This is a genomic window from Weizmannia sp. FSL K6-3076, from assembly GCF_038007245.1.
Lineage (GTDB): Bacteria > Bacillota > Bacilli > Bacillales > Bacillaceae_C > Weizmannia > Weizmannia faecalis.
Genome location: NZ_JBBOWU010000001.1, coordinates 2,587,852 through 3,049,224 on the forward strand (window position 1 = coordinate 2,587,852; position 461,373 = coordinate 3,049,224).

Here is a 461,373-nt window from a genome sequence, read left to right on the forward strand (position 1 = left end):
CCAAGAACTTGTCAGCATTGAAGGTGTTGATGCTGATGAAGATATGCGTGAACTTTATCATATGATCCAGAAACATTATCAATACACCGGCAGCCCTGTTGCCAAACGGATTTTGAAAAATTGGGAGCTGTCCCTGCATCAGTTTGTCAAGATCGTTCCACGCGAATATAAAGCGATGATGGAACTCATCCAGTACTTCCTGGATCAGCAAATGCCGCTTGATGAAGCCAGGCTTGCCGCTTTTGAATATAAAAAATCCGGAAAGCACCTGCCGGAAATTGAAAAAGAAAAAGCTTTTCCGACAGAAGTAAAGTAGACGGGTAAATCCATCCGGGCGCTTCCGGATGGATTTACAGGATTGTATGTGGGATAGATTAAAACACTGTTTCGTAAAGAAAACGGAGACCTATCATACTTCCGGCAGCAGCCGGATAAGAAGCACAAAGATGGCTGTTTTTTTTAAGAAAAAAAAGGCATCCCACGCAAGACGGAAATTTTTCCGGAAACAAACCGGAATGTACTCCGTGGGCCATTATTGTTTATCCAAAACAGAAACCTGAAATCGTACGACATCTATATCCCTCCGGCAGCGGCCGGGTGATTTGTGAGGAGTGTGAGACATGCGCGGAACGACAGATTTTATTGAACAGAAACGCGAAAAACCGAAAGAACTGGATGCCGCAAAGCGGGTGGCTACTTGGAAAGAATACGTGCAGCCTTTCCCGGAAGCAAAATTGAGGACACAGGCATCCCGCTGCATGGAGTGCGGCACCCCCTTCTGCCAGATGGGAGAACTGATCGGCAGGCAAACGAGCGGCTGCCCTTTATATAATTTAATTCCGGAATGGAACACCCTTGCCGCCCAGGGAAAATGGGAAGAAGCCTACCAGCGTCTCCTTTTAACCAATAATTTCCCTGAATTTACATCCCGCGCCTGCCCGGCACCATGTGAAGGCTCGTGCACAGCCGGGCTGGTCAGTGAACCTGTCACCATTAAAAGCATTGAAAGAGCCATCATTGACCGTGCCTGGGAAGAAGGCTGGATCAAACCGAGAATACCGCTGAAACGAAACGGCTTAAAAGCAGCCGTTGTCGGAAGCGGACCCGCCGGATTGACGGCAGCTGACGATTTAAACCAGGCGGGATACGATGTGACCGTCTTTGAGAAAGAAGACCGTTTTGGCGGGCTGCTCATGTACGGCATTCCGAATATGAAAATTGAAAAACAGTATGTAGAGCGCAGAGTAGACCTGTTGCAGGCAGAAGGGATCACGTTCAAAGCCAATACCGAAATTGGTAAAGACATCACGCTTGATGAACTCGAGTCTGCGTTTGACGCCGTCCTGCTTTGCATCGGTGCAGAAAAACAACGTGACATGGACATCCCGGGGCGCGATTTAAAAGGCATCTACCCGGCGATGGAATATTTGAAAGCCAATACGAAACACCTGCTTGACCATGGGGAAAACGGCGAACCGCAAATTTCAGCAAAAGGAAAAAAAGTGATTGTCATTGGCGGCGGCGATACCGGCGCGGACTGTGTGGCAACCGCGATCCGGCAAGGGTGCAAGAGCGTCGTACAGTTCGGAAAACACGGAGAACTGCCGAAAGAACGCCCGGAACACGAACCATGGCCTGTGAACCCTTCCCTGTTTACGTTAGATTATGCATATGAAGAATCATTTAAGGTGTTCGGGGAAGATCCGCGGCAATACTATATTCAAACCACCGCATTTCACGGCAATGAGAACGGCGAAGTAACAGGCCTCGTCACCGTGCCGTTTTCGGATCATCTGGGAGCGGAACAGCAAGTATGGGAAGCGGATCTTGTGCTCATCGCCATCGGATTCCAAGGTGTCGATGATTCCAAATCAGCCGGCATCGAACTTCAAAACGGGCTGATTCAAACCTTACCTGGAAGTTTCCGGACAAACCGGGAAGGCATTTTTGCCGCCGGCGATGCGAAACGCGGCGCAAGCCTGATTGTCTGGGCCATGCAGGAAGGCAAAAAAGCAGCAAAAGAAATAGACCTGTATCTCTCTCAAAAAGACAAAGCGGCCGGCCAGCCGTCTGCATAAAAAACGGCCCAAAGCTTTTTGAAAAAGCTTTGGGCTTTTTTTTGCGTTGCACGATGCCTTTATGGCTTGCGGTTCGTCCTTTTTTATCATGGTGAAGGTGGCACTTCATAAATCCGGTTTAATATGAACACTCATTGGGAGTAGCTGTGGCGCTTGGGCAACATTCTAATAAGACCATCTATGATTAAAATAGCCCCCCATATAACAAATATTAAGTTAAATTGCGGACTTTTATAAATTTGAAGCCAGTCATAAATCGGGCTTATTGCGGATACAGACCATTTTCCATAATCATTCAAGTTGAAAATATTTTTTGACGCGGAAACATTGTCAAAGATAAAGAAAACAAGCTGTGCAACGACAAATATCAAAAGATGAATATACCAACCGTACCGTTTTTTGGCTGCTTTCGCATGCCCATTTTTAACTGCTTTCGCCATTCTGCTTTCCCCTCCTTCTTTCCCCTTTAAACTATCAAAATTCTTTTTTTCGGTAGATGATCACCGAGGTAGCGTATGAGAGAATGAATAAAAAAATGGATACCAATAAGAAACTTAAAGAAAAAATCTCCTCAGCTCCCTTCATTTCCCCTATAAACACTTTCATCAAAAAGGATATGAAAAAGAACATTACAAAGGCGAAACCTATACTCCCCATTGTAATCATATCTGATTTTTCTATTCCAAATATATATGTCAGTGGATATACTAAAGAGGCAGCACAAAACATCATTCCCATACCCCGTAATCCAATGTTAAAAAAATCATCCATAACGGTTGGTGAGATAAAAATACTTGCACAATAAAACAAAGCGAAAGTTAATAACAAACTCGTGAACACTAAAAGCAAGAATGTGATAAACTTACTTTGAATAATTTTGCTTTTTTTCAACGGAAGCGTGATTTCAAATTTATTCCAACCCGACATACTATCCTGTTTTAATACTTCAAATGCATTCATGGGTATAATTAAAAATGGTAATAATACAGCGATCTTCAACGCCGTGGGATTTCCACTTATAATAAGCGGAATGATAGCTGCTGTAGATATAAGCAATGAAAATTTAACACTTTTATCTATAGAATATAAATTATTTAAAATGAGTCCTTTCATAATTTTCTCCTTTCATTAATAATAAGGTAATATCATCAATGGAAAAATTCTTTTTATGAAATTTTGCAGGCAGCTCATTTTTATTTGAAACAAGCACATCCACATAATCTGTTTGGTTTTTATATGCAATAATGCCATTTAAACGCAAGTCATTTAACTCATGCTCTTTACATTGTATGATCGCATAGTTATTTAAAAGGTCATTCTTACTTGTTTTTAACACAATTTCACCTTTTTTTATGAAAACCAGGGTATCCGCAACCTTTTCAATATCACTGGTGATATGGGATGATAACAAAATAGCACCTTTCTGATCTCTTACAAATTTTAGCAGTGCTTCTAATACGTCTTCCCTTCCCACAGGATCTAGCCCTGATGTCGCTTCGTCTAATATTAACAATCTCGCACCATGTGAAAGAGCAACAGCGATCGAGAGCTTCATGGCCATTCCCCGAGAAAAACTATTTATTTTTTGCTTTTTAGGCAGCGAAAAAAGTTCAATATAATTAAAATATTCTTGGTTATCCCAATTATGATAAAGATAGCGAAATACTTTCGATAACTTTATCACATCCAAATTACCGGAAAAATTCATGGCATCATACACTACGCCAATGTGATTGTTGATTTCTTTTTTGGCTTCAGCTATTCTCTCTCCAAAAATTTTTATGCTTCCGCTATCGATATGTAACGTTTGCAGGATTGCCCCCATTGTGGATGTTTTCCCCGCGCCATTTTCACCAATAAATCCTGTAATGGATCCATAGGGTACGGAGAAAGATATGTTCTTTAAAGCGAAGCGGGACTTGGAGAATGACTTGCACAACCCTTCAATTTCTAAAGCATATTCCAAAGTTACCCCTCCTCCAATCACAAAAAACGCGCTATTTTTTCCAATAATCATTATAGCAACAATTCTTCATATTTTCCAGCAAGCTTTCCATCATTATTTATTGATAATGCAAAAATTGAGATTATTGTGATGATCATCTATGTTGTAGCATACAGCGGAGGTAAAATGATGATGACCGCCTGTAACCGGCCAAAAAAATGAATAAATTTTCTTCCTCTGAGAGAACGATCTCTATTCGTACCATTACCTGCCTTGCTCTTAAAAGAAACCATTTTTATTCCTGCCGATGAAAATATAAGAGCTGCCGGTGTAATCCAGCAGCCCTTTCTGTTATGACTCGCCGCGGCGGCCGGATGCGTGCATGCGTTCTTGCGGGTGCGTGTTGGTTGTGCCGTCCGCGCGTTTCGAAGCATATTCAGCTTTTGCCCGCGGTTTGCCTTCATATACATTGTCATGATGGTACGGGAAACCTTTTTCTTTATTCCGCATGTTAACGCCCTCCTTAACAAAATAACCGGTGGGGAATGGCCCCCGCACCGGTTATTTTGCGCGTTTTCAGATGTAAAATCCGATCCTTATCTTGGTACAACATCAAGTTTTTTCTTTAGCTTTTTCTTATTAAAAATCCATCCGGTGTAAGAACCGGTTATTTCCAGATCTTCATTCAATTTCACAACAGCAACAAACGGATAATGCCCGTTTTTCCGGTAGCGGAGGTCGGTAAAACGGACCTCCCAGCCGTTATCAAGTTCTTTGACCTGCCAGTTATAGACAGGGGAAAAACTTAAGAAAGCTGACAAATTTTTATCCTGCTTTGCCGCTTCAATAATTTCATTTTCCGGTACCGGAAGCCGTTTGAATTTGTCCAGAATGGTGACCGCCGACTTAAATGCGGATGCAACATAGTAGGCATCTTTCGTTCTTACGGCAATCTTCCATTGGTGAAAACGGACAGTCGGGGAAATAATGATATTTTCCGCATCCGGAATCCTGGCCAGGACGGCTTTTTTTACATCGTGACGTGCCGCGAATCTGGCGATATAATATAAAAATATGAAGATGTACATGGCCAGGAAAGTTGGCCCCGGTTGTGCCCCGAACAGCCAGGCGGCAATGCCGATCACATGGATGGTGAAAATGAACGGGTCAAATGTATTGATCACGCCGAGCGCGACCCATTTATATGAGAACGGCCGCAATGCCTGTGTCCCGTACGCATTAAAGATATCGACGAACACATGCAAAAAAACAGCCAAAAAAGACCAAAGCCATAAATGAAGCGCATCCGTTCCAGGGAAAAAGATGCTGAGCACAGCTGTAATGGCAAGCGGCCACAGCAAGACGGCGGGAACAGAATGTGTAATGCCGCGGTGGTTGCGAATATAAACCGCATTATTTTTAAATTTAAGCAAAGTATCGATGTCTGGTGCCTGTGAACCTAAAACCGTGGCAATGAGAACGCTGTGAAAATGAACCGCATCTTGTGCGACCACAGGGTCCAACGTTGCCAAACCTCCAAGTGCAAATCCCATAACAACATGGGTTCCTGTATCCAATCTTATTCCTCCTAAAAATGGTTCTGGCTCCTTATTAAAGCGCTTATTTCTTTCATATGCCTTCATCATATGGTAAATTAAAAAGAATTGCAATAGACAGAAGCGGTCAATTCAGGATTTCCTGATTGTATTTTTCCCGTTTATAAAATGTATAGCAATCATTTGGGGGAGTTAAACATTGAAAAATTTGCCAATCGACGACTTTGATATAAAATCTTTTCAAGATGATCTGATTTCCTGGTTTGAAAGGGAACAGCGGAAACTTCCGTGGCGGGAGGACCGTGACCCGTATAAAATTTGGGTATCGGAAATCATGCTGCAACAGACAAGGGTGGACACCGTCATCCCCTATTTCCGGCGTTTTATGGAAAAATTCCCGACAATTGAAGCGCTGGCGGATGCCAGTGAAGATGAAGTGCTAAAAGCGTGGGAAGGACTCGGCTACTATTCGCGCGTCCGGAATTTGCACGCTGCTGTAAAAGAAGTGGAGGAACATTACGGCGGCACGGTTCCGGACACGCCGGAGGAGGTATCGAAGCTAAAAGGCGTAGGGCCATATACGGCCGGTGCGATTTTAAGCATTGCATACGGCCTGCCGGAACCGGCTGTGGACGGCAATGTGATGCGGGTGCTGGCAAGAATTTTATCCATATGGGAAGACATTGCAAAGCCTTCTGCAAGAAAGGTTTTTGAAGAAGTCGTCCGCAAGCTGATTTCCCGGGAGAATCCGTCTTTTTTTAATCAGGCTTTAATGGAACTCGGGGCGCTCGTTTGCACACCAAAATCGCCGTCATGCCTGCTTTGCCCGGTCCGGGAGCATTGCCGGGCGTTTAGAGAGGGAACCATTGATGAGCTGCCTGTGAAATCAAAAGGGAAAAAGCAGAAACAGATCCGGCTTCAGGCAGCCGTTTTGGAAGATGAAGACGGGCGCATTTTGATCCATAAGCGTCCGGATAAAGGGCTGCTTGCAAATATGTGGGAATTTGTACAAGTGGAAGAAAGCACCGTTTTGCCGGCAAGACAGGTGCTGAAGGACTATCTTGGAGATGTTTTTAAAATTGAAGCAGCGCTTGAAACCGAACATTTTACGGAAATACGCCATGTTTTCACCCATTTAATTTGGGATATCCGGGTATACCACGGGAAAATTTTAAATCAGGTACAGGAAACGAATGAATTAAAATGCGTGCCTCCTAGGGAGATTGAAACGTTTGCATTTCCTGTGCCCCATCAAAAAATTTGGAAAGCCTTCCGGGAACAGGTGAAAAGCGAAAAGGTGAAGGACATCAAAGGATAGGCTTCGTTTCAAAATGTCTTTCATCACCAGGATGAAAGACAAAAAGGGGCGGACCGCGGGATGAAATGTCTTTCATAACTAGGATGAAGAACAAAAGGGAACGCACCCCAAGCTGAAATGTCTTTCATAAACAGGATGAAGGACAAAAGGAGACGCACCCCAAGCTGAAATGTCCTTCATAAACGGGATGAAAGACAAAAGGGAACGAACCGCGGGATGAAATGTCCTTCATAAACGGGATGAAGGACAAAAAGGGGCGAACTGCAAGCTGAAATGTCCTTCATAAACGGGATGAAAGACAAAAGGAGGCGATCCGCGGGATGAAATGTCCTTCATAACTGGGATGAAGGACAAAAGGGAACGAACCGCGGGATGAAATGTCCTTCATAAACGGGATGAAGGACAAAAAGGGGCGAACTGCAAGCTGAAATGTCCTTCATAAACAGGATGAAGGACAAAAGGGGACGATCCGCGGGATGAAATGTCTTTCATAACAGGGATGAAGGACAAAAGGAGACGCACCCCAAGCTGAAATGTCCTTCATAAACACGATGAAGGACAAAAGGGGACGATCCGCGGGATGAAATGTCTTTCATAACAGGGATGAAGGACAAAAGGAGACGCACCCCAAGCTGAAATGTCCTTCATAAACACGATGAAGGACAAATGGAGACGATCCGCGGAATGAAATGTCTTTCATAAACAGGATGAAAGACAAAAGGAGGCGAATCCATTGTCTTTTTGAACCTCAGTAAAAGACATTTCAACATGGGACGGGCATGCTTTTGTCTTTTTGCGCCTTTGTAAAAGACATTTCAACCAGCATCGTGCACCCTTTTGTCCTTTTAAACCTCTATAAAAGACATTTCAACCGGCCACGTGCACCCTTTTGTCCTTTTGAACCTCTGTAAAAGACATTTCAACCGGCCACATGCACCCTTTTGTCCTTTTGAACCTCTGTAAAAGACATTTCAACCGGCCACATGCACCCTTTTGTCCTTTTAAACCTCTATAAAAGACATTTCGACCGGCATCGTGCACCCTTTTGTCCTTTTGTGCCCCTATAAAAAAGACATTTCGACCGGCATCGTGCACCCTTTTGTCCTTTTGAACCCTTGTAAAAGACATTTCAACCGGCAACGTGTCCCCTTTTGTCCTTTTGCGCCATTGTAAAAGACATTTCGACCGGCCACGTGTCCCCTTTTGTCCTTTTGCGCCCCTCTAAAAGACATTTCAACCAGCTTCGTGCACCCTTTTGTCCTTTTGAACCTCTGTAAAAGACATTTCAACCGGCCACATGCACCCTTTTGTCCTTTTGTGCCCCTATAAAAAAGACATTTCGACCGGCATCGTGCACCCTTTTGTCCTTTTGAACCTCTGTAAAAGACATTTCGACCGGCCACGTGTCCCCTTTTGTCCTTTTGCGCCCCTCTAAAAGACATTTCAACCAGCTTCGTGCACCCTTTTGTCCTTTTGAGCCTCTATAAAAGACATTTCAACCAGCTTCGTGCACCCTTTTGTCCTTTTGAGCCTCTATAAAAGACATTTCAACCGGCCACGTGTCCCCTTTTGTCCTTTTGAGCCTCTATAAAAGACATTTCAACCGGCCACATGCCCCCTTTTGTCCTTTTGAACCCTTGTAAAAGACATTTCAACCGGCAACGTGTCCCCTTTTGTCCTTTTGCACCTTTGTAAAAGACATTTCAACCAGCATCGTGCACCACTTTTGTCCTTTTGAGCCCTATAAAAGACATTCCGACTGGCAACGTGCACCCCTTTTGAACCCCTATAAAAAACATGTCAACCCGCGACAAATCCGTCCTAACTTTCATTCAATCCACCTGTTTTAGCATCGAAATCGGGAGGGCTTCGATCGGTTTGCCCCCGCTAACCCGGTAACCCCAGGCAAAGACGCCGTCAATATAATCAATTTTAAAATAGACGCCGGGGTCTCCTTCAATTTCATAAATTTCCCCTTTTTGAAAAGAAGCCGGGTCCAGCAAATACGACTTTGCCATCGCAATTTTCCGCTCAAGCACGGCAAACTCATTCACAATACCAAGTTGTTCGGCCTTGCGCGCTTTTTCCGTCAATTGTGCAATTTCCTGCTTTAACTCATACTCGCTCATTTCACTGTATCTTTTTTCCATCTCCATCCTCCTCTTCTCGCAAGTAGCGGTCTATTAAATCAACCGGGAACCCTTTCCGGTATAAAAACTGCTTCATTTTTTGCCTGTATGCATATCCCGAAAGTCTACCGTATTTGCGCTTTGCTTTTTCAGCGTGCTGAAGAAGGGCTTCCCACTCCGCTTCTTCATCCTTTTCAATATGAAGCGCCGCCATCGCAGCGGAAATCACTTCAGGTGGATAACCTTTTACGACAAGCCCCTGCTCCACTTTTTGCTTTAAAAGCTTCTCTGACAACCGGGCATGCTGCCTGGACAGTTTTTCCGCAAGGGCAAGGGCGTGTTCCACTTGCTGATCCGCATCAAAAATTTCAAGCGCCTTTTTCACAAGCTCTGGTGCAATGCCTTTTTGCTGGAGTTCCCTTCTAATGACAACAGGCCCTTTATGTGTTGTATTCATTTGTGTTCGTACAAAACTTGCGGCAAATTCCGCATCATCCAAATACTGCAATTCATAAAGCTTTGATATGACACTCCGGATGACTTCCGGCGCAAATTCCTTTTTTATCAAATCATCACGTACTTCTTTTTCCGACCGCATCCGGTAGGAAAGAAAATGGATAGCGGTGTTGACGCCTTTCCGGATATCATCTTCGGCAAGGATCGCTTCAATATCAAGCTCATCCAATTCCTTCCCTTTTAAAAGCTGGTACCGTGCCAGCACTTCTTCATCAACACTGAACCGGTACTGTCCATCAAGAAAAATATTGTAACGTTCTTTATTGTTTTTTTGAACTGAGATTTTTGTAATGACCGGCACATGCATACCTCCCTTGTCTATTTTACCATTGAAAGTGTAGAAAGCGATATGACCGGGAACAATAATCCAAAAAGGAGGTTTTACGAATGCCGAAAGATAAAAAAGTTCAGACGAAAAGCACATTAAGAAGCATGCAGGAAGTGACTTACCAGCGTGAATTTAAAAAAGCCGACCGGGCCGGAGGATACACGGACAGCGGACGCAAATAATTACCTGTTTAAGAAGAACTTACGCTAGTGGGAATGGCAATATCTGCATACTTTTGGCACAAATAATTACCTGTTTAAGAAAAACCTTTTACGCAAAAAGTAGTTTTGCGGGGGCAACCGCAAACTGCTTGAAAGGGGTTTTTTAAATGGGCCGCGGACATCAGCATAAAACACGCGATAAAAATAAAGCAACATTGCCGCAAGTACCGAAGAACATGAAAATAGACGGGAAAGACATTGAATATTCGAGGGAACTCGCAGATGGGGAAGATTTGGAAGCACAAGCCCGTTCCGACGCTGCGGCAAAAAGAGCGAAAAACAGTCGGTAAAATAAAACGGGAGGCCTTTCCATGAGGCTCCCGTTTTTTGTGGATGATGTGCATAAACCTTTCAATACCTTTATTCCCAATATGATTTGATGTGCATAAATTTGTGCACATTTTTTGTGTATAAAATGTGGATATTGTGGATAACCAGAAAAATCCCTTTTCTTTACCAGTTCAAGATGTGTATAACCCTGTGGAAACTCAACTGGAGCACGGACGACCGTGTGCGTAAACCGTTTCGGCGCGTGCGTACAGGCATTTTTACAGCTGGTTTGGTGCTGCTTGTTGCTTTGCGCTTTCCACAAGCGCGCGGATTTTTTCCGTTTCCCCGTGCTGGAAGAGCTCGATGATTTTGCTCCCGGCCACCACGCCGCTGCAGTAACGGGTTAAACGGCGGACCTGCTCCGGGCTGGAAACGCCAAAGCCGGCAAGAACAGGCACCCGGCTGATGCTTGATAAGAAATCCAGGTAATCCTCGATATTGTCGTGAAAATTTGTACGGGTGCCGGTTGTACCGGTGACCGTGACAGCATACAGAAACCCATCTGAACGGGAGGCGATTTCCTCAAGCCGGTCTTTCGGGCTTGTAATGGCAGCCAGCCGGATGAGCGCCAGGCCGCATTTTGCCAGTTCTCCGGCAATTTCCTCTTCTTCCTCGATGGGCAAATCTGGAATAATCAGTCCGTCAACACCGGCATTCGCGCAGTCTGCTGCAAATTTTTCCAGCCCGTAGGCAAAAACCGGGTTGAAATACGTCATGAGAATAATCGGAACTTGCCTTGGATGGGCTTTTAAATGGTCCAGCACTTTTTTCATTGTCGTACCTGCCTTAAAAGCGCGGAGTCCTGCCGCCTGGATGACCGGGCCGTCTGCGACCGGGTCGGAAAACGGAATGCCAAGTTCAATTGCCGTTGCCCCGCAAGCTTCTAAAAACGCAAGCCTTTTCTCCGTCTCTTCCATTCCGCCGTCCCCTGCCATAATATAAGGGACAAACGCTTGATCACCGCGTGCAAGAACCGTTTCAAACTGTCCTTCCAATTTTTGTTTACCCATTGTTTTCCCCTCCAAACAAGCGGCTGACCGCTCCTTCATCTTTGTCCCTGCGCTCCAAGAGGCTAGCAGCAATCGTTTTTGCCGATTGCAGCGCAAAACTGCTACCATGTGTGCTTTCCAGGGCCGGAATTTCACCTATTCCAAACAAGCGGCTGACCGCTCCTCCATCTTTGTCCCCGTGCCCCAAGAGGCTAGCAGCAATCGTTTTTGCCGATTGCAGCGCAAAACTGTTGCCATGTGTACTTTCCAGTGCCGAAATTTCACCCATTGTTTTCCCCTCCAAGCAAGTGGCTGACTGCTTCTACATCTTTGTCTCCACGTCCTGACAGGCAAACGGCGATCGTTTCGTCTTTTCCCATTGTTTTTGCCAGTTTCAGCGCAAAACTGATGGCATGTGCGCTTTCCAGTGCCGGGATAATGCCTTCTGTCCTCGAAAGCAGCCGGAATGCATCCAACGCTTCTTCATCGTTCACGGACGTATACGTAACCCGGCCCGTTTCTTTTAAATAGCTGTGTTCCGGCCCGACTCCTGGATAATCAAGCCCGGCCGATACCGAATAAGCTTCCTGGATTTGCCCGTCGTCATTTTGCAGCAGATATGTTTTCATGCCGTGAAGCACGCCGAGTTTGCCGTCGCTTAAAGACGCCGCGTGCTTTCCTGTTCCAAGGCCGGCGCCGCCCGCTTCCACGCCGAACAATTTTACGGACTTATCTTCCACAAACGGATAAAACATGCCGATCGAATTGCTGCCGCCGCCGACACAGGCGACAACTGCATCGGGAAGTTTGCCTGTCTGTTCTACAATCTGTTTTTTCGTTTCTTTCCCAATCACACTTTGGAAATCGCGGACAATTTGCGGAAACGGATGCGGGCCGACTGCTGAACCCATAATATAGTGCGTGTCTTCCACATGGGCAACCCAGTAGCGGAGTGCCTCATTGACCGCATCCTTCAATGTGCCGCTGCCCTGCGCCACACTTTTGACCTTTGCGCCGAGCAATTCCATTCTGAATACATTGAGCTTTTGCCGGCGGATATCTTCTTCCCCCATAAAAATCATGCATTCAAGGCCGAGCAGCGCGCACACAGTTGCAGTTGCCACCCCGTGCTGGCCGGCGCCCGTTTCGGCAACGACTTTCTTTTTTCCCATTCTAAGCGTAAGCAGCGCCTGGCCGACTGTGTTGTTGATTTTATGTGCCCCCGTATGATTCAAATCTTCGCGTTTCAGGAAAATTTTCGGGCCGCCGCCAAGCTTTGTTAAGTTTTCTGCAAAATAAAGCGGGGTTTCACGACCGACATATTGCTTCAGCAGTTTCTCCAATTCCGCATGAAAAGCCGGATCGTTCATGGCTTCATGATAAGCTTGCTCGAGTTCTTTAACAGCTGGCATCAAGGTTTCCGGGACGAATCTCCCCCCGAAAGTCCCGAAACGGCCGTTTGTATCAGGCAGTTTGTATGTTTGCATTATCGTCACGCTCCTCTAATTTTTGAAATGCTTTTCTTGCTGCTTGCACAAAGGTTTTGATTTTATCCGGGTCTTTTTCCCCGTTTGTCTCCACCCCGCTTGAAACGTCGACGATATGCGGCCGGGCGGAAAGAATCGCGGCTTCGACATTTTCCGGTGTGAGCCCGCCGGCAAGCACCACCGCCCGCTCATCCGATAGCGCCTTTGCCAATTCCCAGTCAAACGCCTTTCCGTTACCGCCGCGATATTTTCCGCCGGCGCTGTCCAAAAGCACCAGATCGCACCGGTAATCGTGTATCGCTTCGAGATCAGCATCTGTCCTTACCGGGAAAGCCTTGATTACCGGATAAGGGATTTGCGCGACGTCTTCTGCTGTTTCATCACCGTGCAGCTGCAGGTAATCGAGCCCGGCCCGCTCTGCAATTTCCGCCATTTTTTCAGGCGATTCATTGACGAATACGCCCACTTTTTCGATAGAATCCGGCAACGCTTCTGCAATCTGTGCTGCTTTTTCCGGTGTAATCTTCCGTTTGCTTTCGGCAAATACAAAGCCGATCATGTCCGCCCCTGCAGAGACAGCCGCTCGGGCCGCTTCAAGCGTGCGAATGCCGCAAACCTTGACTTTCCGTTTCTCCGGGAGACCGGTCAGTCTTTTTATTGCCGTTTCCGGGTCGTTTGCACGCATCAGCGTTTCCCCGACTAAAATCCCTTTTGCCCCGGCATGTTCAGCGCGAACGACATCTTTCCGGGTGCGGATGCCGCTTTCACTAATCACAAGCACATCCGGATTTGAGATTTTTGGCGCGAGCTTTTTGGCAACGCCGAGATCAACGTCAAACGTCTTTAAATTGCGGTTGTTGATGCCGATAATCCGGGCCCCTGTTTCCACAGCGGTTTCCAGTTCCGCTTCATTGTGCACTTCAAGCAGCACTTCAAGGCCGGCGCCCCGGGCATAATCGTACAGCTGACGGAGCCTTTCGGGGGAAAGAGCCGCTGCGATCAGGAGAATTACGCTTGCACCATATGCTTTTGCCCGGTCGATCTGAATTTCGTCGATGATAAAATCTTTGCAGAGAACCGGAAGCCGGACTGCATCGCTTACGGCTTTCAAATCTTCCACCGATCCTTTAAAAAAGATTTCATCCGTTAAAACGGAAATGGCGCCGGCGCCTGCTTTTTCGTAGGCAAGCGCCTGCCGGATGGGATCCACGCCCGTTCGGATATCCCCTTTTGATGGGGAGGCCCGTTTGATTTCAGCAATGATGCTTGTTTTTTCGGCCTGCATAAATGTTTCATAAAGAGAAGGGGCTTTGCGCGCGTTTGGGGCAAAAGCCTTTCCTGCAGCTTTGATACGGGCCACTTCTTTTTCTTTTTCGGCTAAAATCTTTTCTAAAAATGCCATTTAAATCGCCTCCTGCGTGAGTTTCCGGCTCGCTTCAATGAGCGCGTGCAGTTTTTCAAGTGCCGCGCCCGATTCGATTGCCTGCTCCGCAATCCGGATCCCTTCTTTTACCGTCTCTGCCCGCCCTGCAGCAAAGAGCGCAAGCCCGGCATTGAAGAGCACCGTATCACGATAAGCACCTTTTTCTCCCTTCAATACTGACAGCAAAATATCGCTGTTTTTTTGTGCATCGCCGCCGCGGATCGCTTCAAGCGGGTAATACGGCAAACCGACTTCTTCCGGCGTCAGCGTAAACGTGGTAATTTTCCCGCCGTCGAGCAGCGCAAAATGGTTTTCCCCCGATAAAGATGCTTCATCAAGATAGCCGGCGCCATTGACAACGAGCGCGCGTTTTCTGCCAAGGCGGCCGAGTACTTCTGCCATCGTCCTGAGCATATCGCGCCGGTAAAGCCCAAGCAGTTGTGTTTCCAGGTTCATCGGGTTTGTGAGCGGGCCGATCAGGTTAAAAATCGTCGGGATCCGCAAATCTTTCCGGATTTTCATCATTTTTCCGAGGGCCGGATGGACATTCGGGGCAAACAGGAAGACGATGCCGATTTCTCTCAGCAAGCCTTCAATTTCTTCCGCCGGGAAAGACAAGGAAATCCCGAGTTTTTCAAGGACATCGGCGCTTCCGGTCTGGCTTGAGACGCTGCGGTTGCCATGTTTGGCGACCTTCACGCCGCTTGCCGCCAGCACAAACGCGGAGGTCGAGCTAATATTAAAACTGTGGCTGCCGTCCCCGCCCGTCCCGCAGTTGTCCATCAGTCCGGGAACGCTGCACGGAACCGGCACGGCTTTTTCACGGATCACTTCGACCAGCCCGGCAATTTCTTCCGCCGTTTCGCCTTTGCATTTCAAGACGGCCAAAAATGCGCCCATCTCCCCTTCTGTCACTTCATCTGAAAACAGTGCGCGGGATGCTTCCCGCATTTCTTCAAACGTCAGCCCTTCTTGTGCCAAAATTTTTTCAAGATACGGTTTCAACTTTCTCATCCTTTCTGATTTCGCGTAAAAAATTTTCAAGCATCTGTTTGCCGGTTTCCGTCCCGATCGACTCGGGATGAAACTGGACGCCGAAGCATGGGGCGGATTGATGTTGAATGGCCATGATTTCGCCGTCATCAAGAGATTCGGCAACCACTTCCAGGACTTCCGGGATCTTTGTCCGGTCCATGACAAGCGAGTGGTAGCGCATCACTTCGACCGGATCCGGCAGGCCGCTGAAAATTCCTTTCCCCTCATGGCGCACAAGCGAAGTTTTGCCATGCTTGATTTCTTTTGCTTTTGTGATCCCTCCCCCGAATGCCGCGGCGATTGCCTGATGGCCGAGGCAGACGCCGAGCAGCGGGATTTGCCGGTAAAATGTTTTAACGACTTCAATGGAAATGCCGGCATTTTCCGGCACCCCGGGCCCCGGCGAGAGGACAATCGCTTCCGGCTTGAGCCTTCTGATTTCATCCACGGTGATCCGGTCATTGCGGAACACCTTTACTTCCTCCCCAAGTTCGCATAAATACTGATACAAGTTGTAAGTAAAAGAGTCATAGTTATCGAGCAATAAAATCATGTGTCTGTACCTCCAGAATCGATCTCGCCTTGTTGAGCGTTTCTTCATATTCTTTTTCCGGATCGGAATCGTAGACAATGCCTGCGCCCGACTGCAAATAAGCGGTGTTGTCTTTAATCAGGAGCGAGCGGATGGCGAGCGCAAAGTCAATGTCGCCGTTCAGGTTGATATAGCCGACCGCTCCCGCGTACATGCCGCGCTTCAAGCTTTCCAGACTGTTGATGATTTGCATCGCGCGGATTTTCGGCGCACCTGATACCGTGCCGGCCGGGAGACAGGAGATGAGCGCGTCAATTCCGCTAAAACCGTCCCGCAATTTTCCTCGTACTTCCGAAACGATGTGCATCACATGCTGGAACCGCTCGACTTCCATATATTTTTGCACCCGGATGCTTCCGGGCTCGCACACCCGGCCGAGGTCGTTCCGGCTCAAATCAACGAGCATTTTATGTTCGGCAAGTTCTTTTTCATCGTGTAAAAGCTCGTTTTCAAGGCGCTCATCTTCTTCTAAGGCATTGGCGCGCGGGCGCGTTCCCGCAATCGGGTTCGTATATACCACACGCCCCTTCGTTTTGATCAGGCTTTCCGGCGATGCCCCGAGGACGACATAGCCGCCGAAGTCGAGATAAAACATATACGGGGACGGGTTCGCTTTCCTTAACTTCCGGTAAAAATAGAACGGGTCGTGTGAGAGCGTCCCTTTCATGCGCTGTGAGAGGACAACCTGGAAAATGTCCCCGTTTTCGATATGCTGTTTTGCGGTTTCGACCATCTTCATAAATGCCTGCTTTTGAATGGCCGGGGCAAAATCAACCGGGCCATAGTCGACAAATGGTTCTGCGCTCGTCTGCTGGCGAATCGCTTTTTCCATTGCCGCAAGATTTTTTTCTATTGCTTCTCCGTCTTCCCCGGTTGAAACAAGGTAGACGGTCTGGCTTTTATGGTCGTAAACAGCTATGTTTTGGTACAGCATCAAATGCAGATCCGGAATTCCTGTTTCATCTTCCGGCACATGGCCGATCTCTTCATACTGGCGGATGGCGTCATAGCCGATATAGCCGACCGCCCCGCCGTAAAACGGAAAAGGAAGCTGAATGCCAAGGCGCGGCAACAGATCTTTGACAAGATCGAGCGGCTTTCCTTTTTTTATTTCGCGCCTCCCCGTCACCCGGTCAATCACTTCCAGCTCATCATCCCGCCCGATGAACGCTTTTACCGGATCAGCCCCGATAAAAGAAAACCGGCCGTTGCTGTCATTTGGCAGCGAACTTTCGAACAAAAACTTGCATTTTCCTCTCAGCCTCGTAAAAATCATGACCGGCGTTAACACATCGCCGTTTAGCTTAACCATTTTGTATTGCATCCGTCCGCTCTCCTTTTTTATTGAAATGGCCACAAGCAAGTGGTTTTTCGCGCTCCGGCTGTATATCCTTCGCTTAACAGGCGGGTTCCGATTACAGATCCCGGTTCCCGGCTAAATAAAAAACGTCCTCTGCCCGCAGCTGTATGCTGCAGGACAGAGGACGTTTTCCAACGCGGTGCCACCTCTCTTGAAAGGATTTAAAACCTTTCCACTCATTCAGGTACGGAGCAAACCACTCTTTATACCCTATCCCTGTAACGGGGGAAGCCGTGTTTCCCTACTCACCGTTCAGGAAACCTCTCGTAAGCCCATTCTGCAAAGGCGGATCGTGCCGGACTCCCACCCGCGCCGGCTCTCTGGAACGCTTGCCATTTGCATACTCTTCTTACTCAGCGATTTTCTTTTATGGAATTTTTTAACGGAACGCAAAAAGGGTTCCCAATCCATGTAAAGGACGGGGAACCCGCGGTGCCACCTTTATTGGCTTGATCAGCCCGGCTTTGACGGTATCAGGGAAAAACCGTAATACCTGCCTTTTGTAACGATAAGGCATTCGCCAAAGTCTACTCCGGAATCGTTTCGGTTTGGAAGCTCGGAAGCCCATTCGCCTGCACGTCATCACCGGTTCGCACCACCCACCGGCTCTCTTCGGAATCCACACAGGTTACTCTTCTTCTTCATCGCCTGAAAAATGTTTCATTGATTGATTATTATCTTAATGCTGAAAATAAGAATTGTCAACCTTCATTTCAAAAATTTTTTTATTTTTTTCAGCCCATTTTTCCAAGTAACATTTGGCGGACAAACCTTGTCTTCCTTGTGAAAAAGTGACTTGGCCTACCCGGGAAAAAATACGCGAAAGGGCACGCATGGCCACTTCGTTCGAAGAAGGGGTCCGGTTAGGACATTTTACTTTGCACATTCATCATTGTTTAGACCACTGTATTCTTCCAATCAACATCCTAACGCAAAATATCGATCAAGTTCTTATTGGCTGCATTTTTAGCCGGCAATATGCCAAATAGAATGCCGACAAAGGTAGAGACGCAAAAAGCGAGTAAAAAGCTTCCTACACCGATCACGGCACGGAAAGGTAAGAAGAGCGAAATGAGCCACGCGAGTCCACCACCTATCCCAAAACCAATCAAGCCGCCTATTCCCGTCAACAACACCGCTTCCAAAAGGAACTGGAATAGGATATTCTTTGGGGTTGCGCCGATAGCGAGACGAATGCCAATTTCCCGGGTACGTTCAGAGACAGAAATATACATCATGTTCATTACCCCAATCCCAGCAATAAACAGCGAAATCCCGGCAATTGCGCTAATGAAGTAGGTTAAACTGTTAATGACTGATCCAATGCCTTTCAAGATTTGCCCCATTTCTATATGCTCATAGCTCCCCTGCAAATGATGGCTGCCCTGCTTGTTGAGCAGGCTGACGATTTTTTTTGTTTGTTTACTGACGTTTTCCCCGCGATTGAAGACCAGTTTTAATTTATTTCCCACGTTGCTGATATTACTTTTCTTATAAACCTTTTTGGGAATCATTATATCATGAAAATCATCGGCATTTTCAAAGACTCCGATAACATGGTAGCTAATCCCATTCACGATGACAGCCGTATCTAAGGCACGATTGGGTTGAATATAAATAGAAGCCGCCAATTTTTTTGAAATTAAAGCAACAGGATCAGCGAATGTGATATTATTTTGAGAGATATTATGGCCAGCAGAAATCTCTTGTTCCGAAGAAGAACGTTTAAGAAGCTTTACTGTTACGTTTTGTTCGCTACCATTTAGCGAAGCCTGGACATCGACTGTCCCATTGTCATCGTTAATAATATGAGCCTCTGCCAGTCCGAAGCTTGCCCCGGCGGAATTTAATAACGATAGATCCGACTCATTAAAACCAGATTCGGCCGCGTTCAAATCGTCAGCATAATATTCCACGACAGTTGACTGCTTGCCCGAATTGGACGCCTGTAAATTTTTAAGAGTTGCTTTCTCAACGCCTTTACCTAAGGAAATAATCGTAATCACCGAGGCAATGCCGATAACGATGCCCAACATTGTTAAAATACTTCGCCTTCGATTCGCCAAAAGCGAACGTATTGCAGTAAAAAACAGTTCGGCTGCCCTCATTTGCTGACGCTCCTATCGCTTTCAATCCGGCCATCCATAATTTGAATCATACGTTGGCTCTGGCTGGCAACTTGGTAATCGTGCGTAACCATAATAATGGTGGATCGTAATTTTTGATTTAAGTCAAGGAACAGTTTTAAAATCTCTTGCGAAGTATGCCTGTCAAGTGCGCCTGTGGGCTCATCGGCCAGTAAGAAACTTGGCTTGGATATAAGGGCGCGGGCAATGGCAACACGCTGTTGCTGGCCGCCCGACAGCTGGGACGGCAACTTTTTAGCAATTCCTTTTAAATGCACACTTTGCAATACATTATTCACTCGTTCGCCGATGTCCTTTCGGCGGTATCCGGCATAAAGCAACGGTAAACCAACATTCTCAGCAACCGTTAAATTCGCAATCAGTTTAAAATTTTGGAAAACGAAGCCCACGTTTTGATTTCGCAACTTTGCATAGTCTTTTGATGACTTGCCAATTACCGAATTCCTCTTAAACAAGTATTCACCCTCAAATTGATTATCAAGAAAGCCAATGATATTAATGAGCGTTGATTTGCCCGAACCCGACGGCCCCATAATTGCCACGAACTCTCCTTGATTAATTTCCAAAGAAATATCCTTCAGCACATGAATTTTTTCATCTCCTTGTTGATAATACTTGTTGAGCCGTTCTAATCGAATCAATCAGTTCACCTTCGCTCCATCTTTTAGTCGTTTGTCCGGATCAGCCACAATACGATCGCCGGGGTGCAATCCGCTTTTGAGGGTGTAGAAACCGTTCTGTTTCTCTACTGCCACAGTGCGAAAACGTGCTTTTCCATTTACGACTAAATAAACGGCCGTTTGACCATTCTTTTTTATAATGGCTTTGCTCGGAAGCTTTATTTGCTTTTGTGGTATTGTGATTTGCACGCTTTGGCCTGCCATAAAGCGGCGATCCACATCGACCGTGAAGTCATACATTGAAAAGCCTTTCTTAGTAGCGGTTTTTGAGGGTATTTTGGAAATAAACTGAATGGTTGTGGTCTGCCTCTTCCCGTTTGCCAAGGCCTTAATAACCACTTTACTCCCTACACGCAACTTGTCATAGTCATATTCGGAAACACTCGACTGGACCTCTAAAGCATCCGAGCTGATGCTGTATTGCGATTGGCCGCTATTATTAGTGGACATACTCATCACACCATCAAACGGTGCTTTTAATCTGCCCTCCACTCTATTCTCCAGCTGATTTAATTGATCCTGTTGATTTTGCAAACCAGCTTCTGTATCTCGATAGGTATTCTGATCTCTTGCAATTTCAAGATTTAGCTCCTCTTTATTCTCTTCTTGGTGTACTGCTGATAATTTCTTTTTAAGATAAGCAATGTTTTGTTTTTGAACCGCTAAGTCGCGCTGCATTTTTAAAATACTCTGTTTCACCTCAGTAATCTTCTCTATGATTTCGATATTATGGGTTGTTAAGAGAACATCCCCTTTTTTCACTTCATCACCGTTCCGTACATTTACTTTTTGTACTGTACCATCCGGTATTTGCAAATTTTGTGTCTGCTTTGCTGAAACCTTCCCTGTTTCAACTAACGCCGGAGTATATTTGACCACATATTGCTCGTAATGGGGTTCGCTTTTTAAACTTGCATTCGTCCTTAAAACAATTACCAAGCACAGCACTCCAAAAAGGGCGGCAATAATAATCAAAGCAATAATGAGATTTTTCTTCCCGTTAGCTGTCTCTTCATTCATAATAAAACCTCGTTCATAAATATGTTTTTATTTCTTGTTAATAAATGTGGCTTAAAACGCAACTATGGAAATCTACTTTTTAAAATCGATAACGGCAATGACGGCTGTTATTAACGATATGCAAAGTGCGAGGAAACCAAAAATAACTGCCACCATATTTAGGGCTTGCTGAACGAATCAAATTTGGTCAGATACAAGCCAAATTCCGATTATCAAAATATAAAATAGTGTTGTGTAAAAATTTCAAAAAAAGAACCCTGAGCTTGCGCTCCAGATTCAGTATGAGGAATTGAAGGGCTACTACTGTTTCGCTGGTCTCCTGAAGGCGTGCTCGAATAAGGCCCAGCCCATACTTGCGCTTGCCTTCGCCAAATTTGCCTTCAACGGCATTACGTTCAGAGGCATCCTGCCTTGCGACGCGTTCCAAGGTTTTGTCTTCCGTTCTGGATGGGCGTCCTAACCTTGGCCCACTCAGACGAATGCCAAGAGATTTGCAGTATGCCAGATTATTACGGTTTCGGTAAATTTTATCTGCCAAGATCGCTTCCGGATAAAATCCGAACCGGTTGTAGTAGTTTTCAACAGATTCCTTGAGAGTGGTCCCTTCATTGTAATTTTCCCAGTCGAGGTGCTCAATCAAGGCATAACCATCTACGACACTGATGGCGACTTTTGAACCGAACTCCACGTTCGCTTTTGCCTTGCCGCGCACAATTGGACGGACATGTGGCTGGGAAATGCTTACAATCCGGTGGTCAACCCGGTGTGTTTTCTTTTTGTACATTTCTGCCTGTTGGCGGTAAAGTTCATGAATCACGAGAAGTTGCCTGTATTCATCTTTGCTTAAAAGAGACAGAGAGCTTTGGGAAACAAGATTTTTAATGATCTCCAGATCTCGTTTCACATATCCGAGCTGTTTGCCTACAGCTTTCCGGATTTTCCGGGCGCCAGCTTTACGTTGCTTAGCGACAGAAAGATAGTCCTTGCGGGCTCTTTTTCTGTAGGTCCGTGGCTTACGTAATTTCCCTTTGTGTGGTTCATGCAGGACATCAATGATATGTTCCAATTTCTCACGGGCTTCGTTCAACAACCCGAGGTCTGTAGGGTAAGCAATATCAGCCGGTGCACAGGTTGCGTCCAAAATGAGCTTTCCTCTGTTCTTCGTTTTGGGAGAAGCCGATTCAGTTGAATGCTTTTCTGAATCGGAACCGGAAGGCTGAAGATCGCCACGATCATGATCATGATCATTACGATCTTCATCATCATGATCGTCATCGTCGTGATCCTGATCATCATTGTTGTCGTTTTCCTTAGATGCTTCTTCCAATTGGCGTTTTTGTTCTTCCAGAACGATCCATTCATTCAGTTCGTTGATGATATTTGCGCCCAAACGTTTTCTAAAACGAGTCATCAGAGAATGGTCGAATGGGGCTTTTTCCTGGAATTCAGGCAAGCCGATAAAATACTGAAGATACGGGTTTTCTGTGATCTGTTCGACTGTTTCCCGGTCAGACAGCCCAAGCCGTTCTTTGATATAAAGAGCCCCAAGAGCGATTCTGACAGAATAAGCCTTTTCGCCTTTGAATTTCTTCTTGAAGGACTTGGCATACTTTTCTTCGGCCATCCACCAAGGAATCATTTCAGCAAGACGGACCCAGCGATTTTCTTTATTTAATTTCCCACCGAATGGTAGAAAAAAATCATCTACAAAAGTTAATTGATGTTCGGTCTTTTTGTACATCGTAACAGCCTCCAAGTGCAAGGTTTTTTACGTGTTTCCTTTGAAATCCTTACACTTTATATTCGACAAAAGTAGCCAAAATCCTTGTCAAATCTGGAATTTTTGCTTATTCAGCAAGCCCTAAATTACTATTTTACTTTCGTAATCTGGGATAATTATAATCCTTGAAGTTGAGAAACAGCTACTCCTGCAATTTTTAATAAATAGAAACACACACAATATACAATTAATACTCGTTGAGACAGTTGTGTATATTGTTTCAGTAGCTTGTATAGCACATATATGGATATATATATTAATGGATTTAAAAATAAATACAAAGGGTTATTTAAAAGTATTATTTTAGTGGGATTATTATTTAAAAAATTAAAAATAGATAACGGTATATTAATTAAATAAATGATTATATTAGCTGCACTTAAAATATAAATAAACGTTTTTTTTGTAGCATTAGCATCGAAAATTATACCGAAAAAGTACGCTATTAAGCTAGAAATAAGAATACTTATGGTAATTGCTAGAAGGTTTAGTAATAATACTATTATTAATATTGTTAAAACAGGTAGCCCTGATAAATTTTCACTTGAGGAAGTCAACAAGTTATTTAAGTATTTAAAGATACTTATCTGAAAAAGAGAGACTAAGGATAAAATAATTAAAAAATTGAACAAGATTGTCTTTGTTTTAATGGAATTGTTTTTCATTATTGTAACACCCTCTTATAGATTTTTAATATATATATCCTTAATATATAAATGCAATAACTGTAATTATTAATATTACAGGTATCAAATAGGCGAAAATTTTTAATGCTTTATTGCTAAGTGAGTCAGCTAATTGAATACACGTTATACCTATAGAGATTGTTATTAGTATTAGTCCTATAGAAGAGAAACCTGTAAAAAAAACAAGGATTAAACCTAATAAAAATAAAATTGTTTCTGTGAAACTCAAAATTTTCTTATTCATTATGAACCTCCTGTAATATGTTAAGGTGTGATATAGATTTCTATAATAGAAGAGGTTATTGTTAGAAAGATGACTACTATTAGTAAAACAAAAATGTCTTTTACCATAGTTACAAATTCTTCACTGAATTTCTTTTCTGAAAATAATATCCTGATAAGAAGTTGCATACTCTTTAATCCAATAACTCCACTCGCTATTATAGCTGGTATCTCAAATATTCCATGTGGAAGAATCTTGATTATAATTTCCAATATACTCGTACCACTAGAAAGTTTCTCACTGACTGTAAGTCCTATAAATACACCATTTGATATTAATAAGATTATGGAAATGATACCGAAAGAAAAAAAACCTATAGCTATGTTACCCATAGCAGATATATTATTAGTAAATAATTTTATTGCGCTATCAGGTATATAGACTTCTTGAGTAGTTATGTCAGATTGTTTAAGATTAAATAAGAACCCTAAAATTAAACCTAAAATTAAGCATAAAAGAGAAATTAGAAAGAGAAACGAATCCTTTTGAGAACTAGTAATTAATTTCTTTATTAACCTCATTTATATAAATATCCTTTATTTTGATTTCTAATTCTTTGATACTAAAATCTTTAACATTAAATTCTGTAACCAATATGCCCTCATGCAATATACCTATTTTATGACAAATATTGTGTGCTAGCTCTAACATATGTGTAGTAAGAATTACTGTTTTTCCCTCGGAACAAAGATTTTTCAAATGGTCTTTAATAATATTAGAACTTATCATATCGACACCAGTAAGTGGCTCATCTAATAAAAGAATGTCTGGATGGGAGATAAGAGCAGCAGCTATTGATATTTTTTGTTTCATTCCATTAGAGTAGTTAGATATCAATTGATCTTTTGAGTGAAATAAATTAAAGTCATGAAGTAATTTGCTTATCATAGTAGTACTTTGTTCTTTCGATAATCCTAAGATGCTTGCTGCAAAATAAAGATATTCTTCCCCTGTTAGATAGTTATATAACGCCGTGGTATCTGGAACGAATCCAATCTTAGAATTCCCCGAAGAGGATTCATTATTATTACTAATCTTTATATATCCTTCTGATGGCTTTGTCATCCCTGAAATAATCTTTAACAATGTCGTTTTTCCTACTCCATTAGTTCCAACAATCCCATATATAGTACCGTTATTTATTCTAAAAGAGATATTTTGCAGTACTTTCTTTTTCCCAAAGTTTTTTTTAATATTTATAGCTTCAATCATTGTTAAAAACAATCTCCTTTAAATCAAATTTCAACAAGTATAATTTGGTGATTTTATACACTAAGAATGTAATGAAAATTAAAATTATTGTTATAGATATAGCCATTGGTTCAAATGATGTTTTAAAATGCTCTTCCGTAAAATAGATGCTTATAGGAATAAAGGAATATACAATTATAAGAATTGTGTTAAGTGTATCATTATAAAAAGCTGCTTTCTTAGAATCACCTATCTCATAAAAATGCTCCCAATTTTTCTTAGGAAACAAAGCTGTAGTAGCAATTTGAACTATACCGCACAGTATTCCAAACGTATAGGAAATGCATATAATTAATAGTATGCGATAGGGATTAACATCTATTAAAAATATGGATAAGATGATCATTAATAAGGTAACAGTAAGAACAAATATATGGTATATTTTTAATTTTTCACTCACTATTTCCCACAGTGTAACTTTACGATTAATGAATAGTTGCATATTTTTAGTCTCATGATCTACAGCAAGTAAAATCCTGAGGGAATCCCCGACTATTTGATATATATATATAGAAAATAAAATAGTAATTGAAACGAAATATAAAGCTGATGAAGACGACAAAAATATTTTAATAAGAGGAATAGATATTCCAGAGATTAATGCTAAAACAGCAAATGTCCTCCCTAGATGTTCACACCACCATTCATTAAGCCTTGTAAGATAGATATAATCTTTCACAAAGAAAGGGTATCTGTTTTTAACAAATGGACTTCTTTTATAATTAGGTTTGAAACTAGCTTTATTGTTCATGTAAGGCAGTAAATCTATTTTGTGTAGAGTGTAGTACCATACGGTTAACATTAATAAGTTTGATATTAATCCTAATATTAAGATTGATATTAAAGGTAATATAAAATTTTCATTTATTTTTAAATGGTGGTTTAAATTATATGTGTGGAAAAAAGATCCCTCAACGATAACTTGGAATTTAACTAGTGATTCTTCTTGCTTTAATATTTTACTTAATAAAGTAAATGGTAATAGAAAAAGAAAAATACATGAGAAGATATACAATACAAAATTTAGTATATTGCTTACGATTAAAGATTGAAACAATTTCGAAAATAGAAAAATAAAAAAGCTAAATAAAAAATTTATAAATAGACTAATTAAGAAGTATATAAAAGTGGCTATAACTAATGCAAATATCCCAGCAGGTTCATAGCTTTTTAAAATACCTAAATAAAACGGGAAAAATAATAAAATCCAATAGAATAGGGTACTCTTAACGCTTGTTTCTAAAAATCTTGATAGCAACCTTAATATTCTAAATTCCTTGCTCTGAAAAAGCGTTTTGTTTGTATCTAATAAAAAATAAACTTTATTATTATTGTAAAAGGACAAGGCTTGGAACATTATATTTGCAATTAATAATAATAAAGAAAACGAGAACACATTGGTTTTATTAAAGTTGTCTTTGAAGTAGAAAGACAATATAAAAATTAAAGAAAATAGTATGACAGCCAACATTATAAACCAAAATTTTAATCGTTTTAACGAAACACTTAGTCCCCAATCATCGAATAATTTTCTTATATTTGATTTTCTTTCGTAAAAATAGATACTATAAATTTTTTTCCAGTTATTAAGTTTTAAAATAAACATAGTTTCAACTCACTTTATTTTTTATTACAGTAAATCTATCTAGATTTTATTTAAGTTATTTAATTAATGTAAAACCATACTTTTAAGTGCGAGAAAATTACAATAGCTCATAATTAGCTTCAGTATTTGTAGTGTTGTACTACAAATACTGAAACTGGGCTTAAGGGATCATGTGTTTAATTTGTAATTAATCTTACCAGTTAGGGGGGTAAATAAGATTAGATTACCAAGCTTTAGCTACATCTTTACCTTTTTTCTTAATCATTGCTTTAGCTGCAAAAAGCGCTGCTGAAACGCCTACTCCTGCTCCTGATGCACCAAAGATAATTCCTATAACTGCCCAAACTGTAGAACCACCTGACAACAGGTCAATAGCTAAGCCAGCAGTAGATAATTTAATACCTAATTTAGCTGCAAGATGAGCCCCAACATTTGAAATTTCAACTGAGCTTACACCAAGCTGAGTTGAAGTTACTACTAAAGATAATAAAAACATACTTACTAAACTTGCTACTACAACATTTTTAACATTAAGCTTAACTAATGTATTTTCCATATTCAACACTCTCCTTAGCTATTTATTTCCCCTCCCCTAGAAGCAGTCTACCATTTTCCAAAAAAAATGTAAAGGCTTTTTTTAGAAAAATTTGGGCTTGCTGAATAAACAAAAATTCCAGATGATTCGAAAGCAGACAGATCTTTTAGAACCTTGTTCAGCTGCTCGTTGTATTCGGATAAAAACGACTGCAGGTACAAGAGATACGGCTGGTGAAAATCCCGGAAATAGCCATGCATGGTATTGCCAGCCTTGTCTTTAAACGCACCCTCCATGTTCACAAACGAATCAATTGCCTGCTGGGGGTCCGTAATCTGTTCGGATTTTTCCTTTAAAGCACTTTGCGTATCCGTGACAACTTGTTCAAACAATTTTACATCAAGAATTTTCATTGTGTCACCGGCTCATCGCCTGGCCTTCAAAACCATCCTGATTCCATGAAAGCTGCAGATTCATAAGCGGAATGGCACTCATGTTTACACCCCAATTTTCGTAAAATCTATATAGTTTTATTATCCAGTACAGTGGGAATATTGTCAATTTAGCGAATGTAAGCAAATAGGTAAATAGAAGCAGAAGATGAGAGAACATTGCAGAAGTGTTTGTTTATTCATGGGATAATTTGAATCTTTTTAAGCGAAGAACGGGAAGGGAAGAAAGTCTACCTTGAATTGATCCCTACAACAATTGAAGTGAATAGGAAGAAACGAAGCATGAGAAAAGTTTTCAAAGTGATTGAAAGAGCCATTAGCAGAAACGGTCAAATTTTTTTAATGCCGGAATATGAATTTGAAACGTACTGACCTTGCTTGAAGTACCGATCCATGTGATCATCCCACTCTATCGTAACCATGGCACATGCGAACAGTATCACAGTGAAATCAAGTCAGAGTTGGATCTGGAGCGTCTGCCCTCCGGGAATATGGAACCAAGGGGCTTGTTCACGGATTCAGATATATGAATTATAGTTAGGGCTTGCTGAACGAATCAAATTTGGTCAGATACAAGCCAAATTCCGATTATCAAAATATAAAATAGTGTTGTGTAAAAATTTCAAAAAAAGAACCCTGAGCTTGCGCTCCAGATTCAGTATGAAGAATTGAAGGGCTACTACTGTTTCGCTGGTCTCCTGAAGGCGTGCTCGAATAAGGCCCAGCCCATACTTGCGCTTGCCTTCGCCAAATTTGCCTTCAACGGCATTACGTTCAGAGGCATCCTGCCTTGCGACGCGTTCCAAGGTTTTGTCTTCCGTTCTGGATGGGCGTCCTAACCTTGGCCCACTCAGACGAATGCCAAGAGATTTGCAGTATGCCAGATTATTACGGTTTCGGTAAATTTTATCTGCCAAGATCGCTTCCGGATAAAATCCGAACCGGTTGTAGTAGTTTTCAACAGATTCCTTGAGAGTGGTCCCTTCATTGTAATTTTCCCAGTCGAGGTGCTCAATCAAGGCATAACCATCTACGACACTGATGGCGACTTTTGAACCGAACTCCACGTTCGCTTTTGCCTTGCCGCGCACAATTGGACGGACATGTGGCTGGGAAATGCTTACAATCCGGTGGTCAACCCGGTGTGTTTTCTTTTTGTACATTTCTGCCTGTTGGCGGTAAAGTTCATGAATCACGAGAAGTTGCCTGTATTCATCTTTGCTTAAAAGAGACAGAGAGCTTTGGGAAACAAGATTTTTAATGATCTCCAGATCTCGTTTCACATATCCGAGCTGTTTGCCTACAGCTTTCCGGATTTTCCGGGCGCCAGCTTTACGTTGCTTAGCGACAGAAAGATAGTCCTTGCGGGCTCTTTTTCTGTAGGTCCGTGGCTTACGTAATTTCCCTTTGTGTGGTTCATGCAGGACATCAATGATATGTTCCAATTTCTCACGGGCTTCGTTCAACAACCCAAGGTCTGTAGGGTAAGCAATATCAGCCGGTGCACAGGTTGCGTCCAAAATGAGCTTTCCTCTGTTCTTCGTTTTGGGAGAAGCCGATTCAGTTGAATGCTTTTCTGAATCGGAACCGGAAGGCTGAAGATCGCCACGATCATGATAATGATCATTACGATCTTCATCATCATGATCGTCATCGTCGTGATCCTGATCATCATTGTTGTCGTTTTCCTTAGATGCTTCTTCCAATTGGCGTTTTTGTTCTTCCAGAACGATCCATTCATTCAGTTCGTTGATGATATTTGCGCCCAAACGTTTTCTAAAACGAGTCATCAGAGAATGGTCGAATGGGGCTTTTTCCTGGAATTCAGGCAAGCCGATAAAATACTGAAGATACGGGTTTTCTGTGATCTGTTCGACTGTTTCCCGGTCAGACAGCCCAAGCCGTTCTTTGATATAAAGAGCCCCAAGAGCGATTCTGACAGAATAAGCCTTTTCGCCTTTGAATTTCTTCTTGAAGGACTTGGCATACTTTTCTTCGGCCATCCACCAAGGAATCATTTCAGCAAGACGGACCCAGCGATTTTCTTTATTTAATTTCCCACCGAATGGTAGAAAAAAATCATCTACAAAAGTTAATTGATGTTCGGTCTTTTTGTACATCGTAACAGCCTCCAAGTGCAAGGTTTTTTACGTGTTTCCTTTGAAATCCTTACACTTTATATTCGACAAAAGTAGCCAAAATCCTTGTCAAATCTGGAACTTTTGCTTATTCAGCAAGCCCTAACTAACGGAATGTTTATTTTTGGAAATTAAAAAATATACCAAATGGAAAATAAGAGTATCCGTTTAACTGAAATATTAACTCATACACCACGTTACTTGACATGGAGCCTCTGCGGTTATGATTCTACGCAAAGGGGCAAGTTGCATGGTTCGGAAAAAGATCCTATCATGACCGCCACTCCATATCAAGTTATAATTATGCAGAAATAGATGCATACACTTAGTTGCCAAACTGTACATTTTCTGATTGCCACTAACAGGAATGTTAGCAGCTATTATAGCAATAACTATCACTACTTTTTGTAAATTAAAATTTAACATAATGGGTTATCTAACAATACCTTGTGATATTTTATACAAAGGAAATTTCCCTACTGGTGTAAATCCTAGTTTTGTAAATAATAGTTCACCTGAATCCGTAGCAGTTGCGACCGCAAATCGGTTACCGTCGGATCGAAACTGATTTAAGATGCTATTGATCATCGAAGAGGCGAGTCTCTTTCTTCTCATATCTGGTATAGTAGCTAAGTCGTAAATTCCAACATTTCCGTTCTTTGCAAAAGTCGAACAGCAAACACTAGGCTTATTTTTGTAGATTCCTAAATACATATGAAATAGTTGATTTTCTTCATTTATTAACTCCGTATATATATAACGCAATGTTTTTATTCTCTCTGAGTGTTTTGCAGTGATACCGAATCCCTGTATAAATATGTCAAACCAATCGTCAATATCGTCATTGACACATACCTTTTTCACTTGAAAATCAGTTGCAGAATCAGTACCTAAGTTATTGAGGTCTAAGTACATTCCTGTCAACTCAGCTTGTTTTTTAAAATGGTTCTGTTCTAAAATCTGGCACAAATTATAAGGCTTAGATGTAGGTCCTACAATCCAACTCCATAACTTGTTGCTCATTCGTAATTGGTTTATGAGGTCTACTATGTCATTTTCATTAGAAAAGTTAGTTTGTACAATACGATGGTAGTCTCGAATAGAAATATATTTTAAATTTTTTGAATAATAATATCCTTTATCGCCGTTGTAATGCCGAAAATGCATGACAAAATCAATATTGTTATAATCAATAGCTCTTAACATATCCTCATTAGTTACAGAAAGTGTCAAAACTAACATCTCCTTTTTATGGTGTAGCCGTCAAGTAAAATTGAACACTTTTTGCTAATTAATTTTGAACACTTTTTTTCATAAAAATGGATGATCGATGTTTCATGCGATAGCTGTCATCGTTCCTAAAATGGATGACTTCTGCTCGGTGTAATAATCTGTCCAAAATAGCTGTCGTAATACCTGGATCCCCCAATAGTTCACCCCATTCATTTGGGCCCTTATTAGAAGTTAGAATGACAGAAGCATTGTCATACAAGTCGTTAATTAAATGGAAAAACAAATTTGCCTCCCGTGAATCCATGGCCATGAACATCAAGTCATCAATGATGACCAGGTTTGAATCCCGGATGCGCTTCATTCTTGTTTGTGATTTTCGGGTAACATCTTCCGTCTTCAATGTTTGGATAAGCTGCCCCATGGAGATAAAAGAAACTTTGTAGCCCTGATGAATTGCCTCTATCCCTAATCCCGTTGCCAAATGTGTTTTTCCTACTCCAGGCGGTCCCAGAATAATTAAATTAAAAAGCTGATCAAGCCATGTGAATTCTTTTAACTGATTGATCTGTCTCCTACTTAGCGATTGTTGCTCGTCTACTTGGAATGCATCTATTGTCTTGTAAAACGGAAACGTTGCCCATTTTAATCGTTTTTCAATCAATTTCTCATCACGGCGTTCCAACTCATAGCTAGTCAGATGTTCCAGAAAAGTGCGGTATGTCCAATCTTGTGATTCAGCTTCTTGAATCAGAGATGGCAAATGATTTGCCGTCTCTGATAATCGCAATGTTCGAAGCTGCTGCTGAAGTTGTTCAAGTGACTGTGTCATACTTTGTTGCTCCTTTCAACACATCCAAATATTGTGCTAATTCCCGGTTCTCCGGCTGTGTATCCAGAAGTGAAGGTTCTATGCCATGCAATGCCTTAATCTCCTCTTCTGCCCGTTTAAATTCCTCTTTTTGTTGCTGCTGTCGCTGAATGAATGCCAGTACGTCACTATATTCACTCGCACTGTATATCCCACGTTTGATGCATTCGCACAATGCTTCATCCCTAGTTCTTTGATCAGAAGCTTTAGACATCTTTAAAACGATTCCCAGCTGATCCCGAACATAACGTGGATATCTGTGATGAATTTCTTCCAGAAAAGCTTTAGCCCTTTCTTCATCTGTAAAATACGAAGATACAGTGGAAATATACGCAGCTATCCCTTTAGTACGATCTCGTGTGTGCTGCCTATCTTGTATAAGTTTTCCTCTCTCGAATAAAATGATATGGTTGGCAATAACTGGCCCATCTGTTTGTTCACGTATTACCAGACGATTCTCAGCTGTTATTTCAATATAGACATCTTTATCTTTTTGATAGGTTCCGAGAGGAACCGAATAGCGATTGGATTGATAGACGATCGTATTGTCCTTACGCACTGTTCTTGTTATACTAGAATTAATACTTGTAGTAGTAATTTCTTTGATAACCGGTTTGAGGTGTTGCTTTTCCAATGTAAACACTTCAACTGGCCTTTTTTTTGTTGTATTATGCACTTTTCGGTTCCCAGTCCTCTCCAGCCAGGATATGCAGCTTTCATTCCATTGATCAATATTTTGAAAGATGCGGTGTTTGGCGAAATTGCCCTTCACATAACCAACGACATTCTCAATTCGCCCTTTGCTTTCCGGGTCAGCTTTTCTGCAGAAATAGACCTTCAATTTTCTCGCTTCCCGATAAGACTGAAATTCCTTTGTCAGAATTAAATCTCCCGCATTCTCGTTTACCATGAGCAGGGCATCCTGATCATATACCAGTTCATCGGTCATCCCTCCAAAGTATTGGAAAGCGTGCTCATGCATGCGAATCATATCTTTTGTCGTAAAAGGCCTGTCCAGCCATTCAACATACTTATATCTAGAATGCGATAACACAAAGCTTATAAAATACAATTTTACACATTTACCTTGAGGCGTTTTCTGATTGGTTTTCCCGAAGTCTACCTGAGCTTGTTGCCCCATTGGCGGGTCAGGTATCGCTTGATAAACCCGTTGATGTGTTTCTTTTGGTATGGCATATTTTTCACGAAGTTCTTTGACATAACTACGTACCGTACTTTCCCCAACAATTAGTTTAGGGTAGTGCTCCATCAACCAATCATGGATCTGTGCCGAAGACACATCTGGGTTTTCACTCAGCCAAGTATGAATAATCATTTCATAAGCATCGAGCTTCTTAGTTCGAGTCTTTGTTGAGGCCTCCCACAAAGCCATTTCTTCCGGAGACTTTTCCAGATATTTATATACTGTGGTTCTTGATATACCAAGCTTTCTGGCTATTCTTCTTATCTTAAATCCTTGTTCTTTTAATTGCTTGATCTTCATGTACATTTCCCATTTGTCCACCTTTACTTCCTCCATAACAATATAAATCAAACTATATTATTATATCGTATCGAGGGAATTATTATCAGGGGAATAGCGTCGATGTATTTGATAGGTGTTGCCCCTCCCCGGGGCAACACCTATCAAATGCAAAATACCTGTCCCCATATCTCAGTAAAAGTGTTCATTTTTATCTAGCAGGAATGGTCTACTTTAGTTTAGCATTCACATCAATACACAAATGGCAATCAAAAATAACATGAAATTCTTTTTTATAGTATAAGAAAGTATAAAAATACAGGTAAATAACTCGGGATCAGTTTTATTGTCTAGCTCCGAGCGCCAGCGACTGAGAAACTAACTCCCCTTTAATGTGCTCCTGCGCCATAGCCTATTCGAGGAAGCGGATGTTCAGCTCGTCGCAAAGCTTCATGAAGTATATCAAGGAAGATTACTCATGAAGTTCACTCTAGGAGTAGCTTCACTACGATAAGTCAACATCGGCTCGTCCCTCGCCGTGTTTCCTTTTCCTTAGAAAAAGCTACTCGCTTTTTCTTCGTGCGATGCTTATTCAAGGAAGATTATTCAGAGTCCTCGAAAATGCATTCGCTTTTTCTTCGTTCAATGTCTATTCGAGGAAGCAAATCTGTTCTCATTGCGGGGAGGTCGGGCCACAGGACGTGGTCAGACATGCGTTGCAACAGGACGTTGCCGCTTTTAGCCGGCCAGTTTGTACGTCGCTAAGCGGGCGCTCTGCGCTTTTCTTATCATAATTACCCTCAAAAAACTCTTTATTTAATATACGATTCACTGCTTGATAGGGTTTCATCTTTTTTAGCAATCTCCCTTGTTACTCATGTGGATCGAATGGAAAGCTACTCTTAACCCTGCTCTTGTCCGGTAAGTAATTTCTTACATTTTTTCCAATGCACCCCAACTGTCCCTCAGTCCCTTTTCTCTCCATTAGTATTTAGTCTTCAACAAGTTATACAGTTCCTCTCTCTATTAGTTTGACGATGATTTCCTTACTGGATATTTCTTCATCTATTGCTTGGAGAAAGAGGTTTTTCCCCATTTCCATTAACGGAATTTCAATGGTGGTTATGTTCATCATTTCGGCAATCGGTTCATTATTAAAGCCGATAATTGCTAAATCATCCGGGATCGATATTTTCCTTTTTTGACAACTGATGACAATTCCCGCAGCAACCTGATCGCTGGTTACCAACAATGCTGTCGGAGGATCCATCATCGTGGTTAATTTTTCAATAACTTTTTCTCCATCCCCAAAATATATACACTGATCAATGATATATTCCGGGCGATATGGCAAATGATATTTTTCATGAAACTCTCGATAGGCAAGTTCTCTCATATGACTATTTGTCCCTGATGTTCGACCGATGCAATAACCAATTTTTCGATGACCTTTTTCGTACAAAAATGCTAATGCTTTATGAAAAACGGTATAATGATTGACAAAGGTTGTTGAAAATTTCCTGCTTTTTATATCCTCACATAAAACAATTGGACCAAATTGTAGATGATCTTCAATGATTGACAAATCGGTTGCTCTGGAACAAATAATTAGCGCATCAATCTGTTTTTGCTTTAACATTTGCAGGGCTTCTATTTCCCTTTCCTCCCGATAGTCCGTTTGAAATAAGACGATCTTATAATTTTTTTTGATTGCCTGATTTGTTATTCCTTTTAGCACTAAAGAGAAATAAGGATGTTCAAAATATGGGAGAACAACACCAATTAAGTTTGTTTTCCCTTTAATCAAATGAACGGCATTTATATTTTTTTGATAATTTGTCATTCGAATCGCATGGATTACAGCTTTTCTTTTTGCTTCACTAACATAAGGATGATTATTTAACACCCGGGATACAGTTGTAACTGACACCCCAGCCATTTTTGCCACATCTTTAATATTTGTCATTTCACCATTCACCTTATAAAAATTTTTCAATAAAGAAAAAGATTATTATTAGTCTCATTTTAATTTATGAAATGGGTTTCATGTCAATTTTTGCCTGATTTGATTTTCTTTGATTATTTTTTCTTGCTCTGAAATGGATTTCATAAAATAAACTATTGTCAAAGGGGAATCTAACCTCTTACGACAAAAGTTGAGCTATCGGCGTAACGGTTCGTCCGGCGTAACGATAAATTCAACTTTTGTCTCCAAGTAATATTAACATAATGATGTATAATGTTTTGTGCTATGATAAAATATCGTTAAGGAAAAGTTGAAAGGGATGATTGTATGGCCATTCCGAGCGAAAAAAAGAAATATTCATATGCCGATTATTTAACGTGGAATGAAGGTGAACGGATTGAATTAATTGATGGGGAAATTTTCAATATGTCTCCTGCTCCTTCACGCAGGCATCAACAGGTACTCAGAGAGTTAGCTACAGCTTTTTCAGTTTTCCTGAGAGGAAAGGAATGTGAAGTATTTTTCGCTCCTTTCGACGTCCGACTTTTGGCGGATAACAAACGAGACGATGAGATCAATAATGTTGTTCAACCCGATTTATCCATTGTTTGCAATAAGGAAAAACTGGATGACAAGGGGTGTAAAGGTGCTCCGGATATGATAATCGAAATCCTCTCACCTTCATCTGTTAAGTTAGACCGTTGGAAGAAATATCAACTTTACGAAAAAGCAGGTGTAAACGAATACTGGCTTGTTGACCCGGTTAACAATTCTGTAGAAGTATATCTTTTAATTGATAACCAATACAAATTTCAGGGAGTCTATACAAAAGAAGATACCGTTTCTGTTCATCTTTTTCCCGATTTTAAATTAGACCTAAATCAAGTGTTTGAATAGATAAGTTCAATATTACGATATTAATATTTGCGAGCCTCTCATTATGGAGAAGCTCCCTTATGTGATTGGGCCGATGAATCTGAACCTTCACCTTTACCCAAACGAAATGAAGGTAGGAAAGTGATTATATGTTCTTTTTAGCTCTCGAAAGGTCATGACTTTGTTTCCTACAATTATTTCTGTATCAAGCGGGCAATAATCAAGTTCGAGCGGTGCTTTTCGAAATGTTCTTTTAAATAAATTGATTGCATCTTGCTCATTTGCCGCAAAAATATAAACAACGCCACCACCATCCACCTTCAGTTCAAAGACGTAAATTTTTCGGAAACCGAGCGGGTTTTTTCGAATCAATTCCGCCACTTTATCTTGGTCTGCCTGATTGAAATCGAGCTTTGAAACATCGTCTTCCAGTGAAATTTTATTTTCCGAGAGTAGGTGCTGAATGTAGTAGACGAGAATATGTTCTTCATAATAAAGACAATCCATATAAAATTCTTTCAGTGTCATTCATTATCACCTCATCACTTTTATTCGTTGGATTAAGTTCTGCCCGCTGTTGGTCCGAGGGTGGGGCGAGGGGGAGATTGGTCATGTCCCCGAAGAATGGGCTCAGGTTAGTCGAGGATTCGCCCCCATGACCGAACTGGGCTGTGGGACCTTGTCACCTTGACCTTGTCCGGCCTCACTATAAGACGAGAAAACCGTCCCCTAGCCTCACCTTGACTCGATTTTGCCGGTGTGTTCGTTGTATTTTACGATTACGGTTCCGACCGGGCCGTTGCGGTTTTTGGCAATGATAAGTTCGAGCGAGTTATCGGTAATCTCTCTGTCATAATACTTCTCCCTGTACAGGAAAATGATTACATCAGCATCCTGTTCAATGCTTCCTGACTCCCTGATATCAGACATAAGCGGTCGTTTATTGCTTCTCGTTTCCACGCTCCTGTTCAGTCGGGCTAAACAAATGACCGGTATATGAAAATCCTTTGCCATTTTCTTTAAACCTTGTGAGATTTCTGATACTTGCTGATGCGTATTGCCAAAGTACGGGTTAATCGGCCGAATCAATGTTAAATAGTCGATAAAGACAACCGGTTTCCGATCCGGATATTCATACATCAATTTTCTGATTTGTGCCCTCATTTCAGGAATCGTTTGTCCAGATTCATCAAATATAATCATGTTCGTTTCATCAAGATTTGCGATAATGGTCGTCCATTTTTCTTTTTGCTTCGGTTTTAAAAACTTATAAGGATTCCGCATTTTAACTCGATTAATATTTCCGGTAGAGGCTACCAATCTGGAAATAATCAGTTTTTCAGGCATCTCCAATGAAAAAAGAATCGGTAAATACCCGGCCCAACCTGTTTCTTTTGCAAAATGAAGCATCACGTCGGTTTTCCCCATGGAAGGTCGGGCAGCTAGAATCGTGACTTCTCCTTCTTGAAAACCCCCTGTTATGTCATCCAATGCTTGTATACCGGTCGTTATTCCTGTCGTATCTTCTTTTTCCTCCCAAGGTGCTTCGTAAATCGCTGCTAATCCTTCAGAGATGGTCGTGCCATTTTTCAGTTTTAGGTTTTCGATTTTTTCCAACTCGTCTATAACTCTGGCACTCTCCCATTTTTCAAAGGTTGCCTTGGTCAAAATCATTTGCGTTTGCTGTTCCTTCCATGCGTCCAAAATTAATTCTTCTACCTCATCAAATTTTTCAAGATCACAAAAGGCATTGAGCTCGTTTAAGTAACTGATACCGCCATAGATTTCTAAGTCCGGAAGCATGGATAAGGCGATTAAGTTAAAATACTTGCCAGCGGAATGAAGCTCCACCATTTTTGAATACAATTGTTTGTGACGTAAATCTTGAAGATGATCTGGCCGAATAACCGTGTCATTAATTAAAGGATTTTCCTGCATCAAACAACCTAGAAACACTTTCTCATGCATCATAATCCACTCACCTCCAAAGGGGCAGGTTGTTACTGACGACCCAAAACGGCAGGAAATTGACGGTGTTATTTGTCCAAAAATTGACGGAATTGTTGTCAATTAAGGGGGGAAGCCAGTTTGCGCTTTATTGTAGCTTCCCCTATGAGTTTAATACTTAAATTTAAATCATTGTCATTTCACGAAAGTTCCCCTTCAATCACACGTTTTACCATATGATCGTCAATGATTCGATGCCTGTTTTGTGCTCCGTAAAGTAGACAGTGGGTACAAATCTTGTTGATGATCCTTGCGGCTCCCCCGGAAAAACGATGGATTTCATCTAAAGCTACATCTGTGAAGATTTGCTCATTTACTCCCGAATATTGTAAATGCATGGCAATATATTCTGCAGATTGAGCTCTGTCGTAATGCCCCAGTTTGAATTGAATATCAATCCTTTGGCGGATTGCTGTGAAGGATTGGAGGCGCAGGCGGTCCCATAATTCACTTTGTCCGACAAGAATCAGGCTCATAGGGCTTTGGGCATCCATTTTGAAGTTCAGCAGGAATCTGACTTCCTCCAACATTTCCCGATCAAGAAGATGGGCCTCGTCCACGACCACTACCGGCTGAACACCATGAATTCCTCTCATAAGCTCAATTTCCCGATGAAGCTGCCGTTTTGCATCGCCTCTATAAAATTTAGACTCGCACCCGAGTTGTTCCAACAACCCTTTGTAAAAATGTCGAGGCGTTAATTTGGAATCAGACAAGTACAGTACTTTATATTATCCATCATCAAGCCGGTCAACAAATTTACGGATAGTCGTCGTTTTCCCAGTCCCACAATCGCCTGTTAAAACCGCGAATAACTGCCTTTCAGCCGTATATTTTAACCGCCCCAGTATTTCCTGCATCATAGGAGAATCATAAAGCTTTTCAGTCGGAATATCCCGTGAAAAAGGCGTATGAGTCATACCGTAGAAGACTTCAAACATTCTCACCGTCCTCCTTCCATACAGCCCGGAAGGAGACGGCTGGTGTTTGTTCCATCTGTCGTTCCTGATACTTTTGTTCCGCAGCTTTTAATAATCTTGATGAATCGGCTTTCTGTGGCTGAAGATGATCAGGAAGGGGTGGCCTTTTCCCTGATCTTTCACCAATTTCAAGTTTATGAGCTTTCCATGGCGAATAGCCTTCAAACTCAATGGTGAGTTCCTCCAGATCCGCAGGATCATAGATAACTTCGACTTTCTGCCCAATAAATGCCAGGCCTACTTCGTATTTTTGATCCATGAAACTGATACAGCCGGATTTATCTACCTTGCGTGTTTCGCAATGCAGGAATGCATCCGCCAATGTATCTGGCTCAATGAAACGAAGTGCTTTTCTGTCACTTCTAAATGCCGATCTTGGGCTTATTTTTTCCCCAAGCGCAGAATGCGGCTTCTCCTGATAACACTCTGTCAGCCAGACTTGAAACAGTTCATTTAACCGTTCTAATGTCTTCGGCTTTTCTAGTGAGACTTCCCCCAGAAAAGAATCAATGAGCCGGTTGAATTTTTCAACCTTGCCTTTGCTTTCTGGCGAAAATGGCTTCGCGTAAACCAGCCGGGTTCCAAGTTTTGAACAGGTTCTCCCCATCCATTTCGTCCTGTATTGTTTGCCATTATCAAAGTAAACGGCTTCGGGAGCACCATATTTTTGCACTGCTTGTCGAAAAGCATCCTCCACAATCCGGGAATCAAGTGTCGGATAAAATTCACCGTGTAAAACATACCTCGTCGCATCATCAATAATGGCGACCAAGTATACCTGCTTCTTGGCACCATTTGGGCCAATCGGTAAATACGGGCCATATTTGATATCAGACTGCCAAAGCTGATTCCGATGTCTTTTTTGAAACCTTCTGGCTGCCACTCCTGATTGCGAATAAAGCCTCATCTGCCTGGAACTGTATCCTCTCTCTGATAGCTTTTCCTGAAGGGTTGAACGTTTGATTTGCCCGGGTTCTGCAAGACCTTCCCATTCAAGTATCTGTATGATTTGTGAAACACTTCGGCTGGGGGCCTCTCTTCTAAGCAGAATGGCCTGTTCTATGATATGTGGCGGGACTGCCTCAGGCTTGGTTTGGGACTGCTTTCCTTTGGGCTTCAATCCTGAAAATCCTTCTTTTCGAAACTGCGTTAAATAACGCCTGATAGTCCTTTCAGAAAGGCCGGAGGCCTTACAAATTTGTTCCTTTAATTCCTTCGCTTTTCCGGCATCCAATCCATCCGCCAATAATGGAGAAATGAGTTGAAACCTTTGGGCTGCCATTTCATCTGCTTTCTTGTGATCCATTCATGATAGACTCCTTTCCTATTTATCTACCATGAGTGTAAATCAACCCCCGCCGGACAAGAATGCAGAACGGGTATGTACCCATAAATAAAAATTTACAACGGGTCGGACAACACGCGCCAGCCATCCGGAGGCATTGCCCACCAATCGCCCTAATCTTTGGAGTGCGGTCCCCGAAGTTTCGGGCAAAACTTTCAGGTCGTCCCCATCTTGTTTGGTCTGATGTTTAATGGAAACAAGGCAATGGATCCAGTATTCTACATAAAAATAAAACCAGTCTTTCCAACGATAAAGTGTTGATTCATCTGCCGGAATATCATGATTGGAACGATTAGTCAAAACCGTTTCAATACATTCCGATTTATATCTTTTATAAGGCACCAGAAATTCTGGAAGTTCGTGATGAATCTTTCCGCATTGTTCACATTGTAAACGTCTGATATTATAAATATGCTTCTTTCCAGATCTATCAATGGCTTTTCGATCTCTTGTCCCAATAACCTTCATATGTTTACCACAACAAGGGGAAGGTACTTTTTCCGCACCCCTAACCAAAAACACCAAGTTGAGTATTTTCAATTAGCTTATAATCTGATACAATAACCATAATCGTTATTTTTGGTGGGACATTCCCCGTATAGCTGATGGTACAGTTATACATCATGGGGGATGTCCTTTTCCTTTCTCAAGAATAAATACGAGGACATTATACTCGTCAAATTCCGGACAGGCAATACCGTCAACTTTCGGTTATTTTTGGATGTCACAAACAGCAGGTCCCTTGTCCCATTTTTAGTCAATGTTGTTAAGGTAGGCTGCGGGACCTGTCTATCTATTCGTCTTCTCCGGCATCCATGTCGAGAATAAAGTTTCTTGGAATATCCCGTTCCATTCGGGGTTTTTGTTTTGCGCTCTTGTCCAGTCGTTCCCGATATTTCTTTTGTGCGGCACGAACCTCATTGATGGTTTGATAGCCTTTATCCACCCACCGGCGAAGAATTCCTTCCACGTAACTCCAATTTTTATTCCCGCTTTCGACAGCTATTTTCATCGCTTCTAAAACAAGTTCTTGGGACAAATCCTCACACCACGCTTGTATTTTTTCAAAAAGATACCCACTGATGGTTCCAAACCCGTTTTGTTCGAAAAATGTAAATGGGTTTTGTTCTTCTGCGCGCGCGTGCGTAACTATTACTACGCTTTTTTCTCTGGGGTAGTCTCTGAAGTAGTCTCTGGTATTGCTTTGGTTATGTTTGTTCGTGCTAGTGCCAAGCTTGCACCCAGGTACTGACCGGCTTGCTCACCCGATGTGGTCAAGTTGGAATTATTTTGGTCGTTGTGTTTAGTCAATTTGGTCACCGTTTGGTCAGTGTGATTGGTTAAATTGGTGCCAGTTTGATTTGTCGGATTGCCGAAGTTAGCACCATTTTGGTTCGTGGGCTTGCTTAAGTTGGTATCTGATTGGTTTGTCCGTTTGCTTAAGTTGATATCCGATTGGTTCGTCGATTTGCTTACATTTGCATTCGTTTGTTCATCCTTGCCTATATTAGGTTTGTTTTGGTCAGTCAGATTGGTCTGTGTTTGGCGGTGTGATTCCTTGCTTAAATTGGTTGCATTTTGACTGTACGACGCATCCATGTGCTTTCCGTTGTTTCGCTGCGTTTGGTCGCTTGTATCAGTCCGCTTGTTACAGAGGTTGGAAAGTTGCGCATCCTCATCCATCAGCGACTCCAAGTACTCGTAATTAATTCGATACCATTTGGTTTTGTCCATCTTAAAACGATTGTAATTTCCGGAAATGATTAAGCCTTCCCTTTCAAGCTTCCCAATAATTCTCCGGATTGTACTCGTTGACCAAAAAGGAAACTGCCTGTGCCAATCCTCGTATGTGTTATACACCCATTGATATCCATCATACGTATGCTTGCTATCTGCTGGCCAGTAGTGAAGTTGTTGGATAAACAGCGCCTGATTCAGTCCAATCTTTTTCGCTAATGTCGGTAGAACTAAAATTGGACTTTCATTGATTAATAGCTTGCTCATTTTCGACTCCCCCTTGTAATTATCCTTTTATTAGTGTTATAGATTCCTTTTTGCAAAATGAACATAAGATTGTCAAAAATTTTTTGATAGGGAGGGAACAGCTCCATTGACTCATTTTAGAATATCCCGAGAAAAGTAAAACGGCACCTCCCCTTAGCACATTAAGTATTAGCGTGTAAAAGGACAGTGCAAAAATAAAAGGGAGCTCATGAAAAACAAGCTCCCACAAAAAATCTTAATCAGCAAATACTAGACATTTTTGACCTTTCATTAGAGGCCACTGAAAAACTGTATGTGTAAAATTTTACTCGAAGGGCAAGATGAGTGGAAAAAAATGGGAAGACGCTCTATCATTTAAATGTACGCTAGTAGGCGAATACATTTAGAAAGAGGTCTTCCTATGGATATTATATCAATAATTGCTAGATTGTTAAAGGATACAAAAAGGTCTTAAATGCGCTCGCTAAAGCAGCTGAATACACGCTAAATCGAGCGAATGGACTAAAAGCATTCTTGGATGATGGACGAATAGAAATTGATAACAATCCCGCTGAGAATGCCATCCGTCCGAATGTAATTGGTCGAAAAAATTGGTTATTTTCCGTAAGTGAAGCTGGTGCGAAAGCAAACGCAATCTGTCTAAGTATCGCAGAAACAGCTAAAGCGAATGGAGTAGATTTCTACCAGTATCTAGTGAAGTTACTGAGAGACCTACCAAATTTATTCATAGAAACCCAGAAATTATAAACAACTATTTGCCTTGGTCAAAAACGATCCAAGCAGAATGTGTAAAATAACCGTAAATCTGATTAAAAAATCATGGTTTTACGGTTATTTGTAGTACGTACCGTGAAGGTACGTTTATTTTTTTATTTCGGGCTTACCTTAATTACAACGTTCATAATGAGAAATTTCGTTTCGTTGAAATTGAAGAATTTTAAATCATCGTTTGCATTAATATCCAGAAAAAATCTGCACATAGAGCAGATATGTAAGAGTTTATTCATCCTGCCTTTGTTGTGGTGAAGGCTCCCTGTGTAAATATTTCCTTTCGGCATCTCTAATTTCTCATTTTTACTAAAAATAGTTCAATATTTCACGCGACGCAAAGTTTTCTATTTTCTGCAACTCTTCCTTGCTCCACCACTTTAACTCTATAAATGTATCTTTCTCATTTTTAGTCATATTTTCGATAGACAATATTGTGTCAGATTGAATAGCAATTTTATAATAAATCTCACGACTTATAAAAGGACCCTTTTTCCCTTCAATTAATACATCCATTTCAAATATTGGTTTGTCATGAATATCAACAACAATGCCAAGTTCTTCGTTTAATTCTCTTTTTAATGCTTCTACTGGAGTTTCATTCTCCTTAACACCACCGCCCGGAGTTACCCATAACACTTTGTTTCCTACAACATCTTTAAATTCAAACTTTTGAAGAAGAATTTTATTAAATTCATTCACTATCACCGCTCTAGAACATTTGCGTATTCTCATTGAATTTCTCCTCTGGCTTTAAATTTTCCCTTGATCTTCTTAATCCAATTGTGCAAACCGGTTCAACATCGCTGTCACTAACAATGAATCCCCTAAAAAATTCTCCCATTCCCCAAAGCTTTTGTTGAAAGTAAGGGATGTAAATTTATGTTAGCGAATTTACTCATCTACATTAAAATAGTTAATGTTATGTTTAAAAATATTTTATACATTTTTCCATTGCATCAAGCGTCCACTCTAAATACCATTTTAATTGATCATGACCAGATACATAAAACTTCTCAATTGTATCTTCTTTTGGCACAAAGGTGATGAATACCATATTTCTTAGATTATTAACCTCTTCATTCAATAAATTTTCTTCTTTCAAATACTTCTTTAATTTTACTGGATTAATAATAAAATCCCCGCGTTTATCTCTACATAAGTAACAGGCAGAAGATACTATATCAAATAAATGTGGTCTAACTGAAAGTGAATCCCAATCAATTAAATTGATTCGATCTTTGATAAATAAGATGTTTGTATTCTGGTACTCTCCATGTGATACTGACTTCCTCATTATGTCATAGTCATTTTTATTAAAATCTAAAGAATCATAAATATCCATAATTCTTTTCTTGTATTGAGCATCAACTTCCCCGAAATAATGATTAATGAGGTTAAATGTTTTTTTAATCATATCATCCGGATTTTGATACCATTTACGAACGCTGAAATTATCATGAAATTCAATTTCGCCCACTTCCGGTGTTATTTCAAGGAAAGTCTCGAGATAACTTCTCGCCAACATTAAATGCGAAAGGTTTGAATGTTGAAATTCTTCACCTTCCCTGTAAGTTGTCATTAACCAAAAACAACTGTCATAATACGTGAAAATTCTGTCATATTTATTCAATACAATATGATTTATCCATCCTTTTTTAATAAGACTACTAAATAATACTTCATTAATTACAATTTCACTAGGTACTCTTTTTAAAATATATTTTTCATTAATTAAGAGAACTGGATAGGTAATATTACTATTTAATACACGATATTTTTGTAGTTTTATTTGATATAAATCCATTACAGGTAATAATTTCATCATAGAAAGCCGTCCCCCTATATTCTTTTTCGGATGGTGTTGCAAATTTTCTATTGTTTGTTCAATTAATTATTAAACTTCTAAGTAATATAAATTTCTTAAACTATATTTCAATTCTTCAAGTGATTTTTGATCTGATTCATTTAAAACAAATCCACTAAACCTGTTATAAATTCCAATCATTAAGAAGTTCTTTTTATTATCATTTCTCGATTTATTGACCGAAATCCTGTAACCATTCTTTTCTGGTTTTAAATCTGGTAGTTGGAATGAATAGTCTATGTTTTGATTTTCTATAAGAATTGGGGCCTTAATAAACTCAGAACTATTAGTCTCCTTAATGTTGATATTCTGTTTAATTCAGTGTTTAAAATTATAGATGCATCCGTTTTAAGTTTATGGTTTACTTTCGAACTAGGAAGTATTGCTTCTAACTCTTTTAAAGAAAGTATTTCTTTATCTGATACTGGAAAACGTTTTAACTCTAAAGAATTTTTTATAGAATCATCAAAAGGTCGCACCTTTTGATCCACGTATTCTTCAAATGCAAAGTAATATAATCCTTTATTTTTTTCTTTTATTAACCCCTCACTATTTAAATACTCATTCTTAAAATGGTGTACTACTTTCAAATCAAAAATTCCTTCGTAAGCATTAGCTTTTTTTCAAAAAAATTATTATCTAAATATTTAACTATTTTATCGAGGAAGACTAGCTCACTATACACTTTTCATCACTTCTTTCCTTATACTTTATTTTAATAATAAAACAAAGTGATAATGTAATTAATTGAATAAATAGTGTAGATATTATTAAACCTAATTTCAAAACAACCCAACCGTATACCAAAGCAATTATAGGAGGAGGAATCCTTAGAGCCATTGATCTAAAGCTACTTATTTTTCCTATAAATTTTATATCAGTATCTCTTTGCATTATTGTATTGACAAAAATTAATGTCAAACTAGAAAAGACTCCCGAGAGAAAAAAGAATAAAGACCCTAAGAACAGGTTTTTGAAGCAAGTGGCCAAAAAAACAAATGTGCAATAAAAAGTGATGTAATAAAATATTATAGATGAATCTTTGGATTTTTTTTTCAACTTAGGAGCAAAAAAAGCACCCAAAATTGAACCGATCGCAAGAGCTGTATTAAATACTCCTAAACCAAGAGAATCATACTCAGTTTTATCAGCAAGTATCGTCATTATTATACTTAATGGCGCCACTGAAAAATTAATAATAATAATATACCAAAGCGATTGTTTTAGGGTATTCGGAGCAGTTTTTAAATATTTCAAAGAATCTATAAAATGGTGAGAAATTTTTTTTGAAACAAGAGCTTGTTTTTCGTATGGAATTTCCGAAAGAAATAGTAATATTGCAGATATTAAAAAAGACAAGGCGTTAATTATAAATGAATTTACTATACCTAAGGTTTCTACCAAGATTCCACCCAACATTAGTCCAAATAATCTTGAGAAATTTCTAGAAAATTGAAACCAACTATTTGCATTGATAAGATCTTCCTTCCTAACAATTTGTTTGATAGTCGTTTGAAAACTTGGATCAAAAAAAGAAGAGAAAACAGATAAAAAAAACACAGTTATGTAAAGTAAAATTAGCTTACTATTGAACCCGAAAGACCAAAAAATAATCAAAAATAGTAATAATAAAAATCGTGCTATATCAGAGTATATCATTATTTTTTTTGTACTATATGTATCTGCTAAGACTCCCGAATAAAACGAAAAGATTATGATTGGTAAAAGTTGTGCCAAGGTTACTATTCCTAGTGCAATCGGTGACTGGGTAAACGAATAAACTCCCCATAGTACAGCTATAGACATAATTGAGTCTCCTATCCCTGATAATAAGGAAGCTGACCATATAAAAGCAAAATTTCGATTAAAAATAATTTGTTGTTTCATAAATGTACACCTCTATAATAGAGTGAGAGTGTTTGCCAGCATGAAAAAAACATAAAATATGGTTTTAACTGTTTTTAAAGATCAATTGTTTTTAAATGTAAGATTAGAGAAGCAACAGTGGCAACCACTATTGCTTCTCTTTAAACTATTATGCTAATATTTTTAATGGAGTTAGTGAGATTGTTACTGAACCTTTTTGACCAATAACATCACTGTATGGATAAGGATCATCACTTGAAACAATCCCCCGAACTTGAACAGAAATTTCTTTATCTAATATTTCTCGAGTAGCTTCTGCTCTCCATTTAAGTTCGATCGTTTCGCCTGGTGCAAGGATATTTTTTATCAGTTATTAAGGACATTAAGAACTTTAGAAAGATACACTAATCAATGTATCTTTGGCTTTATCAGCCCGGCTTTGACGGTATCAGGGAAAAACCGTAATACCTGCCTTTTGTAACGATAAGGCATTCGCCAAAGCCTACTCCGGAATCGTTTCGGTTTGGAAGCTCGGAAGCCCATTCGCCTGCACGTCATCACCGGTTCACACCACCCACCGGCTCTCTTTGGAATCCACACAGGTTACTCTTCTTCTTCATCGCCTGAAAAATGTTTCATTGATTGATTATTATCTTAATGCTGAAAATAAAAATTGTCAACCTTCATTTCAAAAATTTTTTTATTTTTTTCAGCCCATTTTTCCAAGTAACATTTGGCGGACAAACCTTGTCTTTCTTGTGAAAAAGTGGCTTAGCCTGCCCGGGAAAAAATACGCGAAAGGGCACGCATGGCCACTTCGTTCGAAGAAGGGGTCCGGTTAGGACATTTTACTTTGCACATTCATCATTGTTTAGACCACTGTATTCTTCCAATCAACATCCTAACGCAAAATATCGATCAAGTTCTTATTGGCTGCATTTTTAGCCGGCAATATGCCAAATAGAATGCCGACAAAGGTAGAGACGCAAAAAGCGAGTAAAAAGCTTCCTACACCGATCACGGCACGGAAAGGTAAGAAGAGCGAAATAAGCCACGCGAGTCCACCACCTATCCCAAAACCAATCAAGCCGCCTATTCCCGTCAACAACACCGCTTCCAAAAGGAACTGGAATAAGATATTCTTTGGGGTTGCGCCGATAGCGAGACGAATGCCAATTTCCCGGGTACGCTCAGAGACAGAAATATACATCATGTTCATTACACCAATCCCAGCAATAAACAGCGAAATCCCGGCAATTGCGCTAATGAAGTAGGTTAAACTGTTAATGACTGATCCAATGCCTTTCAAGATTGACCCCATTTCTATATGCTCATAGCTTCCCTGCAAATGATGGCTGCCCTGCTTGTTGAGCAGGCTGACGATTTTTTTTGTTTGTTTACTGACGTTCTCCCCGCGATTGAAGACCAGTTTTAATTTATTTCCTACGTTGCTGATATTACTTTTCTCATAAACGTTTTTGGGAATCATTATATCATGAAAATCATCGGCATTTTCAAAGACTCCGATAACATGGTAGCTAATCCCATTCACGATGACAGCCGTATCTAAAGCACGATTGGGTTGAATGTAAATAGAAGCCGCCAGTTTTTTTGAAATTAAAGCAACAGGATCAGCGAATGTGATATTATTTTGAGAGATATTATGGCCAGCAGAAATCTCTTGTTCCGAAGAAGAACGTTTAAGAAGCTTTACTGTTACGTTTTGTTCGCTACCATTTAGCGAAGCCTGGACATCGACTGTCCCATTGTCATCGTTAATAATATGAGCCTCTGCCAGTCCGAAGCTTGCCCCGGCGGAATTTAATAACGATAGATCCGACTCATTAAAACCAGATTCGGCCGCGTTCAAATCGTCAGCATGATATTCCACGACAGTTGACTGCTTGCCCGAATTGGACGCCTGTAAATTTTTAAGAGTTGCTTTCTCAACGCCTTTACCTAAGGAAATAATCGTAATCACCGAGGCAATGCCGATAACGATGCCCAACATTGTTAAAATACTTCGCCTTCGATTCGCCAAAAGCGAACGTATTGCAGTAAAAAACAGTTCGGCTGCCCTCATTTGCTGACGCTCCTATCGCTTTCAATCCGGCCATCCATAATTTGAATCATACGCTGGCTCTGGCTGGCAACTTGGTAATCGTGCGTAACCATAATAATGGTGGATCGTAATTTTTGATTTAAGTCAAGGAACAGTTTTAAAATCTCTTGCGAAGTATGCCTGTCAAGTGCGCCTGTGGGCTCATCGGCCAGTAAGAAACTTGGCTTGGATATAAGGGCGCGGGCAATGGCAACACGCTGTTGCTGGCCGCCCGACAGCTGGGACGGCAACTTTTTAGCAATTCCTTTTAAATGCACACTTTGCAATACATTATTCACTCGTTCGCCGATGTCCTTTCGGCGGTATCCGGCATAAAGCAACGGTAAACCAACATTCTCAGCAACCGTTAAATTCGCAATCAGTTTAAAATTTTGGAAAACGAAGCCCACGTTTTGATTTCGCAACTTTGCATAGTCTTTTGATGACTTGCCAATTACCGAATTCCTCTTAAACAAGTATTCACCCTCAAATTGATTATCAAGAAAGCCAATGATATTAATGAGCGTTGATTTGCCCGAACCCGACGGCCCCATAATTGCCACGAACTCTCCTTGATTAATTTCCAAAGAAATATCCTTCAGCACATGAATTTTTTCATCTCCTTGTTGATAATACTTGTTGAGCCGTTCTAATCGAATCAATCAGTTCACCTTCGCTCCATCTTTTAGTCGTTTGTCCGGATCAGCCACAATACGATCGCCGGGGTGCAATCCGCTTTTGAGGGTGTAGAAACCGTTCTGTTTCTCTACCGCCACAGTGCGAAAACGTGCTTTTCCATTTACGACTAAATAAACGGCCGTTTGACCATTCTTTTTGATAATGGCTTTGCTCGGAAGCTTTATTTGCTTTTGTGGTATTGTGATTTGCACGCTTTGGCCTGCCATAAAGCGGCGATCCACATCGACCGTGAAGTCATACATTGAAAAGCCTTTCTTAGTAGCGGTTTTTGAGGGTATTTTGGAAATAAACTGAATGGTTGTGGTCTGCCTCTTCCCGTTTGCCAAGGCCTTAATAACCACTTTACTCCCTACACGCAACTTGTCATAGTCATATTCGGAAACACTCGACTGGACCTCTAAAGCATCCGAGCTGATGCTGTATTGCGATTGGCCGCTATTATTAGTGGAAATACTCACCACACCATCAAACGGTGCTTTTAACCTGCCCTCCACTCTATTCTCCAGCTGATTTAATTGATCCTGTTGATTTTGCAAACCAGCTTCTGTATCTCGATAGGTATTCTGATCTCTTGCAATTTCAAGATTCAGCTCCTCTTTATTCTCTTCTTGGTGTACTGCTGATAATTTCTTTTTAAGATAAGCAATGTTTTGTTTTTGAACCGCTAAGTCGCGCTGCATTTTTAAAATACTCTGTTTCACGTCAGTAATCTTCTCTATGATTTCGTTATTATGGGTTGTTAAGAGAACATCCCCTTTTTTCACTTCATCACCGTTCCGTACATTTACTTTTTGTACTGTACCATCCGGTATTTGCAAATTCTGTGTCTGCTTTGCTGAAACCTTCCCTGTTTCAACTAACGCCGGAGTATATTTGACCACATATTGCTGGTAATGGGGTTCGCTTTTTAAACTTGCATGCGTCCTTAAAACAATTACCAAGCACAGCACTCCAAAAAGGGCGGCAATAATAATCAAAGCAATAATGAGATTTTTCTTCCCGTTAGCTGTCTCTTCATTCATGATAAAACCTCGTTCATAAATATGTTTTTATTTCTTGTTAATAAATGTGGCTTAAAACGCAACTATGGAAATCTACTTTTTAAAATCGATAACGGCAATGACGGCTGTTATTAACGATATGCAAAGTGCGAGGAGGCCAAAAATAACTGCCACCATATTTAATGTTCTATCCGGAAGATTCCAACCTATAAGTTCAAAAACCGGCTTGACTGTAACTGCTAGAATAAAAAATATAAGTGCAACTATAAAAATTGCATACTTGTTAACCAACTATCCCATCTCCTTTCAGGCAAAATATAAAAGAACACTGCCGATTAAGTTTACAATAAATACTGTGATAAATAGTATTCGTGCAAAAATCTTTTTAAATGGGCTAAACAAAAACATATATAAACCAAATAACCCGAAAGTACTTACTGGCAATAAAAATGGATAATAATGGGATATAATCAATCCGAAAGCTAAAACAAGCGGAATTCCAATCAAATATAAGATTTCACCTATTTTTTTCATTTTCCTATCCTTTCTATTTGAATAATGGTGTCAAATAGGTTTCTATTAAACCGCTGATCATAACAAATAGCATTACCACAATTAGTAATAGCAGTATATTTGTAAAATAATCTTTGATAAAGTTGCTGATATTTTTCTTGTGGAACAATTGAGGAATTAGAGCAATACCTTTAAAACCAATTACTCCACTTACAATTAAAGCAGGAATTTCGAATATTCCATGTGGTAAAATCAATAAAACAATTTTTAATACACCAAAGTCCAGATTATTCATAATGGATTCGCCAAGGATTAATCCATTTGTAAATAAATATAAAATTGTAGTTAAACCAAACGTAAAAAAACCGGAAATGATCAGACCGCACGCTAATAAATTATTGTAAATTAGATGTATCAGACTGGATGTTGTATTTAAACTTCCGCTTTTATTAACTGGATCAGCGGATGTGATACCGTATACAAAACCCGAAACATAGATTGCTGTTGTAATCGTCAACAAAATCCAATTGTTTCTTAGAATAGAGGGAACTTTATACATATATGTTTTCTACTTCCTCCTCTAATTTATCCAAGCTATAATCTTGCACGGTTATTTTTCTGGCAAGTTTGCCTTCATGGATGATTGCTATTTGGTTGCAAACAGAATGAGCTAATTCTAATAAGTGAGTTGTTATGAGCACTGTTTTTCCTTTATCCGTGTAATCTTTTAGAAATTTCCTTATAACCTTACTTGATTTTAAATCTATTCCCGTAAGCGGTTCATCTAATATTAAAATTTGAGGCTCATGTATTAGAGCAGCCGCTATCGAAATCTTTTGCTTCATTCCATGAGAATACGTTTTTATTAATTGATCTTTCTCATTATACAATTCAAAATCATTAAGGATATTCGCGGCAAATTCGACAATTTTCTTTTTTGGCACATTAAACATTCCGCCAACAAAATACAGATACTCTTCTCCCGTAAGATATTCGTATAAAATAGCGTGATCCGGTACAAATCCTATAAGATTTTGCAATGCATAATTTTTAATGTCTTGTTTTTCTCCATTTATGGTGACTTCCCCACTATCAGGAACCATCATCCCTGCAATAATTTTTAACAAAGTTGTTTTCCCTACACCGTTTGTCCCTAATATTCCAAAAAAATCGCCGTCTTTAATTTCCAGAGAAAGCCCCCTCAGAACAATTTTTTTATCGAATCGTTTTTTAATATTTTTAATCTCTATCATTCAAAATGTACCTCTCATTCATGTTAATCTTTTTTAGATATAACATAGAGAATAAATAATTAAGTAAAGTAAAAACAATCATAACTGTCCCAAGGCTTAAAAGTATAATTGAAGAAAAAGTACTGAATTTCATTAACAGGAAACTGACGAGACTTATCATTTGTAATATAATGACAAAGATACATCCTTCGTAGATATGTTGAAATGTTTTTGCTTTACTTGATTCCCCGATTTCATAGAAATGCTCCCAATTCTTTTTGGGATACAGTAAAACACTACTTGTTTGAATAAGGCTATATAAATAACCGTTACACAAAAATATAATAAAAAATACAAAATGAATCAGAATGAAATAAGGTTGCCAGAAAAAAGAAATAAAAGTTAGAAAAATCGTTAGAAACCAAACAATAAGATTATAATTTCTTAATTTTGGTTTTGCTAATTCCCATAAATTAAATACATTAGAATAAAAAATATGGTAATTTTTTAAATCTAATTCAACGGAAAGAATCATTTTTATTGCATCTCCAACAAGCTGATAGAACAATGAAGAAATTAAAAAAGCGGAAATAATCGATGCTTGAACAGGATAGCCACTAAAGTATCTTAAGATAAAAGGGAAACCAAATCCAAGAAAAAACATAACCAAAAATAGCATGTTGCCAAGATTTCTAAAAAAGAAACCATCGATTCTTAATAGAAAAGCTCTATCTTTATGTAAGATACAATAAAATATTTTCTTTTTATTTGCTAGCGGTATTGTGTTTGAGTAAACTCGATTATTTAATTTCGTGTACTCTATTAAGTCGAATCTCTCTAAAGTTTTGCTCCATATTATATATACAAGCACACATGAAACCGCCAAAATTGAAACAATGATTAAGTCGGTGGAAATGTTATTTTTACAAATTACTTGATAAGGGTTTGCCACTTTAAAATAATAAAATATTTTAGTATGGGATAATTCATACAGGGACTGTACAATATTAAATTTATTCAGCAAATAAAATCCGAAGAAGCCAATAATCACAGGTACCAATAGGTTGATAATTAATGCAATTATTTTTATAATGGATGATTTTAATGCTCTTGACCATAAAATTGATAAAATATATGGAATGTAAGAGAATAACAACGACAAGAAAAAGTTAACAAAGAAATACATAAGTACTATGAGAAGCAAATCAAATATACCGATAATTGAGTTTTGGGTTAGGTTTAAAGCTAATAAAACGGGTATTAATATTAAAATACTTGTTAGCATTGCTTTTTCAATAGTTTTATATACTAAAACAGATTTCAACTGAACAATCCTAATCCTTCTATTTTGATGGATTAACTTTCTTTCATCTTTTAAAAAATAGTCTCTATTGTTTTTGAAAAAACTTAGGGACGAAGCGATTTGTTCAATGAAAATGAATACCAACAGTAACTGTAAATATGTATTTGGGAGCATGTATTTCTTACTAATATAAAACGACAAAATAAACACTAGTAATGAAGTGAGAAAGATAAAGGATAATAAAGCATAAAAGGCCTTTTTAACCCCAATATGATTCAGATTCCAATCGTCTAATTTTTTTCTTGTCTTTGAGAGTATATTAAATTTCACAATATAATACAGTATACTATAATTATTATTTTTCATAAACTCGTCAACTCTTTCTTCAAACTAAAAAAGGGGGGCAGGTAATGCTAATTACCAAGCAGCCGCGTACTTTTTACCGTATTTTTTGATCATCGCTTTAGCAGTAGCGACAACAGCGTAAGAGATAGCTCCAGCGCCTGTTACAACACCAATTAAAGAAATAATTGATGCAATCGTTGAAGCAGTATCGATAATATCGATAGCCTTCTTTGCTGCGGCGGTGGAAATGCCAAGGGTGCTTGCTAAGTAAGCATTGCCAGGCAAAACTGCAGTTTGATGAATAGTGATTTGTAGTGTGCTGATATACGCAACCGATGACAGAGTGGCGAGTACCAGCCCAATTACCACAAACAGAAATACCCTTTTTTTGTTAGTTAAGCTATTTACCATACATTTCACTCCAATCTTAATTTTTATATATATAGTTTAATAGCCCCCCCCATTATTAAACTATATAGGGCTTGCTGAACGAATCAAATTTGGTCAGATACAAGCCAAATTCCGATTATCAAAATATAAAATAGTGTTGTGTAAAAATTTCAAAAAAAGAACCCTGAGCTTGCGCTCCAGATTCAGTATGAGGAATTGAAGGGCTACTACTGTTTCGCTGGTCTCCTGAAGGCGTGCTCGAATAAGGCCCAGCCCATACTTGCGCTTGCCTTCGCCAAATTTGCCTTCAACGGCATTACGTTCAGAGGCATCCTGCCTTGCGACGCGTTCCAAGGTTTTGTCTTCCGTTCTGGATGGGCGTCCTAACCTTGGCCCACTCAGACGAATGCCAAGAGATTTGCAGTATGCCAGATTATTACGGTTTCGGTAAATTTTATCTGCCAAGATCGCTTCCGGATAAAATCCGAACCGGTTGTAGTAGTTTTCAACAGATTCCTTGAGAGTGGTCCCTTCATTGTAATTTTCCCAGTCGAGGTGCTCAATCAAGGCATAACCATCTACGACACTGATGGCGACTTTTGAACCGAACTCCACGTTCGCTTTTGCCTTGCCGCGCACAATTGGACGGACATGTGGCTGGGAAATGCTTACAATCCGGTGGTCAACCCGGTGTGTTTTCTTTTTGTACATTTCTGCCTGTTGGCGGTAAAGTTCATGAATCACGAGAAGTTGCCTGTATTCATCTTTGCTTAAAAGAGACAGAGAGCTTTGGGAAACAAGATTTTTAATGATCTCCAGATCTCGTTTCACATATCCGAGCTGTTTGCCTACAGCTTTCCGGATTTTCCGGGCGCCAGCTTTACGTTGCTTAGCGACAGAAAGATAGTCCTTGCGGGCTCTTTTTCTGTAGGTCCGTGGCTTACGTAATTTCCCTTTGTGTGGTTCATGCAGGACATCAATGATATGTTCCAATTTCTCACGGGCTTCGTTCAACAACCCGAGGTCTGTAGGGTAAGCAATATCAGCCGGTGCACAGGTTGCGTCCAAAATGAGCTTTCCTCTGTTCTTCGTTTTGGGAGAAGCCGATTCAGTTGAATGCTTTTCTGAATCGGAACCGGAAGGCTGAAGATCGCCACGATCATGATCATGATCATTACGATCTTCATCATCATGATCGTCATCGTCGTGATCCTGATCATCATTGTTGTCGTTTTCCTTAGATGCTTCTTCCAATTGGCGTTTTTGTTCTTCCAGAACGATCCATTCATTCAGTTCGTTGATGATATTTGCGCCCAAACGTTTTCTAAAACGAGTCATCAGAGAATGGTCGAATGGGGCTTTTTCCTGGAATTCAGGCAAGCCGATAAAATACTGAAGATACGGGTTTTCTGTGATCTGTTCGACTGTTTCCCGGTCAGACAGCCCAAGCCGTTCTTTGATATAAAGAGCCCCAAGAGCGATTCTGACAGAATAAGCCTTTTCGCCTTTGAATTTCTTCTTGAAGGACTTGGCATACTTTTCTTCGGCCATCCACCAAGGAATCATTTCAGCAAGACGGACCCAGCGATTTTCTTTATTTAATTTCCCACCGAATGGTAGAAAAAAATCATCTACAAAAGTTAATTGATGTTCGGTCTTTTTGTACATCGTAACAGCCTCCAAGTGCAAGGTTTTTTACGTGTTTCCTTTGAAATCCTTACACTTTATATTCGACAAATACAGCCAAAATCCTTGTCAAATCTGGAATTTTTGCTTATTCAGCAAGCCCTATATAATTTAAAAAATAAGAGAGACCGATATTCACAAATTTAATCAGCAAATAAATGAGTGTTAAATAAAATACTTTTTTTCTGTTGCTTGATAAAATATTAACTCCTAAAAGGAAAAATAAAACAGTACTTAACCATAAAAAAGGATCCGCTATTTGTGAAAGAAAACTCTGCTTTCCAACAATATAGATTTTGCTTGTATTTGCATGAAACAGATTTACTATGCCTGCTATGACAAGTTTAAATGAAAGAAATAATGAAGTTAGGGAATAAACTAATAAATAATCTTTTTTCTTTTTTTTAATTCCAAACAGGAATCCAAAAAAAGCAACCACTAAAGCTCCTATTAATATGCCAACTATTGACGTAAGCACCGTAAAACTTTGAACAGCATAAAATATTACATTAATTGAAGAGCCAAGATGATTTTCTTTATCAACCTGAGACCAAAACAAATTTAGCGCTTTTTGATGAATACAGTATTGAAAAAAAGCATTAAATATTACTATAAAAAATAAAGAAATAAAAATCCAATAAGTATTTGATGATGTTATTTCTTTTTTCATTTGTTTATCTCTCCATTAATTGTTTAATATTGTTAATAGTTGAATTCTTCAATCCTTTTTCCTCAACCCATAAGAAAATCAAGGATATTTTTTATCAGTTATTAAGGACATTAAAAACTTTAGAAAGATACACTAATCAATGTATCTGATACTCATATTTTAATAGGCCCTAGAGCCATTGTCACCGAAATCTTTGTGTGGTATTACCGAAAAATTTGTGTGGTATCACCGAAAAAAAGTGGACAGATGCTACCCAAACATTGATGGCTAATACAAAAAAGCGGAATTCTGTGCGAATCCGCTCTATCCATGGATTTTTATATGAATCAGCGAAATAATCCTCATTTTTTTACTCTATCTGCTGGCCTCAGGCATGTACCTTATTTTTGTTTTAATTTCAAATGTCTTTTATTATTCCTTATGTTCTACAATGGTTATTACCCTAGAAACAATAGTAGTAAAAAGAATAATCCAGCGATTTCCCTAAAAAGAAAGAAGTCCCACAAAAATCTCAATCCAAAAAATATTTCATAGAATGAAAAGTTGGAAACCAACTTCGTTTATATAACAGAAAACAGTTCAGATTGCACATTAAATAAAATGACCATTTAAACATTTTTCATATAAAATTGTCTGAGACTGCCATCAAATTCGACGTCTGATAACACCATTGAAACAATAGCGCGTAGCAAAAAGATGACTTAACGGTACGACAAGCAATCCATATACTGCTATCACAAGTACGGCTTCCATCGCATCTGGCCTTTGTAGCATGACAACAATGCCCGCAAGGCCGGTACCAATTAGCAATTCCTTGACCACACGATTCCATAAAATCCGTGCCCAAGATTGACCCGCCAACCGAAGCGGGAAGTCATGTTTCGCCCGTAATATCGCGGTAATCAACGCACTGATCACTGTTGCGACAGTGAAAGCAACCACCAAGGCAATCAGCGCAAAGCTCTGCAACCTTACAACATTCGCTGCAAACTGCGCTTGAAGAATCCCATCTTCAGCAATGTAAGCAATATGAAGTTCACCATGAATGCCGTGTTCGCGTAACGCGCGCACATCAAGGCCGTGATTTTTTAACAATTGCTGTGTAGCAGCCACACCGGTAAACACAATGTTACTAGTTGAAGCCATGGAGGTTAGTGTAGAATCGTTAAATGCATCATAAATCGATGGCACAACAACGACCAGGACATCGTCAGCAAAGTGAAGACTTTGGCCCCCACCTCCTTGGGCCACTGGTAACTGAAACCCTTTTACTGGTTGCATAAACTGAAGCTGTCCGAATGATTCCCTAGAAAAACCATGCCTTGATAGAAGTTTAGTCTCTTCACGAACCATTTGAATGAGTCCCTTTGGAATACTACGATAAGGTACCGGTTTAACAGCTGACTGTGGTGCACCCTTAGTCACTAGGTCGAGCCAACGCTGGTTCACGAATGAGACTGCTGAATACTTTCCAGAATCAGCCGGTAACCCCATTTCTTTGGTAAAAGTATAAGATAGAGCAACCTTATCACGCGATTCAGCTTCTTTTACTAATTTGCCAATTTGGGGTTCCAAGCTGTCCATTTCATCAACATCTGTTGCAAATACAATGGCGACTTGGTCTGCCAATTGCTTCCACTGTGCCATTTCAGCTGCCATAGCTGAAGAGTGTTTGTATGTAGACCATGCGGGTCCGGCCGCAGCAACCACCAGTAGAAAAGTTAATACTTGAATCACAATTGCCGCTACACGCAGGCTCTTTACTGCTGGTTGTCTGGTGGCAAGCATGGTGGCGCTCGGCCAGGCAGAAGCCGACATAACAAACGCTACGAATAGGGATACACCGATGATTGCAACTTGTAGACTTACTAAAGCTTTGAGAAAGGCACCTACGTACATCCAGCCATGAAATATACCTACATAGCCTGCTGAAACCACCACCACGACTAACGCCGCAAGCAGTAGTGCACCACCGAACCCTGATAGATCCTGCATTTGGATTTGTACGGTTGGACATCCACCTAAAACACGGAGCGCTCGCCCGCGTGCTCTCAACGACAACCAAAACAACGCCAGTGCGGCGATTAGCGCAAAAGCTGCAACAACAGCAGCAGCAAATCCCCTTTCCCGCACCACAAATTCTAGACTGCGAAAAATTGACGCATCCGTACGACTCACCTTAACACCTGATTGCTTTAACGAGTTCACCAACTCATTCAAGTGGGTTTCCTTTCCGGTCACTAAATATAAACCATCAGGGTAAGAAGTGGCAAGTCTCTCCTTCCCAACGATCTTACCTGTACCTTCGCCGCCAAACCAAGTAAATTCCTTGGGGTAGCCCTCATTGTTAAGTGCCACGAAAATCTGAGCATCGCCATCCCCCTCAAGATCCGGTGCAACCTTGACTAGTCCCAGACCCCAGCGTGGATCTAATTTCTCCAACGTGTCAAATGCCTTAGTAATGGAAATATTTGATTCGCTAAAGTCTAGGCTAATCCTACTCCCAGTATGAATGGCTTGTGGAAAGTCTCGATCATATAGGCCTGTGATAATTGCAGCGAGCAACGCAAGTAGTGCAAACAAGGCACTCGCAACCACCACGATAATACGCTTATACACAGATAAACCCTCCATGAACGTCAGAAACTCGACTCACCGTTTCCCAATGTTTTTTATTATTATTGTTGAGCCTCTGTGTAATAGCGAGGATTAGCAGATCATGTTTTTTCATTTATTCCTTTCCTTCCTTCACACTGTTATTCGGCCAACATATTTAAAAAAACAAATGAATTATTGCCATGCTGTTTCCTAATGTAAAAAGTCATCCTACGGTGGAAATAGGCATTAGTTCTTCACCAGATATACCGGGACCCCGAACCCGTTTCGACGGCTGAGAAGATCATCAATCGCTTTACGCTCAGTTTTTGTACCATATTTCACCATGACCAGTCCCCGGTTCTGGTCTTTGGAGCAAGGCCTCCCCACTTCAACTGTAATGTCATCCCCTATTGATTTTATCTCCTTAGTAAGTTTTTGATGGCTAGCAATCGCCTCATCTACCTTCGACACAGTCGGCAGCTGATTGCACGGCGGATGCGTGTCCTCTGAGCCTGAGAACCAGCCGTTCAGTAACGCAAGCGCTCCCACTATTAGCAACAAACCGACAACCACACCAATAATTTTCTTATGAACCGGCTTCATAAGGTTTCTCCCATATTACCAGTTAAATCAGTAGAAGACGGATTATGTAATGAACTGTTAGAACCGACTTCATATTTGGCACCACATGCGTTAATCATCTCGGAATCGTGCGTTGACACAATCACTGTACGACCACTCAGAGCAAATTTTACCAACAAATGGAAGACTTTTTTCCGATTGACTGCGTCAAGAGAAGCAGTAGGCTCATCAACAAATAGAAGCTCCGCATCCTTGTAAACAGCACGCGCTAAAGCTAATCGCTGTTTTTCTCCTCCGCTTAGGTGACCGGCCAGCTCCTTTTCCCGGCCCTGTAAACCTGTTTGCTCAAGTACCTTCGCCAAGCGTTCGCGATTTCCCCTGAAACGCCGACCAAACATACTTGCATGCATGGTTACATTGAAAGCAATCGACTCCTCATCCATGATTCCGTAATCTTGAAGTATGAAGGCTGCGTGATCACACCAAAATTTGCGTCGTGCCGATGAATTGTACTTTGTAACATCTTTTCCATTAAATAAAATCTGGCCTTGATCCACCGGGAGCAACAACCCAAGGCAGTGCAGAAGTGTGGTTTTCCCACACCCACTGGGACCAACGAGAGCTGTCATGGTTCCGGAATTGCAACGTACTGACTCAGCATGCAGCACGGGTACTCCTCCAATTGAAACGGAGATGTCCTTGGCTTCGATCAACTTTTCATCCTCCAATCAAATTTGATATAAAAAAAGACATCACCAACACACAGTACAAATGACCTAATTTACTTTGCACTGAGGGGATCCTTAATTGTCAAAAAAGTGCCTAAAAAATGACACGTTTATTTTAATTGACAAAAGAGCCATTGTCACCGAAATTTTTGTGTGGCATGACCGAAATCTTTGCGGGGTATCACCGAAATTTTTGTGTGGTAACACCGAAAAAAAGTGGACAGCTGCTGCCCAAACATTGGTGGCTAATACCAAAAAAGCGGAATTCTTTGCAAATCCGCTCTATCCATGAATTTTATATGAATCAGGCGAAATAATCCTCATTTCTTTTACTCTATCCGCCACTTGTTCTCTGGAATGAATGCCCAATTTTTTATAAATGGAGCGCAGCTGATACTCTACAGAACGTTGAGTGATGTAAAGTTTAGCAGCAATTTCCTTGTTCGTATCACCGTCAATTAAACACTCAATAATTTCTATTTCTCTTTCACTAAACAGATTTTCAGTTTCCTTTTTCAACCGGAGGGTGTAAACAGACTCTTTCACAAGGGTATTTGGAAAAATGCTATATCCACTGATAACGGCATGGACAGCGTTAATTAATGTATTCACTGAGGCCGTTTTACTGATAATCCCGGAAATGCCTTCTTCAATTAATTGATCCAACACAATAGCAAGTTCTGAATCAAAACCCGTATAAATAATAATTTTAGCTTGCGGCTGTAATTTGATTATTTTTTTTGATATTTCCAGACCGTTCACTTCAGGAAAACTCCAGTCAATAAGAAAAACATCATAATTCGCACTCTCTATCTTTTCTTTTAAATAATCAGCAGAAAAAATGGCTTCCGCTTCAAATCCTGCGTTTTGCAGCAAACTCTTCGTACCGCTTGCCACTAAACGATGATCATCAATGACAAGTATGGACGCCATCATTATACTCCTCCTTGTAAAACTGGCTATTTATAAACCTCGGCTGATTGGCCAGACAATTTCTAAATGTAGCCCTTTCCTTTCGTTTCCTGTTTTAAGTGAGTCCATGTTTAATTGCCCGCCGGTAATGGCTACACGCCCGTTTAAACCTGGCCATCCCATCGTGCTGAAATGAGGCTGGTGTTTGAGTATATCTTTGTCTATCCCAATCCCATCATCATCGTAAATCAGAACATACTTCGTGCTTTCTTCAGCCAAAATTAAGCTTACATGCTCCGCTTGGGAATGCTTGATCGCGTTGTTTAACAGTTCTTGGACAATACGGTACATGTTGATTTCAAGTTCACGATCAAAAATTGTAAAATACTGATCGATATGCATATGTAAAGCAAATGATGATTGTTTTTGCACTTGAATGCATAATTGATTCAGAGCAAGAGGCAAGCCCATTTTGTGAATAAATTCGGGATGTAAATCATGAATGATTTCCCGCAATGTTTTAATGTTATTTAAAATGCCCACACGAATTTCGGACAGCATGTCAATCACAAATGGGTCAGCACAACCAGCACTTTTTATATCAACATCCCTCGCCAGTGCCAGCATCTCTTGTATGATCGTATCGTGCAGATCCCTTGACAATTGCCTGCGTTCGCGCTCTGAAATATTGAAAATTGCTTTTTTTACTGTATGCGGCAGCAAATACCGGCCTTTTTCCAAGCTTAATAATCCGATAAGATCTTCAGCCTTGTTCTGATTCTCAATCACAACCTGTGCATAGTTCAAAAGCGTCTCGAGCCAAATTTTTTCATCGGGATTGAGCTTTCTTCGCATTTTCCAACGTCCGTATAAAAAAATCGTGCCGCTTTTGTCATGATACAAGTTCATTTTAAACCCGTGCGCATCCGCCTGAAGACGTTCCGTGCTCTCATTCGCCAGCCAGTGATAACGTGCCACACTCACTTTGCGATTGTCGAGTAAAGAAATAGCTTCCCCTTTCTGATCGACCTTTACTAAAGTCACTTCCTTAGCTGGCAGACAGTTTTCAATTTCCCGTTTCAAAATAAAAGCTAAATTATCCAGCTTATGCTCCGACTTCATCCATTGCAAAAAACGATTCAAGCTCATTTGAAAATCCTGCCGTTTTGGAAACATAATTTTTCTAAACCGGTATTCGACATAATCTTTTATATATAAAAACAACAGTATAACAGTAAAAACGAACAGAGCCAGGCGTGTAATCCTAAATATATTGCCCGACAGTTTACCCGGATCAAAAGCGAGCGTTCCCGTTAAAATAACGGACATTATCATTAGGCTCATCAAGCAATAATAGTGCAGCCGGTTGATAATAAAGGACAAATCAATCATTTTATAAGTCAGCACCAAATAGCCCGTTGTAATTGGTAAAAAAACAAGAAAAGGTGTTGTCCACTCCCATGGCATGATTGAATCCTTGAAAATGACGATTGGAAGTGCGTAAAGTGTGACAAATGGCATAAGGGCAAGGAAGATACCCGTAAAAAGCACCTGTAATGATTTTTTCACCTCACTGTTTTTCGTTTGATAATATAATCGAAAAACAGAGATCATAAGAATGATAAAGACAACGGGCACAAAAAACAGTTCAAGCGGATAATCGGCGGCGATTACCCGGTTTATCAAAACAAGTCCGGCGCCTAAATATAGAAAAGAAAGCACATGGTTTGAAACCAGTCGTGATGAGGAATGATAATAATTTCGCAAAAAATGTAGCAGCAATACCAGACTGATACACATAAATATCCCCACTGTATACCTGCTCCAATTGTAGATTCGGGAATTGGCACTAATATTTAGTAATACGGGGGCGATTACTGCTAAAAAAAGGATCAGGACTGGAATTGACTTGTTTTTATCCAGAAATTTAAATAAAAAACATCCTAAAGAAAAACAAACCAAAAAGAAAACCGATGGAACAAGAAAATAATAAATCATTCCAGTAACAGGCTGATGATTATCTATTTTATATTGTACATCCTGGTTCCCGCGTTCTATCGTTATTTTCTTAGCGTCACTAATAATCTCCTTATGTTGGACGGATGGCTTTTTTGTTGGAGAACGTCCGTCAATAAGCCGGATAACATCCCCCCTGTAAATGGACTGTTCAGAAGCCCACCCGTACGGATCTACACTGTCCACCACGATTTGATGATCCGCCTTTTTGACAATAATGCCTATGTATGGATACTTAAAAATAACAAACACAAAATACGTAGCAAGTATAAACGACAAAAATAAACCAGTTAGCAAAAGAAAGCGCATTCTAATCATTTTATATCAGGCCCATAAACGATAATCTTGACTGTTCTCCCCTTTGATAGCATTCAATACGGCACATTTATCTTCTTCAGTAAAAGATTCCGGGTAATCAAAAGTCCCCGCTTTAATTTCTTCAATCAGATGTGGTTGCTTCATCAACTGGTAAATAAACGTTTCCATCTTATCATCTCCCATATTATTCATCTATCATCCATATAATACCATTTATATATTTTAAAATGATGTTTCCAACTAAAGATTAAGGAAAAAACTAAGATTTACAATCTTAAGTTTCTCCTGGGATATCCGCCTTGAAATGAATTCCATCAACAAAGCTCTTGATTTGTCGTTTAATGGTTTCGTCAACGGACAATTTATCAATAATGTTTTTTGCTTTTATTTTTTCAGCTTCTATTAAAACTCTTGTATAGAGAATAACACCTGATGATTGAATCCATGCCTCCAATGATTGAATGGCTAGTAATCGATCTAAAGACAGCCGATTTTCAAAATAAGATGCCACTGCCTTTCCGATTCGGCTTGGGTGATGGGCGAGATACATGGTAGCCAGTGTCCATTTTTTGTGAATTAGATCATTTTTTTCACCCAAATGGAGAACATCATCAAGATCGTTCTCGAGCTGGGCACAAATACCTATTCCAGTTGCATACTCACCTATTAAATGAAGATCAGTAGTATTACCAGCTAGCATAGCTCCGCACAAGCAAGCGAGCGCACAAAGTGCTCCTGATTTTTGCTTAATTACTGCAATATATTCTTCTTCTTTCAATGGTGCATTTCGAATATCAGCAAATTGACCATGAACGGAACGATTTATTCGGTCAACGATTAGTTGAAAAGCCAAATTATTTTTTTGACTGCCTAAAAATCCATTCAATTTTGACATAGCCAACAACAAAAAGGCCGTTTCCACCGTCAATGATTGGCCTGCATGATCTTGCATCCATGGCGAGCGATGATGATCCTGATCTTGCCAGTCATCTAAAATATTAAAGGCAAGTATAATCAGTTCTACACATGCTGCCACATGAAAAACAGAAGCGCTTTTTCCGCCCAGCAAATGGTGGTGGTTTACACACAACATTCCAAAAGGAAGATTTGTTTTCTCATGCTCACTCGCATATTTGTGAGCCATATCTTTCATTTCTCCATAAAAAAAACCTTCAATTAATTCATGAAGCGCGTATTTTATATCAGTTAAAGTGCCTCTGATTCAGTTGCATCATAATCCCTCTCCCATTTTTTAAAAAAATATAAAGAGGACCCCAATCCACGTAAAGGACGGGGAACCCGCGGTGCCACCTTTATTGGCTTAATCAGCCCGGCTTTGACGGTATCAGGGAAAAACCGTAATACCTGCCTTTTGTAACGATAAGGCATTCGCCAAAGTCTACTCCGGAATCGTTTCGGTTTGGAAGCTCGGAAGCCCATTCGCCTGCACGTCATCACCGGTTCGCACCACCCACCGGCTCTCTTCGGAATCCACAAAGGTTACGCTTCTTCATTGCCATTGATTGATTATTATCTTAATGCTGAAAATAAAAAATGTCAATCTTCATTTTAAAAATCTTTTTATTTTTGTCAACCCATTTTTCATATTTGGATAACGGAACGGGATGTCGAAGACGGTTGTTTGTCGTAACACACTTTTCCGGTGGGAGAAGGCATTAAAGCTTTCCTTTCCGTGGTAAGCGCCCATCCCGCTTGCCCCGACGCCGCCGAACGGCTCAAATGGCAGTTCAAGAAGCGCCTGGCTCGTTTCTACCCCGCCTTCGATCACGGCGATAAAATCTTCCGGGAATATTTCTTCCACCAGTTTTTTCAAAGCTTTTGAAGTATGCGGCGTGTATTCCGACGGCTTGATCACTGCACAGTTTCCGGCGGCCACTGCGCCAACAAGTGGTACAAGCGCGAGCTGCAGCGGAAAGTTCCATGGCGAAATAATGAGCGCCGTGCCGTACGGTTCCAGTATAATCATGCTTTTTGAACCGGCATGGGTGAGCGGCGTTTTTGCCCGCTCCGGTTTCATCCATCTTTTCAAATGTTTCAATGTAAATGAAAGCTCGCTCAGAAGAATGCCGATTTCTGTTGCATACGCATCAAACGCCGACTTGTTCAAGTCTTTCCGGAGCGCACCCGACAGTGCCCTTTCATGCCGGATAACAGCTTTTTTCAGCGCCTCAAGCGCCCTAATGCGGAATGCATACGGCTTTGTTTTCTCCGAATAAAAGAAAGCTTGCTGTTTTGCCAGAATCGACTCTGCATTCATACGGAATCCTCTCTTTAAACAATCTTCAGCTGCTTATCGCGGTCATCTTTGTGCGCCTCATAAAAACGGACCATTGCCGGCAATGTCTCTTTGAAATCCGGGCAGGAAATCCCGGACCCCTCCAAATCTTTTTGGGCCGTGCTACAGTCATATTCTGCCTTGCATGTAAAATATTCAAGGGCTTCCCGCTCCGCATTCAGCCATTTCCGGAAAGCCTTAATAGAAAACAGCCATTCCATTACCGATAGCGGGATGGTCCCGTGCGGTTTTCTTCCGAGATACGCTTCCATGACCATTTTGTACAATTCGCGCATGCGGTACGAATGCGGGTCGGTAAGGTGATACGTTTTTCCCGTCTCGGCATGTGCATGGGCAAGATAAAGGGTGGCATCAAAAATGTAATCGACCGGGACAAAATTTCCTTCCGCCGTGCCCTCGCCGAAATACGGAATCACGGGAAAAATTTTAAATTTTGTAAGCGTATTCAAAAGAAAATAAATGCCGTCAAATTTAATGGTTTCACCAGTCTTTGAATGCCCTTTTACAATCCCAGGGCGGATCACCGTAACCGGCACCTCCCCCATGATGTCGCGAACGCGCTTTTCCGCTTCAAATTTTGACTCCTCATAATGGTTTTTAAACGTCTGCCCCATGTCGAGTTCATGTTCGTAAATGCGCCCCTCCCTTTTCCCCGACACGTAGGCGGTGCTGAAATACACATACCGTTTTAAGGCTTTAAGCGTTTTTACCCACTGGTTTACGTTCTCTGTTCCCGTTACATTCACCCGCCAGGCGATGTCCCGTTTCACCGCAAGATCGTAAATGGCGGCAAGGTGGAACACATGGGTTACTTCTTCTGCCAGCTTGAAGCGCATCCCTTCCTCAATCGAGAGCCCTTCTTTTGTAATATCCCCTTCAATGACGGTGAACTGTTCCTTCGAAATATTTTCCGCTTTCTTGCAAATTCCCCCGATCTCCGCTTCTGCTTTTTGACGCATCGCCGGAAGCACAAGCAAATAAATGTGCCCGGCCGGATAATCCAATTGTGCCATCCGCCTGATCAGCGACGAAGCGATAAAACCAGGAAAACCGGTAAAAAAATAAATGTTTTTCACGCGTCTCCCCCTCCTGCCGGAAATCTATTGAATGATATTCGCCAAGCCAGCATATTTCCCTGCAAAAAAAGCAAAGATTCAGACGAAATTTCACCCCCTTTTTTCTCCCGTTCGGAAAACGGCTTATGCTGCTGAATGCCCGGTTCCCCCATAAGTGAGCAGCCAGGTCCTTGCCGGCCGCTTTTAGCGGGGGAATTCCGGACAATATACAGCAAGCCGTCTTTTTCTATTCGCCAAGCGGCTACGCTTCACCGGGCTGAGCCCGCGTACCTTACAGCGATGGGAGACAGTCCACTAAAAAAGTCTTGTTTTGCTATTTACGTTCCAAATTTCAGCTGCATACCTGAGCACGGTATAATCCGATGAAAATACACCGGCATTGGCGATATTGATCAATGCCATCTCCTGCCATTTGAGCGGATCGCGGTACAGCATGTCCACTTTTTTCTGCGCCAGCGCGTAATCCTCGAAATCTCTTAAAACAAAAAACTCATCACCATATTTAATGAGGGAATCAAAGATGTCCCGCCCTTCCGCCTGCACACCGGGAATCGAGCCGTCAATCAGCGCATCGAGTACACGGTGCAGCACCGGATTGTTCTTATAATAATCATAAGAATGATAAGACCGGTCATGGTAATATTGGAAAACTTCCTGATCGGTCAGCCCGAAGAGAATAATATTGTCTTCCCCCACGAGGTCGCGGATTTCCACATTTGCACCGTCCAGCGTGGCCAATGTAACCGCGCCATTGAGCATAAACTTCATATTGCTCGTCCCGGACGCTTCCTTGGATGCGAGTGAAATCTGTTCGCTCACGTCAGCCGCCGGGATGATCCGCTCGGCCAGCGACACACCGTAATTTTCGATAAAAACGATCTTCAGCATATCCCTGACTGCCGGGTCATGGTTAATGAGATCCGCTGCGGCGTTTATCAACTTAATGATTTCCTTGGCGTAAGTGTAGCTCGGTGCCGCTTTGCCGCCAAAGATGAAAACGCGCGGGTAAATATCTGCTCCCGGATCATCCTTCAATTTAAAATACAAGCTTAAAATATGCAAAAGATTCAAAAGCTGCCTTTTATAAGCATGGAAACGTTTGACCTGCACATCAAAAATGGCATCTGTCCAGACGGCGAGCCCTGTCCTTTTCCTAATATAGTCTGCCAGCCGTTGCTTATTGATTTGTTTGATTTCCGCAAGTTGCCGCAGGACGTTTTCATCCCGGCGAAAAGGCTCCAGCATTTTCAGGTCTGTCGGCTTTGTCGCCCACTCCTTGCCGATTTTGCTGTCAATAAAACTGCGCAGCGGTTCGTTGGAAAGCAGCAGCCAGCGCCGGTGAGTAATGCCGTTTGTTTTATTGTTAAATCTGGACGGGAAAATGCAGTAGAAGTCACGAAGCACTTTTTCTTTCAAAATATTCGTATGGAGCTTTGCCACCCCGTTGATGCTGTGGCTCCCGATGATCGCAAGGTGTGCCATCTTCACGCTTCCGTCCGAAATCACCCTTGTCCGCTCAATCTTATCCCGGTCATACAAACGGGCCATATCCTCTATATAGCGGCGGTCAATTTCGCAAATGATTTGATAAATGCGCGGCAAAAGCTGTGCCATCATATCTGTCGGCCAGCTTTCCAGCGCTTCGGACATAATGGTATGGTTGGTATAGCTGAGCACTTTTACCGTCACATCCCATGCCGGTTCCCAGCCCATCCCTTCCTCATCCAGTAAAATGCGCATCAGTTCGGGGACACATAATGCCGGGTGTGTATCATTGATGTGGATGGCGACTTTTTCGGCGAGATTGGACATCGGCAGGCCGCGTTTTTTATAGGTGCGGATAATGCTTTGAATGCCTGCTGAGACGAAAAAATATTCCTGTTTCAAACGTAACAGACGCCCTTCATAATTGGAATCGTCAGGATACAGCACTTCCGAAATGCTTTCGATCCGGCTTTGCTGCTGAATAAAAGCATGGTACTCCGTGTTCGCATCCTCAAGCGGCATTTCCGCCGACCATAATCTTAAAGTGTTGACCGTATTGTCCCCGTAACCGATTACCGGGGTATCATACGGCACGGCAAGTACAATTTCCTCATTTTCATAATGGGGAACAAAATGCCCCGATGCATCTTTCTCAAGCCGGACGTTGCCGTAAAACCGCACATTTACCGCCTTGTTCAGCCGGCGTGTCTCCCACACATTGCCGTTTCGCAGCCAGTTTTCAGGCAGTTCAACCTGGTAGCCGTTGACAAATTTTTGCCTGAAAAGCCCGTACTTAAAACGGATACCGTTTCCGTGCCCGGGGATCGCATGTGTCGCCATTGAATCGATGAAACAAGCTGCCAGCCGGCCAAGGCCGCCGTTTCCCAGCCCGGCATCCAGTTCCACCTGTTCCAATGCCTCGAGTTCCATCCCCATTTCTTGAAGCCCCGCCCGGACTGTATCGAGAATGCCAAGGTTGAACAAATTGCTTTTCAACATCCTGCCGAGCAAAAATTCCATTGAAAAATAGTAAACTTGTTTCTCCCCTTTTTCCAAGTAACGCTGATTCGTGTTCCGCCATTCTTTCGCTGCATATGAACCGATCAATTTTCCGAGTGTAACATACTGTTCTGTCAAATCAGATTTTTCCACATCCATTGTGAAGCAGTCCGACAGCATCCTTTCGAAATCGGCCTTAAATTGTTCCTTTGTGAGTTCCATCCCATTTCCTCCCGTTTTTGCCCGTCCTGCAGCCCTTTCTCCGGAGAGGCCCAGAGCCGTTCCTGCACTATTTTTTCAAATGCTGATTCTTCATTTTCCTGATTTTCAAGATTTTATAAATCGCAAATCCGGCGGCACAGAGAAAAATAAGCCAGCCCAACTGAAAAACCACATCAGGCCAATTGACATATTGATGCATGCTTTTCTCTCCCCCCATATAAGGTCATTTCCTTTTTCAAAAAATTTGTTCATCCGATTCATAGTTTTATTTTAAAGGACGCCGGAGCCATTGTCACCGAAAATATTTTGCCGGCGCTCCGAAGCCCTTTTGTGGCCGCTGCTCCATCGTTTTCTCGCGTGGCAACTGCCACGGCCGTTGTGCGGCGGGCAAAATTCATCCCCCAAAATTCCCGCACTTGCATTGCCTTTTGCTTTGCCCGGGCGGAACCCGTTTTCAGTTGAATCCATGCGCCAAAAAAAGCGCCCAAAGCCTAGATTCCTGCTTTGGGCGCTTCTTCTTTAAAACTTGTATTTCTTCACCATTTCCTGCAAGTACTCCGCCAGATAGGACAACGCTCTGGCCGAATCGCTGATGTCATCCATCGATTTCAGGTGGCTTTCAATGGAAGCGGCCATTTCTTCGGTTGCCGCCGCATTTTCTTCAGCAATTTGGGCAAGTTCGTTCGCAGTCGAAGTCACTTCCTGGACGGAGGCGGAAATTTCTTCCGAGATCGCCGCCATTTCTTCTACTTGCGGTGTGATTTCTTTCATCCCGTTCATGATCGTGTCAAATTTTCCGATCGAATCTTTGGAACGTGACACGCCGGCTTCCACATCTTTGGACACTTGTTCCATTTCGCGGACGGAATCTTCCGTATCATGCTGGATTTGCGTAATCAGCTTTTCAATTTCTTTGGTCGAGTTTTGCGACTGGTCGGCCAATTTCCGGATTTCGTCTGCCACGACCGCAAACCCTTTTCCGTGCTCGCCCGCCCTTGCCGCTTCAATCGCTGCATTTAAAGCAAGCAAATTCGTCTGGGCCGCAATTCCTTTTATCACTTCTGTAATTTGGCTGATTTGCTTCGAATTTTCAAAGAGTGCCTGGATTTTTGCGTTAGATTGCGCGACAGAACCGGCAATGGACTTCATTTGTGCAACCGTCTCACGGACAGCCTCGCCGCCTTGTTTCGCATGTTCAAGCGTGGCATTGGACAGGCTGGAAATCGCCATCGTGCTGTCGGTTACTTTTTCCATTGCTTTTGCGATTTCGCTCATCGCCTGGGCGCTGTTTTCCGTGCCGTTCGTCTGTGTTTCCGCACCGCTTGCAATCTGGGCAGCAGCGGAGTTGATTTCATGGCTTGCCTGCGTTGTATTTTCCGCATTTGCCTTCAGCTCTTCGGAAGAGGAAACGACCATCTCCGCGCTTTTATCGACCTGGTCGAGAAGGTCGCGCAGGCGGTCCTGCATTTTTTTAAAACTTACAGCCAGTTCACCGACTTCATCTTTTTTCCGGATATCAATTTCCTCTGTTAAGTCCCCTGAGGAAATTTTTAATGCTGCTTCTTTCAGGCGGTTAATCGGCCGTGTCACAGACCGGATGACAAAATAGGCTAATACCGTACCGAGAACGAGAAAAATGACGATGACAAGAATCATCCGGTCAATGATCGGCTGTACAGCTTTGCCGACCTCATCGGCATACACTGTGCCCGCGATTTTCCAACCCGTCAGGCTGTCGGTTGTATAAATCATCATTTTTTCCTTCCCCTGATACGTATAGGAAGTATGTCCAGAAACATGGTTAAATACGGTATCATACACTTTTTCTTTTGCATACGCCCCCGGTTTTCTTCCCGGCATCACGACGATGCGGCGGGCCGGGTCTACAAGCACCGCATACCCGTTTTTCCCGATTTTGATTTCTTTTGCCATTTTTTGGATCGCACTTATTTTCAGGGCAACTGCGACAACCCCGGAGTTGTCTTGCGTCGTTTTGGCAATGGTGACAATCGTTTCCCCCGTGGTCGCGTCCTGGTACGGGGCTGTCACAATCGCTTTTCCGGGCTGTTCCATCGCTTCCTTATACCACGGCCTTTGCCTTGGATCATAACCTGCAGGCACGTTTCTATCAGGTTGGATCATCATTTTTCCGGATGATGTCCCAACAAAAACATTCAGGACATTGTTATGCAGGTCTGCGTACTGGCTGAACATCGACTTGATTTCGGACGGTTTTTTTTCCGTTTGGGCCGAAATTCTTTTAGAAAAATAATCCACATCGTCCATGCGCGGCTGGATCGCATCATGGATGATATTCTGCAACAGATTGACATTTTCCGTAGCGGCATTCAGCATTTGCGATTGGACTTCACTTCCTGCTGATTTTATTGAAAAATATCCGATCAGTACAGATGGAACGAGCAGGATCGCGAGGATAGAAACAATCAATTTCGCTTTCATATTCCATCGTACATGTTTTTCTACCATCTTTCGCATAACAGGGCAACTCCTTTAATCATTTTCATAGCGGATATCACTAATTCTTTTATCGTACCTTTTAGTCACTTTTTCATAGGGCTTTATACCTGGAAACATGCGTGCAAATAATTGATAAGGCTTACAGGCTGAAGGGATGGCGGTTTTTGCAAATGTGAAAAGTTTATGGCAGGAATTACCAGAAAAAGCAGGAAATTTTTACGGTATATCGAATATATGATTTAATGGAATAAAGGAGGGAGTTTGATGGCGGAAAGAACCATGATTATTGCAGAAAATCTTGCCCCCGGCCTGCTTGATGAAATCAGGAAATTGGTTCCGGAATGGCGCATACTGGCCGGAAAAGATCCGGCGCATTGGCAGAGTGAAGTGAAGAAAGCTGAAGTGATTGCGAGCTTTCGAAAAAAAATGGAAAAAGATGCATTATCGGAAGATTCCGCTCTCCGCTGGGTTCAAAGCTGGAGTGCGGGGGTGAACAGTTTCCCGCTCGAACAATTTGAGAAAAAGGGGCTCTTTCTGACTTCCGCAAGCGGCATCCACGCCTATCCGATTTCTGAAACCATTTTTGCAATGATGCTGGCATTGACAAGGAAAATCCATACATATGTCAGATATCAAACGAAAAAGAAATGGGACCATGCCGGGTTAAAACTGGAAATGCACGAAAAGGTGATCGGCATTATCGGTGTCGGGGAAATCGGGCTTGAAACGGCAAAAATTGCCAAAGCCTTCGGGATGAAAGTGCTGGGCGTGCGGCGTTCCGGTGCGCCTGCCGGGTTTGTAGACGAAATGTATACCAACGGGCAGCTCCATGATATGCTTCCGCTTTGTGATTATGTCGCCGTCTGCCTGCCGCTTACGAAAGAAACGTACCATTTATTCGGGAAAGAAGCATTTGCCCGCATGAAGCCGTCTGCATTTTTTATCAATATCGGCAGAGGGGAAATCGCAAATGAAAAAGAACTGGCCGATGCCCTTGCCTCCGGCGAAATTGCCGGCGCCGGGCTGGATGTGTTTGAAAAGGAACCGCTCCCTGAAGACAGTCCGCTTTGGGAGCTGGAAAATGTGATCATCACCCCGCACACCGCCGGCTCAACCGAACATTACGACGAACGGGTTGTCCGGGATATCTTCATCCCGAATTTAAAACGGTACCTCGCTGGCGGCAAGCCGGACATTCATCTTGTCGACTACAAAAAAGGTTATTAACCTTTTTGCGCGAATCAAAAAATACGATGATTTTTAAATTATTTCATTTTTCCCTTTACAGAACTAAAACCAGCTGTTAGAATATTTAGCACAGAGCAAAATGATATTCGAAAAGTAATGATGAAGAAGGCGTATTTGCAAAAAGCCGCAGAGAGTCGGTGGTTGCTGCGAACCGATGCTTTTGCTGATACAATGCCCAGCGCTTCTGAACTGGCCGGCCGAAAGTGATGTAGGCCGCACCCGGCATATGCCGTTATTTTCCCAGAGGCTGCCGTACGCAGCAAAAGAGGGTGGCACCACGGTACATGACGTCCCTCCTCCACAAGGATTTCTTTGTGGCGGAGGGACGTTTTATTTTAATTTTATATTGGAGGATTGACGTACTCATGCTTTTTTGTAAGGAATCGCTATTCACACCAGGTCCAACACCCGTACCGGACCGTGTAAAACAGGCCATGAACCAGCCTATGGTCGCCCACCGCAGTGAAGTCTTTTCAAATAGCCTGAAGCAAGTGGCGACAAAACTGATGCCGGTCTTTGGCACAAAAGAACCGGTGGTTGTCATTGCCGGCAGCGGGACATCCGCACTGGAAAGCGCCGTCTGCAACGTTGTCCATGAAGGCGACCATGTCGTTGTCGTTGTCACCGGCGTGTTCGGGGAGCGTTTTGCATCCATTTGCGAATCATACGGCGCCCATGTCCACCGCCTCAATATAGAATGGGGAACCGCCTGCCGCCCGGAACAGCTGGAAACGTTCCTTAAGGGGCTAAAAGATCCGGTCAAAGCGGTTTTTGCCACCTATTGCGAAACATCCACCTCGGTGTTGAACCCGGTGAAAGACCTTGGCGCCGTTGTAAAACGGCTGACCGATGCCTTGTATATCGTTGACGGCGTCAGCTGCATTGGCGGCGTGCCCGCGGATATGGAAGATTACCAGATTGATATCCTTGTTTCCGGTTCGCAAAAAGCGCTCATGCTGCCGCCGGGCCTTGCCTTTGTCGCCGTCAATAAACGGGCCAAAGAGGCAATCAAGAACGGACCGGAAAAACGGTTTTATCTCGACTTGAACCGGTATATCGATTCATATGATGAAGCCGTGACAACACCGTTCACCCCGCCCGTTTCCCTCGTGTTTGGCGCGGAAGAAGTGTGCCGGATGATTGAGGAAGAAGGCTGGGGCAATGTCATCAAGCGCCATGAAATTTTGCGCGATATGACCCGCGCCGGCGTGAAAGCTTTGGGCCTTCCGCTCCTTGTCGAAAACGACGCGGATGCTTCGCCGACCGTCACAGCGTTGAAACCGGATGGCGAACAGGCCGGGGCAATCAAAAAATATTTGCAGGATCATTTTTCAATGGTTGTCGCAAGCGGGCAAAAGCAGTTGAAGGGAAAAATTTTCCGGATTGGCCATATGGGGTACAGCACCCCTTTTGACGTGATCAACGTTTTAACCGCGCTGGAAATGGCGGTACACGAACTGAACGGAAAGGATACATTCGGCATTGCAGTGAAAAAAGCGGAGGAGGCATGGAAAGCGCATGTTTAAAATTTTAGTAACGGATAAAGTAAGCGAAGAAGGCTTGAAAAAACTGTATGCGCACAAAGATTTTTTAGTTGAGCACCAGCCGGGCATTGCGCCGGAAGATTTAAAAGCCAGGATCGGCCAGTATGACGGGCTGATTGTGCGGAACCAAACAAAAGTGACAAAAGACATCATTGAGGCATCCGGCAATTTGCGCGTCATTGCAAGGGCCGGGGTCGGCGTTGACAATATTGATGTCGATGCTGCGACGAGAAAAGGGATTATTGTCGTCAATTCGCCGGGAGGAAACACGATTTCCGCAACGGAGCATACACTCGCCATGATGCTTTCCCTTTCCCGCAATATCCCGCAGGCACACAAGTCCGCATCCGCGGGAAAATGGGAGCGCGAAAAGTTCAAAGGCGTCGAGCTTTTCAAGAAAACGCTCGGCGTAATCGGAACGGGCAAAATCGGGACAGAAGTGGCGAAACGGGCAAAAGCATTCGGAATGGCCGTGCTCGGGTACGACCCGTATTTAACCGAAGAACGCGCGGCCAAGCTTGGCATCAAAAAAGCAACGCTTGGCGAAATTGCCGCCCGGGCTGATTTCATCACGCTCCATACGCCGCTAATGAAAGAAACGAAGCATTTGATCAATGAAGCATTTTTGGCAAAAACGAAAAAAGGTGTCCGCATCATCAATTGCGCACGCGGCGGGCTCGTTGACGAACAGGCGCTGCTTCAGGCGCTTCAGGAAGGCCGCGTTGCAGGGGCCGCCTTGGACGTTTTTGAAAACGAGCCGGACATCACACCAGGGCTTTTGGAACTGCCGAATGTTATTGTAACCCCGCATCTCGGCGCGTCGACCCGCGAAGCACAGGTCCGGGTGGCGGCGGATGTCAGCGACGAAATCATCCATATCTTTGAATCTGAGGAAATCCGCAATGCCATCAATATGCCGCAAACTTCCGGGGAAAACCGCGAACGGATGGAACCGTTCCTCCTTCTTGGCGAACAGGTGGCACAGCTCGGCATCCAGCTTTTGGATGAAGCGCCGGAAAAAATTGAAATTACGTACGCCGGCGAGCTTTTGGATGAAGATACAAAACTGCTGACAAGAACGATCATCAAAGGGATCCTGGCGCGCCACCTCGGCAGCACCGTCAATCTTGTCAATGCCCTTCATCTCTTAAAGGAACAGGGCTTGACATACAATCTGCAGCGCAATGCGTCGCTTAAGGGCTTTTCCAATTATCTGGAACTGGCGCTGTATAAAAAAGGCAAACAAGTGAATATCGGCGCTTCGATCATTAACGGGTTCGGCGGCCGCATCGTGAAGCTGAACGATTACCGCGTCGATCTCCGCCCGGAACAGCACCTTCTTTATATCCGGCATCTGGACATCCCGGGCATGATCGGCCGGGTCGGTTCGATTCTCGGCAGCAACGACACGAATATCGGCACGATGCAGGTGGGCCGGAAAGAAATCGGTGGGGAAGCGATCATGGTGCTCACGCTCGATAAAACCGCAAGCCGGCAAGTGCTGGACCAATTAAAAGAGATCATCGGCATTAAAGCCGTCCAGACTTTGGAACTCGCAACCGGCTATACCTTTCAGGAAGAACCTTTTGTAGAAGTATAAATAAAAGCATTCACGGCAAAACGCTGTGAATGCTTTTTTTTTCGGATACAGGCAAAAACCGGGCTTGTACGGCCCGGCTTTACTTTCCGGTATTATTGGACTTCCATTCTGAGGTCGCCGGCTTTTGCCCAGCCGAACAATTTAAGGAAATGATAGATGCCGAGCGTCGTAAAAATGGGTAAAATCACACCTGCCGCAACATAAGCAAGTAGCGGGCCGGTTCCCTGGTTGGCGAGAATATTAAGCGGCGCAATTAATGAATTCAGGCCGAGCCCGCCGAGTTCATACGGCACTTTCAAGTGAAACATCATCGTTGCAACCGGCGCGCAAATGAGCGACGAAACAAACGGCGGAATGACAAGGCGCGGATTTTTCACCAAATTCGGGAACTGGACTTTTGGCGTAATCAAGGACTGTGCAATATTGCCGCCCCAGTCATTTTGTTTCAGCGACATTGCCGTAAAACCGACAAACTGGACCGTACAGCCGATTAGTGCAGCCGCGCTGGATACCGGATCAAGCTGCAACGCAATGGCAAGCGCGGCCGAAGAAGCAGGTGACATGAGCAGGATGCTCCAGACGAGCGATACAACCATTGAACCGAAAAGCGGCGAACCTTGTACAGAGGCCGTAATTTCACCGCTCAGCCATTGCAAAAACGGCGTGGTGACAGCAGCAAGGCCAACGCCGGCAACACCGCCGGCAAGAATGGCGGCAAACGGAATTGCCATCATATCGAGCTTCGTTTTGCCGGACACGCGCTTCCCGACCCACGTTGCAACAACTGCAGCCAACACAGCACTTACAGGCTGTCCGGTGACAATCGTAATCAAGCCGTCCTGGGTGGTGCCGATCGCATTTCCGCCGACCGCCGCACAAGCCATCGAACTGAAAATGACCAATGTATTGCCGCCAAGCTGATATGCAATCCCTGCGCCGATGGCCGGCGCCAACAGCGATTTCGTCGCCGCCCCGATGGCCAAAAAGCCGTCCCAGCCGAGGAATTTCCCGAACGTTTCAAACAAAAGGCCCAGCCCCAAAGTCACGAGCACAGCGTTTGCTACCCCGGCCGATGCTTTATATGCCCTGTCAATTACATAATCTTTAGTTTCTTGTTTCATCTTTCCCACTCCTTGAAATATTCCGAATTAAAAGATCACCGTTTCTGTTTTATTTTCAGGACTTCAACGATTTCCGCAAAATGAAGGTTCTTACGGGTTTCCACCTTGATTTCTGCTTCTTTTTTTGTGATGTTCAAATATTACATTAATTTTAAAATAAAGTCAACATTTAATTTTATTTAAAAATATTTTTTTCAAACTTTTCATCCCGTTTTTATAGAGGAACTGGAAAAATTACACTATATTAATAAAGTGATCATGTAAGGTTTCCCTGCAAAAAATTTTTTCGGAAATTGCCGTTTTTTACGGCGCGGAATATCCTGCGAAAAAGAGGCATGCCTCAGCATACCCCAGCAGTCTACAAAAATATGTTTTTGAGGCCTACTACATTCTCAAAAATATAATCTGCCCCGTGTTCTTCAAATTCGGCTTTTGCTTCTTTTCCGGACAAGCCGGTTAAGATGCCGGCAAATTGGGCACCTATTTTTTTTGCAGCAAGCAGGTCCGCGAGCGAGTCCCCGACAATCAGGATTTCCTGCCCGTTTTCAAGCGGGAGGCTGCATTCCGCACAGTCGCGGGTGGGCGTGTTTTTCCCTTTTAAAGCAAGCAGGTAGGTAAAAGGATTCGGCTTTGCAAGCGGCGTATGGCCTCCAAGCTCCTCTTCCGCCTTTAAAACGTCGTCCGCCGTCACGATATGCGCCTCATGAAACAGCGGCAGCCAGCCAAGCGCCCGGAACGGCCCGTACGTTTCAAGCTGCGGCCTCCCCGTGCCGACGCCGAGTTTCAGCCCTTTCCCCGCCAAAAAGGAAAACAAGGCACCGATTTTTTCCGGTTCGGCAAGCGGAATCTCTTCATCGAGAAAGCCTTTTTTCCCCGTTTGCACGCTCGGCTTCCCGGTAGAGGCCTTAATATTTTGGTCGCCGACATACCATTCCTGGGAAATCTGCTCGCACACCGACCAGAGCGCGCCTTTTTTGCCAAGCTGCGTATCTGTAAGCCCGAAGATTTCATAAGCAAGCTGGTCCAGCACTTTCAACAAATCCTGTTTTGTTTCGGGCCTCTTTGCAAACCAGTTTAAAAATATGCCGTAGTCGGTTTCAACCGGATAGTGTGCAAGCACCCCGCGGATTTCATGAAGCGTTTCATAATCGATTTCACGCGCCAGCCAGCCGCGGATCCGGCCTGCTTCCTTTTCCTTTATTTGCGAAAGCAAATGTAACAGCTGGCAGGTGAACGTCAAATAAATCATATCCCAGTTGGCGTTCATGCCGCGCGATTTTAAAAACCGCAACACTTCATCATGCTGAAAAACATCAGCCCGGATGCGCCTGATTTCCTCATCTGTTAAGGCTGTTTTAAATTGTTCCGGTGCGAGCCCTAAATAATGGCCGCTATGTATCAATTCCCAGACGGTCAAGCCGGATGCGTCAAAATAACGTTCCTCGCTCAGCAATACCCCGTCCACATCAAATAATACCGTTTGAATCATCTCTTCACCTCTTTCCTACATCAGTGTAACAAAGGATGCTGTTTTTTTGTATCGTTTTTTCACTTTTCGGCCTGCATTAAAGAAAAGGCGCCCCGGGGCAAGCCTGGTGAACACGCCTGGCATGCCCCGGCCTGCTGGTGCCCGGTTCTAAAGCGAAACAACCTTATGTTTTTTTTTGCCGGCCGCAGCCAGCCGTTTGAAGTGGGAGATTTTATCCAGATCAGCATTTCCGCCGCTTACAACAATGCCAATATGCTTTCCCGAAACGCCAACTTTGCCGCTTAATACAGCCGCGAAAGCCGCCGCTCCTGCCCCTTCGACAAACATTTTTTCACGTTCGAGCATATAAATGATGGCAATGGCAATGTCTTCATCGCTCACCGTCACGACATCATCCACATACTTGCTGATTAACGGAAAAGTCAGCTGGCCGGTCTCTTTTACAAGAATGCCGTCCGCGATGCCCGAAACATGTTCGAGCCGACTGTTTCCCATCCCTTTAAAGCGGTTATAAACAGCAGGCGCCCCCTCGGACTGCACGCCGATGACGCGGATTTTCGGATCATAATTTTTCAGGAGGCAGGCCATGCCAGCAATTAAACCGCCGCCCCCGACCGGAATCACAACCGTATCAAGATCCGCGCATTGCTGGATCATTTCGAGGGCAATCGTGCCCTGGCCGGCCATCACTTCATAATCGTCAAACGGGTGAATAAACGTTGCGCCTGTGATTTGCTGGTCCAACACAGCTGCTTCATACGCTTCCTGAAAGGATTCGCCGGTCAGCACGACTTCCGCGCCATACGCCTTTGTTGCCAACACTTTGGCAAGCGGCGTTTTTTCCGGCATATATATTTTTGCCTTCAACCCCTGTTTCGTTGCCGAAAAAGCGACACCCTGCGCATGGTTGCCCGCCGATGCCGCAATCACGCCGTTTTTTCTCGCATCCCCTGCCAGGTTCGTAATTTTATTCAGTGCGCCCCTGATTTTAAAAGACCCGGTGCGCTGCAGGTTCTCCATTTTAAAGTAAAGCCTTGTTCCTGCCATTTCATTGAATGTCGCCGATTCGTTCAACGGCGTCCGGTGCACGACCGGCAATAAGTTTTCAAATGCTGCTACAATGTCTTTCGTTTGTAAGAAATCCCCATTGTTCTCGTCACACTCCTGCGTTTTCAGACGCTTCAAATTTTGAAATTTCATCTTCAAGCAATAATGTCAGCCCGATTTCATCCAGTCCCTTTAACAGCATATTCTTCGGATACGGATCAATGTCAAAGTGGACGGTCTTTTCTCCCGTTAATACCACTTGTTTTTCAAGATCAACCGTTAAAACGAGCCGTTCTCTCTGTGCCTTGTCAATCAAATCGTGCACTTCTTCTTCCGGCAGCTCTACGGTTAAAATCCCGTTTTTCAGACAGTTATTATGGAAAATATCAGCAAAACTTGGTGCGATAACCACTTTAAAGCCGTAATCCTGCAATGCCCAAGGCGCGTGCTCCCGTGAAGAGCCGCATCCGAAGTTGTCGCCTGCCACTAAAATCTGTGCTCCCTCGTATTTCGGATCATTTAAAGGAAAATCTCCCCTTTTATTTCCGTTTTCATCGAAGCGCCAGTTGTAAAACAGGCATTCCCCAAATCCCTTGCGCTCAATCCGTTTCAAAAACTGTTTTGGAATGATCTGGTCGGTATCGACATTTTTTCGGTCCAATGGGAATACGAGCCCTGAAAAAGTTTGAAATGGCTCCATTAGCTTTTGCCCCCTCTCTCCGTATAGATGAATGAATTTTCTTCTGCTGCCTGCTGCAAAAGAAGCAGCGCGCATGCCGCCATTTAGCGGGCCGGCACAGTCTGGCCGAGCTTCCGGACATCGACAAATTTGCCGTAAATGGCGGCGGCTGCGGCCATCTCCGGGCTGACAAGATGCGTTCTGGCGCCAGTCCCCTGCCGGCCTTCGAAATTGCGGTTCGATGTTGAAGCGCATCGTTCTCCGGCCGGGACAATATCATCATTCATCGCAAGGCACATGCTGCAGCCCGACTCGCGCCATTCAAACCCGGCTTCCGTAAAAATTTTGTCAAGTCCTTCTTCTTCCGCCTGTGCTTTCACGCTTTGCGACCCTGGAACAATGAGGGCCCGGACTCCTTCTCTTACATGCCGTCCCTTTACAATTTCCGCTGCAGCCCGCAAATCGGCAAGCCGCGAGTTCGTGCATGAACCGATAAATACATGCTGGACAGGGATGTCTGTAATCTTCATCCCCGGCTCAAGGCCCATGTATTGCAACGCTTTTTCAACCGCCTGCCGTTCGCCGGGATCGTTGATTTCAGCCGGATCAGGCAGTTTTTCACTGACCGGGAGGCACATGGAAGGGTTCGTGCCCCAAGTGACCTGCGGCTCAATTTCTGCTGCATCCATTTCAAGCGTTTTGTCATAGACGGCGCCTTCATCTGATGCCAGCGAGAGCCAGTATGCCGCTTTTTCTTCAAAATCTTCCTTCGGCGCATATTTCCTTCCGCGCAAAAAGGAAATGGTCGTTTCATCCGGGCTGATCAACCCTGCCCTGGCCCCTGCTTCAATCGACATATTGCAGACGGTCATCCGCTCTTCCATTGACAAATTGCGGATCGCTTCGCCGGTGTATTCGACAATATGGCCGGTGCCGACGCCAATCCCGAATTTGGCAATGATGGCAAGGATTAAATCTTTAGCCGTCACGCCCGGCCCGAGTTTGCCGTTGATTTTGATCTGCATCGTTTTCGGGCGCTTTTGCCATAATGTCTGGGTCGCCAACACGTGTTCCACTTCACTCGTGCCGATTCCGAAAGCAATGGCGCCAAATGCACCGTGCGTGGACGTGTGGGAATCGCCGCATACAATCGTTTTCCCGGGCTGGGTGAGCCCCAGTTCCGGCCCGATGACGTGGACGATCCCCTGGTCCGGATGGTTGATGCCGGCAAGCGGGATGCCGAATTCCCCACAGTTTTTTTCCAAAGTGGACATTTGTTTTTTCGAGACCGGGTCTTTTGAAATCCGGCCCCTTGTTGTCGCAACATTATGATCAACGGTGGCAAAGGTTAAATCCGGCCTCCGCACTTTGCGGCCGTTTATCCGCAACCCCTCAAACGCCTGCGGGGACGTGACCTCATGGACAAGGTGCAAATCAATATAGAGCAGGTCCGGCTTCCCTTCTTCGCGGTGGACCAAATGGTTTTCCCATATTTTATCGATAATCGTTTTCGGTGCCATCGTATCACTCCCATCTGCCGCTTTTCGTTTTTTGGAGATCAATCTCCGTTTTGCCAATTCCTTTTTTCATGATTAAAAATCCGTGCTGTTTTTCCATCCAGAAAACGTGCACCGCTGTAAACTGCCACTTGCCAAATCCTTTTTTATTGAAAGATACGCCCTCTTATTGAAAAATGCGCGGACGGGCTGCGCTGTTATTTAATTTTTCGATCAGCCGGTCTGTGAGCTCAATTGTACTGACCACTTTTCCGTTTGCCACCTGCAAATCGCCTGTACAATAGCCGTCTTGAAGCACATCATCCACTGCTTTTTCAATGGCCGCCGCTTCTTTCTCAAGCCCGAACGAATAACGGAGCATCAAAGCCGCTGACAGCACTGTCCCGAGCGGGTTGGCTTTTCCCTGCCCGGCAATATCCGGCGCGGAGCCGTGGACCGGTTCATACATGCCGAACCGGTCGGAACGGAGGCTTGCGGATGGCAACATGCCGAGGCTGCCGGTAATCACGGACGCTTCATCGCTTAAAATATCGCCGAACATATTCTCTGTTACAATGACATCAAATTGGCCCGGATTTGCAATCAGCTGCATCGAAGTTGAGTCGACAAGCATATGGCTCAATTCCACGTCCGGATACTTTTTCGCGGTTTCTTCCGCAATTTCGCGCCACATTCTGCTTGATTCCAGCACATTCGCCTTATCGACGGATGCCAGTTTTTTTCTTCTGATTTGGGCAAGCTGGAATGCTTTCTCAATAATTCTTTCAATCTCTTCCCTTGTATAAGCAAGCGTGTCTACCACTTCATTCTCGCCCGGCCCGCGCCTTTCACTCGGGCGCCCAAAATAGAGGCCGCCCGTCAGTTCGCGGACAATAACAAGATCGACGTTTTCCACACGTTCCCGTTTTAAAGGCGATGCGTTTAAAAGTGTGGCATATGCTTTAACCGGGCGCAGGTTTGCAAACAGCCCCATTTCTTTCCGGAGCCCGAGCAGGCCTTTTTCCGGGCGGAGGGAAGCCGGGTTATGATCCCATTTCGGCCCCCCTACCGCGCCGAGCAAAATGGCATCGCTCCTGCGGCAAATGTCAAGCGTTTCTTCCGGTAGGGGCGTCCCCGCTTCATCAATGGCGGCGCCCCCAATCAGCGCATTTTCAAAAACGGCTTCATGCCCGTCATTGTCCAACACTGTTTTTAAAACGCGGATCGCTGCATCCATCACTTCCGGCCCGATCCCATCGCCGGGCAGTACGGCCAGTTTCATTTTCATTGTCGTTCCTCCCCGAAAATCACACCTGTACTTGTTTTCTCGATTGCTGTTCCATTGCGTGCGCCCTGTTGATTGCATTTAAAAATGATTTTGCGGAAGCTTCCAGTACGTCTTGGGCAGACCCGCGCCCGCCGCATTCAAACTCCCCGCATTTCACTTTGACAAAAGCATCCGCAAGCGCATCCTGCCCGGAACCGACTGACTGCAGTTTATAATCTTTCAGCTCAATCGGGCCGTCAAACATCTTGGTGATCGTATGGTAAATCGCCTCAACACTCCCCGATCCGGTGCCGGCTTCTTCAACAAGCGTTCCTTCCGGTGTTTTGATTCTTACTGTGGCGGTCGGAATATTCAATGTGCCATACTGCACCTGCACACTTTCCAGTTCATAATGCGCAGCATCTGCCGCATCGGTTTGCTTTTCGGCTAAAATGGCGAACAAATCGTCATCGGTCACTTCTTTTTTCTTATCCGTCAATGCTTTGAAAGCTTTAAACGCTTCGTTCAGTTTTTCCTGGCCAAGATCAAAGCCGAGCGCTGCCGCCCGTTCTTTAAAAGCGTGGCGGCCGGAATGTTTTCCGAGCACAAGCCGGTTGCTTGAGAATCCAACCAGTTCCGGAGTGATGATTTCATATGTCGAAGCCTCTTTTAACACGCCGTCCTGGTGGATGCCGGCTTCGTGGGCAAAAGCATTCGCGCCGACAACCGCTTTATTGCCTGGTACAACCATCCCGGTCAGTTTGCTGACCAATTGGCTTGTGCGTTTGATTTCATCCAATTTCAAGCGGGTTTTCTTGTTGTAATAATCCTGCCTGATGTGAAGGGCGACCGCCACTTCTTCGAGGGCAACATTGCCGGCCCGTTCGCCGATACCGTTGATCGTCCCTTCCACTTGGAGGACACCGTGTTCAATGGCTGAAAGCGTATTGGCCGTCGCCATCCCGAGATCGTCATGGCAGTGGGCGGATAAAATGACTTTATCAATGTTCGGAACGTGCTCCCGGATATAGTCATACAGTGCACCGTATTCTTTCGGCGTCGTATAGCCGACGGTGTCCGGCAGGTTGATGACATTTGCGCCGGCATTGATCACTTCTGTAATGATTCGGACGAGAAAGTCTTTATCCGATCTCGTCGCATCTTCTGCCGACCATTGCACCAGTGGGAATTTTTGCTTCGCGTATTTCACGGCCTCAACAGCGATGGCTGCCACTTCGTCCGGCGTTTTTCGCAGTTTGTATTGCATATGGATCGGCGATGTGGCCAGAAAAATGTGGATCCTTGGCTCGGCGGAATGCTTCAGTGCATCCCAGGCCGCATCAATGTCCTGCTTGTATGCCCTCGCCAGGCCGGTAACCGAACTGTTCCGGATTGTTTTTGCGATTTTCTCAACCGCTTCAAAGTCCCCTTTTGAAGAGGCAGGAAACCCCGCCTCCATGATATCTACGCCAAATTTTTCCAGCTGTTTGGCAATTTCGACTTTTTCCACGGTGTTGAGGTTGACGCCTGCCGATTGTTCCCCGTCCCTTAACGTCGTGTCAAAAACATTAACCTTTTGCATTCACAGCCACTTCCTTTTGTTTAATCGGATTTTTGACAAAAGGCATTAGATCGCGCAGTTCTTCGCCGACTTTTTCGAGCGGATGATTTTGCTCGCGTGTGTTGATGGCATTGAACATCGGGCGGTTTGTCTGGTTTTCAAGCAGCCATCCTTTGGCAAATGTGCCGTTTTGGATATCTTTTAAAACCTCTTTCATGCGCTTTTTCGTATCTTCATTCACAACGCGCGGGCCGGAAACGAAATCGCCCCATTGCGCCGTATCAGAGATGGAATAGCGCATATTTTTCAGGCCTCCTTCATAGATCAAATCGACGATCAGCTTCATCTCATGACACACTTCAAAGTAAGCGAGTTCCGGCTGGTACCCTGCTTCCGTTAACGTTTCAAAACCGGCTTTGATTAAGGAGGTCAACCCGCCGCACAGGACAGCCTGCTCACCGAACAAATCCGTTTCGGTTTCTTCCTTAAAGGTTGTTTCCAAAACGCCGGCCCGGGCAGCCCCGATTCCTTTTGCATAAGCAAACGCCAGGTCTTTTGCTTCCCCCGTCACATCCTGGTGGACGGCAACAAGCGCAGGCACCCCGGCCCCTTCTTCAAATGTCCTTCTGACGAGATGCCCCGGGCCTTTTGGCGCAACCATAAAGACGTCAACATTTTCCGGCGGGACAATCTGGGTAAAATGGATGTTGAATCCGTGGGCAAATGCGATTGCATTGCCGGGTTCGAGCCCTGCTTCCACTTCTTCTTTGTATACTTTTGTTTGCTGCTCATCCGGCAGAAGCATCATGATGACATCCGCTTCTTTTGCGGCTTCCTTCACAGGCTTAACGGAAAATCCGTCCTGTTCCGCGCGGTTAAACGACCGGCCCGGCCTGACGCCGACAACTACGTCAAAACCGTTATCACGAAGGTTTTGTGCATGGGCATGGCCCTGGGAGCCATAGCCGACAACGGCGATTTTTTTCCCTCTCAATGCTTCTTCTTTGATGTCTTTTTCAAGATAAACTTTTGCCATTTTTCATTCTCTCCTTAAGTTCAAGATTTTTATTTTAATAGGGAATACGAGCTTAAATCGGTTACTTGTTTTTGCGAGCCGCGCAGAAATGCGGTCATCCCGGTACGGACCATTTCTTTAATGCCGTACGGTTTAAGCAGGTCAACGAGCGCCTCCACCTTGTCGCTGTCGCCGGTTACCTGGATGGTGACAGATTCCCTGCTGACATCTATGATGGAGGCACGGAACGGTTCGACAAGCCCGCCGATTTCGCTTCTCGTCTGCGGTGTGCTCAATACTTTAATCAAAGCAAGTTCCCGTGAGACGATGGCCTGGCCTGTGATGTCCTGGACTTTGATCACATCGATCAGCTTGTTCAGCTGTTTTGTCAGCTGCTCCGCCTGCCTGTCGTCTTCGACATTGACGACAATGGTCATGCGCGAGATGCCCTCCGTTTCGGTGCGGCCGACCGTAATGCTGTCAATATTGAACTGCCGCTTTGCGAGGACGCCGGTAATTTTGTTCAGCACCCCGCTCTGGTTTAAAACAGTGGCTACAACAATCCGCTTCATGGCTTCACCCCCATCATTTCATGCAAGCCTGCACCCGGCGCGACCATCGGGAACACCGCTTCAAGCCTTTTCACGCGGCAGTCGACAACGGCAGGCCCTCCATCCTCGAAAACAGATTTCAGCACCTGTTCGAGTTCTTCGTTGTTCGTCGCGCGGCAGCCTCTGATGCCGTAGCTTTCCGCAAGTTTGACAAAATCGGGCTGGACCGGGATCGTCGAATAGGAATAGCGCTCTTCGTAGAAAGATTCCTGCCACTGCCGTACCATGCCGAGATACTGGTTATTCACAATGAATATCTTGAGCGGCAAATTTAATTCTTTTACAACGGCAAGTTCCTGTAATGTCATCTGGAAGCCGCCGTCGCCGCTGATCGAAACCACCAGTTGGTCCGGACATGCGATTTGCGCGCCGATTGCGGCCGGAAATCCGAATCCCATCGTGCCGAGCCCGCCGGATGTAATCCACTTGTGCGGCTTTTCAAACCCGTAATACTGTGCCGCCCACATCTGGTGCTGGCCGACATCCGTCGAAATGATCGCATCCCCGTTTGTGTAATGATGGATTCTTTGAATGACATGCTGCGGGGACAATTCTTCACCGTCATCTTCGTACCAAAGTGGAAATTTTTCGGCGTATTCTTTTAAATGGCGGACCCATTCTTCCGTGCCGGCATTTTGCAAATCTTCCGAACAAATCTTCTGCAAGGCTTCCTTTGCATCTGCCACGATCGGGATATCGGTTTCGACATTTTTGCCGATTTCAGCCGGGTCGATATCAATATGGACAACCATTGCATTCGGGGCAAAGTGGGCTAAGTTGCCTGTCAGACGGTCATCAAACCGGGCCCCGATATTAATGAGCAGATCGCATTCGCAAATGGCCATATTTGCCGCATACGTTCCATGCATACCGCCCATGCCGAGAAAAAGCGGGTGACGGAACGGAAAACTGCCAAGGCCGAGCAACGTGTTTACGACCGGTATCTGGCACTTTTCCGCAAACTTGAGCAAAAGATCAGACGCCTTCGCATGGAGGATTCCGGCTCCTGCCAATATGACCGGTTTTTCGGAATAAGAGACAGCTTCCACAAGCTTTTTAATCTGGAGCGGATTCGGGCTTGTATTCGGCTGGTAACCGGGCAGATATACTTCCCGGCTTTCTCCCATTTCCACCGTGCCCTGCTGGATATCTTTCGGGATATCGACCACCACCGGTCCGGGCCGGCCGGATTTTGCAATATGAAAAGCTTCTTTGACGACCCGCGGCAAATCCCGCAAATCCCTTACCTGGTAATTGTGCTTGGTAATCGGGGCCGTCATGCCGATGACATCAGCTTCCTGGAACGCGTCCGAGCCGATGACGGAAGTACCGACCTGGCCGGTAAAGACGACGAGCGGGAGCGAATCCATCATCGCATCGGCAATCCCGGTGATCAGGTTGGTTGCCCCGGGGCCCGAAGTCGCAATGACGACACCCGGTTTTCCGCTAACGCGCGCATAACCTTCTGCCGCGTGAATGGCCCCCTGCTCATGCCGGGCCAGGATATGCCTGACCGGCTGGTTATAGAGGGCATCGTAAATCGGTAAAACCGCACCCCCCGGATAGCCGAACATGACGTCGACCCCTTCCCGCACCAATAACTGGACAAGCGCCTCAGCACCCGTACATTCTGCTGTTTTCACATTGCCATCCATTCTTGCTTTCGCACACACGATTTAACCTCCTATTCTGATTTGCGCAGGCTCCTTGATTTATCCCAATAAAAAACGCCCTTCTCCTTGATTTATCCCAATAAAAAACGCCTTTCTCTCCTTGAAAACGGCAAAAGGAACAATCGTTTTTGCCGGTTTTGCAGGGATGAAAAGGCATCTTTTCATGGTACCACCCAACTTCACGGCGTTCTCACAAACGCCGCCTCATGCAGCATTGTTTAAAAAATGCTGCTTTTGGTAACGGGTCCTCCGCTTCATGCGGCCGACCCGGCAAGTCCTAGTAGGCAGAACCGTTCAGACTTGCACTCAGAGGCGATGTCGTGACCGGGGTATTTACCGGGCTCCCAGCATCCCCGGCTCTCTGAAAAATACCTGATCCGATCACTTTGTCCCCGTCAACGTTTTTTGCGGTAATCCGATTTTTAAAACCCCGCCTGTATTCGCGGAAGTCACGAGTGCGGAATATCTTGCCAGGTAGCCGCTTGTGATTTTCGGCTCCGGCTGCACCCAATTTTGTTTTCTTCTTTGCAATTCCTCATCCGGAACATGGAGCTCAATCCTTCTGTTGATTAAATCAATTGTAATGCGGTCGCCGTTTTCAACAAGTGCAATCGGCCCGCCTTCCGCCGCTTCCGGTGAAATATGGCCAACACAAATGCCGCGGGTTGCGCCGGAAAATCTGCCGTCCGTAATCAAAGCGACGGTTTTGCCAAGCCCCCGGCCCATAATGGAGGATGTTGGCGCGAGCATTTCCGGCATGCCCGGCCCGCCTTTTGGCCCTTCATAACGGATCACAACGACATGCCCTTCACGGACAAGGCCGCTGTCAATCCCTTTTTGAGCTTCTTCCTGGGACTCAAATACAATCGCCTCCCCGGTAAAGGTGTGAATATCCGGATCGACCGCTCCCACTTTGATCACGGCGCCGTCCGGGGCAATGTTGCCATACAGGATGGACAAACCGCCGACCGGGCTGTAAGGATTTTCTTTCGGCCTGATCACTTCAGGATTGCGGATTTCCGCATCTTTCACATTTTCATAGAGGCTTTTGCCGGTGATCGTCAGCCGGCCGGGGTGAATCGCCCCATCAATCTTGCAAAGTTCATGGACAATTGCGCTGATCCCGCCTGCAAGGTGGACGTCATGCATCGAGTAATCCGACGCCGGCATAATTTTTGCCAGATACGGGACTCTTTCCGCCACCTTGTTAATCCGTTCCAAATCGTAGTCAATTCCCGCTTCCCGGGCAATTGCCAGCGTATGCAGCACGGTATTGGTTGAACCGCCCATCGCCATATCAAGCGCGAAAGCATCATCAATCGCTTCTTCTGTGACAATATCGCGCGGCCGGATATCATTTTTGATACAGTTCATTAAATGACCGACGGCTTCCCGGATAATGCGGTGCCGTTCCTCCGACGTGGCAACGATGGTGGCGTTGCCGGGCGGCGTCAGGCCAAGCATTTCCATTAATGAATTCATCGAGTTTGCCGTAAACATGCCTGAACACGATCCGCATGTCGGGCAAGCGCTCGTTTCCAGCATTTTCAGCTCTTCATAACTGATTTTTCCGGATTTATGGGCACCGACGCCTTCAAATACCGATGTAAGGGACAACTGTTTTCCATCCGGCGCCATACCGGCTTCCATCGGCCCCCCGGAAACAAAGACCGCCGGCACATTTGTCCTCACGGCTGCCATCAGCATGCCAGGGGTGATCTTGTCACAGTTTGGAATGTAAAAGACCCCGTCAAACCAGTGGGCGTTGATGACCGTTTCGGCACTGTCGGCAATCAATTCGCGGCTCGGAAGCGAATACCGCATGCCGATATGCCCCATCGCAATGCCGTCATCCACCCCGATCGTATTAAATTCAAACGGGACACCGCCCGCTTCCCTGATGGCTTCTTTTACCACTTCCGCAAACTTATTGAGGTGTTTGTGCCCCGGGATAATATCAATATAGGAATTGCACACCCCGATGAAAGGCTTATCGAAATCTTCCGTTTTCAGCCCTGCTGCATATAAAAGGCTTCGGTGCGGGGCACGGTCGATCCCTTTTTTGATCACGTCACTTCGCATTCCATCACTCCCATTCTATTGCCTGCGGGGTTTTTCTTGTGCCCGGTGAAAATCCGGATTTTTAAATATCCGCCCGAGAGAATTTTTTATATTCTTTAATTGTTGTCAATCATACGACTTTTGGCCGCCGAGGTCAACCCTTTTCTGTCAACTTTTTTGACAATTTTGATTTGAGAATCTATTTGGAAACGCTTTCATTATTGATTTCATCGACTTTTTCCTTTTTCATTTTTTGAATTGCCCGGGGTTGGCCCCTGACTTCTTTCGTTTCATCTGCTTGCCGCTTTTTCAGATAGCTCTTGTATTGGGCCGGCTTTTGGCTTCTGTTCTTTCTTATCCCATTTTAGCAATTGATTTTTGCGGCTTCTGTCCTTTTTGATGGCAGGGACGGGGCTAAAAAATTTTCTGGGAGAGATGTTGACAGATGAAATGTTCAGTGATAATCTTATTTTCAAATAATATAAAAAACAAAAGTCGAGGACGGGAAGAGTAAGTTTGGATCTTGTTCCCCAGAGAGTTGGCATATTGCTGAAAGCCAATGTTCAAGGCCATTCCGAAGATCATCCCCGAGATGCAAAGCTGAAGTTTACAGTAGGCTTTGACGGCGATTCCCCCGTTAAGAAAGGAACACGTATGTTGGTACGTTGTATGAGGTGCCGCACGCTTTTGTGCGGAATAAGGGTGGTAACGCGAGCAAACTCGTCCCTGTTTCAGGGGCGGGTTTTTTGTTTTTCTCTATATTGCATCGAAAGGAAGCGGACATAGTTATGAAAAGAAACGAAGTATTGTTTATCGGCTTTATGTTGTTTTCCATGTTCTTCGGAGCCGGAAATTTAATTTTCCCTCCTTTTCTCGGCATCCAGTCGGGATCGTCTTACTGGCCGGCAATGGCAGGCTTTATCGTAACGGGGGTCGGGCTGCCGGTTCTCGTTATCGCGGCAGTCTCTTTTGTAGATGGCGGCATCCAGGCGATCGGAAACCGAGTCCATCCGGTTTTCAGTACAGTATTTACCGTGATTGTCTATTTATGTATCGGGCCGTTTTTGGCGATCCCAAGAAATGCAAACGTCGCTTATGAAATGGGGGTTAAACCGTTTCTTTCCGGGTCCGCCCACAGTTCGCCAGTCTCTTTGCTGTTGTTCAGCGCCGTCTTTTTCCTGCTCGTCTATTTGACCAGCCTGAATCCTGACAAAATGTCAAATACGCTCGGGCGCTGGATTACACCGGTATTATTGCTGGCAATGGCTGTCCTTTGCACAGCCGGCTTCTTTAAACTTTCTGGCCGCCCGTTTACGGCACCGGCAGCCGGATACCAGACCGGTTCTTTCTATAAAGGCTTTATTGACGGATACTCCACGATGGATGCGCTCGCTTCCCTGGCGTTTGGCATCGTCATTTTAACAGCGGTCAAACACCGCGGCGTCGCAAACCGGAAACAAATGACGGCCTATACATTAAAAGCCGGGTTGATTGCCGGCGCGATTTTGGCGCTCGTCTATGTCGCACTCGGGTTGATCGGCGCAAAAATGGCTACAAGCGGCACGTTCCAAAACGGCACCGATGTCCTGACGGCAATGTCTTCCCTGCTATTCGGGCAGGCCGGAAAAATGCTGCTCGGTTTTATTTTTATGCTGGCCTGCTTTACAACCGTCGCCGGTTTAACAACAGCGTGCGGGCAATATTTTTCCAATCTGGTGCCGAAATTCAGCTACCATGGCGTTATCATTGCCGTTGCCCTTACCGGCTTTACGCTCTCCAATCTCGGGCTTAATACCATTTTAAAATTTTCCGTCCCGTTTTTGGAAATGGCTTATCCGGTTACGATCGTGCTCGTTGTCCTGACATTTTTCCACGCGGCATTCCGCGGTTCGAAAAAAGTATACGGCTTTGCATTGTTGTTTACGGGCGTGTTTGCTTTAATCGAAGGGCTGAAAGGGTTCGGCGTCCCGCTTGGCTTTATCGGGGCATTCGCCCAAAAACTGCCGCTTGCCGCCGCCGGCCTTGAATGGGTAATGCCGGCTCTTTGCGGAACGGCCATCGGGCTTTTATTCAGCCGGCTGGAACACCGCACAAAAGAAACACGTGCCGTCCAGGCAAGGGAACAAAGTTTGTAGCGGCCCGGAAAAGCTTCGAGGCGGCCAGCCTGGTCTCGCTTTTCCCGCGGATCGGACCGCAATTCCCCCGGGAGGAACGTATGGGGAATTGCGGGCAAATTTTTCGCCCGGCGCAAAGCCTGTAATCGAATCATAAACGCTTTACGTTTTCAGCCGCAAAAAAAGGCCCCGCCTCCTGGAAAAGTGCGGGGCCTTTTTTATGATTTCTATAATATAACCGTTAATACAGCGTAATTTCCTTGTTTAAATCATCATATTGAATATATTTTTTCAATGCCTGCTGTAATGTCCCTTTTGTTTCTGCTTTATTTTCAAAGGAAAGGCCCCTTGTGACCATCTGCCTTACAATTTCCGGGCGCAGGCCGGTGATGACCACTTTGCATCCCATCATCGAAGTGCCGTCAATCATCTTAAAAATATGGTCGACTACCTCCATCTCTACTTCTGCAATGCCGGAGAAATCCATTATCAACGTTTGGACATGCAGCCGCCCTACCTCAAGCAAAACTTTTTCTTCCAAAATATTGGTGCGGAACATATCAATAGAGCCGATTAACGGCAAAATACAGACGCTCGATGTAATCGGAATGATCGGGACGGACAGGTTTTCCACCAATCTTTTTTGCTGGTCGATCAGTTCATCTTTATAGGTAGAATACCGGATAAAAAAGTGATTTAAAAATTGGTCAATACGGTCATTGATTTTTTTCTCCATGTTAAAAAAGTAGTCCTGGTCCACTTCAATCCCTTTTTCTTCCCCGTACTTTCTCAGAAATACCCATAATGTCCGGCGGATCGCCTGCACCCACTCCAGTTTCAGTCCGAGCGTCAAAGAATGCGTTGCCCAGGCAATCCCTTCCTGGCGGGCAAAAGTGACCAATTCCTCATCCTGCTGTTCGACGACATACGTCACAATTTTAAAGGCATTATTCAACAAATCAATGTTCCCTATTCTTAAAATTTCATCAATTTTATCTTTTACATTTACGGCCTCATTTAATAACTTCTGTTCGAAGCTGTTTCTATTTTTCTTAAGGTATGTGATAATTTCTTCTTGCTCATTTACAATCGATCTCATTTTTCCACACCTCATCTATTATGATAAAAGGATGGCTGTTGAAGCGGCGGCCGCCCGCGTTTTTGCGGCCTGTCCGAAGATCAGCCAGGACAGGGAAAGATGGCCCCGCCTCTAAAAGAATACCATTCTTATACCCCATACACCAAATAAATAAACATGATGCTATATAAATGAACTTAAATTCCTCCCCAGGACCAGGCGCCAATTTGCATGAGGATGACTTTTTGCAGCAGGCAACAGAGCGGCAATATCATGCATAAGGGGCCATTATTTTCACCCGGGTCTCCGGCCGTGCAAAAAGCAGCCGTGGACAATTTGCACCAGCGTTGCGGGATGGGCGGCTATGCGCGAAAGGGGTCTCCCCTATGGCTTTCCCCATCCGGCCAGGTTTTTCCTTTCCAACCGGCAAAAAGCCGCTCCATCCAAAGCGGCTTAAATGGCTGTTTCCCTTTTTTCTCTTGAAACCAATTGCGCGGTCATTTTCCTCCAGGCTGCTTTTGTATCCTGAAAATCTCGGTAATGCTGTCTGACGTTGCGGTGGTACTGCTCGAATTCCTCCAGTACATTCATAAAGTCATCCCGTCCGAAGTAGCGGCAAACTTTCGGAAGCGTCTCTTTCAGCCGGGCACGCACTTCCGCCATTTTTTCTTCATAGTTTTCCCTGTCGGTGATATACACATAAAGCGGCTTGTACCGGATCCAGCCGACACATGCTTTGTAAAAACGCTCCACGACCTGTTTCGTATCCGCTTTAATATAGCTTAAATTGGTCGGCAGCACCCCGAGCAGCAAATGCTGGTAAGCGCCGAATCCGTCATGGAAAGTATAGGCCGGAACGCGCAGCACAGTCCGGTCTGCCAGGCATGTGCCTAAGAAAGTATCCTCGCCCCGTGCATTCGGCGGATTGTAAAACGGCAGCACACGGTCCGGATCTGTTAAATTCAGCGTCAAATTCGATCCTGAAATAAATTTTGCACGGTTGATCTCCGGCACTTCTTCCGCTTCATCCTTTACAAGCACACCTGTATCGGCATATGTCACCCCGCCGTTTTTCATCACGGTTTTGATCGTATCCCAATTGACAATATCGTTGCTCAAGGCCTCAATGAGCGTGCGGAAATCTTTTTCTTGCAGGACGTCATTGAAAGAAATGAACGGAATCGGGGAAATGTAGCCGCAATGGTATCCGTTCGTAATATCGGCATTCCGGATATGTTCCAAATGCTTCCGGAGCACTTGCTGGCCCCCCCAGACAGCCGTTTGCCTGCTTTTTGTCACGGCAACCGGATACTCGTCATCATCAAGAAAAATGAGATAATCGATGCCTCTTTTCAACGCCTTATAAACGATGATATTGCGTTTGGACGCGTATCCTTCGCCGAACAAAAGGACTGCTTCTTTTCTGCTCATGCCCATTTGGGATACGAGTTCTTCGGTTGCTTTACGCGTCTCCTTCTCCCCGATGAAATAAGCCCGGTCAATATCTTCCATGCATTCCGTTTCAATATGTACAAAGTCTTCAGGCTCTGCATTTTCGTAGTGCAAATCATAGGCAACAAACAAATGCAGCTTGATCCTGTCGCTCTCCGTCAGTTCGGATTCCTTCAAGTTATACATATACGTTTTTAAAACATTTTTAAAACTTTTTCTTCCTGTTGCAAATCCGATGCCCACATTGATTTCCTTTGCCATTTTCTTCCCTCTCCTTTTGTATTTCTATTTCCTTATACCCTGTTTGGATGTGAACCGAAACATGGCATAATTTCGCCGGCTTGCGGGTAAACTTCGATTATGTTGCGTGCAATGTTTGAATGAAGATGAAAAAGTGTAAGAAGATAAAAAAAGGATGTGCCCTGTTTTTTCCGGAAGCAGCCGGGGAAAACGGGCACATGAAAAAAGGAGCAGAGCAATGGCTGGGCAAATTCCTAATGAAAAAACGATTGATGATACCATTGATTTGATGAAAGAAGGGTATCTCTACAGTGAACTACCCACCACTTATCAACCTTACGGTTTGATTGAAGTGGGGGCTTCTCGACTTATCGTTGCTTTTACTAGCCAACGAAAACTGACCGAGCTAACCCTCTTGTTCCAAGAGTTTTGTTACTTATGATAACGCTAATAAGCGTAATCCCTCATTTTTGATATTGATTGCTGAATTGTGATCGCGATCTAATACAAAGCCGCAAGAACATTTATATACACGTTCAGATAATGGCATTTCTTTTTCCTTGCCGCAACATGAACACTTCTTAGTGGAGGGAAACCACTTATCAATTTTCACAAGTTGTTTCCCCTGTTCTTTTAGCTTATACGCTAAGAAAGTAGTGAACATACCCCAGCCGTTATCATGAACGCTTTTCCCAAAGTGAAGGGCTTGAGACATCCCTTTCATGTTCAAGTCCTCAATCACGACAGCATCAAAGTTAGAAGCTAATTCTTTTGACTTATGATGAAGAAAATTCATGCGTTGGTTCGCCACTTTCTCATGTAATTTAGCCACTACTAGTCGTTGCTTGTTCCAACGTGCAGAACCTTTCTTTCTTCGAGAAAGAATTCGTTGTGCTTTTGCTAATTTATCTAAGGCTTGCCGATAGTAACGTGGGTAATTGGCTTTCTTACCCTGTTCACTCTCGACATATAGACCATCCATAGCAAAATCCAAACCAACAACTTTTTGTATTTTAATATCAATTCACCTCACTTTGTGCGGAAAAATTTCGTATATATTGATTATATCGTAAAAAAATCCGTACAATCAATATGAGGTGATAATCATGAGAGAAGAGAAAGAACGTGTAGAAATTCGTATGCCTAAGACGATATTAGAAAAATTGAAGCAATATCAAAAAGAAAATGGGATTCCAACTAGAACAGCCGCAATCTTAGAATTGTTGAGAAAAGGATTGGAAAAATAACTTTGGCTAAAGCCAACCGAAATTCATCTCCCACCTACTCATTGGTGCGATTCGCACCTTTACATTCCTTGAGGATGGGAGACTTCTTTCGGAAAGCCGTTAAAAACCGGACGGACGATTATCATGCAATTTTGTTCGAAACCCGTCTGCTCGGGCAAAAAGCGGTGTGCATCAGTGGCGAGGAAGCAGTCAAAATGTTTTATGACCCGGAAAAATTCAAACGAAACGGGGCTGTGCCGAAACGTATTCAAAAAACGTTGTTTGGCGAAAATGCGATCCAGACGCTCGATGGAAAAGAGCATCTCCACCGGAAAGCGCTGTTTTTATCGCTGATGGGGCCGGATGCGCAGCAGCATTTGGCACAAATGGTCCGGGCAGCATGGGAAGCGCGCATCCCCGAATGGGAGCAAAAAGACCGTATTGTTTTGTTTGACATCCAACATGTGAAAAAGAAAACGCCTGCCGGTTAATGGCGGGCGTTTTCTTTTTCTCAATCGTCGCTTCCCAAAATGCCGAGAATTTGCAAAATGTAAATAAACAGGTTGATAAAATCAAGGTACAGGCTTAAAGCCAAAAGCGGGACCATTTCCTCGGAAATGCCATGGTGCTTCATTTGGTTAAAGTCAAAAACAACATACAGGGAAAAAACAATCGCGCCAATGAAGGAGTACGCGAGCATCCCGGTTGAGGTTAACGGGCTGAAAATGCTGAATATTCCGATGAAGATCAGCGCCAACAATGCGACAAGCAATGCGGTGCTTAAAAAGCCAAGATCCCTCTTGGTAACGGCCCCAATAACGCCCATCACGGCAAAAATGCCGAACGTGGAACCAAAAGCGAGCAGGACGACCTCAGCACCGGCCTGGGATGCATAATAAGCTACAATCGGATATGTCGTAATACCGGAAATAAAGGTGAAAGCATAAACGAACAAATACCCGACGCTCTTTTTCCTTCTTAACCAGAAAGCGGCGATGACCATTGCAATTTCTGCAACCATCAGCGGCATCATAAGCGCAGGCGGAATGAATCTCCCCGTATATAAACCCGCCGTTGCAAACAGCAGTGAAACGGCAAAGACGCCAAGCACTTTCTGGAATACAGGCCTTGATTGTATGGCCTCCATAAAATCCCTCCTCGTATAATAAGTTTAAATCCAAAGTGGATGTCAATTTCCAGTTCATTCTGCTGCTCATTGACAAGTGAATATAAGATTTTGTATTCCGGGCTCGCCCGGAATACAAGTTCGGACTTGGACGCTTCGCGATGTTCCCGGATAATGGTCTTAGGATCGTTTGGGTCAATGCTTCCCCTCCTTGTAGCCTGACTACTCGAAAAGTCTGCATCCCCAGGTTCTTGCTTGAACGTCTAACCCGTAGGCCGTTCCTCCGGATCTCCGTGCTGGAAATGAGCAGTTCCAGGCAGCCCACGGCCCGGATGAGTTCTCATACGCGAGGCTGACAGATCGGCAAGCCATCTGGGGATATCCCGAAGCGTCCGATTCCATCGATCCCAATACAGAGAGGAGGAAATCATATGCCCTTATTTGTCGGTATTGACGTGAGCTCCAAAAACCTCGATGCCTGCCTGATGGATGGAATGGGGGAAACGTTGGCCACCCAAACGGTGACAAACAATCTTCCCGGTGCCTCTGAGTTAAGAGACGCCATCCTCCAACATGCGGAGGCGGATGACACCATCCAGATCGCCATGGAGGCCACATCTGTGTATAGTTGGCACCCGGCAATGTTTTTCCATGAAGATCCCGAGCTGAAACAGCGTCGTACAAAGGTGTTTACCCTGAATCCGAAGCTGGTGAGAAATTTCAAAAAGGCTTATGCCGAGATGGACAAGACCGATCCCAAAGATGCCTGGGTAATTGCGGACCGCTTGCGTTTCGGGAGATTGCCGAAATCCGTGATTCAGTCAGAACAATACCTTGCCCTTCAACGGTTAACACGGATGCGCTATCACCTGATTCAAAGTTTAACCCGGGAACAACAGGTATTTTTGAATCATCTGTTTTTCAAATTCAGTGCCTTTAACCTTGAAGTGGATACACCGGTCTTCGGCCATGCCATAACGGAATTTTTGCTTGAGGCCTATAGCCTCGATGAAATTGCCCAAATGCCTCTGGAGGACTTAGCGATGTATCTCCAGACCAAAGGCCATGGCCGCTTTAGCGATCCCGAGGATTTGGCCGCATCCATCCAAAAAGCTGCCCGGTCCTCTTACCGGCTTTCTAAATGTGTGGAGGATTCGATTGACTTGGTCCTGGGCAGTTCTATTGAGATCATCCGGCATCTTAAACGCCAAATCAAGGATTTGGATAAGGCGATTGCCCGCGTTCTTGATGGAATCCCGAATACCCTCCAGACCATTCCGGGAATAGGCCCGGTGAGCTGTGCTGGGATTCTCGCTGAAATCGGCGACATTGAGCGCTTTGACGACCAAGCCGCGATCGCAAAATTTGCTGGATTGTTCTGGCCCCGCCACCAATCGGGTGATTTTGAGGCTGATGACAAAATGCTTGCGCGTACAGGCAATCGTTATCTCCGGTATTACCTGGTTGAGGCTGCCAATCTGGTCCGGCGACACGAACCTGAGTACCGCGCCTTTTACCAAAAGAAATATCGTGAGGTGCATAAGCACTCACACAAACGCGCCCTCGTCTTAACGGCAAGAAAACTGGTGCGCCTGATCGATGCGCTGCTCCGCAACGATCAAATTTATGCGCCGAAAAAGAAGGTGACGCGATGAGGTAACCAGGTAACCATCATCGATAGCCTGAACTTGAAAACTTCCAGATTATTCCAATTATCTGGAGGCTTAGTTCAGTATTGCCATTTTTACGACATAGAGCCAACAAAATTTCCAATTCACTTGTTTTTAACCCTTGACATCACACCGTAGGACTTTGTTTTTCTTATTACTATTATATTTTCACATCGCCCCTGATTTCAATCTTTCCGTCCCATTTTAAAAAATTTTGCGAATGCCCTTGACAAAAATGGGTGGAACATTTAAAGTGTATTTAAACTAAATAATATTTAAAATTCTTATCCAGAGAGGTGGAGGGACTGGCCCTTTGAAGCCTCGGCAGCGGTCTTTTTTAAAGAACTGTGCCAATTCCAGAAAGCAATTGCTTGAAGATAAGAAGAGCGGACGGTTCTGTTTTGCAATCCATACCTCTTCTTATTGCAGAAGAGGTTTTTTAATGGGCCCATGCAGCTAAAAGCAATTTTTTCTGCGCACAGCAGCTGCTTTAAAAAATATCCAGAAAGAGGGAATCATGATGACGAAAACATTAACAAAAGCGCCGTACAGGGCAGACATTGTCGGAAGCTTTTTGCGCCCGGCCCGGTTGCGCGAAGCGCGGGAAAAATTTGCAGCGGGAACCATCCCGGCCGAAGACTTGCGTGCAATTGAAAATGAAGAAATCCGCCGCCTGGTCAGCAAACAAATTGAAGTCGGCCTCGAAGCGGTAACGGACGGAGAATTCCGGCGGAGATTCTGGCATACGGATTTCATGGAACATTTAAACGGGGTAAAAGGGTATGTGCCGAACCATGGATACCGGTTTGTCGGCATCGAAACGGAAGCTTATGACGTCCGGGTAACCGGAAAAGTCTCCTTTAACCCGGACCATCCGCACATAAAAGATTTTATTGCGCTGAAAGAAATCGCCGGGGACAGGGCGGTTGCGAAAATGACTATTCCAAGCCCGAATCAGTTTTTCAATGCCGGAATCCGCAATGAAGACATTTACCCGGATCTTGAAGAATACGCAAATGATATTATCCAAACTTACCGGGATGCGATCAAAGCTTTTTATGATGCCGGCTGCCGCTACTTGCAGCTGGATGATGTTTATCTTGCCGGCCTGTGTGCACCGAAACTGCCGTTTGCAGACAGTGAGCTCGAAAGGGAAAGATTGATTGATCTCGCTTTACATGTAGCAAACAGCGTACTGGAAGGCAAGCCGGATGATCTGACCATCACAACCCATCTGTGCCGCGGCAACTACCAGTCGAAATGGGCTTTTGAAGGTCCGTATGATAAAATTGCCCCGAAAATCTTTGCAAATGAAAAAGTAGACGGGTTTTTCCTTGAATACGACGATGAGCGTTCCGGCGGGTTTGAACCGTTGAAATACATTCCGGAAGGCGGGCCGAAAGTCGTGCTTGGCATTTTCACATCGAAAAAGGGAGAGCTTGAAGATAAAGTGCTGATCAAAAACCGGATTCGGGAAGCATCCAGGCATGTACCGCTCGAACAGCTTTGCATCAGCACCCAGTGCGGCTTCTCCTCCACCCACCACGGCAATCTTTTAACAGAAGAGCAGCAGTGGGACAAAGTAAAATATATTGTGGATACCGCAAAGGAAATTTGGGGATAAACCGGGAAAACCCGCTGGGGCAGCCAGCGGGTTTTTTATCATGATGCAGGCACGAATCCCTTTCCTGTCTGCTTGTTCATGATCGAAGCACACATCCCTTGCTTTAATGCGAATGCTGGGCACGGCCGACATTCCCCCGAACCCCGTGTGCGTGGGCTGCTTCTTCAGCCGGCGATTTAATGAAAAGCGTAATCGCAAAAGAGACCAGGCAGAGAATCGTGATCGCATGGAATGTCGGCATAAAGCCCCCGAGAAGGGAAGCGATGACCGATCCGGATAATGCGCCGATGCCGAAGCCTTGGTAAATCACTGAATAATTGGCGCTTTGATTTTTCAGGCCGAAGAAGTCTGAAATAATAGCCGGAAATACGGTGACATTTCCGCCGAAACCGAAAGCAATCGCAGCAACACAGATAAAGAACAGGGCGAAATTTAAGTGGGCATAGCTCAAAATGGAAACCGCAACGGCCGTCGCGAGCAGCGTCCCTGATACCACTTTCATTCTTCCCACATGGTCTGATAAACCGCCGAGAACGAGCCGCCCGATGGTGTTAAAGACGGCAATCAGCGCCACTGCATTGCTGGCCGTCGCAACATCCAGCCCGACAAGCCCCGTGCCGATGTCTTTAACAAGGCCGATCAGATATAAACCGCTCATACACGCCGTGAAGAACACGATGAATAAGAGGTAAGCTTGTTTCGTTTTGAGCATTTCTTTGATGGTAAAATCTTTTCCGGCCGGCTGTTTGGACACAGTACCGGATGTGGTTGTATTTTCTGCTTCTTTCAAGAGGAAAGATCCGCCGGTGATCATGGCAATTGCAATCACTCCCCAGCAAAGAAAAGCCTGTGTGACACCAAACGAACTGAGGACGGCACCGTTTATAAACTTAAATACCAGGCTGCCGGTCCCGTATGCCCCGACGGAGATGCCTGAAACGAGGCCTTTTTTATCCGGAAACCATTTCATTAAATTGGATAAAGTCGTGATATAAGCTGTCCCGTCTGCATAACCGACAATAAGGCCTGCCAACAGATAGAGCATCCAAAGTGAAGGTGCAAATGAACTCAAGATTAATCCTGCGCCAAGCAAAATGCCGGAAAAAGCAACCAGGCGGCGCAGCCCCCATTTTGCCTGCAATTTTGTCGCAAACAATGTCGATACTGCAAGTGCCAGGCTTAAAATGGAAAATGTCGTCGATACTGCACTCAATTGCCACCCGAATTTATCAACAAGCGGCTGGTTAAATAAACTCCATGTATAAACAGTCCCAAGCCCCATTTGTACAATCATCGTCCCTAATACAATCAGGCTGCGGTTTGCTTTTCGTTCTAACATGTCCGGTTCCTCCCGTTTCTTCTGTCCTTTTCTACAGTTCAAATTATAGTACGAAAATAAGGAGGGAACGCATTTTCGGAACGAGAATGCTTTAAAAAGGAATAAACGGTATACAGAAAGGAATGGATGGCACAGGAACAAACCGCTTCTTGAAACTTTCCCGCGCAATGTCCATAAAAGATGGCATATGGATAAAATCAGGTATTCCAATTTATGCACAATCTTCCTGAAAAACGGTATTGCCGGAAGCAGGCCATGCCCGCTTTTTCGGCGCAACACCTTGGAGGATGGCAAATTGGAAAGCAGGCAACTTTTCACACGCGAACGGCCGCAGTGCGCAAAGCAGGCCATGCTATTTTTCACGCCCGCCCCGGCAAAAAAGGAAAAAGCCGGCATACACTTTTCGTGTTCATGCCAGCCGCTTTTCCTGCATGGCTGGGCGCTTTAAATTAAAAATGCATCAGCGCTTTAAACTGTTTCACATTTCTTCTGCTTACCGGTATTTCCGCGTCCATCCCGTTTAAACGGAGCAAATACGTTTGATTGAACCACGGCACAATTTCCCGGATCTTCGTTAAATTTACAAGATAAGACCGGTGGCAGCGAAAGAAAAGATCCTCAGGCAAAAGGGACTGGAACTCGGATATCGCCATGGGCATTTCAAACGTTTCCTGTTGTGTATAAACAAGCGTGATTTTTTCCTGAGCGGCGCAGTAAAAAATATCGTTTGCATCCGCCACAATAATTTTCTCGCCCTTGCGCAAATTCACCCGCTCTTTCCGGTGAAGCCCGCCATTTCGCGGCACAGCCCCTTCTTCTCCCGGCAATGGATGCTCTCTTTTATACGCAGCCTCAAGCCTTTTCAACATGGCGGCAATTCTTTTTTCTTCATATGGTTTTAAAATATAATCAAATGCTTCCAGTTCAAAAGCCTGTACGGCGTGTTCCTTATAAGCCGTTGTAAAAATAATATACGGTTTATGCGCAAATTTGCTGATGCTTCCTGCCAGCAGCATGCCGTCCAGGGAAGGAATATTAATATCAAGAAAAATCGCATCTGTTTCATGTTCCTGTAAAAATTTCAGCACATCCAGCCCGTCTTCAAAACAATCGGTAATCTCAATCCCGCTGTACGTTTCAATCAAATACGCCAGTTCTTCACGTGCCGGTATTTCGTCTTCCACTATAATGGCTTTCATATTCTCCCACCTTCGGAACCTCAAAATAAACTTCTGTTCCGGGATTCAGCCTTCTGATGGCCAGGCCGTTTCCGTAAATCAGTTTGACACGGCGATGGACATTATAAAGGCCAATCTGTGTGACCGGCATATTATCCTGGTAAACATGCTCAATCACTTCTTCCGGAATGCCTGCCCCTGTATCCGCCACACTGATGCGGACTTTATTTCCCGCCTCCTTGACGGAGATTTTTACGATCCCCGGCCCTTTTACTTTTAAAATCCCATGGTTGATTGCATTTTCCACAAGCGGCTGGATAATCAGGCTCGGGATCAGCACGGATACGGCGTCAATCTCATATTCAACCTGCAGGCGGCTGCCGAATCTCGCTTTTTCAATCTCAATATAGTCGCGCACCTGCTGCAGTTCTTTATTGATATCAATAAAATCATCAGCCAATTCAAGATTATAGCGCATAAAACCGGATAAGTTCATGATTAATTTTCTTGCTTTATCGGGATTTCTGCGGGTCGTGGAGGCAATCGCATTTAACGCGTTAAACAAAAAATGCGGGTTGATTTTTGTCTGGAGCGCCTTCCACTCCGCTTTATTGGCTTCTTCTTTGATTTCTTCGATGCGCGAAATTTCCATGAGCGTCGAAATCATCTGGGCAAGGCCGATTGCCATTGTCTGCAGGGAGTAGGTGATTTTGTTCGCTTTTTTATAATAAATTTTCAATGTGCCGGTGACTTCATCCCGCTCCTTTAACGGAATAATCAGCAGGCACTGGATCTGCGGGGTCTGCTGGTCCTGGATATGGTTGCGGATCGTAATTTCCCCGCTTTTGATCGCAGTTTTTGTCAGATCACTAATAATTTCATGGCCGATCTGGTACCTTTCCTGTCCGAAGCCGACATAAGCCAGGATTTTTTTCTTATCGGTGATGGCAACTGCATCGGCGCGGATCTCATTTTTAATGATGGCGCAGATTTTTTCCAACGATTCTGCATTGATGGCGCGGAAATACGGCATGGTTTTATTGGCAATATCAAGCGCCAGTTTTGCCTGTTTTGCCGCCACAAATTCCTTCTCGCCCTCCACGCTCTTAATCAGCAGGACAATCAATCCAATATTGACGTCGCCCGCGATCATCGGGAAGGCAATTTTGGACACAATATCCACCCCGGTGCTGAACGGGTGGGCAAAAACAAGAATCAAAAGCATCGTTAATATTTCACAAAACATCCCGGCTGCGATCCCGACGAACCAGCGCCAGGAATTTTTCACTTTCCTGCTGATCAGGCCGGAAATGACGCCGGCTGTAATACTCGTAATCAAGCACGGCACGGAGGTAACCCCGCCAATATCTATTAAATAACGGTGCAACCCGGAGACGATGCCTGTGATAATGCCAACCCACGGGCCGAACAGGATGCCGCCGGATACGATGGCAATAATCCGCACATTGACAAGGGACCCGTCCACCTTAATGCCCGAGTAAGTCGCAAAGATTGCAAAACTGCAAAAGACTGCAGTGATAAAACTCAATTCAAAAACAGACGGCTGCTCCTGTTGAAAGATTTCTTTAAAACGCGGAATTCTCGTGATAAAAAATAAGCAGGTTAATAAAAGGGCAGCCCTCTCAAATATTTCCAGCAGCATTTCAAATGACGTTTCCACCGTGCTACCTCCCTCGCGAATGCCGGAAACCGCCCCTTTAAGGCCGGGCCTGGCGCCTGTTTTTTCATGTTTCCTAACTCCAGTTTACTCGATTCCCCGCGCAGTTGGTATGAAATTTAATGGAATTTATGGCGGCGGTTTTTTGTAAACGCAGAAACCCCGTTCTATATAGAAGACACCGGCTGAAAATATGCCGGAAAAACGCTGCAAACGCGGGCTGTGCAGCAGGATGCTCAAACGCATCGAACGGCAAAAAAAAATTGCAGGCATCCCCTCCCGCAATCTTTCAGCCGTTTTCCGGCGCGCTTTACCCCCAATCCTGTGACAAATCATAAGCAAGCGGCGTTTCAATGATCTTTTTCACTTCAGCGGGATCATCCGTTTTGCCCAGCGCCCACATTAGTTTCGGCACGATCGCTTCCGTATTCATATCCCCGGAAACAATCACCGGATATTGCGCGACTTTTCTTCCGACTTCATACAAATACAAATCATGCCCTTCTTCCAAGCATTGCGTCGAAATCATAACAACAATCCCGGCATCGGTCAATTCCTTGATTTTCGGCAGCAAATTGCGCCCTTCAAACGGCACCCCGCCGTTCCCGAAACTTTCAATGATCACCCCGCGGTAATGTTCCTTTAAAAAATCAAAGATCTCCGGCTTTGTGCCCGGGTGCAATTTTAAAAGAAAGACATCCGGTGACAGGATTGTCTCAATATGAAACGGCTGCTCCGGCGGTTGTGGCCTCCAATGATAGTGCACCTCGTCCCCTGCTACATAAGCCACATACGGATGATTGATGCTTTCAAACGCATCGTAGCTTTTCGTCCGCATTTTCACCGCCCTTGTGCCCATGATCACGCGCCCGTCAAACACGACAAAAACGCCGCCAATCTCCTCGCAGGCAAAGCGGAGGGCGTTGAAAAGATTTTTCTTGGCATCGGTCTTTTTAAAACTGATCGGCACCTGCGAACCCGTCAGCACAACCGGCTTATTCAGGCCCTGCAGCATATACGACAAGGCTGCCGACGTATATCCCAATGTATCCGTTCCGTGTGTAATCAAAAAACCGTCATACTGTTCATAATGTTCCGCAACTGCTTTAGCCATCTGCACCCAATGTTCCGGCTGCATGTTTGTGCTGTCGCGGTTCATTAATATCTTTGCGGTGACATCGGCAGACAAAGCAGCATGCTGAAAATATTTCAGCAAGTCTTCTCCCGAAAGCCCGGGTTTCAGCCCTTCGTCCCCCTCGACGGAAGCAATGGTCCCGCCTGTTGCCAAGAGCAAAATTTTTTTCATTTGTGTCACCTTCATTTCTAACTGTCTCGGAAACCAATATAGCTTATTATATGATTTTTGCGGTTCCCGTTCAATTTTTTGTCTCGCCTCTAAAAGCTTTTTCAAACATGCCTATGTTTTTGATACGGGCGGGCCAAAAACGTTATCTCTGCCTCCAGTACCATTCGCCCTTTCCAAAAGCCTTGATGGTTCATATTCTGTTAGAAATGTACGGCATCAATTGATGAGGGAGTGGGGAGTTTGAGCCCGAATTTAGAAAAGTTTGTTGACCGCCTGCCGCTCGCGGAAAAAATCCGGCCAGTGCGGGAAGAGGGCGGGATCGCATATTATGAAGTCACAATGGAAGAATTTTGGCAAAAGCTGCACCGGGATTTAAGGCCGACAAGGTTATGGGGGTACAACCGCCGCTTTCCCGGGCCGCTTTTTGACGTGCCGCACGGGAAAAAGATACGGGTGAAATGGACGAATCATTTGCCGCAAAGACATTTTCTCCCGATTGACCCCACCATCTTAGACGGGATGGGAACGGACTTTCCGGAAGTGCGGACCGTCGTGCATCTCCATGGCGGGGAAACCAAACCGGACAGCGACGGCTATCCGGAAGCCTGGTTTACGCGCGATTTTAACGAAACCGGGCCGGCATTCAAAAATGAAGTTTATGAGTATTCAAACAAACAGCGCCCCGCCACTTTGTGGTACCATGACCATGCGATCGGCATTACGCGCCTCAATGTGTATGCAGGCCTGGCCGGCATGTATATCATTCGCGATCAAAAAGAAAAGGCTTTCCATCTGCCATCCGGCAAATACGAAATTCCGCTGCTTCTCACGGACCGGACTTTTAACAATGACGGTTCCCTTTTTTATCCGCGCCAGCCGCAAAATCCGGGGCCCGGAACACCGGATCCATCCGTCGTGCCGTTTTTCCTCGGCGATACGATTCTTGTAAATGGAAAGGTATGGCCCTATTTGGAAGTGGAGCCGCGAAAATACCGGTTCCGGATTGTCAATGCGTCCAACACGCGGGCCTATCAGTTGTACCTTGATTCCGGCCAGGCTTTTTACCAGATCGGCACGGACGGCGGGCTGCTAAGGCGGCCGGTGCAAGTCGGAAATCTGGCACTGGAACCGGCAGAACGGGCGGATTTGATCCTTGATTTTTCCGAATATGCCGGGCAGACGATTTTACTAAAAAATGACCTCGGGCCTAATGCCGATCCGGCCGACCAAACCGGCGATGTCATGCAGTTTCGGGTCGTGCTGCCGGTTTCCGGAGAAGACACAAGCCGCATTCCGCCGTCCTTGTCTTCCATCCCGGTTCCTTCCAGCCAAAACGTGAGCGCCATCCGCCATTTAAAACTGACCGGTGCAACCGATTCATACGGGCGCCCGCTATTGCTTCTGGACAAAAAAAGATGGATGGATCCGGTGACGGAAATGCCAAGGCTCGGCACAACTGAAATCTGGTCGCTTGCCAATACAACGGCTTTTACCCATCCGATCCATATCCATCTTGTCCAGTTTCAAATTTTGGACCGCCGCCCATTTGACTTGGACTTGTATAACGAAACGGGCCAAATTGTATATACCGGCCCTGCGACCCCGCCGGAACCGAATGAACGCGGCTTTAAAGATACCGTTGCCGCACCGGGCGGGCAAATCACCCGCGTCATGATGCGGTTTTCCCCGTATGCCGGCGACTACGTATGGCACTGCCATATTCTCGAACACGAAGACTACGATATGATGCGCCCGTTCCAAGTCATCGATCCGGATCTCCCAGAGTCAGACAGCCCCCTTTCGGATTAAAGGCTGCTAACAAACGAATGAAGCCCAACCGGTTTGCAAGGCCTTGAACGGACGGGGATTTACGAATCGCTTTTTGAATAAATCAAGCCCGAAACCCCGGTTTCCCGGATAAATCGTAATAGAATGCCATTTATCCGGGAGCCAAAAAACCGGAAAAACCGGAAATTAAAAAAAATGTCACATGCAATTTTGGCCATCGTCTGTTATACTAAAAATGGAAAGCGGATTCATTCCGTTATTTTTTTGCTGTATATATACTACTTGACCAAATCATTCATTTGGTCAAAAAAGGGAGGGGGTTGCAATGGCAGACAGGAAAAAGCTGATTGTGGAAGCAGCTGCGAAATCTTTTTCTGAATTCGGCTACAAAGCGACTACAATGGACCATGTAGCAAGAAGTGCAGGCGTCGGCAAAGGTACAATTTATACTTTTTTTAAAAACAAAGAAGAACTGCTTCAATATATTATGGAAAGCCTGATTGCCGAAATGAAGCATTCAGCCGAAGAAGCGATCGATGAGCGTTATTCTTTTCCCGAAAACGTCCATCATGTGCTGTACCAGTTGCTGGAGTTCCGGTTTAAACATCAGCTCGCCATCAAATTGTACGAGGAAGTCAATCTTGGCACACCCGAAGTAGTGGATGCCCTTCATCATGTGGAAGAATCCATTCTGAACTATATCAGCCAGTACATCGGGGAGGCGGTGCAAAAGCGGGACATTTATCCATGCGATCCGAAACTAACTGCATTTATTATGTTTAAAATGTATATTGCCCTGATTTTTGACTGGGAGAAAAATCATCCTCCCCTGTCCAAAGAAGAGATTTCTAAACTGTTTGAACTTTATTTTTTTAAAGGTTTATCGGCAGGCAGCCATGTGTGCTCATGATTGTAAATGGCATCATCAACACGCCAAAACGTTTCTCAATGCTTGCTCCTGGCTTTTTTCGGCTGCGTTCGAAAGATGGGGACAAGCGTTAGCATGTTTCTTAAAGTTACTCTTGATTTTTTTACCCAAAAATGACTCGATGACCAATTTAGTCATCTGTTTACGGAGGCATTCAAAATGAATGGCTATACTTTATTTGGAAAAGAACTGAAACAAATCATTCGCCAACCGAAAATCCTGATTCCGCTCATTGCCGTCATTTTGGCGCCGGTCCTGTATGCCGGCATGTTTCTCTGGGCGTTTAAAGATCCGTATGCCAAAATGGACCAGCTGCCGGTTGCGGTCGTCAACCAGGACCAAGGCGCAAAAATGGATGGACAGCAGCTTACACTCGGAAAAGATCTGGTCTCAAACTTAAAGAAAAGCGACGCCTTTGATTTTCATTTTGTATCGGAACAGCATGCAATGGACGGGCTTCGTAACCGCCAATACTATATGGTGATCAAAATTCCGGAAAGTTTCTCAAATAACGCCACCACTTTATTGGACAAAAATCCGGAAAAACTCCAGCTTCAGTACATGCCAAATGACAGCTACAACTTCCTGTCCAGCCAGATTGGCGAAACGGCTATGCGGAAAGTAAAAGAAAAAATGGCGGACGAAATTTCAAAAACGTATGCGGAATCGGTTTTTCAAACGGTCGAAAAAATGGCGGGCGGTTTTAAAACCGCAAGTACCGGAGCCGCCAAACTCAACGAGGGCGCCGGCAAACTTGATAACGGCGTCACGGTGTTAAAACAAGGGTCGGGGCGGTTGCTTTTTGGGGCTGCTTCATTGCAAAATGGCAGCACAAAAGTACACAACGGGGCGCTGGCAGTAAACTCTGGCGCAGCCGCTTTAAACAAAGGAATGCCCGTTCTCCAGGCAGGCATTGTAAAAACCGGGGACGGCGCGCAAAAATTGAATGTTGGGGCAGGACGGCTTTATGCCGGCGCAGTTTCGTTAAACAACGGAACGGCACAAGCCAATACCGGCGCAAAAACTTTGAAAGCAAATCTTGAAAAGCTGACATCCGGTTCCATTACTTTTACAAAAGGCCTTTCCGACGCAGCTTCAGGCGCTGAAAAACTGGCATCCGGCACATCCGATTTGAGTACCGGCCTGAACCAGCTTTCGACAACAGGCAGCCATTCTTTATTGGCGGGCGCTCTAAAACTGCAAAAAGGCGCGGGCGATCTTGAATCCGGAAGCAGCCTGTTAACATCCAAGCTGAAAGAAGCGGAAACAGCCATACCGGCAAAGCTCAATGCAGGCATTACGCAAATGAAAACAGAATTGCCGGGCAAAGTCGCAGAAGACGTTTCCGCCGAACTCAATAAGAGCGTCGGGCAAATCGGGAGCGGGCTGACAGCCGCGCAATCCCAAATCAGCAGTACAATGGCCGCACAAATTGCCGATTCGGTGACGGAAGAACAAATCAAACAAACAGACGAACTTGTGGAAACGATGGGAAAACAGGCAAACCTGCCCGATGCGCAAATCGCGCAAATGAAGAAGGAAGCTGAAAATCGTATCCAAATCGGGAAACAAGACGTGCAGGACAACTTGCAGAAACAAATCAACGCCGGGTTAAGCGATCCATTTAACCGGATCAAACAAAAAGCCCAAGCTGCGGTTCCTTCTGAAGATGCGATTGCGGCAAGCATTTCAAGCCAAACGGATCCGGCTTTTGACCAGCTTTCAGCGGGCATTTCAGAGCCGAACGCCAATATTGAAAATGACAAAGATCCTCACACGGTCAAAAGCAGCTTGCACCAACTTTACGCAGGCGCCGCGAAGTTAAATAACGGGATTGCGGATTTAAATGCCGGTGAACAGACCTATATTACCGGTTTGCAGAACCAGTTCATCCCGAATTTGCAAAAAGCAAATGACGGGGCAGCCGGCCTCCAAACAGGCGCGGAAAAACTGGCAAACGGCCTGAAACAGATCAACAGTGGGGCAGGAACCCTTGCCGCAGGGGCAGGAAAGCTGGCAGACGGTTCAGCAGCGCTCGCAGAAGGCACAAACAAGCTGCAATCCGGCTCTTCACAGCTTGTAAACGGCTCTTTTGCTTTGAAAAACGGGACCGGTTCTCTTGTTTCCGGCACAAACAAGCTGCAGTCCGGTTCAGCGCGGCTCACAGCAGGCGCAGAAAAACTTGCAAACGGCACCGGCCAGCTCGCATCGGGAACCGGGCAGCTTGCATCCGGATCCGGACAGCTCGCATCCGGCATAAAAGAGCTGAACGGCGGTTCCGGGCGTTTGTCTGACGGGACAAAACAATTAAAGAACGGGACGGCGGAACTGAAAAACAAACTGGGCGATGCCGCCAAAACGGCAAGCAAGATCCAGGCAAATAACAAAACGTACAACATGATGGCCGATCCGGTCAGCCTTCATACCACCCATTACGACAGGGTGCCCAATTACGGTACCGGCTTTACGCCGTACTTCTTATCCCTTGGGCTCTTTATCGGGGCACTGATTTTGACAATCGTCTACCCGCTCGTTGAATCAGCAGGCATCCCGAAAAACGGCATCAGCTGGTTTTTCAGCAAATTGGGCGTACTCCTGATTGTCAGCATCCTGCAATCGGTCATTGCAGATGTGATCATCCTTTCGGGTGTCGGCATTCATGTAAAAAATGTGCCATTGTTTCTATTGTTCTCGGTATTAACAAGCTTTACCTTTATGGCGCTGATTCAATTTTTGGTGACGTTTTTGCAAAATCCTGGTAGATTCCTTGCCATTGTTATTTTAATCCTGCAGCTGACGAGCAGCGCCGGGACTTTTCCATTGGAAGTCATTCCGAAATTCATCCAATGGTTTAACCCGCTGTTACCGATGACCTACAGCGTGCGCGGATTTAAAGCGGTTGTTTCCAGCGGAGAGATGGGTGTGATGTGGCAAAACGCCGGCATCCTGCTGATTTATATCGCAGCTGCCGAAATCCTCACCCTGCTGTACTTTGTCATCCGTTACCGCCGCCAGTACGGGCCGCTGCACGAACATGCAGTAGCAAAAGAAGTTTAAAAAGATGCCGGGCGCGGGGATTCCTCCGGCCGGCTCATAACAGATTTAACAGGCTGCCCGGTGAAATGGCCGGGCAGCCTTTTTTCCAGCCCGCTCCGATTCCGGAAGCAATCTGTTGATTCTTTTAGATACCGCTGGTTTTCGGGGCGTGCTGCCAATTTTTTGGATAAGCTTGCTGTTTTTCAGTATTCCTTCACGTAGAACGCTCGATGTGAAGAAAGGCTGGGGCTTTTGCCGGGTTTATTCACGTATGGACTCTCTGCGTGAAGGAATCAATGCCTTTTTTCCCGGATATTTTAACACAGGGGCGTTCTATGCGAAGCATCCGAATTTCCGGCCCATGTCATATCTCTTTTCCGCCCGCCCATCTTTTTTTCAAATCTTCTACAAGCAAATCGGCAAGGCCTTCCTGGTACCCCGCTTTTTTCTTCAACCGCATTTCATTTGCCACTAAAAGCAGCTCAGGGGATTGAACCGCATCCAGCTTGGAAAGCCGGGCGGATATATCCTCTTCCGACAGAACCCGCAAGTATGCATCCGGGTCCATCCGCCAAAATACCGTTTGCCCGGGAAAACGGTTGCTGAGGCGCTCCGCCATGGCAACGCCTTCCGGATCGAGATCGCTCGAATAATAAAAAGTACACCCGTTTTCCGCAAGACGCTGCAGCATGATCCAGGCAGCAGTGCGGAACTGGCCGTGCGTGCAAATCACAGGCGCATCGGGCACTTCATCAAGCACGGCCGAAGCCACGCCGGAATTCTCAATGATCCAGACTTTTTTTCCCACCCGCGGCCAAATGTTCGTTAGCTGCAATAATTCTTTCACCGGGACATTCATGACCGTCCCTAGAGCAGCTGCTTCTCGCCAGACCGGGTGCAGGCCGTTTTCCGTTTCCGCCAAAAATGCGCGGCACGTCACAAAACTCCATAAGTCATCCCGCATCAGCCCGGCATTTGCGTACAGTTCGTTCAATTCTTCCGTCGTTTTCGGCATCTCTTCGATCAGCCCTTTCAACAATTGGCTGGTGAACAAACAATGGACAAAGAGCCTGCCTTCGAAACGGTTCTGGTCAAAAAAATGCGGGTTCCCTGTCACACGCTGGGAAAAAAACGGAATTCGTTCATATTTCCCTTCTTCCGGCAGCATTGTGGAAGCTTTCAAAACGGTTGTGAGCTGTGCGGACAACGTATCCGGATCCTGCTTGTACGCATGCCAGATAAAACGCGTGTCAGCCGTTTTACCGGCAATCCGGCACCACCACCAGTTTCCGCCCGGCATCGTCTCCGCCAGCCGCGCTAAAAACTGTTCCTCTTTCTTTTTCTCTATTTCCTCCTCTTCCGCTTTGGAAAGAATTTTTTCCTTTAAAACCGCTTCAAGCAGCTCAACCAGGGTGTACTTGCCGAAAACAGTCGGCGCCAGCGCCTTTTCAAATGCCCGCAGCGAAATTTTGTTTTTCTCTCTGAGCAAATCAGGGGACGTGCCGGCAAGACCTGCAATCGCCTCCAGTTCAGTGCGCGTAAAACCGGCAATACTGACGGTTCCCCCGATATGGCCAAGCGAACGGTATTTTTCTTTAAAAAGGCGGAACAGTTTCATCATCCCCGGTTCCTTCCTTAACAGATCGATCGCATCATTCATCCTTCCCAACTCCTTTTCACAAGCTCTCTCCCGACATCTTGTTTCCCGATTCCGGAACCTCTTTTACACCGGTCAAAAGAAGCCGGAATGGTTTTCCATCCCGGCCGCACACTGACAAGTCTATGCTTTTCAAAGCCGGTCCGGAGCTCCCGCCAATGCTTCTTCCGGTTTTTCCACTATCGACCGTTTATGCCCGTCCCACCGGTAACGGATCACGGTGACAAAATTGGCGTTTTTCGGGCGGACAAGCTCGCAAATGGCAAGGCTGGAAATGGTGTCATAGTCGCCCCAGAGCGCCTGCGAATTCATGATATAATTGAACCCGAGCTGCTCGACGACTTCGAACATGTCGCGGATATTGTTTTCATCCACCCCGGCAAACGCTTCGTCCAGCGAAATGATATACGGCGCCATACTTCCTGCCTCCAAATAGCGCGAATATGCTGCGGTAAAAAGCGGAATATACATGGCCATCGCTTTTTCCCCGCCGCTGAATTTGAAAAATGCAGTATTGCTCAGCTCGCGTTTCGGCTCGCCGGCACGTTTGTATGACAGCACGAATTGGAACCATTTCCGGTAATCGAGCACTTCTTTTAAAACTTGATGGAGCGTCGACCCTTCATTGCGGATTTCAATCAGTTCTTTGGCAGCCGCAATCCGTGAGCGGAAGTGTTTTGTAATCCGGTTTAAATCGTCCTCGTTTAAAAACTTGCTGTTGCGCTGCAGCAACGCGACAAGATCTTTCGTATCGAGCTCGTCTTCGGACTCCGCCGTCTTTTCCTTCCAGGCAATCGAAAAAGTAAGCCCGGACGAATTATCCCGGTTTCTCATAATTGCGTCCATTTCTTTCACCCACTTGGCTGCCCGCTGGATCCGGTTCCGCAGGATGACGCCGACCGTATTGACGATAATATCCTCATACAGCCTTCTGTCCTGCTCATCCAAATAACTTTGCAAGTTTAAAAGTTCTTTTTCAAGAGACTCAAGTACCGTATACGGGCTCACCCTGCGGCCGCGGTATTCCATCTGGATGAGGCGGCGGCCCCGCAAACCTTCCCATTCCTTTTTGAACGTTTCGTAATAGTCATCGAGTTTTTCAGCGAACCATTCTGGCGGATCCGCTTCTTTTGTAAACTCGGACATGCGGTACTCTGTTAAATTCGACTGTTCGTTGAAAAAAATTTTTGTCAGGTTTTCATTTAATTTTGCGCGGTCATATTTTTCCAGCACGCCGGAAAACGCCGCCAAAATGCTTTCCGGTTCCGTATCTCCGCTTTCCACGAAGCCGAGTGAAAGCTCTTCTTTTACGAGTTTCTCCCATTCCGCGGCCATATTTGCCCAAAATGTGGCGCGCGTTTTCGCAAGAGACAAATCGGCTATGCACTTTTCAAGTTCTGCTTCTTTTTTCGGCTTCGTTTCGTAAATATCCCTGATTTTTTCGTCCGTACTTGCATATTCATGCTGGACTGCCTGAATCCGGGCGCGGACCTCATCAATGCCTTGCAATTTCAGCTGCTGCTCAATCGCTTCGATATCTGCCGCTGTTTTCTCCCATTCTGACCGGCGGACGTTCTCTTCACCGCGAATTTCATCAAGTTCCTGCTCTTTCTCAAGGATGTCCGCAGCAAGGCGCGCGAGCATTTTGCGCCTGGAAAACAACCGTTGAAAAGTGAGCTCCAGGCTGTGAAGATGTTCTTCATAACTTTTCGCAGCAGCCAGCGCTTCATCGAGCGGGCCGCTTTGAAGTGCAAGATTCAGGCCGGCCCCTTGCTCATGCAATTGCAGCCGGATGTTTTGCAAATCCTGGTATACTTGTTTCCATTCGCGGTCGATGTCGCTCAGAAATTCCTGTTCCTGCTTCAGGCTACGCGCCGTTTTTTCCATCTGTTCTTCAATGTCACGCAAATCTTTGTCATCCGGAATGCCTGCTTTCCACGCTTCTGCTTCCTGTACTTTGCCGGCCCAGTCTGAAAGGCGGCTTTCCATTTGCAAAAGGGCGAGGCGGATTTCAGCAATCTTTTGCTCTGTTTCTTTGATTTTTTCCTGCTGGTACCGTTTCCGGGACGTTCTGCCGATAAATTTGGAAGGCCCTTCATCCGGGGCATGCCCAACGAGGCAGCCGATTGAAAAAGAGCCATCCGCGTCAATGTGAAAACCGCTGTCCGACGGTTCAAGCGGAATGCTGCGCAGCACTTCGTCAATGCGCGCGGCTGATACCGGGCTATCGTCACCCGGATCCGGCTTTAAGTAATCGGCAAGCGTGTACCCTAAAATGTGCGGGTTCGGTCGGATGACCCGGTCGTGGACAGGCGTAACCGGCTCTTCCGTAATCAGGCTGTCCAAAATCCCCGTCTGCCGGAGTGCCGCTTCAATTCTGGCTTTTTGGGCATCGGTCACATGATCGCGGAATTCCACCGCGGCATAAAAGGGGAGATAGCGTTTCCCTGATTCATGGAGACGCGCACGGAAAGCCTCCGTATCTGCGGGGCGTTCCGGGTTGGCAAGTTTCAAGTTTTGCCAATACACAAGCGTTTCTTCGGCTTCGGCCAATTCCTGTTCTTTCGCCTTTTGTTCCTGCTCCGCGCGTGAAATTTCTGTCCGCACTTGCAAAATATAATCATTTGCCGCGTCCACAATTTCTTCCCTGACCGCTTCATAACGGTTTTCTTCGTACAGCCCGTCCAGCGCGCCGGCAATACGCCGGAGCCGCTCGTCTGTAAAAGAGAGGGCCGGATGCTGTTCAATCCACAAAAACACGGCATCTTCCAGCTCCTGCTTTTGTTCGGTAAACCAGTTTTCCAAATGGTCGAGTTGTTTGCGGAGTTCGTCAATTTCCTGCTTTTTGGCAGATGACTGGCGCTGCAGTTTCAGATGCGCTTCGTGAAGCCGCTCCGCTTCTCCGGCCAGTTGCCGCAGCTTTTGCAAAAGTCCGCTGTGCTGTTTAGTTTCCCGCTTCCAAACCGAAAAATCAAAAGCTTCCCCCTCATGCCGCGAAAAATCCCCGGCGTTTATCCCGTGCCCGGTAAAAGCTGCATCCCCGGCATCCAGTGCCAGTTCATCCAGTGTCTCCTGCATACTGGATTCATCCTTGCTGTTTTCTGTTTCCAACCGGTCCTGCTCCAGGCGGATGTCCAAAAGCTGGCTTTTCTTTGCTTCCCACTTTTTCTCCAGATCCGCTACTTCACTTTTTAACTTTTCAGCCCTGGCCTGTTTCTCCCCTTTTTCTTTCTCAAGGCGCCAAACTTCATGGTGCTGCAGCCGTTCCTGTTCTGCTTTTAAAACGTCGCGTTTTTGTTCGTAATGCTTTTTCTCTTCTTCCAGGTTTTCAATCACGCCGCGCAGTGATTCAGAGCGGGTTTCTAACGTGCTGGCGTCCTGCTTGGCGTCCTGCAGCCTGCTTTCGGCCTCCCGCCATTTTTGGGCGCGTTCCGCTAAAATATATTGATTGTAAAGATCGTATTGGCGCACCAGTTTCTTTGCCGATTCGTGCTCCCGTTCAAGCTGCTCAAGCTGCTGCTCCGTTTCGTCCATGCTTTCAATCGTGTCAGACAAATGACGGAGCTCGTCATCCGTCAAAGGCGGCAGCGCGGACTCGAGGATTTCATAAATGACCGTCGGCTTGAAATCTTTTGACAGTTTCGGGCTTCTCAGCTGAATCAAAAGCTTGATTAAATCTTCAAAGGCTTCCATCGACTGAAAACCGAAAATATATTTGTTCACCAGTTCCATATATTCTTTCTGCGAGTGGACGAGATACCCCCCGGACCCGATCCGGTTTTCAAGCTCTTTTGCAGACAACGGGATCCGCTCTGACTGGCGGGTGTGCGCCAGTTCAAAATCGTAGCCGATCCTGCGGTTGTCGGTCAGGACGAAATACCATGATTTTAACGTTTTATGCCGCTTTGCCTGCATGCCGATGCCCGTTGTGATATACTGTTTTGTCCCCTGCTTTTGGTATTCCAGAAACAAGTAGCCGGTCCGCTCGTCATGGCCGGACACTTCCTTTTCCCCAAGCAGGTAATCTTCCATCTTCCTTGCTTTTGACCCGAACGGATCAAGCCGGTCAGGCGTCTTTTTTCCGTCCAGCAAAACCGGCAAAATGCTTTGCATCGTCACCGATTTCCCCGAACCGTTTGTGCCGCGCAACAACAGCTTTCCGTCCGCAAATTCAAAAATTTCATCGTCATAATACCAAAAATTTAACAGGCCGGCGCGGTTCATCACCCATTTTCCTTCTGTCACGGTTGCTCAACCCCTTTCTCAAAATCAGCTGGATACTCGCCTGCAAGCACGCCCAACAGCGGTTTTATCCGGATCAGCCCCGCCGCTTCATCCGTTTCCGCCATCATCCATTCTTTCATCGTTTCGACCAATTCCGCACATACCGCCTTTGTGCCGGCGTCCCGGAAACGTTTCGGCCATCCGCGTTCGAGGCGGGAGCGCATCTCGTCAATGACCGCTTCAAATTCGCCTTCCGTAAGCAAAATTTCCCCCGCTTCATTCGGAACGTATTTTTCCGGGTGGTCATGCAGCGTCTTTGACAACTGCAGCATCAGATCCGTAGAACCTTTTGCATTCGGGTAAACATGGTGGTAACTCCGCGGTTCTGCGGCAGATAAAAAGGCTGTGTTTTTAAAAACATGGAGCTTATAACGGCTGTGTTCTTCAATGTCCTCAAAAAGCCGGTTGCGGAAATTGCGGATATAAAGAAAATCGGGGTCCTGCGTATCTTTCCGGTGCAGGCCGGGGGAGAAAAACAATTTCCGGTACACCCGCTTGCGCCGTTCATCTTCCTGATTCTGTTTCCAGTCTTCTTCAAGGAGCCCGGTCCAGTCCGCATAACTTGTAAAATCATCCGGAAAGCTTCTTAGAAAATAGCGGCTGTAAACGGTCGCTTCATATAGGACTTCCTGGTCTTCGTAAGTGTCAAACCTGGAAATATCGCCGTCTATTGTCCGGATCAGATGGAATTCCATCAGTGCCTGGACCGCCCGGATGAGCGACTTCCGGTGAAGATAAAGCGTCCAGTCCAGCTCATCTTCCACAGGATAATCGTTTTGGATCTCCTGGCACATCTCCGACAAGAGGAACTGTTCATCCACCGCTTTTCCTTCCAGAAAAGAAAGCGCGCAGCAAAAAATCGCATAATCCATCGGCTCCTGAAAATGCGGGATGCCCATCCAGCTTTCCGGTTCCACCGGGATTTTTTCAAGCTTGATAAAATGCTGGTGGATGATCAGCCTGAGCCCGAATTTCTCGCTGATGTAACGGCGCAGCACTTTTTCGCGCTCGCGGATGAGCTGGTACCAGTCCGGGTGCTCAGACCGCAAAATCCAGTAATGATGGAATAACAGGTCCATCCCCTGCACCGCTTTTTCATCAAAAACTTGTAACGGATCCATCAGCGTTCTCCTCCTGACAGTTCAAATATGGCATCCGGTGCCATCCCCGTGCCCATCAGTTCGCCGCGGATAAACCGGGCTATCCCCTGTACTCCTTTTTCAGCCAAAATATGTACCGGGTTCATCAGCGCTCTCCTCCCGATAATTCAAATACGGCATCCGGCATGATCAGTTTCCCGTCTTCTGCATCCAGTGTGATGATCCGATCCGGGTCAATCGCAACTTTTACGGACATCCCGTAATCCGTTTTTACTTCATGGTTTTTCGCTGCCATCGATTTTCCGATCCAGACGAGCAGCACTTTCCGGACAAACGGCTCCACTTTCCCGATTTCAGCAAGGCGAATCTCCCCGTTTTTCATATATTTTTCAATCAGCTGCTTTTCCTGTTCGCGCTCTTTTAAATAGGCGAGCCGCTGCTTTTCTTTCTGCTCATGGTTAGAACGGAAAGCGCCCGGCTTTGTTTTCTCGCGGTACCGGTTCGTTCGCGGCTTGATTTCCCGCATCTCCGGCTGTTCTTCCCATGTCTCGGCATGAAGATTGTCCGTTGTCGCCTCCTCCAGGTGCAAATGCCGTACCGTCATCGTCCCGAACACGACGGATGACAATTGATGGGCCTCTTCCAAACTATGGCACCCGGCAAACCATTTGGAAAGGTGCAAATAATCTTTTTTCCGGCTCCGGAAATGTTGCTGGCGTTCACTGATCCGCTGAACATAACGGGCCATCCTCCGGATCATTTCATTTGTCTGCATCTGCAGCATTTCCAGTTCACTTTGGGAGGAGCTGGCCCCAAGAAACCACCGCCGCAAAGACTCCCAGTATTCCCGGAATTCTTCCAGCCATTCTTGTCCGGAAGCAGCCGTATCTTCCAAGCGGGGAATTTGGCGCCTGTGTTCCACGAGTTTTTCAAAAAGCGGCGCCAATATATGCGTATCCAGTTCCCGCAACCTTTCCCGGATTTGCAGCGATGTTTTTTGCAACGAGACGATAAAATCACGCAAATAAGCCGTGAATTGGTTTTTATATACGAGAAAGGCTTCCGTCTGCATCCGTTGTGATGTCTTTTCGCTATTGATATAGGCTATGTAATCCGCTGTATTTGTCCGGATGGTCCCGAAAAAGTGAAAAATGTCATCCCAAATGTGCATGTAGTGGGCTGCAGGTTTGTCCAACGGCTGTTTCAGTTCTTCTTCCAGTTTTGCCAAAGAGGCGAGCAGACGGTCAAATTGCGAACGTTCGAGCGATCCCTGGAACTGGTCCCCCAGTTTTTCAAGCTGGATCAGCATCCGCTCGATTTCCACTGTGTAAGGCGTACACTGGTAGCGGAATCTTTTTTTCTTATATTCTTCGATGGTTTTGGCATTTGTCATATCCTGGCGGGCAACCAGGTTATTCCATTTTACCAGCTGGGCCAACTGCTGGTGCAGCTGTTCTTCTTCATAATCGTGAAAAGCCGGGAGCGAGCGCAAATATTCGAGCACTTCCTCCGGCGAAATAAAGTCGCGCATCCTTTCATGCTGCCTGTAAAAGAAGCGCAAAATCACGCGGTACTGGGCAGCAGAATCCGCCGTCAGATAACTCGCTTCGACAACTTTCTTCATGATCTGGTCCATTCGTTTCACCACGTTTTGGTCGTATTACTTCTATTGTATAAGATTTGCAGGAATTTTGACATGGAAAATATGTTTTTGCAAGTTTGGAGCGGGCTGAGCCTTTCGTGCACATGTACTTTTTATGCGGGAACAGCAAAGGCTGCCGGTAAAATTTCGGCAGCCTTTTAGGTTACAGACACCTTTCCCCTGTTGATTTTCCTCACCACCGCAATGATGAGCCTGCAAATGAAAAATTTGCCCATCATACTGAAAAAAGAATGATACCATGTCCACCCTTTCTTCTGGATTTTATGGCTGGTGAACTACCCACCACTTATCAACCTTACGGTTTGATTGAAGTGGGGGCTTCTCGACTTATCGTTGCTTTTACTAGCCAACGAAAACTGACCGAGCTAACCCTCTTGTTCCAAGAGTTTTGTTACTTATGATAACGCTAATAAGCGTAATCCCTCATTTTTGATATTGATTGCTGAATTGTGATCGCGATCTAATACAAAGCCGCAAGAACATTTATATACACGTTCAGATAATGGCATTTCTTTTTCCTTGCCGCAACATGAACACTTCTTAGTGGAGGGAAACCACTTATCAATTTTCACAAGTTGTTTCCCCTGTTCTTTTAGCTTATACGCTAAGAAAGTAGTGAACATACCCCAGCCGTTATCATGAACGCTTTTCCCAAAGTGAAGGGCTTGAGACATCCCTTTCATGTTCAAGTCCTCAATCACGACAGCATCAAAGTTAGAAGCTAATTCTTTTGACTTATGATGAAGAAAATTCATGCGTTGGTTCGCCACTTTCTCATGTAATTTAGCCACTACTAGTCGTTGCTTGTTCCAACGTGCAGAACCTTTCTTTCTTCGAGAAAGAATTCGTTGTGCTTTTGCTAATTTATCTAAGGCTTGCCGATAGTAACGTGGGTAATTGGCTTTCTTACCCTGTTCACTCTCGACATATAGACCATCCATAGCAAAATCCAAACCAACAACTTTCTGTATTTTAACTGGACGAATATCTTTCTCATATTCTGTCAAAATTGAAATGTAGTATTTGCCTGTCTTTGTTTTAGAAATAGTGCAAGATTTGATTTTATAATCAGCAGGTATCTCTCTATGCTGTTTCATTTTTATTGGCTTTTTGATTTTTGGCAGTTTGATATGACCATTTTCTAGCTTAATATTTCCGTTGACCATATTAGTTGTATAGGATTGTTTTGCTTTACGATTTTTGAACTTTGGAAAATCCGCGTTTCCTTCAAAGAAATTCTTATAAGCAGTCTGTAAGTTCATTTGTGCATTTGCCAAAGCTAAAGAATCCACTTCTTTTAGGAATGGAAATTCACTTTTATATTTTGCAGGAGTCGGAAACTTTTGCTTTTTAAGCAATTCTTTATCATCCTTGAACTTTTCATACGTTTCTTTGCGTTCAGCTAACATCTTATTGTAGACAAAGCGAACACAACCAAATGTCTTAGCTAATAATGCGGATTGTTCTTTGTTTGGTAACAAACGAAACTTGAAAGCTTTGTTTTGCTTGGCCATATCAATTCACCTCACTTTGTGCGGAAAAATTTCGTATATATTGATTATATCGTAAAAAATCCGTACAATCAATATGAGGTGATAATCATGAGAGAAGAGAAAGAACGTGTAGAAATTCGTATGCCTAAGACGATATTAGAAAAATTGAAGCAATATCAAAAAGAAAATGGGATTCCAACTAGAACAGCCGCAATCTTAGAATTGTTGAGAAAAGGATTGGAAAAATAACTTTGGCTAAAGCCAACCGAAATTCATCTCCCACCTACTCATTGGTGCTATTCGCACCTTCACATTCCTTGAGGATGGGAGACTTCTTTCGGAAAGCCGTTAAAATTTTTATAAATAACCATGAAACAGGTTTATCATCTCGAGTTTAGGGAAAAAGAATAAAATTCACATGTTTATACATAATTCTTTCCACAGCTCTCTTTTCTGCCTTTATTTTACTTTCTATATTTATATCGGCAGAAGCGATGGTTTTTAAAGATGGATGGAAACCACAAATTTAACAATTTTGGTAAAGGCTAAAAGATGTCATGCTTGCATTTGTATGTTTAAAGCACAGCCGGCAATCCAGGAAAAAACGTCCCTGAAATCCGTTTAGAGGCACTTTGAAAATGGAATGAAGATTTTTTCATCAATTTTCTCAACCATCCCCCGCCTTTTTCCCGCCCGGCATATTTCCTTTTACCTGCTTCAATACCGCCACGATCAAAAAGCTGACAATCACAAGCAAGAGCCAGGAGCTTACTTTGCCGAAATGGACAGGGCTCCAGGTGCCGGCCTGATCCGGATATTGCCAAGCGCCAAAAAACGTTGCGATATTTTCAGCGATCCAAATGAAAAATCCGATCAGTACAAACGAGAGGGCAACCGGCATGCTGTAGCGGGTGCCGTTTACCATGTATGTAACCCGGGATTTCCAAAAAACAACGAGAACAAGCGCGGAAAGCCACCAGCGAATGTCGATCCAAAAATGGTGGGTAAAGAAATTCAAGTAAATAGCGGCAGCAAGCGGAAAAACAGCAAGAAACGGCGGCCATTTCACGAGCCCAACTTCAAGCCTCCGCCACGCCTGGCAAATGTAACTTGCGACGCTCGCATACATGAAGCCGCTGTACAATGGCACACCCAAAATTTTCACATACCCTTTTTCCGGATAAGACCAGGAACCCATATGAATTTTAAAAATTTCCAGTGCAAGCCCAATCAGGTGGAACAATGTAATAACCCTTAATTCGTCCACTGTTTCAAGCCGGGAATGCACCATCCACCATTGCATGAAAAGGCAAATGATGAGCAGCCAGTCATACCGTGGCAAAAATGGGAGCGGCACGATTTTTGTCAGCGCCAAAGACGCAAAAATCACAACAGGAAACAGGCAGGACAGGGCCTGCTCCCGGGCAAATGAGAGGAGTTGGATGAGCACCCGCTTCATTCGCAGCCTTGCCGTTTTTTTCTGAATATGCTTTTGAACGGTTGCCTCCATGGTCACTCCTCCTCTGTTCCCCGGTATTCCAAAATATCGCCGGGCTGGCATTCCAACGCCTTGCATATCGCGTCCAAAGTGGATAATCGGATCGCCTTTGCTTTCCCGTTTTTCAATATCGACAGATTGGCCATGGTAATGCCGACCCGCTCCGAAAGTTCCGTCACACTCATTTTCCTTTTTGCCAGCATGACATCAATATTGATGATGATCGCCATATTTTCCACCTCAGACCGTTAAATCATTTTCATTTTTCATTTCAATCGCTTCCTGCAAAAGCCTCTCAAGCACAGCGGCAAAGACGGTGATGACCGCTGATGCAAAAATAATGAAAAAACAAATGGCGAGAATCCCCGGGGCATCATCTCTATCCGCCATGAGATAAAAAAGCGGGCTGCCTGCCACGTACAACAGGCCGATCGCTGCGGCACAGGATTTAATTTTTTTCAGAGCTGTTACGGAATTTGCCGAAAAAGCAGTGTTTTTGTCTATCAAACCCAAGAGTATGAAAGCCTGGTACAATGCAAAGTAAAAAGGGAGTGCCGCCCCGTACATCACAAGCAGCACGAGAAATTCCATAAAAGCAAAATCCGGAACCAGGCGGGCTGCCAGTTTTCCGATTTCCGGTACCACAAAAATGCACAAAGCAAGTATCGGGATGCCAATCAAAATGACCGCCAGCCTTAAAAAGAGGGTTGATCCCCGTTTCATAAAAAAACACCTCACTGATGAATTGTCGTTTTGATTTTAGCACATGATTTATCGTTTTACAATAAATTGTTATTATATTTCAATGTATTTTTATCCTAATTCAATGTCTCATCCCTTTACCGGTATTCCCGCAGTACCCCCGGTAAACGGCCCGCCGCTTCATCGTGTTTGAAAAAAAGAAAGCCGGAAACCATTGGATCCGGCTTAAAAGTTCCCGGTTTTAACCGGGGCGTTTCTTTTCATTACTCGTCACAATGATCGCATTCATCCGGAATACCCGGATCTACTGTCATGTTCTGTTCATATCTTTGGTAAACATGGCGCGGAACGTTTACAACATGTTTCCTGTTTACCTGGATGATGGGGTGCACATAAGTGACGTTTCTTTCAACATAAGTGTCCTTATAAACATACCGCGGTTCGCAAAATACCGTGTTGCTGGTACAATTGGATTGATTGCCTGTGTTGCTTACATTGCCGGTATGATCGTAACGGTCTTCAGGCTGTACAGCGCTGTTTCCTGCATTGGTATTGTCCGCTCTCCCATCGTCATGATGATCGTGCATCCAAGGGACGACTGGTGTCCTTTTCCGCCGTTTTTCCAAACTCTTCACCTCCCATTCTTTTTTCAATATATTAAATGAAAGAAAAGAACAGATTGAAACGGACAAGTAACCAATGGTGCATAAAATTCCGCCGCCAAAAATCTCACTTGACATATCGGAATAAGATGATTAAGATGAAAAATGTTAACAAAAGGAGGGGAAAAGTTGGACATTTTATACATTATCATCAATCTGGCCGTCTTCATGATCCTTTTGGCCGGTTTGTATGCCATGCAAAGAAAACATGTTTCGTTTTCAAAACGCGTTTTCTCGGCATTGGGCATTGGCATCGTTTTCGGCATTATCCTGCATTTCTTGTACGGCACGGCGTCGTATGTGACCAACCATACGATCGACTGGCTTAATATTGTCGGCAGCGGTTATGTTTCGCTGTTGCAGATGGTCGTCATGCCGCTTGTCTCCATTTCCATTTTAGCGGCGTTTACGAGGCTGAAATTAACCAAAAACATAGGAAAAATCAGCTTTCTTGTACTCGCGTTTTTACTTGGCACGACTGCGATTGCCGCTGCGCTCGGAATCGGATCCGCGCTTCTTTACGGGCTGGATGGCATCCACTTAACGCAGGGTGCCGCTGAAGCCGCACGGAATGCGGAACTGAAAACAAGCGTCGCCAGCGTAAAAGACATGACCATTCCGCAACAAATCGTTTCCTTTCTGCCGAATAACCCGTTTGCAGATTTAACCGGCGCACGCCCGACTTCCACAATCGCGGTGGTGATTTTCTCCGCCATATTGGGGATGGCCTATCTCGGGGTAAAACGCAAACAACCTGAGCAGGCGGAACATTTTGCAAAAATTATTGATACTTTGTATACGATCGTGATGAGGGTGGTTACCCTTATTTTAAGATTAACGCCATATGGAGTGCTCGCATTGATCACCAAGGTCACAGCCTCAAGCGACTATGGCGCGATTGTAAAACTGGCAAAGTTTGTGCTGGCTTCTTATACAGCGATTATCGTCATGTTCCTGGTTCATTTGCTGCTTATCAGCCTGGCAAAATTGAGCCCGGTACGATATGTGCAAAAGGCGCTGCCGGCACTCACCTTTGCCTTTACTTCCCGTTCCAGTGCTGGCACGCTGCCGCTCAACATTGAAACACAAACAAAACGTTTCGGCATTTCAGAAGGGATCGCCAATTTTTCGGCTTCCTTTGGCCTGTCCATCGGGCAAAACGGTTGCGCCGGCATTTATCCGGCAATGCTGACCATTATGGTTGCCCCTTCTGCCGGCATCAACCCGGCAAGCCCGTCTTTCATTATTACGCTGATCCTTGTTGTAGTTGTCAGCTCATTCGGCGTTGCGGGTGTCGGCGGGGGCGCCACTTTCGCATCCCTGATTGTCTTGTCAGTGCTCAACCTGCCGATTGCGATTGTCGGCCTTCTGATCTCTGTTGAACCGCTGATTGACATGGGCCGGACGGCATTAAATGTCAGCGGCGCCATGACTTCCGGTATTTTAACCGGCAAAATCACCGGAGAAATGGACAAAAAAATATATCAACAGGAAGATGCCGATCTTCTTGAAGCATAATAGAAAAAAGCCCTGTGTTAACGGGGCTTTTTTCTATTATGCAACCGGCTGCCGTAAAAGAAACCGAAAATCCGTTAAAAAGAAACGGCTAAACCAAACCAAACGATCATGACGATCTGTATGAATGCTTTGGCGATACTGCTGTTAAGAAACCCAATGATCGTGGCAACGCCCACTTTTACAGCCTGGACGGGATTTTTCGTCATCAGGATCTCCGTTATACATACACAAACAAACGGAACAAGGATAATTCCAAAAGGCGGAATGACAAAAGAGCCAACAATCGTTGCAACCGCAGCAACCCTTTCAGATATTTTGGACCCGCCGTATTTTTTTACAAAATATCCGTTTGCAATGATATCCGCCGCAATAAGGACAATGCTTAAGATGACCATGCTGATCCAAAACCAGACAGACAATGCATGCGGATTAATGAAAAACTGATAGACTGCAAATCCGGCCCACAGCATCACAATAGATGGAATGACAGGATAGATGATGCCTGCAAAACTTAAGATGAATAAAATCACAATGGCCGTCCAAAGGATAAACGTCAATCAGATCCCTCCTCTGCTCCCGGCATGTGCCGGGACTGCATGAAAACCGTGATCATATGAAGGCCAAAACAGTCATTCCACTTTAACTTCCTTTCCCCGCCCCATATACCATTTGTAAAACATCCAGGCAAATTCGGTGGGGACATCCTTTACCCCGTTAAATTGAATCGGTTTTGCACGATTAATCGTTTCAATGGAGGCAAGGCCCAGCCATTTTTGAAAAAAGTTCCGGGAAACGCGCACTTCAATCACTTTTTCCCGCTTGGAAAGGAACAAAGAAGTCGTAAAAATGCCCGATTGTAACTGAATAAAACGGTCATTCAATACATATTTCGTATGTAAATAACCGATCCATCTTGCGACCAGTATCGATACGAACAGAAAAGCGGACAAAAGCCACCACGGAACACGCAAGCCGAAAATTTCTGGCTTCCAAAAATATAACACGACTGTGGCGATGATCCAAATCCAGCTCGGGGCAAGCAGCCGGACCCATAAAGATTTCTTGGGAAGCTGCCTCATCTCCTGTGCCACTTCATAGTCCGGCAATATCTCGTTTATGATTTCGTACGCCCTTTTAACCGGCAAAAAAGGATACAGCGAGTTTAATTCAAGTTTCTCCCCTTCAAAGTCAAGCCTTCCTGCACTCGTCAGCTTTACTTCCGCCAGCCCGAGCAGCCGTTTCAACAAAGACTGTTCCACTTCAACAGCCTGCACTTTATGCTTTTCGATAAAAAAAGACGTTTCTTCAATTACCCCTTTGGTAATATAAATCCGCTCATCATCAGAGGAGATTTCATATTTCCCATACTTCAAAAAGGTCCGTGCCATGCCGAAAATCACCGCAATAAGGGCCACAAAAAGAACAATACCCGATACAATCCACCAGGAACTGATTATATAAGAGAGCATCCCTCTCGCCTTTTTATCAATATCAACAATATCGTCCACATTCGAATAAAAAGAAAAAAATATAGGAATGACGGCAAGCGGGCTTAAAGATGTAAAACTTGCTTTTAACGTATCTTTTCTCGTCGGTTTAAAATGGACCACCCGTTCCTTTTCCTTTTCTTCCGCATCCGGTTCAAACGTTTTACGCTTATCATTCTGTACGATGTCAATGATTCTTTCCGCTTCTTTCCGGGTAATCACTTCAAATAACACGGCCGCTTCATCCCCGGAGATACCGGTTTCAAAGCTGACAGAGGTGACATGAAAAATCCGGTGAAAAAAGGATGTATGGCGGTTAATGTTTTGGATTTTCGAAAAAGGAATCGTTCGTTCTGTTTTGTTGAATATGCCTCTATACAGATGAAAGGCGCTTTCATCCAGTGCATATTTATGTGTGTACCATTTCAAAAAATGATATACCATCACGATTGCAAAAAAGAGCAAAAACAAATATCTGCCATATGTAAGCATGGGAGAACGGGAACCGGCATTTACGATAAATAAGATAATGAAAAGGATGAAATAGCTTTTTACAAAATCACCGATACGAAACAAGATCAAAAGGGGATGGTACCGTTTTTTCTTCACGACTCCACCTCCCTGATTTTTGCATAACGCGCAATTCGGTTTCTTAACGCAATGGCCTCCTCTTTAGGCAGAGCCGGAATGGTATGGGACGTCCCCATGGTGTCCACAGTCACGGAACAGAGCCTGTATTTCTTTAAAATGGGGCCTTGTTCGGTTGCAACCGATTGGATTTTGGTCATCGGAACCAAAGAATGTTTCTCGTTCAGCACACCCAATTTCATTTGTAAAAATTCTTCGTTCACATCGTAACGCCAATTTTTATAGCGAAAATACGAACTTATCCATGACCAGATCATACTGCCTATATCCAACACGAGTAAACCGTATAATATCCAGCCGATCCATGCCGGCCAGGCAAAGCGATGGTCGAGATAAAGCAACACGGCGAGAACCACAACCCCTGCTCCGGCCTCCAGCGTCTCACGTATGATCCAAACCTTTATTGCATCTTTGGATAATGTTTGTCGAGGTTCATTTATATCTGAATACATTCCATCACCTTTAAACACGTTTTCTTCATTTCAATTCCTGGCAAGAGATATGGCTTTTCGCTTTTCCCATGCAGCATATTCCGATATACAAAATTAAAGATCAATTTCCAGTTGATCCGCCATCAGTTTTATGATTTCATCCTGTGACATTTCATTTGTTAACATGGTTTCCCCTTTCACCCCGAGTTCGTCTCTCGGATTCCACCAGGCGCGCAAAGCTTCTTCTCCAAATTCCGTTTTTTTCAAACGCATATTATGGCGTCTGACTGTTTCCCAAAACGTTAAGCGAAAATAATAAATATACGCCTTTGGATGGTAGAATTTCATTAAACGGGACAACATTTCCCCGTAACGGTTTTTGTTTAAAATGCCTTCGACAATCACAAATCTGCATTTTCCTTTTCCATATTCCGCAATTTGGCGAATGAGCTCAACGGAGAGGTTCCCATCTTTGTCCGGCACCTTTAACATTTCACGCCGGACAGTATCTTGTGAGACAAGAAGCGTTCCCGGCCCCAAATGGCTTTGAAGCCTTTTGGCGATCGTTGTTTTTCCGCTCCCGGAGTTTCCCCGTATGATAATCAGCTTTGTTTCCAATTATAAGCACCTCCCCGGATTTAGCCCCCGAAGAATAAGTCCAGAATATTAGAGGCGGTGGAAGTTTGTTTATGATAGAACTCCGAATAACCGCAGTTTTTGCAATACACGACAATGAACGTGTTGTTCTGGACATCAAATAATTTTGACAGACCTGTTCCCGTCATTGCCACTTCTTTTTTCCCCGCATGCTTAGACCCGCACTTCACGCACCCTTTTTCAGACATGGCACTTTCCCCTCCTCATCATTGTTACTTTTTTATACGGGCGGCAGCAGAAAAAGTTTCAGGCATTTCAACTGCATAAGGGGCAGCAGGGATTTCTGATCCCCCTTTAAATCACAGGAAAATTGGAAAATATGTTATAATAAAATTAAAAAAATATTTGGCTTTATCATGGACGGGGGTCCGTTGTAAGGAGGGGCTGGCATAGTACTTACAATCATCGTTTCTGTATTGTTTTTTGCAACCGCCGTGTTTGGAATCGTCAAAATCACTCAGCTGCTTAGCAGTAAAAAATTTTTAACTTGATTGACAAATTAAGGATCCCGTATGATGGGAATCCTTTTTATTTGCCATTGGTAAAAGTCGCATTTTTCAAATTCAACGCCTGGTGGAAGCCGCTAAGTAACCACGTGCGGCTAACTCCCATCCGCCCTATTTTTTTCAATGCTGAAATCATGGTGCTGTGAACTCTTCTGTCTTTACATGATGCAAGATGAGTAATCATAAACTTCACACTGGCCATTTAGAACGCTTGTTTCTGTTATTTTACCGCACGAAAATGGGTTTGTCTACCTCTTATTTTCCGTTTTCCCAAAGGTAAAAATGCTCAGATAATTTTTAACGGAAAAAGGGAATGCACCCACATGCAAGCAGATGCGGGTGCATGAACCAAGACGCGGCATTTTACGGCCAGAAACAACTTAAAAGAGGAGGCAAGCCGGTTCCGTGGTACGGGCAGCCAAAAACGGCCTTATGGACATGCTTAATTTTCATTTTCCAAATCAGCCGCTTTTTCCTCCATGTTTGTTTTTTCCTCTTTCCACCATAATGCCTCATGCGGGTCTTCCAAAATTTCTGCAATTTCATGTTTTTCTTCTACTGCCGGCGCCGATCCCCGCAGCGCTTTCCCGGTCGTATCTTTTACGAAAAACATCGTCAAGACGCCAATAAGACAGGCTGCCATAATATAATAAGCGGGAATCATCTGGTTATTCGTTGTTTTGATGAGCCACGCCATTACCAACGGCGTTGTTCCCCCAAATAAAGAAACCGAAATAGTGAACTACCCACCACTTATCAACCTTACGGTTTGATTGAAGTGGGGGCTTCTCGACTTATCGTTGCTTTTACTAGCCAACGAAAACTGACCGAGCTAACCCTCTTGTTCCAAGAGTTTTGTTACTTATGATAACGCTAATAAGCGTAATCCCTCATTTTTGATATTGATTGCTGAATTGTGATCGCGATCTAATACAAAGCCGCAAGAACATTTATATACACGTTCAGATAATGGCATTTCTTTTTCCTTGCCGCAACATGAACACTTCTTAGTGGAGGGAAACCACTTATCAATTTTCACAAGTTGTTTCCCCTGTTCTTTTAGCTTATACGCTAAGAAAGTAGTGAACATACCCCAGCCGTTATCATGAACGCTTTTCCCAAAGTGAAGGGCTTGAGACATCCCTTTCATGTTCAAGTCCTCAATCACGACAGCATCAAAGTTAGAAGCTAATTCTTTTGACTTATGATGAAGAAAATTCATGCGTTGGTTCGCCACTTTCTCATGTAATTTAGCCACTACTAGTCGTTGCTTGTTCCAACGTGCAGAACCTTTCTTTCTTCGAGAAAGAATTCGTTGTGCTTTTGCTAATTTATCTAAGGCTTGCCGATAGTAACGTGGGTAATTGGCTTTCTTACCCTGTTCACTCTCGACATATAGACCATCCATAGCAAAATCCAAACCAACAACTTTCTGTATTTTAACTGGACGAATATCTTTCTCATATTCTGTCAAAATTGAAATGTAGTATTTGCCTGTCTTTGTTTTAGAAATAGTGCAAGATTTGATTTTATAATCAGCAGGTATCTCTCTATGCTGTTTCATTTTTATTGGCTTTTTGATTTTTGGCAGTTTGATATGACCATTTTCTAGCTTAATATTTCCGTTGACCATATTAGTTGTATAGGATTGTTTTGCTTTACGATTTTTGAACTTTGGAAAATCCGCGTTTCCTTCAAAGAAATTCTTATAAGCAGTCTGTAAGTTCATTTGTGCATTTGCCAAAGCTAAAGAATCCACTTCTTTTAGGAATGGAAATTCACTTTTATATTTTGCAGGAGTCGGAAACTTTTGCTTTTTAAGCAATTCTTTATCATCCTTGAACTTTTCATACGTTTCTTTGCGTTCAGCTAACATCTTATTGTAGACAAAGCGAACACAACCAAATGTCTTAGCTAATAATGCGGATTGTTCTTTGTTTGGTAACAAACGAAACTTGAAAGCTTTGTTTTGCTTGGCCATATCAATTCACCTCACTTTGTGCGGAAAAATTTCGTATATATTGATTATATCGTAAAAAATCCGTACAATCAATATGAGGTGATAATCATGAGAGAAGAGAAAGAACGTGTAGAAATTCGTATGCCTAAGACGATATTAGAAAAATTGAAGCAATATCAAAAAGAAAATGGGATTCCAACTAGAACAGCCGCAATCTTAGAATTGTTGAGAAAAGGATTGGAAAAATAACTTTGGCTAAAGCCAACCGAAATTCATCTCCCACCTACTCATTGGTGCTATTCGCACCTTCACATTCCTTGAGGATGGGAGACTTCTTTCGGAAAGCCGTTAAAAAATAAAACGAGAACGATCCCTTTTAGCAACTGCGGCCAATGGAAAAGGAAAACTTTCCTGAACAACCCTTTCTCATTTTCTTTGTGTTTCCCTTCCTTCATCGCTTCAAAAACCGGCGTCTCCTCCAAATGATTCCTCAAGTAAAGGCCAATCAAGCCTATTGGAGCAGCAATAAAGAAAGGAAGGCGCCATCCCCAGTCCAGCATTTTATCTTCGCCGAGCCAAAAACTGAGAATCGTGACAACGCCGGATCCCAAAATATATCCGGACAATGTGCCCACTTCCAGCCCGCTCGATAAAAAGCCTCTTTTTTTATCCGGGGAAGATTCCGCGATGTACGTCATAGCGCCTGAATATTCACCGCCTGTGGAAAAGCCCTGGACCAGCCTGGCGACAAGCAGCAGAAACGGGGCCAGATTTCCAATCTTTGCATAACCCGGGATCAAACCCATGCTTAAAGTCGCCAGTTACATTAACACTAAAGTAATGGCCAATATCCGTTTCCGCCCGAACTTATCGCCCAGCATGCCAAAAAACATCCCGCCAATCGGACGGACGAGAAACGCTACAGCAAAAGTAGCAAACGAATAGACCAGTTGCAATGAGCCGGTTACCCCCGAGAAAAATACCTTTCCGATGATGACGGCCAAATAGGAATATATCCCGAAATCAAACCACTCCATCGCATTTCCGAGGGCCGTTGCGACCACTGCTTTTTTTGTCAAATCTGTATCCACAATGGTAATATCATCTTTTCTCAATCTTCTCACGGGTCTCTTTCTGGATCCATACCATTTTTTTGTGTTTTCTGCCAAGCTCTTCACCTGAATTCTTTTTTAAAAATCAGTTCTTACGGTTATTTTAAGCCGGCCTCTCTATTGCTATTCAAAATACCTGCACGCCTCCTTAATATGGCAAAGCCAGGCATTATGACCGCAAAAACAGCGGAGAATGGGGGTACCTTACTGCTTGCGCCCCATACTTGAAAATGCCGATTTCCCCTGCCGTAAAAAGCCGGGCGGATTGGACGGAATTTTTACTGCAAAACCTGGAACTTTCACGGGATTTTCGGGTCTGTGCGCCGCCAAAACGGCTGAAAACCCGGAACGATGGGTTTCTTTTCTGCGGGAGCCGTTTCAACGGCTGAATCATATGCCGGTGCGGGTGCCGCGGCAGATGGAAAGAGCCGGGTGTATTGGCCTCCGGGGCTTTCCTGCCGTTTGGCACAGCCGCGCATCTATTGCGATGAAAAGGATATAAAAACCGGGCTGTTTTTGTATCGGGGGTATTCAGGGGGAATGCTATACCGTTTCCCCCTCCATCTGTTTTGTTTCAAAGTGATCAAGCAAGGTGCGCACTTCATCTGTTGAATCTGTGCTCATTAGTTGGTTTCGCAACTCGCTCGCTCCCCGGAAGCCTTTGACATAGATCTTAAAAAAGCGGCGAAGCGGTGGAAACGGGCGCGGCTCCAGTTCTGTTGAATATTTGTCAAAGAGATCCAGATGCAGTCTTAAAAGATCAAGCAATTCCTTGCTGTTGTGCTCTTTCGGCTCTTTTTCAAAGGCAAACGGATTTTTAAAAATGCCGCGCCCGATCATAATCCCATCGACACCGTACTGGCGGGCTAATCTAAGGCCGGTTTGACGGTCAGGGATATCCCCATTAATGGTCAAAAGGGTATCCGGTGCCACCTCATCACGCAGTTTTTTGATCTCCGGAATGAGTTCCCAATGGGCGTCCACTTTGCTCATTTCCTTTCTTGTACGCAAATGGATGGAAAGGTTCACGATGTCCTGTTTCAATATGTGCGTAAGCCAGTCCAGCCATTCATCCACATACGTGTAACCAAGCCTCGTCTTTACACTCACAGGCAGTCCGCCTGCTTTTGCGGCTTGTATGAGTTCAGCAGCAACATCCGGACGGCGGATCAGGCCGCTTCCCTTCCCCTTTGTTGCTACATTCGGCACAGGGCAGCCCATATTGATATCCACACCGCTGAACCCGAGTTTTTCCATGCCCATGCTCATTTGCCGGAAATATTCGGGCTTGTCCCCCCATATATGGGCCACAATCGGCTGCTCATCCGCCGTAAACGCCAAGCGGCCGCGCACACTTTGGTTCCCCTCGGGATGGCAATAACTTTCCGTGTTCGTAAACTCTGTAAAAAACACATCCGGCCTGCCCGCTTTACTTACAACATGGCGAAAAACAACGTCCGTCACATCTTCCATGGGTGCCAGTATAAAAAATGGCCGTGGTAAATCGCGCCAAAAATTTTCTTTCATAATAAAAATCATAACCTCCCCTGTCTGGTACCGGGCCAAACGTCCAACACAAAAAAATTTTAACCTCTTTTACACTTATAACATGGTTCGGTCCTTTTTATCAAACGGGATATTATTTTTGAATGTTGTCAAATCAAAGCGGGCGATCGTGAAAGCCACACCTGGGGATGGAAAAAACCATGCCGTTTTACAGCAACGCCGCCTTAAACCAATGATTGAACAATATAAACCGCCATCCCCCACATGATGACTGCAGAAACTTTGTTTATGAAGCGTAAAAATCTCCCTGACTGGCCTAATCTCCCAATCCCTCTTCCCGCAATCGCCAATCCTGTGAACCAGATCCACGAAACAAGCATACAGGCAATGGAGAAAGCCGCTTTTTCCACCCCTACATAGTTTAAAGAACTTGTTCCAATTACCCCGATGGTATCCAATATCGCATGAGGATTCAATAAGGAAACCGATGCGGCAAAAAGGATTTGTTTTTTCGCATTGAATAAGCCGTCTCCATTTTGAACTGCCGGTTTGCTCCTCCATGTCGCAATGCCCATATAAACTAGAAAGCAAATCCCCGCGGACATAAATACTGCTTTTAGCCAAACAAATTCCAATACAACAACAGAAACACCAAAAACAGCCAAAGCAAGTGAACTACCCTCCACTTATCAACCTTACGGTTTGATTGAAGTGGGGGCTTCTCGACTTATCGTTGCTTTTACTAGCCAACGAAAACTGACCGAGCTAACCCTCTTGTTCCAAGAGTTTTGTTACTTATGATAACGCTAATAAGCGTAATCCCTCATTTTTGATATTGATTGCTGAATTGTGATCGCGATCTAATACAAAGCCGCAAGAACATTTATATACACGTTCAGATAATGGCATTTCTTTTTCCTTGCCGCAACATGAACACTTCTTAGTGGAGGGAAACCACTTATCAATTTTCACAAGTTGTTTCCCCTGTTCTTTTAGCTTATACGCTAAGAAAGTAGTGAACATCCCCCAGCCGTTATCATGAACGCTTTTCCCAAAGTGAAGGGCTTGAGACATCCCTTTCATGTTCAAGTCCTCAATCACGACAGCATCAAAGTTAGAAGCTAATTCTTTTGACTTATGATGAAGAAAATTCATGCGTTGGTTCGCCACTTTCTCATGTAATTTAGCCACTACTAGTCGTTGCTTGTTCCAACGTGCAGAACCTTTCTTTCTTCGAGAAAGAATTCGTTGTGCTTTTGCTAATTTATCTAAGGCTTGCCGATAGTAACGTGGGTAATTGGCTTTCTTACCCTGTTCACTCTCGACATATAGACCATCCATAGCAAAATCCAAACCAACAACTTTTTGTATTTTAACTGGACGAATATCTTTCTCATATTCTGTCAAAATTGAAATGTAGTATTTGCCTGTCTTTGTTTTAGAAATAGTGCAAGATTTGATTTTATAATCAGCAGGTATCTCTCTATGCTGTTTCATTTTTATTGGCTTTTTGATTTTTGGCAGTTTGATATGACCATTTTCTAGCTTAATATTTCCGTTGACCATATTAGTTGTATAGGATTGTTTTGCTTTACGATTTTTGAACTTTGGAAAATCCGCGTTTCCTTCAAAGAAATTCTTATAAGCAGTCTGTAAGTTCATTTGTGCATTTGCCAAAGCTAAAGAATCCACTTCTTTTAGGAATGGAAATTCACTTTTATATTTTGCAGGGGTCGGAAACTTTTGCTTTTTAAGCAATTCTTTATCATCCTTGAACTTTTCATACGTTTCTTTGCGTTCAGCTAACATCTTATTGTAGACAAAGCGAACACAACCAAATGTCTTAGCTAATAATGCGGATTGTTCTTTGTTTGGTAACAAACGAAACTTGAAAGCTTTGTTTTGCTTGGCCATATCAATTCACCTCACTTTGTGCGGAAAAATTTCGTATATATTGATTATATCGTAAAAAATCCGTACAATCAATATGAGGTGATAATCATGAGAGAAGAGAAAGAACGTGTAGAAATTCGTATGCCTAAGACGATATTAGAAAAATTGGAGCAATATCAAAAAGAAAATGGGATTCCAACTAGAACAGGCGCAATCTTAGAATTGTTGAGAAAAGGATTGGAAAAATAACTTTGGCTAAAGCCAACCGAAATTCATCTCCCACCTACTCATTGGTGCGATTCGCACCTTCACATTCCTTGAGGATGGGAGACTTCTTTCGGAAAGCCGTTAAAACCATATCGCAAACAGAGGCGGTAATAATGGCAGGCAATGCTTTCAAAAAGGAAGGCTGGACGGCCCCTTGGTTAAAGACAAATACATTTTGCCCTCCGAGCGGCAAGATAAGCCCCAAAGCTAAAATAAACCCGTGAACAAACGCTGCTGACACGATGATCTCTCCCTGTTTTTTCTTATTATCTTACCGGGAAGAAGCCATTTGGTCTCCATCCAATTGGTTGGAAAATGAGCCAACCAAATAGTATGATAAGAAAAAGGAGCACGATAACATGGCGGACAATTGGACATTGAATAAGCATTCCGATATCCCCTTGTACCAGCAAATATACGAGTATATCAAAGCAAAAATTTTAAACGGAGAATGGCCAGTAGGAACAAGGCTGCCGACACAACGTGAGCTGGCAAGGAAATTTGAAGTTAACCGGAGCACGGTTGTCTATGCGCTCGGGGAATTAGCTGCTGAAGGGCTGATTGAATCAAAAGTTGGCAAAGGGACTGCCGTTGCCAACAATACCTGGAGTTTACTGGCTTCTGCCCAGCCTCCTGACTGGCACCATTACGTTAAAGCAGGGACATATGAACCGAATAAACCTTTTATACAGGAAATCAATAAGGCAGAAGCCAATCCGCAAATGATACGGCTTGGAACGGGAGAACTGTCCCCTGAATTATTGCCTGCCGAACATATTTGAAATATCTTTCAGAACTGCCACCGGAAAATTACACTCGGATATCCGGAACCAAAAGGCAGCTTTGATCTCAGAGAAATGATCAGCATTTATTTAAAGGCGAAAGGCATTATCGCCTCTCCCTCTTCCATTATGGTTGTCTCCGGCGGAATCCAGGCATTGCAGTTCATTTCTTTGGGCCTGTTGCAACGGGGTTCGGCGATTTTTCATGAGATTCCTTCATATCTTCAATCGCTGCATGTTTTTCAGTCTGCCGGCATGAATCTATTTGGCATCCGGATGGACCATGACGGGATTGTAACAGAAGGCATTGGGAAACTAAAACGGCAACATAACGGGGCACTGCTTTATACAATTCCGAATTTCCATAACCCAACTGGCATTTTAATGAAAGAAACAAGGCGGAAAGCATTGCTTGCAGCATGTATAAATGAAAGGCTGCCTGTCATTGAAGATGATGTGTACGGTGATTTGTGGTTTGATGAAAAGCCGCCTGCACCCTTAAAAGCAAAAGATGACCAGGGATTGGTCCTATATATCGGAAGCATGTCCAAAACATTGGGCCCCGGGCTTCGGATTGGCTGGATTGCCGGGCCTGAACCTGTCATCAACCGGCTGGCAGATATTAAAATGCAAACCGATTACGGGTCCAGTGCCTTATCGCAGTATGCCGCCGCAGAATGTTTGTCCAGCGGTTTTTACAGCCAATACATTGAAGACATCAGGACAGCCTTAAAAAACCGCCGGGATTTTACAATCGGGCTCTTAAACCGATATTTTAAAGGCATTGCAACCTGGGATACACCTGCAGGCGGTTTTTATATCTGGCTCAAACTTAAAAAAACATTATCCATGCAAAAATTATTTAAACTCGCCCTTCGTGAAAAAATCTTATTGAACCCCGGAAACATATATGACAGGAATGGCCATTCCCATCTTCGCCTGTCTTATTCCTATGCTTCCTTTCCCCAATTGGAAAAAGGCTTGGCAAGACTGGCAGATATCATACAATGCATGGATTGAAGAAATGAAAACAATATGGCTTTGGCAACTGAAGCAAAGGTGCCATTAAGGCACAGCAATTTATACACGACGTACCGGAGGATTGTGAAACAAAACCAGATTTTAAAAGGCCTGTGAAGGAGCCATTTATCATAGTATTGATTTCAAAATCCTTTTTTGTTAAAATAAATGTCAACATTTTAAATAAGCAAACAGTCATGAAAGGATTCAGTAGTTTGTTATCTCCCTGTGCCAGAGAGCCGGCGGTTGGTGCAAGCCGGTACAAAGATAAGAACGAAATACATCCTGGAACTTTCTTTGTGAAATCAGATTAGCAAAGAACGGTTTAACCGTTATGTAAACGAAGCGGAAGATTCATTCTTCAATAAGGGTGGTACCACGTGATCCACGTCCCTTTTTTCAGGGGGGCGTGGATTTTTTTGTATAGACGGAGAATAAAAATCAGCAGACGCAATTTTTCAGGACAGAAGGAGGAGAAGAAATTGGATCATTTTATAGAGCAGCTGACAGACGCACAGCGGGCAGAGATGGAAAGGCAGTTTGCCATCTTTCAGAATGGCACAAATGAAATCATACCTGAAGACGAATTCAAGAATAAAATTGCCAAATCCATTACGAATAACATTCCTATGAAAATCAAGCTCGGGTTGGACCCGTCCGCGCCTGATATCCATTTGGGCCACACAGTGGTATTGAATAAACTTAAACAGTTTCAGGAAAACGGGCATGTAATTCAGCTTATTATCGGGGATTACACCGGAAAAATTGGAGATCCAACCGGCAAATCGGCAGCCAGAAAACAGTTGACGGATGAAGAAGTGAAACGGAACGCGAAAACATACTTTGAGCAGTTCAGCAAAGTGCTGGATATGGACAAAGTTGAGCTGCATTATAACTCGGAATGGCTGGCCCGGCTAGACTTTGCCGGCGTCATTCAAATGGCAGCAAAAACAACTGTCGCGCGGCTTCTCGAAAGGAACGACTTTGCAGAAAGATATGCAACAAACAAACCGATCTCTCTGCATGAATTTTTCTATCCGTTAATGCAGGGTTATGATTCCGTTGCATTGGAATGCGATGTAGAACTTGGCGGGAATGACCAGCACTTCAACCTGCTGATGGGCAGGCATCTTCAGGAGCAATACGGTAAAGAAAAGCAGGTTGTCCTGACCGTTCCGCTTATTGAAGGCCTGGACGGCGTGGAAAAAATGTCAAAATCGAAAAACAACTATATTGGAATTGATGAAGATCCAAATCAAATGTACGGAAAAGCGATGTCGATTCCCGATCATTTGATGACCAAGTATTTTCACCTTGTCACAGATTTAGCACTGGAAGAAAAAATGAAAATTGCACACGACGTTGAAGCGGGGCTGCTGCATCCCCGCGATGCCAAAATGCTGCTGGCCAGGACGATTGTCCGCATGTACCATGGAGAAGCTGCGGCAGTCCAGGCAGAAGAAAACTTCAAAAATGTTTTTCAAAAAGGAGCATTGCCTGCCCATATCCCGGCTATGCGGTGGGACGGAGATAAAACAATCAACATCATTGATTTACTCGTGCAATTGAAGCTGCAGCCATCAAAAAGTGAGGCCAGAAAAATGATTCAAAACGGCGGCATCCGGATAAATGGAGAAAAAGTCAACGATATCCACGATGCTGTTCATGTCACAGACGGCCTCATCATACAGGTAGGAAAGCGAAAATTTGTAAAATTGCAGGCCGGGGAAGTCTGACAGGCAGCCGGGAAAATGCAGTGCCGGCAGGGGCAATACGTTTTCAATACTGGCAATACGGACAAAAATAGGTCTTATGTGAAGAAATTTCTTTTTTCCTAATAGGGGTGCTGCATCGCGGGCATGGTTCATCTTCCCTGCCGTGAACGTACATTTGATAGCATCCCGTTTTGCCATCTCCCTTATGCAGCGGATGTTCCATATAACCTCCCTGCTCAATCCCTTTTTGAAGAATAAACCGGATCGACTCATACAGACGGGCAAATTGCTGATTGTCAAGATGGCCCGTTTTTTGATCCGGCCGCAACTGCGCATGCCATAATATTTCATCGGAATACCGGTTTCCAATCCCGGCCAGCACTTCTTGATTGGTTAGTACCGTTTTAAGAATGCCCCTTCTTTGTTGCATCCGTTGTTGAAAAACAGCTAATGTAAAATGGGGATCAAGCGGTTCGGGGCCGATTTTTTCCAATTCCGCCCGAACCGCTTCCGGTGTTAATAGATGCAGGTATCCTAAGCGCAACCCAATAAAAAACAAGCGCCGGTCTCCAAAAGAAAGTTGGACTTGTATTGTCCGGTCCGGTTTGTCTTCCTCTTTGCCAAAAAACATCCATCCGCCCAGCATCAGATGCAGAAGCAGGCACGAACCATTTTCGAGCTGGAAAATTAAATACTTTGCGCGTCTTGAAATCGATTTGACCTTCTGATTGGCAACGGCCTTCGTAAACTTGCCGGCAGGTATATTGATCGATTTTTCCCGCTGAATCATGGCATTTGTAATGGCCCAGCCGCCAATCAATGACGCCAGCCCTTTTTTATAGGTCTCCATTTCCGGCAATTCAGGCATTACGTTTCCTCCCCATTCATGCGAACTGTATGAAACAGTTTTCCCCGAATGGCGGGGATTCATGAATCATGCCTGGCTGTCCTGCCGTTGGCAATGTGCGGTGATTCAGAAAGTACAATTTGCAGGATTATAAAAATAGGGCGGTGTTGAATGATAAACAGCATGGGGACAAACCGGCATTTTCTTGCTTATCCCCGTGCTGCAGCATAGCTTCTATCATAAGCTGAACTTGCTATTTATAAACTGAATTTCTGGAGAGACTCATTTATTTTATGGGCCAATTGGTGCTGGTGGTCTACCATTTCTGCCGTTTCTTTCATTGCCAGTGATACTTCGGAAATATTAAATGACATTTCCTCTGTACCCGCAGCAGATTGCTGGCTTGTGGAAGATACATGCTGTATCGCCTTGTTGACTTCCTCAATTGCATTTGCCATGTCATTCGAAGCCTGGGCGATTTCAAGCGACATACGGTCTAAAAATTCCGCATCGCGTTCGTACTGTTCCCCTATACGGACCATCTTTTCATAGTCGGGATTCACTTTTGTGTCCACATAGTCCAGAATTTCTTTTGAATGATGAATAAGGTTTGAAAAGGCTTGCTGGACCTGGCTGGTGACCACCCGGATATTTTCAACCGATTGGGTGGATTGTTCAGCCAGCTTTCTGATTTCTTGAGCGACTACTGAAAAACCCTTTCCTGCTTCCCCTGCCCTTGCCGCTTCGATCGATGCATTTAAGGCAAGGAGATTGGTCTGATTCGCAATGTTTCCAATCGTATCCGCCAACATTTTGATTTCCTCTACAATTTTCGCTTGTTGAATGGATTTCAAAATATTTTCCGCTTTTTCCGTATAGATTTGATTGGAAGAGCCTGCAGATGACGTTGCTTCCTCTCTTACTTTTGTCCCCCGTTTCTTAATTTCCTGCGCGATGTTTTTTCCTTCATTTGCCTTTTTCGCTAATTTCTTCGTTGAACTTTCAATTTGTTCAGCAGAGGCGCCAATTTGCTGCGTACTGGCACTTAATTCCATTGCGCCATGTTCCATCTCATTTATGGTTTCCTTCACATCTTCCATGACATAAAACAGTTCCGTCATGGTTGCTGATAATTCATCTGAATTGGCATCTACACGGTCTATTCCTTTTTTTAAATCTCCAACCAGATTTCGCATATTGCCAGTTGCATTATTCAAGAAATTAGAGATCGTGCTAAATTCATCTGCGCCTAAAATCTCCAGCGATTCAGCCAGGTTACCCGACTCCAGGCTGGAAGCGTATTGCTTCATTTTCAATAACTTCCCGGTTAACCGGAAGGATGACCATAAACCTACACCAAGATAAAGGATTGCGGCAACAGACACAAACCAAATGGTTAAATGTTGCGGGATGATGAACATGCTGCCAACCAATAAAATGCCAATGAGGATATAAGGCAGGATAACGGTTTTGATTTGGCCCATTGTAATGGCTTTGGACAATTTTTTTATTCCCATGGTGCAACTCCCTTCTTTATGAAACAGACTAAATGCATTTAATGTTTATACAACATGGCACAAGCAGATGTTCCAGCGCCAACCGACCAAAATATGGCATAGCTGCCCCTCGTTATCCGGCCGGTGCTTAAAGCACGTTCAAAAGCCATAAACGGGCTGGCGGCTCCTGTGTAACCATATTCCGTGCCCACAATCGGGAACTTGCTTATGTCTTCTTTGAAAATTTCCCGGATTTTGTATATATTTTTCCGTGACAATTGGGAAAAACAAAAAGCCTGGATATCCCTCGTGGTTAAGTGGTTCCGGCTGAGCAATTTTTCAACAAGCGCGGCAGTGGACAGGAAAGCATTGTCATTGTTTACATTCTCCCATTTTATTTTCCCGTTCTTTTGTTCGGCTTTTCCTTCAACCAGTTGGGATACACCGCAAGCCGGAAAAGTAATTTTATCAATTGATTCTGTGTTCACTTGATAGGCTGAGTCGATAAACCCTGTTTTAACATGATGGCTTTTTTCCAGCAATACAGCAGCGGCCCCGTCTCCGAAGCTGGCATATGTAACCGCATCCTCCTCTTTTGCAAAACGGTGCATTTGCTCAGAGCCCACGACAAGTGCACGCTTGATATGCGGATTTGCAAGCATATTGCGGCTTACTTGATCCACAGCCACCACCATTCCGACACATGCCGCATTCATATCATAAACAACAGCTTCTTCTTTTCCGCCCAAAGCTTGATGGATGGCAACCGCATTCGGCGGCCAAAAATATTCAGGTGTCCCTGATACAAATACAATCATATCGAGATCACGGCCGGCCAGCCCGCTTTTTTCCAGCACTTTCTTTGATGCTTTCATTGCCATCGTTAAAGTGGTTTCGGTTTTATAATCTGCTATGTATCTGTTTTCTCTGCCAAGCGCTTGCAAAAGTCCTGTAATATCTTTTCCTTGCTGGCGAAAATGGGCCACGTAATAATCGTTATGGCGCACCTTTTCAGGATGATAGACAGAGACTTCTCTTATTGTCACACTCGAATCCATTTTTACTTAACTCCTTCAAGCTGTTTTTAACGTGAAAGTTCCAATCCCGCTTGTAAACTATTGATAAATTCACCCGTAAAATTCACTTTTTTCGCGATTCTCTTCAGCTGTAAACGCGGCGTCACCCTTTTCGGTGTAACCATTAGAATTTTTTTAAATCCTAAACTCATATACAACGCATAGCTCTTTTCAAGCACCGGCAAAATTTCGGGCTTAAATGTCCTTAAATCGGATGAATCCACAATTAACGAATAATTTTTCACATCTATTTTTGAAACTTCTTTTTTTAAATCGTCTACAAACGTAGATGCCTGTTCTGTTGCGGCAAATCCGCCTAATGTAATGATAAAAGCTTTATGACTGTTATCTGTTTGAAACTGTGCCATCCTTTTGCTTCCTCCTGCCCTTATTAAATGAAGTTCTTCACATTTGATATCAGCACAACGAAAAAAAGACTAATCCCCTACCGATTAGCCCTTTTGATGTAAAATCGGTAACTGGCTGACATGGTCATCTGACTTTAGTCCCTTTAGCTTTGCGTCTTCAACTTTCGATGAATTTGCCTTTTTCAATTTTTATTGGAATTTTGCCGAAAAACATGGAAACCTTACCAAGTATTCCCACAGCCTTTATCATTATATAAATATATTATAATATATGTCAATAGGATCATTTTCCGGCCTGCTTTAAGCATAATTGACGTAGTTTTTTGAAAAGCGCACGAACTGATTTCCTTATTTTAAAATTGCGGATAACTTCAAAAAATCTTAATAAAACCAACATAGATTAATAATAAGAGAAAGAATAAAGTTTGAATTATTTTTGTTATAAGATGTATTTCAGAATTGAAATTCAAATCAAAAAGGATACTGGCAATAACATATAGTCCTGTTATGATTATCAATATTTTTAAAAACGGCTTCATCAAATACCCACTCCTTATCTTATTCTCTCAAAGCGGGGATTTTCCTCCCTCAGCCTTAAACAAAGAGGGGGCTTCCCTTCAAACACAAAAAGAGGACGGAACATTTTTCTCCCCGGCTTCCGCTCTTTCTGATCCCCATAGACGGTTTCCCCAATTGAATCAAAATCCGTTTTTATCCTTTCCCAAAACTGCAGAATCAGGAGCAGCCCGCTAAAATTCGTATGCTTCTTTAAATGAAACGCATATTTGATTTTCGGGTCAGAGGTGATATAATTCACCTTAAAGGTGCCCTCCTTTCTGGTTTGGTAGTTCTGTTCAAGCCCAATTATACCAGAGGTTTAGGGCACCTTTTCATTTTAAGCTTCTGTTTTCCTGTCGCAATTCAGGTCTATAACCATGATGGAACGGTATCGCTTTTTCTCATTTGGGAATATAATCAGCCTAAACTATACCAAGCAAGGAATTGATCAGAACAGGGTTAACCAAATTCGTTTAGATGGCTGGAAATTGAACAAAGAACAAATAGATAAATTTGCAAATCAGAGTTATTCTAGGATAACCATTGAGTTAAATATTTTGGTTGGGATTTATAAGCGGACGAAAAGAAGCGTAATGGGGAATTTTTTTACAACGGAGGGAGTAACCTTGCGGCAAACTTCTTTATTTGAAAATGACAATGACCAAAGCCGTCCCTTGGCGAGCAGAGTGCGTCCCAAAAGTTTAGACGAATTTGTCGGGCAAAAGCACCTGATAGGTAAAGGAAAATTTCTTAGAGAAATGATTGAACATGACCGTGTTTCTTCCATGATCTTCTGGGGACCTCCCGGCGTAGGGAAGACAACGTTGGCGAAAATGATTGCAAATCAAACACAATCGGTATTTATAGATTTTAGTGCTGTTACCAGTGGGATTAAAGATATTCGAAACGTGATGAAAGAAGCTGAAGAACGCCGGCAATTAGGCGAAAAGACAATTTTGTTTATCGATGAAATCCACCGATTCAATAAAGCACAGCAAGATGCCTTTTTACCGTATGTGGAGAATGGCAGCATTATCCTTATTGGCGCAACCACTGAGAATCCGTCATTTGAAGTCAATTCGGCCTTGTTATCGAGGACTAAAGTGTTTGCCCTGCATAAATTAACAAGCAGTGAAATCGTGGAATTAGTGAACTACCCACCACTTATTGACCTTGCGGTCTAATTGAAGTGGGGGCTTCTCGACTTATCGTTGCTTTTACTAGCCAACGAAAACTGACCGAGCTAACCCTCTTGTTCCAAGAGTTTTGTTACTTATGATAACGCTAATAAGCGTATACCTTCATTTTTGATATTGATTGCTGAATTATAGTCGCGATCTGCCACATAACCGCACGAACAACGGTAGGTGCGTTCAGATAGTTTCACAGGTTTTTCTGCACCACAACAAGAACACTTCTTAGTGGAGGGAAACCACTTATCAATTTTCACAAGTTGTTTCCCTTGTTCTTTTAGCTTATACGCTAAGAAAGTAGTGAACATCCCCCAACCGTTGTCGTGAACGCTTTTCCCAAAGTGAAGGGCTTGAGACATCCCTTTCATGTTCAAGTCCTCAATCACGACAGCATCAAAGTTAGAAGCTAATTCTTTTGACTTATGATGAAGAAAATTCATGCGTTGGTTCGCCACTTTCTCATGTAACTTAGCCACTACTAGTCGTTGCTTGTTCCAACGTGCAGAACCTTTCTTGCGTTTGGACAGAATGTGCCCGGCTTTTGCTAATTTTTCTGACATCACACGATAATAACGAGGATAATTGGCTTTCTCATTCTCGCTACTCACGTATAATTCAGCCATAGCAAAATCTAGCCCAATGACATTTTCTATTGTTTTAGGCTGTATATCTTTTTCGTATTCTGTTAGTACGGAAACATAGTATTTTCCTGACTTTGTTCTGGAAATGGTACAGGATTTCAATTTATAATCAGCAGGAATTTCTCTATGCTGTTTGATTTTTACAAGCTTGAGTTTAGGCAACTTGATATGACCATCTTTCAATTCGATGTTTCCATTGACTAAGTTAGTTGTATAGGATTGTTTTGCTTTACGATTTTTGAACTTTGGAAAATCCGCATTTCCTTCAAAGAAATTCTTATAAGCAGTCTGTAAGTTCATTTGTGCATTTGCCAGAGCTAAAGAATCCACTTCTTTTAGGAATGGAAATTCACTTTTATATTTTGCAGGAGTCGGAAACTTTTGCTTTTTAAGCGATTCTTTATCATTCTTGAACTTTTCATACATTTCTTTGCGTTCAGCTAACATCTTATTGTAGACAAAGCGAACACAACCAAATGTCTTAGCTAATAATGCGGATTGTTCTTTGTTTGGTAGTTGACAGGCCCCGCACTCAAAAAATAGCATTGACACACTTCTCCACTACCTTTGAACACCGCATTTCCCCAAATGCATCCTTTTCCAAAGTATGGTGTCCATTCCTTTACATAGCCGGTGTGTCTACCTTAAATTGTTCAGCCACGTATTTTGCATACGTTTCATGCGTACGTACCAATTCATCATGTGTACCTGATCCTGTGACCCGGCCTTTTTCGATAAAGTAAATCTTGTCGCTGTCCACAATGGTTGCCAGGCGGTGGGCGATGACTAAAGTCGTGCGGCCTTTCATCAAGTTGGTTAAGGCTTCCTGGACTTTCATCTCTGACTCACTATCAAGACTCGCAGTTGCTTCATCCAACATTAAAATCTTGGGATTGCGCAAAAAGGCCCGGGCAATGGCAATACGCTGGCGCTGGCCGCCGGAGATTTTCACCCCGCGTTCCCCTACCTCTGTGTTAAGTTTGTCAGGCATTTCTTCGACAAATTTGCGTGCAAAGGCTAAATCTAAAACGTTCCAAAGTTGTTCATCCGTATATGTACCGTCTAATCCATACGTCAAATTGTCGCGGATTGTCCCGGCCATAATTGCAGAATCTTGTGAAACGTATCCGATTTGGCTGCGGTAATTTGTTAAATTGATCTCTTCAATATCCGTATCCCCAAATTTGATTGATCCGCTTGTTGGTGCATAGAAACGTTCAAGCAAACTAAAGATCGTCGATTTGCCGCCGCCGGAAGGGCCTGCAAAAGCAATGATTTCATTTGGTTTTGCCGTAAATGATACATCTTTCAGGATGGGTTCATCCGGCGCATCTTCGTAGGCAAAGTCCACATGTTCCACTGATAAAGTTTTGCCAGCCAAATCCAATTCAATGCCCTTCGTAAAATCTTCTGGCTTTTCAGCAAGCAATTCTTGTACACGGCGCGTTGAACCCGCAGCCTTTGCCATTTCTGAAAATAAGGTTGCAATGACCGGCACGGCCCCAATCAAGTTAAACAAATACATCAGAAAGCTCATTAAAATCCCGATTTGCATTTCACCAATTGCAATACGGTGCATCCCATAAGCAAGAAGCCCAAAGACCATACTCATAAATACCATCATCATGATGGGTTGCATTGTTGCATCAAAGACAGCTTCTTTTTTTCCAACTTTAAACAGTTTGTTTATTTCATTATTGGCACGAACTTGCGCTTGTTTTTCTGCGTTCGAAGTTTTTACCAACCGGATTTCACTTAATGTTTCACTTGAAATCCCGTTAAATTGGGCCATCGCCTCTTGGCGGATATGCCCGATTTTTGTACCAAAGGCCATGATCGGCATCATCAAGATGACGACGATTGGAACAGCTACAACCATAGCGGCCGTCATGTGCCAATCCATCTTGAACATCATATATACTGTCCCGATGACAGTAATGATGCTCGCGAGTGTCTGCGGGAAAGTCACAGCCAGCAACTGTTTGACTTGTGCAGTATCGTTTACCAGACGGCTTGAAATTTCACCAGCTTTAACAGTATCGAAGTAGCTCACTTTCAAGGTGGTTAACTTCTGCCACAAGCTTTTCCGTAAGTTTTGGATTACATTTTCTCCAAAAATCCCCAGAACCGTTCCGCCAATTGCAGAAACAATGGCTGAGATGACAAATAGTGCGACGACTTTCCCTAACAACCCATAGTCAATGCCTTTTGAAAAATGATTGACAAGGGATGATGCTAATTTCGGCACATAAATTTGTACACCGGATGAAACAACCAGCAGTAAGACACCCATCGCCAGCAAAAGATATTTCGGTTGCGTCGTTTTGATGAGTTTCATAAATTGTCCAATTGAAAATTTGGTTTGATCTTTACGGACTGAACCATTGAATCCACTTTCCATTATCTTTTACGTCCTTTCTTCCAGCCATCGAATCCGCCGCCCATGAATCCGCGGCCGCCGAAGCCGCCAAACCCGCTGCGCTCTAGCATTTGTTCCCGTGCACGGCCGAAACGGGCACTCATTTTCCCAAAAAGTTCCCAGCGTTTATCATTGCTGAAGACTTCGTGGAGCTTATCATGAAATGCTTCGCTTGAAATATTGGAAACCATGCGTTCAAGATATTGATCCAACATTTCAAGCTCATCCTCTGCAAACCCCTGGAAGAGGACATCTTTTAGTGTAGTTGAAATTGAACTGCGCTCTTTTAAGCTTTCACGGCCTTTATCCGTGATTTTTACAATCGTTACACGGGAATCTTGTTCGGATTTTTCACGCCGGGCAGTGCCGGCTTCTTCAAGTTTCTTGATAATTTGCGTTACACTTGACGGCTTAATATCAAGCACTTCAGAAATGCGGCCCGCTGTCACATTTTCTTCCGCTGCCAACAGCTTCAGCGTTTCAAAAGCATTATCTGTTTTTTCTTCTACTGCATTTACAAAGATGAGAAATGGCTGGTGCGTAATTTCCAATAATTTATCCAGAATTTCATCTTTTTTCATTTTAAAACCTCCAAAATTATTTGTTTAGTTTTTATTTCCTTTGACAAACTAAATGATATACCGGATTATTTTGTTTGTCAAGATAAAAACTAAGTAAAAAATAGGAGGGGGAACGGAGGGGGAACGGAGAAAAAACCATCGAGATAATGCAGGAATGATAGCGGCTGGACAGAAAAAAGCCCTGAACTCGGGAATCTTAGTGATCCCGAAAACAGGGCCTGTTGGCTAAAAGTTTATGATGTGTCGTAAATGTTTAATTGGCGGTCACAATTTCAGCTCCAGATTCGCCACACACTCCACATGGCTTGAGTTGATAGAATTGATGTCTGTTGGCCATTATAGAAACCATCTGTACGTGGAAACATGTCAATGGGTTTTTCGGCCATTTTTGAAAAACCGTCGTACGAGGAAACATGTCAATTAACAATAACGCCAACCACTGAATGTGCAATTGGCATTAATTAATTTTATGTCAGTTTCTTCTTCAATTCAATTATTCGGGCTTCAATTATTGAAATAACTTTTTTAAATTCCTCATCACTCTTACCCGTAGGATCATCCAGTCCCCAATCCTCTCTATGCTTGCAGGGAAGGTAAGGGCATTCCACATTGCATCCCATTGTAATAACAATATCTACCTGCGGGATATCATCAAGTAACTTTGGATATTGGGTTTTCTCCATATCTATACCATAAAGCTCTTTCATTAGACGCACAGCATCCTGATTAATTTGGGGTTTTGTTTCTGTGCCAGCAGAATAGCTTTCAAATACATCTCCTGCTAAATGTTTGCCCAATGCCTCAGCTATTTGGCTTCGACATGAATTATGAACACAAATAAATGCAACCTTTATCATTTACTCTCCTCCTTACAGCGCCAATAAGCGTTCACCCTTGATATCTTCAGGACTCCATGAAATCAGTGCGAACTTTCCATTTGCATGTTCATTGATGCGGTTGAGCCATTCTATTTCGCCAGTTGCCTTAGCCATCAGTATGGGATTTGTCGTATCCGTGCCGTAAAGTGACTGATTGACCACCCACCACTTAGCGGCGATACCCGCGCGCTTTAAATCATCTTCAAGACGGAGAGCCTCATAAACGGGAGTCGCTTCCGGTAGGGTTACAATAATGACCTCGGTTTCGTCTGATTTCAACCGCGGCAACAATCGCGCCACCGATTCGGGTATCTCGCCCTTAGTACGTTCTATTTCGTGATTATAACTCTTTGTGGACTCCAACAGGAGCAGGGTATGACCTGTGGGAGCAGTATCAACAACTACAACCTGATCGTCTGCCATGTCAACTAATTCCGCAAATGCACGGAAAACAGCTATCTCCTGTGTACAGGGTGAGCGAAGATCTTCTTCGATATAGGCAATATCCTCGTCGCTCATACCAGAAGCGCGTGCCTTGGAGAGCACCTCTTGCTGATACTTTTTAAGCTCCTTAGCTTCATCAATATGGCTCATAGATATACCACTTGTTTCGTCTATCACAAATTTAAAATGCGCAGCCGGGTCAGTAGTGGTAAGGTTGACTTTCTTTCCTCGATTTGCAAGTCCTAACGCAACAGCAGCCGCAACGGTGGTCTTGCCTACACCGCCCTTACCCATCGTAAATATGACGCGCTTGCCTTCTGCTGCTAATTCATCTATCACATCGCTGAGCGAAGGAATATGGTCAGTATTCAATTTTCGTGGCTCAGTAGGGACATAGTCGGTAGTAAGTAAAGCACGCACATTTTCCAAACCAGTGACATTATACGAGCGTAAAGGTACTATATAGATTGGAAACGCCTTTAAGGCTTTCGGCATATTAGATATAGCTGCCTGCTGTTTTTCGTAAAGGCTGTTTGATAGAGCGTCTGTATGCTCCATCAATAATCCATTGATAACCAGCATCTGATTGTTAACACCTAACGCAAACAATTCATTGGAAGCACGTTCAGCTTCTTTAAATGGTGCAGTTTCCGGTCTGGTAACAAGTATTAATGTAGTCTGACTGCCATCCGACAATGTTTCCACAGCTTGCTGATAAATCGATTTTTTGCTCTCTAAACCTGATAGTTGACCGAGGCAGGATGCGCCATGCGTGCTTTCACTTATGAACCTGCTCCAAGCAGAAGGAAGCTGAAGCATTCGTAGGGTATGGCCAGTAGGAGCAGTATCAAAAATAATATGATCGTACTCCTTCTGAACCTTTTCGTCTGTTATGAAATTAGAGAACTCGTTGAATGCTGCTATTTCTATGGTGCATGAGCCAGAAAGCTGTTCCTCTATATTTGCGATAACAGAAGCTGGCAACTTACCCCGATAAGGCGCGATTACGCTTTCCCGATACTCAGCTGCGGCCTGTATAGGGTCGAGGTTAGCCACATATAGATTAGGCACACCGGGGATAGGCGTACCTTTGTTGCTCAATTCAATCGAGAACACGTCTTGGAGGTTGGAAGCCGGGTCGGTACTGATGAGCAGCACACGTTTGCCTTTGTCTGCGAGAGAAACGGCGGTGGCACAGGCGACGCTGGTTTTACCAACGCCACCCTTGCCGGTATAGAAAAGATATTTCGTTAAATGGATGTTTTGCGGATCGAATTTATTCACTTAACAGCAACCTCCCTTACAATTACATCCCCCAGAATTTTTCTTAGAAACCTTCACCTTGACGGACGTGCTCTTCACTCCCAACACATCTCCGGGAAGATCAAGCAGCTTGGTGAACTCTTCATTGGTAGGGTAGCGGCCAGTAATAACAATCTCATCATCAACCATAACTACCGGTAATCCCTCTGTTCCTTTTTCATTGATATAGGCATTGATGGTCTTATTTTTGATAAATTCAGCAGGTGCACTGTTAAGGTTGAAGCGATCAACAATTACACCATGTTTTTTTAACGTATCAAGCACTGTAGAGATACGCAAAAGTTCAGGGTCTACTCCCACGCCACAGAGTCCGGTTGGGCAGCACATCGCAGGTTCAAATATTTTCATTTTTTTCATGAAGAACAACTCCTTTTATATAGATGATTTTTCAGCTGAAGCAATAAAGATGTTAATTGCGGCACTACTGCAGGATTCACAGGAATCGCAGCAGCATTGTTCATTTAAGTCTTCAATTTTTATATTGGACAAGTTCGCTTCGGTAAACCATTTTCTGATATCCGAGCGTTCAAAGCCAAGCCAGACATCAAACTGTTCTTTGCGTAAAAACTCATAATCATGCCGGTCCAGATCAGCAATCACTAATTTACCACCGGGCTTCAGTATGCGTGTCATCTCTGAAATCGCCTGACCCGGATTTTCAACATGATGCAAGAACATATTTGCCATCACATAATCGACGCTGTCACTTTCCAGAGGAAGCGAATATGCATCCGCCTGTAAGCAGACGATCTCACCGACAGAACTGTATTTCTGCTTTAATACATCAAGCATTTCCTGCGACTGGTCGATTGCTACTACGCGAAGCTTTCTGTTAAGCAGTTCCTGCGTTACAAAGCCGGTACCTGCGCCGACATCAACAGCAGTCAAACCTTCTTTTGCCTGTGCAGCCTCGCACATTTTCTCCCGGATACTGTCGGAGAAAAAAGATTGTCTTATTTCATCCCACTCGTTTGATATTCGGTCAAAATATTCTTTACTCTTCATATTAAACACTCCTTTCCGCAGGGAACCAGTGCCTTGTATTATTCGCTATCTTCACTAATATCAACATAACAGGTACTTCCGTCAGAACCCCTACAATGGTGGCAAGTGCAGCCGGACTTTGTGTTCCAAATAATGAAATCGCGACGGCAACTGCCAGTTCAAAAAAGTTTGAGGCACCAATCATACCGGCAGGCGCTGCTATCTCATGGGGCAGTTTTATAGCCTTGCTTGCCAGGTATGCAATGAAAAAGACTAGGAAAGTCTGAAGAATCAACGGTATGGCAATCAAAACAATATGCAGTGGATTATTCAGAATTACATCGCCCTGGAATGAAAAGATTATTATTAATGTCAGCAATAGACCTATGGTCGTGATATTTCCTAACTTCGGTATGAAACTCTTTTCAAAATACTCGGGACCACGCTTTTTTGTGATGGTATTACGGGTGATTATTCCGCCAGCCAGCGGGATAACAACAAACAATACTACGGACAAAATAAGAGTGTCCCAAGGTATGGTGACACCGCCAACACCCAGAAGAAACGCAACTATGGGTGTGAAAGCGAAGAGGATGATAATATCATTTGTTGCCACCTGCACAACGGTATAAGCCGCGTTGCCACGGGTCAAATAACTCCATACAAATACCATTGCTGTACACGGTGCCGCTCCGAGAAGTATTGCGCCCGCAAGATAGTCTTTCGCAAGGTCTGAGGGGATAAAGGCCTTGAAAATGACGAAGAAAAACAGCCACGCGATGCCGAACATGGTAAAAGGCTTTATCAGCCAGTTGGTTATCCATGTAACAAAAAGCCCCTTAGGATTTTTCCCAACATTTTTAATGCTTTGAAAATCCACCTTCAGCATCATCGGATATATCATAAGCCAGATTAGAATCGCCATAGGTATTGATACGTTCGCGTATTCAAAACGTCCCAAAAATGCCGGGATTCCGGGCAAAAACTTTCCGATCAGGACACCTACCGCCATGCAAAGAAGGACCCAAACCGTTAAGTATTTTTCGAAGAAACCGATTCCTTGTGTTTTCTCTTTGCTCATAGCGTATTACCGCCTTTTTTTGAAGTTCAGCTTCATCCTTGTGCGCCTTGGCTTTAAAATATGTGTCAAGATTCTCAGGAAGCTGATAGACTTCGTTCTTTGACTCACGTTTCTCAGTGTTGTATACCTCGCGCAGGATGGCATCTACAATCAATTCTTTTGGAGGTGAAGTATACTCGACACCGTTATATACCCACACACGGCAGTCAACATTATCTCCGCAAAGGGTTCCACAATCCTCACAAAGTGATTCTCTAAGTTCTACTGCGATGTCATTTCCATTCACGCGGATAGTCGGCGAACTGATAAACTGATACTTTATCGCCAACTCCTTCGTTGCAATATTTACTTTATTTACCTTAACTTCATATCCCGCCGCATTAAGCACCACGGCCACGCTGGAAACTGCTTCATCCAGTGCTTTTTCTGTGTCCTGGCATCTACCGCAAACGGTCGTATCCAGATACAGAAAATCTATGTTGATCGGTTTTTTCGGCTGCGGCTGGCAACAGTTATCGGAAGAACAACAACATTTACTCATTTTCATTACACTCCTTACAATAGTTTGAGTTATCTCTGCAAATACAGTTTTCCTTGTTGGAAGTGATAGCACAGAAAAACTGTTTTGTTTTACTGATGGTTTCATCATCCAGCGAATAGTACGTCCATTTACCTTCTTCTCGCGCTTTTACAATCCCACATTCACACAGGATTTTCATGTGATGAGAAAGTGTGGATTGGGACATTTCAAATTTCTCCAGAATATTGCAGGCACAAAGTTCCCCGCAGGAAAGCATATCTACAATCATTGCTCTTTTGGGTTCTCCCAACGCTTTAAACACTTTCGTGTTCTCCAAGTAGTAGTCCATAACATCACCCCAAATCTAAAAACTTCGATATGATATATTATATGTGTCAAATCGAAAAACGTCAATTTGATATATGAATTTAAAATACATATTATCAAAACTATAGAGGACGATCCGCTTTTCGATAAAAAACGTGCGCAAAGCCGCCTTAAGTATTTCGTTGAAACGAATGAATATGCTATCCAAGAAAAGGCAAATATCATGGTGGAACATTTCCACACGGATGTACAAATGAAAATCGGCGGGCAAGCCAGAGCTATGGTTGTCACCAGTGAAATTAAACGAGCTATCGAATACTACCACGCAATAAACCGTTCTTTAAAAGAGCGCAAAAGTCAATACAAGGCTATAGTCGCATTTTCTGGAGATGTCGTTTGGGAAGGTCAAACGGTAAACGAAGCAACACTCAATGGTTTTCCGAGTGCAAAAATAGAAAAAACATTCAAAAAAGATCCTTATCGCTTTTTGATTGTTGCTGATAAATTCCAGACAGGTTATGATGAACCACTGTTACATACCATGTATGTAGACAAAAAACTTGCCGATATCAAAGCTGTACAGACACTGTCTAGGCTTAATCGTTGCTATAACGGTAAGAACGATACATTTATTTTAGACTTTGCGAATAATCCAGAAGACATTAAAAAGGCATTTGAAAGGTATTATAAGACTACTATTCTTTCTGGTGAAACAGACGCAAACAAATTAAATGATTTGATCGATGAAATGGAGCCTTTACAAGTTTATACGAAACAGCAAGTCGATACCTTTGTAGAATTATATTTAAATAACGCTGAGAGAGAAAAACTCGACCCAATTCTTGATACTTGTGTAGAAAATTATAAAGACCTAGAAATGGAGGAGCAGATCTTATTCAAAAGCAGTGCTAAGACCTTTGTCTGCACTTATAACTTCCTATCCGCTATATTGCCATACGGCTCTGTGGATTGGGAGAAGTTATCCATATTTTTAAATCTTCTTGTAAATAAACTACCGAGACCAAACAATGGAGACGACTTAGCAGAGGGCATTTTGGAAAGTGTCGATCTAGAAAGCTACCGCGTAGTTGCACAGGAAACTATGTCGATTTCTCTTGCGGACGAAAATGCAGAAATTGACCCAATACCAGTAAGCACAGATGTGGGTATCCCCGTACCGGAACTGGATACATTAACGCATATACTTGAAACTTTCCATGATATATGGGGTGACTGTGATTGGACAGATGAAGATAGAATCAGACGTCAAGTTGCAGATTTGCCAGATATCGTTAGCCGGGACGAAGCATATCAAAACGCTATGAAGTACTCCGATGCTCAAAATGCACGTGACGAAAGTGATCGTGCTACGATAGAGGCTATTATGAACACAATCTCAACAGGCATGGAGCTATATGAAGCTTTTGAAAGCGACAAACGAAACAAAAATAATCAGTCTTTCAAAAAGTGGTTGTTAGATATGGTCTTTAATGCAACATACAAACCAGGCACTCATAAAGATCAGCCGAGGGTGGATGGATAAGGGAAGGAACTTCAAGAAGATAACCAAACATAAATTATACATCAATCCTGTCAACTCAACCCCTATAAAAACAGTTCTGAAGAGTAAATTCATCAATTTTTAGATGTTTTATGATAAAATGACTTATCCACATTTAGAAAATTTTTCCATCTATTTTTTCTGCTTTCAAAGTCAAAAAGAGCCGAATTTGCAAATTTCTTTTTTAAAATTGTGGATAACTTCAAAAAAACCTTTTTTTACATCACATCCTTTGCTATAATATAACCATTAAGTAAACCTTACTTGTATTGGCTTACTTAAATGGGTGAAATCCTCGTCTGTTAAAATGCGTGTCCGAAACGATTCCAACAGATTTGAGGATTTTTCTTTTGCCGTTTTTTTGAGTGCTTTTAAGATTGACGAACCTTTTTCAAACAGCTGTCTAATAATATCTGTTATTTGAACTAATAAATAATGATTTTTCATGGCTGTGTAGTTTTGGCTATTGGCATGTTCTATATTGTAACGATTATTTTTTTGTTCGTTAAATCCTTGATTTTCAATCTTCCAGCGGCTTCTTCCTGCAGCGATGAGTCGTTCCACGTTCTTTTTCGTGATTTTAATATCCGTTATAAATACATACTCTTTCGATTTCCCATCCTCTGTTTTCATTGTGGCCTCCATCAGATTGACCGTTCTGTCTTTGTAGGCAATATCATTCACCCAAACTAATGAATTCTGATCCTTACTTTGTTCCAGCTCTTTTATTGCCTTAAACTCCGTCGAGATACTTTTAATTCTCCCTTCCTTAAATCTGCATATATATTTCCATTTGTGCGCCCTGCACAGATTAAATACCGTTTCACATGCATAGAGACTATCTCCCAAGATACAAATCGGTAGTCTTTTAAATATTTTTTTTATTTTCTTTGCCAGCCTGTCGAAGGCTTTTAATTCACAATCTTGCTTAGAAACATTTTCTGATTCATTTTCGATAAATTCGGAGGCAATACTGAAGACCATATCCCCCACGACAAGCTTGGCTTCAAGTACATGGTGCATATAAAGTACGTTCGTTTCTCCTGTTTCTTTATTTGTATATGCCCGTCTCAGGCAGTGTTTACAATGTTTCTCATGAAAGGTGTGTAATCCAGTTCCATCAATGATGACACCCCAGTACTTTCCTTCAATTCGATAAGACTCGAGAGACCTTTTTTTCAATAATTCTTTAATCATATACGTTCTAATTTTTTCTAATTCATTTACATCTAAGCCAGATAAAAAGTCGTTAATTGTATCATAATGTGGAAGTTCTTCAAGAGAATCTAAGCCTAACACCTTCCCTACATTTTTAATACATTCTTCTTTATTAAAACGCTCACTCATGTTTCTCATGGATTTTAGGCCGGTCATATTTTTCAACATCATCGTAAATAAAAGGACCTCTGGACCATAAGTGATATAGCTTTGATGTCGGTGGTCTGCTACCTTTTTTAGGTTATTCATCAGGTCTTTGAAAAAATGCTTCTGAATTTTAAGGAACTCGAAAAAATAATTTGCTTCTTTTTCACGATTTCTTTTTTCTTTTCTAGTAACCAAAATAAAAACCCCCTCAAAACAGCCAAGTTTAATTAGGGCTTGCTGAACGAATCAAATTTTAGCTTGTATTCGACTTGTCACTAAGCCATGCCAAAATATTCGTCCAGCAAGCTCTAATTATTTAAATTATTACATATTTAGCCGCATTTTTGGGGGGGGATAGTTAAATTATCACGAAAAATTTTTACTCCTCAGAGCTGCTATAAAAATAGACGTTATCTAATCTGTCAACTCAACCCTATCACCTTTAGGGCAGTTGATATGTTACCGCGAACAACAAAAATAAGGGTTTCCCGACATGAGCACCTCTGGCAATGCAGCCGAGAGAATAACTCAATGTCTGGAAACCCTTTGTTTATAAGCATTTTCAGTTCTTCTATTTATCCACTCTTGACATCAATACTACGCACTCCACATGGCTCGAGAGGACAGAATTGATGTCATTTGAGTATGTCCGTTCTCGGAAACATATCCACTGCGTTTTTGGCACTATCGGTAGGCGGGAACATATCGACTTTTATTCAAAACCCCAGCCTTCAATAATTTTTGCACCTTCTTTGATTAACTCTGAATTTGATTCGACCGCCAACATTTCTTCATGTAGTTTACTAGATAATTCATCATTAATGTTAATTGTATCACTTGCAAATTTCCGCTTAAGAACCCTATATAAATCATGCATACTTTTTATTTGTCCATTTGACTGCCCAATTATAAAAAGCATATAAAACATAAAAATAGATTTTTTATTTGTTCCTTTGGGATTCAACCTGATTCCTTCTTCAAAATGTTTCTGATGTTCTTTTACAAACCGTTTTAATCCTCTTATTGTAATAGCAGATTCTTGTAGTAACTTTTGAATGTTGTTGAGTATTAAAGTTATTACTTCTTGCGTTGGCTCCGCAATAAGATTTAGTTTTTCAAGAAATAATTTATAATTTGTGACATATAGCAGTTTATACTGAAGTGTATTGTCTGTCATGTCTTTGGGTATCATTGCTGTTAAACCAAGACCTATATTTTTCTGCTCAAAACTGTTGATAAAATGTTCCTGGAAGCTTTCAATATCAGTATCTTCAAAACTGATATGTTTTGCATCAAGAGACAATTCTTGGAATATCACATTATTTTTACAATCATCTAATGGTAAGTCACAAACTCGTACATTATAAATAGCAATACCAAATAAATCTATAATTACATTTATCGAGTTATCGTGTGCCACATATGATAATAGGGCATGACTTCCAAATTTCACTGTATTATTGAACAATGCATATATTTCAGGATTGCTAACAATCGATACAATTCTTTCTCCCTTGTTGCTTGTTATAAAATCGATAATTGTTGCGAATTCATCTTTTTTTAAATTGACTTTGTTCTTTGCACAGTACCATTCAAATGCAATTTTTGCTACCATTCTAAACATAGCCTTACTAAAAAATACTGACAAATCTAGCGATACCCTTTTTTCAATTTCTATCTGATTGACATCAATTTCACTGACGTTTGTATCATCTGCAGCCTTAATTTTCTTTATTTCATCAATCGGACCCAATAAAGACTTTCCATCAACACTACGCATCTTCTTGTTTCCACCAAACAATTCAGTTTCAGAGGACATTTTTGTATTATAATCAGTATCACCAACAGTAATTATTGCTTCATAAGATGCATATCTTTTTCCTTTACTTGATTTAATATCAAGTTCATTGGTTATCAATGCCAGTTTTTTGATAACCTCATCCTCGAACATATCACTAAATTTATTATTATGCTCAATCCTACATACATTCGGATTTATTATCTTGGCATTAGTAAGGGCATCTGGAATTATATCAGACTTTGATAAATCCTCAGTAATACCACAATATATACATCCATTTTCCATTAGATCACCCCATATCAATCAATATTCACATTTCTTTATGAATATCAGCAATCAAGGCTCTACATTCAGATTGAGCTGCTTCAAGCAACTTATAATTTTCTGATTTTCCAATACGTAACTTTCTTATTTCAGAAATCTGATTGTCAATTTCAGAAATACGCAAATGATAGTTATTTGCTAAGTATTCACTTATTGCTTTATTAAAATGCTTTACTAGTTCGTTTGCTGCATCATTAAAGCCTGCACGAAGTTTTTCTCTATTGCTCCTCATTTCTTGTTGACGCTTATCTGCATCAACATCTTCTTTAGCTTGCATGCCAAGAGAAAAAACAACTCCGAAAACCCCAAGTACTTTACCAGCAACATTTATTCCTTTCACCCACTTGACAGCTTCCCATGGTTTAAAACTATGCCCAAAAAAGTGACCTATATCTAATACCATTTGATGGATATTACTACCTGAAAATGCTCTCAAACCATTGGCGGTCGCATTTGTTCCGATAGTATTTGAAATAATCTTATTGCTACCTTGTGCCAAAACATCAGAATTAAAAATACGATTTACTAGTGGGTTTCCTTTTTTATATTTCTCACTAAGCCGAAACTGTAGATTTTTAGAAAAATCAGTCTTATAGAATTCATCTAATTCAGATTTACAATCAGATGATAGTTTTTCCAGCTCCGAAATAACATTGTCCAAACAGGTTGACGATATTTTTTCAACTTCATGATAAGCAGTTTCAATTGCATTATTTGCATCATTTTCATTTGAATAATCATAGATTGAATTGGCAATGTTGCGTCCTTTATCCCTAATGCTAGTTGCTGCTTCTTCATATATTATTTTCACTTGTTGTTCAATTCTCCACTGAGTAGAAAACAATATTCTTCTTTCTTGAAGTAAATGTTCCTCAAGAGCATCAACATCATCATCTCCAGATGAAGGTTCAAATTGAGTAATAGCTTTTTGTAAAACATCATATATCTTGTACAATGCAGTTGTTAATCTCGATGAAATGGATCTTTCTTTAACAAAATCATTTATAGTACTTACAAGCCCTTCATAATTGCTACGAATGCGTAATTCATCCGCTATTTCCGCATCCTCTTCCGTTAAACTATCCAAATAAGATTCCACATCAACAAAACATGTTCTTAATTGCTCTGGAGTGTAAGGATCAGTAACTATTTTTAGATTTTCTAGTTTGATAAGCTGATTTTCTATTGTATTTCCAACATCAGCCATTTTATTTACAATCAAAATCATCTCACCAGCTTTATCCTTATCCAATAATAATTTTCTAAAGTTTTGTCCTATGTATGAATCAAACAACTCGTGTGTTATAACATAGACAAGCATATCTGCATTTGAAATAGCACGATAGGAAATATCATCGTGGTCTGGGCGTAATGTAGTATGAATGCCAGGTGTGTCAATAACGTTTATACCATTCCACTCATACACCTGTGGTTCTTGTGTAGTAATTTTTTCTCCTGTTGCAATGCTACTTATACCTGTAAGCGCTTTAAGAATAGTAGATTTACCAGCACTATATTGGCCAGCAAAGACAAGACTTATAGGTTTATCACTTTCATAAACGTTTTTTGGCAAATGGCTTTTTTCAATTCCAATTTTATCTAGTACGTTAATGACTTTATCAAGTAACTCCTTGCTTTTAGCTGTCCATATAGCTAAAGAAATAGTATTTTGATTATTCACTGTAACTCCTCCTTTTTTATTTCATAATTAGTAATTCTGTCAATTGTTGTGCTAATCGAACACGATTTACTGTAATCCCATCTAAATCATCTATATTAGGAATATGTGCAATCCTAGGCTCATCATTTATGTATTGAATCCTAATTGAATTTTTGTCGCATCCCTTGCCAATCGCCTGTGTTAGTATAGATTTTAGGTTGTTGGTGTTAAAAACAAACCATACTTTCTCTTTTAATATATAAGATAAAGCTTTCCTTGCATCATTTGGAAATCTCTTACCATCTTCAAGCACTATCATCATCGCGTTGCCAGGAATCCTTACAACATTCGTAATATGCCATTCAAGACCAGAAAAACCTGTATAATCTAATGCCTCAGTAATTAATACACTGTTCATTTCATTGAGTTTTGCATTTAAGGCCTTAGCAAAATCCTGCTGTGTTTTTGATAGCATAAAAACCGAGTTGATTGTTTCATCAATTGCGTTTAAAGTTGGATATAATTGTTTTTTCAATAAATCTCTATATAACACGTCAAGCATTTTCTTCTTTAAATCATTAATCATTTTATCGAGATTTGTAATTAATTTTTTCTCCAGCCTCTTACGTGCATCAAGAACTTTCTTTTCACGATCGCTAAATAGAAATGAACCAAGCCAACCAACTAATCCGACAGCAAGCCCCGCCCAACCAATGGGTCCTGAAACAAACAAACCAGCTATCATTAGCCCCCCACTTACCAGTGTAGTAGCCCAATTCCATATACGCTTCCCATCAATTAGAAAAGGCATATTGATTGATTTATCAGAAAAAACCGCGTGTGAAAATTTGAGCTCCGAATTTATTTCTCTGCAAATTTCTTGAAGTTCTTCTTCACATTCCATTCCAAGTTGTTTTAATAGACTTGCAGCACGTGACTCTATGTTATGATTTTGTAGTATGCTCTTCCATGTATGTTCAGCACTAGTGTTATCATAATTATCTTCAGCAAAAGAAGCTACTTCTTTTAGCAGTTCACCAGAAATAGTTGATAATAATGATTCTATTCTCTTTTTTGCATCAGATTCAAAATCAATAGTCCACTTTTTTAATTTCCGTTTTTTACTTATTAAAATAGAGCCCTGCTCACTATTTTGTGCACTTTGCCGAAACAAAGTCTCAAATGCATCAACAACCGGAACAACAACAATATCGGAAAATGATTTCAATTTATAAAACTTCCCATTTTTTATAACTTCGTTGATGACTAATTTTTCAAGATAACCAAAACGACTTAGTTTATATAAGTCATTACCATTAACCTCCGATTCAGTCTGTTGTGAGAGATAGGCAGATTTTAAATGAACATAGGCAAAGCGAAGGTAATCCCAATTTTGTCCATACTGAGTACCAAATTCAAGAAATTGACTTCTTATTGAATCTAATCTAGTCATATCCATTTTTTTCTGAATGTCACGTGCAAACATTTTTGGATTTGTTCCTAAATCAATATTTGCTTTAACATTAATAATACAAATCACTGGTTTTCCTAATCTCAAAATCTTATCTAAACACTCTGCTTCGCTGGCTTGTGGGGCATCATCTGTAATTAAGAATAAAATCAAATCGCATTTTTTTGCAGCTTCAAAAGCGATATCTTCATCTTCTTGCCCTTCGAATGCAGCAATCCCTGGAACATCTGTAATCATCATACCGTTGTATGAATAAGTTCTAACATCTCTAGTTGTCCTTTGGGCACCTTTTCCAATAGACGTACCGTTGCCGTGAGTAAGTATTTCCATCAAAGTCGATTTACCTGCCATCGTGCGCCCAAAAAGTGTTATTGAAAACGAGCTTTTGGAAATTGCCTCTAAATCTATATTTAGTTGATATGGCATTTCTTCAAAATTTTGCTTAATTGACGCTAATTGTACTGAAAGACTCTTTGTGATATTCCGCTCATTGATATTGCTCTTTTCCAAAGTGTTAATATTCTCTTGTAGTCTCATTGAAACTGAATCAACTGTACGTTTCAACAAAGAAACTGCATCATCAGCAAGTTTATAACCACGTTTAGCATACTCCTTAGATTCTGATAATGCAGCAGCCAAATCTATTATATTTTCTGATTGCTTGTACTTATCCACTAAGTTGCTCATCCTCGCACCTCTCAATCACAAAAACTTGATTTGTATTTCATCAGTGTATCTTCTACCTCGCGCCAGATTGTTACCGTTTCACCGTCATCCTCAAATACTTTACCGTGGCTCTTAGGTCCATCCAACTTCATCTGTGAGTAATTAGGGCTTGCTGAACGAATCAAATTTGGTCAGATACAAGCCAAATTCCGATTATCAAAATATAAAATAGTGTTGTGTAAAAATTTCAAAAAAAGAACCCTGAGCTTGCGCTCCAGATTCAGTATGAAGAATTGAAGGGCTACTACTGTTTCGCTGGTCTCCTGAAGGCGTGCTCGAATAAGGCCCAGCCCATACTTGCGCTTGCCTTCGCCAAATTTGCCTTCAACGGCATTACGTTCAGAGGCATCCTGCCTTGCGACGCGTTCCAAGGTTTTGTCTTCCGTTCTGGATGGGCGTCCTAACCTTGGCCCACTCAGACGAATGCCAAGAGATTTGCAGTATGCCAGATTATTACGGTTTCGGTAAATTTTATCTGCCAAGATCGCTTCCGGATAAAATCCGAACCGGTTGTAGTAGTTTTCAACAGATTCCTTGAGAGTGGTCCCTTCATTGTAATTTTCCCAGTCGAGGTGCTCAATCAAGGCATAACCATCTACGACACTGATGGCGACTTTTGAACCGAACTCCACGTTCGCTTTTGCCTTGCCGCGCACAATTGGACGGACATGTGGCTGGGAAATGCTTACAATCCGGTGGTCAACCCGGTGTGTTTTCTTTTTGTACATTTCTGCCTGTTGGCGGTAAAGTTCATGAATCACGAGAAGTTGCCTGTATTCATCTTTGCTTAAAAGAGACAGAGAGCTTTGGGAAACAAGATTTTTAATGATCTCCAGATCTCGTTTCACATATCCGAGCTGTTTGCCTACAGCTTTCCGGATTTTCCGGGCGCCAGCTTTACGTTGCTTAGCGACAGAAAGATAGTCCTTGCGGGCTCTTTTTCTGTAGGTCCGTGGCTTACGTAATTTCCCTTTGTGTGGTTCATGCAGGACATCAATGATATGTTCCAATTTCTCACGGGCTTCGTTCAACAACCCAAGGTCTGTAGGGTAAGCAATATCAGCCGGTGCACAGGTTGCGTCCAAAATGAGCTTTCCTCTGTTCTTCGTTTTGGGAGAAGCCGATTCAGTTGAATGCTTTTCTGAATCGGAACCGGAAGGCTGAAGATCGCCACGATCATGATAATGATCATTACGATCTTCATCATCATGATCGTCATCGTCGTGATCCTGATCATCATTGTTGTCGTTTTCCTTAGATGCTTCTTCCAATTGGCGTTTTTGTTCTTCCAGAACGATCCATTCATTCAGTTCGTTGATGATATTTGCGCCCAAACGTTTTCTAAAACGAGTCATCAGAGAATGGTCGAATGGGGCTTTTTCCTGGAATTCAGGCAAGCCGATAAAATACTGAAGATACGGGTTTTCTGTGATCTGTTCGACTGTTTCCCGGTCAGACAGCCCAAGCCGTTCTTTGATATAAAGAGCCCCAAGAGCGATTCTGACAGAATAAGCCTTTTCGCCTTTGAATTTCTTCTTGAAGGACTTGGCATACTTTTCTTCGGCCATCCACCAAGGAATCATTTCAGCAAGACGGACCCAGCGATTTTCTTTATTTAATTTCCCACCGAATGGTAGAAAAAAATCATCTACAAAAGTTAATTGATGTTCGGTCTTTTTGTACATCGTAACAGCCTCCAAGTGCAAGGTTTTTTACGTGTTTCCTTTGAAATCCTTACACTTTATATTCGACAAAAGTAGCCAAAATCCTTGTCAAATCTGGAATTTTTGCTTATTCAGCAAGCCCTACTTATATCTTAACAAAGGAGTGGCTTTCATGGCTCTTTTTTTTTCAAAAAAAATCATCCTTTTCCGTTTTACAATATTTACCACAGGAATGAGTAGCTTAATCTATTGAAACCCGCCCAAAACCGACCAAAGCGGAAAAATTTAGACACTTATAATAAATAAATTTACCCCATTAAAATCAAAAAACTCACAATTTCTTTTTACATTTGTCATAATGTTCCTACAAACGTCTTCTTTCTTTAGTGGAATAAATCAACGACCTTTAATTGTCTGACTGCTTACAGTTTCAGGGGATATAGCATTTTGGCAAGGGCTCTTAATATGTCCTTTTGACACGCTGTAAAAACAATTTAGCTTCTTTTCTACCATGAATTGTCCTTAAGGCTGCCTCTTATAGCCATCTCGGCCGGGAACTGTCTTTTAAATCTATAAAAATTGAAATTTTACCTAAAATTCCCTTTCCCGTCGTTTAACAAACGCTGCCCTAACCACTTTGGGGCTGCCCTTTATTAATGCAAAACAGCTTCACGCCCGTGGAGTGCCAAAAATTGGACGGCTTCCTGCGGGGCGATTTCATTCATCATGTCAACAAGACGCTCATGGTGCGTAAAGAAAATGATTTGCGTATGGGCAGAGAGCTCGAGTAAAACTTTCAGTGTTTCTTTTGAACGCTCGTCGTCGAAATGGACGAGAATGTCATCAACAATAAACGGCAGCGGTTCATTTTCGGCAGCGAATTTTTCAATACTGGCCAAGCGGAGCGAGAGATAAAGCTGATCCGTCGTCCCGTCGCTCATCCCGGAAACCGGCACTTTTTCGCCGTTTTCGCGGACGCCCATCAATACCGGTTCGTCCTGCTCATTATAATCGACCGTCAAGCCAGCAAAAGAACGCAGCGTTAATTGCGCAAAAATTTCACTCGCACGCCTTAAAACCGGATTTTGGTTTTGGCTCCGGTAAAATTCAATTCCCTTTTGCAACAGGGCGGAAGCAAGTTTCACCTGGATATACTGTTCTGTTAAGCTTGCAATTTTCGCATGTATGCTTTCCTTTTCCTGCTCGGCTTCGACTGTTGCAAGATTTGCCCCCTGGATTTTTTTTTCATATTCCTTTTTCACCGCGCCATATTCCTGCTCGACTTGGGAACGGACAAGCTCAAGCTGTTCGAGTTCGCGTTCCGTTTCATCCAGATCTGCGTCAATACGGTCTGTGTCAATCCGGGCTGCTTCATCTACCAATTCCTGCAGCGATCTCCCTCCGCCGGCATCCAATATTTCCGCTTCAATTTGCTGAATGCCTGTTTCATATTCTTTTTTCTTCAGGAATGTTTTTTCGATCTGCTTCAATTCTTCAATCGAACCGCATCCGGCCTGATGGAAAAGACCTTTCAAAACAGCGGCAGCTTCTTCCATCGCGTCTGCTTCTTCTTTTTTCTGCCGAAGCAAATTGTCCAGTTGGCGCTTGCAGTTTTTCAACTCCACTTCGTCCTGCTGTGCTTTTTGTAAAATCCTATACATTTCGGCCACAGCCATCCCGGCGTTTTCACCGTTAAAACCCAGATTCGCATCTTGCAACATATGCTGCACTTTTTCTTCAAAAAGCTCCATCTGTTTACTGATCGATAACTGTTCTTTTTCGGCCTGCTTGAACGCGTCATAAATCCGCGCACATGTTTCATACTGGCCGAGCAAGGTTTCGGCGACAGTCGGGGGTGCATCTTTGGCAATGGCTGTTCCTTCGACGGCACGCACCCATTGCCCGAACCATTCAGCGCGTTTTTTCTCTACATCCGTTTTCTCAGCCGCATTCTCTTCCACTTTTACTTTTAAGCCTTGGATAGCAGCCTCCAGGCTATCTTTTTTCGAGGCGTGTCCGCGGATTTGTTTCAACTGTTTTTCAGCGAGGCTGACCAATTCCACAAGCGGCTGCGACTCTGAAACTTCGGTAAATGCCTTTAAAACCGCGGAAAGCGCATTACGGCTGCGGTTGCGGCTATTTTCCAGTTCGCGGATCTTTCCGAGCGTTTTTTCATATTCCTGTACAAGACCTTTAATTTGCGCATGTTTTTGCAGCCATTCCCGCATTTCTGCGGGTGACAGCGGCGTGATCTGCGCCGGCGCCCAAAGCTTGTGCCATTCCGCTTTCCATGCTTGCAGTGATTCCTCAAGCCGGCTTTTTTCAGCTTTTAAAGCGTCTATTTTCTCCCGGCATTTTTCAATATCGGCTAAAAGTTTGTTCTTTTCCCCGACTTTTTCCGCTTCCATCCTCAACGTGTCGGCAATCCGGTCGGCATCGCGGACATGGGTTTCGTAAAGCGATTCAATCGGCTTCCCCTTTGTATACTCTTCCAGCCTTTCATTCCATTTCCCGGTCTCCAGTTTCGCGCGGATCAGCCGCCAGCCCGTATCCCGTACTGCCCGGGCCGCCAGTAATTTCTCCTCTGAAGGGATCTCAGCAAGCGAATCCAACTTACGGATCCTTTCTTCAGATGCTTCAATTTCCTCTTCCAGCTGCCTGATTTTACTTTGCACCAATTCAAGCTCCCGGCGCAATCCGTCCTCTTCTTTTTCAAATCTCTTGACCGTTTCGGCTAGAACAGGGACCGGCAGTTTGACAAGTTCTTCCGCCCCGCCGTCCCACAGCGGCAACAGCCGGATTTCTTCTTCAATTTGCTGTTCTTTTTGCCTGCAATCGGCGTATAGTTCCTTGAGCGCATCTTCCAGGTTGCCTGCACGATTGACTTGGTTCAGCAAGGCTTCCAATTCACCGGCACCCGGCAAATCCGGCATGGCAGCCAATTCCTCCAGTTTTTGCGCCAATTCTTTTTCCGATTTTTCACTCTCGCGTTGTAATGTTTCATATTTCTGGTCCAGCAAAGGCTTTTCCTTGCAGAGCCCGCGGATCATTTCTTTTTTGACGGACGTTAGGCGGTAATCATCAATATTTTCCAGTGCCGCACGGGCCGGGTCAATCTCCTTCATGGCGGAAATCAACTGGGCTTCCAACTGCTGCTTTTTTCCCTCCAGTTCCGGCAAAGCTTTTTCATGATTTTGATATGCCTGCACTTCGCGGTACAACGCATGAATCGTTTCGGCCTGTTCCAAAATCTTCTCGGGGATGGAAATTTGCTTGATTTCCGCCTCGATTTCAGCCAGCTGCTGCTCAATTTTTTCCTTGCTTGCCTTCGCCGCATTCCATTTATTTTCAGCAGCCATCCGGACATCGGAAATGTCTTCCGGCAAATCCGGAACCGTGCCGAGCGCTGCCAGTTTTTGCTTCAGATCCTCACGCTTCGCAATTTTCGGCAGGATCCATTTGACCCGCTGCAATTGTTCTTTTTTGCTGCGCAAAGTTTTCATCCGTTCAATGGTCGTGTTGATTTCTTTTTCCGCTTCCCGATAGCGCTCTTCAAAATCATTCCAGGACCGCACTTTCAGCTGTTGTTCGTTGATTTTTTTCGTGAGTTCCTTTTCCCGCTTCAGCAGCTTATTGAGTTCAGGGACGGAACCCGTTTTCTTATAAAGTGCGCCGGCCTGTTTTTCAAAATTTTCAAGAATGCTGCGCAACACATTGATGCCGGATGCGGCCGAGAAAAAACTTTCCCCGGCGCTGCCGCCGCTTTGCAAAAGGCTTTCCCCGCCTTCGCGGAGCCGGACATGGTCAAGGGCGAACATATTTAAAAACTGGGATTCGGGTATATCATGCAAAAAGGCGGCTACTGTTTTTTCAGGAATCGGATTGCCGTCCAAATCAAGGACCGTATCTTTTCTCCCTTTCCTGCGGATAAACTGGACGGCTTCCCCTTTTGAGTTGCGCAGCTGCCCTTCAATCCTTAATTTGGAATTGCCGTGGAGAAAAGCATCATTCGTTTTTTGCGGAAATCCGTATAAAAAATGCGTGATCGAGCGGAGTGTTGTGCTTTTGCCCGCTTCATTCGGGCCGTAGAGAATATGGAAATTTTTCGACGGATCAAATAAAAGCTCGTAATCAGTAAAATGACCGAACGCACGCAAATTCAGGTAATCAAATCTCATTATGCTCCCACCCCCGTTTCCATTAAGGAATAGAGAATAAAATCTTCCACATCTTTCAACCGCTTTTTAATCAAACCCGGATCGGAAAAGTCAAATCCGTCTTCCCCTTCTTTCAGTTCATGCGGGATCGCCTGCCGGATATCCCGGAACTCATCGAGTAGTGACTGCAACATTTCTTCATCTTCTGCCGCCTCACGCATAAACTTCAGAATCATTCCGACCGGCGACTGTTCGGAAATGAAGGCCCCGCTATCGTTCAGCCCGGCCGTTTCGATTTTTACCTTTTCGACCCAAATCTCTCCGAATCCGGCCTCAAGCGAAACCGACCGCAATTGATTCAAAACCAGGTCTTTTTTCGCAATCAGTTCCCTATGTATTTTCGTTGCGCCCAAAAATTTAAACCGTACCGCCAAATAGCGGCCGTCCGCTTCCTCGTATTTTCTTTCAAGCGCTTCGCGGGCCGCATCCAACAACTCGTCCACCGTCTCCATCCCGCCTGCATCAATCGCGCATAATTCCCATCTCAGCACATCAAGCGGGATTTGCTCCATCTTTTCAATCGCGCCGTCTTTCACTTCCACATACGTGCAGCCTTTTTCCCCCGTCTCCCGGATATGCCGGCCCTGGATATTTCCCGGGAATAAAATGACCGGATCATACGGATGAAGCAGTTCACGCAAATGGATATGGCCGAGCGCCCAATAATCATACTGCTTCTCTTTCATATCCTCAATCGTGCATGGCGCATAATTTTCATGGCCTTCACGACCTGTTGCACTCGTATGTAAAATGCCGATGTTAAAATACCCTTCCTTTTTAGGCGGATAAAGTTTAACGAGATTCTCTCCCACCGCTCGGGAGGCAAAACCCTGCCCGTGAATCGCAACGCCAAGCTCGTCAAGGGTAACTGTACCAGGCGCTTTTATCGGGAACTCATAAACATTATCCGGCAGTTTCAGCACTTTTGTCATGATATTGGCCGCATCATGGTTGCCACGGATCAGGAATACCCGGATCCCTTCTTTTTGCAGGCGGACCATCTGGCTTGTAAAAAACAAACCGGTATTGTAATCTTTCCAGTCGCCGTCATACAAATCCCCGGCAATGACAATAAAATCGACATGCCTTTTGATCGCCGTATCGACTAAATTTTTAAACGCTTCCCGCGTCGCACCTCGTATTTTTTCAACCGGCGCCCCCTCGTACTGTTCCAGGCCGACCAATGGGCTGTCCAAATGAATATCAGCCGTATGGATAAATGAAAAAGACAAGCTCGTCCCCTCCCAATCCGTACCGTTTCTAGTTATCTACTATTTTACCTTTCCTGTTCGGGGAGAATCAAGAAAACCCGGATGGCAGATGCAGGCAAAAAAACAGCGGAGCCCGTTCTCCGCTTAAAATCCGTACGCCGCTTCTTTCGCCTCGCGGATTTTTGCATACGTTTCCGTCAGCATCACGGTATCTTCCACAAGGCGGTTGATGCGGAACAGGATATCATCGTTGACAATTTCTTTCCGGTAAAAATCCTTTTCTTCAATGAAAACATAGCTCTGGACAATCTGCGCTTTCATATAGGACAAAATCGGCTTAATCTGCTGTTCGGCAATCAAGTAATGTTTTGGCGAGCCGGCTGTTACGATGATGCTTGCAACTTTATCGCGGAGCGCTTTTTCCGGCAGCAAATCAAAAACATTTTTCAGCGTCGCCGGGATCGAAGCCTGGAAAATCGGTGTGCCGATGATGACGGCATCCGCTCCCATGACCGTCTGTGCGACATATTTCGTATCCCCTTCATATTCCATATAGTTGCGCCCGTCGCTGAACTGGACGTCGTATTCGGCCAAGTCAAGCAGTGTGGCTTCAGCTTCCGGATATTTTTCATGGATCACTTTTACAGCATAGTTCATCGCCGTCCTTGTTTTCGAGCCGACTCTTGACCCCGAAAGTACAACAATTTTCATGTATGTTTCCCCCCTATTTCTTTGCTGTGTATTTTCTCACCGCAGGCAAAATTTCCGTCGCAATGATTTCAATGTTTTTCCTGATTTTATCAAACGGCACCCCGCCGAAATCCATTTGTGCAATATAACGCTGGTGCCCAAACAATTCATACTGGTAAAGAATTTTTTCGATAATTTGCTGCGGGCTACCGACATTCATCACATCGCGCGTATCCGCCCCTTGTGCAAACAGCTGTTTTGGAAAACCGCGGCCGTTCGTCAGCTTCATGCCTTCATGAATATGCGGGTAATACTCTTTCAGTGCCTGCTGGGTCGTTTCTGCGGCATAAAAGAATCCGGCCGTCGCAACCGGCAACGTTGCGGGGTCAAATCCTCTTTCCCTTGCAGCTTCGCGGTACGCATCAATCGACCTTTTAAAACTGGATGCCGGTCCGCCGAGCATTGCAATGAACATCGGAACGCCTGCAAATCCCGCTTTAATGGCGCTCGCAGGAGACCCGCCAACTGCACGCCATATTGGGAGCCAGCCATGATACGGGCGCGGCAGCACTTTTGCATTTTTCAACGGCGCACGGTACTGCCCGCTCCAATTGACGATTTCTTCTTCGTTGATCTTCAGCAACAGTTCAAACTTTTCTTCAAATAATTCTTCATAATCGCGGATGTCATAGCCGAGCAGTTCAAACACGCCGACCCTTGACGCCCGTCCGGCCACAATCTCGGTGCGCCCTTTTGAAATGAGGTCGATCGTCGCAAAATCTTCGTATACGCGCACCGGGTCCAGTGTGCTGATAATCGTTGAGGCACTGCCAATTTTAATTTTTTTCGTCGCCTGCGCAATCGCCGCCAAGACAACGGTGTGTGCCTGCGTCGTAAAATATTCCTGATGGCTTTCGCCGACGCTGAAAAAATCAACCCCGGCCTCTTCGGCAAGTTTTGCAAACTCAATGATTTCATCAATCCGCTGCACGGCCGGAATGCGCTCGCCTGTATGGGGATTGGTAAGATGATCCCCGAGCGTGTAAACGCCAAATTCCAATCCTTTATTCGGATCAAGACGGTATTTATCCATTGATCATTCCTTCTTTCTATCCAGTTTAATCGCAAATGAAAATGTTTCTTATTTAGATTATAATACGAAGTTAGATCATACGCACTTTATAGGTATTGTTGTATGTGTCAAGTTTTTCTCGATAAGGTTTAAATATCGGGATTCCAAGACACTCTTTTTGTACACTTTCGTATAGATTGATAACGGGGGTGTTGATGCGCGCGAAATTCACTCGCTTTCCGCGGGCGGCCGACGAGCCTCCTCGCTCGTACCTCGCTGCGGGGTCTCTCCTGGCCCGCTTTTCCCGCAGGAGTCTCGTAAATTTCGCGCGCATCAACGATCAGTCCCCCACATACCAGGCTTAAAACGAAAGCTCTAATATTTTGCTTAAATGCCCCATTGCCGATGAACGGCTTGAATGCAGGGAAACTGATCCGTGCTTTACGCCGATTGACGGGCGTACAGGCTGCTTGAATAGTTGAGACATCCTGATGGATTGTTGCAAGCTCCGTTGCTTTCTCGCGCTTCTTGAACGGTGTTTCAGATAGGTTTCCTGCAATGTCCCGTTAAGCATGCCCTGTTTCACCTTTACCATGGCTTCGGCGCCAGCTTTACTCCAATGCATCCCCCTTTTCTTCATTCTGAATGAGATATGCCTTTGATTTGATTCCATTGCCCCCAGGCCTCTCGCACCTTCCGGCACGTTCTCTACCTTGTCCCTCCAGTCAAAAATACGGTCCCAGTTTTTTAGGATGTACGAACGAAACTCCTTGACTTTCTTAAGGCTCTTTTCATCCGTCAATGTGCTTTCATGCGTATCCAAATACAATGTGAATTGGTCTAGGTCATGCGTTCTAATCGCTTTTCTAATTTGCTCTTTGATCTCGCTCTTTCCGCCCCCGAATGTCCTTACGATGGCTTGTGCAACATGGTAGGTATCCAGCTGGTTGAGCACCGGAAATTCCGACTGTGAGAATGCTGTTTGAAACCGTTCAGCTGTATACCCTGCACCTCCATCGCTGTTTGTAATGACATGCGCTTTTTCAAGAGAGTAGGTGTTGGCAGCTTTGGCTTGCACTTCATCCCAAAATGTCTGGATTGCTTCCGTCGTCATGATAACTGTTGGCTGACGCAGGGAGACCCTTTTGCCATTGGCTTCCCATCCCTCATAGAGAATGGCGTGGTGGACTTCCATACTCTGTTTCTTTTTCAGTCCCCGGACAAATACACCATCTGCCTCGGAAAACAGATAGTCTACCTTCTTCCCACCAGGCAGTGAGGCAGCTACTTCCAGCTCTTCTACAAGTGCCCTGTCAGCTTCCGCCTGTGTTTTTCCTACGCGTTTCACCATTTTCCCTACAGTTGTGTGACTAAGGCTCACTGCTGTCCATTCTTTTAAAACATCAGCTACCTTCCGATAGGTGTTCTCGCTTGCCAGCTCTGCCACCTTCAATTCCACTAACGGGCTGTATCTCTGATGTGGTACCAGCCCCAAGCATTCATCCAGAGGGTAATGCGAACCCCCTCTCTTGTCATGCATGAATGAGCGTTTAAAATTCACACTTCCAAATAGAAACTGAACGCTCCTGTAATCACTCCGGCAGTACTGCCAGCCTTCCGCCTGTTTCTTCAGTCTAATCGTTTGATCTAACTTCTCAAATACGTCCCCAACCCATTGTGTAAAAACTTTTTGCATCAGAATTTTAACCTGTTCTTCAAATTCAATAAGACTCTTTGTATCCTTTAATAATCCAGCAATTATTGATATAATATCCATGGGAAGACCTCTCTCTAGATGTTCATTTCATGGTGTACATTTAGATGATAGAGTGTCTTCCTATTTTTTCCACTCATCTGCCCCTGCGAGTAAAATTTTACACATACAAAATTAATTCTAATTGATGTTTAATATTTATAGCTTCCAATATTAATATCTATCCTATCTCCACAACCCTACAAATTCATCTAATCTGTCAACTCAACCCTAAGCACTTTTTTAATGTCGACTTGTTTCCTCAATAAAAAAAATTAAGGATTTCCAAGGTTCAAAGGTACTGCCAGAAATCAGACAGAAAACCCTCCAACCTTGGAAATCCTTTATTTATAAGTACTTTGAATAGACCTTATTTCTCCACCCTTGACATCAAGACAACACACTCAACGTGCGCCGTTTGCGGGAACATATCCACAGGCTGCATGTACGCTACGTCATAAGCCTTGCTCAATATGTGCAAGTCCTTCGCCAAAGTGGAAGGGTTGCACGACACGTAGACAAATTTTTTCGGCTTTACCTTCAAAATTGTCCGTAAGAGGGCTTCGTCACAGCCCGAACGCGGCGGGTCGACGATGACAACGTCCGGGCGCCAGCCTTGGTCCAGCCATTTCGGCAGGAGGGTTTCTGCTTTGCCGGCAAAGTAATGGGCGTTCGGGATGTTGTGGGCGGCGGCGTTTTTTCTGGCATCTTCAATCGCTTCCGGAATCACATCCATGCCACGGATTTCAGATGCGCCGTCCGCGAGCCACAAGCCAATGGTGCCGACACCGCAGTAAGCATCCGCAATTTTCTCCTTGCCGGTCAACGCAGCGGCGTTTTTCACTTCATTGTAAAGCTTCACCGTCTGGATCGGGTTCAGCTGGAAAAAGGCGCGGGCGGAGAGTTCGTATGTGAATTCTTCGAGCCGTTCTTCAATGATTTCTTTTCCGGATAAATGAATCGTTTCGTCGCCGAAAATAACCGACGTTTTTTTGGCGTTCACATTTTGCGCAACCGATACGACTTCCGGCAGGCGCTTTTTGATCTCAGAAAGGATGACATCTTTGCGCGGCAGCTCCCGCCTGGCCGTAATCAGCACAACCTGGGCTTGGCCGGTCTGGGTGCCTACCCTTGTGACAATTGTCCGCACGATGCCTTTCCCGGTTTTTTCATTATACACCGGGACATGAAAATCATTTAAAATTTGTGTCACCACTTGTGTCACTTTGTTTGTCAGCGGATGCTGGACAATGCATTCCGGCACGTTGATCAGCCGGTGGGAATCGAGGCTGTAGAGGCCGGAAATAATTTTCCCATGGTCTTCGCCGAGCTGGAACTGGCTTTTGTTCCGGTAAATCCACGGGTTATCCATGCCAATCGTCGGGCGGATATCGAGTTCGTCTACTTTTAACTTTGTATGGCGTTCAAGCGCCTGGATGACAATGTCGCGTTTTTCGATAAGCTGCTGCTTGTACGCAAGGTGCTGGAGCTGGCAGCCGCCGCACTGCTCGTAAACCGGGCACGGGGGTTTTACCCGGTGGGGCGAGCGTTTTCGCACCTTTTTGGCAATGCCCTCCACGTATTTCGGGTGTATCCGTTTTGCTTCAACGACCACCTCTTCGCCCGGCAGTGCACCTGGCACGAAAACGACCGTCCGCTTAAAATAGCCGACCCCTTCCCCGTTGATGCCGAGCCGTTTGATCGTCAAGGGAAATTGCTGTTTTGGTTTAATGATGGCTTCTTTTTGCATAAAATCCGTCCTTCTATTCGATGCTGCGCCATAAGTACAAGGAGGCATAACTCAAATAAGGCTCCCAGTCTTTTGCGTAAGCGTCCATTTCTTCATAAGTAGGTTTTTTCTCAAGCTGGAAAAGTTTTTTCAATGCCTTCTGTATGCCGATGTCAGCTTTTGGAAAATGATTCAGGCGGCCGAGCCCGAACATGAGAAAATTTTGCACGGTCCACGGGCCGATGCCGCGGATTTTCACGAGCGTTTTTAAAATTTCCTCATCCGGTTCCTTCTCAAGTGCCGCCAGATCCAGTTCGCCTGATGCCACCAATTTGGAAAGCCCGATTACATACTCTGCTTTCCGCTCGCTAAACTGCAGGGCGCGTAAATCTGCGACTTGCAATGCAGCCGTTTTTTCAGGAAACGGATAAAACCAGACACCGTCTTTTTGAAAACCAAAATGGTACACGAAACGCTCTGTCAGCGTATGGGCAAATTTCATATTGAGCTGCTGGTGGATGATGCATTTGACCAGGCAGGCATATGGCGAAAAGTCGAGCACAAACGGTGTACCGCGGTGTTCTTTAAAAAGCGGTTCAAGGGCGGTGCCGGTAAAATGGTTTGTGATGCCTGCGAGGTCTTTCTCCCACTGAAAAAGGTGAAAAATCCGCTTCTCAACGATTTCAGCGGTATCCGGATTTTCGCCTTTGATGAGAAATGCAGGTGCCTCCGTCGTGCCGGTTGCAGTGATAGCCGCTGTTTCCGGATGTTTGCCGTATATCGGGATTTTCACTGTCCGTCTAAGCGGATCCACCGCATGCAACGGGTCGAGGCTTAATCTTTCGAGCGCACGGTCAAAATTGTACGGGCCATTGATTTTAACGATTTTCTCCCACATGGCGTCCTCTCAATTCGTTTTTAAGTATTATAGCACAAGCGCTCGCCCTTTTCATTGCCGATTCAACGCGCACGAAAAACAACGCAAGATAAAGAGACCAGGCCTGTTACTTGTCTAATCAGAATTTTTATTTGGACAAACGCAGGTGAGCTGCACGGCTATTTGTCTAATTAGCCTTTTTAATTAGACAAAAGCGGAAGGGCTGCTCGAGCACTTGTCCAGTTAGAGCTCTGCCAATTAGACAATTGCAGGAGGGTTGCGTGCTCATTTGTTTAATTAGCGTTTCCAATTGGACAAATGCAGGTGATCCGCCCGGCTATTTGTCTAATAAAGCTGCCGGGACCACTGAAAAAGTAAATCTGAAAATTCAAAATAATTATATGTACAATAAATTGAAAAAAAATACCCCCAGTATTTGGTATAATAAAGTTATACTACAAACCAAAACCAAACTGGGGGTATCTATCATGCTTAAAGAAAAAGATAATCAATTAAGCATCTATTCCATATTATACGATAAAATTCCTGAAAATCATACACTTAAATTATTAAGGTATGTGTCAAGTTTTTCTCGACAAGGTTTAAATATCGGGTATTCCAAGACACTCTTTTTGTACACTTTCGGCTACCGTGCTTTACTTGCTCGGTGTAATTTTCGGAAAAGATGTAATATTTCCGTATAAAGATGGATAACGGGGATGTTGAGGCGCGCGAAATTCACTCGCTTTCCGCGGGCGGCCGGCGAGCCTCCTCGCTCGTACCTCGCTGCGGGGTCTCTCCTGGCTCGCTTTTCCCGCAGGAGTCTCGTAAATTTCGCGCGCCTCAACGATCAGTCCCCACTGAGCCAGGCTTAAAACGAAAGCTCTAATATTTTGCTTAAATGTCCCATTGCCGATGAACTGCTTGAATGCAGGGCAACTGATCCGTGCTTTACGCCCACTGACGGGCGTACAGGCTGCTTGAGTAGTTGAGACATCCTGATGGATTGTTTCAAGTTCCGTTGCTTTCTCTCGCTTCTTGAACGGTGTTTCAGATAGGCTTCTCTCAATGTCCCATTGAGTATGCCTTGTTTGATTTTCACCATGGCTTCTGCGCCAAGTTCACTCCAATGCATGCCCCTTTTTTTCATCCTGAAGGAGATATGCCTTTGATTCGATTCCATCGCTCCTAGGCCTCTCGCACCTTCCGGCACGTTTTTCACCCTGTCCCTCCAGTCAAAAATGCGGTCCCAGTTTTTCAAGATATACGAACGGAATTCCTTGATTTTCTTGAGAGCCTTTTTATCCGTCAAGGTGCTTTCGTGCGTATCCAAATATAACGTGAATTGGTCCAGGTCATGCGTTCTAATCGCTTTTCTAATTTGCTCCTTGATCTCGCTCTTTCCGCCCCCAAATGTCCTTATGATGGCTTGTGCAACGTGGTAGGTATCCAGCTGGTTGAGCACCGGAAATTCCGACTGTGAGAATGCTGTTTGAAACCGTTCAGCTGTGTACCCAGCACCTCCATCACTGTTTGTAATGACTTGCGCTTTTTCGAGGGAATAGGTGTTGGCAGCTGTGGCTTGGACTTCATCCCAAAATGTCTGAATGTCTTCCGTCGTCATGATGACTGTGGGCTGACGCAGGGAGACCCTTTTTCCATTGGTTTCCCAACCTTCATAGAGAATGGCATGGCGGACTTCCATACCCTGTTTCTTTTCCAGTCCCCGGATGAATACGCCATCTGCTTCGGAAAACAGGTAGTCTACCTTCTTCCCATCAGGCAGTGAAGCAGCTATTTCCATCTCTTCTACAAGGGCCTTGTCGGCTTCCACCTGCGTTTTTCCTACGCGTTTCACCATTTCCCCTACAGTTGTATGACTAAGACTCACGGCTGTCCATTCTTTTAAAATATTCGCCACCTCCCGATAGGTGTTCTCACTTGCCAACTCTGCCACCTTTAATTCCACTAACGGGCTATATCTCCGGTGGGGTACCAGCCCCAAGCATTCATCCAAGGGATAATGTGAGTTCCCTCTCTTATCACGCATTAATGAACGTTTAAAAGTCACACTTCCAAATAGAAACTGAACGCTTCTGTTATCACTACGGCAGTACTCCCAGCCTTCCTCCAACTTCTTTTGTTTAATTGTTTTATCTAACTCCTCAAATACATCCCCAACCCATTGTGTAAAAGCCTTCTGCATCAGAAGTTTAAGCTGTTCTTCAAATTCGATAAGACTCTTTGTATCCTTTAATAATCCAGCAATTATTGATATAATATCCATGGGAAGACCTCTCTCTCTAGATGTTCATCTTGAAGTGTACAATTAGATGATAGAGCGTCTTCCCATTTTTTTCCACTCATTTGCCCCTTCGAGTAAAATTTTACACATACATTATTAAGAGATGAAGTGGATTTTAGTTTTATCAATAAAATGCTTGAAAAAACTTACTGTAAAGAATATGGAAGGCCAGCAAAAGAGCCCGAACTTATGGTTAAAATCTTGGTGTTACAAAAACTCTATGACTTATCTGATGAGAAAGTTATAGAAAATTGCTCATTAAACCTTGCATATATGTATTTTTTAGGAATCAATCCGGAAGACGACCTCCCTCACCCAAGTCTTTTGGCAAAATTTCGTAAAAGTAGATTAGAAGGCAATCTCACTATAGATGAAATTATTATTGAAATCATAAACCAATGCATTGAAAAAGGAATTTTACAAAAGGTTTCTGGTATAACGATTGATTCCACTCATACAGAAGCCAACACCAAAAAATATAGACCGGAACGAGTCATGAAACAATTAGCGAAAAAAATCTTTAAAACCGTTAAAGAAGAAAACGGAGAAATACCAAGTGAAATCAACCAAGAAATCCCTGATTATAAAGAAATAGAAAACCATGATGAAGCTAGAAAAACAATGAAGTCCTATCTTGAAGAAACGGTATCAAAGGTAGAAGAACTAGTTGAACTGGAGAAAGCACCTGAAACAAAAGCACTCGTTAATAATGCGAAAGAAATTTTAGCAGACCCGAAGTTTATGGAGCAAAAAGGGGTACGATCGATTGTCGACCAAGAAGCGAGAATAGGGTATAAAAGCAAAAATGATCCTTTCTTTGGTTATAAAACGGAATTTATGATGACAACAGAAGATCGAATGATTACAGCTGTTCATACTGGTAATGGAGCTTATGTGGATGGAACGAAGTTTGATGAATTATTAGAGTTAACCAAGAAAACGAGAATAAAAATACCAGAAGTATATGGTGATAAAGCCTATTTTAAAAAGCCAATCTTAGACAAAATCTCTGAACTTAAAGCAAAGGCATACATCCCTGTAAGTGAAGCTGCATATCGCATAGACGAAGAAAGATTCAGTTATAACAAAGATTCTGACGAGTGGTTCTGTAGTCAAGGAAACAAAACAATCAAAAAGAAACACTATATAAGAAAATGTGGAAAAGAAACGTATAATTACTATTTTGACAGAGAACAATGTAGAAATTGCCCAATGCGAGAAGTTTGCATAACCGGAAAAACAGTCGGAAAAGTATTAGGGATCGGAATCAACACCCCAGAATTTTATGAGTATAGTCAACAACAGAAATCGGAGGGATTTAAAGAGAAGTATAAAAAAAGAGCATGCCAAGAAGGGAAAAATGGCGAAATGAAGAATTTCCACGGGTTAGATCGTGCCAAATGGTACGGTCTAAAAAGCATGGGCTTACAAGCCAAGCTAACAGCCTTGGCAGTAAATTTAAAGAGGATAGCCGCCATACTATCCTCTAAAAAGGCGAATTATAGCCAAACATTTGTCATTTTTACTAATTTCTATGGTAAAGAGTACCATTTACAGAAAATTTCTTACACTACACAGCAAATTTTACATAAAAAAATGGCTTTTTTCAGTGGTCACAAGCTGCCAATTAGACAATTGCAACAGACCCGCGCGAGCATTTGTCTAATTAGACGCCCATGCTGCAGTGAACGCGGCCAGCAGAAGAATGAAGATCAGCCGGCACAATTGTTTCCAATTCGTTCAACCCAACCCGGCAAGCCCTTTTCCTTCTGGCAAGAAACCAGCCTGTTCCGGCAAGAAAAACAGAGCTGCCCACTTTTCAGGAAGCCCTCTTTGGTTACTTTTTCAATTTTTCGGTTTTCATAAACTCATCCATGCTTTTGAATTTGTAGCCTTGTTTTTTCAAGTCTTTGATCACGCGTTCCAATGCGTTGGCATTGTCTTTTGACACAGTATGGAGCAAAATAATGGCCCCAGGGTGGATTTGTGACATGATGCTGTCATAGGCAAATTGTGTGCCGCGCTGGCGGTTCACATCCCAGTCGAGGTAAGCCAGTGACCAAAGGACATGGGTGTAGCCTTCTTCATTGCCCAGTTTCAGCGTCCGTTCGCTCAGGATGCCGCGGGCCGGGCGCAAATATTTCATTTCTTTCTGGCCGGTAAGGCGGGCGGTTTCTGCTTTCACTTTTTCCAACTCTTCACGTACTTGTGCATCGGAAATCTGTGTCATGTCCGGATGGCTCCATGAGTGGTTGCCAATGATATGGCCTTCTTTCACCATCCGTTTCACAAGATCCGGCTGTGATTTTAAATAGTGGCCGGTGACGAAAAAGATGGCAGGGACTTTTTCTTTCTTCAGAACATCGAGTATTTTCGGGGTATACCCATTCTCGTATCCATTGTCAAACGTCAAATACACATACTTGTCATTCGGATTGCCCTTGTAAATGCCGCCGTATTTTTGCAAAAGGGCGTTATAAGCGGCGCCGGCATCCGCCTGCTGCCCGTTTTTGCCTTTGTTAAATCCCCAGTTGATCGGGGCGTTGGAAAGGGCAAAAGCATCTCGCTGCGGGCATATTGAAAAAAACAGGAAGACTGCAAAAAGTGTTGCAAAAACTTTTCTCATAACCAAACTCCTTTTTGTTGTTTTCCTTATCTTTCTCATTTCTGCAGCCGGAAATACTGGCAGTATCTGTTCGTGCAGAAAAACAGGGCAATATCGTTCCAAAACAGCAGTCGTCCCCCGATGCCAGATAAAAAACCGGCCTTTACAAAGAAGGGGCCGGTTTGCGCTTTTTGAATTGGTCCATTTTCATTTCGATTTCATCGATCATTTGAATAAGCCGGTCAATATCTTCAAGGCCTGCCGCTTCCGGATCAATCGAATCCAGAACCTCCAAAAAGATATTCAGCCGCTCCATTAAATAAGTAAGTTGCTGGTCCTTGTCATATACCGCTTTCCCCAAAAAAATCCTCCTCACGTACTTCTTTCTTATTATAGTATACCCCATTTTCGGCACAGAAAAAAGCTGCCGTTCAGACAGCTTTTTCTTTATTAGCGTGAGACAGGCCTCCTCAGAAGCCGGCGAACCTGCCCAATAAACTTCCTTATTTCGGCTGTTCGCTCACGGAAAAGCCGAACGAAACATAGTCCTGAATCGGAATCCAGGCGCCAATGCCGTGGGAAGTGACGTTTTTCACCAAAATTTCCCGTTTCGTCCCTTTAAGGACAAGGTACACTTCGCCGTATGTCACTTTTCCTTTTTCGTTCACGGCCGGGGCATAAGCATACAAATAGCCGAGCCGTTTTGCCGGGACATTGTATTCATGGCCTTTTTTCGTGCCGGCTCCGATAATCGTGTCAAAGGAAAGCGGCAGCTTCGAGTTTTCCATTGCTTTTAACAGCATCATTTTCTTTACATCGTCCGCTTGCGGAATCCTGGCAGTCAGGCCGCCGCGCACGATCTTTTGCGCTTCCTGGACATAGTGCATTTTATAATTGGCATCGCCGCCGCGGTTATCAAAGTAGTTCGTATTGATTTTTTGGTATTGCCAGTTTGGCGACGTTTCGCTGGATTCATAATTCAGCGGCCATTCGCCCAGGTAAATTTTCGCGCGCAAGCCGAGCGATAAAAACGAACGGTTCACGCTTGTTTCATTCAACATCCGCACGAGATTCGGGTTTTCAATTCTGACATTAGATGTTTTCAGCAAGGTTTCGGTAAACTTGCTCGGCTGCAAGTAAGGCAGATCCTGCGACGAGTTCGGATACGTATTTTCTTTTGTAATGTTTAGGACCGACTGTGGAATTTGCACCTGTTTATCTGCCGGCTTTGCTTCCCCTGCCGGCACAGCAAAAAGTACGGCAAGCAGGAAAATCAGGATCGTCCGCATCCATTTCATTGATGTTGTCTCCTTTCACAAGAGGTTCACGAACGTACCGTTATTTTTTCCTGCCCGGATTAAAATATCCGTTCCATGCAAATAAAACCCGGCTCCTTTATGCCACATGCATCACGGCACTCCGCCGCGATGTGCCAGCGTATTTTGCGCTTCACACGGCCGATATCTTCCGGCGTTACTGAAAAAACTCCGGTTCACCGCTGGACTCCCGTTTATAACGGGCCGCAAGTTTCCGGCGTTATTGCAGATAACCCGTGTTCCTTTTATCCCGATGCATGAGCTTCACCAGTATTTGTCAAAGTATCACACATATTGCTTCCATTTATAATGGACATAAGCTTCCGGCGTTACTGCAAACCGATTTTCCTATATCCCGTTAATGGATCGCACGCATTTTTTCCGGCTATGATGGATACCGATTCCGGAATTACAGCAAGTAAAAACCGATCCCCATGATAATGTAGGCTGCCAGCATGGTGGCACCTTCAAACCAGTTTGTTTCCCCGTCATTTGCCAAAATGATCGTAAGCATGACCGCAGCGATCATCGAGACCAGCTCCGGTATGGAAAAGACAAGCGGCATGGCTTTTTCAAAAAACAAAGATGCGAGCACCAGGACGGGGACGACAAACATGGACACCTGGAGCGTGGAGCCGAATGCAATTTCAACCGCAATATCCATTTTATTTTTTACCGCCATTAAAATGGCCGAAGCATGTTCAGCGGCATTCCCGACAATGGCAACGATGATAATCCCGATAAACATTTCGCTCCATCCGAAACTTTTTGCAACGGACTCAAAAGTATGTACGAGATTTTCCGAAATATAGGCCACTGCAAGCGTCGCAAGGGCAAGCACAAAGATCGATTTCCCCTTTGACCATTCCGGCGCTTCATGTTCTTCTTTCTGCTGGGCCCGTGCTTCCCTGTCCTGATAGATCCCGCGGTGTGTCACCAGTTTAAAAAACAGGGCAAACAAGTAAAGCAGGATTAAAATAATGGAAATGCCAATGCTGAGGCTGATCGTCTTCCCTTCTGACATATTCATGGAAAAGATTTCAGGAATCACAAATGCGACAAAAATCGCGAAAATTAAAAGGCCTGAGTTATGCCGTGCATCATATACGTTGAATTTTTGGCGTTTGTATTTGATCCCCCCGAACAAAAACGACATGCCTGCAACAAGCAGCAAGTTTCCGAGCACAGAGCCCGTCAAAGAAGCAAGCACGACTTGATGGAGCCCGGCCGCTAGGGAAAACAATGAAATAATCAATTCTACCGCATTCCCGAATGTGGCGTTTAACAAACCGCCGATCCGCGGACCCGCTATAATGGCGAGACTTTCGGTTGCCCGGCCCATAAAGCTGGCCAGCGCAATGATGGTCAGGCAGTAAACGGCAAACATCAACACGTTCGGCCAGTGCAGAAGTGCTCCAGCAACCGAGACGGGAACCCCGATGATCACCATAATGGCAAACATTTTATTCATAGCCATCCTCCTATCTGTTTTCTATAAAATTTTACAAAAGATCAGTTGGCTTGCCAAATTTTTCTGATCTGATTATGCTATAGAGAACGAATGCACAACGAGAACAAGCCGGGTGAGAGCAATGAATCGTTATGAAAATATGCGTTTTTGGATTTTGGTATTGATGACTTCTGTTTCCGGATTTACACAGGGCATGCTTTTGCCGCTGATTTCCATTATTTTTGAAAAAGATGGAATTGATGCATCATTGAACGGGCTGAATGCAACCGGCCTGTATATCGGCGTTTTATTTGCATCCCCGCTCATGGAAGCGCCGCTGCGGAAATTCGGATATAAGCCGCTTATTTTAACGGGCGGGCTGACCGTATTTGCCTCACTGCTTTTATTTCCGGCCTGGAAATCGTTATGGTTTTGGTTTGTTTTGCGCCTTTTCATCGGCATTGGAGACCATATGCTGAATTTTTCGGCGCAGACATGGATCACGTCTTTCTCCCGGAAAGGGCGGCTCGGGCGGAACATTGCGTTATACGGGCTTTTTTTCAGCCTTGGATTTGCCGTCGGGCCGTATATGACAAGGCTTGTAAATGTGGATGAGCGCCTTCCCTTTATTGCCTGCTCCATCATCAGCCTTTGTTTCTGGCTGGCCGTTTTTCTTTTAAAAAATGAGCACCCGGAAGCAGATTTGGAAAATGTTTCTTTTCTGGCCACATTTCAGCGCTTTGGTAAGGTCTGGAAACTGGCGTGGGTTGCATTGCTCCCGCCGCTCGGTTACGGATTCATGGAATCGTCTTTAAACAGCAGTTTCCCGGTTTATGCATTAAGAAACGGAATCAATGTCGATGCTGTTTCCATGATTATCCCTGCCTTCTCGATCGGAAGCATCGTTTTTCAGCTTCCGCTCGGCATGTTAAGCGACCGGCTCGGAAGGCGAAAAGTGTTGATTGCAGTCCTTTTGATCGGCTGCGCCTGTTTTGCGGGGGCTGCTTTTAGCAAATCAAACGCCATCGCGCTGTTTGCTTACTTTTTCGTTGCCGGTATGGCCGTCGGCTCGACGTTTTCTCTCGGGATCAGTTACCTGTCCGATCTGCTGCCGCGGCCGCTCCTTCCCGCCGGCAACATCATGTGCGGCATTCTGTACAGCTTTGGCAGCATGGCCGGCCCGTATCTTTGTGGCGTGATCATTAAATATACAAATGGGCCTGTATTTTTCCTGCTGATTTGCATGATATTGTTTGTTTTGTCCGTTTTGATTTTCCGTTTCAAAAAAACGGCCGCTGCTGTTCCCCGGCACTCCTGACAGCTGCCCGCTTCCGGCTTTGCCTTTTGTCCGCCGTTCTCAGCAACCTCCTTTGCTGAGAACGGCTGCGATAAGATCTACCTGAAAAACCGGCCGCGATCTTAACCCGGGGATCTCTGTGTTTAGATCGCGTGGCATTTTGACTGCCTTTCTCTAACGAAGAAATTTGTCCGTCTGTTTTAACTTAGAACGCTTCTCTGTTAAAACAGGCGGAAATTGGAACGCCTTTCTTCACTTAGAATGCTTCGTCTTTTTACTAAGGTGTCATGGTAACTTGCCGCTTTTTTAATATGCGCATAAAAGCAATGATCCAAATTAGCAATTTTTGTGTTTATCATTTAAAACGGCATTCAGTTCACCGCCAAAAATGAGGATGATGCCGCTAATATAAAACCAAAGCATCATGATGATCATCCCGCCGAGGCTGCCGTATGTGGCATTATAATTCCCGAAATGGCTGACATAAAACGATAAGGCGAGTGACGCCACAATCCAGCCGACTGTTGCAAAAATGGCTCCGGGGACAACCGTCAGGCAGCCAAATTTTTCGTTCGGCGCAAAAAAGTATAACAAGAAAAACACGATAAACAGCAGTACCGGCGTAAGCGCCCATCTTAAAATATTGATCAAATTTTTCAAATCATTCGGTAGCCCGAAGTAAGAAAACACATAATGGATGAGCTGCTGGCCGAACACAGGAATTAAAATAACGGCTATAAACACGATAATCATCCCGAGTGTCAGCATCACCGACATGAGCCGTTGCATGACAGGCGGGCGTAATTCCTCTACTTTATAAGCCCTGTTTAATGCTTTAATGACCGCGTTCATCCCGTTGGAAGCGGACCACAAAGTCGCGATCATCCCGAAAGAAAGCAGGCCGCCGTGCCGATTGGTCAGCACTTCTTTCAAGGTGGTTTCGATCAGCTTGAACGACTGGCTTGGCGCAAAATGCCTGACCATATTTAACACATCATCCGTTTTAATGGGCAAATAAGGAAGCAAGGTAAACAAAAAGATCAATAGCGGAAATAGAGATAAAAGAAAAAAGTAGGATAACTGTGCAGCCATCCCGGTAATATCGTTCCGTTTTGAGTTCTCTAACAAAGCCGCAATGGTTGAACGTTTTTTTTCTGCCTGGAGTGCAATTTTATCCAATTTTCATCACCCTCTGTCCGTCCGGTTTACCACTATATTTCCCTCTCCGGTCCGTATGAAACGTTTCGGGATCGGTAGTCATGCGGTATAATAAAACAAGAAAAACACGAAAAGGGTGAAAATGTTGGATCTCTCAGAAAAATCAGCGCAAAATATGGCTTATATGGTGCAGGCAATTACAGCGAAATTAAAAATGGTCAATACGGCGGCACTGCAGTCGTCCCAGTTTAGCATTGACCATTATGACGATTTGTTTGACTTGTACGAAATGGTGATGAAAAAAAATACATTCAGCCCGAATGAAATGCAAGCTATTGTGGAAGAGCTCGGCAGCCTGAAAAAAGATTGATGCCGGCTGGTTTCAGAATGCAAAAAAGTTGGGAGCCTTTATTGCCTTCCTGATTTTGGGATCGAAGCATGGGAAGCCTTTGAAGGTTTTAGAATGTAAAAAAGCTGGGAGCTTTATTGCCTCCCAGCTTTTTTAAGTTTCCGGAATAGAAACCCGGATCCGTGTTTCAGTGCAGCATTAATCTTCCTGATCCGTAATGATCACAATGCCGTCTTTTGTAATCGCAATGGTGTGTTCATACTGGGCGGAAAGGGATCCGTCCCTCGTCCGGGCAGTCCAGCCGTTGTCATCCATCTTCGTTTCGTAGCTGCCGATATTGACCATCGGCTCGATTGTGATCACCATGCCTTCTTTGATGCGCGGCCCTTTATGTGGCAACCCGTAGTGCGGCACTTCCGGTTTTTCGTGGATCGTCGGGCCGATGCCATGGCCGATAAAATTACGGACAACAGAGAATCCCTGTGCTTCCACATAGGTCTGAATGGCGTGGCCGATGTCGCCGATCCGGTTGCCCGGTTTGGCCTGTTCAATTCCTTTATAAAGTGCCTCTTTTGTAACCTCAAGTAGTTTTTGCGTCTGCTCACTTACTTTTCCGACCGGATAACTCCAGGCGGAATCAGCCAGCGCGCCGTTCAGGTTGACGACCATATCAATCGTGACGATATCCCCTTCCTTTAACGGCGTTTTCCGCGGAAACCCATGGCAAATTTCATCATTGATGCTTGCGCATGTCGCATACTGATAACCCTGGTAACCTTTTTGTTCAGGGGTTGCCCCGTGCTCTCTTAAATAACGGTCAACAAATTCCTCAATTTCCCACGTCGTGATCCCCGGCTTGATCATTTTTGCAATTTGCTTATGCGTATCGGCAAGCAGTTTGCCCGCTTTTTTCATCATGTCAATTTCTCTTTGCGATTTCAGTGTAATCATCGTCCGACTTCCTTTCGTTATGGCAACATTATTCTATGTAAAGGTTCATTTTCTGTTTCCCCGCTCCATTTATCATATCCCTAATTTGTATTGTGCGCAAAGTAAAAAAACTGCTGCCCGGAAAGAGGCAGCAGTTTTTTACATACAAGCTCATCCGTTCAGGAGTTTCAGCGATTCCCTGTTAAATGCAGGGATGTCATCCGGCGTACGGCTTGTGACAAGTTGGTTTTGGCATACGACAACTTCTTCGTCGCGGAAGTTCGCGCCGGCATATTCCATGTCAACACGGATTGATTTGTAACCTGTGGCAGACCGGCCTTCCAATGCTTTTGCCGTAATCAAAAGCTGCGGGCCGTGGCAGATTGCAAACACCGGTTTTTTCGAATCCATAAATTGTTTTACAAATTGGACAAAGCGATCGTCGGCACGGAGCTGGTCCGGAGAAAAGCCGCCCGGGATCAGGAGAGCATCAAAATCATCCACGCTGACATCATCGATGCCTTTGTCGATATGGATTTCGGTGCCGTGTTTCCCTTTTACCGTTTTTCCGGCTTCCATTTCAATATTGACAATTTCATGGCCGGCTTCCTTATATGCTTTCACCGGTTCGGTGTACTCAGAATCTTCCACTTCATTAGTGACAAGTACAGCGATCTTTTTAGCCAATCGAACCATCTCCTTTTCTAATCTTTGGGACGTTTATATTTTACCTCGTTTGTGCGGTTTCAAACAAACAGTTTGCTTCACGGAACGATGGGGCGATTGGAAATACGGATCCGGGCGCTCTTTTTGCCTGGTTTTACCGGTCGCTTCCTTCCTCATTTTTCGGGAGAATGAGTACTTCCACCCGCCGGTTTTTTGCCCGGCCATTCGGCGTATCATTCGACGCAATCGGATGGTATTCCCCATATCCTTTTGCCGAAAAATATTTCGGATTTAAATTTTTGTTTTCTAAAATGATCTTTAAAAAATTGGTTGCGCGCATCACGCTTAAGTCCCAGTTTGATTGAAAGACGGAGTTGTGGATCGGCACATTATCCGTATGGCCGCTCACGATAATGCTTCTTGGCGGATCCATTACGAGCAAATTGGAAAGGGCTTTGGCTGTTTTGATATCTTCTTTCCGGACCTCCGCTTTTCCCGAATCAAACAGGACATTGTCTCGGATCGTAATCAAAAGCCCTTCGCCTGTCAAAGACGTTTCAAACTTTCCTTCCAATTTATTGTGCGCTATGTATGTGTTGATTTTTTGCTGGGTTTCTTTTAATTGGGCGTCCCCTTGCCCATTTGATGCATTTGTTGTGCTGTTGCTTTTTGAACCATTCGTTGTGCTGTCCCCGTTTTTTTGTGCATCATTTTTCTTTTGCTCGATAAATTTTTCTGTGTCGGATGTGCCGTTATCATCCCCGGATGTCTGCTTCGTATAATCGAAAAAGCTCGTCCCGCCAACAAACACCCCGTTTAAGACTTTAGAAAATCTTTGAAACTTCTGGGCATCAATGGAACTCATTGCAAACAGAACGATAAACAGGGCAAGAAGCAATGTCAAAAGGTCGGAATAAGGCAGGAGCCATGCCTCGCTGTTTTCCTCTTCTTCTTGTTTTTTCTTCCGCTTTTTACTCATTTGTTGCCACGCTGCCTTCTGTAATCTCTTCCATCAGTTGTATCCGTTCTTCATTTGGCAAATAAGACGCCAGTTTCTGTTCGATCACGCGCGGGGATTCGCCTGCCAGAATGGAGAGAATCCCTTCCAGCATCATTTCCTTGTTTTTTGCTTCGTTTTTGGACTTCCGTTTTAATTTATTGGCAAACGGATGCCACAATACGTAGCCGGTAAAAATCCCGAGCAGTGTGGCCACGAATGCGGCTGAAATGGCATGCCCAAGCACTTCTGTATCCGACATATTTCCGAGAGCGGCAATCAGCCCCAATACAGCACCGAGCACCCCGAGTGTCGGGGCATACGTGCCTGCCTGTGAAAAAATGGCAGCCCCCATCTGATGCCTTTCTTCCATTGCTTCAATTTCTTCGCTCAGCACATCGCGGATATATTCGGCGCTCTGCCCGTCAATCGCAAGGCTCAGGCCGTTTTTCAAAAAAGCGTCATCGACTTCATCCAGCCTTGCTTCAAGCGCCAGCAGCCCTTCTCTCCGGGCAGTCTGAGCCCAGTCGGAAAAAAAGCGGATCATTTCTTCCGTGCTCATCAGTTTTTGTTCCGTAAAAATAATCTTCAACAGTTTCGGAACTTTTTTCAATTCACTCATTGGGAAACCGATAATGACGGACGCAGCCGTTCCCGCCAGTATAATTAAAAGGGCAGCCGGGTTGACGAGGACAGCCGGGCTTACCCCTTTTAACACCATGCCGGTACCAATTGCCACAACACCCAGAATTACGCCAATAATTGATGATTTATCCATTTTTTTCACCTGAATATCATAATGTCTTCTTTCATTATATCGGATGGATGGCGGCAATTTATAGTAAAAAAAGCGGGAAAAATGATGCGGTTTTTAAACGCCCTTGTAAATGGGACAGCTGATTTCCGTTCCCTGGGCTTTAGTAGGCGATTACAATTCAACGGCGCCCTGTACCTCATCCAGGACGCCGCCCATTTTCTAACGAGCTGCCTGAAACGGAACCGCTTCACTTCCGGTCGTGTTCGCGGCATCCCTTAATCAAACAGCTTTTTTTCAATTTTATCCTGATAATTTTTAAAAATGGCGCTGTTTGTTTTGATCCGTTTTTTGGAGAGCATTTGGTTATACGCCAGCAGTTTCTCGCTCAGTTTCTTTTGTAATCCTTCTTTTTCCATTTCATTTTCAGATTGTTTGATTAAATCTTCAATGGAAAGCAGTTCTTTCTTTAAATTGGCTTCTTCCGGGGAAAAACCGGCATTCTGTAAAATCCGGTAAGCCATCCGCAAATCTTCCGGCACGCCGGAAAGCGGGTCTTTCGGGAGCGGCTTTCCGTATCCCGGCAGATTTTCAAATTGCCCTTCTTCATACGCTCTCCGGATTTTCTCTTCCGTCATTCTCATGAAATCCAAAGATCGGCACCCCTTTCGCTTTTTTACCATTATACCGCATGCGGGCACATATTTCCTTCTGTTTAAGGGACGCTATAGGCAGGAAGGGGGAACAAGGATGGGACGCGGAGAAATGTTTGGCCACAAAAGATAAGGCCACCCGGGCCGTTTTCCGAAAGACCAGATGGCCGGTGAAAAGCAGCATAAAGACAGCAACTATGACGACGAGCAAACATTTCCGCACGAAGCGTTTAAAAACCGCATGCACAACCCGTAATAACAGGCGCCGCAGCGTATGCGGCGCCTTTCGATTATGACCGTTCTTCGAGATATTCTTTTAACACCACCGCCTGGTTGTGCTTTTCGTCTTTTGCCGCGTAGAGCAATGTAACCGTTCCAGCCTTTCCCCATTCGATCAGCCGGTCCAGTTCCGTTCTGTCTTCCAGCCGGTCCAGCTCTTCCTTATAAAGCGCGGCAAATTCAGCAAAAAAAGCCGGATTATGGTTAAATTTTTTCCTGAGGGAACCCGTCGGCGCAACTGTCTTCATCCAGGCATCGAGTGCCGCTTTTTCTTTTGATATGCCGCGCGGCCAGAGGCGGTCGACCAGCACACGTTTGCCGTCCCCGCCGGGCTCTTCATAAATTCGTTTTATCCGGTACATCTGGCAATCCCCCTTTCAATGCCTTGCCCGGTCCTGTAACTTTCTTCATTGTTTTCCCCGCTTTTTCTGGTATCATAGGGTTGATACCAATTCTGGACAGATGAGGAAATTTTTATGAGAATACGTGACTGGGATCAAAATTTAAAAGTCCGCCTGCTTGGGGAATCCTTGATGAATATCACCTTTTGGATGTTTTTCCCCTTTCTGACCATTTATTTCACCGAGGCGTTTGGGGCCGGGCTTGCGGGTGTCCTGCTGATTGCCTCACAAGTTTTTTCCGTCATTGCCAATTTGCTCGGAGGATACTACGCCGACCGCTTTGGCAGAAAGAAAATGATGGTCGTGGCCTCAATCGGGCAGGGCGTGTCTTTTTTCATTTTCGGATTTGCCAATTCGCCATGGTTCCATTCCGCCGTGACAGCTTTTATTTGCTTTACGGCTGCCGGCGTTTTCGGTTCTTTTTATTATCCGGCAAGCCAGGCAATGATTGCCGATGTTGTGGATGAGAAAAACCGGAGCCATGTGTTTGCCGTTTTTTATACATCTATGAACATTTCCGTCGTCATCGGCCCGGCAATCGGCGGGATATTTTTTGCGGATTACCGTTTTGAACTGCTTGTTTTTGCCGCTCTTTCCTGTTTTCTGCTTGGCGCACTGCTCGTCAAATATACGCGCGAAACAGCACCGGTTTGGGCAGGCGGGCAGCAGCGCGTCCGTAAAAAATGGTACAGTACGCTGATGGAACAGGCCAAGAGCTACCAGGTGATTGTCAAAGATAAAATATTTATGTTGTTTATTTTTGCCGGAATCCTGATTTCCCAAACGTATATGCAGCTTGATTTAATTTTGCCGGTATTTACGAAGCAGGCCATTCCTGAAGCAGATTTGCTCCATCTGCTCCACTTTACCGGCGAGCAGCTGTACGGTTTTATTTTATCCGAAAACGGGCTGATTGTCGCGCTTTTTTCAGTAGCGGCGACGAAATGGGTGACGAGGTATCGGGAGCGGAATGTGTTTGTCCTCTCCTCCCTCCTGTATGCCGTTTCGATTTATTTGTTCGGCGTCTGGATTTCAAGCATCGGCTTTATTTTCTCGATTCTTTTGTTCTCGCTTGGCGAACTGATTGTGACCGGAATCCAGCAGGACTTTGTTTCGAAGCTTTCCCCGCCTGAAATGCGCGCGCAATATTTTGCCGCCGCAAGCTTGCGCAATACAATCGGGCGCACGATTGCCCCTGTTTCCATCCCGCTTGCCGGTTGGATCGGCTATAAATGGACGTTTTCCATCCTGGCCGTGCTTGCGGTAATGAGCGCGGGGATGTATGTGCTGATGTTCCGACAGTATGAAAAGAAACGCCTGTCTGCTTGAAAACGGGCATGATCGATGCACAATAGGCTAAAAAAGTCTGTCTGTTTAAACGGGCAGACTTTTTTCATGAACAGCAGTGTTTTGATCCATACTAGTTTTAGAAAAGTTTGCGGGCTTTTTCCCGGTGGTAAATAGACTCTAAAACGATTGAACCCATCTTTTTTAAAGAAAGAAGTGGTGAATATGCTGACAAAAGAACAACTGGCGCATTTCCGTTCCATTTTAACCGCGCAGCTGAAAGAATTTGAAGAGGAATTCGGGGAAAACGGCCATTTCCAAACGGGAACGGCACCTCCTTACGATTCTGTCGGGGAACTGTCCAGTTACGATAATCATCCCGCCGATACCGGTACTGAACTGTTTGAGCGGGAAAAAGATATTGCCTTAAATGACCATGCTGAATATGAAGTCGAAAAAATCAAAGCGGCCCTCAAAGCCATTGAGGACGGCACTTACGGAAGATGCAAAGAATGCGGCAAAGAGATCCCGCTTGAGCGGCTTGAAACCCTTCCGTCCACGCTGTACTGCAAAGAGCACACCCCGGACCGGACCATTCCAAGACACCGCCCGGTTGAAGAAGACGTGCTGAATCCACCGTGGGGAAAATTCGTTTTTGATGGAGGCAAAGATGAATCGGTCGCTTTTGACGCGGAAGACGCCTGGCAGGCTGTCGCAAAATGGGGCACATCCGAGTCCCCTTCCGATTTTGAAACCCCGCCGGACAGTTACAATGATATGTATACGGAATCGGATGACCATGACGGCTATGTGGAAGATTTCGAAAACTTTTCCGGCAATGACATCAACGGGAAAAACGTGGAAATCTATCCAAATGAGGAATACAAAGAATATGAAGAAGAATTGGATGAAACCCGTACGATGACGCCGTTCGGGGATCTGCCCCGAAACGAAAAAGATCCTTATGTGGAAGACGAGAAAAAAAAGAAATGAGCATGCAAAAATCAGGTTGAGGTGCCGGGCCTGATTTTTCTTTTGAAAAAATTCCGGATGAAAGCCTTTTTTCTATTCATTTTTGTTCGTATATGCCGACTGATTTTGCTATAATTTTTATATGGTAAAAGGAAATTTGAATCGCGTTTGACAGCGCCGACATATTGGAGTGAGTCATTTGGAAGACAGACCGAAGAAATACATGCGGGAAACCCGGACAGTAAGGACCAGTTATGTTTTTCCGCCGGACACAAACCATCTTGGCACACTGTTCGGAGGAAAACTGATGGCGTATATTGATGATACTGCATCGATCGCCGCGGCCAAATTGGCAAGATGCACCGTTGTCACGGCTTCGACCGACTCCGTTGATTTTATCGCACCGATCCGCGTCGGAAACGTCGTTACAGTAGAAGCCATGGTCAGCCGGACAGGGCGGACATCGATGGAAGTATTTGTAAAGGTCAGTGCGGAAGATTTGAAAACAGAAGAGACAAAAATTGCCGCCATTTCTTTTTTGACCTTTGTCGCACTGGATGAGGATGGAAAACCTACACCGGTGCCGGAAATCATCCCGGAAACCGATGAGGAACGATGGTTAAACCAAACGGCCATCCAGCGCGCCGAACAGCGGGTGCTGCGGAAACAACAAAGTGAAGAATTGGCGCGCTATTTGTCAAAAATGCCGCTGTGATTCTTGTTTAGAAAAAATTCCTTTTGAAACAAAAAGGAATTTTTTCCTGTCCTCCATTGTGAATAAAATTACAAAAAGATTAAATTTGGGGTGCCGGCTGAAGCTGTTTTTCGCATATTTTATGGACTTGCCGCGATCATATTTTTGTAACATAAGAGAATGGAAGAAAATGGAACCTTTCAGAACGAACAAAAAAAGCTATACTAAATGGGAGAGACTACAGTTAATCCGAGCGAAAAGACGATGAAGGTTAGGTGACATGCATGTTTTCAGGGAATGAAATTGGGATCGATCTAGGAACTGCAAATGTTTTAGTATATTCGAAAAAAGAAGGCGTTATTTTAGACGAGCCGTCCGTTGTGGCGATTGACCATTCGACAAGGCAGGTGCTCGCTTTCGGGCAGGAAGCCAAAGCGATGATCGGAAAAACACCTGAAAAAATTACTGTCATCCGCCCTTTAAAAGGCGGGGTAATCGCTGATTTCGATATAACAACAGAAATGCTGAAACAAATTATGAAAAAAATCAATCAGCAAAGCGGCATCTCGATCCGCAAACCGAACGTCGTAGTATGCGTCCCATCAGGCGCAACATCGGTTGAACGGCGGGCCATTGAAGATGTCGTCAAAAACAGTGGGGCAAAAACCGTCCATTTGATTGAAGAACCGGTTGCTGCCGCTATTGGTGCCGATCTTCCCGTGGACGAGCCGATCGCCAACGTGATTGTCGATATCGGCGGCGGCACTACGGAAGTCGCCATTATTTCCTTCGGCGGCGTCGTGACGTATAACACGATCCGCATCGGCGGCGATAAAATGGACGATGATATTATGCAGCATGTCAGAAAAACGTATAATCTGCTGATCGGCGAGCGGACAGCGGAAAAAATTAAAATGGAAATCGGGCATGCCCTTGTCGACCATCCGGAACAAACGCTGGATGTCCGCGGGCGCGATCTCGTGACAGGGCTGCCGCGAACCATCACCTTAAGTTCGTTGGAAATTCAGGCTTCGCTCCGCGATTCCCTGCTCCAAATTTTGGAAACGGTCCGGGCTACACTGGAAGACTGCCCGGCAGAGTTAAGCGGCGATATTGTGGACCGCGGGATTGTTTTAACAGGGGGAGGCGCCCTCCTTCAAGGCATGCAGGAATGGCTGAGCAATGAAATTTCCGTGCCTGTCCATCTCGCGCCAAACCCGCTGCAATCCGTCGTAGTCGGCGCAGGCCGCTCCCTCCAGTTCATCCATAAAATGACTGCGGGGGCCGGAAAATAACCGGACACATTTGTTTTTCTAAAGAAACGGCGTGCTTTTGCCTTTTAATTTGGCAGAAACACGCCGTTTTTTCACCCTTTTGTGCTTTGTTCCAAAGCTGCCGGTTCCGGTTCAGCTGTTTGTTGCAGTTTGATCCCGGAAAGGCCTTCCAGCATTTCCCGGACATCAATGCCGCTTGACGCTTTCAAAGTTTCCTGTAAGGTCGACATCAAATCGGTTGCATAGCCGGTGATCTTATTTGCACCGCCGTTTGCGCCGCTTCCGGTATCGACAACGGTGATTTGGTCAATATTGGAAAGCGGGGCCGCTACTTGTTTCGCATATTCAGGCAGCACTTTCAAAATCATATCGAGCACAGCCGCCTGGCCGAACTGTTCGTATGCTTCCGCAATTTTTCGTTTTGTTTCCGCTTCGGCCAGCCCTTTGAGACGGATGACTTCGGCTTCCGATTCCCCTTGGGCGCGCTGGGCATCGGCTTTAGCCGTACCATCAATGCGGACGCGTTCCCCTTCCGCTTTCGCCATCGCTTCCACCCGGTATTTGTGGGCGTCGGCTTCTGCCATTTGTTTCGTTTTTTCTGCAACGGCGGCCTGCTCAACCGAATAACGGTCTGCATCCGCTTTTTTCTTGACTTCGGAGTCGTATTGCCGTTCACGCCGCAAAATTTCTTTTTCTTCGAGCTCGATTTGTTTTTGCCGCTCGATGATTTTGATTTCCATTTCCTGTGCGGTGACGTCCTGTTTCGACCGGGCCGTTTCCAAATCGTACGCCTGGTCGGCTTTTGCCCTTGCGATATCCTGTTCGCGGCGGAACTCGGCAATTTTTAACTGGTTGAACTTCTCGGCTTCCGCAATTTCCGTTGCCCGTTCCAGTTCTGCGCGTTTTGCTTCTTTTAATGCTTCCGCTTTACGGATTCTCGTTTCTTTTTCGGCTTCTGCCGTGGCAATATCCGCATCGCGTTTGACCTGCGCAATCCGCGGTTTCCCGAGCGCATCAAGGTAGCCGTTTTTATCCTTCACTTCTTTAATCGTGAACGACACGATGATAAGCCCCATTTTTGCCAAATCCTGTGAGGCAACACGCTGGACTTCCTGTGAAAACTTATCACGGTTTTTATAAATTTCTTCAACCGTCATCGAACCGAGAATCGACCGCAAATGGCCTTCCAGCACTTCCCGCGCTTCATTTTCGCGGTCTTCTTTTGATTTCCCAAGAAATTGTTCGGCCGCTGTGGCAATTTCGCCGATCGACCCGCCGATTTTAATAATAGCAATCCCGTCTGCCATGACCGGGACACCTTGTTCGGTGTAGACTTCCGGGGTGGTCACCTCCAGCTTGCTCGATAATAAGCTGAGCGGTTTTGCCTGCTGGAATACCGGGAACACAAATGTACCGCCGCCACGAATGATTTTAATTTTATTTCCGGCTTCGTCGACATGGACATTTTTACCGCCAAGAAAACTCCCTGTTACGATTAACGCTTCGTCCGGTCCTGCAGTACGGTATTTTGAAACAAAGACGCCGATAAGGGCAATGACCAAAAATACAACAACACCGATGACAATCCAAATTCCGCTCGCAAACATGCGGCTCCCTCCTTATCATTAACTAAAATTTTCAATCTTCAAACGGTAATTCTCATAAGGTACAACATATAACACGCCATTTTTCACTTCAATCACCAATACCTGTGTCCCTTCTTTAATTTCCTCGTCCCGTATGCTGGCTGCCGGCTTTGAGATGGTTCCTGTTTTGCTGTCAATCACCACCTCACCAAAACCGGCTTTCGGAATCGAAAGAATCGTTTTCCCAACCCTCCCTTTCAGCGAATCTTCCGTGTAAACAAGCGATTCTTCAGCCGAAGACAGCGGGACAAGCACAAACACATTGAGCAGAATATCAAGAATCACCGCGATCACGGCAGAAATGGCTATGATCAGCAGGTGGGAAAGCGGTGTCACTTTTTCCAAAATATACCCGCCTGCCGAGAAAAAAGTAAAAAATGCCAAAATCAGGGCTGGATGGATAAAATTGATGGCGTCTGCAATTTCGCCGAGCAAGTCATTGAACAACAGGTAAAGCACCGTCAGGCATCCCGCAATGATCAGTACAGCCAAATACGCCGTCTCTATCGGCACGCCGAACACTTCCATATCACATCACACCCCTTCCTTGATTGGGATTTTCTTTCAGATGGCGCCGGCTATGATTGCTTACTCATCATTACGTTTAAAAATGGTTTAAGTTTCGTGAAAGAGGAAATTTTTTAAACTGTGGGCAGCAGCCGCGCACCAATCCGTTCAATGGTGATGTTTTACAGCGGGCAAAAATACGGTAAAAATTTTTCATTCATTTCATCAAGACCAGGCGGTAGGAAACAAAGCACCAACATTTTCCATTTGATAACGTTACAAAAAGCCTGCTTCCCCATGAGAGCAGGCTAACTTTTTACCTTAGCGCATTTTCCAGATCTTCCAACAAATCTTCGACGTCTTCAATGCCGACTGAGATGCGGATAAGCCCGTCTTCGATGCCAAGTTCGAGACGGCGTTCACGCGGAATGGATGCATGCGTCATAAGCGGCGGGAGTGAGATCAGGCTTTCCACCGCACCGAGGCTTTCCGCCAACGTAAAGTAACGCGTTTTTTTCAATATTTCAAGGGCTTTTTCCTGGGATGGCACTGTAAAAGAGGCCATGCCGCCGAATCCGCCGGCCTGGGAACTGTGCACTTTATGCCCGGGATGATGGATAAGCCCCGGGTAATATACCTTTTCAACGGCAGGATGTGCAGAAAGAAAATCAACAATTTGCTTTGTGTTGGATTCAATTTCTTCCATGCGTATGCCGAGTGTTTTAATACCGCGGATCAACAGCCAGCTGTCCTGCGGCCCGAGAATGCCGCCGGTTGAGTTTTGGATAAAATGCAAGTCTTCTGCAAGCGCTTCGTTTCGTACGACAACAAGGCCTGCGACCACATCACTGTGCCCGCCGAGATACTTCGTCGCGCTGTGCACGACGATATCCGCACCTAAAGTGAGTGGATTTTGCCAATACGGGGTGCTGAATGTGTTGTCCACGATAAATGTTAAGCCGTTTTCACGGGCTACACCGGCAATGGCCCGCAAGTCTGTTATTTTTAATAGCGGGTTCGTCGGCGTTTCCACGTAGATGGCTTTTGTATTCGGGCGGATCGAGGCACGGACCGCATCCAGATCGCTCGTGTCCACAAAAGTGACGTCGATATGGAAACGGTTCATCACTTTTGTTAAAACGCGAAAAGTACCGCCGTATACATCATCGGTTGCCAAAATATGGTCGCCGGCCGAAAACAGCTGGATCACCGCTGTAATCGCGGCCATTCCGGATGCGAATGCAAAACCGTGTGTACCTTCTTCAATATCCGCAATCAGTTTTTCCAAAGCTTCACGCGTCGGATTGCCGGTGCGTGCGTATTCGTATTTAAAATGGCCGACGCCATCCTGCTTGAATGTGCTCGCATGATGGACGGGCACCGAAACTGCGCCTGTATATGGATCACGGCTAATGCCGGCATGAATGAATTTTGTTTTTTTACGCATGACAAACTCCTTCTCATCAAGAATAAATGCTGCGGCTGAGATACCGTTCGCTGCTGTCCGGAAAAATGGTGACAATATGCGTGCCCGGTTTTGCCTGCTTTGCTTCGCGCAGGCTCGCCTCCAAAGCAGCACCTGAGGAACTGCCGATCAAAAGGCCTTCAAGCCGGGCTGCTTCCGCAAGCCGTTTAAAAGCTGTATCGTCGGGAATCGTATGGATGGCATCAAAAAATGTACGGTCCATAAATGGCGGTAAAAATTCCATGCCGATCCCTTCCGTACGGTGGCTGCGCGGCTCGCCCCCGTTTAAAATCGAGCCTTCTGGTTCCACGATGGCTGCCTTCAAGCCCGGATTTTTCTCTTTTAAATAGCGGGCAGTCCCCATAAACGTGCCCCCGGAACCGGCACCTGCGACAAAAACATCGATATGGCCATCAAGTGCTTCCCAAATTTCAGGCCCAAGCGTCTTATAATACGTTTCCGGGTTGGACGGATTTTCAAACTGTCCCGGGAAATACGCATTTGGTGTTTCAGCGACTAGTTTTTTTGCTTTCGCAATTGCGCCTTCCATACCAAGTTCGGTCGGCGTGTTCACGACTTCAGCCCCGAGCGCCCGCATCAGCGTCTGTTTCTCCACGCTGAATTTTTCCGGCACAACAAAAACAGCATGCACGCCGTAACGAATCGCAGCAAGCGCAAGCCCGATGCCCGTGTTGCCGGCCGTCGGTTCTATGATCGTCCCACCGCGCTTCAGCTTACCTTCCCGAAACGCGCGCTCTACTAGATAAGCGCCGAGTCGGTCTTTTATGCTGCCGCCTGGGTTAAAGTATTCCAGCTTTGCAAACAGCCGGACGCCTTTTGGCAAATCAAATGCGGTTAATTCAACCAATGGCGTGTTGCCAATCAGTTCGTGTACGCTTTTCGCATACTTCATTTCACTCGTCTCCTGTTATCAGGCAAATACTTGCGTCCACTCATCGCGTTTTGCCAGCATTTTCCGGGCAATTTCCTTTGCGCCTTCCAAAGAATGGCTTGCCGCCCAGCCGCACTGTGTTTCATTGCAGGCCGGTACTTCTGTGGCATGCAATACATCGTTTAACGTTTTTTCAATGATGTCAAGCACCTCGCCATCATCATCCAAATTGATAACGGAAAAATAAAAACCGGTCTGGCAACCCATTGGGCTGATGTCGACAATTTTATCCGTGTAATTGCGGGCGAATTCCGCCATCATATGCTCGAGCGAGTGGAGCCCCGGCATATCCATATGTTCCTTGTTCGGCTGGCAGAAACGGATATCGTATTTGCGGATGACATCGCCGTGAATCCCTTCTTTTATTCCTGCAAGGCGGACATATGGCGCTTTGACTTTTGTATGGTCCAAATTAAAGCTTTCTACGTTCATTTTTTTCATCTCTGTCATGATGATCATGCTCCTTTCATTTTTGCATCCATTAGCCACACAAACCGGTTCATCTTCCGGAAAGAGACATCAAAACCATTTTCCTCAAAGATGGAAGATAAAACGGGAATGGTGGTGTAATATTCCGTTTCAAGATCTTCCGCAAGCCGGCAGAATCCTCTCGCTTTGGCTTCCCTGATCATCTCCTGTTTTGCTTCTTCCGTCTCAAAAACCGTATCGGCGAACACGATTTTGCCGCCCGCCTTTAACCGGGTGTGGAAAAGGGATATGGCAGCCCTTTTTTCTTCGTCTGTTAAATGGTGGAACGCATACGTGCTGGCAAATGTATCCGCCTTTTCCTGCACATGAAAATTCAAAAAATCCCCGTCTATTATTTTAACATCCGGATGCTTTTTTTGAGCGATTTTTCTCATATTAGCAGAAGGTTCTATCCCGATTATCTTTAGCCCTTTCTCCAAAAGCTTGCCCGTCAAATTGCCTGTTCCCGGGCCGAATTCAACAACAAAACCGGTTGCCCGGTCTCTGACGGCATCCAAAATTTTATCGTATTGATAGAATACTTCTTCGTATTCGGCATCATTACCGGTAACGGTTTGATCATAGGAGCGGGACCATTCATCAAACAGCGCGTCAAACTCCCTTCCCAATCAAATCCCCCATTTCCCATAAAATAACTCTGAATTAAATGTAACACGCCCCTGGTTTTTTCGCAAACCATAAGGTGAAGGATTTACTCCCATTTTTAACGTGTATACTTTTATTTCCGGCCATTGTATTTTAAAATATGCTTAAAGGAGTGAGATGTGATGACATTGTTAGATGAAGTACTTGCATTTAACCAGGAATTTGTGGAGAAAAAAGCTTACGAGCCTTACCTGACTTCCAAATTCCCCGACAAGCGGATGGTGATTTTCACATGCATGGACACAAGGATCATTGAATTGTTACATAAAGCAATGAATATTAAAAACGGGGACGCAAAAATCGTAAAAAATGCAGGCGCCATTTTAACGAGCCCGTTCGACAGCACGATGCGGAGCCTGCTTGTTGCCATCTATCAGCTGAAGGCGGATGAAGTGTTTGTGATCGGCCATTATGACTGCGGCATGACCGGGTTAAAAGGCGAAACCGTGCTTGAGAATATGAAAAAACGCGGGGTTGACGAAAATGCGATTGAAACACTCGTTCATGCGGGAATCGACCTTGACGAATGGCTGAGCGGTTTCGACAAGGTCGAAAGCAGCGTGAAAAAGAGTGTCGGCATCATTAAAAACCACCCGCTGATGGATAAAAAAGTGCCGGTCCATGGGCTTGTCATTGACCCGGAAACCGGGAAACTTGATCTGATCGTAAACGGCTACGAAAATTAATCCCGGGCGCCAAATCCATGGCGGAGACCTTGACGGGGTTTTCTTCATTTTTTAATCGAAACTTCATGAAATGATGATGTTGCTTTCATTGTTTTTTAGGGTAACCGGTTTACAATTAATCATGTAGCGAGGACAGCAGAGCAGTAAGCATGCTGGACAAATACCCACTGTTTTATCCCCTTTTTAAGCCGGCCTGTGTGCCGGTTTTTTTGTGAGCAGAAATTTAAGGGAATTTTAAAATGGCGTTAGGCTAATAAAATGAGCGTAAGTTTTTACATGAAGACCAAGGATCAGTTTGGTTTGCTGATGATGACGGTTTGCAGCGGAAACGGTGTAACCCACGTTTCGTTCATTTTATATAATAGGGTATATAAGCTGCTGAAAGACGGGGAGATTAGGGAAACAGGAGGAAGGTGTTTCAGACAAAAAACGGGTAAAGGCCGCTTGTACGGCTACTTTACCCGTAATCTTTCCCCCACACGGATGGTATAATCATCATCCAGATTATTCCATTTCTTTATTTCTTTGATGGTCGAACCGTATTCTTTGCTTAAAGCGTAAACGGTATCCCCCTTAACGACTTTATGATACGTTGCACCGCTTTTCTTTTTGAGCTCGAAAGCTTTTGCCAGCCCATTGACATGCCCCTGTGCCACTTCTTCAATCCAGCTGTTTTTCTTCATTTTTTTCGCATCACTTGCTGTGTCAATAAAGCCGTTTTCGGTAAGGAGCGCAGGCATGATCGATTCCCTGAGCACATGAAAATCGGCCGTTTTTCTGCCCCTGTCTTTTAAATCATTCAGCTTCACCACTTCCTGGTGGATGGTTTTCTGGTAGGTTGCCGTAGCAGAGCCTGATTCTGGATAAATATAGCTCTCAAAACCCGTTCCATTTCCTGAATTGATATGAATGGAAAGAAAAAAAGTGGCGCCCCAGCTGTTGGCGGCATCCGTCCGCTCTTCCAAAGAAACAAATTTGTCCGTCGTCCGCGACATTTTTACCGAAACATTTTGGTAATGGTTTGTTAAAATGTCCTGAATCTGTTTGGCAATCTCCAAAGTGATGTCTTTTTCCTCTAGCCCGTTTCCCTCAGCGCCCGGGTCTTTTCCACCATGTCCCGGATCAAGAAACAGTTTAAACAAATACTTCACCCCTTTCCAATCATGCTCAATTTCCACATATCTTTTTTAAAGTTAAATGGTTACTTTCCTGTCCTGTTTTTTGTACAAATGGAAACCATCCGTTTTGCCGGCAGCCGGAATGGCAAGCGGCCGGCAAAATTTTACCGGACATCCGGCAAGTTGAGGCGACAGGGGCAGATTGCAAATACGGGTCAATACTTCGGTAGAAAAACCTTTATCTCACGCAGAGAACCAAATCTCTATCCTATCGTATGTAAAGCATGTGCCATTTGTGACAGGTTGTCCGCCTGTTTTGGTCCGTAAGCGTTTTAAGGAAGAATTTGGATATTGGGAAATAGAATTGTTTCTTTAAGTGTTTTGGCAGTTGAAGCGGGAAGAACCATGTTTTTTCGGAAAAGCGTATGTGTAAAATATTTTACTCGAAGGATCAGGCGAGTGAAAAAAATGGGAAGGCACTCTATCATCTAAATGTACACTTTGAGACAAACATCTAGAGAGCGGTCTACAGGGGTATTGACACAAAACGACAGATTCACTATAATATTTAAGGTGACATCGAACGGATATTAGCAATTTACGGCTCCGTAGCTCAGTGGATAGAGCGTCGGTTTCCTAAACCGTGCGTCAGAGGTTCGAGTCCTCTCGGGGCCGCTTAACAGCAACGCCCGCAGACCTTTAATAGCAAGGGTTTGCGGGCGTTTTGCATTTCTTCTGTGCAAAATCCGTGCAAAATTATTTTGTTTCTGCAAAAGTGAGTGCCTTAACATTTGCGGGTGCGGGAGAATTCTTTCGGCGAAAAAATCTTTAAAAAATCCCATTATTTCCGTTTCCTTCTTAATTTGTCAGAGAATCAGCCCATTTTCACTAAAATTCTAGTCGAACTTAGCTAAGCATGATCCAGATTCAGCGCCGTGATAAACATTTCGAAGAGAAATTGTCTGAAGGGAGCCAGCTGTATTGTGTAGAAAAAAGAGCAGGCCGAAACCTGCTCTTGCAGGCGTTCTTCTAAAAAAGATTTAACGAAAATAGGGGGGTATTTTTTGTTGTTAAACTTAAACACTTAATCGAAAACCTTTTTACGCCTGCATAACAAATTATAAGAAAATTGATTTATTTTGTCTAGATCTCCCATTTTTTTGGGAGACTTTTATTTTGTCAAATTTACAGCCCCCGTAAATTCGGGGGCTTTGAACTTTGCAGCAGACTCTAGGATGTAAAAGTATTTTACCCGGACTTCGATCATTTTACACACAATTTTTTACCTACGTAGGATTTGCTGTATAAGCAAAATCCCCAAATTTGGCATGGATGCTGACCGCTTTGGCAAAAATTTTTACAACAACTCCAGGGAAAAGCTAGCACTCGAAAACCGACTCAACGTATTAAGAAGACAAAATTACACATTTTCGCAAATGGATTCTTCTATACTTTGAGACAGGGCTTGCTGACAAATTGGGTACAAACTCAAAATCGGATTCGTTCAGCAAGCCCTCATGACTTCGCCTTTTAAAAAAAGTGCATAACGGAGGAAAATGGCGAGTTCAATGAATCAGCCCAAGCCGCATTGCTTTTACAGCGGCTTCCGTCCGGTTTCTAGCGTGAAGCCGCTTCATCAGGCTTGAGACATAATCCCGGACCGTATACTCGCTCAAATGCAGCATTTCCGCTGCTTCCGTCGTCGAGGCCCCGTCCGCCAAGAGCTGCAAAATATGGATTTCCCGGGCGGACAGCTGGACGAGTTCCGGCTGCTTTTCGTCCCACTGGTTCGCTTTTAAAAACTTGGCCAGCAGTTCACCTGCGCTCTGACCGAATTTCAACAGCGCCGTAAATGTGCTACTGTCCACTTCAAAAAACTTCCCCGGCCCCTGGTCCAAAATGGCACCGCCAATTAACACCCCTTCTGACGGCACATAAATCGGGGCAACCACGACCGATTCCAGCTCAAACTCCTTCACATACTGCATCGGAAACTCTTCTGACGCTTTTGGGATATACAGCGGCTGGAAATGCTGTACCATATTTACCTGCTGCCCTTTCCCCAGCAATATTTTGGAAATGGAAGGAAAACGGTCGATCGTCTCCTTTATATTCCGGATTGCCGTATTGTTAAAATGGTAGCCGAACAGGCCGAATCCCGCGGCATCGCTCTGCGAATAACGGAACAGGGCACAGCGCTCAAACGGCAAATATTGTGCGTAACCAAAAGCGATGTTTTGGATCGCTTCATTTAAATCCTGGGAGCGCATAATCCATTCGTTAAATAAAATGACTGCATCTTTCCACTGGTCGCCCGCATATACTTTTCCGTTTCGTTCCTCCTCCATCTGCAACAAATGCATCGCATAGGTTAAAAACGGGATTGTGGCCGAAACATCCTGGTCGCTCATACAAAAAATCAACGTCTCGTTTTTCCACGGAACCGGAAACACATCCCGCCTTTCATCCGGTTTCCGGCGCGGCGTCCGCTTCAGCAGCGCTTCCGACAGCCAAAACCATGAAGGATCCGTCCGTTCAAACAGCCCGCTGTCAATCGCGTTCTCCTCCATCCCGATCACTTTCTTCAGCCGGTACCCCCCATCCACATGGCTGACCCTTGCAATCCACTCGATTCTGAGCTGCTCGGATTTGGTTAGCTGCTCACAAAATGAATCCATTTGAAAAGTTTCCTGTTTGGAAATGAGCAGCATTTCTTCGCAGATTTTCGAAAAAAGGTACTGGACGGAAGGATGTAAATGAAAAGACCGGGTCGTGCTTTCCTTTATGGCTTTATGAACAGAGTTTTCAATCAGTGTTAAAATAAAGATGAGAACATGCGGTTCCGGCGGGCGGTGGAATTCCTTCACCCATTGCGACCGGATATCGTCAATCAGCGTCTCAACCGATTGCTGGCCGGAACGGAAAAAGGCGACAAAACAATTGAAAGCGAATTCAAAAGCATCCGCACTGCCTTTATGTGTTTCTCCCAAATACTGCAAAATTCCCGTACATTCCGCAATAATTTGCTGCTGGTGCGAGCGCAAAAGGTCCACTCCATGTTTCATGACCATGTCCATATGCGCATTTAACGACAGCGACACCTTTCTCCCTCCTTTGTCTAACACCTTACCGGTCTTTTTTCCTATAATATTATCATAATCATGCCTGGTTGGCGCGCAAAAAAACATACCGGCTTTCCGACACGATATTTGTAGGCCATAAGCCATTGAATTCCCTACAATAATAGGAATATATTTTTTTGTCCAAAATGAATAAAATAAAGAAAATGTAAGCGATATCATTTGGGAAGGAGGGGATTTTTCACCTAAATATTTTAGCGTACCATCTTTTTTAAATAATCAAGTTTTAAAGGGGAGGATTGTTACATGAACGAAGGGGCATTAGTCTTACAAGGGCAAGGGAGAACTTCAAAAAAATGGTTTTTTACCGCTCTGCTTTCAGGCCTTATTTTTTTGGGGGGACTTTTAGCTGTACTCGGCATTAACGGGGTTGCCGTTGCAGCAACTGTCGGCGGCATTGGCAAATTCAATGTTTCATTCAAACAAATGCAAGGTACCGGGTTTAAATTATACGGGAGTTTATACGGGGATCCATCCAAAGGGGAGGACCATGTCAAACCGGTCTTTGTCAATGAAATTGATAAAGTGACGATCCAGGACTTGGTTATTTCAAAAGATGTTAAGATTCCGGTTCTTGGCGATTACCAGGTGAAAATTACGGCGGGCGACGGAAACACACCTGTACACCTTAATGGGCTGATTCAAAAAGCTGCGCTTGTCCAGGGGGATGCAGTCTTCACCAATATGAATATTTCGGAAAATTATGTCACTGCCGATGACCCTCAAGCTGCTTCAAAGGCTTTTACACAAGGGGCAGATACTTTAACGATCAAAAACGGCAGCCTGGATACACATTACCTATTCCAAAAAGTCGCAAATCTTCCGAACCTAAAAGTGCAGTTTGTCAAAAAATAGGCTTTTCTTCAAGGAGTGATCATAATGGGCAAGTTCCATATGTTCCGCATGAAATTTAGAAACTGGAGAAGAAGCCGGCCATTCTGGGGGGCAACGTTTACGTTGCTCTCCGGGATGATCATTTTATATGTGCCGGTCCAACTTCTTGAAATTGCAGCCGCGCCCGGAAGCATGGTGTCGATCGGCCTCATTTTCGGTGGCTTGATTTTTCTGATCGGCGGAATGGGTTATTTTTTCCCAAAATTTAATATGGTGTTCGGCATTTTGGCCATTTTTCTGTCTGTCCTTTCCATCATGGGGGCGATGGGCGGATTTTTCATTGGAACCCTGCTCGGTATAATCGGCGGGTCTTTATCTGTTTCATGGCGGGTAATCAGGCAGGAGGAAGTGCCGGCTGGTGTGGGCCCGATGGAAGAAATTGCCGCAGGGAGTGCAGAAGAAAGATAAAGACTATACACAGAAATGGTGAGGCAAGTGAAGAAAACAAAATCTTTCCTATTGACAGCCGCATTTATTGCATTTAATTTTTGCTTTTTTACAAACATTTCAGTGGCTGAATCCCCCGTAACAGACGGCTTCATCATTGAAGCAGACCGCGTGGAAGGCGCGATGCTTCCGCCCGGGATTACAGCAGGCGATACAGCGACAAAACAAAATCAGGTCATGCTCCGCCTGCAGTATGCGGATGTCACCATTTACGGCCTGAAAATCACAAAAGTGCTGCAAACGCCTGAGGGACCGGTGACGATCCATATGAATGCCCCCGGCCCGATTCAATTGAAAAATATGCGGGTCGATGCCACAAAGGTGAACTTTGGCGGCATTTACGTTCCGGAAAAAGCCAGACAGATCGGCATGAAAAACGTCCGCCTTGTTGCCCATCAACAGCTTGCTGACAATGCCGATCTGCCGGGTCTTAACCTATCGATGGAAACCGGCGCAGCCGATATTGACACTTCCGGTTCAGATGAGGAAACATTGCGAAAGCAGGCTGATCAGCTGACACAACTGCTGCAGGGCGGCACTCCTGAAAAAAACAAAGAAGAAAAAAACGACAAGTCTGATACGGCTGATAAAGCGAAGGATGGCACGCAGGATAAAGCGAAAACAGAAAAACAGGATACAGAAAAACATAACGATGCGAAAACGGATGGCAAGGTTACGGATCAAAATAAAAATAAGGAATCAGAAAACACAGATGATACAAAATTGGACAACACTGGCACAGAACCTGCTTCCGGTCAGGAAACGGAAAAGAATCGCACCACTACAAAGACTGCTCAGGATCAGAGCAGCACAGATCAAAATGTTCAACAAAAAGAAGGCAGCAGCGCCGGAAATTAGGGGCGCACTGCCTTCTTTCCCATTATTGGAATAATCCCCGGATCGCGTCAAAGATGTTTTGGAAAAAGTCTTTTACGCTTTGCCAAAAATCTTTGTCTCCGGCCGCTTTGTTGATCTTATCGCTCAGTTTGTCGGACAAGGAACTCAATTCGCTTTTGACCGAACCAAAATTGATGTTGAGCTTACGCATCTGGTCGAATAAATCATACAGCAGCTGGCGGTCGGAATCGCTCAAATTGATGTTTAAATCCTTCAATTTATCATCGACGATTTTTTCAATATCTTCTTTTGTTGCCGGATGCTGGTTTGCAATTTCCTGCTTAATTTCCGTAAGAAGCTGGGTCACTTGATCATTGCTTAACCCTTCCTTTTTCGCCAGATCCGTCGCGACACTCAGTTCCTGGCTGGCCACTTCCGTCCGGTCTGAATTAAGTTTATCCCCGGTTTTATCCGAATTGTCATAAGCTTTATAAATACCGACAAGCGCTGAATGTCCGGTTACTTTGAGCGGGGAAGCCACTTCTACTTCCGCATTTTTAATTCCGGCAGTGAGCAGCGCATTTTTATACATATCCGCCGTTACTTCTGTAATATTTTCCGGTGTTACAATATTCACCTGGATACCGCCGGAGTCCGTTCTTGTAATTTTTGCGGATGAATACATGTTCGAATTGCGGTTGCCATCAGGGATGTAATGGACAAGATCATCGCCGGTTACGGTAATCTCTTCGACATTGTTTGCATCGTCCACGCCAAGTTCCTTTTCCACCTCTGCTTTTTGCGAGGCAGAAAGAGCCGCGCCTGTCGCAACGATCGGTTTCCCGTATTTTTCATCGATCACTGTACTGTTATCGCCGGACGCTTTTGCCACGCCGTTCATGGTGAACCCAAGCGCAATCATAGCGATGAACCAGATCCATCCCAATCTTTTTAGCATTCTTTTTTTTCCTCCCTTTTTGAAATGTTGCGGGCTTGCCGCGCTGCCATTTCAAAAGCCTACAAACCTGCTCATCATGATGCATCATTTCTATTATACACGATTGCACCTTCCGTTTTCCCTAAAAATATGATGAGAAAACCAGGGCCTAGTGTGAGGGAGGTGCAACAATTTTAACCATGTACGGAAAGTTTATTTAGAGCGTCCCTATGTGAAGATAGACGCAATTTTTCATGCCCTTCCTTCACTTAAAACGCATCTACTTTAAGATAGATGCAGACTTTCACGTTCTTCCTTAACATAGAAAACCTCTACGTTAAGATATGCCCCGCCGTCCTCTTCCTTCACTTCAATGCCCATGCCGCAACAAAGGCGGCATGGGCAAATTAGTTTCGACTATATAAAGTAAACTTGGACCCCAGCACGTTTTTTTGCAGCTCGGCGGTCATCCGAACAATGTCCGGATCCGGTCTAACGATGGATTTTGCCTGTTGATTGTGGATGGCATATACCGGTTTCGCCTCCGATTGTGCCTGCGTCATCTCCCACTTCTCTCCCTTTTTTTCCAAAGTGAGACTGATCACACCGAGATGACTCCCCCACTTGCCGGGCATTACTGCAGGCACGCCATTGATTGTCCCTTTCCGGATATCGACACCGGGGACGCCTGCAAAAAATTCGCTTGGGAACACCCTATGCTGATGCCCAAACAGAATGGCATCGATCCCTTTTACCTCGCTTAATAAATAAACGGCATCGCCTGTATAAAACGGTTGTTTCACAGCCGGATCCACACCACAATGGGCAAGCGCGATGATCAGGTCGGCTCCTTCCGCCTTCATTCGCGGGACAAACCAGGCAGCCGTATGCAGGATGTCCTTTGCTTTGACTTTGCCGCCAAGGCTCGGTTTTTCCCATTCAATGACTGAAGGCGTAACAAATCCGATGACCCCGATTTTCAGATGATGATGGTGCCCGCTCCGGTCTTCCACTTTTTTATCCAGAATCACATAGGGTTTGAAAAAATTTTGGTCATCTGTATCATTTTTTTCGAAATTATAGTATATATTGGCATTTACAAACGGAAACTTTGCTCCATTGATCGTCTGTTTCAAAAAATCAAGTCCGTAATGAAAATCATGATTGCCCACGGTCGCTGCGTCGTAATTTAAATGATTCATCACGCGGATAAACGGATGAATTTCCCCCTTTTTTAACGGTCGACGGGCAACATAAGCAGCCATTTCGTTCCCTTCAAGTAAGTCCCCATCATCAAACAGCATCGTATTTTTTGCCGTCTTCCTCTCCGCTGCAATGAGTGAAGCCGTAAGAGCAAGGCCATAAGTCTCCGCCTCAGTGCGAGCGGCATAATCATAATTCAGCATATAGCCGTGCAAATCCGATGTCTCCAGCAAACGCAAGTCGACAGTGGCCCGTTTCGATTGAAACCAAAAAGCCGCATCCGCATGTTCCGTCCGGGGAAAAAGAGCGAGGGACAGTACCGCTACCCACAGTAGCATTTTTTTGTCCATCTTTATCCCTCCAAAAAATCAATACATGCTGCTGTGAATAGTTTGTGCCCTAGGGCGCTCATTATTTCAGTCCAACCGGTAACAATCCTTGGAAAGAGAGGCACAATTTTTCCCGACAAAAATCTGTATCGCTCCAAAATCAAAGCCGATCAGGGTAAACATTGCTTCTGGCGACACATCAAGAAGGAGTTCAACTTATATGGATGAAGTTTTCACACCGAGTCCGAGCGCCAATTTGCATGATGACTCCAGTAGGCAACAGAGCTAGCATAATTTGATGGAAATGTAAAAAACTACCGACGTTCTTTACTCGCAAACAAAAAAGGCGCGCTGCCTCTATTCCGGCAGTGCACCTTTTTTAACTTCATCGCTCATCTTAAGATTCCGTTACATATTTGTGATCTTTGGAATCGTGCCCGCCGCCGCTGATTTCGGCAAGGTACGCTTCTGCTTTTTCTTTATCATATTTTCCTTCCCATTTTGACACAATAATGGTTGCAAGCGTATTGCCAACGACATTGCAGGCTGTTCTTGCCATATCCAGAATACGGTCAATGCCAGCAATAAATGCTAAGCCTTCAAGCGGAATCCCGACCGTCCCCAGCGTCGCCAAAAGGACAACGAATGAAACTCCTGGAACACCGGCGATGCCTTTTGATGTAACCATCAGCACAAGCACCAGCGAAATTTGCGCACCGATGGACATGTGAATCCCGTACATTTGCGCGATAAACAGCGCCGCCAGCGACTGGTACAAGGTCGAGCCGTCCAGGTTGAATGAGTACCCCGTCGGAATCACCAGTGTGGTGATCGATTTCGGGCAACCGAATTTTTCCATTTTCTCCATGAGCCTTGGCAGCACCGCTTCCGAGCTTGCAGTGGAATAAGCAAGGATCAATTCGTCTTTCAGGATTTTGAAGAGATTGAAAATATTTACACGGAAAAGCCAGGCAATCAGGCCAAGCACGACAACCACAAAGAAAATAATCGTGCCGTAAACCGTGAAAACAAGTTTGCTTAGCGGAATCAATGACTTGAGGCCGAATTGTGTAACGGTTACACCAATCAGGCCGAATACACCAATTGGAGCCACTTTCATGACCAAATTAGTGACATAAAACATTGCTTCACTGACACCCTGGAAAAAGCGGAGCACCGGTTTTCCTTTTTCCCCGATGGCTGCCACCCCAATCCCGAACATGACAGAGAAGAAAATGATCGGAAGCATATTCCCTTGTGAAAGGGATTCAAACAAGTTCGTCGGCACGATACTTAAAATCGTATCGACTATGCCATTGTGTTGCGTCTCTTTTGTTGTTTCCACATAGCTGCTGATCGATGTTTTTGCCAATGAGCCCATATCCACCCCTGTCCCCGGATGAAACAAGTTTCCGGCCAGCAGTCCTACTACAATCGCGATGGTCGTGACAATTTCAAAATAAATCAATGCTTTCAGGCCAAGCTTTCCAACCTGTTTCATATCGCCTGCGCCGGCAACACCGACAATCAAGCTTGAAACGACAATCGGAATCACAATCATTTTAATCAAGCGCAAAAAGAAGTCGCCAAACGGCTGGAGAATATGGGCCACGGTGTCATTGCCGTGGAAAATGCCGCCAATCGCAATACCGAGTATCAGGCCGATAAAAATCTGCCAGGCTAAGCTCACTCTTTTCATGAAGTTTCCCTCCCAGATGCCAATATTTTTCAAAAAGCACAGTACGCAAGCTGCATACCGGATTGTTTGTAAAACTCAAATCGCAAGTCCTGCCAGTTTCCGGCTTTACCCCGGAAACCAAATTTGTGTATTAAAAAAACCACGAAAGAGAGAAATTCCTTCGCAGCATTTTTGCTTAAAAGGCGTGTCCAAAAAACACACAGTTCTCTCCAGACGCTTACGAGGTTAGCTGACGGATTAGGGAATAAAGAGTTTCCCTACCTTTCATTGAAAGGTTTCACCCCTGGTGCATAGAACACCTGTTGGTTCCCCCGTTTACATAAACATGTAATTGAGCGATGATATGAAGTTTTTAAAAAATAAAAAAACAACTCATCCTTCTTCAATGTTTTAGCGTCCTTTGTTATTATATAATATTTTAATATAATATAGCAAATAAATTTTTTATAGGGAGGGACCGGACGCAATCGCGTTGCATATCCGGCAATTCGGTATTTGTAAAACTTTACTTGAAGCGGCGAATGAGTGAAAAAATGAGAAGACACTCTATCACCTAAATGTACACAGCTAAATGAACATCTAGAGAGTGTTCTTCTCATGGATTATGAAAGGAATCTTATTGACCGGAAATAGCATTCCACTCCTCAATTTGTTAAAATAAAACCAGTTGATACTTTGTGAAAAGGGGTACATTATGACACTTTTTTATTTTGTGCGCCATGGCCAGACAGAATGGAACGCCGACCGGAACAGATATTGCGGGAGAAGCGATATCGGTTTGTCGCAGACGGGCGTGCGGCAGGCGGAACTGGCGGCAGGGTTTTTTAAGGACATTCCGTTTAATGCTGTTTATGCATCCACATTGAGCCGGGCTGTCCATACGGCAGAAATTCTCGTTAAGGGGCGGAAATTGAAAATCCATCAAGATCCGCGTCTTGTCGAAACGGACTTCGGTGCCTGGGAAGGAGAACGCCAGGAAGATTTTTCTGTTAAATATGCGGATAATTGGGAGGCCTGGCTAAAAGATCCGGGCGCGACACATGCAGGTTATACGGGGGAAACGGCCATTCAGGTCTATAACCGTGTCCGTGCCTGTATCGATGAGCTGGTGGAGAAACATCCGGAAGAAACTGTCCTTGTTGTTGCCCACAGCATGGCAATCCGCTTTTTCGTCGCCGGAACCCTTGAAGTCCCGTATAAAAATTACCGGATGATCCCACAAGACAATACTGGAATTACGATTTATAAAGAGACACCGGAAAACGCCGGATTTCTGGCCATTAATCTTAATACGCACTTATCTTCCATAAAAAGTTGAGATTTGCACCTATTGCTGTAGAACCCTGCCCATGCCGTTGAACAATGGAACCGCATGGGCAGAGGTTGTATTGGGGCTGGGGCATTTTGAACGTAAGCTACAATGCTTTTTTATAATTGATTTCCTCTAAACCTGGGATAAGGTTGGTGGACATGAACGTCATGTAAAGGAAAACAGGGAATGTCGATTTTATAAAGGCATGGAACTGTCCTGCCTGCTTGAGGGGTTGCGAACCGTGGACTTGGTAAGGAGACTGAACGCCTTGTCCGGACTTATCTTTGCCCGCATAAGCCAATTCAACGTATAGAGAAGGTAGCATCCCTATTTCCGACAGAGGCATTCTTTTATATATTGAGGCAAAGCCAGAATGGAATTCGTTCAGCAAACCTTTTGCGTGCCAGTATGGGACTAGCGTCGTTAACGGTGTTATGGAAGGGTGGGTAAATAGACCCGTCATTTTAATGAAAGCGTTTACAATTTAAAAAGGGGTTAAAACAGTATCGTTTTCATGCTAAACTGGAAGGGAGACTGTAAAAAAAGAGCCTGGAGACCATATTACTCTTACTTTGAATTTGGGAACAGTAAGTAAGAATCATGAGAAAATAGGGGGGTATTTTTTGCTGAAGCATCTATTTTCTTTGTGTCTCCGGCTCTTTATCAACTTTTTGTACAGATGCTCATCAACAAAATAATTTCTATACACTTATATTATACACAATTATTTTGGAAGTCAACCATCTTTTTTGATTTTTTTTAAGGAGCAGTAGCAATGGCCGATCACGGGAATGAAAACATGGAAAACGTTAAAGAAATATTCGCAGCCCGATTGAAAAAAGTGCGGACAGCTCAAGGCTACAGCCAGCCTGAACTTGCGAAAAAAGTCGGGGTAAGCGACCGGAACATTTCGAACTACGAAACTGGATACAGTTTTCCTTCTATTAAGGTGCTATACCGAATTTCGCAAGTGTTGAAAGTTTCAATTGATTATCTTTTGGGCCTTACCAACCATGCCGGCCTGAAGACAAATGAAGCGGTCAGTAATCCGGAAAAGAAACTGCTTGAAACGTTGAGCCATGAGCCGGATTTATACCAAATGATGCTGAAAGATCCTGAGAAAATGGCAAACCGGATTTATCAGACTTGGAATTTGATCAGGGAACTGGACGACGAGGATGACAGAAATACATAATCGGGGGGCGGGTGAATAAGGAAAGCCCTGGTCCCGGTTCCAGGAACTATAAAAACAAGAGTTACTTTACAAAAAGGGTTTGTCACTGGTATCTGCGCGTTCAGCGCCACTTTTCGGGTCTAAGGTTGATGGAAGGAACAAAGAAGGCGGCATCAACCAGATTTGCGGCTGAGCGAACCAGATACAAGGCTTTGTCTGGTTTGCTCAGCAAGTATTCATTAGGGAGCGACTTGATGATCCTAGGGATCGCAAATACAGCAAACGATTTCAATCCACGCCCCCATGTAGGGAGCGACCTTGACTGCTTATACAAGATCATTCTATCTCCGCATTTCAATCCACGCCCCCATGTAGGGAGCGACTTGGGTTTACGCCCTTTACAGACCCAAAACGGGGATTTCAATCCACGCCCCCATGTAGGGAGCGACTATAATTTTTATCCACTGTACGACTGGGAGACAATTTCAATCCACGCCCCCATGTAGGGAGCGACGTTCACCTCGAAAATAAACACGTCGATCTAACGATTTCAATCCACGCCCCCATGTAGGGAGCGACATCCATTCCCCATTCATTTCTAAAAAATCCGAAATATTTCAATCCACGCCCCCATGTAGGGAGCGACCTAATCATGAATTCAGCCGGTCATGGACGGAGTTATTTCAATCCACGCCCCCATGTAGGGAGCGACCAAACGTCGGCTCCGGCCGGCGTTATTTTTTTTTATTTCAATCCACGCCCCCATGTAGGGAGCGACGATTTGCCATTTTAACGGGAGGTGAGCGGATGAGAATTTCAATCCACGCCCCCATGTAGGGAGCGACGGTTGACGCGCTTACGGGCCGGGTAAGTACGGCGATTTCAATCCACGCCCCCATGTAGGGAGCGACATGAACGAATCCTTAGGTGCTTAAGCCGAAAAGAATTTCAATCCACGCCCCCATGTAGGGAGCGACAAGATTCAAAAATCCATTCCCCATTCATTTCTAAAAAATTTCAATCCACGCCCCCATGTAGGGAGCGACTTTATTTATTTTTTATAAGCGCTGTTACTTCTTGATTTCAATCCACGCCCCCATGTAGGGAGCGACATTTATTGCCTATTTTTTGCAATTCGATATAGCCGTAATTTCAATCCACGCCCCCATGTAGGGAGCGACCTGCGAGTCGTCACCGGTTCTAGTCACTCCTAATATTTCAATCCACGCCCCCATGTAGGGAGCGACGCTTCTACTTGTTCTACCTTTCCCATGTACCCACATTTCAATCCACGCCCCCATGTAGGGAGCGACATACGTTTCCCTATTCAGTGGCGTTGGCGGATTTATTTCAATCCACGCCCCCATGTAGGGAGCGACCCGACCGTGACGGCGCACTTGTGATTTACGCAAAATTTCAATCCACGCCCCCATGTAGGGAGCGACCGCCGGTACTCGACTTAGATGAGGACCTGACGGCAATTTCAATCCACGCCCCCATGTAGGGAGCGACGTGGCGCTGTTAGGGTTCGGTAACCCGGTCAGCTATTTCAATCCACGCCCCCATGTAGGGAGCGACCGCTTTATATCGCTTATGCCAGCGAAAACAGGCGATTTCAATCCACGCCCCCATGTAGGGAGCGACAATGGTATGGAAAACAAGTTGTCACAGTAGCAAGATTTCAATCCACGCCCCCATGTAGGGAGCGACCGTATGATCAGTTCGAGCATTACCGATATGTTGCATTTCAATCCACGCCCCCATGTAGGGAGCGACATACATTCACGTTATCGCCATCAATTGATGTTTTATTTCAATCCACGCCCCCATGTAGGGAGCGACGTCACTTATTACGATAAAGAACGGGACATGTATATTTCAATCCACGCCCCCATGTAGGGAGCGACCTCGTAGCCCGCTTCGAAAAATACGGCATGTAGATTTCAATCCACGCCCCCATGTAGGGAGCGACAAAAAGGTGGTGTAAATAATGGCATACGAAAGACATTTCAATCCACGCCCCCATGTAGGGAGCGACTTACCAAACCGACGTGAATTTCAGATTCCCCCTTATTTCAATCCACGCCCCCATGTAGGGAGCGACTCAGGCGTAAAGGTAAGCGTGTCCTGCGTAAGAATTTCAATCCACGCCCCCATGTAGGGAGCGACCAGGAAAAGGTAAGCGTGCATTTTGTCCAACATATTTCAATCCACGCCCCCATGTAGGGAGCGACGTTACTCGCAAATTAATATCGCTCGAAAGCTGAATTTCAATCCACGCCCCCATGTAGGGAGCGACGTTAATGATCTGACGGTAGGTAACACAGCAACAATTTCAATCCACGCCCCCATGTAGGGAGCGACCGGCATTGTCAATGGTGGTCTGTCCCGTGATGTATTTCAATCCACGCCCCCATGTAGGGAGCGACCTTTTGCTCGTCCCCGTCCACAAGGTCGCCGCCATATTTCAATCCACGCCCCCATGTAGGGAGCGACACGGCATTGTCAATGGTGGTCTGTCCCGTGATGTATTTCAATCCACGCCCCCATGTAGGGAGCGACACAGGAAAAGGTAAGCGTGCATTTTGTCCAACATATTTCAATCCACGCCCCCATGTAGGGAGCGACGCAACAGCTTTTAAATATCAAAACGATTGACGAAATTTCAATCCACGCCCCCATGTAGGGAGCGACTTTCGGATCTGGAATTTGGACGACTTTTCCGTTTTATTTCAATCCACGCCCCCATGTAGGGAGCGACTGCCTGTCAAGTACCTAAACGCGCCACAGCCGACGATTTCAATCCACGCCCCCATGTAGGGAGCGACGGCTCACCGGCGCGGGCAGTCGGCTTGGCGCAGCATTTCAATCCACGCCCCCATGTAGGGAGCGACGGTTTATCCGCGGCGAGGACAGAGGCAGGCCCGCTATTTCAATCCACGCCCCCATGTAGGGAGCGACTGCAGTGATTTTATCACGCCAGATAGACAATCTAAATTTCAATCCACGCCCCCATGTAGGGAGCGACTCTTGGAGCGATTATCGGCGGCCTTAGGCGTGGTATTTCAATCCACGCCCCCATGTAGGGAGCGACGTGCTTTTAGTGATTCGTTTTCATCACGAACAGAAATTTCAATCCACGCCCCCATGTAGGGAGCGACGGTTAAGGCCGAGCAAGAACGCAACCAGGTCATTATTTCAATCCACGCCCCCATGTAGGGAGCGACGCTTGTCGACCAAGACAGGATTGAGTTACTCAAAATTTCAATCCACGCCCCCATGTAGGGAGCGACGGGGGCTTAATTTATGCCTTAATAAGCTTAGTTATTTCAATCCACGCCCCCATGTAGGGAGCGACAATGCAGGCGGTAGAGACAGGCCAGCTGCGCATAATTTCAATCCACGCCCCCATGTAGGGAGCGACTGACTATCTGTGCGATCAGTTCGCTGTGGATGAGATTTCAATCCACGCCCCCATGTAGGGAGCGACCGGGCTAAAGACCTTTATAAATATAAAATTGTTATTTCAATCCACGCCCCCATGTAGGGAGCGACTTGTACGCGTAAATTAATATCGCTCGAAAGTTGAATTTCAATCCACGCCCCCATGTAGGGAGCGACAATGCCTCAACCTATTTAAAATACGAAAGGGGAATTTCAATCCACGCCCCCATGTAGGGAGCGACTATGTCTCTCATAGCACCGGCCAAATTCGCGATTATTTCAATCCACGCCCCCATGTAGGGAGCGACATTTAATTTAATTAATGCAGAGGTAACAGCGACTATTTCAATCCACGCCCCCATGTAGGGAGCGACTGGGGGGTATTTTACGCAAAAAATGGGATTATATGATTTCAATCCACGCCCCCATGTAGGGAGCGACGGGGCTATTTTACGCGAAAAATGGGATTATATGATTTCAATCCACGCCCCCATGTAGGGAGCGACTTGTGATGACGTCTTTATCGGTGTCGTTTAGGTCATTTCAATCCACGCCCCCATGTAGGGAGCGACAGGGAAAGACGAATACCTGGCAGCAGCGGCAGATATTTCAATCCACGCCCCCATGTAGGGAGCGACCACTTTTCCAGCACACGGGACCCGCTCAGCGTAATTTCAATCCACGCCCCCATGTAGGGAGCGACAATTACCGGGCTTTTTTGTTATGTTATACTTTAAATTTCAATCCACGCCCCCATGTAGGGAGCGACTCGGCCGGTATCATTTATATTATTGACTAACTCATTTCAATCCACGCCCCCATGTAGGGAGCGACTATTTACAATGGCAAGGTATTCAAACTTTTAGAGCATTTCAATCCACGCCCCCATGTAGGGAGCGACGGGATCAATTTTTAATTAACAATTACATTGTGAATTTCAATCCACGCCCCCATGTAGGGAGCGACTAGCACGCGTGACAGCTATCTTTTAGAGCAGCAGATTTCAATCCACGCCCCCATGTAGGGAGCGACGTCATCGACCTGTCTAAAGACGGGTGGAGTGATGAGGATTTCAATCCACGCCCCCATGTAGGGAGCGACAAGCAAGGTATGAGCTTTCCGCCGGATTAGGGGATATTTCAATCCACGCCCCCATGTAGGGAGCGACGAAAAATCGGCGGTTAAGCGATTTGACTATAGATATTTCAATCCACGCCCCCATGTAGGGAGCGACAAAAGGCTGCCGATTATAAAGTGCTGCCATGGCTATTTCAATCCACGCCCCCATGTAGGGAGCGACATCATCCAATGGAAATTCAAGCACAGCTGCCGTATTTCAATCCACGCCCCCATGTAGGGAGCGACTGCAAGATAGCCTTCCCACCATTCTACAAGCTCGATTTCAATCCACGCCCCCATGTAGGGAGCGACCGGTTTTTCATATGGTTCAGGTGTTCCGGTTCCAATTTCAATCCACGCCCCCATGTAGGGAGCGACTGTTGCAGAGCGGATATATTACCTTCTGCGTTTCATTTCAATCCACGCCCCCATGTAGGGAGCGACTAAAACAGGTGATTGGCTTAAACTGAATCGTTTTATTTCAATCCACGCCCCCATGTAGGGAGCGACCGATAGGTTGGTAGTTGGAGAATCGGCCGTACTTATTTCAATCCACGCCCCCATGTAGGGAGCGACCAGGTCCAGCACTATCTGGGCGTTACCGGCAAGATTTCAATCCACGCCCCCATGTAGGGAGCGACTTGGCGGTTATACTCGCCGCGCTGACAACGCATGGATTTCAATCCACGCCCCCATGTAGGGAGCGACAGCGTTTGCTATCAGATGCCCGCGCTTCAATCTTAATTTCAATCCACGCCCCCATGTAGGGAGCGACCAATCCCGCCTTCGTGGGCGACAGCTTCAATTAAATTTCAATCCACGCCCCCATGTAGGGAGCGACTCCGGAGCTTTTCGGTTGCGACTACTTCGGTGATATTTCAATCCACGCCCCCATGTAGGGAGCGACCCATTTTGTTGACCACCCCAAAATATAATTTTGTATTTCAATCCACGCCCCCATGTAGGGAGCGACGTGGTAAAAGTTCAGCGAGGTGATTCGATTACGAATTTCAATCCACGCCCCCATGTAGGGAGCGACCCAACAGCAGCACCAACACCAAGCACACCCATAAATTTCAATCCACGCCCCCATGTAGGGAGCGACATCCTCCGTTTGTGATCAACCTGGCTGTTTCGCAATTTCAATCCACGCCCCCATGTAGGGAGCGACGCCCGGCCTGCTGCTTTTCAATTTTGACCACAAAGATTTCAATCCACGCCCCCATGTAGGGAGCGACCGGTCAATGTTAACTTCATCTAATTCAACTAATATTTCAATCCACGCCCCCATGTAGGGAGCGACGGCATTAAGGGGGTTACTTTAAACCGCAAAAGTGATTTCAATCCACGCCCCCATGTAGGGAGCGACGTAACCAAGCTGAGTTTATGGGGATATTTATGCTCATTTCAATCCACGCCCCCATGTAGGGAGCGACGTGAGGGTGTTAGGGCTTATCCCGAGCTCCTTTTCATTTCAATCCACGCCCCCATGTAGGGAGCGACAACAACACTTAACGGCGAACGTATCGTCACGACCATTTCAATCCACGCCCCCATGTAGGGAGCGACAAAGCTGATTCCATCGTTCTTTAAGGCTCAAAAATTTCAATCCACGCCCCCATGTAGGGAGCGACGCCCGTTTTTTGGTATTACAAGCTCTGCCAAAGGATTTCAATCCACGCCCCCATGTAGGGAGCGACTTTAGCTTTTGCTTGTCCGCTCACTTTTGCCCCTGATTTCAATCCACGCCCCCATGTAGGGAGCGACGTGAAATTGGTTGGGGCGCTACGATCGAGACAGCGATTTCAATCCACGCCCCCATGTAGGGAGCGACCCGGGAATTTATTGTGCTCTTTGCGTAGGCTCCGATTTCAATCCACGCCCCCATGTAGGGAGCGACCGTTTTTTGCTTTTCAACAAATTGTAGCTCACGATTTCAATCCACGCCCCCATGTAGGGAGCGACCGTGGCCGCAGGCACAACTGCCGCTGTAGGCACTATTTCAATCCACGCCCCCATGTAGGGAGCGACTAAGCCTATCAGCAAGTGCCTTTTGTGTCATAGATTTCAATCCACGCCCCCATGTAGGGAGCGACCCAAGCCTCTACGGCGTCCTGCATTTACCTCCCAATATTTCAATCCACGCCCCCATGTAGGGAGCGACCCTGTTTAAATTTTTTTACGTTTATTTGTGCCCGATTTCAATCCACGCCCCCATGTAGGGAGCGACACAAGGCTGATTTTAAAATCATCCACAATGACGATTTCAATCCACGCCCCCATGTAGGGAGCGACATTCAAAGCCGGCCTGATTCCGAATACAACGGATATTTCAATCCACGCCCCCATGTAGGGAGCGACTACAATGAATGGCTGGAATATCTGCTTGAAAGCAATTTCAATCCACGCCCCCATGTAGGGAGCGACCTACTTGCTATACTCTTTTTGATTTCAAAGCCTAATTTCAATCCACGCCCCCATGTAGGGAGCGACGCCCGTGAAAGATCGGGACTGGAAGGCGAAAAGAATTTCAATCCACGCCCCCATGTAGGGAGCGACGGCGGGCACGATTGACGCAAATGTGATTACGGTATTTCAATCCACGCCCCCATGTAGGGAGCGACTTGGGTACGAGTTGTAAAACCCTTCTTTTCTTTATTTCAATCCACGCCCCCATGTAGGGAGCGACCAAGCCTCTACGGCGTCCTGCATTTACCTCCCAATATTTCAATCCACGCCCCCATGTAGGGAGCGACTCCAAAGTCTTGACCATTTGGTCTGTCTACGGTATTTCAATCCACGCCCCCATGTAGGGAGCGACGGCAAAATCATTGCATATCGGACGGCCAAGGATGATTTCAATCCACGCCCCCATGTAGGGAGCGACCGTCAACGACCACGTAGCCGTCTTTCTTGGCATCATTTCAATCCACGCCCCCATGTAGGGAGCGACTTGAATTTTTTGCTGGAGCATACTCAAATCGTTTATTTCAATCCACGCCCCCATGTAGGGAGCGACTCGGCTCCGTTAGCTTAGTTGATTACCTACAATCATTTCAATCCACGCCCCCATGTAGGGAGCGACAGAAAGGGAGATATAGAATCATGTTACAAACTAAAATTTCAATCCACGCCCCCATGTAGGGAGCGACACAAATATTTGATAAGGCAGGCCAGACAATCGCAATTTCAATCCACGCCCCCATGTAGGGAGCGACTGTTCTTGCACCGTAACGCTGGTTGTTTCAATATCATTTCAATCCACGCCCCCATGTAGGGAGCGACAAAATTCAAGGTGATTTACAAAACTATACACCTTTATTTCAATCCACGCCCCCATGTAGGGAGCGACCTTTCATCTTTCAATTTTTACCATTTTTACCCCTTATTTCAATCCACGCCCCCATGTAGGGAGCGACGATATTATAGCGCCATGCTATAATAGGCTCTGTTATTTCAATCCACGCCCCCATGTAGGGAGCGACTGGTGCTGATACGCAAGCAACCGGATGTCGAATCAAATATTTCAATCCACGCCCCCATGTAGGGAGCGACTTCAAACCGAAAATCTTGTACTTACCCAGCAGGTATTTCAATCCACGCCCCCATGTAGGGAGCGACTATAACATACGTTCCCTTTCATAGTCCACATTATATTTCAATCCACGCCCCCATGTAGGGAGCGACTTGTCAGGTCGCGCGTGGTATGCGAATCCTTCACATTTCAATCCACGCCCCCATGTAGGGAGCGACGGCGTTCCCTCGAGTAATGTTGCTTTCATGCCTGGATTTCAATCCACGCCCCCATGTAGGGAGCGACCGAGGGAGAGGCGGAGCATGGAGGAATGGACGATATTTCAATCCACGCCCCCATGTAGGGAGCGACCTGGGTCATCCGGGTTGGTTTGGCGACCAGGAGTATTTCAATCCACGCCCCCATGTAGGGAGCGACGAGGTGATTGGGTAGCCCCCCTCTTTCCAAAATTATTTCAATCCACGCCCCCATGTAGGGAGCGACAGTTTACGTTTAACAATTACAAGACGGCATGTGCATTTCAATCCACGCCCCCATGTAGGGAGCGACTTGGCTTCCGTTCCGCGTATGTCGCTTTGTAATCATTTCAATCCACGCCCCCATGTAGGGAGCGACAGGCAGATTGTTCATTTACGCGCTGCTAAAAAATATTTCAATCCACGCCCCCATGTAGGGAGCGACATCAATGCGCAATATGCGGTTAAAGCACAATACAATTTCAATCCACGCCCCCATGTAGGGAGCGACTGAGTTTTTAAACATGTTATAATTGACTTCGTTATTTCAATCCACGCCCCCATGTAGGGAGCGACACCCTTGCAACACCCGTCCACGACGGGGACGGCGTATTTCAATCCACGCCCCCATGTAGGGAGCGACCTTATGGCATATGCCCGGGAGGAGGTATTGCGATATTTCAATCCACGCCCCCATGTAGGGAGCGACAAGGGTGTCCACTAATACCGACCCCCTCAGATATAATTTCAATCCACGCCCCCATGTAGGGAGCGACACCAATACTCGCCCAGCCCCGTGCATTCAAAGATATTTCAATCCACGCCCCCATGTAGGGAGCGACTTAAAAAGCTGGACAAGTGGATTAAAACAGCAGAATTTCAATCCACGCCCCCATGTAGGGAGCGACGCGGAGCATCATAGGGGCAAGTACAGCCCGCACCGATTTCAATCCACGCCCCCATGTAGGGAGCGACGTCGCAACGCCACGTGAATGGTTAAATGGTGGTATTTCAATCCACGCCCCCATGTAGGGAGCGACGACAGACGAAGAATTTGAAAAATTTATGGAGGGAATTTCAATCCACGCCCCCATGTAGGGAGCGACAGTTGACGGCAAATATTTAGCTGGCTTTAGTGATATTTCAATCCACGCCCCCATGTAGGGAGCGACAAACTGAGATTGAAAACAAACTTAAAGCTGAGCTATTTCAATCCACGCCCCCATGTAGGGAGCGACGCAAAAATCTACAGCAACGAATATAAAACCTACGATTTCAATCCACGCCCCCATGTAGGGAGCGACAGCGGAATTTGGTCAAAAAGGCGAATGTACGTTTTTAAAACAACCAAATTTCGCCATTTCCTCTGATAAACAAAGGACTATTTTTCCACATTTAACCAATATATGTAAAATATTGGTTAGCATATTGGTGCGAACACACGGGAAAATCGTGTGCACTACACCTTCGCACTAAAAGATCAAGGGGTCTTCTAAATCCAAAGATGGTTTTGCCCCGATATGCATTACTTTATTTTTATAGTTGTTTCCCAACTGATAAAATCTCAGGCTATCTTCATCTGGGTCAATAATATTAGACAGTTCAATCTTCAAAGAGGCAAATTGTGTTGCATCAACGAAACACTCAAAAACGGAATTCTGGACACGCTGGCCATAGTTTTGACAAACTTTCGCTACTTTTCTTAACCTCTTCTGCCCTGCTCCGGTCAAAGTACTCACATCATAAGTAATGACAACAAGCAAAATTTTCCACCTACTTCCACAGAAAAGGAGGATACTCATCTAAATCTCCTCTTAAAAACCGGGCCAACAACAGAGCTTGTGCATGGGGAACCAGTCCCCATGAAATCTTTTCTCCAAGAAACGGATGAGTAATCTTTTCCTGTTTTTTATTTTGCCAGGCTTTTAGAAACTTTTTTCTTGCTTCATCTGTCATAATGACGGTTCCATTTTCCTTTTTTAAAAAATCATCTTTATTGATTACCTTGGTATTGATTAATGAAAGTACAAAACGGTCCGCATACACACCTCTTAATTCTTCCATTAAGTCCAGAGCAAGTGAAACCCTGCCCGGTCTGTCTTGGTGCATAAATCCAACATAGGCATCAAGACCTACTCCTTCCAGTGCGGAAGCTGTGTCATTTGCCAGTAATGTATAAGCAAAGGACAACATGGCGTTCACGTTATCCAAAGGCGGCCGGCGTGAACGGTGATGAAAGAAAAAATCATCTTTTTGCTGTAGAATCATTTGGTCAAATAATTTATTGTAATTGATGGCAGCCTGTCCTTCTAACCCCCTCAATGTTTCTAAACTATCGCATAGTCTGACCTGTTTGATAATGGCGGATAAAAACCGGGAAACATCCTTAAATTGCGTAACATCAATACGCAACGGATAATCTCTTGTCATTCTTTCAAGAATCCATTTTTGGTTGTATATCTTCCCGATAATAAAATTCCTGGCAATTTGAACCGAAGCGATTTCATCATCTGAGATACGGTATTGTTTTTTTCGCAAAACAACATTTCCCCTGCTTTTACCAATTACTCTGGCAAGAAAGCGGCCATTCATTGTAAAGAAAATGAGAGAAATATTCCTTTCGGCGCAATACCCCATTAAGGCAGGGCTGGCCCCTGTATAGCCAAAAGCAACGACCGATTCCAAATTGTGCAGTGGCAGTCGCCCCAATTGTTCCTTCTCTTTTAAAAGCACAATATTGTCTCCATCCAAGGATAAATAAACTTCCGGCTGCGTAATAAATAAAGTGTTCAGGAGTTTTTTCACTCATTTATCTTCCCTTCTATATAACTGGAAACAGCACGTTTACGAATGATATTCGGCAAACAAATATTCTGGAGGGAACATTGGTTGCAGAAGGGGCCGGTTTTTACTTTTGGCGTATAACGGCGTTGATAGTAATCTTGCATCTCAGCAGCAATCTTTCTAACTTTATTTTTTTCATCCAAGGTTATCGGAATTTCAATCCGGCGTTTGATTTCGTTATAAAAAATATAGCCCTTGTTAACCTCACATAGAAGCATTTCCTCAAGACACATCGCCTGCGCAACAAGCTGTAAAATATCCGAATCATTCTTTTTCGGTTTGCCGCGTTTGTATTCAACCGGATAAGGAATATATTTTCCTTCATTCCCATAAATTTCAACGCCATTCTTATCCTTCACAAATTCAACAACATCACATATTCCCGTCAACTTCAATTCATTTGATTTAATTGGCATTGCCCGGACAATTAATTTACTGCCACGCTTTTCACGGATAAAGGGGCTATCCGTTTTTTGATGGATATTTTGCCCCTCAACCGTTCTTACATTTTCTTCCCACGCTTGCTCTATATGAATCAATGCCCATTGCCGCTTACAAAATTGAAAATGTTGGATGCCCGACAACATCAGGTATTCATCTTCATCAAATGCCATCGATGACGTCAACCTTTAAACCGTTTAGTTCATTTAAAGTAATCTCATAGTCCTCAAATGTTTTAGGATTATCCACAAGTGGTGTAACCGCTAATGACCGATGCACTTTCGCCGACGAATACTGGCCCAATTTGGACTGGTGTTCCCACCAATATACTTTTTTGACTTCCATGCTCCCTTCAGGACGTGCAGAAGAAGCATCATTTTCAAATAACGTGACCAAGGCCTGCTTAATTTTCTCGGCATCCTCATTTGAAAATCCTGTTTTTTCGGCCAACTGTGGATTGATACTTCCATAAAATACATAGACACCAAAGTCTACGCGGTGTTTCATCCCCATAGTGTCGGAACCCCGGTCTTTGCCAGGCTCAGAGTTTACACTTTTAGTAATTTGCATGCTTGTAATATCAATTGGAGATACACTGGTAGCAGTATGGATTGAAACAGGGCCTCTTACCCCTACAGATACACCTTTATTGCCGGATCCTTTAAAAGCAAATACTTGGCCGAAACTGCGGACATCAATCCACTCTTGGCACGCGATCGCAGCAAAAGATTCACCTGATCCGTCTTTAGACTTAAAAATCTTATTCAATTCCGGATTCGCATCCGCCCGTTCTTTTAAACTGTTGTACGAATCATTTTTTCGATCGTTTGATTGCACAAAAATTGACTCGCCCATGTCTTGAAGGCGGTTTCTGATTTTACGTTTAATCGCAACATCAGAAATTTCCCCGTAACCATCATAATTTTGGCGCGGGCGGTTTCCGTTCAACGGATCTCCATTGGGATTAGCTTTTGTAACAGACAACACAACGGCAAAATCAATCTTATGATCTAAAGCTGGCATAATTAGTCCCCTCTCAATCTTTTATTCTTTAGTTTGTCCAACAGTACTGGTATCTTTCTTCTGATATAAATCATAGCGCTGGCTATAAAAGCCAAGCAAAAACTTACCCGATAAAGGCCTGTCATTAAAATCTTCATATTTAAGTTTAGAAGCGACTTCATCTATTAACATGGCGTAGTACGTCCCTTTTTTCCCCAGCCGGACTTGATAGGGCTGCAAACTGGCCTGGATCGTTCCCCAAGTGCGTGCAGGATGCTGTGAAAATGCATTCATATATCGGATGGCATTGGTAGCACGATTTTCGCCGGAATCCAAAGCATTTCGTTCGAATACATCCGCAATGGCCAGCAGCCTTCCGAATAAATAATCGCGGTTGTTATTTTCTTTATCAAGTGCCAAATTATATCCCTCCTCTTTATTAATCAGTGCACAAGCAATGCTTAATATTTTTTCCCATTCCCATTTTTCCAAAGCGACCGGATTAGATGCACGCCGAAGGGCACTTCTGACAATATCTGTTGGGATTCTTCTCCCTTCCACAATACACGGAAGCATTCTTTCCATTAAGCCCTTTACAACTTTATCACTTGCATTTGGACCATACGCTGCGAACGCGATATCTTTTGTCGAAGGTGCACCGAAAAATGAAATCGGTTGGTTGTCCTCATTTTTTCGATAACGGTGGAGCCAGGCACAAGTTGTATGCCATTTTACTAAATTTTTAAAATAAATCTCTTTATTTAAATTTCGATAATAAAGGACAGCCATTCTTCCAGTTGTTGCCGAGTCTAAAACCAGAATATTAATACTGGCTTCAGTCGAAAGATTACTTTTATATCCATCCATTGCCTTAGAAAATTCACGTGCAAATTCCTGGTTTGTAAAAGCTATTTTTGGATTGCTCCCATTTGCAAAAGGATCAAGACTGGTAATGTCATATGAATCTTCGGTAACAGATGGAACTTCATTTCCGCCGTTTTCCCATACAAGAAATACTCTGTTATCGATTATTTTTCCCTGCCTGTTGATCAACCATTTCAGCGCATTATGTGCTTTTTGCGATGCTTTATAACTAATACTTGCCACTTGTTTGCTTTCAGTAAATCTTCCTCTGTACGTAAACCCGCTTGAGTCGTTCGCAGATATCAGTTTAGCTTTATCTCCGGAATTTCTGATTTTATTAGCATGCCTTTCTGTGCTTGGCAAAAATTCACCCGTTACATAACAAAGATCCCGGTCACTTAAATGTTGATTGTAAAATTTTATAAATGATTCGTACATTTCCGGATCTTTCCATACTTTGGTCAGGATTTTTTCGGGCGAATAAACAGTAAACCTTACAAAAGCGCTCTCAACACTCCCTGTAACTGTTGAATATAATGGAGGCTTATCACCATACTTACTGTCCCATTTATCAATTAACTGCCCGTTGTTATCCAAAAACAAAATTCCCGCTTCTACAAGATCGTGGATTAACTGTTTCTTTTTTAAATATGCATAGATACTCTGCACTTTCGCATTACTAAACGGAGAATTTGCCCACTCACCTAATTGTTGAATATAATAAGAGAAAGGCTCTTCTATTTTTCCTCCATAAGCCACAAAGTCGCCGGCTACATAAATCAATTTATCATGCAATGGGTAAGGAGCTATTTTTTTACCGGCACGGCTGGATGATTCTTCTGTGCACGGGATTAATGTAACCGCATCCTTTTTATCATTAATTACCTCCGCATAATAAAAATTTCCATCCTCCGTTACCTGCACTTCTAAATGTGCAGTTTGTGTGGTATGTGAAACCGGAAGAAGCGTGTACTCCTGATCATTTCTTTTCTTTTCAATTTTCCCGACCTGCTCTTCATTCGCTTGATAAGTCTCATATAAATTTAGTAACCAGCTCACTCACGATTCCCCTCCCCCTCAAACTCTTTTAAAAGTTCATCGGCAGGTTTCACATTTTCTTTAGTAAAGGCTTTCATTTCCATTTCTGCAACTCTTCTCACCAGTTTACATTCGTCCGGCCGGATAAAATGGATTACACCATTTTTCATAACAGGGTTCCACAATCTGACTTCCATTTCATTACGGCCGGTTTCATCTGGATAATTTATGCCGTGAACCATTGTTCCAAAATACACTTCTTCTGTTTGGTCATAGTAACCCTCACCTTCCTCGAATACACAGGGTTCCACATAACCCTGGCACTCCCGGGCGCCAAGGAAAATGTCTCTTCTTCCGCCAGCTTTCAAGGATCGTTTCAGAATATTATGATGCTTATGTTCGTTACGATCAAATGCCAAATCCGGCCTGTGTGGGTTAAAGATGAAATGAGCCCTCACTTTGTAACGCACATCACGCAAATATGTGTAATTTGCCAGTGTATTGCCGCCGTTGTATTCAATCGGCCTGACACCCTTAGACTCCATCTTGATAGGATTCATCACACGCAAATCATCAATTATCATTAGAATAGTAGGTTTCCAGTAGATCGATTCGACTATCCCCTTTAGCGCTTGGTAGGTCGGTATTTGGTAGGATAATTTTTCACCTCCCATTTTTGTCAACGGATCAGTAAACAAAGCATATTTGCCATATACCTCAAATTCAATAGAATTCCTCATTTTTCCCCTCCTCTCATTTTTTGGCTGTTTTGATAAATTCAGTATACAATGTGCCTTTTTTTAAGTCAATAATTAATTATATATTATATGAAAAAATTTTTCTTTCCCTTTTTGTGTTATGATAATATAGTCGCTGGTAAAGCGCGGATTGAAATATATATTATATGATTTAAAAACCTATCTGTTATGATAGGTTTTTAAATTGACAAAAAATCCAATTCGCTGTCATTCTCCACATTCAAACCGAATTCATGATCATATGCACCTTCTTTGAGAGCCAATATTTTACCGTCAAACAAACTTATGATTCCGCCATTTCTTTCAAGCTTTCCAAGTTCCTGGCTGTAAAGGTTAATAGTGTACTGTTGTGCCTTTTTCATGAGTTTGCTGAGATCTTCAATGGTTGCGTTGCTGCTTAATTCGGCTATTACGTCATTTCCTTTCCCAAATGGAACAATAACGGAAGTTGTCTTATCATCTATCACACGAAATTTTTCTGCAGCTGTATAAAAACTGCTGCTTAAGAACAAGGGATACTTCTTTTTCGTATTACTGCAATAAGCCCTCACATAACTATAGTTGTTGGGATCAGTTGTTAACATTTCCACCATATTCTTCTGAAGAGACGGAACATTGTAATCTAAATTTGCATCAAACGCTGTATAAAACTCTTTAAAATATTTTTCCATTGCTTGGATAGACAGAACATTTCCATTATAGATAGATGGTGTATTTTTTAAATCGATAAAAATTCGCTTTGAAGTCTCTTTTCCCTTTTTTATTTCCGGAAGCCTGCTTAAATTTTCTTCTTCATGGTTGATCACATATACAAAACCGGTCTCTTTCTCTCCATGCCGATTGCAACGTCCTGCCGCCTGTGCAATTGAATCCAGACCGGCTAAGGAACGGATGACACACTCGAAGCTCACATCAACACCCGCCTCAATTAATTGGGTGCTTACACATATTACTTTTTTACCGGCATCCAGACAGTGCCTTACCTCTTCTAAAATTTGATTACGGTGGGCTGCACACATAGACGTACTTAAATGGAAAATGTTGATATTATTATCGTTTGAATTTAAATGTTCATATAATTTTTTTACAACACCCTTGGTATTCAATATAACCAGAACACTGGAAACCTCCGTCATTCTTTTCTCAATAAAGTTTGCAAGCTTTTCGGTGTTAAAGGTTTCATCAGTTGCCCTGTCAACAATTTCAACTCTTTTAAAGGCGTCTATTACGTTATCCAGACCACGGATAATCTCCGGATTTGGGCTGACCTGTAATTGATGTTCAACATAATTTAATGCCGGCTGGGTTGCCGTACAAAGCAGAATGCTGGAATGGCAATATGTTTTTAAAAAATTTAGTGCTTCATTGAATAAGGAAATGCAAGGCACCGGAACTTTTTGCACTTCATCAAAGATTAGCACCGCTTCACTCATATTGTGAAGGCGTCTAATATTTCTACTTCCCTTCGCATAAAATACATTTAAAAATTGCACCATCGTGGTAAAAATGATCGGAACATCCCAATTATCCTTTGCAAGTTTCAGTCTTTGCTGCACACTCATTATTCCGTCCTGTTGTTCATCATTCTCATCAGCATCTTCGACGACATTTGAATGATGCTCAAGAATATTTACATCGTCTTGCAAAACTTTCCGCACTTCCTCAGCATTTTGTTCGATAATTGTTGTAAAAGGCACGATATAAATGATACGCTTTTTGTTATAAAGTTGGGCATGTTTTAATGCGTATCGCAGGCTGGCAAAAGTTTTTCCTCCTCCTGTCGGGATCGAAAGCGTATAAATACCAGACGGTTTCTCGGCAAAGGCATCGCATTGCTCGGACATTTCGGATCTTAATCGATTGATACGGGCATTAGCGCTCGAGTTTTCCTTATAACTGTCTAAAGTAAGTAACAGTTTTTCATAGTATTGATTAAACAACTTTGAAACCGAAAATTGTTCTTTTTCTGGTTTATTTTCCTCAAACAATCTCGTATTCGTCCGGTCAGCATCAATTAATGCACTGAAAATATACTTCGTTAAAAACATCATCTTATGTGTGAGCGTTTTCGATGCGTCTTTCATAATAAAGTTCTTCAATTCAATTTCAGCCTGATTTACATAACTGGAAAAGCGTGTTGGGCTCATGACTTTTTCAAAGAAATTTTCTTTTGCCGTTTCAAATTCGTCAATTTCCTTACTATCAACTCTGTTTAAATACTTTAGGTCCATTTCCGGGCTGATAAAATCCTGCAAATAAGAATGGTGAGAAATGATTGCATTACCCACAATTTCAGCTAATAATGCTTTATGAGGGCTGGCTTTTCCTGAATGGAACATTTTGAATAAAAGCTTTCCTCCGGCGGTAGAATGGTCTACGCTTCCTCTTTTTGGCGGATGATCAGGGTTGTTTACCGCTTCCAAAATATAATTGCGGAATGCACTTGTATATTTCCCCAGATCGTGAAGCAGAGCAGCAAGCCCGGTTATGTGCTTCACACCAATCTTTTCTCCATAAGTTTCAGCTAATTCCTTTGCTGCCAATAAGTGTTCTTCAACTGTCTGTACCTTCTTGTCGCTTTCCCGAATATGCGCAATGTACTCCATGATTTTCCTCCTTTCATCCTCCATTATATAACAATAATCGGAATTACTTTTTGAATAAAAATAAAAATTTCCATTTATTAACCGCCCCTCCCATCCCAAAAACCCCCCGCAGCCAAATAACCGCGGGGGGTTTTCTTACATATCGGTCGCCACCAGGCTGGGAAAGCTCCAACCAGGTATGCGCAAATTCTCTTTTATACACCCAGCCATCTCCCGGGGAAGGGAAAGCCTCGCAATCGGGAGGCCTGAAGCATCCTTGCTGAAAGCTGCGAAAACTTTGTTTAGGGCGTCAGCAAAGGCTTCCCGTAATCGGGAAACCTGAAGCATCCTTGCTATCCTTGCTGAAAGTCCCGAAGTTTCAATTCTCGGCCAGCTGCTTTTAATTTTCAAAAATGCCGATCTTTGAATGTTCAAAGCCTCCTTACATACCGGTCCCCACCAGGCCGTAAATGCAAACGCATCAGCATTTTCTTTACATGCCTAGCAGTTCTTTAATTTCCTCTTCATTCAGGCTGTTCAGCATGGTTTCGCCCGGCTGGATGACTTGTTCGATCAGTTCTTTCTTTTTCTGCTGGAGTTCGTATATTTTTTCCTCGATGGTGCCGTGGGCGATCAGGCGGATGACCTGAACGACGTTTTTCTGGCCGATGCGGTGGGCGCGGCCGGCTGCCTGTTCTTCAACAGCCGGGTTCCACCACAAATCATACAGCACAACAGTATCGGCGCCGGTCAGGTTTAAGCCGGTACCACCGGCCTTGAGCGAAATCAAAAAGACATTTTTCTCGCCGCTGTTAAACCGGTCTGCCATTTCGACCCGCTCCCGTGACGGCGTCTGGCCATCAAGATAAAAAGAATCGATGCCCTCGTCAGAAAGCCGCGTCCGGATCATCTGGAGCATGCTGGAAAACTGCGAAAAAATCAGCAGCCGCTTCCCGTTTTCAATCGCCGTATGCGCCAATTCAACGAGCTGCTCAAGTTTCCCGGAGTCGCCCCGGTAATTTTCCACAAACAGCGACGGATGGCAGCACAATTGGCGCAGACGGGTAAGCCCCGCCAGAATCTTAATCCGGTTCCGGTTAAAATCCCCTTCAGCCAGCGTTTGGGCTGTTTCATGCCGGATTCTGTCCAAATACGCCAGATAAAGCTCTTTTTGCGGTTTCGTCAGCTCGGACAAATGATTGGTTTCAATTTTATCCGGCAGCTCCTTCAATACATCTTTTTTGACGCGTCGCAAAATGAACGGCCGCACCATCCGCGAAATTTTTTCCTGCTCCATTTTCCGGAATTCGGACAGCGGCGGGAAAAAGCCCGGGAGAACCGCCTGAAAAATCGACCATAATTCCTCAATAGAATTTTCAATCGGCGTGCCGCTTAACGCAAATCTTCTCCCCGCCTGCACGTTCCGGACGGCGGCGGCTGTTTTTGTCGCATAGTTTTTAATCGCCTGTGCCTCATCCAAAATCAAGGTATCAAATTCGATTTTTTCATATTCTCCGATATCCTGGCGCAGCGTCGGATACGAGGTGATCAATACATCTGGCAGCTCGCCCGCTTCAAAAAAGGCTTTCCGCTCGGAAGGCGTGCCGGCAATAACCATCGACGAGAGCCCCGGTGCAAATTTTTCAATCTCGCTTTTCCAATTGTAAATAAGGGATGCCGGCGCCACAACCAAAAACGGCTTGATATCCGGATTCGCTTCTTTTTCTGATAACATGTAAGAGATGCTCTGCAATGTTTTCCCGAGCCCCATGTCATCAGCCAGAATCCCGCCAAGACGGTAAAAGGCGAGCGACTTGAACCATTGAAACCCGGTCACCTGATAATCACGCATCTTTGCCTCAAGCCCTTTTGGCAGTTCGAAATCCGTATCTTCCGGATTTTTCAGCTGCTGGACGAGCTTCCGGAACGCTTTGCCGAATTTAACAGCATATTTATCACGCGTCTTCATCAGCTCTTCCACCTGGAGCCCGCGGTAAAGCGGAACTTTCAGGCGGTTGTCTTCAAGCTCTTTCTTCGGGACATGCAGTTCTTCGAGAAGCTGCCCGATATGTTCGAATGCATCGCTTTCAAGGGAGACAAAAGCCCCGTCCGGTAGCCGGTAATACCGTTTTTTCTCGATTACGGACCGGAGCACATTGCGGATTTCTTCTTCATCAATCCCATCCATGTCAAAATTGACTTCCAGAAAATTTCCGCTCGTATCCATATCCACCGATGTAAGCGGCGTGTAGTGGCTCGTCTGGAAATACGATTTGATGGCGCCTGCAATATACACTTCCACTTCTTCTTCAAGCTGCGGTAGAATCGTAAAAATAAATTCGTACAGCGCTTCTTCATCGTTTTCCAAATACAGCTGTTTGCCGTTGTATTTGAGCGGCGACTGTTCGATCATCGTCATGATTTTCTGCTCTTTTTCCACATCACGCAGCAAAATCTTATCATCATCCGGCGTTTCTTCGTCCATAAACGGATCAATGACACGGGAGCCGTAATGATGTTCAATCCGCAGCGTAATCTTTTCGTCTTCGTTGTCCATAAAAATTTTCGTTTGTAGTTTTGGCTGGACGATTTTCCCTTTAATGTCTTTTGTCAGCTTTACTTTTCCGATCCGCTTCAGGCCTGGCAACACATTGGAAAGGAACGGGCTCATCTGCTCTTGCTGGATCTCTACTTCATCGCCACTTTTCTTGTAAAAATCTTCAAGTGCCGTTAAAAGAGCAAGCTGGTCCGTGGACAGCTCATAAAAACCCCCTTTGTAAAATGCAAGCCCGTATTGTTCAAATAAAAGCAGGTCCCTTAAGCTCTTCAGCTGCAGTAAAAAGCCCGGGCCACCCTGGCTGTTGCCGTCAAGCCGGAAAGAAAGCGGTAGTTCTTCTTCCTGATGCAAGACAATCGAATCTGCCGCGTAACGTTCATATTTGAATTTGCATTTGCGGTTTGCCAGTTTCTTTATAAGTGGCCTTGCGATAAACGGCGGAATGACCAGTTCCCGCTCCAATGCAAATCTGTACCAACGATCCATGGAAGCCTCGTACAATTGCTGGGTGGACAGCATATAAAGCAGCATCTCCACAATTTCCTTATCTTCTTCTTCGAACGCATGTTCATCCGGATCATAAATGAAGTTTTTTGTAAATGCATGCGGGTTCCCGCGGCTGACATTGCCGAGGAAATCTTTTATGTCGCGGACCACATATGTCCGGCCGGGCCCGATTTTAATTTCAATGGTTAAAAAGTGGTCAGAGCCAAAGCCGGAAACGTTCGTAGCTTTTAAAAAATATTCAAGACGGAGTGGCTTTCTCGCGGCATTGTGTTTTGTTTCCATCATGCTTTGTTGAAGGCCGGAAAAAATATTCATCAATTGTAAAGTTTTCATATGCTGGTGCGTCTCCGAAACATCGCCAATATTCGGTTCTGCCACCTCTTCCTCCCCATTTGCAATCGCAAGCATGGCCGCTACTTCATGCTTGCACTCGCCGTATTGTTCATGTGCCGGGCATGTACATACGTTTGAAAATTCCCCGAATTCCTCGTCATAGTAAATAGTGACGTAATAGGTTTTGGACCCTTTTACGATTGCCGTCCAGGTGGAGTCTTTATCAAAAATCAATTTTTTGACCCGGCCCTGCATATAATAACTCATTCCCCGATGGAAAATAGCAGGGGAATACATCATCTCGACATCTTCTTCGAAAAGCAAATAATCAACCAATTCAGATCATCCTGTTCGTATTTTCTCCTAGGTCTATTATACAATATATAGGTGCACAAATACATTTTTCGTCCGAGTTGAATCGTTTGTAGATCGGGTTGAACTATTTTAATATAAAAAAGATACGACATCAATAAGGAGGAGTCCCCATGGTAAAAACATTATCGCCGCGGGAAGCGCAATATGATATCGATCCAGTCTATTTGGAAAGATGGTCACCGCGTTCTTTTTTGGAAAAAGAAGTACCGGAAGAGGTGCTTTTGAGCCTGTTTGAAGCAGCACGCTGGGCGCCGTCCGCTTATAACCATCAGCCTTGGCGCTTTATTCTTGCACGTACAAAGGAAGACAGGGAAAAAGTTCTGTCGTTTCTCGGGGAATACAACCGGATGTGGTGCAAGAACGTCCCCGTTTTTGCGCTTATTCTCTCGAAAACAGAAAATGAAACCGGCCCGATCCGTTCGCATGCTTTTGATGCAGGGGCCGCGTGGGGATACCTCTCCCTTGAAGCCGTCAGAAAAGGGCTCGCTACGCATCCGATGACAGGCTTTGATTTTGAAAAAGCACGTGAAGTATTGAACATCCCGGCTGATTATGCAATTGATGCCCTTATTGCCATCGGATACCGGGGTGAAAAAGAGGCGCTGCCTCCTTCCCTGCAGGAAAGAGAGACGCCTTCTGCACGCAGGCCTGTGAAAGAATCGGTTTTCGAAGGAAGTTTTGGAAATCCGGTAAAATAAGGAACCGGAGCATGATCAAAACGGCAACGGACCTTGGGTAAGCGGTTTGCGAATGGAAAGGGAAGGAAACGAATCAAAGCGGTAAGCTTGGCTTGCCGCTTTTTTAATGTTTTGTTCACAAATGTGAAATATATCACAAATTCTTGACAACTGTCCGGAATCCATTGTAATTCCGTTGCAAACGCTGTATTCTAAAAATGTAAGATATGTGAAGAATTTCACATGTTATCATCATTTATCCTAAGGGAGATGTTAAAAATGAAATGGTATCATGATTCCAAAGTCAGCATTATCTGGGCAATCATCCGTATTTGGCTCGGCATTCAATGGCTTGAAGCAGGTTTGCATAAATTGACGGGAGGGTTTGATGCTGCTGGATTTTTAAAGGGGGCACTGGCAAAAACGGCTGGCGAAAATGCCGAAGTTCAAGGCTGGTACGCAGCGTTCCTCACCCATTTTGCCATACCGAATGTCCATGTTTTTAATGTGCTGATCCCTTATGGGGAATTGCTGGTCGGCCTTGGCCTGATTGTCGGGCTGGCAACCATCCCGGCATTAATTGCAGGCGCGTTTATGAACCTGAATTTTATGCTTGCCGGCACAACGAGCACCAACCCGGTCCTTTACACCGTCGCCATCATTCTGTTGTTTACAGGCAGCGCATCTTACTACTGGGGACTTGACCGTATCGCCATCCCGGCAATAAAAAATTATTTCCAAAACCGGGCCCATAAACCGCGCCCTGCCCATTAACCGGTCCATTTCAAAGCAAACCTTTTCCGGGTTTGCTTTTTCATTTTGGCTTTAAACTGTTTAATTCCGCATACAAGGGGAAAAGTACAAACATACGAAAAAAGAAGGGATGTGGTGGATGATGAAAAAATCAATGGCCATGACAGCAGTCGCTTTAGGTGCCGCCTATTTATTGCGGAATAAAAGATCACGCAGTAAACTGATGGACCAACTGTCTAACTTTGCAGGCGCGAAAAAATAAAAAATCCCGGCCTCCCAAAAACGGGAGCCGGGGTTTTTTATGCAGCCGGATGGTTTACATTTTTTTCAAAAGCGGTGTTTGTTTCAAAGCGGACAAGTCTTTTGCCCCGATTCCGAACATTGCAATCTTCAGCTCAAGCTCTGTTTGTTCATAAGTAGAAAGCAGTGCATCCACTGAATGGACGGCATCATGCAACAGCTTTCTTCCAAATCCCGCCAAGTCGGCTCCGAGGGCGATAGCTTTGGCGGCATCCACTCCGTTTTTCAAGCCGCCGCTTGCGACCAAAGTACCTTGAAGGCCAAGGTTGCGGGCTTGGGTGATGCACGCCGCCGTCGGGTTTCCCCAGCCGGAAAATGCCTCTGCTGCCGCTTTTTTCAACGGATCGGACGTTAAATATTTTTCCACCTGGCTCCATGATGTCCCGCCTGAGCCGGCAACATCGACAAAAGAAACGCCAACGGAATAAAGCTTTTCGGCGAGGCGGCCGTTGATGCCCCACCCGACTTCCTTGCAGCCGACCGGCACTTCTAGGCGGCTGCAAAGGTCTTCAATTTTCACAAGCAGATCTTTAAAATTCGTATTGCCGCCTTTTTGAAAGACTTCCTGTAAGGAGTTGAAATGCAGGATTAAAGCATCCGCCCCGGTCAGTTCCACGATCCGGCGGCACTCGTCAATTCCGTAGCCATAATTCAACTGGACGGCACCGAGGTTGGCCAAAACCGGAATATGCGGCGCGACATCCCGCACTTGAAACGTATACGCCTGTTCCGGGCTTTCTAACGCAGCCCGTGTTGACCCTAACGCAAAGGCCCAGCCTCTTTTCTCTGCCGCCTGCGCCAGGTTCCGGTTAATGGTGCGGGCCTGAGCAGTGCCACCGGTCATGGAGCTGATCAAAAACGGGGCTTTCAACGGTTTGCCGAGAAAAGCCGTTTCCGTCGAGATTTCTTCAAAATCCAGTTCAGGCAGCGCCTGATGTTCAAAACGATATTTTTCAAAGCCGGTTGTTGTGTCTTTCCCGGCAACATTTTCCTCAAGCACAACGCGGATATGTTCCGCTTTCCGCTTTGATATAGATGATTCTTCCATTTTTCACTTCACCTTTCGTATGAGAGCCATTTCTTCCTGTATCGGTTTGCATTCCTTATAGAAGCCGCTTCTGCTGCTTACCCGGCATTTTCATTAAGCTTTTTATAACCTCATCGCCTCTGCGAATTTTTTTGTAATCAGCTGCGGCCTTGTAATGGCTGAACCCACCACAACTGCAAACGCCCCGAATTCGAGCGCTTTTTTCGCTTCAGCCGGCGTATCAATATGCCCTTCTGCAAAAACGGGAATCGTTAAGGCTTCCACAAGCTTCTTGAGTAACGCAAAATCGGGCCCTCCCTGTTTCGGAGAATAAGAGGTGTAGCCGGAAAGCGTCGTGGAAACGCAATCCGCACCGAACCTTGCTGCCTGCAATCCTTCTTCCTCTGTGGAAATATCGGCCATCACCGGGAGACCGGCTTCATGGATATATCCGATTAAACCGGAAAGCGTTTCGCCGCCCGGGCGTTTCCGGCCGGTCGCGTCAAGCGCGATCATATCCGGTTTTACGGCAAGCAGTTCGTCAATTTCTTTTTTTGTTGGAGTAATATACACTTCCGAACCTTCATAATCCCTTTTGACAATGCCGATAACAGGCAGCCCTGTTTCCGCTTTGATGGCCCGGATATCTTCAGCGCTGTTTGCCCGAATGCCGGCCGCTCCGCCTTCTTTTGCTGCAAGCGCCATTTTCGACATGATGAACGGACTGTGCAAAGGTTCATCCTCCAGCGCCTGGCATGACACAATCAGCTTTCCTTTTACCATATCAAACATTCCAAATCCTCCAATATCCGTTTAGTCCTCGTCTTTGATGTCCGGATCTTCCGGAAGCGGTTCATTCAGCCATTCTTCCACAAGTTGCCTGTATTTTTCGAGCTGTTGCAAATAGATATCAAACTGATCCCGGTTAATCAAATACTGTTCTCCATCATGCACGGCGCGTATGCGTCTTTGCAAGATCAATTTTTCAATCACCGGTTCCGGAAAAGACAGATATTCCGCTGTTTCCTGAATGGTTAAATACATTGCAGGCACCCCGATTCATCTTTTTTTGAAATACGGAAAATACAACGAGGCTTTCAATCCTGGATCATGTTCACTATACAAAATGACGCCGGGTTAACAATAGAAGCGGCCAGATTACGCCATTTTATACCAGCCCGTATGCGGTAAAGCGGCACAAAGGTCAGTCCTGAAAGGCTCCCGGATGCCGCATTCGTTCCGGCACGGCCTTCTAAGATTATTATATCATGTATGGAGTTGATGTTCTTCCATCCAATACACTTCCCGGATATTGATTTGCCTGCGGAGTTTGCGGGCAGTCTCCCTTGAAATTTTCCCCCGTTCAAACAGCGCCTGCACAGCGTTTCGCTCGGCCTGAAAAGCCTTTTCCTGCAGCTCCCTTTCCATCTGGGTATACTTTAGGGATGCCTCCATATTTTTCGGCTTGTTCAAAATCCGGATAAACTTCCGGTATTCACTGATGACAAGAAACGAAATTTCCCTGTTTTCCTCTGTCATTCCCGATTTAATGGCCCGGATCGCCGCTTCCGCCATTTCAATTTTAATTTGCCTGATTTTCGCATAACGGTTAATCCGCTGTTTGCGGCGTCTTTCCTTATTCGGGTAAAAGAGGAAAAGAAACCGGGTGGCGCCTTTCCGGAAAAGGGTACATAAATTCAAAAACCTGAACTTCATTTTATCGGTAACGGCAATTTCCATCCGGTGAATATATTCAAGGAACAAAAAAGCCATCTCCTGGTCAATGCGTTTTGATTTCATCAAAGCATTAATATAATCCGTTTCCGCCTCCAGCGCCTTCATCCTTGTCTCCGTTTCAATCCGTTTGAATTCAAGTGAATCTATTTCACTTTTTTCCGCTTTTAATTGATGCAGCATATTTTGATAGTTGTCAATCACAGCCGCTGCCGCTTCCCGGTTCTCGTCATTCACTTCCTCGCGCACAGACTGGACTGCCGCTTCCCTGATAAAGATTGAAGCATTTTTTTCCGCTTTACGCTCTGAACGATCTGCCTCATTTCCTTCCCGCTTCGCCAAAAGAGGCAGGAACACACTTGCGATCACAAGCGTCAGCAGGATGACACCGGCCGCAATAAAAATCAGCAAAGAACGATCCGGAAAAGGAGCTCCGCTTGCAATGGTGTACGGAATAGAGAATGCGCCGGCCAGCGTAACCGCCCCCCGGACGCCAGATATCGTTGTAATCGCCGTATGCTTTAGGGAAGGCTTTGCAAGGCGCTGTTTTTTTGATTTCCATCCGGCCCACCACACGGCGTACACCCAGAGAAACCGGAGCAGCAAAAGGGCGGCCGTGACCACAATGATATACAAAATCACCGTGCCGTTATTAAAAGCCGAGCTTGTCCAAATTTCGCCGAGTACAGCCGGCATTTGCTGGCCCAAAAGAACGAAGACAAGGCCGTTTAAAATATAGGCTAAAACCGTCCACGTGCTGCGCGAAACGATCTGGTAGGAAAAATTCGGCGACTGTTCCCGTTCACGCTCAACGGCATGGACCATTCCGCCGGCGACAACCGCCAAAATGCCGGATAAATGAAAATGTTCCGCAGCAAGGTAAATGAAAAACGGAGTTAAAATTTGGATGAGCATATGGATCGTGACATCTTCCATCCCGAGGCGGCGAATCAGCACCCTGAAACGGATAATGAAAAATGCCAGCAATGCCCCGCCTAAAAAGCCGCCGATCGAGATGAGCAAAAAACTGCCACTGGCTTCAGCAAGCGAAAACGACCCGGTGACCGCTGCCGCAATCGCAAATTTAAATGCAACAAGGCTGGATGCATCATTTAATAGCCCTTCTCCTTGCAGCAGGTGCATGATCACGCGTGAAATTTTTACCCGCTCGGAAATGGCGCTGACTGCTACAACATCGGTCGGGGATAGAATGGCGGCCAGGGCAAATGCTGCTGCAAGCGGGAGTGAGGGAATCATCAGATGGGTAATATACCCGACTGCAAACACCGTGACAAAAACAAGCCCGAGCGCAAGCAGCAAAATCGGATTCCGCAGCCTCCACATTGCTTCGCGGGATACGTTTCTTCCATCATGAAACAATAGTGGTGCGATAAATAACACGAAAAACAATTCCGGTTCAAGCGGGACATGCGCCCCAACCGGCACGGCTGCAAACGCAAGGCCGAGGGCAATTTGAATAAGCGGCACCGGAATAAATGGGATAAAATGATTTAAAATGTCGGAGATGCCAACAAGCAAAAGTAAGATCAATAAAATCAGAAACATGTTCATATGGAATATTTTCCCCTTATTCTCTTTGTCTTATGTCTTAAATCCACTAATACAACTATACCCAAATATCCGTAAAAAGCGTGTAAAAAAACGAGCTGTACCGAAATTTTTTGGCGAAGATGGCAATATCTTGATGATTTTATGTTAACGCGGACCGTCCGTTGCTTCAATCTTTTACCTGCTGAATTGGAAAATGGACAAACACTGGGCGAACCTGTTTTCGCAACAGAAGTCGGCACCAGTACAAGCGGTTTGGCTGGACCTGTTAAAAAATGTCGGAAATTGAAAAAAGACCGGTCAGCAATACCGGTCTTTTTTCGCTTTCCCATTAACTTTATATCCAAAATATCTTTCACTGCATTAACCGTTTTTCTGTGCAACAGGCCGTTTCCATATCCCGAGAATCAGGCCGGAAACAATGGCACCAATAATAATGGAGACAAGGAACAAGATCGCATGGTTGGCAAGGAATACAACGAAAATCCCGCCGTGCGGAGCCGGTATGTTAATATGCCAGAATTGCGTCAGCCCGCCGGCTATCGCCGAACCAACAATGCTTGAACCAAGGACACGGAGCGGATCGGATGCCGCAAACGGGATCGCTCCTTCCGTAATAAAGGACAGCCCGAGCACATAGTTTGTAATGCCTGCTTCTTTTTCCTGATCCGTAAATTTATTTCTGAAAAACGTGGTGGCAAGCGCAATCGCAAGCGGTGGAACCATCCCACCGGCCATTACGGCAGCCATCATCAGGCCGTTCGTGTTGCCGCTCGAAGTAAATACCCCGATCGCAAACGTGTAAGCCGCTTTGTTGAACGGGCCGCCCATATCGATCGCCATCATGCCGCCCAGAACAATACCAAGCAGAACGGCATTGCCCGTGCCAAGGTTATTCAAACCACCGATTAAACCGGTGTTAATCCATTTGAAAATCGGGTCAAAAATATAGTACATCAATCCGCCGGTAATCAGGAGGCCTAAAACCGGGAAAATCAAAATCGGCTTTAATCCATTCAGCGCCTGTGGCAGCCCTGCAAATACTTTTTTCAAAAAGACGATAATATACCCAGCAAGGAAACCAGCTGCGAGACCACCGAGGAAACCGGCATTCGAGCTAGACGCAAGATAGCCGCCGACCATACCAGGCAAGAGTGCTGGGCGGTCACCAATGCTCGATGCGATAAACCCGGCAAGAATCGCAATCAAGAAGTGGAATGCCCCTGTATCGCCGCCTGCAATCGCACTCAGCATTTTAAAAATCGTGTTATGTTCACCAGCTGTTCTTTCAATCAGGAACGAAATTGCAAGCAAAATCCCGCCGCCGACAACGAATGGCAGCATGTGCGAAATCCCATTCATCAAATCTTTGTAAATGGTTCCCCATACCGACTTTTTCTCCGCCGGCTCATCGTCATTAGTGCGCTCCGTGCTGTCTGCATGGTAAACAGGCGCATGCTGTTCCAGTACCCGGTTGATCAAATCTTCCGGCTGGCGGATCGCATCGCTGACAGGCGTTTGCAGCACGCGTTTGCCGTCAAAACGCGCCATTTCAACTTTCTTATCGGCTGCGACAATGACCCCGACAGCGCGGTTGATTTCATCTTTTGTCAGTTCGTGTTTAACACCTTCCGAGCCGTTTGTCTCCACCCGGATCGGAATGCCCATTTCTTCCGCTTTTTTCTTCAACGAATCTTCTGCCATATACGTATGGGCGATCCCGGTCGGACAGGCGGTAACAGCAACGATCAATTTGTCATCCGAACCATTGCCGGCAGCCGTTTCCGCTGCTTCTTTTCCTTCCTTTTCCGCTTGTTTTTCATCAAACAGCCTCGACACTTCAGCCGGCGTTTCGGCTTGTTTTAATTGCTGTACAAACTCCTGGTCAATCAAAAGCCTCGACAATGCCGCCAACGTTTGCAAATGCGTATCTGCTGCGTCTTCAGGCGCTGCGATCATAAAGAATAAGTATGACGGCTGGCCATCCAGCGCCTCGTAATCAACGCCTTTTTTACTGCGCCCGAATACGACAGTTGCTTTATTGACCGCTTTTGTTTTTGCGTGCGGCATTGCGATTCCGTCGCCGATTCCTGTACTCGACTCCTGCTCGCGTTTTAAAATCATTTCTTTAAAAAGAACCGGGTCATTGATGCGGCCGCTTTTTGACAGGCTTGCAATCAATTCATCAATCGCTTCTTCTTTTTTCGTCGCCTGCATATCCATAACCATGGTCTCCTGGACCAATAAATCGGTTATTTTCATTTTATTTCACTCCTTTTTCCAGTACAGAAAAACAATACCTCTTATCATGACATCCAAACCGGATGCCTGAGACAGCCATTTGTTATTTTGTTTCAACTGCGGGCTTTTATCATGGCGGAGGAAAACTTTTTTATGCGCCGCTTTGCTCACATATCACCTTTGTTTTACTTAAAATGGAAGATTTTAAGGAATCCGGTAATTCATCCGTGATAATAGAAGCCTCCGAAATGTCAAACATCTTGCAAAAAGCTACTTCCTGAAATTTGCTACTGTCTGCAAGCACATAACACTGTTCGGAAAGTTCTTTTGCCCGCCGCTTGATCAATGCTTCTTCCGGGTCCGGCGTGGTAAAGCCCATTTCAGGGTCAACGCCGTTTGCCCCAAGAAACGCTTTGTCAAACCGGAAGCTGTTTAATGTCTGCATGGCAACGCTACCGATCACCGCCCTTGTCGTCCGTTTCATCATCCCGCCAAGAAGGTAAGACTTGATTTTTTTCTCGACAAGTGCTTCCACATGCGGGAGCCCGTTCGTGACAACGATTACATTATTCCCCTCTATATAAGGGATCATTTCAAGCGTGGTCGTTCCGGCGTCCAGGTAAATGCAGTCATTGTCATTGATCATTTTTGCCGCTAATTGGGCGATGATTCTTTTCTGTTGAACGTTTTTGAGCGTTTTCGTATCCATATCCGGTTCTTCACTTCTGCGTTGCAAAAGCGATGCGCCGCCGTGGATGCGCCTGAGCAAATTCATTGCTTCCAGGTCCTGGAGATCGCGCCTGACCGTTGATTCTGAAGCATTAAGCAGGTTAACCAGCTCCTGCACTTTTACGATATGGTTTTCTTGCAAATGCCGCAAAATGATTTGATAGCGTTCTTCTGCTAACATCCTTCATTCCTCCGTCTGATGATATTTTATCACATAGTTATTCATAATCAACCGTTTTCAATCAAAAAATATCATTTTTCTTCAAAACACATCATATTTCTGTCACATTTTGTCGATACAGCTCTATTTTACTTGTTATTCCCCGAAAATTGAACGTTTTTGAAAAAGTATGGATGATAGGATGAAAAGGTTTTCTTATCTGCAAAAATAAGTTATGATGGAATTGTGCTTGTTATATTTTTCACAAAAAGAGGAGGCATTTTTATGACGAAAATCATTACCTCTCCAAGCAAGTTTATACAAGGCCCCGATGAATTGTCCAGGCTTTCGGCGTATACGGAAAGGCTTGGCAAAAAAGCATTTATTATTGCGGATGATTTTGTCACCGGCCTTGTCGGCAAAACGGTTGAAGAAAGCTATGCCGGCAAAGAAACGGGGTATCAAATGGCATTATTCGGTGGCGAGTGTTCTAAACCGGAAATCGAACGGCTTTGTGAAATGAGCAAATCCGAGGAAGCCGATGTCGTTGTCGGAATCGGCGGCGGAAAAACATTGGATACCGCAAAAGCAGTCGGGTATTACAATAACATTCCGGTGATTGTCGCGCCGACCATCGCTTCCACCGATGCCCCGACAAGCGCCCTGTCTGTTATTTACAAAGAGAACGGCGAGTTTGAAGAATACTTGATGCTGCCGCTGAACCCGACTTTTGTCATTATGGATACGAAAGTGATTGCCTCTGCCCCTGCCCGCCTGCTCGTTTCCGGCATGGGAGATGCGCTTGCGACGTATTTTGAAGCGCGCGCCACTAAGCGGGCAAATAAAACGACGATGGCAGGCGGGCGTGTTACGGAAGCGGCGATCGCGCTTGCAAAACTTTGTTATGACACGCAAATTTTGGAAGGTTTAAAAGCAAAACTGGCAGCGGAAAAACATCTTGTTACGGAAGCAGTGGAAAAAATCATTGAAGCGAATACGTATCTGAGCGGAATCGGTTTTGAAAGCGGCGGCCTTGCTGCGGCACATGCGATCCATAATGGGCTTACCGTGCTCGAAGAAACCCATCATATGTACCACGGCGAAAAAGTGGCATTCGGTACCCTCGCCCAGCTGATTTTGGAAGATGCGCCGAAAGCGGAAATTGAAGAGGTGGTCTCCTTCTGCCTGAGTGTCGGACTTCCCGTCACGCTCGGGGATTTGGGCGTGAAAGAACTGAATGAGGAAAAGCTCCGAAAAGTGGCTGAACTTTCCTGTGCGGAAGGCGAAACGATTTATAACATGCCGTTTGAAGTCACCCCTGACCTTGTGTATGCAGCAATCGTCACTGCTGATTCCGTAGGGCGGTATTATAAGGAAAAATGGGCATGATGGCAAAAAGGCTGCTCCCGGTTCCGGGACAGCCCTTTTTTGGAATTTCACTGTAATCCAGTTGTACAGATTTTTTCTTCCAGCTCGTCTTTTTCAGCTGCTGATAACAGGTTTTCAGCCATTGGAAACAGGACGTTTTCTTCTTTGAAAAAATGGCTTGTGAGCAGCTCATACATTTGAACGATATAGGAAGCAAGCATTTCGGCCTGGCCTTCATCCATGATTTTTGTGCCATTCAAGAAAATCTCAATATATTTTTCTGCTTCATCATGCTCGTATTCCATCACGGCGATCGGCCCGTTTTCGCGTCCAATGTAGCGGGCCATCATGGTAAACAGCACATTTTCTTCCCGTTCGGCATGGTGTTTCAGCTGTGCGGAAAAGGATTCAGTCCCTTTCCGCAGCGCGCCAAGGGCTTCTCTTTTATTTTTGAGTTCACCGTTTATTATCTGACCTGCCGTTTCATACAATGCGCGTTTTCGTTCATTCAAGTGCCCATGCTCATTTTTCAACTGGTTGAGGCCTGCGCACAATGCAACATCACTCGCGCCGCCGACCATGGCACAATGCGGCATTTCCATGTGGATTCCCTCTTTCTTTGTCATATCCTTTATTTTAAACAAGACGGCGTAAAAATGGCGTGATGCAGATCATAGTTTGCAAATTTGTCCTATTTGGAAGATACCGTTTAGGGTCGCCCAAATAGGGGGAGTTGAACTTTTTACCTTATGAAAGTACACTCAATACAGAGAAGAAAAAAGATAGGAAAAGACTGAATATTATTTTTAAGAAGGACAACCTGTCTGTAAGATACATCACAAAAAACCAAAAGCCGAACAGTTAAAACTTTTTTAGAATGGGGTTTGATCCAATTGAAGAAAAAGAAGCAGGAAAGGGAACATGAAGATTTTGGGCGTGTGATGTTTTACTGTAAGCACTGCAACAAGACTTTCGATATGGAATGGGAAACGATTTGGGATATGCAGGAGATGACGCACGGCTATGTCGGGTATCATTTGTATGACACCTATATTTGTTGCCCGGATTGCGGTGAACTCGCTGAAGCACTGGAGCAGCCCGGCCCGAATCCAATTTAAAGAAAGGTGCCTGCCTTCCGCCGGCGGGCACCCTTCTTTTTTACGACAACACCAGCTTCTCAATTGCGTATGCGACGCCGTGTTCGTTGTTCGTGCGCGTTTCGAAATCGGCAATCGCCTTTACTTTCGGGACAGCATTGCCCATCGCCACCCCACAGCCGGCATATTCAATCATGGTCAGGTCATTTTCATTATCTCCGATACAGACCACTTCCTCACGACGGATACCGAGATGGCCGGCAAGGAGTTTCACAGCATTGCCTTTGCTCGCCTCTTTATGCAAAATTTCATAATAAAATGGCATGCTTCTGACCATCGTGTATTTCTCCTGCACCCAGTCCGGAATCGCTTCAATTGTCCGGCTCAGCTTCTCCGGCTCGTCAATAAACATCACTTTTGGAATTACCATATCCCGCGGCAGCTCTTCCAATGTCCGGTAATGCACCGGCATCTGTGTCAAATAAGATTCCACAACTGTATAAGGACTGAGATCCCGGTTCGGTGTATACAAATGTTCCGGATCAAAAAAATGCATCGGCGTTTTCAGTTCGAGGCTGAGCCCGTACAGACGCACCAAATCCCCGTAACCAATCGACCGTTCCGCTACAACCCCGTTCGTATGCGTATTTTGTACAAGCGCACCGTTATAGGCAATGACATAATCATCCTCTTCGTTCAGCGATAAATCTTCAAGAAAACGGCGGACGCCCCCGATCGGCCGCCCTGTGCACAGGACGATTTTGACGCCTTTCTTTTTCGCTTTATGTAAAGCTTCCCGGACTTCCGGAGTGACTTCATGCTGGTCGTTTAAAAGCGTTCCGTCCATATCAATGGCAATCAATTTATACATATTTTTCTGCTCCTTGGTGATGAAAGAATTTCATACGGTTTTATCATAATATATTCAGCCGGATAAATCCATTTATGTAAAATCATTTACAAATCATGCATCACCCAAACTTATTTTTTTAATAAATGCCGGATGGAAAAAACGGGATGGTACAAAAGCATCCACGGGCCGGAAAAACGCATGACCGCCCTGATTTTTTCACGGTAGTCTTTCCGGTAGCAATGGACCTTGCAGTTGGAACACGCGCTTTTTTCCTCGCCAAACCGGCAGTAGGAAAGCCTTTTTAAGCAGTAGTTTTGTAAATCGAGGCATTCTTCACAAAGCGTCTTGCGGTGGTGTTTTTTCCGGCAATAAATGGCAATCATTTGTGACACGGTTTCCTTTTCTTTTTGGATGACCGGCCCGTTGTTTAACTCCCTTTTTGGCATGGCGATCGACCTCCTGTTTTCACCATACCACAGCCACGGAAAAGCAATTTTAACGATTTTTCTACAATGCACACAAAAATGCCGTAAAGAACAAAAGCCTTTACGGCATTTCTATGTCCCTTTTAACAAACGGTAAAAAATGGGAGCCACCTTCTTTAAAAAAGATTATTCCCGGTTCCCTGATTTCATTTTTACCCGCATCACCCAGTCATCGAGGCCGATTGTCTGGGCCGGCGGGACTTCCATGCTTTCGACTTGATCCATATTGGCAACGGAGACAGAGGAGTAAAGATTTTCTGTTTTGGCATCTGTCAATTGAAAGGAAAATTCCATGAGCGGAGTTCCGGCGGTAATGTGATCGCCTTCTTTGACCATGATCACAAATTCTTCACTTTCCATAGCGGCTTCTTCTGTATTGAGGCGAATTGTAATTTCAAGCCCCTGGTCTGTCAATATACTGATGGCGTTGTCTTCCGGAGAAATATGCGTAATTCTTCCTGCTGCGGGCGAATGCACCCTTCCTTCAAGCGGTTGAATGGCAATGCCCTTACCCGGCTGACCCGTATCTTTACACGGAATCATATTGCCGGCTATCGGAGAGATAAGTGTAATCACTTTTGAATTCTTTCTTTTCAGCCAGTTGAACATCTCACAACACCTCCTTTAGTCAGTAAAATCTGTATTTTTCACTTCTATTATACACCTATTTTCGAACACTGTCTTGTTCGGCGTCAGGAAACTTTACATCTTTTTGGAAAAACTTCTTATTCTATTATATGTTCGGACAAGCGAAAAGGGCCCGCGCCGGACCCTTTTCGAAAAATTTTTACCGGTCCATGCCGCTGTGATGCAAGTGCTGCGGCTGGTTGTTCCGGTTGAATGTTGATTTTTTTCTGCGCGCAAAGTAACGCTCCTTCCGCGCATGGAAGCTTTGCTCAATTTCTTCAAGCGACCGCCCCTTCGTTTCCGGGACGAATTTTTTTACAAACAGGATGGAGAAGATGCCAAGCCCGGTAAAAATGAAGAATGTTGCCGACAGTCCGATTGCATGGAACAATACCGGGAACAACAGGCCGACAAGGAAATTCGTTATAAACAGGCAGAAAACCGAGATCCCCATCGCAAGCCCCCGTAAATGGATCGGATAAATTTCCGACTGCATGAGCCATGTCACAGGAGATACGCCGCCCTGCTGGAAAGCGAGAAACATGACGGTCAAGCCCAAAACGAGAAATGGCAATGCCGCACTGTTTTTTAACGTGATCGAAAAAATCCCGATCAAAAGGAGCGCAGTGCTTGTCCCTGCAAGCCCGGTAATCAGCATTTTTCTTCTGCCGGCCCTGTCCAAAAGTGCAATGCCTGTAAGGGTGGCGAGAACGGAAATCAAACCGTTGGCAATATTTCCGATCAGTGCTGCGCCTGTCGAAAATCCGGATTTCTTTAAAATTTCCGTCCCATAATACATAATGGAGTTCACGCCGGTCAGCTGCTGGATCATCGCGATGCCGACACCGATGACAATGATACGGCGGACAAATGGAAGTTTTAAATCTTTCAAGGTTGCCTTTTTCATTTTGGCATCTTTTTCGACCGTTTGGCGGATCTCATCCAACTCCATTTGCGCCCGTTTTTCCTTGCGTATTTTCCGCAAAACATCAAGCGCGATCGCAAATTTGCCTTTTGCGGCGAGCCAGCGCGGGCTTTCCGGCACAATCAGCATCCCGAGCCATAAAATGACAGCCGGCAATGTTGCGATTGCCAACATATATCTCCAAATGTTTCCGGCTTCCCCGAACGTATTGGCCAGTATCGCGTTAAACGTATAGGCAAATAGTTGGCCGGAGACAATCATCAGTTGATTTTGTGTAACGATCCGCCCGCGGTGTTCGGCAGGCGACAATTCTGCCAAAAAAGCCGGGACTGTGACAGCTGTCGCGCCAACTGCAAGGCCCAAGATCATCCGGAAGGTAACCATGGCGGCCACATTCGGCGCCATCGAACAGCCAAGCGTGGCGATGACGAAAATAAAAGCGACGCTTAAGATCGTTTTCCGGCGCCCTTTCCGGTCAGAAAGTCTCCCCCCGAACACGGCACCGAATGCTGCCCCTAAAAGCAAAGTACTTGTGACAAGCCCTTGTGTAAACGGCGTTAAATCAAGTTGATCGGCCCTTGACATGAATGGCAGTGCCCCGTTGACAACGCCAGTATCATAGCCGTATAGTAAACCGCCAAACGTAGAGATAATTGTAATCAGACGTAGAAAAGTTTTTTTGGAAAATGATTTTTTTCTTGTTCCCGCTTCTTCGGTACGGACTGAAACACGCCTGCCCTCGTCTCCATCATCTTTTCCTCTCATTACGCTCATTCCTTTCCTATCTTGTGATCTTCATATATTGTTAAAATACTTTTTCAGCATATAATTGCTGTACCCTATACCTACCCTGTTTGTTCGTTTTTTTAAACGTAAAAAAACCCGCTCCGCTTTGGATAAAATCCAAAATACGGGCGAGCTCGCTGTTACGCCGTTTTGTTTGCTTTTTTGATCTGTTTACTGCGGAGCTGGCCGCATGCAGCATCGATGTCTGTGCCGTGTTCCTGGCGCACAACGCAGTTGATGCCATTTTTTTTGAGCGTATCGTAAAATGTCATAATCGATTCTTTTTCGCTTCTTTGATAACCGTGCTCATTAACAGGGTTGTACGGAATGAGATTGACATAGGCAAGATGACGCTTGTCCTGCAGCAGTTTTGCAAGCTGCAGCGCTTCTTCCTTATGGTCGTTGACATCTTTCAGCAAAATATATTCGAACGTGATTCTGCGATTTGTTTTTTCTAAATAATAATCGATGGCAGGCATCAGTTTTTCAAGTGGGTACGCGCGGTTAATTTTCATGATGCGCGACCGCAGTTCATTATTCGGCGCATGCAGGGAAATGGCCAAATTCACCTGTAGGTCAAGATCAGCGAACGCATAAATTTTCGGTGCAAGGCCGCTTGTGGAAACGGTGATATGGCGCGCACCGATCGCCAGTCCCTTTGGCGCATTGATAATTTTAAGGAAGTTCACCACATTCTCAAAGTTATCGAACGGTTCTCCGATCCCCATGACAACAACATGGCTGACCCGTTCGCCCTTTCCGGCTTCATCAAAATGTTTTTGAACGTACATAATCTGCTCGACAATTTCCCCGCTTTCAAGATCGCGGTTTTTGCGGAGCAGGCCGCTCGCACAGAAGGAACAGCCGATATTGCAGCCAACCTGGGTCGTCACGCAAACCGACAAACCATAATGCTGGCGCATCAAAACCGTTTCAATTAAGTTGCCGTCCTTCAGCTGGAACAAAAATTTTACCGTGCCGTCCTTTGATTCCTGTTTCACCACTTGTTTTAACGTGTGAATATGGAAATGTTCTTCGAGTAACGCAAGGCAGTCTTTATTGACATTCGTCATCTCTGCAAAGCTTTTCACTCTTTTTTGGTACAACCATTCCCACACTTGTTGGGCGCGGAATTTTTTCTGTCCGTGTTCAAGCATCCAGCCGGTCAATTGATCTATCGTCAATCCAAAAATGGATTTCTTTTCCATTCTACCCCTCTTTTCTGGCGTTTTTCGCATAATTCCTATTGTAATCGAATTTGCCGCCGATTTCCACAGGCAGATGTTGCAAAATGGGCCGCAGCGAAAGCAGGAATTCTGGCGGCAGGGAACGAATATAGTTTAGATAACTACATTTTTTCAGGGAGAGACAGACATGGGCACAAAAACATTATTCCTGCCATACCGATGGACCGTTGTCATTCACGAATCATACCATTTGTACACAAATCAGGAAGACCAGTATGCCTTTGCCGTGCTGGATGGCGAACTGGATACGGTGGTTGCTTTCTCTGTTCGTGATGCATCCGTTCAGGTGTCAAACTGCGGATACGATGTGAATTTGGACATCAACGTGGAGACGCGCTTAATCACAATCGGGCACGAACCGGAAAGAGAATAGCTTTTTTAGGGTGCTTTTAAAAATTTGAAAGCGCTAATGTATGAAAAAGGGGCAGCCCGCTATATTGTTAGCAGCATGCAAAGTGTTTCGGTTTCGCCCGTTTTCCGGCTATTCTCACCAAGAAGCCGCATGGCGAGAAAAACTTGCATGGAAACGCCCGGCCTATCGAGCGGGCAAAAATCCCCACGCATCCAGACAAACGAGCGTAAAAATGCCGCAGGAGTGTTGGATTTTCCCATCCGTCCATAAAAATTCAAAGAATCCGCACGCCATCAACGGGCCGTGCGGATTTTACCAAAGCTCTTTTTTTCTGTTTTGCTCTTCTTCCAAAAAGTGGATAAAATGGAGGAAAATATTCGTCGGTTCTTTTTCAATTAGTGCCGCATAGCGTTTTTTCACCGAGTCCGGGACAATACTGCTTTTTTCAATCCGTTTTTTCATATAGGAAAAACTGAGTTTCGTAATTTCTTTTCTCAAAACGCGCGCTTCCTGCGACAGCGCCATGCCGAACGCCCCAGCAACCGCACAGAAAAGGAGGAGCGGAATCGAGCGGTCCTCCGCCGGCATCACGAGAAGCAACAAAAACAAATTGAGCGCTGCCACAAAGATCAGCGGTTTGGACCAAAATGCATACTGGTTGGCTTTTTTCAGTTTCGGGGCGATCATTTCCCCTAATTTCTCCATTTCAAACCGGACAAATCCCGGCATTTCGTTCAAATTAATGATCAAATGGATCCCTTCCCATCCGTTTCATTTAAGGCCGCTTTTAAAAAATCTTCAGGGATTCGAAGCTTTTCAGTATCTACAATCAGTTGGTGCACGCTGTTTTCACTGTTTCGTTTTTTGACTTCCTTCATTTCTTTTTGGATATTCTCCATTTTTACATCGAGTTGTGCTGCCTGCAGTGCTGCTTCTTTCAGTTCTTCCTTCAAATGTTGCGGCACATCCTCATCGTATTTATAGTATATTTTATGCTCCAGGCTTGCCCAAAAGTCCATGGCGATTGTCCGGATCTGAATCTCAACATACACTTCTTCCGACCTGTCCGACATGAAAACCGGAATTTTGATGATCATATGGAGGCTTTGGTAGCCGTTCGGTTTCGGATTTTGAATGTAATCCTTGCACTCAATTAACTTTACATCTTTTTGTTGCTGGATCATTTTGCTGATCTCATATATGTCTGAAATAAACGAACATGTAATCCGAATGCCGGCAATATCGCGGATGTTTTCACGAATCGAATCAAGCGATAATGCACAACCCTTCCGATATGCTTTGTTCAAAATGCTTTCCGGTGACTTTAGGCGCGATTTTACATGCTCAATCGGATTGTAGTCATGGACGTACTGGAATTCTTCTTTTAAAATATCAATTTTTGTCATCACTTCATGGAGCGCGAATTTATACGACATCATAAACCGCGTCAGCTCTGTTTTGACTTCTTTCATCTGCTCAAAATCTATCGGGATGGCAACTTCCATTTTTGTCTCTCCTTCAAATTTGCAATGCAAATCCGTTATCCCCATCTTAAATGCAGGAGGGGGTTTTGTCAAAGAATCGCATTGCCCGCCTTATGTATATCAGGAGGGATCATGGCGGTTTTATTCGCTGTTTACCCGCTATCCAAAAAGATGAATCAAAAAACGATAAATTTTCCTTAAAATGCGTTTGTTTTTTTGCAATATTTGTAATATCATAATCTTGTAAAAGGCACCATAATGACAGATCGGTTACATCTATATCATCAACTAATAAAAAGGAAGCGTTAAAATGACAAATGCAAATGTATACTCTTCTCTACCGGGGCCGCTTTCGAAAGAACTGCTGGAAAGAAGGGAAAAAGCTGTTCCCCGCGGTGTCAGCAACGGCATTCCGGCTTTTGCAAAAGAAGCAAAAGGCGCGCTTGTTACAGATGTGGACGGCAATACGTATATTGATTTTGCCGGCGCAATCGGCACGCTGAATGTCGGGCATAACCACCCGAAAGTTGTCGCAGCTGTCAAAGAGCAGCTTGAACGTTTTATCCATACCGGCTTTAACGTCATGATGTATGAACCTTATATTGAACTGGCTGAAAAATTGGCAGCGCTCGCTCCGGGGAATGCGGAGAAAAAGGTCATCCTTTTAAACAGCGGGGCAGAAGCCGTCGAAAATGCCGTTAAAATTGCCCGCAAATATACGAAGCGGCCGGCCATTATCAGCTTTACCCGCGGCTTTCACGGCAGAACGTTAATGACGATGTCAATGACAAGCAAAGTAAAACCGTATAAATACGAATTCGGCCCGTTCGCTTCTGAAGTTTATAAGGCACCTTACCCTTATGCTTACCGGAAACCCGGCAATTTGACCGATGAAGAATATGAAGACTATATGATCCAAGAGTTCCGGAATTTCTTTCAAAACGATGTTGCCGCTGAAACGGTTGCTGCTGTGGTCATGGAACCAGTACAGGGAGAAGGCGGGTTCATTGTGCCAGGCAAGAAATTTGTAAAAGCGGTTTATGACTTCTGCCGGGAAAATGGCATTTTGTTCGTATCGGACGAAATTCAGGCAGGATTCAGCCGGACCGGGCGCTATTTTGCCATTGAGCATTTCGATGTTGTGCCGGATTTGATTACCATCTCGAAATCCCTCGCAGCAGGCGTCCCGTTAAGCGGGGTAATTGGGCGGAGCGACATAATGGATGCGGCAAATCCGGGTGAACTTGGCGGGACTTATGCCGGAAGCCCGCTTGGATGCGCAGCCGCCCTTGCCGTACTGGACATCATTGAATCTGAAAAATTAAACGAACGGGCGGAAAAAATCGGGAGACATGTGCTTGATACGTTCCGCAGCTGGCAGAAGGAGTTTACCTTTATCGGGGATGTGCGCGGACTTGGCGCCATGTGTGCATTTGAAGTCGTAAAAGACAAAACGACAAAAGAACCGGATAAAGCATTGACAAAGCGGATTGTGAAAGAAGCCAACAAGCGGGGGCTGCTTCTTTTGGATGCCGGGATTTTCGGCAATGTCATCCGCATTCTAATGCCCATTGTCATTACAGACGACCAGCTGCAAGAAGGCCTGGATATTTTAAAACAGTCCATTGCCGCTGCCGCAAACGTAAAGGAAGAAATATCTTTATTATGATATTAAAGGCCGTGCCCGTGGAAAGCGAAGTATTTTGACGGAGCGCTTCGTTGCTTTCTTATGAATAAATAAAAATCCGAATCATTCAGATAGAATGTCTGAATGAGTTCGGATTTTTCTATGAGTAAAATACTTCTGTCCCAGCCTCCTCTTATTAATCCTCCGGCGGGGCCATGAATTCAGGGCCAACGGGGTCTTTTACATTTTTATTTATGATATCATCGATTGTTTTCAAGTCTTCTTGTGTTAGTTTCCAACTGAAAACTTCCTTGACAGGGTTTAATTGATCGGGGCGGCGCGCACCCCATAAAGCGATGCTTGAACCCGGTTGATCAAGAAGCCAGCGAACAGCTAAATGAATAACTTGTTTGCCGTAAGCTTCTTGGACCCATTGATTTAATTCGTTAACGGCCGATAAATATTGTGGCAGGCGGTCCGGTTGAAATTTTGGATCTGTTTTGCGCAAATCATCGCCTTCGAATTTTCTGTCCGGTGTCATCTTACCGCTCAAAAGTCCCCGGCACAGGCTTCCATAAAATAAAGAAGTCATGCCTTTATCCACAGCATATGGCAAAACATCTTTTTCAATGTTTCGTTCAAACAAATTATAAGGGGGCTGTACCGTGTGCAGAGGTGCCACAGTACGGAATGCCTCCATTTGTTCCGGAGAAAAGTTGCTGACGCCTATGGCGCGAATCTTCCCGGAATCATAAAGTGTCTTCATGGCCTCTGCGGTTTCTTCAATCGGTACTTTCGGATCCGGCCAATGCACCTGATAAATATCTATGTAATCGGTTTGAAGCCTTTTTAATGAATCATCAATTTCTGCTAAAATCCGTTCTTTTGATCCATTTCTGAAAACTTCACCATTTTTCCATTCCAATGCAACTTTTGTCGAAATCACCACTTTGTCACGTTGTCCGACTTCAGCAAGGGCTTTGCCGACTATTTCTTCAGACCGGCCAAAACCGTATGCGGGAGCCGTATCAATCACGTTAATCCCTAAATCGATCGCAGCTTGAATCGTTTTGATGGATTCCCTTTCATCGGTTCCACCCCACATCCAGCCGCCAATGGCCCATGTTCCGAGGGCAACCCTTGATGCTTCTTGAATATCGGTATTTTTTATTTTCGTATATTCCACTTCATTTTCCTCCTTCTGAATAGAATAGAAAATGCTTGGTGCAAAACTATTTTATTCTTATTCATTTATGAGTGTAAAGTAATGTGCATTGCTAATCTTTTTAAGCTTACATGAACTCTGAAAATAAAAAGCCCCGAGAATGTTCGGGTCTTCTTGTAATAAAAAATGTATGTGTAAAATTTTACTCGACGGGGCATATGAGTGGAAAAAAATGGGAAGACGCTCTATCATCTAATTGTACACTTCAAGATGAACATCTAGAGAGAGAGGTCTTCCCATGGATATTATATCAATAATTGCTGGATTATTAAAGGATACAAAGAGTCTTATCGAATTTGAAGAACAGCTTAAACTTCTGATGCAGAAGGCTTTTACACAATGGGTTGGGGAAATATTTGAAGAGTTAGATAAAATAATTAAACAGGAGAAGTTAGAGGAGGGCTGGGTGTACTGCCGGAGTGATAACAGAAACATTCAGTTTCTATTTGGAAGTGTGACCTTTAAACGCTCATTAATGCATGACAAGAGAGGAAATTCCCATTATCCTCTGGATGAATGGTTAGGGCTGGTACCACACCAACGATACAGCCCGTTAGTGGAATTAAAGGTGGCAGAGTTGGCAAGTGAGAACACCTATCGGGAAGTAGCTGATATTTTAAAAGAGTGGACAGCAGTGAGTCTTAGTCACACAACTGTAGGGAACATGGTAAAACACGTAGGGAAAACTCAGGCGGAAGCCGATAAGGCACTTGTAGAAGAGCTAGAAATAGCTGTTTCCCTGCCTGAGGGGAAGAAGGTAGACTACCTGTTTTCTGAAGCAGATGGTGTATTCGTTCGGGGACTAAAAAAGAAACAGAGTATGGAAGTCCACCACGCCATTCTCTATGAGGGATGGCAAACCAATGGTAAAAGGGTCTCCCTGCGTCAGCCCACAGTCATCATGACAACGGAAGCCATCCAGACATTTTGGGATGAAGTCCAAGCCACAGCTGCCAACACCTACTCCCTCGAAAAAACGCATGTCATTACAAACAGTGATGGAGGTGCGGGATACACAGCTGAACGGTTTCAAACAGCTTTCTCACAGTCGGAATTTCCGGTGCTCAACCAGCTGGATACCTACCACGTTGCACAAGCCATCATAAGGACATTTGGGGGCGGAAAGAGCGAGATCAAGGAGCAAATTAGAAAAGCGATTAGAACGCATGACCTGGACCAATTCACGTTATATTTGGATACGCACGAAAGCACCTTGACGGATAAAAAGGCTCTCAAGAAAATCAAGGAATTCCGTTCGTATATCTTGAAAAACTGGGACCGCATTTTTGACTGGAGAGACAGGGTGAAAAACGTGCCGGAAGGTGCGAGAGGCCTAGGAGCGATGGAATCGAATCAAAGGCATATCTCCTTCAGGATGAAAAAAAGGGGCATGCATTGGAGTGAACTTGGCGCAGAAGCCATGGTGAAAATCAAACAAGGCATACTCAATGGGACATTGAGAGAAGCCTATCTGAAACACCGTTCAAGAAGCGAGAGAAAGCAACGGAACTTGAAACAATCCATCAGGATGTCTCAACTACTCAAGCAGCCTGTACGCCCGTCAGTGGGCGTAAAGCACGGATCAGTTGCCCTGCATTCAAGCAGTTCATCGGCAATGGGACATTTAAGCAAAATATTAGAGCTTTCGTTTTAAGCCTGGCTCAGTGGGGACTGATCGTTGAGGCGCGCGAAATTTACGAGACTCCTGCGGGAAAAGCGAGCCAGGAGAGACCCCGCAGCGAGGTACGAGCGAGGAGGCTCGCCGGCCGCCCGCGGAAAGCGAGTGAATTTCGCGCGCCTCAACATCCCCGTTATCCATCTTTATACGGAAATATTACATCTTTTCCGAAAATTACACCGAGCAAGTAAAGCACGGTAGCCGAAAGTGTACAAAAAGAGTGTCTTGGAATACCCGATATTTAAACCTTGTCGAGAAAAACTTGACACATACTAAAAAATTAATGCTTTGACTGGTATCATAAAAAAAGTTAATCTTAAAATTCCTTCTCATTTTTCGTGAATCTCTAACATGCATACAGCACCGGCGTCCTCTCGAATATAATAAAAAGGAGAACCGATTGAGTGAATCTCTAACATGCATACAGCACCGGCCCCGTTTTTCCTAAGGGCCTTTCGAACGCCATACAGCGCGGGCGGGCAAAAAAGGCTTTAAAATGGCCATGCAGGGCGCCCGTGCGTTTTGCGTGAAAACCTGATGAAGGATGCCACACGTTTCATTTTGGCGAGGCCCTTAATCCTATGTTTTTCCACAAAAAAGTAATGCCCGGACCGTTCATACTGGCCCGGGCTATTTTTTATTTTACCTTTAACGGTTCCAGCTGTTTTAAAATCTCTTCCAGTTCTGCATCTGCCTGGATCAGCGCGGCAGCCGTATAAGCACTTTCGACAAAGGCGGTGTCCATTAGGCGGATGTACTTATCCGACATCTCCATTGCCATTTCCAAATTCATTTTGGCGCTGCCAAGGTCATAAAAAGCAAACAGATCATCCGCTTCATTTTCGGCTATGGCGGCATTCATTTTGTCAAAACTGGTGCCAACCCCGCCGTCATCGGTGCCACCCGCATACGTAATGGAAACGTCTTTGGCCGCTTCCTTTAACAATGTGGCAAGGCCGGCCGCGATTTCAGGAATATGGGAAACAATGACAATGCCTACTGGTTTTTTACTCATCCAGAATCCCGCCTTCCAACAAAGCTTCAAACAAATAGCCGCTTGAAACCGCCCCAGGATCAAGATGGCCGATGGAACGCTCGCCAAGATAAGATGCGCGCCCTTTTGTCGCTTTCATCTCTTTTGTCGCCTCCACGGCAGATTGAATGGTTTCTTTTGTCAGCGATCCGGACGCGAGTGCTTCACAGGCTGGCATCCAGACATCGACCATCGTTTTCTCACCTTTTTCCGCTTTCCCGCGTTTTTGGATGCCTTCAAGCCCGGCTTTTACAATTGCCGCAACATCTTGTTCATTTTCCCCTGCCTGTTTTGCCATCGCAATCAGCGCCGATCCATACAGCGGCCCCGAGGCACCCCCGACTTTTCCAAGCAACGCCATCGCCGCTGTTTTCAGGACGTCCTGGACCGTAGCAAAACCGCCAGCTGCTAGTTTTTCTTCCATAGCCGCCACACCGCGCGCCATGTTCGAACCGTGGTCGCCATCACCGATCGCACTGTCCAGTTCGCTCAAATAGGCTTTGTTTTCATTGATTTTTTCTGCAAAACGATGCAGCCAGTCTGTTGCTGTTTCTGCTGTTAACATGTTTCCTCCTCCTTTACACCCATGCCGGGACGGACACCGGCCGTTTTAAAAATTTAAGCCACGCCTCATCTTCCAGTTTTACAAGCGTGAGGGAAAGGCCGGCCATATCAATGGACGTCATCAAATTGCCCACTTTTCTAAACGGAACGGTAAGGCCTTCCCGGTCAAGCAGGGCATGCACATCCTTGGTAAAAATATACTGTTCCATAAGCGGCGTAGCCCCAAGCCCGTTGACAAGGAGCGCAAACTGGTCCCCTTCTTTCCAGTTGAACGCATTTTTCAGCCGGGTAACGAGTTCTTCCGCGATCGCTTTTGACGACTTGATTTTTTCCCGCCGGTAACCCGGTTCCCCGTGAATGCCGACACCGTATTCCATTTCATCTTCTTGAAGGACAAAACCCGGCTTTCCGACTTCTGGAACCGTTGCCGGCGAAATCGCGACGCCGATTGTCTTCACATTGGGTACAAGCCGTTCAGCCAACGCCTTGATTTCCTGAAGCGTCTGCCCTTCTGCTGCTGCCGCGCCCAGAATTTTATGGACAAGGACGGTGCCGGCAACACCGCGCTTTCCTGCTGTATACGTGCTATCTTCTACCGCGATGTCATCGTCAACCACGATCTTATCCACCTGAATATCTTCCATTTCAGCTAATTCCTGGGCCATGTCAAAATTCATGACATCCCCTGTATAATTTTTCACAATCATGAACACACCGGCTCCCTGGTCGGCTTTTTTAATCGCTTCAAAAATCTGGTCCGGCGTCGGCGAGGTAAACACTTCACCGCAAACCGCCGCAGACAGCATCCCTTCCCCGACAAAACCGGCGTGGCTCGGTTCATGCCCGCTGCCGCCGCCGCTAATGAGCGCTACTTTTCCTTCATCCCGGAAAGTACGATAAATGACGCCTGTCCCTTCCAATCGTTCTACTGTTCCTTCATGGGCGTACACAAATCCATCCAGCATCTCATCGACAACTTTTCCAGGGTCGTTTATAATTTTCTTCATGGCGTATCCCTCCGCATCCTTATGTTCTTTTTTTGCCCGGCACAACACCTTCTAAAACACCACTTTTATTATACCGCTTCCATCGTGAAAAAAAATCATTTTTCATGCCATGCCAGCAATCACGGATGTCAATTGTTTCAATCATATCTGAGATTGTTTTCGATCACTTTTTTATATAGGGCTTGTTGAACGAATCCAATGCTGAGTTTGTACCCAATTTGTCAGTAAGCTCTAGAAGAAGCCATTTTTGAAAATGCGTGATTCTGTCTTTTCTATACGTTGATTCAGCTTTTCCCTGGATTTTTTATAAAACCCTTGTATTAAATTTTTGCCAAAGCTGTCAGCATCCTTGCCAAATTTAGGAATTTTGCTTATTTAGCAAGCCCCCATGTTAAGGAAGCGCGGAAAAATGACGGCCTTCCTTCACATAGAGCTCGTCTACGTTAAGGAAGTGTGCAAAAACGTGGCCCTTCCTTCACATAGAGGGCATCTACGTTAAGAAAGCGTGCAAAAACGAAGCCCTTTCTTTACATAGAGCCCTTCTATGTTAAGGAAGCATGCAAAAATGACGGCCTTCCTTCACATAAAGTTCGTCTACGTTAAGGAAGCGCGGAAAAACGAAGGCCTTTCTTCACATAGAGCCCGTCTACGTTAAGGAAGCGTGCAAAAATGACGGCCTTCCTTCACATAAAGTTCGTCTACGGATTAAGTCCGTATAATTGTGTAAAAAGAAGGAGTCATTTTATCAACTCTTGGCAACACTGTTTTCAACGACAATAAACAATGAAAAGAGGAGATAAAATGACTCACTTACAGTTTAACCTAAATTTGGATGTTTTAAAAGAAGCCATCATGACTTCAGATCTTGACGCGGTAATTAAATCAGCGGTTGTCCTCGTGTTAAACGAGTTTATGGAAAAGGAAAGGGATGACTATTTAAAAACGAGCCCTTATGAACGCGCTGTTGAACGCCGGGATTACCGGAACGGTTACTATGAACGCGAGCTGTTGATGAGCATCGGCAATGTTACATTAAAAGTTCCCCGGACACGTAATGGCGAATTCTCAACTACCTTATTTGAAAAGTATGCCAGATGTGACCAAGCTTTCGTCCTTTCTATGTTGGAGATGGTCATCAATGGCGTCTCTACCCGTAAGGTCACAAATGTCGTAGAACAGCTTTGCGGTAAGAATGTATCCAAGTCGTTTGTCTCTTCCCTTACGCAAAAACTGGATCCCATTGTGAATGCTTGGGCCGAGAGACCGTTGAATACAACCTACTACCCTTATGTGTTTGTGGACGCCATGTATATAAAAGTACGGGAGCACCATAAGGTCATATCAAAGGCTGTTTATATTGCGACTGCCATTACAGAGAAGAATACACGTGAAATACTGGGTTTAAGCGTTGACCATGCAGAAAGTTTGGAGAGTTGGAGTTCATTTTTTAAACAACTTAAATCACGTGGACTCCAATCACCAAAACTCGTTATTTCCGATGCTCACATGGGCCTTCAGAAAGCAATACAACGGGAATTCATTGGCACTGCTTGGCAAAGGTGCAATGTTCATTTTAAACGCAATATCATTGAAAAACTGCCCAAAAAAGATACTGCAGAAATCCGGGTGATGATTAAGCGCGTGTTTGAGGCCGTTACGATTGAGGACATACGCAAGTTTAAAGATGAATTAATAAACAAATTTGGTACAGAAGCAAGATTTGAAAAAGCCCTGGCCATTTTAGATGAAGGTTTTGAAGATACTATCCAATACATGAACTTTCCTGAGAATATCCGTATGCACATACGGAGTACTAATTCCCTCGAGCGGCTTAACCAAGAGGTTCGTAGAAGGGAAAGGGTCATTCGCATTTTTCCTAATACCCAATCTGCTTTTCGTTTGGTTGGTGCCGTTTTAATGCAGTATCAAGATACAGAATACTCGAAGAGGAAGTCACTTATGGGAAAGAATAGTTAGCAGCATTTTCAGCTTAACTTCCATCATGGATGATTTCATCTCCGGGAAGGGATGTCAAATTGAAAGGCATTTGACATCCCTTCCCGGAGATGAAGAAAAAAATCCATGGAAGTTAAGCCGAAAAAATGAAAGGGTGGTTGAAAACATTTGCCCATAAATTTACACAATAACCTGGACTTGACTCGTCTACGTTAAGGAAGCGCGGAAAAACGAAGGCCTTTCTTCACATAGAGCCCGTCTACGTTAAGGAAGCGTGCAAAAATGACGGCCTTCCTTCACATAGAGCCCTTCTATGTTAAGGAAGCATGCAAAAACGAAGCCCTTTCTTTACATAGAGCCCGTCTACGTTAAGGAAGCGCGAAAAAATGAAGGCCTTCCTTCACATAGAGGGCGTCATGTTAGGGCTTGCTGAACCCCCGATTCCGATTCTGAGTTTGTCAGCAAGCTCTGTCTAAAAATATAGAAGAAGCCATCTTCGAAAATGCGATTCTGTCTTCTCTATTCATTGAATCAGCTTTCAAGTGCAAGCTTTTCCCTGGATTTTTTATAAAACCCTTTGTATTAAATTTTTGCCAAAGCTGTCAGCATTCCTACCAAATCTAGGAATTTTGCTTATTTAGCAAGCCCTATATATAAGCTGAACTAAACATTATTACTTCTTTATGTGTTGCCAAAAGCAATGTCTATCCTGATCGTAATTGATTTTGGCACGAAAAACTTAAGTTCATTTTATATGCTTTTTAGTACTTTTATGCATATGTGCACACACGCGGTAAAGTATTAAAAATTTTTGTTGACTATAATCTGAATGTTTTATATAATCATACGCAAACAGACAAGCATCGGCGCTTATCCGGCAGCGTCAGCAGCGAGGTCAAAACAAAATGGGGGCTTCCAATAATGAAAGATTTCTTTAGCAAACTGTTAAACGGAATGAGCATAGGCATTGTCGTTTCTCTGATCCCAAACGCCTTACTCGGGGAGATATTGAAACTGATTATCCCGCATGCGCCTTATTTGCAGCATGTTGTGGATGCAACCGTTATCATCATGAGCATGCTCCCTGTATTGATTGGCGTTATGGTCGGCATTACCTTTCAATTGACACCGATCCAAATTGCAAGTGTCGGCATTGCCGCAATGGTTGGGAGCGGCGCGATCCAGAAAACGGCTGCCGGCGCATTTGCTTTAAACGGGATCGGGATTGTCATCAATACAGGGATTACAGCGGCATTGGCGGTTTTATTCGTCAAGTGGGTCGGAACAAGGTTAAAGGCTTATTCCATCCTCCTGGTCCCGACATTGAGTATTTTAATACCGGGCATGATCGGACTTGCAATTTTGCCATTTATTAAAGCGGCTACCGGGCTGGTCGGCGTCGGGGTGGCACATGTGACAAGCATGCAGCCTGTCGTAATGGGCGCCATTATTGCCGTCATTTTTTGCCTGATTATTTTATCGCCGATTTCAACAGTCGGCGTAGCAACCGTTATTATGCTTTCAGGTGTCAGTTCAGGGGCGGCAAATCTTGGCATTTGTGCCGCCGGGGTCGGGCTTGCCATCGCCAGCTATAAAGCCAACTCGCTCGGTACCGCCCTTGCCCATGTACTTGGCTCGCCGAAAATTCAGATGCGAAACTTCTTTATGAAACCGAAAATTGCTTTCCCGATGCTCATCACTGCTGCCGTTCTCGGTGCGCTTGCCGGCGTCTTTCATATTCAGGGCACGCCTTACAGTGCAGGATTCGGGTTGTCGGGCTTAGTCGGCCCGCTCAATTTCATGCATCTTGCTGAAGGCGGCTGGACTGCGAAAAATATTGCCATTATGCTGAGCACTTTCTTTGTGCTGCCGTTTATCTTAAATGTCGGATTCATTTATGTTTTTTCAAAAAAATTAAAGATGATCAAATCAGAAGACTATCAGCTTAATTTCGAATAGCAAAAAACACTGCAGCCCTCCGGATCAGGGTTGCAGTGTTTTTCTTTTCATCGGACGGAAATTCCGGAACTTCGGAAGGATCGGCCGGCGCGATATAGCAGCATGAGAGAGTTACGTTTGTGCAAAATGAAATCGAACGCCTTCACTAGCTTCTGCTCCCGGCATCATAAAGGCGGATATATAAATAATGGAGAAGGGTAAAATGTTCTTCCGCCCCTCGCATGAACATACTCGAAGTTCAATTTGGGTATACCGAAGCGAAAATAGGTTAATTTAGCCTTAATCAAAATATTTTTTGGCAGATCATCGTGGCCATGCTGGACAACAAGCACCTTTCATGCCGGCCGTTTTTTTCTGTGCTATATTTGAACATACAGTGGACTCACCAAAGACAGGAGTGTAAAGGAATGAATACCATCATTGAAACGATTCTCAATCACCGGTCGATCCGCCATTATGAAGACCGGCCGCTATCCGATGAACAAATCCGCCTGATTGTGGAATCCGCGCAGGCAGCCGCCACTTCTCATTTCGTCCAGGCCTATACGATTCTTGGCATTCAGGATCCCGGGCGGAAGCAAAGATTAGCAGAACTGACCGGGAACCGACATGTCGGAACATGCGGCCATCTGCTCATTTTCTGTGCCGATCTCCATAAACATGAACTTGCGGCACAAATGGAAGGCGTAGAGGCGCAAGATACACTTGAGACAACGGAAAAATTTATGGTCGCGCTCATCGACACGGCACTGGCTGCGCAAAATGCCGCGCTCGCTGCGGAATCGATGGGGCTTGGCATTTGTTATGTCGGTGGCTTGCGCAACAGGCTGCCAGAAGTGGCCGAACTTTTGAAAATCCCGCAATATGTCCTTCCGCTATTTGCAATGACAATCGGCTATCCGGCCGATCCGTCTGCGAAAAAACCACGCATGGCGGCTGAGCATGTTTATTTCGAAGATGAATATCCGGCTGATGAACGTCTTTTGCGCGATCTGAAGGAATACAATGAAACGGTTTCGCAATATTATACAAAACGCACAAACGGAAAAAGGAACGATACCTGGACAGGCCAAATGGCACAATTTTTCAAAGAACCATCGCGCGTTTTTATGAAGGAATTTGTAGAACGCCAAGGGTTTGATAAAAAGTAAGCAGAAAAGAGGGCACGTCTGCGCATTTTCCTCTGCTTCCGGCCCATCCCGGAGCAAAAATTAAACAGAACGACATGCTAAATATGGATATTCAGCGCTTCGGCAACCATCCCGGGACACATATTAAACAGAACGGCGAGTTGCTACGATGAGTGGTGCCCCGTCGTTTTTTTACATTTTGCTTTGGTGAAATGCGGGTACATCTGTCATCCGGCGATTCCATTTTTTTGTATATCAATATTCCTTTTTTTCTGCTAAAATAGAATAAATGCTTTAGCACTGAAAAGCGTTTATCTAAAACAGAAAAGTGAGATTGATAGAAATGGAAAAAAACCAACATCATTTGCAAAAAGGCTTATCACCAAGGCATGTCCAGTTCATCGCATTGGCCGGGATGATCGGAACCGGCATTTTTAAAGGCAGCTCCGATACCGTCAGCCTTGCCGGCCCAAGTGTTGCCGTTTCTTACCTGATCGGCGGCGTACTTTTATTCATTGTCATGTCAGCGCTTGGGGAAATGGCGCTCGTCCACCCCGGCCTCAACGTCCAAAATCTGATCCACAAAGCGTTCGGCAGCCGGGTTTCTTTCATTATTGGCTGGCTGTACTGGATCAACTGGGTCATTGTGACAGTTGTGGAACTGCTTGCAGCCGGGAGCTTCCTGCAATTCTGGATTCCCCACGCGCCATTGTGGCTGCTCAGTTTGCTCTGTGCTGCTTTCATGGTCGGCATCAATTTAATTGAAGTGAAGTACTACGGCGAATTTGAATTTTGGATTGCCGGCATTAAAATTATCACGTTGATCGTTTTTATCCTGCTTGGTGCGCTGATTTTATTCGGTTTATTCCCCGGGACATCTTCCACGCTGTCCAACTATACCGCGCACGGCGGCTTTTTTCCGAACGGGCTTCACGGTACGTTCAATGCTTTTCTGATCGTTATGTTTTCATACGGCGGGGCGGAACTGATCGGCGTTACCGTTTCGGAAACAAAAGACAGCGAGAAAGTGTTGCCGCGTGTGATTAAACAGACCGTTATTCGTGTCATGCTTTTTTATATTTTGCCAATCCTGGTCATTTGTGGCATTGTCCCGTGGAATCAGGTTTCTTCCGTGGAAAGCCCGTTTGTACAGGTATTCAGCCGCACAGGGATCCCCGCTGCCGCCCATGTGATGAATTTTGTGCTCTTGACGGCCGTTCTTTCTGCCGCCAATTCCGGCATTTATGCCACTTCACGCACACTGTTTAACATGGCACAGTCCGGAGAAGCGCCGCACGCCTTTTTAAAAATTTCCCGGAAAGGCGTCCCGCTCATTAGTATTTTGCTGACCTCACTGTTTATTTTAGCCGGCGTGATTCTGGCCTATCTTACGCCGAATGAGGTCATCAGCTATTTGATGACCATCCCGGGATTTACCGTCGTCCTTGTTTGGATCGCCATCTGCGCAGCCGAACTGCGGCTCCGGAAGTCGTATGCAAAATTGCCTTCCTTCCGTGTAAAAGGGTATCCTTTCATGGTCTGGATTGCGCTGCTTGCACTGGCAGGCATTTTCCTGTCCTTTTTGCTGGGCGGCGGAAACCCGATTGGAACAAGCGTCTGCCTTGCTATTTTAATCGTGCTCGTCGTCCTGTCACTGAGAATCAAAGGAAAGGAATAGGCTCCAGCCGGCTGTGTTGATAAAACCGGTCTTTTGGGCAGGGAGAGGACAGAAATACAACTGCGCGATAAGCGAGCACAAACAAGCGGTGTTGATAAAACCGGTTCCCTTGGCGGTGAGAGGACAGACACGGTGTGCACGGCGTGTCAAACTGCCAGAATGGGCGGCACGCCAACCCGTTTGGACTCTTTTTCGTTTTGTGAAGCAAATGAAAGCGGCCATGATGCCCCGCCTGGTTCTGAACCTGCTTTAAAAAAACCAATCAGCGTAAAGAAAAAAAACTCCCGACAGAGCGTGATCTGATAGGGAGTTTTTTTCTTTATCCCTCCATTCGGATAAATCCGATAAAAAAACTTGAAATAATTATATTGACTTCCATTTATTTTCTGATAAAATTTTAAACAACAAATAACTTATCAAGAGCGACGGAGGGATCTGGCCCGATGAAGTCCGGCAACCTGCAGCGAGCAGCAAGGTGCCAATTCCAGCAAAATGGGTACCATTTTGAAAGATAAGCGCTTATCCTTTACTCGCTGTCTTTCCGTAAAAATGGCGGAAAGTTTTTTATTTCTGCAAGGCCGGCCGTTTGAACCAGGATAGGCCCTGATGCGTATAATTCCTCTACATCAGGATGAATTAAATTTATGAATGAAGAAAGCGAGGAACTTGAACATGCAAAAATTAATTATCTTAGCACTTGTCGGCCTTGCCGCGCAATTGGTGGATGGATCTCTTGGAATGGGTTACGGGGTGACTTCAACCTCACTTTTGCTAGCTTTCGGGATTGCGCCGGCTGTCGCGTCAGCTTCTGTGCATTTGGCGGAAGTTTTTACAACGGCGGCTTCCGGAGTTTCACATATGAAATTTGGGAATGTCGATAAAGGGATCATTTGGAAACTGGTTGTACCTGGAGCTGTCGGCGCCTTTCTCGGGGCAACCGTGCTTAGCCATCTTCCTGCAAGCACATTAAAACCGTACATTTCTATTTTTCTGATCGCCCTTGGCCTCTATATTCTTACCCGGTTTCTGTTCAATACGCGCGGGGCGTCGAAAGTCAAAAAGCAAACCAGGTCAAACATATTTTTTATCCCACTTGGCTTTGTCGCAGGATTTTTTGATGCAACGGGGGGCGGTGGCTGGGGCCCTATCGCCACACCGGCTTTGCTGTCCAGAAATGACATCGAACCGCGGAAAGTGATCGGCTCGGTGGATACTAGTGAATTTGCTGTATCCTTGGCATCAAGCATCGGTTTCCTCTTATCCCTCGGCGCTATGCAAATTAACTGGATTTGGACGATCGCCCTCATGCTTGGCGGCCTGATCGCCGCGCCGATTGCAGCCTATCTGGTTAAAATTTTACCGGCTCATTTGCTGGCTGTCATTGTCAGCGGCATGATTGTGTTCAGCAACGTGCAAACTTTATTAAAAATGGCGGGCGCCGGTAGCGGCTGGTACGGCGTTACCTATACAGCCATTGCGGCAATATGGGCCATCCTCATTTTCTATACAATCAGAAGACACAAACGGGCAGTTGCCAGCGCCAGCGTAAGCGTCACAGAATAAGGAATGTTTTCGGGCAAGGGATCCATTGCCCGGATTGTTTTTACCTAAACAAATTTTGGCAAAGAATGAACATAGACGCTTCTATTTGAAGGAACAGTGCCTTTTTTGCTCGCTTCCTTAATGTAGAGGCGCTCTATGTTAAGAAACAACGTCTTTTTACCGCGCTTCCTTTACGTAGACGACCTCTATGTTAAGAAACAACATCTTTTTACCGAACTTTCTTAACGTAGACGGCCTCTATGTTAAGGAACAATATAATTTTTTCTCGCTTCCTTAATGTAGACATGCTCTATGTTAAGGAACAATGTCTTTTTACCTCGCTTCCTTAATGTAGACGCACTCTATGTTAAGAAACAACGTCTTTTTCGCTCGCTTCCTTTACGTAGACGGGCTCTATGTTAAGGAACAACGCCTTTTGACCTCGCTTCCTCAACATAGACGGCCTCTATGTTAAGGAACAACGTCTTTTTTGCTCGCTTTCTTAACGTAGACGGGCTCTATGTTAAGAAACAACACTTTTTTTGCTCGCTTCCTTAATGTAGACGTGCACTATGTTAAGGAACAATGTCTTTTTACCTCGCTTCCTTTACGTAGACAGCCTCTATGTTAAGAAACAACACCTTTTTTGCTCGCTTTCTTCACGTAGACGTACTCTATGTTAAGGAACAACGCAATTTTCGCTCGCTTCCTTAACGTAGCCGACCTCTATGTTAAGAAACAAAGCTATTTTCGCTCGCTTTCTTAACGTAGACGGGCTCTATGTTAAGGAACAACGACTTTTGACCTCGCTTCCTTAACGTAGACGGCCTCTATGTTAAGGAACAGCACCTTTTTCGCTCGCTTCCTTAACGTAGACGGCCTCTATGTTAAGGAACAAGGCAATTTTTGTTCGCTTCCTCAACATAGACGGCCTCTATGTTAAGAAACAACGACTTTTTTGCTCGCTTCCTTAACATAACCGGCCATGCCGCTACCATACAGCACCAGCAAAAAATGAAAAACCATCATAGCACACCTAAGTGAAGGCAGCCGCAAACTTCTTTTATTAACAAGTTCATACGAGAAGCGTTCTGCATGAAGACCGACCAAGAACTTTTTGCAAATCAAAAAACATGGCTTAACCCGCGCCCCGTCCGGTTTGCAACCCCTGTTTATGCCGCTGTCCGCCATGCCCGCTATCCCTCCCCCATCGGCGAAGTGTTTTATGTTTAAAATGTAAAACCTGTTTTGCTATAATTATATTTACTGGTATTTTCCATTTTTTGAACGGAAAGAACGGTGTGTCTATGAAAACATTGATTTCGTCGCTGCAATGGATGGCATTTATGATCGCCGGGTCGATCGCGGCCCCGATTGCCATTGCGGATGCTTTCCATTTCAGTGCAGGTGAGACTGCCCTGTTTGTGCAGCGGACGCTTTTTGTACTCGGGATCGGCGGCCTTTTGCAAGGAATTTTCGGCCACAGAATGCCCATCAATGAAGGGCCGGCCGGGTTGTGGTGGAGCGTGTTTGCCATTTATGCAGGGCTTGTCGGCAGCTTGTACAGTTCAAGCACTGAATCTCTGCAATATTTGGCAGGCGCACTGATTGTAACCGGCATCTTTTTCTTCCTGCTCGCTTTTACCGGACTTGTGGACCAATTAAATAAACTGTTTACGCCGGTAGTGACATTTATTTATTTGCTGTTGTTGGTGCTGCAGTTGAGCGGCTCTTTTATGAAAGGGATGCTCGGCATTACGGGTGCCCATCAGGAAGTCCGGCCGCTTGTTGCCGTTTTGAGCCTTGTCACCGTATTGCTTACATTCTATTTTGGCCATGTAAAGAAACCGTGGGTCAAGCAATATTCGATCATGCTCGGCTTGATTTGTGGCTGGATTTTGTTCGCGCTTTTCGGTGAAGCACCGGCTATTACATTTGGGGAAAGCTGGTTCTCTCTTCCCGCTGTGTTTGATTTTGGAAAACCGCGTTTTGATTCCGGTGCCGTCACAACCGGTGTATTCATCGGGCTTTTGTTAACTGCGAATATGATTACGTCTGTGCGCGTCATGGGAAATGTGACGGGAGTCCGCCAAGAGCGGGTGCGGAGCAGTCTGTTCATATCCGGCATCAACCAGCTGCTTGCCGGCATCTTTTCCGCTGTCGGTGCGGTTCCGATTGCAGCAGCGGCAGGCTATGTTGCACAAACCGGCATAAAAGTGCTGAAACCATTTTTGTACGGCGCTTGTTTCGTTTCCATTATTGCTCTGCTCCCACCGCTCGTGCATATCATGTCTGCAATTCCCGCGCCGGTCGGTTATGCCGTTACCTTTGTGGTCTTCACACAATTGGTCGGCCTTGCCTTAAACGATCTTGAAAAAAGCCCGGACAAAGAAATTGCCCATACAACAGCGGGCATCTCCTTCCTGGTCGGAATCGGCGCAATGTTTTTGCCCGCTCATGCGACCGAACATTTGCCAATGGTCGTGGCAACTTTTCTAAACAACGGCTTAATCCTTGGATCTGTAGTCGGCATTTTGACAGAACAGCTGCTGATTTGGAGGAAAAAAAGAAAAATGCAGGAAAACAGCATCCGCGAGCAGTAATATCGGAAATTCTGTCAAACAGCAAGGAGGCTCTGCTCCCATTTGCACGGGGGCCTGTGGCACCAACCGGATGGGGCCTTTGTTACAATCATCCAAATGGCCTAGGGCGTTCCAATTCAGTGAAAAGGGGCACAGGACTTGATCGCCGAATCCCTTGCCTCCATACAACGTGAGCCTGTTGCAGCGGTCACGGATATAAAAAATGCCGGGAATCTTCCGGCATTTTTTATATCCGCTTCCGTTTTTCTACACACGATTACAGATTGGCTTCCTCGAGCAGCCCCTTTTCGATGCAGGTGAGAGCAGACAGTTTCACCATCCGTTTTTCAAACCGGATGGCAAGGGTGTCGCCATCGATATCTACAATTTCACCATGGCCAAACACACGGTGCCGGATTTTTTTACCGGCCACAAAAGCGGATGCATCCTTAATGGCATTCGGGTTCTGCGGGATGGAGACCGTCTTTTTGCCGATCCGGACAACTTCTATGTCTGGTTTCGTTTTTTCCGCCTTTTCAACATTGTTGACAATTCCCTTCACTGCTGCCACAAACGGCGAGTCCATTGTCCGGCTTCCGTTGCGTTTTTCATAGCTGACCATTTCCAGCGACTTTTTCGCGCGCGTCATTGCCACATAAAAAAGACGGACCGATTCTTCCATCAGTAAATCATTTTCTTTTTCATCGTCCCCGGGAATGATCCCATCCACAAGATCAATCATATACACCTTTTCAAACTCCAAGCCTTTTGAACTGTGGAACGTCGAAAGCGTCACAGCATGCCGGCCTTTGTTCCCTTTCGCCGTTTTTAAAATGTGCGCCAAGTGCTTCAGCCTTGCAGCAAACTCTTCCATTGTCACAAGCGTGTCCGCAATGTCTTCGAGCGTATTTAAAACGCCAATCAAATACTCTTTCCGGAATCCGAATTTCTTGCACATGTTTTCGAGGGCTTTTTCATAGCCGAGCCTGTCGCGGATGACTTGAATCGCATCCAGCGGCGGCATGCCCCGCATTTCCCGGAGCGTCTCCTTTACTTTACGTACTTTTTGGACCTGGTAATCCTTCAAATTTGCATAACGCACCAAATTGTCAAAAACAGACTGGTTATTATGGATCCCCTTTACCGCTTCCATCTGTTGTTTCGTAATATAACCGTCCAATTTCGAATGGACCTGCGCGAGGATATCCGCCCGTTTATCGGTAAACGTGAGCCGCATCACATTCAAAATATCCTGGACAACCCAGTGAGAAAAAAAGCGATTGTCGGTATCTTTGAGATAAAACGGAATCCCTTCCCGGTCAAATTCGTTGATCAGGGCAATCGAAGACATATTGTTCCGGTACAGCACGGCAATTTCTGAAAAATTTTCGGACACCACAATGTTCTGGGCCAAATATTTTGCCTGGTATTTATAATCTGGCAGGCGCACAAACCGAATCGGCCCGGCAGGTGGGTTTTCCGTGAACATGTTTTTATCATAGCGGTGCTTGTTGCGCTTGATAAACAGGTTGGCAGCCGTGACAACCTCTTGAGATGACCGGTAATTTTGTTCCATAAATAAAATTTTCGCATCCGGATACACTTTTTTAAAATTCAGCAAGTAGGACGGCTCCGCACCCCGCCAGCTGTATATCGACTGGTCATCATCGGCGACAACGCACAAATTGCGATGCCGCCGCACAAGCTTTTCAACAATGGCATGCTGTACCATGGACGTATCCTGGCTCTCATCCGTCAGCACATAGTCATAACGCCCCTGATACATACGGAGAAGATCCGGATCACGCCTTAATATTTCATTCGCATGCGTCAGCATATCATCAAAATCAAGAAGCAGCTGTCCGGTGCCCTGCTTTTTAAACGTCTCATACTCCTTTAAAATCCGGGCAGCTTCCGGCACACTCGTCGCAACCTTCCCCCATTTTGCAGGCGGGATCATCTTGTTTTTGATATAGCTGATATACGTCTGCAGTTCCTCCAGCTGGTCTTCCGTGATCTTCTCTCCATGAATGGCCTTGTACACATTCCGCAAAATTTTTTTCTTCTGGTACGGTCCCGCCTCGCCTTCAATCAGCAAGAAAGGGACATTGGTCCGTCTGAAAAATACGCGGACGAGTTCAAAAGCAAGGCTGTGGATCGTTGAAAAATCAACGGGCGGAAGATTCGGAAAAAGCTTTTGGAACCGGTCTTTCATGTCAGCGGCAGCGGCCCGGCTGAACGTAATGGCTTTGATCCGTGCAGGCGCCACCCCTTTTTCTTCAATTAAATAGCCGATCCGCATGATGATTGTCGTCGTTTTTCCGGAGCCGGGGGAAGCCAAAAGCAAAAGCGGACCTTCCGTTTGCTTTACGGCCTCTTGCTGCACTGCATTCAGCACAATTCCGGACTCCTCTTTTTTACGGGTGAAAAAGTCTTGTTTCGTGTCCATTGCCATTGCTCCGTTCCAAATGCTTTGGTTTAATAGTAGCATATTGAGTGGAGTGTTGGCATAAAATCTACCTATTCAGTTTTGACAACGGTCTCCTATGTATAAAAATTTTCTCGATCGCATTGGAAGCCTGCCTTCAACATCTCACAATCGAGAAAAACTTGACATATCTCTCGTCATAAAAGATTTTGCCTATGACGGCGTTTTCGAATATCCTCCCTTTTTTCATTTTCTATAAAAGAAAAATTTCTGCATGCATGCCGAAATTCCTTTTAAAAAAAGCAGAAGGGAAAGCTTTTGGATTTCCAAGTAAACATGCCGGCTGTACTGGAAATCAAGGTACCCGCTCCGCCTACGCGGTGTACCGATGATGGCCACGCTTGCCATCCCCGCTGATTTTAGCGTACCACCGATTTGTTAAATTATGATGAAGAGGGATTAAAGAATTTACAAAGATGCGGAAAGAACGGGGATATGTATCCCGTGCCCCGAAAAAAGGGGAGCGGGGAAGGCTTACCAGCTGGATTTCTTTACGCCCGGAATCTCGCCTTTATACGCAAGTTCCCGGAAACAGATGCGGCAAAGTTTGAATTTCCGGTATACCGAATGAGGACGCCCGCACCGCTCGCAGCGTGTGTAAGCCTGAACTTTAAATTTCGGCTCACGTTTTTGTTTGACAATCATCGATTTCTTTGCCATGACGTTCGCCTCCTTTCTATGTGCTAACAGTTTATTTTACTATAAATTCAATAGAAAAGATAGTGGTATATTTTGGCAGATTCTTTCTAAATCATTTTACAAATAACATACCTATTGTTGGCTAATACCGTTTTTTGGAATTATAATTTGACCCGATTGTTTTCCTGGTTTCGGGAGCCGTGTTTATCGCAATAACATCCTCACTTATTCAGAATACAGATGCTCGCCGCAAAAAAAGCAGGCCCAACTAAGCCTACTCTACTTTAAAACTCATGAAATTTTTTTTGCCTTAGATTTCGCCCAATTTCTAAACCAAATAATGAAAGAGAGAATCAATAATAATATACCAAAAATCAAAAAAAATCTTGGAATCAATAATATTTGACTAATCAGCGAGTTTCCGAGCTCTACAGTTGAATAACCATCAACAAGATGAACCAAAAACATCATACATAGTCCTGTAAACGCCATCACAAATCCACATTGAAAAATTCGATACATGAACCTCAACTCCCCGTTTTTTAAAAATTCGGTTTATTTTTTGGATATTTTTATCTATTGTAATCATAAATTCCATTTTTAACAATCCTCCCATGGAATAGGAAAGACGGCTTTACGCAAAAAAGGTTTGATGATTGCCTGAATCCCGCGTGTACCGGCTGCATCCCCAGTGCCCGGCTTTGCAGTGGGTGGTTTGATTTTGGAAAAACAATAAGCATGTCAGAATGCTTGATCTGCGACGAATTCTTTTCAGTTCCAGCCCGCATTGAAAAAAAGCAAACGAAAACCGGGCGGAATTTTGCCCGGTTCGTTTACAACGGCTTATTTTCCTAAAACATCGTGGTCGACCCAGCGTTTGCCGTCGATTTCACTGATGAGGTTGACAGCCACTTTAGCGCCGTCGCCTGCTGTGATAATGGTGTGCATGGAGACGCCGGCAACCGTGCCGCATGCCCATACATTCGGGACATTCGTTTTTCCTTGCGCATCCACTGCAAAAACGGTTTTTACGCGTGGTTCTGTTGCCGGTTTGGTTTTGACGCCAAGGGCTTCCCCGAGGCTTGCAATCATGCCGGTTGCAAGAATAACGTATTTGCTTTCGTACGACCCTTGTTCTGTTTTAATGGTAAAACCATTTTCCGTTTTTTCAATTGATTCGACTTTTTCGTCGACCAGTTCGGCCCCGAATTGCGCTGCCTGTTTTTTACCGGTTTCGACCAGGTCTGGTCCGGTTATTTCTGTTACGCCGTAGTGATTTTTCAGCAAAGCCCGCTTGGTAGCGCTCGTGCCACCATCAAAAAGCACTGTGCTTTTCCCGGCTTTGGCCGTAAAAATGGCGGCACTTGCCCCGGCCGGACCAGCTCCAATAATGGCAATTTCATACATCGTACATTCCTCCTTACTATTTTAAGTATAGACCGGCAGATGGGGAAGTTCAAAATATACACTTTGGAAGGCACAGAAATGTAAGGCCTTATTTTCTAAGCGTTCCTTTGGACAAATCGAATCAAAGTCAGGGATAACCAAATTGTCCTCAGAAGAAGCCAAGGATAGAACTTGATCGGTAAACAATGAATTAAAGTTCGGGTCTTAAAACAAAAGATAGCATTAACAAATTCACACAAATATTCATCAAATGATCAATATCAATATGATCATTTCCTTCACAAAAGTCTTTAAGCACATCACAAGGCACATTGGCATATTTACCTAATGTTTTGTTTCATAGGAAAGATTATAATCTCCTATCAAATTAGCCTCTATTATCGCTCTCATTCTCTCTTTTGAGTCTATAAAAGAGAATCCTGTACTTAAAAACGGTAAACGATAATGGATTCTTTTTAACTCCCCTTCATCAAAGTAGCATGGCTTTCCAGAGAGAATTTTTGTAGTTTTCTCATCGGAAATCCCAAATAGTGTAGCTAACTGCTGATCTTTTAACTGAAACTTATTTTTAATATGAAGGAATTGACTTTTAAATATTCATGACTTCCATCTGAATAAACATTGGAATTTGTATCGTGAACAAAATCAGACATTTTTTCCGACTCCTTTAAAACATTATATAATTTTCATAATAAAATGAAAAGGAAAATAGAATTTGGATTCGGATTACCGGTTTTTCTCATTCTCTCCTTTCATCATAAATGTAGTTCCATCCATTCATCCACTTCCTGGAAACCGAATTTTTCATACAACGGCTTGCCCATTTCAGAAGCGCCAAGCCAGATGTTGGAGATGCCGGCCTTTTTCACCTCATCAACCAGTTTTCCCATCAATTCTTTCGCGATCCCCTGGCCGCGGTATTCTTCTTTTGTATACACATTTGTAATGTAGGCTTTCTTCCCGCTTTTATTCACATAGCTCGGCGGGAATTCGTAAAAAATGACGGCCCCGCAAGCAACGATTTCTCCCTCGTCTTCCGCAAGCCATTGGACCATGGAGCCTTCTTTTAATTTCTTTTGAAAAAACTTTTCCAAATCGGCATCAATGTCCGTCTTTGGTTCGATGCCCTGGGCAACCTGCTGCTGCTTTCTAAGCTCTATTAAATGATGAAGATCATCAAGATGGGCTTTCCGGAATTCCATAGCTGCGCCTCCTCGTATTTGATAATAAATTCATACCCCGTTTTAAGGAAGAAAAGCGCACCATTTGGTTTCTTTCCGTTGCAATTTTCGGAGCCGCATCGAAAAGCAGCTGCGTGCCTGCAGCTGCTTTTTGGGTCAAACCGGGTATACCGGGTGCTTTGGTTTTGAAAAGTCTTCCTTCTTCCCGCTGTACATTTCAAGCCGGCGTTCGAGTTCTTCCCGCAGTTCGTTGCCCGGTACGACGGCGTCCACAACCAGTTCGGAAGCAAGCCGGTAAATGTCAATGTCTTTCACGTACTCCGCCCGTTTTTCCGCGAAAAATGCCGGCCGTTCTTCTTCCGGGAGTGCGGCGATTTTATTGGCGTATACGGCATTGACCGCGGCTTCCGGGCCCATGACCGCAATCGATGCAGACGGAAGCGCAATGCAGCAGTCCGGTTCAAACGCCGGGCCCGCCATTGCGTATAAGCCGGCACCGTACGCTTTCCGGACAATGACGGACAGTTTCGGAACGGTTGCTTCGCTCATCGCAAAAATCATTTTGGCCCCGTGGCGGATAATGCCGGCCCGCTCCACCTGCGTCCCGATCATGAAACCGGGCACATCCGCGAGAAACAAAAGCGGAATATGGAACGTATCACAAAGATGGATAAATTTTGCCGCTTTATCGGCGCTGTCGTGGAAAAGCACGCCGCCTTTCACCCGCGGCTGATTTGCTATCATTCCGACAGGCCGGCCGCCAATCCGTGCGAGGCATGTAATCAGTTCGGGCGCAAACTTCTTTTTAATCTCGCAGATTGAATCTTCATCCACAATCCGCTCGATCAGCTGGTACATGTCAAACGGGGCATTTTCATTTTTCGGGATCAGTTCCTCAATCGTTTTTTCAAACGCAGCCGGCGCTTTTGCATCTGTTCTTGCCGGCTTTTCGGAAAAATTGTCCGGAAAATAGGTTAAGTATTTTTGCACATAACGGATTGCTTCTTCTTCCGTTTTCACTAGCACATCGCCGCAACCCGAAACGGTGCAGTGCATTTTTGCGCCGCCCATCTGCTCGAGCGTCACTTTTTCACCGATCACCATCTCGGCCATCCGCGGCGAGCCTAAGTACATGGACGCATTGCCCTCGACCATTACGACAATATCGCAAAATGCAGGAATATACGCCCCGCCGGCAGCAGACGGCCCGAACAAGAGGCAAATTTGCGGTACTTTCCCGGACAAATGCACCTCGTTGTAAAAAATCCGCCCTGCTCCTCTTCTGCCCGGGAACATCTCGATCTGATCGGTAATCCGTGCGCCTGCGGAATCGACGAGATACAAAATCGGGCAGTTGAGTTTCGCGGCTGTCTCCTGGATACGGATGATTTTTTCGACCGTCCGCCAGCCCCACGAACCGGCTTTTACGGTCGAATCATTGGCCATAACGCAAACGGTGCGGCCGCCGATTTTTCCGAGCCCGGTGACGACCCCGTCTGCCGGCAGGTCCCCCGCAAGGACATTGGCAAACATCCCGTCTTCAGCCTTGAGCCCGTCATCCAACAGCATTCGCAAGCGTTCGCGGACAAACCATTTGCCCTGTTCGCGGTTTTTTTGGTGGTATTTTTCCTTTCCGCCCTTTAAAATTTCTGCTTTTTTGCTTTCGTAGTCCATTGCATTACCTCCCTTTATACACCGGGGTGCGCTTTTCCGCGAATGCCCGCAAGCCCTCGAGCCTGTCTTCGGTCGGAATGAGCGCGTTGTAGGCGAGTTCTTCGATTTTCAGCCCTGCTGAAAGGCCGGTCTCTGTCCCTTGATCGATAGCCGTTTTTGCCTGTCTAAGTGCAATGGGGCCGTTTTTTTGCATTTCCCCCGCCAGTTCAAACGCTTTTTCGATTACTGCTGCACGCGGCACAGCGTATTCGAGCAGGCCGATTGCCGCTGCTTCTTCAGCAGTCAGCCGTCGCGCCGTATAGATCAGTTCTTTCGCTTTACCAACCCCAATGAGTCTTGGCAGCCGCTGTGTGCCACCCGCCCCCGGGATGATCGCGAGCGACGTTTCGGTAAGCCCGTATTTTGCTTCGCGGGCGCCAATGCGAAGATCACATGCCAGCGCCAGCTCCAGCCCACCGCCGAATGCCGACCCGTTTAGCGCCGCAATTACCGGCTGGGGCAGCGCGGCCGTTTCATTTACAACCGCACCGATCTTCCGTACGGCCTGCAGCACCTCTTCCTCGTTCATGCCTTTCCGCTCTTTTAAATCCGCTCCGGCGCAAAACACTTTTTCCCCGGCGCCGGTCAGGATCACAACGCGCGTACTCCGGTCTTTCTTTATTTCCGATAAAACTTCATGCATATCCGAAAGCATTTCTTTTGATAATGCGTTTGCAGCTTCCGAACGATTCAGTGTCATCACGGCGATGCCATCTTGTTTTTCCAACAAAACCGTTCCTGTCATGTTCTTCCTCCTATCCTGCATATTCACTTGCAAGCGGCCTTCCGATCGCTTTCAATCTGCTTTGCGGCTTCGGGCGGCTCTACATCATCACGGCAGCTTCTTTGTTTTTTGACAAAACAGCCCCGTTACGCTCCCTGTCTGATGGCTTGCAAGCGGTCTTCCAATCTTTTTCAGTCTGCTTTGCAGCTTCGGGCGGTTCTGCATCATTACGGCAGTTCCTTTTGCTTTTTTTGGCAAAACGGCCCCGTTACACCCCCATCTAATGGCTTGCAAGCAGCCGTCCAATCTTTTTCAATCTGCTTTGCGGCTTCGTGTGGCTCTGCATCATTACGGCAGTTTCTTTTGTTTTTTGGCAAAACGACCCCGTTACGCTCCCTGTCTGATGGCTTGCAAGTGACCTTCCAATCTTTTTCAGTCTGCTTCGGACGGCTTTGCATCATCACGGCAGTTTCTTTTGTTTTTTTTGGCAAAACGGTCCAGTTTCGCTCCCCATCTGGCGGCTTGCAAGCGATCTTCCAATCTGCTTTTTCAGATTCTAGGCGGTTCAAGATCATGGCGGGCGTTCCTTTTTGCTTTTCCGGCAAAATATTCCCGTTATGCCCCTCCCGCCATCCTGTGAATTTCCATTTGGTGGCTTGCAAGTGGCCTTCCGATCGTTTTTTCTATCTGCTTTGCGGCCTGGATGATGCGGTCAAAATCAATGCCGGTCTCAATACCCATTTGCGCAAATAGGTACAGCAGATCTTCCGTCGCAACATTGCCGGATGCCCCTTTTGCATACGGGCAGCCGCCCAGGCCACCTGCTGCGCTGTCAAAAACAGTGATCCCCATTTCGAGCGACTTAACAACATTCGCAAGTGCCGTCCCTCTTGTATCGTGGAAATGCATCGCCAGCTGCCTTGCATTAAAATCATGAAGCAGTTCGTCGAGCAACCGCTCAACATCGGTCGGCACGCCGGCACCGATCGTATCCCCGAGGGAAATTTCATCCACGCCCATCGCAAACAAGCGGCCAGCCACATCTTTTACTTGCTTTGGGGAAACCGGTCCGTCATACGGGCAGGCAATCACCGTCGAAATATATCCCCTTACCGATTTCCCGGCGCTTTTCGCTTCCTTCACCACTTTTTCCAAGACCGGATAGGTTTCCGCGATTGTTTTATTAATATTGTGGAGGTTATGACCTTCGCTTGCCGACATAAAAACGCTTACTTCATCCACGCCTGCATTTAACGCCCGTTCAAGCCCCCTCACGTTCGGGACAAGCGCGGCATAGGTCACGCCCGGCTTCCGTCTGATTTTTTCCAGCACCGCTCCGGTATCGGCAAGCTGCGGTATCCATTCCGGCCGGACGAATGATCCTGCTTCGATGTACGTCAGACCCGTATCTGACAATGCGTTGATCCATGCAACTTTTTCTGCTGTCGCCACGACCGCTTTTTCATTTTGTAGCCCGTCGCGCGGCCCGACTTCTTTCACGGTCACTTTTTCAGGCAGCTTCACATCCCCGCCTCCTTCAGCAAATTGCGCTACTCCAGTTCCACCAGCACATCGGATTCGTTGACAAATTCGCCTTCCTGGACATGGATTTTTACCACTGTGCCGTCTTCCTCGGCAGCAATCGGGATTTCCATTTTCATGGATTCAAGGACGACCACATCGTCGCCTTCCTTCACCTGGTCGCCTTCCTTTACGAGCACTTTCCAGACACTTCCTGCCATACTTGCTGTAATTTCCATCTGCTTTTCCTCCTGTTTTAAAAAGTCACTGACAATTTGATCATGACCGGGATCTTTTTTGCATGTTCTCCTCCTTGCTTGCGGTGCTCCCCGCCTTTCACCTTTGAACCTGACTGATCCCTTCCTCCATCTGGCATACTTTCAAGGCTCTGCTTGGTTTAAATCTTTGTGTACCCATTAAAAATAGATGACAGCGGGGGCGTCTTCCTGCCTCCCTTAACCGGTGGCAGGCCCTGCTTTCTTTCGGATTCTCCCCTTTTCGAACCTCTGGCGCCTTTTAACCGGCCGGTGCGCCTACTTGCGGGACTCCGCTTGTTTTAAAAAGTCATTGACAAAATGCGTGGTTGTGTACCCTTTTAAAAATTGTTCGTGGCTGACGGTGTCAATCAGCATCGGAATATTCGTTTTAATCCCTTCCACTTGATAGTTTAAAAGCGCATCCCTGATCCTTTTGCAAGCTTCTTCGCGCGAGCTGCCCCAGGCAATCAGTTTTGCGATCATCGGGTCGTAAAAAGGGGGCACTTTAGAACCCGCTTCCACGGCCGTCTCGTTGCGGATGCCTTCCCCTTCCGGCAGCCGGAAAGCTGTAATTTTGCCCGGCGATGGCAGAAACGTCTTCGGATCTTCAGCATAAATACGCACTTCAATCGCGTGGCCGTTCCGCTTGAGCGTCTCCCGCGTGATCGTGAGGCGTTCGCCTGAAGCGATTTTCAACTGCTCTTCCACAATGTCCAGCCCGGTAATTTCTTCCGTCACCGGATGTTCCACTTGCAATCTTGTATTCATCTCAAGAAAATAGAAATTCTGGCCCCGGTCCACGATCATTTCCATCGTGCCGGCATTTATATAGCCGATGGATGTTGCTGCTTTTACTGCCGCATCCAGCATCTTTTGCCGGGTCGCTTCGCTGATAAAAGGCGATGGCGCTTCTTCGACAACTTTCTGGTGGCGGCGCTGGATCGAACATTCCCTCTCCATAAGCGGCACAACGTTTCCATATTGGTCTGCCAGAATCTGGATTTCTACATGATGCGGTTCTTCAATATATTTTTCAATGAACATCGCGCCGTCCCCGAAAAACATTTCCGCTCGTTTTTTGTTGCCGGCAAACGCTTTGCGCAGCTCTTTTTCGGTTTGGACCACCTGCATCCCGATTCCGCCGCCGCCTGCCGAAGCCTTCAGCATTGCGGGATAACCGATTTTTTCAGCCGCCCGGACCGCCGCTTCTTCATCTTCAAGCGGATCATCCACCCCTTCAATCACCGGCACGCCTGCTGCTTTCATGGTACGGCGCGCTTCAATTTTGCTGCCCATCGCAGCAATGATTGCAGGAGAAGGCCCGATAAAAATGAGCCCCGCCTCAATGCATTTCCGGGCAAAAGGCGCATTCTCGGACAAAAGCCCGTAACCCGGATGGACCGCTTCCGCCCCGCTTTCTTTGGCCGCCCGGATGATCGCGTCGGCATTTAAATAGCTTTGATTGACAGGCGATTTGCCGATGCAATATGCTTCATCCGCCTCGCGGACAAAAAGGGCCCCCGCATCCGCCTCGGAATACACCGCTACGGACTTAATACCGAGCTTTTTACACGTCCGGATCACCCGCCGCGCAATCTCTCCCCTGTTGGCAATCAGAATTTTTTTGAACAAATGGCAACGCTCCTTTCTGCTCAATTTGCTTCAAAAATTTTGTGATTTCCCGGCCTCTCATATTTCACTCGCATTTGAGATTCCGACAGCCATTTTCATCTCATCGCTGATTCTCGATGTTAAAAAATGCAAAGACAGCTTGAAATCTTTGAAACGGATCCGTGTATCATGCAAAAGCAGTTTAATTTGTGGAACGCATGGATGGTTTTCTATCTTTTCGCCTAGCAGCCAAGCTTTCGGGCAATAACCAGCCGCTGGATTTCGGATGTGCCTTCGCCGATTTCCATCAGTTTAATGTCGCGAAGATGGCGCTCCACACCGTACTCGCGCATATAACCGGACCCGCCGTGGATCTGGATCGCCTGGTTGCAGACACGGAATCCCATCTCCGACGCAAACAGTTTTGCATAAGCGGCTTCTTTGCTAAACGGTTTTCCCTGATCTTTCAGCCATGCCGCTTTGTACACGGCATTTCGGGCAAGATCGATTTCCATCGCCATATCGGCAAGTTTGAACTGGATCGCCTGGAATTTTGAAATCGCTTGGCCGAACTGCATCCGTTCTTTTGCATATCGAAGCGCTTTTTCGAATGCGGCTTGGGCGATCCCGACCGATAATGCGGCAATGGAGATGCGCCCGCCGTCCAGCGTGTACAAAAACTGGCTGAATCCTTTGTTTTCGTCGCCAAGCAGGTTTTCACGCGGGACACGGACGTTTTCGAGCACGATCTGGCACGTGTTGGATCCGCGGACGCCCATTTTTTCATACGGGCTTGTAATCGCCACGCCCGGTGCATCGGCCGGCACGATGATGGCGGAAATGATGTTACGACCGTTTTCCCTTTTGCCGGTTACGGCTGTCACGATCACTTGGCGGGCGTATTCGGCGTTTGTAATCCAGCATTTTTCGCCGTTGATCACCCATTCATCGCCGTCAAGCACCGCTTTTGTCCTTGTTCCGCCGGCATCGGATCCGGCGTTTGGTTCCGTAAGCCCGAATGCGCCGAGCGCTTCGCCTTTTGCCATCGGAACGAGCCACTTCTGCTTCTGTTCTTCGGTGCCGAAATAGTAGATCGGGCTTGCGCCGAGGCTTGTATTTGCGGCATAGCTGAGCCCTGTTCCCCCGCATGCCTTGCCGATTTCTTCGACCGCGATGCAATAAGAGATGGTATCCCCGCCTGCTCCGCCGTATTTTTCCGGAAAAGGGATGCCTAAAAGGCCGAGATTGCCGAGCTTTTGAAACGTCTCCATCCGCATTTTCCCGGTTTCGTCTACTTCTCTTGCATACGGTTCGATCTCCTTCTCAGCAAAGTCCCGAACCATCTCCTGCAGCATAATCTGTTCTTTAGACAATTCGAAATCCATAGGCTTCCTCCTTTTGCGGCGCAGGATAATCCGGTGCGCCGGTTTTTTTGCATTCTTGCTGACTTTTCAGGTGCAGCCGCCGGGATTGCGAAAAAATCAACCGCCGCATGCTCCTTTTTCCAGTTCGCTTCCGATTCCCTGTAAAACGCTGCAAGGGACCAGCGGGCAAACAGTAACGCCCTTCTTTTTACTGGCGGCCCGGCCGGTTTCCTGTCAAAAACGTTGAGGGCAAACCTTCCTTTTTAAGGCATTGTTTATCTTTCCGCCCTGTGGCTGGCCACCAGCTGTTCAATGCGCGCAATGGTTGCGGGATCCTCGAGGCCGGTCATATCCCCTGTAGCCGCACCGTTTACGACAATTTCCTTTAACAAGCGGCGCATGATTTTCCCGCTCACTGTTTTCGGCAACGTGTCCGTAAACAAAATCGCTTTCGGCACGGCAATTTTCCCGATTTGATCGACAATCCGGGCCTTGATCGCTTCTTTCAGTTCTTCACTTTCCTCCGTCCCGTCGCTCAAACGCACAAAGCAGACCGGCACCTCGCCCTTGATTTCATCCGGCACGCCAATGACAGCGGTTTCAGATACACCCGGGGTTTCAAGCACCGCACTTTCCATTTCCATCGTGCTCAGCCTGTGCCCGGCAACATTGAACGCATCATCCGAACGGCCGGTGACCCATACGTAGCCATCCTCATCGATCATCGCCAAGTCGCTTGCATAGTAGCAGCCGTCTACCTGGCTGAAATACGAGCCAAGATAGCGTTCCGGCTCTTTCCAAAGCGTGCGGCACAGCATCGGAAACGGCTTTTGAATGACAAGGTTTCCGAGCGTCCCCCGTGGTACCGGATTTCCTTCCTGATCGACGACACCGATTACAGCGCCTAAAAATGGCCTGCCCGCAGAACCCGGCTTCATCGGCGTCAGCCAGGCGGCACCGGCAAGCGGCGATCCGGCTGTTTCCGTCTGCCCCCATGTGTTGTTCACGCAAATCTTTTTTCTGCCGAGCACTTCATATGTCCACTGCCATGTTTCCGCATCAAACGGCTCGCCGACAAGGGAGACGACATCAAGGCATGACAAATCGTATTTTTCAAGCGGACGCTCCCCCATGCTTTTCAACATCCTCAATGCAGTTGGAGCGGTGAACAATTTATTCACCCGGTACTTTTCAATGATCTGGTAAAACCGGTCTTTTTCCGGATAATCAATCGCCCCTTCGTAAAAGATGGTTGTAACACCGTTTGAAAGCGCGCCGGCAATGCCCCAAATATGCATCGTGAGCCAGCCGATATCCGCCGAGCACCAGAGCACATCGTCATCGTGATGGTCCATATGGTACTTTGCGTAAATGTAATTTTGTACGACAAACGCCATGCCGGAATGGACAACGCCTTTTGGTTTCCCGGTCGTGCCGCTTGTGTAAAACACAATGCCATACTCGTTCGCTTCCAGCCGCTCCGGTTCACAATGGATGCTTGCCTTCCTTGTTTCTTCATGCCACCAACAGTCGCGGCCCGCCTGCATATTGACATCCGTCCCAAGCCGGTCCACAACAACGACCGCTTTGACAGACGGAATGTCCGGAACAACACGGTCGACTTTTTCCTTAAGAAAAATCTTTTTCCCTCTTCGTTCGGTTGCATCGGCCGTCACGATGACTTTCGGTTCAAAATTCACAAGCCGGTCTTTCAGCGATTTTTCCGAGTATCCGGAAAAAATCGTATTGTAAATCGCGCCAATCCGGAAGCATGCGAGCACAGCAATCACCGCTTCCGCTAAGTTTGGCAGGAAAATCGCCACGCAGTCGCCTTTTTTTACGCCGAACCCGCGCAACACATTGCTGAACCGGTTTACTTCTGCAAGCAGCATATGATAAGTGAAAAACTTCGAATCGCCGTTTTCCCCTTCCCATATGAGCGCCGTCCGGTTGCCGGCACCGTTTTCGACATGGCGGTCAAGCAGGTTCACACATGGGTTGCTCACACCGCCTTCAAAAAAGCGGAACCCGGGGAGGCTGCCTGTCATTGTTTCCTTCCACGGTTCATACCAGGTGAGCTTTTTGGCAACGCGCCCCCAAAATGCTTCCGGATCCGTTTGCGACAGGCGCAGCAGTTCCTCAAATGCTTCGCTTGAACCGATTTCGGTTGAACGGATTTTATCATCACTTGGATAAACGAGTTTGCTTTTGGCAATGCCGCTTTGTTCCATGGACATGCTCCTTTCCGGTGATCGGTCGGGAAAACGAAGTTCCCTTTTTAAGAAAATTCCTGCATACGCGATTCACTCGCTTTTATCAAAGCCATTCTCCTATTCTGTCCACTAAAAGATTTACAGCGTTTGAATGCGACTCTTCCCGGCACAGTGGCGAACACCTTCTTTTATCCAACATTGAATTCCCGGGCGTTTTTATCCGTGCTTTTGGGATACAAACGCCTGATGCTGCACCAACCTGAGAACAGCGTTGGTTGACTGTTTTTTTGCCAGACTTACGGGCACGACCTGTCATTCCGTGGTGAATTCCCGGGCGTTTTTATCCGTGTTTTTGGGGATACAAACGCCTGACGTTGCACCAACCTTATAACGGCGTTTGTATGGCCACTTTTTCTGCCAGACTGACGGGCGCGACCTGTCAATCCCGTGGTGAATTCCCGGGCGTTTTTATCCGTGTTTTTGGGGATACAAACGCCTGACGTTGCACCAACCTTATAACGGCGTTTGTATGGCCGCTTTTTCTGCCAGACTGACGGGCGCAACCTGTCATCCCGTGGTGAATTCCCCGCTGTTTTATCCGGCCAATCAAAAGGTTGGCATTTTCTCCCCCGGTCTCTGCAAACGGTTTACAGCAGTGGGGAAAATATTCCTCTTCCTCATCCCGCGCCAAACTGTTCGCGAAGTTTGAACTTCTGCACTTTTCCGGAAGGCGTGCGCGGAATTTCTTTCACGAAAATGACCTTGCGCGGTTTTTTATAGCTTGCAAGATGGCGTTTGCAATATTCCGTCACTTCTTTTTCCGTCAGCCGCGCGCCATCTTTTTTTACAATAATGGCGCAAACCGCTTCCATGTACTTCGGATCGGGGATGCCGATCACAGAGACTTCTTTTACCGCTTCATGGCGGTAAAGCACATCTTCTATTTCTGCAGGATAAATATTTTCTCCTCCGCTCCGGATCATATCTTTCTTCCTGCCGGCAATGGTTAAAAACCCTTCCGAATCAAAAAAGCCAAGATCCCCTGTTTTGCACCAGCCATCCGCAAACGTCTCCATGGTCGCCTCCGGTTTTTTCCAATACCCTTCTGAAACAGCAGGGCTTTTAATGAGGATTTCACCCACTTCTCCTGCAGGAAGCGGGTTTCCGGCATCATCTGCAATTTGAATCGCAGTCAAAGGCATCGGTTTTCCGACTGTACTGCCTTTTTTTGCGGCATCCTGCGGGTCGAGTGAAGCGGCAATCGGCTGCCCTTCTGTCAAACCGTACACTTGGACAACGCCAATGTGCGGAAAATGTGCCCGGATACTTTCCAAAGCCCACGGCATGAGCGGGTCCCCGCCGGTGTAAATCGTCTTCAGCGTTTCCAGCCGGTACTGTGCCAAATCCGGCAAGTGCAGCATGTCATAAATCATAAAAGGAAATAAAAAACAGCATGCTACCTTTTCCTTTTCTATAACGGACAGGACTCTCTGAATCTCGAAGTTTTTACTTTTTGTAATGATGACAGTTCCGCCCCGCATGAGAACCGGCAAAGCAATGTCTTCCATTGCGCCGACATGGTAGAGCGGCCCCGTTGTCATGGCCGTTTCCCGGGCTTGAAATCCCCATTTCAAAGCTTGAATGGCTGAAAACCAGAATGTCGTATTATGCGTCCAAATCGCACCTTTTGGCCTTCCCGTCGTCCCAGACGTATACATCAGCATCACCGGGTCATTTAAATGGATAGATGGCACGCCGGGCTCTTCCTGCTGCCCTTCCCCGAGCACGGAAAACGGCTGCGCCCATCCCGGAACGGCTGATGCTTCCTCCTGAAGGCAGATAAATTGTTCAACTGGCACCTCGTGTTGAATCGGCTCAATCCGTCCGGCAAGACCTGCGTGAAAACATAATATTTTTGTGCCGGAGTCGTTTAAGCAATAGACCAGTTCGGGGCTTGACAAGCGGAAATTCAAACGGACTGCAATTGCCCCGATTTTCGCCGCCGCAAAATAAAGGCCGAAATACTCAAGGCAGTTGTAGAGCAGAATGCCGACCCGGTCTCCTTTCCGGACGCCAAGCTGTGTAAGCTTGTTTGCATAAGCATTGGAAATCGCGTGCAATTCCTTGAAAGTCCATGCTCTTCCGGTTTCTTCCTGCACTGCAGTTTTTCCGGAAACAGCTGGATCCGGATCTTCTGCAATGTTCTTGATCATCCAGCCAACGTGCAACCATGTTCCCCCTTCCCACACTTTGATGCCCTATAAAAAGCAAGAACCATGCCAGCTTGAAAAGAAGCGGAAAACAACATGTACGTGTTGGAAAAGGCGGCCGGGTTTCCCGTTTTCCGAAACGTTCTTTACCAATTTATGATGCAAACAGCGGCTTTATGGCAGAAAAACAGATTCGGAATTTCAGAAGGCCAATCCGGATTTCCGGATCTATATCAGCTGGACGAAACATGACTAAAAAAATATTGTCTGGCGCAAAAAATAGTGCTCATGCAAGTGGATGTTTGGGCTTGATGTCAAAACTTACATAGAAGCAATATCTATCCTGATCGTTTGACGTGAAAAACTGCGTTCATTTTACCTCAATACGAAGCTTTTTCATTTTGTCGTAAAGCGTGGAGTGGCCAATCCCGAGGGCTTTAGCCGCCTGTTTTTTATCAAAACAGGCAGCCCGCAGCGCTTCCTCAATGATCTGTTTCTCTGCTGCCTCCATCCTTTCTTTCAAACTGTATTCTTTTTTTCTGTTTGCATGTTCGCGGATTCCGTCAGGCAGGTCCTCTAACCCGATCCTGTCCGAAGAGGCCATGTAGACCGCTGCATGAACGGCATTTTCCAGTTCGCGGATGTTTCCCGGCCAATTGTACCTTTCGAGTGCAGAAAGAGCCTCAGGGCTGAAGCCGGTGACCCTTTTACCGAGGCCGGATGATGCTTTCTTTAAGAAATGCCGTGCCAAGAGCGGGATATCCTCCGCCCTGGTGCGGAGCGGGGGAATATCCAGCTGGACGGCATTGATGCGGTAGTACAAATCTTTTCTGAAACGGTTTTGCCCGACCAGTTCTTTAAGCGGATGGTTTGTCGCCGCGATGATGCGGACATTGATGGGTTTGGGATGGATCGCGCCGACCGGTTCGATTTCTTTTTCCTGCAGAACGCGCAATAGTTTTACCTGCATCATCACCGGCATGTCGCCAATCTCATCGAGAAAAACCGTCCCTCCTTCCGCCGCCTGGAACTTGCCGGGCTTGCCGCCTTTTTTTGCGCCGGTGAACGATCCTTCTTCATATCCGAACAGCTCGGATTCCATGAGGTGTTCGGGAATCGCGCCGCAGTTGATTTTGATAAACGGCCCGCCGCTCCGGTCGCTGCAGCTGTGAATGCTGTGGGCAACCAGCTCCTTTCCGGTCCCGCTTTCCCCGGTTATCAAAACGGTGATATCCCCGCGCGCCACCTTTTTGATTTTTTCTTTCAATAGCGCCATTTGCCCGGAGCCGCCGATCAGATCGCCCAGCATATATTTCACGCCGGCTGCACGGGGCTGCTTCTCAAGCAAAAACCGGCTTTGCGACAACATATGACGGATATGGGTGTTCAGCTTTTTCCAATCATACAGATCCCTGAAAATGATAATCCCTACAGCGCCAAGAATCTTTCCATCTTCAATAATTGGAATCCGGTTTGCAATGACATATTCGCCTCTTAAAAATTGCAGCTGGGCAAGTTCTGCTTTTCCCGTTTTCACCACAAGATGCATTCTCGTATTTTCAATTGCATGGGTCACGTGTTCGCCAATCACTTCGTTTCGTTCCACTTTCAAAAAATCGCAAAAATTGTGGCTCATGTAACGGATGTATCCTTCTTGGTCCACGATCAATGTGCCAGAATATGTTTTTTCAAACACGATGTCCAACAACCTGGTGTTGAGAAATTTTTCGCTGATCATGCCATTCCCCTTTTCCATGCTGAAGTTACGGACTTGATTTTTGAAAGCGTTTACATATTTCATTGTACCTGTCCTGGCGTTTTCAATCAACCGTCTTTGCATGGACGGCAGGGGAGGTCGTTCCACATGCAGAGCTTTGCATTTCATTTTGTCTTTTTGGCAGTACTTCTAATATGTAGGCATTTTACGCGGAGTCCCTCTTTTTTGATGGATTTTAAAGTACAGCACGTATGAAATAAATCTGTTTAATAGTTTCTAAGAGACCATTCGTTGTGCCGAAATTTGCGCACAAAAGCTCCGCTATTTTCTTTCATGGTTGAGAGGATGAAAGACAAATGAACAACTTCCTTGCAGTGAATTCTCCTTCATCACGGTCATGAAGGACAAATGAACAGCTCCCTTGCAATGAAATGTCCTTCATCACGGTTATGAAAGACAAATCATAAGCGAACCGCCGCTTTCAAATACTTTTTGCTACCCAGGAGACAAACCTTTAAATGTCCTTCGAGTACCCCACTCGAACGGCATATGATTTCCCAAATGAATGTATGGCGTGGCCCTGCCGGCAATGTATAGTGACTTTTGGCATGCCATCAAAAAACAGTTCGCATGTGCGGGCGCCTCTTATATACTTCCCAATTAAAAAAGCCGCCCCGCCGTTTGGCAGAGCAGGCTCCTGATCATTTTTTCTCCTCGAAAACTTTCCGGATCCGTTCAATTGCCCATTCCAGCTCTTCTTCCGTTATGACAAGCGGCGGGGCAAAGCGGATGACATTTTCATGCGTTTCTTTGCAAAGCAGCCCTTCCTCTTTCAATGCTTCGCAATAGGAGCGCGCCGGTTCCGTGAGCTCCACGCCGATGAAAAGGCCGCGGCCGCGGATTTCCTTAATCGACGGGTGCTTGATTTCACGCAGTTTCTCCAGGAGCACCTGTCCAAGCCGGAGCGAGCGTTCCACCAGTTTTTCTTCTTCAATCACCTCAAGGCTTGCGATCGATACCGCGCATGCAAGCGGATTGCCGCCGAACGTTGAGCCGTGCGACCCCGGGTTGAATACACCCAGTATTTCTTTATTTGCAGCTACACAGGAAATCGGCATGACACCGCCGCCAAGCGCTTTCCCAAGAATGAACACATCCGGGGTAACACCCTCCCAGTCAACCGCAAACAACTTGCCGGTCCGGCCTAACCCGGTTTGCACCTCGTCTGCCATGAAAAGCACCCGGGACGCGCGGCAAATATCCGCTGCTTCTTTTAAAAACCCGGCCGGCGGAATGTTGATGCCAGCTTCCCCCTGGATCGGCTCAACAAGGAACGCTGCCGTATTCGGAGTGATGGCTTCCCGCAGCGCTTCCGCATCCCCGTACGAAATGAGCTTGATACCCTCAATCATCGGCCCGAAGCCGCGTTTATATTCTTCTTCCGATGAGAGCGACACCGCAAGCAACGTACGGCCATGGAAATTTCCGGTACAGGCAATGATTTCCGCTTTATTGTCCGGCACGCCTTTCACATCATATGCCCAGCGCCGTGCAGCTTTGACCGCCGTTTCCACCGCTTCCGCCCCGGTGTTCATCGGCAGCACCATATCCTTTTTCGTCAGTTGGCACACTTTTTCGTACCATTCGCCAAGTTTGTCGTTATAAAACGCGCGTGATGTGAGCGTCACACGGTCCGCCTGGTCTTTTAATGCCTGAATGATCTTCGGGTGGCGGTGCCCCTGGTTCAGTGCCGAATAAGCGCTCAGCATATCCATATAGCGGCGGCCGTCCGGATCCTTCACCCACACCCCTTCCGCTTCCGAAATGACAACCGGAAGCGGCGCATAATTATGCGCACCGAACTGTTCCGTTTTTTCAATTACTTGCTTCGCTTGCTCTTTTACTTGTGCCATTTTGTTTCTCCCTTCTTTTCAATGTCCCTATCCATTCATATGCAAAAAGAATGCCATCATGAAAAAAAGGCCTTCGTGCGGTTTTTTCAGTGAAAATGCAAAAAATTTTTGCATAAAGCCGCAAAATATTTTAAAATTTTTATCATCGAAGGGGGTGGACGCAACATGGAAGAAACAAAAGATGTACTCCTCGCGTTGTACGAAACAATGATGAATCTCGTCGATGCCGGCATTCATGCAGTGGATGAAGAAGGGCGCACGATGATTTACAATCAAAAAATGCGGGATATTGAGGGGATGGACAGCCGTGAAGTACTGTATAAAAAGTTGGAAGATGTTTTCCGCTTTCGCAGCAGTGAAGAAAGCACCTTGTTAAAGGCGCTCAAAACCGGAGAAGAAAGCCATCTTGTCAAACAGACGTACTTTAATAATAAAGGCCGCGAAATTACTTCCGTCAACCATACGTATCCGTTTTATTATAAAGGAAAATTGGCGGGCGCTGTTGAAATTGCGGAGGACATTACGAAAATTGAGCGCCTCATCCGCCGAAACCACGAGCCCCATACCGGATATACATTTCACCATATTATCGGGAAAAGCAAGGCGATTTCCGAAGTCATTGAATTTTCAAGGCGCGCCGCCCGCACTTCCTCCTATGTGCTGATTATCGGTGAAACCGGGACGGGAAAAGAGTTGTTCGCGCAAAGCATCCATTATGAAAGCGAAAGAAGCCGGGGACCGTTCATCGCGCAAAACTGCGCTGCGCTTCCCGACAATCTCATTGAAAGTATCTTATTTGGCACGAAGAAAGGGGCATTTACAGGTGCTGTTGACCGCGCAGGGCTGTTCGAACAGGCGGACGGCGGCACGCTTCTGCTCGACGAAATCAATGCGTTGAACATTCATTTGCAGGCAAAGCTTTTGCGCGTGCTGCAAGAGAAAAAAGTGAAACGGATCGGGGGCACGCAGGAAAAGCCAGTGGATGTGCGCGTGATCGCCACCATGAACGAAACGCCTTACGAAGCGATTGCAAATCACCGGCTGCGCAAAGATTTGTATTACCGGCTTGGTGTCGTGACGCTGTTTATCCCGCCGTTACGGGACCGGCTGGAAGATTTGCCCCTTCTCACCGGCCATTTTATTCAAAAATACAATCCCCTTTTTCAAATGAATGTCAGGGGGATCACACCGGAAGTGCTCACTTTCTTCCGGTCGTACCGCTGGCCTGGCAATATACGCGAGCTGGAGCATATGATTGAGGCAGCGATGAATGTCATGCTCGATGAAGACATGATTGAACTCCGCCATCTGCCCATGCAGTACCGGCAGTCCGGCCACTTCAATTCGCCGGCGGAAAAATCACCGCTTTTAAAAGACCGGCTGTTTGAATACGAGAAGCATTGTATTTTAGAAGCGCTTGAGGCAAACGGGTCGAATATATCAAAAGCAGCAGAACAGCTCGGGTTAAGCCGGCAAAGTCTCCAGTACCGGATGAAACGGCTCGGGATTTGACGCATGTCACTACAACTATGCTTGCCGGCTTTTTGGCCGGCTTTGAGATCACCTCTAGCCAGAGAGTAAGAAAACAAAAAGGCAGGGGATTCAACGAATTTCCACTGCCAATTACAGGGCATCCGCAAGTGCTTGAAGGCTATCAAAATACTGAAAATCAAATCAGCACTACCATCCAACTGCTGGACGAGAAAATCAAAAAATTAGCTTCCACCAATGCAGACATTAAAAAAAGCTATTCTGGCCGAACGCTTGAAAATACAGAAAAAGGGGCAATGAGCATGGAAGTAAAAATTCACTTTGATGCAGTTGAAATATCGCTTGCAAACATCCGTTCCAAGTCACAGAGCCTTGAAATTTCTAAATTGGAAGAGGCCGGTGCGCAATATCATTTGTCTGCATTAAATCATATTGCAGAAGTAGATCAACGCCTGGAACAAATTCTTGCATCCTACCAATCTGTCACGCTGAAAAACGAAGCCGCGGCCAAAAAAGCTGTGCAGGAGATAAAGGCATACGATGAACAGCTCGGAGAAAGCTTCGAAGGCCGCCCAATGAGCAGGTGAAATGATGAAAATTCTTGATGTGCAGTTCTTTGAACAGGTCATAGCGGACACGCAAAAAACTTGCAGTCAAAATTCGACCAAATTGCAGGCATCCAGAAGGTCATCGATGCGTTTGTAAATATGGAAGATGATTTCAAAGGCAAAGCCGGCAACGCGATACGCGGTTATTTCCGCGATTTCCACCAGCCGTTTCTTTTGTACCTACAGACATTTTTAGCGGATTACAACGAGGCATTGGACCAAATCCGGAAAGACTTGTCCGCATTCGAACCTGACCCAAACGGCTATATCGATGAAACTTTTCTTACCGGCAGCCTCTCCCCCGCCCTGAAAAAGCTGGAAAACACGATTGGCGCAATTTTGGAAGATGCCAATGCGGCCATCCGAAAAGTTTCAGATTTGGTCGACATAAAAACCATTGATATCGACGAAAAACTGCATCCAATCGTGAAAGCACGGAAGAGGGTAAACAAAACCGTTGAAGACCTGTACGACTTTGACAATAAAGCCGTGAATACGCTTGAAAAACTTGAACATAACCTGGACGCAATGAATAAATTTGTCCAGCAGATGGACACCATGTTCAACAGCGTGGACATCACCACCTACAGCCCGAACAAGTTTACCGTTACCAAAGCGTACCGCAGCCTTGAGGGCGAACTGATCGAAAAAGCCGGTGTAAAGCCTGCCCGCATAGTAAAGGGACAGGATTTTAACGGCCATTTGTCCGTCAAGTTCCATTTTTACGAAGACGGCACGGTTATCATGGCATTCCGGAAGCCTGGGTCCAGCCAGGTTTTTTATGAACGGGTGGACAGCATCCCGAAAGCCGCTATCCCGAAAGAAAAGCCGGATGACCCGCTCCTGCTTGAAATTTGGAATGGTTTTTACAAAGGGGCCAGCGAAGTAGTTGGAGATCTCATTGAAACGGTTGCAGGCTTGCCAAAGCTCGCTTATACGATCGGTTACAAGGGGGCAGAATTTGCAGATCACCTTCTCTCCTCCCCCTCGCCAAAAACATATTTATACAGCACCGTCCACAAAGGCATCGATATGGCAAAATACATGCGCCAAGCAGTTGAACTGGCTTTCGAACGTGACTTCTTTCACGGCAACGCCGAAACCCGGACAGAATTTCTCACCCACGGCATCGGCACAATCGGCCTGTCTCTCTTGGGCGACAAAGGAATTAGCAAAATCGGTCCAGCTGTAAAAGGAGGAAGACTCGCGGAAAAAGCCGGGAAACTGCGGGTGAATACCGCCGGAATGCCAGCACTTCAGGCAGCCGGAGCCGGCCCCGAAAAAATTCCTTATAATGTTTGGGATGAGCTAGGGGCAAGATTACAGAAAACAACTAGGGAAAATTGGAATGATAGTAAAAGACAAGATAAATTTGTGAACGTTAATAACAAAAAAATAATAAGTTCAGCAACTGTACCCAAAAAGGGCGGAGAGACTGTTGCAGGCCATGCTTTACAAAAACATTCTGGAAGAAGGCCGGATATATGGGGAGAGATAAAAGGCGGACCTAATCAAATTAATCAAACTGCTTTAAAACATCTTCAAGAAATACTAGAAGGACCTGGGGAATTTATGGAAGTTAAAAATCCAAGAGGAATTAAGTTTTTAGAGAAAAAACTGCCTGATGGTCGTGGAGTGCGCTTAAATCTGGATGGAACATTTAAAGGGTTTATTGATCAGTAAACTAAAAAAGGGGAAGCAAAAGTGGAAAATTTAGAAATTATTTTATTTGGTTTTAATAAAAGTAAAATTGATAAATTTATTTACAATGATCTTAAATTAGATAGACTGAAACCAGTGTCTTCGCATTTTTTTGACAATATTTCTAAGAAGGATTTGGATTTTTGTGAGTTAAAGAGCATAGAACAAACATTAGTCCCTAAAGGCACTGGGAATATTGTATTAGCGGAATTGGAGTTAGGTATCTTATTAAAAAATGTGGTTATTTTGCTTTCTTTTGATGAAAAATATGGTGATATTGTTTTAAACTTTCCCGAAAATGAATTGTTAATCGGTGACAAAACTGATATGAAGTTAAGATTAAAAAAACTAGTAAATTATCTTGTTTCCCTTCAACAAACTTACGATATTCCCAAAATTTTTATTGGGTATGAGCCTGCGACTGATGAGGACTCTGTGTTAATAGAAATGAATAGGGACAAGGCTAATTATGATCAAGAAATCGAAGAAGTGCTGGCTAAAACTGGCCATTGAAATACTTCATGATGGAGAAATCAAAATAGATCTGCGTAAGGGCTTGCTGAACGAATCAAATACACGTACCAGAAAAATGACTCCAAACATATCTGTTGATTCGGAGAGATTCTCAAAAAAAGCAGGGGTTGCTCACTAGCCCCTGCCTTTCTAACTCGTTAATTGGTTTGCTCTTGCAGCACTTCTTTTAATAATTCAATTGCACTTTCTTCGTCCGGGTCATTCGTTCCAAGCTCGCCGCGGAAGGCTTTTGAAAGAATAGAATCTTTTAGCTGGCTAATACTTTTATCCAGTTCTGTTAAGATTCTCATCTTATCCTCCTTACCTAATAATCCTGAAATAATTTTAACGAGTTCATCTTGCTCTTCTTTAGGCATTAGAGGAAAAGGTAAACTTCTAACCTGAGGGAAGTTAAGTGCTTGCCTTGTTGCCCCAATTTGCCACTCACGAATGATTTTTTGAATATATGGGGAGTTCAGCCAATACTGTGGTAGGTCCTTGTTTATATTATCCACAAATCTTAATGCACAAACATGTTGATTGATATTACAAGGTATTAAATTAATGCTAAGCTTTGCTGCACGACCAATAGACGCCCCAGTAATATTTAATAATGTTTCTTCTCCACACATTTGTGTGCGTTTCATTTTAGAATAAATTTCTTCTGATATATATACAATATTTTCTATGTCCATCTTATTTCTAAGCACATTTTGACTTCTTATAAAAGGAATACCTTCTGTTTGATAAATATCACTGCCACCTTTAGGGGTACTACCACTCCCAACAAAAGTAGTTATTTCACCTATGGTTGTCCATTTCCATTCTTTGGGAATGATATAGCGTTCCTCGTTTAGTTCATTGTTAGTGATAGTGGTACTTAGATTAGCTTCTCTCCACTTCCTCGTCAACTCCCCACGAAATGCCTTATCCAAAATAGCCGCCCGGCGAAGTTCAAACGTTTCCTTCGCTTCCTCAATCAACCCCTTTGCTTCGTCGATTTTACTTAAAAGCCGCTCTACTTTGTCAACAATCCGTTTTTGCTCTTTTAATGATGCCAGAGGGAATGGAGCATTTAAAATATCTTCTCTGGATATTCCGGGAATGATACCCTTTGAATTCTCCTTTAATTGTTTTACATAAGTGTTAATGTAATAGTACAGATATCTATTACAGACAATACCAGTGCATCTTAGTGCCATTATTTGTCTGCTAAGATGCACTTTTTCTATCTCTTGAATTACAGTTTTACCTACCGTGCCTTTGACTGAAATTAGAACATCTCCTTTTAATCCAACAACAGTAGGAGTTTCAATCCACCTCTCAACGTTCAACTTTCCATCGATAATATTACTTGCCCCCATAATATAAGGAATACCTTTACCATCATTATTACAAAGCTTTGAACTTACATCTCTCCCGGATATAAGAGAAATGACACTTCCCAATTTTACCCATTTATAATTTTTACGCACTTCATACGGCTGCTCTTCTTCCGGCACCAATGCTTCTTCCAATAACTCCTCCATGGTCTTTTGCTTCTTCCTCACTTCACAGCCACCTCATCCGCTTCCACAGCGCGCAGTTCGTCTACCACTTCGCCCAGTAAGTCCATCGCCTGCTGCAGTTTTGCGATCGCTTCTTCTGCCGATTCAACCGGGTCTGGCAAGTTTTCGTAGGAGGACAATGACGCATCCGCGATCAGGCCGATGTCGAGGCTGTCACCTTTTTTCGCAATTTCTTCCCGTGTGAATACATTCCAGCGCTCGTCTTCCACTTTCGACCGGTCTTCGGCTTCGTAGGCTTTCATGAAGTTTTCGAAATGCGCCATCGTCAACTGGTTGCGTTTGCCGAATGACGGCATGTTCGTGCGGAGGTCATACACCCACACTTCTTTTGTGTTGTCCCGGTCGGTTTTTCCTCTCGTAAAGAACAGGACATTTGTTTTGACGCCTGGTGCATAGAAAATGCCGGTCGGCAGCCTTAAAATCGTGTGCAGATTGCATTTATTCATTAAGTCGCGGCGGATTTGCGCACCAACGCCGCTTTCAAACAGCACATTATCCGGCAAAACGACTGCTGCGCGCGCTTTGCCATCATCTTTTAAGGCATTGTAGATCAGCTGCAGGAAATTCAATTGCTTGTTCGATGTGTCAAACGTCAAGTCATCACGCGATACCCGTTCGCCGCCTTTTTTTGTGCCAAAAGGCGGATTTGTTAAAATGACATCCAGATTTTTCATCCATTTCCCGTTGTTGGATAAAGAGTCGCCATGCTCAATGCGTCCTTCCATGCTGTGGAGCAAGGCATTCATTAATGCAAGACGGTGCGTGTCTTTTACCAGCTCCATCCCGGAGAAAGCTTCCTTCCTCTGGAATTCCGCCATTTGCGGATCCAGATCAAAATAGTCATCCGTTTTCTGTCTTACATAACGGTCCGCTGCAATCATAAAGCCAAAAGTGCCGGCTGCCGGATCCGCGCAGCGCTCGCCGATTTTCGGGTCGACCAGCTGCACCATGACATCAATCAGGACGCGCGGTGTAAAATATTGCCCTGCTCCCGATTTCTTTTCATTCGCATTTTTTTCCAGCAGTCCTTCATACAGATTACCGAGCCCTTCTTCTTTTGCGCTGTACCAGTCGAGGGCATCAATCGATTTAATGATTTTTTCAAGGTTTTTCGGCTCTGAAATGCTGGTCGCTGCATCGCTGTAGATATCGCGCAGCATTTCATTGCCGCTTGTGCCCAAATGCAGCAGCAAATGCTGATAAAATGTTTTTAACTCCGTTCCTTCCTTGGCCACAAGGTCATCCCAGCGATAGCCTTCCGGAATGGCAGACTCCTTTTCTTGTTCTTTCATCATTTTTAAAAACAGCAGATACGTTAATTCCGTCACATATTGCTGATATGTAATCCCGTCATCCCGCAAAACATTACATAAGTTCCAAAGCTTTTGTACGATTTCCTGGTTGTTCATTTTTCTCCTCCTGTTTTTACTGCACATGTTACTTGCAATGAAACAAACCCTTCTATATTCCAAAGAAAAGAACCCAGTCACTTTTTGGGAGCTTGCATTCAAAGGAGCTGGGTTCTGCCTGTATATGATATAGGCTGCCTTTACTTTCGTTCATTTTTGGTTTGAAAAATTTGCACGGATTGGTTTTGCAGCATTTGTACTGTTTTTGTTTTTCCCGAATTTGACTCAGGCATTTTCGCTCTTCTGATGGCACACTTGGTTCCAACAAAACAAAACCTATTTGATAAAAGCTACTTTTTCCTGCCTTGTTTCAAATTCAATTTCTATTAGTTGGGCATTGAACACTGCAACCACATCCATTACATATAAATAAGTGCATGTAATTAATTCTATGTACAATTATATATGCATTAACCTGAAAAAGTCTACGTATGCGCTAAATTTTTGACGATAACCAAAACAATAAAACCCAGTTCATCCAACCGCCAAAATCCGGCTGGATGAACTGGGTGTATTTATATCACATACAGATTGTCATTAATCGTATCCACAATCCTATCAATTTCATCACCAAATTCGCGTTTCAAAATCTTATACCCGCCTTGGCTGCGGAACGGTTCTTCCCCAAACGCCTCTTCCGGGTTTGGCGCCAGCACGGGAACTTGCAGCAACTGCTTTTCAATCCGCTCCAGCCATTTTTTCTGCCGTGGCGTCCAGTCATGCAGGGCGTACACCTTTTGCATCGCCCGCCTGATCCGGGTTTCGTGGTCAATAAGCGATTCGCCTAATGCAGCCTGGCGAATGAAACTGATGATATCGGCCGCAATATCTTCATTTTTCGTTTGTTTCCAGGCCGTTTGCAAGTGGGATTGTTTAAACCCTTTTGTCTCCAGTATCGTAATTAATTCACGCAAGTCCTGCCTTGTTAAATCTTTCGGGCGCGTGCAAACGAGGTGGAGTGCGGGAATTTCATTGATATTTTCTTTAATAAATTTTACAAATCCATCCAGGTAATCTTCAGGTCGTTCATTCCCTTCACCATAGCCCCGGATGACTGCTGTTACCCGGTCTGCCTGATTGGAAATATAGCGTTTATCTCCACCTGTCCGGTAATTTTCCATGTACTCAAACAAGAGGCTGTTTTGCTTTGCTTCCTGCGGCGTGTAATATTGAATTTCTTTCGCCCAGTCTTCAATATTTTTGCCATTGGACAGCTCTTCAAATTTCTGTTTTGCTTCTTCACTGAGCCTTTGTTTGCGCCGCTGGATTTTTGCGCCCAACTGATCGCGGTAAAATTTGGCTTCTTCTTCCGTTTGCGCGTTCACAAGCGACTCGTACAGCTCGCCAATGCTGTCATGTTGCTGTTTCACGACTGGCTTCATTTCTGTATAAGGCTGAAGTTTATCGTAAATCCCAACAGCATCATAAATATTAAAATGGCTTTTCCCGATCTCAGGGCAAAGGCGGGTGGCGCGGCCGAGCATTTGATCATACAGAATACGGGATTGAACGCGGCGCAGAAAGACGAGATTCGTAATGGCCGGCACATCCACACCGGTCGTGAGCAGATCAACCGTCACAACAACATTCGGCAGCCTTTCGTTTTTAAAACGTTTAATGGCATCGAGCGGCTTATAAATATACCCCGTAATTTTCATAATGGCGTCATCTTCTATCTCATCGCCGCGTTCGGCATATGCCTCTTTCAATAAACGGACGACCAGGTCTGCATGCTGGTCGGTAGCGGCAAAAATCAATGTTTTTTCTTTGCCGGACGGATCAATATAATCCGCCAGTTTATTCAGCACCGCCCTGTTAAAAGATTCCGTGATCACTTTTTTGTTAAACTGTTCAACTTCAAAATGAAGGGTATCTTCCATTTTTTCTAATTGAATTTCGCCGTTTTCCGCATCGTACACTTCGACTTCTTCATCCTTCTCAAAAGTGATCCCCGCTTGTGAAAGTTCCGTTTTGAATACATAAGGCGGCTCATGGTCAACCAGATAGCCGTCCAGTACCGCTTCACTGTACGAATATTTAAAGATCGGCATGCCGAAAATTTGCGTCGTATGAAGCGCCGGTGTCGCGGTCAACCCTAAACAGGCCGCATCAAAATAGTCAAGAACGCGCCTGTACTGGCTGACATAATCGTTTTGATCCCTGAACAACAGTTCATCTTCGGACATTTCCCTGTCGCTTGTATAGCCGCGGTGCGCTTCATCTACAATAATAAAATCGTACTGCCCGACGCTCGGAATTTTTTCTTCATTGCTGTAGAAAAGCCGGCGCACCATCCCTTGCACCGTTGCGATGTGCACTTTTGTTGCCACTTCCGGTGAAATGTCCCCGATCGACTTCACATCATAAATATCAGAGAATGAGTAACCTTCAATCTTGGTATCCTTCAGGGCATCTTCCGTTTGTTTCCCGAGTGAGTTGCGGTCGACAAGAAAAAGAATGCGCCTGCATTTTTTCGATTTAATGAGCCGGTACATGAGCGCAATTGCGGTACGGGTTTTCCCGGTCCCTGTTGCCATTGCGATGAGCATCCTTCTTTGTCCGGCTTTCAGTGCTTCTTCGGCTGCCAGCACTGCTTTTTCCTGATAAGGGCGCAATCCGAATTTCGAGATGCTTTCTTCTTCAAGCCGCTGATTGGCATCGTCATCATCCTGGCTCAGTAACATGAGCAAATCATCGGGAGAGTGCCAGCCTTCAAGCGGACGGGCGTGTTCAAGCGGCTTACGGGAATCCCAAAACCAAATGCCCGATTCCTCTTGAAGCTGCCTTAAAAAAGGCCTGCCGTTGGTTGCGTATAGGAAAGGCACATTATATTCATTTCGCGTTTGTAAAATCTCTTCATTTTCCATTTTGCGCACTTGTCTTGCATAAACTTTTGTCTGGCTTTCCAGCGCGCTCGGAATCGTCTTTTTCTTCGCCTTCGCTTCAATGAGCCCTACCAATTTCAAACCGATAAATAAAGCATAGTCCGCTCTGCCTCTGCCAACTTTCCATTCCGCAATGGCCATATTCCGGTTCTTTTCAGGCACTGTGCCATGTGTATAATGATTCAACAACGTTGTATCTGCTTCCCAGCCGGCTGCACGCAACTTTTCATCAATAATGGCACGTGTTTCCGCTTCCGTCAGTTCATGGCGGCGCATAAAGGTTGCGGATCTCTTTTTCCGTTCTGTTTTCTCTTCCGCATTTTCTTCAGAAGCTTTTGCTCTAATAGATTCTAACTCATCTTCAAGCTTTTTCAGCTTCTCTTCGTATTCCTGCTGGAGCTGTGCCGTATCGACTTTCTTCTGCTCTTTCGGCTCTATGTATTCCGGCGCTTGAAAATCCCATTCTCCGTATACTTCCATAAACCAAATGGACAGGCGAAAAGCGAGCCGCAGCAGTGCTTTTGCTTCCTCCGTTGTAAATTTCAGCGCTTCGTGCATGGCCTGGTTGCCCTTGCGACGCAGCGTTTCAAAAATATCCATCAGCTCCGGCTCAATCAAACCTTCTCTGCGCAGCGTATGGATACGATCCACTTGGGATGTTCCGTATGCTTCCTTGATATTTTCGGCTGCCAGTACGAACTTGGTCAACGTCTCGGCAAACAACCTAAGCTTCATAATCGTTGTATGCGGATCCGGATAAACATTTTTCTCAGCCGTTTCACCTAAATTTGCAAGCACATCCCATTTCCCTTTAAAAAATGAAAAGTTGCTTTTCACTTTCATCACCGTTTTCTTTTTACTTTGCTTTTATTATACAACAAACTATTTATACTTTGGGCGCACAGGGAAACGTTGTCATTGGGTTGAATCAGAATACTGGGTGGCTGAACATATATCCCCTTTATTTTTGCGTAAAAGAGAGTCTGTGATGGCGTCTTCAACTGTGCTCAACTTTAAGGTGTACAAAATACCCCCTGATTTACAAACACAATGGCATTTTTATTAGCATCCCGGCAGAAATCGGGCCGCCGGGGTCTCATGTTCGCCATGTCTGTGTGTGACCCTCTTTTTGACATTATTTTAGCCGCATGCAAATGGATTTTGCATCCTGAAGGGAAATGCACTCGCGGCCCGCAACATAATCATGCCGGCGCCAAATCATGGTTCTCGCATGTGCAAAAAAATTTTGCATGCATCGCGTTTGCTTCACGAAAAACAGCTCCTCCGCCTTTGGCATGAAAATTGCAAAAAGTCCTGATATGAGAATATATACATTTTTGCAATCGTTCTCATGAAACGGATGAAGGGGGAAAAGAAAAATGGAATTGGAAAAGCAGCAGGACATCCATCTTCCAAAGCAGCAGGGCAGGACACTCCGAAAAGAACTGAAAGCACGCCATTTAACGATGATTTCGATCGGGGGCGCCATCGGAACCGGCCTGTTTCTCGGGAGCGGCGCGGCGATCCATTCGGCGGGGCCGGGCGGGGCACTTGTCGCATACGCACTGGTCGGGGCAATGGTGTATTTTGTCATGACAAGCCTTGGGGAAATGTCCGCCTACATGCCGACAAGCGGCGCGTTCAGCACATACGGGACAAAATTCGTCGATCCCGCTTTCGGATTTGCAATTGGCTGGACTTACTGGTTCAACTGGGCGATGACGATTGCTGCCGAACTGACCGCTTCGATTATGATCATGAAGTTCTGGTTTCCGCACAGCCCGTCGTTATTATGGAGCATGTCCTTTTTTGTGCTCATTTTCCTGCTCAATTATTTGACCGTCAGAGGTTATGGCGAAGGGGAATACTGGTTTTCTTTCATCAAAGTGGCGGCGATTATTCTTTTTATCGTTGTCGGCTTATTGATGGTTTTTGGCCTTCTTGGCGGGGAAGCAACCGGCGTAAAAAATTTCACAACAGGGAATGCACCGTTTCCGGGCGGGTTTCTCGGCACTTTTCTCGTCTTTATTGCGGCCGGTTTTTCGTTTCAGGGGACGGAAATTGTCGGGGTTGCCGCCGGGGAAAGCGAAAATCCGGCGAAAAATGTGCCGAAAGCGATTAAAAATGTTTTCTGGAGAATTCTATTATTCTATGTGCTTGCCATCCTTGTCATCGGGCTCCTTGTCCCGTATACAAACAGCAGCCTGGAAAGCGAAAATGTTCTCGTCAGCCCGTTCACGCTTGTCTTTAAAAAAGCCGGCCTTTCATTTGCAGCTTCGATGATGAATGCCGTGATCCTGGCCGCTGTTCTGTCAGCCGGCAATTCCAGCCTGTACGCATCCACGCGCATGCTTTACGCGATGGCAAAGGAAGGACAGGCCCCGCGTATTTTTTCAAAGCTTGACAGGCGCGGCGTCCCGGTGCCGGCCATGATTTTAACCGCAGTTGTCGGTATGCTTGCGTTTTTCACTTCCATTTTCGGGGACGGTGTTGTATATATCTGGCTGATGAATTCGATCGGCATCACCGGCTTTATTTTCTGGCTCGGCATCTGCGTTAGCCATTACCGGTTCCGCAAAGCTTTTCTCGCGCAAGGGCACGCGCTCGATGAACTTCCTTACAGAGCGAAATGGTATCCGTTCGGCCCGGTTTTTGCCATTGCCGTTTGCCTGATTGTGACACTCGCCCAGGACTACCAGGCATTTCTCGCACCGCATATCAACTGGGGAAATGTCATTGCGGCCTATCTCGGCATCCCGTTCTTTCTCGTCTTGTGGTTCGGGTACAAAATCGCAAGAAAAACAAAAATCGTGCCACTTGATGCCCACGATTTCCATGCAATCGCAGAACCCAATAAATAAACCGGGCTCTAAAGTCCCAGGCTTGGGAGCTCCGGCCTGGACATGTTTTTATAAAAAATGCCGGAAAAACTTTGCCCTTGAAATCGTCATGAAGCAACGCAAAGCCGGATTCGTTTGACAAGCCCCGAATAGCAGAAAAGAACCCGGAATTTCGGGTTCTTTTATTTTGCCGCAGATGCGCCTATCTGTTCCGCACCCCGTCCATGATAAACCGGACGGCGGATTCAATCTCAGCCTCTTCATCCCGGGATCCGTTCAGCCCGAAGACAAACTTCAAAATAAATGTGCCGCCGATTGAAAAAAAGATATGCCTTGCCATCGCTTCCGCGGGCCGGTCTGCCAGTTCCCCGCGTTCCTGGAAAGCGCGGATCACCTGCACCAGCCGGGAACCGATATTTTCCGCAAAATACGGCATCAGTTCATGGCGGATTTCTTCATTATAAAAAAACTCTTTTACGATGATTTGGAAAATCTCCCTGTTCTGTTTTAAAAAGAGAAGCCGGTCCCGGAGCAGGTTCCGCAAAAAGTCCTCAAAACCGAGGCCATGGTTTGACAGCAGTTTTTCAAAAAGCTCTTCCGCCATCAAAGGAATCGAATCTTTTAAAAACGGAACGATCAGCGAAACAAGCAAATGGTCTTTCGTGCCGAAGTGCCGGAAAATCGTCCCTTCTGCAACGCCGGCCGCTTTTGCAATTTCGCTTGTCGGCGTATTGCCATACCCTTTCTCTGCAAACAATGCAATGGCCGCCTCCATGATTTTTTGCTTTTTATCCGTGAGCTTCGCGTCCGTCCTTTTTTGCTCCTTCATTGCTTCCAGAAGATTATATTTCGGCAAATTTTCTCCCCCCTCACAGCGCACGGTAACGCCGCAACGCGACAATATTGAGCAGAATAAAAATGACGGCAAAAATCATAAGGGCCATTAAGTCTTTCCATACATCCCCAAGGCCCGTTCCTTCATACATGACCCGTTTCAAGGCATCAGCACCGTAATAAATCGGCATTACTTTTGCAAGTGCCTGCAACCAGACGGCCATCCCTTTTAACGGAATAATGCCGGAGAAAAAGATCTGCGGCACCACCACAAGCGGAATAAACTGTACCATTTGAAACTCTGAAGCCGCAAAAGACGATAATAAAATCCCGAGAGACAGTGCCACAAGCGCGAGCATCAAATTAACGAGCAGGACATTCCAGAGTGAACCGGCAAGCACCATATCCAGCACATTCACAGCGTAAAACACGACAATCACGGTCTGGATAACGGCAAAAATGCCGAAACCCACCAAATAAGCAGCCACAATTTCGCCCCGCTTGACCGGTGTTGCCATCAGGCGGTCGAGCGTGCCAGATGTCCGTTCTTTTAAAAGTCCGATGCCGGAGATTAAAAATACGAAAAAGAAAACGAAGAAACCAACCAAAATTGGGCTCAGCACATCAAAAAATACTGTATGGCTGCTGCCGTATACATATTTTGCCGATACATCCGGTTTAGAAAAGGCCACTTTGACCGGCGCCTGCAACTCTTGTTTCGTTTTTTCCGCCTGTTCTTCCAGCTGCTGCACTTTCCCAAAGGCCGGTGACTGCGTGGGAACCTGTTTCATCAATATATGCTGCGCCTCATTTTGCAAGGCAATAATTTTCTGCACACCTTGGAGCGTCTTTGCCTGTGCTTCGATTTGTTTGGCCAGCTGCTGCCCGGATTCCGCCGCGATTGCCTGCTTTACTTTCATCTGCAGCGATTTGGCAGTAGACGGATCATTGTTTTGCAAAGTGAGGACGTACGCTCCGCCTTTTTTCACAAGCAGCCCGTCAAGATTTCCATCCAGTACGGTTTGCTCCGGATCTTTTACCGTTTCATAGTGTTTGATTTTCATATCCGCTTTATCCAACACTTTTACAAGGCTTGCGTCCACATGGCTGATCCCGAGTTTCGGGCTGGTTGAGCTGCCGTTAAAGAAAAAGTACATGAGCGTCAAAATCAATAGCGGCGCGAGAAACAACAGCGCCAATGTGCGTTTGTCCCTCAGCATTTCCAACAGAATTCTTTTGATGAGTGCGGCTGTCCTCATTGCACGGCCCTCCCCGCTTTCAAAAACACTTCATTCAAGTCGGCTGCTTCATACATTGCTTTCAACTCGCCCGGTGAGCCGTGCGCCAAAATTTTTCCTTCCCGGATCATGGCGACCGTATCGCATTTTTCCGCTTCGTCCATCACATGCGTCGTGACGATCATCGTTTTGCCTTCTTCATTTTTGAGGCGGAGCAGTTCATCCCAGATACTCGCCCTTAATTCCGGGTCAATGCCGACAGTCGGTTCGTCCAGAATGAGCAATTCCGGATCCTGGATAAGCGCAATCGCAAGCGACAGCCGCCGTTTCATCCCGCCGGAATAGGCAGACACTTTTTTATTAAGGTCATCCTGCAAATGGACAAGGCCCGCCGCGTAGGCAATCCGCTCATGCCGTTCCGCTTTTCCCATTTTATAAAGCGATGCGAAAAATTTCAGGTTTTCCTTCCCGGTCAGCTGCATATACAATGCATCTGACTGCGCCATATAGCCGATATGCTGTAAAACTTCAAGATCCGGCATTTTTTCTCCCAGCACATGGACCGTGCCGGCATCCGTTTTTTCCATCCCGACCATCATTTTGACCAAAGTGGTTTTCCCTGCCCCCGACGGCCCGATCAAACCGTAAATCCGGCCCTTCCCGATTTTCAAACGGATATCGTTTAACACAGGCTTTTTCCCGAACTGCTTGCTTATATGTTCCATCACAACCGCAGCTTCCATCCCTGGGCCTCCCTCTTTTTAGAAAAGTGAGTAATGACTCACTTATTATATTGCCATGATGAAAGTTGACTGTCAATTAAAAAGTGAGTGATCACTTTCGTTTTTCTTTAAACCTGCAAAAATCCTCCCTATTCTCCATTTTTTTGTTTATTATCGAGGTCATTGGGACAATCTTAACATTAGAATATGGGAAACGATTCCACATCCAACATAAAGGAGCGAAAACATGTCAGGACCATCTTTAAGGCGCGCCGACAGCCATTCGTCCATCCATGAAGCGGCTTTAAATGAAGCCCGCGATTTAACGGATTTGCTTGCGCAGCTGCTCGGGAAAAAGATGCACGCGGAGGCGCTGAAAACCGCTTTGATTTTGCTTGAACATTGGGAAACAAGGACGCTCGCGCACGCCCAGGCAGAGGAGGAAGGCCTGTACCCGGAACTGCTTGCCGAAAATGAAAACATGAAAGATAAGCTCACCGCCCTTGCCCGCGACCATGATCTGATGCGGAAACTGGCACAGGCAGTGAAAAAGGATTTGCAGCAGGAAAAGCTGGGCCGGCAAACCGTCCGTCAATTTTATGCATTGATATGTATCGATGAAATACATAATCACGAAGAAGAAAGCGTACTCCCCCATCATTAAAGAGGTGAAGTCATGAAAGAACAGCAGGAAAAACCGCTGTTTTCCGTCTCCCCGCCACTTTACCATACGTTCATGCAGACATTTGAACTGCATCATATTCATCTGTATGACGCAGATCCGGCGGGCGTCGAAAAGGAAAACGGGATTGAAGTGGTGTTACGCTACGGCGATCGTTTTCAACATGAAACAAGAAAATGCTTCTCCTTCTCCGATATTGAAAACGCGCCGCTAGTGGCGGAATTTTTCAATCAAGCGGCGGAATCATGCAAAGAAGTGCTGATTGCAGATTACTACAAAATGATGAAAAGCTGATAAGGGAAGGTGAAAACATGTTCCAGTTTGAAGACGCAGATTTAATCCAGGACCGCGAGGATTTGATCGCCATCATGCGCATGCGTTTCGGTGATATCCCCCCGGCATTCATTGAAACCATTTATCAATTAAACGATCCGAATACACTGCAGCGGCTCATTCTGGCCAGCGCCAATGCCCAGGACTTCGAAGTCGTGGAAGAAGAACTCCGGGCCGAATCCGGCAGCATCCGGTTAACGGGCGAACGCTTCAATCCATTCGGGAAAGGAAATGACGGCCATGTATAAAGACAACAAGCTGCTTCAGCGGCTGAGGCATTTAAAACGCGGAAAACGGATCAACGACGGCTGGACGGAAGAAAGCCCGCGCTCGCGCGATGCAGAAAAATATTACCGCAGGCGTTACGGCTACGACAACATTGTCCGCTCCACGCACGGGATCAACTGCACCGGCTCCTGCAGCTGGCGGATCTACGTGAAAGACGGGATCATCACAGCCGAGACGCAGCACACCGACTATCCGACAACCGGCAGCGATTTTCCGGAATACGAACCGCGCGGATGCCCACGGGGAGCGAGTTTTTCCTGGTATACGTACAGCCCGGTCCGCGTAAAGTTTCCTTATATTCGCCAGGACTTAATCGAACTTTGGCAGGCGGAAAAGGAAAAAGGCCATGACCCTGTCACGGCGTGGGCGAACATTGCCGGAGACGAAACAAAACGCGCCCGGTATGTCACAGCCAGAGGAAAAGGCGGTTTTGTGCGCGCCGATTGGAAAACGGCATGCGAAATCATCGGCGCCGCCTCGATTTACACGATCAAAACGTACGGCCCCGACCGGATCGCCGGCTTCAGCCCGATCCCGGCGATGTCGATGGTCAGCTATGCGGCCGGCACCCGGTTTTTATCGTTGATCGGCGGCACGATCCTGAGCTTTTACGACTGGTACGCCGACCTCCCGCCCGCTTCCCCGCAAATCTGGGGAGAACAGACGGACGTTCCGGAAAGCGCGGACTGGTATAATGCCAAATACTTTATCATCTGGGGCACAAACCTGCCGCAAACGCGGACGCCGGATGCCCATTTTATGGTGGAATCCCGCTATAACGGGACAAAGATTGTCGGTATCAGCCCGGATTATGCCGAATACGACAAATTTGCGGATATTTGGTTGCCTGCACGCGCCGGCACGGACGGGGCGCTTGCCCTTGCAATGACGCATGTCATTTTAAAAGAATTTTACATTGACCGCGAAACGCCATATTTTTCCGATTATGCAAAAAAATATACGGATCTGCCTTTTCTCGTTGAAATTGACGAAAAAAACGGGGAGGCCCGGTCCGGCCGTTTTCTGCGGGCAACGGATCTCACGGACGGCGAAAAACTTGGCGAATGGAAAACGCTTGTCTGGGACAAGGCGGCAAACAGCCCCCAAGTCCCAAACGGCAGCCAGGGCTTCCGCTGGGACGGCAGCAGCAAGTGGAATCTCGAGCTGACAAAAGACGACGGCAGTGCGATCGATCCGAAATTAAGTTTTATGGATGACTATGATGAAACCGTGGCTGTCACTTTCCCTTACTTTGCCGATAAGGAAGGCGGCACGATCAAGCGGGCGGTCCCGGTCAAACGGTTAAAGACAAAAGACGGGCAGACGGTGAAGTTTACCACTGTATTTGATCTTTTCTGCTCGCACCTCGGCGTGGATCGCGGCCTGCCCGGCGATTTCGCGGCGGATTACAATGACGCAAACGCACCGTACACCCCGGCCTGGCAGGAAAGCATTACCGGCGTGAAAAAAGCGCACGTCATCCAGGTCGCGCGCGAGTTTGCCGACAATGCCGCCCGCACAAACGGAAAATCAATGATTGCCATGGGCGGCGGGACCAATCACTGGTACCATAGCGACCAAATTTACCGCTGCATTTTAAACCTTGTCATGCTGACGGGATCACAAGGCGTAAACGGCGGCGGCTGGGCCCATTATGTCGGGCAGGAAAAAGTGCGCCCGCTCGAAGGCTGGCAGCAAATCGCCTTTGCCAATGACTGGACAAAACCGCAACGCTTCCAAAACGGTACATCCTTTTTCTACTTTGTAACCGACCAGTACCGGTATGAAGCGCGCATCAACGACAACCAGGAAGGCTGGGGCGGCCGTTTTAAAAACATGCATCCGGCAGACGTCAATGCCCTTGCAGCAAGGCTTGGCTGGCTCCCTTCTTTCCCGCAGTTTACAAAAAATTCGCTTGACCTTGTCAAAGAAGCCCGCGAAAACGGCGCAAAAGACGACCAGGAAGTCATCCAATATGTCGTGGAGCAGTTAAAGCAGGAAAAACTCGAATGGGCAATTGAAAATCCGGATGATCCGCGCAATTTTCCAAGGGTATTTTTCAACTGGCGCTCGAATCTTTTGGGCGACAGTGGAAAAGGCCATGAATATTTCGTCAAACATTTTATTGGCGGTGACGATGCCGTAATGACCGATACGGCCAACTCGTGGCAGCCGGAAACGATCAAAACAGAAGGTGAGCCGCCGCGCGGAAAAGCCGACTTGTTTGTCAGCATGGATTTTCGGATGACCAGTTCCGGCCTGTTTTCGGATATTGTTTTGCCGGCTGCCACATGGTATGAGAAATTTGACCTCTCAAGCACCGACATGCACCCGTTCGTCCACCCGTTTAACGCGGCGATCTCCCCGCCGTGGGAATCGAAAAGCGACTGGGAAGCGTTTAAAGAGATCGGAAGAACATTTTCGGAACTCGCAAAAGAGCATTTGCCGGCGTGCGAAGACCTTGTTATGATGCCGCTCGGCAAAGACACACCGAATGAAATCGGCCAGCCGTTCGGAGAAGTGAAAGACTGGCGCAAAGGCGAAGCGGAGGCGGTGCCGGGAAAAACGATGCCGAACTTCGTCATTGTCGAGCGCGACTACCCGAACGTTTTTCAAAAAATGACCACCCTCGGCCCGAACATTCAAAACGGATACGGCAGCAAAGGCATTCAGATACCCGGTGAAGGCGTTTATAAAGATTTGCTTTCCCGCCTTGGAAAATCGCGGCGGGAAGGGGTTGGAAAAGGGCTCCCGGATTTATCGTCCGATAAGCAGGCAATTGAAGCAATTCTCTTTATGTCCGGCGCCACCAACGGAAAACGAGCGGTTGAAGAATGGAAAGCACTTGAAAAGAAAACAGGACAAAAACTGGAACACATTGCCAAAGGCCGCGAAGACGAAGACTTCACCCTGCTGGATATTACCGCCCAGCCGCGCCATACGATTTCCGCGCCGGTCTGGAGCGGGCTTGAAAATGATAACCGCCGTTATGCCCCGTTTACAATGAACAAGGAATACAACATCCCGTGGCGGACACTGACAGGAAGGCAAAGCTTTTACCTGGATCATGAAGTCATGCTCGATTTCGGCGAAGGGCTGCCGCTGTATTTGCCGCCGCTTCGGCACGGGCCGTATTTAAAAGGCGAAACTGCAGCGCCTGAAAACGGCAAATCGATTACGCTCCGCTACTTGACGCCGCACCAAAAATGGGGCATCCATACGATGTTTACGGATACGACCCAGATGAACCATTTGTTCAGGGGATTCCAGACGGTCTGGATGAATGAGAAAGACGGGCAGTCCATCGGCATTAAAGACAATGACTGGATTGAAGTGTACAACCGGAACGGCGCGATTGCCGCGCGGGTCGTCCTCACTTACCGGATTCCGCAGGGGATGGCATATATGTACCACGCCCAGGACCGGGTATTGGGCGTTCCGGGCACGGCCGTCAGCCAAAAGCGCGGCGGTACCCATAACAGCGTCACACGCATTTCGCTGAAACCGACCCATATGATTGGCGGTTATTCCCAGCTCAGCTACGGTTTTAATTACTACGGCCCGACCGGAAGCCAGCGGGATACCATCGCCATCATCCGGCCGCTAAAGGAGGTTAACTGGCTTTGAGAGTAAAAGCACAAGTCGCAATGGTGATGCACCTTGATAAATGCATCGGCTGTCACACCTGTTCCGTCACTTGCAAAAACATGTGGACAAACCGGCCGGGGATGGAATACATCTGGTTTAACAATGTCGAAACCCGGCCCGGTGCCGGTTACCCGAAACAATGGGAAAACACGGACCGTTTTAAAGGCGGCTGGGTGTACAAAGACGGGAAACTGAAGCTGCGCGCAGGCGGCCCCGTTACGAAACTGGCGCAAATTTTTTACAACCCGAACATGGCTAAAATAGATGATTTTTACGAACCATGGACATATGATTATGACCATCTGATCCACAGTCCGAAAAGCGACCATATTCCTGTTGCGAGACCGCGCTCGATGATCACCGGAAAACCGATTGACAAGCCCCGGTGGAGTTCAAACTGGGACGATGACCTTGCCGGCGGGAGCGAGACGACGGCGCTTGACCCGAATATGGAAAACTTGCAAAACCATATTACCGGCGAGTATGAAAAAACGTTCATGATGTACTTGCCGCGCATTTGCGAGCATTGCCTTAATCCTTCGTGCGTCGCTTCCTGCCCGACCGGCGCGCTCTACAAACGCGATGAAGACGGGATCGTCCTTGTCGACCATGAAGCATGCCGCGGCTGGCGTTTTTGCATGAACGGCTGCCCGTACCATAAAGTGTATTACAACTGGAACACGCATAAAGCGGAAAAATGCAATTTCTGCTATCCGCGCACCGAAGCCGGCCTGCCGACGATCTGCTCGGAAACATGCGTCGGCCGGATCCGCTACATCGGCGTATTGCTTTACGATGCGGATAAAGTGAAGGAAGCCGCATCGGCCCCGGATCCGAAAGCATTGTACGAATCCCAGCTGTCCGTCTTCCTCGACCCGTTTGACCCGGAAGTAATAGAGGAAGCCCATAAAGCCGGCATAACCGACGCATGGGTGAAAGCCGCGCAGGATTCCCCGGTCTATAAAATGGCGATGAAATGGAAAATTGCGCTTCCGCTCCACCCGGAATACCGGACGCTGCCAATGGTATGGTACGTGCCGCCGCTCAGCCCGATTATGAACCATCTTGAAAATGAAGACGAGTTGTCCACGGACGGCTACATCCCGGCCATTGACCAGATGCGGATCCCGATGGAATACCTTGCTTCGCTGTTAGCGGCAGGCGATACGGCAGTAATCCGGAAAGTGCTGCTGAAAATGGCGGCGATGCGCGTCCATATGCGCGCCAAAACGGTCGGCGGCGTGGATGAGCTGAACAAAAGCAAACTGCTTGAAGAAGCCGGCATGACTGCAGAAGAAGTGGAAGATATGGCACGCCTGCTTGCAGTTGCCAAATACAGGGAACGGTTCGTCATCCCGACCGGCCGCCGCGAAATGAACGGTGACCTGTATTACAAGCAAGGCTCCTGCAGCATTGAAGAACTCGCCCCACCGGAAGGCATGGTTACGTATCCGTTTGAAAGGGGAGCAAGCAATGAATGATCGTGAAAAACTGATGTTGGCCATTGCTTCGCGGATGCTTACCTATCCGACAGAGACGCTTTACGAGGAAAAAGAGGCGGTCATCGCGGCGGCGAAAGAAACAGGCGCGGCGCTTGAAAAAGCTGCTGCCGCCCTGTTTTGCCTCCCACTTTCCGAAATACAGTCTTTGTATGTGTCCACATTCGACCTTCAAGAGAAAAACGGACTGTACTTAACGTACCATGAATTTGGTGACAGCCCGAAACGCGGCGCCGCTTTCATTAAACTGCAGAAAATGATCAACGAGGCCGGTTTTGAACGCAACGACGGGGAATTGGCCGATTATATACCAATGCTATTTGAATTTCTGGCCGTATCGGAGCCGTCACGCGAAACGGAACGCCTGTGCAAAAGGCTCGCCTATGCCGTCCAGCGGATTGCCGGCCATTTATCAGAGGAAAGCTTATATATGCCGGTTTTCTCCGTGCTGATGGAACAGATTTTTGAACAACCGAGCAAAGAAGAGATTGAAGCATTGGAACAACAGAGGGAAAAGGCCGATCTTGAAAATCTGCCTTACCCGATCATGTATTAAAGGAGGTACATACATGGCTTCTATCTTTTTATGGGTCATCTTCCCCTATGTAATGGGCACCATCATGATTTTCGGGCTGTTGTACCGGTATGCGTTCCGACAGATCAGCTGGGCGGCACCCTCCACTGAAATTTTCGAGAAAAAATGGCTCAGCATCGGCTCTCCCCTTTTTCATTGGGGCATTGTCTTTGCCTTTATCGGGCATCTCATGGGTGTCCTTATCCCGAAGCGATTTTATGAAGCCATTGGCGTACGCGATGAGCTTTACCACACGGGTGCCATTATCGGCGGCGGCATTGCCGGGCTGATGGTCGTCGCAGGGCTTGTCATTTTACTGATCCGGAGAATCAAATTTGAACGGGTGCGAATCCACGCCACATTCGCCGAATTTTTTTCCATCATTGCCCTGCTTGTAGTCGGCGGGCTTGGCGCCTATATGACCATTGTGTACAATACGACGGTCACGGCATATGAATACAGGACAACCATCGGCCCATGGTTCCGGAGCTTATTTGTCTTCCGGCCGAAACATGAACTGATGAACGATGTGCCAACGCTTTTTAAAGTGCATGTTATTGCGGCGTTTCTCTTGTTCGCTTCGATCCCGTTTACACGCCTTGTCCACCTGTTCAGCTTTCCGGCGCGCTATCCGGTACGCGCACCGCAGCAATACCGGTCCCGCGCCGGTTACAAGCGCATACCGGAAAAATGAGATGAAAGGATAAGCATATGAAAAAGATTCAACTCCCATTGCAGACAATTAGTTTAGTGGCAGCTTTTATGATTTGGGTCATCCTCTCTTCTCTTCTTACCTATATAAAAGGGGACATCCCGCTGACACCGGGCGAGACTTCATGGGTGACCTCTATTCCGGTTATTCTCGGATCGCTGTTCCGAATTCCGGTCGGGTTTTATGCAAACAGGCTCGGAGCAAGGGTGCTGTTTACATTCAGTTTCCTGTTCCTTTTGATTCCGGTGTTTTACCTGAGCATTGCCCAGTCTTTCTGGGGCCTTGTGGTCAGCGGATTTCTAATCGGGGTTGCAGGCGCCACTTTTTCGATCGGTGTCACTTCCCTTCCGAAATATTACCCGAAAGAGCGGCACGGGACGATCAACGGGATTTACGGTATGGGGAATCTCGGCACCGCTGTCACCACCTTCGCCGCGCCGGTCATTGCCAATATGGCGGGATGGCGAACCACTGTCAAGCTTTTCTGCATTCTTTTGATCGTCTTTGCTTTGCTGAATTTCTTCTTTGGAGACCGGCATGAGCCAAAAGTCAAAGTTTCGTTTGCGGAAGAATTTAAAAAAGTGTACCGTGACAGGCGGCTCTGGTTCCTCAGTATTTTTTACTTTATTACATTCGGTTCGTTCGTCGCCTTTACGGTCTACCTGCCAAACTTTTTGGTGTCGAATTTTTCCCTCGCCAAAGTGGATGCCGGCATGCGGACAGCAGGATTTATTTTGCTGGCAACATTGCTGCGGCCACTCGGCGGATTTCTGTCCGATAAATTTAATCCGTATACGGTGCTGGCGTTTACTTTTATAGGACTGACCCTTTCCGGCATCCTGCTTTCCTTCAGCCTCGGGATTACGCTGTTTACGATCGGCTGCCTTGCCGTCGCTTTCTGTGCCGGTATCGGAAACGGCGCGGTTTTCAAGCTCGTTCCGCTTTATTTCTCAAACCAGGCGGGGACGGTAAATGGCATCGTCGCAGCTGCCGGGGGGCTCGGCGGTTTCTTCCCCCCGCTCCTTTTAACATTCGTTTACGGGCTGACCAAAAGCTATGCGATCGGCTTCATGTCCCTTTCGGAAGTGGCCCTCGCAAGCCTTGTGCTCGTTTTCTGGATGAGATTCAGCGAGCAAAACCGGGTGCCGGGATAACCGCCCGGCTTCTTTTTTAGGGGCACGCAAAGGAATCCGAATTAGAATGAATATATTATTTTTTTCTCCCAATCAGTAGTGTTATGCTTATGCATAGAGGTTTCTTTTTCATTCATCGGGATATGAAGAAAAAGAAGCCCTTCAAAAAACCTTATAAGGAGAGATCATGATGAACCAAACGCAGTTCGACAAAGTCAAGAACGGAAAAGGTTTTATTGCGGCGCTCGACCAAAGCGGCGGCAGCACACCGAAAGCATTGGCAAACTACGGCGTGCCGGAAGATGCCTATTCAAACGAAGACGAAATGTTTGATCTTATCCACCAAATGCGGACAAGAATCATCACTTCGCCAGCTTTTGACGGCAAATACATCCTCGGCGCCATTTTATTCGAACAAACGATGGACCGCCAGATTGAAGGCTTGTACACTGCGGAATACCTGGCTGAGAAAAAAGGCGTTGTCCCATTTTTAAAAGTGGACAAAGGGCTTGCAAATCTTGAAAACGGTGTTCAACTGATGAAGCCGATCCCGGATCTTGATGCCACACTTCGGCGTGCAAATGAACACCATATTTTCGGAACAAAAATGCGCTCTGTCATTAAGGAAGCCAACCCGGAAGGCATTAAAGCTGTGGTTGACCAACAGTTTGAATTGGCAAAGCAAATCCTCGCGGCAGGCCTCGTTCCGATTATTGAACCGGAAGTAGATATCCATAGTGCAGACAAAGAAAAATGCGAAGAATTGTTGAAGACAGAACTGCTCAACCATCTGAACCAATTGTCGGAAAATGATAATGTGATGCTGAAGCTCACCATTCCGACAGTGCCAAACGTCTACAAGGAATTGGTTGAGCACCCGCGCGTTGTCCGCGTTGTTGCCCTTTCCGGCGGCTATTCCCGCGATGAAGCCAATCAAAAGCTGAAAGAAAACGATGGCATCATCGCAAGCTTTTCGCGTGCTTTAACCGGGGAACTCAACGCCAACCAGACAGATGAAGAATTTAACGCAGCTTTGGAAAAAGCAGTAAAATCGATCTATGATGCTTCGGTTAATAAAAACTAACAGAAACCAGCAGGGCGCCCACAGTCCTGCTGGTTTTATTTAAAGGTGCAGAAATAACACGACTCAATCTGGCTGCTCTCCAATCTTGAGAAACAGGACTGGACCACTGCATACCCGTCCGGACAAGGCACTTTACATCCACTACCACAGCTACCGGTACATCTTCCCGCTTTTTGTGCTGGGGAATGACAGGAGGAAATACAGCACGCTTAATTGTGTTGCGGGAAAAGGGGCATATTTAGGATAAATGCCCCTTCCTTGTTTTTGGTTTTAAACGCTCACCCTTGTGCTCATATATTTCGTATAGTCATTATTTGCATTTCTGTTTGGATCCAACCCGTTGATTTCCGGAATAAATACCGAAAGAATTTGAATAACCATAGTAATCCCTAAAACAGATTGGGTATATGGGTGATGCTGTATATTGATTACCATTGGATCTTTTATTTTTTTTCGCTGGGCATTAATCATCATGACTTTATCTGTTTTTGTCCGTAAATAGCGGAATGTTTTTTCGATAAAAGGAGCGTTGGAATTTTCACAGTTTAATAGGATGACACTGCTGTTTTGATTGATTGCCCTGTGCATTCCGTGAGGAAACTCCTCAATATCATTAAAAGCAGCCGGCATGCACATCGTTTCCATTAACTTTAACTGTCCTTCTAAAGCCGTTCCGTAATTCATCCCACATCCGAGTACAAACACGTTTTTCATCCCGTTCCCGAATTTCGTGGCCTTGCACCAGTCAACTGTGCGTGCAAAAATATCCGGCAGCTCCTCTATGGAAGACAACAGTTCATGGTAAATAGTATGAAATTGATTTGCGCCTATCTTCCTTTTTTTGCAGGCGAGATGCACAGCAAAGCGTAACAGTACAACGAGTTTAGCACTGTACCCTTTTGTTTTGGCATTGCTTTTTAGCCGACTACAACGAGCAGCTGAGAAAAGGTGCTGAACCAAAACCGTCTTTCCTTTTCACTCACTATACTACCGTTACAGGAGTAGGTGCGGCAGTATTTAAAATTTCGCTGCATTGCATAAAGACCATTTAGAAGTCATAGAAAAAAATGGCAAAGTAAAATATGTTTTTAAATTCGGATGGAACTTTAATGCTAAAAAAGCATTTGGACGAATTGTTAAAAGGTGGAGATCATAAATGGTGGAGAAATTAGCAGAATTACTACGTGTATTAGAAAATATTCATTCAAATGTAAATGTTTTAACCAAAGAGGACTTTAACGAACAGTACGATAACCTGAAAGATTTTCAAGCCTTAATCAAAGAATTAGAGAAAGTAATAAGCGATTTTAAAAAAGTTAATCCTAACGATGGGAACAAGGTAGAACAATATTTACTAGAGTTTCATAGAATTTTAACAACCTTTGAGTGGCATTTTTCGGAAATCAACGATATAAATACAAAAATACTAAAGAATTACAAAGATAGAATTGCAGGTAATACTAAAGAAATTTAACTTCCGAATACCTCGGCAATGAATATGCCAGAGGGACATTTATGGCGGTCATAAATGTATCACTGGTGGAAAATCGGGATCCTTGAGGAAATGGCGCATTATCGTGAAATGCAAATGGGGCGCATCAATGCATGGAATACCTCTTCATTTTTTGGATGACCTCGGTAAATAACCCGAAAAGGTAGGTTCACTGCTCAAGAGGCAAGGTAGCTGTTGATATTAGAGGTGCAATGTACCTTTTTATGATGTCTGTACACCTTCATTCGATTTTTAGGCATGTATTATAAACAAACCTATCTCAATCAATAGCAATGCACGCCCCATTTACAAACCTCTTTATTGTTGTACCTCTATATCCCTAGGCCTCCTTCTTTTCAATCTCTCCAAAGTATGATGTTGCAATGTTGTCCAGCTGTTCAGCAATGTTCCCAAAGGCAGTATTTAAATCCAGTGTTTTCACACTCATTTTATTTCCACTCATCATAAAGTCGGCGTCTGGCACAATGGTTTCTTCGGTTCGGGCATACAACAGCATACCCGCTACATTGCCGGTGTTGCCGACATCCTGATTCTTTACATAGGTAAAAATCTGATACAGGTTGTTGGAATGAAATGTCCTGCTGCCATACCTGCTCTGAACTTGCATGGTATGCGCATAGTACTTTGTATCGATGATCAGTACTTTGCTGTATGATTTTAGTACGATGTCTGTCTGCATAGTCGGAAGGAAATCAGTCGTCCCCGCATCAATGTTCCATGCTATCTGTGGAGCGGCTGCCCGCAAACTCGGATAATGATAGCGGTAATATTCCAGCACAAATTTCTCAAACAGGCGCGACATGTGCTGCTCATCCAAGAAATTGGCCATTTTGAACTTACCTTTGTCTGTGGAGAGCAGTAAGCCATCTAAAACAAAATAGCAGATGTTCAGGAGCATTTTATAGCTTTGATTGTTTTTCTGAAACCGCAGAATGTTCCATTTAATGCGCGTTGGCTCAATCATATCCACACTGTCAAAATGTAGCATCACTTTTTTCAAGGCTGTTCTCCGTTTAACGTTTACAGATGGCTGCTGCATGAGTATGACAGAGGTGGTTTTCAGGATTTGGTTAAATACATTATTTTCAGACAGCTCATCATATTCGCAGGAGAGCTTTTGCTTCCGCTGCAGTTTATGATGGATGGTCCCATGAATGTCCAGTTTACCGCGTAACACGGAAAGGTCATCACAATATGAAACATATTCCTTATACAAGCCCTGTTTTAGTTGCCGGGCGATTCCTTTAGCAAGGATGGCAGCAAATAGATCTTGGATATGCTCAAACTTTTCTGACCCTATTTCATCGTAGTTTGATCGTTTCAGCACACGAAAGGCGTAAGAGAGCATATAATAGATGTTTCTAATCAGAATGCCTTTATCTTTCATCATTGAAAACACCGCGCAGTATGTTTTCCCAGCGCTGCAATTTGTCCGGTTCATCAAACCAGTATTCATGCAGCATCGGAAGAATATCGTATTCAACCACTTCCTTCAGCCATTCATCCGTACATTCAGCCTGTCCACAAAAATAACTGTGGCCAATACGAAAACCAGGCCCAAGTGAACTGTCAGCAGCAATTTCCTGATTCAGTTCCTTTATGCGTTCAATTAAAATGTTAAACGTGTCATGATCCAATGCTGACTGGTAGGATTGAAAACCGGCAGAATGAAATCCCGGTTCAATTTCAAAGAAGCTGAACCGGCGGCGCAAAGCATAATCGATCATTGCAAGGCTGCGGTCAGCTGTATTCATCATCCCGATCATGTACAGATTCTTTGGAACAGTGAACGGCATGCCGTTATAAGCAAGCGTTGCCTTTGTGCCGCGATAATCTTTTTCAATTAGCATGAGCAATTCACCGAATATTTTACTCATGTTGCCGCGATTGATTTCATCAATTATAAAGAAGAACGGTTGGTCCGGTATGTTCGCTGCCTTTTGGCAAAACTGGTAGAAAATGCCGTATTGTAATTCAAACCCATCCTCTTTAGGTTTATATCCCATCATGAAGTCCTCATAGGAGTAATTCTGGTGAAACTGAATAAACGCAATGCGGCTATCGTCTTTTAACCCCATCATTGCATAAGCAAGCCGCTTTGCTGCAAAGGTCTTGCCAACCCCTGGAGCTCCCTGCAAAATGAGGTTCTTTTTATGCTTCAGCAGAGAGATGAGCGTTTCGTAACGTTCTTCAGTCATATATACCTCTTCCAAAAATTGATCTTTGGAATAAGCTTCCATATTTTCTTTCGGCGTAATCGGGTTTTCCTCGCGAATAATGTCTTCAATAAAGTCATATTCTTCCTTCGTCAGCTTGAAAAGACTGCCCTGTGGATTCTGGAAATACTCCATTTTTTCCAGCTCAGGACAATTTTTCAATGTTGCATAATCGATCGGTGTGACAAGCCCTTCTGTTTTTTCAAAATAAAGATATTCTCCATCACTTTCTTCCAGCACTTTCGCAAGTGCTACCACCTGTTTCACCGGGTAAGATTCATATCCAATAATAAGGTCGCCAGCCTTCGCATCCAAGAAGTTTTGAAAAATGCGGCGTTTGTTGCCATTTTCATTATACAGTGTATATCGCTGCGTCTCGCCGATGTCGATATCCGAGAAACGCCAAATTTTAGGATTAGCATTGAGCCACCAGTAACCCTGCTTCTCTTTACCTTGGCTGATTTTAGCTTGTGGCTCCTCTTCATACAAAGGAATTTCAGAAAGGTCAAACTGATCCAGTGCTTTGCTCAATTCATCACGCAGTTTCCACATATAATTACCTGCCATATCTTTGTCTGCATGCTTTCCAACATATAAAATCGGCCACCATTTTGCATTATCGTTATGAGATGTCATCAAAGGACATTCCGTCGTCTCGGCAACACGCTTTGCAAGAGCAGAAGATCCACTATTATAATAGTTCGGATTATTCCCATATTTTTCTGAAAGCTGCTTACAAGTGGCCATGCCGCCACAGTCTTTTATGCGCTTCATGATTTTTAGACTTTTTGTGTTAAAAACACGTTTATCTGCAAGCAGTGCAAGCCATTCCTCCGTTGTAATATTTGGGCTATAGTCCATTGGAAACCACTCGGCATGATCTTCAGTAGACTTTTTTGTATAAAAACGGCTGATATAAAAGCCAAGATCCATCGTCAATGTCTTCAGCGCTTTATCCGGGTAGCAATGATCCGTAAGCACAGATTGCAGCATTTGTACCAATTCCTCATCCTTTTTCAATTGCTCGCAAATTTCATTGTAAAGGTGAAATTCCCCTACGAGATTGCGAGAAGAAGCGCCTTTTTTTGGAATAAAATCGCTGTCAAGCACTTTTGCCACAGCCCGACATTCCGAGTACTTGTAAATATAATATTTATCCGGATAACGGAGCCAAAGGTATGTGCTGATGGAATTCAGCGTTTGAAAATGCTGCCTCCATGTGCCTTGATCATATTTTACACGCATTGCTTCGGCATCGGACTGGAATTTTTCAACTCGTTCCGCAAAATGCTTGGACTCATCATACAGATTGATAAACATGGCTCTTGTCGCTTCTTCATCTGCCGCAGCGTACAACTGAATCATTCTTCTTGGGTAGTTGTTCACGGAAGTGAGCAGATTATTGGTTTTGTCTGTTGCTTTCGTGAACATCTCAGCAAAGTCAGAAGCATTGATATCCCAATGATCTTGAAAATGCTGGACCGCTTCCCATTTATATTTTTCATTTTCCCAGTGCGTTGAGAAGTTTTGTTTATATGCTGCGATCACCGCTGCTAACGAATTTTTGTTGATCATAAGCCATTTCACCTAATTTTTCATTATATCTTAAACATGGTTCATCATTAACTATACTTTTGCTTCGTCTCAGCAATCCATTGTGGCAATTTAGTCGTGAGGATCATATTATGTCTTAACAAATTGCCAGCCGTTTGATTGGTTGCCTTGTTGAAATCAACACTGCGAATGAGATCATTGATAAAAGGAACAATATCAGGCTCAGAAGTGGAATATGAATTCACCGCTTTTATAAGTAATTCACTATCTAATCCCCACTCCGAAGAAAATTGAATGACCGTATCGCGCAGCTTATCCGCTTTCCAAATTTCAAATGCCTCATCAAAGTTCAAATTGCTCGATAAGTTACCAGGTACAAGCTCAGTATCCACAAATTCCTTTAATAGTTGTGCTTGCTCATGGTCTCCCATGTTACTTAACTCTTGAATTTGTTCATAAATAATACGAAGGGTTTCACGATCCACCGTTTGCACGCCGTACGGTGAAGTAACTTTTGAACCTATTAATTTTATAATATGGTTTGCATCAATGACTTGTGTTCCTGCCAATTTCGTTTTCCCAGCAAGCGGATGAACGGTTGATGGCGCAGGTGGGGTTCCGGGCTTCCTTGTTAAGTTTTTATAAGCACCGACATACTGCAGCCAAGTGTGCTCGTCTATTCCAAAAGCGTCATCATTCCACTTAAATTCATAGTACTGTTCTACCAAATTTAACTGCTCAGCAGCATCTTTAAAAGCAAGGATAAAGGCTTCCTTTTTCTTCTCATCCTGTTCTATTTTTTGCCATTCAGTAGGATCAGGTAAAGTCGGGATCATTTCAGATACTTTGATTTCCAATTTCTTTACAGCCGTTTGGTAAGTATCCACAATGGCCTTACTGCTCTTCCCACCGCTTCCATATAGCTTCAAAGCTTGATTTACCATTTCTTCAGTCATTCGAGGGTATTGGAAGTTGATAATCGTTCCAAATTCTTTTTTCGAACCAAAGACACGATTGGTGCGTGAGTAGGCTTGGATCAGACCTTGAAGTTCAAGGGTACGGTCAACATAAAGCGTATTCAGACGTTTCGAGTCATAGCCTGTCAACAGTTGGTCTGCCACAATGACGAGGTCAATATTTTTCGGGTTTCGTCCACTGCCGCCTCGTGTCGCGCGCTCTACAAGATCCTCAAAATAAGCATCTTCACCGTGTTTTTTATCACCAGCTACAAACTCAATGCCAGTAAATGCAGCGTAGTCCTTAAACATCTCGTTGACAATTTGGGGATCTAATGGCGTGGGATCATTCTCACTACCGAAACTAAACGTCATCGCCACATTTAGCTTTTCCCCACGTTCTTTTAGTTGTTTTTTAAATTCATGATAATAAGCAATGACACGATCTTTATAGGCAACCGTCAAAATTGCATTAAATTCTCTTGCTTGTGATTGTGATTCCCAATTATTCAGAATTTCTTCCACTACCCGTGGAATATGCGTTTCGTCTTGGTATACAAGCAGCCCTCGTTTTTTTGCTTGCTTTTCAACGTCCGCTTCTGACATTTCTTGAACTTGGCGTTCGATTTCTCTGTCCGTCAACTCAGGATGTTCTTCCTTCATTTGTTCAGCGATCTGGTCTCTTAAATCATCATAACTTTTGAATTCTCCGGTGTTGATATAGTCAACGTGAAAACCTAATACGTTTTTATCAGCAATCGCCTCGTCAATCGTATATTGATGTAACATTGGCCCAAATAACTTTTCAGTTGTATTGATGACTTCACTTTTTTCATTGATCTTTCCTTTGACCTTATTTTCATCAAATAAGGGGGTGCCGGTAAAACCAAAGAAAAGTCCATTTTTCTTGAAATAGCGTTTTATCGTTCCCATCATCTGTCCCATTGTCGTACGATGGGCTTCATCGATGATAAAGACCATTTTCTTTTCTGCCAAACGATTGTCGTGCGCTTCTTCTAATTCCTTCACTAAAGCATTGAGTTTGAATGTTGTCGTGACCACAATGCCATTCTTTGCTGACATCAGTTTCTTTTTTAGCTGGTAGGTGTGTTTTGTATCATCGACAGAAACCGGCTCATAGGCAGCATATGCTTTGAAGTTTTCACTGGTACGATTATCCAATTCACGTCTATCAACAAGGAAGACGACTTTATCAAATCCTGCTCTTGTCGATAAAAACAAAGCAGTCTTGAAACTTGTGATCGTTTTTCCTGAACCGGTCGTATGCCAAACAAAACCGCCATGAGGCATTTTTTCATCATTGTCCCATCCAAATGCAGCTCCTTCAACCGCCTGTAGAGCGTGGACTTGATAGGGACGCATTAACATATGTCGCCTGTTTTCCTCATCTCTCGCTTCATCAATGACTAAGTAATCGCCAACCATCTGATGTGCCATTGGAATCATCAAAAATTGTTCAATTACTTTTTTCCAATCGTTTATTACATGGTTATCTTTATCTGCCCAATGAAAGACGAAACTCGGGTTAAAATCTCCAATTGTTTTGGGCGTAGCGAAATATCGAGTGTCAATTTCAGAAGTGATGACCATCATTTGCGAAAAAGCCATAAAGTTATGACTGTATTCACCGTCACGGTAGTAGCGCATAAACTGGCCAAATGCCTCGTCCAACGTTTTGTCCGTGCGTTTTTGTTCGATATTGATTAAGGGCAAGCCGTTGATCAGCAGGACAATATCAAAACGGTTGTTGTTGGGGGTCTGTATTTCTCTCGCAATCCGATAGCTCGAGTCCCCACCACGTACTTCAGCTTTTTTAAAAATCGTCAACGTGATTTGTTTTCTCGTGATTTTCGGATTGTCATCACGGTAGATGCCGTCGATCTTACCTTTTGATCCTTCAATAGCCAAAATCTTTGCAGCTTCATAGCTATTGCTGATTTGATTGACCTTTGCCATCACTTGTTTGAACTCATTATCGGTTAATTCCACGCCTTCAAGCTGGTCAGCATTGATACGGTTGAGTTCACTACGCCAGTGCGATACCAAGTCAGCAACCGTTACTTTTTGCTTATTGCCGTTTAAAAACTCGGGTGCTTCCCATTTATATTTCTGCAGTTCCTTGACAAAATTCTCTTGAAAAGTTTTCTCCGCCGCACTCTTTGGTGTATTGCTCATAATTGCTCCCCCTTTATACAAACATCTCATTGAGGTATGCTTTTTTGATGTTTTGTAGTTTTTCGAGCTTACGTTGATGGAGGGTGATGAGGTTGTCGAGTCCCACAAAAAAGCTTCCTATTTTTTTCTGTTCCTCTATTTCTGGAACTTTGTAATTAGGGTTTGCTGAACGAATGAGATTCTGTCAGATACAAGCCAAATTACGGTTAAAAAAATATAAAATAGTGTTGTGTAAAAATTTCAAAAAAAGAACCCTGAGCTTCCGCTCCAGATTCATTATAAGGAATTGAAGGGCTACTACTGTTTCACTGGTCTCCTGAAGGCGTGCTCGAATAAGGCCTAGCCCATACTTGCGCTTGCCTTCGCCAAATTTGCTTTCAACGGCATTACGTTCAGAGGCATCCTGCCTTGCCACGCGTTCTAAGGTTTTGTCTTCCGTTTTGGATGGGCGTCCCAACCTTGGCCCACTCAGACGAATGCCAAGAGATTTGCAGTATGCCAGGTTGTGACGGTTTCGGTAGATTTTATCTGCTAAAATCGCTTCTGGATAAAATCCGAACCGGTTGTAGTAGTTCTCAATAGATTCTCTAAGGGTGATCCCTTCATTGTAATTTTCCCAGTCGAGTTGCTCAATCAAGGCATAGCCATCTACAACGCTAATGGCGACTTTTGAGCCGAATTCCACGTTCGCTTTTGCCTTGCCACGCACAATTGGACGGACATGCGGCTGGGAAATGCTCACAATCCGGTGGTCAATCCGATGTGTTTTCTTTTTGTACATTTCTGCCTGTTGGCGGTAAAGTTCATGAATCACGAGGAGTTGTCGGTATTCATCTTTGCTCAAAAGAGACAGGGAGCTTTGGGAAATGAGATTTCCAATGATCTCCAGATTCCGTTTCACATATCCAAGTTGTTTGCCGACAGCTTTCCGGATTTTCCGGGCTCCAGCTTTGCGTTGCTTAGCGACAGAAAGATAGTCCCTGCGGGCTCTTTTTCTGTAGGTCCTTGGCTTTCGTAATTTTCCTTTGTGCGGTTCATGCAGTACATCAATGATATGCTCCAGTTTCTCACGGGCTTCGTTCAAAAGCCCCAGGTCAGTAGGGTAAGCAATATCAGCCGGTGCACAGGTTGCGTCCAGAATGAGCTTTCCTTTGTTCTTCGTTTTAGGAGAAGCCGATCCAGTTGAATTCTCTTCCGAAGCAGGACCGGAAGGTTGATGATCACCACTACTATGATCGTCATCATCATGGTGATCATCATCGTTGCCATTTTCCTTAGATGCTTCTTCCGATTGGCGTTCTTGTTCTTCCAGAACAATCCATTCATTCAGTTCATTGATGATGTTTGCACCCAAACGTTTTCTAAAACGAGTCATCAGAGAATGATCGAATGGGGCTTTTTCCTGGAATTCAGGCAACCCAATAAAATACTGAAGATACGGGTTTTCCGTGATCTGTTCGACTGTTTCCCGGTCAGATAGCCCAAGCCGTTCTTTGATATAGAGAGCCCCAAGAGCAACTCTGACAGAATAAGCCTTTTCACCTTTGAATTTTTTCTTGAAGGACTTGGCATACTTTTCTTCAGCCTTCCACCAAGGGATTAATTCAGCAAGACGGACCCAGCGATTTTCTTTATTTAATTTTCCACCGAATGGTAGAAAAAAATCTTCTACAAAAGTTAATTGATGTTCGGTCTTTTTGTACATCGTAACGGCCTCCAAGTGCAAGGTTTTTTATACGTTTCCTATAAAATCCTTACACTTTATATTCGACAAAAGTGGCCAAAATCCTTGTCAAATCTGGAATTTTTGTTTATTCAGCAAACCCTAATTATATACATTTAATTCATCACGATTGATTTTTGGCATTCCTGTCCGAGATGAAACAGATACTGAATATTTATAAAAGTCCTTAGTCTGTAGTATAGAATACAAGAAATTTTGTACCACTCCGTTCTTTGCATTCAATATATAAGAATCCGCACTGGCAAGCCCTTCACATGGCGCAATTGCATACTTTCCAAGCTGCGGATTAATCTTTCCATAGATTATATCACCTTTGTAAAAATGAAATTTTCCACTTATTAAATTGCTATCTTTAACTTTTAGTACATTATCTAAAATCTTCCCTGTAAATGACTCAATGTTTCCTGGACCAATATGTGGTAATTCATCATAAAGCCCTGTCCTTGGATCTACCATATTTGTAGATATATCTACAGTATCTTCCCACTTCCGCTGTTCCCAAGCTTGCGTAAATCCTGCAAATCTTCGTTTTGGCACACGCTCACCTTCAGCGGGAAACATTTCAGAAAGATAAGCGGATTTTAATGTTTTCATTTTTTCTAACTTACACTGATGAAGGGTGATAAGGTGATCGAGGTTCTTGAAGAATGCGCCAATTTTGACTTGCTCTTCAACGTTCTTGGTTATCCAAGCACCTTGATTTTTAAGTATTGTGAAGTGACGTTTATAGCCTTGTGGTTCAGGTTTATATCTTTCTAGTAACGAAAACAGAAAGTCACCCTCAAGACCATCTGCACTCAATATTTTTACTCCATCAGTCGCAATAAAGAACGGTTTAGTCGGTTTGTAAAGCGATACTGTATGATCGCCAAACAGCGTTACATCCCGATAATTTTCAAAAGGTGTTCCATTAGTATATCCAGCAACCGGCCTATCTCCTTGTTGAATTACTTCAAAGTCTCCCTCAGCATTGGGCTCCGCTAAATATGGTCTGAATTGATGTGTTTTTACCACTTTCCCCAACTTACGCTGTTCCCAAGCGGAAGTATTTTGAAATTCCTTAAATCGCCTTTTTGGCACCATATTTTTTTGTTCCATTATTCTTCCACCACCAATTCACTCATCATGGCTTCAAGTGTTGATTCTGAGTCTCGAATTTCTTCATCAATTGCTGACAAGGTATCAGCATAACGATCATGCAACATTTGCAATGTGTCCAACTCTTTTTTTATCGGTTTCCATACCAAACCAACTATAGCATCCACCATATTGCCGAACCATTTTTCATACATCAGGTTGTCGATTTCTTCGTTTGTCAAAGTCAAGATACGTTCTTGCACGGATTCTTTGAGTGCTTTTTCATCCGCTTTCACGGCTTTGTTAAGCGCTGATTTATCTGCAAATAATGTTTCAACTTTTTTCAGTAGATCATATTCAACGGTTTCCTTGCTTGCCTTTTTTAACGCGGCCTTGATTGATTTGCTTTCAAAAGCCTCACCTGCTTCATTCAAGCACTCGCCTAAAGCATTGGCTTCATCGCTATCTTCCTCTTTCGCAGCCTCAACCAATTCAGATAGCTCCGTTTCAATCTCCTGAATGCGGGCTTTCTTTGATTCAATTTCTTTTCGTTCATCACCGTATAAATTTTTTTCAATCAACTCATTTGGTACAATACTGCCAATCCAACCGTCTTGCTCTTCACGTTTTTTATTACCGGATCCTTTCGTTACCATATTGGGCTCACGTGTGCGTCCCGCTGTATAGAAATCACTTAACGCAATGATTTCCGTATCATGTGTCAGTGTATTTTTCCATATCTCTGCCACAATTTGGTAGCCGTCATACACATCAATATATTGGAAGGATGAAAGAATCTGCTTGATTTCAACCAGCATGTCGTTCATTAACTGCGTCAAATTACTGCTTTTGCCAACATTTCGCAAAACGTCCCAGTATTTATCGATATAGTTTTTTGTTTTGCTTTCGATTTCTTTTGATATTTCAACAATACGAGCATCACTCAATACATCATTAGAAATTTCCTCAACAGGTTTTAACAGTTCGACATATCCTTCACGAATTTCTTTTAAGGATCGTTTCAAAACATCTGGCACGGTAGACTGTAAAACCTTCAAGTCGTCAATGTTCTTTTGTGGAATGCCGCCGAGTAGATGAGCATCCACATCGTGCGGAATTTCTTCTTCATTCGCCTGGATATAGCGAGGAATGTTCATGTTATACTCATTTTCCATTATCTCCTCACGTGTCGCTAGGTGACTGTACCCTTCCTCTTCTCTACGTTCAACATATGTATCCACAATTTTTGCAATGTCCTTTTCTTGCAGGACATTTTGTTTTCCAACTTTAATAAAGCTATGAGATGCGTCAATGATTAAAACAGGATCGTCAAATTTTCGGTTCTTCTTCAAGATGATGACGACGACTGGGATACCTGTATTGGTAAATAAATTACTTGGCAAGCCGATAATGGCATCGATGTAATTTTTTTGAAGCAATCGTTTGCGAATTTCGCCTTCTGCTGAACCACGGAACAGCACCCCATGAGGCAAGACAATCGCCATCGTCCCGTTTTGTCCTAAGTGGAATAATCCATGTAATAGGAAAGCAAAATCCCCTTTAGAATCTGGTGGCAACACTCCAGCAACTTCAAAACGAGGGTCACTAACTTTTAACCCTGATCTGTTCCAATTCTTCGCTGAATATGGCGGATTCATCACCACTGCATCAAATTGCACGCCTTCATTCGGGCGTTCTGGATCTTCTGGCCAGTCTTGGGAAAGTGTATCACCATTTTTAATGGTCATCTTTTCTGGCCGAACACCGTGCAGCAATAAATTCATACGGGTTAGGTTATAGGTTGCTGTGTTCTTTTCTTGCCCGTAATAGCTCAGATTCTTTTGTGCATCTTCATCAGCTCTGAGGAGTAAAAATTTTTCGTGATAATTTAAGTATCCCCCCCAAAAATACGGCCAAATATGTAATAATTTAAATAATTAGAGCTTGCTGGACGAATATTTTGGCATGGCTTAGTGACAAGTCGAATACAAGCTAAAATTTGATTCGTTCAGCAAGCCCTAATTAAACTTGGCTGTTTTGAGGGGGTTTTTATTTTGGTTACTAGAAAAGAAAAAAGAAATCGTGAAAAAGAAGCAAATTATTTTTTCGAGTTCCTTAAAATTCAGAAGCATTTTTTCAAAGACCTGATGAATAACCTAAAAAAGGTAGCAGACCACCGACATCAAAGCTATATCACTTATGGTCCAGAGGTCCTTTTATTTACGATGATGTTGAAAAATATGACCGGCCTAAAATCCATGAGAAACATGAGTGAGCGTTTTAATAAAGAAGAATGTATTAAAAATGTAGGGAAGGTGTTAGGCTTAGATTCTCTTGAAGAACTTCCACATTATGATACAATTAACGACTTTTTATCTGGCTTAGATGTAAATGAATTAGAAAAAATTAGAACGTATATGATTAAAGAATTATTGAAAAAAAGGTCTCTCGAGTCTTATCGAATTGAAGGAAAGTACTGGGGTGTCATCATTGATGGAACTGGATTACACACCTTTCATGAGAAACATTGTAAACACTGCCTGAGACGGGCATATACAAATAAAGAAACAGGAGAAACGAACGTACTTTATATGCACCATGTACTTGAAGCCAAGCTTGTCGTGGGGGATATGGTCTTCAGTATTGCCTCCGAATTTATCGAAAATGAATCAGAAAATGTTTCTAAGCAAGATTGTGAATTAAAAGCCTTCGACAGGCTGGCAAAGAAAATAAAAAAAATATTTAAAAGACTACCGATTTGTATCTTGGGAGATAGTCTCTATGCATGTGAAACGGTATTTAATCTGTGCAGGGCGCACAAATGGAAATATATATGCAGATTTAAGGAAGGGAGAATTAAAAGTATCTCGACGGAGTTTAAGGCAATAAAAGAGCTGGAACAAAGTAAGGATCAGAATTCATTAGTTTGGGTGAATGATATTGCCTACAAAGACAGAACGGTCAATCTGATGGAGGCCACAATGAAAACAGAGGATGGGAAATCGAAAGAGTATGTATTTATAACGGATATTAAAATCACGAAAAAGAACGTGGAACGACTCATCGCTGCAGGAAGAAGCCGCTGGAAGATTGAAAATCAAGGATTTAACGAACAAAAAAATAATCGTTACAATATAGAACATGCCAATAGCCAAAACTACACAGCCATGAAAAATCATTATTTATTAGTTCAAATAACAGATATTATTAGACAGCTGTTTGAAAAAGGTTCGTCAATCTTAAAAGCACTCAAAAAAACGGCAAAAGAAAAATCCTCAAATCTGTTGGAATCGTTTCGGACACGCATTTTAACAGACGAGGATTTCACCCATTTAAGTAAGCCAATACAAGTAAGGTTTACTTAATGGTTATATTATAGCAAAGGATGTGATGTAAAAAAAGGTTTTTTTGAAGTTATCCACAATTTTAAAAAAGAAATTTGCAAATTCGGCTCTTTTTGACTTTGAAAGCAGAAAAAATAGATGGAAAAATTTTCTAAATGTGGATAAGTCATTTTATCATAAAACATCTAAAAATTGATGAATTTACTCTTCAGAGCTGCATCTTCATCTAAGTGCTTTCCAACTGTTAAAAGTAGCGACCCAGAGCCAACAGTCGGGTCATAGATTGACTTGATATCTGATGTTCTCGCTACAATTTGTGCCATGACTTCGCTGACTTGTCGTGGCGTGTAGAATTCCCCAGCTTTCTTTCCTGACTCCATCGCAAACTGTCCGATGAGGTACTCATACGCATCACCCAGTACATCGCCTTTTTGCAATGCTACCATGTTCAAGTCTGCAAACAGCAAAATCAGTGCCTTAATATTTTTGCTCCGTTCGTTTAAATTGCTGCCTAATGCCGTATCCGTTAAATCAAGCGTTGAATTTGAGAATAGTCCTTGAAAGTCATCCGAATCGCCAGACACGGCAATCGTACGCTCAAAGTGATTCAAGCTATCTATTACTTTTTGGACTTCAAAATCACCCGAATTGATATCTTTTATCCAAGTCTGATAAAGATACTCAGGAGAGACATAATAACCGAGTACGTTTTGAATCATTTGCTCTAGCATTTCGCCGTATTCTGCTTTTGCCTTTGTGTATGCTTCAACCAGCTCCAACTCAGACATTTGCCCGATGCCACTGGCCACTTTGAATGTTTCCAATGTCTTATCGCTCAAAAACTTGTAGAACATTAATCCAAGCATATAATCTTTGTAACGGCTGGCATCCATTGAACCACGTAGTTCATTTGCCCCATCCCATAATCTACGTTTAATTTCTTCTGATGTAATCAAGTTGTATCCCCCATTTGTTATATTTCTCGAATCACATATTGGCTGTATCAACGTCTAAGTCTAAATCAAATTCCATCGATTCATCCAATTTTTCTTGAAACATGTTGATATATATTGCAAAAAATCCTCACATGACGTGCAAACTTATTAGTATATCCATATTAATATGCCAGCTGTGGATCATCATTTTTCTTCCAAGCTGATTGTTGTGTGCTTTTTATTAGTACAGCTTAATATGCTTCTATTATATCAAAAATGGATTTCCTTCAATGAAAAATCTTGGTTCATCATAAGTTTTCATCTTACACCTCCATAAGATCTCCCTTACAGCGCTGTAATGACACCTAATTCCATTACCGATGAAGCTTTTATTTGTACCGGAAATACCCAGTTGGCCCTCGCGTTTATTTCCTGTCCAACCAGTTTTATTTTGCAACCATTTTCTTTTGCATAGCGGTAAGCATATGCCAAGAGGCGTCCGGTTCCAAAGCTTCCGTCATAGACTGTGCCTTCCTGAATGTTCAGCAGTAATGGAAGCAGTTTAGCGATAACTCGAGGAGTTATAATCTCTGCTCCTGTCTTTCCTGACCTGTGGACGATCAAGCAATTCATCAAATATTTCGGCATAATCATCTGAATTTGGTCTTGGATACTGATTCACAACTGTCGCAAACTGGTACAAAGCAGCGTCATCTAATTGCTCCGAAATTCGAACCTCTTGGAATACATTTTGCAAAAAGGGAATTTTTTCTTCGATCGTCTTTAAACTTTCTTGTAGTCGTTTTTTAATCCATAACCATTAAGCGTCATTTGGCTCCATAAACTGGATTCAGGAATTCCCGTTGCCAATTTGTCACTGCTTTCAATGTACAAATGTACCAAGGTAACGCAAGACCCGCCACCGCAAAAAAGCCCTCACTCTTAAAGAGTGAAGACCCGTTTTCAATGCATGCCTTTCCATTCTCCCTGGTTTTTGGAGGATTTCATTTTTTTTGCTTTTTCTTTGTGCATGCGATTGGCTGCCGCGCTGCCTGCCCCATCGCCCAGCTGCTGCAATTCCCTTGAATACTCGGAATCGGTTTTGGCTGAGTCAAAGCCTTCTTTGTTCTTTTGTTCGGCACCGTGCTTCCGTTTTGGCATATTCATCCCTCCTTCACCTCTAGTATGGGAATTGAAAAAGCAAATATGCGAAAGCAGGCATTGCGGAAGCGGCTACTTTTTTCTAAAAAAGAAAAAAGCCTTTTGTATGGCCGTAAGCGCGATGACTTCATGTAGCATCCTAAACCACCTGGTTATTCGTGGCCGATGCCTACTAAATACAAACTTTTCACGGCTTGATACCCGAAATGTATGCCAAATCCAATTAAGGCAATCCCGGCAATGACAGACAGCCATTTTAAAAAACGCTGATGAACAAATTTTCTTCCAAAATGAACGGAAGAAGCTACCGTTATATCCCAGGCAGCTATCCCAATAAAAATCGCGCTGCTGTAAAGTAAAGCTTTTCCCGAATTTACCGTATTTAAAATTGTGGTTAAAACCGACCCATAAATGCCAATCCAAAATATAATATTCAGTGGATTAGAGATCGCAATCAAAAAGCCTGACAGAAAAGATTGCAGCAAATTTCCTTTCTTTTTCTCCTCTGATATGGTGATTTCTCTAAAAGCATCTCTAATGCTCTCATAGCCTAAGTATACGAGAATGATACACCCGAAAATCCACATAATCAGCTTTGCAACTGGTGTAGTTAAATATGTAGATACACCGAAATAAATCAAAAACATTAAAACAACATCGGCGGACATCCCGCCCAAGCCGACAAACCAGGAATGCAAAAAGCCTTTCTTGATCCCCCTCTTGACCATTTCGATCGTAATGGGGCCAACCGGCACTGAGAGGGAAAGCCCTAAAACAATGTAGCTAAAAATATTCATGTGTTCACCTTTCTCCCTGCAATTAAAACTCCATCCGTCTCTGACAGCTAACACTGCCAACCGTTGTTTGTTAAAATGGCATCTTCATTTGCCGCTGATCAAAAAACGGGCACCATCATCCCCCCCTTAAAAAAGTATGTATCTTCATACACCTATTTTAATATTTATCCGGTCTGAAATAAATCATTTTTTGCAATTTTTTACCACTCCACTCATTTACTTTCACACCTTGAACAGTTGGTGTTGGAACCTATTTTGATATCGCCCTAACAACAGAGCCACAAAACCAGGCCGTGATATAACCATCCCATCATTTGACATGTCCCCACATTCACTTTACGATAATGACAAGAAATAAAATTTCCGGGGAAAAGGAGACTGATTATGTCCATTTATGACTATTCTTTTGAACGGCTTACTGGAGGCGAGGAAGAGTCCTTGTCCGAATATAAAAACCAGGTGCTGCTCATTGTCAATACGGCAAGCAAATGCGGATTTACACCTCAGTATGAGGGGCTTGAACACCTTTACGAAAAGTACAAAGACAAGGGGTTTGCCGTGCTTGGCTTTCCGAGTGACAGTTTTATGAAACAGGAGTTTGACGAAAGTGAAAAAATTGCAGCATTTTGCAAAGCCAACTACGGCGTAACATTTCCGTTGTTTAAAAAAAGCAAAATGAAGGGGAAAGAAATGAACCCGCTGTTTGCCGAACTGCTCGAGCAGACAGGCGAGAAGAAAATTACATGGAATTTCAATAAATTTCTCGTCGACCGGCACGGCCACGTCATTGGCTATTACGGATCGCGGACAAAGCCGGAAGACCTGGAGGAAAAGATCGAGGAGCTGCTGCAGGCATAAACATAAAAAAAAGCGGGAAGTTTCGGCATCCCGCCCGTATCGCTACGCTTTTCTTGCCCGAGCATTTGATATAGCATAAGAACATATCCTTTTTAATGGGAAGACATCGTTCTAAATGTATCCGTGCATTTAGATGGGCGTGTGTCTTCCCATTTTTCATCTGTATAAATTGAACAAAATATCGCAGCTCTGTTGCCTGCTGTAAAAAGTAGTCATCGTCGCAAATGGGTATCTTGATGTAAAAACTTAAGTTCATTTTATCTGCAAGAAAACTATTTCATTTTCACCGTCAACAATACCGATTCGCCGCGTTTTACCGATGTTTCAGTCGTTTTGGTTAACGTGTCCACGGCATCGAAATTGGTGATGACAACAGGGGAGATGATGCTTTCCGCACGTTCCCTGATTTGTTCAAGGTCAAAGGAAACCAGTTTATCACCGGCTTTTACACGATCCCCCTGTTGAACAAAGCCTTCGAACCCTTCTCCGTTCAAAGCAACGGTCTCCATGCCGATATGAATCAATATTTCCAATCCGCTCTTTGTTTTCAGCCCGACCGCATGCTTCGTTGGGAAAAACTGGACAATTTCCCCATCCACCGGTGAGACCACAACGCCTTCATCCGGCTCAATGGCAATGCCATCCCCGATCATCTTCTGGCTGAACACCTCATCCGGCACATCTTCTATTTGAACAACCTTCCCGCTCATTGGCGCAACAAGTTCCTCCACTGCAGCTTTTTTTGAAAAAAGTTTAAACATATGCTTCCCTCCCGTATTTTTTGAATACCCTTACTTTAACATAACAAGGAAAAAAATGGTGGTCCTGCATCACCCGGAATACCCGTATGAAAATGAGCTGCTGTTTGAAATCATTTGCCTTGTTCCGGGGGTTTTTTAACCAGTTAGCACCAATCCTCGAGCTTCCACGCTTCATGAAAAAGGCGAAAAGCTCGCATTCCTTTTCGCCCCTTCCATTATTTCAATCCCGGCCGGTATACCTCATTCAACCTTCGCACTCCGGACCGTTTTTGAGAAAACCAACGCCTGCCGTCCCGCTTGACAGCCGCCTTAAATGTATATGTTTCACGGCCCTTTATTCATTCCCGGCAGTATTTTGGTTGCCTCAAGTACCCGGTTCGTTTAAAAGGAAAGGCTTTCGCTGTCCCACAATTGTTTGACAGCGCCTGCCATATAAGCTTATACAACTCATTATTCCATCCCCGGCTGGTATTCCGAATCTGGTTCGTTTTTAAAAGGGCCAGCGATGCTACGATGTTTGGCAGCTGCCTGCCGCATAAACCTGCGCGGCTGTTAGTGCAATTCCGGCCAATATTCTTTGTTGGCTTCGATTAAATCATCCAGCAATGCTTTTGCGACTTTTGCGCTTGGCACGGTTTTTGAAAGGGTCAGCGCCTGCCACAATTTTTGATAGCTGCCTTCGACATAAGCCTGCACGACCAATTTTTCCACGGTGACCTGCTGGTACATCAGCGCCCGTTCAAATTCCGGGATTCTGCCCTGGCACAGCGGTTCCGGGCCGTCCGTGCCGACAATGCACGGGACTTCCACCATCGCATCATCATCAAAGTTTGCGATTGCGCCGTTATTTTCCACAATCATGACCATTCTTTCATGCGTATTGTAGGCAATCGCACGGGCAAGATCGACGATAAATGTTGCATGGCTGCCGGCAGAAAAAGATTCCTTTTCAGCGGTCCCTTTTTCAACGATTCTTTGAGCAGCGGAGAACACCTCTTTTTCCCGTCCGTCGATGACTTCGTTTGCCCTCGTGTAATGGATATCGGAATGTTCCACCACATAATCCGGGTAAAAGTAATATTTCAAGTACGTATTCGGCAAAAATCTCGGATCGACCGCCAAAAGATCTTTCGCTTTTTTGTGCGTTTCCTGCCAGCTTTGGTCCATATGCTGGGTATCCACTTCAACCTGGGTCAAATAACCATGTTTCGCGACATAATCGCGGATCTCCGGCAAATATTCATGGCCTTCTTTATCTTTAATACTCGTCCACCAGCCGAAATGGTTCAGCCCGAAATAGCGCACATCCAAATCTTTCGGCTGTTTGCCAATGATTTGCGACATTCTCCGCAAAGTCCCGACCGGCATATCGCAAATATTTAATCCCAGATTACGAAAGTAAAATAGTAATTTAAAATAAAAAAGTGCCCCATCCTCTGGTATAATTGATTTTGAGAAAAAAACAATAACCAAGAAAGGGGGCACCTTTAAGGTGAATTATATCATTCCTGTCTCAAGAATTAAATATGAATTCAATTTAAAGAATAGTACAAAATTTAGTGGCATCCTCCCATTTCTGCAATTTCTGGAACGGATGAAAATCCAGCAGACTTTCCGGGGGTTTGATTGCTTAAAGAAAGACAATGCCAAATTTCCTCTAAGTAAAATATTTGTATATCTGATTGCGGGCTGGATGGCAGATTGCTCCCGTATGTTTCATTTTCAATCACTCCAGAATGACCCTTTGATTCGTGCTTTCTTAGGAGGAAAATGCCCGCATTATACGCTTTTAAGCAAGGATCTATTAAGGTTGGAGAAAATCGAGGATGCTGCCATAGAATTCAAAGAACGGGTGATGGACATCATCGAACCATGGCTGGATTCCGATCTCATTCTTGACTTTGATTCAAGTGTCGAAACGGTTTATGGAAACCAGGAGGGAGCGAAAATCGGGGTGAACCCCCATAAGCCGGGCAGAAAAAGCTACCACCCCCTTCTCGTTTTTGAAGGAAAATCCCATCTTTGCTTAAACGGTGTGCTAAGACCGGGAAACGTCCATTCAGCTGACAACGGAATTGAATTTGCCGAGGAAACCTATCGATTGCTTTCCGCTCAGTACCTTATCCGGTACGCCCGTTTTGACAAGGGATTTGGCGGAGAAAAGTTTTACAGTTATTGGGAGCAGCGGAAGATTAACTACGCCGGCAAACTGAAATGGACATCAAGATTGAAAAAGTATGTTGAAAACGACAATTCTCCGTGGATCCGGTATGTTGATGATGAGCTGATTGTTATAGAGGGAAAAACAGTCTACTACCAAGCAACTTCCTGGGAAAAGCCAAGAAGAGTTGCGGTCATCCGAAAAGCTGACAAGTATGAGGAAGACCAGCTTCAATTGTTTGATTTTCTCTGGGATTATGAAGCCATTGTGACAACGATGGACTGGGAACCTATGGATATTTGGAGATTTTACAATCAGAGAGCCTGTCTGGAAAACTATATCAAAGAGTCTAAATATGGTTTTTCGATGGACAAGACTGTTGACCCAATTTCGTATCAGCCGTAATATCGTCAAGTGTACCACGAGGTTGCATCGTAATTTCAAGACCATTAGCAGTAAATCTACTTTTCCTATCCGAATAAAACGGCGCCCGGCAAACTAAAAAGATGGGTTCTCCTCCAAAACAAAACTCCCATTCAGGATGATTTGGATCTTTTGGAATTTCGGAAGGCCAAGGTTCCGGATCATTTTCATTCAAAAATTTAACAACATTCCAAAATTGTTTTTTATAGTCTTCTGCTCGCAATTCATTTTCTGAAGGTTTAAAAAAGATAACTAGTGTCGTTCTTTTACCTATAGATTTGTAGCTTTTTATGTATTCATAAACTCCGTCTCTAATATTTAATAATTCATGCGTATCGTAAGCCGATTCAGCAAATATATAACGAATAAGCCCATTTTTTTCTGCTTCTACTGCAAAATAACAAGGATATGGAGCAGAATCATCAAGTAACGAGTTTCGAAAATCAGAATAGGTGGTAATCATCCATTCCTTTAGAATACCTTTTTCCATTCCCTCTTTGATTTTTTCTTGATCCAAAAGTGAACTAATTTTAATCATTAAGCTTCCCCCCTTTTTTACCAACCGTGTGTATGGTGATAATAATAAGATAATGCCAATTATTGAAAAATTTATATTATTTTACAATATTTTTGTGTTTTTGACAATTTTTTCAACATTGCAGCCTAATAATGGTGGGTGCGCGCAGGAGATGTATGCCTTCGAGACTAGCAAACTGAAATAAGATTTGCGATCAGATTCGTAGAAATAAAAAAGAATAGCTACAAGCTATTCGGAGTAAAATTTTTGGACTGTCATTTTGTACAGTCCGAATTTTTATTTATCCTGAAACACGCTAAAATGTTTCAAGACATTTTGAGTTTCTTCTTCTGTGATCCCGATATAACGGAGAGTAACAGAAGGATGAGAATGGTTCAAAATCTCTTGCAACATGGCAATATCCTTCGTGGCTTTATAAAACCAATAGCCAAATGTTTTTCTGAGCGTATGATTACCAACATGCTCTACTCCGGCAAAATCAGCCGCCTTTTTCAGCTGGCGATAAGCCTGTGTCGGTGTAATCGGCCGGTTTCCTTTCCTGGATGGAAAGAGCCACTCACTGTCTAATCCAGCTTCGTATTCATACACTTCCTCAAAACAATGGCCAATATAAATATCGCGGATTTTTTGGGTTTTTCCTTCTTTTACTCGTAAAACCTTCTTTTTTTGTTTTTCAGCCTCAGAATCGCTTCAGTTTTGATTTTAAGCAGGTCTCCAACCCGTAGGCCTGTTTCACACCCTAACACAAATAAAATGTAATCTCGGGGCAAACAGTGGCGTTTTAACGCCCATTTCATATCGTCTAATTGCTGCTGACTACGGATTGGCTGCACATTTTTTGGTGTCGTCATCTTTTCTCCTTCCCTTTAAAAATCAACGATTTGAATGTACGATTTTGTAGGATGTCTCAATCCTATCGAAGAAAAAGGGAAAAGACAAGAGAATAAGCGAAAATGAATGTATGTTTTTTTTATACAAATTCATACATTGAACGAAATAAAAAGACCACCTTAGGTAAGATGGTCTTTTTCCTTGTTATTCATCATTCTTTAACCTTCAATAACCTTAAACTGTTTAGCGTTACAAGTAATGTTGCTCCCATATCGGAAAATATCGCTATCCAAAGCGTTAACCAACCGGGGATTACTAACAACAATGCTACTAATTTAATTGCTAAAGAGAATGTAATGTTTTGTTTGATGATAGATAAAGCCTTACGACTTAATTTGATGGTATATGGCAATTTACTTAAATCATCAGACATTAACGCAATATCAGCTGTTTCTAATGCTGTATCGGTTCCAGCTCCTCCCATCGCAACACCAACAGTTGAAGCTGCAAGAGCAGGTGCATCGTTCACACCATCACCGACCATTGCGACACCTTGATTTTTCCCTCGAAGTTCTTTAATGAAATTTAATTTATCTTCTGGTAGCAAATCGGCCTTAATATCAGAAACACCTACTTCTTTTCCGACGACTTCTGCTGTTCTTTTGTTATCACCTGTAAGCATAACAGTTTTTTCAATTCCAATTTGATGAAGTTTGCGGATCACGGATTTCGATGATTCTCTTATTTCATCAGCAACAGCAATAAACGAAAGAATTTCTTTTTCCGTTCCTAACACTATCACCGTTTTCCCTTGTGTTTGCATCTTTTCAATTTTTTGTTTTTTATCGTTTTCGATACTACCGTGCAATTCTTCAAAAAGAGTTGAACTTCCTACATAATACATTTCATTATTTACTTTCGCTTTTACGCCTTTACCTGTAATGGATTGAAACTCTTCAACCGAAACTCCATTAATATTCAATCCATTTTCTTCTGCTTTTCTTATAATGGCTGTACCAAGTGGATGCTGGGAACCCTTTTCGATGGCAGCTGTAATCGTCATCAACTCATTTTCATTTCCACCAAATGTCACAATATCTGTAACCGCTGGAATACCTTTTGTAAGTGTACCTGTTTTATCAAAAGCAATAACCTTTAAGTGACCTGCTTCTTCTAAATGAATCCCACCTTTAATTAAAACACCGTTTCTTGCCGCATTTCCTATGGCAGTAACTACTGCAACTGGAGTTGAAACAACTAAGGCACAAGGGCAACCAACCACTAATACAGCTAATCCTTCATATATCCAGTAACTCCAATCTCCTCCGAATAATAACGGTGGAATAATCGCAATTAATGTAGCCAAAATGATGATAGCTGGTGTGTAATATTTTGCAAATTTATCAACAAATGCTTGAGAAGGTGCTTTCTCTGCTTGAGCTTCTTCTACTAAATGAATAATTTTCGATAATGTGTTATCTTCAACCCGTTTGGTTACTTTTACTTCTAATAATCCTTCTTCATTTAATGTGCCAGCATAGACCTCATCATCAATGGTTTTGGTTACTGGAACACTTTCTCCAGTGATAGCAGCCTCATTTAATGTGGATGTACCCTTTATAACTATTCCGTCCATCGCTAATTTTTGCCCAGGCTTGACGATCATAATATCACCGATTTGAATATCCTCCACGTGAACCATTATTTCTTCATTTTCACGGCGAATTAACGCTTCTTTTGGAGCGATATCCATCAACATTCCAATCGATTGACGAGCTTTATCCATTGAATAACGCTCTAAGGCTTCGCTAATGGCGAAAAGGATCACAACGGTTGCTCCTTCACCCCATTGTCCAATCAACGCGGCTCCTATTATGGCGATCGTCATGAGCGTATCCATATCGAATTTAAATTTACTTAAATTTCTAAGGCCTTCAATAAATAAGGAATATCCACCTATTAAAATCGATGCAGCATATCCAATCGTAGGGATAATATTATTTTCACCAAATTGCCTTCCTAGGAACCAACTAATAATGAGCAATGCAGCCGAAATATAAACCTTAATATTTTCTTTTTCCTTCCAAAAAGGCTTATACTCTATCCTTTGTTCTTTTTCATCCTGAATCTTTAAATTCTCAAAGGCCCCTGCTTTTTCTAATTCTTCAATCGTTGTTTCACCATAAACTGTAATTTTGGATGCTCCAAAATTTACTTTTGCGTCCTTTACACCTTCTAAATTTTTCACGTTATTTTCAAATTTGGCTGCACAATTTGTACAAGATAATCCTTGAACGCGATAGGTTTTCATTTCTTGTTCAGATGGTAAGGTTTGTTGATTAGACATTCACTTTCACTTCTTTCTTATGGGCTAAAGCAATCGTGATTAATTGTTTAATATGTTCATCTTCCAGTGAATAAAATGCCATTTTTCCTTCTTTTCGATATTTCACTATTCCTTGTTTATGAAGAGTCCGTAAATGATGAGAAGCTGTTGCGACAGAAGAACCAATAATGTTGGCAACATCACACACACACAATTCGTCATCCTGACAAAGTGAAAAAACGATTTTTGTTCTGTTTTCATCTGCAATGGCTTTAAATAATAGGGCAACACTACTTATATCGTGTTTAGCTAATTCGCCTTGTATTCGATTCACTTTTTCTTCGTCATAACAATAAATTTCGCAAGTGTCTTTGGTGCTCATTAATGTCACCTCTTTATATTCAAATGTTCATTTGAATATATTGTACCCCTTTCCTTTTGATAGTCAAACATTTATTTGAATTGATGCTAGTATAGTTTCATGGACACCCTTTAGTGAAATATAATATTAACGAAGGGATGTGTCCTGATATGGGTAACACAAGCGAAAAACGTAAAAGTTATCATGCTGAATTTAAAGAAATGGTGGTTGAGCTTTATCAAACTGGAACACCAGTAAAACAGATCTGCAGCGAATATGGCCTGTCTGAAACGACAATCTACAAATGGATCAGAAAACAAAAACCGGTTAAGCTGGATGACGGGAGCTCTTTTACCCCGGAAGAATTTCTGAACCTGCAAAAAGAATTGCACCGGCTGAAAGAGGAAAACGAAATCTTAAAAAAAGCTATGGCCATATTCGCAAAGAAGTAGATCAAACCACTGTTATATCCATGATTGACGAGATAAGAGCCAAACACCATTATGACCTTAAAACCATGTGTACGGTCCTTGGCGTGCCGAGAAGTACCTACTATCAATCCAAACAAAAAAAGAGTCAAAAACAAAACGGGAAAACCGGGAGTTGACAGACAGAATACGAAAAATCCATACGGAAAGCAAGCAGAGGTACGGAGCGCCGAAGATCCGCCATATGCTTGAAAAAGAAGGGCTCAAAGTCAGCCTGAAACGGGTTCAGCGTTTGATGAAGGCTGCAGGCATTTATTCCATTATCAGAAAAAAGTACCGTCCCCATTCCAATAAGGGCAAGATGGAAGAACACGATAACCTGCTGAACCAGGACTTCTCAACGACAACCATCAACGAGAAATGGGTTACGGATATTACGTATATTCATACTTTGAGAGACGGTTGGTGCTACCTGGCTTCCGTAATGGATTTACATTCCAGAAAGATTGTCGGTTACGCTTTTGACCGCCACATGACGACTGAACTGGCTTTAAAGGCAGTAGAAAACGCTTATCAGGCACAACGTCCAGGTCCGGGATTGATCTTGCATTCTGATTTGGGATCCCAGTATACAAGCGAGAAATTTGCAGAATACATGGAAAAGAAGCAGTTCAAACACTCCTTCAGTAAAAAAGGTTGCCCATACGATAACGCCTGCATTGAGTCTTTCCATGCAATTCTGAAAAAGGAAGAGATCTACAGAGTCAACTATTTGAACTTTCAAGCTGCCAGAAGAGCCTTATTCGAATTTATAGAAGGCTGGTACAATCGGAAACGGATTCATAGCTGCTTGGGCTATATGACGCCACAAGAAACAGAAGACAGTATCAAAGGGGCAGCGTAGTGCTCTTCACAATTTTACAAGCATCCGCTTTACATGGAGTGGCGGGTGTGGCAGGCTTGTTTGCCATGCGAAAGAAATCATTGCCCCTTTCGCCCTTCGCATAACACCACGCCCGCAGAGGCTCCATGTCAAGCGACCAGCGATGTCATGAAAAATATGGCATGAGATCAAAATTAAATTTCACTTATTGGTGTCCAAAATATTGACTTAAATCCAATACGGATGACTTCCCCATTTATGTACTCCTCTTTAGAAGTCAATAAGAAAGTGACCAGTTCTGCCACTTCTTCCGGCGTACCGAGCTTTTTTGTGGAATTCCGCGTGTTGCGTTCGCTTTCATTTCCGGATTTCCTATGATTCATCCGAACAAGCTAGATTATACACCGGCAAAAGTGGAGAGATGGGCAACCATCTCTCCACTTTTGCCTTTGATTAAAATGATCTTTCCATTTCCCGCTTTGTTGTTAAATCAATGATCCGCTGATTTCTGCTCCCGCGAAAGGATAAGGTTAAATCACGCTCTGCCAATAGAAACGGGCCATCAACGAGCACATCACAATATCGCAGCAACTCCTGTTGATAGAGATCATCGGAAGCAATTAATTGTTCAAATGTATAGCCTGAGTAAACCCAAATATTTTTTCCCAGTGCTTTTAATCGTTTTGCCACTTCGCATACTTCTCGTGCTTGAAAAAAGGGTTCTCCTCCGGAAAAGGTTACATCTGTCAATGGATTGCCAGCCACTTCTGCAACGACATCTTCAACCGGCATCTCTGTCCCATTATGGATATTCCAACTCCTTGGGTTATGGCATCCCTTGCAAAAGTGCGGACAGCCTGCAAAAAAGATCACGGTTCGCAAACCTTCACCATCAACAACCGAATCGTGGATGATATTCATGACCCTCATTGATGTTTCACCCTTTCACTCTCTTCTGCACGTTTGGCTGAATTCCACCTTTTCATATCGCCAACCAGATAACCGGTTATTCGTCTAATGCGTCCAATCTTATTTTCATCGGCATTGTGGCAAACCGGGCACTCATTATCAATGATTCCCGAATAACCGCAGACGCCGCACTGGTCGACGGGATGATTGATGGCACCATAGCCAATATCATATTGCGCCATGGCTTTTACCAATCGATCCAAAGCACGGACATTTTTTGAAACATCTCCATCACACTCAATATAAGTAATGTGACCGCCATTACACAATTTATGAAAAGAACCTTCAATTTTTATTTTATCAATCGCCTTGATTTTATAGTAAACCGGGATATGGAATGAGTTCGTATAATAGGACCGGTCCGTCACCCCGGGAATTTTTCCAAACTCTTTTTGGTCATTTCGCGTAAACTTCCCTGATAACCCTTCTGCCGGCGTTGCAATTAAGGAAAAGTTTAAATCATAAGTCTCACTTGCTTTGTCCACTTTCTCCCGCATATGCTGAATGATACGATACCCTAATTGATAAGAATCATTGGACTCCCCATGATGTTTGCCTGTCAGTGCAACCAGTGCTTCAGCCAGCCCAATAAAACCAACACTTAATGTGCCATGCTTTAATACTTCTCCTACTTCATCATCCGGTTTTAAGTTTTCGCTATCCTTCCATATATGCTGACCATACAAAAAGGGGAAATTCTTTGCCTGCTTTTTTGCCTGAAAATGAAACCGTTCTAACAATTGTTGAATGGCAAGGTGAAGATAACGATCTAGTATGTTAAAAAATTCACATTCATTTTTAGCAATCAGCGCTATTTTTACAAGATTAATAGAAGTAAAGGACAAATTCCCGCGGCGGATACTATTTTCTTTTCCATGGCGGTTTGCCATCACACGGGTGCGGCAGCCCATATACGCAATTTCTGATTCCGGCGTGCCGTCATAATAGGGACGATTAAACGTGGAATCTATAAAGCTAAAGTTCGGAAATAAACGTTTTGCCGTCGTTTCAAGTGCTAATTGGTATAAGTCATAATTTGGTTCCCCGGGTTCAAAATTGATCCCTTTTTTCATTTTAAAAATTTGAATGGGAAAAATCGGTGTCTCCCCTTTCCCGAGCCCGGCTTTCGTTGCCAACAACATATTTTTTACGAGCAATCGCCCGGCTTTGGACGTATCGGTACCGTAATTAATAGATACAAACGGGACCTGCCCTCCCCCGCGGGAATGCATCGAATTGCAATTATGGATAAAAGCTTCACATGCCTGGTACGCATCCCGGTCGGTTTCTTCCCAGGCTAATGCCTCAAGCTCTTCGTCTGTATAGCTGGTGGCATAGGTTTTCAAACGTTTTCTATTTTTATGGAAGGTTTTCTCTATGTAAGGAGCAAGATCATAATCAAACATCGGAAAACTTTGCCCGCCATGCTGCATATTTTGATTGGCTTGGAAAATAATCGCTGCTAAAGCCATCGCGCTGCCAATGTCTTTCGGTTCACGCATATACCCATGTCCGGTATTAAATCCGCCCTTTAATACCCCGCCCAGCGGAATCTGGCAACATGTGGTCGTACCCGTTACCATAAAATCAAGGTCATGGGGGTAAATAAAATTGTCATCAATCGCCTTTACGACCTCTTTGCTAAGCAACATTTGCTTTGCATAACTTTTGCTGACTTCAGAAGAGATTTTTGACATTTGCCCCATTGGTGAAGAGCCATCCATATTTGCATTTTCTTGCATTAAATCATGATTATGGGAAAACACAATCTCATTTAAGGCATGCAGGGGAAAACCGCCACTGGTTTCTTGTTCATTTTTTGTCATCATTTTACTGGTTCTCCTTTCTAACGCACCGGTTTTGGGCATGAAAAAATAGGTGGCACATCATGCATTTTCAATGAAAAAAGGCTGCGGCGTAGCGGCTTAAAATTTCCGCAACATCCTTGCCCGACCAACCCGTTCAATCGCGGAATAAACGGCGGCCAAAACGGCAAAAATTCCGCCCTCCGAAACATCAAGTTATGGCAGGCCTGGCTTGTGCTTCTGGCCCTTCTGATGGGCAATACAGCCGAACAGTTTTGTAGGCTTCAGCCGCTTGTCATGCACCGCGTTGTGGCACTCTTCTGATGGGCAATACAGCCGAACAGTTTTGTAGGCAGCCCGGATTTAAACTGGATTCCCTTTCAGACAGATCTGCCACCCTCACCCAAAATACTATATTTAGTATTGATTTCCAAGACAACTAACTACATATAGTATCCTACCATAGTGTGTTTTGGATTTCAATACGAAAGGGGGAGCGTCTCCGGAAAACGATTCGGGTCTTTCTTTTTCCCTTTTACGCTGGAAACCGGGAAACCGTAATGTTTTTCAACAAGACGATAGCCCCGTGGGGAATCATATGTTGCCTTATGGAGGCAAATCGGTACCTGGGGAATCGCGTGATGCCTTTCCTTACTATCCTGGAAAATTGCACAGGCTGATTTTCATTCTTCTGCTGGTGCCGCGTTCACTGGGCATGAGAATCTACTTTGAAAAACACGGGCCTTCCCGAAAAACCCCGCAATGCCTTACATTTCCTCAAAAAAAATGCCGCATTTCCCGGCGGCATCCCATTTTATCACGATTGCGTTTGCAGGCGTTCAGCTTCCTGGATACCTTGATTGATCTTGAGATAGATCTGGTCCGCTTTTGCGAAGTCCAGTGCCTCATCATAGTACATTTCCAGTTTATCGTTCAGCACTTTTGCCTCGTGCAGCCAGGCGGTCCCTTCTTTCATTTTGTCTTTGTACCGCTTATGGGCAGCTTGAATTTCGTTTGCGTATTTTTCATCCGTACCCGGCGTCACCGCAGCCGCGTACATATCTATCACTTCGTCCCCATTTCGCTCAGGGAAATATTCGTGCGGATCGGTGCTGTCAAAAATGCAAAACCCGAGTTCCCTGACGATGACCATATCAAGGCTGTTTGGATCAAATCCGCAATGGTAAATCTCAGTCGTGAATCCTTTTTCTGACGCTTTGGCCGCAATTTTTTTCAGCATTGTGGATTTGCCGGTTCCGGCCCGCCCCTTTATAAAATAGCGTTTCGATAGCCCCTCCGTCAGATTTGGGATAAAGTCAACTGCTCCGTTTGGTGTGGCTGCCCCGAGAAAACGGTGGTATACCGTTGCGCTCCCGCCCCCGGTTTTCCCGCCAAATAGCTTTTCAATCAGCTGCTGTGTCACCTGGCCTGCCTTTTCAAAATCCATTTCTTTTAAGTAAATGGCCTCCAAGTCATCATGATGGCGCAAACTTTCCGCAAACGATTTGTACGCAGATTGATAGGCTTCCTGTATACGGCGATTCAGCTGCAATACCTCTTTTTCATATTTGGCGTCCAATGCGTCCTCCAGGATCATAACCGATCCATTTGCTTTCGGTTCAATCGCATACGGCGCATTCCCATCCACCACTCCTGTTTTTAATCCTGGAATCATCAGGCCATCCAGCGAATCAGGGGCAGACGGGCAATGAATCAGTTCAAGATCATAACCTTTTTGCTTCCACGCTTCCGCCAGTTTTTCCATGATGTATGATTTCCCTGTCCTGCCATTTAAAATAAACACGCGATCCAAACCCTGCAAACTTGAATCCAAATAATGCGCAAACCCTTTCCCGGTATTGCCGCCTGCAAAATAATGCAACACTTTTCTAGCCATATCCCGCCACTCCTCTGTTTGGATAATTAACGGTTTTCCACATTAGCCTATGCGCCCCGCAAAAAGGTTGTGATTTCCTCTTGCAAAGAAAAGAGGCCGGCCCGGAATCAGCCCGGGCCGGCCTCTTCTTAAAAGGTTTATTTCTCCCCGCTCAATTTAACCAAAATTTTCGCCTGGGATTTGTCTTTTGCAAAGCTTCGAAGCCTTTTTCAACGATTTCTTCCAATTGGATATGGCTGGTAACGACGTCTTGCGGTTTCAATTGGCCGGATGCAATCAGGTTAATCGTTTGTTGGAATGTTTTCTTCGTGTAAACAATCGATGCTGTAACGCTAACACCTGTATTCGTTAACTGCATCGGGTTCCATTCTATCGGGCGTGCAAAGATAGAAATGACATCGACAATCCCGCGTGCTTTCGTTGCATCAAGTGCTTGTTTGAAAGTCGGAGCAACGCCGGCCACTTCAAAGGATACATCTACGCCGCCCGGAACAAGATCACGGATGGTTTGGACGGCATCTTTTTCCCCGGAGTTAATAATGTCGGTCGCGCCTGCTTTTTTCGCCAGGTCCAGACGAGGTTGCGACAAATCCGCCACGACAATCCGGCTTGCACCTGCCGCACGTGCTGCAACAATGGTCAATAATCCGATCGGGCCTGCACCAAAAATCGCAACCGTATCGCCAAATCTTAAACCACTATCTTTCACAGCCTGTACAGCAACCGCGCTAGGCTCAACTAATGCAGCTTCCTCCAAAGACAAGGAATCCGGCACGCGGTAAATATTATTTTCTGGAATGTTGGCGTATGCCGCAAATCCGCCATTGCTATGTAATCCAATAAAAGCGTAGCCGTCATAACGATCGAATTCATCCGGTTTGATTCCGCGGGTAATCGTCGGGTTAATAACAACCCTGTCGCCTGCTTTATACTTGGTAACTTTTGATCCGACTTCTTCAATCACACCGGCAAATTCATGCCCCATCGTGAGCGGCGCTTTTTCACCGGTAAATTCATTTTCTTCGCCAACAGGAATAAATACCGGCCCTTCCTGGTATTCATGCAAGTCACTGCCGCAAATCCCGGCCCATGCTACTTTTACTTTCACTTCATTCTCTTTTAACGGGCGCAATTCAACATCTTCTACACGAATATCTTTTTCTCCGTGCCATACTGCTGCTTTCATTTTTTCCACTCCCCTTGCCAAATTTTTAATTGAATATCGTTTATCATAAATATCCTATTTTTATAGTAAAATTGTTATATATAAATAGCAATTAATACGCTTACACCTCATGGATATCGCGTTAAAATAAGATAAAATTCCATAAAAAGCGGACTTTTATTTTAATCCAGTCAGACAAACATTCTTCCATAAAAATTTTAAAGAGTTGATAGAAAAAAATCCATTTCAGCTGTTTGATCTGTTCGAACTGGCATACCGGTTGCTACGCAGGTGAAAAGCGCAGCCTTTTTGCGGTCTGCGCTCGTTTGCGGCTTTGTATGGCGGTTTAGCTTGCGCAAATGGCTAACGTCCTGTACCGGAATTTTTAACGGCATCCATTGGTTTGCATCACCAGGGCGTCTATCCTGAAAATATACGCCGGCTGATTTTCGTTTTTCTGGTGGTGCCGTATTCACTGCGGCATGGGCATCTAATCACAGTTAACGGCTTGCTGCCGTTTCGTGAAAATATGATACGCCCTCTACTGTTTCGCTAGCACCAAAAGCCGCGCGATATTTTCGCATGTTCTCTCAATATTGGCAGCACCCGTTTGCAAAGCGTCTTCAAGCGCCATCGGGCGGGGCAGGATGCCAAAGATCGCATCAATGCCTTTTTCATATAAAACATCAATTTGTTCCCCGACATAACCGGCAACGGCAATTACGGGTTTCCCATGTTTTTTTGCTGCCCTGGCCACGCCATAAGGGGTCTTCCCGAACTGCGTCTGGAAATCGATGCTGCCTTCGCCGGTCAAAACGATATCAGCATCTTTTACTTTTTGCTCCAATCCGGTGTATTCCACGACAAGCTCGATGCCGCTTTTTAACACGGCATCCGTGAACACCATCAGACCGGCACCGAGGCCGCCTGCAGCCCCTGCCCCTGGGACCTCAGCAACATCTTTGCCAAGCTGTTCTTTGATGATGGCGGCATAATGCGAAAGGTTGGTATCCAAGAGCGCAACCATTTCTTTCGTCGCGCCTTTTTGCGGCCCGAATACATGAGAAGCGCCGTTTTCCCCGCATAAAGGATTGGTAACATCCGATGCGACAAAAATTTGCACCTCTTTCAAGCGCGGATCAAGGCCGGCCAAATCAATTTCCGCCAAATCCCCGAGTGCACCGCCGCCAAAAGGAAGCATCCCGCCCCTTTCATCTAAAAATTTTACACCGAGCGCCTGTGCCATCCCGGCGCCCCCGTCGTTTGTGGCACTGCCGCCAATGCCGATCAGAATCTGTTTTACTTTTTTGTCCAGACAGGCTTTAATCAGTTCTCCGGTACCATAGGTTGTGGTAACCAACGGATTTTTCGTTTCTTTTGTGACCAAATGGATGCCGCTTGCAGATGCCATTTCAATTACTGCCGTTTCCCCGTCTCCGAGAATCCCGTAACAGGCTGTGACCGGATGTCCGAGCGGCCCTGTGACGGTTTGCTGGTAAATCGTTCCGCCTGTTGCATCCACCAGCGATTGAACCGTTCCTTCCCCGCCGTCCGCCATTGGAACCTGAATGCAAACAGCATCCGGGATCGCTTTTTTAATCCCTGCTTCCATTGCGGCACATACCTCTTTTGCCGTCATGCTCTCTTTAAACGAATCCGGCGCTAATAAAAAGACTGGATTTTTCATCATTTCACCCCAGTGAACTACCCACCACTTATCAACCTTACGGTTTGATTGAAGTGGGGGCTTCTCGACTTATCGTTGCTTTTACTAGCCAACGAAAACTGACCGAGCTAACCCTCTTGTTCCAAGAGTTTTGTTACTTATGATAACGCTAATAAGCGTAATCCCTCATTTTTGATATTGATTGCTGAATTGTGATCGCGATCTAATACAAAGCCGCAAGAACATTTATATACACGTTCAGATAATGGCATTTCTTTTTCCTTGCCGCAACATGAACACTTCTTAGTGGAGGGAAACCACTTATCAATTTTCACAAGTTGTTTCCCTTGTTCTTTTAGCTTATACGCTAAGAAAGTAGTGAACATCCCCCAACCGTTGTCGTGAACGCTTTTCCCAAAGTGAAGGGCTTGAGACATCCCTTTCATGTTCAAGTCCTCAATCACGACAGCATCAAAGTTAGAAGCTAATTCTTTTGACTTATGATGAAGAAAATTCATGCGTTGGTTCGCCACTTTCTCATGTAACTTAGCCACTACTAGTCGTTGCTTGTTCCAACGTGCAGAACCTTTCTTGCGTTTGGACAGAATGCGCCCGGCTTTTGCTAATTTTTCTGACATCACACGATAATAACGAGGATAATTGGCTTTCTCATTCTCGCTACTCACGTATAATTCAGCCATAGCAAAATCTAGCCCAATGACATTTTCTATTGTTTTAGGCTGTATATCTTTTTCGTATTCTGTTAGTACGGAAACATAGTATTTTCCTGACTTTGTTCTGGAAATGGTACAGGATTTCAATTTATAATCAGCAGGAATTTCTCTATGCTGTTTGATTTTTACAAGCTTTAGTTTAGGCAACTTGATATGACCATCTTTCCATTCGATGTTTCCATTGACTAAGTTAGTTGTATAGGATTGTTTTGCTTTACGATTTTTGAACTTTGGAAAATCCGTATTTCCTTCAAAGAAATTCTTATAAGCAGTCTGTAAGTTCATTTGTGCATTTGCCAAAGCTAAAGAATCCACTTCTTTTAGGAATGGAAATTCACTTTTATATTTTGCAGGAGTCGGAAACTTTTGCTTTTTAAGCAATTCTTTATCATCCTTGAACTTTTCATACGTTTCTTTGCGTTCAGCTAACATCTTATTGTAGACAAAGCGAACACAACCAAATGTCTTAGCTAATAATGCGGATTGTTCTTTGTTTGGTAACAAACGAAACTTGAAAGCTTTGTTTTGCTTGGCCATATCAATTCACCTCACTTTGTGCGGAAAAATTTCGTATATATTGATTATATCGTAAAAAATCCGTACAATCAATATGAGGAAAGCATTTTGTCTTTCATTACACGGATGAAGGACATTTCACGCGTGGATTCAAAACATTTTGTCTTTTATCACCCTAATGAAAGACATTTCCCGGCCAAACTCAAAAAATAGTAACCTTCATCCCAATTGGTAAACTATCTAAACATCAAAACAGTACCCTCTTATTAGGATGCTGTTTTAGTCTGGCTATCGCCCATCTCATTCCAGGTGCGATATAAAGGCCAGACTCTATCACCTAAATATTCATTTGTCTCTGACTCTGCGGCTTTGTAAATTATGTAAATGGAAAATAGAATCAAGTGCCAAAGGATGTAGATCAAAAATTTTACAGCAGAATATTTGACAAAGAGTGAACTACCCTCCACTTATCAACCTTACGGTTTGATTGAAGTGGGGGCTTCTCGACTTATCGTTGCTTTTACTAGCCAACGAAAACTGACCGAGCTAACCCTCTTGTTCCAAGAGTTTTGTTACTTATGATAACGCTAATAAGCGTAATCCCTCATTTTTGATATTGATTGCTGAATTGTGATCGCGATCTAATACAAAGCCGCAAGAACATTTATATACACGTTCAGATAATGGCATTTCTTTTTCCTTGCCGCAACATGAACACTTCTTAGTGGAGGGAAACCACTTATCAATTTTCACAAGTTGTTTCCCTTGTTCTTTTAGCTTATACGCTAAGAAAGTAGTGAACATCCCCCAACCGTTGTCGTGAACGCTTTTCCCAAAGTGAAGGGCTTGAGACATCCCTTTCATGTTCAAGTCCTCAATCACGACAGCATCAAAGTTAGAAGCTAATTCTTTTGACTTATGATGAAGAAAATTCATGCGTTGGTTCGCCACTTTCTCATGTAACTTAGCCACTACTAGTCGTTGCTTGTTCCAACGTGCAGAACCTTTCTTTCTTCGAGAAAGAATTCGTTGTGCTTTTGCTAATTTATCTAAGGCTTGCCGATAGTAACGTGGGTAATTGGCTTTCTTACCCTGTTCACTCTCGACATATAGACCATCCATAGCAAAATCCAAACCAACAACTTTCTGTATTTTAACTGGACGAATATCTTTCTCATATTCTGTCAAAATTGAAATGTAGTATTTGCCTGTCTTTGTTTTAGAAATAGTGCAAGATTTGATTTTATAATCAGCAGGTATCTCTCTATGCTGTTTCATTTTTATTGGCTTTTTGATTTTTGGCAGTTTGATATGACCATTTTCTAGCTTAATATTTCCGTTGACCATATTAGTTGTATAGGATTGTTTTGCTTTACGATTTTTGAACTTTGGAAAATCCGCATTTCCTTCAAAGAAATTCTTATAAGCAGTCTGTAAGTTCATTTGTGCATTTGCCAAAGCTAAAGAATCCACTTCTTTTAGGAATGGAAATTCACTTTTATATTTTGCAGGAGTCGGAAACTTTTGCTTTTTAAGCAATTCTTTATCATCCTTGAACTTTTCATACGTTTCTTTGCGTTCAGCTAACATCTTATTGTAGACAAAGCGAACACAACCAAATGTCTTAGCTAATAATGCGGATTGTTCTTTGTTTGGTAACAAACGAAACTTGAAAGCTTTGTTTTGCTTGGCCATATCAATTCACCTCACTTTGTGCGGAAAAATTTCGTATATATTGATTATATCGTAAAAAATCCGTACAATCAATATGAGGTGATAATCATGAGAGAAGAGAAAGAACGTGTAGAAATTCGTATGCCTAAGACGATATTAGAAAAATTGGAGCAATATCAAAAAGAAAATGGGATTCCAACTAGAACAGCCGCAATCTTAGAATTGTTGAGAAAAGGATTGGAAAAATAACTTTGGCTAAAGCCAACCGAAATTCATCTCCCACCTACTCATTGGTGCGATTCGCACCTTCACATTCCTTGAGGATGGGAGACTTCTTTCGGAAAGCCGTTAAATAATCCTGCTGAACGAACCAGATACGCAAGGAGATCCAGTCCGTTCAGCAGGACAAACTTATTTTTCCTTTACCAATTTTAACGGCACAGCAATACGGCTTTTGACTTTTTTCCCTTTTAATATTTTGGACGCAGCCTGAACGGCTTCTTTTCCGATTAGCACAGGCTGTTGGGCAACTGTCGCACTCAACTGTCCTTGTTTAACAGCTTTTAATCCATCATCCGTTCCGTCAAATCCCACCACAATTATATTTTTTCCTGAACTTTTAATCGCTTGGATGGCCCCTAAAGCCATTTCATCATTTTGGGCAAAAACAGCCTGGATGTCTTTGTGCCCTTGCAAAATATTTTCCATTACGTTCATGCCCTGCGTACGGTCAAAATTAGCTGTTTGTTTCGTAACAATATTTAATTCTTTATCTGCAATGGAGTCAAATCCCTGTCCCCGTTCACGTGAAGCAGATGCACCGGGTGTTCCCTGCAACTCTGCAACTTTTGCATTTTCCCCAACCTTGCTTATGATATAGTTTGCTGCCATCTTTCCGCCTTTCACATTATCTGAAGCAACTAAAGTTTCCACTTTCCCCTTATCTGCAGACCGGTCAAGCGTAATCACCGGAATGCCGATGTGGTTCGCGCTTTCAACTGCGGATGAGACAGCCGCAGAGTCTACTGGATTGATGAGTAAAATATCCACACCCTGCTGGATAAGATCTTCTATATCATTAATTTGCTTAGCGGAATCATTTTGGGCATCTGCCGTAATCACTTTCATTCCCTTTTCCTTCGCTTCCTGGAGCACGCCGTTTTTCAATGAAACAAAGAAAGGATTATCCAAAGTAGAAACACTTAAGCCGATTTTCATATCCTTTAATTCTTTATGATGGCCCGGTTTTGCCCATGATGGCGGTTCCATGGAACAAGCAGCTAAAGACAATATAAGCAAACATACAGTCATCATTTTCATCATCTTTTTCATCATCTGCACCCCGCTTTACGATTTTTTCCGGTCAATTAAGACAGCAATTAAAATGACGACCCCTTTTACGACCTGTTGATAAAAAGAAGAGACTCCCAGAATGTTTAATCCATTGTTTAATGTACCAATAATAAGTGCGCCGACCAGTGTGCCGAAAATTCTTCCTTTGCCGCCTGACAGACTTGTCCCGCCTAAGACAACCGCTGCAATCGCATCCATTTCATAAGAAGTGCCTGCTGTCGGCTGGGCCGAATTGAGACGCGAAGTTAAAATGGACCCGGCAAGTGCTGCCAATAACCCTGCCAGACTGTAGATTAACCACTTTACCCGGTCCACTTTAATCCCGGAAACAAGAGCAGCTTTTTCATTTCCGCCCACTGCATATGTTTTTCTACCAAAAGAAGTTTTGTGCAAAATAAACCATAAAATGAAAAATGTGATGACCATCGTAATGGCCGGGACCGGAATGCCTAAGAAATAGCCGCGGCCAAACAGCTGGAATGCGAAGTTGTCACCAAGTCCGGTAATTGGATTTCCGTTTGTATATACCATTGTCAAACCGCGGTATATCGTCATGGTAGCCAATGTTGCAATAAACGGGGCGACTTTTCCTTTTGTAATAAACAAACCGTTCACAGCGCCCAACAGCGCACCGATCAAGGCTGAAAGAACGATTGCTAGAAGGGGATTCAGACCTGCAACAATCATTCCTGCCATGAGGGCACTGGATAATGCCAGCGTTGAACCAACAGATAAATCGATTCCGCCGGTTAATATCACAAAAGTCATGCCAAATGCAATCAATCCGTTAATCGATACTTGCCGCAATAAGTTGAGCAAATTCAAAGGAGCAATAAATGAAGGATTTAAAATGGCAACAACAATAAATAACAAGATAAAAGCAAGTAATGGACCGAGTTTTTGCAGAACAACCGTGCTTCTTTTAGTTGCTTGTTCCATGTTTTTTTCCTCCCGTCGCTAAGAACATGATATTCTCTTGTGTAGCTTCCGCTTTGTCCAATTCGCCGGCAATTTCTCCTTCATGAATAACAAGAACCCGGTCACTCATCCCAAGGATTTCCGGTAATTCAGAGGAAATCATGATGATGGCCATACCCCTTTCCGTTAATTCATTCATCAAATAGTAGATTTCACGTTTTGCGCCTACATCAATTCCTCTTGTCGGTTCATCAAGAATCAATACTTTTGGAGCTGTTCCAACCCACTTTGCAAGAACCACCTTTTGTTGGTTACCACCCGATAGATCTCCGGCAACTGTTTCTGAAGAGGAGGTTTTAATTTGCAGCCTCTGAATCATCATGTCAACAAATGATTTTTCGTCAGCCGCTTTTATCACGCCATTTGGAGCAAAGCTTTCCAAGTTTGACAGCGCAATATTGTCGCGAATGGTAAAGTCAAGAATCAGCCCCTCATCTTTCCGGTTTTCTGTGATAAAAGCAATGCCTTTTTGTACCGCATCACTTGGATTTTTGATCCGGACCTTTTTCCCTTCAATAAAAATTTCGCCGGCATCGTAGGGATCAATGCCAAACAATGCGCGCATAATCTCTGTTCTGCCTGCCCCCATTAACCCTGCAACTCCAAGGATTTCCCCGGACCGGACCGAAAAATGGATATCCTTGAATTTTTGCCGGCTGGAAAAATGGCGGACTTCTAAAATCGTATTTCCTTGACGGGCTGTTCTTTGTGGAAATTGTTCTTCTAAATCACGGCCCACCATTTTTTTAACGACTTCCTGATAACCGGTATCTTTCGTCCGTTTTGTATCGACTGTTTTACCATCCCGCATCACTGTAATTCTGTCGCTGATTTGAAAAATTTCATCCATTCTGTGAGAAATATAGACGATCGAAACATGATTCTTTTTCAGTGATTCGATGACAGAGAATAAAGATTGAATCTCACGGTCGGTTAAAGCAGCCGTTGGTTCATCCATAATCATGACTTCAGCATCTGTAAGCAAGGCTTTCGCAATTTCAATCATTTGTTGTTCCCCCACCGAACAGGCACCGGCCAGCCGGTCAAATGGCAAGGAAATGTTTAAACGATCGAACACACCCTTTGCTAGCGCTTTCATTTCCTTCGTTTTTAAAACGCCAAAGGGACGTGTTATTTCTCTTCCAATATATAAATTTTCAAGGACAGTCATTTCGGGCCAAATATTTAATTCCTGATGGATAAATGCAATGCCGGCCTGTTCCGCCTCTTTTGGATTTTGAAAAAATGTTTCTTTGCCATTCATAATAATTTTGCCTTTATCTTTTTGATGGAGGCCTGTTAAAATATTCATTAAAGTTGATTTTCCAGCACCATTTTCCCCCATTAATGCATGGACCTCGCCGGGCAACAGCGAAAAATTTACCCCTTCAAGCACCTTATTGGCACCAAAAGATTTATAGATGTCATGCATTTCAATTTGCATCGGGTTCCCTCCCTTTATTTCTGGCATCCTTTACTTTGTTCTAAAACAGCTGCATTCTTAGAAAAAGACACCCGCCTGTAAAATGCAATTTGAATAAGCCGTCATTTCCCCGGTACGGATAACCGCTTTTGCTTTTTCTGTCATTTTTTTGAAATCCTCATGTGGAACGAATTCTATCAAATTCGGAAATTGTTCATTTAAAAACGCCAGCTGGCCCGGGTTTCCGTCTTTCACTTCTTCTGCCGCAATGGCTTTTTCTATCACCATGTCATCACAGACAGCCTTGACCACACTTTTAAACGAAGGGGTTCCCGGAGTTAATGCAAGATCAATTTTTGGCACGCCTTTAGGAACCGGCAGCCCGGCATCGGCAATCACAAGCCAATCTGTATGTCCCAGGTCTGCCAAGACTTTTGTAATCGAGCTGTTCAGCATTCCGTGCTTTTTCATCATTCTTTCCTCCCGTCTACTTCTTCGCGGGTGGGCATGCCGCCCTGTGCCCCGAATTTTGTCACCGACAACGAGGCAGCACGGTTTGCAAACAGAAGCGCTTCTTTTATTTCTTTCCCTTCTGCAACGGCCACTGCAAATGCGGCATTAAAAGTATCACCGGCGCCGGTGGTATCCACTGTTTTAACCGGAAAACTTGGCACGACAATCTCTTCTCTTCCGTCATAAAATCTTGCCCCGTTCTTCCCTTCTGTAATGATTAACCGGTTTGGATGTCGTTTTAGCGCTTCGGACCTGCCTATCCCGTTGAAAAGGACATTGCACTCATGCTCATTTGGCGTCAAGTATGCCGTTTTTTCAAGAATCGCTGGGGAAATTTTTCGCGCCGGCGCAGGGTTTAACAAGAGCGGAATCTGGTTTTTTTCGCAAAGTTTCGCGACATATTCAACTGTTTCGTACGGGATTTCCTGCTGGATTAAGACAATAGAAGAGCCTTCAAACGCTTCTTTTGCCTTTTTCACATAATCCGGTGTGACAAAATCGTTTGCTCCTTTGACAAAAATAATACTGTTGTCCCCTTCCGCCAACGTAATATGCGCGGTGCCGGAACTGCAATGTGTAACCGGTTCCACATATTGTACAGAAACATGATTTTGACGCAAATTTTCAATTAAGGCCGTGCCATACGCATCATCCCCAACACAGCCAACCATGTTTACCTTTGCCCCAAGCCTTGCCGCAGCAACGGCCTGATTTGCTCCCTTTCCGCCCGGCACCGTCTTAAATGAGTGCCCTAAAATGGTTTCTCCTGCCTGTGGCCTTCTGTCAGCTGTCACGACGAGATCCATTGAGATGCTTCCGACCACTGTAATTTGCACCATTTCTATCCGCCTTCCTTTCTTGTTGTTTCCCTGTCTTTAAATGCAATCGAGAGTTTGATCTTCTTTTTCAAATTTGTCTGTTGATGCATGCATTCCAGCAAAAGTTTGGCAGCTTCCATTCCCATCTCATAAGCCGGCTGATGAATGGTAGAAAGCGCAGGGTATACAAGCTGGCTGATGGGAATATCGTCAAAGCCGATGATTTGCAGTCCATCGGGAATTTTTTTCCCTCTTGCCAATGCCTCCCGCAAGACAGCTGCAGCCACCATATCATTGGCTGCAATGATTCCATCTGTATCCGGGTAACAGTCAAACAGCTGCTTTGCTGTTTCAAGGGCATGATGATACGAAAACGCGGTGTTCAATACTTGAAACCTTGCACTGGACCGGCCAAGTTCAGTTAACGCCGCCAAAAACCTTTCCTGGGCAGTGCGCAAATGATGCGGTCCTCTCATCAGTGTGATATTGCGGCTTCCCCGTTCGAGCAAAATTTGCGCAGCCAATTTTCCCCCAGCTTCCTGATCCGCGCAAACGGAAGGAAAGTCATCCTGAATTCGGTCTAGCAATACAACAGGAATGTCCAAACCGGCCCACTGTGAGATGTCATCGCTTGATGTACTGATAATCCCCATCACATTATGCTGTGAAAAGGCTTCTATATAATTCACTTCCTTCTCACGGCTTTCATCACTATTGCCAATCATGACATGGTACCCTTCTTCCTGGAAGAAATCCTCCACGCCCCTGGCAATCTCGGGGAAAAAAGGGTTTGTAATATCCGGGATAACAAGACCGATCAGCTTCGATTGATGGTGATAAAGTGAACGGGCCACTTCGTTTGGTTTGTACGCTAATTTCCGGATGGCAGCCTCAACTGCCTTCCGGGTATTTTCATTGACATATCCCTTTCCGTTCAGCACGCGGGATACCGTCGCCACCGACACACCCGCTTCACTTGCCACATCTCTGATCGTTGCCAAATGCCTCACCTTTCCTGTGTAACCGGTTACAGACAGTATAATATATCTCGCGAAAAAATTCAATCCATACACGGTGATTTTAATGAGCTCCAAACAGCAATGGAATTTTCTTTGTTTAAAAGATTGCTTATAAGCGCGTGCCCAGATTTGAAAAAGTGCTAGGGACTTAAGCTCCGGTCATGGCAAGGTAACGGACTGCCTCCCGCAAGAAACAGCCCGTTTTTAACGGATACCTGACTTCCAGCTTATGCATGTTCCAATCGCTGTTTTATTTTTTTCTACTTCTGTGTGGCTGAGCTCGTTCATGTCAACAATCAATTGTGGCTCCACGCCATTCTTGAGCATCCCGGTCACAATGGTTTGTAAGAATGCCTTTCTGCCCTTCCTTATACTCCTTTTTCAAATAATTCTTTAAATCCCTCCTTAAATCCCTCTTTAAACCCATCTTTAAATCCCTTTTCATACCCGAGGTCATAATAATAGTTCGGCAAGTCTAAAACAACTTCTTTTCCATCCACACCAGGCAGCCTGACTTCCATCTTATGAATGCTCCAATTGTTGTTTTATTTTTTCCACTTCTCTCTGGCTCAGGCCAGTTTTTTCCACAATTAATTGAAGCTCCATACCCTCCTGCAACATTTTGATGGCAATTGGGATCGTTTGCAAAAAATTCTTTTCTTTTTTCTTCTCTCCCCCTTCTTATGCCGCGGTCAAAATAGGGATTCGGCAGCTTCAATACTTGCTCTGCTTCGTCATAACTCGGGTTCAAGGCTTTCCCCCTTCTATCTGCCTTTTGATTTTCATGATCTCGTCTTCACTCAAGCCAGATGCCTGGACAATGACCTTCACATCCACTTGATTTTTTAGCAAGTTAACAATAAATCTTCTTAACCTTTTTTCCTTCTTCTCTTTCTTCTTCTCTTTCTTCTTCTCTCCCCTTCTCTACTCCTATTTCAATTCCTTCCTCTTTCCCCTTCTTATACCCGCGGTCAAAGTAAGAATTCGGCAATTTCAATACTTGCTCCGCCTCATCATAACTCTGATTCAAGGCTTTTCCCCTTCTATCTGCCTTTTGATCTTCATGATCTCGTCTTCACTCAAGCCGGATGCTTGGGCAATGACTTTTACATCCACTCGATTTTTTAGTAAATTGATAATCAATCGTTCTCTTTCTTCTTCTCTTCCCTTCTTATACCCGCGATCAAAATAGGAATTCGGTAATTTCAATACTTGCTCTGCTTCGTCCGGATCCAGCATTTTAATGTTTTCCATTACTTCCGCCTCCTCTTTTTCGTTCAATTTTAAATAATAATCAAAGAAACCGTATAGCAGTCTCATTTTTGCAGGGTCGAGTTCCATCCGCGCCAGCATCCGCAGAAACTCCAGTTTGACCTGCACCCGTTCTTTTTCTGTATACCCCATTTTGCTTAATAATGCCGCAGCAACAGGGTTGTTGCTCCGGATATAATTTCTCCAATTTTGCTTCATCAGATGAATGGATAAATAGTGAAAACGAAGAATTTCAATGTTGTGGAACGCAAAGGTGTACGTATCAGGGGTTTCTGTTTTCTCCTCGTAACTAAAAACGGCAATCGGCAATACCGGTTTCCGGTGCCGCAGACTGATCATCATGTAATAACGAAACATGCGTTCAGGAAAAGGTTTCTCGTAATACGACTGCGGCTCTACATGGATGAGAATCACCGTGTCTTTCCCTTTTACCTTCGTTTCGGCAAGGATGTCAACCCGTTTTTGCTCACCGCCCGGAAAGTCCGTAAACTGTTCCTGCGACAAAAACCTCACCCGGCGGTAGTCAAGATCCGTTGACACATCCGGAAAAAACGCCTCCATAAACTCCTGAAAAAAGTTTTGGATCAGCTCTTTAAAAAAACGATCATGCACGTGATAACCGGCATGTTTTTCCATTACAAGTTCCAATGGCAGCACTCCTTTTCTTATTTTTCAGTTTTATTTTAGAGGACGATTGTCCCTATTTCAATACCGACTATATAAGTTGAACTAAACATTTACTACTTCTCTATATGTTACCAAAATCAATGTCAATCGTGATCGCCATTGATTTTGGCACGAAAAACTTAAGTTCATTTTATATAGCAGAGATACAGGGAAGCCGGACTAACCGGCTCTTCTGTATTATTTAAATTTCAAAGTTTCGTTTAAATGGTCATCATCGGTCTCATTGCCAACCACTCTGTTAAAGAAATGAATGACCATCTTCGCGAAGTTTCCGGAATCCCAGTACTCGGCAGATTTCACATTCACTTTTAGCAATATTACGTTTGGATCATCGTAACTCGTTTTCAAGAGTTTCTCATAACCGGCGCTCCAATATTCTTTCTTCTTTGCGGGGTCTTCGACAATCTCGGCAGTGCCGCGGACGGACACATAAGACTTTCCAGCGTAGGTAACATTTACTTCACGGTTGTGTAAAATTTCATGAAACTTATCCGTATCTTTTTTTGTGAAAAACCACAAATCTCCATCAAACTCAACATCTTGCGTCTTCATTGGGCGTGCGACAAGGCCTTTGTCCGACATTGTAGTCAGCATGGCTGTGTCAATATCTTTTATTAATTCCCGTAGCTTGGAGACTGCTTCCCTATTTTGTTCAGCATTTCCCATGTCATCACCTCATTCTTTTACTTAAATTATTCCCTTAGGAACTTTGAAAAAACCGCAAACCATGGTCTTTTTAAATGAGTTTGAGTAACAGGGGTCTATCAGAGAAGACGAATTTCTTCACTTTCCAATCTGTTTTTATTTTTATGGGTTTACAATCAAACAGGTGATAAGAAGGGGCTATTGCTCCTACCCCTCTATCTACCTTTTGATTTTCATGATCTCGTCTTCACTCAAGCCGGATGCTTGGGCAATGACCTTCACATCCACTTGATTTTTTAGAAAGTTGATAATCAATCGTGTTCTTTCTTCTTCTCTTCCCTCCTTTACTCCTTCTTTAAATCCTTCTTTAAATCCTTCTTTAAATCCCTCTTTAAATCCTTTTTTATACCCGAGGTCATAATAATAGTTCGGCAAGTCTAAAACAACTTCTTTTCCATCCACACCAGGCAGCCTGACTTCCATCTTATGAATGCTCCAATTGTTGTTTTATTTTTTCCACTTCTCTCTGGCTCAGGCCAGTTTTTTCCACAATTAATTGAAGCTCCCTACCCTCCTGCAACATTTTGATGGCAATTGGGATCGTTTGTAACATTTCTTTTCTCTCTTCTTCTCTCCCCTTCTCTACTCCTATTTCAATTCCTTCTTCTCTTCCCTTCTCTACTCCTATTTCAATTCCTTCTTCTCTGCCTTCCTCTTTCCCCTTCTTATACCCGCGGTCAAAATAGGAATTCGGCAATTTCAATACTTGCTCTGCTTCGTCCGGATCCAGCATTTTAATGTTTTCCATTACTTCCGCCTCCTCTTTTTCGTTCAATTTTAAATAATAATCAAAGAAACCGTGTAACAGCCTCATTTTTGCAGGGTCGAGTTCCATCCGGGCCAGCATCCGCAGAAACTCCAGTTTGACCTGCACCCGTTCTGTTTCTGTATACCCCATTTTGCTTAATAATGCCGCGGCAACAGGGTTGTTGCTCCGGATATAATTTCTCCAATTTTGTTTCATCAGATGAATGGATAAATAGTGAAAACGAAGAATTTCAATGTTGTGGAACGCAAAGGTGTACGTATCAGGGGTCTCTGTTTTCTCCTCATAACTGAAAACGGCAATCGGCAATACCGGTTTCCGGTGCCGGAGACTGATCATCATGTAATAACGAAACATGCGTTCAGGAAAAGGCTTTTCGTAATACGACTGCGGCTCAACATGGATGAGAATCACGGTGTCTTTCCCTTTTACCTTCGTTTCGGCGAGGATGTCAACCCGTTTTTGCTCACCGCCCGGAAAGTCCGTAAACTGTTCCTGCGACAAAAACCGCACCCGGCGGTAGTCGAGATCCGCTGAAAGATCCGGGAAAAAGGCATCCATAAACTCCTGAAAAAAGTTTTGGATCAGCTCCTTAAACAAACGGTCATGCACGTGATAACCGGCATGTTTTTCCATTACAAGTTCCAATGGCAGCACTCCTTTTCTTATTTTTCAGTTTTATTATAAAGGACAAACGTTCGTTTTTCAATACTCATTTTTGCGTTTATCTCCCAATTTTTTAGAACGACTCACGTACATAAACAGAATCTGCCCGATTAGCCGTTTCTGTTAAGGAAATGGGTAGCCAATCCAGGATATTGTAAACGGGGACCGCCTAAGCCTTTCACGCGATCCTTGTACTGCTGCTGATTACCACCTTTTCCGCCTGCACTTATTTGTTTTACCGAAAACGGGACTTAAATATGTGATATATAGCGGGAAACTTTTGCTTTACCGCTTTTCTGCCATTTACAATCCATGGAAGAAAACAGCGCCTGCCACCCTGAGCGATGACCGGCGCACATTATTACTTTTTCCGAAAGGCCATGATCAAGGCAACCAGTGATAGCACAACCGATACGATTGACAAGATGAGCGGCAGGGTGTTGGATGAAGAGCCGGATGTTTTGTCGTCGTTGGTTGTTGTATCATGGGTTTGGGCTTGACCGGTGTCCGAACCTTTTACTATTTTTGTAATTGAATGGGGGTTGTCGCCGTTTTTGTCCTGCGTCCACTCGACAATACTGCCGTCTTTGTAATATTGGTACGCATCCCAGGCGATTTCGGTCTCACGATTCGGGTTTGTAGCAACAATTGTAAACTGCTGGAACTGTCCCGGTAAAATGCCTTTTCCATCAGCCTTGAAAGTAAAGGTCTTGGTTTTTCCGTCTGAACCTTTTTCAGCTGAATAGGTCCAACCCGGCACCGGTTCATATGATTCAATTTCGACGCCCTTTGGTGTTTTAATTGTGACTTTGGTCGTTGGAATATTTTTTTCTGTCGGCACTTTAATCGTATAGGTTTCCCACGCGCCGGTTGTAGATGTGGCCGGGCTCACGGTTACGTGGGCACTTGCTACACCTGCAAACAGAAATAAACCGAAAAATGCCGGCAGCACGACTCTGGCAAACTTCTTCAACATTTTTCCTTTTCTCCTTTCATTGGAACCACTTTTTGAACGCCGTCTTTCCCTCTCAGTCAGGCTGGCTTGCGACACGAATGGAAAAATCCAAGTCAATCGTGTTCAAGTCTTTCCAAAACTTAGGCATGCACGTTCCAGCCTAATACAGAGAAACTGATCTTTTTTCCCTCAATCAGGCTGGCTGCCAACATGAACAGAGAAATCCGTGTCGATGGTATTCAAGTCTTTTTTCAAAACGTGGACATGCACGTTCCAATGGCCTGCCATATTGAAATCCATTCCTTTTGCGCGGTAGTAACCGTCTTTGACTTTTTTCAATACTTTCGACTCGCTGCCCATTTCCATTTCAAGCGAAGTAAAAGTTAATGTCACTTGCTCGATATGCTCTATCGGCCGTCCATTGCGGTCTTTCAACGACAATGTAAATGTATTTTCCCCTATCACATTCGGAGTAGCCGAGAACGTCACTTCTTGTTGGTGGACAGTTTTCGTTTCTTTGAACGGTCCGGGTGCCGCCGTCGCAGTCGGTAAGTTTGTCAAAATGACAGAGAGGACAAGTACGGCAATCCCTGTTGCCAGTTCACCCGATACGGATGCAAAAAGTCCTTTTTTTCTGCTTCGCCTTCCGTTCCAAAAATTCAACGCGGCAAGCATGACCATCACGAGAAGCAACAGGATTTTAGCAAACAGCACTTTCCCATAAAAGGTCGTTACGAGTGATCGCAAGTTTGGCACATAGGTGATGCTGCCCAAAACGCCTGTCACAGCAAGAACAACGACAAGGGCAATACCCCATTTTGAAAATGCTCTGATCATCTGAAAATAATGCGGCTTTGTATTCTCATGCCTTGCCAATGGCATAAAGACGGAGAACATAGCCAGGCTGCCAATCCAAATTTCTGCCGAAAGCAAATGGAGAAAATCCAGCGTCACCTGCCATACAGGATGCGGGGCTGATGCAGCATGGCCAATCAACGCTTTGGTGAGCACCCATCCAAGCGCGGGAACGAGTGCTGCAAAAAACAAAGCGGGATTTTTCGTCTTTGAATGGAAAAATACCGAAGCAGCCAAGCACAGCAACAGGGCCATCTGTACCAGCCATATATGCCCAAAAGCCGTACTTGTCGTGAAGCTTTTTAATACGCCGGCATGAAGCACATGGCGCCATGAAGTCGTGAGTTCAATGGACGCCGTTAAAGGCAAGCTCAATAAAGTGCCCACAGCCAGGAACAAAATACCCATTTGCAGCATCTTGCCGGACGCTTTCTTTATATATGGATTGTGGCCGGCCTCCCGCGGAACAATGAACAGGGAAAAGAAAAACATGCCGGCAATACACGCAAAACTGGCATATTGCAGCCAGCGGATCAAAATCAAGTCGATTTTGGGCGTATACCCTGTTTCCGTTCCGGGAGTGGATGGTTGCTTCGCCTCATGTCCGGATCCAACTTGAAAAGGGATAACGCCTTGGACAGGGTGCCCGTCACCGGAAACCGCTTTCCATTGAATTTGATATGTACCTTTTGGCAAATTTGTGCGCAAGCCGCATTCCAAAACAGCCCCATTGCGGGAGTTGATCCTTCCGTCTTTCCGGTCAACCCGCTTCCCATCCTCATCAAATACTTGAATGGAATAATTGACGGGCTGGATTTTTTCATCAAATTGGATGGTCACCTTTTTCGGCGGTGCTTTCCATACTTCATTTTCAGAAGGGCTGGATTTTACGATGTACGCATGCGCAGACGCCATGGAAGGTAAAATCAGCACCCCAAACAAGAGCAAAACGGCAAATAAAAAATACTTTCTAGTCTTCAAATGAACCTCCCTCCTTTCAAAATGAGATACGCGCAATTTTCCCGCGATCAAATCCATCGTATACTTAGAAAAATGCAATAGATACCAGAGGACCGCTCCCCGAGGAAAGACACTATTAGCTTAATACATGATTTCACGATTTACAAATGAGAAGGATTTTCGTATGTGTCAAGTTTTTCTCGACAAGGTTTAAATATCGGGTATTCCAAGACACTCTTTTTGTACACTTTCGGCTACCGTGCTTTACTTGCTCGGTGTAATTTTCGGAAAAGATGTAATATTTCCGTATAAAGATGGATAACGGGGATGTTGAGGCGCGCGAAATTCACTCGCTTTCCGCGGGCGGCCGGCGAGCCTCCTCGCTCGTACCTCGCTGCGGGGTCTCTCCTGGCTCGCTTTTCCCGCAGGAGTCTCGTAAATTTCGCGCGCCTCAACGATCAGTCCCCACTGAGCCAGGCTTAAAACGAAAGCTCTAATATTTTGCTTAAATGTCCCATTGCCGATGAACTGCTTGAATGCAGGGCAACTGATCCGTGCTTTACGCCCACTGACGGGCGTACAGGCTGCTTGAGTAGTTGAGACATCCTGATGGATTGTTTCAAGTTCCGTTGCTTTCTCTCGCTTCTTGAACGGTGTTTCAGATAGGCTTCTCTCAATGTCCCATTGAGTATGCCTTGTTTGATTTTCACCATGGCTTCTGCGCCAAGTTCACTCCAATGCATGCCCCTTTTTTTCATCCTGAAGGAGATATGCCTTTGATTCGATTCCATCGCTCCTAGGCCTCTCGCACCTTCCGGCACGTTTTTCACCCTGTCTCTCCAGTCAAAAATGCGGTCCCAGTTTTTCAAGATATACGAACGGAATTCCTTGATTTTCTTGAGGGCCTTTTTATCCGTCAAGGTGCTTTCGTGCGTATCCAAATATAACGTGAATTGGTCCAGGTCATGCGTTCTAATCGCTTTTCTAATTTGCTCCTTGATCTCGCTCTTTCCGCCCCCAAATGTCCTTATGATGGCTTGTGCAACGTGGTAGGTATCCAGCTGGTTGAGCACCGGAAATTCCGACTGTGAGAAAGCTGTTTGAAACCGTTCAGCTGTGTATCCCGCACCTCCATCACTGTTTGTAATGACATGCGTTTTTTCGAGGGAGTAGGTGTTGGCAGCTGTGGCTTGGACTTCATCCCAAAATGTCTGGATGGCTTCCGTTGTCATGATGACTGTGGGCTGACGCAGGGAGACCCTTTTACCATTGGTTTGCCATCCCTCATAGAGAATGGCGTGGTGGACTTCCATACTCTGTTTCTTTTTTAGTCCCCGAACGAATACACCATCTGCTTCAGAAAACAGGTAGTCTACCTTCTTCCCCTCAGGCAGGGAAACAGCTATTTCTAGCTCTTCTACAAGTGCCTTATCGGCTTCCGCCTGAGTTTTCCCTACGTGTTTTACCATGTTCCCTACAGTTGTGTGACTAAGACTCACTGCTGTCCACTCTTTTAAAATATCAGCTACTTCCCGATAGGTGTTCTCACTTGCCAACTCTGCCACCTTTAATTCCACTAACGGGCTGTATCGTTGGTGTGGTACCAGCCCTAACCATTCATCCAGAGGATAATGGGAATTTCCTCTCTTGTCATGCATTAATGAGCGTTTAAAGGTCACACTTCCAAATAGAAACTGAATGTTTCTGTTATCACTCCGGCAGTACACCCAGCCCTCCTCTAACTTCTCCTGTTTAATTGTTTTATCTAACTCTTCAAATATTTCCCCAACCCATTGTGTAAAAGCCTTCTGCATCAGAAGTTTAAGCTGTTCTTCAAATTCGATAAGACTCTTTGTATCCTTTAATAATCCAGCAATTATTGATATAATATCCATGGGAAGACCTCTCTCTCTAGATGTTCATCTTGAAGTGTACAATTAGATGATAGAGCGTCTTCCCATTTTTTCCACTCATATGCCCCGTCGAGTAAAATTTTACACATACGGATTTTCAACAAGTGTTTGTGAAAAAGGAAGTACTTGCCACCCCCGCAATCTGCCAAACATCATTTGGCGCTTTACAGGTGACGGGTACTGTAACGGTAAATGCGTTCCTTTTCTGGGTTCGTTTTCCACATTTCAGTTCTTATGCTTTATACTCATCAAAAGCGATAGAATTTAAAACAAAAGACCTGGTTCCCTTCACATGAAAACCAGGTCTTGCCTTTATGGATCATTTGTCAATGCCTGTGGTGATTTGATCTCAACCGATTGTCAAGCCTTGATATTTTTTTATTTCTTCCAATGTTGGAATCGCGTCTTGTCCGCCGGCACGTGAGACTTTGATACCGGCCGCAACCGATGCAAACCGGGCCGCCGCCACAAGATCGTCCGTATCGATTAGCGCATCGGCAATGGCACCGGCATAGCAGTCGCCTGCCCCAACCGTATCCACAGCCTGCACTTGGATAGAATCGACAAAAGTGATTTTGCCTTGCTGAGAAACAAGGCTGCCTTTGCTTCCCATTTTAACAATGGCATTCGGGACTCCGAGTTCATGAATCTTTTGAGCCGCAAGCAGCGCACTTTCTTTATCCGTCACTTTAATACCCGTGATCGCTTCCGTTTCCTGGCTGTTTGGCAGTACAAGATCAGCATATCGGAAAGCCTCCGGTGTAATGCCGCCAGCCGGTGCCGGATCGAGAATAACATACATGCCGCGTTGTTTTGCCAGCTTCATGGCTGCTAAAATCGACTCTTTGCTTGTTTCCATTTGTATCAATAAAATTTTCGCTTTCAAATTCGCGAAAGCTTTTTCAATATCTTGCCCGGTTAATGCTTCATTGGCGCCGATTGTGCCAACCATCGTGTTTTCCCCTGACTGGTCCACAAGTGCAATAAACGTCCCGGTTCCGGCTTTATCTGTCTTCATAACGCCGGTGACATCCACACCCCGGCTGCGCAAATTTTCAAGCATCTGGTTGCCTGCGCTGTCATTGCCGACCGAACCAACCATTGCAACCTTTTTGCCAAGTGTTGCTGCGCTGGCTGCCTGGTTGGCACCTTTGCCCCCCGGCAGCATTTTAATCGATTGGCAAAATTCCGTATTCCCGTATTTCGGATAAGTTTCACAGTTTACCACAACGTCCATGTTAATGCTTCCTACCACCACAACATCGAATTCCATTGTCGGTTCCTCCTCTGTATGTCCGTTATTAATGATGCAATTGCCACAATGCCTCATCCATATATGCCGGCTGATTTTCGTTTTTCTGATGGTGCCGTGTTCACTGCAGCATGGGCGTCTAATAAGTTTCTCGTACGCTCCACATTTTCCCGCAGCGTGCCTTCCTTTTTAAACACGGCGCTTGTTCCGCACACATACATTGTGGCGCCGTTTTCTTTGCAGGCCGGAATCGTAGATGCACCGATATTCCCGTCTACCTCTATCTCAATATTAAATTTGTTGCGTGTGATAGTTTCATGGAGACGGGCAATTTTATCATACACAGCCGGAATAAATTTCTGGCCGGCAAATCCCGGATTCACCGTCATTACAACAACGTAATCGGTTACGTCATAGACATAATCCAGCACATCAAGCGGCGTTGCTGGATTAATGGCAACACCGGCTTTTAAACCCTTGTTCTTGATCCTGGCAAGTGCTCCCTGCAAATTATCGGTTGCTTCTGCATGAATGGAGATCATATCTGATCCGCAGTCAGCGAATAAATCAATGAATCTTTCAGGCTGTTTAATCATTAAATGTGTATCCAATGGTTTATCAGTCAGCTTTCGGACGGTCCGGATAAAATCGGGTCCAAGTGTGAAATTCGGCACAAATAAGCCGTCCATTACATCAAGATGGTAAAAATCAACACCGGCTTCATCCATCTCTTTTATGTTTTCTGCTAAACGTCCCAAATCTGCACACATCAAAGACGGTCCTATTTTATTCATCTTTTTCACTCCTCGTATAACCCCGCACCATGGGGGGTTTTTCTTTTTAAAACGGAAACCGAAACAGGGGCAACGCCCACTTACATGAAGCTAAAATTGAAAACCTTGCCCCGGACTCATCATTTCCTTTTTTGCTTAACAAATGGGGACGGAAATACCTTCTTCCAAAGAATCAAGGTGCGTTTTTCAGCCCTCCATCCCCCGGAACCTGCCGGCTATCAATCAACCGATGACTCCCGTACAACAAGTTCAGGTTTTACTTCATATTTCCTCGGTTTTTCGTTTTCGTTCCGGATTAACCGGATCAATTCCTCAATCGCCAGCCGGCCTGCCTTATGTTTTTGCTGGTCAACCGTCGATAACTGCGGCGTAGAGAATCGCGAAAACTGGATATTATCATAGCCAACGATTTTAATATCGGAAGGCACTTTTAACCCGGCTTCCGTACAAGCGCGGATGGCCCCTAACGCCATGGCATCGTTCGAACTGAAAATGCCGTCAAAGGACGCTCCGCTTTTTATCAGGCCTTTCACCGCTTCATATCCGCTTTCCATGCTGAAATTCCCGTAAACGACCTGTGGCACTTGCCCATGCCCATCCTCTTTTAAAACTTCCAGGTAGCCGGTTAAACGGTCATTTGCACTTTTTTCATCTTTCGGGCCCGACAGATGGACAATTTTACGGCATCCGCCTTCTTTTATAAGATGCCGTACCGCAAGCCTTGCTCCTTTTTTATGATCCACCGTAATGGAAGAATAAGGGTGGTCCGACTGCGACCTGTCGATGGTAATGGTACGGACTCCCCGGCTTTCAAGGAAATCGAGATCTTTTGTTTTCACGTACAGTGAATTAATAATCGCACCTGTTACATAGCTGCTTAGAACGGAATCCAAGTAGTATTTTACTTTTGAACGTTCATCATCGCTGTTGCATAAATACACATGGTAACCATAAGCATTGGCAGCTTCCTCAATCGCCTTCACCAATTCCGGAAAAAAAGGATTTTCCAACGAAGGAATCAGCAAAGCAATTAAGTTTGTATTTCCTTTTGATAAACTTTTTGCCAATGTATTAGGCTTATAGTTCATTTCTTCTGCTATTTTACGTACGCGTTCAATCGTTTCCGGGCTGGCTTCGCCTTTATTGTTCAAAATTCTGGATACCGTTGCCGTTGAAACACCAGCTGCTTTTGCCACATCGCGTATTGTTACCATGAGCATAAACTCCTTTTCGTCTTACGTAACCGATTACGTTACTAATGTAAGCCTTTTTCTTTATTTTGTCAACGGTTTCTTTTTGTAAAATCATTTTTTCTGTATATTTCCCGGTTTCCTTCTAATATTAGATGCTCATGACATATTAAATAGGGCACCCGCGGAAGAATGAAAATTAGCCGGTTAATATTTTCAAGAATTCGATTTACCAGCAACATGCATTTCAACAGCAGATATAAAATGAACTTAAATTTTTCGTGCCAACATTTAATGATGATCAGAATAGACATTGCTTCATATAAAGAAATAGTAATCACTTCTATAGCTGCAAAAAACGTTTGATTTCTCCTCTCCCTCAACTTTTGCGTACAAAGTTCTATGCATTTATGTTAGCAAAAGCCGCCAGAATTGTGCCAAGCCTAAACTTTTTGCCTATTCAACGCTGGCTGAAAAGCGAAAGCCGTTCCATTTTCCCGCAAAAAGGCCGCCTTTCAGAAAAGGGATCAAAATGCTAGAGGAAATTTGGATATATTTTCTTTTATGAAAACGGTTGAATTTTTTTTGGGAGTTTGCTATATTATAGACAATCCTTTTTGTTTCGTTTACGTAACCGGTTACGAGGCAAAAGGAGGGACACAACCATGATGATTGTCGATAAATTAAACGAAGGTTTTCGCTTTTTTATAGACTTAGGCGCACCAGCCATGATGTTTTTTATCATTACCATTTTATCTTTGTGTGTAGGCGTATCCATCTCGCGTTCCATTGAAGGCGGGATTCGGATGGCATTGGCGCTCACAGGTATGAGTGCCGTCATCTCATTATTGACAAGTGCGTTCGGCCCGGCCCTTCAAAACTTTGTGAAGGCAACCGGCGTATCGCTTGGCATTACCGACCTAGGATGGGCGCCGCTCGCGGTCATCACCTGGGGATCGATTTACACACTTTATTTTGCTTTTATTTGTCTCATCACAAACTTCATTCTTTTGATTACGAAGACAACCAGCACATTAAATGTCGACCTGTTTAACATTTGGAACATTTCCGTTCTTGGATTGCTCATTTTGCATTACTCCGGAAACAATATGATTGTCACAACTTTGTTTGTCGCATTTGTTTACGCGCTCATGCTGATCAATTCGGATGTCATGAAACCAACTATTAATGAGCTCCTTGATTATGACCAAACCAATATTACAACAACGGCACACCCGTCATTGTTAGTCGCTCCAGTTGCGATGGTGTTTAACAAGGTGATTGACAAATTTCTCCCGTTTATTGATAAGTTTGACTTTAATGCCGAAACCCTCAATAAAAAAATCGGTTTCTGGGGAAGCAAATTTGCGATTGGTGCATACCTCGGGATTTTCATCGGTTTATTGGGGCAGCAATCTCTCAAAGATACTTTTGCGCTTGCTTTTACCGCAGGGGTTTCGCTTGAATTGTTTGCTTTTGTCGGCGGATGGTTTGCCCCGGCGATTGACCCGCTATCAGACGGGATTACCCAAATCATGAGCAAGCGATTGCGCGGAAGAAAACTGTTTATCGCCATTGACTGGCCGATTCTTGCCCCAAGAGCAGAAGTTTGGGCGGTAGCCAACATTCTTGCGCCGATTCTGTTAGTGGAAGCCATGTTTTTACCAGGAAACCACGTCTTGCCGCTTGGAGGGATTTTGCTGACGGTGCTGACGCCGGCACTCTTGATTGTTACCCGTGGAAGAGTGATCCGGATGACCATTATCGGAACGGTGATGATCCCATTGTTCCTTTGGGGGGCAACACTCATTGCCAAATTCTTAACATCAGCATCGATTGCCATGCACAGTTTTCCGGCAGGGCTTTCAAAAGGCGCACTCTTCTCATCTGTTGACTCGGATCCAATTGAGAAAATGCTCGCCATCTTGTTTGGGAAAGCAGCTAATACGCTGGATTTGAAGCTTATTGCTTTTTCCATTCTGGCACTGGCCGGATACATCCTGCTGTTTGCCTGGTACCATAAACAAATGCGGAAAAGAAACGCAGCCATTGACGAGACGATCCAAGCACAATCCGCCCAAAACCAAAGTTCCAGTGTAAAAAAAGTGCTTAAAGCGGAATAATTGAGAAATACCGCCCTGAAAACGGAAAGAGGTTTTCAGGGCTTTTTTAGCTATGGGCGGCTCTTCATCAATTTCCCAAACGGCAGACAAATATTTGCACGCTGACAATTTACCGTCTTTGTTTCACGGCTTGGGCATCGTTCACTGGGGATTTCATCCATCTCCCGTCCGTGCGTTCTCTCCCATCAGCAAAGCGCTTCACCTCCCCTGCCGCCGGCTTGCGTTTCGAAGCGGCAGGGCTTATTTTCCTATATCCATAGCAGCACTCCCTTTTTTACAAGATTCACCAATATTCCCTTGTTTTTAAACTTCGGGTATGCGATCAGCCGGTTCAGATCTTTTACGGTTAATGCAGAAGGCGGGATGGCGAGTTCGTATTCGCCCCGCAACTGATATACGAGTGACAGCGCATATTCCGTTTGTTTAGGTGTCAGTGAATAATCTTCCGCACTGGCAGTCTGCCCGGCTTTTGTTTTGCCCATTTCAGCCAAAAGCGCTTTTAATTTGGCATCGACAAGTGCTTCTATTTTTTCCTGGCTGATTTGCTCCTTATCCCGCCTTTTAAGCCATTTTTCCAAAAACCCTCTAAGCAATGACTTTCTTCAAAAATTGTCCCTGATACTATTTTACCAAGCCGGCCAGGGATTTTTCTATATTTTTAGTGTAATATGTATTTTCATAGGAAAATTGTCGCAGCCGGTATAGTATAATGAGTAAACAAGATGGTTTGGAAGGAATTGGAATGGCCGTTACGATTCCTGAGTCAATCAGGTCTTCCGCAACAGCGGGAGAGCGCTGTTGTTCCGTGCGCTGAAACCATCCGGAAAGCACGGTTAGAAAGAAACGGTTTTGCGGAAGCAGGTCAGCCAATAAGCATTGCTGGGCGCAAAAGCAGGAAAAAAATCGATGTGCAAAAACGGCGGGACACTTTATGTTGCCCGCCGTTTTGGATGGCAATACGATGGAAATCCCCGCCAGATTTGGCGGTTGCCGCGCATTTCAGGCTCCGGCCCGTTTTCCAAAAGCGAAGTGCTAGTCCATGTTTAATATCCCGTTTTGTGGAATCTCAATTTGAAAATGGGTTCCTTCCGTTGAACTTTCAACGATCCGGATATTGCCGAGATGCTCTATAACGATCTTTTTTACATAAGGCAAGCCTAATCCCATTCCTTCAGATTTCAACGACAAAAAAGGGTTAAAAACACTTTCCCATTGTTCCTGCCCAATCCCTGTGCCGGTATCTTTAAAATGAATCATAATCATTTCCTGGTCCACTTCAATCTGGATCGCAATTCTCTTGTCTTTTCTATCTTCAGGAATCGCCTCTATGCTGTTTTTAATGAGATTGATAAAAACTTGTTTCAAGTTTGCTTTATTGACGTACGCATCAAGGGAATGATAACAATTCTTCAGTTCAACTTCAATATGATGTTCTGTTAAAATGACTTGGGAAAACGCAAGAGACTCCCTGATAATCGATTCCAGATTTTCTTTCTTAAAAGTGGTGGAAGATGACTTCAAATACGTCTTGTAGTTATCTACTAAGTCATCTAAATGCTCAGAGGATTTTTCTATCATATTCAAATAAACTTTATCTTTTTCATCCATACCGGCGCTTGCATTTAACATTTGGGAAAAGCCCTTAATGATTTGATTCGCATTTTTTACTTCATGAATCAAACTTCCGGCTAAGTTGCCGGTATAATCCAATTTCATCTGCCTTTCCATAAGTTCATAATAGTTCGCCTTTATATTGGCACCTAACTTTATGAACTCCATGACGATCAAGGTTGAGAAAATGATCACCCCGATGCTGCTGGAAATACCGCCGGTTTCAGGAGAGAAGTTTAAAAAACCGAATATGTATAAAAGCAGGGAATACAGGCTAAACCTTGCCAAGAATCTTTTCATATTTTGATTTACCATTCTTTTCGTCATCAAAAATATAAGGATTAAAAACAGTAAGAAGCTGCCCATATGTAAAATATACAGCCAGATCAGCGGCCCGTATTCAGGAAATAAAAAGATGGCATTTTCTCCATTTTTATGCGCCACATACAGGTCTTTTGTACCTAAACTTGTCCAGTTTATAAAATAAATAACCGTACTCCAGAAAATTAAAAAATATAAAACCTTTTGATTGAGTAAAACATTCGATAGTTTGTCCAGCCATTTCCGTCCTGCCAGAAGTGTCGGCTGGCCTTTTATAATAGAAAAAGCAATGTAATATACAACTGGTATGGAAAAAGTCGTCCCGCCTCGAAGAAATTTAAAAAGAACAAGGATCGTTTCCTTGCTTAATACTTTTCCGAGAAAAAGGACGCCGATATCGAATTGCCAGGCCGTGATCAAAAGCATATAGAATCCCAATACCAAAGACAGCTTTAACTCTTTATATAATGATTGCATGCTCACGGCCAGGACAATCGGAATGAATCCTATCGTAAAAATCAATACCCCAATAACGATAGTACCTCATCCCCTTTCTAACTCTTGATGTATTTCTTCATATAGGCACATGCGTTATTGCCGCCAAATCCATGGTTGGTGATGGCCACTTCATGAACCTCCCGATAGATGGTCTCTGTTATAATATTCATTTCTTCATACCCGCGTCTGGTTGTTCGGATTGTTGGCGGGATAAAGCCGTATTGCAAACTTAAAAGCGATGAAATGACTTGTAATATGCCAATGACGCCAAAAGGATTGCCATACATGCTTTTGATTGAAGTATAGGGAACTTCATGGTTAAACAACTGTTTGGAACAGCGCTGCTCGATTTGGTCGTTCAGTTCAATGCCAAGTGCCTGGCTGTTGATGTAATCCGGCATTCTTCCCATTGTGACTTCTTTTAATGCGTTTAACATTTGGTCCCCGGATTCGTCCAATGAAAAAATATTGATCCCATCATTATTGGAAACGACATCAACTATTTCGCCTTTTATATCTGCTTTTCGTTGAACGGCATCTTCTTCCCTTTCCAGCACGATTGCCCCTGCCGCTTCTGACATTGCAAACCCCTTGCTTCCTTTTTGAAACGGCACAGCGCCTTCTTCAAGCGTCTGGTTAAGCGGGATCGTTTTTGTTTTTGCAAACGCATAAGTCGTCGCATTACATATAGGGCTGTCCGTTCCGCCAACAATGGCCACATCCACTTTTCCACTTTTCAAGTAAAGGATTGCATCTTCTACTGCTTCCAAACTGGATGTGCAACCTGTTGTAATCGTTTTTTCGACGCCCCTAGCCCCGATATAATGGCCAATGGCAGCCGTGATACTATGGTAATTCGCATAGTGGGAGAAGATGAGTGATACTTTTCGATACAGTTCTTGATTGGCGTAGTGGATGGAATCCTGGTACAGTTTCTCTCCCGTAGCACCAAGGGATGATCCAAAAAACAAGCCTACTTTTTTATGCCGGACATCCAGCCCGGAAGACGCAATTGCTTCTTTTACTGCAGCAACCCCCATTTTTGTTACTTTCGGGAGGCGCTTTAGTTTATCATCTGCTTCTATTTGTTCCAGGTCTTCATCTTGGATAAGCCCAGCAATGGTTGATTCTCCTTTTGGCCCCATGCCCTCCACCACTTTTAATGTACAAACGCCGTTTTTCAAGTTAAACAAATACTGATCAATGCTCCTCGTATTTGGTGCAAATATCCCGTACCCAGTACATACTATTTTCATAACGGCCCCACCTATCGAGTATTTTACTTGTCTATTATAGCAAAAACACGGTCATTTTTATTTATTGTTTTGAAAAAATACAATGGTTTTGCAAATTGTGTTGCCCCTTACATGAAAATGATTTCTTTTAAAGCTGCCCATCCATGCACAGGCGGATGGATTACAACAATTTTTTAAAAAATAGTTGCAATCTCCTCCCGCCTGAGGTATACTAAAGAAGAATTATTTTTGTTCGGTGTAAAGAATGGCATAGTGAATGACTTTTCATCTTGATGACCACCTTGGACAAGGATAGTAACACATTGTGTGCAGTTGCACACCAGGAGGCAATATAAATGGAACAAGGTACAGTAAAATGGTTTAACGCAGATAAGGGCTTTGGCTTTATTGAACGAAATGGTGCAGACGATGTATTCGTTCACTTCTCTGCTATCCAAGGTGAGGGCTTCAAAACTTTAGACGAAGGTCAAAAAGTATCTTTTGATGTTGAACAAGGTGCTCGCGGACCGCAAGCTGCAAACGTTGAAAAAGCTTAATATAGAAAATGATAAAAAACAGGCTCTGATAAGGAGGGCCTGTTTTTTTATTTCTTCAAAATCAAAAACACGCTCACTTATGTAGCAGGAAGCTGAAACAAAAAGACGCCCATGCCATTTGGCACCTGTAACAGAATAAAAAACAGCCCCCACAAATTTTCAGCACAAGCATTGATGTTTGATTAACCGTAATCAGCTAGTAATGCCTTCATTGTCAGGATTCCCTCTTCCATTTCTTCAAAACTCGGATATGCGAAGGACAATCGAACCGTATGGTGATGATCATCATAAATAAATCCAGGATTTATCAATACGCCAGAGTTTAAACATTCCTTGAATAATTTTCTTGTATCTATATTACCTTTAAAAGCTACCCATATGAAAAATCCGCCTGAAGGTTTGGACCACGTTGCATAATCTGCCAAATGCCGGTTTAGCAATTGTAATAGAAAATCTCTTTTTTGTTTCAACCGGGTTCTGGTCCTTTCCATATGTTTATCGTATAATCCCGAAGAGAGCATTTCTAATACCAGCATTTGCGACACATAGCTGGAGCCGTAATCCAGTTGCATTCTTAAGTCACTGAGGCGTTTTATTACACTTTCAGGGCCTGCCAGCCAACCGATCCTTAGACCGGCTGCAATTGTTTTCGAAAAACTTCCAATATACAATACCTGTCCCTGTGGATCAAATGTTTTTAAAGGGGGCGGGGCGGGTTCATCGATCCATAAATCCCGGTAAATATCGTCCTCAATCACGTGCAGCTGAAAGTATTGGCTTTTTTTTCATCAGTAGTTGTCTCTTCTGCATTGACATCACGGTTTTGGAAAATCTACCAGTAGATGATTCAGTCCTGTATACTCCCCATCCACAGGTGTTCACACCGGAGGCTAAGACAGGATTCATTAGCGAAAATTTGATAATGGCAGTGGGAGCATTAGTGGGGGAGCCATATTCAATGCTACATGAAGGGCATAATATTGTGAATAATTTAATTCCCTCCATAAAAGAAAAGAAAGAATATACCGGCCTTGGATCAGAAGTTGAGTTGGATTTCCACATAGAGAACGCTGCTTTAAATTTTATGGGTAATATGAACTTTTCTCCATGTGGTTTGATCCTAATGGGTGTACGTCATGATCCGGAACGACCTCTCACCAGAGTTTCTGATGCTCGCGAAGCACTAGCTCTCTTGTCGCAAAACGATATTGATCAACTGTCATTGCCACTCTATCATATCAAGGTTCCATATCGTTGGCGTTCATCGATACCGGGTGAACTGCAAGAAACGGAGTTAGTACCACTTATTCAGGGTAACATCGGCCTTCCAGAGGTAGCCGTTGCTTTCTATCCTGACATGGTTAGGCCAATCAATGATACAGCAGCTAATGCTTTGAATAATTTTCATAATGCAATACGCAAAGTATCCTTTGGCATTAATGTATCTCCAGGCCGTCTGGTGTATATTGATAATCGTTTTACACTTCATTCACGTGATTCCTCTAAACCCAGTTTTGATGAATAGGGTGGCCTACTTCGATGGGTGCAACGTGTTATTGTGGCCCCAAACCTATGGAACCACCGCAATCTTAACCATGTAAAAGAACGCGTTTTTAAACCTGTTTTTTCATCAGCTGCGGTTTAATTTGAAAATTTCAGTCAAATGGTTAAAATAACATTTAAGAAAGGCTGCAAATTGCTTGTTAAAGAGTATTGCAGTCTTTTCCTTGTTGTTATACCGGGTATGATTTTTCAATAAGTTATTTATAGTATAGTAATAAGAAAGGAAGGGATTTATGATGCTACCACGCCCAATGGCTCAAAACCATACATATAAATGGGTGATTCTTTTTATTGCAACATTCTCACAAACTTGTGCTACGTTTGTCACTTATGGGATGGGACCATTGGCAACTTTTTATCAAAAACAGTATAGCTTATCTCAGTTCGAGACAGGGTTAATCGTATCAGCAGTGAACATTGGCCCCATTTTTTCCATGCTTATTTTCGGAAACCTGATGGATAAGTATGGAGAAAAGTGGATAGTCGGAACAGGCTCAATCCTTCTCGGAATGAATGTATTCATCGCTTCTACAACAGACAAATATGTATGGTTATTAATCATTTTAATGTTTGTAGGGATATGGTACGGAACGGCACAGCCAGGAGGAAGCAGCGCAATTATAAAGTGGTTTCCTAACCAGCACAGAGGTTTGGCAATGGGAATCCGCCAAACAGGCATCCCCATTGGCGGAGCACTAGCCTCAGCCATCTTACCTTACTTTTATTTTCGTTATGGGTTATCGGCAGCCATTTTGGCGCAAGCCACAGTGGCTATTTTGGGTGGATTCATTTTTCTCATTTTTTACAAAGACCGGCAAGAAAACAAGAATCCAAAAGCGCAATACGGCTTCATGGAAAAAATAAACAAAATAAAAAACAACGCTGAACTTTATCCTGTGTTTTTTATTGGTATTACGATGATTTCCTTACAATTGATTATCGTAGCCCATTTAATGAGCTATCTTACGAATACGTTACAATTCGGTCTGAACCTATCAGGGCTATTTTTAAGTTTAGCCTTAGTAGGAGGGATGGTTGGAAGAGTCATATTGGCCTGGATCAGTGATACCGTATTTAAAGGGAATCGAAGCAAGCCATTACAACTCACCATTTGGTTAACGGTAATATGTATAGCCTGTTTGGTATTTCTCCCAGCCTCTATTCCTTTATGGATCACCAGCTTATTATGTTTCCTGCTTGGATTTCTAGGAATGGGATGGTTCAGTTTATTTATTGTTTTAGTGTCAGAAAAATCAAACCCGCATTTTATCGGTTTAACCGTGAGCTTTGCATTAACTTTGAATCAGTTTTTCATTGTTATCTCGCCGGCTTTGTTCGGAATTCTAGTAGATTATTTTAAAAGCTATAGAATTCCCTTTTTATTACTGGCATTTTCCATCTTTATAGGGGGAATATGGTTATGGGTTACAGAACGTAATCGTGACTTGAAAAACCACGGCACACGCCCATTCGAAAACGAAAATAAGCCATAGCATCCCCAAAAAAGCACTTAAAGGAAAGAAAAAATAGACTTGCTTAGAACACGATAAACTTTCCGGAACCTTCATTTGAAATTTGTTAAATGATGCCTTTGAAACAGCGGGGTTCAAGCCCAGCCGGTTATAAAGGCGCGCTTTTTGTCTCATCCTCTTCGCCAAAAGCGCGCCTTTACAGCACCGTTCAAAGGAATCGGCATGGCAAAATACATGTCCAGGCTGTTGGGGATCGCTTTTGAAGGCGACTTTACACACCACAGCATCGGAATCATCAGCCTGTTTCTCTTAGGCGACAAAGAAATCAGCACAGCCGCAAAAGCCGGAAAGATGGGCAAAAAGTACAGGCAGATTACCTGCACTTCAGGCAGCCGGAGCAAGGGCTGGAAAAATGCCGTATTCGTTAAAAGAAATGATGCACATGTTTTGAACCTGTTTTTCCTGCCGGGGATTGCGCAATTGGAAAGCAAGCGGAACAGGTATGAACTAAAACATCTTGATTAAAATTACACCGGAAAGCATGATGGCGAGGCCCAGTATTTGGACGGGCACAATTCTTCTCTTTAATGATTTAAACAGACCGAATCGTTCCACTACAAGGCTCCCGGTAATCTGGCCGAACAGTGCCAGGATCACGGTTTGCCCTGTGCCAATATGATCGACAAGCAACACGTTAATCAAAATGTACAGCCCGCCGATGATGCCGCCAAGCCATACCCACCATGGAGCGGATTGCTTAACCGGCTCCTTGATATTCATAAAACTGCGGTCTTTTATGCCAACGATAAGGACGAGCACCACAGAACCGACAAAAAATGAAATGAAGGCAGCGTGAACTGGAGAATGGAGCACTGTGCCCAACTTTCCGTTTATTGCTGCCTGGACAGCCATAATCATACCGGCCGTGATTCCCAACAGCCGCCAAATCCATATATTTTCTCCCTTTCGCTCTTCTATGGCAGAATGGCGTTTTGCAATGGCTTCCGGAACAACGACTGCAAACACTACCCCTGCAAGGACAAGAAATACGCCAATCGCCCTGTTTATGCCGAACGATTGTCTAATGGAGTGAAACCAGCCGAATTGGTCGATGAGCATCCCCATGAGAATCATGCCTAAAATTGGCATGACAGTCGTTTGTACACTTCCCAGTTTGGGGAAAAGGAGAATATTGGAAGTCAGCCCGATCACACCGCAAATACCACCAAACCAGATCCAAACAGGCTGGTTCAAGAAAAGACTGGTAGGAACCCCTAAAGGTGTCCGGCTTACAGCTGTTGCAGCGGCCAAAAAGACAGTTCCAACCAGAAATGAAATCATGGAAGCCAAAAAGGGAGATACAACAAACTTTCTTAATTGGGAATTGATCGCTGTTTGTACAGCCAAACCGAAACCAATTGCAATGCCTAAAAAAACTGCGAACATGGCGCCCTCCTTTAGCATGCCATTTTCAAACGAATCGTTTTGCCCGGATCCGTGCCGGACACTTCCTAAGCACCGATAAATTCAGGTTCAATCGCATTGCTTCCAGGCGCATATTTAAAAAAATGTATTGAGGCCTGGAAAAGCAGCAAATAAAGGAGATCTAAAAACCCGAAACGGAATAATCAGGAACAATTTACCAGCTCTATCTCAGATACACAAATATTTTGCTCAAAGGATGCAATTGTTCAAGCAATCAGCATTTCATTTGTATCCTTCTCGAATATCAGTTCGAATTTTAGAAAAAGAGGGAATTCCCCCTTTTTTTGGTTGTTTTTTCTGAACAAACCCCAATACTACCAGAGATTCGGGCACTTTTTCACTTTAGCTTCTCTGATTCATCATTACCATCGTTCCTGTGTCTGCCCCCATTTTGCAATATTATCCAAAAACTTTCCGGTTGGTTTTTAATTTTCCTGGTGGTGCTGTTTATCCGAATGTATGAACATCTATATTAAAACCACCCAAGCCTGGAAAACATAAGCAAAAAGACGGATGGACAGGCTTCTTTGGCCTGTTAGACTAAAAATGAAAGGGATTACAAAAGGGAGGGGTGGCGTTTTTGAAAAGATCCGGATTGTTTGTCGTATGTTTTGCGTTGTTGTTTTCGCTTATGCCCGGCTTCCGTGTACAAGCGAAACAGGATGGGCATTGGAGAACAAGGGCAGAAGAACGCTGGGTGTCCCATGAATTGAGAAAGATGACGGTCGAGGAAAAAGTCGGGCAGCTGTTCATTGTTCATGCTTACGGAAAAACACCGGAGGACCCCGCCTACGCCGAAACGAATATCGAAAAAGGGCGTGGCGGCACAAACTTCAAAGAAATCATCGAAAAATACCATATTGGCGGCGTCATCTATTTCAACTGGTCGGATAATATCGGCTCCCCCGTTGATGCCAGACAAGTGCAGCAGTTATCCAACGGCCTGCAAAAAATTGCGTTAAAACAAAAGTCTCGCATTCCGCTCTTTATCTCCACAGACCAGGAAGGCGGCGCGGTTGCCCGTGTACTCGAACCGGGAACTGTTTTCCCGGGGAATATGGCACTCGGCGCTACCAGGTCTGCAGCCAACGCGAAAAAAGCTGCAGAGATCATGGCGGTAGAACTGAAAAGTCTCGGCATCAATATGGACTTTGCCCCGGATCTCGATGTCAATGTAAATCCGGCCAACCCGGTGATCGGCGTCCGTTCCTATTCAGAAAATCCGGACCTTGTCGCATCACTTGGCACTGCCCAAATCGCAGGATTTCAAAGCCAAAATGTGGCCGCTACCGGCAAACACTTTCCGGGCCACGGGGATACGAATGTCGATTCCCATTACGGCCTGCCTATCATCCATCACGACTTGAAAACATTAAATGACGTAGATTTAAAACCGTTTAAGGCCGCGATCGCATCCGGCGTGGATGCAATCATGACCGCACACATTGTTGTACCGGCACTCGATGATTCCGGCCTGCCGGCGACGCTTTCGAAAAAGATCATGACCGGCCTCCTCCGTGAAAAACTGGGTTACGACGGGCTGATTGTGACCGATAGCCTCGATATGTCAGGTGCAAACGTCCTTGCCCCCGACAAAGTGCCGGTAGCAGCATTCAATGCAGGCGCAGACATTTTACTCAACCCGCCCGATGTGGAAGTTGCCTGGAATGCTGTGCGAAATGCAGTGAAAACCGGTGAAATCAGCCGAAAACGCTTGGATGAATCTGTCGCGAGAATTTTACGGGTGAAATATGAACGCGGCATTGTCCGGAACCCATTTACATCTGAAAAAGCGTTAAGAAATTTTGGTACCCCCGAACATTTGAAAGCCGCCCAAAAAATGGCGGACGAAAGCATTACACTGGTTAAAAACGAAAATAAAATATTGCCGCTCAATAAAACGAAAAAAATATTCGTAACCGGCCCATCTGTTGCAAACAGCAGCCGCCTTGCCGACCTTCTGAAAGAAAAAGGGTTTATAATCGGCAATACGAGCACAACGGCCTCGCCAACACAGGAGGAAACCGCTGTGGCAGTAGAAAAAGCACAAAATGCCGACGTGATTGTCGCCGCCGCTTACAATGCAAATACCAACACCGCGCAACAGGCATTTTTAAAAGCGCTGAAAAAAACAGGCAAACCGGTCGTAATGGTTTCAATGGGCAATCCTTATGACATTATGAGTGCACCTGATGTGGACGCAAATCTTCTGACTTACGGAAACCGCAGCGTTTCTGTGCAATCTGCTGCAAAAGCGCTCACAGGCGAAATCAACCCTGGCGGCAAATTGCCCGTCACCATTCCGGGGTACGAACCGTTCGGCCACGGTCTTCATTACTAAAGGGGGGAACTTGGTTGAAGAACAAAGGGATAAAATTCGTTTTATGGGTTGGATGCATTCTTTTGCTGGCAGTCGGGTCCATCCCGTCTCTTGCCTTTGCATCCGGATATCATGGCCACCCATTTTCTTGGGATGCGCCCGGCAAAAGTTCAGCAGTACTGCATAAAGGAACACCCGCATCTGCCGGAATGGCCCAAGACCCGCTCACAGACATTGACAAAGCGGTAAATGACGCGATTGCGCAAAAAGTCATGCCGGGCGCCGTTGTGCTTGTCGCAAGGAAAGGCACGATTGTAAAAGAACAGGCATACGGCTATGCATACCGTTATACAGACGACCAGTTTACAGAAGCATCCGTCCCGGTCCTTGCAAAAACAAACACCATTTACGACATTGCTTCGATCAGCAAATTGTTTACATCCATTGCAGCCATGCAGCTGTTTGAAAAGCGGAAATTTGCGCTTGATGACCCTGTCGCAAAGTATATTCCTGCATTCGCGGAAAACGGAAAGGAGAACGTGACCATCCGCCAGCTGATGACACACACTTCCGGGTTTGAGGCGGGAATCCCGGTTTATAAAATGGGAACTTCCCGCAAAGACCGACTCGAAATTGTTCTGAAACACGGACTGCAAAATCCCCCGGGAACGACGTATACGTACAGCGATTTAAACATGATTACACTTGGCGTTTTGGTTGAAGTTTTGAGCGGGCAGCGGCTGGATGCTTATGTAAAAACGCATATTACCGGCCCCCTCGGCATGTGCGATACGATGTATAATCCGCCCGCTTCGTTAAAAACGCGCATTGCCGCAACGGAATTTCAGCCGTGGACTGAAAGAGGAATGATCCGGGGGCAGGTGCATGACGAAAACGCGTGGGCGCTGGATGGCGTTGCCGGGCATGCGGGCGTGTTTTCCACCGCACATGACCTTGCTATACTTGCACAAACGATTTTACAAAATGGCAAATATGCGGGCACCCGGATCTTAAAACCGAAAACGGTCCGGCTGACGGAACAGAATATGAACAGCGCTTTTCCCGGCGATGATCACGGGCTCGGCTTTGAATTAAACCAGGGATGGTACATGGATGCGCTCTCCGATACAAATACAATGGGCCATACCGGCTACACCGGCACATCAATGGTGATCAGCCCGAAAAACCAAACAACGGTCATTTTATTGACCAACCGCGTCCATCCGACCCGGAACACTGTCTCGACAAACGGAATCAGGCGATCTGTTGCCCGGCTTGCTGCGGACGCCATCCCGGTTGCCGTTCCGGATAAACACGGCGCATGGTTTGCCGGTTACGGCGATAATAGAAAAGCTGTGCTGGAGGCAGATGTTGACTTGAAAAGGCCGGCGTTTCTCCATTTCCGGACCTGGTACCGAATGGAACAAAACGCAGACTTTGGGAAAGTGGAGGTTTCAACGGACGGGAAAAACTGGACGAAAGCCGGCAATGCTTTAACCGGATCAAGCGGCAACTGGCGGCAGATGTCCATCCCACTCCCTGCCGGCACGAAACATATCCGCTTTGTGTATGAAACCGACGGATCAGTGAACGGCCGCGGCTGGTATGTGCTCCATCCGTCCGTCGTATCACACGGTAAAACTGCGAAAGTATCTTTTACAAGCCATGACTGGGCTTTGCGGAACCGTTAAAAGGAGGAACCGAAATGAAAAGGCTCGCTAGCGTATTGGCACTTATGATCACTTTCAGCTGCCTGGCCGTGGTGCATGCGGCCCGGAGCAACCAGCCGCGTGAAAAACAAAAACACCCTTCTTTTCAGCTCGGTGTTGATGTTTTTTTAAAAGAGAAGGTCCATTTGTTGAAAGGGAAACGGGTCGGGCTGATCACAAATCCGACCGGTGTCGACCAGTCGTTAAACAGTATCGTGGACAGATTTGCCAGAAATCCGGATATTCGTCTGACCGCCCTTTTCGGCCCGGAACACGGGGTGCGCGGCAGTGCGGACGCCGGTGCCTATGTACCGTTTTATACCGATTCGAAAACAGGGCTTCCGGTTTACAGTTTGTACGGTGAAACGAAAAAGCCGACACCTGAAATGCTGAAGGATGTCGATGTGCTTGTCTTTGATATTCAGGATGTTGGCGCAAGATTTTACACTTATATTTACACAATGGCTTATGCGATGGAAGCAGCGAAGGAAAAAGGCATTCCGTTCATCGTGCTCGACCGCCCGAACCCGATTGGCGGCACGAAAGTCGAGGGGCCGGTGCTTAATCCAGCCTACTCCTCTTTTGTCGGAATGTATTCGATCGCGCTCCGCCACGGGATGACAGCGGGAGAGCTTGCCAAATATTTTAACAAAGAATGCGGAATCGGCGCAGATCTTACAGTTGTGCCGATGAAAGGCTGGCACAGGGATATGTACGCGGATGACACTCCGCTCCAGTGGGTGATGCCGTCCCCGAACATGCCGACGTTGGACACGGCGATCGTCTATCCTGGTGCGGCACTCATTGAAGGGACAAATATTTCGGAAGGCAGGGGGACGACCCGCCCGTTTGAGTTAATCGGGGCACCGTTCATTGACGGGGACTTGCTGGCGGAGAAATTGAATGCCCTCGGTTTGCCGGGCGTCCGCTTCCGAAGCGCATCTTTCACACCAACAACCTCAAAATGGGCCGGCAAGCTCGCAAACGGGATCCAAATTCATGTCACGGACCGTAATGTTTACCAGTCTGTTGAAACCGGCATTGCAATCGTCAAAACAATCCATGACCTGTATCCCGGCCAATTTACTTTCCGGGCAGAAGACAAAAACGGCATTTCCTATTTTGATCAGCTGATTGGAAACGGCTGGGTCAGGCAGGATATCAACCGTGGCGCCTCCCTTAAAACCATTGCCCGAAAATGGCAAAGGGACTTGGGGACCTGGAAGAAAAAACGGGAAAAATATTTGATGTATAAATGAAACAACGCCCCCAAGCCTGCTCGAAGGTTTGGAGGCGTTTTTAACCCACGTTTGATGCCCCCAGCAAATAGGGGAAACTCCATTTTTGCTATAAAACGGCACCCTCTTCCTATCTCCACCCGTAATTTTTCAAATTGAAAAATTGGAGAGGACAGGTGCTATTTCATTCCAAGTCTGGATTAGGATATAATATGAATGGAGGGAATGTATCATGGGAGGTGTTCAGCATGTCTGAATCTGCACAGAAAGTGGATCAGCTTTTTGACAAGATCGAGCAAGAGAATAAAGCGGAACTGCTTCAATTTGTTGAGGGCCTAAATCCGGAAGAACTAGAATCCTTGTCTAAATCAATTAGATGGTATCGAAATGTATTAAAAGAAATAGAACGTCTACGCATTGAGGAATCCAGCCATTTAAACGAGCAGAATAACATATCCCCTGATGAAATGCACGAAATTAACAAAAAGTATGGAAAACGTTCGAAAACCGACCCATCAAAATTTATTGAATATAAAGGAATTGAGCAACTAAAGGATCTTGTGGTTAAAAGATAAGGCAGAGAAAGGTTGGAAATTCAAAGATGAAAAATGAAGACTTTCCAATCCGGCGTATATTGTTTCATCCGGAAATCATTTCAATTGATTTAGTGAAAATTGCACAGGAAATGACAGAAGACCAGTTTGATGAATTCTTAACACAATATGATAAAGCTATCCAAATCGCAATGAAGAATCCATATCTGCCCAACACTAGATTAATGTATCAGCTTCAGGATTGGAGCCGGATAGATTTTTTCTCCATGAAAAAACCCCCAAGAAAATTCACCCGTGATGATCGATTTATATATCGATACGATGCTGATTTCTATGATGTTTTTAAACTTGCAGTTGGCTTAAGAAATGCTAAAGGGAAGCAAGGAGACAGCATATATTATACCGCAAGAATAAGGTTAGAAGAGTCGCCAGATCATTGGGAGGAAGAAAACGATGGATAAATCAAAGCGCCAAATACTTCAGTAGACGATTTGGCGCTAACAGCCATTCCCCCTACCCCTCTCCCACATTTTTAAATTGGTTATAAAACATATGATAATACCGGCCGCGGTGTGCCATTAGTTCGTCATGGCTGCCTTGCTCGATGATTTGCCCGTGGTCGATGACCATGATATGATCGGCATCGCGGATTGTATTCAGGCGGTGGGCGATGATGAAACTCGTGCGTCCCTCCATCATCGAAAGGAGCGCATCCTGGATAAAACGTTCTGTCCGTGTATCGATGCTGCTTGTTGCCTCATCCAATATCAGCAATGCTGGCTTTGCCAGAAAAACCCTTGCGATGGCCAAAAGCTGGCGCTGCCCCTGGCTCAAGTTGCCCCCGTTTTCCGACAAAATGGTTTCATATTTATCGGGCATCCGGTTGATAAAAATATCGGCATGGGCAAGCCGGGCCGCTTCTTCAACTTCTTCATCCGTCGCTTTAGGATTTCCGTATTTGATATTTTCCTTAATGGTACCTGCAAATAAATACGTATCCTGAAGGACAAAGCCAAAACTTCTTCTCAGGCTGTCTCGTGTATACTTCCGGATATCCGTGCCATCAATTGAAATCCGGCCTTCCGTGACATCGTAAAACCGGGTCAAAAGGTTTACAATCGTCGTTTTTCCGGCTCCGGTAGGCCCGACCAGCGCTGTACGTGTGCCCGGCTTTGCCTCAAAGCTGATATTTTTTATAATCGGAACGTCCTCGCGATACCCGAAGCTGACATTTTCAAACACAACATGGCCTTTTGGATCCTGGAGCACGATCGCCTCTCTTGCATCTTCCGCCTCTTCTTTTTCATCCAGTATGTCAAAAACCCGCTCAGCTCCGGCAACCCCTGACTGCAGGACGTTAAAAATATTCGCCAAATTATTGAGCGGCCGCACAAACTGCCGGGAATATGTCAGAAAACTTGCGATTACGCCCACGGTAATCATGCCTTTTAAAGCCAGCACCCCGCCGACAACCGCAACCATTGCAAACCCAAAGTTGTTAATCACGTTCATAAGTGGCATGAGAAACCCGGACCAAATTTGCGCCCTCAGCCCGACCTTAAGCAAGGACTGGTTCACCTCTTCAAACTTCTTAATTGCCTTTTCTTCATGGTTAAAAGCTTTGACCACCTCAATCCCCGAAATCGTTTCTTCAATATGCCCGTTTAACCGGCCGAGTTCCGCCTGGTTATTTTTAAACAGCACTGAAGTTCGCTTAGCAATTGTCCGCGTCAGCAAAAACACGAGTGGAACCGTACACAGGCTTGCAACCGTTAAAACCGGACTTAAAATGATCATCATCATGAGTGTACCGAGAAGGGCAATGACCCCCGACATGAGCTGCGTTGTCGATTGGGAAATGGTATTGCTCACGTTGTCTATGTCATTCGACAGCCGGCTCATCAGTTCACCGTGGGTTCTCGCGTCAAAAAAAGAAACCGGGAGTTTTTGCAGCTTTTGAAACAGATGGCTGCGCAAACGCTGTACAATCCGTTGCGAAACACCGGCCACAAGCCAACCTTGTAAAAAGGTTAAGACAGCATCTGCAATATAAGCCGCTGTAAGCACAAAAATCATGATTTCAAGCAGGTTAAAACGGACCTTTCTGCCCGGTGGCATGGCATCAACGGCCCTGCCGATAAAATAGGGAATGCACAATGTAAGGACAGAGTCGGCCACAATCAATGCAAGAATGACGGACAGCCCGTTTCTTTCCCTGCCAAAATAAGCCCAAAGCCTTTTTAACGTCCCTTTAAACTGCTTTGGTTTCTCGGCCGGGCCTCTGAACCGTGCCGCGCCTCCCCCACCCGGACGGCCCATCCGCAAAAAAGACCCCGGTGCCTGATTTCCCTTATATCCGTTCGTTTGTCCGGCCATCCTGCAACACTTCCTTACCCATTTGCGATTGATAAATTTCCTGATAAACGTGAGAGGCTCTGAGAAGCTCCTCATGCGTGCCCAGGCCGGCAACTTCTCCTTTCTCCAACACGATTATTTTATCCGTGTCCATCACAGAAGTAATGCGCTGGGCAATCAAAAGGCAAGTCATCCCCTTTGCATATCTTTTTAACGCTGCCTTGATCCGCATTTCAGTTGCAACATCCACCGCACTTGTACTATCGTCAAGAATAAGGATTTCCGGATGTCTCACCAATGCACGGGCAATCGAAATGCGCTGCTTCTGCCCACCGGAAAAATTGACGCCGCTCTGGCCAATCATCGTATCATAGCCTTCAGGCGCGGCCGCAATGAAGTCATGTGCCTCTGCCAGTCTCGCAGCCCGTTCGATCTCATCCATTCCTGCCCGGTCATTTCCCCATTGAATATTTTCACGGACGCTGCCGGTAAAAAGAATGTTTTTCTGTGGAACGAGCGCAATTTTTTCACGCAGATCGTGCGGGTGAAAATCCCCGACATCCATCCCATCCACTTTAAGGGACCCGCCTGTTACATCGTAAAAGCGCGGAATGAGATTCACTAGGGTGCTTTTTCCCGATCCGGTTGAGCCAATAATGCCGACAGTTTCACCCGGATAAATGGTAAACGTGATATTTTTCAAAACTGCATCTTCTCCCCGTCCGGTATAGGAAAAAGTGACATTTTCAAAATCAATTCTCCCTCTTTCAGCCATTACTTCATGCTTCAATCTGTTCGGGAAGGTTTTTTCTTCAACGGCAAATACTTCACCGATCCGAAAAGTGGAGGCCCTTGCCCGGACAAACATGTTAAACACCATGGAAATCATCATCAACGAGGTTGAAATTTGCGTCATATAATTGATAAAAGCAATAATATGGCCGACTTTCATGGTACCATTGTTCACCCCGAAGCCGCCCATCCATAAAATCGCGACAATGCCGAAATTGACTGTAAGCAAGATCGCCGGGCTGAAGATGGACATGATCCGGATCGAAGAAGTCGAGCGTTCTTGCAGACGGCGGTTTGCCACGCTGAATTTCTCCACTTCAAATTGAAACTGGTTAAAAGCCTTCACGACACGGACACCGGATAAATATTCCCTCATGATGCCGTTCACGCGGTCGAGCGCTTTTTGCACTTTCATAAACAGCGGAAAACCCAATCGCATGTTCACTATAATGAAAATGATGACAATTGGCACAACAACTGCCAGCACCACAGAAAGCTGCGGGTCAAGCCGGACTGCCATGATCAAAGCGCCGATTGCAAGTAGTGGCGCTTTGACAAACATGCGCATTAAACCATTGATAAAGCTCTGTACCTGGGTAACATCATTGGTCAGCCTTGTGATGAGTGAGGCCCGGTCAAATCGATTGATGCTTTGGAAAGAAAGTGCTTGGATTTTCCGGAACAAATCCGACCGCAATTCCGCCCCAAAGTTTTGTGACACAATGCTTGCGAGCGTGCTCCTTAGTGAGGCGGCAACCGCGCCGCACGCTGTGATGAATAACATCACGCCGCCCATCTTTAACACATAAGGCATATTCCTGGATGCCACGCCGACATCAATAATTTTTGACAGGATCGCCGGCTGCATCAAATCGCAGAGCGCTTCACACATTAAAAAGAAAACAGCCGTACTAAAAAGTTTCCAGTACTTTTTGGCATACTTGCTTAAAAAATGCATCGGACCATTCCACCTTTTAACGTTGCGGAAATCATTTCTGCTTACGCTTTTTTATCCGTCTGGGGATCACCTTTTGACACTTTTAAATTCTCAGCCAGCCGCTGCAGAAATCCAATAAACAGTTCCTGCTCCTCTTCTGAAAATTTGCTTAATCCATTGCTCAGCTGCTGGAGATAAGCGGTTTTTGCTTCGTTGATGATTGCTTCTCCTTTTTCTGTCAAGGACACCATTTTCACGCGGCCATCACGGGCTGACGTCACGCGCCGAGTATATCCCCATTTTTCAAGCCGGTCGATCATTTGCGAGACCGTGCTCATGCTGACATTGAAATGTTCGGCAAGGCTTCCCATCGTACACTGCCCGGACCTGCCAACATGCCGCAACAATATCCACTGTAAACGTGTAATCTTCTTATCTTCATTTGCCAGCCGCCCTTCCCGCAGATGCCGGTTAATATACCGCCAATGCGTAAGGAACTGGTCCATTTTGCTATCTTCCATAATGGAACGCCTCCTGAAAGCTATTACTTTATTTAGTTTACTAAAGTAATTGGGAGATTGTAAAGCCTGCATCAAGAAAAAGATAAGCATTCCAGTTGTTTCCCAATTCCAGGAATTACCGGGTAGGCAGCCCTTTTTCGTGTGAACATAATTAAAATTACTTTGATACAACCGTCAAAGTTGTCTCTTTTGCTGCTTTGATCACTTTCTCGGCATCTATTTTAAGATATTCCGGCCTGATCCCCTGCTTAAAAAAAAAGAACCAAGATTCGGTTCCTCTATAATATCTAATATAAAATGAGCTTGGGTTTTCGCTGCCGAATGGATCGTTATGAAGAACGCAACTTGTTTACCTCATCGGAACACCACTTCAACTTACCATTATCAGTCACATGTTCAATCTTTCAGGAATATTTGTATTGAAAAATTCAGTGTAGTCCTGTAATTGGTAATCTGCAATATCCGTTTGATTTTGAAAGATACACGTTGAAATTCCCAGTTCTTTGGCGGGTAATAAATCCAATTCTCTATCCCCAATCGCTAGGTCGATTCTATATTTTTCGTGCAGATGTTTGTAAGCTGATGGGTTAGGTTTACGAGGGAACCCATCGTCAATCGTAACCATATCTACAAAGTATTTATCCCATCCATAATATTTTAGGATGCCGACAACACCTTCCCTAGACTTGTGTGTGACAATAACATTTTTATTTGCGAAATTTAAAATTCCTTCTACACCATTAAATGGTTTCATATCTTCTGGAGATATATTTTTCTTTAACTTTTTTATCTCCTCTTCTTGTTCACTTGAAATGTCATAAAAATGAATTGCGTGTGAGTAGGAAATTTTCAGTTTCCCATAGATTTCCCGTTTATCTACTGTTTCTCCCAATACTTGAGAGAAAATGTTGGTATATACAGGATAAGTATCAAATAATGTTCCATCGAAGTCCCATAAAATGTTCAATTAAATCACCCTTTTATGTATATTTTAACATAAATGCTTCAACTCATTTTATCAAGGTTTCAAAACCAAATAAAATGACTGAAGGATATCCATTACAGCATAGATGCCGACACTATATTGAATTTCTTTTTTGAACCTGAATTATTCACAGAAATTCAGAAACTTATTATAACTTATGGATTACCAAGCCTTTTCGGCTTTATTGTAATTCATTAAAAAAATGAAAAAAGAATCCATTTCTGTTAAAGTTAAAGTAACCAAAACAAAAACCAAACAGAAAGGACTCTTTATATGGTTACTTTAACGCAAAAAACACTTGATTTCAATCATAAAATTAAATTGTCAAATGATGGAGGTTCTCTTTCCTCCGATACAGGTGAGTTTCTTTTTAGAGAATTCGATGAAAAAATTGGTTTTTCAAAGACTTTAGTTAAGTACTTGAGACTTAACGATTCAAGGAAATATTATCTTCATTCAAATGAAAACTTGTTACGTCAAAAAGTCTATCAAATCATTGCCGGGTATGCGGAAGATGATGCGGCTGATCAGTTGACTCATGATCCTGTGTTTAAGGAAATCATTGAAACTCCAACACTTGCTTCCCAGCCCAGTTTGTCTCGCTTTTATACACGATTTGATAAAGATTCAATTGAACAATTAAATCTGGCTAACCAAGAAATGCTTGATAAGATTCATTGTTTTCGACAATCGAAAGAGTTATTTATCGACTTGGATTCGACTCATTCGGATACATATGGGGACCAAGAATCTTCGTCATATAATACTCATTATGGCACGATGGGTTTTCATCCATTAGTCGCCTTTGATGGTGCGACTGGTGACTTTTTGAAAGCACAACTCCGTCCCGGAAATGTTTATACATCAAATGGTGTGGTGGAATTTATTCGGCCTCTCATTAAACATTATAACGAAATGTTTCCGGAAACTACCCTGTTTCTTCGTGGAGATAGCGGGTTTGCTGTTCCGGGATTATACGATCTGTGTGAAGAAGAATCTGTTTTGTATATTATTCGGTTGAAATCGAATTCACAACTACAAAGTTTAGCGAAGGAATACCATCCTTCTTCCGCACCTTTAGATGTTTCCAAGACGGAAACCTATTATGAAGAAACGATTTACCAAGCAAAATCATGGTCAAAACCAAGAAGGGTGATTATTCAATCGGTACGTCCTGCAGGTGAGCTGTTCTTTACCCATTCCTTTTTTGTTACTAACTTTGAATTAGCTTTTCCTCAAGATATCGTCCGAGCTTATCAAAAAAGAGGGACGATGGAAAACTATATCAAAGAAGCAAAAAATGGCTTTTACTTTGATCATATGAATAGCCACGCTTTTCTAGTGAACGAAGTAAAAATGATGTTAACACTTCTTGCATATAATTTGACCAATTGGTTACGAACTCTTTGTTTTCCGGAAGGTCAAAAAACTATGCAAATTGATACGATACGTACTCGGTTAATTAAAGCGGCAAGTAAAGTCGTGAAATCAGGCAGATCCCTTTACTTCAAACACATCCGAGTTTTGTGTATCAAAATTTCTTTTGGGATGTACTGAATCGAATTCAAAAGCTACAATTGGAATGACCAATAGAATACTTCTCATAACTGAAAAAAATAAATTTTTCAGTCAAGGGGCAAGTATGCCCAAAATACCAGAGTTGTTCTATTGAAAATTCAGTTATTTTATGAATTGGCTACGGTTCTTAATTAAATACCGTTATTTTCAACTAATTTAACAAAATTTATCAAATGGGATTTGTAGCTATGAATATTTCAGGTTGAATGTTCTCTTTTGGTTATGTAGTCGTTCAGTAATGCAATACTAATCTTCAATCTGAATTTGTACCTGAAACCAATGTTAAAAGCGTGGCTAGTACTAGCCACGCTTTTAGACTTTTTTATTGACGAATTGTATTGCTATTTCTGTTTTTTGCCGTGTTAATTGATGTTTTACATCTCAACACGGAGCGGCTTAGCATACCGCCGACTTTTTCATCTTAATAGAATCTCCTGATGCTGTTGAAATGAGATTTCCAATAAGGGTTGCTTAAACTTTTTATTGAGACGCTCTTGTCTGAATCAGAGATAAACTGGTTGTTTCCGAGATAGATGCCGACATCCGAGATTCCGCTTTTATAGGTATCTTGGAAGAAGATAAGATCTCCCGGCTGCGGGCTGCTTACTTGGTAAGAGCTGCCATAGTACCCTGCTGCAGACTGGCGGGCAATGGATTTGCCGGCCTGGTTGTATACATAGAATACGAAGCCGCTGCAGTCAAATCCGGATGGCGTGGTTCCGCCGAAACGGTACGGTGCGCCGATGTATTTTTGTGCAATTTGTGCCACTGCGGAGCCGCTGTAAGAGCCCGAATTTGAACTTGATGATACCGTGTTTTTGGAAACGGCTCTTGAGCTGCTTGTGCTTGCAGAGCTGGATGAGCTGCTTCCGGCGTTAGACGAACTGCTTTGAGCACTGGACGACTGACTGGATTGTGAGCTGCTGGTTGAGCCGCTTGCTTGTGAACTGCTTTGAGCATTGGACGATTGACTGGATTGCGTGCTGTTGGTTGTGCTGCCCGAATTGTTGGACGAACTGCTTTGCGTGCTGGACGAGCCGCTTGTCTGTGAACTTGCGCTTCCTGCGTTAGAAGAGCTGCTTGTCGCGCCAGACGATTGATTGGATTGCGTGCTGCTTCCATTCGAGCTGCTTGCCGCACTGGATGGGCCGTCCACTTTTAAAGCACTGCCGGCAACAATCCAATCAGAGCTCAAATGGTTCCATTCTTTCAATTGAGAAACGGTCACGCCGAATTTTTGCGCAACGCCGGAAAGCGTGTCGCCTTTCACAATTTGATAGGTGCCGTTTGGCGCAGTGCTTTTTTGCGTTGCAGCACTTTTGGCGGTGTTGTTTGCAGTACTGCTGTTGGCAGTGCTGTTATTGGCAGTGCTATTGGAATTACTATTTGCAGTACTGTTTGAAGTACTATTCGCAGTGCTATTGGCAGTGCTGCTGACCGTAGCGGAAGAACTGTTAATTTTCAGGGTATCTCCGGCATAAATTAAATCAGAGCTTAAGTTGTTCCACTCTTTCAGTTGAGATACTTTGACACCGTATTTTTTGGCAATGCCGGAAAGCGTGTCTCCTGATACAATTTTATATTTTTTTGGTGTTTGAGACGGCACCTTAAATTTCTGATTCGGATAAATAATATCGCCTGTCAGATGGTTATCATTTTTAATTTGGGAAACCGTTGTGTGATATTGTTGGGATATTTTCCACAACGAATCTCCTTTTTTGACCGTGTATGTAGCTGCTTCCGTTGATGCAGAACCTACAATTAAAGACGCTAATGTCATGCCGGCTGTAACAGACAATACTTTTTTTCGAGTCAAGATTGAAACCTCCTGGATGTTTAAAAAAATTTTCATTGGCTATATATTAAGGGTCATGGTTTGTTTCACTCACAAACCCTATTTTAAAAAAATATATTGCCACTTTCAATCATTCTATGAAAACGTAATTCAACTGTAATCTCATAGAAAATTTACCATTTTAGGAATATAGTTGTGATAAAACCAATTTATATAGGAAAAAGGTCACAATTGTATTCAATCCACAAAAAATCCTCCCGCTTTGGCAGCGCGGAGGCATTCCGTTGTGTAGGTGAATGTTCCCTGCATTCTTGAAAAAATGCGGCTGGTGGAAGGGACCAGCAGATTGCTGCCACACTGCCTGTCGCCGGAACCGGCGGGCGGCACCCCCATTACAATTGATAATCTTCCAGGTTGAAGTGCGTATGGCCGGATTGATAAATATGATAAGCGAGAATCGCCGTTTCAAGCGCAAGCCTGCGGGCCGGCTCCATAAATTGATAGCCGAGCAGTTCTTCTATTTTTTCAAGGCGGTGGTAAAGCGTCTGCCTGACGATAAACAGTTCATTTGCCGTTTCTTTTTTCCTCCCCCTGTTTTTCAGGTAAACTTCAAGTGTTGTTAATAAAGAGGCATTCATTTTTGCGTCATATTCCAGTACGGGTCCAAGCTGGTCATAGATAAACGTTTCCACATATTCATTTTTCTCGCCTAATAGCAAGATCTGGTAAATGCCGATTTTGTCATAAAAAAATTTCTTGAAGCAGGTTGATCTGTTGCAGAAAGATGACTTTTTTCGCATCATCATACGCCTGGCAAACGTCCGCTGTATTCTTATAAGCTTTGCTGATTCCCGTCATCGTGTGCTTGCCGTTGTAACGGTCCTTTATGCTGAGTTGCACCAATGACTGGTGGATATCAGAAAAAGTTGCAAGATCATGATTATGCTCGTCCTTTTTAAAAAAGCAAATCGCTGCAATTTCGTCCTTGGCAGCTGAAATAAGGGAAAGCATGCCTTTCTTTTTTATCCTGTTTTTCATCATGGCGGAAAGCTGCAGCAATGTTTCTTCCCAATCTTTGGTGCCGGATTGTGGCTTCGTAACTTTGAGTAAAATGACCCGGAAATGCAAATTGGCAGAATAACCGGGCAAAACGGCTTTGATTTCGGCCTGTTCACAGTCTTTGCCCGCAAGCAGTTTCCTAGCTACCTCTTCTTCCGCAACGCGCTTGTTTTCTTCCATTGTTTTCGTTCTTAACATGATTTGTGAAATGGCAAGGACGGCGTGCTCCATGATAAAAGAAGTGTACGCGTCCATTACATCTGTTTTTAATTTCAGGCATAAATATCCCCAGATTTGTCCCAATCCTTTTACCGGCATGATCACAAAGTGGATCGCAAACGAAAATGTTGCGGTTTAACCAGTCATACTTTTCATTCGAGACTTCGAAGACGGGGGTCGTTCTGAAATATTCCGGCACCGGCTCCACTCCTTCTCTTGAAGCCGGCCTTTCCTGCAAGCCTCCGGGTTTTTCAATATACAACCCTTTATTGATGACATAGATCAGCACATCATCATCCGTTTTTAATGTGTACCGGGCACAAATATCAATGACACCGTTTTCTCTTGTCAATGACCAGTCCGCCCCGCCCGGTATGACCGTTCCTTTTATGCCGGGGCCTTCGAACACGCCTCCTGTGATCGGCGTAATATTGCGGATTCCGCCGGGGACAGGTCCGATCGTCAAATTTTCATCAATCGACACATACGCTTGAAATGCAAATTCTAATCCAATGGTCATTCCCATTATTCCTTTCTGTTTAGGATTCATTTACTCGGGACGCACTCTTTTTAGTGGGGGGCGTTTCCCAGAAAACCTCGTTCTATGAAATTGGCATACAAAATGACGCGTCCTATCAACCTTGTTCCTTTTCTAAACAGGCCTTTTTCATGACTTATGTTGTTCAATGTCGCCCTAAGAATCATTCGACTTTCTGTGTACATTTCTTTGTTCGTAGGATTTCCGGAACGTGGCCGCGGATGCAGCGCCAGTTCTCATCGATTTGCATCACGGAACGGTGATCCGGATCATAGGCCGGCCAGGCAGGAATCGCGGGATGAGCGGGGTTCCCGTTACGGGCAAAAGAAACCCACGTATCCTGCATCCGGTCAGCCAGTGTTACCGGCGGCTCTTTTCCTGTCAGCCACTCCCCACTTTTTAAGTTATGAAAGACAAACGGCAAATCAATAGCATGGCACGCACCAAGCCCTTTTATCCGGGAAGGCCAGGTAAAAAAGTACATCCATGTACTGGCAAAACGGGACTGGGCTTCCGCAAATTTTATAGCCGGGATGTGAAACAATATGTCGTTGGCAAGCTGATATGGACCCGCAGAACCGGCTTGTATGCGGTGCTGTGCGGCCGCTGCAACAATGCCGGACATACTCTCGATGATGGAAAGCTGCTGGTTCAGATAATCTTCCAAAATATCATCCAAATCCGGGTAATACAGGCGCCAATAGGCCATCTCATCTTTTGTTGTGCCAATCATACAGTCGATCCCTGCAGCACATCCGTTTTCAATCTCCTGATAAGGATTGAGCGGAATTAATTTCCCGTCAGCAGTCGGTGCAAACATAATCTCGCTTTTATACTGATAAAGATCCATCAGCCGGTCGCAATACACTCTGAGTTGGTCCGCGCCTAATGCCAGCAAATCCTCAACCGAACGCGCACCCGTGAGTTTTACAAAATCCCTTCCAATTTGTTTTGCCGTCTCCTCATTTTTCACAAGATTGACCGTCCCGCTTTGTGCAATCACTCTTTGGAACAGCCCTTTCGCTTTTGGAATCGTCATGAGTAGCGAAACACTTGCGCCGCCGCATGATTCGCCAAAAATCGTAATATTGCCTGGATCCCCGCCAAACAGATGAATATGTGCTTTAATCCATTCCAATGCTTTGATTTGGTCCAATATGCCTAAATTTTTGCTGTCTGCGTATGCCTTTCCGCCAAGCTCCTCCAAATCAAGAAATCCAAAAATATTTACCCGGTAGTTGATCGAAACCAATACGATATCGTTTCGTTTTACAAAACTTTTTCCGTCATATAGCGGATCATTCGAACCTCCGCCAATAAATCCGCCCCCGTGAATAAACACCATGACCGGCTTTTTCGCGTCTTCCAGTTCTCTCGTCCATATATTTAATGTCAGACAGTCTTCAGACTGGTTCCCAAATGAAGAGGGTTCATTTTCATCGACCGGTTGTATGCAAGGCGAGCCATATGAAAAAGCTTCGATTCTTTTTGGTTCGGGGTCCAGGTCTTCCGGTGCTTTCCATCGCCGTTTTCCTACAGGCGGTTTGGCGTAGGGGATCCCTTTAAACGAAATGACGCCGGATTCTTCTTGTCCGATATAGGTCATATTTGAACTGCTTATCGTTTTCGCTATCAACTTTATCCCTTCTTTCAGCTGCCTATAGAAAATCACGATAAAAAAACAAGAATCAATGAAAGAGCGGGTCGATTGGCACTTGGATATTTGCCCGAGATTCAATGATTTCTGCAGCATCTAAAATCGTGTCTTCCCGGAACCGCCTTCCAACAATTTGAACCCCGGCCGGCAACCCGCCGCTTACAGATGTCGGGACTGAAATGGCCGGAAAGCCGAGTAAAGCAATGGACATCATCGGCCACTGCGCCGCCATGAGCCGCGCGTTGCTGTCGACACTTTCAATATCTTCATTTTGTTTGAACGCCTGCTCTGCCGAAACAGGAAGGAGCAGGATCGGATATTGTTCCATAAATTTCTGTAATGCAATAATCAGCGTCCCTCTCCGCGCATATCCTGTTCGGTATTTTTCAAGTGTGACTTCTCCCCACCATTGTCTCGAAACCTCGTAATTATATTGCAGATTTAACCTTGCCCCTTCATCCCCAAATTGTTTAATAGCCGGCCAGAGATCGGTCAAGTCTTCTAGCACGAGCAGGTACCAGAGTTTATAAGCTTCGGCAAACAAAGGCAAATCTACTTCTTCTACCACATAGCCGGCGTCATTTAAATACGCAGCCGCCTCGTTCAAAGCCTGATTGACAGCCGGATCCGGTTTTACCACGCCTGGATCGCGGAGCAGCCCGACACGGATCTGTTTTTTGAGCGGTTCGCCGGTTAACGGAACATTTGCGTGGACCGGATCGCTCGGATCGTATGCCGACATCACAGAAAGCGCCAATCGTAAATCGGCAACATTCCGTGCCAGCGGTCCTTCTGTTACTTTCATTTGGAGAGATAAGGGCGGATCTCCATTTGGAAGGTTGACACCTGTTGCAACCCGACCGATCGTAGGCCGGATACCTGTAATGCCGCATGCATATGCCGGATACCGGATCGAGCCGCCGATATCGTTCCCCTGTGCAATCGGCGCCATCCCGCATGCCACCGCCGATGCTGCCCCGCCGCTTGAACCGCCGGGTGTCCGGGTGGGATCCCACGGATTTAATGTGCTGCCATGCAAGTCATTATTGGAAACCCACCTCAGGCTGAATGAAGGGACATTGCTCCTTCCAACGAAAACAGTACCTGCTTTGCGTAAGTGGGCGACCGGGGGGCTGTCGTCTGTCGCCACGTTATGTTGAAAGGCAACGACACCGTCTGTCGTGACATGGCCTGCCTGATCAGTATTGATTTTGGTCGCAACCGGCACCCCATGAAGCGGGCCGAGCTCTTCCCCTTTTAATACGGACCGGTCCGAAGCATCCGCAGCCCGAAGCGCACCTTCAGCCAGCACTTCTACTAACGCATTGACTTTTGGGTTGACTTCTTCAATTCTTTTAAGACAGCTCATGACCGCTTCACGCGAGGAAATCTGTTTTGTCCGGATGGCATACGCCAGTTCAGCAGCCGACCAGCGCCATAGTTCATCTGTATTTTTTTGGCTTAATTCAAAACCGGATGATAGTGCTTTCGGATTAATCAATTTTTTCCACTCCAATCTGGGTATTTGTCAATGAATTGTAATCAAGACTGTCTTTTTCAGTCTGCAAAGCTCTTTGCATCCCGCTGTTTGTGAAGAGCGTGAGTAAAAAGCACAACAGGCTTGGCACGCCGAGCGCAATCAAACCGGCTTTCATAAAACCGAGCGGCAGCAGGAAAGAAAACAGGGGCCCGCCGAAAATCTGGCCAATGCCAAAAATGAAGAAAATATATCCGGTTACCGTGCCGGTGACATGTTCTTTGACAGAATCTTGCCCTATTGCGGAGGCAATGCCCGGGAAATAACTACCTGCGCCAAACACAAACATCAATATACTGAGCGCCAGCACATGGCTCCCTACACTGAAAATGCCTGCGCCGCCGATGAAAAGAAGCAGCCCGGTAAGCCTGAATACATGTTTTCTTCCAATCCTGTCAGCCAGCATCCCAAGCGGCATTGAACAAATTAAACCGGAAATGCCATAGATGGAGGAAATCACAGCTGCTTGTCCCGGTGGAAGATGTAACACCTTGAGTAAATATTGTGAAATGAAGCCGATAAACGCAAACTGGGCCACACCGTAAAACAGGGTTGACAGCGAAATGAGGTTGACATTTCGGTTTAATACGCCTTTAAATTCAACCTTTTGCTTTTCCAGTCTTTTATACGTTTTTGGGATAAACAAATAACAACCGAGTACCGATAAAGCAGATAATATCCCAACAATGGCAAAGGGAATAGTGATGTTTGGCAGGAACGGGGAAACGACATACGGAGCAATAAATATGCCCGCCCCGTAGGAAATGGCAAAAGCTGCCGTTGCTTTCCCGCGCTTCTCCGGGAAAATGTCCCCTAAAAAGGCGACGATTGCCGGTTGAAACATGCCAACCCCAATTCCATCCAAAATTCTTGCAATCATCAGCATCGTCAAATTATGCGAAAAACCACTTAAAAATGTAAACACAGAGAAGATGGAAACGGATATTAAAATGGTATTTTTCACGGAAAATTTATCGAACAGAAATCCGCCGGCAAGGCTGAACAATGTCAGACCAATGGCACTTCCGGTAATCAAGAGTCCGAGTGAAGCGACAGACGCATGGGCATTTTCAACAATATAGGGTGACGCAAAACCAAACAAATTCCCGTCAAATCCTTCCAAGAATGCCGGCAGGACTGCAATGAACACAATTAAGAAAAAATAGGCATTACCTTTTTCTGCAATGGAACGAACCGTCACATCATCTCTGAGTCCAAATGGTTTTTTCATTGTAACCCTTCAATGTTTTATGGTAAATTGTGGGACAATCCCATTCATTTGCTACGGCCATCATCTTCCAGCAGCGTATTGTAAGCGTTTTATTTTTGTGGTAATTTGATCCCTCCCTTTACATCATCCGGATGGAAACATACTTTTCTTCCAAGTATTCGAGGATGCCGGACTTCCCTCCTTCCCGGCCAATGCCGCTTTCCTTATATCCCCCAAAAGGACCCTGAACGGTTACAGGAGCGGCATCATTGATTCCAACAATGCCGTATTCCAGTTCGTTCATCATGCGAAGCCCTCTGCCCAGGTCGTTTGTATAGCAGTAAGCAGCAAGGCCGTATCGCGTACGATTCGCTTTTTCAATCACTTCCTGCTCATCCTGAAAAGTGTGGAAGGAAAGTTATCAACCATTCCGATTGTCCATTTTAATGAATTTTCTAATTTGTATAAATTCATATTAGCTTGTTTTGATCCGTAATGCATTAGCCAAAATATCAAATCATTCAGCAGAATCCTTTACGTTTTGTAAAATTGTTACTATTTCGAACGAACTTCCCAAGGAAAACACCACAAGGAAGCTTATTTGCAAAAAATCCCCGCAACGAAACAAGCCCCCGGTTCGTGAGCGGAATCTTTCCCACGAACCAGGGGACTTTTCATTGTTATATGAGACTCTAAGATTTGCCCGGCTTACGGGACTCCAATCCAGTATATAGCTGCAAACGCACCGGGCTGTTTGCTGCCGGTCCGGACGTTCGTGCATCCCGGCAGCTGGCCCGCTTTCGGAAAACTAATCAGGCCCTATTTCTTGCCTTAATCATGAACCCGATTAATATCAGAAAGATGGCGGTATCCAGCGCAATGAAATTGATCCATTCGTGCAATTGAAATCCCCAAACTTTTTCCAGTAAGCTCACAGGGTATTTCATCATCGGATCTTTAAAGATGCCGGTGATTGCAACATGTGTAATCAAACCGCCGGCAACAATCTGCACCCATGAAATTTTGTCCAGTATTTCAGAAAAAAACTCGAAGAAAGCGAGTACGGTCGTTAAGCTTAAGGCCATGCCAGCCATCGTGGACAGCAAATTGGTGGAGATGCCGGACGTGATCAAAACGCTGTCCATACAGACAAGCATATCAGCCGCAAGCACAATCAATAGCATTTTGGCGGCCGGGATGCTTGGAACGGGCCTTGCCTCGGAATCAGGCTGGATGGAGCTCACAAAACAGAAAGCGATGTAGAGGAGAATCATGCCCGCGAGCACTCGAAATCCCGGGATCCCTGTTAAATACTGAATCATCGCAACATAAATCGTACGGCTGACCGTTAGACATACAACGATATTAAAAAACAGCTGTTTTGGCTCGTAGCCATACTTTCGAACCACCGTTGTAATAATAAGAAGATTATCCAGATCACTAATCAGGTTGAGCAAAAAAATTTTTAAAATCACAAAAACACGTCACCCCTGCCTTTGCCAATCCATTTCAGGAACGGAAAAAACAGCATAGCACACCGGTCCCTTTATTAATATATTTGGACAAAAGCAAAAAAAGACGTAGCGATCATGCAGAATCACTGAGCAGATATGATCCAGTACCTTTAAATAAGTTATAATTTGAGCAGAGGCGTGGTGCTATTTGGATAGACCTTACACAGTATTTCCTTACTCATTTATCTTCTCTTAATCTTTTTATAAATTCTTCTAGAGCATCGCTTTCGTTATTATACATTTTCTCGCCGGCTTTTGAAGTTCTCTCATTATAAGTAAAAACCGTCCATTTCCCCGCCTCATTTTTAATCACAACTTGACCTTCATTCGGGGATGCATCACAAAAAAAGGCATTAATTTCCAGTCATTCATTTTCATTTTCGTCATCAGCTTTATCTTAACCGCTGATTTTTGTTTCGGGTTTGAAGCTGATTTTTTCTTTCACTTAATAAAACTTTATTTTTTAATGCTTTAATTCACTAAAATACCGGTTAGTCTCTCGATATAAAGTTTTTATAATTTTTCCGGGTTTACTGGACGCCTTTCTTCTATTATCTTTACCCTACTTTTAGAAATCCAGCCGATCCAGGAATCCCTTTCTACTCTTTTCAGTTGCAGTTTTTCACCAATGAACAAAGAGCCCGTACCTACCTGAAACTGGTCGTCTTTTTCTTGAAGGATTTGAACTTTTTCTCCTTCTATGACTCCATATGTGGTAATACTTTCGCAGTTAACAAGTTCTTTAGGGTTAACTTTTTTCTTGTATATGCCGCCATGTCCCGTCAGATCGTAAAACGTAGAATCAACCTTACTTTTATCTTCTGTGTAAATCATAACGCGGCCATCCATATCGCTTGTTACCTTATATTCGATCCCATTATATTTTGCGTATAATCCAGACTTTATCATTTTAATCACCTTTTAGTTTTAATACATTTATTTCCTGCATAGATTCCAGCTAATTCATCATTTCCGTTAATGACTTTTTAGACAGGATGTAAAACCATTTCCTGTCCTTGCCTCCATGCTTTTACCATATGTGATCTCATTTGTGAAGAAATAAATGATCAGGATCTCTCATCCTAAATTTAATATACCCTCTTCAATACCGGCGTACGATTCATATGAGCAGCCTGAAGCCAATTTTTCCAGGCATTTGTTTTCCATAGACCCATGGCAAAAAATATCGTATAATTTGTCGTATGAGGGAGGTGAAAAAGTGGATAAAGGAATTGACCAGAATGTGATTTTGCAGGCCATCCATGAACTATCGGACCAAATCAAATCCGTGGAAAAAAATCTGTCCGAACGGATGAGTGCGCTGAAAAGCAGAATGAGTGCGCTGGAAAGCAGAATGGAGGCGCTGGAAACGAGAACGGCGGCTTTAGAAGAAGGCCAAAAAGAAATTAAAGAACAGGTCAGAAAAATTGACAAAAAACTGGATGTCCTCAATCGTGATTTGCTTGACACAAGGGCAGATGTTGAATTCTTGAAAAAGTAAATTTCCCGTTTTTCTGCTCACATGAATAGCCGCAAGTCCCTCTTCTTACAAAAAGATTCTCAAAAAATGGTCCTCTTGGTTTGGTCCGGATCCCCGTTTCGAGATCCTTCACATCGCCAAAGAGGACTTTTTATATGCGTTGCCGGGATCACAATAGACATGCAAGATCAACACTTTATATAGTTTTCACAAATTGAATTTACAAATCCTTTTTAATCGCCCGCTCCCATCCCTGGATCCAAGAGTTCTTTTTCCATCCTTATTTTAAGGAAAAAAAAGAACCGGCACATTACCCGAAAAAAAGTTGTTGCCAAAAATTTTCCTTGCCGTTTCTTTCTCATTGTTTTTTAATGAAATTAGATCAAAAAGAAAGCTGGGAAAAATGTGGGTGTTGTGTTGACAAAAGCCGCTTCGTTTATTTTGATCATTGTGCTCGGCTACATTTTGAAGCGGGTCGGATTTTTTAAGCCGAATGATTTTCAGCTGGTTTCCCGCATGGTTTTGAATATTACATTGCCATGCGCCGTGATTACAAATTTTGAAAAGCTCTCTTTAGAAACTTCGCTGCTGATGCTTGTCGCAATCGGCGTCATTTGCAATCTGGTAATGATTGCAACCGGCTATATCGTTTCCTGGCGCCGTACCCATACGGAAAAAGCCTTTAACATGATCAATTATTCCGGTTATAATATTGGCTGTTTTACACTCCCCTATGTACAAAATTTCCTGGGGCCCGTTGGCGTAGTGGCAACCTGCCTGTTCGATGCCGGCAATTCGGTTTTATGCACGGGCGGCACCTATTCGATCGCTTCCGCCGTTGCCAACAATGAAAGAACAAATGCGGCATCTTACCTGAAAAAAATGTTTTCATCTATACCGATGGATACCTATCTGATCATGCTCGTGCTGTCGCTTTTGCATATTACATTGCCGGCAGGTGTGACTGCATTTACCGGAATCGTCGGGCAGGCAAACGGCTTTCTGGCCATGCTGATGATCGGGATCGGTTTCGAACTCCGGCTCGAAAAAAGCCAAGTTGCAAGCATCTTAAAAGCCGTCATCATCCGTTACGGAATGGCCATCCTGTTTGCAGTATTCTTTTATTTCTTGCTACCGCTGCCGCTTGAGGTCCGGCTCGTGCTCGTGATTATCGCGTTTGCGCCGATTTCCGCCGTCTGCACGGCATTTACCCAGAAATGCGGCGGCAATGTCGCCATGTCCAGCACGTTGAACTCTTTGTCCATTTTGATCAGCATTGTACTGATGACCAGTCTGATGGCCGTACTGAAGATCGCCTGAATCAATCGAGTAGGAGGCTAATCATTATTTGATTAGCCGACCTCTCACACCACCGTGCGTACGGTTCCGTACACGGCGGTTCTAAAGTTTAAAACCGTACAGACAAATAATAATCCAGAAAACTTATATACCTTGCTCTTCGAATCACCATCACAGCGCACTAAACAACCAGCCCGGAAAAAGATTTTCCGGGCTGGCCATACTCTAATGATGATTAGCTGCTGTTTCCTGAAAAACAGCTTAGTCTAACAACACAATTCCTTCATCCTCTGCCGCCAGAATCATGTCCTCAATTAATGATCTTATGGTTTCTACAAATACTTTCTGGTCTGTCGCTGGCGTCAACGGTATCAGGCTAATGCTTTTCTCGCTTAACGGCTCAGCTTCACCCGCTCCTCCTTTTTCTGGGTAAAACACCAGCACTTGATGCACCGGGCGTATTCTTTGCCAGCGTTTTTTTCGATAAATATACGGTGACCTCACATTATCCGCATAACTGATCAATTGTTTCATTGTATCACTAAGTGCTGTTTTCTTTCGATACTTTAAGTCCATTAAAATCGCACCGATAAAAATGCCCCCAATAAATACATCTACTCTGATATCGGGGTTATTATTGGTACTCGTCGTATAGACCGGAAAATCAGCAGGATCTGTTTTTTCCATATCACTTGGAATTTTCCCGTCGTATACAATTTGCAGCCGGAGATCCCCTCTTAATAATGAAACAGTGGTACCTTTAGGGATTGTCGGAATTACAAACAAATTGCCAGAATTCCATCCGTCAGGTTCGAAAATCCAACCGGATCTTTTTTCAAAGTCATATGTGCTTCCGCAGAAATGGGAGAGAACTTGCAGGTAGCCCCATATCTCATATAATTGGTCTGTTCTTTTCCATTGATACCGCCAAGCCGGATGCAGGGAAAAATTCACTTCTTCAGAGTCCAAGATCCGGCTAACCTGCCATATTTTCCTGTATCGAATATCTTCAAGCATTTTATTAGGTGTCGACAGAGGATGCTGATTTGCAATTTCATGATACCAATGGCACGTCTTCAATACATTTAGGGCGCCCTTCATTTGTGCAGCTCTATCACGGTACTGTCCCAGCTCTTTTAAAAACAATTTTCTTTTTTCATAAGGCGTATAGGATGAAAATGCACTGTTCGTGTTGTTTTCCAGCTGCCCGATGCAGGTGTCGAGTGCAGCGATAAAATGGTCCAACAGTTTGACCCATTTTTCGATGATCATTTTGAGCATCCTGTTTTCAGGCAGGTCATAATTGATTCTTTTTTTCAATGACAATAGTTCATCCGCTGATTCCGGATGCTTTAAACGATAACGGATGGAAACTTCGTCGATTTGGGACGGCCGCTCAATTGGCTGAAGCCGATATTCCTTTTTTAAAGTATACCGCACCCGCTTTGCAAGATCAGATACAATGGCGGATACATCTGAAAAGTAACTGTTCAGCGTATTAAATTGCCGGAACAAATTCGGATCAATCGGCATGTTTTCAAACTTCATGTTTACATGCTGTTTCCGGACGACATCGAGCGCCAAGCCTCTTAACTGGTCTTCTACTTCTTTCCTCATTGTACTCAACTGGTCTTCTGTCAGCCTATTTGAAATGACTTTTACGAGCGAATAGTATTTTTTTCCTCTGGTATGTATGGTTACACAGTATATACCCGGAATGTAAGGATAATATTCTTCATTTGAGTGATACTTAAATAGTGTCACTTGCTGGCCGGCTGCGAGGTAAGGCTTTCCTTCCCCGTCTACCGGCAATCCTGCATTTAGCAGGATATCAAAGCCATCCATATAACACTTCGCACCATCGTCCGTGCTAGTAAAAGATAACTCCAGAGGGATATATTCCCGTAAAATTAAATAGCCGTGTTTGCCTTCATCCCACTCATAGAGGTTCTCTACAAAGGGAGTGAGCACTTTCTCTTCCCGTGTTCCATCCTGGTATATATGTGTAAATACAACCGAGAAGCCTGTATTAGATTGTGTATCCATTTAATTTCAACTCTTTCGCTTTTTGTTTCACAATTTCACGGCTCTTTTCGAAGTCAGAGACTTGTTGATGTTGATCAAACAGATTTAATAGTATACTGCCGTTTACTTCCCCTGTTTCCTTATCATAAACTCCCGCAAGCTCACGAAGCTGATCCTCGGAACCCCTGAGTTTCGTGAGAATCCGCTGCACCATTTGAAGATCAAATGCCTGCTCTCTCGTAAGCACATCCTGGACAGGCAAATTGGCCAAATACGCATCTATTTGCTTTACAATCCGCGGGCCGACTCCGATTTGTTTATTTGCGTCGTGTAACGCCTGGTGAACGTTCCAAAGGAATTTCAGTTCTTCATCCATAAGGGCTACATTTCGTCTATCCGCTTTAAATGATGTATACGTCTCAAAATCTACTTCTTCTGTACCAAGCGCAAGGATTTTTTTCCTTTCCGGCAGCTTTTTCATATGTTCGAAAGGCATAATTTCGAGCGACAGCACATTCGCCCGGTCCAGTACCTTATCTGAAAAGTGATACGTCGATTCATCCACATTCACCGTGCCGACAAATAATACATTTTCACGTATCGCAATCGTTGGCGGATACTGAGCGGAATTATAGAGTCGGCTTTCCAAATCGTCATTATACAACCGCAGCACTCTTTTTCCATGATCCATTTCCAGAATAGAAAGAAACTGTGAAAAATAATGTTCAACACGAGCCAGGTTCATTTCATCAAAACAAATAATAAACAATTTATCCTTTTCATCTTCTGCTTTTCTTAAGGCATTGATCAATCCTGAATCCCCCGGACGGTACACCATATGGAGGGTATCCGCATAACCAATTAGATCTGAATCTGACGTCCATGAAGGGCTCACCGGTATGAGCGTATATTGAATCCCTTTTAATCCCAGCGCATGGCTGTAAAGTTCCACCAATTTCGTTTTGCCGGTGCCACTCATTCCCGAAAGAATGACAAGGGAGGAGGACTTCATGCACGTATGAAAATTGATCAAGTCTTTTTTCTCATATACAAACCCAAAATCCCTCGTCGTGGTAAACAGGTTGTCCAAGAATTCATTTTCTTTGGCATTATAAGGTGTTAAATCCGGATCCGGTGTTTGAATCCCTTCTACCTGTAGAGTTGCTGCTGCTTCAGCTTGCATTTGCACATTAGGTATCTTTTTGGGATCCTCCTGCACTTTGTTGGTCTGTTCAATTGCCGGATTTGCTTCCTCTTTTTCTAACTTTTCCAGGTTTAACGGGACAGCCTGCTCCACAAGGGTGGTCAGTTTTTTGTAAAGTTCAAGCGGAACAAAGACAATGTTTGGAATCTCATCACTAAAATAGCATTCTTCAATCCATTCAGGTGTCAGCCCAACTTCTTTTAATTCGCCGTGGATTTCAAAGTTAAAACCGCCATGCGCGTGCTGGTGGTGGTCAATTTCACCAAAAACCGAAAAATGGTCATCTTCTTCGCCTTCTTCTCGCCACATCACCAATGAAGGCGTGTCATCTGGCTCATGAGACAAATTTTCCACTTTTCCAACGAATTTTTTGTTGTATAATCTGAATAAAAACTCGTCTTTATCTATGTGATGCGCTTCCTTGTTGAAAACCGGAACAGGAATTAACCGCAGGTCAGTGTGGAAACTCGGCAATTTCGGAATGATCCGGACATCGATTGCATTAAATACTTCTTCGTGATTATAACGCAATCTTTTTTCTACCTTAAACACAAACAAACGGTCTTCCAGCCATTCTCTTAACCGGTCTTTCCGTTCAAAGTCAGTTAGGCGATAATCATCCTCAAAACCCCATCTTTCCAAATCGGAATAAAATCCGGTTACCGTTTTCACATTTGGAAAACTTGCTGCAGGTTGTGAAATAATTTTAATAAAGAATTGAAGGCAATCCTGTTTATTGATGATGATGGTGTCTCGGTTCGATAAATCGAAAGGATCCGATTCTGCCAATACACCAATCATGTCATTTTCCCATACTTTTACTCCCATTATTTAATCCCTCTTTCAATGTATTTCTTGACGGATGGAAAATCTTTAAACTCTCTTACTTTTTGTGTATAAACATTTTTTATCTTCTTTTTGAGCCATGGCGGAACAAGGTAGGCCATCATCCAAATTTCGTCTGCATCCTCCAGCTCCCCGGTTTGTACTGCCTCTTTGAACTTATTTGCCTCAATCGTATGAAATAATGGATTTTCGGACTCATCAATCAACTTATTTTTCGGATCTCCTATAATATAAATTTGCCGGGCAGCCGCTGTACTTTCAGACGGTTTAGATTCAACCCGCTCATCCGTTTGGACTGCGGCAGCCACTTCTTTATTCGTGTTCAACAGCAACGCGTTTAAGTGTGAAATTTCCAATTTGAGTTTCTGAATCTCATCTTTTAACCGCTGCATTTCCGCCTCAGATGTTTTTTTCCACTCATTGAGCCTATTCTTCTGTGTTCTTTCGTTTCCCAATTCTTGCTGAAGTTGTTCTTTTTCCTTTTTCCATGATTGTTTCTCTGCCTTCCAGTCTTTTTTTAAGTGGGACAGGAGCAATTCACACTTCTTAATACTTTTCTGTAATTCCTGATTTTTTTTCTGTGATTTTTGCCACTTTTTCTGCCAATGTGCTGAATCATGTTCATCTTCTTGCTTTGGTGGTTCTGTTTTTTCAGTTAAAACTCTTAGTTCGTCCAAACCGGAGAGACCATTTTTCTTGCAAACCAGCTCCTCGAATTGTTTCGCCCGTTCATGATGACGGTCCTCAGGACTGGAGTAGAGCGCTCCGAGAATCAAATGCAAAGTTTTTCCGTCCTGATACAACTTGAATAATTCATGTACTGTTTTATCTCTTACATCGTCTTCGTCTTTTGCTGCTACTATCTTATAAAAGTCCTGAATCTTTTTTAAGTTACTCTCCTTCAGACACTCCCTGGTCACCAATGCCCTTATTCTCGTAATATCTTTACTAGTGATATGCCGAAAGCCTCTTATACTTATTTTCCAAATCCTGATTAAATTTGCTAGTTCATCATCTGGAATGGTACTAAATATTTTCTTCCATATTTCTTTCTCCATCTTTTCCCCTCCCGATTCCATTTACTTATCATTTTACTTTATAGTGATACCGATAGAAATGCTTTTAACAGTCTTTTTTTCTGTCCTCTGTAATCCAGCGCAATCAAACTGATCTGATTCATCCATTATATTCTCTTTTCTTCGGTCTAGCTTTTTTTAAATGAAAAAGGTGCTTATCCCTTAAGCACCTTTTTCGCTTCCCTTATTATGATTTGCTGTTGATTTTAATCTGATACAAATCTCTTCTCCGGTCGGCCAGTTGCCGGACGGAGCCGCTGTTGCGGTTGCGGCGCAGTTTCTCAAGATCGACATCGCCGACAACGACGGTATCGACATTGGGATCGCATTCCCCGACAATGCCGTCGCGGGCAAAACCAAAATCGGAGGGGGAAAAAATGCCGGACTGGGCATACTGGATATCCATGTTTTCCACGTGGGTCAGGTTTCCGACTGTTCCCGCAATACAGGTGTACACCTGGTTTTCAATGGCCCGCGCCTGCGCACAGTAGCGGACGCGCAAATAGGCTTGGCGGTCGTCCGTGCAAAACGGGACAAAAATAATGTTCGCGCCGTAGTCGACAGCGACACGGGCCAGCTCCGGAAACTCGATATCATAGCAAATCAGAATCGCAATTTTCCCGCAATCCGTATCAAATACATTGAGTTCGTTTCCTTCCGCGATCCCCCACCATTTCCGCTCATTTGGCGTAATATGGAGTTTGGTCTGCCTTTCGATCGTCCCGTCGCGCCGGAACAAAAAGGCGACATTGTAAATGCCCCCGTCTTCTTCCACAAAATGGGACCCGCCGATAATGTTGACATTGTAGCGCACGGCAAGCTCTGTAAACAGTTCAATATATTGGTCTGTGTACTCGGAAAGCCGGCGCACTGCCTGGTCAGGACGCTTTTCCTCCAGGTAGGACATCAGCTGCGTGGTGAAAATTTCCGGAAAAACGGCAAAATCAGAACCGAAATCCGCTGCCACATCGACATAATATTCCACCTGTCTGACAAAATCATCGAAGGAATCAATTTTTTTCATCATATATTGGATTGCTGTAATCCTAACCGGGAACGAAGCATGATAGACACGGCGGGACTTCGGCAAATAATCAACGTTATGCCATTCCATAAGCGTTGCAAATGAAGCGGATGCTGTATCATCCGGCAAATACTGCCTGTTGATCCGCATAATCTGGAACCCTTCAAGCAGCTGGAAGGAAAGAACCGGGTCATATATATTGTGCATCTCAACCTCTTCCACGTATTCGCGCGGGGTCATTTTGTCTTTATATTTGCTGTAATTCGGAATCCGGCCGCCAATGATGATGCTTTGAAGGTTCATTTTCCGGCAAAGCTCTTTCCGTGCCTCATACAATCGATGCCCGAACTTCATGCGCCGGTATTCCGGGTCGATCATCACTTCAATGCCGTACAGGTTGAGCCCGTGCGGATTATGGTTGGTAATATAGCCGTTCGCGGTGATCGTATCCCATGTATGCTGATCCTCGTATTCATCGAAATTGACAATTAAGCTGGAGCAGGAACCGACAACTTTCCCTTCGTATTCCACGCAAAACTGCCCTTCCGGAAAAATCCGGATATGGCTCTCGAGCTGCTCGCGTTTCCACGGCTCCATCCCCGGAAAACATTTTTTCGACAATGCCATAATATCATCAATGTCTTCGAACCGGATGTTCCGCACCTCGATTTTCTTCTCAAACTTGGATACATCTGTCTCTGGCACAATCTCACACCCTTAACACACTTTTTCTTTTTATCATACCCTATCCGGAACGGTTTTGCTCAAAAAAACTCTATGTAGGGCTTGCTAAGTCAGTAATATTCCTAGATTTAGCAAGGCTGCTGACAGCTTTCCGCACCTATTAAAAGGATTTTACAACAAATCCAGGGAAAAGCTTGCACTCGAAAGCCGATTCAACATATGGAGAAGAAAAAATCGCCCATTTTCCCTTGAGAGAGCTGCAGACAAATTAGGTACAAACTCAGAATCGGATTCGTTCAGCAAGCCCTCTGTATCCTTTCATCATCCAGCAATTGGAATACCTCTCTCTAGATGTTCATTTCACCGTGTACAATGAGATGATGGAGTGTCTTCCCATTTTTTCACTTACCTGCCCTTCGAGTAAACCGAAATGTTGAAAATATAAGTTGACAAATCGGAATAATATTATTTATCATAGTTTTAACAAATTATTTTCTTGCTATACAACTTATCAAGAGAGGGGGAGGGACTGGCCCGAGGAAACCTCAGCAACAGATTCTTTTTGGGAATACTGTGCTAATTCCAGCAAGCGTCAAGCTTGGAAGATAAGTTAAGGAGTGCGCCCTCTTCTTAACTTTCTTGAAGGGGGCCTTTCTTTTTTGGATCATCCGAATTGCCGGCCGGACCACCAGGCACACACGAAATTTATTTTTGGGGGTAGTGAAAAATGGCTCATATTGATGAAACAAAAATCGCCCGCATTATGGAATCATTGCAAAAACTGGAGTTTGGAACAGTGGTCATTTCGATCCATGAAGGGAACATCACACAGATCGAAACAACCGAGAAAGTCCGGTTTGCACTGGAAAAGAAAAAAGCGGCACTTCCCAACCAAAAGATGGGATGACGGGCGCCGGTACTCCGGTTATCGCTTTCCCCGTTTTTCGTACGACACGAATGCCGGCATTTGGATATCGTCCAAATGCCGGATTTGTTTATGAGTACAAAGATATTGAAGTTTGCGGAAACAATGTTTTTAAAGCAGCATTCAGGCGGTCAGCTGCTTGCCGGTCGAGTTCATAGAGTCCATCCCTTTTTTTCACTTGTTGGTCGAGAATAAACACCCCTTTTTCTATGCACGTTGTCCCGAGTGAGGCCAAAACCGGTTTCAAGGCGTAATCGAGCGCGAGCAAGTGGCCGAATGTACCGCCCATGGCGAGTGGCAGCACCTGCTTGCCGGATAAGCCATTTTGCGGCAAAAGATCCAGAAATGTCTTGAGCAATCCGGAATAAGACGCTTTATAGACCGGTGTCAAAATGATTACCGTATCGCCTTCTTCTACTTTTCTTAATGCCCTGGTGATGGGCGGGCTTTGCCGGGCATTCATTAAATCGCCGGCCGGAAGTTCCCGAATATTGATGAGCTCCGGTTCGTACCCGTGCCCCCTTAACCCGGCCCTGATATAATCACGGATCCCATTTAATCTCGTATACGCAGAAGGGCTCCCGTTCAGCAGTACCACTTTTTCCGCCATATGAATCCCCCAATTCTTCCTTAATTTTTCATTGCGTGCAACAGCTGATGGCCGTTGTTCCCTAAAATGCGGTTTAAAATATGATTGGTTGTTGCTGAAAAGAGGGCGTGGTCCCTTTTCCGTGGATAAGGAAGTTTTACCGGATAATCCATCGCAATTTCCCCCTCTTCGATTAACACAACCCGATCAGCGAGGGCGACTGCTTCTTCCACGTCATGTGTCACCAATATGGCCGTAAAATGTTTTTCAAGCCAAAGCGACTGGATCAGCGCATGCATTTCAATCCGGGTTAATGCATCGAGCGCCCCAAGCGGTTCATCGAGGAGAAGGATGTCCGGCTCATGGATTAATGCCCTCGCCAGTGCCACCCTTTGTTTCTGGCCGCCGGATAAAGACGAAGGCCAATCATTTGCACGCCCTTCCAGCCCGACTTTTCCAAGCATTTCAAGTGCCTTGTTCTTCCAGTCGCCCGCAAGGCCAAGCCCGACATTTTGAAGCACGGTTTTCCATGGGAGCAGGCGGCCGTCCTGAAACATCATTTTTGCCGATCCGTTTCTGCCGGATAAAGGCGCCCCGTTTATAAGGATTTTTCCGCCGCTTGCCGCTTCAAGTCCTGAAAGCAGCCTGAGAAGCGTACTTTTGCCGCATCCGCTCCTCCCAACAATCGCAACAAATTCCCCTTTTCTTATTTTTAAATGAAGATGGCGCAGGATGCGATGGCTGCCGAATGATTTCTCCAGCCCCTCAATCTCTACAGCAAACGCCTTTTCTTTCGGCATCGTTTCCTCCTCCTTTATTTTTGATATGACGGGTGCCACTTTAACAATCGTTGTTCTGCGATTTTTGCCAGCCAGTCGGACAGTTTTCCAAGAAGGGCATATAAGACAATGCTCAAAACGACAACATCAAGCTGCATGAACTCGCGGGCGTTCATGGCCATATAGCCAATGCCGGAGTTGGATGCAATCGTTTCGGCCACAATCAGGGTTACCCATGTGACCCCGAGCGCATAGCGCACACCGACCAAAATGGAAGGAAGCGCCCCCGGCAGGATCATATGCCAAAAAAGTGCCGTCCCTTTCAGCCCGTAAACTTCTCCCATTTCAATCAGCGCTCTGTCCACCGAGCGGATGCCATGGAACGTATTTAAATAGATTGGAAAAAAGGTGCCGAGCGCAACGAGAAACAGCTTCGCTTCTTCCCCGATCCCGAACCATAAAATGACAATCGGAATTAGGGCAAGGTGGGGAACGTTTCGGATCATTTGCACGGTACTGTCGAGCAGGCTTTCCGCTTTTGTGGACAGCCCGGTAAACAACCCGAGTCCAAATCCGATTCCGCCGCCAACCAAAAATCCGATCAGTGCCCGTTTTGTGCTTGCGCCGATATAATCGAAAAGCTGTCCGGATTGTGTGAGACCCCAAGCCGCTTTTACAACGGCAACAGGGCTTGGGAGCACATTGGGTGGCAAGATGCCAGCAGAACTTGCAAGCTGCCAGGCAAACAGCAGGCAAACCGGCACCACCCACGGCATGACGCGTTTTTTTAACATCAGATCGGCCTCCTTACTTTAATACTTTCGGCAGTGCATCGTTCGCCACAATCTCGCCGAACGGGCTGATGACATTGGAAACGGGGGCATCAGGCTGTTCAAGCGGAAGGTATGGGAACAACAGCTCAGCCGTCCGGTACGCTTCTTCAAGATGCGGATAACCGGATAAAATGAACGTCTCAATGCCAAGCTCTGCATATTCCTTCATTCTTTCTGCGACAATTTCCGGGCTCCCTACAAGCGCCGTTCCCGCCCCGCCGCGCACGAGCCCAACGCCGGCCCAAAGGTTCGGGCTAATTTCAAGATTGTCCCGGCTGCCGTTGTGAAGAGATGTCATCCGTTGCTGGCCGACCGAGTCAAACCGTGAAAAAATCTTTTGGGACGCATGGATGAGTTCATCATCAACATACCGGATCAAGTCATTGGCTGCATCCCATGCCTCGTCTTCTGTTTCCCTCACAATGACATGGAGCCGAATCCCGAAACGCACTGTCCTTCCTTGTGCTGACGCCAGTTTTTTGACATGATCGATTTTTTCCTTTACTTTTTCCGGCGGCTCGCCCCAGGTCAAATAGACATCGACATGTTTTGCCGCCACTTCCTGCCCGATTTCTGACGACCCGCCGAAATAAAGTGGCGGATAAGGCTGCTGCACCGTTGGGTAAAGCAGTTTGCTCCCTTTTACGTTTAAATATTTGCCTGTAAAATCCGCTTCCCTGTTTTCGAGCAAGTTCCGCCAGATGGTCAGAAATTCATCGGTCAGTTCATAACGTTCGCGGTGGCTGAGGTGGAGACCGTCCCCGGCCAGTTCAACCGGATCTCCCCCTGTGACAACATTGATGAGCAGCCGGCCTTCAGAAAACCGGTCAAATGTTGCGGCCATTCTCGCTGCCTGCGATGGAGACATGATCCCGGGCCGGACCGCAACGAGAAACTTCATTTTTGAAGTAACCGGAATCAGGCTCGAGGCCGTCACCCATGCATCTTCGCAAGATCTTCCGGTTGGGAGCAAAGCCCCAGTGTAGCCGAGGTGGTCGACAGCCTGTGCCACTTGCTTTAAATAGTTGAAAGTGACGGCCCGCCCGCCGGTTGTTACCCCCAGGTAGCGCGAATCGCCATGTGTCGGTATAAACCAAAATACGTTCAACCTTTATTCCCCCTTTATTTGGATAAAAATGCTTCTTTCACTTTGATTGGTTTCGGAATTAACTTCAGTTTGTAAAATTCATTTGCGATTTGCTGCTGGTCTTTCAGCGTTTGAGTTGTGATTTTCTCAGTGCCGAAGTTTTTGCGGCTAAGCGTCAGTTCCAATGATTTCTTATCCATTCCAATCTGCGGTGCCAGGAATTCGGCCGCCTGCTTCGGATTTTTTTCCACCCATTGATCTGTTTTCTCAAGTTGCTTGAAAATTACATTGAGAACGTCCGTATGGTTTTGCGCAAACGGCTTTGCTGCCAGGAAGAATTCCCGGTTCGCGACAAGGCCGGTGCCATCCGCGATAGTGCGGGCTTTCGTTGCCAGCTGTGCATCAGCCAAAAACGGATCCCAGATCACCCACGCATCGACATCCCCTTTTTCAAATGCAGTGCGCGCATCGGCGGGCGCGAGAAAAACCGGATGGATGCTGCTATAGGGAATGCCGGCTTTCTCCAATGCCCGTACAAGCAAATAATGGACATTCGACCCTTTGTTCAACGCGATTTTCTTGCCTTTTAAATCTTTGAGGCTATGAATGTTGGAATTTTTCGGGACAATGATGGCTTCCCCTTTTGGATTGCTGGCCGAATCGGCAAAATATACGAGCGGCGCCCCTGCTGCCTGAGCAAAAATGGGCGGTGCTTCCCCCGTATGGCCAAAGTCTAGACTCCCCGCATTCAACGCTTCCAAAAGCTGCGGGCCGCCGGGAAATTCCGTCCATTTTACGGAATATCCGAGCGGTTTCAGTGCTTTTTCAAGTGTTCCTTTCGCTTTTAAAATGTTTAAGGTTCCGAATTTCTGATAGCCAATCCGGACCACTTTGCCGCCTTTTTCGCCCGATTTTGCCGCTGCTGTATCCTTTTTCCCACTGCTGCATCCGCTGATGAGTAAAAAAATGGCGGTGATCAGCAGCAAATGGACCGACACCAGTCGCTTTCGTTTCTTTAACATTTCCCTCTCTCCTTTCTTGTTTTATAGCATTATGTAGGAGGTACACATGGGCACCGCCCCCTTTCCTATCATTCCGATTTATTTAGTTGGTAAAAGGCCGCAAAAAAGGCCCCTCATCTTTTAAATAAAGTGAGGAGCCTTCGGTTGACCGGCCGGCTTCAAAATATTTCAATTGTCTTTCCACATCAGTATCCGCTTAAATGTTGCTTGCCCGTTTGAAAGGTTAAATTCATTTTAATTCCACTATTCCGACCTGTCAAGTAATATTTTATTTTTTTATCATTCATGCTGATCGCCGGTATCATGATGAAAACCTTTGACAATTGTAAAAAAATCAGGTAAAGTACCAATGTACGAACATTTATTGAGTTATATTCAAATAATATTCGTTTTTAGGAGTGTAAATCCATGGATACAGTGTTTGATTATGAAGATATTCAGCTAATTCCGGAAAAATGCATTGTAAATAGCCGCTCGGAATGTGATACAAGTGTGGAATTGGGCGGGCGGAAATTCAGATTGCCTGTTGTGCCGGCCAATATGCAAACCATCATAGATGAAAAAATCGCAGTCTACCTTGCGGAAAACGGATATTTTTACATCATGCACCGTTTTCAGCCGGAAAAACGGCTTTCGTTTGTGAAGGAGATGAAGGAGCGCGGGCTTTATGCTTCTATCAGCACAGGCGTCAAGCCGGAAGAATATGCGTTTATCGAAGAACTGGCCGCAAGAAATCTGGAGCCGGAATATATAACAATTGACATTGCACATGGCCATTCGAATGCCGTGATTGATATGATCCATCATATCAAAAAGCACTTGCCGGAAACCTTTGTCATTGCCGGAAATGTCGGCACGCCTGAAGCCGTCCGGGAATTGGAACATGCCGGGGCAGACGCCACAAAAGTCGGCATCGGGCCAGGAAAAGTATGCATTACAAAAATTAAAACCGGGTTCGGAACAGGGGGCTGGCAACTGGCGGCATTGCGCTGGTGTGCAAAGGCGGCAAGCAAACCGATTATTGCGGACGGCGGAATCCGCACGCACGGTGATATTGCCAAATCGGTCCGGTTCGGGGCGACAATGGTAATGATCGGCTCCCTTTTCGCCGGGCACGAAGAATCCCCGGGTGAAACGATTGAAATGGACGGAAAACTTTACAAAGAGTATTTCGGGTCGGCATCGGAGTTTCAAAAAGGGGAACGCAAAAACGTCGAAGGGAAAAAAATGTACGTGGAATACAGAGGTCCGCTTCAGGATACGCTGAAAGAAATGGAAGAGGACTTGCAATCTGCCATTTCCTATGCCGGCGGTAACAAACTGGCGGACATTCGGAAAGTGGACTATGTCGTTGTAAAAAGTTCCATTTTTAACGGAGACCGGGTGTATTAACGCCCGGTACAGTTGAACCCATCATATGAATGTCATAAGGGACTCTTTTTGTGCAAACCTCAAATTCCTTCATTATAGTATTATTGCTTGCTAGCTCATTTCAGAGAGACAAAAATTGGGCGCGGCACAAATATTCGGCTTCGGCAGTTAATGGCCACAAATATCGCCATTCCCGGGGGCATTATAAGGCACGGTTCCCTCACGAAGGCGTTAAAAAAGGATATGGGCCCGATTGAAGCCCATATCCTTTAGCTTTTACTTGAGCTGTAAATGTTTTTCCCTGACTTCTTTCGTCGCTTGGACAAGATTTTTAAGTGCAGGAATCGTTTCTTCCGGTTTTCTTGTTTTCAGGCCGCAGTCAGGATTGATCCAGAATAATTTAGGATCAATCACTCGAAGCGCACGTTCAATGCTCGTCTTGATTTCCTCCACACTTGGTATTCTGGGGCTGTGAATGTCATAGACACCGAGGCCGATCCCTTTGTCATACTCATGGTCTTCAAAGGTGGAAATGATTTCCCCATGGCTTCTGGCAGCCTCAATTGAAATCACATCAGCATCCAATTGATCGATGGCATCAATGATTTCATCAAATTCTGAATAACACATATGCGTATGAATTTGTGTGCTATGATCCACATAGCTGGTTGCCAAGCGGAAAGCATAAACAGCATCATGAAGATACTTTCCTTTTTTCTCCTCTTTTAATGGTAACCCTTCGCGAATCGCGGGTTCATCTACTTGAATCATCCGAATATCATTTTCCTCAAGGGCATGAATTTCTTTTTTCAAGGCAAGCGCAATCTGTTTGAAGACATCAAATTGACTGATATCATTTCGAACGAATGACCAATTGTAAATCGTAACAGGGCCGGTGAGCATGCCTTTGACCGGTCGTGTTGTCAGACTTTGGGCATAGGTGCTTTCTTTTACGGTCATTGGAGCCTCCAGATCAACATCGCCAAAAATAATCGGCGGCTTGACACATCTGGAACCATATGATTGAACCCAGGCAAAACGGGTAAAAGCGAAGCCGCGAAGTTTTTCACCAAAATATTCGACCATGTCATTCCGCTCAAATTCGCCATGGACGAGCACATCGATGTCCAAGTCTTCCTGAATTTTAATCCATTTTGCGATATTTTGCTGAATGAATTGTTCATATTGGCTTTCCGTCCATTCGCCCTTGCGCCATTTTTGTCTTGCTGAACGAATCTCTTTGGTTTGCGGCAGACTGCCAATTGTTGTCGTCGGCAGAAGCGGCAGTTTCCACTTCTTTTCTTGAATCGCTTGCCGCTCAGAAAATGGCAACGGCCGTTTTGGCATGTCATCCCCAAGCGATTGAATTTCTTTTTTAACTGAATCAATGTTTCGATGCGATGAGTGATTTAATGCCTGTATCGCTTCTTTGCTTTCTTTTATTTCTTCAAGGATGGCATCGCGCCCTTCATTCACGCCTTTTACAAGTGCCACGACTTCTTTCAGTTTTTCATCCGCAAAACTGATCGCATTTTTTAAAACTGGCTCCAGTTCGCTTTCTTGGCGGACCGTGACGGGAACATGCTGTAAACTGCAGGATGGCTGAATCCAAAGCCGTTCCTGATCCACAAAATGGAGGAGATCATTTACTTGTTGTAACGCTTCATCAAGATCGGTGCGCCAAATATTCCGGCCATCCACCACTCCCGCAGCAAGTACTTTATCTTCCGGGAATCCGTATTTTTCAAGTGATGCAAGATTAGCACCGTCATCATATACAAAATCAAGACCAATCCCTTGGACAGGGAGAGCTGCCACGTCCTGATAATGATCAACAGATTCAAAGTACGTTTGAAGTAAAAGATTTAAATTGGGAACAGCTTGATGAAAAGCTTCGTATGTTTCTTTGAAGTAGCCAAGCTCTTTCTTGTCAAGCGTTGTGGAAAGAATGGGTTCATCGACTTGAACCCATGTCGCTCCCGCTGTTTGAAGATCGGTAAAGACTTCAATATAAAGCGGGATAAGGGCGCGCAAAAGATTCGGAAAGTCCTTCTTTTCAAACCCCTTTGATAGTTTTAACAAGGTAACAGGGCCCACAATAACCGGCTTTCCATCGATATTCAGCTCTTTCTTCGCTTCAAGATAAAGATTGAGCAAACGATTTTCAGTAATATAAGGGGTAGTGCCGGCGTTTATTTCCGGGACGATGTAATGGTAATTGGTATTAAACCATTTTGTCATCTCGGAAGCGACCGCATTAGAATTGCCGCGGGCTATACTAAAATATGTATCTAAGCTGACAGCGCCGTTTGTATGGTGAAACCGTTCAGGGATCAGGCCGAAAAGAACAGCAGTATCCAGAATGTGATCATATAAGCTAAAATCACCGATTGGAATCAGATCGATACCGCTATTTTTTTGCTTTTCCAAATAACTTAAGCGCAATTCCTTTACCCGTTTTAAAAACGCTTCTTCAGAAAGCGTTTTTGCCCAAAATTGCTCGAGCGCCTTTTTCCATTCCCTTTTTTCTCCGATTCTGGGGTAACCTAAGTTGGAACTTTTTACTTTTGACACATCGTTCTCCTCCTTGTTCGTGACCCTGTATAAGGGGTTCCGCTGCGAAGTTATGGAAAAATACCGAAGTTATGAAAAATACTGAAGTTATGTTTCTTATTGTATACAGGCTGGTGCCTGAATGCAAGGAAAAATTGGATTCGGTGAATACGTCGGGGGATTATTTTCGAGGGGAAATCGTTCGAAATGCCATCTTAAACGGTAAAACCGTACGAATTATCTTTATGCATTCCAAATAGGCGCGGGAATCCGCTGCATATAAGCGCATGCTGGTCCCGCATATCGCCGCACAAAAACAGGCAGCAAGAATTTTGCTGCCTGTTTTCGGCTTACATATCATCTTTGGAAAACGCGCCGGGGAGGAGTTCTCCGACGGTGGTTAGCCGCCTGTCGCCTTTTGTGTTCACGAGCAGGACCGGCATATCTTTCTCGCAAAATTCGCTCATCACTTGGCGGCATGCCCCGCATGGCACAATGGGTTCATCCGTATCTCCGGCGATGACCATGTATTGAAATTCCCTTTCCCCTTCAGATACCGCTTTAAAAATAGCCGTTCTTTCCGCACAGTTGGATAATCCGTATGATGCATTTTCAATATTGCATCCTAAATATTCCTTCCCGCTTTTTGTAACAAGACAGGAGCCAACCTCAAAGTGGGAATAAGGAACATAGGCGGCTTTACGAATTTCAATGGCATCTTTGACCCATTTTTCAACATCCATGTCTCGCACTCCCTTTCTTATTCGCTTACAATTTGCACCGATCCAGCTCTTTGAACGAGCGAATCCCCGATTACGATTCGCTCACAATTTTTACGCCGGAGCTGGCCCCGATTCTTGTTGCGCCGGCTTCAATCATGGCTTCCGCTTCTGCTTTTGTATGGATTCCGCCTGAAGCTTTGACACCGGCTTTGTCCCCGACTGTTTGCCGCATCAGTTTTACATCCTCTATCGTGGCGCCGCCTGTTGAAAATCCGGTTGACGTTTTTACGAAATGGGCGCCTGCCTTGACAGCCAGTCTGCAAGCCAGTTCTTTCTCTTCGTTTGTCAATAAGCAGGTCTCGATAATGACTTTGACCAATTTTCCTTGTGCCGCTTCCACGACCGCACGGATATCCGCCTCAACGGCTTCTATATCTCCGCTTTTTAATGCGCCGATATTGATGACCATATCCATTTCTTCCGCGCCGTCCTCGATTGCTTTTTTCGTTTCAAAGGCTTTTGTCTCGGACGTTGTGGCGCCAAGCGGGAAGCCAATGACGGTGCAGACTTTCACGCCTGTTCCAGCCAGCTCTTTGGCAGCCAATTTTACCCAGTAAGGATGAATGCAGACAGATGCAAAATGATATTGTGCAGCTTCTGCTGTTAAATTTAAAATGTCTTTTTCGGTTGCTTCCGGTTTTAATAAGGTATGATCAATATACGCTGCAAGGTTCGTCATAAAATTTCCCCTTTCAATAGGATCGATTATTCTGTAATGATTTTATGAATCAGTTTCGGTTCCTCGCCGTGATCGGAGATGGTGATATTGTCGTATATTTTTTCCTTTACTTCTTCGACTGCTTCCCGGTTTGCATAAATCGTGGCGAGCGGTTCTCCGGCTTCTACCCGATCCCCGACTTTTTTCCGCAAAACGATTCCAACTGCAAAATCAATTTTATCTTCTTTCGTGGCGCGTCCTGCCCCCAGCATCATTGCCGCAACCCCGATCTGGTCTGCAACCATTTTGGAAACGTACCCGGAAGTTTTTGCCGGGAGATCGATCGCATATTTCGCTTGCGGCAGTTTTTCCGGATGGTCAATCACAGAAGGATCCCCGCCCTGGTTGGCGACAAATTTTTTAAACTTTTCAAGACCGGCGCCATTCGCGATGGCTTCTTTCAGCATTTTCCTTGCTTCTTCCAATGTCGTCGCTTTTCCGGCAAGCACCACCATCTGGCTGCCGAGTGCAAGCACCAGTTCCGTCAAATCGTCAGGGCCCTCTCCTTTTAGCGTGTCGATGGCTTCTTTTACCTCGAGGGCATTCCCGATGGCATATCCGAGCGGCTGGGACATATCGGAAATCACGGCCATGGTTTTGCGGCCGACATGGTTGCCGATCCGGACCATTGTTTCAGCGAGGCGGATAGCATCTTCTTCTTTTTTCATAAAAGCGCCGGCGCCTGTTGTGACATCTAAAACAATGGCATCTGCACCCGCAGCGATTTTTTTGCTCATGATTGAACTTGCAATCAGCGGAATGGAGTCCACCGTTGCAGTGACATCTCTTAGTGCGTACAGCTTTTTATCAGCGGGTGCCAGGTCGGCGGTTTGTCCGATAACGGCGACTTTTTCCCGGTTTACCAAATCAATAAACTGGTCTGTCGTAATTTCAACATGAAACCCTTGAATGGATTCCAGTTTGTCAATGGTACCGCCTGTGTGCCCCAAGCCCCGGCCCGACATTTTCGCTACCGGGACGCCGAGTGCTGCTACAAGGGGGGCGAGGACAAGAGTTGTTGTGTCACCGACACCGCCGGTTGAATGTTTGTCCACTTTGATGCCGTGGATGGCGGACAGATCAAGCGTTTCCCCGGAATGAACCATCGCCATGGTCAGATCCGCAATTTCCCGGTCTGACATATCCTGGAAATAGATGGCCATGGCCAGGGCGCTTGCCTGGTAATCAGGAATGGTGCCTTCTGTATACCCCTTCACAAAAAAGTTGATTTCTTCCGTTGCCAGTTCTCCGCCGTTCCGCTTTTTTTCAATAATGTCGATCATCCGCATGGCTCGTCACCTTTCTTTTCAGCGTAATTCGTTCAAAAAGCTGGTCCCGATTTTAGGCGCACGGACACCGAAGTTCTCTGCGATCGTTGCGCCGAGATCGGCAAACGTCTGCCTTACAGGAAGGGCACGACCTTCTTTAAAGCGCGGGGAGTAGACAAGCAGCGGCACAAATTCCCGTGTATGGTCCGTTCCTTTAAACGCCGGGTCGTTTCCGTGATCAGCCGTAATAATCAGTAAATCTTCGTCTGACAGTTCCGGCAGCACTTCATCAAGCCGCTTGTCAAACGCTTCAATCGCTTGTCCGTAGCGGATCGGATCACGGCGGTGGCCGTATTTCGCGTCAAAATCGACAAGGTTCGTAAAACAGAGGCCGTGGAACGGTTTTTTCAGTTCGTCCACTAATTTATCCATGCCGTCCATATTGCTTTCGGTGTGGAATCCTTTTGTGATCCCGTGACCGCTGAATATGTCGTTGATTTTCCCGATGGCGATGGAATCCAGCCCGCTATCTTTGATAAAATCCATCACGGTTTCTTCCGTTGGTTCCAGCGTAAAGTCTTTCCGGTTGGACGTTCTTGTAAAATTATCGGCGGACGTTCCGACATACGGCCTTGCAATGACGCGCCCGATCCGGTAAGGCTCATCAATTGTCAGCCCCCGTGCATATGTGCAGATTTTGTACAATTCTTCAAGCGGGATGATTTCTTCATGGGCCGCAATCTGAAGTACAGAATCACCGGAAGTATACACGATCAGCTCCCCTGTCTCCATTTGTCTTTCACCGAACTGCTTAATGATTTCCGTGCCGCTTGCCGGTTTGTTCCAAAGCACTTTACGGCCGCTGAAATCCTCGATTTTTTTTATCAATTCATCCGGAAAACCTTCCGGAAACGTGCGGAGCGGGCTCGTGACAGGAAGACCCATCATTTCCCAGTGGCCATCCATGCTGTCTTTCCCTGCAGAAATCTCTTGCATTTTGGTGAAGAAAGCTTTCGGATGTTCCTGAACCGGCACCCCAACGAGCGGTTTTTCCGGACGGATATTGGACAATCCCATCGCTGCCATATTCGGGACGTTAAGCCCGTTCATTTTTTCGGCAATGTGGCCGAGTGTGTCGCATCCTTCATCGTCGTACTTTTTTGCATCGGGCGCTTCTCCTATTCCGACCGAATCCAGTACAATAATCGATACTCTTTTAAATTTTTCTGCCATTATTGTTCTCTCCTTTTATGCCAAAACATAGTTTGAAGAATCACTTGCTTTCATGCTGGTCACTGCGCAGGTACCCCGTTGTGAAACAGAAGGACAGCCACAGTGAAAGGTCTACCTGTAAAAACGGCTGGCCGGCAGGTAGCAAGGAAGCTCCGAAAAAACAGGTAAAAGTTTTCACCTGCTGTAATCGCTTCCTTTCGCCCCCATCATAGCCCTCTGTTTTTTCTTTGTCAATATCTGGGACACAGCGATATTGGGGATGCCTGTTTTTTCGCGCGTTGCGTCCATTCGGTATGGGTATTGCTAAAAAGCTGGCCGGTCTGGAACATTTGTCCAATTAGCATTCCTGTTTTTCCGTGAATTCAACGGGTGTGCTATATTGCCTGGCCATCACAACGCAGGAAACCGTTTTTTCCCACGCGTTCTTCTTTTACCGGAAATTGAAACCCTTATTTTATCCCTGTTCCATGCCCAGCAATTGTTTGGCGGTATGTTGATCGGTAATCAATACATTTGCATAGCCGGCTGTAAGTGCCGTATGGGCAGGAAGGACTTTCCGTCTGCCGCCCGCAACGAGGATGGACCATTCCTTTTTGCGCAGCTCCGCAAGTTCAATGCTCACCGTCCGCTTGTTAATCGCTGTGTCACATATTTCCCCGTTTCGGTCTATAAACCGTGAGCACACATCCCCGACAGCTTTTTCCATCAGTTTTTCTTTTTCCGCCTCAGTAAAATAACCAAGTTTAAACAGCAAGGCTTCTTCATCTGCAGCACCGACCGTAAAAATGGCTGCCTGGGCTTCCCTGCCTTTCTCGATAATTTTTTGGATGGATTGATCTTGCATGACGATCTCCATGGCTTCCGCCTTTTCAAACAACAGCGGTAACGGAAAATAGACAGGGAGCGTCTGCAGGGCATTGCCAAAAAGCATTAGCGTTTCCCACGCGTACGTGTTTACATGCGAAAAACTTGTCCCGCCTTTTAACTGTACCACTTCTGCCCCTTTTACATGCATTTTCGGAAGTTTTGCCGCGACCTCATAGATGGTCGATCCCCAGCTGATGCCGATGCTCATGCCGTTTCGGATCAATCCGCTTACATATTCGGCCGCCCGAATGCTCACATAATGCAAGATGGTTGCCGGATCTGATGCAGGTGAAAACGCGACACAGGCTTCTTTCAGGTGATATTTTTCAGCCAATTGCTGCTCGAGTTGCTGCAAATCCACGAAAGGGTCCGCAATTTTGATTTGTACATATCCCTTTTCTCTCGCGTATTGTAGCAATCTGGAAACCGTCGGACGAGATATTTTTAAATGTTCAGATATTTGCTGCTGGCTGTAGTTTAGTTGATAATAGAGCTCTGCCACTTCAATGCTTAACTTGCTTTTCTCCATTTCTTTCTTCATCAGGTTCCCCTCCCCGGCCTGATACAAAAATGAGCACTTTGTATAAAATTTTTGTGGAAAATCGTGAAACGCGGCAGCACGGCTTGGAATGCAAACATGCAGCAGCTCTTTCTGCCTTTATTTTAACCGTTCTTCTTTACATTTGGCAATCGGGTTTGTGAAATTATTTTCATGTCTGCGTTTACAAACTTTCGCGAGCATGTTATATTGGCACTAGTATTCAAGATGCATCTTGGTTTGACCTTTTTTCTACTTTTTGTACAATTCAGACATGCTGCATCCGGTCATTTTGTACGGATGACAATTTCAGTAAAGGAGCATCATAAAATGAGCACACATATTGGCGCAAAACAAGGCGAGATTGCTGACACGATTCTGTTGCCGGGAGACCCGCTCAGGGCGAAGTATATTGCGGAAAATTTCCTCGAGAACGCAGTATGTTATAACGAAGTAAGAAATATGTTCGGATTTACGGGAACGTATAAAGGCAAAAAAGTATCGGTCCAAGGCACAGGCATGGGCATTCCTTCGATCTCGATTTATATCACAGAACTGATGAAGGATTATGGAGTGCAAAATTTGATTCGTGTCGGGACATGCGGCGGCATTCAAAAAGATGTTAAAATCCGTGATGTCATTTTGGCCATGGGGGCATCGACCGACTCCCAAATTAACCGGAAAATTTTCGGTGCAATGGATTACGCACCGCTGGCAAATTTTGACTTACTAAAAAGCGCATATGAAAGCGGCGTGGAAAAAGGATTGAATTTGAAAGCCGGCAATGTGTTCAGTGCGGATTTATTCTATGATGACTACGCTGATCACGAAAAATGGGCACAATACGGCATTTTGGCCGTTGAAATGGAAACTGCAGCCCTCTACACGCTGGCAGCCAAATATGGCAGAAAAGCACTGGCAATTTTAACGGTCAGCGACCACCTGTTAACAGGGGAAGCGACAAGTGCTGAAGAACGCCAGACCACATTCAATGACATGATCCGCGTTGCTTTAGATGCTGCTGTAAAGTAAGCAAAAAATGTTGCCGGCCGGTTTATCGGCCGGCTCTTCTTTTTCCCAGAATCCATTGCCCTCCCTGGTTTTTCTTCCCTTTCCTGTAAACTGAAAATTTAATCTTTGAAAATAATTTTATGTTTGCGTTTACAACTGTTCAATTCGGTGTTATATTCACTTTGTGAAACAGAACACAGCCACCCTGCTTTTGTTTGAACTTTTTCCAAAAACATTTGAAGTTTCAGCATAAAAGGAAGTGTACAAACACACATACGCTTCAAGGGACATGCTGAAAGCTTCATAAACGTGTCGTTTATCTTAATGGAAAGAAGGTCTATGCCATGTTCGGATATTTGCTTCTCAACATCGTTGGCATTTTGGTATTTATTGGCGTCGCCTATTTATTATCTAAGGATAGAAAGCATATTCAATGGAAATCCATTTCTTTAATGGTTGTCCTCAATATTTTCCTGGCTTGGTTTTTAATCCGTTTTCCGGTGGGGCGCGCCATGGTACACGGGGCAGCATACGGTTTTAACTGGCTCGTGCAGACGGCTTACGACGGCATCGGGTTTGCCTTTTCAAGCTGGGTGCATGTCAAACAAATGGACTTTTTCGTCAGTGCGTTGCTTCCGATTTTGCTCGTCGTTCCTTTATTTGACATTTTAACTTATTTCAATGTATTGCCTTGGATCATCGGCAAACTCGGATGGATTTTGTCCAAAATTACCGGTCAGCCGAAATTCGAGTCGTTTTTCTCTGTTGAAATGATGTTTTTGGGCAATACGGAAGCGTTGGCGGTTTCCAGCCTGCAAATTAAAAAGAACAGCCCGGAGCGGAATTTAACGCTGGCGATGATGTCGATGAGCTGTATTACCGCAGCCATTGTCGGGGCCTATACACAAATGGTGCCGGGGCAGTTTGTGCTCTCTGCCATTCCGCTCAATATCATCAACGCTATTATTGTTGTCAACATCTTAAACCCTGTAAAGATCGATCGGGATGAAGATAAAGTAGTGGAAGTCAAAAAAGAAGAAAAAGAACCTTTCTTTTCTTTCCTTGGCGACTCCATTCTGGCAGCGGGCAAATTGATTTTGATCATTGCCGCTTCTGTTATCGCATTTGTCGCACTTGCCGCATTGATTGACAAACTTCTGATGCTCATCGCACCTTGGCTGACAATGGAATCGATTTTGGGCATCATCTTGTTCCCATTCAGCTTTTTGCTCGGACTGCCGGCAGACCAGGCTTTCCAAATGGCACAATATATGGGGACGAAGCTGGTTACCAATGAGTTTGTTGTAATGGGTGAAATTGCGCCAAAAGTCAACACGTTCGCACCGCATTTCCGTGCCGTCCTTTGCACGTTCCTGATTTCTTTTGCGAACTTCTCTACACTGGGAATGGTGATCGGTGCGTTTAAAGATTTGTCGGACAAAGCAACTGTACACCATATTTCGAAAAATGCAGGCTATTTAGTCCTTTCCGGTATCCTTGTCTCGCTTTTGAGCGCCGGCCTTGTCGGTTTGTTTGTATGGTGATAGGATGATCATGTGTAAAATTTCCCCTGAAACCAGGGGGCTTCGTTCCGGAAGAACAAAATTTAAAAACTCCGTGCACCCTTCCTGTTCGCGGATGGGGTGTACGGCTCTTTAGATGAGGTCTCCTTCTCTATCTGATACCTGGACAGATGGTGAAGAGATGTCGAAGGAGCCGCTCGTTTTCCGACTTGTTGCTGGCTTTTCATCTTTCTGCTGTTTGAAAAAACGGTTTCTGTCTGTTCATGCCGGCTGGAGGTGTAGCAAACATCCCGTTCTAAACAGGCAGGAATCGGCGGTTGCCAATAGAACATACAAATAAAAAGGGAATGAATCAAAATGTCTCATCACCAGTTCTATCATGATCGTACGCTGTCTTCCGGCCGGCCATCCTTATGGCAGGCCTTTTCTGATAAATCTATTATAAAAAGAGAAATCACGGCCGGGATGACCGGTTTTTTCGCCATTTCGTATATCATCATTGTCAATCCGATGATTTTGGCGGATGCCGGGATCCCCGTCAATTTAAGTGTATTTGCCACCATCCTGTCTTCTGTAGCAGGCTGCCTGATGATGGGGTTTTGGGCCAATGCCCCGATCATCCTAACGCCCGGAATGGGAGTCAATGCCTTTTTTACGTATACGATTGTCGTCAATATGGGATTGTCATGGCAACAAGCGCTTGCGATTTCCATGCTGGCCAGTGTGCTGTACATGCTTGTTGCTTTTACAAAACTGAGCACGGTGTTATCGGCTGCCATCCCGGCTGCCTTAAAAACCGGCATTACAGTCGGAATCGGGTTGTTTCTTGTTGAAATCGGGCTGGAAAAGGCGGCGCTGATCCAGCCGGGGAAAGCTTCCTTAATCGAGCTCGGCTCTCTCACCAATCCGAATGTCCTTCTTTTTTTGTTCGGCCTTTTTGTCAACTTGATGCTTTTTATCAAAAAAGTAAACGGCAGATTTTTGATTGGCATTGCAGTGACGGCGATTGCTGGCATCCTGTTTGGCATCCACGGCAGCCAGTCCGCGCATGTGCCCTTATCCGATTTTACGAACTATGGCGCAATTGTTGGAAAAGGGGATTTCTCACACCTGTTTTCTCTCCCGTTTTTGCTCGCAGTCTTTTCCATGTCGATGATCCTCATTTTTGAGTCGATGGGCATGTTGGAGGGCATCCTCCCCGATAAAAGGAACTTTAAAAGGACTTTCGAAGGGAGTGCTACGACAAGCTTGATTTCGGGGATATTGGGCACAAGCCCGACCGTTGCCGCTGCAGAAAGCGCGGCCGGAATCGAAAGCGGCGGCAGAACGGGGATCATGGCGGTAACAGCCGGCATTCTGTTTGCCTTATCGCTTTTCTTTACGCCACTCTTGGGTTATATTCCGCAGGCTGCCATTGCGCCAATTATCGTCATTACCGGCGCCATCATGATGCAGCAGTTAAAAGACCTTCATTTCGATGATTTCAGCAGCTGGTTTCCGGCATTTTTGATCATCGTTCTGATCCCTTTTACATCCAGTATTTCTACCGGCCTTTCTTTTGGCTTTGTAGCTTGGCCCGTTCTGAAAATCCTGGAAGGGAAGGCAAAAACATTACACCCTGTGATGATCTTGTTAGGGGCTTTATTTCTGATCAACTTGATCTGCAGCGCTTTATTATAATAGAAAGAAAAGCGAAAAACCCGTCTGGAAATGAACTTTCCAGACGGGTTTTTTTGAGGGGTTTTGTGCCACCGGCGAATTTCTTTTTGCTTCATTGGCCCTGTGAAAGACGTTTCACGATACAGGCAACAGTCTTTTGTCCTTCATTACCTCGATGAAAGACATTCCGAGCCGCGAGCAAATCTGTTTTGTCCTTCATTGACTCTCTGAAGGACATTTCCGGACTCAACCAAACGCCTTTTGTCCTTCATAGCCTTTACAAAAGACATTTCACACAGTGGCCAACTCCGTTTTGTCCTTCATCCGCGGGGCTACAATTTTTCATATCCCTTAATGCAATGCACCGCCTGTTTCCACCAGATCTTTTTCGGTCGTGGCGGAGACGGAAACTGCAATTTCAAGCGCTTTGACGATCATTTCAAGTGACATGCTCGGGGCACCTGTTTCGGTTGTTTGCTCCGGAATATAAGGCACGTGAATAAAACCGGCGCGGGCTGATATGTTGTTTTTTGCCAGATGGTGCATGACGCCATAAAACAGGTGGTTACAGACAAATGTGCCTGCTGTGTTGGAGACAGCAGCCGGGATTCCCGCCTCCCGCAGCTGCCTCGTGATCGTTTTAATCGGCAGCGTTGACCAATAAGCCGCGGGGCCGTCCGCTGCAATCGGGATGTCAATGGGCTGATGATGCTGATTGTCCGGGATACGGGCATCATCAATATTAATCGCCACACGTTCCGGCGTGATTTGCGTGCGCCCGCCTGCCTGTCCCACACAAATGACAACATCGGGCTTTTCCCGTTCAATGGCCTCAGCAGCGGTCCGGATCGATTCGTGAAATACGGTCGGCACTTGCTGCGTGACGATGCGAATGCCTTCCATATTTTTTCCGTCCAATTGCTTTACCGCTTCCAGGGCAGGGTTTACTTTATCCCCGCCAAAAGGATCAAAACCGGTTAAGAGTACTTTTTTCTCCATTTTCCTCTCCTCCTTCAATAAAGTGCCATGATCTCTCATTTACTCACGAATAGGTATTGATTTACCCCATACCTCTAAATGGATCTCATCTTATTTGACTAACAGATACATCAATACAATGTTAAATGCAAGTGTCAGCAGCGCGGTTGGCACTTGTACACGGATGACATGGTTTTTATCTTTTAAATCCAATAGCGCAGCCGGCACAATATTAAAATTCGCTGCCATCGGGGTCATGAGCGTGCCACAGTAACCGGCGAACATCGAAAGGGCTGCAATCTGGTCCGCATTGGCACCGAACCGCTCGATCAAAAACGGAATCGCAATCCCGGCCGCCATCACCGGAAAAGCAGCGAACGCATTGCCCATGATCATCGTAAAAAGCGCCATCCCAACACAGAAAACGAACACGATCCAGAAAACCGAATTTTCCGGGATCACTTTTGTAATCAGGCCTGACACCACTGTGCCGACCCCTGCTTTTGTAAAAATGGTACCGAGCGTCGCCAGCATTTGCGGAAGGACAACAGCCCAGCCGATTGCTTCCAAAAGACGCCTTGATTCATTAAATGTAGTTTGCGGACGGCTTTTTGTCAGCATCATTGCGGTAAGGATGGCAATGATACACGCCACTCCAAGCGCGACAAGCGTCGGATTGGATGGGTCCAGCAAAAGACGCGAGCCGATTTTCACATTGACAAGCAATTTTGAGCCCAATACGGTTAAAACCGGGATGAGTATTGCCGGCAGAAAAAGCCGGTTTCCCAATCGTTTGCGGCTTTTTTCCCGCTCATCCGCACCTGCCCCATTGTAGCTTCCCTTTTGCAGGCCGCCAAATGCCACAATCGCCACCATGGCAAGCACCATCAGCCCGGTGTAAAAAGGCGGAATCACTTTTCCAAACAAGAGCGTCACGGCGTAAATCAGGTAAAAAAGGCCGGACGGGATGCGCCTGCTGTTTGCTTGATCAAAAAAAGTGTAGACAGAGCAGAAAAAGCAAACGATTCCCATGATGATATAAATCCACTCAGTTGAGATGATCATTTTTTCACATCCTTGCTTCCGGTTTTTCCAAGCTTTCGGTCCAGTTTCCGGTCAAAGAGGCGGAGTCGGATGGAATGGACGATAAATACGAATATGGCTGTCGGCAACCCCCAAAGCGCCATCGAAATCGGATCCGCTTTAATGCCGTTTTGGTCAAAAAATCCTTTCATTAAAAGAATGGCGCCGACCGCAACAAAGATATCTTCTCCGAAAAACAGGCCGATATTGTCGGCAGCTGCCGCTTGGGCACGAATTTCTTCTCTGTCTTCTTCCGGTACATCACCGTATTTTGCTTCTGCCGCCCCTTCAGCCATCGGTGCGATGAGCGGCCGCACTGTTTGCGGATGTCCGCCCAGGCTGTTCAGACCGAGCGCCGCGGCAATTTCGCGGATCAGCAGGTAAAATGTCAGAATTTTACCGGCCGTTGCTGCTTTGATTTTGGAAACGAGGTGTTTCGCCTGTTCCTGTAATCCGCTTCTTTCCAGAAGGCCGATCACCGGTAAGGTAATAATTAAGATGGACATATAGCGGTTTGTTGTAAAAGCTTCCCCGAATTGCGTAATCAGTTGTTTCAGCGGGAGACCCGCGATCAATCCGGTGACAAGACCCGAAACGGTCACAACGACCAGCGGGTTAAATCTGAGTGCAAATCCAATAATAATCAGTGCGACACCGATCAATACCATACCCGTTCACTCCTTTTCTATATACAGATAACCCCCGCCCGTACTTTTTGTTTTTAAATAAAATAAACATCATTTCGCAGCTCTGTCACCTGCTTGTAAAAAATAGTCATCATGCAAATTGGTGCTCGGGCTTGATGTAAAAACTTAAGTTCATTTTATATAAATCTTCAAGGCGGGGGAATTCACGCGTTATATGGGGAATGTAAATTTCAACGATTATTTGTTAAACCAATCAGGCATATGCCGTTGTGCTGCTTGTTTTCTGTTGGTGGGCTTATCCCGGTTGGCCCTGGTTTTACGAGGGAAAGTTGTGCATTTTCAACGCTTAGTTCATCCATCCATTGCCAATTTAACAGAATTTTAGGTGGGGAGGTTGCGAATTTTCACTCCCTGCAGACTCACAAATATATAGGTATAGGCCAGTCGTTATGAGATTAAGCCTAGGTCACGGGGAGACTGCGATTTTACAGCATAAACTGTTGTGCTGCTTCTCCCGTTACAGCGGGGTGGCGGCCGGAATTCCAGTTGGCGCCACCCTGTTTATATCAGCTCAAATGGCTGATTTTTTCGATCTTGATGCCTTCCTGTTCAAGCGACTGCCGGATAAATGCCGCGAAATGAAGCGCCTGTCTGCCGTCGCCGTGGATACAGATTGTATCAGCACGGACACTCACATCTTCACCTTGCACAGAGGTGACCGCGCCTTCTTTGATCATCCGGATCACCTGTTTTGCCGCCGTTTCACGGTCTTCAATCAAGGCATTCGGTTCACGCCGCGGTGTCAAAGCGCCGTCTTGTTGATAAGTCCGGTCGGCAAAAACTTCGCTCGCCGTCTTTAAGCCGGCTTTTTCCCCGGCTTTTACAAGTTCCGAGCCGGCAAGCCCGAATAAAATGAGGTCGGGGCTGACATCATAGACCGCCTTCGCAATGGCTTCGGCGAGTCCCGTATCTTTGGCTGCCATATTGTAAAGTGCGCCGTGCGGTTTTACATGCCGGACGGTGCTTCCTTCTGCTTTTGCAAACGCAGCAAGGGCACCGATCTGGTAGACGGTCATGTCATAAGCCTCTTGCGGGGAAATCTGTATATTCCGGCGCCCGAACCCCATCAGATCCGGAAGCCCGGGGTGCGCGCCGATCCCAACCCCTTTTTCAGCCGCCATCCGGACCGTTTTCCGCATCACAGTAGGATCACCGGCGTGAAAACCGCACGCAATATTTGCGGAAGTGATCAAATCCAGTATTTCTTCATCTTTCCCAATGGTATAGGCACCAAAACTTTCGCCCATATCACAGTTCAGATCAATGCTCGGCATGTGTGCCCCTCCTTTTCGCCTGGTAGGCAATCGTTCCCTTCAACATGCGAATTTGTTTTTCTCTTTCTATATAAAGCAACTGTGCTTCCTGCAACGTTATTTTTTTAAACCGGAGCTCATCCCCCGGCTTCAGCTGGGCTAATAGCGGCAAATCCACAGAAGCAACCTGGGCGATTTTCGGATATCCCCCTGTCGTTTGCCGGTCTGCCAACAGGACAATCGGCTCCCCGCCGGACGGCACCTGGATGGTTCCAAAGCTGACACTTTCAGATAACATCTCCTGCGCCGCTTTTACCGCCAGTTTCGGACCTTCGAGGCGGTACCCCATCCGGTCGGAATTTTGCGAAAGGCGGTATGGTTCATGGAAAAATGTTTCAATACTTTCTGCGGCAAATAAATCGTGATGGCGGCCCGGAATGACCCGGATCGTTGGAAACGGACTGTAATCCGGCAGCATGTTTTTCGATACAGACCATGCCGGCGGGTATTCAAGAGATGCAGCCAGTTGCCTGCAGACTTCCCCGGGAGTCCCGGTTTCGAGCACATCGCCCGCCTGGAGCGCCCTGCCGTTGAAACCGCCTATCCTTGCGCGCAAATAAGTTGACTTGCTTTTCAGCACTTCCGGAACAGATATCCCGCCGGCCACTGCCAAATAGACGCGGCAGCCGGTCCCGCCCTGCCTCAGTCTGAGTTCACTGCCGCTTTTCACTTTCACGGGGCGCCATAGCCCGACCGGTTTCCCGTCCAAAACAGCATGGAACCCGCTGCCGCAAATGGCAATCAGTGTATCGTTCTGAAACTCCAGCACCGGCCCTGTGAGCGTAATTTCCAGTGTTGCTTCATTTTCCGGATTGCCGACAAGCAAGTTTGCGGCTCTGTGGGCAAAAGCATCCATTGCCCCGCTTTGGACAACCCCGTATTTTTGGTAGGGCCGCCCGAGATCCTGCACCGTTGTCAGCATGCCCGGTTTGATGATTTTAATCATGACGGCATCTTCTCCAGTTCCTGGTATTCTTCAAGGCTCACCGGCCGGAAGCGGATTTTGTCGCCCGCTTGCAGGAGGCTTGGCCCATCCCGGTCCGGCCGGAACAGTTTGACAGGGGTCCGGCCGATGATTTGCCAGCCGCCGGGTGTTTCGATCGGATAAATCCCGGTTTGTTTCCCGGCGATTCCGACCGATCTTTCCGGTATTTTGAGCCTCGGCGTTTTTTTCCTTGGCGCTGCGATTTTTTCAGGCATGCCGCCGATATAAGGAAAACCTGGTGCAAATCCGATCATGTATACGGTGTAGTCGCCGGAAGCATGGATGCGGATCACTTCTTCAGGCGTAAGGCCGTTGATGCGGGCAACATTTTCGAGATCCGGCCCGAATTTGCCGCCGTAGCATACCGGGATATCGACTGTGCGCGGTTCCGGGATAAATGTAGGCTGCGCTTTTTCAAGAAGCCGGGTGAAATAGCGGGATACATATCTGTAGGGATATTCGCCAAATTTTGCATAAACTTTGAAAGGGTCATACAGAACGGTGACTGTTGTGTAGGCGGGAATATATTCAATCATCCACGCAGGCGCCGCTTTTTCGATTAATGAAACGATCGCCCGGATTTTCCTGTGGTTTGCAAGGCTGATTTCTTTCCCTGCTTCAATCAGGATTGCGCCGTCGCCTTCCGGAAACAATTGAAAATCCATATAGACGCCTCCATCCTTGTATTCATTTAAAAAGATTATTATCATATAATAACAAATGTTTTCTATTTTGTCACTGAAAAAAACCTGTCCGGCAATGCACACCGTTTCGTTTTGATTTGCCGCAAAGAAATAATAGCAGTTGGCAGCTTTAACGTTTTTTGATCCCATTGCTTGAATCACACGACTGTATCCGTTTTCAATATCGTTTGTTAAAAATGCATCTTGAATCCAATACGGGAAGTTTGCAGATTGAATAGACGTGCTGATCGGGTTTTGTCCTACGAGAATGCTATTTTAAGATAATTTGGGAAAATCTTTCTATTTTTAACAATTCACTTTGTAAACTTTTATATTTTTAAATATACACCGGAATAAAAAGATAAGGCAACAATTGTGTATGTTTCGTTTCCCGCCATGTTGAAGCAGCGGGCTGCATGCCTTGTTCTGAACATGCACTGTTGTTCGGATGGCGCTGCGTTAAAAATGCACGAGGACTGCTATCCTGCGTTCTCTGCTGCATAGGCGTCTGGGCTGAAAAATTGCGCCGGTAGATTTTCAGACTTTTATGCGTGCTGCATTCTTTGCAGCATGGTGGTGCGCGGGGCACCCTATAGCGTGCATCATGTCAGGTGTAAGATGCGGTGGGACGTGAACGGCCCCCTTTATTTCTGGTATAGAAACACATTGAATATTTTTGCTAAAACGTTCTATAATGAAGTTACCTGCTTTTTACGTTAGAAACGAGGGGGTACTTCCTTTGGATAAACCGAAATTGTGGACGAAAGACTTTATTATGATTTCTTCCACAAATTTTTTTACGCACGTTGTATTTTATTTGTTAATGACCAGTATTGCCATGTACGTCATAACCGCCTACCATGCAAGTCAGGGAATGGCAGGGCTTGCGGCAGGAATATTCGTGCTCGCTTCACTCATTGCACGGTTATTTGCCGGGAAATATCTCGACAAAATCGGCCGTAAGCAGATGCTGGTCGGCGGATTGGTTGTTTTTCTGGCTGTGATGTTGCTTCATTTTAAAGCTGATAGTCTCCTATATTTGATGGTCTTGCGTTTTATCCAGGGAGCGATGCACGGCGTGATTACGACAGCCGCCGGCGCCATTGTCGCGGATATCATCCCGAATGAACGGCGCGGGGAAGGCACCGGCTATTATGCGACAAGCATGAATTTGGCGATGGCTATCGGGCCGTTTTTAGGGATTCTGATTACCCGATTTGCCGATTTTCATATGATCGTGCTCGTGTCAAGCATCATTGCGTTCATCGATCTGATTTCTGGCATTTTGTTATCCGTTCCAAAACCGGCTGCTGGCCATGCAAAAGTTACGGAAATGGCTCGTTTTAAAGTAATAGATTACTTCGAACCGGCTGCCTTGCCGATTTCAGGTGCGGTTTTTGCCGTTACGCTTGCCTATTCCAGTGTGCTATCTTTCTTATCTTTGTATGCAAAGGACATTGGGCTAACCGGCGCCGCCACTTATTTTTTCCTTGTATATGCGGCAGCGCTTGTCATCACAAGACCTTTTACAGGCAGATGGTTTGATGAACGCGGGGCAAATGTGGTCGTTTACCCGCTGTTAATTTTGTTAATTGCCGGTTTCGTCCTGCTCAGCCAGGCGCATAGCGGATGGATGCTGCTTACAGCCGGAGCTTTGATCGGGATTGGTTACGGCACCGTACAGTCCAGCTTCCAGGCAATTGCCATTCAGCTTTCACCACCAAACCGGAAAGCACTGGCAACTTCGACATTTTTCATTTTTCTTGACCTGGCAAGCGGATCCGGCCCTTATCTTTTAGGAACAGTTGCCGGTTTGATGGATTTCCGGATGCTGTATCTTGCGGTTTCGGGCTGGGTTGTCCTGTGTATTGCCGTTTATTATGCCGTCCATGGGAGAAGAGCAGCAGCCGGCAAAAACAAAACAGCAGCAGAAAGCAAATTTTAACAGGAGGGGTCACACATGACAGAACATCATTTTCATTTAAAAGCAGACTGGCCGGGGCTTCGCAATGATACAGGGAACATTGCATGCGGAAACCTGGTAACGAAAATTTCCATTCCTCCGGAGATGGGTGGCCCGGGTGCCGGCACAAATCCGGACGAAATGTTGCTCGGGGCTGCCGCAACATGTTATATCATTACGCTGGCGGCGATGATGGAACGCAGCAGCCTGGAGAAAGACAGTTTGACAATGGCATCAGAAGGGATCGTCGATGTGACCGACGGCGTATTTACGTATAAAAAGATCATCCACCGACCAGAAATTGTGCTGAAACCGGACGCATCCGAAAGCGATGTCCGGCTCGCGCGGAAGCTCGCAGAAAAAGCCGAAAAATCATGCATGATCAGCCGGGCCATTCAGGGAAATGTGGAAATGGAGCTTGAAGTTACGGTAAAAACAGCCGGCTAACTGGAGCGGCGGGAGGCTTTGCTTTATTCCCGCTTCCGATTTGCCTTTTTAAAATGTATTACAGAACCCTTCGTGTGAAGAAAGACATTGTTTTTTGCCGGGTATCTTCACGTAGACGTGCTCTATGTGAAGATACCCGGCAATTTTTCTTGCTTTCTTAACAGGGACGCCTTCTATGTTAAGAAAGAGCTGTGATTTTTCTCGCTTCCTTAACGTAGACGCCTTCTAGGTTAAGATAGAGCCGCAATTTCCTTCGCTTCCTTTACATAGACGCACTCTATGTTAAGAAAGAACCCCGATTTGCTTTGCTTCCTTTACATAGACGGCTTCTATGTTAAGATATAGCTGCGATTTTTCTCGCTTCCTTAACGTAGACGCCTTCTAGGTTAAGATAGAACCACAGTTTTTCTCGCTTCCTTAACGTAGACGCACTCTACGTTAAGAAAGACCTGCAATTTTTCTCGCTTCCTTCACATAGACGCGCTCTATGCGGAGATAGGCCCCCAGTTTCCCACCGGTTTCTTAACGTAAAGGCCGGCTGTTTCGTCTGGGGTAGCGGGAGGACGGAAGCGGGAACGGTGAAAATGTCTCTTTGGGCTTCCAAAAGGATTTCATTAACAGGCCGGCATTCCCATGTAAAAAAGCAGCTGCCTTGTGCAGCTGCTTTTTTACAACACTTTGTCCAAAAAATCCTGTGCCCGGGTTGTTTTCGGGCGCGAAAAGAATTCATCCGGTGTGCTGTCTTCCAAAATTTTGCCGCCGTCAAGAAACAGGACGCGGTCAGCCACTTCGCGGGCAAAGCCCATTTCGTGTGTGACGATAACCATTGTCATGCCGGTTTGGGCAAGATCTTTCATGACGTTCAGCACTTCTTTGACCATCTCCGGATCAAGCGCGGATGTCGGTTCGTCAAACAGCATCAGTTTCGGTTCCATTGCCAGCGCGCGCGCAATCGCGACACGCTGCTTCTGCCCGCCGGAAAGGCTGTCCGGATATGCCTCTTCTTTTTCGGTCAGGCCGACTTTTCTCAACAATTCCCGGGCTTTTTCTTCGGCGGTTTGGCGGTTCATCTTTTTTACTTTCATCGGCGCGTAAGTCAAATTGTCCAGGACCCTTTTATGCGGAAAAAGATGAAAGTGCTGGAACACCATGCCGATTTCTGAACGGACTTTCATCACATTCGTTTTCTTATCGGTGATTTCTTCCCCGTCAATCCAAATCCGCCCTTTTGTCGGCTCCTCCAGGAAATTCAGGCAGCGTAAAAAGGTCGATTTTCCGGATCCGGACGGGCCGATGACAACGACGACTTCCCCTTTTCCGACCTCTGTTGAAATGTCTTTTAAAACTTCATTATGCCCGAACTGCTTATGGAGATGTTCGACTTTAATCACTGTATTTCATCTTCCTTTCTACTTGTTTGCCAAGCATGGTGAGGATAAAGACAAGCACCCAGTAAATCGCAGCGACAAACAGCAGCGGTTCAAAATTGTGATACGTTTGCGCGCCGACAACCTGGGCACGGCGCATCAAATCGAGATAACCGATGGTCGATACAAGGGCGGACTCTTTTGTCAGAGAAACAAATTCATTCATCAACGCCGGCAAAATATTTTTCATCGCCTGCGGTAAAATCAAGTCTTTCATCATTAAATAATACGGTACGCCGAGCGCCTGAGCAGCTTCGGTCTGGCCTTTGTCCACCGCCTGGATCCCGGCCCGAATGATCTCCGATACATATGCCGCAGAGTTTAAGCCGAATGCGAGAATAGCGGACGGAAACGGCTGGATATCGTAACCGGTCAGCTGTGGAATGGCAAAATAAATGAGCATCAGCTGCACAATGAGCGGCGTGCCCCGGAAAATTGATGTATAAATATCGCCTATCCATTTCAATGTTTTAATATGAGAAATTTTAAAAAGGGCAAAAATCGTGCCGAGCACAAACCCGAAAAGGATCGCAAAAAATACAAATTTTAAAGTTACCCATATTCCTTTTAAAATAAAAGGAATATAAGGCACAATTTGGCTGAAATCCAAATTCATGCCTTACACCTCACTTTGTTTGTTTTGAAAAAACAGCGCCCTGCTCAGCAAGGCGCCTGCATGCATTACTGTTTGTCAAGTTTCCATTTCTTTCTCAGCTCGTCCAGTTTCCCGTTCTTTTCCGCTTTTGCCAGCACTTTGTTGACTTTCGCCGTCAATTTGCTGCCTTTTGGCAAAGCAACAGCCATACCTGGTGAGCTCGAGGTCGGGTCGTCAAAGCCAACCAGGTTTTGCTTCTTGATATAGCCTTCTGCGACTGATTTATCAAGATAGGCTACTTGAATCCGTTTTGAAAGCAATTCTTCAATTAAGTTTGTGGAGTTGTCCAGCTTTTTGACCGTAAAATTGTACTTTCCTTTCAGCTTGTCCGCGCCCTCTTCCTGAATGGTGCCGAGCTGGACGCCGACGGTTTTGCCTTTCAAGTCATCCAGTGTCTTGACGGGGGAACCTTTTAGCGTAACAAACATTTCCCCTGAATGATGGTACGGGGTGGAGAAGTCAACGTTTTTGGCACGTTCTTTCGTTGCGGACATCCCGGAAAGGACCATGTCAACACGGTGCGATTGCAGCGCCCCGATCAGTCCGTCAAATTTCATATCTTTAATTTCAAGTTTGTATCCCAGTTCTTTTGCAATATACTTGGCGAGATCCGCGTCAAATCCGACCACATTTCCTGCTGTGTCTCTTGTTTCAAACGGGGCAAAGTCGGCTGAAGTGCCCATGACGAGCGTTTTTTCTTTTTTCGTATTACTTTTGCTGCTGTTTGTTTGGCCGCAAGCTGCCGCAATCACCATTGAAAATACAATTGCGATGCCTAACACGATCTTTTTCACAATGTTTCCCCCTATGAATATATCAGTCTTGGTAAGTATCTTTATTCAACAAAATGTATTTTAACACGTTGTGCAATGTTTGAAAAGATCCCTATTTTAAAAAATAAATGTCATTTTTTAGCTGTTTACCGGTATTTTTTTAACGTTTTCCGCAAACTCGCTTTTTACTTTTTCCAAAAGTTCCTGGTTTGTGAGAAGGTCAAACCCGGTCATAGCCAAAGCCAGCGCGCCGCTCGATAAGATCTGATGTGCATTGTCCGTAACCGTCATATCGGCAAATGCTTTTGTATGCGCGACAAGCCCCGGGGCATCTAGGCCGATATACGGGTGGATCGCCGGCACGACATGGCTGACATTGCCCATATCAATGGATCCGTATGAGGTTTTTGGCGGATTGACTTTTTTCACTTTTGTTTGTAAAAGGTTTTCCGTGAACCTTTTCGACAATGTCTCGTTTGTGATCATATTGTCATAGCTTAGTTCGTAATTGGAGATTTGCACGGTGGCACCGGTCATCATTGCAGCTCCCTGTGCGATTCTTTTCACCTTTTCAACCACTTCGTTTAAAACCGCACGGGCCTTGGCGCGGACATAAAACTGGGCCACCGCCTTATCAGGGACAATGTTTGCGGCAATGCCACCTTCTTTGATAATGCCGTGGATACGGACATCGGAGGTGACATGCTGGCGGAGTGCATTCACGCCGTTAAACAGCTGGATCACTGCGTCGAGTGCGTTAATGCCGTCTTCCGGGTTCGATGCCGCATGGGCTGATTTCCCACGAAAGTCAAACTGGATCGCATCCATGGCAAGCGACTCACCGCTTTCATACGACTCATCGGCCGGGTGGACAATCATCGCGGCATCGATCCCATCGAAAATACCCTGTTCCGCCATCGCAACTTTCGCACCGTTCGTTTCTTCTGCAGGTGTCCCGAGCACCACCACGCGGCCGCCGGTTTCGTCAACCATTTTGCTTAAAAGCACACCCGCACCCGCGCTCATCGTTCCGATCATATTGTGGCCGCAGCCGTGGCCGACACCCGGAAGCGCATCATATTCGCATAAAAAGGCAACTGCCGGCCCTGTTTTTCCGCTGTCATAAACTGCTTTAAAAGCGGTCGGCCTGCCGACAATTCCTTTTTCCACTGAAAAGCCGTGTGACGCAAGGAAGTCCGTGAGTAATTTCATAGACTGGTATTCCTGGTCGCCAAGTTCGGGATGATGATATAAGTAGTCGCTCATTTCCCAGAGCTTGGACTCGATTTGACTCAAATGGTGTCTAAGCTGTTCCTTCATTGGATGGCCCCCTTGTATTGTTCGTGTGCGCCAAAGTTAATATTTATAAATAATATGTTATAAATATACATCACCTTTCCCATTCGGGCAACCCTTTTTTATAAAAAATACAAAAAGACCCCATCTTGCTTTCAGATGGAGCCTTCTTCGTCATATAAACTACTGCTATTCATGAAATGTTCCAGCCATACGGTTTGCAAATGTCCCGGTGCTCACCGGCACGGGCACAGCAACCATGCCGGCCGTCGCGGGGGCCGTAGATTTGCTGGATGTCCCGTGGCTTTTTTGCAATATGCGGGCTTCCTTATGCCATCATTTTGCAAATATCATTTGAAAATGCAACCGGGTCTTCAATCTCGAGCCCTTCAATCAGCCGCGCCTGGTTATACAACAGGTTTGTATAAAGCTTGCATTTGTCCTTGTCATGGGCGAACGCCTCTTTTAATGCGTTAAATACATCATGATGGATGTTAATTTCGAGCACTTTATCGGCTTTCACATTTTGCCCGTTCGGCATGGCGCTCAGCACCTTTTCCATTTCAATTGACACTTCGCCGTCCGTGGTGAAGCAGACCGGATGCGATTTTAAGCGGTGCGAGGCACGGACATTTTTCACTTTTCCGTCCAGTGTCTCTTTCATAAATGCAAAGAGCTCTTTGTTTTCTTTTTCCTCGGCATCGGTTTCTTTTTTGTCTTCCGTTTCAAAACCGAGGTCGCCGCTTGATACGGACCTGAATTCTTTTTCCTTATAATTCATGAGCATCTTGATCGCAAATTCATCGATGTCTTCCGTAAAATAAAGGATTTCGTATCCTTTATCAAGCACAAGTTCCGTCTGCGGCAATTTTTCAATCCGGTCAATCGACTCACCGGTTGCGTAATAAATGTATTTTTGGTCTTCCGGCATGCGGCTTACGTATTCATCAAGCGTAACAAGCTTTTTCTCTTTTGAAGAATAAAACATCAGGAGATCCTGCAAATCTTCTTTGTGCGCGCCAAATTCATTGTATACCCCGAATTTCAACTGACGCCCGAATGATTTGAAAAATGCTTCGTACTGCTCACGGTTTTCTTTTAAAAGGTTAGCTAGTTCACGCTTGATTTTGTTTTTGATATTTTTCGCAATCAGTTTTAGCTGACGGTCGTGCTGGAGCATTTCCCGCGAAATGTTCAGAGACAGGTCTTCGGAGTCGACCATCCCTTTGACAAAACTGAAATAATCCGGTAAAAGATCCGGGCATTTTTCCATAATCAGAACGCCATTCGCATACAGTTCCAGCCCTTTTTCATATTCCGGCGTATAATAATCGAACGGAATTTTTTCCGGAATGTAAAGAATTGCATTGTAACGCACGGTGCCGTCAACTTTGATGTGAATATGCTTGACCGGTTTGTCAAAGCCGTAATGCTTTTCCATATAAAATTGCTCATAATCTTCATCTGTCAGCTCACTCTTGTTTTTGCGCCAGATCGGGACCATGCTGTTGAGCGTTTGTTCTTCTTTGACCTCTTCGTATTCATCATCGCTGCCCTCTTTCAGGCGCCTTTCCGTTACATCCATTTTAATCGGGTAGCGGATAAAATCGGAATATTTTTTCACAATGGCCCGCAGCCGGTACTCTTCCAAATACTGATCGTAGTCTTCATCCTCTGTGTTTTCTTTCAGCTTCAATATAATATCCGTACCGTTGCCGTTTTTTTCGCACGGCTCAATCGTATAGCCTTCCGCACCTTTCGACTGCCATTTATAAGCCTGATCGCTCCCCGCAGCCTTGGAAATGACGGTAATTTCATCTGCCACCATGAACGCCGAGTAGAAGCCGACGCCGAACTGGCCGATAAGATCATACCCGTCTTTCATTTCATTGTCATGTTTAAAAGCGAGCGAACCGCTTTGCGCGATCGTGCCGAGGTTTTCTTCCAGTTCCGTCTCCGTCATGCCGATCCCGGTATCAGAAACAGTCAGCGTCCGGTTTTCTTTATCCGGGGTAATTTTAATGTAGTAGCTGTCTTTATCAAATGTTAAATTTTCATCTGTCAAAGCTTTGTAATAAATTTTATCAATCGCGTCGCTGGCGTTGGATATCAGCTCACGCAAGAAAATTTCTTTTTGCGTGTAAATCGAGTGGATCATCATGTCGAGAAGCCGTTTGGATTCTGCTTTAAATTCCTTTACCGCCACTTCGATCTCTCCTTTATATGTATAGATGATGGCAATGTCCCTTTAGCACTCCTAACACCAGAGTGCTAACATCTTATTTTTTAGCACAGCACCGCTTGTTTGTCAATGAAACAGTGGCAGAAATCAGTTCTGAAGAGTAAATTCATCAATTTTTAGATGTTTTATGATAAAATGACTTATCCACATTTAGAAAATTTTTCCATCTATTTTTTCTGCTTTCAAAGTCAAAAAGAGCCGAATTTGCAAATTTCTTTTTTAAAATTGTGGATAACTTCAAAAAAACCTTTTTTTACATCACATCCTTTGCTATAATATAACCATTAAGTAAACCTTACTTGTATTGGCTTACTTAAATGGGTGAAATCCTCGTCTGTTAAAATGCGTGTCCGAAACGATTCCAACAGATTTGAGGATTTTTCTTTTGCCGTTTTTTTGAGTGCTTTTAAGATTGACGAACCTTTTTCAAACAGCTGTCTAATAATATCTGTTATTTGAACTAATAAATAATGATTTTTCATGGCTGTGTAGTTTTGGCTATTGGCATGTTCTATATTGTAACGATTATTTTTTTGTTCGTTAAATCCTTGATTTTCAATCTTCCAGCGGCTTCTTCCTGCAGCGATGAGTCGTTCCACGTTCTTTTTCGTGATTTTAATATCCGTTATAAATACATACTCTTTCGATTTCCCATCCTCTGTTTTCATTGTGGCCTCCATCAGATTGACCGTTCTGTCTTTGTAGGCAATATCATTCACCCAAACTAATGAATTCTGATCCTTACTTTGTTCCAGCTCTTTTATTGCCCTAAACTCCGTCGAGATACTTTTAATTCTCCCTTCCTTAAATCTGCATATATATTTCCATTTGTGCGCCCTGCACAGATTAAATACCGTTTCACATGCATAGAGACTATCTCCCAAGATACAAATCGGTAGTCTTTTAAATATTTTTTTTATTTTCTTTGCCAGCCTGTCGAAGGCTTTTAATTCACAATCTTGCTTAGAAACATTTTCTGATTCATTTTCGATAAATTCGGAGGCAATACTGAAGACCATATCCCCCACGACAAGCTTGGCTTCAAGTACATGGTGCATATAAAGTACGTTCGTTTCTCCTGTTTCTTTATTTGTATATGCCCGTCTCAGGCAGTGTTTACAATGTTTCTCATGAAAGGTGTGTAATCCAGTTCCATCAATGATGACACCCCAGTACTTTCCTTCAATTCGATAAGACTCGAGAGACCTTTTTTTCAATAATTCTTTAATCATATACGTTCTAATTTTTTCTAATTCATTTACATCTAAGCCAGATAAAAAGTCGTTAATTGTATCATAATGTGGAAGTTCTTCAAGAGAATCTAAGCCTAACACCTTCCCTACATTTTTAATACATTCTTCTTTATTAAAACGCTCACTCATGTTTCTCATGGATTTTAGGCCGGTCATATTTTTCAACATCATCGTAAATAAAAGGACCTCTGGACCATAAGTGATATAGCTTTGATGTCGGTGGTCTGCTACCTTTTTTAGGTTATTCATCAGGTCTTTGAAAAAATGCTTCTGAATTTTAAGGAACTCGAAAAAATAATTTGCTTCTTTTTCACGATTTCTTTTTTCTTTTCTAGTAACCAAAATAAAAACCCCCTCAAAACAGCCAAGTTTAATTAGGGCTTGCTGAACGAATCAAATTTTAGCTTGTATTCGACTTGTCACTAAGCCATACCAAAATATTCGTCCAGCAAGCTCTAATTATTTAAATTATTACATATTTAGCCGCATTTTTGGGGGGGGAATAGTTAAATTATCACGAAAAATTTTTACTCCTCAGAGCTGGGCAGAAATTGTCCTTTCCAACTGCCAGGGGTTGTTCTATAATTAATTACTGACATCTAAATACGGGCTTGGGCGATGGAAACAGGTGAAATTCCTGTACGGTCCCGCCACTGTGATGAAAAAAATTTTCCTAAGTCAGATCTTTCTCCCAAGCTGTCGGTTTATTTGAAGCCTACGAGGTATAGGCGAAAAATTTTTGCCCTTGTATACCTCTTTTATACAAGGGGTTTTTTATGAAAGGAGAGCGGTAATGGTGGGAAAAAGTGCAAGAAGACTCTTTCTGGGAATTGTTTTTGTTTTGGCATTTGCAGTTCCAATCCACAGTTTTGCAGCTGGTTCGGTAACAGAAAGCATTCAGGATACAGCCGGTTATTTCCAAAAAAGTCCGGATTTCTTTAAGAAATCTGAACTGGATTCCGATTTGGTCGTGGCGGCTTTGGCAAAGAAAGGTCTGCTACAGAAAGAGGAAATAACAGATTACACAAAAACGATTTCTCATAAACTCCAATCATCGAATGTAAGCCGCGGAGATTTAGATAAAGCGATTATTGCCATTAAAGCAATGGGCGGTGACCCGGCTCAATTTAATGGCAGGAACCTGGTGAAAGAAGTGTACACTTCGCCGGCAGATAAACCAACAGCAACGGTTTATGCTTTTGATTTAATCGCTTTAAGTACAGATGACTACACAATTCCAAGTAACGCAGAAAATGCACCCGCAAAAATCGCGGCTAAGTTAGTCAATCTCGAAGTGAAAATAAATGATGGCGCAGCAACGGTTGGAGGAGGTTGGAGCTGGGACACTTCCGGGCAGACCCCTCCGGATGTAGACTCAACCGGCATGGTACTCACCGCCTTGGGCATGTATCAAAAATATTACCATGACCCTTCTGTAAAAAAAGCCATTCGTGATGGAAAAAAGTTTCTCATGAAAGCCCAAAAATCAAACGGGGGCTATGATTATAATTCGGGCATTTCTACAAGTCTTGATGGAGTCAATTCTTCATCCACTGCCCAAGCCATTATCGGTTTATCATCCATCGGTATCGATCCGACATCAAACAAATTTACTAAAAACCATGTCAACCCTGTTTCTTTTCTATTAAACAACTTTAAAATCGACAATGGGTTTAAATGGTTGCCTAGTGATAAAGTAATAAATGATTTTGCAACAGAGGAAGTTTTTGAGGCCCTTGTCGCCTATGACCTTTTTCTCAAAGGAGATACCCTGTATAACTTCCGGAATGTAAGCAGCTCCAATTCCGGCAATACGGGCGCAACTGATTCGGGTGCCGGGGACAAGGATTCGGGCAGTAGCAATACCGGGAGTAAAGGTAGCGACAATTCTCCAAATAATAATGGGGCTGGCAAAACCACCAGCCAAAGCCCGGCTGCTGCCGCTGCAAAAGTGGTTGAAAAGCATACGAAAGAAGTCGTCACCAAAACGAATACGATTACGAAAGATCATACGATTACCAATAACAACACCATCACAAAAACCAACACGGTGGAAAAGCCGGCCGCAGCCAAAAATCAAACGCCGGCAAAAGCAGAAAAAGTTTCAAATGCAAAAAAAGAGGACAAACCTGCAGCTGCAACTGCCCAGGCAGCCCCTGCAGAAGATGTGCAGCAAGAGCCGAAAAAAGTCGTTATTACCAAAACAACGGGTATTTCTCCTGTGCACGGCTGGGTCGGTTCCCTATCTGCGGGTGCAGGCGTCATCCTGCTAATCATCCGTAAAAAATTTCTGGGGGTATGAGCAGGAATGAAATATAAAAGCATGATCATTGATAGTATTGCCGTTTTATTGATTGCATTCGGCGCCTGGTTTTTGATCGACGGTTTCCATTTTGAATCGAAAACCGTTAAAACCTATTCAGAAACAACACAAGTTGCAAACACTGCAGCAAAGGAAAAGAGTACGGCAGCAAAAGAAAATACATCCGGAAAGAAAACGGACGCCGCCAGCAACAAAACGGATGAAAAAAGCAATACGGGCGGATCCGGAAGCAACGTGAAAGATTCAGCCGCTCGTTCCAAAAATACTGAGGCTAAAGCTTCGACAGACAGCAAAACGGATGAAACACCTGCCACAAATACAAAAATGGCGGTCACATCCAGTACATCAACAAAAACGACAGCCGGGGCTTCTTCGTCCGGTTCCGATGACAGCCGTGCTTCCGACAACACGGGAGCCTCATCTAAAGCAAAGGCCGAAACGGTTTCTTTAACGGTAAAGGGCTATAAAGGGCCAGTTTTCGGCGGCAAATACAGTTATAAAAGCGGAGACACAGCATTTTCCGTTTTAAAAACAGCTGCCGCTTCTGAAGGTGTAAGCGTCGATTATTCCGGATCCGGTGCAACGGCCTATGTAAAAGGCATTGACGGCCAGTATGAAGGGGATCAAGGCGGCATGAGCGGCTGGAAATATAAAGTAAACGGAAAAGAGCCAAACGTTTCCGCAGGGACGTATAAATTAAAAGCCGGCGATCAGGTTGTCTGGTTCTATTCTAAATAGGAGTGCATAATATGGGGAATCAGCCGCTTGAAAAAAAGAAGTCAGCGAAGAACGCTTCACGGCTGACAAGGAGAATGGCGCTTCTTGCCATGCTAGCCGCACTGAGCGTGGCCGGACGGATTTTGATGGCGTCGATCCCGAATGTCCAGCCATGCACGGTGATCATCATTTGCAGTTCGTTTGTTTTCGGCATCCGCTTCGGTTTGGCGCTTGCGTTTTTAATCGTTTTCGGTTCCGACATGTTTCTTGGCATGGGGTTGTTTGCGATCATGCAATTTCTTGCGTGGGGGAGTATCGCGGTGCTTTCCGGCCTGCTCGGCAAGAAAGAGTTATACAAAAAAATCCCGCATCTCGTGTTATGTCTGTATGCAGCTTTTACCGGCTTCCTATTCGGCTTTATGGTTTCATTAAATTATTTGTTTATCGGCGGGCCGTTTGCATTTTGGACATACTACCTCGGCGGGCTGTTGTTTGACAGCTACCATGCCGCGGGAAACTTCTTCTTTTATTTGATCTTAGGGCCGATTTTAATCAAACTGATTACAAAAGAAAAAGCACGAATAGATCGTATTTAGCCCAAGGCTGCCTGTTTCATGCAGGCAGCCTTGTTTGGTTGTTGTGATGGGGATGGCTAAAGTTGGCAACAAAATGACGGCAAGAAAATGTAAAGAAATATAGTGAATCACTTGAAGATTAGTAATGCTTTTAAGATTATACGCTTTCATTTATATATTGCCTTAATTGTCTTATACTGCGAGTCTTTTAAGCTTCCATTGAATTGCACAATAAACATTAGCACCTCCTGAGTATCCATCAAAGGAGGTGCTGTCCTGTATACTTATCAAAATTATACGTACTGATTACTCAGTTCTTCAGTCTGTAATTGATATTCCCGCACAAAAGCCTTGGCCATCTTGGTAACTCCCGCAAAATCATTGTTTTCCGCAGGCTTCAACAAGCTTCCGCCAACGCCAATCATTCTGCATCCTGCCTTTATCCAATCCCCCATATTATCCAGGTTTATGCCGCCCGAGGGCATAATTTCCAGTTGTGGCAAAGGTGCTTTAACATTTTTCACAAAAGCCGGGCCAACAATGTTACTTGGAAACAATTTAATTATTTCCGCACCTGCCTGCATTGCTTCTTTCATTTCATTAACAGTCATACACCCAGGGATATAAGGAATTTGATAAAGATTACATAGCAAGGCAGTTCCCTTATCGAAAGTTGGCGAAACGATAAATTCTGCTCCAGAAAGATGTGCGATTTGGGCAGTGGTGGAATCAAGAACAGTGCCAGCCCCTATCAATATATCACGTCGATCTTTATATTTCTCTGTGATTTTTCTTATTGCGATATCCGCGTTAGGGACCGTAAATGTTAATTCAATATTTTTGATCCCGCCTTCAATCAAAGCATCTGTAATTGCGATCGCACGCTCAACAGTATTAGTCCGTAAAACAGCAATAATCCCATTTTTTTCTAAAGCGCTTAATATATTCCCTTTTTTCAAAACGCTCACACCCTTTATTTCTATTAAGAGAACCCAGAATTACTCTTAATTTATTTTTTACAGTACAGACTTATTTCCAGCTCCTCCTCACTGGAACTTGTTCCAATCAGCCTTACCAAAGGGAAGAATATCCATTTCTTAAGAGAAAGTTAAGCTGTCTGATCAACTATATTCCATTGCCTTAAAAGTCTTCATTCTCTTCATCAAGAGGATCTTTTTCTGATGGCCATACCACCATACTCTGCTGGCCTTCATTTAAAATAGAATTCACTGCCTCATGAATAGGAGTGCCCATCATTCTCTGATTGATCGCTTCAATTAACACCGGTAAATTAACACCGGTAATAACAAATATTTTTTCTTGCTTTTCAACAGGGAGTGAATGAACGGCTAAGGTAGCCTGATTATAAGGGCTTGCGCCAAAAAGGTCTGTAAAAATAATCACTCCATTATTTTGATCAACTTTATTAATTGCTTCAAGTACTTGTTTATTTAAATCTTGAACATTGTCTCCTTGAAACAAATTCAAGGTTACAATATTGTCTGTACCACCTATTATAAGTTCGGCAGCGTCCACTAAACCATCACTCAATTTCCCATGGGTAGCGACAATTATCCCAATCATTTAAGTTTCCTCCTTGCGACTCGCTCTAAAAAGGCAAACGCATTATTCATATTACTTTCATTCAATTTCTTTTTCTTAATATCATTTCGTGATAATACGAATTGGTTATCCTTTTTATCTCCACTAATGATATAAACCAGGCGTTCATTCTTTAAAACTAGTGAATCGTCTTGCCCTCCCTGCTTTATTACACTGTATTGCTCGGATTTTGGATTTACTAGATAGAGTGGTTTTTCAGAACCAACGCTATCTAGCATGAAAATTTTCGCATTACTGTCATGCATTAATTTTTCCAATCCTGCATTGTTTGTACAACCAGCATCCACAAAAGCAAACGCCAGCCGTTCTGAACGGAAAGAGGCGATACAATTCAAAAGTAATAATATGGAAGAAGTGTTTTGTATTAAATTATTTTTCCTAGGCCAACCCCGTGTTATTTTATTCAAGAAATAAAAATATAGGATGTAAAACAGAATACATAATACGAACCAAATTCTTCCCAACTCTTTTGCTTGAAATATAGGAATGGCTACAAACAAAGTAAATAGCAGTCCAACAATAAGATATAAAATGGAAGAAAATAAAATCGTTTTTGTTATACTTTTCTTACTGTTTTCTACATCGAAAAAATGATATGGACTGAACCGAACTGCTGGCGTATCATAATAAGTACAGAAAATGGTATCCGCTTTTTTTACATTGCCCACATAAAGATTCCTGTATTCGTTTTTATCTTTCTCATTTAATTTAAATGTAACAAGTTTAATATCCTTACGAAATGGAAGGATATCAGCAGATAGGCTTTTCAAGAAACGATCTTTCTGTTTTATTGTATAACGCTTATTAAAAATCAAACGATAGCGAACATACCAATCCTGTAAGAGCTCTTGTCGGTTCATCCATATCATTCCTTACTAACAAATTTTATAG

The 461,373-nt window shown here is 44.6% G+C and carries 378 protein-coding genes, 1 tRNA gene, 20 pseudogenes, 1 CRISPR repeat array, 6 riboswitches and 5 other annotated features (2 of these 411 cut by a window edge); of the genes and pseudogenes, 99 read left to right on the forward strand and 300 right to left on the reverse strand.

Features of this window, described 5'->3' with window-relative positions:
* Window positions 1–316, forward strand: the final stretch of a protein-coding gene (gltB, locus tag NSS95_RS12455) for a glutamate synthase large subunit (RefSeq protein WP_104851548.1). The gene continues 4,247 nt to the left of window position 1, outside the view; 316 of the gene's 4,563 nt are visible here — the last part of the coding sequence; the start codon falls outside the window, past its left edge; it ends in the stop codon at window positions 314–316.
* A 304-nt stretch (window positions 317–620) separates the two neighbouring features.
* Window positions 621–2,078: a glutamate synthase subunit beta gene (locus tag NSS95_RS12460; RefSeq protein ID WP_104851549.1), complete on the forward strand. Its 1,458-nt coding sequence runs from the start codon at window positions 621–623 to the stop codon at window positions 2,076–2,078.
* 131 nt (window positions 2,079–2,209) lie between these two features.
* Here NSS95_RS12460 and NSS95_RS12465 read toward each other — a convergent pair whose 3' ends face one another.
* From NSS95_RS12465 to NSS95_RS12485, 5 genes are all read right to left on the reverse strand, one after another.
* On the reverse strand, window positions 2,210–2,518 hold the full coding sequence (locus NSS95_RS12465; RefSeq protein ID WP_328229188.1) for a YfzA family protein: 309 nt from the start codon (window positions 2,516–2,518) through the stop codon (window positions 2,210–2,212).
* Window positions 2,519–2,552: 34 nt separating this feature from the next.
* Window positions 2,553–3,191, reverse strand: coding sequence for an ABC-2 transporter permease (locus NSS95_RS12470; RefSeq protein ID WP_104851550.1), 639 nt, complete (start codon window positions 3,189–3,191; stop codon window positions 2,553–2,555).
* A complete protein-coding gene (locus tag NSS95_RS12475) occupies window positions 3,169–4,044 on the reverse strand; it encodes an ABC transporter ATP-binding protein (protein WP_104851551.1) in 876 nt (291 codons plus the stop codon). The genes NSS95_RS12470 and NSS95_RS12475 overlap by 23 nt, the downstream gene beginning before the upstream one ends.
* 330 nt (window positions 4,045–4,374) lie before the next feature.
* Window positions 4,375–4,533, reverse strand: a complete 159-nt coding sequence (locus tag NSS95_RS12480; RefSeq protein ID WP_014097362.1) for a small, acid-soluble spore protein K — start codon at window positions 4,531–4,533, stop codon at window positions 4,375–4,377.
* Window positions 4,534–4,619: 86 nt separating this feature from the next.
* Complete coding sequence (locus NSS95_RS12485) at window positions 4,620–5,600, reverse strand: metal-dependent hydrolase (RefSeq protein ID WP_014097361.1); 981 nt, start codon at window positions 5,598–5,600, stop codon at window positions 4,620–4,622.
* 178 nt (window positions 5,601–5,778) lie between these two features.
* Between NSS95_RS12485 and mutY the strand changes: the two genes are divergently transcribed.
* Window positions 5,779–6,897, forward strand: a complete 1,119-nt coding sequence (mutY, locus tag NSS95_RS12490; RefSeq protein ID WP_340713922.1) for an A/G-specific adenine glycosylase — start codon at window positions 5,779–5,781, stop codon at window positions 6,895–6,897.
* Between the two features lie 1,832 nt (window positions 6,898–8,729).
* Here the strand turns inward: mutY and NSS95_RS12495 are convergent.
* Together NSS95_RS12495 and recX are read right to left on the reverse strand one after the other, a co-directional pair.
* Window positions 8,730–9,047, reverse strand: a complete 318-nt coding sequence (locus NSS95_RS12495) for a YfhH family protein (protein WP_035183866.1) — start codon at window positions 9,045–9,047, stop codon at window positions 8,730–8,732.
* Complete coding sequence (gene recX, locus NSS95_RS12500) at window positions 9,028–9,843, reverse strand: recombination regulator RecX (protein ID WP_014097358.1); 816 nt, start codon at window positions 9,841–9,843, stop codon at window positions 9,028–9,030. Before recX ends, NSS95_RS12495 begins: the two co-directional genes overlap by 20 nt.
* An 86-nt stretch (window positions 9,844–9,929) precedes the next feature.
* Between recX and NSS95_RS12505 the strand changes: the two genes are divergently transcribed.
* Window positions 9,930–10,052 (forward strand): YfhE family protein, encoded by a 123-nt coding sequence (locus NSS95_RS12505; protein WP_014097357.1) that lies wholly within the window; start codon window positions 9,930–9,932, stop codon window positions 10,050–10,052.
* Window positions 10,053–10,198: 146 nt separating this feature from the next.
* Complete coding sequence (locus NSS95_RS12510; RefSeq protein ID WP_017551419.1) at window positions 10,199–10,381, forward strand: YfhD family protein; 183 nt, start codon at window positions 10,199–10,201, stop codon at window positions 10,379–10,381.
* Between the two features lie 258 nt (window positions 10,382–10,639).
* Here NSS95_RS12510 and trpA read toward each other — a convergent pair whose 3' ends face one another.
* From trpA to NSS95_RS12620, 22 genes are all read right to left on the reverse strand, one after another.
* Window positions 10,640–11,431, reverse strand: coding sequence for a tryptophan synthase subunit alpha (gene trpA / locus NSS95_RS12515; protein WP_340713923.1), 792 nt, complete (start codon window positions 11,429–11,431; stop codon window positions 10,640–10,642).
* Window positions 11,424–11,699 carry a hypothetical protein gene (locus NSS95_RS12520; protein ID WP_340713924.1) on the reverse strand — a complete coding sequence of 92 codons (276 nt, stop codon included), beginning with the start codon at window positions 11,697–11,699 and terminating at the stop codon, window positions 11,424–11,426. The genes trpA and NSS95_RS12520 overlap by 8 nt, the downstream gene beginning before the upstream one ends.
* Window positions 11,692–12,897 carry a tryptophan synthase subunit beta gene (trpB, locus tag NSS95_RS12525; RefSeq protein WP_104851555.1) on the reverse strand — a complete coding sequence of 402 codons (1,206 nt, stop codon included), beginning with the start codon at window positions 12,895–12,897 and terminating at the stop codon, window positions 11,692–11,694. The genes NSS95_RS12520 and trpB overlap by 8 nt, the downstream gene beginning before the upstream one ends.
* The gene (trpCF, locus tag NSS95_RS12530; RefSeq protein WP_035190606.1) at window positions 12,875–14,299 is read right to left on the reverse strand and encodes a bifunctional indole-3-glycerol-phosphate synthase TrpC/phosphoribosylanthranilate isomerase TrpF; all 1,425 of its coding nucleotides are present in this window, start codon (window positions 14,297–14,299) and stop codon (window positions 12,875–12,877) included. The genes trpB and trpCF overlap by 23 nt, the downstream gene beginning before the upstream one ends.
* Complete coding sequence (gene trpD / locus NSS95_RS12535; protein WP_026684891.1) at window positions 14,300–15,325, reverse strand: anthranilate phosphoribosyltransferase; 1,026 nt, start codon at window positions 15,323–15,325, stop codon at window positions 14,300–14,302.
* The gene (locus NSS95_RS12540; RefSeq protein ID WP_340713925.1) at window positions 15,309–15,908 is read right to left on the reverse strand and encodes an anthranilate synthase component II; all 600 of its coding nucleotides are present in this window, start codon (window positions 15,906–15,908) and stop codon (window positions 15,309–15,311) included. The genes trpD and NSS95_RS12540 overlap by 17 nt, the downstream gene beginning before the upstream one ends.
* Window positions 15,889–17,271 carry an anthranilate synthase component I gene (gene trpE, locus NSS95_RS12545; protein WP_340713926.1) on the reverse strand — a complete coding sequence of 461 codons (1,383 nt, stop codon included), beginning with the start codon at window positions 17,269–17,271 and terminating at the stop codon, window positions 15,889–15,891. Before trpE ends, NSS95_RS12540 begins: the two co-directional genes overlap by 20 nt.
* 153 nt (window positions 17,272–17,424) lie before the next feature.
* Window positions 17,425–17,673 (reverse strand) — a binding site (T-box leader).
* Window positions 17,674–17,718: 45 nt separating this feature from the next.
* Window positions 17,719–17,961 (reverse strand) — a binding site (T-box leader).
* A 272-nt stretch (window positions 17,962–18,233) separates the two neighbouring features.
* The gene (locus NSS95_RS12550) at window positions 18,234–19,415 is read right to left on the reverse strand and encodes an ABC transporter permease (protein WP_017551428.1); all 1,182 of its coding nucleotides are present in this window, start codon (window positions 19,413–19,415) and stop codon (window positions 18,234–18,236) included.
* On the reverse strand, window positions 19,412–20,095 hold the full coding sequence (locus NSS95_RS12555) for an ABC transporter ATP-binding protein (protein ID WP_014097348.1): 684 nt from the start codon (window positions 20,093–20,095) through the stop codon (window positions 19,412–19,414). Before NSS95_RS12555 ends, NSS95_RS12550 begins: the two co-directional genes overlap by 4 nt.
* A complete protein-coding gene (locus NSS95_RS12560; protein WP_340713927.1) occupies window positions 20,096–21,154 on the reverse strand; it encodes an efflux RND transporter periplasmic adaptor subunit in 1,059 nt (352 codons plus the stop codon).
* Window positions 21,155–21,341: 187 nt separating this feature from the next.
* On the reverse strand, window positions 21,342–22,895 hold the full coding sequence (locus NSS95_RS12565; RefSeq protein ID WP_265114716.1) for an IS5 family transposase: 1,554 nt from the start codon (window positions 22,893–22,895) through the stop codon (window positions 21,342–21,344).
* 744 nt (window positions 22,896–23,639) lie between these two features.
* Complete coding sequence (locus NSS95_RS12570) at window positions 23,640–23,864, reverse strand: hypothetical protein (RefSeq protein WP_061577745.1); 225 nt, start codon at window positions 23,862–23,864, stop codon at window positions 23,640–23,642.
* A 20-nt stretch (window positions 23,865–23,884) separates the two neighbouring features.
* Window positions 23,885–24,424 (reverse strand): stage II sporulation protein M, encoded by a 540-nt coding sequence (locus NSS95_RS12575; RefSeq protein WP_061577744.1) that lies wholly within the window; start codon window positions 24,422–24,424, stop codon window positions 23,885–23,887.
* On the reverse strand, window positions 24,396–25,115 hold the full coding sequence (locus NSS95_RS12580) for an ABC transporter ATP-binding protein (RefSeq protein WP_340713928.1): 720 nt from the start codon (window positions 25,113–25,115) through the stop codon (window positions 24,396–24,398). Before NSS95_RS12580 ends, NSS95_RS12575 begins: the two co-directional genes overlap by 29 nt.
* On the reverse strand, window positions 25,108–26,760 hold the full coding sequence (locus NSS95_RS12585) for a hypothetical protein (protein WP_061577742.1): 1,653 nt from the start codon (window positions 26,758–26,760) through the stop codon (window positions 25,108–25,110). Before NSS95_RS12585 ends, NSS95_RS12580 begins: the two co-directional genes overlap by 8 nt.
* Window positions 26,761–26,983: 223 nt before the next feature.
* Entirely contained in the window at window positions 26,984–27,316 is a 333-nt protein-coding gene (locus NSS95_RS12590; RefSeq protein WP_061577741.1) for an uberolysin/carnocyclin family circular bacteriocin, read from the reverse strand.
* A gap of 47 nt (window positions 27,317–27,363) precedes the next feature.
* The gene (locus NSS95_RS12595; protein WP_061577740.1) at window positions 27,364–27,708 is read right to left on the reverse strand and encodes a T7SS effector LXG polymorphic toxin; all 345 of its coding nucleotides are present in this window, start codon (window positions 27,706–27,708) and stop codon (window positions 27,364–27,366) included.
* 605 nt (window positions 27,709–28,313) lie between these two features.
* Entirely contained in the window at window positions 28,314–29,867 is a 1,554-nt protein-coding gene (locus NSS95_RS12600) for an IS5 family transposase (RefSeq protein ID WP_211062260.1), read from the reverse strand.
* A 450-nt stretch (window positions 29,868–30,317) separates the two neighbouring features.
* A complete protein-coding gene (locus tag NSS95_RS12605; protein WP_061574706.1) occupies window positions 30,318–31,118 on the reverse strand; it encodes a GNAT family N-acetyltransferase in 801 nt (266 codons plus the stop codon).
* Window positions 31,119–31,176: 58 nt separating this feature from the next.
* Window positions 31,177–31,947: an IS21-like element helper ATPase IstB gene (istB, locus tag NSS95_RS12610; RefSeq protein WP_035191190.1), complete on the reverse strand. Its 771-nt coding sequence runs from the start codon at window positions 31,945–31,947 to the stop codon at window positions 31,177–31,179.
* Complete coding sequence (gene istA / locus NSS95_RS12615) at window positions 31,931–33,526, reverse strand: IS21 family transposase (protein ID WP_407067035.1); 1,596 nt, start codon at window positions 33,524–33,526, stop codon at window positions 31,931–31,933. Before istA ends, istB begins: the two co-directional genes overlap by 17 nt.
* A 949-nt stretch (window positions 33,527–34,475) precedes the next feature.
* The gene (locus NSS95_RS12620) at window positions 34,476–35,435 is read right to left on the reverse strand and encodes a LacI family DNA-binding transcriptional regulator (protein ID WP_061577576.1); all 960 of its coding nucleotides are present in this window, start codon (window positions 35,433–35,435) and stop codon (window positions 34,476–34,478) included.
* 327 nt (window positions 35,436–35,762) lie between these two features.
* On the opposite strand from NSS95_RS12620, the gene NSS95_RS12625 reads away from it, so the two are divergent.
* On the forward strand, window positions 35,763–36,332 hold the full coding sequence (locus NSS95_RS12625) for a Uma2 family endonuclease (RefSeq protein ID WP_041848315.1): 570 nt from the start codon (window positions 35,763–35,765) through the stop codon (window positions 36,330–36,332).
* 93 nt (window positions 36,333–36,425) lie between these two features.
* Here NSS95_RS12625 and NSS95_RS12630 read toward each other — a convergent pair whose 3' ends face one another.
* The 8 genes from NSS95_RS12630 to NSS95_RS12665 all read right to left on the reverse strand — a co-directional run bounded on the left by NSS95_RS12630 (window position 36,426) and on the right by NSS95_RS12665 (window position 42,647).
* Window positions 36,426–36,839, reverse strand: coding sequence for a hypothetical protein (locus NSS95_RS12630; RefSeq protein WP_041903402.1), 414 nt, complete (start codon window positions 36,837–36,839; stop codon window positions 36,426–36,428).
* A 207-nt stretch (window positions 36,840–37,046) separates the two neighbouring features.
* Window positions 37,047–38,282: a replicative DNA helicase gene (locus NSS95_RS12635; RefSeq protein WP_064505188.1), complete on the reverse strand. Its 1,236-nt coding sequence runs from the start codon at window positions 38,280–38,282 to the stop codon at window positions 37,047–37,049.
* A 176-nt stretch (window positions 38,283–38,458) separates the two neighbouring features.
* Window positions 38,459–39,034: an ExeA family protein gene (locus NSS95_RS12640; RefSeq protein WP_340713929.1), complete on the reverse strand. Its 576-nt coding sequence runs from the start codon at window positions 39,032–39,034 to the stop codon at window positions 38,459–38,461.
* A 15-nt stretch (window positions 39,035–39,049) separates the two neighbouring features.
* Window positions 39,050–39,259 carry a hypothetical protein gene (locus tag NSS95_RS12645; RefSeq protein WP_340713930.1) on the reverse strand — a complete coding sequence of 70 codons (210 nt, stop codon included), beginning with the start codon at window positions 39,257–39,259 and terminating at the stop codon, window positions 39,050–39,052.
* Window positions 39,252–40,604: a DDE-type integrase/transposase/recombinase gene (locus NSS95_RS12650; protein WP_265114904.1), complete on the reverse strand. Its 1,353-nt coding sequence runs from the start codon at window positions 40,602–40,604 to the stop codon at window positions 39,252–39,254. The genes NSS95_RS12645 and NSS95_RS12650 overlap by 8 nt, the downstream gene beginning before the upstream one ends.
* Before the next feature lie 42 nt (window positions 40,605–40,646).
* Window positions 40,647–41,165: a DUF6431 domain-containing protein gene (locus NSS95_RS12655; protein WP_340703907.1), complete on the reverse strand. Its 519-nt coding sequence runs from the start codon at window positions 41,163–41,165 to the stop codon at window positions 40,647–40,649.
* 271 nt (window positions 41,166–41,436) lie between these two features.
* On the reverse strand, window positions 41,437–41,796 hold the full coding sequence (locus tag NSS95_RS12660; RefSeq protein ID WP_340714054.1) for a DnaD domain-containing protein: 360 nt from the start codon (window positions 41,794–41,796) through the stop codon (window positions 41,437–41,439).
* A 2-nt stretch (window positions 41,797–41,798) separates the two neighbouring features.
* Window positions 41,799–42,647 carry a hypothetical protein gene (locus NSS95_RS12665; protein WP_340713931.1) on the reverse strand — a complete coding sequence of 283 codons (849 nt, stop codon included), beginning with the start codon at window positions 42,645–42,647 and terminating at the stop codon, window positions 41,799–41,801.
* A gap of 453 nt (window positions 42,648–43,100) precedes the next feature.
* On the opposite strand from NSS95_RS12665, the pseudogene NSS95_RS12670 reads away from it, so the two are divergent.
* Window positions 43,101–43,444 (forward strand): annotated as a pseudogene (locus tag NSS95_RS12670) (IS66 family transposase); the annotation flags it as partial.
* A 280-nt stretch (window positions 43,445–43,724) separates the two neighbouring features.
* Here NSS95_RS12670 and NSS95_RS12675 read toward each other — a convergent pair.
* The 27 genes and pseudogenes from NSS95_RS12675 to NSS95_RS12800 all read right to left on the reverse strand — a co-directional run bounded on the left by NSS95_RS12675 (window position 43,725) and on the right by NSS95_RS12800 (window position 72,837).
* Window positions 43,725–44,150 carry an NUDIX domain-containing protein gene (locus tag NSS95_RS12675; protein ID WP_061575799.1) on the reverse strand — a complete coding sequence of 142 codons (426 nt, stop codon included), beginning with the start codon at window positions 44,148–44,150 and terminating at the stop codon, window positions 43,725–43,727.
* 39 nt (window positions 44,151–44,189) lie between these two features.
* Window positions 44,190–44,279, reverse strand: a pseudogene (locus NSS95_RS17005) (ATP-binding protein); the annotation flags it as partial.
* 64 nt (window positions 44,280–44,343) lie between these two features.
* Complete coding sequence (locus NSS95_RS12680) at window positions 44,344–45,243, reverse strand: hypothetical protein (protein ID WP_328229432.1); 900 nt, start codon at window positions 45,241–45,243, stop codon at window positions 44,344–44,346.
* A gap of 290 nt (window positions 45,244–45,533) precedes the next feature.
* Window positions 45,534–45,872 carry a hypothetical protein gene (locus tag NSS95_RS12685; protein WP_315958682.1) on the reverse strand — a complete coding sequence of 113 codons (339 nt, stop codon included), beginning with the start codon at window positions 45,870–45,872 and terminating at the stop codon, window positions 45,534–45,536.
* A 79-nt stretch (window positions 45,873–45,951) separates the two neighbouring features.
* The gene (locus NSS95_RS12690) at window positions 45,952–47,169 is read right to left on the reverse strand and encodes an MFS transporter (protein ID WP_081105668.1); all 1,218 of its coding nucleotides are present in this window, start codon (window positions 47,167–47,169) and stop codon (window positions 45,952–45,954) included.
* An 880-nt stretch (window positions 47,170–48,049) separates the two neighbouring features.
* Window positions 48,050–49,231 carry an ABC transporter permease gene (locus NSS95_RS12695; protein ID WP_315958678.1) on the reverse strand — a complete coding sequence of 394 codons (1,182 nt, stop codon included), beginning with the start codon at window positions 49,229–49,231 and terminating at the stop codon, window positions 48,050–48,052.
* Window positions 49,228–49,911 carry an ABC transporter ATP-binding protein gene (locus tag NSS95_RS12700; RefSeq protein WP_014097348.1) on the reverse strand — a complete coding sequence of 228 codons (684 nt, stop codon included), beginning with the start codon at window positions 49,909–49,911 and terminating at the stop codon, window positions 49,228–49,230. The genes NSS95_RS12695 and NSS95_RS12700 overlap by 4 nt, the downstream gene beginning before the upstream one ends.
* Window positions 49,912–50,970, reverse strand: a complete 1,059-nt coding sequence (locus NSS95_RS12705; protein WP_014097347.1) for an efflux RND transporter periplasmic adaptor subunit — start codon at window positions 50,968–50,970, stop codon at window positions 49,912–49,914. It lies immediately after the preceding gene.
* 72 nt (window positions 50,971–51,042) lie between these two features.
* Window positions 51,043–51,240 carry a hypothetical protein gene (locus NSS95_RS12710; protein ID WP_014097346.1) on the reverse strand — a complete coding sequence of 66 codons (198 nt, stop codon included), beginning with the start codon at window positions 51,238–51,240 and terminating at the stop codon, window positions 51,043–51,045.
* Between the two features lie 15 nt (window positions 51,241–51,255).
* Entirely contained in the window at window positions 51,256–51,483 is a 228-nt protein-coding gene (locus NSS95_RS12715) for a DUF5970 family protein (protein ID WP_014097345.1), read from the reverse strand.
* A 13-nt stretch (window positions 51,484–51,496) separates the two neighbouring features.
* On the reverse strand, window positions 51,497–52,021 hold the full coding sequence (locus NSS95_RS12720) for a stage II sporulation protein M (RefSeq protein ID WP_340713932.1): 525 nt from the start codon (window positions 52,019–52,021) through the stop codon (window positions 51,497–51,499).
* Entirely contained in the window at window positions 52,014–52,715 is a 702-nt protein-coding gene (locus NSS95_RS12725) for an ABC transporter ATP-binding protein (RefSeq protein WP_014097343.1), read from the reverse strand. The genes NSS95_RS12720 and NSS95_RS12725 overlap by 8 nt, the downstream gene beginning before the upstream one ends.
* Window positions 52,702–54,018 (reverse strand): hypothetical protein, encoded by a 1,317-nt coding sequence (locus NSS95_RS12730; protein ID WP_158657236.1) that lies wholly within the window; start codon window positions 54,016–54,018, stop codon window positions 52,702–52,704. The genes NSS95_RS12725 and NSS95_RS12730 overlap by 14 nt, the downstream gene beginning before the upstream one ends.
* Before the next feature lie 396 nt (window positions 54,019–54,414).
* Window positions 54,415–54,753 carry an uberolysin/carnocyclin family circular bacteriocin gene (locus NSS95_RS12735; RefSeq protein ID WP_014097341.1) on the reverse strand — a complete coding sequence of 113 codons (339 nt, stop codon included), beginning with the start codon at window positions 54,751–54,753 and terminating at the stop codon, window positions 54,415–54,417.
* A 93-nt stretch (window positions 54,754–54,846) separates the two neighbouring features.
* Window positions 54,847–56,400 (reverse strand): IS5 family transposase, encoded by a 1,554-nt coding sequence (locus NSS95_RS12740; protein ID WP_265114716.1) that lies wholly within the window; start codon window positions 56,398–56,400, stop codon window positions 54,847–54,849.
* 106 nt (window positions 56,401–56,506) lie between these two features.
* Window positions 56,507–57,088 carry a hypothetical protein gene (locus NSS95_RS12745; protein WP_340713933.1) on the reverse strand — a complete coding sequence of 194 codons (582 nt, stop codon included), beginning with the start codon at window positions 57,086–57,088 and terminating at the stop codon, window positions 56,507–56,509.
* Window positions 57,089–57,733: 645 nt separating this feature from the next.
* Window positions 57,734–59,707 (reverse strand): hypothetical protein, encoded by a 1,974-nt coding sequence (locus NSS95_RS12750; protein ID WP_061565116.1) that lies wholly within the window; start codon window positions 59,705–59,707, stop codon window positions 57,734–57,736.
* A 225-nt stretch (window positions 59,708–59,932) separates the two neighbouring features.
* The gene (locus tag NSS95_RS12755) at window positions 59,933–60,289 is read right to left on the reverse strand and encodes a hypothetical protein (RefSeq protein WP_014097337.1); all 357 of its coding nucleotides are present in this window, start codon (window positions 60,287–60,289) and stop codon (window positions 59,933–59,935) included.
* Window positions 60,286–60,981: an ABC transporter ATP-binding protein gene (locus NSS95_RS12760; protein WP_014097336.1), complete on the reverse strand. Its 696-nt coding sequence runs from the start codon at window positions 60,979–60,981 to the stop codon at window positions 60,286–60,288. The genes NSS95_RS12755 and NSS95_RS12760 overlap by 4 nt, the downstream gene beginning before the upstream one ends.
* 297 nt (window positions 60,982–61,278) lie before the next feature.
* Complete coding sequence (locus NSS95_RS12765) at window positions 61,279–61,929, reverse strand: response regulator transcription factor (RefSeq protein WP_225620915.1); 651 nt, start codon at window positions 61,927–61,929, stop codon at window positions 61,279–61,281.
* Window positions 61,930–61,959: 30 nt separating this feature from the next.
* Window positions 61,960–64,242, reverse strand: a complete 2,283-nt coding sequence (locus tag NSS95_RS12770) for a sensor histidine kinase (protein ID WP_340713934.1) — start codon at window positions 64,240–64,242, stop codon at window positions 61,960–61,962.
* A 6-nt stretch (window positions 64,243–64,248) separates the two neighbouring features.
* The gene (locus NSS95_RS12775) at window positions 64,249–64,410 is read right to left on the reverse strand and encodes a hypothetical protein (RefSeq protein WP_014097332.1); all 162 of its coding nucleotides are present in this window, start codon (window positions 64,408–64,410) and stop codon (window positions 64,249–64,251) included.
* 106 nt (window positions 64,411–64,516) lie between these two features.
* Complete coding sequence (locus tag NSS95_RS12780) at window positions 64,517–65,395, reverse strand: polyprenyl synthetase family protein (RefSeq protein ID WP_233896595.1); 879 nt, start codon at window positions 65,393–65,395, stop codon at window positions 64,517–64,519.
* A gap of 130 nt (window positions 65,396–65,525) precedes the next feature.
* Window positions 65,526–65,765 (reverse strand) — a binding site (T-box leader).
* A 41-nt stretch (window positions 65,766–65,806) separates the two neighbouring features.
* Window positions 65,807–66,520, reverse strand: a complete 714-nt coding sequence (locus tag NSS95_RS12785; protein WP_340713935.1) for an aldehyde dehydrogenase family protein — start codon at window positions 66,518–66,520, stop codon at window positions 65,807–65,809.
* Window positions 66,521–66,534: 14 nt separating this feature from the next.
* Window positions 66,535–67,635: an SDR family oxidoreductase gene (locus NSS95_RS12790; protein ID WP_014097329.1), complete on the reverse strand. Its 1,101-nt coding sequence runs from the start codon at window positions 67,633–67,635 to the stop codon at window positions 66,535–66,537.
* Between the two features lie 294 nt (window positions 67,636–67,929).
* Window positions 67,930–70,341 (reverse strand): glycogen/starch/alpha-glucan phosphorylase, encoded by a 2,412-nt coding sequence (locus NSS95_RS12795; RefSeq protein ID WP_340713936.1) that lies wholly within the window; start codon window positions 70,339–70,341, stop codon window positions 67,930–67,932.
* Between the two features lie 519 nt (window positions 70,342–70,860).
* Entirely contained in the window at window positions 70,861–72,837 is a 1,977-nt protein-coding gene (locus NSS95_RS12800) for a methyl-accepting chemotaxis protein (RefSeq protein ID WP_340713937.1), read from the reverse strand.
* A gap of 246 nt (window positions 72,838–73,083) precedes the next feature.
* Between NSS95_RS12800 and NSS95_RS12805 the strand changes: the two genes are divergently transcribed.
* From NSS95_RS12805 to serA, 3 genes are all read left to right on the forward strand, one after another.
* The gene (locus tag NSS95_RS12805; RefSeq protein WP_161655389.1) at window positions 73,084–74,046 is read left to right on the forward strand and encodes a D-2-hydroxyacid dehydrogenase; all 963 of its coding nucleotides are present in this window, start codon (window positions 73,084–73,086) and stop codon (window positions 74,044–74,046) included.
* A gap of 386 nt (window positions 74,047–74,432) precedes the next feature.
* A complete protein-coding gene (locus tag NSS95_RS12810) occupies window positions 74,433–75,593 on the forward strand; it encodes a pyridoxal-phosphate-dependent aminotransferase family protein (RefSeq protein ID WP_340713938.1) in 1,161 nt (386 codons plus the stop codon).
* The gene (gene serA, locus NSS95_RS12815) at window positions 75,586–77,211 is read left to right on the forward strand and encodes a phosphoglycerate dehydrogenase (protein WP_029141658.1); all 1,626 of its coding nucleotides are present in this window, start codon (window positions 75,586–75,588) and stop codon (window positions 77,209–77,211) included. The genes NSS95_RS12810 and serA overlap by 8 nt, the downstream gene beginning before the upstream one ends.
* A gap of 92 nt (window positions 77,212–77,303) precedes the next feature.
* Here the strand turns inward: serA and NSS95_RS12820 are convergent, their stop codons facing one another.
* The 11 genes from NSS95_RS12820 to ilvD form a co-directional block, all read right to left on the reverse strand.
* On the reverse strand, window positions 77,304–78,332 hold the full coding sequence (locus NSS95_RS12820; RefSeq protein ID WP_340713939.1) for a PTS transporter subunit IIC: 1,029 nt from the start codon (window positions 78,330–78,332) through the stop codon (window positions 77,304–77,306).
* Window positions 78,333–78,690: 358 nt separating this feature from the next.
* Window positions 78,691–79,821, reverse strand: coding sequence for an HAD family hydrolase (locus NSS95_RS12825; RefSeq protein ID WP_340713940.1), 1,131 nt, complete (start codon window positions 79,819–79,821; stop codon window positions 78,691–78,693).
* Between the two features lie 147 nt (window positions 79,822–79,968).
* A complete protein-coding gene (ilvA, locus tag NSS95_RS12830) occupies window positions 79,969–81,021 on the reverse strand; it encodes a threonine ammonia-lyase (RefSeq protein ID WP_237349397.1) in 1,053 nt (350 codons plus the stop codon).
* Window positions 80,978–81,568: a 3-isopropylmalate dehydratase small subunit gene (gene leuD / locus NSS95_RS12835; RefSeq protein ID WP_340713941.1), complete on the reverse strand. Its 591-nt coding sequence runs from the start codon at window positions 81,566–81,568 to the stop codon at window positions 80,978–80,980. Before leuD ends, ilvA begins: the two co-directional genes overlap by 44 nt.
* 83 nt (window positions 81,569–81,651) lie before the next feature.
* The gene (gene leuC, locus NSS95_RS12840; protein WP_061577558.1) at window positions 81,652–83,067 is read right to left on the reverse strand and encodes a 3-isopropylmalate dehydratase large subunit; all 1,416 of its coding nucleotides are present in this window, start codon (window positions 83,065–83,067) and stop codon (window positions 81,652–81,654) included.
* A gap of 163 nt (window positions 83,068–83,230) precedes the next feature.
* Window positions 83,231–84,331, reverse strand: coding sequence for a 3-isopropylmalate dehydrogenase (gene leuB, locus NSS95_RS12845; RefSeq protein WP_029141661.1), 1,101 nt, complete (start codon window positions 84,329–84,331; stop codon window positions 83,231–83,233).
* Between the two features lie 19 nt (window positions 84,332–84,350).
* Entirely contained in the window at window positions 84,351–85,892 is a 1,542-nt protein-coding gene (locus NSS95_RS12850; RefSeq protein WP_340713942.1) for a 2-isopropylmalate synthase, read from the reverse strand.
* Entirely contained in the window at window positions 85,879–86,907 is a 1,029-nt protein-coding gene (gene ilvC / locus NSS95_RS12855) for a ketol-acid reductoisomerase (protein WP_017550959.1), read from the reverse strand. Before ilvC ends, NSS95_RS12850 begins: the two co-directional genes overlap by 14 nt.
* A 29-nt stretch (window positions 86,908–86,936) precedes the next feature.
* Window positions 86,937–87,458, reverse strand: a complete 522-nt coding sequence (gene ilvN / locus NSS95_RS12860; protein ID WP_013860312.1) for an acetolactate synthase small subunit — start codon at window positions 87,456–87,458, stop codon at window positions 86,937–86,939.
* On the reverse strand, window positions 87,455–89,170 hold the full coding sequence (gene ilvB / locus NSS95_RS12865; protein WP_340713943.1) for an acetolactate synthase large subunit: 1,716 nt from the start codon (window positions 89,168–89,170) through the stop codon (window positions 87,455–87,457). Before ilvB ends, ilvN begins: the two co-directional genes overlap by 4 nt.
* Window positions 89,171–89,551: 381 nt before the next feature.
* On the reverse strand, window positions 89,552–91,252 hold the full coding sequence (gene ilvD / locus NSS95_RS12870; RefSeq protein ID WP_340713944.1) for a dihydroxy-acid dehydratase: 1,701 nt from the start codon (window positions 91,250–91,252) through the stop codon (window positions 89,552–89,554).
* 468 nt (window positions 91,253–91,720) lie between these two features.
* Window positions 91,721–91,962 (forward strand) — a binding site (T-box leader).
* Between the two features lie 57 nt (window positions 91,963–92,019).
* Here ilvD and brnQ point away from each other — a divergent pair.
* On the forward strand, window positions 92,020–93,366 hold the full coding sequence (gene brnQ, locus NSS95_RS12875) for a branched-chain amino acid transport system II carrier protein (RefSeq protein WP_340713945.1): 1,347 nt from the start codon (window positions 92,020–92,022) through the stop codon (window positions 93,364–93,366).
* Between the two features lie 220 nt (window positions 93,367–93,586).
* Here the strand turns inward: brnQ and NSS95_RS12880 are convergent, their stop codons facing one another.
* Together NSS95_RS12880 and NSS95_RS12885 are read right to left on the reverse strand one after the other, a co-directional pair.
* On the reverse strand, window positions 93,587–94,444 hold the full coding sequence (locus tag NSS95_RS12880) for an STAS domain-containing protein (RefSeq protein ID WP_315958693.1): 858 nt from the start codon (window positions 94,442–94,444) through the stop codon (window positions 93,587–93,589).
* Between the two features lie 432 nt (window positions 94,445–94,876).
* Window positions 94,877–96,136 (reverse strand): hypothetical protein, encoded by a 1,260-nt coding sequence (locus NSS95_RS12885; protein ID WP_340713946.1) that lies wholly within the window; start codon window positions 96,134–96,136, stop codon window positions 94,877–94,879.
* 217 nt (window positions 96,137–96,353) lie between these two features.
* Here NSS95_RS12885 and NSS95_RS12890 point away from each other — a divergent pair, with 217 nt between their 5' ends.
* On the forward strand, window positions 96,354–96,557 hold the full coding sequence (locus tag NSS95_RS12890) for a hypothetical protein (RefSeq protein ID WP_026684372.1): 204 nt from the start codon (window positions 96,354–96,356) through the stop codon (window positions 96,555–96,557).
* Here the strand turns inward: NSS95_RS12890 and NSS95_RS12895 are convergent.
* Window positions 96,552–97,133: pseudogene (locus tag NSS95_RS12895) on the reverse strand (RNA-guided endonuclease InsQ/TnpB family protein); the annotation flags it as partial. The gene NSS95_RS12890 and the pseudogene NSS95_RS12895 sit on opposite strands and share 6 nt — an antisense overlap.
* An 88-nt stretch (window positions 97,134–97,221) precedes the next feature.
* Here NSS95_RS12895 and NSS95_RS12900 point away from each other — a divergent pair.
* Together NSS95_RS12900 and NSS95_RS12905 are read left to right on the forward strand one after the other, a co-directional pair.
* Window positions 97,222–97,362, forward strand: coding sequence for a hypothetical protein (locus tag NSS95_RS12900; protein ID WP_013858507.1), 141 nt, complete (start codon window positions 97,222–97,224; stop codon window positions 97,360–97,362).
* Window positions 97,363–97,436: 74 nt separating this feature from the next.
* The gene (locus NSS95_RS12905; protein WP_017550132.1) at window positions 97,437–97,832 is read left to right on the forward strand and encodes a hypothetical protein; all 396 of its coding nucleotides are present in this window, start codon (window positions 97,437–97,439) and stop codon (window positions 97,830–97,832) included.
* 20 nt (window positions 97,833–97,852) lie between these two features.
* On the opposite strand, the gene NSS95_RS12910 is transcribed toward NSS95_RS12905, so the two are convergent.
* Entirely contained in the window at window positions 97,853–98,488 is a 636-nt protein-coding gene (locus NSS95_RS12910; protein ID WP_017550131.1) for a Bax inhibitor-1/YccA family protein, read from the reverse strand.
* Between the two features lie 410 nt (window positions 98,489–98,898).
* Here NSS95_RS12910 and NSS95_RS12915 point away from each other — a divergent pair, with 410 nt between their 5' ends.
* Both NSS95_RS12915 and NSS95_RS12920 read left to right on the forward strand, forming a co-directional pair.
* A complete protein-coding gene (locus tag NSS95_RS12915) occupies window positions 98,899–100,122 on the forward strand; it encodes an IS110 family transposase (RefSeq protein WP_013858393.1) in 1,224 nt (407 codons plus the stop codon).
* 296 nt (window positions 100,123–100,418) lie between these two features.
* Window positions 100,419–100,521: riboswitch (SAM riboswitch) on the forward strand.
* A 136-nt stretch (window positions 100,522–100,657) separates the two neighbouring features.
* A complete protein-coding gene (locus NSS95_RS12920; protein ID WP_328004863.1) occupies window positions 100,658–101,761 on the forward strand; it encodes a 5-methyltetrahydropteroyltriglutamate--homocysteine S-methyltransferase in 1,104 nt (367 codons plus the stop codon).
* Between the two features lie 103 nt (window positions 101,762–101,864).
* Here the strand turns inward: NSS95_RS12920 and NSS95_RS12925 are convergent, their stop codons facing one another.
* The 4 genes from NSS95_RS12925 to NSS95_RS12940 all read right to left on the reverse strand — a co-directional run bounded on the left by NSS95_RS12925 (window position 101,865) and on the right by NSS95_RS12940 (window position 107,262).
* Entirely contained in the window at window positions 101,865–103,100 is a 1,236-nt protein-coding gene (locus NSS95_RS12925; protein WP_258921145.1) for an L-lactate MFS transporter, read from the reverse strand.
* A gap of 449 nt (window positions 103,101–103,549) precedes the next feature.
* Window positions 103,550–104,299, reverse strand: a complete 750-nt coding sequence (locus NSS95_RS12930; RefSeq protein WP_061577207.1) for a LytR/AlgR family response regulator transcription factor — start codon at window positions 104,297–104,299, stop codon at window positions 103,550–103,552.
* The gene (locus NSS95_RS12935) at window positions 104,259–105,959 is read right to left on the reverse strand and encodes a sensor histidine kinase (protein WP_017550127.1); all 1,701 of its coding nucleotides are present in this window, start codon (window positions 105,957–105,959) and stop codon (window positions 104,259–104,261) included. The genes NSS95_RS12930 and NSS95_RS12935 overlap by 41 nt, the downstream gene beginning before the upstream one ends.
* A 307-nt stretch (window positions 105,960–106,266) precedes the next feature.
* On the reverse strand, window positions 106,267–107,262 hold the full coding sequence (locus NSS95_RS12940) for an asparaginase (protein WP_340713947.1): 996 nt from the start codon (window positions 107,260–107,262) through the stop codon (window positions 106,267–106,269).
* Between the two features lie 240 nt (window positions 107,263–107,502).
* Between NSS95_RS12940 and NSS95_RS12945 the strand changes: the two genes are divergently transcribed.
* From NSS95_RS12945 to NSS95_RS12955, 3 genes are all read left to right on the forward strand, one after another.
* Window positions 107,503–109,071, forward strand: coding sequence for a multicopper oxidase family protein (locus NSS95_RS12945; RefSeq protein ID WP_265114842.1), 1,569 nt, complete (start codon window positions 107,503–107,505; stop codon window positions 109,069–109,071).
* 304 nt (window positions 109,072–109,375) lie between these two features.
* Entirely contained in the window at window positions 109,376–109,960 is a 585-nt protein-coding gene (locus NSS95_RS12950) for a TetR/AcrR family transcriptional regulator (protein ID WP_258921141.1), read from the forward strand.
* Between the two features lie 177 nt (window positions 109,961–110,137).
* Entirely contained in the window at window positions 110,138–113,035 is a 2,898-nt protein-coding gene (locus NSS95_RS12955) for a YhgE/Pip domain-containing protein (protein WP_340713948.1), read from the forward strand.
* Between the two features lie 343 nt (window positions 113,036–113,378).
* On the opposite strand, the gene NSS95_RS12960 is transcribed toward NSS95_RS12955, so the two are convergent.
* The 6 genes from NSS95_RS12960 to NSS95_RS12985 all read right to left on the reverse strand — a co-directional run bounded on the left by NSS95_RS12960 (window position 113,379) and on the right by NSS95_RS12985 (window position 123,232).
* Entirely contained in the window at window positions 113,379–114,674 is a 1,296-nt protein-coding gene (locus NSS95_RS12960) for a TIGR02679 family protein (protein ID WP_340713949.1), read from the reverse strand.
* 129 nt (window positions 114,675–114,803) lie between these two features.
* On the reverse strand, window positions 114,804–118,916 hold the full coding sequence (locus NSS95_RS12965; protein ID WP_340713950.1) for a TIGR02680 family protein: 4,113 nt from the start codon (window positions 118,914–118,916) through the stop codon (window positions 114,804–114,806).
* Complete coding sequence (locus NSS95_RS12970; protein ID WP_340713951.1) at window positions 118,913–120,076, reverse strand: TIGR02678 family protein; 1,164 nt, start codon at window positions 120,074–120,076, stop codon at window positions 118,913–118,915. The genes NSS95_RS12965 and NSS95_RS12970 overlap by 4 nt, the downstream gene beginning before the upstream one ends.
* Window positions 120,076–120,201 (reverse strand): hypothetical protein, encoded by a 126-nt coding sequence (locus tag NSS95_RS12975; RefSeq protein WP_257677550.1) that lies wholly within the window; start codon window positions 120,199–120,201, stop codon window positions 120,076–120,078. Before NSS95_RS12975 ends, NSS95_RS12970 begins: the two co-directional genes overlap by 1 nt.
* A complete protein-coding gene (locus tag NSS95_RS12980; RefSeq protein ID WP_340713952.1) occupies window positions 120,201–121,691 on the reverse strand; it encodes a TIGR02677 family protein in 1,491 nt (496 codons plus the stop codon). The genes NSS95_RS12975 and NSS95_RS12980 overlap by 1 nt, the downstream gene beginning before the upstream one ends.
* Window positions 121,692–122,113: 422 nt before the next feature.
* Window positions 122,114–123,232, reverse strand: coding sequence for an RNA-guided endonuclease InsQ/TnpB family protein (locus NSS95_RS12985; RefSeq protein WP_014095882.1), 1,119 nt, complete (start codon window positions 123,230–123,232; stop codon window positions 122,114–122,116).
* Between the two features lie 87 nt (window positions 123,233–123,319).
* Here NSS95_RS12985 and NSS95_RS12990 point away from each other — a divergent pair, with 87 nt between their 5' ends.
* Window positions 123,320–123,460: a hypothetical protein gene (locus tag NSS95_RS12990; protein ID WP_013858507.1), complete on the forward strand. Its 141-nt coding sequence runs from the start codon at window positions 123,320–123,322 to the stop codon at window positions 123,458–123,460.
* Between the two features lie 418 nt (window positions 123,461–123,878).
* Here NSS95_RS12990 and NSS95_RS12995 read toward each other — a convergent pair whose 3' ends face one another.
* The 4 genes from NSS95_RS12995 to NSS95_RS13010 form a co-directional block, all read right to left on the reverse strand.
* Window positions 123,879–124,721, reverse strand: a complete 843-nt coding sequence (locus NSS95_RS12995) for a DUF817 domain-containing protein (protein ID WP_258921135.1) — start codon at window positions 124,719–124,721, stop codon at window positions 123,879–123,881.
* Window positions 124,722–124,723: 2 nt separating this feature from the next.
* Window positions 124,724–124,939, reverse strand: a complete 216-nt coding sequence (locus tag NSS95_RS13000) for a helix-turn-helix domain-containing protein (protein ID WP_017554817.1) — start codon at window positions 124,937–124,939, stop codon at window positions 124,724–124,726.
* Window positions 124,940–124,949: 10 nt separating this feature from the next.
* Window positions 124,950–125,432 (reverse strand): DUF2975 domain-containing protein, encoded by a 483-nt coding sequence (locus tag NSS95_RS13005; protein WP_061565000.1) that lies wholly within the window; start codon window positions 125,430–125,432, stop codon window positions 124,950–124,952.
* A 242-nt stretch (window positions 125,433–125,674) separates the two neighbouring features.
* Window positions 125,675–126,037, reverse strand: coding sequence for a hypothetical protein (locus NSS95_RS13010; protein ID WP_260832078.1), 363 nt, complete (start codon window positions 126,035–126,037; stop codon window positions 125,675–125,677).
* 141 nt (window positions 126,038–126,178) lie between these two features.
* On the opposite strand from NSS95_RS13010, the gene NSS95_RS13015 reads away from it, so the two are divergent.
* Window positions 126,179–127,591, forward strand: coding sequence for an L-cystine transporter (locus NSS95_RS13015; RefSeq protein ID WP_340713953.1), 1,413 nt, complete (start codon window positions 126,179–126,181; stop codon window positions 127,589–127,591).
* 74 nt (window positions 127,592–127,665) lie between these two features.
* Here NSS95_RS13015 and NSS95_RS13020 read toward each other — a convergent pair whose 3' ends face one another.
* The 7 genes from NSS95_RS13020 to NSS95_RS13050 form a co-directional block, all read right to left on the reverse strand.
* Window positions 127,666–128,148, reverse strand: a complete 483-nt coding sequence (locus NSS95_RS13020; RefSeq protein WP_017554820.1) for a DUF456 domain-containing protein — start codon at window positions 128,146–128,148, stop codon at window positions 127,666–127,668.
* A 72-nt stretch (window positions 128,149–128,220) separates the two neighbouring features.
* Window positions 128,221–129,687, reverse strand: a complete 1,467-nt coding sequence (locus NSS95_RS13025; RefSeq protein ID WP_211062272.1) for a PH domain-containing protein — start codon at window positions 129,685–129,687, stop codon at window positions 128,221–128,223.
* Complete coding sequence (locus tag NSS95_RS13030; protein WP_026104894.1) at window positions 129,684–130,178, reverse strand: PH domain-containing protein; 495 nt, start codon at window positions 130,176–130,178, stop codon at window positions 129,684–129,686. The genes NSS95_RS13025 and NSS95_RS13030 overlap by 4 nt, the downstream gene beginning before the upstream one ends.
* Window positions 130,179–130,271: 93 nt before the next feature.
* Complete coding sequence (locus NSS95_RS13035) at window positions 130,272–130,775, reverse strand: kinase (RefSeq protein ID WP_161655346.1); 504 nt, start codon at window positions 130,773–130,775, stop codon at window positions 130,272–130,274.
* A 20-nt stretch (window positions 130,776–130,795) separates the two neighbouring features.
* Complete coding sequence (locus tag NSS95_RS13040; protein WP_017550109.1) at window positions 130,796–131,002, reverse strand: zinc ribbon domain-containing protein; 207 nt, start codon at window positions 131,000–131,002, stop codon at window positions 130,796–130,798.
* Between the two features lie 760 nt (window positions 131,003–131,762).
* Window positions 131,763–132,023: a hypothetical protein gene (locus NSS95_RS13045; protein ID WP_340713954.1), complete on the reverse strand. Its 261-nt coding sequence runs from the start codon at window positions 132,021–132,023 to the stop codon at window positions 131,763–131,765.
* A gap of 159 nt (window positions 132,024–132,182) precedes the next feature.
* Window positions 132,183–133,301, reverse strand: coding sequence for an RNA-guided endonuclease InsQ/TnpB family protein (locus NSS95_RS13050; protein WP_014095882.1), 1,119 nt, complete (start codon window positions 133,299–133,301; stop codon window positions 132,183–132,185).
* An 87-nt stretch (window positions 133,302–133,388) separates the two neighbouring features.
* On the opposite strand from NSS95_RS13050, the gene NSS95_RS13055 reads away from it, so the two are divergent.
* The gene (locus tag NSS95_RS13055) at window positions 133,389–133,529 is read left to right on the forward strand and encodes a hypothetical protein (protein WP_013858507.1); all 141 of its coding nucleotides are present in this window, start codon (window positions 133,389–133,391) and stop codon (window positions 133,527–133,529) included.
* 98 nt (window positions 133,530–133,627) lie between these two features.
* On the opposite strand, the pseudogene NSS95_RS13060 reads toward NSS95_RS13055, so the two are convergent.
* The 4 genes and pseudogenes from NSS95_RS13060 to NSS95_RS13075 form a co-directional block, all read right to left on the reverse strand.
* Window positions 133,628–134,449, reverse strand: a pseudogene (locus NSS95_RS13060) (MFS transporter); the annotation flags it as partial.
* A gap of 486 nt (window positions 134,450–134,935) precedes the next feature.
* Window positions 134,936–135,931, reverse strand: coding sequence for a tRNA dihydrouridine synthase (locus NSS95_RS13065; RefSeq protein WP_061087094.1), 996 nt, complete (start codon window positions 135,929–135,931; stop codon window positions 134,936–134,938).
* A 191-nt stretch (window positions 135,932–136,122) separates the two neighbouring features.
* Entirely contained in the window at window positions 136,123–136,584 is a 462-nt protein-coding gene (locus NSS95_RS13070) for a LysE/ArgO family amino acid transporter (RefSeq protein ID WP_340713955.1), read from the reverse strand.
* A gap of 109 nt (window positions 136,585–136,693) precedes the next feature.
* Window positions 136,694–137,812, reverse strand: a complete 1,119-nt coding sequence (locus tag NSS95_RS13075) for an RNA-guided endonuclease InsQ/TnpB family protein (RefSeq protein WP_014095882.1) — start codon at window positions 137,810–137,812, stop codon at window positions 136,694–136,696.
* 87 nt (window positions 137,813–137,899) lie between these two features.
* Here NSS95_RS13075 and NSS95_RS13080 point away from each other — a divergent pair, with 87 nt between their 5' ends.
* The gene (locus tag NSS95_RS13080) at window positions 137,900–138,040 is read left to right on the forward strand and encodes a hypothetical protein (protein WP_014095675.1); all 141 of its coding nucleotides are present in this window, start codon (window positions 137,900–137,902) and stop codon (window positions 138,038–138,040) included.
* Window positions 138,041–138,140: 100 nt separating this feature from the next.
* Here the strand turns inward: NSS95_RS13080 and NSS95_RS13085 are convergent.
* Window positions 138,141–138,299 (reverse strand): annotated as a pseudogene (locus NSS95_RS13085) (amino acid transporter); the annotation flags it as partial.
* A 118-nt stretch (window positions 138,300–138,417) separates the two neighbouring features.
* Between NSS95_RS13085 and NSS95_RS13090 the strand changes: the two are divergent.
* The 3 genes from NSS95_RS13090 (at window position 138,418) to tyrS (ending at window position 141,596) form a co-directional block, all read left to right on the forward strand.
* The gene (locus NSS95_RS13090; RefSeq protein WP_340713956.1) at window positions 138,418–138,840 is read left to right on the forward strand and encodes a winged helix-turn-helix domain-containing protein; all 423 of its coding nucleotides are present in this window, start codon (window positions 138,418–138,420) and stop codon (window positions 138,838–138,840) included.
* 27 nt (window positions 138,841–138,867) lie between these two features.
* Complete coding sequence (locus NSS95_RS13095; protein ID WP_340714055.1) at window positions 138,868–139,860, forward strand: aminotransferase-like domain-containing protein; 993 nt, start codon at window positions 138,868–138,870, stop codon at window positions 139,858–139,860.
* A 188-nt stretch (window positions 139,861–140,048) separates the two neighbouring features.
* Window positions 140,049–140,258 (forward strand) — a binding site (T-box leader).
* A gap of 129 nt (window positions 140,259–140,387) precedes the next feature.
* Window positions 140,388–141,596 (forward strand): tyrosine--tRNA ligase, encoded by a 1,209-nt coding sequence (gene tyrS / locus NSS95_RS13100; protein WP_285958741.1) that lies wholly within the window; start codon window positions 140,388–140,390, stop codon window positions 141,594–141,596.
* Between the two features lie 43 nt (window positions 141,597–141,639).
* On the opposite strand, the gene mutM is transcribed toward tyrS, so the two are convergent.
* The 5 genes and pseudogenes from mutM to NSS95_RS13125 all read right to left on the reverse strand — a co-directional run.
* Window positions 141,640–142,443, reverse strand: a complete 804-nt coding sequence (mutM, locus tag NSS95_RS13105) for a bifunctional DNA-formamidopyrimidine glycosylase/DNA-(apurinic or apyrimidinic site) lyase (RefSeq protein ID WP_340713957.1) — start codon at window positions 142,441–142,443, stop codon at window positions 141,640–141,642.
* Between the two features lie 236 nt (window positions 142,444–142,679).
* Window positions 142,680–143,939 carry a methyl-accepting chemotaxis protein gene (locus NSS95_RS13110; RefSeq protein ID WP_061574132.1) on the reverse strand — a complete coding sequence of 420 codons (1,260 nt, stop codon included), beginning with the start codon at window positions 143,937–143,939 and terminating at the stop codon, window positions 142,680–142,682.
* A gap of 38 nt (window positions 143,940–143,977) precedes the next feature.
* Window positions 143,978–144,976, reverse strand: coding sequence for a 3-oxoacyl-[acyl-carrier-protein] synthase III C-terminal domain-containing protein (locus NSS95_RS13115; protein ID WP_340713958.1), 999 nt, complete (start codon window positions 144,974–144,976; stop codon window positions 143,978–143,980).
* Window positions 144,977–145,002: 26 nt separating this feature from the next.
* The gene (locus NSS95_RS13120) at window positions 145,003–145,362 is read right to left on the reverse strand and encodes a hypothetical protein (RefSeq protein WP_035188834.1); all 360 of its coding nucleotides are present in this window, start codon (window positions 145,360–145,362) and stop codon (window positions 145,003–145,005) included.
* Window positions 145,363–145,465: 103 nt separating this feature from the next.
* Window positions 145,466–145,550, reverse strand: a riboswitch (cyclic di-GMP riboswitch).
* 407 nt (window positions 145,551–145,957) lie between these two features.
* Window positions 145,958–146,179 (reverse strand): annotated as a pseudogene (locus tag NSS95_RS13125) (hypothetical protein); the annotation flags it as partial.
* 367 nt (window positions 146,180–146,546) lie between these two features.
* On the opposite strand from NSS95_RS13125, the pseudogene NSS95_RS13130 reads away from it, so the two are divergent.
* A pseudogene (locus tag NSS95_RS13130) lies at window positions 146,547–147,071 on the forward strand (AAA family ATPase); the annotation flags it as partial.
* A 122-nt stretch (window positions 147,072–147,193) separates the two neighbouring features.
* Here the strand turns inward: NSS95_RS13130 and NSS95_RS13135 are convergent.
* The 10 genes from NSS95_RS13135 to NSS95_RS13180 all read right to left on the reverse strand — a co-directional run bounded on the left by NSS95_RS13135 (window position 147,194) and on the right by NSS95_RS13180 (window position 156,333).
* The gene (locus NSS95_RS13135; protein WP_340713959.1) at window positions 147,194–148,300 is read right to left on the reverse strand and encodes an RNA-guided endonuclease TnpB family protein; all 1,107 of its coding nucleotides are present in this window, start codon (window positions 148,298–148,300) and stop codon (window positions 147,194–147,196) included.
* A 76-nt stretch (window positions 148,301–148,376) separates the two neighbouring features.
* Entirely contained in the window at window positions 148,377–150,155 is a 1,779-nt protein-coding gene (locus NSS95_RS13140; RefSeq protein ID WP_061087096.1) for an ABC transporter ATP-binding protein, read from the reverse strand.
* The gene (locus tag NSS95_RS13145; protein ID WP_019721482.1) at window positions 150,155–150,754 is read right to left on the reverse strand and encodes a MarR family winged helix-turn-helix transcriptional regulator; all 600 of its coding nucleotides are present in this window, start codon (window positions 150,752–150,754) and stop codon (window positions 150,155–150,157) included. Before NSS95_RS13145 ends, NSS95_RS13140 begins: the two co-directional genes overlap by 1 nt.
* A 467-nt stretch (window positions 150,755–151,221) precedes the next feature.
* Window positions 151,222–151,611: an arsenate reductase ArsC gene (locus tag NSS95_RS13150; RefSeq protein ID WP_017551000.1), complete on the reverse strand. Its 390-nt coding sequence runs from the start codon at window positions 151,609–151,611 to the stop codon at window positions 151,222–151,224.
* Between the two features lie 12 nt (window positions 151,612–151,623).
* Entirely contained in the window at window positions 151,624–153,360 is a 1,737-nt protein-coding gene (gene arsA, locus NSS95_RS13155; protein ID WP_046721801.1) for an arsenical pump-driving ATPase, read from the reverse strand.
* The gene (gene arsD / locus NSS95_RS13160) at window positions 153,361–153,756 is read right to left on the reverse strand and encodes an arsenite efflux transporter metallochaperone ArsD (protein ID WP_017551002.1); all 396 of its coding nucleotides are present in this window, start codon (window positions 153,754–153,756) and stop codon (window positions 153,361–153,363) included.
* Window positions 153,757–153,771: 15 nt separating this feature from the next.
* The gene (locus NSS95_RS13165) at window positions 153,772–154,404 is read right to left on the reverse strand and encodes a class I SAM-dependent methyltransferase (RefSeq protein ID WP_034836703.1); all 633 of its coding nucleotides are present in this window, start codon (window positions 154,402–154,404) and stop codon (window positions 153,772–153,774) included.
* Window position 154,405: 1 nt separating this feature from the next.
* Window positions 154,406–155,440: an ACR3 family arsenite efflux transporter gene (arsB, locus tag NSS95_RS13170; protein ID WP_328229001.1), complete on the reverse strand. Its 1,035-nt coding sequence runs from the start codon at window positions 155,438–155,440 to the stop codon at window positions 154,406–154,408.
* Window positions 155,331–156,005: a DUF2703 domain-containing protein gene (locus tag NSS95_RS13175; protein ID WP_328229000.1), complete on the reverse strand. Its 675-nt coding sequence runs from the start codon at window positions 156,003–156,005 to the stop codon at window positions 155,331–155,333. The genes arsB and NSS95_RS13175 overlap by 110 nt, the downstream gene beginning before the upstream one ends.
* Window positions 155,998–156,333 carry an ArsR/SmtB family transcription factor gene (locus NSS95_RS13180; RefSeq protein WP_017551006.1) on the reverse strand — a complete coding sequence of 112 codons (336 nt, stop codon included), beginning with the start codon at window positions 156,331–156,333 and terminating at the stop codon, window positions 155,998–156,000. Before NSS95_RS13180 ends, NSS95_RS13175 begins: the two co-directional genes overlap by 8 nt.
* Window positions 156,334–156,399: 66 nt before the next feature.
* Here NSS95_RS13180 and NSS95_RS13185 point away from each other — a divergent pair, with 66 nt between their 5' ends.
* Window positions 156,400–157,854 carry a type I restriction endonuclease subunit R gene (locus NSS95_RS13185; RefSeq protein ID WP_211062265.1) on the forward strand — a complete coding sequence of 485 codons (1,455 nt, stop codon included), beginning with the start codon at window positions 156,400–156,402 and terminating at the stop codon, window positions 157,852–157,854.
* 267 nt (window positions 157,855–158,121) lie between these two features.
* On the opposite strand, the gene NSS95_RS13190 is transcribed toward NSS95_RS13185, so the two are convergent.
* From NSS95_RS13190 to NSS95_RS13250, 13 genes are all read right to left on the reverse strand, one after another.
* A complete protein-coding gene (locus tag NSS95_RS13190; RefSeq protein WP_014095824.1) occupies window positions 158,122–159,432 on the reverse strand; it encodes a transposase family protein in 1,311 nt (436 codons plus the stop codon).
* Window positions 159,433–159,949: 517 nt separating this feature from the next.
* On the reverse strand, window positions 159,950–161,323 hold the full coding sequence (locus NSS95_RS13195) for a hypothetical protein (protein WP_211062263.1): 1,374 nt from the start codon (window positions 161,321–161,323) through the stop codon (window positions 159,950–159,952).
* Between the two features lie 25 nt (window positions 161,324–161,348).
* Window positions 161,349–163,043 (reverse strand): GTPase, encoded by a 1,695-nt coding sequence (locus tag NSS95_RS13200; protein WP_211062262.1) that lies wholly within the window; start codon window positions 163,041–163,043, stop codon window positions 161,349–161,351.
* A gap of 16 nt (window positions 163,044–163,059) precedes the next feature.
* Window positions 163,060–165,180 (reverse strand): GTPase domain-containing protein, encoded by a 2,121-nt coding sequence (locus NSS95_RS13205; protein ID WP_211062261.1) that lies wholly within the window; start codon window positions 165,178–165,180, stop codon window positions 163,060–163,062.
* Window positions 165,181–165,350: 170 nt separating this feature from the next.
* Complete coding sequence (locus NSS95_RS13210) at window positions 165,351–166,904, reverse strand: IS5 family transposase (protein WP_211062260.1); 1,554 nt, start codon at window positions 166,902–166,904, stop codon at window positions 165,351–165,353.
* A gap of 632 nt (window positions 166,905–167,536) precedes the next feature.
* Window positions 167,537–171,061 (reverse strand): YhaN family protein, encoded by a 3,525-nt coding sequence (locus NSS95_RS13215; RefSeq protein WP_151681489.1) that lies wholly within the window; start codon window positions 171,059–171,061, stop codon window positions 167,537–167,539.
* Entirely contained in the window at window positions 171,061–172,332 is a 1,272-nt protein-coding gene (locus tag NSS95_RS13220; RefSeq protein ID WP_211062259.1) for a metallophosphoesterase family protein, read from the reverse strand. The genes NSS95_RS13215 and NSS95_RS13220 overlap by 1 nt, the downstream gene beginning before the upstream one ends.
* A 123-nt stretch (window positions 172,333–172,455) precedes the next feature.
* The gene (locus NSS95_RS13225; RefSeq protein WP_151681487.1) at window positions 172,456–173,022 is read right to left on the reverse strand and encodes an NADPH-dependent FMN reductase; all 567 of its coding nucleotides are present in this window, start codon (window positions 173,020–173,022) and stop codon (window positions 172,456–172,458) included.
* A gap of 13 nt (window positions 173,023–173,035) precedes the next feature.
* Window positions 173,036–174,094, reverse strand: a complete 1,059-nt coding sequence (locus tag NSS95_RS13230) for an LLM class flavin-dependent oxidoreductase (RefSeq protein ID WP_151681486.1) — start codon at window positions 174,092–174,094, stop codon at window positions 173,036–173,038.
* 340 nt (window positions 174,095–174,434) lie between these two features.
* Window positions 174,435–175,850, reverse strand: coding sequence for an ISLre2 family transposase (locus tag NSS95_RS13235; RefSeq protein WP_211062258.1), 1,416 nt, complete (start codon window positions 175,848–175,850; stop codon window positions 174,435–174,437).
* A 346-nt stretch (window positions 175,851–176,196) separates the two neighbouring features.
* Complete coding sequence (rlmD, locus tag NSS95_RS13240; RefSeq protein WP_035188853.1) at window positions 176,197–177,576, reverse strand: 23S rRNA (uracil(1939)-C(5))-methyltransferase RlmD; 1,380 nt, start codon at window positions 177,574–177,576, stop codon at window positions 176,197–176,199.
* A 13-nt stretch (window positions 177,577–177,589) separates the two neighbouring features.
* Entirely contained in the window at window positions 177,590–178,453 is an 864-nt protein-coding gene (locus tag NSS95_RS13245) for a DNA-3-methyladenine glycosylase family protein (RefSeq protein WP_035188855.1), read from the reverse strand.
* Between the two features lie 850 nt (window positions 178,454–179,303).
* Window positions 179,304–180,719: an ISLre2 family transposase gene (locus NSS95_RS13250; protein ID WP_340713822.1), complete on the reverse strand. Its 1,416-nt coding sequence runs from the start codon at window positions 180,717–180,719 to the stop codon at window positions 179,304–179,306.
* A gap of 105 nt (window positions 180,720–180,824) precedes the next feature.
* On the opposite strand from NSS95_RS13250, the pseudogene NSS95_RS13255 reads away from it, so the two are divergent.
* A pseudogene (locus NSS95_RS13255) lies at window positions 180,825–182,270 on the forward strand (IS1182 family transposase); the annotation flags it as partial.
* A gap of 304 nt (window positions 182,271–182,574) precedes the next feature.
* Here the strand turns inward: NSS95_RS13255 and pdaA are convergent.
* From pdaA to cax, 4 genes are all read right to left on the reverse strand, one after another.
* On the reverse strand, window positions 182,575–183,363 hold the full coding sequence (gene pdaA / locus NSS95_RS13260) for a delta-lactam-biosynthetic de-N-acetylase (RefSeq protein WP_013860352.1): 789 nt from the start codon (window positions 183,361–183,363) through the stop codon (window positions 182,575–182,577).
* Window positions 183,364–183,505: 142 nt separating this feature from the next.
* Window positions 183,506–183,703 (reverse strand): SE1561 family protein, encoded by a 198-nt coding sequence (locus NSS95_RS13265; RefSeq protein ID WP_017554110.1) that lies wholly within the window; start codon window positions 183,701–183,703, stop codon window positions 183,506–183,508.
* Window positions 183,704–183,845: 142 nt separating this feature from the next.
* Window positions 183,846–184,640: a YfkD famly protein gene (locus NSS95_RS13270; RefSeq protein ID WP_017551475.1), complete on the reverse strand. Its 795-nt coding sequence runs from the start codon at window positions 184,638–184,640 to the stop codon at window positions 183,846–183,848.
* A 427-nt stretch (window positions 184,641–185,067) separates the two neighbouring features.
* On the reverse strand, window positions 185,068–186,129 hold the full coding sequence (cax, locus tag NSS95_RS13275; protein WP_340713960.1) for a calcium/proton exchanger: 1,062 nt from the start codon (window positions 186,127–186,129) through the stop codon (window positions 185,068–185,070).
* 112 nt (window positions 186,130–186,241) lie between these two features.
* Between cax and NSS95_RS13280 the strand changes: the two genes are divergently transcribed.
* Window positions 186,242–187,426 (forward strand): MFS transporter, encoded by a 1,185-nt coding sequence (locus tag NSS95_RS13280; protein WP_340713961.1) that lies wholly within the window; start codon window positions 186,242–186,244, stop codon window positions 187,424–187,426.
* 315 nt (window positions 187,427–187,741) lie between these two features.
* Here the strand turns inward: NSS95_RS13280 and NSS95_RS13285 are convergent, their stop codons facing one another.
* Window positions 187,742–188,584: a YihY/virulence factor BrkB family protein gene (locus NSS95_RS13285; protein ID WP_168985548.1), complete on the reverse strand. Its 843-nt coding sequence runs from the start codon at window positions 188,582–188,584 to the stop codon at window positions 187,742–187,744.
* Between the two features lie 124 nt (window positions 188,585–188,708).
* Here NSS95_RS13285 and NSS95_RS13290 point away from each other — a divergent pair, with 124 nt between their 5' ends.
* Window positions 188,709–188,933: a DUF1128 domain-containing protein gene (locus NSS95_RS13290; RefSeq protein WP_017551472.1), complete on the forward strand. Its 225-nt coding sequence runs from the start codon at window positions 188,709–188,711 to the stop codon at window positions 188,931–188,933.
* A 177-nt stretch (window positions 188,934–189,110) separates the two neighbouring features.
* Here NSS95_RS13290 and map read toward each other — a convergent pair whose 3' ends face one another.
* The 6 genes from map to NSS95_RS13320 all read right to left on the reverse strand — a co-directional run bounded on the left by map (window position 189,111) and on the right by NSS95_RS13320 (window position 193,553).
* Window positions 189,111–189,863, reverse strand: coding sequence for a type I methionyl aminopeptidase (gene map, locus NSS95_RS13295; RefSeq protein ID WP_168985549.1), 753 nt, complete (start codon window positions 189,861–189,863; stop codon window positions 189,111–189,113).
* 150 nt (window positions 189,864–190,013) lie between these two features.
* Window positions 190,014–190,529: a type 1 glutamine amidotransferase domain-containing protein gene (locus NSS95_RS13300; RefSeq protein ID WP_168985550.1), complete on the reverse strand. Its 516-nt coding sequence runs from the start codon at window positions 190,527–190,529 to the stop codon at window positions 190,014–190,016.
* Between the two features lie 133 nt (window positions 190,530–190,662).
* Window positions 190,663–191,487, reverse strand: coding sequence for a flagellar motor protein MotB (gene motB / locus NSS95_RS13305; protein ID WP_168985551.1), 825 nt, complete (start codon window positions 191,485–191,487; stop codon window positions 190,663–190,665).
* Complete coding sequence (gene motA, locus NSS95_RS13310) at window positions 191,480–192,283, reverse strand: flagellar motor stator protein MotA (protein WP_168985552.1); 804 nt, start codon at window positions 192,281–192,283, stop codon at window positions 191,480–191,482. Before motA ends, motB begins: the two co-directional genes overlap by 8 nt.
* Window positions 192,284–192,537: 254 nt before the next feature.
* Window positions 192,538–192,912, reverse strand: a complete 375-nt coding sequence (locus NSS95_RS13315) for a DnaJ family domain-containing protein (RefSeq protein ID WP_168985553.1) — start codon at window positions 192,910–192,912, stop codon at window positions 192,538–192,540.
* Between the two features lie 290 nt (window positions 192,913–193,202).
* Complete coding sequence (locus NSS95_RS13320) at window positions 193,203–193,553, reverse strand: DUF488 domain-containing protein (protein ID WP_017551467.1); 351 nt, start codon at window positions 193,551–193,553, stop codon at window positions 193,203–193,205.
* A gap of 114 nt (window positions 193,554–193,667) precedes the next feature.
* On the opposite strand from NSS95_RS13320, the gene NSS95_RS13325 reads away from it, so the two are divergent.
* From NSS95_RS13325 to mreBH, 4 genes are all read left to right on the forward strand, one after another.
* On the forward strand, window positions 193,668–194,921 hold the full coding sequence (locus NSS95_RS13325; protein WP_061575110.1) for an MDR family MFS transporter: 1,254 nt from the start codon (window positions 193,668–193,670) through the stop codon (window positions 194,919–194,921).
* 183 nt (window positions 194,922–195,104) lie between these two features.
* On the forward strand, window positions 195,105–195,872 hold the full coding sequence (locus NSS95_RS13330) for a TraR/DksA C4-type zinc finger protein (protein ID WP_029142372.1): 768 nt from the start codon (window positions 195,105–195,107) through the stop codon (window positions 195,870–195,872).
* Between the two features lie 178 nt (window positions 195,873–196,050).
* On the forward strand, window positions 196,051–196,566 hold the full coding sequence (locus NSS95_RS13335; protein ID WP_014097227.1) for an acyl-CoA thioesterase: 516 nt from the start codon (window positions 196,051–196,053) through the stop codon (window positions 196,564–196,566).
* Between the two features lie 263 nt (window positions 196,567–196,829).
* Window positions 196,830–197,840: a rod-share determining protein MreBH gene (gene mreBH / locus NSS95_RS13340; RefSeq protein WP_340713962.1), complete on the forward strand. Its 1,011-nt coding sequence runs from the start codon at window positions 196,830–196,832 to the stop codon at window positions 197,838–197,840.
* A gap of 71 nt (window positions 197,841–197,911) precedes the next feature.
* On the opposite strand, the gene NSS95_RS13345 is transcribed toward mreBH, so the two are convergent.
* The 6 genes from NSS95_RS13345 to NSS95_RS13370 form a co-directional block, all read right to left on the reverse strand.
* Window positions 197,912–199,426, reverse strand: a complete 1,515-nt coding sequence (locus NSS95_RS13345; protein WP_340713963.1) for a flotillin family protein — start codon at window positions 199,424–199,426, stop codon at window positions 197,912–197,914.
* Between the two features lie 18 nt (window positions 199,427–199,444).
* Complete coding sequence (locus NSS95_RS13350; protein ID WP_340713964.1) at window positions 199,445–199,993, reverse strand: hypothetical protein; 549 nt, start codon at window positions 199,991–199,993, stop codon at window positions 199,445–199,447.
* A gap of 295 nt (window positions 199,994–200,288) precedes the next feature.
* On the reverse strand, window positions 200,289–201,419 hold the full coding sequence (locus NSS95_RS13355; protein ID WP_014097224.1) for a bifunctional cystathionine gamma-lyase/homocysteine desulfhydrase: 1,131 nt from the start codon (window positions 201,417–201,419) through the stop codon (window positions 200,289–200,291).
* Between the two features lie 16 nt (window positions 201,420–201,435).
* Window positions 201,436–202,350: a PLP-dependent cysteine synthase family protein gene (locus NSS95_RS13360; RefSeq protein WP_035183701.1), complete on the reverse strand. Its 915-nt coding sequence runs from the start codon at window positions 202,348–202,350 to the stop codon at window positions 201,436–201,438.
* An 18-nt stretch (window positions 202,351–202,368) separates the two neighbouring features.
* Window positions 202,369–202,839 (reverse strand): S-ribosylhomocysteine lyase, encoded by a 471-nt coding sequence (locus NSS95_RS13365; protein WP_046721879.1) that lies wholly within the window; start codon window positions 202,837–202,839, stop codon window positions 202,369–202,371.
* 5 nt (window positions 202,840–202,844) lie between these two features.
* The gene (locus NSS95_RS13370; RefSeq protein WP_340713965.1) at window positions 202,845–203,486 is read right to left on the reverse strand and encodes a class I SAM-dependent DNA methyltransferase; all 642 of its coding nucleotides are present in this window, start codon (window positions 203,484–203,486) and stop codon (window positions 202,845–202,847) included.
* A 159-nt stretch (window positions 203,487–203,645) separates the two neighbouring features.
* Here NSS95_RS13370 and NSS95_RS13375 point away from each other — a divergent pair, with 159 nt between their 5' ends.
* Window positions 203,646–204,209, forward strand: coding sequence for a beta-class carbonic anhydrase (locus NSS95_RS13375; RefSeq protein ID WP_061087110.1), 564 nt, complete (start codon window positions 203,646–203,648; stop codon window positions 204,207–204,209).
* Window positions 204,210–204,661: 452 nt separating this feature from the next.
* Here NSS95_RS13375 and NSS95_RS13380 read toward each other — a convergent pair whose 3' ends face one another.
* Window positions 204,662–205,351 (reverse strand): N-acetylmuramoyl-L-alanine amidase family protein, encoded by a 690-nt coding sequence (locus tag NSS95_RS13380; RefSeq protein WP_014097218.1) that lies wholly within the window; start codon window positions 205,349–205,351, stop codon window positions 204,662–204,664.
* 578 nt (window positions 205,352–205,929) lie between these two features.
* Between NSS95_RS13380 and NSS95_RS13385 the strand changes: the two genes are divergently transcribed.
* Window positions 205,930–206,002, forward strand: a tRNA-Arg gene (locus NSS95_RS13385).
* Window positions 206,003–206,892: 890 nt separating this feature from the next.
* Here the strand turns inward: NSS95_RS13385 and NSS95_RS13390 are convergent.
* Entirely contained in the window at window positions 206,893–208,428 is a 1,536-nt protein-coding gene (locus tag NSS95_RS13390) for a response regulator transcription factor (RefSeq protein ID WP_110134170.1), read from the reverse strand.
* Window positions 208,429–208,713: 285 nt separating this feature from the next.
* On the opposite strand from NSS95_RS13390, the gene NSS95_RS13395 reads away from it, so the two are divergent.
* The 3 genes from NSS95_RS13395 to NSS95_RS13405 are packed head-to-tail and all read left to right on the forward strand — an operon-like array spanning window position 208,714 to window position 210,666.
* The gene (locus tag NSS95_RS13395; RefSeq protein WP_014097216.1) at window positions 208,714–209,322 is read left to right on the forward strand and encodes a DUF6230 family protein; all 609 of its coding nucleotides are present in this window, start codon (window positions 208,714–208,716) and stop codon (window positions 209,320–209,322) included.
* 24 nt (window positions 209,323–209,346) lie between these two features.
* Window positions 209,347–209,769 (forward strand): DUF6114 domain-containing protein, encoded by a 423-nt coding sequence (locus tag NSS95_RS13400; protein ID WP_017551460.1) that lies wholly within the window; start codon window positions 209,347–209,349, stop codon window positions 209,767–209,769.
* 27 nt (window positions 209,770–209,796) lie between these two features.
* Complete coding sequence (locus NSS95_RS13405) at window positions 209,797–210,666, forward strand: hypothetical protein (RefSeq protein ID WP_230090480.1); 870 nt, start codon at window positions 209,797–209,799, stop codon at window positions 210,664–210,666.
* Window positions 210,667–210,688: 22 nt separating this feature from the next.
* Here NSS95_RS13405 and NSS95_RS13410 read toward each other — a convergent pair whose 3' ends face one another.
* The 3 genes from NSS95_RS13410 to NSS95_RS13420 form a co-directional block, all read right to left on the reverse strand.
* Complete coding sequence (locus tag NSS95_RS13410) at window positions 210,689–211,603, reverse strand: DUF1002 domain-containing protein (protein WP_179234661.1); 915 nt, start codon at window positions 211,601–211,603, stop codon at window positions 210,689–210,691.
* Window positions 211,604–211,989: 386 nt separating this feature from the next.
* The gene (locus NSS95_RS13415) at window positions 211,990–213,135 is read right to left on the reverse strand and encodes a metallophosphoesterase (RefSeq protein ID WP_340713966.1); all 1,146 of its coding nucleotides are present in this window, start codon (window positions 213,133–213,135) and stop codon (window positions 211,990–211,992) included.
* A 376-nt stretch (window positions 213,136–213,511) separates the two neighbouring features.
* The gene (locus NSS95_RS13420) at window positions 213,512–214,813 is read right to left on the reverse strand and encodes a cation:dicarboxylate symporter family transporter (protein ID WP_026684953.1); all 1,302 of its coding nucleotides are present in this window, start codon (window positions 214,811–214,813) and stop codon (window positions 213,512–213,514) included.
* A gap of 200 nt (window positions 214,814–215,013) precedes the next feature.
* Window positions 215,014–215,161, reverse strand: a riboswitch (cyclic di-AMP (ydaO/yuaA leader).
* 346 nt (window positions 215,162–215,507) lie between these two features.
* On the opposite strand from NSS95_RS13420, the gene NSS95_RS13425 reads away from it, so the two are divergent.
* Window positions 215,508–216,131 carry a histidine phosphatase family protein gene (locus NSS95_RS13425; RefSeq protein WP_340713967.1) on the forward strand — a complete coding sequence of 208 codons (624 nt, stop codon included), beginning with the start codon at window positions 215,508–215,510 and terminating at the stop codon, window positions 216,129–216,131.
* Window positions 216,132–216,900: 769 nt separating this feature from the next.
* Window positions 216,901–217,320, forward strand: coding sequence for a helix-turn-helix domain-containing protein (locus NSS95_RS13430; protein WP_035183676.1), 420 nt, complete (start codon window positions 216,901–216,903; stop codon window positions 217,318–217,320).
* A 264-nt stretch (window positions 217,321–217,584) separates the two neighbouring features.
* Window positions 217,585–226,937: a CRISPR direct-repeat array (repeat unit 32 nt; unit sequence ATTTCAATCCACGCCCCCATGTAGGGAGCGAC).
* 168 nt (window positions 226,938–227,105) lie between these two features.
* Here the strand turns inward: NSS95_RS13430 and cas2 are convergent.
* From cas2 to NSS95_RS13475, 9 genes are all read right to left on the reverse strand, one after another.
* Complete coding sequence (cas2, locus tag NSS95_RS13435) at window positions 227,106–227,396, reverse strand: CRISPR-associated endonuclease Cas2 (RefSeq protein ID WP_026684595.1); 291 nt, start codon at window positions 227,394–227,396, stop codon at window positions 227,106–227,108.
* A gap of 10 nt (window positions 227,397–227,406) precedes the next feature.
* Complete coding sequence (gene cas1c, locus NSS95_RS13440) at window positions 227,407–228,438, reverse strand: type I-C CRISPR-associated endonuclease Cas1c (RefSeq protein WP_026684594.1); 1,032 nt, start codon at window positions 228,436–228,438, stop codon at window positions 227,407–227,409.
* On the reverse strand, window positions 228,435–229,091 hold the full coding sequence (gene cas4 / locus NSS95_RS13445) for a CRISPR-associated protein Cas4 (RefSeq protein ID WP_026684593.1): 657 nt from the start codon (window positions 229,089–229,091) through the stop codon (window positions 228,435–228,437). The genes cas1c and cas4 overlap by 4 nt, the downstream gene beginning before the upstream one ends.
* Window positions 229,081–229,941: a type I-C CRISPR-associated protein Cas7/Csd2 gene (cas7c, locus tag NSS95_RS13450; RefSeq protein ID WP_168985563.1), complete on the reverse strand. Its 861-nt coding sequence runs from the start codon at window positions 229,939–229,941 to the stop codon at window positions 229,081–229,083. Before cas7c ends, cas4 begins: the two co-directional genes overlap by 11 nt.
* Window positions 229,942–229,962: 21 nt before the next feature.
* Window positions 229,963–231,843 (reverse strand): type I-C CRISPR-associated protein Cas8c/Csd1, encoded by a 1,881-nt coding sequence (gene cas8c, locus NSS95_RS13455; RefSeq protein WP_168985564.1) that lies wholly within the window; start codon window positions 231,841–231,843, stop codon window positions 229,963–229,965.
* Entirely contained in the window at window positions 231,840–232,562 is a 723-nt protein-coding gene (gene cas5c, locus NSS95_RS13460; RefSeq protein ID WP_168985565.1) for a type I-C CRISPR-associated protein Cas5c, read from the reverse strand. Before cas5c ends, cas8c begins: the two co-directional genes overlap by 4 nt.
* Window positions 232,563–232,759: 197 nt before the next feature.
* A complete protein-coding gene (locus NSS95_RS13465; protein ID WP_061577463.1) occupies window positions 232,760–235,186 on the reverse strand; it encodes a CRISPR-associated helicase/endonuclease Cas3 in 2,427 nt (808 codons plus the stop codon).
* A gap of 135 nt (window positions 235,187–235,321) precedes the next feature.
* Window positions 235,322–235,600, reverse strand: coding sequence for a hypothetical protein (locus tag NSS95_RS13470; protein ID WP_340713968.1), 279 nt, complete (start codon window positions 235,598–235,600; stop codon window positions 235,322–235,324).
* A gap of 58 nt (window positions 235,601–235,658) precedes the next feature.
* Window positions 235,659–238,898 (reverse strand): DEAD/DEAH box helicase, encoded by a 3,240-nt coding sequence (locus NSS95_RS13475; protein ID WP_340713969.1) that lies wholly within the window; start codon window positions 238,896–238,898, stop codon window positions 235,659–235,661.
* Window positions 238,899–239,047: 149 nt separating this feature from the next.
* On the opposite strand from NSS95_RS13475, the gene NSS95_RS13480 reads away from it, so the two are divergent.
* The 3 genes from NSS95_RS13480 (at window position 239,048) to NSS95_RS13490 (ending at window position 240,629) form a co-directional block, all read left to right on the forward strand.
* Window positions 239,048–239,635, forward strand: coding sequence for a nitroreductase family protein (locus NSS95_RS13480; RefSeq protein WP_061086396.1), 588 nt, complete (start codon window positions 239,048–239,050; stop codon window positions 239,633–239,635).
* A gap of 258 nt (window positions 239,636–239,893) precedes the next feature.
* A complete protein-coding gene (locus NSS95_RS13485; RefSeq protein WP_211062250.1) occupies window positions 239,894–240,388 on the forward strand; it encodes a DoxX family protein in 495 nt (164 codons plus the stop codon).
* A gap of 118 nt (window positions 240,389–240,506) precedes the next feature.
* Window positions 240,507–240,629: a hypothetical protein gene (locus NSS95_RS13490; protein ID WP_013860405.1), complete on the forward strand. Its 123-nt coding sequence runs from the start codon at window positions 240,507–240,509 to the stop codon at window positions 240,627–240,629.
* Window positions 240,630–240,683: 54 nt separating this feature from the next.
* Here NSS95_RS13490 and fni read toward each other — a convergent pair whose 3' ends face one another.
* The 6 genes from fni to NSS95_RS13520 all read right to left on the reverse strand — a co-directional run bounded on the left by fni (window position 240,684) and on the right by NSS95_RS13520 (window position 248,148).
* Window positions 240,684–241,715: a type 2 isopentenyl-diphosphate Delta-isomerase gene (gene fni / locus NSS95_RS13495; RefSeq protein ID WP_340713970.1), complete on the reverse strand. Its 1,032-nt coding sequence runs from the start codon at window positions 241,713–241,715 to the stop codon at window positions 240,684–240,686.
* 102 nt (window positions 241,716–241,817) lie between these two features.
* On the reverse strand, window positions 241,818–242,486 hold the full coding sequence (locus NSS95_RS13500; RefSeq protein ID WP_340713971.1) for an N-acetylmannosamine-6-phosphate 2-epimerase: 669 nt from the start codon (window positions 242,484–242,486) through the stop codon (window positions 241,818–241,820).
* A gap of 21 nt (window positions 242,487–242,507) precedes the next feature.
* The gene (locus NSS95_RS13505) at window positions 242,508–242,738 is read right to left on the reverse strand and encodes an excisionase family DNA-binding protein (protein ID WP_017552106.1); all 231 of its coding nucleotides are present in this window, start codon (window positions 242,736–242,738) and stop codon (window positions 242,508–242,510) included.
* Window positions 242,739–242,960: 222 nt separating this feature from the next.
* On the reverse strand, window positions 242,961–245,000 hold the full coding sequence (locus NSS95_RS13510) for a Na+/H+ antiporter (RefSeq protein WP_340713972.1): 2,040 nt from the start codon (window positions 244,998–245,000) through the stop codon (window positions 242,961–242,963).
* A gap of 360 nt (window positions 245,001–245,360) precedes the next feature.
* A complete protein-coding gene (locus tag NSS95_RS13515) occupies window positions 245,361–247,259 on the reverse strand; it encodes a PTS fructose transporter subunit IIABC (RefSeq protein ID WP_328230187.1) in 1,899 nt (632 codons plus the stop codon).
* A gap of 130 nt (window positions 247,260–247,389) precedes the next feature.
* Window positions 247,390–248,148 carry a DeoR/GlpR family DNA-binding transcription regulator gene (locus NSS95_RS13520; protein ID WP_340713973.1) on the reverse strand — a complete coding sequence of 253 codons (759 nt, stop codon included), beginning with the start codon at window positions 248,146–248,148 and terminating at the stop codon, window positions 247,390–247,392.
* A 264-nt stretch (window positions 248,149–248,412) separates the two neighbouring features.
* On the opposite strand from NSS95_RS13520, the gene NSS95_RS13525 reads away from it, so the two are divergent.
* A complete protein-coding gene (locus tag NSS95_RS13525) occupies window positions 248,413–249,516 on the forward strand; it encodes a glycerol dehydrogenase (RefSeq protein WP_017552109.1) in 1,104 nt (367 codons plus the stop codon).
* Window positions 249,517–249,563: 47 nt separating this feature from the next.
* Here the strand turns inward: NSS95_RS13525 and NSS95_RS13530 are convergent, their stop codons facing one another.
* A complete protein-coding gene (locus tag NSS95_RS13530) occupies window positions 249,564–250,097 on the reverse strand; it encodes a hemerythrin domain-containing protein (RefSeq protein ID WP_035188650.1) in 534 nt (177 codons plus the stop codon).
* A gap of 291 nt (window positions 250,098–250,388) precedes the next feature.
* Here NSS95_RS13530 and NSS95_RS13535 point away from each other — a divergent pair, with 291 nt between their 5' ends.
* Entirely contained in the window at window positions 250,389–250,613 is a 225-nt protein-coding gene (locus NSS95_RS13535; protein ID WP_017552111.1) for a hypothetical protein, read from the forward strand.
* Between the two features lie 40 nt (window positions 250,614–250,653).
* Here NSS95_RS13535 and yidA read toward each other — a convergent pair whose 3' ends face one another.
* The 5 genes from yidA to rlmN all read right to left on the reverse strand — a co-directional run bounded on the left by yidA (window position 250,654) and on the right by rlmN (window position 255,476).
* Window positions 250,654–251,463: a sugar-phosphatase gene (gene yidA, locus NSS95_RS13540; RefSeq protein ID WP_017552112.1), complete on the reverse strand. Its 810-nt coding sequence runs from the start codon at window positions 251,461–251,463 to the stop codon at window positions 250,654–250,656.
* A gap of 110 nt (window positions 251,464–251,573) precedes the next feature.
* Entirely contained in the window at window positions 251,574–251,891 is a 318-nt protein-coding gene (locus NSS95_RS13545) for a nitrous oxide-stimulated promoter family protein (RefSeq protein WP_013860417.1), read from the reverse strand.
* Between the two features lie 165 nt (window positions 251,892–252,056).
* Window positions 252,057–252,539 carry a PTS glucose transporter subunit IIA gene (locus NSS95_RS13550; RefSeq protein WP_017552113.1) on the reverse strand — a complete coding sequence of 161 codons (483 nt, stop codon included), beginning with the start codon at window positions 252,537–252,539 and terminating at the stop codon, window positions 252,057–252,059.
* 178 nt (window positions 252,540–252,717) lie between these two features.
* Window positions 252,718–254,247, reverse strand: a complete 1,530-nt coding sequence (locus NSS95_RS13555) for a sugar porter family MFS transporter (RefSeq protein ID WP_340713974.1) — start codon at window positions 254,245–254,247, stop codon at window positions 252,718–252,720.
* A 161-nt stretch (window positions 254,248–254,408) separates the two neighbouring features.
* Entirely contained in the window at window positions 254,409–255,476 is a 1,068-nt protein-coding gene (gene rlmN, locus NSS95_RS13560; protein ID WP_017552115.1) for a 23S rRNA (adenine(2503)-C(2))-methyltransferase RlmN, read from the reverse strand.
* A 166-nt stretch (window positions 255,477–255,642) separates the two neighbouring features.
* Between rlmN and NSS95_RS13565 the strand changes: the two genes are divergently transcribed.
* Window positions 255,643–255,888 (forward strand): hypothetical protein, encoded by a 246-nt coding sequence (locus tag NSS95_RS13565; protein WP_014097178.1) that lies wholly within the window; start codon window positions 255,643–255,645, stop codon window positions 255,886–255,888.
* 291 nt (window positions 255,889–256,179) lie between these two features.
* Here the strand turns inward: NSS95_RS13565 and NSS95_RS13570 are convergent, their stop codons facing one another.
* Window positions 256,180–256,617, reverse strand: a complete 438-nt coding sequence (locus NSS95_RS13570) for a YwnF family protein (RefSeq protein ID WP_014097177.1) — start codon at window positions 256,615–256,617, stop codon at window positions 256,180–256,182.
* Window positions 256,614–257,372, reverse strand: a complete 759-nt coding sequence (locus tag NSS95_RS13575) for a GTP pyrophosphokinase (RefSeq protein ID WP_014097176.1) — start codon at window positions 257,370–257,372, stop codon at window positions 256,614–256,616. Before NSS95_RS13575 ends, NSS95_RS13570 begins: the two co-directional genes overlap by 4 nt.
* Window positions 257,373–257,661: 289 nt before the next feature.
* On the opposite strand from NSS95_RS13575, the gene gabT reads away from it, so the two are divergent.
* Window positions 257,662–259,020, forward strand: a complete 1,359-nt coding sequence (gene gabT, locus NSS95_RS13580) for a 4-aminobutyrate--2-oxoglutarate transaminase (protein ID WP_013860425.1) — start codon at window positions 257,662–257,664, stop codon at window positions 259,018–259,020.
* A gap of 154 nt (window positions 259,021–259,174) precedes the next feature.
* On the opposite strand, the gene NSS95_RS13585 is transcribed toward gabT, so the two are convergent.
* Entirely contained in the window at window positions 259,175–260,164 is a 990-nt protein-coding gene (locus NSS95_RS13585; protein ID WP_014097174.1) for an aldo/keto reductase, read from the reverse strand.
* 277 nt (window positions 260,165–260,441) lie between these two features.
* Between NSS95_RS13585 and NSS95_RS13590 the strand changes: the two genes are divergently transcribed.
* Entirely contained in the window at window positions 260,442–261,857 is a 1,416-nt protein-coding gene (locus NSS95_RS13590; protein WP_114316679.1) for an ISLre2-like element ISBco6 family transposase, read from the forward strand.
* A gap of 661 nt (window positions 261,858–262,518) precedes the next feature.
* On the opposite strand, the gene dhaM is transcribed toward NSS95_RS13590, so the two are convergent.
* Genes dhaM through dhaK form a run of 3 tightly spaced genes read right to left on the reverse strand, consistent with a single transcriptional unit; the run spans window position 262,519 to window position 264,485 of the window.
* Complete coding sequence (gene dhaM / locus NSS95_RS13595) at window positions 262,519–262,896, reverse strand: dihydroxyacetone kinase phosphoryl donor subunit DhaM (RefSeq protein ID WP_014097172.1); 378 nt, start codon at window positions 262,894–262,896, stop codon at window positions 262,519–262,521.
* Window positions 262,889–263,479 (reverse strand): dihydroxyacetone kinase subunit DhaL, encoded by a 591-nt coding sequence (gene dhaL, locus NSS95_RS13600; RefSeq protein WP_014097171.1) that lies wholly within the window; start codon window positions 263,477–263,479, stop codon window positions 262,889–262,891. Before dhaL ends, dhaM begins: the two co-directional genes overlap by 8 nt.
* Before the next feature lie 13 nt (window positions 263,480–263,492).
* Complete coding sequence (gene dhaK / locus NSS95_RS13605; protein ID WP_110134314.1) at window positions 263,493–264,485, reverse strand: dihydroxyacetone kinase subunit DhaK; 993 nt, start codon at window positions 264,483–264,485, stop codon at window positions 263,493–263,495.
* Between the two features lie 801 nt (window positions 264,486–265,286).
* On the opposite strand from dhaK, the gene NSS95_RS13610 reads away from it, so the two are divergent.
* The 5 genes from NSS95_RS13610 to NSS95_RS13630 all read left to right on the forward strand — a co-directional run bounded on the left by NSS95_RS13610 (window position 265,287) and on the right by NSS95_RS13630 (window position 272,771).
* Window positions 265,287–266,462 carry an IS256 family transposase gene (locus NSS95_RS13610; protein WP_017551449.1) on the forward strand — a complete coding sequence of 392 codons (1,176 nt, stop codon included), beginning with the start codon at window positions 265,287–265,289 and terminating at the stop codon, window positions 266,460–266,462.
* Window positions 266,463–267,362: 900 nt separating this feature from the next.
* A complete protein-coding gene (locus tag NSS95_RS13615) occupies window positions 267,363–268,400 on the forward strand; it encodes a PTS transporter subunit IIC (RefSeq protein WP_014097169.1) in 1,038 nt (345 codons plus the stop codon).
* Window positions 268,401–268,807: 407 nt separating this feature from the next.
* Complete coding sequence (gene nfsA, locus NSS95_RS13620; protein ID WP_017552088.1) at window positions 268,808–269,551, forward strand: oxygen-insensitive NADPH nitroreductase; 744 nt, start codon at window positions 268,808–268,810, stop codon at window positions 269,549–269,551.
* A gap of 322 nt (window positions 269,552–269,873) precedes the next feature.
* Entirely contained in the window at window positions 269,874–271,208 is a 1,335-nt protein-coding gene (locus NSS95_RS13625) for an amino acid permease (RefSeq protein ID WP_340713975.1), read from the forward strand.
* 410 nt (window positions 271,209–271,618) lie between these two features.
* A riboswitch (SAM riboswitch) is annotated at window positions 271,619–271,726 on the forward strand.
* 154 nt (window positions 271,727–271,880) lie between these two features.
* Window positions 271,881–272,771 (forward strand): sulfite exporter TauE/SafE family protein, encoded by an 891-nt coding sequence (locus NSS95_RS13630; protein WP_104851724.1) that lies wholly within the window; start codon window positions 271,881–271,883, stop codon window positions 272,769–272,771.
* 918 nt (window positions 272,772–273,689) lie between these two features.
* On the opposite strand, the gene NSS95_RS13635 is transcribed toward NSS95_RS13630, so the two are convergent.
* Window positions 273,690–273,941: a hypothetical protein gene (locus NSS95_RS13635; RefSeq protein WP_340713976.1), complete on the reverse strand. Its 252-nt coding sequence runs from the start codon at window positions 273,939–273,941 to the stop codon at window positions 273,690–273,692.
* Between the two features lie 116 nt (window positions 273,942–274,057).
* On the opposite strand from NSS95_RS13635, the gene NSS95_RS13640 reads away from it, so the two are divergent.
* Window positions 274,058–275,353, forward strand: coding sequence for a purine/pyrimidine permease (locus NSS95_RS13640; RefSeq protein WP_340713977.1), 1,296 nt, complete (start codon window positions 274,058–274,060; stop codon window positions 275,351–275,353).
* A gap of 256 nt (window positions 275,354–275,609) precedes the next feature.
* Here the strand turns inward: NSS95_RS13640 and NSS95_RS13645 are convergent, their stop codons facing one another.
* From NSS95_RS13645 to NSS95_RS13715, 16 genes are all read right to left on the reverse strand, one after another.
* Window positions 275,610–277,781, reverse strand: coding sequence for an ATP-dependent helicase (locus NSS95_RS13645; RefSeq protein ID WP_340713978.1), 2,172 nt, complete (start codon window positions 277,779–277,781; stop codon window positions 275,610–275,612).
* Window positions 277,782–278,294: 513 nt separating this feature from the next.
* Complete coding sequence (locus NSS95_RS13650; protein ID WP_013860453.1) at window positions 278,295–278,480, reverse strand: type Z 30S ribosomal protein S14; 186 nt, start codon at window positions 278,478–278,480, stop codon at window positions 278,295–278,297.
* Between the two features lie 424 nt (window positions 278,481–278,904).
* Window positions 278,905–279,057 carry a hypothetical protein gene (locus tag NSS95_RS13655; protein WP_192452525.1) on the reverse strand — a complete coding sequence of 51 codons (153 nt, stop codon included), beginning with the start codon at window positions 279,055–279,057 and terminating at the stop codon, window positions 278,905–278,907.
* A gap of 245 nt (window positions 279,058–279,302) precedes the next feature.
* Window positions 279,303–279,866: an FAD-dependent oxidoreductase gene (locus NSS95_RS13660; RefSeq protein ID WP_035188636.1), complete on the reverse strand. Its 564-nt coding sequence runs from the start codon at window positions 279,864–279,866 to the stop codon at window positions 279,303–279,305.
* Between the two features lie 324 nt (window positions 279,867–280,190).
* On the reverse strand, window positions 280,191–280,463 hold the full coding sequence (locus NSS95_RS17010) for an HTH domain-containing protein (protein WP_429892662.1): 273 nt from the start codon (window positions 280,461–280,463) through the stop codon (window positions 280,191–280,193).
* A 158-nt stretch (window positions 280,464–280,621) separates the two neighbouring features.
* Window positions 280,622–281,068 (reverse strand): GNAT family N-acetyltransferase, encoded by a 447-nt coding sequence (locus NSS95_RS13665; RefSeq protein WP_013860456.1) that lies wholly within the window; start codon window positions 281,066–281,068, stop codon window positions 280,622–280,624.
* 135 nt (window positions 281,069–281,203) lie between these two features.
* Window positions 281,204–282,721 (reverse strand): acyl-CoA carboxylase subunit beta, encoded by a 1,518-nt coding sequence (locus tag NSS95_RS13670; protein ID WP_340713979.1) that lies wholly within the window; start codon window positions 282,719–282,721, stop codon window positions 281,204–281,206.
* 4 nt (window positions 282,722–282,725) lie between these two features.
* Window positions 282,726–283,505: an enoyl-CoA hydratase gene (locus NSS95_RS13675; RefSeq protein WP_014097145.1), complete on the reverse strand. Its 780-nt coding sequence runs from the start codon at window positions 283,503–283,505 to the stop codon at window positions 282,726–282,728.
* A gap of 594 nt (window positions 283,506–284,099) precedes the next feature.
* Complete coding sequence (locus NSS95_RS13680; protein ID WP_061577170.1) at window positions 284,100–285,008, reverse strand: hydroxymethylglutaryl-CoA lyase; 909 nt, start codon at window positions 285,006–285,008, stop codon at window positions 284,100–284,102.
* A gap of 26 nt (window positions 285,009–285,034) precedes the next feature.
* A complete protein-coding gene (locus tag NSS95_RS13685) occupies window positions 285,035–285,244 on the reverse strand; it encodes an acetyl-CoA carboxylase biotin carboxyl carrier protein subunit (RefSeq protein WP_017551842.1) in 210 nt (69 codons plus the stop codon).
* Between the two features lie 294 nt (window positions 285,245–285,538).
* Window positions 285,539–286,894 (reverse strand): acetyl-CoA carboxylase biotin carboxylase subunit, encoded by a 1,356-nt coding sequence (locus tag NSS95_RS13690; protein WP_061577169.1) that lies wholly within the window; start codon window positions 286,892–286,894, stop codon window positions 285,539–285,541.
* A 221-nt stretch (window positions 286,895–287,115) separates the two neighbouring features.
* On the reverse strand, window positions 287,116–288,258 hold the full coding sequence (locus NSS95_RS13695) for an acyl-CoA dehydrogenase family protein (protein WP_014097141.1): 1,143 nt from the start codon (window positions 288,256–288,258) through the stop codon (window positions 287,116–287,118).
* 254 nt (window positions 288,259–288,512) lie between these two features.
* On the reverse strand, window positions 288,513–290,468 hold the full coding sequence (locus NSS95_RS13700; RefSeq protein WP_326242314.1) for an acetate--CoA ligase: 1,956 nt from the start codon (window positions 290,466–290,468) through the stop codon (window positions 288,513–288,515).
* Window positions 290,469–291,127: 659 nt separating this feature from the next.
* Window positions 291,128–292,678 (reverse strand): class I adenylate-forming enzyme family protein, encoded by a 1,551-nt coding sequence (locus tag NSS95_RS13705; RefSeq protein WP_326242316.1) that lies wholly within the window; start codon window positions 292,676–292,678, stop codon window positions 291,128–291,130.
* Window positions 292,679–293,030: 352 nt separating this feature from the next.
* Window positions 293,031–294,398: a sigma-54 interaction domain-containing protein gene (locus NSS95_RS13710; RefSeq protein WP_326242317.1), complete on the reverse strand. Its 1,368-nt coding sequence runs from the start codon at window positions 294,396–294,398 to the stop codon at window positions 293,031–293,033.
* A 680-nt stretch (window positions 294,399–295,078) separates the two neighbouring features.
* The gene (locus tag NSS95_RS13715) at window positions 295,079–296,290 is read right to left on the reverse strand and encodes an ornithine--oxo-acid transaminase (RefSeq protein WP_211062238.1); all 1,212 of its coding nucleotides are present in this window, start codon (window positions 296,288–296,290) and stop codon (window positions 295,079–295,081) included.
* A 165-nt stretch (window positions 296,291–296,455) separates the two neighbouring features.
* Here NSS95_RS13715 and NSS95_RS13720 point away from each other — a divergent pair, with 165 nt between their 5' ends.
* Genes NSS95_RS13720 through NSS95_RS13735 form a run of 4 tightly spaced genes read left to right on the forward strand, consistent with a single transcriptional unit; the run spans window position 296,456 to window position 300,603 of the window.
* Window positions 296,456–297,802 (forward strand): sigma-54 interaction domain-containing protein, encoded by a 1,347-nt coding sequence (locus NSS95_RS13720; RefSeq protein ID WP_211062237.1) that lies wholly within the window; start codon window positions 296,456–296,458, stop codon window positions 297,800–297,802.
* Window positions 297,799–298,368 (forward strand): DUF5344 family protein, encoded by a 570-nt coding sequence (locus NSS95_RS13725; protein WP_247664008.1) that lies wholly within the window; start codon window positions 297,799–297,801, stop codon window positions 298,366–298,368. The genes NSS95_RS13720 and NSS95_RS13725 overlap by 4 nt, the downstream gene beginning before the upstream one ends.
* A 60-nt stretch (window positions 298,369–298,428) precedes the next feature.
* Window positions 298,429–300,072 (forward strand): LXG domain-containing protein, encoded by a 1,644-nt coding sequence (locus NSS95_RS13730; RefSeq protein ID WP_328228185.1) that lies wholly within the window; start codon window positions 298,429–298,431, stop codon window positions 300,070–300,072.
* Window positions 300,073–300,093: 21 nt separating this feature from the next.
* A complete protein-coding gene (locus NSS95_RS13735; protein ID WP_211062235.1) occupies window positions 300,094–300,603 on the forward strand; it encodes a hypothetical protein in 510 nt (169 codons plus the stop codon).
* Window positions 300,604–300,761: 158 nt separating this feature from the next.
* On the opposite strand, the gene NSS95_RS13740 is transcribed toward NSS95_RS13735, so the two are convergent.
* The 3 genes from NSS95_RS13740 to hsdR all read right to left on the reverse strand — a co-directional run bounded on the left by NSS95_RS13740 (window position 300,762) and on the right by hsdR (window position 307,308).
* The gene (locus NSS95_RS13740; protein WP_340713980.1) at window positions 300,762–302,153 is read right to left on the reverse strand and encodes a restriction endonuclease subunit S; all 1,392 of its coding nucleotides are present in this window, start codon (window positions 302,151–302,153) and stop codon (window positions 300,762–300,764) included.
* Window positions 302,150–303,580, reverse strand: coding sequence for a class I SAM-dependent DNA methyltransferase (locus NSS95_RS13745; RefSeq protein ID WP_211062233.1), 1,431 nt, complete (start codon window positions 303,578–303,580; stop codon window positions 302,150–302,152). The genes NSS95_RS13740 and NSS95_RS13745 overlap by 4 nt, the downstream gene beginning before the upstream one ends.
* 515 nt (window positions 303,581–304,095) lie before the next feature.
* The gene (gene hsdR, locus NSS95_RS13750; RefSeq protein ID WP_340713981.1) at window positions 304,096–307,308 is read right to left on the reverse strand and encodes a type I restriction-modification system endonuclease; all 3,213 of its coding nucleotides are present in this window, start codon (window positions 307,306–307,308) and stop codon (window positions 304,096–304,098) included.
* 536 nt (window positions 307,309–307,844) lie between these two features.
* On the opposite strand from hsdR, the gene NSS95_RS13755 reads away from it, so the two are divergent.
* The gene (locus NSS95_RS13755) at window positions 307,845–309,326 is read left to right on the forward strand and encodes an amino acid permease (protein WP_340713982.1); all 1,482 of its coding nucleotides are present in this window, start codon (window positions 307,845–307,847) and stop codon (window positions 309,324–309,326) included.
* Between the two features lie 181 nt (window positions 309,327–309,507).
* Here the strand turns inward: NSS95_RS13755 and NSS95_RS13760 are convergent, their stop codons facing one another.
* Genes NSS95_RS13760 through NSS95_RS13770 form a run of 3 tightly spaced genes read right to left on the reverse strand, consistent with a single transcriptional unit; the run spans window position 309,508 to window position 312,120 of the window.
* Window positions 309,508–310,161, reverse strand: coding sequence for a TetR/AcrR family transcriptional regulator (locus tag NSS95_RS13760; protein WP_328229985.1), 654 nt, complete (start codon window positions 310,159–310,161; stop codon window positions 309,508–309,510).
* A 13-nt stretch (window positions 310,162–310,174) separates the two neighbouring features.
* Window positions 310,175–311,398 carry an ABC transporter permease gene (locus NSS95_RS13765; RefSeq protein ID WP_340713983.1) on the reverse strand — a complete coding sequence of 408 codons (1,224 nt, stop codon included), beginning with the start codon at window positions 311,396–311,398 and terminating at the stop codon, window positions 310,175–310,177.
* A complete protein-coding gene (locus NSS95_RS13770) occupies window positions 311,395–312,120 on the reverse strand; it encodes an ABC transporter ATP-binding protein (protein ID WP_035183531.1) in 726 nt (241 codons plus the stop codon). The genes NSS95_RS13765 and NSS95_RS13770 overlap by 4 nt, the downstream gene beginning before the upstream one ends.
* A gap of 226 nt (window positions 312,121–312,346) precedes the next feature.
* Here NSS95_RS13770 and NSS95_RS13775 point away from each other — a divergent pair, with 226 nt between their 5' ends.
* From NSS95_RS13775 to NSS95_RS13815, 9 genes are all read left to right on the forward strand, one after another.
* Window positions 312,347–312,763 carry a hemerythrin domain-containing protein gene (locus NSS95_RS13775; RefSeq protein ID WP_014097125.1) on the forward strand — a complete coding sequence of 139 codons (417 nt, stop codon included), beginning with the start codon at window positions 312,347–312,349 and terminating at the stop codon, window positions 312,761–312,763.
* Window positions 312,764–312,775: 12 nt separating this feature from the next.
* Window positions 312,776–313,075 (forward strand): hypothetical protein, encoded by a 300-nt coding sequence (locus NSS95_RS13780; protein WP_340713984.1) that lies wholly within the window; start codon window positions 312,776–312,778, stop codon window positions 313,073–313,075.
* Window positions 313,076–313,092: 17 nt separating this feature from the next.
* Entirely contained in the window at window positions 313,093–313,362 is a 270-nt protein-coding gene (locus NSS95_RS13785; protein WP_104851612.1) for a hypothetical protein, read from the forward strand.
* Window positions 313,355–317,029 (forward strand): nitrate reductase subunit alpha, encoded by a 3,675-nt coding sequence (locus tag NSS95_RS13790; protein WP_340713985.1) that lies wholly within the window; start codon window positions 313,355–313,357, stop codon window positions 317,027–317,029. Before NSS95_RS13785 ends, NSS95_RS13790 begins: the two co-directional genes overlap by 8 nt.
* Window positions 317,026–318,531, forward strand: a complete 1,506-nt coding sequence (narH, locus tag NSS95_RS13795) for a nitrate reductase subunit beta (protein WP_026684106.1) — start codon at window positions 317,026–317,028, stop codon at window positions 318,529–318,531. Before NSS95_RS13790 ends, narH begins: the two co-directional genes overlap by 4 nt.
* Window positions 318,524–319,105, forward strand: a complete 582-nt coding sequence (gene narJ, locus NSS95_RS13800) for a nitrate reductase molybdenum cofactor assembly chaperone (RefSeq protein ID WP_035183518.1) — start codon at window positions 318,524–318,526, stop codon at window positions 319,103–319,105. Before narH ends, narJ begins: the two co-directional genes overlap by 8 nt.
* A gap of 13 nt (window positions 319,106–319,118) precedes the next feature.
* Complete coding sequence (narI, locus tag NSS95_RS13805) at window positions 319,119–319,817, forward strand: respiratory nitrate reductase subunit gamma (RefSeq protein WP_014097119.1); 699 nt, start codon at window positions 319,119–319,121, stop codon at window positions 319,815–319,817.
* Between the two features lie 17 nt (window positions 319,818–319,834).
* Window positions 319,835–320,989, forward strand: coding sequence for a nitrate/nitrite transporter (locus NSS95_RS13810; protein ID WP_035183513.1), 1,155 nt, complete (start codon window positions 319,835–319,837; stop codon window positions 320,987–320,989).
* A gap of 169 nt (window positions 320,990–321,158) precedes the next feature.
* Window positions 321,159–322,052: a fructose bisphosphate aldolase gene (locus NSS95_RS13815; RefSeq protein ID WP_035183511.1), complete on the forward strand. Its 894-nt coding sequence runs from the start codon at window positions 321,159–321,161 to the stop codon at window positions 322,050–322,052.
* 270 nt (window positions 322,053–322,322) lie between these two features.
* On the opposite strand, the gene NSS95_RS13820 is transcribed toward NSS95_RS13815, so the two are convergent.
* The gene (locus NSS95_RS13820) at window positions 322,323–322,757 is read right to left on the reverse strand and encodes an SIS domain-containing protein (protein WP_340713986.1); all 435 of its coding nucleotides are present in this window, start codon (window positions 322,755–322,757) and stop codon (window positions 322,323–322,325) included.
* Between the two features lie 451 nt (window positions 322,758–323,208).
* Here NSS95_RS13820 and NSS95_RS13825 point away from each other — a divergent pair, with 451 nt between their 5' ends.
* On the forward strand, window positions 323,209–323,526 hold the full coding sequence (locus NSS95_RS13825) for a hypothetical protein (protein ID WP_035183509.1): 318 nt from the start codon (window positions 323,209–323,211) through the stop codon (window positions 323,524–323,526).
* Window positions 323,527–323,884: 358 nt separating this feature from the next.
* Here NSS95_RS13825 and mcrC read toward each other — a convergent pair whose 3' ends face one another.
* The 6 genes and pseudogenes from mcrC to NSS95_RS13855 form a co-directional block, all read right to left on the reverse strand.
* Entirely contained in the window at window positions 323,885–324,952 is a 1,068-nt protein-coding gene (gene mcrC / locus NSS95_RS13830; RefSeq protein WP_340713987.1) for a 5-methylcytosine-specific restriction endonuclease system specificity protein McrC, read from the reverse strand.
* The gene (locus NSS95_RS13835) at window positions 324,942–326,774 is read right to left on the reverse strand and encodes an AAA family ATPase (RefSeq protein WP_340714056.1); all 1,833 of its coding nucleotides are present in this window, start codon (window positions 326,772–326,774) and stop codon (window positions 324,942–324,944) included. The genes mcrC and NSS95_RS13835 overlap by 11 nt, the downstream gene beginning before the upstream one ends.
* A 629-nt stretch (window positions 326,775–327,403) precedes the next feature.
* Window positions 327,404–330,487 carry a type I restriction endonuclease subunit R, EcoR124 family gene (locus NSS95_RS13840; RefSeq protein ID WP_340713988.1) on the reverse strand — a complete coding sequence of 1,028 codons (3,084 nt, stop codon included), beginning with the start codon at window positions 330,485–330,487 and terminating at the stop codon, window positions 327,404–327,406.
* Between the two features lie 184 nt (window positions 330,488–330,671).
* A complete protein-coding gene (locus NSS95_RS13845; protein WP_046722045.1) occupies window positions 330,672–332,192 on the reverse strand; it encodes an IS5-like element ISBco3 family transposase in 1,521 nt (506 codons plus the stop codon).
* A 120-nt stretch (window positions 332,193–332,312) separates the two neighbouring features.
* On the reverse strand, window positions 332,313–333,329 hold the full coding sequence (locus NSS95_RS13850) for a hypothetical protein (protein WP_340713989.1): 1,017 nt from the start codon (window positions 333,327–333,329) through the stop codon (window positions 332,313–332,315).
* Window positions 333,329–335,164 (reverse strand): annotated as a pseudogene (locus tag NSS95_RS13855) (type I restriction-modification system subunit M); the annotation flags it as partial. The gene NSS95_RS13850 and the pseudogene NSS95_RS13855, both read right to left, overlap by 1 nt.
* Window positions 335,165–335,362: 198 nt before the next feature.
* On the opposite strand from NSS95_RS13855, the gene NSS95_RS13860 reads away from it, so the two are divergent.
* Window positions 335,363–336,673, forward strand: coding sequence for a transposase family protein (locus NSS95_RS13860; RefSeq protein ID WP_014095824.1), 1,311 nt, complete (start codon window positions 335,363–335,365; stop codon window positions 336,671–336,673).
* Between the two features lie 194 nt (window positions 336,674–336,867).
* On the opposite strand, the pseudogene NSS95_RS13865 reads toward NSS95_RS13860, so the two are convergent.
* From NSS95_RS13865 to NSS95_RS13880, 4 genes and pseudogenes are all read right to left on the reverse strand, one after another.
* Window positions 336,868–337,608: pseudogene (locus tag NSS95_RS13865) on the reverse strand (N-6 DNA methylase); the annotation flags it as partial.
* Between the two features lie 324 nt (window positions 337,609–337,932).
* Window positions 337,933–338,241: an N-6 DNA methylase gene (locus NSS95_RS13870; RefSeq protein ID WP_071452125.1), complete on the reverse strand. Its 309-nt coding sequence runs from the start codon at window positions 338,239–338,241 to the stop codon at window positions 337,933–337,935.
* Between the two features lie 309 nt (window positions 338,242–338,550).
* Complete coding sequence (locus NSS95_RS13875; RefSeq protein ID WP_035189966.1) at window positions 338,551–338,748, reverse strand: hypothetical protein; 198 nt, start codon at window positions 338,746–338,748, stop codon at window positions 338,551–338,553.
* A 152-nt stretch (window positions 338,749–338,900) separates the two neighbouring features.
* Window positions 338,901–339,545 carry a LysE family transporter gene (locus tag NSS95_RS13880; protein ID WP_017551178.1) on the reverse strand — a complete coding sequence of 215 codons (645 nt, stop codon included), beginning with the start codon at window positions 339,543–339,545 and terminating at the stop codon, window positions 338,901–338,903.
* A gap of 384 nt (window positions 339,546–339,929) precedes the next feature.
* Between NSS95_RS13880 and NSS95_RS13885 the strand changes: the two genes are divergently transcribed.
* Window positions 339,930–340,403, forward strand: coding sequence for a glutathione peroxidase (locus NSS95_RS13885; protein WP_017551179.1), 474 nt, complete (start codon window positions 339,930–339,932; stop codon window positions 340,401–340,403).
* Between the two features lie 272 nt (window positions 340,404–340,675).
* Here the strand turns inward: NSS95_RS13885 and NSS95_RS13890 are convergent, their stop codons facing one another.
* Both NSS95_RS13890 and NSS95_RS13895 read right to left on the reverse strand, forming a co-directional pair.
* On the reverse strand, window positions 340,676–341,164 hold the full coding sequence (locus tag NSS95_RS13890; RefSeq protein ID WP_017551180.1) for a PTS sugar transporter subunit IIA: 489 nt from the start codon (window positions 341,162–341,164) through the stop codon (window positions 340,676–340,678).
* A gap of 552 nt (window positions 341,165–341,716) precedes the next feature.
* Window positions 341,717–342,547, reverse strand: a pseudogene (locus tag NSS95_RS13895) (6-phospho-alpha-glucosidase); the annotation flags it as partial.
* Window positions 342,548–342,656: 109 nt separating this feature from the next.
* Between NSS95_RS13895 and NSS95_RS13900 the strand changes: the two are divergent.
* A pseudogene (locus NSS95_RS13900) lies at window positions 342,657–343,700 on the forward strand (IS1380-like element ISBco2 family transposase); the annotation flags it as partial.
* Here NSS95_RS13900 and NSS95_RS13905 read toward each other — a convergent pair.
* The 4 genes and pseudogenes from NSS95_RS13905 to NSS95_RS13920 form a co-directional block, all read right to left on the reverse strand.
* Window positions 343,675–344,286: a YqcI/YcgG family protein gene (locus NSS95_RS13905; protein ID WP_013860496.1), complete on the reverse strand. Its 612-nt coding sequence runs from the start codon at window positions 344,284–344,286 to the stop codon at window positions 343,675–343,677. The pseudogene NSS95_RS13900 and the gene NSS95_RS13905 sit on opposite strands and share 26 nt — an antisense overlap.
* Window positions 344,287–344,562: 276 nt before the next feature.
* Window positions 344,563–345,137, reverse strand: a pseudogene (locus NSS95_RS13910) (tyrosine-type recombinase/integrase).
* 191 nt (window positions 345,138–345,328) lie between these two features.
* A complete protein-coding gene (locus NSS95_RS13915; protein WP_014097067.1) occupies window positions 345,329–347,464 on the reverse strand; it encodes a heavy metal translocating P-type ATPase in 2,136 nt (711 codons plus the stop codon).
* Window positions 347,457–347,825, reverse strand: a complete 369-nt coding sequence (locus tag NSS95_RS13920; protein WP_013860499.1) for an ArsR/SmtB family transcription factor — start codon at window positions 347,823–347,825, stop codon at window positions 347,457–347,459. The genes NSS95_RS13915 and NSS95_RS13920 overlap by 8 nt, the downstream gene beginning before the upstream one ends.
* Before the next feature lie 149 nt (window positions 347,826–347,974).
* Between NSS95_RS13920 and NSS95_RS13925 the strand changes: the two are divergent.
* Window positions 347,975–349,136 (forward strand): annotated as a pseudogene (locus NSS95_RS13925) (IS3 family transposase).
* A 173-nt stretch (window positions 349,137–349,309) separates the two neighbouring features.
* On the opposite strand, the pseudogene NSS95_RS13930 reads toward NSS95_RS13925, so the two are convergent.
* From NSS95_RS13930 to NSS95_RS13965, 8 genes and pseudogenes are all read right to left on the reverse strand, one after another.
* A pseudogene (locus tag NSS95_RS13930) lies at window positions 349,310–349,485 on the reverse strand (SDR family oxidoreductase); the annotation flags it as partial.
* Between the two features lie 83 nt (window positions 349,486–349,568).
* Window positions 349,569–350,045, reverse strand: a complete 477-nt coding sequence (gene nrdG / locus NSS95_RS13935) for an anaerobic ribonucleoside-triphosphate reductase activating protein (protein ID WP_340713990.1) — start codon at window positions 350,043–350,045, stop codon at window positions 349,569–349,571.
* A complete protein-coding gene (locus tag NSS95_RS13940) occupies window positions 350,042–351,913 on the reverse strand; it encodes an anaerobic ribonucleoside triphosphate reductase (protein ID WP_061565019.1) in 1,872 nt (623 codons plus the stop codon). The genes nrdG and NSS95_RS13940 overlap by 4 nt, the downstream gene beginning before the upstream one ends.
* A gap of 793 nt (window positions 351,914–352,706) precedes the next feature.
* Window positions 352,707–353,786: a PRK06851 family protein gene (locus tag NSS95_RS13945; RefSeq protein WP_013860503.1), complete on the reverse strand. Its 1,080-nt coding sequence runs from the start codon at window positions 353,784–353,786 to the stop codon at window positions 352,707–352,709.
* A gap of 137 nt (window positions 353,787–353,923) precedes the next feature.
* Window positions 353,924–354,972: pseudogene (locus NSS95_RS13950) on the reverse strand (2,3-butanediol dehydrogenase).
* A 520-nt stretch (window positions 354,973–355,492) separates the two neighbouring features.
* Window positions 355,493–356,638, reverse strand: coding sequence for a glycerate kinase family protein (locus NSS95_RS13955; protein ID WP_041818033.1), 1,146 nt, complete (start codon window positions 356,636–356,638; stop codon window positions 355,493–355,495).
* A gap of 137 nt (window positions 356,639–356,775) precedes the next feature.
* Entirely contained in the window at window positions 356,776–357,888 is a 1,113-nt protein-coding gene (locus tag NSS95_RS13960; protein WP_014097055.1) for an RNA-guided endonuclease TnpB family protein, read from the reverse strand.
* Between the two features lie 555 nt (window positions 357,889–358,443).
* The gene (locus NSS95_RS13965) at window positions 358,444–359,562 is read right to left on the reverse strand and encodes an RNA-guided endonuclease InsQ/TnpB family protein (RefSeq protein ID WP_014095882.1); all 1,119 of its coding nucleotides are present in this window, start codon (window positions 359,560–359,562) and stop codon (window positions 358,444–358,446) included.
* Window positions 359,563–359,649: 87 nt separating this feature from the next.
* On the opposite strand from NSS95_RS13965, the gene NSS95_RS13970 reads away from it, so the two are divergent.
* Window positions 359,650–359,790, forward strand: coding sequence for a ribbon-helix-helix protein, CopG family (locus NSS95_RS13970; protein ID WP_003352379.1), 141 nt, complete (start codon window positions 359,650–359,652; stop codon window positions 359,788–359,790).
* Between the two features lie 162 nt (window positions 359,791–359,952).
* On the opposite strand, the gene rbsB is transcribed toward NSS95_RS13970, so the two are convergent.
* The 19 genes and pseudogenes from rbsB to NSS95_RS14060 all read right to left on the reverse strand — a co-directional run bounded on the left by rbsB (window position 359,953) and on the right by NSS95_RS14060 (window position 377,684).
* Window positions 359,953–360,873 carry a ribose ABC transporter substrate-binding protein RbsB gene (gene rbsB, locus NSS95_RS13975; RefSeq protein WP_013860507.1) on the reverse strand — a complete coding sequence of 307 codons (921 nt, stop codon included), beginning with the start codon at window positions 360,871–360,873 and terminating at the stop codon, window positions 359,953–359,955.
* Between the two features lie 15 nt (window positions 360,874–360,888).
* Window positions 360,889–361,833 carry an ABC transporter permease subunit gene (locus NSS95_RS13980; RefSeq protein WP_026684459.1) on the reverse strand — a complete coding sequence of 315 codons (945 nt, stop codon included), beginning with the start codon at window positions 361,831–361,833 and terminating at the stop codon, window positions 360,889–360,891.
* Window positions 361,817–363,316 (reverse strand): sugar ABC transporter ATP-binding protein, encoded by a 1,500-nt coding sequence (locus NSS95_RS13985; RefSeq protein WP_340713991.1) that lies wholly within the window; start codon window positions 363,314–363,316, stop codon window positions 361,817–361,819. Before NSS95_RS13985 ends, NSS95_RS13980 begins: the two co-directional genes overlap by 17 nt.
* 57 nt (window positions 363,317–363,373) lie before the next feature.
* Complete coding sequence (gene rbsD / locus NSS95_RS13990; protein ID WP_041819467.1) at window positions 363,374–363,766, reverse strand: D-ribose pyranase; 393 nt, start codon at window positions 363,764–363,766, stop codon at window positions 363,374–363,376.
* The gene (gene rbsK / locus NSS95_RS13995; protein WP_041819469.1) at window positions 363,766–364,647 is read right to left on the reverse strand and encodes a ribokinase; all 882 of its coding nucleotides are present in this window, start codon (window positions 364,645–364,647) and stop codon (window positions 363,766–363,768) included. Before rbsK ends, rbsD begins: the two co-directional genes overlap by 1 nt.
* Before the next feature lie 2 nt (window positions 364,648–364,649).
* On the reverse strand, window positions 364,650–365,627 hold the full coding sequence (locus NSS95_RS14000) for a LacI family DNA-binding transcriptional regulator (protein ID WP_035183435.1): 978 nt from the start codon (window positions 365,625–365,627) through the stop codon (window positions 364,650–364,652).
* A 386-nt stretch (window positions 365,628–366,013) separates the two neighbouring features.
* A complete protein-coding gene (locus tag NSS95_RS17015; RefSeq protein ID WP_014097049.1) occupies window positions 366,014–366,166 on the reverse strand; it encodes a hypothetical protein in 153 nt (50 codons plus the stop codon).
* Window position 366,167: 1 nt separating this feature from the next.
* Window positions 366,168–366,396: pseudogene (locus NSS95_RS14005) on the reverse strand (hypothetical protein).
* Window positions 366,393–366,675: pseudogene (locus NSS95_RS14010) on the reverse strand (hypothetical protein). The pseudogenes NSS95_RS14005 and NSS95_RS14010 overlap by 4 nt, the downstream one beginning before the upstream one ends.
* A complete protein-coding gene (locus NSS95_RS14015; protein WP_048339777.1) occupies window positions 366,672–367,565 on the reverse strand; it encodes an Rpn family recombination-promoting nuclease/putative transposase in 894 nt (297 codons plus the stop codon). Before NSS95_RS14015 ends, NSS95_RS14010 begins: the two are co-directional and overlap by 4 nt.
* Window positions 367,566–367,781: 216 nt before the next feature.
* Window positions 367,782–368,270: a pyridoxamine 5'-phosphate oxidase family protein gene (locus NSS95_RS14020; protein ID WP_014097045.1), complete on the reverse strand. Its 489-nt coding sequence runs from the start codon at window positions 368,268–368,270 to the stop codon at window positions 367,782–367,784.
* A gap of 198 nt (window positions 368,271–368,468) precedes the next feature.
* Window positions 368,469–368,732 (reverse strand): hypothetical protein, encoded by a 264-nt coding sequence (locus NSS95_RS14025; protein ID WP_017550090.1) that lies wholly within the window; start codon window positions 368,730–368,732, stop codon window positions 368,469–368,471.
* Between the two features lies 1 nt (window position 368,733).
* Entirely contained in the window at window positions 368,734–369,723 is a 990-nt protein-coding gene (locus tag NSS95_RS14030) for an Rpn family recombination-promoting nuclease/putative transposase (protein ID WP_014097043.1), read from the reverse strand.
* A gap of 379 nt (window positions 369,724–370,102) precedes the next feature.
* On the reverse strand, window positions 370,103–370,717 hold the full coding sequence (locus NSS95_RS14035) for a YcnI family copper-binding membrane protein (protein WP_014097042.1): 615 nt from the start codon (window positions 370,715–370,717) through the stop codon (window positions 370,103–370,105).
* A gap of 168 nt (window positions 370,718–370,885) precedes the next feature.
* The gene (locus NSS95_RS14040; RefSeq protein ID WP_014097041.1) at window positions 370,886–372,532 is read right to left on the reverse strand and encodes a copper resistance CopC/CopD family protein; all 1,647 of its coding nucleotides are present in this window, start codon (window positions 372,530–372,532) and stop codon (window positions 370,886–370,888) included.
* A gap of 458 nt (window positions 372,533–372,990) precedes the next feature.
* Window positions 372,991–374,406 carry an ISLre2-like element ISBco6 family transposase gene (locus NSS95_RS14045; RefSeq protein ID WP_340713992.1) on the reverse strand — a complete coding sequence of 472 codons (1,416 nt, stop codon included), beginning with the start codon at window positions 374,404–374,406 and terminating at the stop codon, window positions 372,991–372,993.
* Window positions 374,407–374,773: 367 nt separating this feature from the next.
* On the reverse strand, window positions 374,774–375,697 hold the full coding sequence (locus NSS95_RS14050; protein WP_014097039.1) for a PfkB family carbohydrate kinase: 924 nt from the start codon (window positions 375,695–375,697) through the stop codon (window positions 374,774–374,776).
* Between the two features lie 53 nt (window positions 375,698–375,750).
* Window positions 375,751–376,470, reverse strand: coding sequence for a ribulose-phosphate 3-epimerase (rpe, locus tag NSS95_RS14055; protein WP_017552347.1), 720 nt, complete (start codon window positions 376,468–376,470; stop codon window positions 375,751–375,753).
* Between the two features lie 218 nt (window positions 376,471–376,688).
* Complete coding sequence (locus NSS95_RS14060; RefSeq protein WP_014097037.1) at window positions 376,689–377,684, reverse strand: LacI family DNA-binding transcriptional regulator; 996 nt, start codon at window positions 377,682–377,684, stop codon at window positions 376,689–376,691.
* Window positions 377,685–378,325: 641 nt separating this feature from the next.
* Between NSS95_RS14060 and NSS95_RS14065 the strand changes: the two genes are divergently transcribed.
* Entirely contained in the window at window positions 378,326–379,783 is a 1,458-nt protein-coding gene (locus tag NSS95_RS14065; protein ID WP_017552344.1) for a PTS transporter subunit IIC, read from the forward strand.
* Between the two features lie 248 nt (window positions 379,784–380,031).
* Here the strand turns inward: NSS95_RS14065 and NSS95_RS14070 are convergent, their stop codons facing one another.
* The 3 genes from NSS95_RS14070 to NSS95_RS14080 all read right to left on the reverse strand — a co-directional run bounded on the left by NSS95_RS14070 (window position 380,032) and on the right by NSS95_RS14080 (window position 383,469).
* Window positions 380,032–380,361: a hypothetical protein gene (locus NSS95_RS14070; RefSeq protein WP_014097035.1), complete on the reverse strand. Its 330-nt coding sequence runs from the start codon at window positions 380,359–380,361 to the stop codon at window positions 380,032–380,034.
* A 454-nt stretch (window positions 380,362–380,815) separates the two neighbouring features.
* Window positions 380,816–382,237, reverse strand: coding sequence for a sensor histidine kinase (locus NSS95_RS14075; protein ID WP_017552342.1), 1,422 nt, complete (start codon window positions 382,235–382,237; stop codon window positions 380,816–380,818).
* Window positions 382,238–382,269: 32 nt separating this feature from the next.
* The gene (locus NSS95_RS14080; RefSeq protein WP_017552341.1) at window positions 382,270–383,469 is read right to left on the reverse strand and encodes a beta-ketoacyl synthase N-terminal-like domain-containing protein; all 1,200 of its coding nucleotides are present in this window, start codon (window positions 383,467–383,469) and stop codon (window positions 382,270–382,272) included.
* A gap of 335 nt (window positions 383,470–383,804) precedes the next feature.
* On the opposite strand from NSS95_RS14080, the gene NSS95_RS14085 reads away from it, so the two are divergent.
* On the forward strand, window positions 383,805–384,005 hold the full coding sequence (locus NSS95_RS14085) for a cold-shock protein (RefSeq protein ID WP_017552339.1): 201 nt from the start codon (window positions 383,805–383,807) through the stop codon (window positions 384,003–384,005).
* Window positions 384,006–384,187: 182 nt separating this feature from the next.
* Here NSS95_RS14085 and NSS95_RS14090 read toward each other — a convergent pair whose 3' ends face one another.
* Window positions 384,188–384,763, reverse strand: a complete 576-nt coding sequence (locus NSS95_RS14090; RefSeq protein WP_017552338.1) for an aminotransferase-like domain-containing protein — start codon at window positions 384,761–384,763, stop codon at window positions 384,188–384,190.
* 200 nt (window positions 384,764–384,963) lie between these two features.
* Between NSS95_RS14090 and NSS95_RS14095 the strand changes: the two genes are divergently transcribed.
* The 3 genes from NSS95_RS14095 (at window position 384,964) to NSS95_RS14105 (ending at window position 387,565) form a co-directional block, all read left to right on the forward strand.
* Window positions 384,964–385,530, forward strand: coding sequence for a TauD/TfdA family dioxygenase (locus tag NSS95_RS14095; protein WP_017552337.1), 567 nt, complete (start codon window positions 384,964–384,966; stop codon window positions 385,528–385,530).
* A 271-nt stretch (window positions 385,531–385,801) separates the two neighbouring features.
* Window positions 385,802–387,061, forward strand: coding sequence for an MFS transporter (locus tag NSS95_RS14100; protein WP_017552336.1), 1,260 nt, complete (start codon window positions 385,802–385,804; stop codon window positions 387,059–387,061).
* Window positions 387,062–387,262: 201 nt separating this feature from the next.
* Entirely contained in the window at window positions 387,263–387,565 is a 303-nt protein-coding gene (locus NSS95_RS14105) for a hypothetical protein (protein ID WP_328229894.1), read from the forward strand.
* Here NSS95_RS14105 and NSS95_RS14110 read toward each other — a convergent pair.
* Window positions 387,548–388,486 (reverse strand): DMT family transporter, encoded by a 939-nt coding sequence (locus NSS95_RS14110; protein WP_026684429.1) that lies wholly within the window; start codon window positions 388,484–388,486, stop codon window positions 387,548–387,550. The two genes, NSS95_RS14105 and NSS95_RS14110, sit on opposite strands and share 18 nt — an antisense overlap.
* Before the next feature lie 610 nt (window positions 388,487–389,096).
* Between NSS95_RS14110 and NSS95_RS14115 the strand changes: the two genes are divergently transcribed.
* The 5 genes from NSS95_RS14115 to NSS95_RS14135 all read left to right on the forward strand — a co-directional run bounded on the left by NSS95_RS14115 (window position 389,097) and on the right by NSS95_RS14135 (window position 394,807).
* Complete coding sequence (locus NSS95_RS14115; protein WP_233896603.1) at window positions 389,097–390,866, forward strand: glycoside hydrolase family 3 protein; 1,770 nt, start codon at window positions 389,097–389,099, stop codon at window positions 390,864–390,866.
* Between the two features lie 14 nt (window positions 390,867–390,880).
* Window positions 390,881–392,536, forward strand: coding sequence for a serine hydrolase (locus tag NSS95_RS14120; RefSeq protein ID WP_061577683.1), 1,656 nt, complete (start codon window positions 390,881–390,883; stop codon window positions 392,534–392,536).
* 14 nt (window positions 392,537–392,550) lie between these two features.
* On the forward strand, window positions 392,551–393,813 hold the full coding sequence (locus NSS95_RS14125) for an exo-beta-N-acetylmuramidase NamZ family protein (RefSeq protein ID WP_061577682.1): 1,263 nt from the start codon (window positions 392,551–392,553) through the stop codon (window positions 393,811–393,813).
* A gap of 227 nt (window positions 393,814–394,040) precedes the next feature.
* The gene (locus tag NSS95_RS14130; protein ID WP_014097013.1) at window positions 394,041–394,367 is read left to right on the forward strand and encodes a transcriptional repressor TraM; all 327 of its coding nucleotides are present in this window, start codon (window positions 394,041–394,043) and stop codon (window positions 394,365–394,367) included.
* A gap of 26 nt (window positions 394,368–394,393) precedes the next feature.
* A complete protein-coding gene (locus tag NSS95_RS14135) occupies window positions 394,394–394,807 on the forward strand; it encodes a hypothetical protein (protein ID WP_014097012.1) in 414 nt (137 codons plus the stop codon).
* 52 nt (window positions 394,808–394,859) lie between these two features.
* Here NSS95_RS14135 and NSS95_RS14140 read toward each other — a convergent pair whose 3' ends face one another.
* The 4 genes from NSS95_RS14140 to NSS95_RS14155 form a co-directional block, all read right to left on the reverse strand.
* Window positions 394,860–396,722: an ABC transporter ATP-binding protein gene (locus NSS95_RS14140; RefSeq protein WP_017552329.1), complete on the reverse strand. Its 1,863-nt coding sequence runs from the start codon at window positions 396,720–396,722 to the stop codon at window positions 394,860–394,862.
* On the reverse strand, window positions 396,697–398,451 hold the full coding sequence (locus NSS95_RS14145) for an ABC transporter ATP-binding protein (protein ID WP_035183418.1): 1,755 nt from the start codon (window positions 398,449–398,451) through the stop codon (window positions 396,697–396,699). The genes NSS95_RS14140 and NSS95_RS14145 overlap by 26 nt, the downstream gene beginning before the upstream one ends.
* Before the next feature lie 41 nt (window positions 398,452–398,492).
* Window positions 398,493–398,951 (reverse strand): MarR family winged helix-turn-helix transcriptional regulator, encoded by a 459-nt coding sequence (locus NSS95_RS14150; protein WP_035183416.1) that lies wholly within the window; start codon window positions 398,949–398,951, stop codon window positions 398,493–398,495.
* A 388-nt stretch (window positions 398,952–399,339) separates the two neighbouring features.
* Window positions 399,340–399,918, reverse strand: a complete 579-nt coding sequence (locus tag NSS95_RS14155; RefSeq protein ID WP_035183414.1) for an HAD-IA family hydrolase — start codon at window positions 399,916–399,918, stop codon at window positions 399,340–399,342.
* A gap of 291 nt (window positions 399,919–400,209) precedes the next feature.
* On the opposite strand from NSS95_RS14155, the pseudogene NSS95_RS14160 reads away from it, so the two are divergent.
* A pseudogene (locus NSS95_RS14160) lies at window positions 400,210–401,522 on the forward strand (IS1380-like element ISBco1 family transposase).
* 413 nt (window positions 401,523–401,935) lie between these two features.
* On the opposite strand, the gene NSS95_RS14165 reads toward NSS95_RS14160, so the two are convergent.
* The 11 genes and pseudogenes from NSS95_RS14165 to NSS95_RS14215 form a co-directional block, all read right to left on the reverse strand.
* Window positions 401,936–403,330: a C40 family peptidase gene (locus tag NSS95_RS14165; protein ID WP_061577421.1), complete on the reverse strand. Its 1,395-nt coding sequence runs from the start codon at window positions 403,328–403,330 to the stop codon at window positions 401,936–401,938.
* A gap of 371 nt (window positions 403,331–403,701) precedes the next feature.
* Entirely contained in the window at window positions 403,702–404,001 is a 300-nt protein-coding gene (locus NSS95_RS14170; RefSeq protein WP_026684764.1) for a helix-turn-helix domain-containing protein, read from the reverse strand.
* Window positions 404,002–404,050: 49 nt separating this feature from the next.
* On the reverse strand, window positions 404,051–404,548 hold the full coding sequence (locus NSS95_RS14175) for a hypothetical protein (RefSeq protein WP_017552307.1): 498 nt from the start codon (window positions 404,546–404,548) through the stop codon (window positions 404,051–404,053).
* On the reverse strand, window positions 404,508–405,107 hold the full coding sequence (locus NSS95_RS14180; protein WP_017552306.1) for a DUF3237 family protein: 600 nt from the start codon (window positions 405,105–405,107) through the stop codon (window positions 404,508–404,510). Before NSS95_RS14180 ends, NSS95_RS14175 begins: the two co-directional genes overlap by 41 nt.
* Before the next feature lie 181 nt (window positions 405,108–405,288).
* Window positions 405,289–406,761, reverse strand: a complete 1,473-nt coding sequence (locus NSS95_RS14185; RefSeq protein WP_061577424.1) for a carboxylesterase/lipase family protein — start codon at window positions 406,759–406,761, stop codon at window positions 405,289–405,291.
* Window positions 406,762–406,813: 52 nt separating this feature from the next.
* Window positions 406,814–408,283, reverse strand: a complete 1,470-nt coding sequence (locus NSS95_RS14190; RefSeq protein WP_017552304.1) for an amidase family protein — start codon at window positions 408,281–408,283, stop codon at window positions 406,814–406,816.
* A complete protein-coding gene (locus tag NSS95_RS14195) occupies window positions 408,276–409,550 on the reverse strand; it encodes an MFS transporter (protein ID WP_043052468.1) in 1,275 nt (424 codons plus the stop codon). The genes NSS95_RS14190 and NSS95_RS14195 overlap by 8 nt, the downstream gene beginning before the upstream one ends.
* Before the next feature lie 118 nt (window positions 409,551–409,668).
* A pseudogene (locus tag NSS95_RS14200) lies at window positions 409,669–409,932 on the reverse strand (aldehyde dehydrogenase family protein); the annotation flags it as partial.
* A 409-nt stretch (window positions 409,933–410,341) separates the two neighbouring features.
* On the reverse strand, window positions 410,342–411,004 hold the full coding sequence (locus NSS95_RS14205) for a TerC family protein (RefSeq protein ID WP_017552301.1): 663 nt from the start codon (window positions 411,002–411,004) through the stop codon (window positions 410,342–410,344).
* A gap of 217 nt (window positions 411,005–411,221) precedes the next feature.
* A complete protein-coding gene (locus NSS95_RS14210; RefSeq protein WP_063613104.1) occupies window positions 411,222–411,407 on the reverse strand; it encodes an Imm59 family immunity protein in 186 nt (61 codons plus the stop codon).
* A gap of 149 nt (window positions 411,408–411,556) precedes the next feature.
* Window positions 411,557–411,952, reverse strand: coding sequence for a hypothetical protein (locus tag NSS95_RS14215; protein WP_026684760.1), 396 nt, complete (start codon window positions 411,950–411,952; stop codon window positions 411,557–411,559).
* 310 nt (window positions 411,953–412,262) lie between these two features.
* Here NSS95_RS14215 and NSS95_RS14220 point away from each other — a divergent pair, with 310 nt between their 5' ends.
* Together NSS95_RS14220 and NSS95_RS14225 are read left to right on the forward strand one after the other, a co-directional pair.
* A complete protein-coding gene (locus NSS95_RS14220) occupies window positions 412,263–412,544 on the forward strand; it encodes a hypothetical protein (protein WP_035183407.1) in 282 nt (93 codons plus the stop codon).
* 384 nt (window positions 412,545–412,928) lie between these two features.
* Window positions 412,929–413,843 carry an AEC family transporter gene (locus NSS95_RS14225; protein ID WP_014096995.1) on the forward strand — a complete coding sequence of 305 codons (915 nt, stop codon included), beginning with the start codon at window positions 412,929–412,931 and terminating at the stop codon, window positions 413,841–413,843.
* A 240-nt stretch (window positions 413,844–414,083) separates the two neighbouring features.
* Here NSS95_RS14225 and NSS95_RS14230 read toward each other — a convergent pair whose 3' ends face one another.
* From NSS95_RS14230 to NSS95_RS14245, 4 genes are all read right to left on the reverse strand, one after another.
* Window positions 414,084–415,868: a DUF2357 domain-containing protein gene (locus tag NSS95_RS14230; protein ID WP_035183405.1), complete on the reverse strand. Its 1,785-nt coding sequence runs from the start codon at window positions 415,866–415,868 to the stop codon at window positions 414,084–414,086.
* Entirely contained in the window at window positions 415,852–417,879 is a 2,028-nt protein-coding gene (locus NSS95_RS14235) for an McrB family protein (protein ID WP_052042144.1), read from the reverse strand. The genes NSS95_RS14230 and NSS95_RS14235 overlap by 17 nt, the downstream gene beginning before the upstream one ends.
* A complete protein-coding gene (locus tag NSS95_RS14240) occupies window positions 417,879–418,955 on the reverse strand; it encodes a hypothetical protein (protein WP_340713993.1) in 1,077 nt (358 codons plus the stop codon). Before NSS95_RS14240 ends, NSS95_RS14235 begins: the two co-directional genes overlap by 1 nt.
* Before the next feature lie 205 nt (window positions 418,956–419,160).
* Complete coding sequence (locus tag NSS95_RS14245; protein WP_014096991.1) at window positions 419,161–420,702, reverse strand: bifunctional GNAT family N-acetyltransferase/carbon-nitrogen hydrolase family protein; 1,542 nt, start codon at window positions 420,700–420,702, stop codon at window positions 419,161–419,163.
* Window positions 420,703–421,186: 484 nt separating this feature from the next.
* Window positions 421,187–421,293, forward strand: a riboswitch (SAM riboswitch).
* A gap of 115 nt (window positions 421,294–421,408) precedes the next feature.
* Here NSS95_RS14245 and NSS95_RS14250 point away from each other — a divergent pair.
* Window positions 421,409–421,588: a YezD family protein gene (locus NSS95_RS14250; protein WP_014096990.1), complete on the forward strand. Its 180-nt coding sequence runs from the start codon at window positions 421,409–421,411 to the stop codon at window positions 421,586–421,588.
* Between the two features lie 88 nt (window positions 421,589–421,676).
* Here the strand turns inward: NSS95_RS14250 and ssuE are convergent, their stop codons facing one another.
* The 5 genes from ssuE to NSS95_RS14275 are packed head-to-tail and all read right to left on the reverse strand — an operon-like array spanning window position 421,677 to window position 425,916.
* On the reverse strand, window positions 421,677–422,216 hold the full coding sequence (ssuE, locus tag NSS95_RS14255; RefSeq protein WP_014096989.1) for an NADPH-dependent FMN reductase: 540 nt from the start codon (window positions 422,214–422,216) through the stop codon (window positions 421,677–421,679).
* 20 nt (window positions 422,217–422,236) lie between these two features.
* Window positions 422,237–422,995 carry an ATP-binding cassette domain-containing protein gene (locus NSS95_RS14260; protein ID WP_014096988.1) on the reverse strand — a complete coding sequence of 253 codons (759 nt, stop codon included), beginning with the start codon at window positions 422,993–422,995 and terminating at the stop codon, window positions 422,237–422,239.
* Window positions 422,996–423,009: 14 nt separating this feature from the next.
* Complete coding sequence (gene ssuC, locus NSS95_RS14265) at window positions 423,010–423,768, reverse strand: aliphatic sulfonate ABC transporter permease SsuC (protein ID WP_035183398.1); 759 nt, start codon at window positions 423,766–423,768, stop codon at window positions 423,010–423,012.
* Window positions 423,769–423,781: 13 nt separating this feature from the next.
* Window positions 423,782–424,915 (reverse strand): FMNH2-dependent alkanesulfonate monooxygenase, encoded by a 1,134-nt coding sequence (gene ssuD, locus NSS95_RS14270; RefSeq protein ID WP_035183396.1) that lies wholly within the window; start codon window positions 424,913–424,915, stop codon window positions 423,782–423,784.
* Window positions 424,916–424,929: 14 nt separating this feature from the next.
* Window positions 424,930–425,916 (reverse strand): sulfonate ABC transporter substrate-binding protein, encoded by a 987-nt coding sequence (locus NSS95_RS14275; RefSeq protein ID WP_014096985.1) that lies wholly within the window; start codon window positions 425,914–425,916, stop codon window positions 424,930–424,932.
* 408 nt (window positions 425,917–426,324) lie between these two features.
* On the opposite strand from NSS95_RS14275, the gene guaC reads away from it, so the two are divergent.
* Window positions 426,325–427,308 (forward strand): GMP reductase, encoded by a 984-nt coding sequence (gene guaC, locus NSS95_RS14280; protein ID WP_014096984.1) that lies wholly within the window; start codon window positions 426,325–426,327, stop codon window positions 427,306–427,308.
* A gap of 255 nt (window positions 427,309–427,563) precedes the next feature.
* Here guaC and metE read toward each other — a convergent pair whose 3' ends face one another.
* The 6 genes from metE to NSS95_RS14310 form a co-directional block, all read right to left on the reverse strand.
* Window positions 427,564–429,861 carry a 5-methyltetrahydropteroyltriglutamate--homocysteine S-methyltransferase gene (gene metE / locus NSS95_RS14285; RefSeq protein WP_061087299.1) on the reverse strand — a complete coding sequence of 766 codons (2,298 nt, stop codon included), beginning with the start codon at window positions 429,859–429,861 and terminating at the stop codon, window positions 427,564–427,566.
* 329 nt (window positions 429,862–430,190) lie between these two features.
* A complete protein-coding gene (locus NSS95_RS14290; protein ID WP_017552288.1) occupies window positions 430,191–430,583 on the reverse strand; it encodes a cytidine deaminase in 393 nt (130 codons plus the stop codon).
* Window positions 430,584–430,653: 70 nt separating this feature from the next.
* Window positions 430,654–431,301: a deoxyribose-phosphate aldolase gene (gene deoC, locus NSS95_RS14295; RefSeq protein WP_061577630.1), complete on the reverse strand. Its 648-nt coding sequence runs from the start codon at window positions 431,299–431,301 to the stop codon at window positions 430,654–430,656.
* Window positions 431,302–431,327: 26 nt separating this feature from the next.
* The gene (locus NSS95_RS14300) at window positions 431,328–432,629 is read right to left on the reverse strand and encodes a pyrimidine-nucleoside phosphorylase (RefSeq protein WP_035183390.1); all 1,302 of its coding nucleotides are present in this window, start codon (window positions 432,627–432,629) and stop codon (window positions 431,328–431,330) included.
* 18 nt (window positions 432,630–432,647) lie between these two features.
* Window positions 432,648–433,841: a phosphopentomutase gene (locus NSS95_RS14305; protein ID WP_035183389.1), complete on the reverse strand. Its 1,194-nt coding sequence runs from the start codon at window positions 433,839–433,841 to the stop codon at window positions 432,648–432,650.
* 454 nt (window positions 433,842–434,295) lie between these two features.
* On the reverse strand, window positions 434,296–435,249 hold the full coding sequence (locus NSS95_RS14310) for a sugar-binding transcriptional regulator (protein WP_014096976.1): 954 nt from the start codon (window positions 435,247–435,249) through the stop codon (window positions 434,296–434,298).
* Between the two features lie 327 nt (window positions 435,250–435,576).
* Here NSS95_RS14310 and deoD point away from each other — a divergent pair, with 327 nt between their 5' ends.
* The 3 genes from deoD to NSS95_RS14325 all read left to right on the forward strand — a co-directional run bounded on the left by deoD (window position 435,577) and on the right by NSS95_RS14325 (window position 439,460).
* Window positions 435,577–436,278, forward strand: a complete 702-nt coding sequence (deoD, locus tag NSS95_RS14315; RefSeq protein ID WP_014096975.1) for a purine-nucleoside phosphorylase — start codon at window positions 435,577–435,579, stop codon at window positions 436,276–436,278.
* A 323-nt stretch (window positions 436,279–436,601) separates the two neighbouring features.
* Entirely contained in the window at window positions 436,602–437,801 is a 1,200-nt protein-coding gene (locus tag NSS95_RS14320) for a nucleoside transporter C-terminal domain-containing protein (RefSeq protein WP_276210609.1), read from the forward strand.
* Between the two features lie 336 nt (window positions 437,802–438,137).
* Window positions 438,138–439,460 (forward strand): NCS2 family permease, encoded by a 1,323-nt coding sequence (locus tag NSS95_RS14325; RefSeq protein ID WP_026683894.1) that lies wholly within the window; start codon window positions 438,138–438,140, stop codon window positions 439,458–439,460.
* 330 nt (window positions 439,461–439,790) lie between these two features.
* On the opposite strand, the gene pcp is transcribed toward NSS95_RS14325, so the two are convergent.
* From pcp to pxpB, 6 genes are all read right to left on the reverse strand, one after another.
* Window positions 439,791–440,438 (reverse strand): pyroglutamyl-peptidase I, encoded by a 648-nt coding sequence (pcp, locus tag NSS95_RS14330; RefSeq protein ID WP_328229506.1) that lies wholly within the window; start codon window positions 440,436–440,438, stop codon window positions 439,791–439,793.
* A gap of 90 nt (window positions 440,439–440,528) precedes the next feature.
* Complete coding sequence (locus NSS95_RS14335) at window positions 440,529–441,482, reverse strand: DUF979 domain-containing protein (RefSeq protein ID WP_340713994.1); 954 nt, start codon at window positions 441,480–441,482, stop codon at window positions 440,529–440,531.
* A complete protein-coding gene (locus NSS95_RS14340) occupies window positions 441,479–442,168 on the reverse strand; it encodes a DUF969 domain-containing protein (protein WP_026683891.1) in 690 nt (229 codons plus the stop codon). The genes NSS95_RS14335 and NSS95_RS14340 overlap by 4 nt, the downstream gene beginning before the upstream one ends.
* A 545-nt stretch (window positions 442,169–442,713) precedes the next feature.
* Window positions 442,714–443,481: a LamB/YcsF family protein gene (locus NSS95_RS14345; protein WP_026683890.1), complete on the reverse strand. Its 768-nt coding sequence runs from the start codon at window positions 443,479–443,481 to the stop codon at window positions 442,714–442,716.
* Window positions 443,468–444,466, reverse strand: a complete 999-nt coding sequence (locus NSS95_RS14350; RefSeq protein ID WP_340713995.1) for a 5-oxoprolinase subunit C family protein — start codon at window positions 444,464–444,466, stop codon at window positions 443,468–443,470. The genes NSS95_RS14345 and NSS95_RS14350 overlap by 14 nt, the downstream gene beginning before the upstream one ends.
* The gene (gene pxpB / locus NSS95_RS14355; protein ID WP_017554682.1) at window positions 444,463–445,170 is read right to left on the reverse strand and encodes a 5-oxoprolinase subunit PxpB; all 708 of its coding nucleotides are present in this window, start codon (window positions 445,168–445,170) and stop codon (window positions 444,463–444,465) included. Before pxpB ends, NSS95_RS14350 begins: the two co-directional genes overlap by 4 nt.
* 757 nt (window positions 445,171–445,927) lie before the next feature.
* Here pxpB and NSS95_RS14360 point away from each other — a divergent pair.
* Together NSS95_RS14360 and NSS95_RS14365 are read left to right on the forward strand one after the other, a co-directional pair.
* Window positions 445,928–447,133 (forward strand): MFS transporter, encoded by a 1,206-nt coding sequence (locus NSS95_RS14360; RefSeq protein WP_328229161.1) that lies wholly within the window; start codon window positions 445,928–445,930, stop codon window positions 447,131–447,133.
* 15 nt (window positions 447,134–447,148) lie between these two features.
* The gene (locus NSS95_RS14365) at window positions 447,149–447,598 is read left to right on the forward strand and encodes an OsmC family protein (RefSeq protein WP_035189317.1); all 450 of its coding nucleotides are present in this window, start codon (window positions 447,149–447,151) and stop codon (window positions 447,596–447,598) included.
* A gap of 668 nt (window positions 447,599–448,266) precedes the next feature.
* Here NSS95_RS14365 and NSS95_RS14370 read toward each other — a convergent pair.
* The 6 genes from NSS95_RS14370 to NSS95_RS14395 form a co-directional block, all read right to left on the reverse strand.
* The gene (locus NSS95_RS14370; RefSeq protein ID WP_014096964.1) at window positions 448,267–448,989 is read right to left on the reverse strand and encodes an amino acid ABC transporter ATP-binding protein; all 723 of its coding nucleotides are present in this window, start codon (window positions 448,987–448,989) and stop codon (window positions 448,267–448,269) included.
* Window positions 448,982–449,641: an amino acid ABC transporter permease gene (locus NSS95_RS14375; protein WP_014096963.1), complete on the reverse strand. Its 660-nt coding sequence runs from the start codon at window positions 449,639–449,641 to the stop codon at window positions 448,982–448,984. The genes NSS95_RS14370 and NSS95_RS14375 overlap by 8 nt, the downstream gene beginning before the upstream one ends.
* A gap of 65 nt (window positions 449,642–449,706) precedes the next feature.
* The gene (locus tag NSS95_RS14380; protein ID WP_081111671.1) at window positions 449,707–450,474 is read right to left on the reverse strand and encodes a transporter substrate-binding domain-containing protein; all 768 of its coding nucleotides are present in this window, start codon (window positions 450,472–450,474) and stop codon (window positions 449,707–449,709) included.
* A 117-nt stretch (window positions 450,475–450,591) separates the two neighbouring features.
* Complete coding sequence (locus NSS95_RS14385) at window positions 450,592–451,773, reverse strand: M20 family metallopeptidase (RefSeq protein WP_014096961.1); 1,182 nt, start codon at window positions 451,771–451,773, stop codon at window positions 450,592–450,594.
* Window positions 451,774–452,077: 304 nt separating this feature from the next.
* Window positions 452,078–453,955 carry a molecular chaperone HtpG gene (gene htpG / locus NSS95_RS14390; protein ID WP_017552271.1) on the reverse strand — a complete coding sequence of 626 codons (1,878 nt, stop codon included), beginning with the start codon at window positions 453,953–453,955 and terminating at the stop codon, window positions 452,078–452,080.
* 320 nt (window positions 453,956–454,275) lie between these two features.
* Window positions 454,276–455,586 carry a transposase family protein gene (locus tag NSS95_RS14395; RefSeq protein WP_104851379.1) on the reverse strand — a complete coding sequence of 437 codons (1,311 nt, stop codon included), beginning with the start codon at window positions 455,584–455,586 and terminating at the stop codon, window positions 454,276–454,278.
* 251 nt (window positions 455,587–455,837) lie between these two features.
* Window positions 455,838–455,985, forward strand: a riboswitch (adenosylcobalamin (AdoCbl) riboswitch).
* A 52-nt stretch (window positions 455,986–456,037) separates the two neighbouring features.
* Here NSS95_RS14395 and NSS95_RS14400 point away from each other — a divergent pair.
* From NSS95_RS14400 to NSS95_RS14410, 3 genes are read left to right on the forward strand one after another with little or no spacing between them, the layout of a single operon-like run.
* On the forward strand, window positions 456,038–457,546 hold the full coding sequence (locus tag NSS95_RS14400) for a prenyltransferase/squalene oxidase repeat-containing protein (protein WP_017552270.1): 1,509 nt from the start codon (window positions 456,038–456,040) through the stop codon (window positions 457,544–457,546).
* 6 nt (window positions 457,547–457,552) lie between these two features.
* Window positions 457,553–458,305: a DUF4430 domain-containing protein gene (locus NSS95_RS14405; RefSeq protein ID WP_276210611.1), complete on the forward strand. Its 753-nt coding sequence runs from the start codon at window positions 457,553–457,555 to the stop codon at window positions 458,303–458,305.
* Window positions 458,306–458,316: 11 nt separating this feature from the next.
* Entirely contained in the window at window positions 458,317–458,880 is a 564-nt protein-coding gene (locus NSS95_RS14410; RefSeq protein WP_014096957.1) for an ECF transporter S component, read from the forward strand.
* 272 nt (window positions 458,881–459,152) lie between these two features.
* Here the strand turns inward: NSS95_RS14410 and NSS95_RS14415 are convergent, their stop codons facing one another.
* The 4 genes from NSS95_RS14415 to NSS95_RS14430 all read right to left on the reverse strand — a co-directional run.
* A complete protein-coding gene (locus NSS95_RS14415; RefSeq protein WP_340713996.1) occupies window positions 459,153–459,818 on the reverse strand; it encodes a bifunctional 2-keto-4-hydroxyglutarate aldolase/2-keto-3-deoxy-6-phosphogluconate aldolase in 666 nt (221 codons plus the stop codon).
* Window positions 459,819–459,999: 181 nt separating this feature from the next.
* Window positions 460,000–460,443 (reverse strand): PTS sugar transporter subunit IIA, encoded by a 444-nt coding sequence (locus tag NSS95_RS14420; protein WP_340713997.1) that lies wholly within the window; start codon window positions 460,441–460,443, stop codon window positions 460,000–460,002.
* On the reverse strand, window positions 460,440–461,342 hold the full coding sequence (locus tag NSS95_RS14425; RefSeq protein ID WP_340713998.1) for a hypothetical protein: 903 nt from the start codon (window positions 461,340–461,342) through the stop codon (window positions 460,440–460,442). The genes NSS95_RS14420 and NSS95_RS14425 overlap by 4 nt, the downstream gene beginning before the upstream one ends.
* A 25-nt stretch (window positions 461,343–461,367) precedes the next feature.
* Window positions 461,368–461,373, reverse strand: partial view of a PTS system mannose/fructose/N-acetylgalactosamine-transporter subunit IIB gene (locus NSS95_RS14430; RefSeq protein WP_061577249.1) — the 3' end only. It continues 501 nt past the right edge of the window; only the last 6 of its 507 coding nucleotides appear in the window; its start codon lies off the right edge, out of view — the gene reads right to left on this strand; its stop codon occupies window positions 461,368–461,370.

Excerpts from the sequence above, each read along its gene's own strand:
- NSS95_RS12460 (WP_104851549.1), top strand. The coding sequence starts at position 621 with ATGCGCGGAACGACAGATTTTATTGAACAGAAACGCGAAAAACCGAAA.
- NSS95_RS12465 (WP_328229188.1), bottom strand. The coding sequence starts at position 2,518 with ATGGCGAAAGCAGTTAAAAATGGGCATGCGAAAGCAGCCAAAAAACGG.
- NSS95_RS12470 (WP_104851550.1), bottom strand. The coding sequence starts at position 3,191 with ATGAAAGGACTCATTTTAAATAATTTATATTCTATAGATAAAAGTGTT.
- NSS95_RS12480 (WP_014097362.1), bottom strand. The coding sequence starts at position 4,533 with ATGCGGAATAAAGAAAAAGGTTTCCCGTACCATCATGACAATGTATAT.
- NSS95_RS12495 (WP_035183866.1), bottom strand. The coding sequence starts at position 9,047 with ATGGAAAAAAGATACAGTGAAATGAGCGAGTATGAGTTAAAGCAGGAA.
- NSS95_RS12505 (WP_014097357.1), top strand. The coding sequence starts at position 9,930 with ATGCCGAAAGATAAAAAAGTTCAGACGAAAAGCACATTAAGAAGCATG.
- NSS95_RS12510 (WP_017551419.1), top strand. The coding sequence starts at position 10,199 with ATGGGCCGCGGACATCAGCATAAAACACGCGATAAAAATAAAGCAACA.
- trpA (WP_340713923.1), bottom strand. The coding sequence starts at position 11,431 with ATGGGTAAACAAAAATTGGAAGGACAGTTTGAAACGGTTCTTGCACGC.
- NSS95_RS12520 (WP_340713924.1), bottom strand. The coding sequence starts at position 11,699 with ATGGGTGAAATTTCGGCACTGGAAAGTACACATGGCAACAGTTTTGCG.
- trpB (WP_104851555.1), bottom strand. The coding sequence starts at position 12,897 with ATGCAAACATACAAACTGCCTGATACAAACGGCCGTTTCGGGACTTTC.
- trpCF (WP_035190606.1), bottom strand. The coding sequence starts at position 14,299 with ATGGCATTTTTAGAAAAGATTTTAGCCGAAAAAGAAAAAGAAGTGGCC.
- NSS95_RS12540 (WP_340713925.1), bottom strand. The coding sequence starts at position 15,908 with ATGATTTTATTGCTCGATAACTATGACTCTTTTACTTACAACTTGTAT.
- trpE (WP_340713926.1), bottom strand. The coding sequence starts at position 17,271 with ATGCAATACAAAATGGTTAAGCTAAACGGCGATGTGTTAACGCCGGTC.
- NSS95_RS12550 (WP_017551428.1), bottom strand. The coding sequence starts at position 19,415 with ATGAGGGCAGCCGAACTGTTTTTTACTGCAATACGTTCGCTTTTGGCG.
- NSS95_RS12560 (WP_340713927.1), bottom strand. The coding sequence starts at position 21,154 with ATGAATGAAGAGACAGCTAACGGGAAGAAAAATCTCATTATTGCTTTG.
- NSS95_RS12565 (WP_265114716.1), bottom strand. The coding sequence starts at position 22,895 with ATGTACAAAAAGACCGAACATCAATTAACTTTTGTAGATGATTTTTTT.
- NSS95_RS12570 (WP_061577745.1), bottom strand. The coding sequence starts at position 23,864 with ATGAATAAGAAAATTTTGAGTTTCACAGAAACAATTTTATTTTTATTA.
- NSS95_RS12575 (WP_061577744.1), bottom strand. The coding sequence starts at position 24,424 with ATGAGGTTAATAAAGAAATTAATTACTAGTTCTCAAAAGGATTCGTTT.
- NSS95_RS12580 (WP_340713928.1), bottom strand. The coding sequence starts at position 25,115 with ATGATTGAAGCTATAAATATTAAAAAAAACTTTGGGAAAAAGAAAGTA.
- NSS95_RS12585 (WP_061577742.1), bottom strand. The coding sequence starts at position 26,760 with ATGTTTATTTTAAAACTTAATAACTGGAAAAAAATTTATAGTATCTAT.
- NSS95_RS12590 (WP_061577741.1), bottom strand. The coding sequence starts at position 27,316 with ATGGAAAATACATTAGTTAAGCTTAATGTTAAAAATGTTGTAGTAGCA.
- NSS95_RS12595 (WP_061577740.1), bottom strand. The coding sequence starts at position 27,708 with ATGAAAATTCTTGATGTAAAATTGTTTGAACAAGTTGTCACGGATACG.
- NSS95_RS12600 (WP_211062260.1), bottom strand. The coding sequence starts at position 29,867 with ATGTACAAAAAGACCGAACATCAATTAACTTTTGTAGATGATTTTTTT.
- istB (WP_035191190.1), bottom strand. The coding sequence starts at position 31,947 with ATGACACAGTCACTTGAACAACTTCAGCAGCAGCTTCGAACATTGCGA.
- istA (WP_407067035.1), bottom strand. The coding sequence starts at position 33,526 with ATGGAGGAAGTAAAGGTGGACAAATGGGAAATGTACATGAAGATCAAG.
- NSS95_RS12620 (WP_061577576.1), bottom strand. The coding sequence starts at position 35,435 with ATGACAAATATTAAAGATGTGGCAAAAATGGCTGGGGTGTCAGTTACA.
- NSS95_RS12625 (WP_041848315.1), top strand. The coding sequence starts at position 35,763 with ATGGCCATTCCGAGCGAAAAAAAGAAATATTCATATGCCGATTATTTA.
- NSS95_RS12630 (WP_041903402.1), bottom strand. The coding sequence starts at position 36,839 with ATGACACTGAAAGAATTTTATATGGATTGTCTTTATTATGAAGAACAT.
- NSS95_RS12635 (WP_064505188.1), bottom strand. The coding sequence starts at position 38,282 with ATGATGCATGAGAAAGTGTTTCTAGGTTGTTTGATGCAGGAAAATCCT.
- NSS95_RS12645 (WP_340713930.1), bottom strand. The coding sequence starts at position 39,259 with ATGTTTGAAGTCTTCTACGGTATGACTCATACGCCTTTTTCACGGGAT.
- NSS95_RS12650 (WP_265114904.1), bottom strand. The coding sequence starts at position 40,604 with ATGGATCACAAGAAAGCAGATGAAATGGCAGCCCAAAGGTTTCAACTC.
- NSS95_RS12665 (WP_340713931.1), bottom strand. The coding sequence starts at position 42,647 with ATGAGCAAGCTATTAATCAATGAAAGTCCAATTTTAGTTCTACCGACA.
- NSS95_RS12675 (WP_061575799.1), bottom strand. The coding sequence starts at position 44,150 with ATGAGAATACGCAAATGTTCTAGAGCGGTGATAGTGAATGAATTTAAT.
- NSS95_RS12680 (WP_328229432.1), bottom strand. The coding sequence starts at position 45,243 with ATGATGAAATTATTACCTGTAATGGATTTATATCAAATAAAACTACAA.
- NSS95_RS12690 (WP_081105668.1), bottom strand. The coding sequence starts at position 47,169 with ATGAAACAACAAATTATTTTTAATCGAAATTTTGCTTTTATATGGTCA.
- NSS95_RS12695 (WP_315958678.1), bottom strand. The coding sequence starts at position 49,231 with ATGAGGGCAGCCGAACTGTTTTTTACTGCAATACGTTCGCTTTTGGCG.
- NSS95_RS12705 (WP_014097347.1), bottom strand. The coding sequence starts at position 50,970 with ATGAATGAAGAGACAGCTAACGGGAAGAAAAATCTCATTATTGCTTTG.
- NSS95_RS12715 (WP_014097345.1), bottom strand. The coding sequence starts at position 51,483 with ATGAAAAAAATAGGTGAAATCTTATATTTGATTGGAATTCCGCTTGTT.
- NSS95_RS12720 (WP_340713932.1), bottom strand. The coding sequence starts at position 52,021 with ATGTATAAAGTTCCCTCTATTCTAAGAAACAATTGGATTTTGTTGACG.
- NSS95_RS12725 (WP_014097343.1), bottom strand. The coding sequence starts at position 52,715 with ATGATAGAGATTAAAAATATTAAAAAACGATTCGATAAAAAAATTGTT.
- NSS95_RS12735 (WP_014097341.1), bottom strand. The coding sequence starts at position 54,753 with ATGGTAAATAGCTTAACTAACAAAAAAAGGGTATTTCTGTTTGTGGTA.
- NSS95_RS12740 (WP_265114716.1), bottom strand. The coding sequence starts at position 56,400 with ATGTACAAAAAGACCGAACATCAATTAACTTTTGTAGATGATTTTTTT.
- NSS95_RS12745 (WP_340713933.1), bottom strand. The coding sequence starts at position 57,088 with ATGAAAAAAGAAATAACATCATCAAATACTTATTGGATTTTTATTTCT.
- NSS95_RS12755 (WP_014097337.1), bottom strand. The coding sequence starts at position 60,289 with ATGAAGCCGGTTCATAAGAAAATTATTGGTGTGGTTGTCGGTTTGTTG.
- NSS95_RS12765 (WP_225620915.1), bottom strand. The coding sequence starts at position 61,929 with ATGGCGTCCATACTTGTCATTGATGATCATCGTTTAGTGGCAAGCGGT.
- NSS95_RS12770 (WP_340713934.1), bottom strand. The coding sequence starts at position 64,242 with ATGATTAGAATGCGCTTTCTTTTGCTAACTGGTTTATTTTTGTCGTTT.
- NSS95_RS12775 (WP_014097332.1), bottom strand. The coding sequence starts at position 64,410 with ATGGAAACGTTTATTTACCAGTTGATGAAGCAACCACATCTGATTGAA.
- NSS95_RS12780 (WP_233896595.1), bottom strand. The coding sequence starts at position 65,395 with ATGAAAGATATGGCTCACAAATATGCGAGTGAGCATGAGAAAACAAAT.
- NSS95_RS12785 (WP_340713935.1), bottom strand. The coding sequence starts at position 66,520 with ATGAATGCAGAGTCGATTCTGGCAAAACAGCAAGCTTTCTTTTATTCG.
- NSS95_RS12795 (WP_340713936.1), bottom strand. The coding sequence starts at position 70,341 with ATGGAACTCACAAAGGAACAATTTAAGGCCGATTTCGAAAGGATGCTG.
- NSS95_RS12800 (WP_340713937.1), bottom strand. The coding sequence starts at position 72,837 with ATGCGAAAGATGGTAGAAAAACATGTACGATGGAATATGAAAGCGAAA.
- NSS95_RS12805 (WP_161655389.1), top strand. The coding sequence starts at position 73,084 with ATGGCGGAAAGAACCATGATTATTGCAGAAAATCTTGCCCCCGGCCTG.
- NSS95_RS12810 (WP_340713938.1), top strand. The coding sequence starts at position 74,433 with ATGCTTTTTTGTAAGGAATCGCTATTCACACCAGGTCCAACACCCGTA.
- serA (WP_029141658.1), top strand. The coding sequence starts at position 75,586 with ATGTTTAAAATTTTAGTAACGGATAAAGTAAGCGAAGAAGGCTTGAAA.
- NSS95_RS12820 (WP_340713939.1), bottom strand. The coding sequence starts at position 78,332 with ATGAAACAAGAAACTAAAGATTATGTAATTGACAGGGCATATAAAGCA.
- NSS95_RS12825 (WP_340713940.1), bottom strand. The coding sequence starts at position 79,821 with ATGATTCAAACGGTATTATTTGATGTGGACGGGGTATTGCTGAGCGAG.
- ilvA (WP_237349397.1), bottom strand. The coding sequence starts at position 81,021 with ATGAAATTTCAAAATTTGAAGCGTCTGAAAACGCAGGAGTGTGACGAG.
- leuD (WP_340713941.1), bottom strand. The coding sequence starts at position 81,568 with ATGGAGCCATTTCAAACTTTTTCAGGGCTCGTATTCCCATTGGACCGA.
- leuC (WP_061577558.1), bottom strand. The coding sequence starts at position 83,067 with ATGGCACCGAAAACGATTATCGATAAAATATGGGAAAACCATTTGGTC.
- leuB (WP_029141661.1), bottom strand. The coding sequence starts at position 84,331 with ATGAAAATGAAACTGGCCGTACTGCCCGGCGATGGGATCGGGCCGGAA.
- NSS95_RS12850 (WP_340713942.1), bottom strand. The coding sequence starts at position 85,892 with ATGCAAAAGGTTAATGTTTTTGACACGACGTTAAGGGACGGGGAACAA.
- ilvC (WP_017550959.1), bottom strand. The coding sequence starts at position 86,907 with ATGGCAAAAGTTTATCTTGAAAAAGACATCAAAGAAGAAGCATTGAGA.
- ilvN (WP_013860312.1), bottom strand. The coding sequence starts at position 87,458 with ATGAAGCGGATTGTTGTAGCCACTGTTTTAAACCAGAGCGGGGTGCTG.
- ilvD (WP_340713944.1), bottom strand. The coding sequence starts at position 91,252 with ATGCGAAGTGACGTGATCAAAAAAGGGATCGACCGTGCCCCGCACCGA.
- brnQ (WP_340713945.1), top strand. The coding sequence starts at position 92,020 with ATGAAAAGAAACGAAGTATTGTTTATCGGCTTTATGTTGTTTTCCATG.
- NSS95_RS12880 (WP_315958693.1), bottom strand. The coding sequence starts at position 94,444 with ATGAGATCGATTGTAAATGAGCAAGAAGAAATTATCACATACCTTAAG.
- NSS95_RS12885 (WP_340713946.1), bottom strand. The coding sequence starts at position 96,136 with ATGGCAAAGGAAATCAATGTGGGCATCGGATTTGCAACAGGAAGAAAA.
- NSS95_RS12890 (WP_026684372.1), top strand. The coding sequence starts at position 96,354 with ATGGCTGGGCAAATTCCTAATGAAAAAACGATTGATGATACCATTGAT.
- NSS95_RS12900 (WP_013858507.1), top strand. The coding sequence starts at position 97,222 with ATGAGAGAAGAGAAAGAACGTGTAGAAATTCGTATGCCTAAGACGATA.
- NSS95_RS12905 (WP_017550132.1), top strand. The coding sequence starts at position 97,437 with ATGGGAGACTTCTTTCGGAAAGCCGTTAAAAACCGGACGGACGATTAT.
- NSS95_RS12910 (WP_017550131.1), bottom strand. The coding sequence starts at position 98,488 with ATGGAGGCCATACAATCAAGGCCTGTATTCCAGAAAGTGCTTGGCGTC.
- NSS95_RS12915 (WP_013858393.1), top strand. The coding sequence starts at position 98,899 with ATGCCCTTATTTGTCGGTATTGACGTGAGCTCCAAAAACCTCGATGCC.
- NSS95_RS12920 (WP_328004863.1), top strand. The coding sequence starts at position 100,658 with ATGACGAAAACATTAACAAAAGCGCCGTACAGGGCAGACATTGTCGGA.
- NSS95_RS12925 (WP_258921145.1), bottom strand. The coding sequence starts at position 103,100 with ATGTTAGAACGAAAAGCAAACCGCAGCCTGATTGTATTAGGGACGATG.
- NSS95_RS12930 (WP_061577207.1), bottom strand. The coding sequence starts at position 104,299 with ATGAAAGCCATTATAGTGGAAGACGAAATACCGGCACGTGAAGAACTG.
- NSS95_RS12940 (WP_340713947.1), bottom strand. The coding sequence starts at position 107,262 with ATGAAAAAAATTTTGCTCTTGGCAACAGGCGGGACCATTGCTTCCGTC.
- NSS95_RS12950 (WP_258921141.1), top strand. The coding sequence starts at position 109,376 with ATGGCAGACAGGAAAAAGCTGATTGTGGAAGCAGCTGCGAAATCTTTT.
- NSS95_RS12955 (WP_340713948.1), top strand. The coding sequence starts at position 110,138 with ATGAATGGCTATACTTTATTTGGAAAAGAACTGAAACAAATCATTCGC.
- NSS95_RS12960 (WP_340713949.1), bottom strand. The coding sequence starts at position 114,674 with ATGAATGATGCGATCGATCTGTTAAGGAAGGAACCGGGGATGATGAAA.
- NSS95_RS12970 (WP_340713951.1), bottom strand. The coding sequence starts at position 120,076 with ATGGATCCGTTACAAGTTTTTGATGAAAAAGCGGTGCAGGGGATGGAC.
- NSS95_RS12975 (WP_257677550.1), bottom strand. The coding sequence starts at position 120,201 with ATGAACCCGGTACATATTTTGGCTGAAAAAGGAGTACAGGGGATAGCC.
- NSS95_RS12980 (WP_340713952.1), bottom strand. The coding sequence starts at position 121,691 with ATGGACCAGATCATGAAGAAAGTTGTCGAAGCGAGTTATCTGACGGCG.
- NSS95_RS12985 (WP_014095882.1), bottom strand. The coding sequence starts at position 123,232 with ATGGCCAAGCAAAACAAAGCTTTCAAGTTTCGTTTGTTACCAAACAAA.
- NSS95_RS12990 (WP_013858507.1), top strand. The coding sequence starts at position 123,320 with ATGAGAGAAGAGAAAGAACGTGTAGAAATTCGTATGCCTAAGACGATA.
- NSS95_RS12995 (WP_258921135.1), bottom strand. The coding sequence starts at position 124,721 with ATGGAGGCAACCGTTCAAAAGCATATTCAGAAAAAAACGGCAAGGCTG.
- NSS95_RS13000 (WP_017554817.1), bottom strand. The coding sequence starts at position 124,939 with ATGGCGATCATCATCAATATTGATGTCATGCTGGCAAAAAGGAAAATG.
- NSS95_RS13005 (WP_061565000.1), bottom strand. The coding sequence starts at position 125,432 with ATGAAACGGGGATCAACCCTCTTTTTAAGGCTGGCGGTCATTTTGATT.
- NSS95_RS13015 (WP_340713953.1), top strand. The coding sequence starts at position 126,179 with ATGTTAACAAAAGGAGGGGAAAAGTTGGACATTTTATACATTATCATC.
- NSS95_RS13030 (WP_026104894.1), bottom strand. The coding sequence starts at position 130,178 with ATGTATTCAGATATAAATGAACCTCGACAAACATTATCCAAAGATGCA.
- NSS95_RS13040 (WP_017550109.1), bottom strand. The coding sequence starts at position 131,002 with ATGTCTGAAAAAGGGTGCGTGAAGTGCGGGTCTAAGCATGCGGGGAAA.
- NSS95_RS13050 (WP_014095882.1), bottom strand. The coding sequence starts at position 133,301 with ATGGCCAAGCAAAACAAAGCTTTCAAGTTTCGTTTGTTACCAAACAAA.
- NSS95_RS13055 (WP_013858507.1), top strand. The coding sequence starts at position 133,389 with ATGAGAGAAGAGAAAGAACGTGTAGAAATTCGTATGCCTAAGACGATA.
- NSS95_RS13065 (WP_061087094.1), bottom strand. The coding sequence starts at position 135,931 with ATGATTTTTATTATGAAAGAAAATTTTTGGCGCGATTTACCACGGCCA.
- NSS95_RS13075 (WP_014095882.1), bottom strand. The coding sequence starts at position 137,812 with ATGGCCAAGCAAAACAAAGCTTTCAAGTTTCGTTTGTTACCAAACAAA.
- NSS95_RS13080 (WP_014095675.1), top strand. The coding sequence starts at position 137,900 with ATGAGAGAAGAGAAAGAACGTGTAGAAATTCGTATGCCTAAGACGATA.
- NSS95_RS13090 (WP_340713956.1), top strand. The coding sequence starts at position 138,418 with ATGGCGGACAATTGGACATTGAATAAGCATTCCGATATCCCCTTGTAC.
- tyrS (WP_285958741.1), top strand. The coding sequence starts at position 140,388 with ATGGAAAGGCAGTTTGCCATCTTTCAGAATGGCACAAATGAAATCATA.
- mutM (WP_340713957.1), bottom strand. The coding sequence starts at position 142,443 with ATGCCTGAATTGCCGGAAATGGAGACCTATAAAAAAGGGCTGGCGTCA.
- NSS95_RS13110 (WP_061574132.1), bottom strand. The coding sequence starts at position 143,939 with ATGGGAATAAAAAAATTGTCCAAAGCCATTACAATGGGCCAAATCAAA.
- NSS95_RS13115 (WP_340713958.1), bottom strand. The coding sequence starts at position 144,976 with ATGGATTCGAGTGTGACAATAAGAGAAGTCTCTGTCTATCATCCTGAA.
- NSS95_RS13120 (WP_035188834.1), bottom strand. The coding sequence starts at position 145,362 with ATGGCACAGTTTCAAACAGATAACAGTCATAAAGCTTTTATCATTACA.
- NSS95_RS13135 (WP_340713959.1), bottom strand. The coding sequence starts at position 148,300 with ATGCTATTTTTTGAGTGCGGGGCCTGTCAACTACCAAACAAAGAACAA.
- NSS95_RS13140 (WP_061087096.1), bottom strand. The coding sequence starts at position 150,155 with ATGGAAAGTGGATTCAATGGTTCAGTCCGTAAAGATCAAACCAAATTT.
- NSS95_RS13145 (WP_019721482.1), bottom strand. The coding sequence starts at position 150,754 with ATGAAAAAAGATGAAATTCTGGATAAATTATTGGAAATTACGCACCAG.
- NSS95_RS13150 (WP_017551000.1), bottom strand. The coding sequence starts at position 151,611 with ATGATAAAGGTTGCATTTATTTGTGTTCATAATTCATGTCGAAGCCAA.
- arsD (WP_017551002.1), bottom strand. The coding sequence starts at position 153,756 with ATGAAAAAAATGAAAATATTTGAACCTGCGATGTGCTGCCCAACCGGA.
- NSS95_RS13165 (WP_034836703.1), bottom strand. The coding sequence starts at position 154,404 with ATGAAGAGTAAAGAATATTTTGACCGAATATCAAACGAGTGGGATGAA.
- NSS95_RS13175 (WP_328229000.1), bottom strand. The coding sequence starts at position 156,005 with ATGAGTAAATGTTGTTGTTCTTCCGATAACTGTTGCCAGCCGCAGCCG.
- NSS95_RS13180 (WP_017551006.1), bottom strand. The coding sequence starts at position 156,333 with ATGGACTACTACTTGGAGAACACGAAAGTGTTTAAAGCGTTGGGAGAA.
- NSS95_RS13195 (WP_211062263.1), bottom strand. The coding sequence starts at position 161,323 with ATGGAAAATGGATGTATATATTGTGGTATTACTGAGGATTTATCAAAG.
- NSS95_RS13205 (WP_211062261.1), bottom strand. The coding sequence starts at position 165,180 with ATGAGCAACTTAGTGGATAAGTACAAGCAATCAGAAAATATAATAGAT.
- NSS95_RS13210 (WP_211062260.1), bottom strand. The coding sequence starts at position 166,904 with ATGTACAAAAAGACCGAACATCAATTAACTTTTGTAGATGATTTTTTT.
- NSS95_RS13215 (WP_151681489.1), bottom strand. The coding sequence starts at position 171,061 with ATGAGATTTGATTACCTGAATTTGCGTGCGTTCGGTCATTTTACTGAT.
- NSS95_RS13225 (WP_151681487.1), bottom strand. The coding sequence starts at position 173,022 with ATGAAAATTGTTGTACTTTCGGGGTCAAGAGTCGGCTCGAAAACAAGG.
- NSS95_RS13230 (WP_151681486.1), bottom strand. The coding sequence starts at position 174,094 with ATGGATAAATACCGTCTTGATCCGAATAAAGGATTGGAATTTGGCGTT.
- NSS95_RS13235 (WP_211062258.1), bottom strand. The coding sequence starts at position 175,850 with ATGGATATTATATCAATAATTGCTGGATTATTAAAGGATACAAAGAGT.
- rlmD (WP_035188853.1), bottom strand. The coding sequence starts at position 177,576 with ATGCAAAAAGAAGCCATCATTAAACCAAAACAGCAATTTCCCTTGACG.
- NSS95_RS13245 (WP_035188855.1), bottom strand. The coding sequence starts at position 178,453 with ATGTGGGAGAAAATCGTTAAAATCAATGGCCCGTACAATTTTGACCGT.
- NSS95_RS13250 (WP_340713822.1), bottom strand. The coding sequence starts at position 180,719 with ATGGATATTATATCAATAATTGCTGGATTATTAAAGGATACAAAGAGT.
- pdaA (WP_013860352.1), bottom strand. The coding sequence starts at position 183,363 with ATGAGAAAAGTTTTTGCAACACTTTTTGCAGTCTTCCTGTTTTTTTCA.
- NSS95_RS13270 (WP_017551475.1), bottom strand. The coding sequence starts at position 184,640 with ATGAAATGGATGCGGACGATCCTGATTTTCCTGCTTGCCGTACTTTTT.
- cax (WP_340713960.1), bottom strand. The coding sequence starts at position 186,129 with ATGAATAAAATGTTTGCCATTATGGTGATCATCGGGGTTCCCGTCTCG.
- map (WP_168985549.1), bottom strand. The coding sequence starts at position 189,863 with ATGATTACACTGAAATCGCAAAGAGAAATTGACATGATGAAAAAAGCG.
- motB (WP_168985551.1), bottom strand. The coding sequence starts at position 191,487 with ATGAGTAAAAAGCGGAAGAAAAAACAAGAAGAAGAGGAAAACAGCGAG.
- motA (WP_168985552.1), bottom strand. The coding sequence starts at position 192,283 with ATGGATAAATCATCAATTATTGGCGTAATTCTGGGTGTTGTGGCAATT.
- NSS95_RS13320 (WP_017551467.1), bottom strand. The coding sequence starts at position 193,553 with ATGTACCGGATAAAACGAATTTATGAAGAGCCCGGCGGGGACGGCAAA.
- NSS95_RS13325 (WP_061575110.1), top strand. The coding sequence starts at position 193,668 with ATGAGAATACGTGACTGGGATCAAAATTTAAAAGTCCGCCTGCTTGGG.
- NSS95_RS13330 (WP_029142372.1), top strand. The coding sequence starts at position 195,105 with ATGCTGACAAAAGAACAACTGGCGCATTTCCGTTCCATTTTAACCGCG.
- mreBH (WP_340713962.1), top strand. The coding sequence starts at position 196,830 with ATGTTTTCAGGGAATGAAATTGGGATCGATCTAGGAACTGCAAATGTT.
- NSS95_RS13345 (WP_340713963.1), bottom strand. The coding sequence starts at position 199,426 with ATGTTTGCGAGCGGAATTTGGATTGTCATCGGTGTTGTTGTATTTTTG.
- NSS95_RS13350 (WP_340713964.1), bottom strand. The coding sequence starts at position 199,993 with ATGGAAGTGTTCGGCGTGCCGATAGAGACGGCGTATTTGGCTGTACTG.
- NSS95_RS13355 (WP_014097224.1), bottom strand. The coding sequence starts at position 201,419 with ATGCGTAAAAAAACAAAATTCATTCATGCCGGCATTAGCCGTGATCCA.
- NSS95_RS13360 (WP_035183701.1), bottom strand. The coding sequence starts at position 202,350 with ATGAAGTATGCGAAAAGCGTACACGAACTGATTGGCAACACGCCATTG.
- NSS95_RS13365 (WP_046721879.1), bottom strand. The coding sequence starts at position 202,839 with ATGACAGAGATGAAAAAAATGAACGTAGAAAGCTTTAATTTGGACCAT.
- NSS95_RS13375 (WP_061087110.1), top strand. The coding sequence starts at position 203,646 with ATGACATTGTTAGATGAAGTACTTGCATTTAACCAGGAATTTGTGGAG.
- NSS95_RS13395 (WP_014097216.1), top strand. The coding sequence starts at position 208,714 with ATGAACGAAGGGGCATTAGTCTTACAAGGGCAAGGGAGAACTTCAAAA.
- NSS95_RS13400 (WP_017551460.1), top strand. The coding sequence starts at position 209,347 with ATGGGCAAGTTCCATATGTTCCGCATGAAATTTAGAAACTGGAGAAGA.
- NSS95_RS13410 (WP_179234661.1), bottom strand. The coding sequence starts at position 211,603 with ATGCTAAAAAGATTGGGATGGATCTGGTTCATCGCTATGATTGCGCTT.
- NSS95_RS13415 (WP_340713966.1), bottom strand. The coding sequence starts at position 213,135 with ATGGACAAAAAAATGCTACTGTGGGTAGCGGTACTGTCCCTCGCTCTT.
- NSS95_RS13420 (WP_026684953.1), bottom strand. The coding sequence starts at position 214,813 with ATGAAAAGAGTGAGCTTAGCCTGGCAGATTTTTATCGGCCTGATACTC.
- NSS95_RS13425 (WP_340713967.1), top strand. The coding sequence starts at position 215,508 with ATGACACTTTTTTATTTTGTGCGCCATGGCCAGACAGAATGGAACGCC.
- NSS95_RS13430 (WP_035183676.1), top strand. The coding sequence starts at position 216,901 with ATGGCCGATCACGGGAATGAAAACATGGAAAACGTTAAAGAAATATTC.
- cas4 (WP_026684593.1), bottom strand. The coding sequence starts at position 229,091 with ATGGCATTTGATGAAGATGAATACCTGATGTTGTCGGGCATCCAACAT.
- cas7c (WP_168985563.1), bottom strand. The coding sequence starts at position 229,941 with ATGCCAGCTTTAGATCATAAGATTGATTTTGCCGTTGTGTTGTCTGTT.
- cas5c (WP_168985565.1), bottom strand. The coding sequence starts at position 232,562 with ATGAGGAATTCTATTGAATTTGAGGTATATGGCAAATATGCTTTGTTT.
- NSS95_RS13465 (WP_061577463.1), bottom strand. The coding sequence starts at position 235,186 with ATGGAGTACATTGCGCATATTCGGGAAAGCGACAAGAAGGTACAGACA.
- NSS95_RS13480 (WP_061086396.1), top strand. The coding sequence starts at position 239,048 with ATGGTAAAAACATTATCGCCGCGGGAAGCGCAATATGATATCGATCCA.
- NSS95_RS13485 (WP_211062250.1), top strand. The coding sequence starts at position 239,894 with ATGAAATGGTATCATGATTCCAAAGTCAGCATTATCTGGGCAATCATC.
- NSS95_RS13490 (WP_013860405.1), top strand. The coding sequence starts at position 240,507 with ATGATGAAAAAATCAATGGCCATGACAGCAGTCGCTTTAGGTGCCGCC.
- fni (WP_340713970.1), bottom strand. The coding sequence starts at position 241,715 with ATGGAAGAATCATCTATATCAAAGCGGAAAGCGGAACATATCCGCGTT.
- NSS95_RS13500 (WP_340713971.1), bottom strand. The coding sequence starts at position 242,486 with ATGTTTGATATGGTAAAAGGAAAGCTGATTGTGTCATGCCAGGCGCTG.
- NSS95_RS13505 (WP_017552106.1), bottom strand. The coding sequence starts at position 242,738 with ATGTATTTAACCATTCAGGAAACAGCGGAATATCTGTCTTTTCCGGAA.
- NSS95_RS13510 (WP_340713972.1), bottom strand. The coding sequence starts at position 245,000 with ATGAACATGTTTCTGATTTTATTGATCTTACTTTTGCTTGTTGGCATC.
- NSS95_RS13515 (WP_328230187.1), bottom strand. The coding sequence starts at position 247,259 with ATGAAAATAACCGATTTATTGGTCCAGGAGACCATGGTTATGGATATG.
- NSS95_RS13520 (WP_340713973.1), bottom strand. The coding sequence starts at position 248,148 with ATGTTAGCAGAAGAACGCTATCAAATCATTTTGCGGCATTTGCAAGAA.
- NSS95_RS13525 (WP_017552109.1), top strand. The coding sequence starts at position 248,413 with ATGACGAAAATCATTACCTCTCCAAGCAAGTTTATACAAGGCCCCGAT.
- NSS95_RS13530 (WP_035188650.1), bottom strand. The coding sequence starts at position 250,097 with ATGGAAATGCCGCATTGTGCCATGGTCGGCGGCGCGAGTGATGTTGCA.
- yidA (WP_017552112.1), bottom strand. The coding sequence starts at position 251,463 with ATGTATAAATTGATTGCCATTGATATGGACGGAACGCTTTTAAACGAC.
- NSS95_RS13545 (WP_013860417.1), bottom strand. The coding sequence starts at position 251,891 with ATGCCAAAAAGGGAGTTAAACAACGGGCCGGTCATCCAAAAAGAAAAG.
- NSS95_RS13550 (WP_017552113.1), bottom strand. The coding sequence starts at position 252,539 with ATGTTCAACTGGCTGAAAAGAAAGAATTCAAAAGTGATTACACTTATC.
- NSS95_RS13555 (WP_340713974.1), bottom strand. The coding sequence starts at position 254,247 with ATGAGAGGAAAAGATGATGGAGACGAGGGCAGGCGTGTTTCAGTCCGT.
- rlmN (WP_017552115.1), bottom strand. The coding sequence starts at position 255,476 with ATGGAAAAGAAATCCATTTTTGGATTGACGATAGATCAATTGACCGGC.
- NSS95_RS13565 (WP_014097178.1), top strand. The coding sequence starts at position 255,643 with ATGGGCACAAAAACATTATTCCTGCCATACCGATGGACCGTTGTCATT.
- NSS95_RS13575 (WP_014097176.1), bottom strand. The coding sequence starts at position 257,372 with ATGGAAGTTGCCATCCCGATAGATTTTGAGCAGATGAAAGAAGTCAAA.
- gabT (WP_013860425.1), top strand. The coding sequence starts at position 257,662 with ATGACAAATGCAAATGTATACTCTTCTCTACCGGGGCCGCTTTCGAAA.
- NSS95_RS13590 (WP_114316679.1), top strand. The coding sequence starts at position 260,442 with ATGGATATTATATCAATAATTGCTGGATTATTAAAGGATACAAAGAGT.
- dhaM (WP_014097172.1), bottom strand. The coding sequence starts at position 262,896 with ATGAGTAAAAAACCAGTAGGCATTGTCATTGTTTCCCATATTCCTGAA.
- dhaL (WP_014097171.1), bottom strand. The coding sequence starts at position 263,479 with ATGTTAACAGCAGAAACAGCAACAGACTGGCTGCATCGTTTTGCAGAA.
- dhaK (WP_110134314.1), bottom strand. The coding sequence starts at position 264,485 with ATGAAGAAAATTATAAACGACCCTGGAAAAGTTGTCGATGAGATGCTG.
- NSS95_RS13610 (WP_017551449.1), top strand. The coding sequence starts at position 265,287 with ATGACTCACTTACAGTTTAACCTAAATTTGGATGTTTTAAAAGAAGCC.
- NSS95_RS13615 (WP_014097169.1), top strand. The coding sequence starts at position 267,363 with ATGAAAGATTTCTTTAGCAAACTGTTAAACGGAATGAGCATAGGCATT.
- nfsA (WP_017552088.1), top strand. The coding sequence starts at position 268,808 with ATGAATACCATCATTGAAACGATTCTCAATCACCGGTCGATCCGCCAT.
- NSS95_RS13625 (WP_340713975.1), top strand. The coding sequence starts at position 269,874 with ATGGAAAAAAACCAACATCATTTGCAAAAAGGCTTATCACCAAGGCAT.
- NSS95_RS13630 (WP_104851724.1), top strand. The coding sequence starts at position 271,881 with ATGCAAAAATTAATTATCTTAGCACTTGTCGGCCTTGCCGCGCAATTG.
- NSS95_RS13635 (WP_340713976.1), bottom strand. The coding sequence starts at position 273,941 with ATGGCGGACAGCGGCATAAACAGGGGTTGCAAACCGGACGGGGCGCGG.
- NSS95_RS13640 (WP_340713977.1), top strand. The coding sequence starts at position 274,058 with ATGAAAACATTGATTTCGTCGCTGCAATGGATGGCATTTATGATCGCC.
- NSS95_RS13645 (WP_340713978.1), bottom strand. The coding sequence starts at position 277,781 with ATGGACACGAAACAAGACTTTTTCACCCGTAAAAAAGAGGAGTCCGGA.
- NSS95_RS13650 (WP_013860453.1), bottom strand. The coding sequence starts at position 278,480 with ATGGCAAAGAAATCGATGATTGTCAAACAAAAACGTGAGCCGAAATTT.
- NSS95_RS13655 (WP_192452525.1), bottom strand. The coding sequence starts at position 279,057 with ATGGAATTTATGATTACAATAGATAAAAATATCCAAAAAATAAACCGA.
- NSS95_RS13660 (WP_035188636.1), bottom strand. The coding sequence starts at position 279,866 with ATGTATGAAATTGCCATTATTGGAGCTGGTCCGGCCGGGGCAAGTGCC.
- NSS95_RS13665 (WP_013860456.1), bottom strand. The coding sequence starts at position 281,068 with ATGGAATTCCGGAAAGCCCATCTTGATGATCTTCATCATTTAATAGAG.
- NSS95_RS13670 (WP_340713979.1), bottom strand. The coding sequence starts at position 282,721 with ATGGACTACGAAAGCAAAAAAGCAGAAATTTTAAAGGGCGGAAAGGAA.
- NSS95_RS13675 (WP_014097145.1), bottom strand. The coding sequence starts at position 283,505 with ATGACAGGAACGGTTTTGTTGGAAAAACAAGATGGCATCGCCGTGATG.
- NSS95_RS13685 (WP_017551842.1), bottom strand. The coding sequence starts at position 285,244 with ATGGAAATTACAGCAAGTATGGCAGGAAGTGTCTGGAAAGTGCTCGTA.
- NSS95_RS13695 (WP_014097141.1), bottom strand. The coding sequence starts at position 288,258 with ATGGATTTCGAATTGTCTAAAGAACAGATTATGCTGCAGGAGATGGTT.
- NSS95_RS13700 (WP_326242314.1), bottom strand. The coding sequence starts at position 290,468 with ATGGAACAAAGCGGCATTGCCAAAAGCAAACTCGTTTATCCAAGTGAT.
- NSS95_RS13710 (WP_326242317.1), bottom strand. The coding sequence starts at position 294,398 with ATGATCAGCGAAAAATTTCTCAACACCAGGTTGTTGGACATCGTGTTT.
- NSS95_RS13715 (WP_211062238.1), bottom strand. The coding sequence starts at position 296,290 with ATGGCACAAGTAAAAGAGCAAGCGAAGCAAGTAATTGAAAAAACGGAA.
- NSS95_RS13720 (WP_211062237.1), top strand. The coding sequence starts at position 296,456 with ATGGAAGAAACAAAAGATGTACTCCTCGCGTTGTACGAAACAATGATG.
- NSS95_RS13745 (WP_211062233.1), bottom strand. The coding sequence starts at position 303,580 with ATGAACAACCAGGAAATCGTACAAAAGCTTTGGAACTTATGTAATGTT.
- hsdR (WP_340713981.1), bottom strand. The coding sequence starts at position 307,308 with ATGAAAGTGAAAAGCAACTTTTCATTTTTTAAAGGGAAATGGGATGTG.
- NSS95_RS13755 (WP_340713982.1), top strand. The coding sequence starts at position 307,845 with ATGGAATTGGAAAAGCAGCAGGACATCCATCTTCCAAAGCAGCAGGGC.
- NSS95_RS13765 (WP_340713983.1), bottom strand. The coding sequence starts at position 311,398 with ATGAGGACAGCCGCACTCATCAAAAGAATTCTGTTGGAAATGCTGAGG.
- NSS95_RS13770 (WP_035183531.1), bottom strand. The coding sequence starts at position 312,120 with ATGGAAGCTGCGGTTGTGATGGAACATATAAGCAAGCAGTTCGGGAAA.
- NSS95_RS13775 (WP_014097125.1), top strand. The coding sequence starts at position 312,347 with ATGTCAGGACCATCTTTAAGGCGCGCCGACAGCCATTCGTCCATCCAT.
- NSS95_RS13780 (WP_340713984.1), top strand. The coding sequence starts at position 312,776 with ATGAAAGAACAGCAGGAAAAACCGCTGTTTTCCGTCTCCCCGCCACTT.
- NSS95_RS13785 (WP_104851612.1), top strand. The coding sequence starts at position 313,093 with ATGTTCCAGTTTGAAGACGCAGATTTAATCCAGGACCGCGAGGATTTG.
- NSS95_RS13790 (WP_340713985.1), top strand. The coding sequence starts at position 313,355 with ATGTATAAAGACAACAAGCTGCTTCAGCGGCTGAGGCATTTAAAACGC.
- narJ (WP_035183518.1), top strand. The coding sequence starts at position 318,524 with ATGAATGATCGTGAAAAACTGATGTTGGCCATTGCTTCGCGGATGCTT.
- narI (WP_014097119.1), top strand. The coding sequence starts at position 319,119 with ATGGCTTCTATCTTTTTATGGGTCATCTTCCCCTATGTAATGGGCACC.
- NSS95_RS13810 (WP_035183513.1), top strand. The coding sequence starts at position 319,835 with ATGAAAAAGATTCAACTCCCATTGCAGACAATTAGTTTAGTGGCAGCT.
- NSS95_RS13815 (WP_035183511.1), top strand. The coding sequence starts at position 321,159 with ATGAACCAAACGCAGTTCGACAAAGTCAAGAACGGAAAAGGTTTTATT.
- NSS95_RS13825 (WP_035183509.1), top strand. The coding sequence starts at position 323,209 with ATGGTGGAGAAATTAGCAGAATTACTACGTGTATTAGAAAATATTCAT.
- mcrC (WP_340713987.1), bottom strand. The coding sequence starts at position 324,952 with ATGAAAGATAAAGGCATTCTGATTAGAAACATCTATTATATGCTCTCT.
- NSS95_RS13835 (WP_340714056.1), bottom strand. The coding sequence starts at position 326,774 with ATGCTGCAATCTGTGCTTACGGATCATTGCTACCCGGATAAAGCGCTG.
- NSS95_RS13840 (WP_340713988.1), bottom strand. The coding sequence starts at position 330,487 with ATGAGCAATACACCAAAGAGTGCGGCGGAGAAAACTTTTCAAGAGAAT.
- NSS95_RS13845 (WP_046722045.1), bottom strand. The coding sequence starts at position 332,192 with ATGTACAAAAAGACCGAACATCAATTAACTTTTGTAGAAGATTTTTTT.
- NSS95_RS13850 (WP_340713989.1), bottom strand. The coding sequence starts at position 333,329 with ATGGAACAAAAAAATATGGTGCCAAAAAGGCGATTTAAGGAATTTCAA.
- NSS95_RS13870 (WP_071452125.1), bottom strand. The coding sequence starts at position 338,241 with ATGATTATGCCGAAATATTTGATGAATTGCTTGATCGTCCACAGGTCA.
- NSS95_RS13875 (WP_035189966.1), bottom strand. The coding sequence starts at position 338,748 with ATGCCAAAACGGAAGCACGGTGCCGAACAAAAGAACAAAGAAGGCTTT.
- NSS95_RS13880 (WP_017551178.1), bottom strand. The coding sequence starts at position 339,545 with ATGAATATTTTTAGCTACATTGTTTTAGGGCTTTCCCTCTCAGTGCCG.
- NSS95_RS13885 (WP_017551179.1), top strand. The coding sequence starts at position 339,930 with ATGTCCATTTATGACTATTCTTTTGAACGGCTTACTGGAGGCGAGGAA.
- NSS95_RS13890 (WP_017551180.1), bottom strand. The coding sequence starts at position 341,164 with ATGTTTAAACTTTTTTCAAAAAAAGCTGCAGTGGAGGAACTTGTTGCG.
- NSS95_RS13905 (WP_013860496.1), bottom strand. The coding sequence starts at position 344,286 with ATGATTAAAATTAGTTCACTTTTGGATCAAGAAAAAATCAAAGAGGGA.
- NSS95_RS13915 (WP_014097067.1), bottom strand. The coding sequence starts at position 347,464 with ATGTCTAATCAACAAACCTTACCATCTGAACAAGAAATGAAAACCTAT.
- NSS95_RS13920 (WP_013860499.1), bottom strand. The coding sequence starts at position 347,825 with ATGAGCACCAAAGACACTTGCGAAATTTATTGTTATGACGAAGAAAAA.
- nrdG (WP_340713990.1), bottom strand. The coding sequence starts at position 350,045 with ATGAGGGTCATGAATATCATCCACGATTCGGTTGTTGATGGTGAAGGT.
- NSS95_RS13940 (WP_061565019.1), bottom strand. The coding sequence starts at position 351,913 with ATGATGACAAAAAATGAACAAGAAACCAGTGGCGGTTTTCCCCTGCAT.
- NSS95_RS13945 (WP_013860503.1), bottom strand. The coding sequence starts at position 353,786 with ATGGCTAGAAAAGTGTTGCATTATTTTGCAGGCGGCAATACCGGGAAA.
- NSS95_RS13955 (WP_041818033.1), bottom strand. The coding sequence starts at position 356,638 with ATGAAAAATCCAGTCTTTTTATTAGCGCCGGATTCGTTTAAAGAGAGC.
- NSS95_RS13960 (WP_014097055.1), bottom strand. The coding sequence starts at position 357,888 with ATGGCCAAGCAAAACAAAGCTTTCAAGTTTCGTTTGTTACCAAACAAA.
- NSS95_RS13965 (WP_014095882.1), bottom strand. The coding sequence starts at position 359,562 with ATGGCCAAGCAAAACAAAGCTTTCAAGTTTCGTTTGTTACCAAACAAA.
- NSS95_RS13970 (WP_003352379.1), top strand. The coding sequence starts at position 359,650 with ATGAGAGAAGAGAAAGAACGTGTAGAAATTCGTATGCCTAAGACGATA.
- rbsB (WP_013860507.1), bottom strand. The coding sequence starts at position 360,873 with ATGAAAAAGATGATGAAAATGATGACTGTATGTTTGCTTATATTGTCT.
- NSS95_RS13980 (WP_026684459.1), bottom strand. The coding sequence starts at position 361,833 with ATGGAACAAGCAACTAAAAGAAGCACGGTTGTTCTGCAAAAACTCGGT.
- NSS95_RS13985 (WP_340713991.1), bottom strand. The coding sequence starts at position 363,316 with ATGCAAATTGAAATGCATGACATCTATAAATCTTTTGGTGCCAATAAG.
- rbsD (WP_041819467.1), bottom strand. The coding sequence starts at position 363,766 with ATGAAAAAGCACGGAATGCTGAACAGCTCGATTACAAAAGTCTTGGCA.
- rbsK (WP_041819469.1), bottom strand. The coding sequence starts at position 364,647 with ATGGTGCAAATTACAGTGGTCGGAAGCATCTCAATGGATCTCGTCGTG.
- NSS95_RS17015 (WP_014097049.1), bottom strand. The coding sequence starts at position 366,166 with ATGGAAGTCAGGCTGCCTGGTGTGGATGGAAAAGAAGTTGTTTTAGAC.
- NSS95_RS14020 (WP_014097045.1), bottom strand. The coding sequence starts at position 368,270 with ATGGGAAATGCTGAACAAAATAGGGAAGCAGTCTCCAAGCTACGGGAA.
- NSS95_RS14025 (WP_017550090.1), bottom strand. The coding sequence starts at position 368,732 with ATGGAAGTCAGGCTGCCTGGTGTGGATGGAAAAGAAGTTGTTTTAGAC.
- NSS95_RS14035 (WP_014097042.1), bottom strand. The coding sequence starts at position 370,717 with ATGTTGAAGAAGTTTGCCAGAGTCGTGCTGCCGGCATTTTTCGGTTTA.
- NSS95_RS14045 (WP_340713992.1), bottom strand. The coding sequence starts at position 374,406 with ATGGATATTATATCAATAATTGCTGGATTATTAAAGGATACAAAGAGT.
- NSS95_RS14050 (WP_014097039.1), bottom strand. The coding sequence starts at position 375,697 with ATGGAATTCGATGTTGTGGTGGTAGGAAGCATTAACATGGACGTTGTG.
- rpe (WP_017552347.1), bottom strand. The coding sequence starts at position 376,470 with ATGAATAAAATAGGACCGTCTTTGATGTGTGCAGATTTGGGACGTTTA.
- NSS95_RS14060 (WP_014097037.1), bottom strand. The coding sequence starts at position 377,684 with ATGGTAACAATACGCGATGTGGCAAAAGCAGCTGGTGTTTCAACGGCA.
- NSS95_RS14065 (WP_017552344.1), top strand. The coding sequence starts at position 378,326 with ATGATGATTGTCGATAAATTAAACGAAGGTTTTCGCTTTTTTATAGAC.
- NSS95_RS14080 (WP_017552341.1), bottom strand. The coding sequence starts at position 383,469 with ATGAAAATAGTATGTACTGGGTACGGGATATTTGCACCAAATACGAGG.
- NSS95_RS14085 (WP_017552339.1), top strand. The coding sequence starts at position 383,805 with ATGGAACAAGGTACAGTAAAATGGTTTAACGCAGATAAGGGCTTTGGC.
- NSS95_RS14095 (WP_017552337.1), top strand. The coding sequence starts at position 384,964 with ATGCTACATGAAGGGCATAATATTGTGAATAATTTAATTCCCTCCATA.
- NSS95_RS14100 (WP_017552336.1), top strand. The coding sequence starts at position 385,802 with ATGATGCTACCACGCCCAATGGCTCAAAACCATACATATAAATGGGTG.
- NSS95_RS14105 (WP_328229894.1), top strand. The coding sequence starts at position 387,263 with ATGGCAAAATACATGTCCAGGCTGTTGGGGATCGCTTTTGAAGGCGAC.
- NSS95_RS14110 (WP_026684429.1), bottom strand. The coding sequence starts at position 388,486 with ATGTTCGCAGTTTTTTTAGGCATTGCAATTGGTTTCGGTTTGGCTGTA.
- NSS95_RS14125 (WP_061577682.1), top strand. The coding sequence starts at position 392,551 with ATGAAAAGGCTCGCTAGCGTATTGGCACTTATGATCACTTTCAGCTGC.
- NSS95_RS14130 (WP_014097013.1), top strand. The coding sequence starts at position 394,041 with ATGTCTGAATCTGCACAGAAAGTGGATCAGCTTTTTGACAAGATCGAG.
- NSS95_RS14135 (WP_014097012.1), top strand. The coding sequence starts at position 394,394 with ATGAAAAATGAAGACTTTCCAATCCGGCGTATATTGTTTCATCCGGAA.
- NSS95_RS14140 (WP_017552329.1), bottom strand. The coding sequence starts at position 396,722 with ATGGCCGGACAAACGAACGGATATAAGGGAAATCAGGCACCGGGGTCT.
- NSS95_RS14145 (WP_035183418.1), bottom strand. The coding sequence starts at position 398,451 with ATGCATTTTTTAAGCAAGTATGCCAAAAAGTACTGGAAACTTTTTAGT.
- NSS95_RS14150 (WP_035183416.1), bottom strand. The coding sequence starts at position 398,951 with ATGGAAGATAGCAAAATGGACCAGTTCCTTACGCATTGGCGGTATATT.
- NSS95_RS14175 (WP_017552307.1), bottom strand. The coding sequence starts at position 404,548 with ATGGAAGAAAACAAGCGCGTTGCGGAAGAAGAGGTAGCTAGGAAACTG.
- NSS95_RS14180 (WP_017552306.1), bottom strand. The coding sequence starts at position 405,107 with ATGACCATTGGATTAGAATTTGCATTTCAAGCGTATGTGTCGATTGAT.
- NSS95_RS14195 (WP_043052468.1), bottom strand. The coding sequence starts at position 409,550 with ATGAAAAAACCATTTGGACTCAGAGATGATGTGACGGTTCGTTCCATT.
- NSS95_RS14215 (WP_026684760.1), bottom strand. The coding sequence starts at position 411,952 with ATGATAAAGTCTGGATTATACGCAAAATATAATGGGATCGAATATAAG.
- NSS95_RS14230 (WP_035183405.1), bottom strand. The coding sequence starts at position 415,868 with ATGGATACACAATCTAATACAGGCTTCTCGGTTGTATTTACACATATA.
- NSS95_RS14235 (WP_052042144.1), bottom strand. The coding sequence starts at position 417,879 with ATGGGAGTAAAAGTATGGGAAAATGACATGATTGGTGTATTGGCAGAA.
- NSS95_RS14240 (WP_340713993.1), bottom strand. The coding sequence starts at position 418,955 with ATGGAGAAAGAAATATGGAAGAAAATATTTAGTACCATTCCAGATGAT.
- NSS95_RS14250 (WP_014096990.1), top strand. The coding sequence starts at position 421,409 with ATGGCTCATATTGATGAAACAAAAATCGCCCGCATTATGGAATCATTG.
- ssuE (WP_014096989.1), bottom strand. The coding sequence starts at position 422,216 with ATGGCGGAAAAAGTGGTACTGCTGAACGGGAGCCCTTCTGCGTATACG.
- NSS95_RS14260 (WP_014096988.1), bottom strand. The coding sequence starts at position 422,995 with ATGCCGAAAGAAAAGGCGTTTGCTGTAGAGATTGAGGGGCTGGAGAAA.
- ssuC (WP_035183398.1), bottom strand. The coding sequence starts at position 423,768 with ATGTTAAAAAAACGCGTCATGCCGTGGGTGGTGCCGGTTTGCCTGCTG.
- NSS95_RS14275 (WP_014096985.1), bottom strand. The coding sequence starts at position 425,916 with ATGTTAAAGAAACGAAAGCGACTGGTGTCGGTCCATTTGCTGCTGATC.
- guaC (WP_014096984.1), top strand. The coding sequence starts at position 426,325 with ATGGATACAGTGTTTGATTATGAAGATATTCAGCTAATTCCGGAAAAA.
- NSS95_RS14290 (WP_017552288.1), bottom strand. The coding sequence starts at position 430,583 with ATGGATGTTGAAAAATGGGTCAAAGATGCCATTGAAATTCGTAAAGCC.
- deoC (WP_061577630.1), bottom strand. The coding sequence starts at position 431,301 with ATGACGAACCTTGCAGCGTATATTGATCATACCTTATTAAAACCGGAA.
- NSS95_RS14300 (WP_035183390.1), bottom strand. The coding sequence starts at position 432,629 with ATGCGGATGATCGACATTATTGAAAAAAAGCGGAACGGCGGAGAACTG.
- NSS95_RS14305 (WP_035183389.1), bottom strand. The coding sequence starts at position 433,841 with ATGGCAGAAAAATTTAAAAGAGTATCGATTATTGTACTGGATTCGGTC.
- NSS95_RS14310 (WP_014096976.1), bottom strand. The coding sequence starts at position 435,249 with ATGAAGAAAGAAATGGAGAAAAGCAAGTTAAGCATTGAAGTGGCAGAG.
- deoD (WP_014096975.1), top strand. The coding sequence starts at position 435,577 with ATGAGCACACATATTGGCGCAAAACAAGGCGAGATTGCTGACACGATT.
- NSS95_RS14320 (WP_276210609.1), top strand. The coding sequence starts at position 436,602 with ATGTTCGGATATTTGCTTCTCAACATCGTTGGCATTTTGGTATTTATT.
- NSS95_RS14325 (WP_026683894.1), top strand. The coding sequence starts at position 438,138 with ATGTCTCATCACCAGTTCTATCATGATCGTACGCTGTCTTCCGGCCGG.
- pcp (WP_328229506.1), bottom strand. The coding sequence starts at position 440,438 with ATGGAGAAAAAAGTACTCTTAACCGGTTTTGATCCTTTTGGCGGGGAT.
- NSS95_RS14335 (WP_340713994.1), bottom strand. The coding sequence starts at position 441,482 with ATGATCATCTCAACTGAGTGGATTTATATCATCATGGGAATCGTTTGC.
- NSS95_RS14340 (WP_026683891.1), bottom strand. The coding sequence starts at position 442,168 with ATGGTATTGATCGGTGTCGCACTGATTATTATTGGATTTGCACTCAGA.
- NSS95_RS14345 (WP_026683890.1), bottom strand. The coding sequence starts at position 443,481 with ATGCCGAGCATTGATCTGAACTGTGATATGGGCGAAAGTTTTGGTGCC.
- NSS95_RS14350 (WP_340713995.1), bottom strand. The coding sequence starts at position 444,466 with ATGATTAAAATCATCAAACCGGGCATGCTGACAACGGTGCAGGATCTC.
- pxpB (WP_017554682.1), bottom strand. The coding sequence starts at position 445,170 with ATGGATTTTCAATTGTTTCCGGAAGGCGACGGCGCAATCCTGATTGAA.
- NSS95_RS14365 (WP_035189317.1), top strand. The coding sequence starts at position 447,149 with ATGACAGAACATCATTTTCATTTAAAAGCAGACTGGCCGGGGCTTCGC.
- NSS95_RS14375 (WP_014096963.1), bottom strand. The coding sequence starts at position 449,641 with ATGAATTTGGATTTCAGCCAAATTGTGCCTTATATTCCTTTTATTTTA.
- NSS95_RS14385 (WP_014096961.1), bottom strand. The coding sequence starts at position 451,773 with ATGAAGGAACAGCTTAGACACCATTTGAGTCAAATCGAGTCCAAGCTC.
- NSS95_RS14400 (WP_017552270.1), top strand. The coding sequence starts at position 456,038 with ATGGTGGGAAAAAGTGCAAGAAGACTCTTTCTGGGAATTGTTTTTGTT.
- NSS95_RS14405 (WP_276210611.1), top strand. The coding sequence starts at position 457,553 with ATGAAATATAAAAGCATGATCATTGATAGTATTGCCGTTTTATTGATT.
- NSS95_RS14410 (WP_014096957.1), top strand. The coding sequence starts at position 458,317 with ATGGGGAATCAGCCGCTTGAAAAAAAGAAGTCAGCGAAGAACGCTTCA.
- NSS95_RS14420 (WP_340713997.1), bottom strand. The coding sequence starts at position 460,443 with ATGATTGGGATAATTGTCGCTACCCATGGGAAATTGAGTGATGGTTTA.
- NSS95_RS14425 (WP_340713998.1), bottom strand. The coding sequence starts at position 461,342 with ATGAACCGACAAGAGCTCTTACAGGATTGGTATGTTCGCTATCGTTTG.